The sequence below is a fragment of the Chitinimonas sp. BJYL2 genome, from assembly GCF_027257935.1.
Classification (GTDB): Bacteria; Pseudomonadota; Gammaproteobacteria; order Burkholderiales; family Chitinimonadaceae; genus Chitinimonas.
The window spans coordinates 455,184-916,556 of record NZ_JANZKW010000001.1; the positions used below are offsets into that span (position 1 = coordinate 455,184).

The 461,373-nt window shown below is 61.8% G+C and carries 423 protein-coding genes, 6 tRNA genes, 1 pseudogene and 1 riboswitch (2 of these 431 running past the window's edge); of the genes and pseudogenes, 182 read left to right on the top strand and 248 right to left on the bottom strand.

What is annotated here, in order from left to right:
* The 3 genes from O9X62_RS02130 to O9X62_RS02140 all read left to right on the top strand — a co-directional run.
* Window positions 1-82 carry the end of an ABC transporter substrate-binding protein gene (locus O9X62_RS02130; RefSeq protein ID WP_269531128.1) on the top strand. The gene continues 737 nt to the left of window position 1, outside the view, so only the last 82 of its 819 coding nucleotides appear in the window; the start codon falls outside the window, past its left edge; its stop codon occupies window positions 80-82.
* A 160-nt stretch (window positions 83-242) separates the two neighbouring features.
* Window positions 243-1,082, top strand: coding sequence for an RNA polymerase sigma factor RpoH (gene rpoH, locus O9X62_RS02135; protein WP_269531129.1), 840 nt, complete (start codon window positions 243-245; stop codon window positions 1,080-1,082).
* 215 nt (window positions 1,083-1,297) lie between these two features.
* On the top strand, window positions 1,298-2,707 hold the full coding sequence (locus O9X62_RS02140; RefSeq protein ID WP_308446410.1) for a UDP-glucose/GDP-mannose dehydrogenase family protein: 1,410 nt from the start codon (window positions 1,298-1,300) through the stop codon (window positions 2,705-2,707).
* A gap of 59 nt (window positions 2,708-2,766) precedes the next feature.
* Here O9X62_RS02140 and O9X62_RS02145 read toward each other — a convergent pair whose 3' ends face one another.
* The 22 genes and pseudogenes from O9X62_RS02145 to O9X62_RS02250 all read right to left on the bottom strand — a co-directional run bounded on the left by O9X62_RS02145 (window position 2,767) and on the right by O9X62_RS02250 (window position 27,704).
* On the bottom strand, window positions 2,767-3,414 hold the full coding sequence (locus O9X62_RS02145; protein ID WP_269531130.1) for a class I SAM-dependent methyltransferase: 648 nt from the start codon (window positions 3,412-3,414) through the stop codon (window positions 2,767-2,769).
* Between the two features lie 2 nt (window positions 3,415-3,416).
* On the bottom strand, window positions 3,417-4,364 hold the full coding sequence (locus tag O9X62_RS02150; protein WP_269531131.1) for a UDP-glucuronic acid decarboxylase family protein: 948 nt from the start codon (window positions 4,362-4,364) through the stop codon (window positions 3,417-3,419).
* Window positions 4,361-6,136, bottom strand: a complete 1,776-nt coding sequence (locus O9X62_RS02155) for a tetratricopeptide repeat protein (protein ID WP_269531132.1) — start codon at window positions 6,134-6,136, stop codon at window positions 4,361-4,363. The genes O9X62_RS02150 and O9X62_RS02155 overlap by 4 nt, the downstream gene beginning before the upstream one ends.
* A gap of 221 nt (window positions 6,137-6,357) precedes the next feature.
* Window positions 6,358-8,346 carry a tetratricopeptide repeat protein gene (locus O9X62_RS02160; RefSeq protein ID WP_269531133.1) on the bottom strand — a complete coding sequence of 663 codons (1,989 nt, stop codon included), beginning with the start codon at window positions 8,344-8,346 and terminating at the stop codon, window positions 6,358-6,360.
* 4 nt (window positions 8,347-8,350) lie between these two features.
* Entirely contained in the window at window positions 8,351-9,277 is a 927-nt protein-coding gene (locus O9X62_RS02165; RefSeq protein ID WP_269531134.1) for an ABC transporter ATP-binding protein, read from the bottom strand.
* 5 nt (window positions 9,278-9,282) lie between these two features.
* The gene (locus O9X62_RS02170) at window positions 9,283-10,077 is read right to left on the bottom strand and encodes a hypothetical protein (RefSeq protein ID WP_269531135.1); all 795 of its coding nucleotides are present in this window, start codon (window positions 10,075-10,077) and stop codon (window positions 9,283-9,285) included.
* Window positions 10,078-10,097: 20 nt separating this feature from the next.
* Window positions 10,098-10,904: a hypothetical protein gene (locus tag O9X62_RS02175; protein ID WP_269531136.1), complete on the bottom strand. Its 807-nt coding sequence runs from the start codon at window positions 10,902-10,904 to the stop codon at window positions 10,098-10,100.
* A 75-nt stretch (window positions 10,905-10,979) separates the two neighbouring features.
* Window positions 10,980-11,330: a hypothetical protein gene (locus tag O9X62_RS02180; RefSeq protein ID WP_269531137.1), complete on the bottom strand. Its 351-nt coding sequence runs from the start codon at window positions 11,328-11,330 to the stop codon at window positions 10,980-10,982.
* A 29-nt stretch (window positions 11,331-11,359) separates the two neighbouring features.
* Window positions 11,360-11,542, bottom strand: coding sequence for a prepilin-type N-terminal cleavage/methylation domain-containing protein (locus O9X62_RS16015; RefSeq protein ID WP_374708380.1), 183 nt, complete (start codon window positions 11,540-11,542; stop codon window positions 11,360-11,362).
* A gap of 178 nt (window positions 11,543-11,720) precedes the next feature.
* Entirely contained in the window at window positions 11,721-12,074 is a 354-nt protein-coding gene (locus O9X62_RS02190; protein ID WP_269531138.1) for a hypothetical protein, read from the bottom strand.
* Between the two features lie 94 nt (window positions 12,075-12,168).
* Window positions 12,169-12,285: pseudogene (locus O9X62_RS02195) on the bottom strand (prepilin-type N-terminal cleavage/methylation domain-containing protein); the annotation flags it as partial.
* 78 nt (window positions 12,286-12,363) lie between these two features.
* Entirely contained in the window at window positions 12,364-12,555 is a 192-nt protein-coding gene (locus O9X62_RS15985; RefSeq protein WP_308446411.1) for a prepilin-type N-terminal cleavage/methylation domain-containing protein, read from the bottom strand.
* Window positions 12,556-12,637: 82 nt separating this feature from the next.
* On the bottom strand, window positions 12,638-14,224 hold the full coding sequence (locus O9X62_RS02205) for an HD family phosphohydrolase (protein WP_269531139.1): 1,587 nt from the start codon (window positions 14,222-14,224) through the stop codon (window positions 12,638-12,640).
* Between the two features lie 30 nt (window positions 14,225-14,254).
* Window positions 14,255-16,624, bottom strand: coding sequence for an ATPase, T2SS/T4P/T4SS family (locus O9X62_RS02210; RefSeq protein WP_269531140.1), 2,370 nt, complete (start codon window positions 16,622-16,624; stop codon window positions 14,255-14,257).
* 11 nt (window positions 16,625-16,635) lie between these two features.
* Entirely contained in the window at window positions 16,636-17,358 is a 723-nt protein-coding gene (locus tag O9X62_RS02215) for a 3',5'-cyclic-nucleotide phosphodiesterase (protein ID WP_269531141.1), read from the bottom strand.
* A 61-nt stretch (window positions 17,359-17,419) separates the two neighbouring features.
* Window positions 17,420-19,648, bottom strand: coding sequence for a CHASE2 domain-containing protein (locus O9X62_RS02220; RefSeq protein WP_269531142.1), 2,229 nt, complete (start codon window positions 19,646-19,648; stop codon window positions 17,420-17,422).
* Window positions 19,649-19,667: 19 nt separating this feature from the next.
* Window positions 19,668-20,387 (bottom strand): FHA domain-containing protein, encoded by a 720-nt coding sequence (locus O9X62_RS02225; RefSeq protein WP_269531143.1) that lies wholly within the window; start codon window positions 20,385-20,387, stop codon window positions 19,668-19,670.
* An 89-nt stretch (window positions 20,388-20,476) separates the two neighbouring features.
* Window positions 20,477-21,313 (bottom strand): Stp1/IreP family PP2C-type Ser/Thr phosphatase, encoded by an 837-nt coding sequence (locus O9X62_RS02230; protein ID WP_269531144.1) that lies wholly within the window; start codon window positions 21,311-21,313, stop codon window positions 20,477-20,479.
* Window positions 21,313-23,895 carry a CHASE2 domain-containing serine/threonine-protein kinase gene (locus O9X62_RS02235; protein WP_269531145.1) on the bottom strand — a complete coding sequence of 861 codons (2,583 nt, stop codon included), beginning with the start codon at window positions 23,893-23,895 and terminating at the stop codon, window positions 21,313-21,315. Before O9X62_RS02235 ends, O9X62_RS02230 begins: the two co-directional genes overlap by 1 nt.
* Window positions 23,896-24,010: 115 nt before the next feature.
* The gene (locus tag O9X62_RS02240) at window positions 24,011-24,868 is read right to left on the bottom strand and encodes a J domain-containing protein (protein WP_269531146.1); all 858 of its coding nucleotides are present in this window, start codon (window positions 24,866-24,868) and stop codon (window positions 24,011-24,013) included.
* A complete protein-coding gene (locus tag O9X62_RS02245; RefSeq protein ID WP_269531147.1) occupies window positions 24,865-25,992 on the bottom strand; it encodes a J domain-containing protein in 1,128 nt (375 codons plus the stop codon). The genes O9X62_RS02240 and O9X62_RS02245 overlap by 4 nt, the downstream gene beginning before the upstream one ends.
* Window positions 25,993-25,994: 2 nt before the next feature.
* Complete coding sequence (locus O9X62_RS02250) at window positions 25,995-27,704, bottom strand: Hsp70 family protein (protein ID WP_269531148.1); 1,710 nt, start codon at window positions 27,702-27,704, stop codon at window positions 25,995-25,997.
* 184 nt (window positions 27,705-27,888) lie between these two features.
* Between O9X62_RS02250 and O9X62_RS02255 the strand changes: the two genes are divergently transcribed.
* The 3 genes from O9X62_RS02255 to O9X62_RS02265 are packed head-to-tail and all read left to right on the top strand — an operon-like array spanning window position 27,889 to window position 29,622.
* Window positions 27,889-28,410: a cytochrome b gene (locus O9X62_RS02255; protein ID WP_269531149.1), complete on the top strand. Its 522-nt coding sequence runs from the start codon at window positions 27,889-27,891 to the stop codon at window positions 28,408-28,410.
* 35 nt (window positions 28,411-28,445) lie between these two features.
* On the top strand, window positions 28,446-28,997 hold the full coding sequence (locus O9X62_RS02260; protein WP_269531150.1) for a YceI family protein: 552 nt from the start codon (window positions 28,446-28,448) through the stop codon (window positions 28,995-28,997).
* Between the two features lie 55 nt (window positions 28,998-29,052).
* The gene (locus tag O9X62_RS02265) at window positions 29,053-29,622 is read left to right on the top strand and encodes a YceI family protein (protein WP_269531151.1); all 570 of its coding nucleotides are present in this window, start codon (window positions 29,053-29,055) and stop codon (window positions 29,620-29,622) included.
* A 62-nt stretch (window positions 29,623-29,684) separates the two neighbouring features.
* On the opposite strand, the gene O9X62_RS02270 is transcribed toward O9X62_RS02265, so the two are convergent.
* Together O9X62_RS02270 and O9X62_RS02275 are read right to left on the bottom strand one after the other, a co-directional pair.
* Window positions 29,685-31,151: a sodium:solute symporter gene (locus O9X62_RS02270; protein WP_269531152.1), complete on the bottom strand. Its 1,467-nt coding sequence runs from the start codon at window positions 31,149-31,151 to the stop codon at window positions 29,685-29,687.
* 169 nt (window positions 31,152-31,320) lie between these two features.
* Window positions 31,321-31,683 (bottom strand): hypothetical protein, encoded by a 363-nt coding sequence (locus tag O9X62_RS02275; protein ID WP_269531153.1) that lies wholly within the window; start codon window positions 31,681-31,683, stop codon window positions 31,321-31,323.
* Window positions 31,684-31,915: 232 nt separating this feature from the next.
* On the opposite strand from O9X62_RS02275, the gene O9X62_RS02280 reads away from it, so the two are divergent.
* Complete coding sequence (locus O9X62_RS02280; RefSeq protein ID WP_269531154.1) at window positions 31,916-33,130, top strand: M48 family metalloprotease; 1,215 nt, start codon at window positions 31,916-31,918, stop codon at window positions 33,128-33,130.
* Between the two features lie 64 nt (window positions 33,131-33,194).
* Here the strand turns inward: O9X62_RS02280 and O9X62_RS02285 are convergent, their stop codons facing one another.
* The 7 genes from O9X62_RS02285 to O9X62_RS02315 form a co-directional block, all read right to left on the bottom strand.
* Window positions 33,195-34,235, bottom strand: a complete 1,041-nt coding sequence (locus O9X62_RS02285) for a sulfate/molybdate ABC transporter ATP-binding protein (protein ID WP_269531155.1) — start codon at window positions 34,233-34,235, stop codon at window positions 33,195-33,197.
* A 48-nt stretch (window positions 34,236-34,283) separates the two neighbouring features.
* Window positions 34,284-35,159: a sulfate ABC transporter permease subunit CysW gene (gene cysW / locus O9X62_RS02290; protein WP_269531156.1), complete on the bottom strand. Its 876-nt coding sequence runs from the start codon at window positions 35,157-35,159 to the stop codon at window positions 34,284-34,286.
* Window positions 35,160-35,166: 7 nt separating this feature from the next.
* Window positions 35,167-36,000 (bottom strand): sulfate ABC transporter permease subunit CysT, encoded by an 834-nt coding sequence (cysT, locus tag O9X62_RS02295; protein WP_269531157.1) that lies wholly within the window; start codon window positions 35,998-36,000, stop codon window positions 35,167-35,169.
* Window positions 36,001-36,076: 76 nt separating this feature from the next.
* Window positions 36,077-37,078: a sulfate ABC transporter substrate-binding protein gene (locus tag O9X62_RS02300; RefSeq protein WP_269531158.1), complete on the bottom strand. Its 1,002-nt coding sequence runs from the start codon at window positions 37,076-37,078 to the stop codon at window positions 36,077-36,079.
* Between the two features lie 90 nt (window positions 37,079-37,168).
* On the bottom strand, window positions 37,169-37,711 hold the full coding sequence (locus tag O9X62_RS02305; RefSeq protein ID WP_269531159.1) for a hypothetical protein: 543 nt from the start codon (window positions 37,709-37,711) through the stop codon (window positions 37,169-37,171).
* 73 nt (window positions 37,712-37,784) lie between these two features.
* A complete protein-coding gene (locus O9X62_RS02310; protein WP_269531160.1) occupies window positions 37,785-38,828 on the bottom strand; it encodes a porin in 1,044 nt (347 codons plus the stop codon).
* A 133-nt stretch (window positions 38,829-38,961) separates the two neighbouring features.
* On the bottom strand, window positions 38,962-39,963 hold the full coding sequence (locus tag O9X62_RS02315; protein ID WP_269531161.1) for a sulfate ABC transporter substrate-binding protein: 1,002 nt from the start codon (window positions 39,961-39,963) through the stop codon (window positions 38,962-38,964).
* A gap of 271 nt (window positions 39,964-40,234) precedes the next feature.
* Between O9X62_RS02315 and O9X62_RS02320 the strand changes: the two genes are divergently transcribed.
* Complete coding sequence (locus O9X62_RS02320) at window positions 40,235-41,374, top strand: efflux RND transporter periplasmic adaptor subunit (RefSeq protein ID WP_269531162.1); 1,140 nt, start codon at window positions 40,235-40,237, stop codon at window positions 41,372-41,374.
* Between the two features lie 88 nt (window positions 41,375-41,462).
* Window positions 41,463-44,543, top strand: coding sequence for an efflux RND transporter permease subunit (locus O9X62_RS02325; RefSeq protein ID WP_269531163.1), 3,081 nt, complete (start codon window positions 41,463-41,465; stop codon window positions 44,541-44,543).
* A 147-nt stretch (window positions 44,544-44,690) separates the two neighbouring features.
* On the opposite strand, the gene O9X62_RS02330 is transcribed toward O9X62_RS02325, so the two are convergent.
* The 4 genes from O9X62_RS02330 to O9X62_RS02345 all read right to left on the bottom strand — a co-directional run bounded on the left by O9X62_RS02330 (window position 44,691) and on the right by O9X62_RS02345 (window position 49,252).
* A complete protein-coding gene (locus O9X62_RS02330) occupies window positions 44,691-46,517 on the bottom strand; it encodes a S8 family peptidase (protein WP_269531164.1) in 1,827 nt (608 codons plus the stop codon).
* 555 nt (window positions 46,518-47,072) lie between these two features.
* Window positions 47,073-47,420: a 2Fe-2S iron-sulfur cluster-binding protein gene (locus O9X62_RS02335; protein WP_269531165.1), complete on the bottom strand. Its 348-nt coding sequence runs from the start codon at window positions 47,418-47,420 to the stop codon at window positions 47,073-47,075.
* A gap of 3 nt (window positions 47,421-47,423) precedes the next feature.
* On the bottom strand, window positions 47,424-48,044 hold the full coding sequence (locus O9X62_RS02340; RefSeq protein ID WP_269531166.1) for a metalloregulator ArsR/SmtB family transcription factor: 621 nt from the start codon (window positions 48,042-48,044) through the stop codon (window positions 47,424-47,426).
* Window positions 48,041-49,252: an MFS transporter gene (locus O9X62_RS02345; RefSeq protein WP_269531167.1), complete on the bottom strand. Its 1,212-nt coding sequence runs from the start codon at window positions 49,250-49,252 to the stop codon at window positions 48,041-48,043. Before O9X62_RS02345 ends, O9X62_RS02340 begins: the two co-directional genes overlap by 4 nt.
* 154 nt (window positions 49,253-49,406) lie before the next feature.
* Between O9X62_RS02345 and O9X62_RS02350 the strand changes: the two genes are divergently transcribed.
* From O9X62_RS02350 to O9X62_RS02360, 3 genes are read left to right on the top strand one after another with little or no spacing between them, the layout of a single operon-like run.
* Window positions 49,407-51,359, top strand: coding sequence for a lytic transglycosylase domain-containing protein (locus O9X62_RS02350; protein ID WP_269531168.1), 1,953 nt, complete (start codon window positions 49,407-49,409; stop codon window positions 51,357-51,359).
* A 50-nt stretch (window positions 51,360-51,409) separates the two neighbouring features.
* Window positions 51,410-52,372: a complex I NDUFA9 subunit family protein gene (locus O9X62_RS02355; protein WP_269531169.1), complete on the top strand. Its 963-nt coding sequence runs from the start codon at window positions 51,410-51,412 to the stop codon at window positions 52,370-52,372.
* Window positions 52,372-54,261, top strand: coding sequence for a diguanylate cyclase domain-containing protein (locus O9X62_RS02360; protein WP_269531835.1), 1,890 nt, complete (start codon window positions 52,372-52,374; stop codon window positions 54,259-54,261). Before O9X62_RS02355 ends, O9X62_RS02360 begins: the two co-directional genes overlap by 1 nt.
* Here O9X62_RS02360 and O9X62_RS02365 read toward each other — a convergent pair.
* The 3 genes from O9X62_RS02365 to O9X62_RS02375 all read right to left on the bottom strand — a co-directional run bounded on the left by O9X62_RS02365 (window position 54,258) and on the right by O9X62_RS02375 (window position 57,659).
* The gene (locus tag O9X62_RS02365; protein ID WP_269531170.1) at window positions 54,258-56,060 is read right to left on the bottom strand and encodes a monovalent cation:proton antiporter-2 (CPA2) family protein; all 1,803 of its coding nucleotides are present in this window, start codon (window positions 56,058-56,060) and stop codon (window positions 54,258-54,260) included. The two genes, O9X62_RS02360 and O9X62_RS02365, sit on opposite strands and share 4 nt — an antisense overlap.
* A gap of 118 nt (window positions 56,061-56,178) precedes the next feature.
* Window positions 56,179-56,457, bottom strand: coding sequence for an HU family DNA-binding protein (locus O9X62_RS02370; RefSeq protein WP_269531171.1), 279 nt, complete (start codon window positions 56,455-56,457; stop codon window positions 56,179-56,181).
* 260 nt (window positions 56,458-56,717) lie between these two features.
* Window positions 56,718-57,659 carry a GGDEF domain-containing protein gene (locus O9X62_RS02375; protein ID WP_269531172.1) on the bottom strand — a complete coding sequence of 314 codons (942 nt, stop codon included), beginning with the start codon at window positions 57,657-57,659 and terminating at the stop codon, window positions 56,718-56,720.
* Window positions 57,660-57,754: 95 nt separating this feature from the next.
* Between O9X62_RS02375 and mpl the strand changes: the two genes are divergently transcribed.
* Complete coding sequence (mpl, locus tag O9X62_RS02380) at window positions 57,755-59,185, top strand: UDP-N-acetylmuramate:L-alanyl-gamma-D-glutamyl-meso-diaminopimelate ligase (RefSeq protein ID WP_269531173.1); 1,431 nt, start codon at window positions 57,755-57,757, stop codon at window positions 59,183-59,185.
* Here the strand turns inward: mpl and hutG are convergent.
* The 7 genes from hutG to O9X62_RS02415 form a co-directional block, all read right to left on the bottom strand.
* The gene (gene hutG / locus O9X62_RS02385; protein ID WP_269531174.1) at window positions 59,174-60,112 is read right to left on the bottom strand and encodes a formimidoylglutamase; all 939 of its coding nucleotides are present in this window, start codon (window positions 60,110-60,112) and stop codon (window positions 59,174-59,176) included. The two genes, mpl and hutG, sit on opposite strands and share 12 nt — an antisense overlap.
* Window positions 60,113-60,154: 42 nt before the next feature.
* Window positions 60,155-61,375: an imidazolonepropionase gene (gene hutI / locus O9X62_RS02390; protein ID WP_269531175.1), complete on the bottom strand. Its 1,221-nt coding sequence runs from the start codon at window positions 61,373-61,375 to the stop codon at window positions 60,155-60,157.
* 4 nt (window positions 61,376-61,379) lie between these two features.
* Window positions 61,380-63,050: a urocanate hydratase gene (gene hutU, locus O9X62_RS02395; RefSeq protein ID WP_269531176.1), complete on the bottom strand. Its 1,671-nt coding sequence runs from the start codon at window positions 63,048-63,050 to the stop codon at window positions 61,380-61,382.
* 18 nt (window positions 63,051-63,068) lie between these two features.
* Window positions 63,069-63,764, bottom strand: coding sequence for a histidine utilization repressor (gene hutC, locus O9X62_RS02400; RefSeq protein ID WP_269531177.1), 696 nt, complete (start codon window positions 63,762-63,764; stop codon window positions 63,069-63,071).
* 7 nt (window positions 63,765-63,771) lie between these two features.
* Entirely contained in the window at window positions 63,772-65,301 is a 1,530-nt protein-coding gene (hutH, locus tag O9X62_RS02405; protein WP_269531178.1) for a histidine ammonia-lyase, read from the bottom strand.
* Window positions 65,302-65,451: 150 nt separating this feature from the next.
* Complete coding sequence (locus O9X62_RS02410) at window positions 65,452-66,081, bottom strand: cation transporter (protein ID WP_269531179.1); 630 nt, start codon at window positions 66,079-66,081, stop codon at window positions 65,452-65,454.
* A gap of 65 nt (window positions 66,082-66,146) precedes the next feature.
* Entirely contained in the window at window positions 66,147-68,267 is a 2,121-nt protein-coding gene (locus O9X62_RS02415) for an AsmA-like C-terminal region-containing protein (RefSeq protein ID WP_269531180.1), read from the bottom strand.
* A 146-nt stretch (window positions 68,268-68,413) separates the two neighbouring features.
* On the opposite strand from O9X62_RS02415, the gene O9X62_RS02420 reads away from it, so the two are divergent.
* Window positions 68,414-68,848 (top strand): thioesterase family protein, encoded by a 435-nt coding sequence (locus tag O9X62_RS02420; protein ID WP_269531181.1) that lies wholly within the window; start codon window positions 68,414-68,416, stop codon window positions 68,846-68,848.
* Between the two features lie 128 nt (window positions 68,849-68,976).
* On the opposite strand, the gene O9X62_RS02425 is transcribed toward O9X62_RS02420, so the two are convergent.
* The 5 genes from O9X62_RS02425 to cphA (O9X62_RS02445) form a co-directional block, all read right to left on the bottom strand.
* Window positions 68,977-70,590 (bottom strand): methyl-accepting chemotaxis protein, encoded by a 1,614-nt coding sequence (locus tag O9X62_RS02425; RefSeq protein WP_269531182.1) that lies wholly within the window; start codon window positions 70,588-70,590, stop codon window positions 68,977-68,979.
* A 160-nt stretch (window positions 70,591-70,750) separates the two neighbouring features.
* Window positions 70,751-71,845: a tRNA 2-thiouridine(34) synthase MnmA gene (gene mnmA / locus O9X62_RS02430; protein WP_269531183.1), complete on the bottom strand. Its 1,095-nt coding sequence runs from the start codon at window positions 71,843-71,845 to the stop codon at window positions 70,751-70,753.
* Window positions 71,838-72,299, bottom strand: coding sequence for an NUDIX hydrolase (locus O9X62_RS02435; RefSeq protein WP_269531184.1), 462 nt, complete (start codon window positions 72,297-72,299; stop codon window positions 71,838-71,840). Before O9X62_RS02435 ends, mnmA begins: the two co-directional genes overlap by 8 nt.
* A gap of 96 nt (window positions 72,300-72,395) precedes the next feature.
* A complete protein-coding gene (cphA, locus tag O9X62_RS02440; RefSeq protein WP_269531185.1) occupies window positions 72,396-74,963 on the bottom strand; it encodes a cyanophycin synthetase in 2,568 nt (855 codons plus the stop codon).
* 49 nt (window positions 74,964-75,012) lie between these two features.
* The gene (cphA, locus tag O9X62_RS02445) at window positions 75,013-77,163 is read right to left on the bottom strand and encodes a cyanophycin synthetase (RefSeq protein ID WP_269531186.1); all 2,151 of its coding nucleotides are present in this window, start codon (window positions 77,161-77,163) and stop codon (window positions 75,013-75,015) included.
* Window positions 77,164-77,380: 217 nt separating this feature from the next.
* Between cphA (O9X62_RS02445) and O9X62_RS02450 the strand changes: the two genes are divergently transcribed.
* The 11 genes from O9X62_RS02450 (at window position 77,381) to O9X62_RS02500 (ending at window position 92,647) form a co-directional block, all read left to right on the top strand.
* Window positions 77,381-79,648 (top strand): ABC transporter transmembrane domain-containing protein, encoded by a 2,268-nt coding sequence (locus O9X62_RS02450; RefSeq protein WP_308446412.1) that lies wholly within the window; start codon window positions 77,381-77,383, stop codon window positions 79,646-79,648.
* The gene (locus O9X62_RS02455) at window positions 79,648-80,115 is read left to right on the top strand and encodes a DUF1854 domain-containing protein (RefSeq protein WP_269531187.1); all 468 of its coding nucleotides are present in this window, start codon (window positions 79,648-79,650) and stop codon (window positions 80,113-80,115) included. The genes O9X62_RS02450 and O9X62_RS02455 overlap by 1 nt, the downstream gene beginning before the upstream one ends.
* 342 nt (window positions 80,116-80,457) lie before the next feature.
* Window positions 80,458-81,327, top strand: coding sequence for a BadF/BadG/BcrA/BcrD ATPase family protein (locus tag O9X62_RS02460; protein ID WP_269531188.1), 870 nt, complete (start codon window positions 80,458-80,460; stop codon window positions 81,325-81,327).
* Entirely contained in the window at window positions 81,320-82,066 is a 747-nt protein-coding gene (locus O9X62_RS02465; RefSeq protein WP_269531189.1) for a GntR family transcriptional regulator, read from the top strand. Before O9X62_RS02460 ends, O9X62_RS02465 begins: the two co-directional genes overlap by 8 nt.
* A 47-nt stretch (window positions 82,067-82,113) precedes the next feature.
* Window positions 82,114-83,220: an N-acetylglucosamine-6-phosphate deacetylase gene (nagA, locus tag O9X62_RS02470; RefSeq protein ID WP_269531190.1), complete on the top strand. Its 1,107-nt coding sequence runs from the start codon at window positions 82,114-82,116 to the stop codon at window positions 83,218-83,220.
* 148 nt (window positions 83,221-83,368) lie between these two features.
* On the top strand, window positions 83,369-84,391 hold the full coding sequence (locus tag O9X62_RS02475; protein ID WP_269531191.1) for an SIS domain-containing protein: 1,023 nt from the start codon (window positions 83,369-83,371) through the stop codon (window positions 84,389-84,391).
* A 38-nt stretch (window positions 84,392-84,429) separates the two neighbouring features.
* Window positions 84,430-85,701, top strand: coding sequence for an extracellular solute-binding protein (locus O9X62_RS02480; protein ID WP_269531192.1), 1,272 nt, complete (start codon window positions 84,430-84,432; stop codon window positions 85,699-85,701).
* On the top strand, window positions 85,701-86,561 hold the full coding sequence (locus O9X62_RS02485; protein ID WP_269531193.1) for a carbohydrate ABC transporter permease: 861 nt from the start codon (window positions 85,701-85,703) through the stop codon (window positions 86,559-86,561). The genes O9X62_RS02480 and O9X62_RS02485 overlap by 1 nt, the downstream gene beginning before the upstream one ends.
* Complete coding sequence (locus tag O9X62_RS02490; RefSeq protein ID WP_269531194.1) at window positions 86,561-87,388, top strand: carbohydrate ABC transporter permease; 828 nt, start codon at window positions 86,561-86,563, stop codon at window positions 87,386-87,388. Before O9X62_RS02485 ends, O9X62_RS02490 begins: the two co-directional genes overlap by 1 nt.
* Window positions 87,385-88,875, top strand: a complete 1,491-nt coding sequence (nagZ, locus tag O9X62_RS02495; protein WP_269531195.1) for a beta-N-acetylhexosaminidase — start codon at window positions 87,385-87,387, stop codon at window positions 88,873-88,875. The genes O9X62_RS02490 and nagZ overlap by 4 nt, the downstream gene beginning before the upstream one ends.
* A gap of 1,120 nt (window positions 88,876-89,995) precedes the next feature.
* Complete coding sequence (locus O9X62_RS02500; protein ID WP_269531196.1) at window positions 89,996-92,647, top strand: TonB-dependent receptor; 2,652 nt, start codon at window positions 89,996-89,998, stop codon at window positions 92,645-92,647.
* A gap of 85 nt (window positions 92,648-92,732) precedes the next feature.
* Here the strand turns inward: O9X62_RS02500 and O9X62_RS02505 are convergent, their stop codons facing one another.
* From O9X62_RS02505 to O9X62_RS02525, 5 genes are all read right to left on the bottom strand, one after another.
* Entirely contained in the window at window positions 92,733-93,440 is a 708-nt protein-coding gene (locus tag O9X62_RS02505) for a DUF6445 family protein (RefSeq protein WP_269531197.1), read from the bottom strand.
* Between the two features lie 166 nt (window positions 93,441-93,606).
* Window positions 93,607-94,434, bottom strand: coding sequence for a M48 family metalloprotease (locus O9X62_RS02510; protein ID WP_269531198.1), 828 nt, complete (start codon window positions 94,432-94,434; stop codon window positions 93,607-93,609).
* 10 nt (window positions 94,435-94,444) lie between these two features.
* Window positions 94,445-94,948 carry a hypothetical protein gene (locus tag O9X62_RS02515; protein WP_269531199.1) on the bottom strand — a complete coding sequence of 168 codons (504 nt, stop codon included), beginning with the start codon at window positions 94,946-94,948 and terminating at the stop codon, window positions 94,445-94,447.
* The gene (locus O9X62_RS02520) at window positions 94,945-96,816 is read right to left on the bottom strand and encodes a CHASE2 domain-containing protein (protein WP_269531200.1); all 1,872 of its coding nucleotides are present in this window, start codon (window positions 96,814-96,816) and stop codon (window positions 94,945-94,947) included. The genes O9X62_RS02515 and O9X62_RS02520 overlap by 4 nt, the downstream gene beginning before the upstream one ends.
* Window positions 96,817-96,934: 118 nt before the next feature.
* Window positions 96,935-97,660: a YebC/PmpR family DNA-binding transcriptional regulator gene (locus O9X62_RS02525; protein ID WP_269531201.1), complete on the bottom strand. Its 726-nt coding sequence runs from the start codon at window positions 97,658-97,660 to the stop codon at window positions 96,935-96,937.
* Window positions 97,661-97,789: 129 nt separating this feature from the next.
* Here O9X62_RS02525 and O9X62_RS02530 point away from each other — a divergent pair, with 129 nt between their 5' ends.
* A complete protein-coding gene (locus tag O9X62_RS02530) occupies window positions 97,790-98,077 on the top strand; it encodes a PsiF family protein (RefSeq protein WP_269531202.1) in 288 nt (95 codons plus the stop codon).
* A gap of 80 nt (window positions 98,078-98,157) precedes the next feature.
* Here O9X62_RS02530 and O9X62_RS02535 read toward each other — a convergent pair whose 3' ends face one another.
* The 6 genes from O9X62_RS02535 to ffh all read right to left on the bottom strand — a co-directional run bounded on the left by O9X62_RS02535 (window position 98,158) and on the right by ffh (window position 102,682).
* Window positions 98,158-99,132, bottom strand: a complete 975-nt coding sequence (locus O9X62_RS02535) for a site-specific tyrosine recombinase XerD (RefSeq protein WP_269531203.1) — start codon at window positions 99,130-99,132, stop codon at window positions 98,158-98,160.
* Between the two features lie 75 nt (window positions 99,133-99,207).
* A complete protein-coding gene (gene rplS, locus O9X62_RS02540) occupies window positions 99,208-99,582 on the bottom strand; it encodes a 50S ribosomal protein L19 (protein WP_269531204.1) in 375 nt (124 codons plus the stop codon).
* Window positions 99,583-99,633: 51 nt separating this feature from the next.
* Window positions 99,634-100,407 (bottom strand): tRNA (guanosine(37)-N1)-methyltransferase TrmD, encoded by a 774-nt coding sequence (trmD, locus tag O9X62_RS02545; RefSeq protein ID WP_269531205.1) that lies wholly within the window; start codon window positions 100,405-100,407, stop codon window positions 99,634-99,636.
* 1 nt (window position 100,408) lies between these two features.
* Window positions 100,409-100,957, bottom strand: coding sequence for a ribosome maturation factor RimM (gene rimM, locus O9X62_RS02550; protein ID WP_269531206.1), 549 nt, complete (start codon window positions 100,955-100,957; stop codon window positions 100,409-100,411).
* Between the two features lie 20 nt (window positions 100,958-100,977).
* On the bottom strand, window positions 100,978-101,220 hold the full coding sequence (gene rpsP / locus O9X62_RS02555; protein WP_269531207.1) for a 30S ribosomal protein S16: 243 nt from the start codon (window positions 101,218-101,220) through the stop codon (window positions 100,978-100,980).
* A 112-nt stretch (window positions 101,221-101,332) separates the two neighbouring features.
* Window positions 101,333-102,682 (bottom strand): signal recognition particle protein, encoded by a 1,350-nt coding sequence (ffh, locus tag O9X62_RS02560; protein WP_269531208.1) that lies wholly within the window; start codon window positions 102,680-102,682, stop codon window positions 101,333-101,335.
* A gap of 180 nt (window positions 102,683-102,862) precedes the next feature.
* Here ffh and O9X62_RS02565 point away from each other — a divergent pair, with 180 nt between their 5' ends.
* From O9X62_RS02565 to O9X62_RS02605, 9 genes are all read left to right on the top strand, one after another.
* Entirely contained in the window at window positions 102,863-103,588 is a 726-nt protein-coding gene (locus O9X62_RS02565; protein WP_269531209.1) for an inner membrane protein YpjD, read from the top strand.
* 142 nt (window positions 103,589-103,730) lie between these two features.
* Window positions 103,731-105,443 carry a type IV-A pilus assembly ATPase PilB gene (gene pilB / locus O9X62_RS02570; protein WP_269531210.1) on the top strand — a complete coding sequence of 571 codons (1,713 nt, stop codon included), beginning with the start codon at window positions 103,731-103,733 and terminating at the stop codon, window positions 105,441-105,443.
* A 20-nt stretch (window positions 105,444-105,463) separates the two neighbouring features.
* The gene (locus O9X62_RS02575; RefSeq protein ID WP_269531211.1) at window positions 105,464-106,690 is read left to right on the top strand and encodes a type II secretion system F family protein; all 1,227 of its coding nucleotides are present in this window, start codon (window positions 105,464-105,466) and stop codon (window positions 106,688-106,690) included.
* Window positions 106,691-106,692: 2 nt separating this feature from the next.
* Complete coding sequence (locus tag O9X62_RS02580; protein ID WP_269531212.1) at window positions 106,693-107,553, top strand: A24 family peptidase; 861 nt, start codon at window positions 106,693-106,695, stop codon at window positions 107,551-107,553.
* An 11-nt stretch (window positions 107,554-107,564) separates the two neighbouring features.
* The gene (coaE, locus tag O9X62_RS02585) at window positions 107,565-108,185 is read left to right on the top strand and encodes a dephospho-CoA kinase (protein ID WP_269531213.1); all 621 of its coding nucleotides are present in this window, start codon (window positions 107,565-107,567) and stop codon (window positions 108,183-108,185) included.
* 71 nt (window positions 108,186-108,256) lie between these two features.
* Window positions 108,257-109,015, top strand: a complete 759-nt coding sequence (zapD, locus tag O9X62_RS02590) for a cell division protein ZapD (protein WP_269531214.1) — start codon at window positions 108,257-108,259, stop codon at window positions 109,013-109,015.
* A 6-nt stretch (window positions 109,016-109,021) separates the two neighbouring features.
* Window positions 109,022-109,201, top strand: coding sequence for a DNA gyrase inhibitor YacG (locus O9X62_RS02595; protein WP_269531215.1), 180 nt, complete (start codon window positions 109,022-109,024; stop codon window positions 109,199-109,201).
* A 93-nt stretch (window positions 109,202-109,294) separates the two neighbouring features.
* Window positions 109,295-110,050 carry a GNAT family N-acetyltransferase gene (locus tag O9X62_RS02600; RefSeq protein WP_269531216.1) on the top strand — a complete coding sequence of 252 codons (756 nt, stop codon included), beginning with the start codon at window positions 109,295-109,297 and terminating at the stop codon, window positions 110,048-110,050.
* Between the two features lie 64 nt (window positions 110,051-110,114).
* Window positions 110,115-110,921 (top strand): 1-acyl-sn-glycerol-3-phosphate acyltransferase, encoded by an 807-nt coding sequence (locus O9X62_RS02605; protein ID WP_269531217.1) that lies wholly within the window; start codon window positions 110,115-110,117, stop codon window positions 110,919-110,921.
* On the opposite strand, the gene O9X62_RS02610 is transcribed toward O9X62_RS02605, so the two are convergent.
* Window positions 110,879-111,703 carry a symmetrical bis(5'-nucleosyl)-tetraphosphatase gene (locus O9X62_RS02610; RefSeq protein ID WP_269531218.1) on the bottom strand — a complete coding sequence of 275 codons (825 nt, stop codon included), beginning with the start codon at window positions 111,701-111,703 and terminating at the stop codon, window positions 110,879-110,881. The two genes, O9X62_RS02605 and O9X62_RS02610, sit on opposite strands and share 43 nt — an antisense overlap.
* An 87-nt stretch (window positions 111,704-111,790) precedes the next feature.
* On the opposite strand from O9X62_RS02610, the gene O9X62_RS02615 reads away from it, so the two are divergent.
* Window positions 111,791-112,726, top strand: coding sequence for an HDOD domain-containing protein (locus tag O9X62_RS02615; RefSeq protein WP_269531219.1), 936 nt, complete (start codon window positions 111,791-111,793; stop codon window positions 112,724-112,726).
* A gap of 24 nt (window positions 112,727-112,750) precedes the next feature.
* Here O9X62_RS02615 and rplQ read toward each other — a convergent pair whose 3' ends face one another.
* From rplQ to O9X62_RS02845, 46 genes are all read right to left on the bottom strand, one after another.
* Window positions 112,751-113,137 (bottom strand): 50S ribosomal protein L17, encoded by a 387-nt coding sequence (gene rplQ / locus O9X62_RS02620; RefSeq protein ID WP_269531220.1) that lies wholly within the window; start codon window positions 113,135-113,137, stop codon window positions 112,751-112,753.
* A 30-nt stretch (window positions 113,138-113,167) separates the two neighbouring features.
* Window positions 113,168-114,151, bottom strand: a complete 984-nt coding sequence (locus tag O9X62_RS02625) for a DNA-directed RNA polymerase subunit alpha (RefSeq protein ID WP_269531221.1) — start codon at window positions 114,149-114,151, stop codon at window positions 113,168-113,170.
* 70 nt (window positions 114,152-114,221) lie between these two features.
* Window positions 114,222-114,842 (bottom strand): 30S ribosomal protein S4, encoded by a 621-nt coding sequence (gene rpsD, locus O9X62_RS02630; RefSeq protein WP_269531222.1) that lies wholly within the window; start codon window positions 114,840-114,842, stop codon window positions 114,222-114,224.
* A gap of 15 nt (window positions 114,843-114,857) precedes the next feature.
* On the bottom strand, window positions 114,858-115,250 hold the full coding sequence (rpsK, locus tag O9X62_RS02635) for a 30S ribosomal protein S11 (protein ID WP_269531223.1): 393 nt from the start codon (window positions 115,248-115,250) through the stop codon (window positions 114,858-114,860).
* A 17-nt stretch (window positions 115,251-115,267) separates the two neighbouring features.
* On the bottom strand, window positions 115,268-115,630 hold the full coding sequence (rpsM, locus tag O9X62_RS02640) for a 30S ribosomal protein S13 (protein ID WP_269531224.1): 363 nt from the start codon (window positions 115,628-115,630) through the stop codon (window positions 115,268-115,270).
* 71 nt (window positions 115,631-115,701) lie between these two features.
* Entirely contained in the window at window positions 115,702-115,815 is a 114-nt protein-coding gene (rpmJ, locus tag O9X62_RS02645; RefSeq protein ID WP_018748524.1) for a 50S ribosomal protein L36, read from the bottom strand.
* Between the two features lie 29 nt (window positions 115,816-115,844).
* On the bottom strand, window positions 115,845-116,063 hold the full coding sequence (gene infA / locus O9X62_RS02650) for a translation initiation factor IF-1 (RefSeq protein WP_005674242.1): 219 nt from the start codon (window positions 116,061-116,063) through the stop codon (window positions 115,845-115,847).
* 34 nt (window positions 116,064-116,097) lie between these two features.
* The gene (gene secY, locus O9X62_RS02655) at window positions 116,098-117,411 is read right to left on the bottom strand and encodes a preprotein translocase subunit SecY (RefSeq protein WP_269531225.1); all 1,314 of its coding nucleotides are present in this window, start codon (window positions 117,409-117,411) and stop codon (window positions 116,098-116,100) included.
* A gap of 22 nt (window positions 117,412-117,433) precedes the next feature.
* Window positions 117,434-117,868, bottom strand: a complete 435-nt coding sequence (gene rplO / locus O9X62_RS02660; RefSeq protein WP_269531226.1) for a 50S ribosomal protein L15 — start codon at window positions 117,866-117,868, stop codon at window positions 117,434-117,436.
* Window positions 117,869-118,051, bottom strand: a complete 183-nt coding sequence (rpmD, locus tag O9X62_RS02665) for a 50S ribosomal protein L30 (RefSeq protein WP_269531227.1) — start codon at window positions 118,049-118,051, stop codon at window positions 117,869-117,871.
* Window positions 118,044-118,565 carry a 30S ribosomal protein S5 gene (gene rpsE / locus O9X62_RS02670; RefSeq protein WP_269531228.1) on the bottom strand — a complete coding sequence of 174 codons (522 nt, stop codon included), beginning with the start codon at window positions 118,563-118,565 and terminating at the stop codon, window positions 118,044-118,046. The genes rpmD and rpsE overlap by 8 nt, the downstream gene beginning before the upstream one ends.
* A gap of 9 nt (window positions 118,566-118,574) precedes the next feature.
* Entirely contained in the window at window positions 118,575-118,928 is a 354-nt protein-coding gene (rplR, locus tag O9X62_RS02675; RefSeq protein ID WP_269531229.1) for a 50S ribosomal protein L18, read from the bottom strand.
* A gap of 12 nt (window positions 118,929-118,940) precedes the next feature.
* Entirely contained in the window at window positions 118,941-119,474 is a 534-nt protein-coding gene (gene rplF / locus O9X62_RS02680) for a 50S ribosomal protein L6 (RefSeq protein ID WP_269531230.1), read from the bottom strand.
* A 9-nt stretch (window positions 119,475-119,483) separates the two neighbouring features.
* On the bottom strand, window positions 119,484-119,879 hold the full coding sequence (gene rpsH / locus O9X62_RS02685) for a 30S ribosomal protein S8 (RefSeq protein WP_269531232.1): 396 nt from the start codon (window positions 119,877-119,879) through the stop codon (window positions 119,484-119,486).
* Window positions 119,880-119,890: 11 nt separating this feature from the next.
* Entirely contained in the window at window positions 119,891-120,196 is a 306-nt protein-coding gene (gene rpsN / locus O9X62_RS02690) for a 30S ribosomal protein S14 (protein WP_269531233.1), read from the bottom strand.
* 8 nt (window positions 120,197-120,204) lie between these two features.
* Entirely contained in the window at window positions 120,205-120,744 is a 540-nt protein-coding gene (gene rplE, locus O9X62_RS02695) for a 50S ribosomal protein L5 (protein WP_269531234.1), read from the bottom strand.
* A gap of 10 nt (window positions 120,745-120,754) precedes the next feature.
* Entirely contained in the window at window positions 120,755-121,072 is a 318-nt protein-coding gene (gene rplX / locus O9X62_RS02700; protein WP_269531235.1) for a 50S ribosomal protein L24, read from the bottom strand.
* 10 nt (window positions 121,073-121,082) lie between these two features.
* Window positions 121,083-121,451, bottom strand: coding sequence for a 50S ribosomal protein L14 (gene rplN / locus O9X62_RS02705; protein WP_269531236.1), 369 nt, complete (start codon window positions 121,449-121,451; stop codon window positions 121,083-121,085).
* A gap of 210 nt (window positions 121,452-121,661) precedes the next feature.
* The gene (rpsQ, locus tag O9X62_RS02710; protein ID WP_269531237.1) at window positions 121,662-121,925 is read right to left on the bottom strand and encodes a 30S ribosomal protein S17; all 264 of its coding nucleotides are present in this window, start codon (window positions 121,923-121,925) and stop codon (window positions 121,662-121,664) included.
* Window positions 121,926-122,114: a 50S ribosomal protein L29 gene (gene rpmC / locus O9X62_RS02715; RefSeq protein ID WP_269531238.1), complete on the bottom strand. Its 189-nt coding sequence runs from the start codon at window positions 122,112-122,114 to the stop codon at window positions 121,926-121,928.
* A 1-nt stretch (window position 122,115) separates the two neighbouring features.
* Window positions 122,116-122,532, bottom strand: coding sequence for a 50S ribosomal protein L16 (rplP, locus tag O9X62_RS02720; protein WP_269531239.1), 417 nt, complete (start codon window positions 122,530-122,532; stop codon window positions 122,116-122,118).
* On the bottom strand, window positions 122,516-123,220 hold the full coding sequence (gene rpsC / locus O9X62_RS02725) for a 30S ribosomal protein S3 (RefSeq protein WP_308446413.1): 705 nt from the start codon (window positions 123,218-123,220) through the stop codon (window positions 122,516-122,518). Before rpsC ends, rplP begins: the two co-directional genes overlap by 17 nt.
* Window positions 123,221-123,227: 7 nt before the next feature.
* Window positions 123,228-123,557, bottom strand: coding sequence for a 50S ribosomal protein L22 (gene rplV / locus O9X62_RS02730; protein WP_269531240.1), 330 nt, complete (start codon window positions 123,555-123,557; stop codon window positions 123,228-123,230).
* A gap of 9 nt (window positions 123,558-123,566) precedes the next feature.
* Window positions 123,567-123,842 (bottom strand): 30S ribosomal protein S19, encoded by a 276-nt coding sequence (rpsS, locus tag O9X62_RS02735; protein ID WP_269531241.1) that lies wholly within the window; start codon window positions 123,840-123,842, stop codon window positions 123,567-123,569.
* 6 nt (window positions 123,843-123,848) lie between these two features.
* Window positions 123,849-124,679 carry a 50S ribosomal protein L2 gene (gene rplB / locus O9X62_RS02740; RefSeq protein ID WP_269531242.1) on the bottom strand — a complete coding sequence of 277 codons (831 nt, stop codon included), beginning with the start codon at window positions 124,677-124,679 and terminating at the stop codon, window positions 123,849-123,851.
* Between the two features lie 12 nt (window positions 124,680-124,691).
* Complete coding sequence (rplW, locus tag O9X62_RS02745) at window positions 124,692-124,988, bottom strand: 50S ribosomal protein L23 (RefSeq protein WP_269531837.1); 297 nt, start codon at window positions 124,986-124,988, stop codon at window positions 124,692-124,694.
* Window positions 124,989-124,993: 5 nt separating this feature from the next.
* Complete coding sequence (gene rplD / locus O9X62_RS02750; RefSeq protein ID WP_269531243.1) at window positions 124,994-125,617, bottom strand: 50S ribosomal protein L4; 624 nt, start codon at window positions 125,615-125,617, stop codon at window positions 124,994-124,996.
* Entirely contained in the window at window positions 125,617-126,261 is a 645-nt protein-coding gene (gene rplC / locus O9X62_RS02755) for a 50S ribosomal protein L3 (RefSeq protein ID WP_269531244.1), read from the bottom strand. The genes rplD and rplC overlap by 1 nt, the downstream gene beginning before the upstream one ends.
* Before the next feature lie 165 nt (window positions 126,262-126,426).
* Window positions 126,427-126,738 (bottom strand): 30S ribosomal protein S10, encoded by a 312-nt coding sequence (rpsJ, locus tag O9X62_RS02760; protein ID WP_072428332.1) that lies wholly within the window; start codon window positions 126,736-126,738, stop codon window positions 126,427-126,429.
* A gap of 92 nt (window positions 126,739-126,830) precedes the next feature.
* Entirely contained in the window at window positions 126,831-128,021 is a 1,191-nt protein-coding gene (gene tuf / locus O9X62_RS02765; protein ID WP_269531245.1) for an elongation factor Tu, read from the bottom strand.
* 79 nt (window positions 128,022-128,100) lie between these two features.
* Window positions 128,101-130,200 carry an elongation factor G gene (gene fusA, locus O9X62_RS02770; protein WP_269531246.1) on the bottom strand — a complete coding sequence of 700 codons (2,100 nt, stop codon included), beginning with the start codon at window positions 130,198-130,200 and terminating at the stop codon, window positions 128,101-128,103.
* Window positions 130,201-130,228: 28 nt separating this feature from the next.
* Window positions 130,229-130,699, bottom strand: a complete 471-nt coding sequence (gene rpsG / locus O9X62_RS02775) for a 30S ribosomal protein S7 (RefSeq protein WP_269531247.1) — start codon at window positions 130,697-130,699, stop codon at window positions 130,229-130,231.
* Window positions 130,700-130,859: 160 nt separating this feature from the next.
* Complete coding sequence (gene rpsL / locus O9X62_RS02780) at window positions 130,860-131,234, bottom strand: 30S ribosomal protein S12 (RefSeq protein WP_072428335.1); 375 nt, start codon at window positions 131,232-131,234, stop codon at window positions 130,860-130,862.
* 203 nt (window positions 131,235-131,437) lie between these two features.
* Window positions 131,438-135,637: a DNA-directed RNA polymerase subunit beta' gene (gene rpoC / locus O9X62_RS02785; protein ID WP_269531248.1), complete on the bottom strand. Its 4,200-nt coding sequence runs from the start codon at window positions 135,635-135,637 to the stop codon at window positions 131,438-131,440.
* Between the two features lie 92 nt (window positions 135,638-135,729).
* The gene (rpoB, locus tag O9X62_RS02790; protein ID WP_269531249.1) at window positions 135,730-139,914 is read right to left on the bottom strand and encodes a DNA-directed RNA polymerase subunit beta; all 4,185 of its coding nucleotides are present in this window, start codon (window positions 139,912-139,914) and stop codon (window positions 135,730-135,732) included.
* Window positions 139,915-140,063: 149 nt separating this feature from the next.
* Complete coding sequence (rplL, locus tag O9X62_RS02795; protein ID WP_269531250.1) at window positions 140,064-140,432, bottom strand: 50S ribosomal protein L7/L12; 369 nt, start codon at window positions 140,430-140,432, stop codon at window positions 140,064-140,066.
* A gap of 54 nt (window positions 140,433-140,486) precedes the next feature.
* A complete protein-coding gene (rplJ, locus tag O9X62_RS02800; RefSeq protein WP_269531251.1) occupies window positions 140,487-141,023 on the bottom strand; it encodes a 50S ribosomal protein L10 in 537 nt (178 codons plus the stop codon).
* A 296-nt stretch (window positions 141,024-141,319) separates the two neighbouring features.
* Window positions 141,320-142,018, bottom strand: a complete 699-nt coding sequence (gene rplA, locus O9X62_RS02805) for a 50S ribosomal protein L1 (RefSeq protein WP_269531252.1) — start codon at window positions 142,016-142,018, stop codon at window positions 141,320-141,322.
* On the bottom strand, window positions 142,019-142,450 hold the full coding sequence (gene rplK / locus O9X62_RS02810) for a 50S ribosomal protein L11 (protein ID WP_269531253.1): 432 nt from the start codon (window positions 142,448-142,450) through the stop codon (window positions 142,019-142,021).
* An 83-nt stretch (window positions 142,451-142,533) separates the two neighbouring features.
* The gene (nusG, locus tag O9X62_RS02815; RefSeq protein WP_269531254.1) at window positions 142,534-143,067 is read right to left on the bottom strand and encodes a transcription termination/antitermination protein NusG; all 534 of its coding nucleotides are present in this window, start codon (window positions 143,065-143,067) and stop codon (window positions 142,534-142,536) included.
* Window positions 143,068-143,090: 23 nt separating this feature from the next.
* Window positions 143,091-143,525 (bottom strand): preprotein translocase subunit SecE, encoded by a 435-nt coding sequence (gene secE, locus O9X62_RS02820; protein WP_269531255.1) that lies wholly within the window; start codon window positions 143,523-143,525, stop codon window positions 143,091-143,093.
* A gap of 8 nt (window positions 143,526-143,533) precedes the next feature.
* A tRNA-Trp gene (locus O9X62_RS02825) sits at window positions 143,534-143,609 on the bottom strand.
* A 58-nt stretch (window positions 143,610-143,667) separates the two neighbouring features.
* Window positions 143,668-144,858: an elongation factor Tu gene (gene tuf, locus O9X62_RS02830; protein ID WP_269531245.1), complete on the bottom strand. Its 1,191-nt coding sequence runs from the start codon at window positions 144,856-144,858 to the stop codon at window positions 143,668-143,670.
* A gap of 39 nt (window positions 144,859-144,897) precedes the next feature.
* Window positions 144,898-144,972: transfer RNA gene (locus O9X62_RS02835), tRNA-Thr, on the bottom strand.
* Window positions 144,973-144,987: 15 nt separating this feature from the next.
* Window positions 144,988-145,061, bottom strand: a tRNA-Gly gene (locus O9X62_RS02840).
* Window positions 145,062-145,129: 68 nt separating this feature from the next.
* A tRNA-Tyr gene (locus tag O9X62_RS02845) sits at window positions 145,130-145,214 on the bottom strand.
* 223 nt (window positions 145,215-145,437) lie between these two features.
* Between O9X62_RS02845 and O9X62_RS02850 the strand changes: the two genes are divergently transcribed.
* The gene (locus O9X62_RS02850) at window positions 145,438-146,514 is read left to right on the top strand and encodes a hypothetical protein (RefSeq protein WP_269531256.1); all 1,077 of its coding nucleotides are present in this window, start codon (window positions 145,438-145,440) and stop codon (window positions 146,512-146,514) included.
* A gap of 10 nt (window positions 146,515-146,524) precedes the next feature.
* Window positions 146,525-147,307 (top strand): hypothetical protein, encoded by a 783-nt coding sequence (locus O9X62_RS02855; protein ID WP_269531257.1) that lies wholly within the window; start codon window positions 146,525-146,527, stop codon window positions 147,305-147,307.
* A 25-nt stretch (window positions 147,308-147,332) separates the two neighbouring features.
* On the opposite strand, the gene O9X62_RS02860 is transcribed toward O9X62_RS02855, so the two are convergent.
* Complete coding sequence (locus O9X62_RS02860; RefSeq protein ID WP_269531258.1) at window positions 147,333-149,033, bottom strand: HAMP domain-containing sensor histidine kinase; 1,701 nt, start codon at window positions 149,031-149,033, stop codon at window positions 147,333-147,335.
* Window positions 149,034-149,161: 128 nt separating this feature from the next.
* Here O9X62_RS02860 and O9X62_RS02865 point away from each other — a divergent pair, with 128 nt between their 5' ends.
* A complete protein-coding gene (locus O9X62_RS02865; protein WP_269531259.1) occupies window positions 149,162-149,833 on the top strand; it encodes a prepilin-type N-terminal cleavage/methylation domain-containing protein in 672 nt (223 codons plus the stop codon).
* A gap of 67 nt (window positions 149,834-149,900) precedes the next feature.
* Here O9X62_RS02865 and O9X62_RS02870 read toward each other — a convergent pair whose 3' ends face one another.
* Window positions 149,901-151,868: a monovalent cation:proton antiporter-2 (CPA2) family protein gene (locus tag O9X62_RS02870; protein WP_269531260.1), complete on the bottom strand. Its 1,968-nt coding sequence runs from the start codon at window positions 151,866-151,868 to the stop codon at window positions 149,901-149,903.
* A 94-nt stretch (window positions 151,869-151,962) separates the two neighbouring features.
* Here O9X62_RS02870 and O9X62_RS02875 point away from each other — a divergent pair, with 94 nt between their 5' ends.
* The 12 genes from O9X62_RS02875 (at window position 151,963) to O9X62_RS02930 (ending at window position 161,185) form a co-directional block, all read left to right on the top strand.
* Window positions 151,963-152,949, top strand: a complete 987-nt coding sequence (locus O9X62_RS02875; protein WP_269531261.1) for an SIS domain-containing protein — start codon at window positions 151,963-151,965, stop codon at window positions 152,947-152,949.
* A 31-nt stretch (window positions 152,950-152,980) separates the two neighbouring features.
* Window positions 152,981-153,496, top strand: coding sequence for a 3-deoxy-manno-octulosonate-8-phosphatase KdsC (gene kdsC / locus O9X62_RS02880; RefSeq protein WP_269531262.1), 516 nt, complete (start codon window positions 152,981-152,983; stop codon window positions 153,494-153,496).
* 2 nt (window positions 153,497-153,498) lie between these two features.
* The gene (gene lptC / locus O9X62_RS02885; RefSeq protein ID WP_269531263.1) at window positions 153,499-154,074 is read left to right on the top strand and encodes an LPS export ABC transporter periplasmic protein LptC; all 576 of its coding nucleotides are present in this window, start codon (window positions 153,499-153,501) and stop codon (window positions 154,072-154,074) included.
* Window positions 154,055-154,588 carry a lipopolysaccharide transport periplasmic protein LptA gene (gene lptA, locus O9X62_RS02890; RefSeq protein WP_269531264.1) on the top strand — a complete coding sequence of 178 codons (534 nt, stop codon included), beginning with the start codon at window positions 154,055-154,057 and terminating at the stop codon, window positions 154,586-154,588. The genes lptC and lptA overlap by 20 nt, the downstream gene beginning before the upstream one ends.
* Window positions 154,585-155,307, top strand: coding sequence for an LPS export ABC transporter ATP-binding protein (lptB, locus tag O9X62_RS02895; protein ID WP_269531265.1), 723 nt, complete (start codon window positions 154,585-154,587; stop codon window positions 155,305-155,307). The genes lptA and lptB overlap by 4 nt, the downstream gene beginning before the upstream one ends.
* A gap of 8 nt (window positions 155,308-155,315) precedes the next feature.
* Window positions 155,316-156,779, top strand: a complete 1,464-nt coding sequence (locus tag O9X62_RS02900; RefSeq protein ID WP_269531266.1) for an RNA polymerase factor sigma-54 — start codon at window positions 155,316-155,318, stop codon at window positions 156,777-156,779.
* Between the two features lie 44 nt (window positions 156,780-156,823).
* A complete protein-coding gene (hpf, locus tag O9X62_RS02905; protein ID WP_269531267.1) occupies window positions 156,824-157,165 on the top strand; it encodes a ribosome hibernation-promoting factor, HPF/YfiA family in 342 nt (113 codons plus the stop codon).
* A 226-nt stretch (window positions 157,166-157,391) separates the two neighbouring features.
* Window positions 157,392-157,847: a PTS IIA-like nitrogen regulatory protein PtsN gene (ptsN, locus tag O9X62_RS02910; RefSeq protein ID WP_269531268.1), complete on the top strand. Its 456-nt coding sequence runs from the start codon at window positions 157,392-157,394 to the stop codon at window positions 157,845-157,847.
* Window positions 157,848-157,924: 77 nt separating this feature from the next.
* Entirely contained in the window at window positions 157,925-158,866 is a 942-nt protein-coding gene (gene hprK / locus O9X62_RS02915) for an HPr(Ser) kinase/phosphatase (protein WP_269531269.1), read from the top strand.
* Between the two features lie 17 nt (window positions 158,867-158,883).
* A complete protein-coding gene (gene rapZ / locus O9X62_RS02920; RefSeq protein WP_269531838.1) occupies window positions 158,884-159,744 on the top strand; it encodes an RNase adapter RapZ in 861 nt (286 codons plus the stop codon).
* A 2-nt stretch (window positions 159,745-159,746) separates the two neighbouring features.
* Window positions 159,747-160,382 (top strand): flavin prenyltransferase UbiX, encoded by a 636-nt coding sequence (locus tag O9X62_RS02925; RefSeq protein WP_308446430.1) that lies wholly within the window; start codon window positions 159,747-159,749, stop codon window positions 160,380-160,382.
* Between the two features lie 20 nt (window positions 160,383-160,402).
* The gene (locus O9X62_RS02930; RefSeq protein WP_269531271.1) at window positions 160,403-161,185 is read left to right on the top strand and encodes a TIGR00266 family protein; all 783 of its coding nucleotides are present in this window, start codon (window positions 160,403-160,405) and stop codon (window positions 161,183-161,185) included.
* Window positions 161,186-161,319: 134 nt separating this feature from the next.
* Here O9X62_RS02930 and O9X62_RS02935 read toward each other — a convergent pair whose 3' ends face one another.
* From O9X62_RS02935 to O9X62_RS02950, 4 genes are all read right to left on the bottom strand, one after another.
* Entirely contained in the window at window positions 161,320-162,663 is a 1,344-nt protein-coding gene (locus O9X62_RS02935) for a TolC family outer membrane protein (protein WP_269531272.1), read from the bottom strand.
* A 131-nt stretch (window positions 162,664-162,794) separates the two neighbouring features.
* Window positions 162,795-165,848, bottom strand: a complete 3,054-nt coding sequence (locus O9X62_RS02940; protein WP_269531273.1) for an efflux RND transporter permease subunit — start codon at window positions 165,846-165,848, stop codon at window positions 162,795-162,797.
* An 11-nt stretch (window positions 165,849-165,859) separates the two neighbouring features.
* Window positions 165,860-166,903: an efflux RND transporter periplasmic adaptor subunit gene (locus O9X62_RS02945; protein WP_269531274.1), complete on the bottom strand. Its 1,044-nt coding sequence runs from the start codon at window positions 166,901-166,903 to the stop codon at window positions 165,860-165,862.
* A 3-nt stretch (window positions 166,904-166,906) separates the two neighbouring features.
* A complete protein-coding gene (locus tag O9X62_RS02950; RefSeq protein WP_269531275.1) occupies window positions 166,907-167,620 on the bottom strand; it encodes a TetR/AcrR family transcriptional regulator in 714 nt (237 codons plus the stop codon).
* 163 nt (window positions 167,621-167,783) lie between these two features.
* On the opposite strand from O9X62_RS02950, the gene argB reads away from it, so the two are divergent.
* The 4 genes from argB to O9X62_RS02970 all read left to right on the top strand — a co-directional run bounded on the left by argB (window position 167,784) and on the right by O9X62_RS02970 (window position 170,594).
* Window positions 167,784-168,683, top strand: coding sequence for an acetylglutamate kinase (gene argB, locus O9X62_RS02955; RefSeq protein ID WP_269531276.1), 900 nt, complete (start codon window positions 167,784-167,786; stop codon window positions 168,681-168,683).
* Window positions 168,684-168,795: 112 nt separating this feature from the next.
* The gene (locus tag O9X62_RS02960) at window positions 168,796-169,227 is read left to right on the top strand and encodes a CBS domain-containing protein (RefSeq protein ID WP_269531277.1); all 432 of its coding nucleotides are present in this window, start codon (window positions 168,796-168,798) and stop codon (window positions 169,225-169,227) included.
* A 59-nt stretch (window positions 169,228-169,286) separates the two neighbouring features.
* A complete protein-coding gene (locus O9X62_RS02965; protein ID WP_269531278.1) occupies window positions 169,287-169,931 on the top strand; it encodes a pyrimidine 5'-nucleotidase in 645 nt (214 codons plus the stop codon).
* Window positions 169,932-169,997: 66 nt separating this feature from the next.
* Entirely contained in the window at window positions 169,998-170,594 is a 597-nt protein-coding gene (locus O9X62_RS02970; protein ID WP_269531279.1) for a 6-carboxytetrahydropterin synthase, read from the top strand.
* A 4-nt stretch (window positions 170,595-170,598) separates the two neighbouring features.
* On the opposite strand, the gene O9X62_RS02975 is transcribed toward O9X62_RS02970, so the two are convergent.
* From O9X62_RS02975 to mutM, 4 genes are all read right to left on the bottom strand, one after another.
* A complete protein-coding gene (locus tag O9X62_RS02975) occupies window positions 170,599-171,723 on the bottom strand; it encodes a VanZ family protein (RefSeq protein ID WP_269531280.1) in 1,125 nt (374 codons plus the stop codon).
* A gap of 206 nt (window positions 171,724-171,929) precedes the next feature.
* Window positions 171,930-172,253, bottom strand: a complete 324-nt coding sequence (locus tag O9X62_RS02980; protein WP_269531281.1) for an H-NS histone family protein — start codon at window positions 172,251-172,253, stop codon at window positions 171,930-171,932.
* Between the two features lie 133 nt (window positions 172,254-172,386).
* Entirely contained in the window at window positions 172,387-174,345 is a 1,959-nt protein-coding gene (locus O9X62_RS02985) for a dynamin family protein (RefSeq protein WP_269531282.1), read from the bottom strand.
* A 137-nt stretch (window positions 174,346-174,482) separates the two neighbouring features.
* Complete coding sequence (gene mutM, locus O9X62_RS02990) at window positions 174,483-175,298, bottom strand: bifunctional DNA-formamidopyrimidine glycosylase/DNA-(apurinic or apyrimidinic site) lyase (RefSeq protein ID WP_269531283.1); 816 nt, start codon at window positions 175,296-175,298, stop codon at window positions 174,483-174,485.
* A gap of 165 nt (window positions 175,299-175,463) precedes the next feature.
* Here mutM and O9X62_RS02995 point away from each other — a divergent pair, with 165 nt between their 5' ends.
* The 11 genes from O9X62_RS02995 to O9X62_RS03045 all read left to right on the top strand — a co-directional run bounded on the left by O9X62_RS02995 (window position 175,464) and on the right by O9X62_RS03045 (window position 185,260).
* Entirely contained in the window at window positions 175,464-177,143 is a 1,680-nt protein-coding gene (locus O9X62_RS02995) for a tetratricopeptide repeat protein (RefSeq protein ID WP_269531284.1), read from the top strand.
* On the top strand, window positions 177,140-177,703 hold the full coding sequence (gene lolB / locus O9X62_RS03000) for a lipoprotein insertase outer membrane protein LolB (RefSeq protein WP_269531285.1): 564 nt from the start codon (window positions 177,140-177,142) through the stop codon (window positions 177,701-177,703). Before O9X62_RS02995 ends, lolB begins: the two co-directional genes overlap by 4 nt.
* Window positions 177,700-178,539 (top strand): 4-(cytidine 5'-diphospho)-2-C-methyl-D-erythritol kinase, encoded by an 840-nt coding sequence (gene ispE / locus O9X62_RS03005; protein WP_269531286.1) that lies wholly within the window; start codon window positions 177,700-177,702, stop codon window positions 178,537-178,539. Before lolB ends, ispE begins: the two co-directional genes overlap by 4 nt.
* A 29-nt stretch (window positions 178,540-178,568) precedes the next feature.
* Window positions 178,569-178,643: transfer RNA gene (locus O9X62_RS03010), tRNA-Gln, on the top strand.
* A 98-nt stretch (window positions 178,644-178,741) separates the two neighbouring features.
* On the top strand, window positions 178,742-179,692 hold the full coding sequence (locus tag O9X62_RS03015; RefSeq protein WP_269531839.1) for a ribose-phosphate pyrophosphokinase: 951 nt from the start codon (window positions 178,742-178,744) through the stop codon (window positions 179,690-179,692).
* 84 nt (window positions 179,693-179,776) lie between these two features.
* Window positions 179,777-180,376, top strand: a complete 600-nt coding sequence (locus tag O9X62_RS03020; RefSeq protein ID WP_308446415.1) for a 50S ribosomal protein L25/general stress protein Ctc — start codon at window positions 179,777-179,779, stop codon at window positions 180,374-180,376.
* Window positions 180,377-180,460: 84 nt separating this feature from the next.
* Window positions 180,461-181,084, top strand: coding sequence for an aminoacyl-tRNA hydrolase (gene pth / locus O9X62_RS03025; RefSeq protein WP_269531287.1), 624 nt, complete (start codon window positions 180,461-180,463; stop codon window positions 181,082-181,084).
* A gap of 67 nt (window positions 181,085-181,151) precedes the next feature.
* On the top strand, window positions 181,152-182,243 hold the full coding sequence (gene ychF / locus O9X62_RS03030; RefSeq protein WP_269531288.1) for a redox-regulated ATPase YchF: 1,092 nt from the start codon (window positions 181,152-181,154) through the stop codon (window positions 182,241-182,243).
* A gap of 51 nt (window positions 182,244-182,294) precedes the next feature.
* Window positions 182,295-182,570: an oxidative damage protection protein gene (locus tag O9X62_RS03035; RefSeq protein WP_269531289.1), complete on the top strand. Its 276-nt coding sequence runs from the start codon at window positions 182,295-182,297 to the stop codon at window positions 182,568-182,570.
* A gap of 126 nt (window positions 182,571-182,696) precedes the next feature.
* Entirely contained in the window at window positions 182,697-184,796 is a 2,100-nt protein-coding gene (gene ppk1 / locus O9X62_RS03040) for a polyphosphate kinase 1 (protein WP_269531290.1), read from the top strand.
* Window positions 184,796-185,260, top strand: a complete 465-nt coding sequence (locus tag O9X62_RS03045) for a histidine phosphatase family protein (protein ID WP_269531291.1) — start codon at window positions 184,796-184,798, stop codon at window positions 185,258-185,260. Before ppk1 ends, O9X62_RS03045 begins: the two co-directional genes overlap by 1 nt.
* Window positions 185,261-185,340: 80 nt before the next feature.
* Here O9X62_RS03045 and O9X62_RS03050 read toward each other — a convergent pair whose 3' ends face one another.
* The 13 genes from O9X62_RS03050 to O9X62_RS03110 all read right to left on the bottom strand — a co-directional run bounded on the left by O9X62_RS03050 (window position 185,341) and on the right by O9X62_RS03110 (window position 198,971).
* A complete protein-coding gene (locus O9X62_RS03050; protein ID WP_269531292.1) occupies window positions 185,341-185,796 on the bottom strand; it encodes a DUF4124 domain-containing protein in 456 nt (151 codons plus the stop codon).
* 2 nt (window positions 185,797-185,798) lie between these two features.
* Window positions 185,799-187,013 (bottom strand): heme biosynthesis HemY N-terminal domain-containing protein, encoded by a 1,215-nt coding sequence (locus O9X62_RS03055; protein WP_269531293.1) that lies wholly within the window; start codon window positions 187,011-187,013, stop codon window positions 185,799-185,801.
* On the bottom strand, window positions 187,010-188,857 hold the full coding sequence (gene hemDX / locus O9X62_RS03060; RefSeq protein ID WP_269531294.1) for a fused uroporphyrinogen-III synthase HemD/membrane protein HemX: 1,848 nt from the start codon (window positions 188,855-188,857) through the stop codon (window positions 187,010-187,012). Before hemDX ends, O9X62_RS03055 begins: the two co-directional genes overlap by 4 nt.
* 239 nt (window positions 188,858-189,096) lie before the next feature.
* On the bottom strand, window positions 189,097-190,026 hold the full coding sequence (hemC, locus tag O9X62_RS03065) for a hydroxymethylbilane synthase (protein WP_269531295.1): 930 nt from the start codon (window positions 190,024-190,026) through the stop codon (window positions 189,097-189,099).
* Between the two features lie 85 nt (window positions 190,027-190,111).
* Window positions 190,112-191,437 (bottom strand): deoxyguanosinetriphosphate triphosphohydrolase, encoded by a 1,326-nt coding sequence (locus O9X62_RS03070; RefSeq protein WP_269531296.1) that lies wholly within the window; start codon window positions 191,435-191,437, stop codon window positions 190,112-190,114.
* A 79-nt stretch (window positions 191,438-191,516) separates the two neighbouring features.
* The gene (locus O9X62_RS03075; protein WP_269531297.1) at window positions 191,517-193,148 is read right to left on the bottom strand and encodes an isovaleryl-CoA dehydrogenase; all 1,632 of its coding nucleotides are present in this window, start codon (window positions 193,146-193,148) and stop codon (window positions 191,517-191,519) included.
* Window positions 193,149-193,303: 155 nt separating this feature from the next.
* Entirely contained in the window at window positions 193,304-193,996 is a 693-nt protein-coding gene (gene mtgA, locus O9X62_RS03080) for a monofunctional biosynthetic peptidoglycan transglycosylase (RefSeq protein ID WP_269531298.1), read from the bottom strand.
* A gap of 89 nt (window positions 193,997-194,085) precedes the next feature.
* Window positions 194,086-194,268 (bottom strand): zf-HC2 domain-containing protein, encoded by a 183-nt coding sequence (locus O9X62_RS03085; RefSeq protein WP_308446416.1) that lies wholly within the window; start codon window positions 194,266-194,268, stop codon window positions 194,086-194,088.
* Window positions 194,265-194,840 (bottom strand): sigma-70 family RNA polymerase sigma factor, encoded by a 576-nt coding sequence (locus O9X62_RS03090; protein WP_269531299.1) that lies wholly within the window; start codon window positions 194,838-194,840, stop codon window positions 194,265-194,267. Before O9X62_RS03090 ends, O9X62_RS03085 begins: the two co-directional genes overlap by 4 nt.
* On the bottom strand, window positions 194,837-196,723 hold the full coding sequence (locus tag O9X62_RS03095) for a diguanylate cyclase (protein WP_269531300.1): 1,887 nt from the start codon (window positions 196,721-196,723) through the stop codon (window positions 194,837-194,839). The genes O9X62_RS03090 and O9X62_RS03095 overlap by 4 nt, the downstream gene beginning before the upstream one ends.
* A 127-nt stretch (window positions 196,724-196,850) precedes the next feature.
* Complete coding sequence (locus tag O9X62_RS03100; RefSeq protein ID WP_269531301.1) at window positions 196,851-197,804, bottom strand: homoserine kinase; 954 nt, start codon at window positions 197,802-197,804, stop codon at window positions 196,851-196,853.
* 85 nt (window positions 197,805-197,889) lie between these two features.
* Window positions 197,890-198,213, bottom strand: coding sequence for a DUF2782 domain-containing protein (locus O9X62_RS03105; RefSeq protein WP_269531302.1), 324 nt, complete (start codon window positions 198,211-198,213; stop codon window positions 197,890-197,892).
* 23 nt (window positions 198,214-198,236) lie between these two features.
* On the bottom strand, window positions 198,237-198,971 hold the full coding sequence (locus O9X62_RS03110; RefSeq protein WP_269531303.1) for a TIGR00730 family Rossman fold protein: 735 nt from the start codon (window positions 198,969-198,971) through the stop codon (window positions 198,237-198,239).
* A gap of 96 nt (window positions 198,972-199,067) precedes the next feature.
* Here O9X62_RS03110 and polA point away from each other — a divergent pair, with 96 nt between their 5' ends.
* From polA to O9X62_RS03180, 14 genes are all read left to right on the top strand, one after another.
* Window positions 199,068-201,830, top strand: coding sequence for a DNA polymerase I (gene polA, locus O9X62_RS03115; RefSeq protein ID WP_269531304.1), 2,763 nt, complete (start codon window positions 199,068-199,070; stop codon window positions 201,828-201,830).
* A gap of 114 nt (window positions 201,831-201,944) precedes the next feature.
* Window positions 201,945-203,981, top strand: a complete 2,037-nt coding sequence (locus O9X62_RS03120) for a methyl-accepting chemotaxis protein (protein ID WP_269531305.1) — start codon at window positions 201,945-201,947, stop codon at window positions 203,979-203,981.
* Between the two features lie 51 nt (window positions 203,982-204,032).
* The gene (locus O9X62_RS03125; protein WP_269531842.1) at window positions 204,033-205,457 is read left to right on the top strand and encodes a bifunctional diguanylate cyclase/phosphodiesterase; all 1,425 of its coding nucleotides are present in this window, start codon (window positions 204,033-204,035) and stop codon (window positions 205,455-205,457) included.
* Window positions 205,454-206,326, top strand: a complete 873-nt coding sequence (locus tag O9X62_RS03130; protein WP_269531306.1) for an HDOD domain-containing protein — start codon at window positions 205,454-205,456, stop codon at window positions 206,324-206,326. Before O9X62_RS03125 ends, O9X62_RS03130 begins: the two co-directional genes overlap by 4 nt.
* 50 nt (window positions 206,327-206,376) lie before the next feature.
* Window positions 206,377-208,125 carry a lipid A export permease/ATP-binding protein MsbA gene (msbA, locus tag O9X62_RS03135; RefSeq protein ID WP_269531307.1) on the top strand — a complete coding sequence of 583 codons (1,749 nt, stop codon included), beginning with the start codon at window positions 206,377-206,379 and terminating at the stop codon, window positions 208,123-208,125.
* Window positions 208,118-209,122: a lipopolysaccharide heptosyltransferase I gene (gene waaC, locus O9X62_RS03140; protein ID WP_269531308.1), complete on the top strand. Its 1,005-nt coding sequence runs from the start codon at window positions 208,118-208,120 to the stop codon at window positions 209,120-209,122. The genes msbA and waaC overlap by 8 nt, the downstream gene beginning before the upstream one ends.
* Before the next feature lie 6 nt (window positions 209,123-209,128).
* Window positions 209,129-210,349 (top strand): O-antigen ligase, encoded by a 1,221-nt coding sequence (locus tag O9X62_RS03145; RefSeq protein ID WP_269531309.1) that lies wholly within the window; start codon window positions 209,129-209,131, stop codon window positions 210,347-210,349.
* Window positions 210,339-211,094 carry a glycosyltransferase family 25 protein gene (locus O9X62_RS03150; RefSeq protein WP_269531310.1) on the top strand — a complete coding sequence of 252 codons (756 nt, stop codon included), beginning with the start codon at window positions 210,339-210,341 and terminating at the stop codon, window positions 211,092-211,094. The genes O9X62_RS03145 and O9X62_RS03150 overlap by 11 nt, the downstream gene beginning before the upstream one ends.
* Window positions 211,095-211,096: 2 nt before the next feature.
* Window positions 211,097-212,239, top strand: coding sequence for a homoserine O-acetyltransferase (locus O9X62_RS03155; RefSeq protein ID WP_269531311.1), 1,143 nt, complete (start codon window positions 211,097-211,099; stop codon window positions 212,237-212,239).
* A complete protein-coding gene (gene metW, locus O9X62_RS03160) occupies window positions 212,236-212,847 on the top strand; it encodes a methionine biosynthesis protein MetW (RefSeq protein WP_269531312.1) in 612 nt (203 codons plus the stop codon). The genes O9X62_RS03155 and metW overlap by 4 nt, the downstream gene beginning before the upstream one ends.
* A gap of 53 nt (window positions 212,848-212,900) precedes the next feature.
* On the top strand, window positions 212,901-213,512 hold the full coding sequence (locus tag O9X62_RS03165) for a 2OG-Fe(II) oxygenase (RefSeq protein ID WP_269531313.1): 612 nt from the start codon (window positions 212,901-212,903) through the stop codon (window positions 213,510-213,512).
* Window positions 213,513-213,657: 145 nt separating this feature from the next.
* Window positions 213,658-214,917, top strand: coding sequence for a hypothetical protein (locus O9X62_RS03170; protein WP_269531314.1), 1,260 nt, complete (start codon window positions 213,658-213,660; stop codon window positions 214,915-214,917).
* On the top strand, window positions 214,911-215,288 hold the full coding sequence (locus O9X62_RS03175) for a GtrA family protein (RefSeq protein WP_269531315.1): 378 nt from the start codon (window positions 214,911-214,913) through the stop codon (window positions 215,286-215,288). Before O9X62_RS03170 ends, O9X62_RS03175 begins: the two co-directional genes overlap by 7 nt.
* Before the next feature lie 13 nt (window positions 215,289-215,301).
* Entirely contained in the window at window positions 215,302-216,333 is a 1,032-nt protein-coding gene (locus tag O9X62_RS03180; protein ID WP_269531316.1) for a glycosyltransferase family 2 protein, read from the top strand.
* Here the strand turns inward: O9X62_RS03180 and O9X62_RS03185 are convergent.
* Genes O9X62_RS03185 through O9X62_RS03215 form a run of 7 tightly spaced genes read right to left on the bottom strand, consistent with a single transcriptional unit; the run spans window position 216,330 to window position 225,968 of the window.
* On the bottom strand, window positions 216,330-217,628 hold the full coding sequence (locus O9X62_RS03185; protein WP_269531843.1) for a phytanoyl-CoA dioxygenase family protein: 1,299 nt from the start codon (window positions 217,626-217,628) through the stop codon (window positions 216,330-216,332). The genes O9X62_RS03180 and O9X62_RS03185 overlap by 4 nt on opposite strands.
* 40 nt (window positions 217,629-217,668) lie before the next feature.
* The gene (locus tag O9X62_RS03190) at window positions 217,669-218,955 is read right to left on the bottom strand and encodes a glycoside hydrolase family 99-like domain-containing protein (protein WP_269531844.1); all 1,287 of its coding nucleotides are present in this window, start codon (window positions 218,953-218,955) and stop codon (window positions 217,669-217,671) included.
* On the bottom strand, window positions 218,955-221,093 hold the full coding sequence (locus tag O9X62_RS03195) for a glycosyltransferase (protein WP_269531317.1): 2,139 nt from the start codon (window positions 221,091-221,093) through the stop codon (window positions 218,955-218,957). Before O9X62_RS03195 ends, O9X62_RS03190 begins: the two co-directional genes overlap by 1 nt.
* Before the next feature lies 1 nt (window position 221,094).
* Window positions 221,095-222,264: a hypothetical protein gene (locus tag O9X62_RS03200; protein ID WP_269531318.1), complete on the bottom strand. Its 1,170-nt coding sequence runs from the start codon at window positions 222,262-222,264 to the stop codon at window positions 221,095-221,097.
* Window positions 222,265-222,300: 36 nt separating this feature from the next.
* Entirely contained in the window at window positions 222,301-223,884 is a 1,584-nt protein-coding gene (locus tag O9X62_RS03205; RefSeq protein ID WP_269531319.1) for a bifunctional 2-polyprenyl-6-hydroxyphenol methylase/3-demethylubiquinol 3-O-methyltransferase UbiG, read from the bottom strand.
* Window positions 223,877-225,175 (bottom strand): ABC transporter ATP-binding protein, encoded by a 1,299-nt coding sequence (locus O9X62_RS03210; protein WP_269531320.1) that lies wholly within the window; start codon window positions 225,173-225,175, stop codon window positions 223,877-223,879. Before O9X62_RS03210 ends, O9X62_RS03205 begins: the two co-directional genes overlap by 8 nt.
* Window positions 225,165-225,968, bottom strand: coding sequence for an ABC transporter permease (locus O9X62_RS03215; protein ID WP_269531321.1), 804 nt, complete (start codon window positions 225,966-225,968; stop codon window positions 225,165-225,167). Before O9X62_RS03215 ends, O9X62_RS03210 begins: the two co-directional genes overlap by 11 nt.
* 607 nt (window positions 225,969-226,575) lie before the next feature.
* Here O9X62_RS03215 and O9X62_RS03220 point away from each other — a divergent pair.
* From O9X62_RS03220 to O9X62_RS03275, 12 genes are all read left to right on the top strand, one after another.
* A complete protein-coding gene (locus O9X62_RS03220; protein ID WP_269531322.1) occupies window positions 226,576-227,301 on the top strand; it encodes a hypothetical protein in 726 nt (241 codons plus the stop codon).
* A 29-nt stretch (window positions 227,302-227,330) separates the two neighbouring features.
* Window positions 227,331-228,107 (top strand): hypothetical protein, encoded by a 777-nt coding sequence (locus O9X62_RS03225; RefSeq protein ID WP_269531323.1) that lies wholly within the window; start codon window positions 227,331-227,333, stop codon window positions 228,105-228,107.
* On the top strand, window positions 228,101-228,553 hold the full coding sequence (locus O9X62_RS03230; RefSeq protein ID WP_269531324.1) for a hypothetical protein: 453 nt from the start codon (window positions 228,101-228,103) through the stop codon (window positions 228,551-228,553). The genes O9X62_RS03225 and O9X62_RS03230 overlap by 7 nt, the downstream gene beginning before the upstream one ends.
* A 26-nt stretch (window positions 228,554-228,579) precedes the next feature.
* The gene (locus O9X62_RS03235; RefSeq protein WP_269531325.1) at window positions 228,580-230,991 is read left to right on the top strand and encodes a secretin N-terminal domain-containing protein; all 2,412 of its coding nucleotides are present in this window, start codon (window positions 228,580-228,582) and stop codon (window positions 230,989-230,991) included.
* A 621-nt stretch (window positions 230,992-231,612) separates the two neighbouring features.
* Window positions 231,613-233,430 (top strand): hypothetical protein, encoded by a 1,818-nt coding sequence (locus O9X62_RS03240; protein ID WP_269531326.1) that lies wholly within the window; start codon window positions 231,613-231,615, stop codon window positions 233,428-233,430.
* A gap of 147 nt (window positions 233,431-233,577) precedes the next feature.
* Window positions 233,578-235,287, top strand: coding sequence for a GspE/PulE family protein (locus O9X62_RS03245; protein WP_269531327.1), 1,710 nt, complete (start codon window positions 233,578-233,580; stop codon window positions 235,285-235,287).
* A 51-nt stretch (window positions 235,288-235,338) separates the two neighbouring features.
* Window positions 235,339-236,535 (top strand): type II secretion system F family protein, encoded by a 1,197-nt coding sequence (locus O9X62_RS03250; RefSeq protein ID WP_269531328.1) that lies wholly within the window; start codon window positions 235,339-235,341, stop codon window positions 236,533-236,535.
* Window positions 236,535-237,014 carry a type II secretion system major pseudopilin GspG gene (gene gspG / locus O9X62_RS03255; RefSeq protein ID WP_269531329.1) on the top strand — a complete coding sequence of 160 codons (480 nt, stop codon included), beginning with the start codon at window positions 236,535-236,537 and terminating at the stop codon, window positions 237,012-237,014. The genes O9X62_RS03250 and gspG overlap by 1 nt, the downstream gene beginning before the upstream one ends.
* A gap of 3 nt (window positions 237,015-237,017) precedes the next feature.
* On the top strand, window positions 237,018-237,431 hold the full coding sequence (locus O9X62_RS16020; protein WP_269531330.1) for a prepilin-type N-terminal cleavage/methylation domain-containing protein: 414 nt from the start codon (window positions 237,018-237,020) through the stop codon (window positions 237,429-237,431).
* A complete protein-coding gene (locus O9X62_RS03265; RefSeq protein WP_269531331.1) occupies window positions 237,428-237,892 on the top strand; it encodes a hypothetical protein in 465 nt (154 codons plus the stop codon). The genes O9X62_RS16020 and O9X62_RS03265 overlap by 4 nt, the downstream gene beginning before the upstream one ends.
* Complete coding sequence (locus O9X62_RS03270) at window positions 237,889-238,539, top strand: type II secretion system protein J (protein WP_269531332.1); 651 nt, start codon at window positions 237,889-237,891, stop codon at window positions 238,537-238,539. Before O9X62_RS03265 ends, O9X62_RS03270 begins: the two co-directional genes overlap by 4 nt.
* Complete coding sequence (locus O9X62_RS03275; protein ID WP_269531333.1) at window positions 238,466-239,587, top strand: type II secretion system protein GspK; 1,122 nt, start codon at window positions 238,466-238,468, stop codon at window positions 239,585-239,587. The genes O9X62_RS03270 and O9X62_RS03275 overlap by 74 nt, the downstream gene beginning before the upstream one ends.
* 36 nt (window positions 239,588-239,623) lie before the next feature.
* Here the strand turns inward: O9X62_RS03275 and O9X62_RS03280 are convergent, their stop codons facing one another.
* From O9X62_RS03280 to infA (O9X62_RS03295), 4 genes are all read right to left on the bottom strand, one after another.
* A complete protein-coding gene (locus O9X62_RS03280; protein WP_269531334.1) occupies window positions 239,624-240,151 on the bottom strand; it encodes a TIGR00645 family protein in 528 nt (175 codons plus the stop codon).
* A gap of 78 nt (window positions 240,152-240,229) precedes the next feature.
* Window positions 240,230-240,553: a hypothetical protein gene (locus O9X62_RS03285; protein WP_269531335.1), complete on the bottom strand. Its 324-nt coding sequence runs from the start codon at window positions 240,551-240,553 to the stop codon at window positions 240,230-240,232.
* A gap of 55 nt (window positions 240,554-240,608) precedes the next feature.
* The gene (locus O9X62_RS03290; protein ID WP_269531336.1) at window positions 240,609-242,174 is read right to left on the bottom strand and encodes a tetratricopeptide repeat protein; all 1,566 of its coding nucleotides are present in this window, start codon (window positions 242,172-242,174) and stop codon (window positions 240,609-240,611) included.
* A 400-nt stretch (window positions 242,175-242,574) separates the two neighbouring features.
* Window positions 242,575-242,832, bottom strand: coding sequence for a translation initiation factor IF-1 (infA, locus tag O9X62_RS03295; RefSeq protein WP_269531337.1), 258 nt, complete (start codon window positions 242,830-242,832; stop codon window positions 242,575-242,577).
* Window positions 242,833-243,248: 416 nt separating this feature from the next.
* On the opposite strand from infA (O9X62_RS03295), the gene O9X62_RS03300 reads away from it, so the two are divergent.
* Together O9X62_RS03300 and O9X62_RS03305 are read left to right on the top strand one after the other, a co-directional pair.
* A complete protein-coding gene (locus tag O9X62_RS03300) occupies window positions 243,249-243,563 on the top strand; it encodes a hypothetical protein (protein ID WP_269531338.1) in 315 nt (104 codons plus the stop codon).
* A 165-nt stretch (window positions 243,564-243,728) separates the two neighbouring features.
* Window positions 243,729-243,854: a hypothetical protein gene (locus O9X62_RS03305; protein WP_269531339.1), complete on the top strand. Its 126-nt coding sequence runs from the start codon at window positions 243,729-243,731 to the stop codon at window positions 243,852-243,854.
* A gap of 80 nt (window positions 243,855-243,934) precedes the next feature.
* On the opposite strand, the gene O9X62_RS03310 is transcribed toward O9X62_RS03305, so the two are convergent.
* The 6 genes from O9X62_RS03310 to O9X62_RS03335 all read right to left on the bottom strand — a co-directional run bounded on the left by O9X62_RS03310 (window position 243,935) and on the right by O9X62_RS03335 (window position 251,565).
* Complete coding sequence (locus O9X62_RS03310) at window positions 243,935-245,542, bottom strand: ATP-binding protein (RefSeq protein ID WP_269531340.1); 1,608 nt, start codon at window positions 245,540-245,542, stop codon at window positions 243,935-243,937.
* Window positions 245,543-245,700: 158 nt separating this feature from the next.
* Entirely contained in the window at window positions 245,701-247,536 is a 1,836-nt protein-coding gene (locus O9X62_RS03315) for an ABC transporter ATP-binding protein (protein ID WP_269531341.1), read from the bottom strand.
* A 171-nt stretch (window positions 247,537-247,707) separates the two neighbouring features.
* Entirely contained in the window at window positions 247,708-247,965 is a 258-nt protein-coding gene (locus tag O9X62_RS03320) for a hypothetical protein (RefSeq protein WP_269531342.1), read from the bottom strand.
* A gap of 312 nt (window positions 247,966-248,277) precedes the next feature.
* Complete coding sequence (locus O9X62_RS03325; protein WP_269531343.1) at window positions 248,278-249,579, bottom strand: DUF4397 domain-containing protein; 1,302 nt, start codon at window positions 249,577-249,579, stop codon at window positions 248,278-248,280.
* Between the two features lie 215 nt (window positions 249,580-249,794).
* Window positions 249,795-250,547 (bottom strand): alpha/beta fold hydrolase, encoded by a 753-nt coding sequence (locus O9X62_RS03330; protein WP_269531344.1) that lies wholly within the window; start codon window positions 250,545-250,547, stop codon window positions 249,795-249,797.
* A complete protein-coding gene (locus O9X62_RS03335; protein WP_269531345.1) occupies window positions 250,540-251,565 on the bottom strand; it encodes a M14 family zinc carboxypeptidase in 1,026 nt (341 codons plus the stop codon). The genes O9X62_RS03330 and O9X62_RS03335 overlap by 8 nt, the downstream gene beginning before the upstream one ends.
* Window positions 251,566-251,772: 207 nt before the next feature.
* On the opposite strand from O9X62_RS03335, the gene O9X62_RS03340 reads away from it, so the two are divergent.
* Both O9X62_RS03340 and O9X62_RS03345 read left to right on the top strand, forming a co-directional pair.
* On the top strand, window positions 251,773-252,120 hold the full coding sequence (locus O9X62_RS03340; RefSeq protein ID WP_269531346.1) for a RidA family protein: 348 nt from the start codon (window positions 251,773-251,775) through the stop codon (window positions 252,118-252,120).
* An 8-nt stretch (window positions 252,121-252,128) separates the two neighbouring features.
* Window positions 252,129-252,932, top strand: a complete 804-nt coding sequence (locus tag O9X62_RS03345) for an ABC transporter substrate-binding protein (protein ID WP_269531347.1) — start codon at window positions 252,129-252,131, stop codon at window positions 252,930-252,932.
* On the opposite strand, the gene O9X62_RS03350 is transcribed toward O9X62_RS03345, so the two are convergent.
* Window positions 252,922-253,551 carry a nucleotidyltransferase domain-containing protein gene (locus tag O9X62_RS03350; protein ID WP_269531348.1) on the bottom strand — a complete coding sequence of 210 codons (630 nt, stop codon included), beginning with the start codon at window positions 253,549-253,551 and terminating at the stop codon, window positions 252,922-252,924. The two genes, O9X62_RS03345 and O9X62_RS03350, sit on opposite strands and share 11 nt — an antisense overlap.
* 134 nt (window positions 253,552-253,685) lie before the next feature.
* Here O9X62_RS03350 and O9X62_RS03355 point away from each other — a divergent pair, with 134 nt between their 5' ends.
* Both O9X62_RS03355 and O9X62_RS03360 read left to right on the top strand, forming a co-directional pair.
* A complete protein-coding gene (locus O9X62_RS03355; protein WP_269531349.1) occupies window positions 253,686-254,588 on the top strand; it encodes a DUF1853 family protein in 903 nt (300 codons plus the stop codon).
* Between the two features lie 57 nt (window positions 254,589-254,645).
* Window positions 254,646-255,206 carry a flavin reductase family protein gene (locus O9X62_RS03360; protein WP_269531350.1) on the top strand — a complete coding sequence of 187 codons (561 nt, stop codon included), beginning with the start codon at window positions 254,646-254,648 and terminating at the stop codon, window positions 255,204-255,206.
* Between the two features lie 29 nt (window positions 255,207-255,235).
* On the opposite strand, the gene O9X62_RS03365 is transcribed toward O9X62_RS03360, so the two are convergent.
* The 3 genes from O9X62_RS03365 to O9X62_RS03375 form a co-directional block, all read right to left on the bottom strand.
* Complete coding sequence (locus tag O9X62_RS03365) at window positions 255,236-256,252, bottom strand: class I SAM-dependent rRNA methyltransferase (RefSeq protein WP_269531351.1); 1,017 nt, start codon at window positions 256,250-256,252, stop codon at window positions 255,236-255,238.
* 70 nt (window positions 256,253-256,322) lie between these two features.
* Window positions 256,323-257,549, bottom strand: coding sequence for an MFS transporter (locus O9X62_RS03370; protein WP_269531352.1), 1,227 nt, complete (start codon window positions 257,547-257,549; stop codon window positions 256,323-256,325).
* Between the two features lie 16 nt (window positions 257,550-257,565).
* Window positions 257,566-257,766, bottom strand: coding sequence for a SlyX family protein (locus O9X62_RS03375; protein ID WP_269531353.1), 201 nt, complete (start codon window positions 257,764-257,766; stop codon window positions 257,566-257,568).
* A gap of 90 nt (window positions 257,767-257,856) precedes the next feature.
* Here O9X62_RS03375 and O9X62_RS03380 point away from each other — a divergent pair, with 90 nt between their 5' ends.
* A complete protein-coding gene (locus O9X62_RS03380) occupies window positions 257,857-258,681 on the top strand; it encodes an SAM-dependent methyltransferase (RefSeq protein WP_269531354.1) in 825 nt (274 codons plus the stop codon).
* A gap of 370 nt (window positions 258,682-259,051) precedes the next feature.
* Window positions 259,052-259,525 (top strand): Lrp/AsnC family transcriptional regulator, encoded by a 474-nt coding sequence (locus O9X62_RS03385; RefSeq protein WP_269531355.1) that lies wholly within the window; start codon window positions 259,052-259,054, stop codon window positions 259,523-259,525.
* Window positions 259,526-259,549: 24 nt separating this feature from the next.
* Here O9X62_RS03385 and O9X62_RS03390 read toward each other — a convergent pair whose 3' ends face one another.
* From O9X62_RS03390 to O9X62_RS03400, 3 genes are all read right to left on the bottom strand, one after another.
* Entirely contained in the window at window positions 259,550-260,098 is a 549-nt protein-coding gene (locus O9X62_RS03390) for a YaeQ family protein (RefSeq protein WP_269531356.1), read from the bottom strand.
* A gap of 97 nt (window positions 260,099-260,195) precedes the next feature.
* The gene (locus O9X62_RS03395; RefSeq protein WP_308446418.1) at window positions 260,196-262,421 is read right to left on the bottom strand and encodes a YgiQ family radical SAM protein; all 2,226 of its coding nucleotides are present in this window, start codon (window positions 262,419-262,421) and stop codon (window positions 260,196-260,198) included.
* 116 nt (window positions 262,422-262,537) lie between these two features.
* Window positions 262,538-262,906, bottom strand: a complete 369-nt coding sequence (locus tag O9X62_RS03400) for a VOC family protein (protein ID WP_269531357.1) — start codon at window positions 262,904-262,906, stop codon at window positions 262,538-262,540.
* Between the two features lie 96 nt (window positions 262,907-263,002).
* Between O9X62_RS03400 and O9X62_RS03405 the strand changes: the two genes are divergently transcribed.
* The 5 genes from O9X62_RS03405 to arsC all read left to right on the top strand — a co-directional run bounded on the left by O9X62_RS03405 (window position 263,003) and on the right by arsC (window position 267,413).
* Window positions 263,003-265,120, top strand: coding sequence for a S9 family peptidase (locus O9X62_RS03405; protein WP_269531358.1), 2,118 nt, complete (start codon window positions 263,003-263,005; stop codon window positions 265,118-265,120).
* A 208-nt stretch (window positions 265,121-265,328) separates the two neighbouring features.
* On the top strand, window positions 265,329-265,709 hold the full coding sequence (locus tag O9X62_RS03410) for a glycosyltransferase (RefSeq protein ID WP_269531359.1): 381 nt from the start codon (window positions 265,329-265,331) through the stop codon (window positions 265,707-265,709).
* Window positions 265,685-266,620 (top strand): hypothetical protein, encoded by a 936-nt coding sequence (locus tag O9X62_RS03415; RefSeq protein ID WP_269531360.1) that lies wholly within the window; start codon window positions 265,685-265,687, stop codon window positions 266,618-266,620. The genes O9X62_RS03410 and O9X62_RS03415 overlap by 25 nt, the downstream gene beginning before the upstream one ends.
* Window positions 266,617-266,988 carry a hypothetical protein gene (locus tag O9X62_RS03420; protein WP_269531361.1) on the top strand — a complete coding sequence of 124 codons (372 nt, stop codon included), beginning with the start codon at window positions 266,617-266,619 and terminating at the stop codon, window positions 266,986-266,988. Before O9X62_RS03415 ends, O9X62_RS03420 begins: the two co-directional genes overlap by 4 nt.
* Window positions 266,989-267,059: 71 nt before the next feature.
* Window positions 267,060-267,413, top strand: coding sequence for an arsenate reductase (glutaredoxin) (arsC, locus tag O9X62_RS03425; RefSeq protein ID WP_269531362.1), 354 nt, complete (start codon window positions 267,060-267,062; stop codon window positions 267,411-267,413).
* Window positions 267,414-267,423: 10 nt separating this feature from the next.
* Here arsC and O9X62_RS03430 read toward each other — a convergent pair whose 3' ends face one another.
* A complete protein-coding gene (locus O9X62_RS03430) occupies window positions 267,424-268,509 on the bottom strand; it encodes a low specificity L-threonine aldolase (RefSeq protein WP_269531363.1) in 1,086 nt (361 codons plus the stop codon).
* A 115-nt stretch (window positions 268,510-268,624) separates the two neighbouring features.
* On the opposite strand from O9X62_RS03430, the gene O9X62_RS03435 reads away from it, so the two are divergent.
* Both O9X62_RS03435 and glnT read left to right on the top strand, forming a co-directional pair.
* Entirely contained in the window at window positions 268,625-269,839 is a 1,215-nt protein-coding gene (locus O9X62_RS03435) for a winged helix-turn-helix domain-containing protein (RefSeq protein WP_269531364.1), read from the top strand.
* Between the two features lie 152 nt (window positions 269,840-269,991).
* Window positions 269,992-271,347, top strand: a complete 1,356-nt coding sequence (gene glnT / locus O9X62_RS03440) for a type III glutamate--ammonia ligase (RefSeq protein ID WP_269531365.1) — start codon at window positions 269,992-269,994, stop codon at window positions 271,345-271,347.
* On the opposite strand, the gene O9X62_RS03445 is transcribed toward glnT, so the two are convergent.
* Together O9X62_RS03445 and O9X62_RS03450 are read right to left on the bottom strand one after the other, a co-directional pair.
* On the bottom strand, window positions 271,329-271,814 hold the full coding sequence (locus tag O9X62_RS03445) for a MarR family winged helix-turn-helix transcriptional regulator (RefSeq protein ID WP_269531366.1): 486 nt from the start codon (window positions 271,812-271,814) through the stop codon (window positions 271,329-271,331). The two genes, glnT and O9X62_RS03445, sit on opposite strands and share 19 nt — an antisense overlap.
* A 61-nt stretch (window positions 271,815-271,875) precedes the next feature.
* Entirely contained in the window at window positions 271,876-272,301 is a 426-nt protein-coding gene (locus O9X62_RS03450; RefSeq protein WP_269531367.1) for an organic hydroperoxide resistance protein, read from the bottom strand.
* Window positions 272,302-272,532: 231 nt separating this feature from the next.
* On the opposite strand from O9X62_RS03450, the gene O9X62_RS03455 reads away from it, so the two are divergent.
* From O9X62_RS03455 to O9X62_RS03470, 4 genes are all read left to right on the top strand, one after another.
* Window positions 272,533-272,979, top strand: a complete 447-nt coding sequence (locus O9X62_RS03455) for a hypothetical protein (RefSeq protein ID WP_269531368.1) — start codon at window positions 272,533-272,535, stop codon at window positions 272,977-272,979.
* A gap of 73 nt (window positions 272,980-273,052) precedes the next feature.
* Complete coding sequence (locus O9X62_RS03460) at window positions 273,053-273,787, top strand: pseudouridine synthase (protein WP_269531369.1); 735 nt, start codon at window positions 273,053-273,055, stop codon at window positions 273,785-273,787.
* A 52-nt stretch (window positions 273,788-273,839) separates the two neighbouring features.
* Complete coding sequence (locus O9X62_RS03465; protein ID WP_269531370.1) at window positions 273,840-274,223, top strand: DUF6394 family protein; 384 nt, start codon at window positions 273,840-273,842, stop codon at window positions 274,221-274,223.
* 205 nt (window positions 274,224-274,428) lie between these two features.
* On the top strand, window positions 274,429-276,162 hold the full coding sequence (locus O9X62_RS03470; protein ID WP_269531371.1) for a TrkA family potassium uptake protein: 1,734 nt from the start codon (window positions 274,429-274,431) through the stop codon (window positions 276,160-276,162).
* Here O9X62_RS03470 and O9X62_RS03475 read toward each other — a convergent pair.
* From O9X62_RS03475 to O9X62_RS03500, 6 genes are all read right to left on the bottom strand, one after another.
* Window positions 276,138-276,362 carry an RNA-binding S4 domain-containing protein gene (locus O9X62_RS03475; RefSeq protein WP_269531372.1) on the bottom strand — a complete coding sequence of 75 codons (225 nt, stop codon included), beginning with the start codon at window positions 276,360-276,362 and terminating at the stop codon, window positions 276,138-276,140. The genes O9X62_RS03470 and O9X62_RS03475 overlap by 25 nt on opposite strands.
* On the bottom strand, window positions 276,359-277,285 hold the full coding sequence (locus O9X62_RS03480) for a patatin-like phospholipase family protein (protein WP_269531373.1): 927 nt from the start codon (window positions 277,283-277,285) through the stop codon (window positions 276,359-276,361). The genes O9X62_RS03475 and O9X62_RS03480 overlap by 4 nt, the downstream gene beginning before the upstream one ends.
* Window positions 277,286-277,392: 107 nt before the next feature.
* Window positions 277,393-280,515: an error-prone DNA polymerase gene (locus tag O9X62_RS03485; protein WP_269531374.1), complete on the bottom strand. Its 3,123-nt coding sequence runs from the start codon at window positions 280,513-280,515 to the stop codon at window positions 277,393-277,395.
* A 45-nt stretch (window positions 280,516-280,560) separates the two neighbouring features.
* Window positions 280,561-282,108: a DNA polymerase Y family protein gene (locus O9X62_RS03490; protein ID WP_269531375.1), complete on the bottom strand. Its 1,548-nt coding sequence runs from the start codon at window positions 282,106-282,108 to the stop codon at window positions 280,561-280,563.
* Window positions 282,032-282,763, bottom strand: coding sequence for a translesion DNA synthesis-associated protein ImuA (gene imuA / locus O9X62_RS03495; RefSeq protein WP_269531376.1), 732 nt, complete (start codon window positions 282,761-282,763; stop codon window positions 282,032-282,034). The genes O9X62_RS03490 and imuA overlap by 77 nt, the downstream gene beginning before the upstream one ends.
* A 214-nt stretch (window positions 282,764-282,977) precedes the next feature.
* Window positions 282,978-284,759, bottom strand: coding sequence for a GspE/PulE family protein (locus O9X62_RS03500; RefSeq protein ID WP_269531377.1), 1,782 nt, complete (start codon window positions 284,757-284,759; stop codon window positions 282,978-282,980).
* A 154-nt stretch (window positions 284,760-284,913) separates the two neighbouring features.
* On the opposite strand from O9X62_RS03500, the gene O9X62_RS03505 reads away from it, so the two are divergent.
* Entirely contained in the window at window positions 284,914-285,681 is a 768-nt protein-coding gene (locus tag O9X62_RS03505) for a TlyA family RNA methyltransferase (protein ID WP_269531379.1), read from the top strand.
* A 42-nt stretch (window positions 285,682-285,723) separates the two neighbouring features.
* Here the strand turns inward: O9X62_RS03505 and O9X62_RS03510 are convergent, their stop codons facing one another.
* On the bottom strand, window positions 285,724-286,041 hold the full coding sequence (locus tag O9X62_RS03510) for a YMGG-like glycine zipper-containing protein (protein WP_269531380.1): 318 nt from the start codon (window positions 286,039-286,041) through the stop codon (window positions 285,724-285,726).
* 91 nt (window positions 286,042-286,132) lie between these two features.
* Window positions 286,133-286,441 (bottom strand): SelT/SelW/SelH family protein, encoded by a 309-nt coding sequence (locus tag O9X62_RS03515; RefSeq protein WP_269531381.1) that lies wholly within the window; start codon window positions 286,439-286,441, stop codon window positions 286,133-286,135.
* A 119-nt stretch (window positions 286,442-286,560) separates the two neighbouring features.
* Here O9X62_RS03515 and O9X62_RS03520 point away from each other — a divergent pair, with 119 nt between their 5' ends.
* On the top strand, window positions 286,561-288,573 hold the full coding sequence (locus O9X62_RS03520; RefSeq protein WP_269531382.1) for a site-specific recombinase: 2,013 nt from the start codon (window positions 286,561-286,563) through the stop codon (window positions 288,571-288,573).
* 15 nt (window positions 288,574-288,588) lie between these two features.
* Here O9X62_RS03520 and O9X62_RS03525 read toward each other — a convergent pair whose 3' ends face one another.
* The 6 genes from O9X62_RS03525 to O9X62_RS03550 all read right to left on the bottom strand — a co-directional run bounded on the left by O9X62_RS03525 (window position 288,589) and on the right by O9X62_RS03550 (window position 297,350).
* A complete protein-coding gene (locus O9X62_RS03525) occupies window positions 288,589-289,347 on the bottom strand; it encodes a 1-acyl-sn-glycerol-3-phosphate acyltransferase (protein ID WP_269531383.1) in 759 nt (252 codons plus the stop codon).
* Window positions 289,348-289,459: 112 nt separating this feature from the next.
* Window positions 289,460-292,060: an EAL domain-containing protein gene (locus tag O9X62_RS03530; protein WP_269531384.1), complete on the bottom strand. Its 2,601-nt coding sequence runs from the start codon at window positions 292,058-292,060 to the stop codon at window positions 289,460-289,462.
* A 102-nt stretch (window positions 292,061-292,162) separates the two neighbouring features.
* Window positions 292,163-294,484: a type I DNA topoisomerase gene (gene topA, locus O9X62_RS03535; protein WP_269531385.1), complete on the bottom strand. Its 2,322-nt coding sequence runs from the start codon at window positions 294,482-294,484 to the stop codon at window positions 292,163-292,165.
* Between the two features lie 160 nt (window positions 294,485-294,644).
* Window positions 294,645-295,106, bottom strand: coding sequence for a DUF494 family protein (locus O9X62_RS03540; RefSeq protein ID WP_269531386.1), 462 nt, complete (start codon window positions 295,104-295,106; stop codon window positions 294,645-294,647).
* A 28-nt stretch (window positions 295,107-295,134) separates the two neighbouring features.
* A complete protein-coding gene (gene dprA / locus O9X62_RS03545; protein WP_269531387.1) occupies window positions 295,135-296,226 on the bottom strand; it encodes a DNA-processing protein DprA in 1,092 nt (363 codons plus the stop codon).
* A 50-nt stretch (window positions 296,227-296,276) separates the two neighbouring features.
* A complete protein-coding gene (locus O9X62_RS03550; protein ID WP_269531388.1) occupies window positions 296,277-297,350 on the bottom strand; it encodes a LysM peptidoglycan-binding domain-containing protein in 1,074 nt (357 codons plus the stop codon).
* Between the two features lie 167 nt (window positions 297,351-297,517).
* Here O9X62_RS03550 and def point away from each other — a divergent pair, with 167 nt between their 5' ends.
* The 6 genes from def to O9X62_RS15990 are packed head-to-tail and all read left to right on the top strand — an operon-like array spanning window position 297,518 to window position 304,284.
* Window positions 297,518-298,021 (top strand): peptide deformylase, encoded by a 504-nt coding sequence (gene def, locus O9X62_RS03555; protein WP_269531389.1) that lies wholly within the window; start codon window positions 297,518-297,520, stop codon window positions 298,019-298,021.
* Between the two features lie 50 nt (window positions 298,022-298,071).
* A complete protein-coding gene (fmt, locus tag O9X62_RS03560; RefSeq protein WP_269531390.1) occupies window positions 298,072-298,998 on the top strand; it encodes a methionyl-tRNA formyltransferase in 927 nt (308 codons plus the stop codon).
* Complete coding sequence (gene rsmB / locus O9X62_RS03565; RefSeq protein WP_308446419.1) at window positions 298,950-300,263, top strand: 16S rRNA (cytosine(967)-C(5))-methyltransferase RsmB; 1,314 nt, start codon at window positions 298,950-298,952, stop codon at window positions 300,261-300,263. The genes fmt and rsmB overlap by 49 nt, the downstream gene beginning before the upstream one ends.
* A 10-nt stretch (window positions 300,264-300,273) precedes the next feature.
* Window positions 300,274-300,816 (top strand): DUF4390 domain-containing protein, encoded by a 543-nt coding sequence (locus tag O9X62_RS03570; RefSeq protein WP_269531392.1) that lies wholly within the window; start codon window positions 300,274-300,276, stop codon window positions 300,814-300,816.
* Between the two features lie 5 nt (window positions 300,817-300,821).
* Window positions 300,822-303,017: an ATP-binding protein gene (locus O9X62_RS03575; protein ID WP_269531846.1), complete on the top strand. Its 2,196-nt coding sequence runs from the start codon at window positions 300,822-300,824 to the stop codon at window positions 303,015-303,017.
* Entirely contained in the window at window positions 303,010-304,284 is a 1,275-nt protein-coding gene (locus O9X62_RS15990; protein ID WP_308446420.1) for a sigma-54 dependent transcriptional regulator, read from the top strand. The genes O9X62_RS03575 and O9X62_RS15990 overlap by 8 nt, the downstream gene beginning before the upstream one ends.
* Before the next feature lie 75 nt (window positions 304,285-304,359).
* On the opposite strand, the gene speD is transcribed toward O9X62_RS15990, so the two are convergent.
* The 7 genes from speD to O9X62_RS03620 all read right to left on the bottom strand — a co-directional run bounded on the left by speD (window position 304,360) and on the right by O9X62_RS03620 (window position 310,578).
* Entirely contained in the window at window positions 304,360-304,734 is a 375-nt protein-coding gene (gene speD, locus O9X62_RS03590) for an adenosylmethionine decarboxylase (RefSeq protein WP_269531393.1), read from the bottom strand.
* Complete coding sequence (locus O9X62_RS03595; protein WP_269531394.1) at window positions 304,731-306,332, bottom strand: NAD(P)-binding protein; 1,602 nt, start codon at window positions 306,330-306,332, stop codon at window positions 304,731-304,733. The genes speD and O9X62_RS03595 overlap by 4 nt, the downstream gene beginning before the upstream one ends.
* A complete protein-coding gene (locus O9X62_RS03600; RefSeq protein WP_269531395.1) occupies window positions 306,329-307,828 on the bottom strand; it encodes a polyamine aminopropyltransferase in 1,500 nt (499 codons plus the stop codon). The genes O9X62_RS03595 and O9X62_RS03600 overlap by 4 nt, the downstream gene beginning before the upstream one ends.
* A gap of 62 nt (window positions 307,829-307,890) precedes the next feature.
* Window positions 307,891-308,250 carry a hypothetical protein gene (locus O9X62_RS03605; RefSeq protein WP_269531396.1) on the bottom strand — a complete coding sequence of 120 codons (360 nt, stop codon included), beginning with the start codon at window positions 308,248-308,250 and terminating at the stop codon, window positions 307,891-307,893.
* 7 nt (window positions 308,251-308,257) lie between these two features.
* Complete coding sequence (locus O9X62_RS03610) at window positions 308,258-308,470, bottom strand: DUF350 domain-containing protein (RefSeq protein WP_269531397.1); 213 nt, start codon at window positions 308,468-308,470, stop codon at window positions 308,258-308,260.
* A gap of 57 nt (window positions 308,471-308,527) precedes the next feature.
* On the bottom strand, window positions 308,528-308,674 hold the full coding sequence (locus tag O9X62_RS03615; protein ID WP_269531398.1) for a hypothetical protein: 147 nt from the start codon (window positions 308,672-308,674) through the stop codon (window positions 308,528-308,530).
* Window positions 308,674-310,578 carry a DUF4178 domain-containing protein gene (locus tag O9X62_RS03620; RefSeq protein ID WP_269531399.1) on the bottom strand — a complete coding sequence of 635 codons (1,905 nt, stop codon included), beginning with the start codon at window positions 310,576-310,578 and terminating at the stop codon, window positions 308,674-308,676. The genes O9X62_RS03615 and O9X62_RS03620 overlap by 1 nt, the downstream gene beginning before the upstream one ends.
* Window positions 310,579-310,989: 411 nt before the next feature.
* Here O9X62_RS03620 and O9X62_RS03625 point away from each other — a divergent pair, with 411 nt between their 5' ends.
* Entirely contained in the window at window positions 310,990-311,232 is a 243-nt protein-coding gene (locus tag O9X62_RS03625; protein ID WP_269531400.1) for a hypothetical protein, read from the top strand.
* A 20-nt stretch (window positions 311,233-311,252) separates the two neighbouring features.
* Here the strand turns inward: O9X62_RS03625 and O9X62_RS03630 are convergent, their stop codons facing one another.
* Window positions 311,253-311,552, bottom strand: coding sequence for a hypothetical protein (locus O9X62_RS03630; RefSeq protein WP_269531401.1), 300 nt, complete (start codon window positions 311,550-311,552; stop codon window positions 311,253-311,255).
* Window positions 311,553-311,816: 264 nt separating this feature from the next.
* On the opposite strand from O9X62_RS03630, the gene O9X62_RS03635 reads away from it, so the two are divergent.
* Window positions 311,817-313,058, top strand: a complete 1,242-nt coding sequence (locus tag O9X62_RS03635; RefSeq protein WP_269531402.1) for a TIGR03862 family flavoprotein — start codon at window positions 311,817-311,819, stop codon at window positions 313,056-313,058.
* Between the two features lie 11 nt (window positions 313,059-313,069).
* Here the strand turns inward: O9X62_RS03635 and O9X62_RS03640 are convergent, their stop codons facing one another.
* Genes O9X62_RS03640 through O9X62_RS03660 form a run of 5 tightly spaced genes read right to left on the bottom strand, consistent with a single transcriptional unit; the run spans window position 313,070 to window position 317,096 of the window.
* Window positions 313,070-313,390, bottom strand: a complete 321-nt coding sequence (locus O9X62_RS03640; protein WP_269531403.1) for a copper-binding protein — start codon at window positions 313,388-313,390, stop codon at window positions 313,070-313,072.
* Window positions 313,391-313,417: 27 nt separating this feature from the next.
* The gene (locus O9X62_RS03645; RefSeq protein ID WP_269531404.1) at window positions 313,418-313,915 is read right to left on the bottom strand and encodes a cupredoxin family protein; all 498 of its coding nucleotides are present in this window, start codon (window positions 313,913-313,915) and stop codon (window positions 313,418-313,420) included.
* 53 nt (window positions 313,916-313,968) lie between these two features.
* Entirely contained in the window at window positions 313,969-315,339 is a 1,371-nt protein-coding gene (locus tag O9X62_RS03650; RefSeq protein ID WP_269531405.1) for a multicopper oxidase family protein, read from the bottom strand.
* Window positions 315,340-315,357: 18 nt separating this feature from the next.
* Window positions 315,358-316,773 carry a TolC family protein gene (locus tag O9X62_RS03655; RefSeq protein ID WP_269531406.1) on the bottom strand — a complete coding sequence of 472 codons (1,416 nt, stop codon included), beginning with the start codon at window positions 316,771-316,773 and terminating at the stop codon, window positions 315,358-315,360.
* On the bottom strand, window positions 316,770-317,096 hold the full coding sequence (locus O9X62_RS03660; RefSeq protein WP_269531407.1) for a hypothetical protein: 327 nt from the start codon (window positions 317,094-317,096) through the stop codon (window positions 316,770-316,772). The genes O9X62_RS03655 and O9X62_RS03660 overlap by 4 nt, the downstream gene beginning before the upstream one ends.
* A 139-nt stretch (window positions 317,097-317,235) precedes the next feature.
* Here O9X62_RS03660 and O9X62_RS03665 point away from each other — a divergent pair, with 139 nt between their 5' ends.
* Window positions 317,236-317,907: a heavy metal response regulator transcription factor gene (locus O9X62_RS03665; protein ID WP_269531847.1), complete on the top strand. Its 672-nt coding sequence runs from the start codon at window positions 317,236-317,238 to the stop codon at window positions 317,905-317,907.
* Window positions 317,907-319,292, top strand: a complete 1,386-nt coding sequence (locus O9X62_RS03670; protein ID WP_269531848.1) for a heavy metal sensor histidine kinase — start codon at window positions 317,907-317,909, stop codon at window positions 319,290-319,292. The genes O9X62_RS03665 and O9X62_RS03670 overlap by 1 nt, the downstream gene beginning before the upstream one ends.
* Before the next feature lie 22 nt (window positions 319,293-319,314).
* On the opposite strand, the gene O9X62_RS03675 is transcribed toward O9X62_RS03670, so the two are convergent.
* Entirely contained in the window at window positions 319,315-319,749 is a 435-nt protein-coding gene (locus O9X62_RS03675; protein WP_269531408.1) for a nuclear transport factor 2 family protein, read from the bottom strand.
* Between the two features lie 175 nt (window positions 319,750-319,924).
* On the opposite strand from O9X62_RS03675, the gene O9X62_RS03680 reads away from it, so the two are divergent.
* Window positions 319,925-320,401, top strand: a complete 477-nt coding sequence (locus O9X62_RS03680; RefSeq protein WP_269531409.1) for a peptidylprolyl isomerase — start codon at window positions 319,925-319,927, stop codon at window positions 320,399-320,401.
* Between the two features lie 58 nt (window positions 320,402-320,459).
* Here O9X62_RS03680 and O9X62_RS03685 read toward each other — a convergent pair.
* Window positions 320,460-320,532, bottom strand: a tRNA-Ala gene (locus O9X62_RS03685).
* Between the two features lie 100 nt (window positions 320,533-320,632).
* Here O9X62_RS03685 and O9X62_RS03690 point away from each other — a divergent pair.
* The 6 genes from O9X62_RS03690 (at window position 320,633) to O9X62_RS03715 (ending at window position 325,790) form a co-directional block, all read left to right on the top strand.
* Window positions 320,633-321,889, top strand: a complete 1,257-nt coding sequence (locus tag O9X62_RS03690; protein ID WP_269531410.1) for a glutamate-5-semialdehyde dehydrogenase — start codon at window positions 320,633-320,635, stop codon at window positions 321,887-321,889.
* Window positions 321,890-322,006: 117 nt separating this feature from the next.
* Window positions 322,007-323,617, top strand: coding sequence for a PAS domain-containing methyl-accepting chemotaxis protein (locus tag O9X62_RS03695; RefSeq protein WP_269531411.1), 1,611 nt, complete (start codon window positions 322,007-322,009; stop codon window positions 323,615-323,617).
* A 32-nt stretch (window positions 323,618-323,649) separates the two neighbouring features.
* Window positions 323,650-324,306 (top strand): nicotinate-nucleotide adenylyltransferase, encoded by a 657-nt coding sequence (nadD, locus tag O9X62_RS03700; protein ID WP_269531412.1) that lies wholly within the window; start codon window positions 323,650-323,652, stop codon window positions 324,304-324,306.
* The gene (gene rsfS / locus O9X62_RS03705; RefSeq protein ID WP_269531413.1) at window positions 324,303-324,704 is read left to right on the top strand and encodes a ribosome silencing factor; all 402 of its coding nucleotides are present in this window, start codon (window positions 324,303-324,305) and stop codon (window positions 324,702-324,704) included. Before nadD ends, rsfS begins: the two co-directional genes overlap by 4 nt.
* 18 nt (window positions 324,705-324,722) lie before the next feature.
* Entirely contained in the window at window positions 324,723-325,190 is a 468-nt protein-coding gene (gene rlmH, locus O9X62_RS03710) for a 23S rRNA (pseudouridine(1915)-N(3))-methyltransferase RlmH (RefSeq protein ID WP_269531414.1), read from the top strand.
* A gap of 6 nt (window positions 325,191-325,196) precedes the next feature.
* Window positions 325,197-325,790 carry a nucleoside triphosphate pyrophosphatase gene (locus O9X62_RS03715; protein WP_269531415.1) on the top strand — a complete coding sequence of 198 codons (594 nt, stop codon included), beginning with the start codon at window positions 325,197-325,199 and terminating at the stop codon, window positions 325,788-325,790.
* Between the two features lie 138 nt (window positions 325,791-325,928).
* Here the strand turns inward: O9X62_RS03715 and O9X62_RS03720 are convergent, their stop codons facing one another.
* Window positions 325,929-328,640 (bottom strand): TonB-dependent receptor, encoded by a 2,712-nt coding sequence (locus tag O9X62_RS03720; RefSeq protein ID WP_269531416.1) that lies wholly within the window; start codon window positions 328,638-328,640, stop codon window positions 325,929-325,931.
* A gap of 362 nt (window positions 328,641-329,002) precedes the next feature.
* Here O9X62_RS03720 and O9X62_RS03725 point away from each other — a divergent pair, with 362 nt between their 5' ends.
* Window positions 329,003-330,241 (top strand): cyanophycinase, encoded by a 1,239-nt coding sequence (locus O9X62_RS03725; RefSeq protein ID WP_269531417.1) that lies wholly within the window; start codon window positions 329,003-329,005, stop codon window positions 330,239-330,241.
* A gap of 253 nt (window positions 330,242-330,494) precedes the next feature.
* On the opposite strand, the gene gabD is transcribed toward O9X62_RS03725, so the two are convergent.
* From gabD to O9X62_RS03750, 5 genes are all read right to left on the bottom strand, one after another.
* Complete coding sequence (gene gabD / locus O9X62_RS03730) at window positions 330,495-331,949, bottom strand: NADP-dependent succinate-semialdehyde dehydrogenase (RefSeq protein ID WP_269531418.1); 1,455 nt, start codon at window positions 331,947-331,949, stop codon at window positions 330,495-330,497.
* Window positions 331,950-332,009: 60 nt separating this feature from the next.
* The gene (gene gabT / locus O9X62_RS03735) at window positions 332,010-333,272 is read right to left on the bottom strand and encodes a 4-aminobutyrate--2-oxoglutarate transaminase (RefSeq protein ID WP_269531419.1); all 1,263 of its coding nucleotides are present in this window, start codon (window positions 333,270-333,272) and stop codon (window positions 332,010-332,012) included.
* Window positions 333,273-333,392: 120 nt separating this feature from the next.
* Complete coding sequence (locus O9X62_RS03740; RefSeq protein ID WP_269531420.1) at window positions 333,393-334,544, bottom strand: ABC transporter substrate-binding protein; 1,152 nt, start codon at window positions 334,542-334,544, stop codon at window positions 333,393-333,395.
* A 113-nt stretch (window positions 334,545-334,657) separates the two neighbouring features.
* On the bottom strand, window positions 334,658-335,737 hold the full coding sequence (locus O9X62_RS03745) for a CoA transferase (protein WP_308446421.1): 1,080 nt from the start codon (window positions 335,735-335,737) through the stop codon (window positions 334,658-334,660).
* A gap of 102 nt (window positions 335,738-335,839) precedes the next feature.
* Entirely contained in the window at window positions 335,840-336,391 is a 552-nt protein-coding gene (locus O9X62_RS03750) for a thioredoxin family protein (protein ID WP_269531421.1), read from the bottom strand.
* A gap of 107 nt (window positions 336,392-336,498) precedes the next feature.
* On the opposite strand from O9X62_RS03750, the gene O9X62_RS03755 reads away from it, so the two are divergent.
* Window positions 336,499-337,221: a 16S rRNA (uracil(1498)-N(3))-methyltransferase gene (locus O9X62_RS03755; RefSeq protein WP_269531422.1), complete on the top strand. Its 723-nt coding sequence runs from the start codon at window positions 336,499-336,501 to the stop codon at window positions 337,219-337,221.
* Window positions 337,222-337,289: 68 nt separating this feature from the next.
* Here O9X62_RS03755 and ccsB read toward each other — a convergent pair whose 3' ends face one another.
* The 3 genes from ccsB to O9X62_RS03770 all read right to left on the bottom strand — a co-directional run bounded on the left by ccsB (window position 337,290) and on the right by O9X62_RS03770 (window position 341,195).
* The gene (gene ccsB, locus O9X62_RS03760) at window positions 337,290-338,450 is read right to left on the bottom strand and encodes a c-type cytochrome biogenesis protein CcsB (protein ID WP_269531423.1); all 1,161 of its coding nucleotides are present in this window, start codon (window positions 338,448-338,450) and stop codon (window positions 337,290-337,292) included.
* On the bottom strand, window positions 338,447-340,489 hold the full coding sequence (locus O9X62_RS03765; protein WP_269531424.1) for a cytochrome c biogenesis protein ResB: 2,043 nt from the start codon (window positions 340,487-340,489) through the stop codon (window positions 338,447-338,449). The genes ccsB and O9X62_RS03765 overlap by 4 nt, the downstream gene beginning before the upstream one ends.
* Window positions 340,490-340,574: 85 nt before the next feature.
* Window positions 340,575-341,195, bottom strand: a complete 621-nt coding sequence (locus O9X62_RS03770) for a cytochrome c (RefSeq protein WP_269531425.1) — start codon at window positions 341,193-341,195, stop codon at window positions 340,575-340,577.
* 198 nt (window positions 341,196-341,393) lie between these two features.
* Between O9X62_RS03770 and yihA the strand changes: the two genes are divergently transcribed.
* The 6 genes from yihA (at window position 341,394) to O9X62_RS03800 (ending at window position 352,259) form a co-directional block, all read left to right on the top strand.
* Window positions 341,394-342,020, top strand: a complete 627-nt coding sequence (gene yihA, locus O9X62_RS03775) for a ribosome biogenesis GTP-binding protein YihA/YsxC (protein ID WP_269531426.1) — start codon at window positions 341,394-341,396, stop codon at window positions 342,018-342,020.
* A gap of 284 nt (window positions 342,021-342,304) precedes the next feature.
* The gene (locus O9X62_RS03780; RefSeq protein WP_269531427.1) at window positions 342,305-342,688 is read left to right on the top strand and encodes a PleD family two-component system response regulator; all 384 of its coding nucleotides are present in this window, start codon (window positions 342,305-342,307) and stop codon (window positions 342,686-342,688) included.
* Window positions 342,689-342,716: 28 nt separating this feature from the next.
* Window positions 342,717-343,076, top strand: a complete 360-nt coding sequence (locus O9X62_RS03785; protein ID WP_374708386.1) for a PleD family two-component system response regulator — start codon at window positions 342,717-342,719, stop codon at window positions 343,074-343,076.
* A gap of 13 nt (window positions 343,077-343,089) precedes the next feature.
* Complete coding sequence (locus tag O9X62_RS03790; RefSeq protein ID WP_269531429.1) at window positions 343,090-343,605, top strand: chemotaxis protein CheW; 516 nt, start codon at window positions 343,090-343,092, stop codon at window positions 343,603-343,605.
* 76 nt (window positions 343,606-343,681) lie between these two features.
* Window positions 343,682-345,916: a methyl-accepting chemotaxis protein gene (locus O9X62_RS03795; RefSeq protein ID WP_269531430.1), complete on the top strand. Its 2,235-nt coding sequence runs from the start codon at window positions 343,682-343,684 to the stop codon at window positions 345,914-345,916.
* A 76-nt stretch (window positions 345,917-345,992) separates the two neighbouring features.
* Window positions 345,993-352,259 carry an Hpt domain-containing protein gene (locus O9X62_RS03800; protein WP_269531431.1) on the top strand — a complete coding sequence of 2,089 codons (6,267 nt, stop codon included), beginning with the start codon at window positions 345,993-345,995 and terminating at the stop codon, window positions 352,257-352,259.
* A 70-nt stretch (window positions 352,260-352,329) separates the two neighbouring features.
* Here O9X62_RS03800 and glpD read toward each other — a convergent pair whose 3' ends face one another.
* Entirely contained in the window at window positions 352,330-353,826 is a 1,497-nt protein-coding gene (gene glpD / locus O9X62_RS03805; RefSeq protein WP_269531432.1) for a glycerol-3-phosphate dehydrogenase, read from the bottom strand.
* 75 nt (window positions 353,827-353,901) lie between these two features.
* Between glpD and glpK the strand changes: the two genes are divergently transcribed.
* On the top strand, window positions 353,902-355,383 hold the full coding sequence (glpK, locus tag O9X62_RS03810; RefSeq protein WP_269531433.1) for a glycerol kinase GlpK: 1,482 nt from the start codon (window positions 353,902-353,904) through the stop codon (window positions 355,381-355,383).
* On the opposite strand, the gene O9X62_RS03815 is transcribed toward glpK, so the two are convergent.
* Both O9X62_RS03815 and O9X62_RS03820 read right to left on the bottom strand, forming a co-directional pair.
* On the bottom strand, window positions 355,384-355,665 hold the full coding sequence (locus O9X62_RS03815; protein WP_269531434.1) for a hypothetical protein: 282 nt from the start codon (window positions 355,663-355,665) through the stop codon (window positions 355,384-355,386).
* A gap of 49 nt (window positions 355,666-355,714) precedes the next feature.
* The gene (locus O9X62_RS03820) at window positions 355,715-356,092 is read right to left on the bottom strand and encodes a VOC family protein (protein ID WP_269531435.1); all 378 of its coding nucleotides are present in this window, start codon (window positions 356,090-356,092) and stop codon (window positions 355,715-355,717) included.
* A gap of 60 nt (window positions 356,093-356,152) precedes the next feature.
* Window positions 356,153-356,357, top strand: a riboswitch (cobalamin riboswitch).
* 156 nt (window positions 356,358-356,513) lie between these two features.
* On the opposite strand from O9X62_RS03820, the gene O9X62_RS03825 reads away from it, so the two are divergent.
* On the top strand, window positions 356,514-358,472 hold the full coding sequence (locus tag O9X62_RS03825; protein ID WP_269531436.1) for a TonB-dependent receptor: 1,959 nt from the start codon (window positions 356,514-356,516) through the stop codon (window positions 358,470-358,472).
* Window positions 358,473-358,533: 61 nt separating this feature from the next.
* Here O9X62_RS03825 and O9X62_RS03830 read toward each other — a convergent pair whose 3' ends face one another.
* A complete protein-coding gene (locus tag O9X62_RS03830) occupies window positions 358,534-359,253 on the bottom strand; it encodes an ABC transporter substrate-binding protein (protein ID WP_269531437.1) in 720 nt (239 codons plus the stop codon).
* Between the two features lie 54 nt (window positions 359,254-359,307).
* Between O9X62_RS03830 and O9X62_RS03835 the strand changes: the two genes are divergently transcribed.
* Window positions 359,308-360,321 (top strand): porin, encoded by a 1,014-nt coding sequence (locus O9X62_RS03835; RefSeq protein ID WP_269531438.1) that lies wholly within the window; start codon window positions 359,308-359,310, stop codon window positions 360,319-360,321.
* A 24-nt stretch (window positions 360,322-360,345) separates the two neighbouring features.
* Here O9X62_RS03835 and O9X62_RS03840 read toward each other — a convergent pair whose 3' ends face one another.
* From O9X62_RS03840 to glyQ, 9 genes are all read right to left on the bottom strand, one after another.
* Window positions 360,346-361,128, bottom strand: coding sequence for an inositol monophosphatase family protein (locus O9X62_RS03840; protein WP_308446431.1), 783 nt, complete (start codon window positions 361,126-361,128; stop codon window positions 360,346-360,348).
* Between the two features lie 136 nt (window positions 361,129-361,264).
* Window positions 361,265-361,807, bottom strand: a complete 543-nt coding sequence (locus tag O9X62_RS03845) for a response regulator transcription factor (RefSeq protein ID WP_269531440.1) — start codon at window positions 361,805-361,807, stop codon at window positions 361,265-361,267.
* A complete protein-coding gene (locus O9X62_RS03850) occupies window positions 361,804-363,018 on the bottom strand; it encodes an ATP-binding protein (protein ID WP_269531441.1) in 1,215 nt (404 codons plus the stop codon). Before O9X62_RS03850 ends, O9X62_RS03845 begins: the two co-directional genes overlap by 4 nt.
* Window positions 363,019-363,070: 52 nt before the next feature.
* The gene (locus O9X62_RS03855; RefSeq protein WP_269531442.1) at window positions 363,071-363,772 is read right to left on the bottom strand and encodes a M48 family metallopeptidase; all 702 of its coding nucleotides are present in this window, start codon (window positions 363,770-363,772) and stop codon (window positions 363,071-363,073) included.
* A complete protein-coding gene (locus tag O9X62_RS03860; protein ID WP_269531443.1) occupies window positions 363,753-364,520 on the bottom strand; it encodes a 1-acyl-sn-glycerol-3-phosphate acyltransferase in 768 nt (255 codons plus the stop codon). The genes O9X62_RS03855 and O9X62_RS03860 overlap by 20 nt, the downstream gene beginning before the upstream one ends.
* A 19-nt stretch (window positions 364,521-364,539) precedes the next feature.
* Entirely contained in the window at window positions 364,540-365,094 is a 555-nt protein-coding gene (gene gmhB, locus O9X62_RS03865) for a D-glycero-beta-D-manno-heptose 1,7-bisphosphate 7-phosphatase (RefSeq protein ID WP_269531444.1), read from the bottom strand.
* Window positions 365,095-365,103: 9 nt separating this feature from the next.
* On the bottom strand, window positions 365,104-367,194 hold the full coding sequence (glyS, locus tag O9X62_RS03870) for a glycine--tRNA ligase subunit beta (protein WP_269531445.1): 2,091 nt from the start codon (window positions 367,192-367,194) through the stop codon (window positions 365,104-365,106).
* A gap of 46 nt (window positions 367,195-367,240) precedes the next feature.
* Window positions 367,241-367,735: a lipoprotein gene (locus O9X62_RS03875; protein WP_269531446.1), complete on the bottom strand. Its 495-nt coding sequence runs from the start codon at window positions 367,733-367,735 to the stop codon at window positions 367,241-367,243.
* A 3-nt stretch (window positions 367,736-367,738) separates the two neighbouring features.
* Window positions 367,739-368,629 carry a glycine--tRNA ligase subunit alpha gene (gene glyQ / locus O9X62_RS03880; protein WP_269531447.1) on the bottom strand — a complete coding sequence of 297 codons (891 nt, stop codon included), beginning with the start codon at window positions 368,627-368,629 and terminating at the stop codon, window positions 367,739-367,741.
* A gap of 125 nt (window positions 368,630-368,754) precedes the next feature.
* Here glyQ and recC point away from each other — a divergent pair, with 125 nt between their 5' ends.
* The 3 genes from recC to recD are packed head-to-tail and all read left to right on the top strand — an operon-like array spanning window position 368,755 to window position 377,319.
* A complete protein-coding gene (recC, locus tag O9X62_RS03885) occupies window positions 368,755-371,964 on the top strand; it encodes an exodeoxyribonuclease V subunit gamma (protein ID WP_269531448.1) in 3,210 nt (1,069 codons plus the stop codon).
* Window positions 371,961-375,563 (top strand): exodeoxyribonuclease V subunit beta, encoded by a 3,603-nt coding sequence (recB, locus tag O9X62_RS03890; protein WP_269531449.1) that lies wholly within the window; start codon window positions 371,961-371,963, stop codon window positions 375,561-375,563. Before recC ends, recB begins: the two co-directional genes overlap by 4 nt.
* A complete protein-coding gene (gene recD / locus O9X62_RS03895) occupies window positions 375,553-377,319 on the top strand; it encodes an exodeoxyribonuclease V subunit alpha (RefSeq protein WP_269531450.1) in 1,767 nt (588 codons plus the stop codon). Before recB ends, recD begins: the two co-directional genes overlap by 11 nt.
* 12 nt (window positions 377,320-377,331) lie before the next feature.
* Here recD and O9X62_RS03900 read toward each other — a convergent pair whose 3' ends face one another.
* The 9 genes from O9X62_RS03900 to O9X62_RS03940 form a co-directional block, all read right to left on the bottom strand.
* A complete protein-coding gene (locus tag O9X62_RS03900) occupies window positions 377,332-377,847 on the bottom strand; it encodes a GNAT family N-acetyltransferase (RefSeq protein ID WP_269531451.1) in 516 nt (171 codons plus the stop codon).
* The gene (locus tag O9X62_RS03905) at window positions 377,844-378,803 is read right to left on the bottom strand and encodes a hypothetical protein (RefSeq protein ID WP_269531452.1); all 960 of its coding nucleotides are present in this window, start codon (window positions 378,801-378,803) and stop codon (window positions 377,844-377,846) included. Before O9X62_RS03905 ends, O9X62_RS03900 begins: the two co-directional genes overlap by 4 nt.
* Window positions 378,800-379,387 carry a hypothetical protein gene (locus tag O9X62_RS03910; RefSeq protein WP_269531453.1) on the bottom strand — a complete coding sequence of 196 codons (588 nt, stop codon included), beginning with the start codon at window positions 379,385-379,387 and terminating at the stop codon, window positions 378,800-378,802. The genes O9X62_RS03905 and O9X62_RS03910 overlap by 4 nt, the downstream gene beginning before the upstream one ends.
* A gap of 19 nt (window positions 379,388-379,406) precedes the next feature.
* Window positions 379,407-380,690 (bottom strand): glutamate-1-semialdehyde 2,1-aminomutase, encoded by a 1,284-nt coding sequence (hemL, locus tag O9X62_RS03915; RefSeq protein WP_269531454.1) that lies wholly within the window; start codon window positions 380,688-380,690, stop codon window positions 379,407-379,409.
* A 100-nt stretch (window positions 380,691-380,790) separates the two neighbouring features.
* The gene (locus O9X62_RS03920) at window positions 380,791-381,261 is read right to left on the bottom strand and encodes a CYTH domain-containing protein (RefSeq protein WP_269531455.1); all 471 of its coding nucleotides are present in this window, start codon (window positions 381,259-381,261) and stop codon (window positions 380,791-380,793) included.
* Entirely contained in the window at window positions 381,261-381,686 is a 426-nt protein-coding gene (locus tag O9X62_RS03925; protein WP_374708387.1) for a CopD family protein, read from the bottom strand. The genes O9X62_RS03920 and O9X62_RS03925 overlap by 1 nt, the downstream gene beginning before the upstream one ends.
* Window positions 381,687-381,707: 21 nt before the next feature.
* Window positions 381,708-382,538 (bottom strand): M48 family metallopeptidase, encoded by an 831-nt coding sequence (locus O9X62_RS03930; RefSeq protein ID WP_269531457.1) that lies wholly within the window; start codon window positions 382,536-382,538, stop codon window positions 381,708-381,710.
* 36 nt (window positions 382,539-382,574) lie between these two features.
* Window positions 382,575-383,390: a DnaJ domain-containing protein gene (locus O9X62_RS03935; RefSeq protein WP_269531458.1), complete on the bottom strand. Its 816-nt coding sequence runs from the start codon at window positions 383,388-383,390 to the stop codon at window positions 382,575-382,577.
* Between the two features lie 12 nt (window positions 383,391-383,402).
* On the bottom strand, window positions 383,403-383,567 hold the full coding sequence (locus O9X62_RS03940; protein WP_269531459.1) for a rubredoxin: 165 nt from the start codon (window positions 383,565-383,567) through the stop codon (window positions 383,403-383,405).
* Window positions 383,568-383,707: 140 nt separating this feature from the next.
* On the opposite strand from O9X62_RS03940, the gene O9X62_RS03945 reads away from it, so the two are divergent.
* Together O9X62_RS03945 and thiE are read left to right on the top strand one after the other, a co-directional pair.
* Window positions 383,708-384,547 (top strand): hydroxymethylpyrimidine/phosphomethylpyrimidine kinase, encoded by an 840-nt coding sequence (locus tag O9X62_RS03945; RefSeq protein ID WP_269531460.1) that lies wholly within the window; start codon window positions 383,708-383,710, stop codon window positions 384,545-384,547.
* Window positions 384,547-385,161 carry a thiamine phosphate synthase gene (gene thiE, locus O9X62_RS03950; protein WP_269531461.1) on the top strand — a complete coding sequence of 205 codons (615 nt, stop codon included), beginning with the start codon at window positions 384,547-384,549 and terminating at the stop codon, window positions 385,159-385,161. Before O9X62_RS03945 ends, thiE begins: the two co-directional genes overlap by 1 nt.
* Before the next feature lie 13 nt (window positions 385,162-385,174).
* Here thiE and O9X62_RS03955 read toward each other — a convergent pair whose 3' ends face one another.
* The 14 genes from O9X62_RS03955 to ruvC form a co-directional block, all read right to left on the bottom strand.
* Window positions 385,175-385,777, bottom strand: a complete 603-nt coding sequence (locus O9X62_RS03955; RefSeq protein WP_269531462.1) for an arylesterase — start codon at window positions 385,775-385,777, stop codon at window positions 385,175-385,177.
* Window positions 385,778-385,806: 29 nt separating this feature from the next.
* Window positions 385,807-386,571 (bottom strand): YbgF trimerization domain-containing protein, encoded by a 765-nt coding sequence (locus tag O9X62_RS03960; RefSeq protein WP_269531463.1) that lies wholly within the window; start codon window positions 386,569-386,571, stop codon window positions 385,807-385,809.
* Window positions 386,572-386,675: 104 nt separating this feature from the next.
* Entirely contained in the window at window positions 386,676-387,191 is a 516-nt protein-coding gene (gene pal / locus O9X62_RS03965) for a peptidoglycan-associated lipoprotein Pal (protein WP_269531464.1), read from the bottom strand.
* A gap of 42 nt (window positions 387,192-387,233) precedes the next feature.
* Entirely contained in the window at window positions 387,234-388,538 is a 1,305-nt protein-coding gene (gene tolB, locus O9X62_RS03970) for a Tol-Pal system beta propeller repeat protein TolB (RefSeq protein ID WP_269531465.1), read from the bottom strand.
* Window positions 388,525-388,980 carry an energy transducer TonB gene (locus tag O9X62_RS03975; RefSeq protein WP_269531466.1) on the bottom strand — a complete coding sequence of 152 codons (456 nt, stop codon included), beginning with the start codon at window positions 388,978-388,980 and terminating at the stop codon, window positions 388,525-388,527. Before O9X62_RS03975 ends, tolB begins: the two co-directional genes overlap by 14 nt.
* Window positions 388,973-389,776: an energy transducer TonB gene (locus O9X62_RS03980; protein WP_269531467.1), complete on the bottom strand. Its 804-nt coding sequence runs from the start codon at window positions 389,774-389,776 to the stop codon at window positions 388,973-388,975. The genes O9X62_RS03975 and O9X62_RS03980 overlap by 8 nt, the downstream gene beginning before the upstream one ends.
* A complete protein-coding gene (tolR, locus tag O9X62_RS03985; RefSeq protein WP_269531468.1) occupies window positions 389,773-390,180 on the bottom strand; it encodes a protein TolR in 408 nt (135 codons plus the stop codon). Before tolR ends, O9X62_RS03980 begins: the two co-directional genes overlap by 4 nt.
* 40 nt (window positions 390,181-390,220) lie before the next feature.
* On the bottom strand, window positions 390,221-391,102 hold the full coding sequence (locus tag O9X62_RS03990; protein ID WP_269531469.1) for a TraB/GumN family protein: 882 nt from the start codon (window positions 391,100-391,102) through the stop codon (window positions 390,221-390,223).
* On the bottom strand, window positions 391,099-391,758 hold the full coding sequence (tolQ, locus tag O9X62_RS03995; protein ID WP_269531470.1) for a protein TolQ: 660 nt from the start codon (window positions 391,756-391,758) through the stop codon (window positions 391,099-391,101). Before tolQ ends, O9X62_RS03990 begins: the two co-directional genes overlap by 4 nt.
* Before the next feature lie 45 nt (window positions 391,759-391,803).
* A complete protein-coding gene (locus tag O9X62_RS04000; RefSeq protein ID WP_269531471.1) occupies window positions 391,804-392,160 on the bottom strand; it encodes a DUF3147 family protein in 357 nt (118 codons plus the stop codon).
* A 42-nt stretch (window positions 392,161-392,202) separates the two neighbouring features.
* Entirely contained in the window at window positions 392,203-393,258 is a 1,056-nt protein-coding gene (gene ruvB, locus O9X62_RS04005; protein ID WP_269531472.1) for a Holliday junction branch migration DNA helicase RuvB, read from the bottom strand.
* A complete protein-coding gene (locus tag O9X62_RS04010) occupies window positions 393,255-394,316 on the bottom strand; it encodes an NYN domain-containing protein (RefSeq protein ID WP_269531473.1) in 1,062 nt (353 codons plus the stop codon). Before O9X62_RS04010 ends, ruvB begins: the two co-directional genes overlap by 4 nt.
* 15 nt (window positions 394,317-394,331) lie before the next feature.
* A complete protein-coding gene (gene ruvA / locus O9X62_RS04015) occupies window positions 394,332-394,928 on the bottom strand; it encodes a Holliday junction branch migration protein RuvA (protein WP_269531474.1) in 597 nt (198 codons plus the stop codon).
* Window positions 394,929-395,066: 138 nt separating this feature from the next.
* The gene (gene ruvC, locus O9X62_RS04020; RefSeq protein WP_269531849.1) at window positions 395,067-395,585 is read right to left on the bottom strand and encodes a crossover junction endodeoxyribonuclease RuvC; all 519 of its coding nucleotides are present in this window, start codon (window positions 395,583-395,585) and stop codon (window positions 395,067-395,069) included.
* Between the two features lie 79 nt (window positions 395,586-395,664).
* Here ruvC and O9X62_RS04025 point away from each other — a divergent pair, with 79 nt between their 5' ends.
* A complete protein-coding gene (locus O9X62_RS04025) occupies window positions 395,665-397,083 on the top strand; it encodes a PAS domain-containing protein (RefSeq protein WP_269531475.1) in 1,419 nt (472 codons plus the stop codon).
* Window positions 397,084-397,217: 134 nt separating this feature from the next.
* Here O9X62_RS04025 and O9X62_RS04030 read toward each other — a convergent pair whose 3' ends face one another.
* Entirely contained in the window at window positions 397,218-398,123 is a 906-nt protein-coding gene (locus tag O9X62_RS04030; protein ID WP_269531476.1) for an energy transducer TonB, read from the bottom strand.
* A gap of 131 nt (window positions 398,124-398,254) precedes the next feature.
* Between O9X62_RS04030 and O9X62_RS04035 the strand changes: the two genes are divergently transcribed.
* A complete protein-coding gene (locus tag O9X62_RS04035) occupies window positions 398,255-398,560 on the top strand; it encodes a c-type cytochrome (RefSeq protein ID WP_269531477.1) in 306 nt (101 codons plus the stop codon).
* A 162-nt stretch (window positions 398,561-398,722) separates the two neighbouring features.
* Entirely contained in the window at window positions 398,723-399,136 is a 414-nt protein-coding gene (dksA, locus tag O9X62_RS04040) for an RNA polymerase-binding protein DksA (RefSeq protein WP_269531478.1), read from the top strand.
* Between the two features lie 64 nt (window positions 399,137-399,200).
* Here the strand turns inward: dksA and O9X62_RS04045 are convergent, their stop codons facing one another.
* Window positions 399,201-399,455, bottom strand: coding sequence for a hypothetical protein (locus tag O9X62_RS04045; RefSeq protein WP_269531479.1), 255 nt, complete (start codon window positions 399,453-399,455; stop codon window positions 399,201-399,203).
* A 103-nt stretch (window positions 399,456-399,558) separates the two neighbouring features.
* Between O9X62_RS04045 and aroG the strand changes: the two genes are divergently transcribed.
* The 11 genes from aroG (at window position 399,559) to O9X62_RS04100 (ending at window position 411,952) form a co-directional block, all read left to right on the top strand.
* Window positions 399,559-400,617 carry a 3-deoxy-7-phosphoheptulonate synthase AroG gene (gene aroG, locus O9X62_RS04050; RefSeq protein ID WP_269531480.1) on the top strand — a complete coding sequence of 353 codons (1,059 nt, stop codon included), beginning with the start codon at window positions 399,559-399,561 and terminating at the stop codon, window positions 400,615-400,617.
* The gene (locus tag O9X62_RS04055; protein WP_269531481.1) at window positions 400,617-401,117 is read left to right on the top strand and encodes a biotin/lipoyl-containing protein; all 501 of its coding nucleotides are present in this window, start codon (window positions 400,617-400,619) and stop codon (window positions 401,115-401,117) included. Before aroG ends, O9X62_RS04055 begins: the two co-directional genes overlap by 1 nt.
* 131 nt (window positions 401,118-401,248) lie before the next feature.
* Entirely contained in the window at window positions 401,249-402,139 is an 891-nt protein-coding gene (locus tag O9X62_RS04060; protein ID WP_269531482.1) for an N-acetylmuramic acid 6-phosphate etherase, read from the top strand.
* Window positions 402,140-402,324: 185 nt separating this feature from the next.
* Window positions 402,325-403,941, top strand: a complete 1,617-nt coding sequence (locus O9X62_RS04065; RefSeq protein ID WP_269531483.1) for a glycoside hydrolase family 10 protein — start codon at window positions 402,325-402,327, stop codon at window positions 403,939-403,941.
* 82 nt (window positions 403,942-404,023) lie between these two features.
* Window positions 404,024-405,271, top strand: a complete 1,248-nt coding sequence (locus O9X62_RS04070) for a D-amino acid dehydrogenase (RefSeq protein ID WP_269531484.1) — start codon at window positions 404,024-404,026, stop codon at window positions 405,269-405,271.
* On the top strand, window positions 405,256-406,482 hold the full coding sequence (locus O9X62_RS04075; protein WP_269531485.1) for a serine hydrolase: 1,227 nt from the start codon (window positions 405,256-405,258) through the stop codon (window positions 406,480-406,482). The genes O9X62_RS04070 and O9X62_RS04075 overlap by 16 nt, the downstream gene beginning before the upstream one ends.
* Before the next feature lie 46 nt (window positions 406,483-406,528).
* The gene (locus O9X62_RS04080) at window positions 406,529-408,115 is read left to right on the top strand and encodes an ABC transporter substrate-binding protein (RefSeq protein ID WP_269531486.1); all 1,587 of its coding nucleotides are present in this window, start codon (window positions 406,529-406,531) and stop codon (window positions 408,113-408,115) included.
* Between the two features lie 94 nt (window positions 408,116-408,209).
* Window positions 408,210-409,118, top strand: a complete 909-nt coding sequence (locus O9X62_RS04085; protein WP_269531487.1) for a LysR family transcriptional regulator — start codon at window positions 408,210-408,212, stop codon at window positions 409,116-409,118.
* 3 nt (window positions 409,119-409,121) lie between these two features.
* Window positions 409,122-409,721 carry a M15 family metallopeptidase gene (locus O9X62_RS04090; protein WP_269531488.1) on the top strand — a complete coding sequence of 200 codons (600 nt, stop codon included), beginning with the start codon at window positions 409,122-409,124 and terminating at the stop codon, window positions 409,719-409,721.
* A gap of 50 nt (window positions 409,722-409,771) precedes the next feature.
* Window positions 409,772-410,821 carry an LD-carboxypeptidase gene (locus tag O9X62_RS04095; protein WP_269531489.1) on the top strand — a complete coding sequence of 350 codons (1,050 nt, stop codon included), beginning with the start codon at window positions 409,772-409,774 and terminating at the stop codon, window positions 410,819-410,821.
* Window positions 410,822-410,989: 168 nt separating this feature from the next.
* Complete coding sequence (locus O9X62_RS04100; RefSeq protein ID WP_269531490.1) at window positions 410,990-411,952, top strand: succinylglutamate desuccinylase/aspartoacylase family protein; 963 nt, start codon at window positions 410,990-410,992, stop codon at window positions 411,950-411,952.
* 61 nt (window positions 411,953-412,013) lie between these two features.
* Here O9X62_RS04100 and O9X62_RS04105 read toward each other — a convergent pair whose 3' ends face one another.
* The 9 genes from O9X62_RS04105 to O9X62_RS04145 are packed head-to-tail and all read right to left on the bottom strand — an operon-like array spanning window position 412,014 to window position 423,286.
* Window positions 412,014-412,745, bottom strand: a complete 732-nt coding sequence (locus tag O9X62_RS04105; RefSeq protein ID WP_269531491.1) for a GDSL-type esterase/lipase family protein — start codon at window positions 412,743-412,745, stop codon at window positions 412,014-412,016.
* A 1-nt stretch (window position 412,746) separates the two neighbouring features.
* Window positions 412,747-413,820, bottom strand: a complete 1,074-nt coding sequence (locus tag O9X62_RS04110) for an ABC transporter ATP-binding protein (protein ID WP_269531492.1) — start codon at window positions 413,818-413,820, stop codon at window positions 412,747-412,749.
* Window positions 413,821-413,827: 7 nt separating this feature from the next.
* Entirely contained in the window at window positions 413,828-415,399 is a 1,572-nt protein-coding gene (locus O9X62_RS04115) for an FAD-dependent oxidoreductase (protein WP_269531493.1), read from the bottom strand.
* Window positions 415,396-416,880 carry a DUF4127 family protein gene (locus O9X62_RS04120; RefSeq protein WP_269531494.1) on the bottom strand — a complete coding sequence of 495 codons (1,485 nt, stop codon included), beginning with the start codon at window positions 416,878-416,880 and terminating at the stop codon, window positions 415,396-415,398. Before O9X62_RS04120 ends, O9X62_RS04115 begins: the two co-directional genes overlap by 4 nt.
* Window positions 416,877-419,411: a hypothetical protein gene (locus O9X62_RS04125; RefSeq protein WP_269531495.1), complete on the bottom strand. Its 2,535-nt coding sequence runs from the start codon at window positions 419,409-419,411 to the stop codon at window positions 416,877-416,879. The genes O9X62_RS04120 and O9X62_RS04125 overlap by 4 nt, the downstream gene beginning before the upstream one ends.
* Window positions 419,408-420,268, bottom strand: a complete 861-nt coding sequence (locus tag O9X62_RS04130; protein ID WP_269531496.1) for a carbohydrate ABC transporter permease — start codon at window positions 420,266-420,268, stop codon at window positions 419,408-419,410. The genes O9X62_RS04125 and O9X62_RS04130 overlap by 4 nt, the downstream gene beginning before the upstream one ends.
* 5 nt (window positions 420,269-420,273) lie before the next feature.
* Window positions 420,274-421,137, bottom strand: a complete 864-nt coding sequence (locus O9X62_RS04135; protein WP_269531497.1) for a carbohydrate ABC transporter permease — start codon at window positions 421,135-421,137, stop codon at window positions 420,274-420,276.
* The gene (locus O9X62_RS04140; protein ID WP_269531498.1) at window positions 421,128-422,030 is read right to left on the bottom strand and encodes an ROK family protein; all 903 of its coding nucleotides are present in this window, start codon (window positions 422,028-422,030) and stop codon (window positions 421,128-421,130) included. Before O9X62_RS04140 ends, O9X62_RS04135 begins: the two co-directional genes overlap by 10 nt.
* A complete protein-coding gene (locus O9X62_RS04145) occupies window positions 422,030-423,286 on the bottom strand; it encodes a sugar ABC transporter substrate-binding protein (protein WP_269531499.1) in 1,257 nt (418 codons plus the stop codon). Before O9X62_RS04145 ends, O9X62_RS04140 begins: the two co-directional genes overlap by 1 nt.
* Before the next feature lie 190 nt (window positions 423,287-423,476).
* Between O9X62_RS04145 and O9X62_RS04150 the strand changes: the two genes are divergently transcribed.
* The 9 genes from O9X62_RS04150 to O9X62_RS04190 all read left to right on the top strand — a co-directional run bounded on the left by O9X62_RS04150 (window position 423,477) and on the right by O9X62_RS04190 (window position 437,344).
* Window positions 423,477-424,229 carry a GntR family transcriptional regulator gene (locus O9X62_RS04150; protein WP_269531500.1) on the top strand — a complete coding sequence of 251 codons (753 nt, stop codon included), beginning with the start codon at window positions 423,477-423,479 and terminating at the stop codon, window positions 424,227-424,229.
* The gene (locus O9X62_RS04155) at window positions 424,229-424,927 is read left to right on the top strand and encodes an N-acetylmannosamine-6-phosphate 2-epimerase (RefSeq protein WP_269531501.1); all 699 of its coding nucleotides are present in this window, start codon (window positions 424,229-424,231) and stop codon (window positions 424,925-424,927) included. Before O9X62_RS04150 ends, O9X62_RS04155 begins: the two co-directional genes overlap by 1 nt.
* Window positions 424,928-425,075: 148 nt before the next feature.
* Window positions 425,076-427,838, top strand: a complete 2,763-nt coding sequence (locus O9X62_RS04160; protein ID WP_269531502.1) for a TonB-dependent receptor — start codon at window positions 425,076-425,078, stop codon at window positions 427,836-427,838.
* A 423-nt stretch (window positions 427,839-428,261) separates the two neighbouring features.
* Entirely contained in the window at window positions 428,262-431,123 is a 2,862-nt protein-coding gene (locus O9X62_RS04165; protein ID WP_269531503.1) for a TonB-dependent receptor, read from the top strand.
* Window positions 431,124-431,266: 143 nt separating this feature from the next.
* Window positions 431,267-432,832 carry a glycoside hydrolase family 10 protein gene (locus O9X62_RS04170; RefSeq protein WP_269531504.1) on the top strand — a complete coding sequence of 522 codons (1,566 nt, stop codon included), beginning with the start codon at window positions 431,267-431,269 and terminating at the stop codon, window positions 432,830-432,832.
* Between the two features lie 18 nt (window positions 432,833-432,850).
* Complete coding sequence (locus tag O9X62_RS04175; protein WP_269531505.1) at window positions 432,851-434,209, top strand: DUF5009 domain-containing protein; 1,359 nt, start codon at window positions 432,851-432,853, stop codon at window positions 434,207-434,209.
* Between the two features lie 52 nt (window positions 434,210-434,261).
* A complete protein-coding gene (locus O9X62_RS04180) occupies window positions 434,262-435,470 on the top strand; it encodes an AGE family epimerase/isomerase (protein WP_269531506.1) in 1,209 nt (402 codons plus the stop codon).
* Between the two features lie 3 nt (window positions 435,471-435,473).
* Window positions 435,474-436,415 (top strand): carbohydrate kinase, encoded by a 942-nt coding sequence (locus tag O9X62_RS04185; protein WP_269531507.1) that lies wholly within the window; start codon window positions 435,474-435,476, stop codon window positions 436,413-436,415.
* Window positions 436,412-437,344 carry a phosphodiester glycosidase family protein gene (locus O9X62_RS04190; RefSeq protein WP_269531508.1) on the top strand — a complete coding sequence of 311 codons (933 nt, stop codon included), beginning with the start codon at window positions 436,412-436,414 and terminating at the stop codon, window positions 437,342-437,344. The genes O9X62_RS04185 and O9X62_RS04190 overlap by 4 nt, the downstream gene beginning before the upstream one ends.
* A 33-nt stretch (window positions 437,345-437,377) precedes the next feature.
* Here O9X62_RS04190 and O9X62_RS04195 read toward each other — a convergent pair whose 3' ends face one another.
* Window positions 437,378-438,133: a glutamine amidotransferase gene (locus tag O9X62_RS04195; protein WP_269531509.1), complete on the bottom strand. Its 756-nt coding sequence runs from the start codon at window positions 438,131-438,133 to the stop codon at window positions 437,378-437,380.
* A 131-nt stretch (window positions 438,134-438,264) separates the two neighbouring features.
* The gene (locus O9X62_RS04200) at window positions 438,265-440,754 is read right to left on the bottom strand and encodes a TonB-dependent receptor (protein ID WP_269531510.1); all 2,490 of its coding nucleotides are present in this window, start codon (window positions 440,752-440,754) and stop codon (window positions 438,265-438,267) included.
* A gap of 360 nt (window positions 440,755-441,114) precedes the next feature.
* On the opposite strand from O9X62_RS04200, the gene O9X62_RS04205 reads away from it, so the two are divergent.
* From O9X62_RS04205 to O9X62_RS04260, 12 genes are all read left to right on the top strand, one after another.
* Complete coding sequence (locus O9X62_RS04205; protein WP_269531511.1) at window positions 441,115-442,023, top strand: LysR family transcriptional regulator; 909 nt, start codon at window positions 441,115-441,117, stop codon at window positions 442,021-442,023.
* Window positions 442,023-443,324 (top strand): hypothetical protein, encoded by a 1,302-nt coding sequence (locus O9X62_RS04210; protein ID WP_269531512.1) that lies wholly within the window; start codon window positions 442,023-442,025, stop codon window positions 443,322-443,324. Before O9X62_RS04205 ends, O9X62_RS04210 begins: the two co-directional genes overlap by 1 nt.
* Before the next feature lie 125 nt (window positions 443,325-443,449).
* The gene (locus tag O9X62_RS04215; protein ID WP_269531513.1) at window positions 443,450-445,105 is read left to right on the top strand and encodes an N-acetylmuramoyl-L-alanine amidase; all 1,656 of its coding nucleotides are present in this window, start codon (window positions 443,450-443,452) and stop codon (window positions 445,103-445,105) included.
* Window positions 445,102-445,713, top strand: coding sequence for a rhombosortase (gene rrtA, locus O9X62_RS04220; protein ID WP_269531514.1), 612 nt, complete (start codon window positions 445,102-445,104; stop codon window positions 445,711-445,713). Before O9X62_RS04215 ends, rrtA begins: the two co-directional genes overlap by 4 nt.
* An 11-nt stretch (window positions 445,714-445,724) precedes the next feature.
* Window positions 445,725-446,645, top strand: a complete 921-nt coding sequence (locus tag O9X62_RS04225) for an ornithine cyclodeaminase family protein (protein WP_269531515.1) — start codon at window positions 445,725-445,727, stop codon at window positions 446,643-446,645.
* Between the two features lie 11 nt (window positions 446,646-446,656).
* Window positions 446,657-449,449 carry an FAD-binding and (Fe-S)-binding domain-containing protein gene (locus O9X62_RS04230; protein WP_269531516.1) on the top strand — a complete coding sequence of 931 codons (2,793 nt, stop codon included), beginning with the start codon at window positions 446,657-446,659 and terminating at the stop codon, window positions 449,447-449,449.
* On the top strand, window positions 449,446-450,735 hold the full coding sequence (locus O9X62_RS04235; protein WP_269531517.1) for an MFS transporter: 1,290 nt from the start codon (window positions 449,446-449,448) through the stop codon (window positions 450,733-450,735). The genes O9X62_RS04230 and O9X62_RS04235 overlap by 4 nt, the downstream gene beginning before the upstream one ends.
* A 167-nt stretch (window positions 450,736-450,902) precedes the next feature.
* Window positions 450,903-451,736, top strand: a complete 834-nt coding sequence (dapF, locus tag O9X62_RS04240; protein WP_269531518.1) for a diaminopimelate epimerase — start codon at window positions 450,903-450,905, stop codon at window positions 451,734-451,736.
* Window positions 451,733-452,479: a DUF484 family protein gene (locus O9X62_RS04245; RefSeq protein WP_269531519.1), complete on the top strand. Its 747-nt coding sequence runs from the start codon at window positions 451,733-451,735 to the stop codon at window positions 452,477-452,479. The genes dapF and O9X62_RS04245 overlap by 4 nt, the downstream gene beginning before the upstream one ends.
* Before the next feature lie 22 nt (window positions 452,480-452,501).
* A complete protein-coding gene (locus O9X62_RS04250) occupies window positions 452,502-453,392 on the top strand; it encodes a tyrosine recombinase XerC (protein WP_269531520.1) in 891 nt (296 codons plus the stop codon).
* Window positions 453,389-455,779 (top strand): ATP-binding protein, encoded by a 2,391-nt coding sequence (locus tag O9X62_RS04255; RefSeq protein ID WP_269531521.1) that lies wholly within the window; start codon window positions 453,389-453,391, stop codon window positions 455,777-455,779. Before O9X62_RS04250 ends, O9X62_RS04255 begins: the two co-directional genes overlap by 4 nt.
* Window positions 455,776-456,393, top strand: a complete 618-nt coding sequence (locus tag O9X62_RS04260) for a response regulator transcription factor (protein ID WP_269531522.1) — start codon at window positions 455,776-455,778, stop codon at window positions 456,391-456,393. The genes O9X62_RS04255 and O9X62_RS04260 overlap by 4 nt, the downstream gene beginning before the upstream one ends.
* Window positions 456,394-456,490: 97 nt before the next feature.
* On the opposite strand, the gene secA is transcribed toward O9X62_RS04260, so the two are convergent.
* Both secA and O9X62_RS04270 read right to left on the bottom strand, forming a co-directional pair.
* Window positions 456,491-459,214 (bottom strand): preprotein translocase subunit SecA, encoded by a 2,724-nt coding sequence (secA, locus tag O9X62_RS04265; RefSeq protein WP_269531523.1) that lies wholly within the window; start codon window positions 459,212-459,214, stop codon window positions 456,491-456,493.
* A 152-nt stretch (window positions 459,215-459,366) separates the two neighbouring features.
* Complete coding sequence (locus O9X62_RS04270) at window positions 459,367-460,278, bottom strand: M23 family metallopeptidase (protein WP_269531524.1); 912 nt, start codon at window positions 460,276-460,278, stop codon at window positions 459,367-459,369.
* A gap of 39 nt (window positions 460,279-460,317) precedes the next feature.
* Between O9X62_RS04270 and O9X62_RS04275 the strand changes: the two genes are divergently transcribed.
* Complete coding sequence (locus O9X62_RS04275; protein WP_269531525.1) at window positions 460,318-460,755, top strand: DciA family protein; 438 nt, start codon at window positions 460,318-460,320, stop codon at window positions 460,753-460,755.
* A 28-nt stretch (window positions 460,756-460,783) separates the two neighbouring features.
* Here O9X62_RS04275 and waaA read toward each other — a convergent pair whose 3' ends face one another.
* Window positions 460,784-461,373: the 3' portion of a lipid IV(A) 3-deoxy-D-manno-octulosonic acid transferase gene (gene waaA, locus O9X62_RS04280; protein ID WP_269531526.1), read on the bottom strand. 664 nt of this gene lie beyond the right edge of the window; the window shows 590 of its 1,254 coding nt (coding positions 665-1,254); its start codon lies beyond the right edge, outside the window; the stop codon is at window positions 460,784-460,786.

Below are 461,373 nucleotides of genomic sequence, written 5' to 3' on the forward strand. Positions count from 1 at the left end.
CATTGCCGATGGCACCTATCTGTCGATCATGCAGCGGCACCTCCCCTGCAAAGTGTCCGTTCGTCAGCTCGGCTGCGACTGAGCACGCTACAAGAGAAGCCCTGCTGGCAGCATCAGCCGGCCGCTTGGTCACGAATGCAAATATCCACCTGCCCCGCTGAACTTTCGGCCCCATTGGCACTCTCATGCCGGGAGTGCTAACATCAGTCAGCCGTGAAATCCACACGGCGCAGGAGCTGCCAATGACCACCATGACCCTTCCCGTACTTGCCGGCGACACCCTCGACCGCTACGTCCAGCAGGTGAATGCCATTCCCTTGCTCACGCAGGAGGAAGAAGTCAGCCTAGCCGAACGCTACCACGCCGAGAATGATCTTGAGGCGGCCGGTAAGCTCGTCATGTCGCACCTTCGTGTGGTCGTCTCGATCGCCCGCGGTTACGCCGGTTACGGCCTGCCACAAGCTGATCTGATCCAGGAAGGCAATATCGGCCTGATGAAAGCCGTGAAGCGCTTCGAACCCAGCCGTGGCGTGCGTCTGTTCTCGTTCGCGATCCACTGGATCAAGGCCGAGATCCACGAATACATCCTGCGCAACTGGCGTCTGGTACGCATTGCCACCACCAAATCCCAACGCAAGCTGTTCTTCAACCTGCGCAGCATGCGCACGGGCCTGTCGTCGCTGACGCACAAGGAAGCCCAGAAAATCGCGGACGACCTCGGCGTCAAACCCGAAGAAGTCTTCGAAATGGAAACCCGGATGACCGGTCACGACGTGGCCTTGGTTGCCGACGACGGCGACGAAGACAGCTACGCCCCGATCGACTGGCTGGCCGACACCGACAACGAGCCCGTTGCCGTGCTCGAACGCCGCGCTACCGACCACCTGCACGGCGAAGGCCTGCGCGCCGCACTCGAGTCACTGGACCCGCGTAGCCGCCGTATCGTCGAAGCTCGCTGGCTGGCCGACGATAGCGGTGCTACGCTGCATGAACTGGCGGACGAATTCGGGGTATCGGCCGAGCGGATACGGCAGATTGAAGTGAAGGCTTTGCAGAAGATGAAAACAGCGCTCGTCGCTTGATCTTCAACAACCAAGGCCCATCGGACGTACAAGAATGGCCGAGCAAACTGCTCGGCCATTTTCATTGGATTGCCATCATGGTCGATTACCTTGCTTGGGCGGCTAATCTAGGCCGAGACAGGTACCGTACCGCCGATGCATGCAAGTCGCAGCAAGCCAACGATCATCCTCGCTATACTGCGCAAACGGCGTGACAACCACCCAGTTGACGCCCATTGCTTCGCATCCTTACCCCTTGGCGAACAGGTCCCGTTCGTCTTCAGACCATCAGGGCACGCCCCCACTTCGAGTTGAATATGAAAGTCACGGTTATTGGTACTGGCTACGTTGGATTGGTAACAGGTGCCTGTATTGCAGACATGGGTAACGAGGTTGTCTGCTTCGACATCAACGAGGGCAAGATCCAACGGCTCAATGAGGGTGAGATTCCTATCTATGAACCTGGCCTGCAAGCAATGGTGGCCCGCAACGTCGCAGCTGGCCGGCTGAGCTTCACAACCGATGTGGCGGCCTCCGTCGCGCATGGACAACTTCAATTCATTGCCGTAGGTACACCACCGGGCAAGAACGGTGGCGCCGATTTAGATCAGGTGCTTACCGCCGCCGCCAATATTGGCCGGCACATGACTGATTACAAAGTCATCATCGACAAAAGTACCGTGCCAGTCGGAACGGCAGATCGCGTCAGGCAGACCGTTGAGGCGCAACTTAACGAGCGCGGCATGGCGATGCCTTTCAGTGTCGTGTCCAACCCGGAGTTCCTGAAGGAAGGGGCCGCGATTGATGACTTCATGAAACCCGACCGCATCATCATCGGGGCCGAAGACGATATGGCGATCAGCCTGATGCGCGAACTGTATGCGCCTTTCCAGCGCAGCCATGATCGCATCATCATGATGGATATACGCAGCGCAGAACTCACCAAGTACGCCGCCAACGCCATGCTGGCTACGCGAATCAGCTTCATGAACGAACTGGCCAATCTGGCTGAATCACTGGATGCAGATATCGAACTGGTGCGCAAAGGTATCGGTTCCGACCCCCGGATCGGCTTTCAGTTTCTGTACCCCGGCGTGGGATATGGCGGATCCTGCTTTCCCAAAGATGTGCAGGCGCTGGTGCAGACGGCACGTGACAACGGTCATGAACTGCGTGTACTGCAAGCCGTCGAGCAGGCCAACGATGCGCAGAAACATGTGCTGACCAAGAAACTGGTACGGCAGCTTGGCGACAAGCTGAGCGGCAAGTCGCTGGCACTTTGGGGACTGTCGTTCAAGCCTGATACCGATGATATGCGGGATGCCCCGAGCTTGGTCGTCATTGCAGATCTGCTCGCCCTTGGCGCAACCATTCGCGCCTACGACCCCATCGCCGCCCACGAGGCCCAGCGCTTGCTCGGTCAGAATCCCCGCATTACTTATTGCGAAACTGCGATGGATGCGGTGGAGGGTGCCGATGCGCTGATCATCGTGACGGAATGGAAAGAGTTCCGGGTGATCGACTTTGAGGCCGTAAGGTCAAGACTGAAGCAGCCTTATATCTTCGATGGTCGCAATCTCTATGAGCCTGCAGCTACCCAACGGGCAGGATTGCATTATTTCCCTATCGGCAGAAAGTCCGGCTAGCACACTGGCAACACAGACCCGCACTGGCCAATAGGCCGGCGGGTCTGTTGCTTGATTGGCTAGCCCAGCACCAGCGCCGGGGTATCAATCTTCCTCACGACCCATTGGTTGGGCGGTGCCATGACGTGCATATAGTAGGAAGGCAATTCGCTGACCAACCTTGTCGGTCCTGGCCAGGATGGCACATCGTCAAATACGATGAACCCGCCATCTTTCACATAAGCCGACCACAACTCAAAATCCTTACGCACCGCGTGATAGGCATGGTCTGCATCAACGAACAGCACATCAACCTGACGATCCAGTGGCCAGTGCTTGGCGGCCTCATGCGTTGTCATGCGCATCGGGGTCACATATTGACCTAGCCCTCGTGTCGCTAGATTGGCTTTGAACTCGTTGAAAAGCTGATCGGGCTCATAGTCTCGCAACAGCTCGGCGTGCAAGTCTTCGTTCTGGCTGCCTTGCCACGTATCTACTGCCCACACATGGCCATTGCCACGATCCTGAACAGCGGAGGCGAGCCAACAGGTTGAGCGCCCCTTCCAGGAGCCCAGTTCAACTACGACAGGATTGTCGCCAACATGGTTGAGCACAATGTCGTACAACACCGCACCCGCACCGATCAGCAGCCAACCCTGAATGTCGCTGACGCTTTCCTCTATGGCTTTGAGCCTGTTCTCAAGGCGCTGCTCGTCACTTACCACCATGGTTATACATCCTTTGCAAACAGCTGCTTGAAGTAGCTGATGGTCTGCGCCAGCCCCTGCTCCACATCGACCCGTGGTGCCCAATTGAGCTGAGTACTGGCAAGAGAAATCGCTGGTCGTCTTTGCTTGGGATCGTCTTGGGGCAAAGGCATGTGTTTCAGCTGAGACCGGCTGCCCGTCAAACGAATGACTTCCTGGGCCAGTTGCACCATCGTCAATTCGATCGGGTTGCCCAGATTGATCGGGCCGGTAATGCCGGCGGGCGAGTTCATCATTGCCACCAGACCCTCTATCAGATCTGAGACAAAACAGAATGAACGGGTCTGCATGCCGTCGCCATAGAGCGTGATGTCTTCGCCACGCAAAGCCTGAACGATGAAATTGCTGACTACGCGTCCGTCGTCCGGGTGCATCCTTGGCCCGTATGTATTGAATATCCGGACCACCTTGATATCCACGCCGTGCTGGCGGTGATAATCAAAAAACAGCGTTTCCGCACAGCGCTTGCCTTCATCGTAGCAACTGCGGATACCAATCGGATTGACCTTCCCCCAGTATGACTCGGTCTGTGGGTGCTCTTCAGGATCACCATACACTTCGGAGGTCGAAGCCTGAAGAATGGTTGCGCCAACGCGTTTGGCCAGACCCAGCATGTTGATCGCGCCGTGTACGCTGGTTTTCAGCGTTTGGACGGGGTCGTGCTGATAGTGAACCGGGCTTGCCGGGCAGGCCAAGTTATAGATCTGATCCACTTCCACATAGAGCGGAAATGTCACGTCGTGACGCATGACCTCGAAGTGGGAGTTCCCCATTAAATGGGCGACATTGCGCTTCGTGCCGGTAAAGAAGTTGTCGACACACAAGACCTCATGGCCATCCGCCAGAAGGCGCTCACACAAATGAGAGCCGAGGAACCCGGCCCCGCCTGTTACCAAAATGCGCTTGCTCATGATTCGTCGCCCTTATTCTGCTTGCTGACCTGATGACGCCACAGTTGCGTATACACCGCTTCCAAGTCACGCGTGAACTGGCGGGTATCAAACAACGGGGTCTGCAGCAGTTGCGCCTGCAAGCGCACCCTCAACGCACTCAGCTCATCCGGGTGCTGTGCCAGACGCAAGATACAGTGTTCGTACTCTTCGGGTGTGTGGGTAATCAGCTCGGACAGGCCCACATTGACCAAGAGCGATGCGGCCACGCGACTGGCGAAGGTCTCTCCCATCATCGTGACCAGTGGCACGCCGGCCCACAGAGCATCGCTCCCCGTGGTGTGGGATCCGTAAGGGAAAGTATCCAACGCGAGATCGGCCAGACCGATCCGGCCCATGTGCTCTGCCAACGTCCGTTTGGGGGCGAAGACGATGCGTGATGCATCGACCCCCCGCTGGTGTGCCTCTTCCAGCAGGTTGTCCTTGGCGGCCTCAGGCGGCTCAAGCAGCCAGAGCTGGCTGCCGTCAATCTTCTTCAGCAACGCACACCAAATATCAAACGTCGCCGGACCAAGCTTGAACGGCTGATTGAACGAGCACATGACAAAAGCATCGGACGCGAGACCCTCTGCCTCGCGCGAACTCGTCAGACCATTGGCGCGCTTGTTGTCATTAGGTTGATAACAATGGGGCAGATTGACGACCTTTTCTGAGTACTGACCCGCGTGCTCAGGCGGCGTCACCACGGCATCACCGAACAAGTAGTCCGCAAAAGCCGTACCCGTGGTACCGGGATAGCCAAGCCAAGTAACCTGGATGGGCGCACAGCGCTTGTAGCTCAGCCCATCTATCCGGCTATAAGCCGTATGTCCGTTCAACTCGACCAGGATATGCAAGCGATGCGTACGGATCAGCGCTTGCAGCTCATCGTCGGCCAGCGCCCTCACATCATGAAAGTGTTCGAACGCCGCCTCGATACGCTGACGATCCGCCCCATCTCGCTTGGGCCCAGTGGCATAACCGAATACTTCAAACTTGCTCCGATCGTGACACTCCAGCGCACCAACCAGCAGATGGCTGACCGGATGTGTACCGAAATCCGACGAAAGATAGCCAATTCTCAAGCGCTCGCCTTCTCCTCCCGGAGGCAGCAACATCTCACTCTCCAACGGGGCCTCCCGGGCTGCCTGGGAGCGCTGCAAGGTGGCTTGGTACAGATCGTGGCGCGAGAACTCTCGGAGACCACACAGAGCAAACACCATACCGCCATGCTTGCCCTCATCCACAATCAATCGATGAGCATGTGCAATACGTGCATCCAGGTCCTCCCAGTCATACATTTCCATCGCGGCGTGGACCAGCATGGAGGCCGCATAAGCATCGTCAGGCGCCAAGCGTACCAACTCTGAATAGCAATAGACGGCCTCGGGATGGAGCTTCAGGGCACGATGGGCGTCCGCAAAGCCCGCCATCGCGCGTTTGTCATCCGGGCTGACCGCCAGCACGGCAGCGAACTCCAGTCTCGCCTCGGTGGGGCAGTCATCGTAGAGATAGACCTGACCCAACCCAGTCCGTGCACGGATCGAATCCGGCTCCAGCAACAGCGCATCCATGAAGGCCTGCTTGGCTTCCTTGGCCTTACCCGAACGCAACCACGCAATACCCAGGTTGATATAAACCTCGGGAAGCCGGCACCCCGCCGCCAACAGTTGCTGGAGCGTCTCTGCCCCGGCGTGGATCTGACCGCACTCAACCTGTGCTGCCCCTAACTGGCGAAGGAGATCCTGGTCCATTCCGGTGAACTGCAAAGTGCGCTGTATCAGGGGTAGTGCTTCTTCAAAGCGCTCCAACCCCATCAGTGCGGCGCACAGGGCGCGTCTGGCCAGAAGGCTGTCCGGGTGTCGACGCAAATGGGCCCGTGCCAACGGCTCCAACTGGGCGAACTGTCGGCTGTTGCACAAGTCAACCAGCTTCCTTGCCGGGTCACTCGCGGACTTGGACTTGGTGTTTTTATTCATGACAGTAGATGGTCCGGAGCGAGGCCGCGATGATGGCGATCCATCATGCGCCTATAAAGTTGTTCGAGATCTCTGGCAAAACCTGCTGTATCAAACAGCGGCGTCTTGTCACGGTTACGGCGCAACTTCTGTCTGATCCGCTTTAGGCGCACAGGGTCGGAGGCCAGATGGATCGCCAGGGCCTCGTAGTCCGCTTGGCTAGTCACGGCCAGTTCGGGCACGCCGATGGCCCGCAAAAGGCTTGCTGCCACACGGCTGGCAAACGTCGTCCCCATCAGGCTGACCAAGGGAACACCCATCCAGAGTGCATCGCTACCGGTGGTGTGCGATCCATAGGGAAACGTGTCCAGTGCAATATCGGCAAGGGCCAGTCTGGCCAGATGTTCATCTGCCGGTACGCGGCGAGCGAAAATCAGGCGCTCCGATCCGATACCGCGACGGGAAAATTCCTCCTGCAGATTTGCCTGAGGAATGTCTCCAGCGTTGAGCAGCCATATCACAGAACCAGGTACTGCCTTCATGATCCGGCACCACGCATCCAGCATGGTGGGCAAAATCTTGTAGTAGTTATTGAATGAGCAGAAAACGATGCCTGATGCTGGCAAGCCAGCACGTTGCCGGCTTCTGAGGCGTTGGCTCGGGCGGCCATCATCGTTGGGCTGATAGCAATGCGGCATCAGCGCCAGTTTCTCGGAGTAGTCATCGGCCATTGCCAGTGGGGTCGTTACCGGATCGCCAATCAGGTAGTCAATCACACCATCAAAGCCGGTCGTCCCGGGATAGCCCAGCCATGTGACCTGGATGGGTGCGGCGCGCAAGGACATTGCCCGTAAGCGATTGTTGCGCGTCCAGCCATTCAGATCCACCAGGATGTCGATTTCGTCCCGACGCAGGCGGTCAACCAGTTCGACGTCACCTAAACGACTCACCTCGATAAAACTGTCACAGGCAGATTTGATCTGGGTATGAACATGGTGCCCGCGGCGCGCTCGGTCCGCTGAGTACCCAAAGATTCTGAAATGCTGTTTGTCATGCGCCGCCAGTACGCCCGCCACCAGTCGGCCCACCGGATGGTTACCAAAGTCGGACGAGATATAACCGATGCGTAGCTTGCGATGCTTGTAGTTGAAGCGGGGATCATCTGGTGCGCGTCTATCGACGTTGACAGGCAGGCTGTCGACTTCGCGACGCGCTTGGCATCTGGCAACCTTGAGATGCAGATCAGGCCCGATATCTAGCGACAGCAACTGGAATGGCTGCGCAATGCTCTTGGTTTCCAGCGCCTCGCGGAGTAGCGCCATGTCCTGCTCCAGGCTTTCCCAGTCCACATTCCAGTGGCTGAGATGAACCATCGCTGCAACAGGATCCCCGTATTGCGGGAAACGGCTGACCAGCTCTGCATATACGGCACAGGCCTCCGCGTACATGCCCTTGTCTTTGTAGGTGCGCGCAAATCCCATCAGCGTGAAGGGATCATCCTGCCGCATCATCAGGGCCCGGCCATGGCAGATGATGGCGTCATCCAGATCGCCGTTATCGAGCAAGACCCTCGCGAGGCCACGCCAAGCGGCATAGCACCCTTCATCCCAATTCACGGCGTCGTTGTACGCCGCGAGCGCCTGTTTGAAGTCGCGCTGCTTGTAATAGGTCCACCCCAGATTGGCCAAGGCGTCAGCATCATCCGGCTTGAGGGCTAGTGCGGCCTCAAACATCCGGACGGCATCCGGATAACGCCCCAGGGAAGACAAGGCCACGCCCTTGTTCGACCACAACTCGTGATCGCGCGGCTCAAGCCGGAGGGCTCGTTCCAGTGTTGTAAGCGCCTCCTCATGGCGTCCTTGGGCAATGAGGGCAACACCCAGTGATTTCAGCCCGTAGATGTCTTTTGCATGCTTGGGCTGATAGGCGCGGGCCAGGGCCTCGGCGTCTGCGTAATCCTGACCCATCAAAAGACGGGGGATGTCCGGGTCGGTATTGTCAATCATGGGATCATGCACTCGGCGAGCGGTTGGACTCTGCATCAAACTCGGCAACAAAACGGATGAATGCGCGCTCCAGTGACAAGGCAGGGCGCACCTCGATCACTTCATCGCCAGCCGCACGCAGGGCGTCCAGCACCTGCCAGGTATCTCTGCGGGAAATTTCCATGCTCCACCGCCCTGCGGTCTCAGGCTCCGCGCCCGGCAAAGGCTTGCTGCCCGCATAACGGATCAGCACATGATCATCTTGATTCAACAGCTCGGCTGGTGACTTGATCGTCCGTAGCTTGCCGCGATGAATCAGGCCCACTCGGTGTGCCAAGCGCTCGACATCATGCAGCACGTGCGACGAGAAGAAGATCGTGCCACCCTCCTGGCGGTAGTTCAGAAGAATCTCCACCACCTCACGGCGACCGAGAGGATCCAGGCCCGATAGCGGCTCGTCGAGTATGAGCAACCTAGGCTGACAAGCCAACGCATGAGCCAATGCCGTTCTCTGGACCATGCCCTTGGAGAAACCACGGATGACCTTGTTGGCTACCTGATCCAGCCCGAATCTTTCTAGCCAGAGATGGCAATGGTCACGCAGAGCGTTGCCCCGCAAAGGGAGCACATGAGCTGCCACACCCATCTTGAGTATTTCCATGGGTGTCAGGTAGTCGTACAGCCACGGGCTCTCGGGCACATAGCCCACACCGCGGCGGCTACCATGCTCACCAACGCTTGTACCGAAAAGTGCGGCCTCCCCTGCGTCTTGCCGCAACGCGCCGGTCAGCACCTTGATGGTTGTACTTTTGCCGGCACCATTCTGGCCAATGAACCCAAAGGCCTCCCCGGGTTGAACGGAGAAACTGACGTCATCCAGCGCCACAAAACGCTTGCCGTAGCCCTTGCTGAATGACTTACTTAAACCGTGAATCGAAATCGCATCCGTCATCGAGATCATCTTTCCTGAACAACTGGCTTGCCTGACTTATCCAGCACGAAACGGCCACCTAGGGGATCTTGAGGAATGGTGGCGACGTAGCCCGCAGAGACCAGCGCCTCCAGCTCGGGCGGAGGGTGCCCCCTCTCCGTCTGCCAGCGGGTTGTAGCGGAGCGCAGCATGGCCAGCCGATTGATTCGTTGCGCCCGCTTCCTCAGGAAAGCGGCGTAGTCACGATTTCTTGTACTTTTGGCCATCTCAAGCAAGGTCTGCTCCGCCGCGCTCAAGTCGCCGCGCTCCGCCCAGAAAATGGCCATGCTATCTAGTGACTTCCGCTTGTCGTCCGTGTTCATCCTGCGAGCAGCGAGCCGAACGGTCGTGGAGGCAGCCTCAGGGTCTTTATTGAAGTAAAGCTGGTGGAAACCGTAGAAAAAGGGGGGGTACATGTCATAGGGCCGCCCCTGCATGGCAAGGCTGAGGATTTCCTGCGTCAGCGTCAGCTGCCCGGCCCAGGGCAGGATTGCGGTCGCGATGTAGTAGTTGTCTTCATGCCCCGGGTTGAAGCGGGCAGCATCCCTTTGCAACAAGCCAAGGACTTGATAGGTCTCCGGCTTGAGTCGATGCGTCCCCACCATCAACGCCCTGAGTGTATTGACATTGGCGGCGACATAACGATCCCCACCCGCTAGCGCCAGTTGCGCCGCAGGCGGCAGATAGACTGCCGCCTCGGTATCGACCCGCTGACGCTCGGCAGTCCGATTCAGACTGACCGACCAGAGATGGCCTGCTACCGCCGCGGCCAAGATGATCATCGGCGCAAATCGGTACCACACTATGCGAACTCCCGCTTCTGCAATGCATAGTGCGCGAGTACCAGCAAAGCCACCAAGTAAGCACCGACGCTGAACGACGCCGTCAGGACGCTAGTCCAATCGGGGACCACACCATAAAGAGGCCACGCGCGGATATCCATACGGTCCAGATCGGGGATCAGCCAGCGCACCAGATTGACCGGGCCATCCCATGCCTGCTTGAAGCGCTCATCCCCTCCCGCCCCCTTGGCCATGAAATCCAGCACGGGGCCGAGAGCACGGGCGGCCACGGCAAACGCTAAGCCCACCAGGAATGGCAACATGGTTGTGGTGGCCGCAGTGGCTACGGCGAGTGCCAGCGCGGTCACCAGTGCCAGATCCAGCGCCATTAACATTAGGGTGGTCAGATAAGGCAGGCCCAGTTGGAGTTCATGCGGATAGGCATAGCCCCATGAGGAGTACCGTGTGAGGACATTGAGCATGATCCCCAGCACAGTCAATGCAAGCACCAGCATGACCATAATGCCGAGGTAACGGCCGATCAGATACTCTGTGCGCGAACTTGGATAGGCAAAAACAAAAAAGACCGTCCTGCGCTCGATTTCCTTACTGACCAGGTCCTGCACCCAGATCAGGGACAGCAGCGTTAACGACATGCGGATACCCGACAGGCCAACATCGAGCGCCACAGCCTGAGGCTGCCTGGCAGAGAACGCGGCGGCCAATACCGCGACGCCGAGCGTTAGCAGGCTCAATAACAGGAATGCTTGAGAAAGCCGACCGCGCAACGCGGACCGGCCGGTTGCCAGCGCATGTTGGAAAATCATGGCATCAACTTCGAGAGAATCAAGACAAAAGGAGCGGCCTAAGCCGCCCCCTTCAGAGATAACAGGGATACCCGTTTAGCAACCGGTGGTCAGGTTCGAAGCCACTTCCGAGGTTGTGCACCCATCGGTACCGCAAGAGGTCGTCGCAGCAGAAACCGCACCACCCGCAGTCGTGCCACCAAACTTGTTCTTGCCCTTGATCGAGCCAGCACATACGCCTGCCGTAACGGCATCTTGGGAGTAGTCCATCAGCACATTGGACGAGCACTTGAGGCTGAAGTCATTCTTGACGAAGCTAGCGGTGCTACCCGTCACCGTGATGGAAGTTGCGGCACCTTCGCAAGCGGCGGTCGCGCCGGCCTCAAGACTGGCAGCCATAGCGGCAGTCGCAATCAGCGCCGAAAGGGAGATTTGGGACTTCTTCATGATGAGCTCCTTAACTTGGCCGAAAGGAATCAGTTATTCGAGTTGGCAGCAGCACCAGTCAGGAAGTTGCGCGCATCGGATTGCGCAGCCTTGTCCTCACCCTTCTTGGTGTACTCGCTGAACTGCGGAATGGCGATTGCGGCCAGAATACCGATGATGGCAACAACAATCATCAGCTCGATGAGGGTAAAACCCTGCTGTAGTCGTTTCATCTTGTAGCTCCTTGGGGTTGCGCAAAGTGGCAGCATACTGGAGATAGTGCCGCTTCTACTTTAGCAAAGAATGTGCCCCGCCAAGCAGTCGGCAGACGACTTCGTGAAAACTGCGATACCGAACACCAATAAAAAAGGAGCAGCTCTCGCCGCTCCTTTTGACCGCATGGGCTGCTGATTAGCAACCGGTGGTCAGGTTGGATGCAACCTCAGTGGTCGTGCAACCATCCGTACCGCAAGTCGTCGTGGCAGCGGAAACTGCGCCACCAGCGGTGGTGCCGCCAAACTTGTTCTTACCCTTGATCGAACCAGCACAAACGCCAGCGGTAACGGCATCTTGGCTGTAATCCATCAGAACGTTGGCCGAACACTTGAGGCTGAAATCATTCTTAACAAAACTAGCAGTACTGCCAGACACGGTCACCGAAGTGGCAGTGCCAGCACACGCAGTAACTGCGGTCGCCTCGACGCTAACAATACCAATTGCGGCAGTGGCGATCAGGGACGCCAAGGAAATTTGCGATTTCTTCATGATGAACTCCGTAATTAGCTAGAAGGGATTAGTTGTTCGAGTTGGCAGCAGCGCCAGTCAGGAAGTTGCGCGCATCGGATTGCGCAGCCTTGTCCTCACCCTTCTTGGTGTATTCGCTGAATTGCGGAATGGCAATCGCGGCCAGAATGCCGATGATGGCAACAACAATCATCAGTTCGATGAGGGTAAAGCCCTTCTGCAGTCGTTTCATCTTGTAACTCCTTGAATATGATCTTGACCAAGCATGCCACCGTGGCACGCGGACGACTATAGCAAAAAACATACCTTGCTAGTCTGTACCAGGCCCGTTTGCACCAGCCAAATTAAGAAAGTTCCGCGCATCAGACTGCGCAGCCTTGTCTTCCCCTCGCTGCATGTACTCACTGAAGCTAGGCATCGCTATTGCGGCCAGCACACCGATAATACCCAGAACGATCATCAGCTCTATGAGCGTAAAGCCTTGCTGTCTGCTGGTATTCATGACTTCAGGCCTAGGGGTGGACATGGGCGATACAGTACGCAACTAGCATGCCAAGACCAACGCCTCTGGCGCATCAAGCAGCCTAGATAGTCGCCAAGCGCAGAATCGCCCCTTCATCCACCACGTCAATCTGCCCCGACTCCAGAAACTGATGGGCGTATTGCAGGTAGACCTGTTCCTTCACGAACACCTCAAAAAGCTCATGATCCACATGTTTGTCCTTGCACATACGCGCGAGAATGGTCAGCGACTCGGAGAGGGTCTTGCCTGGCTTGTAGGGGCGGTCGCGCGCCGTCAGGGCCTCGAAGATGTCGGCGATGCCCATCATGCGGGCCTGCAGGCTCATCTGTTCGCGGGTAAGGCCGCGCGGGTAGCCTTTGCCATCCATGCGCTCATGGTGCCCGCCCGCGTACTCAGGGACAGACTTCAGGTGCTTGGGCCAAGGCAGTGCTTCCAGCAGCTGGATAGTCACATCAATGTGATGGTTGATGATCTCGCGCTCAGTACCAGTGAGCGTGCCGCGGGCAATGCTGAGATTTTCAATCTCGTCCTCACTCAAGAACGGCACAGACTGACCATTTTCGTCACTTAGCCGATAGGCGCCAATGTCGCGCACACGCTGCTGATCTTCCGGCTTCATGAATTCGCCACCCAGATTGGCGCGGCGCAGGAAAGCGCGGTCATCCTCCAGTTGGACCAACCTGGCCTGGTAAGCGGCCTCATCCGTGACACCACGCAAGAAGGCAATTTCGGCATCTCGCTTGAGGACTTCAAAGCGGGTATCTATCAGCTTGATGCGGTCAAAGATGGTTTCCAGCTTCGTGGATTTGTCCACCACGTGGACCGGCGTGGTGATCTTGCCGCAGTCGTGCAGCAAACCGGCGATCTTGAGCTCGTAACGATCCTTCTCGGTCAGGTGGAATGCCTTGAGCGGTCCCCAGTCGACGCGGTTGACCGCCTCGGCCAGCAGCATGGTGAGCGCGGGAACCCGTTCGCAGTGGCCGCCGGTATAGGGACTCTTGTCATCGATCGCCGTGTTGATCAGGTTGATCAGTGCTTCGAACAGGTTTTCCAGCTCATTGATCAACTGCCGGTTGGTGAGCGCAATGGCGGCTTGGGATGAGAGTGACTCAACCAGCCGCTGATCCTGATCGCCAAATGGTTCGATCTGCCCCTGTGCATCGAGTTTATTGATCAGCTGGAGTACGCCGATGATCTCGCGCTCGTGATTGCGCAAAGGAACCGTCAGAAACGATTTGGAGAGATAGCCATTGGCGGCATCAAAACGCTTGGTGCCGGAGAAATCAAAACCGACAGCCTGATAGGCATCGGGAATATTGAAGGTTTCCCCAACAAGCGCGGCGCAAGCGACCACCGTGTGGGTGTTGGGTGTGCCGTCGTCGAGCATCATGGGAATGGGCGGCATGGGGGGCTTTTTCCCGGTGCTCCCACCCATGGCGATGCCCAAAGTATCCGTGCGCACGATCTCGAAATGCAGCTGCTCGTCGCGCACCAGGTACAAGGTGCCGGCATCGGCATTGACGAGATTCTTGGCCGCCATCAGGATCAGCTCGACAAGCCGATTGATATCGCGCTCACTCGATAGCGCAATGCCGATTGCGTTGAGCATCTCCAGCCGATGCATCAGCTGATGGGCCTGCTCGCTCATGGCCTCGTTGCTCCTGCCTGCAGAAAAGGATTACTTGATACAGACCGCCCGCACCTGGTGCAGGTCGGTCACGCCTTGCAACACCTTCTCAATACCATCTTGCTTGAGCGTGCGCATCCCCTCATCCAGTGCAGCGGCAAGCAACTCAGCCACCCGCGCGTGCTCCTGAATGCGCTTCTTGATCACATCCGTACCCACCAGCAGTTCATGCAAGCCAACCCGTCCCTTGTACCCCGTGCCGCCACAGGTATCGCAACCTACCGGCTTGTACAAGGTGAACTTGCCCTCTTTATCGGCAAAGTCCCGCTTCCACTCCTCAAACAAGGCTTTGGCTGCGGCTGCAGGGTCCTTTTTCCAGCTCTCCGTATTCTTTAGCTCTTCGGCATACTCTTCGAGAATCAGCTTGAGCTCAGCGGCATCGGGGTGATACGCCTTCTTGCAGCTGCTGCACAGGCGCTTGGCCAGACGCTGCGCCAGGATGCCCAGCAACGCATCGGAGAAGTTGAATGGATCCATACCCATATCCAGCAGGCGGATGATGGACTCTGGCGCGGAGTTGGTATGCAGTGTCGCGAGCACCAGGTGGCCCGTCAGCGAGGCCTCGATACCGGTACTGGTGGTTTCCTTGTCGCGCATTTCACCGACCATGATGATGTCGGGGTCGGCACGCAGGAAGGCTTTCATGGCGACCGCAAAGGTCAGGCCGGCCTTAGGGTTCATCTGGACCTGGCGCAAACCCTTCTGAGTGATTTCCACCGGGTCTTCCGCAGTCCAGATTTTGGTCTCGGAGGTATTGAGGAACTTGAGCACCGAGTGCAGCGTGGTGGTTTTACCGGAACCGGTCGGGCCACAGACGAAGAACAAGCCATAAGGCTTGGAGATCACCTTGCGCAGGGTCTCGTTATTGCGCTTGGAGAAACCCATCTTGTCCAGGGGCAACGGTTCGCCCGAGGCAAGAATCCGCATCACCACGTCTTCCATACCACCGGCTGTCGGCACCGTGGCCACCCGCAGCTCGATATCGAGCGGGCCGTATTTCTTGAACTTGATCTTGCCGTCCTGCGGCTTGCGGCGCTCGGAGATATCCAGATCGCACATGATCTTGATCCGCGTGACCAAGGGCTCGCGGTAGGCCGAGGGAACTTCAATATAGGGCTGCAACGAGCCATCCCGACGGAAGCGGATTTCAGTCTTGGCCTTGCCGGGGAAGGGCTCGATATGGATGTCTGAGACACCCATATTGTAAGCATCGACAATCACCTTGTTTACCAGCTTGACCAGCTCGTTGTCCTGCGCGGCCGAGATGGCCTCGCTGCTGATGGACTCGATCTCATCACCATCATCGCCCATGGTCGAGAGCAGGTCGCCAATGGAGCTGCCATCACTGCCGCTGCCGGCAGCGCCAAAGAACAGATCCAGCTGCTGGTTGAACTCATGCTGGCTGCAAACACGATAGATGAGCTTCTTGCCCGGATAGACCTGGCCACCCACACCGCTGCCGCGTACTTTCTCGGGATCGGTGGCCACAATCAGAATGCCATCCTTGCCCTCTTCCAATGGCAACCATTGGGCCATTTCGGCGTAATCACGCTTGATGGACTTGAGCAGGTCCATGGGCTTGAGTCGCTCTGCCTTGAAGGGCTCGTAATCCACACCAAAAAAGCGCGCCAGCGATGCCCCAAGCTGTGCCGGGGTAATCCTCAATTCCTTGCGCAGTACTTCTTCTGCATCGTAGCCATGCTCTCTCGCCCCACGGATGGCTTGCTCCAGTTCGGTGGCGGTGAGCACACCGTCCAGCACCAGATAGTCAAACTTGGTCCGGGCAATGAAGGGGCCGCCGTGCTGGCGTTGCTTCATGGCAATGGCCAGCGTTTTGCAAAGATCGCCCGCACCTTTTTCAACCAGCGCGGGAAACGGGCGTCCTGCCCGGTTGTTGATGAGTTGCAGCACGCCGATCAGGGTATCGGTGGCTTCTTCGACGATGGGGACAACCAGCATCTGCTGGGTACGGTAGCCCGTGCGCTTGTCGACCTCCTGCAGGAAAGTCAGCTTGGGGTGAATGGCCTTGAGTTCGGCCAGATCGTAGACATCCTTGATATTGACCAGCGTCTTCGTGTGCGCCACATACCCCGCGATGCTTTGCTCGCTGATGGGTAGCTTGAGTTCCTTGAACGAATTGAGCCCGGTTTTGACCTTAGAAACAATGGCGTTGCGCTCATCGTTCAGCGCATAAATGGTCAAACGGTCGGCATTGAACAGCTCGCAGATGGTGCCGCTCACTTCGAGCATGATCTCGTCGAGATTGCCGGTGGCGTGGATCTTGTTGGTAACAGCCTGCAGATCGCGAGCCAGTTGCAGTTCAAGAGAGAGTTCAGGGGTGCCGGCGACGGGTTTGTTCATGATGTGTGGGTTCAGAAATCCAGCACTTGGCCGTTTTTGAGCATTTTGGGGTGGAACGCGGCAGCATCGGTGCCGATTTCCTGCATGGTTAACTCCACCTCGCCAGGCTTGAGGTGAGTGATATAGATCTCGGGATCATTCTTCAGCTTGGCCAGTTCGCCCGCTAGCATCGCGGGGCACAAATGACATGAGGCTTCAGCCAGTATGCGCTCCCGGTTACAGAATGCCGTCTCGATGATGAGCGTCTTGAGGTTGTAGATCGCATTGACGACGGGCCAGAACTCATCGTTCACCGTGGTATCCCCGGAGAACACCAGACTATGCGGTCCGGAATCCAGCTGATAGGCCACGGCAGGTACTGTGTGCACGGCCGGCAGTGCCGTGATGGTCAGATCGGGTGAGACTTGGCATTGCTCACCCAGCTCGAAAGGCTCGAACACCATCCAGGGGGATTTCCGGTTGGGGATTTCACGGAAATCGGGCCAGATATGCCAGTTGAACACGTGCTTGGACAACACATCGAGCGTGGCCTGCGAGGCATGGACGCGTAAGGGTTGCGCTCGCATGGCGCCCACCGTGTCCACTAGCAGGGGGAGCATGGCAATGTGATCCAGATGGGCATGGGTCAGGAACAGGTGATCAATCTGCGCCAGCTCGGCCACAGATAGATCCCCCACCCCCGTACCTGCATCAATGAGGACATGGCGGCCCACAAGGAAAGAAGTGGTGCGCATGGCACCGCCTATTCCGCCGCTACACCCCAAAACCTTGAGCCGCATGCCCTCGCCCGCCTGGCTATTTGGTATCGAACTCGTACACGCCATCCCAGTCTGCCGGCAAGCTGGCTTTACGCAGAGTGGCAATACGATCCAGGTAAACCTGATACAGCTTCACGCCAGCGTGCTGGTTGCGCAGATTGATCAATTGCAGCTCTGCCATGTCCCAGTCCTGAGCGCGATAGTGCTTGAGTGCAGTATGGAACAGTTCAATCTCTGAACGAATGGCTTTATCTACCTTGCCAATTTCGCCGATCGGCTCATAGACGGTGACGCCCTCATCCTTGCCTTTGACGCGTACGCGGTCCAGCTCCCGGAACAGGATGGCCTCCTTGGCCGCAGCGCGAGTTTGCTCACCAACGATCATGCCCACGCCGTAGTACTTGGTAATCCCTTCCAGCCGAGAGGCGAGGTTCACCGCATCTCCCATGACCGTATAGGCCTTGCGGATCTGCGAGCCCATGTCGCCCACTGTCATCCGGCCCGTGTTCACGCCGACGCCGATATGGATCTCCGGCCAGCCCTTTTCCTTGAGTGCGGGTCCGAGCGCCTGCATGGCACGCTGCATTTCCAGGCCCGCCAGCACCGCGTTCTTGGCGTGATCGGGATCATGAATCGGTGCGCCCCAGAAGGCCATCACGCAGTCGCCCATGTACTTGTCGATGGTGCCCAGATACTGGGTGCGGATCACATCCGACAAAGTCGTCAGGAACTCATTCATGAAGCGCGTCAGCTCCTTGGGCTCCATGCTCTCGGAAATGGTGGTGAAGCTGCGCACATCCGAGAACAGCACCGTCAGCTCCCGACTCTGGCCTTCCATGGAGTACTTCTCGGGCTCCTCGCTCATCTTTGCCACCAGTTCCGGCGGCACGTACTGGCCAAACAGGCTGGCCATCTGCTTCTTGTTTCGGGCCTCAAAGAAATAGCCGTAGGCCATGGAGATCGCATACAGCAGCGCGATGGCCACCAGGGTCGCGGCCAGCGGCAGGGCCAGGCCCGAGTATTTCCACAAGGCAAAATTTCCGACTATGACCAGCATGCCGATACCCGCTGTGATGAGGGTGCCCGGCAACGGGTTGAGCCGCATCAGAACCACGATCAAGGTCAGCCCCACCACGAGCAAGAGCAGGATTTCCGCGCCCTGCAGATAGTCGGGCCGCGCAGGCAGGGCATTGTCCATCATGGAGGCGATCAGGTTGGCGTGGATTTCCACACCGGGATAAACCGAATCCACCGGTGCCACGCGCAGGTCCAGCAGGCCCGGCGCTGTAGTGCCGATCAGCACCATGCGGCCCGCAATATCGTCTGCCTTTGCTCGACCACTCAGCACATCTGCCGCAGAAATGTAGTTGAAGCTCTGCTTGCCGCCACGAAATGGCGTGAGTGTCGTGATGTTTTCATCAACAGGGATCGTCAGCGGGCCGACCTTGAGCCATTCAAGTGGCTTGTAAGCACGCAACCAGGAATTCTCGGCATACACCGGCTCGATGGCGGGAAAGTTCAGATAGGCCCGGACCATCGCCAGCGACAGCGATTCGTAATATTTGCCCTCGTGCTCGACCAACATACCCACACGTCGGGTAACCCCATCCGGATCGGGTAGTGGATTGAAGTGCCCGGCCGAGGTGGCCGACCCCATCAGCACGGGTAAGTTGGCGCCGTAGCCCTTGGCGGTGAGCGGGTAGACATTGCGTCCCTTGAACATGCCCGCAGGCAGCACGGGTTTGGGCAACTGGCCAGCCTTGCGGGCATCGGCTTCAAAGCTGAAGTAATATCCAAGGACAACCGGTTTGTTCTTGAGGCTATCGGCAAACAGGCCGTCGTAATCCAGTCCGCCCGACATGGCTGCCAAGGTAGACTGAAATGCCTCGTTCGACTTCAGCTCCCCCTCGGCCAGACGCTGCAAGACCGGTAAACCCGAGCTGTCATCCTTCTCGGCAAACACGATGTCAAAACCGACGGCCGCGGCCTTGTAATCGTCCGTGAGCTTGTGGACCAGATCGGCGACCGTTTTACGTGGCCAAGGCCAGCGCCCCACCTCGGCCAGACTCTTTTCATCCAGATCAACAATCACCACACGGGGGTCCACCCCGCCAGGCATGGTGAGTACCAAGCGGGCATCGTAGGCCCACAGGTCGATCTGTTCCAGCCAACGGGGACGCCAGCTATGGTTGGCATAACCCAACAGAAAGGTCAGCACGAGCAGACTCAGCAGCAGCTGCAACCAGTATTTGCGCAGTGTTTTCATGCAGCGTCTGCCCGTGACCTTATTTTGACGAGAACTCCATCTTCACCCCAGCCAGCTCGATGATGTCGCCGCTGTTCAGCGCCTCGGCCTGCAAACCGATCTGCGTGCCATTCAGTGTTGGCCGGTTGGGGCCTTCGACATGGGTAATGAAGTAGCCGGTAGGCCGGCGGGTAATGATGGCAACCTGCACGCCCGGCTTGCCCAGCGAGGTGATGTTCTTGACCAGGTCCAGCGTCTTGCCAGCGTTACCGCCAGTCAGCACCTTGATCTGGGCAACTGCCGGATCGGTTGTCGCTGTCGGAGCCGGGGTCGGCGCGGGAGCGGGTGCCGGGGCTGGCGCCGCCATCACCGGAATCTGCTGGGTATCGCTGGGCGACATCGGCTTCACGGTGCCGGGGCGAATCACCATGGTCTTCTCGAAATCAGCCGGATCCATCGCGGGCCGGGGCGCCGCCTCGCTAATGAACTTGAGCTTGTAGCGGCCGATCTCGACCAGATCGCCATCCTGCAAGAGCTGGCGCTGGATGGGCTGACCATTGACCATGGTGCCATTGGTGCTCTGCATGTCCTCCGCAAATACGTCCGCACCAACGCGGCAGATACGGGCATGCTCACCGGATACCGCTAGATTATCGATCTGCAGATCGTTATGCGGCTTGCGCCCTACTGTCGTGATGTCTTTTTCCAGCTTGAACTCGCGCAACACGGCGCTATCGAGGCTGAGTATCAGTTTGGCCATGAGGTTTCCCTTTTCGGTCTTTCTTTTATCGCACTTGCTTGTCACATCACCAAGCTGTTACGCACAGGCGTTCGACTCGCTGCAGGCACTCAGCCTTTCAGCCAGCCGAACAGCCTGGACCACAGACTGGTATGTGCCGGAAAACTGCGATTGATGCGGATCAGGACCACCGAAACATTGTCGCGGCCACCGTTGTCGTTGGCCTGCTGCACCAGATGCTCGGCAGCCAGCGGCAGATTGCTGCCCAGCGTACCGAGTACCGACGCAATGTCTTCGTCGTCCACCATATCGTTGAGACCATCCGAGCAGAGCAGATAAATATCGCCCACATTCACGTCATGGTCGGTCAACTCGGGATCGAGCTGCGGATCGATGCCAACTGCACGCGTCACCAGATTCTTGTTCTGGGAACGCTTGGCCTCTTCCGGGGTAATCAGCCCGCTATCGAGCTGCTCCTGAAGCAAGGAATGGTCCCGCGTCAGGGTTTTGAGTTCGCCATCCCGGAAGCGATAGAGGCGTGAGTCGCCTACATGGGCCACCGTAAGGCGATTATCGTAGAACACCACCGCCACCAGCGTGGTCCCCATGCCTGCACATTGGGGCTGGCTTTGGGCGGTCTGGAAGATCGCCAGATTGGTTTTTTCGATCTCCAGCCGCAACATCCTGTGGGCTGCCGGTTTGCCGCTCAGAGCCTCGGGTACATGAGGCGCAACAACATCTATCGAGGCCATCAGCCCTTGGCCCAGCAGCGTGGTGGCGATACCGCTGGCAACCTCACCCGCGTTATAGCCCCCCATGCCGTCAGCCAGAATCGCCAGGCCGTAGTCAGCGTCAAAAGAGATGGCATCCTCGTTGTGACCCCGAACCATACCGGGGTCGCTGATGCCGTGGATTTCCAGTGCGTGGGCGAGTGTCTTGGTAGCCATTACAGGGTCGCCTTGCATTGACGCAGCGCCTCAGCAAACTCGGCACCGGTCTGGAAGCGGGCTTCCATGTTCTTCTGCAGGGCCTTGTCGATCACGGCCACCAGGCAGGGAGGCAGCTTGGGATTGATCTCGGCAGGGTTACGATAGGCTTCGTTGGCGATGCGATACATCAACTCGGCCATCGATTCACCCTGGAAGGGCAGCATGCCCACGCTCATCTGATAGAGCATCACCCCCAGCGAGAACAGGTCGGAACGGCCATCAATCTTCTTGCCCGAGAGTTGCTCGGGCGACATATAGCTTGGGGTGCCCAGCACCATGCCCGTCTTGGTCTTGCTGGAATCGGTGATGCGGGCAATGCCGAAGTCCGTCACTTTCACCACTTTGGCGTCATGTTCGTACATGATGTTGGCAGGCTTGATGTCGCGGTGCGCCACATGTTGCTTGTGCGCGTAATCAAGCGCATCTGCCACTTCGGCAATGATCTGCATCACTTCGGGCAAGGGTAGTAGCTGACCCGGCTTGGTATGAGGCGCCAGATCCTTGCCTTTGAGGAACTCCATGGCGATATAAGCCAGATCATGTTCCTCACCCGCATCGTAGATGGTGACGATATTCGGGTGATTAAGCCGGCCGGCCGTCTCGGCCTCGCGGAAGAAGCGGGTACGTGCTTCCTCCAGTTCATCCGCTTCGAATTCCTGAGACAGGGCCATGGTCTTGATCGCCACTACGCGGCCGATCTTCGGATCCTTGCCCAGGTACACCACGCCCATTGCGCCCTTGCCGAGTTCCTTTTCCACCTGATACCGGCCCAGCATAGGCTTCTCGACCGCGCCGCCTTCCAGCACCAGTGTACTGGCGTTGGTACGACCACCCGCCCCCCCGAGTATCACCGTCTCGGCCATCTGTTTGGCACGGTTGAGCTTCTGGTCAATGTCCTTGAACTTGGGGTTGTATGCCGCGATGTGCTGATAAACCGATTCCGCCTTATTGAACTGGCGCTTGCGCTCAAAATCCAGCGCAAGGTTGTAGAGCAGGTCAGCCATGCCATCGTCCATCGGCGCCTTGCGGAACTTATCGAAGGCCATATCGAGCTGGCCTTGACCTTGGAACGCCAGGCCCAGCATGCGATTGGATTCCGCTGCCGACATCTCCGAGGCCTCCATGCCTCGTTCGGTAATCAGGAAGCGTTTGGTCGTCAGCACCAGATGCCCCACCACCAGCAAGGCGGCAGGCGTCATCAATTCCAGCCACAGCAGCTTCGTGGTCATCAAGCCAAAGTGCGCCGCCAGCAGCACTACAAACAGAACCGCTGTAATGACCGCCGCCTGGCCCGCCTTGAGGCGCGGCAACAGGGCGATCAGGTAGGCCGCCACCAGCGCGCACAGCGCCAGCTTGAGCCAGAGCGACCAACCCGGTGCGGTGAAGTAATCCTGCTGGAGAATGCTCGACACGTTGTGCGCCAGCATCACCACCGGCGACACCCCCGCCGCCAGCGGGGTCACCATGGTCGTACCCAGACCTGAGGCCGTCGGGCCGATCAGGACGATCTTGTCCTTGTACTTGTCGAAGGGGATTTTGCCGCTGGCGACGTCGTAGAAGGAATCAACCGGAATGGCGGGTTTGCCGTTCACATCACGGTAGTAGTAAGTATGGAAGGTTGAATACGGTTGCGTGCGTACATTCAACCCGCCTACCTGTACCGATTCACCCAGCTTGACCACCACTTTGTTGGCCGGGATGTTGAGGCTCTTGGCCGCAGCCAGCAGGGACAGAGAGGGGTAAAACTGGTCGTAGTAGCGGATAACCAAGGGCTCTTCACGCACCACGCCGTCAGCCGGATCGGGCAGCACGGTCAGGTGGCCGACGCCAGCCGCCTTCTCGCCAATCTTGGCGATCGGGGAAATCATGCGCAAGGAAGGTACAGGCAAGCCAGCAGCCGGGTCGCCTGAACTCTCCAGTTCGCTTTTCTGGATGAAGGCTGGCGTATCGGCATCCGGGTTGCCTTGCGGCTCACCGGGCTCCAGCAACATGGGCAACAGCACATTACCGGACCGGGCCAAGGTGTTGCCCAACTGGGTGTCGAAATCCAGACGCGCCACTGCGGCGTCCAGCAAGGCACCAAACTTGTCTGCGGGGGCATCAACAGGCGGGGCCACCAGCGCCGGATCCGGCGGCGCGCCATCGGCCATGGCCATGATCGGGTCTGGTGCCTGATTGGCATGTTGCTGCCGATACGCCTTCGCCAGCTCGCGCAGCGCAGCAGTGCCCTTGTCTTCCTGCGGCTCCGTGAAAAATACCGTACTGACGACAAGCTTGGGTTTGGCCGCAGCGAGCTTGTCGAGAAACTCGGCATGGACATCCCGCGACCAAGGCCAGCGACCAATATTGTCGAGGCTCTGCTGGTCAATCGCCACGATGGCGATGCGATCATTGGGGGTGCGGCTGGTCATGCGCACCCCACCGTCATACGCCGCCCGCTCAAGACTTGCGAGCAGATTGGTGCCGATGCCAGCCAGCGCAAACAGAACCACGACGGCAGTACCTACAAACCAGTCAGCCTTCCAAAAAGCAGCCTTCAATTGCGCCTCCCTGGCGAGCATGCGTGCGAATCCATCACAGATTAGATGGCATTACCGCGCAACGCCAGTCAGGCAAGGCTTTCGACGGGTTTTGCACCTTCTCGCCAACACGCGCTCACAGATTGGCCAGCACCCGCAGCGATAGGGATTTGCTATGGAAGGCATGCCAAGCCTCTGGGTGATACTCCTCCAGGTGACGATGGTCGCGCCACCAGGCAAACACGTGTGCGGCGCGGGCAGTCAGGCCAGCCGGCAAGGTCTCGAACTCCGACAAGCCCACCATCAGCTCGGCTTCGAACAGATGACGCACATCCACATTGAACAGCAGCTCGTCATCCGCCAGCCGTGTCAGGGTGGCAATCGCCTCGGGCTCCTGCCCGGCGTCCACCAGATTCAGCAGGTGATCCACCTGCTCCAGGGCATCTGCCTCCAGCAAGCGTAGCTTGAGCCACTCCACCGTTTTGGGATCGCGCTCACTCAACCAGTGCGCCGGCTCAATCCAGCCAAACATCTGCACGGCAGTACGCAGGAAGTCGTCATGGTTGGCCGCGATATCGCAACACACCCACAGCATGCCGTCCTCGAACATCTGCCACAGCAAGGGATCTCGCTCTCGCGCCGTATCCAGCTGCAGTTCCGTCATCATGCTCTGCAGCTTGGTCATCGCCTCCTCGACCGTACCGCGCTCGTTAAGCTCGGCCAGTGTTTCGATATGAGGCCGTAGCAGCAACTCTATCTCCGCCTCACGCAGATCACGCTCCCCCTCGGGCCGTGCCGCCGCGACCGGCTGACGCGCGAGCTCGCTGGCCTGCCACATGGCTTCCTCAAAGGCGGTGCGTAAAGCCTGGAATGCCTCCGGGTCCTCTTCCGGCCGTGTCGTTTTGAGCAGGCGTGCATAAGCTCGCCTGATCTCCCGATCATCTGCAGTAGGAATCAACCCCAAAGTCGACCAGCAGTCTGTTGTTGTCATCATTTACTCCTGACCCAAGTCATGAGAAGCCACACGGCAGCCCAGAGCATTACCCACCAGTAGCCCATGATCGATTCAATCAACATCGGCCATTCGGATTGCGGCGGCTTAGCTTGGCGCCACCAATCAACCTGCTCTGAATCAAGGCGGGGAGCTAATGAAGGCCAGTTATGCTCAACATCATTCAGCCAAGCACGGGTGCGCGCAAATCTGCCTTTTGACTGCGCCCTCCACCAACGCCGCCACGTGGGGTGCCGCCTGAGCAACCAGACCCGGTCCTGATATCCATGCTCTCGCGGGGACGTCCAGTGCATCCACTGCCGCTCGCTTTTCAATCGCTCACATACTTGTGCCGGCCAACCTTGAACACCCGACTTCACGACGCCATCACGACTACACCAATCTGCCTGGATCGCTATCCGCTCTGCCAGAACCACAGGTAGCACATCACAGCAAGCCAACCATTCGGCTAGCGCCATTTCCAGCACATCGCGCGCATCCAGTGCCTGCCATTCAGGTGCATCCCACGCACACGTGGCATGCCGAACTGCGTCGTCTTCGCTGCCGAGCTGCTGAATGCTGGCAATCAACGCCCTAGCTTGCACTCCATAGAGCCGACGTCGCATTTGCGCCCACTCGTGGCGATTCCCCGACAACGCCTCCGGCATCGGCTCCCACCACGCAAAGCGCTCGGCGAACTCAAGAAGGGTGGGCTCAGGAAAATCGGCATCGCCCAATGCACGGCGCATGGCCAGCAATGACGCTGCATGCTCAGGTGCCAGGTCTGTTGAAACATCACGCCACAACAAGGTATGCGTGGGCTCAACGTGGTGCCGAGCGACATGCTGATCGATCTGCGTGGCTTCTGCCTCAACACCTGCAACACATGTCGAAGCGCCGGCGCTCAGCTCAGCCATTAAATCATCGGCCACCTCGACACATACCTCTAGCTGGCCAAGACTCGCGAGGTAAAGCGCCCAATCGTAGGCCTCCCTTAGTCTTGCGAAACCCTCCGCGTCATCTTCGGGGCGGGTTTGCTTCAGCAAGCGTGCATAAGCGCGACGGATAACACCAGTCTCCGAGGTCGCTGCAATCCCCAGGATCTGCCAACACGGAGCATCAGTCATGCTTACAGCCAGCTCTCGCCTTCCAGTTCATCCAGCGCACGCTGAAACTCCTCACGCGCCTTGGCCACGGCCTCAGCGTCCTGGGTTTCCAGCACAGCCTGAAAATGCGCCGTCGCCTGGGCCACCCACTGGCGCTGTTCTCCCAGCAGTTGTTGGAACATGCGGTCCGCGCGTGCCAGCAGCTGCGCGTTGGGCAGGAGCTCGCGGGGGTGGATCTTTAGCTGCGCCAAGGCTCGCAGCTTTTCCTCGATCTGATCGGGCGTCAGCACACCGGGGTTTTCTTCGATGACCAGGCGGTGCTTCTCGCCGGTTTCGGCCACCGTCATTTCGGCCTCGAGCAGGCCATTCACATCGTAAGTAAAGCGTACCGCCACACTCACCTGCCCGGCCGGACGCGGCGGCACGGCAATGGTGATCTCGCCCAGGAAGATATTGTCCTTTACCTGCCGGCTCTCGCCCTGGAACACACTCACATGCAGGGCGATCTGGTTGTCGGCAATCGTGTTCACCGTCTGCTCGCGCGAGATCGGCACCACCGAGTTACGCTCGATGATGGGCAGGAAGAAACCTGGCTGGAAGCGCCCCGGCGCGATCTGCTCGCTGACTTCAATGCCCAGCGAATACGGGCACACATCGGTCATGACGATCTCATTGAGCGCCACATCCCGCGATTTGAGTCCGGCCATGACCGCGGCGCCGCGTGCGACCACCTCGTCGGGATTGATATTCATCGCCGGCATGCGGCCAAACAGCTTGGCCACCAGCTTGCGCACCATGGGCATGCGTGTGGCACCGCCGGCCAGAACGATCTGGTCCAGATCAATCGCACGCAGGCGCGAATCTCGCAGGGCTTTTTCAATCGGCTCACGCACCCGTTTGAGCAGGGGCTCGCAGCGTTTGTGAAATTCGGCCTCGTCCACCTGCCAGCTCAGCGTCTGGCCTTGCCATTGCGCGGTCAGCGCCACCGACTCGGCACCGCTCAGACTGCGTTTGGCTTGCTCGGCCTGTTTGCGCAGCGATTGGTAAAGTTCGGGACTGGCATGCTTGTCATTGAGGCCGGCCGGTTTGCCGACCGTTTCGATGAAGGCATCGATGAGTATCTCGGTGAAATCCTCGCCCCCGAGGAAGTTGTCGCCCGAGGAGGCGCGAACTTCCATCACGCCTTCGAATAATTCGAGGATGGAGAGATCGAAGGTGCCACCGCCAAGGTCAAACACCAGAAAGCGGCTCTCCGGCGCGCTCTGGTGCAGACCATATGCCAGCGCAGCGGCCGTGGGTTCATTGACCAGTCGCTCCACCTTCAGGCCCGCCAACTGCCCCGCAATCTTGGTGGCTTTGCGTTGTGCATCGCTGAAGTAAGCCGGCACGGTGATCACGGCTTCCTCCACAGGCTCGCCCAGATAGCGCTCGGCGTCCTCCTTCAGCGATTTTAGCACCAGCGCCGATAGCTCCTCGGGCCGGAACTTGCGGCCGCCAAGCCGGGTTTCGCGGTCCGAACCCATATAGCGCTTGAACAGTGCGGTGGTTTGTTCCGGATGGGTGATCAAGCGCTCGCGCGCGGTCAGGCCAACGAGCACCTCGCCCTGATCATCCAGCCCGACGACCGATGGCGTCAGCGCATGCCCCAATGCATTGGGGATGATTTCTGCCTGCGCATTGCGCCAGACGGCGACCAGACTGTTGGTCGTACCCAGGTCGATTCCGATGATCATGAAGGGGTCGCAGCAAAAGAAGGAATAGCCCACTATTTTACGTCAGGGCGCTGCCTTTTCGATGCAATCTCGGCTTGTTCATTTTTTTTGAATCAACCGGTTAAAAAGCTCCGCTATCTGCACGCGCCCATGCTGTGAATAATGCGCTCCAGACACTGAACGGCCTTGAACAAGCGAGGAACCGATGAAGCCCAAGTACACCCTGATTGCCCGCGCCCTGCATTGGCTGGTCGCCCTAGGCATCATCGCCGCCTTTGCGCTGGCGATGTCTTTCGACGACATGCCGCTGAGCATGGCCAAACTCAAGCTGATCAATTACCACAAGTGGATCGGCATCACCGTGCTGGCGCTGGTCGCGCTGCGCCTGATCTGGCGGCTCACGCACCGGCCACCGGCGCTGCCCGATCATATGGCGACTTGGGAAAAGCTCGTTGCCCACGTCACCCACGGTGCCTTGTATGTGCTGATGTTCGGTGTGCCACTGGGCGGTTGGCTGTATTCATCCGCCAAGGGCTACCCGGTGGTGTGGTTTGGTCTGGTACAGCTGCCCGACCTGGTCGCCAAGAACGAGGCGCTGGCAGACAGTATCAAGGAGGCGCACCGGATTGGCGGCTGGTTGATCATCCTGCTCGCCGCCGCCCATGCTGCCGCCGCCCTCAAGCACCATTTCATCAATCGTGACGATGTACTGAAACGGATGATCTGATCGCCGGTCGAAGCGATCCCGCCTCTGGAGCCACCATGAATACCGTAATGAAACGCATTGCCCTGACAAGCCTGCTGCTGACTGCCGGCCTGAGCCACGCCGCCCCGGTGGATACCGCCAAAAGCTCGGTCCGGTTCAACTTCTCACAGATGAATGTGCCGGTGGAAGGCCAGTTCAAGAAGTTCGCCTCCGACATCACCTTCGATGCCGCCAAGCCCGAATCCGGCAAGGTCAGTATCAGCGTGGACCTGATGGGCGCGGATGCAGGCAGCAGTGACGCCAACCAGGCCCTGCACATGAAGGAATGGTTCGATACCGCGCGCTTCCCCAAAGCCACCTTCACCAGTACCCAGATCAAGGCATTGGGGGGCGGCAGGTTCCAGGCAACAGGCCAGTTCGGCCTCAAGGGGCGGACCGCAGCACTCAGCGTACCGTTCACAGTACGCAGCGATGCGGCGGGTCAATGGTTTGAAGGTGTCTTCCCGCTTTCCCGGCTGGCCTGGAAAGTGGGTGAAGGTGAGTGGGCCGATGTCGGCGCGGTGGCCGACCTGGTCCAGGTGAAGTTCAAGTTGTTTGTTCCCAAGTAAGACGCGAGGCGTGCGCGACACGCCTTGCCCATCAGACCCAACAAAGGAGTTACCCATGCAATCCAAACTGCTTGCCACCCTGATCGCCACCGGCCTCTCGGCAGGTGCCTTCGCCGCACCCGAGAAGTTCGTGCTCGATGCGACCCACACCTACCCCAGCTTTGAAGTCAGCCATCTGGGCTTCTCGATCACCCGTGGCTTCTTCAAGGAAACCGAGGGCACGCTGGAACTCGATCGCGCCGCCAAAACCGGTAAGCTCGAAGCCACGATCAAGACCACCTCGATCGAAACCGGTCTCGACAAGCGCGATGAGCACCTGCGCGCTAAGGATTTCTTCAATGTTGCCGAATTCCCGACTGCCGTCATCAAGGTCGACAAGTTCACCTATAACGGCGAACAGCCGGTCAAGGCTGAGGGCACGCTGACCCTGCTGGGCGTGACCAAGCCGGTCGCGCTCGATATCAAGCCGTTCAAGTGCGATATGCGCATGGGCAAGGATTATGTTTGCGGTGCCGATGTAACCACCACGATCAAGCGCACCGATTGGGGCATGAAGACCTACGTGCCGTTCATCAGCGACGAAGTGCGTATCGCGGTGCAGGTTGAGGCCGTCAAGCAGAAGTAAGCGGGATATCCGCATTCTTCTCCCCGGGCCGGCCATGCTGCCGGCCCTTTTTTTGCCTGTACTCAGGCCTTGGCGAGGGCACCCGCCTCGGCCGGTCGGGAAACGCTCCACAGGCCCGCAAACGTCAGCGCGCCGTTGAGCAACAACAACTCCAGTCCCAGCTGATAGCTGCCAAACAGATGGTGCTGGTTGGCATTCAGCACATAGCAAAGCAGCGGTGCCGCCAGCGCAATCCAGATCACCGCGCCATCACGCACGCTGCGGCGGGTGAGGATGCCGAAGGCAAATAGGCCGAGCAACGGCCCATAGGTGTAGGCCGCGAGCTTGAGGATCAGACCGATCATGCTGGGGTTGTTGATGGCCTTGAAGCCCAGCACCAGCAAGAGGAACACCGCACCGAATGTCAGATGCACGCGCTGACGGATACGTTTTTTGTGCTCGCTGCTCCAGTCATCGCGCTTCTGCATGCCCAAGAGATCGATACAGAAGCTGGCCGTGAGCGCCGTAATGGCGCCATCCGCACTGGGGAACAGTGCCGAAATCAGCGCAATCACAAAGATCACCTGGACCAGCTCGGGCAGATGGCCCAGCACCACGGCCGGGAACAGGGCATCGCCGGTTTCCGTCATGCCGTTCTGGCGTGCAAACAGGTGCAGCAGCCCGCCCAGGAACAGAAACAGCAGCACCACGCCCGCAAACACCACGGCAAGGACCAGCATGTTCTTCTGGGAGTCACGCAAGGTCCTGACCGAGATGTTCTTTTGCATCATTTCCTGATCCAGACCCGTCATGGCGATCGTGATGAAGATACCGGCGACGATCTGCTTGACGATGAACAAGCGGCTGTCCGGGTCCCAGACGAACAGCCGCGACAACCCCTCGCTGCGCATCGCGTCAAGACTGCTCGACACATCCAGATTGAGCCGATCCATCAGGAACCAGGCACAGATGATCAATCCCAGAAGCATACAGCTCGTTTGCAGCGTGTCCGTCCAGACGATGGTCTTGACCCCGCCCTCGTAGGTGTAGAGCAGGATCATCACCAGCATCAGGCTGGCCGTCGCGGCAAACGGCACACCCAAGCGATCAAGAATGGTGGCCTGCAGGATATTGACCACCAGATACAACCTGGCCGTCGCCCCCAGCGTGCGCGAGAGGATGAAGAACGACGCCCCGGTCCGATAGGCGCCCGGACCCAGCCGCTGGCCCAGATAGTCGTAGATCGAGGTGAGATTCAAGCGGTAGTAAAGCGGGAGCAGCACACCGGCCACCACCAGATAACCGATCAGATGACCGAGGATGATCTGGAAATACGCAAAGCCATCCATCCCGACCGCGCCGGGCACGCTGATAAAGGTAACCCCGCTGAGCGAGGTGCCGATCATCCCGAAGGCCACCAGCATCCAGTGACTTTTACGCCCGCCGATGAAGAAGTCCTCGTTACCCGCCTTGCGCGAGGTCAGCCAGGCGGCAAACAGCAGGATCAGGAAGTACGCCACTACAAAGGCAGCCAGCAGTGCGGGGCTCATGGGCAGTCACCGGTACGTGAAGGTTGGGCCACCTGGGCCACGGAGCGCTCATGCCCATCAGCAGCATTGGCGCCGGTAAACTGCCCACCCTGATGCAGGCAGTGAGGAAACAATCCCACGCCCCGGCATGGGGTAGTCGGTCGGCTGAAGGATTAGCCTTCAATGCGATTTATTTGGATAAGAACCAAGCCGACGCTTCTGACTGGTAGAGTCGATAAATGATAAATACTTCAGCGGGAATCAATAATATTGAAACCACAAGATCAATCTTGTTCACTTCTGCAAGACTCGCAGCAAAAAGTAAATAAGAACCAGCGATAAGCACCAGATAGATATGGCGAGCGGGATTGCTTCGCCTGGAAAGCTTGTATGGAAGAATGGATAAGAGTGCATAAACGATGATGGAAAAGACGAAATAATTCCCCGAAGATAATCCTGACAGTTTTGCGGCCAATGCAGATAGGGCTGATATGGCAAGCGTAATCCAAATTGCAAGTATGGCCTGCCTAACACCTTGGGGTAATGAATACACTGAAACCTCCACTTTATTATGGTGCGCGACCACATTCCAGAATGTGGTCGCATTATTTAAAATATTGCCTTAAGACTTTAATCAAATGTGGGTGACTACACATAGACCGGAAAGTGATAGACCATAAGTTGCACTCATGGTCTCTGCATGCGGCGTTCAACGGTTTGCGGCATAGTGAGGGCCGCCCTCCAGCCAGGAGGCGGCAAATCAAAAAATCCACCCAGGAGGTTCGATGCAGACACAGCTGGTTTACCCCAAGGAAAAGTCGCTTTTCGCGATTCTGGCCACGCTGGCCGTCTTTTTCTGGTTACTCATCATCGTCGGCACGCTAGGCATTGCCCTGATCTACGTGCTGATGTTCTTCATCCTCTATCTGTTCGCACAATCGGGCTTCATCTCATACATCAAGGGCACAGCCGTACGCATCACGCCCGAGCAATTTCCCGATCTGCACGCACGGGTCGTCGCGTGTGCCGAAAAGGTCGGCCTGCGCAAGGTGCCCGATGCCTATCTGCTGCGCAGCGACGGCATTTTCAATGCCTTTGCCACCAAGTTCCTCGGCCGCAACTACATCGCCCTTTATGCCGAACTCGTCGATGCGCTCGACGACCGCCAAGAGGCGCTCAACTTCTATATCGGCCATGAGCTGGGTCACCTGCATCGCCAGCACCTCAAGTACGGTCCCTTCCTTGCGCCGGTCGCTTGGCTCCCCCTGATTGGTGCGGCGTATTCGCGCGCCCGTGAATACACCTGTGACCGCTACGGCCTGCTTTGCAGCGCCAGTGCGGACGATGCGGTCCACGCCGTGGGCGTGCTGGCTGCCGGTGGTCGCCATGCGCACAAGCTTAATACCGGTGCCTACGCAGGCCAGCGCAATGCAACCGGTGGGTTCTGGATGTCGTTCCATGAGCTCGTCGGCGATTACCCCTGGCTGGTCAAGCGCCTGCACGCAGTGAACGAGCTGGGGCAACAACGTGAACCCAAGATGCCCGGTCGTCATGGGCTGGCCTGGCTGTTCGCTTTCTTCGTGCCGCGTACCGGCATGCCCAGCGGCGGCGGATTCATCGTGATGATTGCCATTGTCGGTATTCTCGCGGCGATTGCGATTCCGCAGTTCCAGCAATACGAAACCCGTGCCAAGGCGGCTGCCTTCATGGGGGACGGCCGCAGTGTCATGGCCCATCTGGCGGCCAATGGCACCACGGTAGACGAAGCGAATGTCATGCTCGATGCACTCAAGGCCAACCCCACTAGCCTCGGCCTGAGCGGTGCCGATGTGAACTTCGGTGCCGGCGGGACGGTGGAGCTCAAGGCGCGCGAGCAGGCACTCCAAGGTGCCAGCCTGCGTTTCAGCCCGGATGTGGCCGATGACGACTCGGTAAGCTGGCGCTGCGAAGTCACCGCCGAAGGCAAGCTGGAAACCCATCGGCTCGCCTGGTGCCAATAGGCCGGCCAGCCGCAACAAAAAGCCCCGCAAGTGAGCGGGGCTTTTTGTTGGCGAAGCGGCGGAATCAGATCGCGTAATCCTCGGCAAACACCCGCGCCGAGCGCGGTCGGATATACACGTTCTCGCCACTGGCAAAGCGCTGGTTTGCATAGGCCTCGCGGCTCAGCTCGGCCTCGACCGGGTCGCCGTTCTCCAGGCTCAGTTCCAGTCGCACGATGGAGCCGATGGCGCGCACATGATCGACCTTGGCTGACAGGGTTTGCGGCGCACGCTCGCGGAGGATTTCGATATCGTGCGGGCGCACATAGGCCACTGCGCCATCGGCCGCGACCGGGTGCTCGCCAACCTGTGCAAAACCGCCATGCACGCGGCTGTGGAACAGGTTCACATCGCCAAGGAACTGGTACACAAACGGTGTGGCTGGCGTGTCGTACACCTGCTCGGGCGTGCCGATCTGCTCGATATTGCCCTTGTTCATCACCACCACGCGGTCGGCGACTTCGAGCGCCTCTTCCTGATCGTGCGTCACGAACACCGAGGTCACATGCACTTCCTCGTGCAGGCGCTTGAGCCAGCGACGCAACTCCTTGCGCACCTTGGTATCGAGCGCGCCGAAGGGTTCATCCAGCAGCAATACCTTGGGTTCCACTGCCAGCGCACGCGCCAGGGCGATACGTTGGCGCTGGCCACCCGACAGCTGCGCCGGATAGCGATCGGCCAGCCAGTCGAGCTGCACCAGATCGAGCAGCTGATGGACGCGGCGCTTGATCTCGCTGTCTGATGGGCGCGTCTGCTTGCCGCGTACACGCAGGCCGAAGGCCACGTTCTCGAACACGGTCATGTGCCGGAACAGCGCGTAATGCTGGAATACGAAGCCGACCTGGCGCTCGCCCACCTGGGTGTCGGTGGCGTCTTCACCGTGGAACAGGATCTGCCCGCGGTCGGGCGTTTCCAGACCAGCGATGATGCGCAGCAAGGTGGTCTTGCCACAGCCAGACGGCCCCAGCAGGGCCAGCAGCTCGCCTGTTTCGACCTTGAGATCGACATTGTTCAGCGCGGTGAACGCGCCGAACTGCTTGTGGATGCCTTGGACTTCAATGCTCATGATGACCTCGTGAGGGGGAGGTGCGGGGCGTCATGCCCCACACGGCAATCATTCGTCGTAAACCGCCGCGCGCTCGGCGGCCATCAACCGTTCGGTGTTCCATTCGACCCAGGTCTTGGCGGCCAGGGTCACTAGCGCCAGCAGCGCCAGGATCGAGGCACAGGCAAAGGCACCGACAAAGTTGTATTCGTTGTAAAGAATCTCGACATGCAGCGGAATCGTGTTGGTCATGCCTCGGATATGACCCGACACCACGCTGACGGCGCCAAACTCGCCCATCGCCCGGGCGTTACACAGGATCACGCCATACAGCAGACCCCACTTGATGTTGGGCAGCGTGATCTTCCAGAAGGTCTGCCAGCCACTTGCGCCCAGCACCAGCGCGGCCTGCTCTTCCTCGGTACCCTGCGCTTCCATCAGCGGGATCAGCTCACGCGCCACGAAGGGGAAGGTGACGAACACGGTCGCCAGCACGATGCCGGGCACGGCGAAGATGATCTTGATGTCGTTTTCCATCAGCCACGGGCCCAACCAGCCCTGAGCACCGAAGATCAGCACATAGATCAGGCCAGCCACCACAGGAGACACCGAAAACGGCAGATCAATCAGCGTGATGAGCAGGCTCTTGCCCTTGAAATCGAACTTGGCAATCGCCCACGACGCCGCTACGCCGAACACCAGATTGAACGGCACAGCAATCGCAGCCGTGATCAGGGTCAGCTGGATAGCGGCGCGCGCGTCGGGTTCGATCAGGGCTTCGACATAAAGCTGCCAACCCTTGCGCAGGGCCTCGACGAACACCGAAACCAGCGGGATCACCAGAAACAGGGTAAGAAAGGCGAGCGCGAGGCCGATCAGGGTCCAGCGCACCCAGCGGGCTTCATCGGTGGCGGCAGAGCGCGTTTTGTTTGTCAGTGCGTGCATGCCGGCCTCACTTGCGCATGCCATGGCGGCGCGCATGCCACCACTGGATCAGGTTGATGACAAGGATCATGACAAACGAGATCAGCAGCATCACCGTGGCAATCGCCGCCGCACCGGTGTAGTCGTACTGTTCCAGCTTGCCGATGATCAGCAAGGGGGCGATTTCGGATTCGAACGGAATATTGCCGGCGATGAAGATCACCGAGCCGTATTCGCCAATGGCGCGCGCAAACGCGAGCGTGAAGCCGGTCAGCAGGGCAGGCAGCGCTGCCGGCAGGATCACCTTGGTGAAGGTTTGCCAGCGACTCGCCCCCAGACAGGCCGCCGCCTCTTCGAGTTCGGCCTCCAGATCCTGCAGCACCGGCTGCACGGTACGCACCACAAAAGGCAGACCAATAAAGGTCAACGCCACCACAATACCCAGTGGCTTGAACGCGACCTGGATACCCAGCGGAGCGAGCAGGCTGCCGAACCAGCCATTGGGCGCGTAGAGGTTGGTGAGCGCGATACCGGCCACGGCGGTGGGCAAGGCAAAAGGCAGGTCCACCAGCGCATCGACGATACGCTTACCCACGAACTGATAGCGCACCAGTACCCAGGCGACCAGCAGACCGAAGATCAGGTTCAGCGAGGCCGCAATAAAGCTCGCACCAAAAGTCAGCTTGTAGGTGGCCACCACCCGGTCGGCGGTCACGATGGCCCAGAAATCGGCAAAGCTCAGGCTCGATGTCTTGATCACCAGCGCGGACAGCGGGATCAGCACGATCAGGCTCAGGTAGATGATGGTGTAGCCGAACCCCAGGCCGAAGCCGGGCAGCACACTGGGTTGCTTGAATCGCATGAGGGATATCTATCGCTAGAACAGGCAGGAACCCGGGTGCGCGACCAGCTTGATGCGCACACCCGGTGGCCGGGGCTTACTTGCGGGTGTACACCTGATCAAAGCTGCCGCCGTCGTCGAAGTGGGTTTTCTGGGCCTTGCGCCAGCCACCGAACACCTCGTCCACGGTGAACAGCTTCACCGCCGGGAACTGGTTAGCGTACTTCTTGAATACCGCCGGATCTTGCGGACGCAGATAGTTCTGCGCGGCGATCTCCTGCGCAGCCGGCGTCCACAGGAACTTCAGGTATTCCTCGGCGGCCTTGCGCGTGCCCTTCTTGTCCACGACCTTGTCCACGATGGTCACCGGCGGCTCAGCACGGATGCTGAGCGTGGGATACACCACCTCGAACTGGCCACGGCCGAATTCACGGGCAATCATTTCGGCTTCGTTCTCGAAGGTCAGCAACACATCGCCGATCTGGCGCTGCATGAAGGTGGTGGTGGCGGCGCGGCCACCGGCATCAAGCACCGGCACGTTCTTGAGCAGGGCACTCACGAACTCGCGGGCCTTCTGTTCATTGCCGCCGGGCTGGCGCAGTGCATAGCCCCAGGCAGCCAGATAGCTGTAGCGACCGTTGCCGGTCACCTTGGGGTTGGGCATCACTACCTGCACACCCGGCTTGACCAGATCAGACCAATCCTTGATCTGCTTGGGGTTGCCCTTGCGCACGATCAGCACTTGCAGGCTGGTGAACGGCAGGCTGTTGTTGGGCAGGCGGGTGGCCCAGTTTTCGGGGATCAGCTTGGCCTTGTCGTGCAGGGCATCGATATCAGGCGGCATGTTCATGGTGATCACATCGGCGGCCAGGCCGTCGATGACCGAGCGGGCCTGCTTGCCCGAGCCGCCGTGCGACTGCTGGATCACCACATCTTCACCGGTCTTGGCCTTGTAGCTTTTGACGAAAGCCGGGTTCAGATCCTTGTAGAAGTCGCGCATGACGTCATACGAGACATTGAGCAGTTCGGGGCCGGCCAGCGCGGCGGCAGACAGGCTGGTGGCCAGTGCGGCAGCAATCAGGCGATGCAGGGTCTTCATGATGGGAACACTCCTCAAGCTTTGGTGACGGGAATTTAGCAGTGCGCTTTTATAACCATAAAGAATTTTTGATTCCGCGCTGATAACCGATCAGCCATCCATTGGGGCCGGCGCCAGCGTTTCACCACGCACCCCGAAACCCTCGCCCAGATAGCTATCAAGCACGCCTTGCGGCAAACCCTCCGGCACCAGCAACACCACCCGGTCCGGCGCAATATCAAAATGCGCCAGCATGCGCGCAAAGGTGCGGCCATGCGCAGCCTGCACGTAGTCGAAAAGACGCGAATGCACCGGCAGCAGCAGCGGTTCAGTCTGCGCCGCAACAACACAGTGATTCAGGGTATGGATCAGCCGGCACAGGCGATCGAGCTTGAGCAGACCATCCGCCCCGGAGGCAAGCCGGAACAACTGCTCAGGCGGCACCTCGATACCATCCCCCCGACGGGCGTGCAGCCTGGCCAGCGGCAAGCTGGCACTCCCGACGCCATGGCGCTCATAGCGACTGCGCAGCTCGCACTTGAAATAGCGCCCATGGACCCCGGTGGCATCCAGCCCTAGCGGAAAGCCCGCTACCCAGCTGGCGGGCAGGGTGGCCAAGCGCGTAGCGAGTGCATGGCGCTGCTCGGGGTTCATGATGGGCTTCCTCAAAGAAAAGGGCCCGGACTAGCCGGGCCCGACGGCGGGAGGGCCGATACCGATCTATTGATCAGAAGTTATGGCGAATGGCCACACCCAATACGCGCGGATCATTGCCGGCCAAGGGCGTGAACTTGTTGCTGCCGTAATCGAAGCGGGCGCGGGCATTGGCTTCGTTCTGGATGGCCGCGTAGTAGGCGTAGACGGTGCTGCGCTTGCTCAGTGCGTAATCGATCTGCGCCGAGTAGAAGTCCACCCCATCACGCGCATTGCCAGCCGACTCATCGGCCTGTGCCACCGCCGCACGTAGTGTGGTCTTGCCGAGCGCATAGGCGGCTTGCAGGGTCCACGTGTCCACGGACTTTTCAGCGGCACCGCTGGCGCCGTTATCGAGCTTGCTCCACGCAGCACCCAGCGTCAGTTGATCGAGCTTGATGCTGCCGATCAGCTTGATGGCAGTAAGGTCGGCACCGCGTGCAGTGGGCTCGTTCTTGCGGTCGTAAGCGGCGCCCACGTTCCAGGTCTTGGTGGCGTACTCTGCCGAACCCGAAAGCGTGTCGCGGCGGGAGCCGGCTGTCGCACCGGTGTAGGTGCCCTTGTTCTCGTCGGGCGAGTAACCGAGCTTGAACTGGAAGCCATCCCAGTTAGGGCTGTGGTACTGGACCGTATTGGTCTGGCGGGTATGCACATTCAGGCCCGAGGCCTTGCCATGCGTCACGTGCTCCAGCGGATCAGCCTGATTCCACAGCAGGTCCACGCCCTTGGCCAGCAGCTTGAACGGGGTATCGGTGTTGCCGGCGATCACGCTGCCGAAGTCGCCACGCAGGCCGACAAAGCTGTTACGGCTGGCAAAGTTGCCGCTGTTGGCGCTGTCGTCAAAACCGACCGTACTTTCCACCTGCCAGATCGCCTTGAGTCCATCGCCCAGGTTTTCCTCGCCCTTGAAACCGATGCGCGAAGCCAGGCTTTGCACGACGAAACGGCTGGTCTTGCCATCGTCGTTCGATTCGACGCCGACATCGGCGCGACCATACAGGGTGACGTTATTGTCATTGGCCAGCACAGGGGCGGCCAGGGCAGCCAGTACGGCAGCAGTGAGAATGCGGTTGGACATGGGGTTCCCTTTCTTGTGTGTTATGGGTGCAAGGACGCAGGCGGCCCTGCCGGGTCAAGCCTGACCGGCTGCGTCGGTATTCGTAAGGCGGATAACAGACAGATCAGCCGCCTGCACGTGGCAGGCGTGCTGCTTACTTGCCGGTGTAGATCTGGTCGAAGATGCCACCGTCACCGAAGTGGGTCTTCTGGGCCTGACGCCAGCTGCCGAAGTGCTCTTCCAGCTTGAACAGCTTCACCTTGGGGAACTGCGCAGCGTACTTCTGGGCAATGGCCGGATCAGTCGGACGGTAGTAGTTCTGGGCGGCCAGCTCCTGGCCCACCGGGCTGTACAGGTAGTTCAGGTAGGCCTCGGCCACCTTACGGGTGCCTTTCTTGTCGACCACCTTGTCCACCACAGCAACCGGCGGCTCGGCGAGGATGGAAATCGACGGGGCAACGATATCGAACTTGTCCGGACCCAGTTCCTTCACGGCCAGCACGGCTTCATTTTCCCAGGAGATGAACACATCGCCCTGACCGCGCTGGGTAAAGGTGATCAGCGAACCACGGGCGCCGGTATCAAGGATGGGGACGTTCTTGTACAGACGCTGCACAAAGTCACGCGCCTTGGCTTCGTTACCGCCAGGCTGCTTGAGCGCGTAGCCCCAGGCGGCCAGGTAGTTCCAGCGGGCGCCGCCGCTGGTCTTGGGATTGGGGGTGATCACCTTCACATCGGCGCGGACCAGATCGTTCCAGTCCTTGATCGCCTTGGGGTTACCCTTGCGCACCAGGAACACGATGGTGGAGCTGTAAGGCGCGCTATTGTGCTTGAGGCGCTTTTGCCAATCGGGTGACAGCAGCTTGGCCTGATCGGCGATTTCATCAATGTCATAAGCCAGCGCCAGGGTCACCACATCAGCCTGCAGGCCATCGATCACCGAGCGCGCCTGCTTGCCGGAGCCACCGTGTGATTGCTTGACGACGACATCGTCACCCGTTTTCTTCTTCCAGTCAGCCGCGAAGGCTTTGTTGAAATCCTGGTACAGCTCGCGAGTCGGGTCATAAGATACGTTCAGCAGTTCCACCTCGGCCGCGATTGCGGACAGGGGCAGCAGGGCGGTCGCCAGCAGAATGGCCAAGGTAGTGCGCTTCATGTTCGTGTGCTCCGTATGGTGGGTTGACGGCTGCACTCTAGCGCTCAGCGAACAAATGAAAAAAGAATAACAAACTAATTTTTTATATCTTTTAGATTTATAGAACCCACTCATGCCCGCCCGCAAAGGCGCTTGCATACGCTGCTTATAATCTTGTACGGGCATCAGTCGGTCACAGAGCGGGTGCTAAACTTCGTCGCAAACGAAACTTGTCCGCATTCTCAAGGTCAGTTTCCCGCTTCCCTTGCCTCCTCCAACCGAGAAATCACCCATGTCCCGCCCCATTCTTCCCTGGCTGCTCGGCACTGGCGTTGTTGCCGTTGTTGCCTGGGCTGCGTTCAAACCCGCTGCCGCCGGCGGCCCGGAAGGTTCGGGTGACAAAGCCCAACTGGTCACCACCCTGATCGCCCAGGCGCGCGATGTGCCGCTGCGCGTTGAAGCCCAGGGCACGGTGACTGCGCTTAACTCGGTGGAGCTCAGGCCGCAGGTGTCGTCCACGATCCGCACCATCCATGTCCGAGAGGGTCAGGATGTGCGTGCGGGCCAGGTCTTGTTCACGCTCGATACGCGCAACGATGCCGCCAAGGTCGCGCAATCCGATGCCGATCTGGCGCAGGTACGGGCCCAACTCAAGGATGCCGAGCGTGCACTGGCAAGGGCGCAAGAGCTGCGGCGGCAGAACTTCGTGTCACAAAGCGCGGTGGATAGCGCCCAGTCGAGTGCCGACGCACTCAAGGCCAGCCTGGCCGCGCGGGAAGCCGCACTGGGCTCGGCCAAAGTCGCCCTCAGTTACCAGACCATTACCGCCCCATTTGCCGGCCGTATCGGTGCCATCGATGTGCATCCGGGCGCGTTGGTGCAGCCGGGCATGGCCGCACCGCTGACCACCATCACCCAGCTGGATCCGGTCTCGGTTGCCTTCACCCTGCCGGAGCGCGAACTCTCGCGTTTGCTGGCGAGCCAGGCACAGGGCGAGGCCCCGGCGCAGGTGCTGCCGGATCAAGGCAAGCCCATACCGGGCAAGCTGCGCTTTGTGGACAACAAGGTCGATACCGCCACTGGCACGATTCTGGTCAAGGCTGAATTCCCCAACACCCAACGTCTGCTGTGGCCCGGCGCCTTTGCCCGCGTGGCGATCGAGTTGGGCACCGAGAAGCAGGCTGTGGTCCTGCCCTCGGGCGCGCTGCAAACGGGCCCGCAGGGCGGCTTTGTCTATGTGGTCGCTGATGACAACACAGTGAAACCACAACCGATCAAACTGAGCCGCATGATCACCGAAGAGGGCAAGCAGTTCGGCATCGTGTCGGGCGTGAAGGCCGGCAACAAGGTGGTGGTTGAGGGCGGCGGGAATCTGCGTCCCGGCGCCACCGTGAAAGAAGCCGCCAAAGACGCTGGCAAGAGCGACAAGTAAGCCCCATGCCGGGCGCGGCCACGGGCTTTCGCGCCCGCCGCGCCACACCGAGCACGACTGACGACGCGCACCGACCGAGTCCCCTTACATGCATATTTCCGAACTCTGTATCCGCCGCCCGGTGATGACCACGCTGTTGTCGATCTCGGTCGTCATTGCGGGGATGTTTGCCTACCAGAAGCTGCCGATTGCAGCCCTGCCCTCGTTCGATACCCCCACGATCAACGTCTCGGCCAACCTGCCGGGGGCCTCGCCTGAAACCATGGCAGCCTCGGTGGCCACGCCGCTGGAGAAGCAGTTCTCCACCATTGCCGGCCTCAAGCTGATCACCTCGAACTCACGCCAGGGCAGCACCAATATCACGCTGGAGTTCGATGACGATCGCGATATCGACAAAGCGGCCGTTGATGTCCAGGCCGCACTGCTGCAGGCACAGCGTTCGCTGCCGGACGACATGCCCGACCTGCCGTCCTACCGCAAGGTCAACCCGGCTGATGCGCCGGTCATCCTGATCAGCCTGACCTCTCCCTCGCTGCCGCTGTCGGAACTCAATGATTACGCCGAGAACCTGATCTCGCCCAACCTCGCCACCATTGCCGGCGTGGCCCAGGTGAATGTGTTCGGCCAGCGCAAGTACGCAGTGCGCATCAGTGTCGATCCCGACAAGCTTGCCGCACGCAATCTGACGCTGTCAGAAGTGTCCGCCGCCCTACGTGCTGCCAATGCCAACACCCCGGTGGGCGTGCTCGACGGCCAGCGCCAGCAGCTGATCATCGAGGCCAACAAGCAGCTGACCAACGCCGCTGCCTTCCGCAAAGTCATCATCGCCACCCAGCAAGGCCGGCCAGTGCGGCTGGAAGATGTGAGCCGTGTGGAAGACAGCATCCAGAGCGTGACCTCGGCCGCCTATGTGAACGGTGAACTGGGTCTGGTGATGGGCGTACAGCGCCAGCCCGGCGCCAATACCGTGGCCGTGGTCGACCGTATCCGCGACGTGATGCCGGGCCTGATCGAGCAGATGCCCGATTCGGTATCGGTGGCGTTCCGCAACGACCGTTCGGTCTCGATCCGCGAAGCCATCCATGATGTGAACTTCACCCTGGCACTCACCGTGGTACTGGTCGTGCTGGTGATCTTCCTGTTCCTGCGCCGCGCCACGGCCACGCTGATTCCCACCGTCACCCTGCCGATCTCGCTGATTTCGACCTTTGCGCTGATGCTCTGGCTGGGCAGTTCGCTCAACAACATCTCCCTGCTGGGCATTACCCTGGCCGTGGGGCTGGTGGTGGATGACGCCATCGTGGTGCTCGAAAACATCGTGCGCCACATCGAGGAAGGCATGCAGCCTTTCGAGGCGGCCATCAAGGGTTCACGCGAGGTGGGGTTCACCATCGTGTCGATCTCGCTCTCGCTGGTGGCCGTATTCATTCCGATCTTTTACATGCCCGGCGTGATCGGCAAACTGTTCCATGAATTCGCTCTGGTGGTCAGCCTCGCCATCCTCGTTTCGGCCATTGCCTCGCTGACCCTGATCCCGCTGCTGTGCGCCCGCTTCCTCAAGCATGAAGACGAATCCAAACCGGCCGGCAAGCTGAGCCAGTCGTTCGAGCGCGGTTTCGACGGTTTGCTCGGGGCTTACCAGCGCACGCTGGATACCGCCCTGCGCCACCAGCGCTGGGTACTGCTGGTAGCCTTGACCACCTTTGTGCTGACCGCCTGGTTCTACTACGTGATTCCCAAGGGTTTCTTCCCTGAAGAAGACATCAACCAGATCACCGCCCGCTCCGAAGCCTCGCTCGATATGGCGTTCCCGGCCATGCACGCGCTGCAGAAACAGGCCGAGAACGCCGTGCGCAGCAGCCCGCATGTGGAACAAGTGGTGTCGGTGGTGGGCGGCGGGCTGAATGCCAGCAACACCGCACGCATGTTCATCTCGCTCAAGCCCAAGAGCCAACGCCCGCCCATGGCGGCCGTGATCGCCGATCTGCGCAAGCGCACCGCGGGCATCAGCGGCCTGAGGATGTTCTTCAACGCCGACCAGAACCTGCAGATCGGCAGCGTGCAGACCAATAGCCGCTTCCAGTATGTGCTCCAGGGCGTGAACTCGGACGAGTTGTACGAGTGGTCCGACAAGCTGCTCAAGCAACTGCGCGAGGAAAAAATCCTCGTCGATGTCAGCAGCAATGCCCAGCGCCGCGGCCTGCAGGCGAGCCTGCGCATTGATCGTGAACAGGCCGCGCGACTCGGCGTGAACATCAACACCGTGCGCGATACGCTCTATGCGGCCTTCGGCGACCGTCAGGTGGGCACCATCTATACCGCCACGGCCGATTACGCGGTGATGATGCGCTTTGACGATGCCTTCCGCGCCGACGAAACCGCCTTCGAGAAGGTAAAGGTGCGCTCCAGCAATGGCCAGCTCGTCCCTCTGACCGCCTTCGCCACGGTGGAACGCACGGTCGGCCCGACCTCGGTCGCGCACCGCGGCCAGCTGCAGGCGGTAACCTTGTCGTTCAATCTGGCGCCCGGCGTCACGCTCGGTGATGCCCTCAAGCGCGTCGATGCCATCAAGCAGGATCTCGGCATGCCGCAAAGCGTGCTGACCACGCTGGGTGGCGATGCGGCCACCTTCCAGTCCAACCAGACCAGCCAGCTGGCGCTGATCTTGATTGCGGTGGCGGTCATCTACGTGCTGCTGGGCGTGCTGTACGAAAGCTATGTGCACCCGATCACGATTCTGGCCGGCCTGCCCTCGGCCGCCGTGGGTGCATTGGTCACGCTGCGCCTGTTCGATATGGAGCTGACGTTGATCGCGGTGATCGGCATCCTGCTGCTGGTGGGTATCGTCAAAAAGAACGCCATCATGATGATCGACTTCGCCATCGAGGCCCGTCACAAAGGCGAGACCGACCCGGTCAAGGCGATCCGCGACGCCTGCCTGATGCGTTTCCGCCCGATCATGATGACCACGCTGGCCGCCATGATGGGCGCCGTACCCATCGCCGCCGGCCTCGGTGCCGGCGCCGAGCTGCGCCAGCCGCTGGGTCTGGCCGTGGTGGGCGGGCTGATCTTCTCGCAGCTGATCACGCTCTACATCACGCCGGTGCTGTATCTGTTCTTTGATCGCTTGCAAACCCGGTTTAGCGGAGGCGCACCCGCTCACACCTGATCCCCTTTTGCGTAGGGTGCGCATGCAGTTTCTGGCCGCTGGTACACACCTACCAGCGGCCTTTTGCGTTTCTGCGGCGCAAAAAAAGCCGCGGCGAACCGCGGCTGAACCCATTGCTGGGGGAGATCGTGACTGCGTGGCCAGGAATTACCAGGCCAGTTGCAGTGTGTATTTGCCGTTGGTGCTGCCGGTACCGCCGCTGTAGTACAACACGCGGGCATAGACGGTGGTCGAGGTCGTGCCACTGTTCCTGACCGAGGCTGTATCCACCTTGCCAGCACCCAGCTCACTCTTGGCCAGCTGCGAACCGCTGCTGTTGTAGATGTAGAGGTCGTAGTCGGCCGTGGTGCTACCGGGGGTCATGGTCGCGGTCAGGGTCTTGCCGGCTGGCAGGGTGACCTTGAAATAGTCGCCGTCCGAGCTGCTGCCCATGGTGCCGTTCACTGTCACCGGGTTGGCGATGGTGTTGGCAGTGCCCAGGGTGTTGTTGGACTCGGTTTCACTGGTGGTCGTACCGCCGCCACCGCCGCCGCTACCACCCACCGCAGCTTGCACGGCGGCATAGGCATTCAGCATGCCGGCACCGCAACCCGAACAGGTCGCGATAAAGGGCTTGGCCGACGACTTCAGCAGGCTTTCCACCTGATCCGGGGTCAGCGTGGGCTTGGCAGCCAGCATCAGCGCGGCCACACCGGCCACATGCGGGGTCGCCATCGACGTACCCTGGAAGTACACATAGTTGTCGGCACCCGGGGTGGTGGTGCCGGCATTCAGTGTGGACAGGATGCCGTTGGTGTTGCCGCTGCTCTGGTCACCACCCGGGGCAGCAATATCCACCAGGGTGCCGTAGTTGGAGTAGTAGGCACGGGCACCGGTCTTGCCGTAGGCAGCCACAGCCACCACACCCGAGCAGTTGGCCGGGCTGGAGTTGCTGACGTTCTGGTTCTCGTTACCCGCGGCCACGATCACCACGGCGCCGTTGGCACGTGCCGCATTGATGGCGTTCTGACTGGTGGTATCGCAGCTACCGCCACCACCGAGCGAGAGATTCAGCACGCGAGCCTTGTTAGGGTTGGTCGGCAAACCACTGACGGCGCCACCCGAGGCCCAGATCATGGCATCGGCAATATCGGAGGTATAGCCGCCGCACTTGCCCAGCACGCGCATCGGCAGCACCTTGGCGTTATACGCAATGCCTGCCACGCCCACGCCGTTGTTGGTGACCGCCGCAATGGTGCCGGCCACGTGGGTGCCGTGCCAGCTGGAATTGCTGGCCGGATCGCCCTGCTGGCACTCGTTGGCCGCGGTGTAGTCGCCCGGATCACGGGCGTCGCTGTCACGCGCATTGCCATCGTTGGCGATGGCGGTGTCGTTGATCATGTCGTAGCCGCCCACGATATTGGCAGCCAGATCGGCGTGTGGGCGGTAGCCGGTGTCAATCACGGCCACGACCACGCCCGAACCGGTAGACAGATCCCAGGCCTGGGTCAGGTTCAGGCCCACGGAGCTGACCTGCATGTCCCACTGGTCTGCCCAGCGCGGATCATTCGGTGCCGGTGCCATGGCGCGCATGATGCGGTCGGGTTCGACATATTCGATGTTGTCGTCCGATGCCTTGATCTGTGCGGCCATCGCTTCCACATCCTTGAGCTTGAAGCGCTTGCCCAGCTTCCACACCTGGGTGCCCAAGCCACCTTCACGGTGGAAGCTGACATTGCCGCCAAAGCGCGACATCACAGCTTGCATGCCGGCCTGGCGCTGCGCCCGTACCGTGGCCATTACGTTAGCGGCACTGGCGCTCTTGGCCTGTGCCGCGGAGACGCCGCTATCGCGGTATTTCACGATCAGCCGGTCAGTATCAAGGATGGGGCCCGAGCCCATCGTGGCGGCAGCGGCCGTTCCCGCCATCGCTGCCAGCATGACGGCCACACTGCTGCGTTGGCAGTGTTTGACCCACCTGAGGTTTCTTTTCATTGTGCTGCTCCATCTTGTATTGCTCATCGCACGGTGGCTCCGCCCGCGCTGGAAATAAGAACCACCGTCTGCCCTGCGCGGATACGCAGGGGCAGTCGAGGAGCCTGGGGGGTTCGGGGGCGTCGCTCAGCGACGCGGCGCGGGCTGGAGCCAGCGCCAGAGCGGTGTGGAGGTGGGCGAGACGGTGCGCCATTGCTGTGATGGCGACTTGGGCGCAGGTGCGCGGACAAACCAGAACATGCCAACCCTCCGTGCGCCGCAGGTCGTGCGGCGGATGAATCCGGTCAGCCGGCGACCGGCGCACCCTGATGGAGTGGGCCGAATAACCGGCGGCGTGAATTGCAAGGTGCTTGCTTGGGGAATCTGGTACCCATGTGCAAATTTATAGCCATGAGTTATGCCTGTATTACTTCAGGTTTTGTGTCGGGCAATCTAGACGCTTGAAACGGGTGTCTCAAGTTTTTTCCAAGTTGCTGTTCTTAAAGCGCAACAGTCGACTTTCGCGTGCCTGCGCCAGCCATCGGATTGACCCTGCTGCCACAAGGCGCCAGACGCTTACCAGCGCACCCGCAGCTCGCCCGGCGGGATAAGCACGTGGCAAGCCAGGCGCGGGGTGTCCGGCGCATCGGTCAGGCTGGTGGCGCGCTGCTGAACCACATCGAGCTTGCCGATCCGGGCCAGCACATTGCGCTCTTTCCCGCTCGGCACGAACTCGACGGGTTGAGCGGCGTGACGCAGGTACACCAGACAGGCACCGCAGGTACCCTGACCACAACGCCAGTAAAGCGGCAAGCCACGGTCGCGCACCAGTTCACGCACGGTATCGATCAGCAGGCCGCCAGCCGGCGCTTGGGCCTCGACCGCGTCTTGCATGGTGCCACCTTGCAGGATCAGCCGGGTCATCGCTCAGGTAACCGGTTTGATCAGATAGACACAACGACGCGCGCCACCCAGCAGATGCTCGGTGCGCACCACCGTACCGGCATCACCAATCACGCGCTGGAACAGCGCCAGTTCGCTGCGGCAGAATCCTTGGCATTGCTGTGCCGCAGCGCAGATGGGGCAGTGGTTTTCAGCCAGCAGCCAACCCTCGGGATGGGATTCGACCTCGGCCATATAGCCCTCGCGCGTGCGTTGCTGCGCCAATGCTTCAATCTTGCCGGCAAGGCTGGCCGCCCCTGCAGTGGCGGCCAGGTAATCGCGCTCGGCTTCCTGCTCGCGCGCCGCAATCAGGCGGGACAAGCCGGCCTCGCCAAACAATTGCTGTACCTGCGCCAGCAGCGCGACCGTGAGATCCCCGTGGCGATCGGGAAAGCGCGCGTGGCCTGCATCGCTGAGCAGCCAGTAACGCGCCGGCCGACCCACCCCTTCGTTGCGATCCTCGCTGAGCAACAACCCGCGCTCCTGCGCGCCTTCAAGATGTCGGCGCACCGCCATCGAACTCAGCGCCAGCAGCTCGCTCAATTGCTGGGCGGTTTGCGGTCCACGGGTCTTGAGCAGATACAGCACGCGCTCGGCGGTATTCATGCGGCGGACTCCGTTTTCAGCGCGCTATCGCCATGCCAGCGCCAGATCCGGCTGGCTGCCCACAGGCCCGCAGCACTGCCGCAGAGCAGGATCAGGCGGGTATCCAGCAGGGTCAGCACCGCGCCCAGCAAGGCCACGGCGATATTGGCCAGACAGAATATCGTGGCCAGCAAACCCATCACCGCACCCTGGCCGTGATGACCGAAGCGATCGGCCACATAGGCCGGCATGATGGCGTTGTAGAGCGCAATCGGCAGGCCCGCCACCACAATGGCGACCACGCCGGCCTCTCTGAGTCCCAGGCCCAGGCTAGCAATCAGCACCGCGGCCATCACCACCAGCAAGGTCGCGCGGCGCAGCGGCTCGCCCGGTGGCAGCCGCGTCACCAGACCCGAGGAGCTGGCCATCAGCAGGCACATCACCCCGGTCGTCAGCGCGATACCGCGCGCATCCATCCCGGCGAACTCCACCAGCCACAACGGGTAGAACTCGTAAAAGGCGGTGATGCACAGGGTAACGCCCAGCTGCAACGCGAACAGTACGCGGATATCGGCATGGGCAAGCAGATTCAACGCATGCTTGTCACGGGCAACCTGCCACCAGGCCAACGCAGCCTGGGTGGGCGGCTCGGCAGGCAGTGCCACCCACACCATGGCCGCCGTGACCAGTAGGGCAACCACCGCAATCCAGAACGGCACGGTCACACCAAACCCCACTGTCAGGCCGGCCAGCATGGGACCGACCAGCCAGCCCATGTAAAGCGCGCTGTTGAACCAGGCAAAGGCCTTCACGCGCAGCGGGCCGTCGATGCGATCGGCCAGCATAGCTCGGGCTACCGGTGCATTGCCTTCCACAATGCCGGTCGCAAAGCGGGCAATGATGAACAGGGGATAGGACTGCCAGACCAGTGCCAGCGCCGTTACCGCATGGCCCGCCGCACAAGCCAGCGCAGTCATCAGCAACACAGGCCGCCGCCCGTAGCGATCCGAGATCGGCCCCAGTACGGCCGAGCCCAGCAACATGCCCAGCGGGTTGACGGCCAGTGCAATGCTGAACAGCAGCTTGGGCGGCAGGCCAAGATAGTGGTTGAAGTCGTTAGGTGCATCGGCCGCAAACAACGGTGGCAGGATCGGATATGGCAGGGCCGCACCGATGGTGGACAGCAATCCCAGCAAGCAAGCGGCAATCAACAGCAGAGGGGTTTTCATGGCCGATCCCGGCAACAGCGTGGCCATCAGGATACGCCGCACAGTTGTATTTGTAATCAATTTTGTTTACAAATAATCCCGCGCGGCTTGCCGAGCACAGACCACGAGCCAAGCCCGGCCTGTGCTAGATTCGGGATGCGTTCCCTCACCTGCCATGCCCATGCGTCATTGTCTGCCCTACCTGTTGCTGTTACTGAGCACCCTGACGGCGCAAGCCGCCCTGGTTGACGACATGAACGCCGCCCGCGAAGCCGCACGTACCGGCAAGCTGGAACAGATCGTCGCCATCACGGAGCGGACCGATGGCACTGCATTGGAAATGTATCCGCGCTACTGGCTGCTCAATGCACAGATTGAACTGCTGCCCGAGCCCGACGTGATGGATTTTCTCGATCGCTACCGCGGCAGCCCCTTGGCTGACCGCCTGCGTGGCGACTGGCTCAAGCGCCTCGGCAAGCGTGGCGACTGGGCGCTGTTCGAGCGCGAATGGCCCAAGCTGCTGCAATGGGATACGGGTACGGAGCTGCACTGTTATCGCCTGCAACTAGCGCTCAAGCGCAATGATCGCGGCATGGTCACGCGCGAAGGCAAGCCGCTGTGGTTCAGCCCCAAGGGCCGCGCCGACGCCTGCGCGCCCGTGTTTGATGCCCTGTTCACCCAAGGGCAGCTCGATAACGACGATGTATGGGCACGTATCCGCCTGGCTTTGCAGGCCAACAATCCGGACTTTGCCCTGCAACTGGCCCCGCGCCTGAGCAACCCGGCCGGTTTGGATGCCAAGCTGCTGCGCCTCTTGGCCAGCAAGCCCGCCAAAGCCTATCCCAAGCTCAATGCCAGCAGCCGCGGTGGTCGTGAAATCGTCCTGTTTGCGATTGATCGCGCCGCCCGCGCCAAATCCGACGAGGGCCTCGCGCTGCTGAACAAATGGTCGGCTCGCCTGCCCGATGCCGATCGCCAGCAGGCCTGGCGCCGTCTGGCGTTCCACGCAAGCCGCCGCCACGATGCGCGCGCGCTCGATTGGTGGCACAGAGGCGGCAACCCCGCCCAGTTCGATCAGGACAGCCGCGAGTGGTATGTCCGCGCCGCCCTGCGCGCCGGCGACTGGAAAGCCGTAGCCAACGGCATTGATGCCATGGAGACCCGCCCGCTCGATGCCGCCTGGCGCTACTGGCGCGCACGCGCCGCCGTGCAGGCCGGCCAGACGGGCGACGCCAACAAGCGCTTTGCCGAGCTGGCGGGCGAGCATCACTTCTATGGCCTGCTGGCGCGCGAGGCACTGGGCTCGATTGCCGACACCACCATCGGACGCTACAAGCCCTCGTCAGAGGAGCTGCAGGCCATCCGCCAGATGGCGGGTGTGGAACGTGCGCTGGCCCTGCATGCCATGGATTGGCGCAGCGAAGGGGTGCGCGAGTGGAACTGGGCCATGCGTGGTCTCAGCGACCGCCAGCTGCTGGCCGCCGCCGAAGTCGCCCGCCAGTATCACTGGTATGACCGCGCGATCTACTCGGCCGAGCGCACGCGCGACATCCACGATTTCGGCCTGCGCTTCCTGGCGCCCTACCGCGACATCACCCAGGCTTACTCACGCCAGTTGGGCCTGGATGAGGCCTGGGTATTCGGCCTGATCCGCCAGGAAAGCCGCTTTGTGAATGTGGCGCGTTCCAGCGTGGGTGCACAGGGTCTGATGCAGGTGATGCCCGCCACGGCACGCTGGGTGGCGCGCAAGATGGGGGTGGGTTACTCACCCGAAGCCGCCAACGAAATCGGCACCAATGTGCAGCTGGGCACCTGGTATCTCAAGCATGTGCTGGACGGCCTTGGTAACCAGCCGGTGCTGGCCACCGCCGCCTACAACGCTGGGCCTGGCAGGGCGCGTAACTGGCGCGGCGAACAAGCACTCGAAGGTGCCATCTACGCCGAGACCATTCCCTTTGCCGAAACGCGCGATTACGTCAAAAAGGTGATGAGCAATGCCGTGTATTACGCCCAAGCTTTCGGCAGGGGCGAAACTTCGCTGACCCGACGCATGGGCATCGTACCGGGTAGCGGCGGTCAGCGCGTTAGCGAGGTGGACGACCCCTCACCGGCCGTGCAACCGGAGTAGGACACGCTGGCAGCAGCGGGGATTTGGGCTAAAACGAAACAATATCATCCATGCCCAACCCCATGCGCCCCAACCAGCCCCCTTCCCTGCTCATCATTGGCGGCACCGGTTTTGTCGGTTTGTCGCTGACCAGCCGGCTCGTCGCAGCCGGCTATCGTGTGACCCTGCCGTGCCGGGATCGCGAGCGCGTCCGCCAGGATCTGATCGCCTTGCCCGGCGTGAACCTGATCCAGGCCGATGTCCACGACCCTGCCACACTGGCCAGGCTGATGCCCGGCCACAGTGCAGTGATCAATCTCGTGGGGATTCTGCACGGCTCGGCCGAGGCTTTCCGCCACGCCCACACCACGCTGACCGAGAAACTGATTTCGGCGATGCACAGCGCCGGCATTCGCCGCTATGTGCACATGAGCGCTTTGGGCGCAGACCCCGCCGGACCATCGCACTACCTGCGCAGCAAGGGCGAGGCTGAACAACGCGTGCGCGCCAGCGGGCTGGACTGGACGATCTTCCGCCCCTCGCTGATCTTTGGCCCCGGCCGCTGCTTTGTGACCATGTTTGCGGATGTGCTGCGGCTGGCACCTATCGTGCCCTTGGCGGGCTACCATGCGCGGATGCAGCCCGTCTGGGTGGAGGATGTCAGCCGTGCCTTCGAAACCGCACTAACCCATCCCGGTTTGATCGGCCGATCCCTGAATCTGGTCGGCCCCCGGATGTACCTGCTGGGCGAATTGCTGCAGGAAATCGCCCGTACCGCCGGACTCTGCCGACTGGTTTTCCCACTGCCCGATGGCTTAGCCCGTGTACAGGCCACGTTGATGGCCGTTCTGCCTCACCCGCCGCTGACCCACGACAACCTCGACTCGCTCAGCGTGCCCAACGATGATCCCGCCGGCTTTCCGCCCGAGCTGGGCTGGCAGCCCACCGCCTTCGAGGCTGTCTTGCCTGCCCTGCTCAATCAATCGGGGCCACAGGCACGGTTTCTGGCGCTGCGCCGCCGAGCCCGGTCTTGATGCGATCCCATCGCTGGTTCTGGCCGCTGCTGGCGGCGCTGATCGGCCTGCTGGCGCTGGCCGCGGAACCCAAGCTGGCCGAGTACGATGAGCAACGGGTCATCGCGGAAGCCTGGTACGACCCCGGTGGCCGCCAAACCATCCATGACGTGATTCGTGAGGCCAATTTCGCCCCACGCACCGCCGTCCGCATTCCCTTGCTGCGTCCGCCCGACTCAACGCTGTGGCTGCGCTTCAAGCTGGCCAGACCACCAACAGCACGCGATGACTGGTGGCTGGTTCTCAGCGACTCGGGCTTGCGTGAGGCCACGCTTTACCAGTCGCTCGGTGGTGAAGGTTTCCGGCGCAGCCAGACGGGTACCGACATGCCCTTCCGTGAGCGCGCCCTGCCGTTTCGTCAGGGCGTGCTGGCGATTGAACTCGGTACCGAGCCGAGTACCTTCTACCTGCGCCTCAAAAGCCGGGATGACTTCGCCACCGACCTGCAGCTGCGTCAACCGCGCCGCATGGCCTTGGTCGAGCATGGGCGCGGCCTGATCTTTGGGCTGATCTACGGCAGCATCGTGGTCCTCGCGCTGTATAACCTGTTCATGCTGCGCAGCCTGCGCGAGACCCTGTACCTGCCCTATGTGGTCGCCAGTGTGTCAGCCTTGCTGACCATCGTCGCACTCAATGGCCATGGCCATCAGTACCTGTGGCCCGACTCTGCCTGGCTGGCCCGTCACGATACGGTGCTCTTTGCCGCGCTTTGGGCGCTGGCCTTCATCCACTACACCCGCCACCTGCTGGAGCTGCCACAGCACCTGCCCTGGCTGGATCGTCTGGGCTTGGGCCTTTCCGTACTGACCCTGCTGGCCATGTTGCTGCATTTTGCAGAGGCCCTGATGGCGGGCTTCTGGCTCAGCATACTGTGCTATGGCCTGATTGCCCTGTACATGCTGCTGGTATCGGTGTGGCGCTGGCATCAGGGCTCACGTCCCGCGGGTTACTTCTTGGCTGGCAATCTGGTGCTCTGCGGCAGCGTCACCCTGATCATCCTGATGGTGTTCGGCATCATTCCCGCCAACCTGCACGGGCTGAACCTGATGCAGATCGGCATTGCGCTGCAGTCCCTGCTGTTGTCACTGGCACTCGCCGACCGCGTCCGCGATCTGCATGCGGCTCACGACGCCGCACGCAAATCGGCGCTGGCGGCCCAGCAGGCGCAGATCGACCAGTTGCGCGAACATGAGGAAGAACTGGAAAACCGCGTCGCTGCCCGTACCGAGGCGCTCGCCGAGGCCAATGCGCGTCTGCGTGATGAGATCGACGCGCGCAGTGTGATTGAGAACCAGCTCAAGGAAAGCGAAGCCCGGTTACGCCAGCAGGCCCTGCACGATGCCCTCACCGGCCTCCCCAATCGTCTGCTGCTATCCGATCGCCTCCATCAGGTGCTGTCCCGCCAACCCCGTCAGACGCGGCCATTTGCGCTGATGCTGCTGGACCTTGACAGGTTCAAGCCGGTCAACGACCAATACGGGCACGAAGTTGGCGATCATCTGCTGATCGAAGTCGCCACGCGCCTGCGTCAAACCGTACGCGTCTCGGACACGGCGGGTCGCATCGGTGGCGATGAGTTCGTGCTGCTTGCAGAAGAACTGGCCAACCGTGACGCCGCCGGCCAGCTGGCGGCCAAGCTGGTCGAGGCCATCAGTGCTCCCTATGAAATCGACGGCACGCCCATCCACATCGGCGTCAGCATCGGCATCGCCTTTTATCCCGGTGATGGTGAAGATGGCGAGATGTTGCTGCGCCATGCCGATGCGGCGATGTATACAGTCAAACGCAGCGGCCGCAATGCTTATGCCTTCTGGCACGACACCGCCATCGGCCAGCCGGACCAGCCTTAAACCGACTGCCCGACCGGCGTCGATGTTTCGGGATGAGCGTCATGCGCCGGATCATCCGACTCGAACAGCCCTTCCAGCTCGCGTGCCGCTTCGCGCGATGTCTGTACCAGCTGGGCTTCATCGTGATTCACTGCATACTGGCGTGCCAGCAGCGCTTCATCATGCTGCCGGAATGCCGCCAGCGCTGCCGTGACCTGATTGGCATCATGGCCCAGCCCGGCCAGCACATCGCCGGCCATCTCAAGGCTGGCTGCAAAGGTTTCGCGGTGGATCACCGTCACGCCCAGATCGCGCAGCCGGTAATAGTGGAAGCGATTGCGCGCTCTGGCATACACGCGCAAATGCGGGAAGTGCTGCCGCACCATGGCGGCGGTCTTGAGCGAGGCTTCGATCTCGTCGATGGCCAGCACGAACACCTCAGCCTTGGCTGCCCCGGCTGCGCGCAGCAGATCCAGCCGCGAGGCGTCACCAAAGTGGATGCGGTTACCAAAGCGCCGCACAAAATCCACCTGCTCGAAACTGGACTCCAACACCGTGGCCGGAATACGTCGCATGCGCAGTACCCGCGCCACAATCTGTCCAAAGCGCCCGAAGCCCGCGATGATGACCTTGTGGTCCTCCGCTTCAATCGCATCGTAGTCGGGCTTGGTGCTGGTCTCGAAGCGCGGTGCAATCCAGCGCTCGTGCGCGCCTACCAGCAGCGGGGTCAGCGCCATCGACAGTGTCACCACCATGGCAAGCAACTCAGCCACGGCGCCGGGCAGCAACTGCTGGCCTACCGCCAGCGTCAGCAGCACAAAGGCAAACTCGCCTCCTTGCGAGAGATACACGCCAAAACGGCGGGCTGCGCGCCCCTGCATGCCGGCTACGCGGCCTATGCCCCAGAGGATGAGCGCCTTCACCGCCATGAGGCCCAGACTCAGGCCGATCAGCGTCAGCGGCTCGCTGCGCAGCAGGCCCAGATTGGCCGCCATGCCCACCGCCACAAAGAACAGGCCCAGCAACACGCCCTTGAAAGGCTCGATATTGGCTTCGAGTTCATGGCGGTACTCCGAATCAGCCAGCAGCACACCGGCCAGGAATGCCCCCAGCGACAGACTGAGACCAGCGCTTTCCATCAGCGTGGCCATCGCCAGCACCACCAGCAGAGTGGCCATCACGAACAGTTCATGGCTGTTGGTACGCGCAACACGGCTCAGCAGCGCCCGCAGGATGAATCGCCCGCCCAGCACCACGGCAGCGATCGCCCCCACCGATACCCAGGCCGAGGGCCGGCTGGCCTGCCCCGCATTGGGCGACAGCAAGGGCAGGATGGCCAGCAACGGAATCACCGCCAGATCCTGGAACAGCAGCACCGCAAAACCATCGCGGCCATGCCGGCTGGTCAACTCGTTCTTCTCGGCCAGCATCTGCAAGACAAAGGCTGTAGACGAGAGCGACAGCGCCAGGCCCGCCACACCTGCCGCTAACGGCGACAGCCCCAGCAGCCAGGCAATCCCCCCCAGCACCATCGCGCTCAGCAGCACCTGCGCCCCGCCGAGACCGAATACCGCGCGGCGCAGCACCCACAGACGCGAGGGTTGTAGTTCCAGCCCGATGATGAACAGCAGCAACACCACGCCGAATTCGGTGGTGTGGAGGATGACCTCAGGCTCCTCGATCAGCCCCAGGCCCCAGGGGCCGATCGCCACACCCGCGGCCAGATAGCCCAGTACGGACGCAAGACCAAAGCGCTTGAGCAGCGGCACGGCCACGACTGCGGCAGCCAGCAGGACTACGGCTTGGGTGAGGGGCGACATGACGGTTCCTGTGGGGGAGACACGGTGATGATGGCATGCCCGCGCAAGCATCGGAAGCCGGGCAAACGGGCATAAAAAAACCCCGCCGTAGCGGGGTTCTTTTACAGCGTGAAGCGGATTAACCGTTCACGGCGTCCTTCAGGGCCTTCAGGGCCGAGAAAGCGGGCGACTTGCGCGCAGCGATCTGGATCGCTTCGCCAGTCTTGGGGTTGCGGCCGGTCTTGGCAGCCTTGGCCTTGACCGAGAACTTGCCGACGCCAGGCAGAACGGCTTCGTCGCCCTTGGCGAGGGTTTCACGCAGTGCGTCGCCCAGCGCGTCAACGAAGGCTTCGGTCACGGTCTTGGGTTGCTGGGTACGCTCGGCGAGCGCATCAATCAGTTCTTTTTTTGTCCGCATGGGAATCTCTCGGATAAGAAAGTTTCGGGCAGCCCGCAAGGGCAGTTTCAAGGCATCGCTACACGCGTAGAGCCCTGTAGCAGCCACGCCTCGCAATGATCAGCGCGAACCCTAACCCAGAGCAATGCAGCAACACAACCCTGTTCATTCGCATGGCATACGCGCAAACCGTACATCCGTGCAGAAAAGCCGTCAGAAGCTGTTGATAACAAAGAAAAATGCCGCCCGACGGCGGCATTTTTCCCGAACAAGGTTTTTTGTTATTCCGCAAATATCACCTGGTCGCGGCCCGCGTGTTTGGCTTGATACATCGCCTCATCGGCGCGCAACAGCATGGCGTGACCGTTCTCGTCGTCCTTGAGCGCAGCAAGGCCGGTGGAGAAGCGGATGTCGATCTGGTGGGTCTGGTAATGGAAGGGCGTGCGGATATTCGCCTGGCGCAGACGGTCCACCACATAGCGCGCGCCATTGCCATCGGTTTCAGGCAGCAGGATCAGGAACTCCTCGCCGCCGTAGCGCACCAGGATATCGCTCTCGCGCAGTACGGCTTTGACGATGCTGGAAAAGTGCAGCAGCACCTTGTCACCGATCAGATGGCCGTGCTTGTCGTTGACCTGCTTGAATTCGTCCAGATCAAGTATAGCCACGGTAAGCGCATGCATATTGCGGCGCGCACGTTTGACCTCGCGTGCCAGCGTGTGCTCAAGCCCCTGACGATTCAGCGCCCCGGTCAGCGGGTCCTGTTCCAGCGTCTTGCGGTTGATGGCCAGATCGGTCTGGATCTTCTCCATGGTCTGCTTCATGTCGAGTAGATCACGCTGGGAGGAACTCACCGTATTGCGGACCGTATCGGTGGTATCTATCAGCTCGGCCAGCAAGGCCTCGATCTGCTGCGGCGTGGGCGACTGACGCAGGGAATCCAGCGAGCGATCCATCACTTCCCCACCGCGCTCCAGATCCTGAAGCAGGGTAGCGGACGTATCATTCATGTCTTCGAGTACATCGGAAACACGGAACAGCACCTGGTAGGCGCTCTTGAGTTCGGCATCGCTCTTGTCGGTTGGCGACTTGATGGCGGCGATGGCGTTGTAGAATTTGGTGTAGTTTTCCGGCGTCGGCGGCAATCCGAGCTCGGCGAGGCGCTTGAGCGCAATGCGGGCGATGTCGGATGGCGTCAGTGATTGCGGCTGCGGCGGCGTCATCGTGCGTCCGTTCGTTTATGTCAGTTGCATACTATACCAAGGCCCGCATACCAGTCTGGATGCGGGTTCGCACCATTCTAACCTTTTCCAAATCCATGCATATCCACATCCTTGGCATTTGCGGCACCTTTATGGGCGGCATTGCCCAACTGGCCCGCGCAGCCGGCCATACCGTGACAGGCTGCGACGCCAACGTCTACCCGCCAATGAGCACCCAGCTGGAGGCGAGCGGTATTGATCTCATTCAAGGCTATGGCACCGAACAGATCAAACTGAATCCGGATTTGTTCGTGATCGGCAATGTCGTCAGCCGCGGCAATCCGCTCATGGAAGCCATCCTGAACGCGGGCCTGCCCTATGTGTCCGGCCCGCAATGGCTGGCCGAGCACGTGCTACGTGACCCACAGCATCCGAAGTGGGTGCTGGCCGTTGCTGGCACCCATGGGAAGACCACCACCACGGCCATGCTGGCCTGGATACTCGACTACGCGGGATTGGCACCGGGCTTTCTGGTTGGTGGCGTACCGGCCAACTTCGGCATTTCCGCACGCATGCCGGGCGAGCCGCGCCAGGAAGCCGGTGGCCGCTCACCGTTCTTCGTGATTGAAGCTGACGAGTACGACACGGCTTTTTTCGACAAGCGGTCGAAGTTTGTCCATTACCAGCCCCGCACAGCCATTCTCAACAATCTGGAATACGACCACGCCGACATCTTTGCGGATGTGGCGGCCATAGAAACCCAGTTCCACCATCTGGTCCGCACCCTGCCAGGGCAAGGCCTGATCGTGGCCAATGGTCGCGAGGCCGCACTGGATCGTGCGCTGGCCCGCGGATGCTGGACGCCGGTTGAGCGTTTTGGCGTGGACACCGGCTGGCAGATCGGCACGGTTTACGACGATGGTTTCGAGGTGTTGCTCGACGGCACGCCGCAAGGGCGACTGCACTGGGATCTGCTGGGCGAGCACAACCAGCTCAATGCCCTGGCTGCGCTGGCAGCGGCGCGCCATGTGGGCGTCAGCCCCGAGATCGCTATAGCGGCCATGCGTGAATTCCGCAGCGTCAAGCGGCGCATGGAGGTGGTGGGGATGGCGCAGGGCATTACCGTCTATGACGATTTCGCCCATCACCCCACGGCCATCGAGACCACCGTAGCGGGCTTGCGCCGCAAGGTGGGCGATGCCCGCATCCTGGCTGTGCTGGAACCCCGCTCCAACACCATGAAGCTGGGCACGATGAAATCGCTGTTGCCGGGCAGCCTCAAGGCTGCCGACCTGGTGTTCTGTTACGCCGGCAAACTGGGCTGGAACCCCGCGGAAGCACTAGCCCCGCTGGGTGAGCAGGCCGTGGTAAGTGACCAGTTCGATACCTTGCTGGCACGTATCGTGGCGACGGCACGGCCCGGCGACCATATCCTGGTGATGAGCAATGGGGGATTCGAAGGCATCCACCAGAAGCTGCTGGCCGCACTGGCCGTCTCCGGGCAGGATGCCCCTGCTCGGGACGGACAGGCTTGTTTAGCGGGCTAAGCGCCAGACCAGCCTCGCCGCCAGCTTGGCGGTGAGGTTGTCGTGATCGAAGGCCGGGTTGAACTCGGCCAGATCCGCCAGCTTGAGCTTGCCCGTGGCCTTGATCGCATCGATCAGCGACTCGATCACGCGCAGTTCCACGCCGCGCACCGCAGGCGCAGACACCCCTGGCGCCACGCTGGCGGGCAGCACATCCAGACAGATGGTGAGGTAGAGCCAGTCCACCTCATCGGCAAAGAAGGTCAGCGTATCGAGCAGTTCCTCGATGCGCTCGGGCACGCATTCCTCGTCCAGCCGCCATTGCACGCCCAGCTCGTGGGCGCGGTGGAACAGCGCCTCGGTATTGGCCGGCTCGGCGATGCCGAATACCAGGTAGCGGAACTCGGCATCCTGCTCTTCGCAGGCCTCGGCGATCTGCCGGAACGGCGTGCCCGAACTGGCTTGTGCGCTGGCACGCAGATCGAAGTGGGCGTCGAGATTGACGATGCCGATACGCGGCTTGCGCCCCAGCAGCTCGGCATGGCGCGCCAGCCCCAAAAAACTGCCGTAGGCCATTTCATGCCCGCCGCCCAGCACCAGCGGAAAATGCCCGCGACCCAGCAGATCAGCGAGCTGACGTCCCAGCTCGGTCTGCGCTGCCTCCAGCGCATTGTCTTCACAACGCACGTCGCCTGCGTCGTAAACATGGCCCTCGTGGTGCCAGGCCAGATTGGCCAGCGCCTTGCGGATCATCACCGGACCTTCCGCTGCGCCAGGCCGGCCGTGGTTACGGCGTACGCCGGCATCACAAGCAAAGCCCAGCAGGGCCACGCCCGCCGAGGCATCCGCCTGCAGCGGCTTGATGCGTTCATGCCAGCGACGCGCCAGTGCGCCCTCTTCGGTATCGGTGCGGCCTTGCCAGTGATGCATGTCGGCTGGGGTATACATGAGATTCTCGCTTTCGGATGCGTGTTGCTATGCCTGTGGGCACTAGCGCGATGCCGGACCCACCATGCGTCCGTTGGACCAGCGCTGCCACAATGGTTCGCCGCCGAGCCAGTAACACAGCTCGGCCGGACGTTCGATACGCCATAGCGCCAGATCGGCGCGTTTGCCCACGGTGAGCGTACCTACCTCATCCTGCATGCCCAACGCCTTGGCAGCATGACGCGTCATGCCGGCCAGTGCTTCTGCCGGCGTCAGGCGGAACAGCGTGCACGCCATGTTCAGTGCCAGCAGCGGGCTGCTGCACGGTGCCGTGCCGGGGTTGCAATCGGTGGAGACGGCCATGGCCACACCGGCAGCGCGCAGCGCCTCGATAGGGGGCAGCTTGGTCTCGCGCAGGCAATAGAAGGCTATCGGCAGCAGCACGGCCACTGTGCCATGCGCAGCCATCGCGGCAATACCCTGTTCGTCCAGCCATTCGAGATGATCAGCCGACAAGCCGCCAAGCCGCGCCGTCAGCTCGGCACCACCGGAATCCGACAGCTGCTCGGCATGCAGCTTGACCGGCAAGCCACGCTGCTGTGCCGCCCGGAACAGGCGCTCGACCTGATCGCGACTGAAGCCTAGGGTCTCGCAGAAGGCGTCGACCGCGTCGATCAACCCCTCGTCGGCCAGCGGCGCGAGCCAGGCCATGCAAGCATCGATATAGTCGTCGGCGCGGCCTGCGTACTCGGCCGGCAGCGCATGTGCCGCCAGATAGGTCGTGCGCACCGCGACGTTACGCGCCTCGCCCAGTTGCCGGGCCACGCGCAGCATCTTGCGCTCGGTCGCGTAGTCGAGGCCGTAGCCGGATTTGATTTCTACCGTCGTCACGCCTTCACGCAGCAGGGCATCGAGCCGGCGCAGGCTGGCCATGAACAGCTCGGCTTCGCTGGCCGCGCGTGTCGCCGCCACAGTGGAGCGGATGCCACCGCCGGCGCGGGCAATCTCTTCGTAGCTCGCACCATTGAGTCGCATCTCGAACTCGTTGGCCCGGTCACCGCCGTAGACCAGATGGGTATGGCAGTCGATCAGGCCCGGCGTGAGCCAGCCGCCGTCGCCATCCACTTCCTCCACCTCGCCCAGCCCGGCCGGCAGATCGGCTTCGTGGCCTAGCCAGGCTATGCGGCCATCGCGGATCAGCAGCGCGCCATCGCGGATGGCACCGTAATCGGAACCCGCTTCGAGTGTGGCCAGATGCAGATGGCGCAGCAGCGTATCGGCCACGGGCTCAGCCCAGCATCGGCAGGTTCAGCCCCTGCTCGCGGGCGCAATCCTTGGCGATGTCGTAACCGGCGTCGGCATGACGCATCACGCCGGTGCCGGGGTCGTTCCACAGCACGCGCTCCAGACGGCGGTCGGCTGCCTCGGTACCGTCACACACAATCACCACGCCGCTGTGCTGCGAGTAGCCCATGCCCACGCCGCCGCCATGGTGCAGCGACACCCAGGTCGCGCCGCCGGCGGTATTCAGCAGGGCGTTCAGTAGTGGCCAGTCGGAAACCGCATCGGAGCCGTCCTGCATGCTTTCGGTCTCGCGGTTCGGCGAGGCCACCGAGCCGGAATCGAGGTGATCGCGGCCGATCACGATGGGCGCCTTGAGTTCGCCAGTGCGCACCATCTCGTTGAACGCCAGCGCCAGACGGTGGCGCTGGCCCAGACCCACCCAGCAAATCCGCGCCGGCAGGCCCTGGAAAGCGATGCGCTCGCGCGCCATGTCGAGCCAGTTGTGCAGGTGCGCGTCGTCGGGGATCAGTTCCTTGACCTTGGCATCAGTCTTGTAGATGTCCTCGGGGTCGCCCGACAGCGCCACCCAGCGGAAGGGGCCGATGCCCTTGCAGAACAGGGGGCGGATATAGGCGGGTACAAAGCCGGGGAAGTCGAAGGCATTCTTCACGCCCTGATCGAGCGCGACCTGGCGGATGTTGTTGCCGTAATCGAGCGTGGCGGCGCCGCGTGCTTGCAGATCGAGCATCGCCTGCACATGCACGGCCATCGAACGCTTGGCCGCGTCGGCCACGGCTTGCGGATTGGCCTGCTGCTGTTCGCGCCACTGCGCCACGTTCCAGTCTTGCGGCAGGTAGCCATGCACCGGGTCGTGCGCGCTGGTCTGATCCGTCACCACATCCGGCGTGATGTTGCGTTTGACCAGCTCGGGGAACACATCCGCCGCATTGCCCAGCAAACCGATCGACACCGGCTTGCCGGCCGCCTTGGCCTCGGCCAGCATGGCCAGCGCTTCATCAAGCGTGCGGGCCTTCTTGTCGAGGTAACGGGTGCGCAGACGGAAGTCGATGCGGGTTTCGTCGCATTCGACGGCAATCATGCTGAAGCCAGCCATGGTCGCGGCCAGCGGCTGTGCGCCGCCCATGCCCCCGAGACCGCCAGTCAGAATCCAGCGGCCCTTGGGTTCACCGTTGAAATGCTGGTTGGCGACGGCGAAGAAGGTTTCGTACGTACCCTGCACGATGCCCTGGGTGCCGATATAGATCCACGAGCCGGCCGTCATCTGGCCGTACATCATCAGGCCCTTTTTATCGAGCTCGTTGAAGTGATCCCAGTTGGCCCAGGCCGGCACCAGGTTCGAGTTGGCCAGCAGTACGCGCGGGGCATCAGCATGTGTGCGGAACACACCCACCGGCTTGCCCGACTGGATCAACAGGGTTTCGTCATCATTCAGCGTCTTCAGCGAAGCCAGAATCTGGTCAAAACACGCCCAGTTTCGCGCGGCACGGCCGATGCCGCCGTACACGACCAGTGCCTGCGGGTGCTCGGCGACTTCGGGGTCGAGGTTGTTCTGGATCATGCGGTAAGCGGCTTCGGTGAGCCAGCTCTTGCAAGTCAGCTGGCTGCCACGCGGCGCGCGGATCACGCGGCTGGGGTCGAGGCGGGAATCGTTCATGGGGATCTCCAATGAAGGTCAGAACCAGCCGCTGAACTGGTAGCGTCCAGCGGGGTGATAAAGCTTGGCCACGCTGGCCACTTGCCCGTTCGAATAGGTACGGCGGTGCAGCACCAGACAGGGTTCGTCCTTATCCATGCTTAGCTTGGCGCGGATGCCGCGGTCGGGCCGGCGCGCTTCGATGCGGTATTCCACACGCGACAAGGGTGCGGCGCGCATCAGGTATTCGTTCGGCGTGGTGCTCGCGTAGTCCTGTTTGAGGTAATCGGGCGCCAAAACCGGGTTGACCCAGCGCTCTTCGAGCTGGATCGGCAGCTCGTTTTCGAAGTGCAGGATCAGCGAGTGGAAGATCGTCGAGCCGACATCCACACCCAGCTCCTGCGCCAGTGCGGCATCGGCCTTCACGCTGCCCACCTTCAACGGCGTCGCGCGGTGCGCATGGCCACGGGCGCGGATTTCCTCGGCAATGGAGCGGATCGCCACCAGCGTGCTCTGGTACTTGGTGGCGGCCACAAAGGTGCCCGCGCCTTGGCTGCGCGTGAGTACGCCTTCGGCTGCCAGTTCGCGCACGGCGCGGTTCACGGTCATCCGTGCCACGCCGAAGCGGCGTACCAGCTCGGGTTCGCTGGGCACCTGGTCACCGGCGCGCCAGATACCGGCATGGATTTCGCCGAGGATGTAGTCCTTGATCTGCTGGTAGGCCGGTGTGCTCATGGTGGTGTCAGCGTTGGGATTCAAACGTCAGCGGGGCGATCTGCGCAAACGCGCCTTCACGCACCAGGGCCGCAATCGCACTGATATCGGGCGCGAAATAGCGGTCGATGTCGTAATGCGGCACGTGGCGGCGGATCAGGTCCATGGCCGGCTGCAGCTGCGGCGAGGTCGCATGCGGTGCGCGCAGGTCCACGCCCTGGGCGGCGGCCAGCAGTTCAATCGCAAGGATGTGTGCGACGTTGTCGACAATCTCGCCGAGCTTGCGTGCGGCAAAGGTCGCCATCGACACATGGTCTTCCTGATTGGCGCTGGTGGGCAGGCTATCCACACTGGCCGGATGGGCTAGGGTCTTGTTCTCGCTGGCGAGGGCTGCGGCGGTGACGTGCGCGATCATGAAGCCCGAGTTCACGCCGCCATCCTTGACCAGGAACGGTGGCAGGCCCGACAGCGTGGCGTCGATCAGCAGTGCGATGCGGCGCTCGGCCAGTGCGCCGATTTCGGAGGTGACGATGCCCAGCATATCGGCCGCAAACGCCACCGGCTCCGCGTGGAAATTGCCGCCAGACAGCACTTCTTCGGTCTCGGCAAAAATCAGTGGGTTATCGGATACCGCATCGGCTTCGCGCAGCAGCACGGTGGCCGCATGGCGGATCTGGTCCAGACATGCGCCCATCACCTGTGGCTGGCAGCGCAGGCTGTAAGGGTCCTGCACCTTTTCGCAGCCCTTGTGGCTGGCATTGATGGCCGAATCCTTGAGCAGGGCGCGGTAAGCAGCGGCAACGTCGATCTGGCCTGGATGGCCGCGGAGCTGGTGAATACGGTCGTCGAACGGCGTGACCGAGCCGGCAGCAGCATCGACGCTCAGTGCGCCCGAAACCAATGCAGTCTGGAAGACGGTTTCGATCTCGAACATATGCGCCAGCGCCAAAGCGGTGGATGCCTGTGTGCCGTTGAGCAGCGCCAGACCTTCCTTGGCGGCCAGACCCATCGGCGCCAGACCCACGCGCGCCAAGCCCTCGGTGGCCGGGCGCCATGCGCCATCGAGCCAGACTTCGCCGATGCCCAGCAGCACCGCGCTCATATGCGCCAGCGGTGCCAGATCACCCGAGGCACCCACCGAACCCTTGACCGGAATGCGCGGCAGAATGTCGGCGTTCAATAGCTTGAACAGCGCCTGCAGCACTTCGAGGCGGATGCCCGAGAAACCGCGACCCATGCTCGACAGCTTGAGCGTCATCAGGATGCGCACCACCGGCAGCGACATCGGCTCACCCACGCCCACGGCGTGCGACAGCACCAGATTCTTCTGCAGCAGTTCGAGCTGATCGTGCGGGATATGCGTGGAGGCGAGGCGGCCAAAGCCAGTGTTGATGCCATAGGCCGGCGCACCGCGTGCGGCAATGGCCGCAACGGCACGGCTGCTGGCTTCGATGGCCGGGATGGCCGCGGGATCAAGCACCACTTCAACCCCACCGCGCGAGATGGTGCGCAGCTGGGCAAGCGTCAGATGACCGGGGGTAAGGGTCAGGCGGGACATGGGCGTTCCTGTGGCGTGGTCTATCAACAGGCCCAAGATTACGCGCATCGATTTGTATAGACAAGTTGTGCTGCAACATCGCCTAACCTGCCTTGGCACAGGGAGCGATCAGGGACAGGCAATACAGCGCAGCAAGATGAGCGCAGCAGGTCAGCCCGGCAGCGTGCCCTTACTCGCCGCCAGCTCCGCTCTGGCTGCTGTAATCACGCGCACAGCCGAACGGATCAGCAGACTGACCAGCGCGGCTGCGATCAGGATGTCGGGCCAGCCGGACCCTGTTGCCCAGACCGCGCCGGCGGCCAGCAGGACGGCAAGATTCGACGCAATATCATTGCGCGAACACTCCCAGACCGAACTCATGTTGACGTCTTCATGCCGATGGCGCCAAAGCAGATAAAGGCATGCCGAATTGGCAGCGAGCCCCACAAGGCTGAACAGGCCCATTTCATCAAACGCCGGCAGGGTCGGCGTGACGAGTTTGAAGCCGATCTGGACCACCACCGCCATGGCCGCCAGCAGGATCAGCACGCCTTTGAACAGCGCCACCCTGGCCTTGGTGGCCGGACCTCTGGAGACCGCATACAGGCTCAGGCCATAGGTCAGTGCATCACCCAGGTTATCCAGGCTATCCGAGAGCAGGGCGGATGACGCCGAATGCAGCGCGGCCAGCAAGATCACCACAAACATCGTTGCGTTGATCGCCAGTACCGCCTGTAAGGTACCCCGCTGCCTTTCACGCAGGCGATCCAGCGAGCAATCGTTATTGCAGCAACCACTCATGTCGCACCTCGTTCATGTAGCTTGGGATGGGCATTGCCCCAGTTACCCCGGGTACCCCAGTTGCACTAGCGTGCAGCGGGCTTGCCCAGCAGTTTCTCGCGCAGGGCGCGGGTATCCACCCGGTACGCCGGGTCTGCCAGCGGACCGCTGATGTCGATGGGGACGGTCACGCCCTTGAGTGCATCAAACTCGGGAACCCCGCTGCCACCTCGCACAGTCGCATTGAGCAGATAGTTGATCTCGCCACGACCAATATCCACGCCACCCGCACCATCCAGGCTGAGATAAGGGGAGCGGATCTTGAGGTCACGGCTTTCCGCTACGCCATCCTTGACCACAAAGCGGGCGCTCAGATCGGAAAAGCGGGTGCCACGGCCATTCTGCACCTGCACCATATCCCCCGTGAGCGCAGCCAGATTGCGCCGCAAGCCGCGCAGGATGTCGCCCACATCCAGCCCCTCGATCGCACCATGGCTGACCATCAGGTCGATCCGCCCGCTCAAGCCTTGGCGCGCTGCCGCGAGGCTGGTCGCATCGGTCGTGAGATCAAGGTTGAGATTGCCACGGCCGTACAGGCGATCAATCCCGAACACGTCGGACATCAGCGCCGCCACTTCCATACCCTGCAGCGTTTGTGCCAAGTGCAGGCGCGGGCTCTTGCCCCCGTTGAGCAGCAGCCGGCCCTTGAGCTGACCGCCGTAGATATCCGCCGACAAGGGCTCCAGCAGCACCTGCTTGCGGGCGGCTTCGATATGGGTTTGCAGATTGAATACCCGGAAGGCCCCCACCTGCAGCTCGCCCAGTTTGAGATCACCACGGGCATTGAGGCCGTTGAGCCAGTCTACGGGCCAGGCTTGCGCGGGGTCGATGCGGGGCGTCTCGGTGGCCGCAGGCAGATACGGGCTCAGGTCCAGCTTGGCCAGATCCAGGCCGAAGGCATAACGCGTATCCACAAAGTCTTCGAGCGAGAACTGTGCCTTGATGGGTGCGCCGTCGAGCTTGCCCTGCCCTTCCCAGTCAAAACGTTCGCGCGCCAGATCCACGGCGGCGCGGCCCTCCATGACCAACCGGATGGCACCGCCGGGCAAGGCACGATGCCGATAGGCACCGCTCAGCGCCAGTCCTTCCAGCGCCAGTTTCTCCCACTCGCTGATACGCAGGGGGCTATCGATATCCAGTTCAGCGTTATGGAGATCATCCAGCAGCTTGATCTTGAGGTGCGCGCGGTCGGCATACAGACTGCCCTCAGCATCGGCTGCCAGCTTGGCCAGATCCAGCTTGCCCGCAATTTCCGAACGCGCGCTCTTGATACCGAATTCGGCGACCACCTGCCCGGTGGATAGACCACCCTCGCCACCGCGCAGGGCCGGGGTCTTGATCAGCGCCTGCCAGCGCTGATCCGCGCGTTGCGCCGTGGCATGCGCTGCGGCGTTGATCAGCTTGCCTCGCCAGGGCAAGGCAGCCAGACTCAGGTCGCCAGTCAGATCAAACCGGCCATCATGCCACTCGGGTGTTTCTGCACTGATGGCCAGCCGGAACCCCTGCAAGCTGGCAGTCAGCCGCTCCCGATCCACCGCGAGCCGGCTATCGAGCCGCAGATCACCCGACCACTCCGGGGCACTGACACGGCCCACCGCACTGAGCGCACCATGTTCGCCTTCCGGCTCCAGCGCATGTAGCTCCAGTTCGCGCAGGCGGATCACCTCACCAGATGCATCACGCCAGTTGAGCGAGGCATTGACCAGATCAACGCGCTCACCCAGCCAGTGCAGGCGCTGCTGGCGGGGTCGCCGGGTCAGCAGATCATCACAGCTGAGGGTGCCATCGGGCATGACCTGCACATTGAGCGCCAAACCTTCGATGCGTGCATCCACCAGCCCCAGCTTGCCACCGAAAAGTCCTGCCCAACCCAGTGAGAACCGGGCGCTCTCCCAGCGTGCAAACAGGGCGCGGCCATCCGGCTCGCTCACGGTCAGGGCATCAAGGGTGATACCCGGTCTTGGCAGCAAGGCAATGCGCAGGCCATCGACCGTGACCTTGCGGCCCAGAGAGGCGCTGGCATCGGCGGCCAGCTGGTTGCCGAGCGTGCGGAAGTTGATCAGCGGCAAAGCGGCGATCAGCAGCAGGGCGATACCCAGCCAGAGCAGCGGACGGCGCAGACGCCGGGGCAGTTGTTGAATCGGCATGCGCGGATTATTCCAGCCGGGGGCAAACAGGGAAACCTCGGCAGCATAACTTGTTCGGGCACGGCCAGTGGCAGCGGGATATATCACGAATGCCCGCCGGGCCTTGCTACCATCGCTCACCCTTGTTCTCTACTGCGAGCCCGATCATGCCAAGCCCCTTCGCCCCCCATCTCACCGAAATCAAGGTACGCGGTTACCACCTCGACCTTTACGGCCACGTCAACAACGCGCGGTATCTGGAATTCCTGGAAGAGGCGCGCTGGGGCCTGACCGAGACACATGGTTCGATTCAGGCTTTCAGCGAAGCAGGGCTGGCCTTCGTGATTGTGAACATCAACATCAACTACCGCCGCGCAGCCCTGATGGGGGAGGTGCTGGTCATCGAAACCGCCCTGAAAAAGCTCGGCAGCCGCAGCGGTGTGATTCATCAGCGCGTGATGCTCAAGGGCAGTGACACCGTGATTGCGGATGCCGACGTGACGTTTGTGCTGTTCGACACCGCCAAAGGCACCGCGATCAGCATGGATGAAGCGGCCCGCGAACTGTTCGCCACCGTGCCGGTCTGGTCCGCCGAGGCCTGATAGCGGCAAGCCAGCCATTGCGGGCCGCAATGCCGCCACACGGCGCCACCCGCATCTGCAACAATCAAAAACGCCCGGATTTCACCGGGCGTTTTTGATTGTGCGATCAACACTGCCTCAAGGCAGTATCAGATACGGTAACGGGCCACCGCACCTTGCATGTCAGACGCAAGCTGTTGCAGCAGGGTTGCCGAATCTGCCGTATCACTGGCGGCGGCACTGGCCTCTTCCGACATCTGGGCAATTCGCTCCACCTGCTGGGATATGCTCAGGCTGGCAGTGCTCTGTTCACGGATAGCGTTGCTGATATCATCCACCATGTCGACGACACGGCCCGAGCCTTTGCGGATCTGCTCGATGCTGCCCCCGGCCTGGCTGGCTTTCTGAACACCCACATCCACCTTATCGACCACCTCGCGCATGCTGGCCACTGCCGCATCGGCGCCATGCTGGATGGTGGTGATGAGCTTGGCGATCTCTTGCGTGGAGACTGAGGTGCGCTCGGCCAGCTTGCGCACTTCATCGGCCACCACGGCAAAACCCCGGCCCTGCTCACCGGCCCGCGCCGCCTCGATCGCGGCATTGAGCGCGAGCAGATTGGTCTGATCGGCCACTTCCTTGATCACACTGACGACGGCACCGATATTGGCGCTCTCGCGGGCAAGCTGGTCGATCTGCTGCGATGCCTCGTGAACGCGTGACGCAATGCCGTTGATCTCGGCAACCGTGGCATGGATCACCGCTTCGCCTTCGCTGGCCACCTGACCCGACTCACGCGAGACGGTATTGGCCTCGACAGCGCGATCCGCCACATGGTTGATACTGACGGTCACCTCTTCCACCGTTGCCGCCATATTGGACGATGATTCGCTGGCAGCAAGCGAATTGGCCGACATGCGCTGCGCTGCAATGGCCATTTCATCCGCCTGGCGGGAAACGCCCTGCACACCTTGCGCGAGATTGCGGAAGCTCTCCTGCAGGGTATCCAGCAGACGATTGAAGGCCAGGACGGTGAGTCCCACCTCGTCCCGGCTGGTGATCGGTACGCGCTGGGTAAAGTCGAGGTCGCGGCCGATACGTTCCACCGTGTGCTCCATGGTGGCCAGCGGGCCGGCAATGGCCCGATGGATCAGGAAACCGAACACGGAAATGGCAGCCAGCGCGAGAACGATTACCACACCCAGAATGGTGGTGGCGCGACTGGAAGCCTCATGGGTACGGGCACTGGATTCCTCGGTCGCCTTCAGGTTGTACGCGGCCACCTTCTCGATGGCAGCCTGCAAGGCCTGCTCGGCGGGAATCACCTTGCCATACAGGGCGGCCACTGCTTCGTCGTTACTGCCTTTGCTGGATGCCGCCAGCGCCTCATCGTAGCCGGCGGTATACACCTGGAATGCTTTTCTAAGACTCTCGTAGTTGGCCTTGTCCGTCGCATCGCTGGTGAGGTTGGCATAGCCATCTACCGCGCGCTTGGCATTGGCGACCGCTTCGCTGACCTTGCCTGCAAACGCCTGCTTGAGATCAACATCCTGCTCCATGATGTGGCTCAGCAGCAGCGCCCGCATTTCGCGGTAGGTCACCGCCATGTCACCCGTCGCCTGCAGGCTGGGGAGATCGTCATCGGTCAGTGCAGAGACTTGTGCATTCAGTGAGCGCAGTCCGCTGATCGCGGTGACACCCACGATCAAGAGTGCGGCGAGCGCCATGGCTATCATCAGGATCAGCCGTTTGCCTATCGTCATGGTGCAGTCCTTTTCATCTCAGTCGCCCCGCCCAGGCGCCTGACTGGTTCGAGTATCTACACTATAGCGACTGAAATGCGCAGTGCGAGGCGAAGCATGCAAGGCAGCTTGATATGGCACAAAGTCCGCCACAGCAGGCCTCCCGCCGGCCAGACCAGGCCTACTGGATGATGCCGCCCCCGAGGCAGACCCGCCCGTCGTAGAGCACCACCGATTGCCCCGGCGTAACGGCCCACTGCGGCTCGTCAAAGCGCACACGCAACACCCCCTGTTCGATGGCGAGCACCTCGCAGGCGGCATCCTGCTGACGATAGCGGGTCTTGGCCGTATAACGCCCGGGCAGTGGTGGTGTATCGGCCACCCAGCTGAGCTGGCCAGCCACAAGCTCGGGTTTGAGCAACAAAGGGTGATCGCGGCCTTGCACCACGATCAGTTCGTTCTTGCCCAGATCCTTGTCGGCCACGTACCAAGGCTCGCCCGGCCCGCCGATATTGAGCCCCTGGCGCTGGCCCAGCGTGTAGTACATCAGGCCCATGTGCTCGGCCACGATCTTGCCTTCGGGCGTGCGCATCACGCCGGGCTCCTTGGGCAGATAGCGGTTAAGAAAATCGCGGAATGGGCGCTCGCCGATAAAGCAGATGCCGGTTGAATCCTTCTTGGCATGATTGGGCAGACCGATTTCAGCGGCAATGCGGCGTACTTCGGGCTTGGCGATCTCCCCCAGCGGAAACAGCGCTCTGGAAACCTGATACTGGCTCAGGCGGTAGAGGAAGTAGCTCTGGTCCTTGGCGGCATCGGCGCCCCGCAGCAGGCGCGTCAATCCCTGGGCATCGATATCGGTAGCCGCATAATGGCCCGTGGCAATTTTCTCGGCGCCCTGCGCAATCGCGTAGTCCAGAAAGGCCTTGAACTTGATCTCGGCGTTGCACAGCACATCGGGATTGGGCGTACGGCCGGACTGGTACTCCGCCAGAAAGTAGGCAAAGACGCGGTCCTTGTATTCCTTGGCAAAGTTGACCAGCTCAATGTCGATACCCACCAGATCGGCGACGGCAATGGCATCGCGCGAGTCTTCCTTGATCGAGCAGAACTCGTCGTCGTTATCGTCTTCCCAGTTCTGCATGAAAACGCCGAGCACATCGTAACCCTGCTGTTTGAGCAGGTGCGCCGAGACCGACGAATCCACGCCTCCCGAAAGGCCCACCACGATACGGTTTGCCTTTGCGCCTGCCAAAGGGCTTGCTGCGTCAGTCATGGTGCGAAATCAGTTCCAGTGGGTAGCGCCGGCCGGCGCGGTAATCATCGATGCACTGCAGCACCAGCGGACTGCGATGCCGCTCCCGGCAGGCCAGCAGTTCGTCATAGCCAAGCCAAACCGGCCGCAGGATATCGGGGTCCAGCTCGGTGGCGACAGGCGCCCGCTCATCCAGCTCGGCGGCATAGGCCACTCGCAGGTAAGTGAGCCCCGGTTTGCCCGGCGGCGACCATTGGTAAATCCCCACAAGTGCCGTCGGGATCACCGTATAGCCGGTTTCCTCGCGTGCTTCGCGCACGCTGGCGGCCAGCAGCGATTCGCCGTGGTCCAGATGACCAGCAGGCTGGTTGAAGCGCAGGCCGTCGGCCGTGTGCTCTTCCACCAGCAGATAGCGGCCATCGCGTTCAACAATGACCGCTACCGTGGTATTGGGTTTCCAGATCGATTCGCTCATGGTCCCGATCAGATGGGGAAAAGCCTGCAATTTTAAAGACTTGCAAACAAAAAAGCCCGCACCGTTGCGTGCGGGCTTTTTGTCAGCATCCGTTCGCTAGCCGGCACATCGCTGAGCAATGTGGGCCAGGGCTTCCTCCACCTGATCCACAAGGATCAGGCACAGATCGCCCGGCTGCAGTCGCGACAAGGCTTTATCGATGGCAATGAACTCGCCGTTGATTTCCTCGCTATGGGTGGTGCGGCTTGCGCCCACCAGACCCTCGCGCAACAGGGCCAGCACCTCGCCATCGGCGCGGCCACGCTGGCAGGCATCCTGATACAGGATCACCTCGTCAAACGCCGCACCAAGAATCTTGGTCTGGTCACGGATATCCTCATCGCGACGGTCGCCCGCACCACTGATGACCACCGAACGGCGCTTGGCCGGCATGGCTTCCACCGCCTGCACCAGTGCAATCATCGCATCGGGGTTGTGGCCGTAATCGGCAATCACGGTGGCGCCCTTGTAATCGAATACATTGAAGCGGCCGGGCGCGTTGTCGCCATCGGTCGTGAAGGTCTTCAAGCCCAGCTCGATGGCCGGCCAGCTGATGCCGGCACCCCAAGCCGCGGCCGTGGAGGCCATCACATTCTCGATCTGGAAGCCGATGGTGCCACCGCGCGTGATCGGCACTTCGGTGAGTGAGAAGGTCCACTGCACCTCGCCTTCGGCCGCCACCAGCTTGCCATCCTCGATATAAACAACGCGACGCCCCTGTGCCCGCTGGGCTGCCATCACCGGCAGGTGCGGATCGGCGGCGAAGAAAATGATCTGCCCCGGCGAGTTGGCCGCCATGGCCGCCACCACGGGATCGGCGGCATTGAGCACGGCATAACCGTTCGGCGCCACATTCTGGACGATGACGCGCTTGAGCACGGCCAAGTCTTCGAGCGTGGTGATGTAGTTGAGGCCCAGATGATCGCCACGGCCTACGTTGGTGACCACGGCAACCTGGCAGCGATCAAACGCCAGGCCCTCGCGCAGCAAGCCGCCACGCGCAGTCTCGAAAACGGCGGCGTCCACATCGGGGTGCATCAGCACATTGCGGGCCGAGCGCGGGCCGCTGCAATCGCCGCTGTCGATCTGACGGCCGTTCACATACACGCCATCGGTATTGGTCATGCCCACGCGCAGGCCACTCGCAGCGATCAGGTGGGCAGTCAGCCGCACGGTCGTGGTCTTGCCATTGGTCCCCGTGATCGCCAATACCGGAATACGGCCGTCATCGCCTGCCGGGTAAAGCATATCCACCACGGCCTCACCGACATTGCGACCCTTGCCGTACGAGGGACTCAGGTGCATGCGCAGACCCGGTGCGGCGTTGACTTCCACCACGCCGCCGCCCTGATCTTCGAGCGGGGTCAGCACGCTGTCGCACACGATATCGACACCGCAGATATGCAGGCCGATGGTTTGCGCTGCTTCGATGGCACGGGCAGCCATTTCCGGGTGCACATCGTCGGTCACATCGGTAGCTGAGCCGCCGGTAGACAGATTGGCGTTATTGCGCAGCACCACGCGCTGGCCCTTGGCCGGCACGGAGTCGGGCGTCAGACCCTGCATTTCCAGGCGGGCTACAGCAATTTCATCAAGGCGTATCTTGGTCAACGAAGTCGCATGGCCCTCGCCACGGCGCGGATCGCGGTTCACATCCTCGACCAGTTCGCGCACCGAGCGCTTGCCGTCGCCAATCACGTTGGGCGGATCGCGGCGCGCGGCGGCAACCAGCTTGTCGCCTACCACCAGCAGGCGGAAATCGTGGCCCGGCAGGTAGCGCTCGACGAGGATATCGTCGCGGAACTCGCTGGCGACCTTGAAAGCCAGATCCAGCTGCTCGCGCGTGGTGATGTTCACCGTCACCCCCTTGCCCTGATTGCCATCCTGCGGCTTGACCACCACGGGCAGGCCGATTTCCAGCGCGGCGGCCCAGGCGTCGTCGGCATCCTTGGCAGGCCGGCCAGTGGGCACGGGTACCCCGGCGGCGTGCAGCAGCTTCTTGGTCAGCTCCTTGTCCTGCGCGATCGATTCGGCAATCGCGCTGGTCGAATCCACCTCGGCGGCCTGGATGCGCCGCTGCTTGCTGCCCCAGCCAAACTGCACCAAGCTCCCGGTCGTGAGCCGGCGGAACGGGATGCCGCGTGCGGCAGCGGCATAAACGATGGAACCGGTACTCGGCCCGAGGCGCTCGTCCTCGTCCAGATCGCGCAGCTGCTTGAGCGCAGCATCCAGATCGAATGGGGTATCGGCCAGCGCGGCATTGACCAGCTGTTCGGCCAGTTCAAACGCCAAACGACCCACCGCCTCTTCGCTGTATTCGACTACGACCTGATACACGCCCGGCTCCACGGTCTGCGTGGTGCGGCTGAATGTCACCGGGCAGCCGGCTTGTTCCTGCAGGCCCAGCGCCGCAAATTCCAGCGCATGCGCGACCGAGATGACGTCATCGTGGTGCATGGCCGACAAGGGCATCAGCGCAGGAAACCGCGCACGCAGGCGCTGCTCGAAATCGGGCAACTGGGTCACGGCACGCTCGGCACCATCGCAGCGCACGATGCCTTCGATGCCGGTATGGCGACTCCAGAGATTGGGACCGCGCAGGGCGCGGATTCGTGACACTTCCATCAGGCTATCTCTCGCTGGGCCATCGGGTTCTATAGGGACAATGCAAGTATCAGGCGCGGCTCATGCCCAAGCCGGCCTCAAGTCCGGCCGCAATCAGCGCCGGGCTCACACCAAAGTAGGTCGCCACCGCCACCGCTGCGAGCGTACCGGCCGCGTCGCCGGTATCCGACTCGCCGGGCAGGGGGGCAATGATCTGCTCTTGCGCGCCATCGGCCAGCACGATCTGGCCCTCGCGGGCAAACAGGACGCGGCCACCATCAGCGCGATGCGCTGCCAGCGCCGGCAACTGGCCATCCAGTGCATACAGCACCACGGCGCCATCACACAGGTCTGCCATCTCCACCAGCATGGGCTCGGCCGCATGAAGCACAGCCAGCCCCGATTCATCCACTACATCGACCTGGGTACGCAGGACCTTGTAGAGATGATCGGGCTCGACCACATGCCAGTCCGCCAGTCCCGCCAGGCCATCGGCATCGGTCACCACGCCCACCTGGCAGCGATCGTAGGGCAGGCCATCGCCCAGGATGCCTGCCGGATGGTGCTCGAAGACAGCCGTATCGATCTTGCGGTTGATCAGAATGCGCTGACCGGCATCCCAGCGACTGGCATCACCGGCATCGATACGGCGGCGGTCCAGAAACAGGCCATCACGGCAGGCTAGGCCCACATGGCGCCCCGCCATCAGCAACAGGCTGCTGATCAAGCGGGCAACGCGGGTGGTGCCGGTACTGCCGGTCACGCCAACCAGGGGAATACGCCCGCTCGCGTCAGCCGGGAACAGATGATCGATGATGGCAGCACCTACCGGGCGCGGCTCGCCATTGGCAGGCCGAAGGTGCATCAGCAGGCCCGGGCCGGCATTGACCTCCACGATGGCCGCGCCTTGCGCGTGCAGGGGCTTGCTGATGTCCTCAGCCACCACGTCCACACCGGCGATATCCAGCCCCACCGTCCGCGCTGCCAGACCCACCATGGCGGCGACTTCGGGATGAACCTCTGGCGTACATTCAAATGCCACATTGCCATTGCGCTGGATCAGCACGCGTTGCCCTGCTGCCGGCACGGAGTCCGGTGTGTAGCCCTGGCGCGCCAGTTCGTTGCGGATGGCGGTATCGTCATCGAGATTCAGGCGAGCCAGCGGATGCAGCTCGGTCGTCCCGCGGCGCGGATCACTGTTGATCTGCGCATCCACCAGCGCGCGCAGCGTGGCGACACCGTCCGCCACCACCCATGCCGTCTCACCGCGCGCGGCAGCAGCAACCTTGCCACCAACGACCAGCAGCCGGTGTTCGACACCGGGGATGCATCGCTCGACCATCACCTCGCTACCGTGCCGTGCGGCAAACTCAAAGGCCTTTTCCACGTCTTCACGGGTTTTCAGGTCCATCGACACCCCGCGGCCATGGTTGCCGTCGGTCGGCTTGACCACCACGGGTAAACCGATGTCCTCGGCGGCGGCCCAGGCGGCCTCGGGCGAATCCACCACCTCGCCCTCCGGCACCGGCACACCCACCGATTTGAGCAGGCTCTTGGTCAGATCCTTGTCGCTGGAAATGCCCTCGGCAATGGCGCTGGTACGGTCGGTTTCGGCCGTCCAGATGCGACGCTGCGCCTTGCCATGGCCCAGTTGCACCAGATTGCCTTCATTGAGGCGGATATGCGGGATGCGGCGCTCGGTGGCGGCTGCCACGATGCAGGCCGTGCTAGGGCCCAAGTGGTGATCGTCCACCAGATCGCGCAGCTGCTGCACGGTGTGGTCGATATCGAACGGCTGATCGTTGATCGCGGCCATCACGATATCCCGAGCCGCGACAATCGCGGCACGGCCGACCTGCTCGTTGCGGGCACGCACGGCCACTTTGTAGACGCCGCGTACCGGTGTACTGCGCGTTTGCCCGAAACCGGTCTGCAAGCCCGCCAGGTTGTTCAGCTCGATGGCCACATGCTCCATGATGTGGCCCATCCACGTGCCTTCCTGAAGACGTTCCAGAAAACCACCGCGTTCGCCCACGCCGCAGTGGTGTTCGATGAGCCCCGGCAACATGCCGGTGAGGCGCTCGAAAAAGCCGGGCAACGTGTTGGAGGGGAAGTCTTCGAGTTCACCCAGATCGACCCAGGCTTCAATGACGGGACGATATGTCCAGATATTCGGCCCGCGCAGATAGGTGGTACGAAGGAATTCGATTGCTTTCTTCATCTTGATCCCGGAGCGAGGGCGATAAGCTGTTTCCAGCGGTGTTCTGTTTCTATACGGGGCGATGCCGCAAGCCGCGCGTTATACTTGGTATAGACGTAGGCGAGAAGCCCCTCCACGCGGAAATTACCCGAGTCGCCGGACGGCCGCACCTGCCATCTTAATTTGTATCGCGGTTGCGTCTTGTCGGCGCACCGTTTTGCCAGCCCATACGAGCCCCGTGACCAGCGCCAACTCCCCCTCTGCCAACCGCCCTGCCGTTCCCGACAGCTGGCTTGCCGATCTGGCACCCTGCCTGACTCCGGCAGAAAACGTGCTGACCGGCTTCGAGGTTGACCTCGACAGCGAATTGCAATTCCGCAGCGGTCGGCTGGTACTCACTGATCGCCAGCTGCTAGCCCGCATGTCGGGTGACTCACACTGGCAGCAATGGCCACTGGATACCTCGCTGGATCTGCACCACCACGATCACGCAGGTGTCGGCACCCTGGCACTGCGCAACGCGACCGAGCAGATTGCGGTGTGGCGATTCACCCTGGCGCAGAACCCCCAGGCCATCCGCCTGCTGGAGCGCTTCGAGGCGCTGTCGATCACCCTGCGTACAGGCCAGGCGCCGGCCAAACATGAGGAGCCACGTTGCCCGACCTGCAAGGCCCCCCTTGAAAACGAAGGCGACGACTGCCCCGCCTGCGACCGCGAACTGAGCACCCCCCCCTCGACCTGGACACTGTTCCGGCTCTGGCGCTTTGCCCGCCCCTATCGCTGGCAGCTGTTTACGGGCTTGGCGCTGATGCTGGGTTCCACCGCCGCAACCCTGGTCTCACCCTATCTCACCATGCCCCTCATGGACGAGATCCTGATCCCGTTCCAGAGCGGCAAACCGGTGGATGTGAATCAGGTCGGGATTTACCTTGCCGGCATGTTTGCCGCCAGCGTGGTCTCCTGGGCCCTGGGCTGGGCCAAGACCTATATCCTCGCACTGGTCTCCGAGCGGATCTCCGCCGATCTGCGCACCACCACCTACGAGCACCTGCTGTCACTCTCGCTGGAGTATTTCGGTGGCAAACGCACAGGCGACCTGATCGCCCGCATCGGCTCCGAATCCGACCGCATCAGCGTGTTCCTGAGCCTGCATGCGCTCGACTTCATCACCGATGTGCTGATGCTGGCGATGACCGCCGCCATCCTGTTCAGCATCAACCCCTGGCTGGCGCTGGCCACCCTGGTGCCGCTACCCATGATTGCCTGGCTGATCCATCTGGTGCGTGATCGCCTGCGTACCGGCTTCGAGAAGATTGATCGTGTCTGGGGCGAGGTCACCAGCGTGCTCGCCGACACCATCCCTGGCATCCGCGTGGTCAAGGCCTTTGCCCAGGAAGCGCGCGAGGCCACCCGCTTCAAGATCGCCAACAAACACAACCTGCTGATCAACGACAAGCTCAACAAGGTCTGGTCGCTGTTTTCCCCCACCGTCTCCCTGCTCACCGACTTCGGCCTGCTGGTGGTGTGGGCCGGTGGTATCTGGATGATCACCCGCGGCGAAGTCACCGTCGGCACGCTGACGGCCTTTCTGGCCTATATCGGGCGCTTCTATGGCCGGCTCGATTCCATGAGCCGTATCGTGTCGGTTACGCAAAAAGCCGCCGCCGGCGCCAAGCGCATCTTCGATATCCTGGATCACGTCTCCAACGTGCCCGAACCCGAGAAACCGGTGCCGGTAGGCAGGGTCAGCGGCGGCATCGTGCTCAAGGATGTGGGCTTCCGTTACGGCAATCGCCAGGTGATCCGCAATCTCAATCTGCGTATCGAACCAGGCGAGATGATCGGCCTGGTCGGTCACAGCGGCTCGGGCAAGAGCACGCTGGTGAACCTGATCTGCCGCTTTTACGACGTGGGCGAAGGCGCCATCCTGCTCGACGGGGTCGACATCCGCCAGATGGGCGTGGCCGATTTCCGCCGCAATATCGGCCTCGTGCTGCAGGAACCCTTCCTGTTCTTCGGCACCATTGCCGAGAACATCGCCTATGGCAAACCCGACGCCACGCGCGAGGAAATCATGGCCGCGGCGCGTGCCGCCCATGCGCATGAATTCATCCTGCGCCTCCCGCAGGGCTACGACTCGCTGGTCGGTGAACGCGGCCAAGGGCTCTCCGGTGGCGAGCGCCAGCGCGTATCGATTGCGCGCGCCCTGCTGATCGACCCACGCATTCTCATACTGGATGAGGCTACCGCCTCGGTGGATACCGAAACCGAAAAGGAAATCCAGAAGGCGCTCGACAATCTGGTCAAGGGTCGCACCACGATTGCCATCGCACACCGCTTGTCGACCTTGCGCCAAGCCGACCGGCTGGTGGTGATGGACAAAGGCCAGATCGTCGAAGTGGGTGACCACGACACCCTGCTCGCGCGCGAAGGCGCCTACTGGCGCCTTTACGAAGCACAAGCGCGCAATGTCGATACCGATCTCGACGACAAGGATGATGAATAATGAGCCAGCCCGATTTTCAGCTCGCTCGCGACGGTTTTGGCCGCCTGCGGCTGACGCTCGCAAGCGGCGAGCAGCATGACGACGTGATTCCCGTACGCGCCTTCCCGATCTCGGCCCCCGAGGAGGGACTCTCCTTGGTGGATCGGGATGGTCATGAGCTGGTCTGGATTGCCAAACCGGCAATGCTGCCTGTCGAGGCACGCAAGCTGATCACCGAGGCCCTCGCACAGCGCGAGTTCATGCCAGAAATCCGGCAACTGATCAGTGTCTCCACCTTCGCCACCCCCAGTACCTGGACCGTGGAAACCAATCGCGGTACTACCCGCTTCATCCTGCGGGGCGAGGAGGATATCCGCCGCGCCGGCGATGTGCTGCTGGTTGCCGACAGCCACGGCATCCAGTTCCTGATCCGCGATCCGGATTCGCTGGATAAACATTCACGCCGCCTGCTCGACCGCTTCCTCTAAGCCCCTGCCAACAGCTCGCCAGACCGCCCGCCCTGGGTGGTCTGCGACGCCCCTCGCTGCCCCGTTCCGGCTCAATCCATAACTTTCTCGTATACCCGAGCCCTTATCGTCATGGCGTGATGCAGTACCACTGACTAACATCGCCACAGGATTAGGCGTCATCGAGTGGTATTAGCCCCTGCTAATGTGGCATGGTCGCTAAGCTGTCAGATAACGGACACAATTTCAGCAGCTTGCTGCAATCCGTTGACAGCAGCCTGCTACTGGTATTGAATTGATCTTGTATTCAATTGGTATCTAACCAGTTTGACCGGCCAGCGCCGGCGTGGAGCAACAGCAAGCATGACTTTCGATTACCTGATCGGCGTAGATGGCGGCGGCACTGGCACACGGGTTGTAGTTGCCGACCGTGCCGGCCAGCTGCTTGCCCGCGCCAGCGGCGGGCCGTCCGGCCTCGGGCTGGGCATTGCGCCCGCCTGGCAAGCCATCTCGGCTGCCGTGGATCAGGCATTCGCCAACCTGGGTAGCGCCTTTGCTGCCGACCGCTGCGCCATCGGCCTCGGTCTGGCAGGGGTGCATAACCCGATTTGGGCCAAAGCCTTTCTGGATGCTGCTCCCGCCTACGCCGCCATCGCCCTGGATACCGACGGATTCACCACACTGCTGGGCGCCCACAACGGGCAACCCGGCGCCATTGTGGCCGTCGGCACAGGCACCATCGGAGAGGCTTGGTACGGCGGTCGCGACAAGCGCACCGTGTCTGGCTGGGGTTTTCCGAGCGGCGATGAAGGCAGCGGTGCCTGGATTGGTCTTAAAGCGGCGCAGCTTGCGCAGAAGGCACTGGATGGTCGCGTGCAACGCGGCGCACTCGCCAGTGCCGTTATCGAGCGATTCGGTGGCAATATTGATGCCGCTTATGGATGGCTCGGCCAAGCAAACCAGACCACTTACGCACAACTGACGCCGCTGGTGATCCAGCATGGCGGCAGTGATGCCGATGCGGACGCCATCCTGACGCAAGCTGGCCAGGAGATTGCCAGTGTCGCCCACGCGCTCGACCCACACGGTGCCTTGCCATTGGCCCTGTGCGGCGGACTCGCGGAAGCACTGCAAGCTTGGCTGCCCGAGGCCCTGCGCCTCCGTGCCCGTCAGCCACAGGGAGATTCGGCGACCGGCGCGCTCCACCTGATACGAGGACGTGTTCATGGATAAAGCCCGCGAAGCCGCATTGCTCGCGCTCAAACCCGATGCCGAGAGCAGCACACCGCTCTATCTGCAGGTTGCCAACAAGCTCTCCAACGCCATCGCCGGCGGGCTCTGGCAGGCCGATGAAGCGCTGCCCAGCGAGCGCGTACTCTGCGAGATGCTCGATATCTCGCGGGTCACCGCCCGCAAGTCGATGGACATCTTGTTCGAGCAGGGCCTGATTGTGCGCCGCCAGGGTTCGGGCACCTATATTGCCCCTCGCCTGGTACAGCCACTGTCTCGCCTGACCAGTTTTTCCGAAGAAATCCGCAGCCGTGGCTTTGCCCCGTCATCGCGCTGGCTGAGCCGCGAAACCGGCATCGCCAGCCAGGAAGAGGTGCTGCGCCTGGGTCTCTCGCCCGCTGCCACCGTGGCACGCCTCAAGCGTCTGCGCATGGCCGACGACACCGTGATGGCCGTGGAAACCTCCACCCTGCCCAGTCTGTACATCCCCGAGCCCACCAGTATCGGTGACTCCCTGTATGCGTTTCTGGATGGCCGTGGCACGCCCGTTACCCGCGCCCTGCAGCACATCAAGGCCGTGAATGCCAGCGACGAGATCGCCCAGCTGGCCGGCATTGCTGCCGGTACCGCGATGCTGATGATCACCCGGATCGGCTACCTCGATAGCGGCCTGCCGATTGAACTGAGTTACTCCTACTGCCGTAACGATTACTACGACTTCGTAGCCGAGTTACGGCGCTAAGCCTGACGACGCAGCCAGTCGACGAAAGACGAAAGATTCACCCTTCAATGCATACCCTCTCCGGCAACATACTCACCGTCGACGGCTGGCAATTCGGCACGCTGGGCTTTACCGACCGGATCGTCACCTTGCAAGCCGACGCACGCGACCCGGCAGGCAATGCCGATGACATCGTGCTGCCCGGCTTCATTGATCTGCACGTGCATGGCGGTGGCGGACGGGATGTGATGGAAGGGGGCGATGCGCTGCAGACCATCACGCAGACCCACGCACGCCACGGCACGACCAGCATCCTGGCCACCACGATGACCGCGCCACGGGTTGAAATCGAGCATGCCTTGCGCGGTGTTGCCCTGAACATGGCCGAGCGCGCACCCAACGGTTCGCGCGTCCTCGGGGTGCATCTGGAAGGCCCGTATATCAACCCTGGCAAGCTCGGCGCCCAGCCCAACTTTGCCCGTGATGCCGCCTTGGCCGAGATTGGCCAATACGATGCCCTGGCTGCCCTCAAGGTGCTCACACTTGCCCCGGAAGTCGATGGCCATACCCAGCTGATCCCCGAACTGGTGGCGCGCGGCATCCGCGTGCAACTGGGTCACACCCTGGGCAGCTATGAAAACGGCGTGGAAGCGCTCAAGAACGGCGCATCGAGCTTTACCCACCTATTCAACGCCATGACCGGCCTGCATCACCGCGAACCCGGCATGGTCGGTGCCGCACTAGCCCATGCCGAATACGCCGAGCTGATCCCCGATCTGCTGCATGTGCACCCCGGCGCCATCAAGGCTGCCCTGCGGGCCATTCCCAAACTCTATTGCGTGACCGACTCGACCGCTGCTGCCGGCATGCCCGATGGCGAGTACAAGCTGGGTCGCCACACCGTCACCAAGTGCATGGGCGGCGTGCGCCTGCCTGATGGCACGCTGGCGGGCTCGACGCTGACGCTGGACGAGGCACTGCGCAATCTGGTCCGCCTGGGCCTCGATATCGACGACGCCTCACGCCGGCTCTCCACGTTCCAGGCCGACATGCTGGGCCTCGATGATCGTGGCCGCATCAAGCTGGGCGCTTTTGCCGATCTGGTGGTGTTTGACCGCAACCTCAAGCTCAAAGCCGTCTTTGTCGAAGGTACGGCCATCCACCTCCCCGGCTGAGGCGGCTTGCCCTGCACGCCAGGGGCGCCGCATCCGAACCCGCAAGACTGCATCTGGGGGTGCCTGCAGTCTGTCAGAACCCAGCACCCCGTTCCCGAATCCGGCTGGCCACCGTGCTGCCCGGTGAATCATCGTCGAGAGAAGCGTCATGACAACCTGCATGTGGAAAGAAATGCGCGAGGGCCCCGAAGCGGTCGCGCGCCAAGCCGATAAACAGGACGCCCGCTATGCCGAGCTGGGCTTGCAACTGCGCCAGTCCGATCCGCACGCCCTGGTCACCGTGGCGCGCGGCAGCTCCGACCATGCCTCGGCCTATCTTTCCTACCTGACCATGTTGCGTCTGGGCCGCCTGTCCGTCTCCCTGCCCATGTCGCTGGTCACCATGTACGACGCCCCACTCGATGTCGTCGGCACCGTGGCGGTCGCTGTCTCGCAGTCGGGCCGCAGCCCCGACGTGGTCGAGCCGATCAAGCGTTTCCGCGCTGGCCGCGCCAAAACGGTGGCGCTGGTCAACGATCCGGCCTCGCCACTGGGTGAAGCCGCCGAATGGACACTGCCTCTCGAAGCCGGCCCCGAATACGCCGTGGCCGCCACCAAGAGCTATATCGCCAGCCTCGCCGCCGGCGCACGTTTCGTGGCCCACTGGTCGCAGGACAAAGCCTTGCTTGAAGGCCTGAAGGCACTGCCGGAATCGCTCGCCCGTGCGCAGGATGTGGACTGGTCGCACGGCGTCGAAGTGCTCAAGGATGCCAGCCGCATCATGGTCCTTGGCCGCGGTCTGACCCTGCCAGTGGCCATGGAAGCCGCCCTCAAGTGCAAGGAAACCTCGTCGATCCAGGCCGAGGCCTTCTCGGGTGCTGAAGTGAAGCACGGCCCCATGGTGCTGATTGACGAAGGTTACCCGCTGCTGATCTTCGCCCCGCGCGGCCCGGCTCAGGCTGGCCTCGTGAAGCTGGCCGAAGAAATGCGCGGTCGTGGCGCCAAGGTCCTGCTGGCCGCCCCGGAAGATGTGCCCAGCCGCGACCTGCTGCTGCCGCAAGGTCCGACACCCGATCTTGATGCGATTGCCGCCATCTCGGCCTTCTATCCCATGGTCGAAGCCCTGTCGCGTGCCCGTGGTTTCGACCCCGACCAGCCGCCCCACCTCAACAAGGTTACCTTGACCCGCTGATCGGATGGCGGCAAGACCGCCAGTCCATTGCTCCTGCCATGAATCTGCGCCGCCTAGCCCGTCTTGCTGTCCTTGCCCTGCCGCTGCTTTGTGCCGCGGCAGTGGCATTGCCGGTGGCAGCCAAGCCTAGGCTGGAGTTCTGGACCCAAAGTCTGTCGCCCAAGTTTGCGCCCTACTTCCGCGAGCTGGTAGCAAGCTACAACGCCGCGAACCCCCAGGTCGAGGTGGTGTGGGTCGACTACCCCTGGGATGTGATCCGCGCCAAGTTCACCGTGGCACTGGCCTCGGGCAATCCGCCTGCGCTGGCCAATGTGGATGTGCCCACCGCCTACGAATTCCGCCAGATCGGCCTGATCCAGCCGGTAGACCGCTGGATACGCCGTGACGACTTCGTCGCCGCCGCCATTGCCGATGTGACCTTCGGCAATCAGGTCTACGCCTGGCCGTTTTACAACGGTGCCAATGTCGTCGCCTACAACACCGAACTGTTCCGCCGCGCCGGGCTCGATCCCAAGCGCCCGCCGGCTTCGTTTGCCGAACAGCTCCGCTACGCGAAAATCCTGTATGCCAGGACCGGCGCCGCCGGCTTCCCGCCCGCGCTCGGCCCCGGCAAGATCGAAGGGCTGATGATCGCCGAAGGGCTGGAGGTCATACGCGGTGGCAAGGCCGTGTTCAATTCGCCAGCCCATGTCGAATTCGTGCGCCTGCTGGCCGATGCCTACAAAGCCGGTGGCCTGCTGCGCGACAACCTGTTCGGGCAGGATAATTTCCAGCTCGCCACCGCCGCCTACAACAGCGGCCGCCTCGCCATGCTGGTCACCTCCCCGGCTGCGCTCAACCGTATCCGCGACGACGCACCGTCGGTCTACAAGATCACCGAAGTCACCGCCGAGCCACTGGGCCGCTCAGGCATCGCCAAGGGCGGCTGGCTGTTCACCTTTGTCGTGCCCAAGAACGTCAAGCCGGCGTTGCTGCCCGAAGTCGGCAAGTTCGCCAACTTCCTGACCAACGCCGCAAACCAGCTCGCTTTTGCCCAGCAGGCCGGCACGCTGCCCACTTCGCGCGCCGCAGCGGCTCATGCCCATTTCCACCTTGCACCCAAAGATGCCGACCCAGCGCGGCGCGGCCTGATTGCCGCCGCCAACAATATCGAAGTGACACGTACCGTTTTCCTGGCCGATGTACGCAATGCCGCACTGCTGTCGGCCAAGCTCTCGGCCGTGGTCGAGCAAGCCGTCACCGGCCGCCGCGATGCCAAGGAGGCACTCGATGATGCGGTCGCCTTCTGGAACGAGAAGCTGGGGCAGTAATGCGCAAGAACACCGTCACCGCCTATCTGTTCCTCGCACCGGCCATCGTGCTCCTGCTGCTGTTCGCGTTCTGGCCCGTGGCCTTTGGCTCGGTCATCGCCTTCACGCGCTACAACGTGATCGAAGCACCGCAGTTTGTCGGTCTGGCCAACTTCACCGAGCTGTTCGGTGACGCGCTGTTCCGCTCGGCGCTCGCCAACTCGGCGCTGTACCTGCTGGTCGTGCCGGTGATCCAGATTCTGGCGCTGACGCTGGCCGTGCTGGTCAACAACCAGCTGCCCGGCATTCGCTTCTTCCGCGCCGCGTACTATGTGCCCGTGGTCACCAGCGTGTCGGTCATCGGCGTGATCTGGAACTTCATGTACCACGATGCCGGCGCCATCAATGCCGCACTGCGCTGGCTGCATCTGATCAACGAACCCATCGGCTTTCTCAGCGATGACCGCATAGCCCTGTTTGCGGTGATGTTCGTCACCATCTGGCGGGGTCTGGGTTGGTACATGGTGCTGTACCTGGCCGGCCTGCAGGCGATTCCGCAAGACATCTACGAAGCCGCGACGCTGGATGGCGCCACCGCTTGGCAGAAGTTCTGGAAGATCACCGTGCCGATGATGCTGCCCACCATCCTGCTGTGCGCCATCCTCTCGACGCTGGCTGCGGCCAAGGCGTTTGAGGAAGTGCAGATCATGACCCAGGGCGGCCCGTTCCAGTCCACCTACACCACGCTGTTCTATGCCTACGAGTTCGGCATCAAGACACTGAACTTCGGCCGCGCACTGGCCGCAAGCTTTGTCACGTCCGTGTTCTGCATGGCCCTGGCCTGGCTCAACTACCGCTACCTGCAGCCCAAGGACGCCTGATGGCCTCGCGCACCCGGCGGCTGGTCCGCGTTCTTCCGCACTATCTGGCGCTGTCGGCGCTGGCGCTGATTGCGATCTACCCGTTCTGGTGGACACTGGTCACGGCGCTGTCGCAAAGCGGTGATGTCTACACCTTCCCACCGCGCGTTCTGCCTACCGAACCGGGTTTGCAACACTTTGTCGAAGTGTTCAACACCATCGATCTGTGGGCCTTCTATCGCAACTCCATCGCCATCACCGCACTCACCGTGTTCGGCACGCTGGCGATCTGCAGCCTGGCGGCCTACCCGCTGGCGATGATGCGTTTTCCGGGTCGCAAGCTGGTGTTCGGCGCCATCATTGCCACGCTGATCCTGCCGTCGGAGCTCAACTTCCTCGTCAACTTCCTGACCATTGCGCGCCTGCAGCTGGCCGACACGCTGACCGGTGTTGTCCTGCCCAATCTGGTCGGCGCCGTCGGCATCTTCCTGATGAAGCAGGCCTTCGAGACCGTCCCGCGTGAACTAGTCGATGCCGCCCGGCTCGATGGTGCCGGCGACTGGGAAATCTTCTGGAAGGTGCTGCTGCCGCTGTCCAAACCCGCACTCGGCGCCTTGGCCATCCTCACCCTCGTCAGCGCCTGGAACCAGTACATCTGGCCCTCGGTGGTGCTGACCAGCCCCGATCACTTCCCGCTCAGCGTCGGCATTTCCTATCTGGCGGGCGCATTCGGCTCCAAGACTGGCGTGGTGGCGGCGGGTGCCGTGCTCACCGTGCTGCCCATCCTGATTGTTTTCCTCTTTACCCAGCGCTATTTCATGCGCGGCTTCGAAGGTGCCGTCAAATGACACTCTCCCTCTCGCAATTGGCCGGCCGGGCCCTGATGGTTGATGTACCCGGCGACGAACTCACGCAAGACGACAAGGATTTCCTGCGCGATAACCATATCCGCTCGATCTGCCTGTTCCGCCGCAACGTCAGCAGCGCCGACAAGACCCGCAAGCTGGTTGCCGACCTCAAAGCCGTGATCGGCGACAACGCGCTGATCGGCATCGACCAGGAAGGCGGCGCTGTGATGCGCACGCTGTTCCTGCCACAAGCACCGTCGGCCATGGCCCTGGGTGCCGTGGGAGACGAGCAGCTTGCCCACGATGTCGGGGCCGCCATCGCCCGTGGCTTGGCCTCGCTGGGCATCAACTGGAACTACGCCCCGGTGCTGGACCTCAACAACAACCCGCTGAACCCGGTCATCAGCGAGCGCAGCTTCGGCGCCGATCCGGTTGCCGCTGGCAAACTCGCAGCGGCCTGGACGGCCGGCCACCTGAGCGAAGGCGTGGCCACCTGCGTCAAGCACTTCCCCGGTCATGGCGACACCCATACCGACTCGCACTTGTCGCTGCCGGTCGTCGACAAGTCGCGCGCCGCCATCGAGCAATACGAACTCGCCCCGTTCAAGCAACTGATGCATGTGACGCCTGGCCTGATGAGCGCCCACATCATCTTCCCAGCCTTCGATGCCGAGCTGCCGGCCACGCTGTCGCCCGCCATCCTCACCGACCTGCTGCGCAAGGAGTGGGGCTACCAGGGCGTGACGATTACCGATGGCATGAACATGAAGGCCATCTGGGAGCGCTGGGGTCAGCCTCAGGGTAGTGTGCTGGCTCTCAAGGCCGGGGCGGATCTGTCACTGGTATTGCAGTACCGCGAGGAGATGATTGCCTCGCGTATCGCCTTGGAAGCCGCCGTGAATGACGGCGTGCTGGATACGGCCCGGCTGCAGGAAGCAGACGGCCGTGTCACTGCGATGGCAAAGCGCTACCCGCCAAGCCGCCGGGAGTACACCACCGAGCAGGAAGCGGCCGACCGTCAACTCTTTGCCACCGCATGGCAACGCGCCCTCACCCTGCTGGGTGAAGCGCGCCGCCCGGCCTTGGGCAGCAAGGTACGCCTGATCCTGCAATCGGACGCCCCCTCGGATGGCGTATCCGAGGCCGGACTCTCGGCGGCGGCCTTGATCGCCAAGCTCAAACCGCTCTATGCACTGGAGGTACTGACCTACGACAAGCGCAGCGATGTGGACTGGGCAGGCCAGGCGGCAGATCGCACCTTCAATATCGTGGCAGCGACCACACGTGAGCGTTATGGCGACGGAGAGCGCGCCACCTGGCGGCCCGACCTGCATCTGGCACTGTGGAACCCCTACGCGGCCAGCGATCTTCCCTGCCCGGCCTTGATCACCTACGGCTTTGCAGAGCCCGCACTCGACGCTGTTGTCTCCTGGCTCAAGGGCGAGGGCGAGGCATCCGGCAAGTTGCCGGCCCCTCTGGAAGCCTGAAACCCGCCAGCGCGCCGCACTGGCATCCGTTTATTCGGGATGGATGCCGGTGTTGGCTCAATGCGAACCATACCACCCAGGCTGTACTACTCTCGTCCGCGCGCGCTCGTACCACCCAGCTTCGAACTCGCCACATCACGGCAACAAAGCATTTAATAACAAATACTTAATTATAGGCTCACCATCCATCCCGTTGGCCTCAGACCATTTCCCCACCTGATTCCGGTACTTTCAGGCCACTGTCCCTGCGACTTTCCGTTGACAGCCATCTCATTGTGGCATTGAATAGGTATCAAATTGGATTTACCCGGGTTGGCAATGATTAGCGCGGCCTGCATATGATGTGCCGCAGCCACCCGCGCTGAATCCTCATCCCCCGATGGGGCAGCGCTCACCGACTTGGGCAGCAAGCAGGATCAATCCCGTGTTCATGTGCGCCAGACGCCATGATCACTGACTCACCGTCTCACTCCTCTCTGGCGCGGCAGGTTCGCGCAGCGAATCAAGCTGCTCGACCCCGCGCCTCTTTTTTGTCCACGCCCTAACCGACGTCCGCGCGGTACCCGGCAGGCAAGCGCCGGGTCCATGACTCGCGCAATCTGGGGGGCACAGGCGCCACCCCAGGGATCAGTACAGCTACACAACAAGCCCAAGTGGTCAGCCCCGCCCTGTCGCCAGGCTGCCCCTACTGGACTGGCATTCACCTGTCATACCACCACAATGCCGCAAGCGATGTATCAGGCAGCGATAAGACAGCTCTGTATCCAGTGCTGCCGAATTGGGTTTGCTGCCGCGCGGCGCAATTTTCGCACATCCATAAATCCATACAAATGTCTGATTTATATAGATAAATATAGACACCCTGCACGCCTACTCGCATCCTCCCGCCTTCGCTTGGTGACACACAAAAGCAACACTCAACAAAATCCCGCGCGTTAATGTTGACTGCAGGATCACAGTGGTATCGAATAGGTATCGTATTAGATTGGTATTACAAGGTTCTGCCTTACCGGTCTCAACACAATTGCCGATTCCCTTGGTGCCCTCGCATCAGGCGGTGTCGAAGCAGCCCAGTTTACAAGTGGCAAGTTGTATCTACGCAAATCAACAGGAGAGCGGCATGTTTGACAAGAAAGTCGTAAACAAGCAGTACCAGCCTGCACCGGTCGCACTGGCAGTGGCCGTGGCTTTGATGGGTATGTCTGCACCGGCACTGGCAGCGGCTGACACCGAAGCAGGTGAAGTGGTCAAGATCACCGGCATTCGTGGCGCACTGCAAAGCGCAGCCGTCATCAAGAAGAACGCCAGTGCCGTCGTGGATGCCGTGTCGGCAGAAGACATTGGCAAACTGCCTGATCTGGATGTGGGTGAGTCGCTTGGCCGCATCCCCGGTGTATCCGTTGGTCGCGCCTTCGGCCAAGGCTCGGCAGTGTCGATCCGCGGTTCGGATCCACAAATGACCTATACCACGCTGAACGGCCAAACCGTCGCCTCGACGGGCTGGTACGACCAGATGAACATTGACCGCTCGTTCAACTACTCCCTGCTGCCTTCCGAACTGATCGGCGGCATGGAAGTCTACAAGTCGCCGCAGGCCGACCTGACCGAAGGCGGTATCGGTGGCACGGTGATCGTGAAGACCCGCAAGCCGCTGGCCGGCGACAAGACCACGGTCTTCGGCAGCGTGCGCTACGGCGATGGCAGCATCAGTGACAGCGACAAGGAAGTCTCCGGTCTCTACAACTACAAGAACGATGCCAAGACCTTCGGCGTGCTGGTTGCCGGCTCGATCTCGGACGGCGATTACATCCGCCGCGGTATCGAAGCAGACAGCCGCTGGGCATCGGATGTGGCACCGACCGCCTTCGTGCAGGAACGCAAGCGCACTGCCTTCAATGCCGCCCTGCAAGTCAAGCCCGCCGCCGGTTGGGATCTGGGCCTCCAGTACCTGGGCCTGAAGCTCGAAGCTGACAACTCGAACAGCAGCGACTACATCTTCCATGATGCCAACTGCACTCAGCGCAACACGGCTGTGAAATCGGCTTTCAACCCGAATGGCGTTTGCCTGAAGAGCACCACGACGGCCACTACGCCGTTGGAAAACCAGTTTATCCAGAACTGGGCGCGCGCCGCCGAAATGACCTCGGACAGCCTGACCTTTGATGGTCACTACAAGGGCGATGGCGTGAAGGTCGACTTCGTGGTCGGCAACACCAAGGCAGAGGGTGGCACCAAGCTGACCCAGAACTATGCCTATGGCTTCTGGGGCAGCCCCACGAACAAGCTCGGCCGCTGGCAAGGCACCATCGACGCCACGGGCAAGCAGATCGTCCTGAGCCCGACCTCCAACCAGACTGTGACCGTCAGCAACCTGCCGCAGAACAGTGCGCCGGAAACCTGGGCCACCTCGCGCGCACCAAACAAGGACGAGGAAAAGTACGGTCAGGTGGATGTCACGCTGGATCTGGACTGGGGTGCCATCAACTCGTTCAAGGCCGGCCTGCGCAAGGCAGATCACACCTTCGAGAAGCGCTCATACCGTCCGGTCTGGAAGTCGACGATCGATCCGGTCGCTACGTCCCGCCTGTATAGCGGCCAGGTTGGCGTGGCCAGCTGGTCGATTCCGCGTCCGAACATCGGCGCCATGACGGCCAACACGCTCAAGAACATCACGGGCTGGATGGAAGATCGCTCGGCCTACGGCGAACTGAACGAGGACAATACCGCGCTGTACGGTATGTTCAGCTTCGAAGCCGAGAATGTGCGCGGTAACTTCGGTCTGCGTTACATCGCCACCGACGCGACCAGCACCAGCTATCTGTACGATGGCACCCCGGCCGGCGCCAACGACTTTGCCGGTAGCCAGGGCTTCAGCGCCACCAAAAAGGCGTCCACCAAGGCCAGCTACAACGATGTGCTGCCCAGCGTGAACCTCGCTTTCGACCTGAAGCGTGATCTGGTCCTGCGCGCCTCGGCATCGCAAGCCATTACCCGCCCCAACTTCGCCAATATGTTCGGCGTGACCGTGTCCGGTTACAACGATGACCGCGTCGGTAACGAAACCTGGACCACCGGCAACATCGCGCTGCAGCCGATGAAGTCGAGCCAGGCGGACATTGGTCTGGAGTACTACTACGGCAAGGGTAACCTCGTGTCGGCAACGTACTTCACCAAGGACGTGAGCAACTTCATCGTCTCGCAGACGCAAGCCAACCAGAAGGTCGGCCTGGTGGATCCGGGTTCTGGCGTGGACAACTGGACCGTACAGAGCTTCGCCAACGCCGGCGGTGGTCGTATCCGCGGTCTGGAACTTCAGGTCAACCACGGCTTCGACAATGGCTTTGGCGTGTCGGCCAACTACACCTTCACCGAAGGTACGGCACCGGCCACCAGCTATGCAGACAAGCTGGCCGTGTTCACGCAAGCCTCGAAGCACAATGCCAACCTGGTCGGCTACTACGAGAATCAGACCTACTCCGCTCGCCTCGCTTACAACTGGCGTTCGAAGTACATGATTCGCGAAGGCGCCTTCTGGTACGGTGATCGCATGCATGATGACTACGGCACGCTGGATGCCAGCTTCGGTTGGAATGTGACCAACAACCTGAAACTGTCGTTGGAAATCACCAACCTACTGGAAGAAGATGATGTCCAGTACGGTGCCGCAGCCGCATCCAACACGGCAATCAAGGATCCGCTGCGTGCCGGCTTCCCGGCCTGGTCCTTTGAGGGCGAGCGCACCATCAAGCTCGGTCTCAGCGCCAAGTTCTGATCTGGCGGCAACATGAAAGAAGCCCGGCCTAGGCCGGGCTTCTTTTTTTGGCACTGCGCCGCCACGCGCAGCAATACGCCAAGGCTCAGAAATCGTAGAAAGTATTGACGGTGAGCCGGCCTTCGCGCGGATGGGTCGCTATGCTGATCGCGGGATTGACGATGGCGCTGTGCAGCAGGCTGCCGCGGTAGATCACCAGGCGATTGTAGCGCGCAGGGATTTTGCCGATCCGGGTGAACTGCTCATCAGAATCGTCGAAGTACTGACGCGGCGGTCGGCGGGCGTTAATCTCCTCGTAGTACACGTCGAGATAGTGCTCCCGCGTGGATTCCGTGATCTGCTGCAGGCCGGTGGCGTTATGGCGATAGAAAGCCGTTCCGCCATGACGCTCGTCACACAGATAGAGCAGCACCGCCATATGGTTTGGCGTACTGGCATCGAAGTGGGGCGTACGCTGCAGGGGCCCGAGCTCCTCGGGCTGCAAGCTCGTCAGCGAAAAGGCACACACACTTTTACGTATCGGCAGTTCGGCCGGCACCCCAAAGTGGTGCTTAATCAAACCATCCAGAAACAATGTGATGTTGTAGGAATAATCCGCCGGCGCGATCGCCCTCACACCGGGATAGCCCTTGCGCTCTTCGTACCGGGGGTAGGGTGTGAACAGGCTGCTGGCCGCCACGCTCACCATGGCATCCGGGTCGTCGAGGAAGTTGTCGATGATCAGCGCGTGATGATCACCAATAGGCATGGTCTGGATGAGAGGCGACTGACGAACCGAGAATGCAGTACTCATGATGCTTCAATCAGGGAGATGGGCGCTGGCAAGCGGATGCACCACGCCGAGCCAGCACGGGCGCACAGGAGTCCCGATTGTAGCCGGCCTGCGCCCCGGCAACCACGACCAGACCCGCAACCGGCCAGGCAAATCCGGCCGGTTGCATCGTCTCACGCGGGGTCGCTCACTTCTTGAGCTTTGCAAACCTCGGCAAATCATCCACCGCCTTGTCCAGGCCATCGAGCCGCTCACCCATGGCACTGCCCAAGCGGTCAATCCGGTCATTGGCGCTAGGGTGGGTCTTGAACATCAGTGCCAGCGCACCGTCGGCCGGGCTCTCTGCCAGGGTCTGCAGCACGCCGACCAGGCCATAAGGGTTGTAGCCGCCGCGCGCGGCAATCACCACACCCATGCGATCCGCCTCGAACTCGTCTTCCTTATCAAGACCACGCAGATACAGCTCCTTGCCCCCATTGACGACCTTGGCCAGATTCTCGGCACGACGCTTGCCAGTGTTCTCCGCATACTGGTTGGCAATGTCGCCCAGCACGGCAGTCCCTAGGGACTTCTGGATCGCACTGAGGTGATGCTTGCGCAGCACATGGGCGATTTCATGTGCCAACACACCCGCCAGCTCGGATTCGCTGCGCAAACGCTGCAGCAGGCCCCGCGTGATAAGGATGTGGCCACCCGGCGTGGCAAAAGCGTTCACATTGGGATGATCAATCACGCCGAACTTCCAGGGTAGGCCGGGTCGCTCGCTCTGCTGTGCCAGCCACATGCCCACACGGTTGACGTACTGCTGCAACTCGGCGTCGTTGACCAAAGGCGATGCCCCAAGCAGGGTGGCCGCCAGATCGCCTCCCATCTGGACTTCTTCGGGCTCGCTGATTTCACGAACGGCATCGCCCGCCTTCTTGAGGGTCTCGACGCCCTTGATGAGCTTACCCAGATCGAACGCACTGGCAGGCAGCGCGGCGGCGACCATGACGGTCAGTAGCAGTTTGCGCATGCTGTTCTCCTTATTCCTTGCTGCTGTTGGGCTTGCCAAGGTATTCCAGCTTCTGCGACTGCAACTTGCCCGCACGCGCAAAGCGGCTGGCCTCGTCGGCAGAGACGGCATACCCATTCAGCTTGGCCAGCTGGTCCGGATTGGGCTGCGCATTGCGCAAATCCTCTTCCGACAGGCCCTTGACCCCCGTGGTGACCGTGGTGCCGGAGCTGCCGGTCTTGAACAACGAGACCGCCGAGAGCAAGCCCCCCGATCCACTACCCGACTTGGCGCCACCGGCCCCGACGCGCACATTGAGCATCTTGACCCAACCCGTCTTGCCCGCCACTTTCACTTGCATCCAGGCCCCCTGCCGCGACACCACTTCCAATGCTGTGCTGGCCTCCAGATCGGTGACCTTGGCAGCATCAATAAAGGGCTTCTGCTTGAGTTCGGCGGAACGGATCAACGTGCCGTTTTCCGCGGCATGCACACTCAGCGCCAAGAACGCGAGCAGACATAGATGGTGCTTCATGGTGTTTCTCCCTTGCTGGCCTTGGCAAGCGGCTCGAACAGCCGCACTTCCTGTTCACGTCCCTTGACGTGATGGGCGCCACAATCGCGATAGTCAAACTGATCACCCGCCGCAAGCCGGGTGGACTCTGCCACCAACACTCTCGCAACACCCTTGGTCTGGCCTTCGATGCGGCTGGCCAGGTTCACCGTATCGCCTATGGCAGTGTAGTCCAGCCGATCTTTGGAGCCGATAAAGCCGACGACCGCAGGTCCCGAGTTCAGGCCGATGCCGATCTCGAAGTCCTGGCCCAGATCACTCAGCTCCAACTTGAAGCGATCCAGTGCGGCCGACATTTCGATGGCAGCAGCCACCGCATGGCGGGCATGTTCCGGATCATTGGCCGGCGCACCCCAGAAAGCCATGATGGCATCGCCAATGAACTTATCGAGCGTGCCGCCGTGACGGAAGATGATCTCCACCTGTGTCGAAAAGTAACGGTTCAACAAATCGACTATGAATTCCGGACTGCGCGTTTCCGACAAGCTGGTAAAGCCCCGGATATCCGAGAACAGTACCGTGATCTCGCGGCTCTCGGCATTGATGCGGGTATCGATCTCGCCGCTGGCGACCAAGGCGCCCACCACACGCGGGTCCAGAAAACGCTGGAACATGCCCACGGTTTGTTCGCGCTGGCGACGCTCGCGCAAATAGGCCAGCAAAGCACATAGCCAGTAGTAGAGCCAGATCCACACCAGCGGTGCAAACACCGGCAGCCACCATCCCGCACCCAGCTGCGCCCAGAACACCAGCAGTGTCGCCGCATTCACCCCCAGCAAGCCGTAACCGATACGGGTGGGACTGATGCCGCGAGAGAATAACCAGGCCAGCAGGCACAGTGCCACGGCCACCAGTGGCAGCGCGGCGGGGCGAGGCACCTCACGCAGCCAGTCGCCTCCGCGCAGGTTGTCGATGGCCGTCGCCAGGATATCCACGGCCGGATAGTTACCCGCCAACGGCGTCGGGCGCAGATCGGTGAGCCCCGGTGCGCCCGTCCCGATCAGCACGACTTTGCCTCGCAACTCGTTCGCAGGGCGCACGGGCTTTTCACGCTGGGCATCGGCGTAAAGGTCGGCGTAGGCAATATGTTTGGGGGGTTGGCGCCAGTTCAGACGTATGGACGTCTGCTCCGGCACCGTCCAACCCAGATCACGCGCCAACCGGGTGGGGAGTGCGTCCAGCTGCCAGCCCTCACGCAGCATGGTGACGTGATAGCGCCGCCCGATATGGTCCTCGTCTTCCAGAAAGTTGATGAGGCCTGCCTTCACGGTTCCCCACTGCGTCTCGGGCAAAGCCTGGAAAACCGCTACCGGCACCATCAATGGCAGCCGCGCGTCCGGCTTGGCCGCCGCGGTCGGGCGCAGCCCCAGAGAAGGCGGAAACGCCTGCACTGCGGCACCCTCCCCCCGCGTGTTAAGGGTTTGCGACAGATAGACATTAGTGTGCGCCGCAAGCGTCTCGGCAAAGAGCTTGTCGTGCTCGGGACGATAGACATCCGGCTCATTGAACAGAATGTCAAAAGCTACCGCCGCCGGTTGCTGCTGGTTCAGGTAATCCAGCAGCTCCGCATGCACAGAACGAGGCCAGGGCCAGCTACCGGCCACCGGCGCCATCTCCTCCAGCGTGCGCTGATCAATATCGACCACCACCACCTCGCTGGAAGCGGGCCGGCTGGCGGCATGCCAGCGCATGAGTACGTCGCTGCCGCGCTGGTCAATGAACAGGCTGGCGTTGAACACCAAGTAATCCAGCACCACCGCAAACAGGAAGATGGCCAGCCAATGCCACCAACCCACCTTTGCCAGGCGGCGCAATGTCGGGGTAAGCATCCGGGTCCTGATCATGAAAGACGAGCTAGAGTTTTAGCAGCCCAGGCCGCGCTTCCCAAGCCGGCAATGACAAAGGGCCGCATGGTTGCGGCCCTTTGTGTGATGGCATGAAGCAGGTTCAGTCTTCCAGTACGGCCGAGGTATACACCTCCTGCACGTCATCCAGACTTTCCAGTGCATCGATGAGCTTCTGCATGCGTACGGCGTCATCGCCAGTCAGAGCCGTTTCCGTTTGCGGCTTCATGGTGACTTCGCCCATCTCGGTCGAGAATCCGGCGGCAGCCAGTCGCTCCTTGATGGCCATGAACTCATAGGGCGGCGTCAGCACCTCGATGGCGCCATCCTCATGGGTCACCACATCGTCAGCACCGGCTTCGAGCGCAGCTTCCATCAGTGCATCTTCATTGGTGCCAGGCGCAAACAGCAGGTAGCCGCAGTGGGTGAACTGGAAAGCCACGCAGCCATCCGTGCCCATGTTGCCGCCATATTTGCTGAACGCATGACGCACATCGGCCACAGTGCGGGTCTTGTTATCGGTGAGGCAATCCACCATCACCGCCGCGCCGCCGATACCGTAGCCTTCGTAACGGCACTCCATGTAGTCCACGCCCTCAAGCTGGCCGGTGCCGCGCTTGATCGCGTTCTCGATATTGTCCTTGGGCATGGACTCGGCCTTGGCCTTGTCGATGGCCAGACGCAGACGCGGATTGATATCCGGATCGCCGCCACCCATCTTGGCGGCAACCGTGACTTCCTTGATCAGGCGCGTGAAGATCTTGCCGCGCTTGGCGTCCTGACGCCCTTTGCGATGCTGGATATTGGCCCATTTGGAATGACCCGCCATGATGCAATCCTCGCGTGTAACTGGTTTTCTGGTAAGCGCGGGATTTTATCACAAGGCTCGCGCGCACCATTTGCGGCGGGCGCCTCCGTTTCCTACACTGCGTAGCTGCTGCCAACCGGAGAACCCGCGATGAAACTGATCCTGTCCCTGATGTTTGCCTTGGGCTGCGGCCTTGCTCATGCCGCCGCTGACGATACCGCCGCCGCAACGGCCAACAAGCAACAAACCAAGATGGGTGAGTGCAACAAGCAAGCCGAGGGCAAGAAGGGCGACGAACGCAAGGCCTTCATGAGCGAGTGCCTCAAGGCCAAGCCCATGACCCAGCAAGACAAGATGAAGATGTGTAACAAGGACGCCGAAGGCAAAAAGGGCGATGAGCGCAAAGCCTTCATGAGCGAGTGCCTGAAAAAGAAGTAAACCCGCCGAAGAAATAAGCGCGCGCCATCACACCGGCCACGCCATCTTGAAACAGCCTGCCCAGCAGGCTGTTTCGCTTTTCAGCTTCGGGTTTTGCGGCCGCGCGGATGATGCTCGGCATGCAGGGTAACCAGACGCGCCTTGGCTACATGGGTGTAGATCTGGGTAGTCGTGATATCGGCATGCCCCAGCAGCAACTGCACCACGCGCAGATCGGCACCGTGGTTGACCAGATGCGTCGCAAACGCATGACGCAGCACATGTGGACTCAACCGCGCTTCAGCAACGCCAGCATCCAGTGCATAACGTTTGACGATGAACCAGAAACCCTGGCGGGTCAGCGGCTCACCGCGGTGGTTCAGAAACGCCATGGGATGCGCTCTGCCCTGCATCAGCACCGGGCGGGACTCCGCCAGATAGCGCTGGAACAGCTCCACCGCCGGCATACCCATCGGCACCAGCCGCGTCTTGTCACCCTTGCCATGCTCGATGCGCACTGAGCCCTCGCGCAGACTGATCGCCGCCAGAGGCAGACTCACCAGCTCCGAGACCCGCAAACCACTCGCATACATCAGCTCCAGCATGGCACGGTCGCGCAGGCCCAGCGCCGTATCCGTATCCGGTGCCATCAGCAGCGCCTCGACCTCGGCTTCGGAGAGCGTCCTGGGCAAGGGGCGGACCAGCCTGGGGCCGGCGATATCGGCCGTCGGGTCTAGCGCAATGGCTTCGAGTTCGAGCCAGTACCCGTAGTAGCGGCGTAGTGCAGACAGCATGCGCGCCCTGGATGCCGGGCTTTTGCCTGCCGGCAGTTTGCTGCGCTCAGCCTTGGGTGCACGCTGGGCTGCTTCGTAATCAGCAGTCAGACAGGACTGGTAATCGCGCAGCTGCTCGCTCGATACCGCCAGCGTATGCATACCCTGTTGCCGCAACCAGTCGGCCCACTGCAACAAGTCGCGACGGTAGTTGCTGGCCGTATGCGCGGACCAGCCTTCCGACAGCCAGCAGGCGTCAATGAAGGTATCGATACGCTGGGCGTCGTCGTGAGGAAACTTCATGGCGAGCGATTATGGGCGAAAAAAAACGCGGCTGTCTTTCGACAACCGCGTTCTTGGCCGACAAGGTGTCGTGGCTTACGCCGCGGCAACCTTGCGCATCGGCAGCTTTTCCTTGATGCGAGCCGACTTGCCCGAGCGATCGCGCAGGTAGTACAGCTTGGCACGACGCACATCACCACGGCGCTTCACTTCGATAGCAGCTACCAGCGGCGAGTAGGTCTGGAAGGTACGCTCAACGCCTTCGCCCGACGAAATCTTGCGGACGATGAAGGAGCTGTTCAGACCGCGGTTACGCTTGGCGATGACCACGCCTTCGTAAGCCTGCAGACGTTCACGGTTACCTTCCTTCACCTTGACCTGGACGATCACGGTGTCGCCAGGGGCGAATTCAGGAATGGTTTTGCCCAGGCGGGCGATTTCTTCTTGTTCCAGCTTTGCGATGAGGTTCATCGTCAATACTCCGGTTGCTTGAAACTTGTTCCTTCTCTCGTCAGACCGGGATCATTGATCCGGATCCGGCGATTCCGCATCCTGTTCGGCGCGGAACTCGCGTAGAAGCCGAGTTTCCTCTTTTGTCAGCTGGCGGTTCTCAAGCAGTTCCGGGCGACGCAACCAGGTGCGTCCCAGAGATTGCTTCAGGCGCCAGCGCCTGATCGCCGCATGATTTCCCGAAAGCAGAACTTCCGGAACAGTCATGCCGCAATACGCTTCAGGACGGGTGTAATGCGGGCAATCCAGCAACCCGTCCACAAAACTGTCTTCATGCGCCGAGGCCGCATCGTTGAGCACCCCGGGCAACTGCCTTACCACCGCGTCGATCAGCACCATCGCGGGCAATTCGCCCCCCGTCAGCACATAGTCGCCAATCGAGATTTCCTCATCGACCTGACGACTGATCACGCGTTCATCAATACCTTCATACCGCCCGGCCAGCAGGATCAGGCCGGGCTCGGCCGCCAGCTGCATCACCTTGGCGTGCGTCAGCGGACTGCCTTGCGGCGACAGATACACCACCCGGGAGCGGCTTGCGCCAGCCTTGGCTTGCGCAGCCTTGGCATCCGCAATAGCTGCCTCCAGTGGCGCCGGCATCATGACCATGCCAGGCCCGCCCCCGTAAGGACGGTCATCCACACGCCGATAGTTATCGGTCACATAGTCCCGCGGATTCCAGCAACGCAGGCTGTAGATGCCGGCATCCTGTCCCCTCTGGGTCATGCCCTGTTCGCTGATTGCAGCAAACATGGCAGGAAAAATCGTGATGACGTCAAACTGCACGTCAGTAGTCCAGACCCCAGTCCACCCGGATGGAGCGGGCTGTCAGATCAACATCCAGCACCACCGCCTTGACGAACGGCACCAAGCGCTCGGCATCGGCAGACTTGATCACCAAGACGTCGTTGGCGCCGGTGCTGAGCAGGTTATCCACCGTACCCAGCGACTCGCCCTGGACATTGAATACCGCCAGACCGATCAGGTCGGCCCAGTAGTACTCTCCGTCCTCGGCCTGCGGCATAGCCGAGCGTGGAATCGCAATCGTCATACCCTTGAGGGCAAACGCGCGGTCACGGTCATCCACACCCTCCAGCTGTGCGGACAGGTGCTTGGGGTGCACAGCAGCATCTTTGACAGCATATTGCTGCCAGACGCCGTTACGGCCCAGCCACCAGGTGTCGTAATCGAGCAGGCTGTCTGCATGCTCGGTGTCCGCCACCACTTTGACCCAGCCGCGGATACCAAAAGCACCCGCAACAAAACCCATCGGGACCAGATCAGCAGGCGTACCTGCCGATGCGGCTGCGATGGGCTGATTGCTCGCCGGCTTCATGACGGCGCGGTCCGGCCAGCTTAAGCCGGCAGACGCTTGACGAGCTTCTTGACGCTGTCAGCCAGCTGAGCGCCCGTACCCACCCAGTAGTTCAGACGGTCGGCGGCAATGCGCAGGCCTTCCTGACCATCCTTGGCAGTCGGGTTGTAGAAACCGATACGCTCGATGAAACGACCGTCACGGCGGCAACGCTTGTCAGCCACCACAACGTTGAAGAACGGACGATCCTTGGCGCCACCACGGGCAAGGCGAATTACAACCATTGTATTTTTCCCAATGAATTAGGCGAAGAAAGCCGGGCATTCTACGGCCGCACCGCCATCGGAGCAAGAAAATCTTTGAAAGCTCAAGTAATTAGCGCACATCGCACCGGATTTACAGCCCCGGTAGCGAGCCACGCATACCCTTCATCATCTTGAACAGATTCTTGCCAGAGAACTGCTTCATCATTTTCTGCATGTCTTCGAACTGCTTGAGCAGGCGATTGACTTCCTGCACCGACACGCCGGCACCCGCCGCAATGCGACGCTTGCGGTTGGCTTTGATGAGCTCCGGCTTACGGCGCTCCAGCGGCGTCATCGAATTGATGATGCCTTCGACGCGGCGGATGGCCTTGTCGGCTTCCGGCCCCTGCATGGCCTGACTCATCTGGCCCATGCCCGGCAGCTTGTCCATCAGGCTGGCCATGCCACCCATCTTGCGCATCTGCAGGATCTGCGACTTGAAGTCCTCAAGATCGAACGACTTGCCGGACTTCATCTTCTTCGCGAGCTTTTCGGCCTCTTCGACATCAACCGTTTTCTGCACCTGCTCGATCAGGCTGAGTACGTCGCCCATGCCGAGGATTCGGGATGCCAGGCGGTCCGGATGGAAAGGCTCGATGCCATCGACCTTTTCGCCCACGCCGATGAACTTGATCGGCTTGCCGGTAACTGCACGCACCGACAAGGCCGCGCCACCGCGGGCATCGCCATCCAGCTTGGTAAGGATCACACCGGTCAGCGGCAGCGTCTCACCGAAGGCCTTCGCCGTGTTGACCGCATCCTGACCCTGCATGGCATCCACCACAAACAGGGTTTCCACCGGATTGATCGCAGCGTGCACCTGCTTGATCTCGGCCATCATCGCCTCATCAATTGCCAGGCGACCTGCCGTATCCACAATCAGCACATCAAAGAAATGGCGCTTGGCGTGATCCAGCGCGGCCAGCGCAATCTGCACCGGCGCCTGCGAGGGATCGGACGGGAAGCACTCGACGTCAACCTGCGACGCCAGCATCTTGAGCTGCTCAATGGCTGCCGGGCGATACACGTCAGCCGATACCACCAACACTTTCTTGCGCAGCGTCTCCTTGAGCCGCTTGGCCAGCTTGCCGGTCGTTGTCGTCTTGCCGGCACCCTGCAAGCCGGCCATCAAGACCACGGCTGGCGGTACAGCCGCCAGATTGAGGGCGTCGTTTTCCTCGCCCATCAACTTCTTGAGCTCTTCATGCACCACGCCGATCACGGCCTGGCCCGGGGTAAGGCTGCCGATCACATCCTGACCGAGCGCGCGCTCCTTGACCTGGGCAATGAAGGTTTTCACCACAGGCAGGGCGACATCCGCCTCTAGCAGCGCCATGCGGACCTCGCGCATGGCATCGCTGATATTGTCCTCATTGAGTCGCGCATGACCCCGCAGGGTCTTGACGACGGATGTCAGCCGGCTTTGCAAGTTGTCGAACATGGGAGTTATTCTCAATCGGCGCCATCAGACGCTCTGTTACACTCGAATCGACATAGTTTAACCGAGTTGCCAGCCCCGATCCCGATGACACTCTGGTCCTCCCCCCTTTATGCCCTCCTTGTCTGGCTAGCCTATGCCGGCATCGCCGCGTGGTTGTTATGGCGTCGACCACAAACCGACATGGCAAACGCCCAAACCACGCAACGCCTTGGCCACTGGCCGCTGGCACTGGTGGCACTGTGTCACGCTCCAGCCGCCTTCATGCCGCTGGCAAGCCAGGCGCCGCACTTTGGCGCCGCAGAGGCGCTGAGCCTGCTCACCTGGATCGCCGTGATCATCTATTGGGTCGCGGCCTGGCTGATACGCGTCGATGGCCTGCAAACCATTCTGGTGCCCGTCGCCGCAACGGTACTGGGACTCAGCCTGCTGATTCCGCCTGGACATGCCACCCCTTGGCTCGCCAAGCCCTTGATGCAGCTGCACTTTGGCATCGCCATGCTGGCGTATGGCTTTCTGGCCGTCGCGGCGGGTCTGGCCATCCTGATGCGGCTGGCCGACGCCAAGCTGCACCGGCCATCCCAGACCCTGCTTGGTCAACTTCCCCCTCTGCTTGCGCTGGAACGTGTCATGTTCTCCACCTTGGGCCTGGGGTTTGCCTTGCTGACTGCCACCCTGGCAACCGGTGTCGTTTTTTCGGAACTGCTGTTCGGTGCCCCAGCCCGCCTCAATCACAAGGTGCTTTTCTCGCTGACCGCCTGGATGATCTTTGGCGGCTTGCTCTGGGGCAGGCTGGTCCGGGGCTGGCGCGGGCGGCTGGCCGTCAACTGGACATTGGCGGGCTTTGCCGCCTTGCTGTTGGCATATGTAGGCAGTCGTTTTGTGCTCGACATTGTGTTGCAACGCTAGGCAAAAGCGTCCCGGCGGCATCGCCAAGTCAAGTGCAGCAAGGCTTTGCGCCTTTACAGGGAAACTTGACAAAGGCATTATTTGTGCCAGCCTCCACTAATATGGCGCCACTATTGCGCGCCGAAGCAAGGACGCACGCACCATGTCGCAAGCCCCCCTTCCGCTCTCCGGTATTGCTCGCGCACTTGTGCAACAGGGCAGGCTGCCGGCCGCCGACGCGGAGGCCATCCAGGCACAGGCGCAATCCAGCAATACAGGCTTTGTCCAGGCCGCTATCGCCAGCAAAAAACTGACCGCCCTGCAGATTGCCGAATTTTCCTCGCTGACTTTCGGCTATCCGCTGATCGACCTCGCCCAGCTGGACTCTGCCTACCTGCCCACAGGCGCACTGGATGCCAAGCTGATGCAGATGCGGCGGATCGCACCGCTGTTCAAGCGCGGCACCAAGCTGTTCGTCGCCATCTCCGACCCTACCGACACGCAGGCACTGGAAGACGCCAAGTTCCAGACCGGCGCCGTCATCGAACCCATTGTGGTCGAAGACCCCAAGCTGGGGCAGCTGATTGACAAGCTTGTCGAAGCCAGCGGCGCAAAGTTGCGCGACATGGTTGCAGACCAGGAAGATCTGGATCTTGGTGGCGGCGATGCCGCAGACGACACGCCCGAGACCAGTACCGCGGAGGTCGACGATGCCCCTGTCGTCAAGTACATCCAGAAAGTCCTGCTGGACGCCATCAATGGTGGCGCCTCGGATATTCATTTCGAGCCTTACGAGAAGTTCTACCGAATCCGGTATCGCATTGACGGTGTTCTGCGCGAAGTTGCCCAGCCCCCCTTGGCCATCAAGGAAAAGATCGCCTCGCGTATCAAGGTAATCTCCAAGCTCGACATCTCAGAAAAGCGCATCCCTCAAGACGGCCGCATGAAGCTGGTGCTGTCTAAAACACGTGCCATCGACTTCCGGGTTTCCACGCTGCCAACGCTGTTCGGCGAAAAAATCTGTATGCGGATTCTGGATCCCAGCTCCGCCACCTTGGGCATTGATGCCCTGGGCTATGAGCCGGACCAGCGCGCGGCCTTGCTGGAAGCAGTCCATCGGCCCTATGGCATGGTACTGGTCACAGGCCCGACCGGCTCCGGCAAAACGGTGTCGCTGTATACCTGCCTGAATATCCTGAACGAGCCCGGCATCAATATCGCAACTGCCGAAGATCCTGCTGAAATCAATCTCCCCGGCATCAATCAGGTCAACGTCAACGACAAAGCCGGCCTGACTTTTGCGGCGGCACTCAAATCCTTCCTTCGGCAAGATCCCGACATCATCATGGTGGGTGAAATCCGCGATCTGGAAACCGCCGACATCGCCATCAAGGCGGCGCAAACCGGCCACATGGTGTTCTCGACGCTGCACACCAATGACGCACCTGCCACGCTCTCGCGTATGCTCAATATGGGCATTGCGCCCTTCAATATCGCCTCTTCCGTCATCCTGATCACGGGGCAGCGCTTGGCGCGCCGTCTGTGTTCCGCCTGCAAGAAGCCAGTCGACATCCCACCGGAGGCTTTGTTGCGGGCCGGGTTTACCGAGGCAGATCTGGATGGTAGCTGGCAACCTTACGGCCCGGTGGGGTGCGATGTCTGCAAAGGCACGGGCTACAAAGGCCGCGTGGGCATTTATCAAGTGATGCCGATATCCGAGGAAATGCAGCGAATCATCATGGCTCAGGGCAACTCGATCGATATCGCCGACCAGGCCAAACGCGAGGGCATCCGCGATCTGCGTCAGTCAGGCCTGCTCAAGGTCAAACAAGGCATGACCTCGCTTACCGAGGTTGAAGCCGTTACCAACGAATAGCGCTCAGGGGAGCTAGCCATATGGCTGTGGACAAGAAAAAGGCTCAGGTCAAAGAGCACGCCTTCTCCTGGGAGGGCAAGGATAAAACCGGCAAAGTCATCAAGGGTGAGATGCGTGCCGGCGGTGACGCAGTTGTCCGTGCGAACCTGCGGCGGCAAGGCATCAATGTCATCAAGATCAAGAAACAGTCCCGCTCGATGGGCAAGAAGATCACCGAGAAGGACATCACCTTTTTCACGCGCCAGATGGCCGTGATGATGAAGTCAGGCGTCCCGCTGCTCCAGGCTTTCGACATCGTCGCCAAAGGGCACAGCAACCCCAGCGTGACCAAGCTGCTGCTCGACATCAAGAATGATGTAGAAACCGGCGCCAGCCTGACACAGGCTTTTCGCAAGCATCCGCTCTATTTCGACCAGCTGTTTTGCAATCTGGTCCAAGCGGGTGAACAAGCCGGTATTCTGGATAGTCTGCTCGATCGCTTGGCCACGTACAAAGAAAAGATCCTGGCCATCAAGGGCAAGATCAAGTCGGCCCTTTTTTACCCGGCGGCCATTGTGGTGGCGGCATTTGTCGTCATCAGCATCATCATGATTTTCGTGATCCCCGCGTTCAAGGACCTTTTTTCCGGCTTTGGTGCGGACTTGCCGGGCCCCACCCAGCTAGTCATCGATATTTCAGAAATTTTCCTGGGCTACTGGTGGGCCATTTTCGGTGGTATCGGTGGCGGCATCTATGCGCTGCTGCAGCTGAAAAAGCGCTCGAAGAAGTTCCAGAACTGGATAGACCGGACCGCGTTGAAACTGCCGATATTCGGTGAGGTGCTGCGAAAAGCCACCATCGCACGCTGGACCCGTACCATGTCCACCATGTTCGCAGCGGGCGTCCCCTTGGTCGAAGCCTTGGACTCTGTGGGCGGCGCCTCAGGCAACATCATTTACTCCGACGCAACGAAAAAGATCCAGACCGAGGTCAGCACCGGTACCAGCCTGACCGTCGCCATGCAAAACAGCGAAGTCTTTCCGCCAATGGTGCTGCAGATGGTTGCCATCGGCGAGGAGTCGGGCGCGCTGGATGCGATGCTGGGGAAGATCGCCGACTTCTTCGAACAGGAAGTCGATGAGGCTGTCGATGCATTGACCAGCCTGATGGAGCCCATGATCATGATGGTGCTGGGTCCGATTATCGGCGGCATCATCATTGCCATGTATCTGCCCATCTTCAAGATGGGTGCCGCCGTTGGCGGCTAAGCATGCTGATTGACCTGCTGATTCAGTCGCCAGCGGCTTTTACCGCATTTTCGCTCATCCTGGGCCTGATGGTCGGTAGCTTTCTGAATGTCGTCATTCACCGGCTGCCCGTGATGATGGAGTCGGCATTCCGGGACGAGTGCACCCAGTTCCTGGCCACGACCGAAACCGAAGCGCCGCAACGCCCTAGCTACAATCTTGTTGTACCTCGTTCCGCCTGTCCTGCCTGCAACACCCAGATCGCCGGCTACGACAACATCCCGGTGATTTCCTGGTTGTGGCTCAAAGGACGCTGTCGTCACTGCAGCGCCGCCATTTCACCACGATACCCGCTGGTCGAACTGGCTACTGGTCTGTTAACGGCCGCGCTGGCCTGGCACTTTGGCTGGGGGATGCAGGTCGCGGGGGCGATGCTCTTTGCCTGGGCACTGATTGCATTGTTCGGCATCGACGCGGATACCTATCTGCTGCCGGACAGCATTACCCTGCCCCTGCTGTGGTTGGGCCTGCTCTTCAATACCGCAGGCACATTCGTTCCCCTACATGATGCCGTGATTGGCGCCGCTGCCGGCTATCTCTCGCTCTGGCTGGTTTACTGGGCATTCAAGCTCACCACGGGCAAGGAGGGCATGGGCTACGGGGACTTCAAGCTGCTTGCCGCGATCGGGGCCTGGCTGGGCTGGCAGAACTTGCCCATCGTCATCCTGCTGTCGTCCGTGGTCGGTGCCGTCATCGGCATCGTATTGACCTTGCTGGCTCGTCGGGGCTGGAGCAAACCACTACCTTTTGGTCCCTATCTCGCCACCGCGGGTTTGGCCGCGATGATCTGGGGCCCAGTGCTGAGCCAGACGATCTGGTCTTAGCCAACGTGTCCATGCAGATCATCGGCCTTACTGGCGGCATCGGCTCTGGGAAGTCAACCGTCGCCAATCTGTTTCGCGACCTGGGCGTCCCGCTTGTCGATACCGACTTGATCGCCCATCAGCTGGGGCAAGCGGGCGCAGATGGCGCCGCGGCCGTGTTGCGCCTGTTCGGCCCAGACTATCTCACCGCTGATGGCGCAATAGACCGCCCCAGGCTGCGCGAACGCGTGTTTGGCGACACCGTCGCACGCAAAGCGCTAGAGGCCGCCTTGCACCCTCTGATCCGGCACCAAGTAGCGGCACAGCTTGCTGCCTTGCCATCCGACACGCCCTACTGCCTGCTGGTCGTCCCCTTGCTGGTCGAGACTGGGGCATATGCCGACATCATTGATCAGACTTGGGTGGTGGATTGCGATGAAAGCCAGCAGATCGACCGGGTCATGGCTCGCAGCCAGCTAAGTCGCGAGCAAGCCATGGCGATCATGGCCACTCAAGCCAAACGAGAGACGCGCCTGGCGCATGCCGATATCGTCATCCCTAACACAGGCAGCGAAGGCGATCTGCGTTCAGCAGTTAAGGTATTACATGCAAATACCTTGCAAGCTTCTGAATCCTCGCGAAAAAACCCATGATGGATTTGTCAAAACCTTGCGAATCCCGCACAATCGTTCGCTAATGCTGTAGCGGCAACTTGCCTATCAACGTGACCTCCTACGAATTCCCTGTTACCGAGCGCATCCGCACACTGCTGCGGCTGGAAGATCTTTACGATCGCGCCATTTTCTTTGCGGACAGGGAACATCCGCTGGAACATCACGCCTCGCTGCTTTGCCTGTTCGAAATCATGGAAGTTGCCAGCCGCGCCGATCTGAAATCGGACTTGCTGCAAGAGCTGGATCGTCAGCGCCAGACGCTGGAAGCATTGCGCGACAATCCGCAAATTTCGGAGTCAGCGCTGGAAGCAGTCCTGGCCGATATTGAGCAGACGCATGCCCGGCTTCTGGAGCCTACGGGTAAATTTGCCCAGCACCTGCGCGAGAACGAATGGCTGATGGCCATCAAGCAACGCTCGACGATTCCCGGCGGCGTCTGCGAGTTTGATCTTCCCTCCTATCACTTCTGGCAGCAGAAACCCGCTACGGAGCGGCATCAGGCATTGGCCGCTTGGCTTGAGCCCATGCTGCCGATCAAGGACGGCATCGACATTGTGTTACGCATTCTGCGCAACAGTGCCAAAGTCGTACCGCTCACGGCCAAACAAGGCGCATTTCAACAGATGTCCGGCGGCAAACTGGTTCAGCTGCTGAAGATCACGGTGCCATCTGATCTGCCCTATGTGCCGGAATTATCGGCCAACAAGTATGCGATCAATGTCCGCTTTGTTTCTCCCGTCGCCAACTCGGATCGTCCCCGCCAATGCGAGCACGATGTCGACTTCGTCCTCGCCTTCTGTAATCTGTAATCTGCTATGCCGCTAGAAGTCGACTGTCCACAATGTGGCACGCGCACCCCTTGGAATAGCGCCAATCCGTCCCGCCCTTTCTGCTCGGAACGCTGCAAGCTGATTGACCTTGGCTTGTGGGCCAACGAGCAGTACCGCGTTCCCGGCGAGCCACTGGATACAACGCCGATACCGCCAGAGGCGTGATCGCGTCACCAATCCTTCATCACCTCGTCATCCAGCCGTCACTGCCAGCACTTAATTTCGCTTCGTTGCCAACACAACAGAAAGCGGGACAACATGCTGCAGCAAGCCACCAGATCCGCACCTCAACTCACCCGACAACTCACGGTGAGACTGGCGCAAACCGCCGATGAAGTCAGGGAAGCGCAGGCACTTCGTTTCAAGGTGTTCGCCGAAGAGATGGGCGCTCGTCTCTCCAGCCGCACAAGCGGCCTGGATGTCGACCTGTTCGACGCGCACTGTGATCACCTGATCGCCAGGGATGAGGATACCGGCGAAGTTGTCGGTACATATCGCATCCTCCCGCCAGCCCGCGCGCGTGCCCTGGGTGGCTACTATTCGGATACGGAATTCGACCTCACCCGTCTTCAACACATCCGGGATCGCATGGTTGAGGTGGGGCGATCCTGCGTACACCCTGACTACCGCAACGGCACCACTATCGCATTGCTTTGGGCCGGTTTGGCTGACTACATGCATCGCGGCAATCATGACTATCTTGTCGGTTGTGCGAGCATCAGCATGGCCGACGGCGGCCATGTCGCTGCCAGCCTTTACCGGCAGCTCAAACGCACCTCACTCGCGCCCGTAGAGTGGCGTGTCACCCCTCGTTGCGCCTTACCCCTCGATGCACTGGACGGTGATCGGCCTGCGGTGCTGCCTCCCCTGATCAAGGGGTATCTGCGTGCAGGTGCCTTTGTGTGTGGCGAGCCCGCATGGGATCCCGATTTCAATACAGCCGACCTGCTGATTCTCTTGCCAATGCAACAACTCAATCAGCGGTATATGCGTCACTTCATCGGCACCCGATAACCAGCCGGTGCCCTCACGCTGACTGACAGCCACGGTAGCAGACGCTACACTCGTGGCTGTCATCATGATTACATCCACTCCTCGCCTATTGCGCCTCTGGCGACTAGCCCGACTGCTTTTCCACTTTGCCCGAGGCATCGCGGAAGTCGGCCTGATCTTCAAGCATCGCCCCCAGGAGGCGCAGGAAGCCACCGTACGGCGCTGGTCCCGAAAGCTCTGCGATATCCTGAGCATCCATATCGAGGTGGTCGGCACCCCGCCTGTGGCCCACGTCGGGCGGACCATGGTGGTGGCCAACCATGTGTCCTGGCTGGACATTTTCGTCCTTAACGCTGTCGTTGCCTCGCGCTTCGTGGCCAAGTCCGAAGTCCGCGCATGGCCGTTGCTAGGCTGGCTATGCCATCACAGCGGCACCTTGTTTGTGCAGCGTGAACGGCGTCACGATACGCGGCGCGTTAACCAGGAGATCAGTGATGCGCTAGTGGGCCTTGATCTGGTCAGCGTCTTTCCCGAAGGAGGAACAACTGACGGTCTTGATGTGGCTAGGTTCAATGCATCCCTGCTACAGCCAGCGATTGATGTTGAGGCCAAACTAGCACCTGCTGCACTTTGCTATCTGACTGCCGATGGCCACAGGACCATTGCGGCTGCGTATGTCGGAGAGATGAGTCTTCTGGACTCAATCCGGCAGATTCTGGCAGAACCCCATATCACGGCACGCGTTCACTACCTGCCCATACTGCCGAGCAAAGGGCTCCAGCGCCGCGAACTAGCCGCAGCAGCTCATCATGAGATCAGGCAGATCGTCCACAAGCCCTTGCAGGACCATCACTCCCAGGATGTAACACGCGCCTGTCGGGACGCTACCTGATAGACACGGTCATCTTCCAGCCTGACCGCGGTCAGACTGCCGCCCCAGACGCACCCGGTATCCAGCGCCACAATGTCGTCGCGTATCAGCAATCCCAGCGCAGACCAGTGGCCACACACCACCCTGATCGACCTGCTCAACCTTGCGGGGTGATCAAACCATGGCAACAGATGTGTTGGCGCGCCGGAAGTCTCCCCCTTGTACTTGAAGTCAATCTCGCCCTCCTGATCGATCAGACGCATACGCGTACAAGCATTGACTACGAGACGGTGGCGGCTGATCCCCTCCAGATCATCTGACCAGGCTGCAGGCTGGTTACCATACATGGCAGACAAAAAGGCATCGCCCGCCGGACCACTCAATAACGTCCTCACCTCATTCGACAAGGACAAGGCCTGCTCAGCCGTCCAAGCCGGCATCAGGCCAGCGTGAACAAACAGGTGCCCATCAAGGGACATGACCAAAGGCTGGGCGCGTAACCAATCGGTGAGCACTTCCGCATCCTCGGCGACGAGTAGCGGCTCCAGCGTGTCCCCCCGCTTCTGCTTGGCAAAACCGCGATGTACCGCCAGAAAATGCAGGTCATGATTACCCAGCACGATGTGGACGTGGTCACGCCTAGCGTAGGCCCAGCGAAGAACCGGCAAGGACAGGGGGCCGCGATTAACCAGATCCCCGACAAGGATCACCCTATCGACGTCCGGATTCACCTCGATATCATCATACAAGGCCACCAACTCCTCGAAGCAGCCTTGCACATCACCAATTGCGTACGTTGCCATCAATACCTCACCGCGGGTCCATCTAGGCCACGCAGATAGCATGGCGTCTTTCCAGGCCAGAAACTAGACTGGCACAAGGAGGTATGCATGTCAGAACCCTTTCCAAACAGCATTGAGGCCTGGATAAAGCATTTCGAATCCAACACCATCCCCATCCTCACCAAAACGCGATCTGCGCTACAGGCACTGATTGCGAAAGGCGATGATGCCACGGTGCTGGACCTCGCACAGATTGTGCGGCATGACGCGCTGCTGGCCCTGCAAGTGCTGCGATACCTGCAAAGTCATCGCTCGCGACAGCAGCATACCGATGTCACCACTGTCGAAAGGATCATCCTGATGGTGGGTGTAAACCCCCTGCTGGATGCCTATGCGCAATGCACCACGGTAGAGGAACTGCTCGGCGAGCACGGCGGCGCACTGCACGTGGTTCGCTCCATCATGTTCCGTGCGCATCACGCAGCCTGCTGTGCCGAGGTGTGGGCAGGCTACCGCCATGATATTGACGGCACCGAGGTTGTTACAGCCACCCTGCTCCGCGACATTGCCGAGATATTGATCGCCTGCTTCGCACCCAAGCTCGCACTACGCATTCGCGCGATGCAACAAATGGACAGACGACTGCGCAGCGCCATGGCTCAAAAAGCAGTCCTGGGCTTCCCTTACATAGACCTGCAAATGGCGATGGTGGAGCAATGGAAGCTGCCACCAACACTTCGCATGCTGATGGATGAGCACCACGCAGAACATCCCAGGGTGAAAACGGTATCAACGGCGGTCGCCTATGCTCGCCATACATCGACAAGCTGGACAGACGCCGCCATACCGGATGATATCCAGGCAGTCGCCGACATGACCCGCCTTGGCTACGATAAAGCCATACATGTGACCCTGGAGGCCAGCCGGAAAGCGTATACATCGTGGGCTTGGTACAGCGATACCGAACCCGCTCCGCCGCCTGCGGACAAAGCCATGCAGGAGGAACTATCCGATGACAACACACAAACAAAAAGCCAGCCCTGAGGCTGGCTTTTTGTTATGGCTTGCTTAGGCCTCGACGGCTTCAGCTACTTCAGGGCGGTCAACTAGCTCGACCAGCGCCATAGGCGCGTTATCACCTTGACGGAAACCATACTTCAAAATACGAAGATAGCCGCCATTACGATTCTTATAGCGCGGACCCAGCACGTCGAACAGCTTGATCGTCAACTCACGATCACGCGTACGATCGAATGCCAGACGCAGATTCGCCACAGAGCGCTCTTGCTTACCCAAGGTAATCAGGGGCTCTGCAACACGGCGCAGCTCTTTGGCCTTGGGCAACGTTGTCTTGATGACTTCGTGCTTCAGCAGGGCGTTAGCCAGATTACGCAGCATAGCCAGACGATGGCTCGTCGTACGGTTCAGCTTGCGATTACTTTGACGGTGACGCATGTTGGTTATTCCTTCTCTTTACAGCCTGGATCAGGGCTTTTCCAAGCCGACTGGAGGCCAATTTTCCAGCTTCATGCCGAGGGTCAGACCCTTGGATGCCAGCACTTCCTTGATCTCGTTCAAGGACTTGCGGCCCAGATTCGGCGTCTTCAGCAGTTCGGTTTCGGTACGCTGGATCAGGTCACCGATGTAGTAGATGTTCTCGGCCTTGAGGCAGTTCGCAGAACGGACTGTCAGCTCCAGATCATCAACCGGACGCAGGAGAATCGGGTCGACTTGAGGAGCGCGCGGCGCCTCAGGTTCAACTTCGGTGCTCTTGAGGTCGGCAAAGACCGACAGCTGCTCAACCAGAACACGTGCCGCATAGCGCACGGCCTCTTCCGGATCGATCGAGCCGTTGGTCTCGATATCCATGACCAGCTTGTCCAGATCGGTGCGCTGCTCTACGCGAGCGCTCTCAACGGCATAGCTGACACGGCGGATCGGACTAAACGAAGCATCAAGCAGAATCGAACCGATATTTCGGCCCTCTTCCTTGTCAAGACGGACGACGGCAGGTTGGTAGCCGCGACCCTTCTCGACTTTGATTTCCATCGTCAGCTTACCACCCGAAGACAGGTTGGCAATGACGTGATCCGGATTCACGATCTCGACGTCATGAGGAACTTCGATATCGGATGCCTTGACCAAACCCTCGCCGTCCTTTTTCAGGCTCAACAAGGCCTCGGAACGACCATGCAGCTTCAATACCACGCCCTTGAGATTCAGCAGGATGTCCACGACATCTTCCTGAACGCCATCCAGTGCGGAGTATTCGTGCAGAACACCTTCAATCTTGACTTCAGTCGGAGCATAGCCCGGCATCGACGACAGCAGGATACGACGCAATGCATTGCCGAGCGTATGGCCGTAACCACGCTCAAACGGCTCCATCACGACACGCGCCTGGGTAGACGACGACGCCTGCACATCAATGATGCGGGGTTTCAGCAAGTCATTCGCATTGCTTTGCATAAACAATCAATCCCTTTATCGAAACGAGCGACGAACCGGCCTGGCCGGTTCGTCCATTAATCAAGCCCAATTACTTCGAGTAGAACTCGACGACGAGCTGCTCGTTGATGTCGCTGGACAGGTCGCTGCGTTCAGGAGCGCTCTTGTAGACACCCTCCATCTTCTTGCCATCGACGCTTACCCAGCCGGGGAAACCGATCTGCTCAGCAAGCGACAGGGCTTCCTGAATGCGAACCTGCTTCTTGGACTTGTCGCGAATCGCCACCACATCACCGGCCTTGACCTGGAAAGATGCGATGTTGACCACTTCACCGTTCACGGTGATCGACTTGTGGCTAACCAGCTGACGAGCTTCGGAACGGGTGGAGCCGAAGCCCATGCGATACACCACGTTGTCGAGGCGGGCTTCAAGGATCTTCAACAGGTTTTCACCGGTCGAACCCTTGCGACGCGACGCTTCTTCAAAGTAGCGGCGGAACTGGCGTTCGAGAACGCCATAAATACGACGGATCTTTTGCTTCTCACGAAGCTGAACACCGAAGCCCGACAAGCGCGGCTGCTTTGCGCCGTGCTGACCAGGTTTGGTATCCAATTTGCACTTGCTGTCCAGCGAGCGACGAGCGCTCTTCAGGAACAGGTCAGTGCCTTCACGACGCGAAAGCTTACATTTCGGTCCGATATAACGTGCCATCTCGGGTCTCCGGAATTAAATACGACGCTTCTTCGGCGGACGACAGCCGTTGTGCGGTACGGGGGTAACGTCGGAAATGCTGGTGATCTTGAAACCCAGCGCATTCAACGCACGCACAGCGGAGTCGCGGCCTGGACCGGGACCCTTGATACGCACTTCGAGGTTCTTTACACCATATTCCTGGGCAACTTTACCAGCCTGCTCCGCAGCTACCTGAGCTGCAAAGGGTGTACTTTTCCGAGAGCCCTTAAAACCAGCACCGCCCGAGGTAGCCCAGGAGAGAGCATTCCCTTGGCGATCAGTGATGGTCACGATGGTGTTGTTGAAAGAAGCGTGAACGTGCACGATCCCTTCAGAAACAACCTTCTTGACTTTCTTCCGTACACGCACTGTGTTTGCTTTAGCCATTGCGATTCCTTAAGTGCTTACTTCTTGCCGGCGATAGCCTTACGCGGTCCCTTGCGGGTGCGGGCGTTCGTCCGGGTGCGCTGGCCACGTACGGGCAAGCCGCGACGATGGCGCAGACCACGGTAACAACCGAGGTCCATAAGGCGCTTGATACTCATAGTGACTTCACGGCGGAGGTCACCCTCAACCGTGAACTTGGCGACTTCTTCGCGCAGCTTGTCGAGTTCAGCTTCCGTCAGATCCTTCACCTTGCGGTTGCCAGGAATGGCGGTTGCTGCACAGATAGCTTGAGCGCGAGTCTGTCCGATGCCGTAAATGGCCTGAAGGCCAATCACGGTATGCTGATGATTGGGAATATTAACCCCAGCAATACGGGCCATGATTCTCGTTACCCCAAATGTAAAAAGTCGTCGATTCTAGCACCAAGTCGACTCGACAGCAAACTGTCGAATCAGCCTTGACGTTGCTTGTGCCGCGGATCGGTGCAAATAACACGCACAACCCGATTACGGCGGATGATCTTGCAATTGCGGCAGATCTTCTTGACCGAAGCTTGAACTCGCATCGCTCTATCCTTTCTTTCAATAACCCACGCTACTTCGCGCGGAACACAATACGAGCACGGGACAGATCATAGGGCGTAAGTTCCACCGTAACCTTGTCACCCGGGAGGATGCGGATATAGTGCATCCGCATCTTTCCCGAGATATGACCCAGAACAACATGTCCGTTCTCCAGCTTTACGCGAAACGTGGCATTGGGAAGATTCTCCAACACCTCGCCCTGCATCTGAATGACGTCTTCCTTCGACATGACCCGTGCTAGCAATTCTCATCGGCAATGCCGATTAACCCGCCTTGAAGTTTGCCTTTTTCAGCAAACTTTCGTACTGATGTGACAGCAAGTAGGACTGGACCTGCGCCATGAAGTCCATTGTCACCACAACCACAATCAACAACGACGTGCCGCCGAAGTAGAAGGGAAGACTCCACTGCAACAGCAAGAACTCAGGAATCAAGCAAACCGTCGAGATGTAGACCGCGCCGATCAAAGTCAGTCGCAAAATCACCTTTTCGATGTACTTGGCGGTTTGATCTCCCGGGCGAATGCCTGGAATGAACGCCCCACTCTTCTTCAAGTTCTCTGCCGTCTCCTTGGGGTTGAACACCAAGGCCGTGTAGAAGTAACAAAAGAAAACAATTGCTGCCGCATACAACAAAACATAGAGCGGTTGGCCAGGGTGCAACATATCGCCAACACGCTTGAGCCAAGACACCGACTCTGAACTGCCTGTCCACGACAGTACCGTCGCCGGGAACAAGATGATGCTGGATGCAAAGATCGGAGGGATCACGCCGGCCATATTGAGTTTCAGTGGCAGGTGTGTACTCTGACCCTGAACAACGCGATTGCCCATTTGGCGCTTGGCGTAGTTGACCAGCACCTTGCGCTGACCTCGCTCGACAAACACCACACCAGCAACCAAGAGGATCACCGCACCACCCAAAGCCAAGACCAACAGGATCGGCAATGCCCCTTGATTGGTAAGCTCGAGTGTCTGCGCAACCGCGGCCGGAAGTCCGGATGCGATACCCGCAAAAATCAGGATAGAGATACCGTTGCCCAGACCACGCTCGGTGATCTGCTCACCAAGCCACATCAGGAACATGGTGCCCGTAACCAGTGCAACCACCGTCGTGAAGTAAAACTCACCCTGCCCGGTCATGACCAAGTTGGGTGTGCGATACAGCATGACAGCGATACCAAAGCTCTGGAATGTCGCCAGAATTACAGTCGCATATCGCGTGTACTGCGTGATCTTCCTGCGCCCCGCCTCGCCCTCTTTCTTCAACTCTTTCAGACTAGGAATGACTTCGCCAGCCAACTGAAGAATGATGGACGCGGATATGTACGGCATGATCCCGATAGCGAGCACCGAAAAACGCGACAGTGCACCACCAGAAAACATGTTGAACATATTCAGAAGGCCGGCCGACCCCTTCGATGTATCGAAGAGAGCGGCCAGCTCAACTGGATTGATGCCAGGCACAGGGATATGGGCGCCGATCCGATAAACGATCAAGGCCCCGATAAGGAACCAGATCCGCTGTTTCAGATCTGCAAACTTGCTGGCGGTACTCGCCGTTGCAGGATTGGCCACGTTATCGCCTTATTTCAACGCATCACTCGGCAATGCTGCCGCCAACGGCTTCCAGGGCGGCGCGCGCGCCGGCAGTTGCCGACACACCACGCAGCTTGACAGCCTTCTCAACCTTACCGGCAAGAATCAGCTTGGCAGCCTTGGCGCTTTGCGGCACCAGACCGACTTGCTTCAACGTCAGCAAGTCTGCTTCATCAACGGGCAGGCTGTTCAGGTCACCCACGCGAACTTCCACGGTGTGACCCTTGGTCAGCGACTTGAAGCCGCGCTTGGGCAGGCGACGTTGCAAGGGCATCTGACCACCCTCGAAACCGACCTTGTGGAAACCACCCGAGCGAGACTTCTGACCCTTGTGGCCGCGGCCGCAGGTCTTGCCAAGGCCGGAACCGATGCCACGGCCTACGCGCTTGCTGGCGTGCTTCGCACCCTCAGCAGGTTTGATCGTGTTGAGTTCCATTTAAGCCTCGCACTTCAACAAATAACTGATCTTGTTGATCATGCCGCGATTGGAAGGGGTGTCGATCACTTCAACCGTCTGATTCAGACGACGAAGACCGAGACCACGCGCACACGCTTTGTGTGCTTCCAGACGACCGATCAGGCTCTTGACCAGCGTTACCTTGATGGTTGCATTAGCCATTTGCCTCTACCCCCAGAATGTCCTCAACGGACTTGCCACGCTTGGCAGCAACTTCCGCCGGGCTGCGCAGGCGGGACAAACCGTCCAGCGTTGCACGCACCAGGTTGTAAGGATTGGTGGAGCCGTGGCACTTGGCCGAGATGTTGGTAACACCCATCACCTCGAACACAGCACGCATCGGACCACCGGCCTTGATACCCGCACCTTCGGGCGCCGGCTGGATCAGCACGCTGGTCGCACCATGCTTGCCGACAACAGCATGCTGGACGGTACCGTTGCGCAGATTGATTTTCACCAGCTTGCGGCGAGCTTCTTCCATTGCCTTTTGCACAGCAACAGGCACTTCCTTGGACTTGCCCTTGCCCATGCCAACGCGGCCATCACCATCACCAACAACGGTCAATGCGGCGAAACCCATGATCCGGCCACCCTTCACCACCTTGGTGACGCGGTTGACACTGATCATCTTTTCCCGCAAGCCGTCGCCGCGATCTTCGATTTCAGACTTAGCCATGATTACTCCTTAGAATTCGAGGCCAGCTTCACGGGCGGCTTCGGCAAGTGCCTTGACGCGACCGTGGTAATGAAAGCCGGAGCGATCGAAAGCAACACTGGTAATGCCCGCCGTTTTCGCCTTCTCGGCGATCAGCTTGCCAACCAGGGCAGCAGCAGCGATGTTGCCGCCATTGGCGACATCCTTGCGGACACCGACTTCCAGCGTCGAGGCGCTGGCAAGCACCTTGTCGCCAGACGCATCGATGATCTGAGCGTAGATGTGGCTGTTGGTGCGGTGTACAGCAAGGCGCACCTTGTTCAAGCCAGCGATACGGGCACGGGTTTTGCGGGCCCTGCGCAAGCGCGATTCGTTCTTGTCCATGATCAGCCTCGATTACTTCTTCTTGGTTTCTTTCAGGACCACCACTTCGTCGCTATAGCGAACACCCTTACCCTTGTAGGGCTCAGGAGCGCGATAAGCGCGAATCTCGGCGGCAACCTGACCGACCTGTTGCTTGTCAGCACCCTTGAGCACGATCTCGGTCTGCGTCGGCGTTTCCACCTTCACGCCAGCCGGCATCTTGTGTGCAACGGGGTGCGAAAAACCAAGGGTCAGATTGAGCGTATCGCCCTGAGCCTGAGCGCGGTAACCCACGCCTACCAGATTCAGCTTGCGCTCAAAGCCCTTGGAAACACCGGTGACCATGTTGTTCAGCAATGCACGCATCGTGCCGGACATGGCGCGAGCATGCTTGCTGTCATCCAGCGCCTTGAAAGTCAGGGCATTGTTCTCGACAGCAATTTCGACAGCAACATCGACAGGGCGCGAGGCAGTGCCCAGCGGGCCCTTGACGACGATATCGCCACCAGCAATCTTGACTTCAACACCGGCGGGCAGTGCGATGGGGTTCTTAGCTACGCGTGACATGGAGCCTCCTTACGCCACGAAGCAAAGCAGTTCGCCACCGATACCCTGAGCACGAGCCTTGCGGTCCGTCATGACGCCCTGAGAGGTGGAGACGATTGCGATGCCCAAGCCATTCATAACCTTGGGAATATCATCAACGCCCTTGTAGATACGCAGACCGGGCTTGGACACGCGATCCAGGCGCTCGATCACCGGACGACCGGCGTAGTACTTCAGCTCGATGTCGAGCTGGGGCTTCTTTTCATCGCCAGTAACGGCGAAGTTTTCGATATAGCCTTCATCCTTGAGCACGGCAGCAATCGCTACCTTGATCTTGGAGGAGGGCATGCCGACCGCAGGCTTGTCCGCGCGCTGAGCGTTACGGATGCGGGTCAGCATATCGGCGATGGGATCATGCATACTCATTCGTGATCTCCTTACCAGCTGGCCTTGACAACACCCGGGATCTCACCGCGCATCGCGATTTCGCGAAGCTTGTTGCGAGCGAGACCAAACTTGCGGAACACACCACGTGGACGGCCAGTGACCGAACAGCGGTTGCGCAGACGCGTGGGGTTGGCGTTGCGAGGCAGGGCCTGCAGTTTGAGGCGAGCGGCAAAGCGCTCTTCATCACTGAGGTCCTGGTTATTGATGATTGCCAGCAGCTGCTCGCGCTTAGCGGCGAACTTCGCCACCAGCTTTTCGCGCTTTCCCTGACGATTGATCAAAGCGAGTTTAGCCATGGCAAACCTCAGTTCTTGAACGGAAACTTGAACGCAGCAAGAAGCGCACGGGCCTCTGCGTCCGTCTTCGCGGTCGTGGTGATCGTGATGTTCATGCCACGGATCGCGTCGATCTTGTCGTATTCGATTTCCGGAAAGATGATCTGCTCACGGACACCCATGTTGTAGTTGCCACGGCCGTCGAACGACTTGCCGGACACGCCACGGAAGTCACGAACACGCGGCAACGCGATGGTGACCAGGCGGTCCAGAAATTCGTACATGCGCTCACGACGCAGCGTGACCTTGCAACCCACGGGGTAGTTGTCGCGAATCTTGAAGCCGGCAATCGACTTCTTCGACAGCGTGACAACAGGCTTTTGACCCGTGATCTTGGTCAGATCGCCAACAGCGTGATCCATGACTTTCTTGTCAGCAACCGCTTCGCCAACGCCCATGTTCACCGTGATCTTCTCGATACGCGGCACTTCCATGATCGACTTGTAGCCGAACTGCTTGGTCAGCTGCGGAACGACGGTTTCTTTGTAGAACTCTTGCAAACGAGCCATCTTCTACCCCTTAGCCCCCGACCACTTCGCCGTTCGACTTGAAGACGCGCACTTTCTTGCCGTCATCAAGCAGCTTGAACCCGACGCGGTCAGCCTTTTGAGTTGCCTTATTGAAGATGGCGATATTGGAAACATGCATAGGCATGGTCTTATCAACAACACCACCAGCGACACCGCGAACCGGATTCGGCTTCTGGTGCTTCTTGACGATGTTCACGCCCTCGACAACCACCTTGTCGCCAACCAGCACGCGCAGCACAGTGCCACGCTTGCCTTTGTCTTTACCGGTAATGACGACGACTTCGTCGCCCTTGCGAATCTTGTTCATGCGCTTCCCCTTACAGCACTTCAGGCGCAAGCGAGACGATCTTCATGAATCGCTCGGTACGCAGCTCACGCGTCACCGGCCCGAAAATACGGGTACCGATCGGCTCGAGCTTGGTGTTAAGAAGCACTGCGGCATTGCCATCAAACTTGATCAATTGACCATCAGGACGACGGACACCCTTGGCAGTGCGAACAACGACGGCGTTATAAACGTCGCCCTTCTTCACGCGGCCGCGCGGCGCTGCATCCTTGATGCTGACCTTGATGATGTCACCCACCGAGGCATAACGGCGCTTGGAGCCACCCAACACCTTGATGCACATCACGGAGCGCGCACCAGTGTTGTCAGCAACATCCAGCATGGATTGCATTTGAATCATGAATAAACTCCAACTTAACCCGTCAAAACTGCCGGCAAGCCCGGCAGCGCCGCAGCGAGCCACGGCACAACGGCCAGTTTTGGACCCCGAAGGGGAGAAAACCCGAGCAGCGAGAAATGCCACCCGAGAAATAAGCAGGGCATTCTACACAAAGTAGAATGCCCTTGCAAGCGAACAGCTTTCTATACTAGCGCAAAACGCGCCAATACATCAAGCGCCGCGCGCCTTCTCAACCAGAGCCGTCACAATCCAAGCCTTGGTCTTGGAAATGGGGCGGGTTTCCTGGATGGTCACAACATCACCCTCACCATAGGCGTTGGCTTCATCGTGCGCGTGGTACTTCTTGGAAAGACGGATCACCTTGCCATACAGCGGGTGCTTGACCTTGCGCTCGACGAGCACAACGACAGTCTTGTCCATCTTGTTGCTTACTACGCGGCCGGTCAACGACCGCTTCAGTTTGGTCTCGGTCATTTACGCCACCTTTTGAGCCAGAATGGTGCGCACGCGAGCAATATCACGGCGCACGCGCTTCAGTTCGCTGGTCTTGGCAAGCTGCTGGGTAGCCAGCTGCATGCGCAGACCGAACTGGGCCTTCAGGAGCGAGGTGAGCTCAGCCTTGAGCTCATCGACCGACTTGTTACGCAATTCAGTCGCTTTCATCTCACTGCCCCACATGTCGGGTTACGAAAGTCGTCGCAATCGGCAGCTTGGCGGCAGCCAGACGGAAGGCTTCGCGGGCGAGGGTCTCGTCCACACCATCCATCTCGTACAGCACCTTGCCAGGCTGAATTTCGGCGACGTAGTAGTCCGGGCTACCCTTACCGTTACCCATACGGACTTCGGCAGGCTTGGACGAGATCGGCTTGTCCGGGAAGACACGAATCCAGACGCGACCACCCCGCTTGATATGACGGGTCATGGCGCGACGCGCGGCTTCGATCTGACGGGCGGTCAGGCGACCGCGGCCGATAGCCTTGAGGCCCCACTCACCGAAGCTAACCTTGTTACCGCGGGTAGCGACGCCGGTGTTACGGCCCTTCTGCTGTTTGCGGTACTTGAGTCTAGTTGGCTGCAGCATTTCGAGGCCCCTTTCGCGGCTTGCGTTCGGCTTGTTCCGGCTGAGCGGCCACTTCCTGGCCAGCCTTCACTTCACCCTTGTAAACCCACACCTTGATACCGATCACGCCGTACGTGGTCATGGCTTCGGAGGTTGCGTAGTCGATATCGGCACGCAGGGTGTGCAAGGGCACACGGCCTTCGCGATACCACTCAGTACGAGCGATTTCGATACCATTCAGACGGCCCGACGACATGATCTTGATGCCCTGCGCACCCAGACGCATGGCGTTCTGCATCGCGCGCTTCATGGCACGACGGAACATCACGCGCTTTTCCAGCTGGGCAGCAATGGAATCGGCGATCACTTGCGAATCGATTTCCGGCTTGCGGATCTCTTCGATGTTGATGTGCACAGGCACACCCATCAGCTTGACGAGATCGCGCTTGAGGACTTCGATGTCTTCACCCTTCTTACCGATCACGACACCCGGACGGGCGCTGTGAATGGTGATGCGGGCGTTCTTGGCGGGGCGCTCAATGACGATGCGGCCTACCGAGGCGTGCGACAACTTTTTCTTCAGGAACTCACGGACCTTGATGTCTTCTGCAAGCATGGCCGGGAAATTACGGCTGCTGGCATACCACTTCGAAGCCCAGTTCTTGGTGACGGCCAAACGAAAGCCGATCGGATGAATTTTCTGTCCCATATCGTCCTCACTCGCCCACGGTCAGGGTGATGTGGCAAGTTTGCTTCTCGATGCGATTACCGCGGCCTTTGGCACGAGCGGTAAAGCGCTTCAGCGAAGTGCCCTTGTCCACGTAAATGGTCGTCACCTTGAGGGCGTCGATATCGGCGCCGTCGTTGTGCTCGGCATTGGCAATCGCCGAGAGCAACAGCTTCTTGATGATGACCGCGCCCTTTTTGGGGCTGAACGTCAGAATATTGATGGCGTGCTCAACGGGCTTGCCGCGCACCAGGTCTGCGACCAGGCGTGCTTTTTGAGCCGAGAGACGTGCGCCATTCAAAGTAGCGGAAGTTTGCATGGCAGCACCTTACTTCTTGGCTTTTTTGTCGGCGGCGTGACCCTTGAACGTCCGGGTCAGCGAGAACTCGCCCAACTTGTGGCCCACCATGTTCTCGTTCACATACACGGGAACATGCTGCTTACCGTTGTGCACCGCGATAGTCAGACCGACGAAGTCGGGCAACACGGTGGAACGACGGGACCAGGTCTTGATGGGGCGCTTGTCATTGGTGGCGCGAACTGCTTCGATCTTCTTGAGCAGATGGGCGTCAACAAACGGGCCTTTTTTAACGGAACGAGCCATGTTTAATTACCCCTTATTCGAATAGCGGCGGCGCACGATCATGTTGTCGGTGCGCTTGTTGCTACGAGTGCGGTAACCCTTAGCCGGGGTACCCCACGGGCTAACCGGCACGCGGCCCTCACCCGTCTTGCCTTCACCACCACCGTGCGGGTGATCGATCGGATTCATCACGGTACCGCGAACGGTCGGACGAATACCGCGCCAGCGATTTGCACCGGCCTTACCGATCTTGCGCAGGTTGTGCTCTTCGTTGCCGACTTCACCGATGGTGGCGCGGCAATCAACGTGCACCTTGCGGATTTCGCCCGAACGCAGACGCAGCTGAGCGTAAGCACCCTCGCGAGCCAGCAGCTGAACCGAGGCGCCGGCCGAGCGTGCAATCTGCGCGCCCTTGCCCGGCTGCATCTCGATGCAGTGGATGGTGCTACCGACCGGGATATTACGCAGCGGCAGGGTGTTGCCAACCTTGATCGGCGCTTCGGCACCGCTCACCACCTGCGCACCGACCTTCAGGCCGCGCGGAGCGATGATGTAGCGACGCTCACCATCTGCGTAGCAGAGCAACGCGATGTGGGCGGTACGGTTCGGGTCATATTCCAGACGCTCGACCTTGGCGACGATGCCGTCCTTGTTGCGACGGAAGTCGATAAGACGATAGTGCTGCTTGTGGCCGCCACCCTGATGGCGAACAGTGACAACACCGCGGTTGTTGCGGCCGGCATTCTTGCTCTGGCTTTCAACCAGCGCAGCATGCGGCTTACCCTTATGCAGCTCAGGATTCACAACCTTGACAACTGCGCGGCGACCCGGGGAAGTTGGTTTTACTTTTACCAGCATGGTCCGTTCTCCTTATTGCGCAGCCTGAAGGTCGATCTGCTGACCGGGTTTCAGGGCAACGTAGGCCTTTTTCCAGCCCTTGCGCCAGCCAACCGAACGACCGAAGCGCTTCTGCTTGGCCTTCACGTTGGTTACCTGGACAGATTCAACCTGAACCTTGAACAGCAGCTCGACGGCAGCCTTGATTTCGGGCTTGGTCGCGTCGCTAGCCACGCGGAACACAACTTGCTCGTTCTTGTCGGCAACCAGGGTGCTCTTTTCAGAAATCACCGGGGCCAACAGAACCTGGAGCAGACGATCTTCATTCAGACGTGTCATGCCAGGATCTCCTCGATTTGCTTGAGCGCCTCGCGAGTCACAACAATCTTCTTGAAGCGGACCAAGCTGACCGGGTCGGCTTGCGACGGCTCAAGCACCAGCACACTCGGCAGATTGCGCGAAGCGAGGTACAGGTTTTCGTCCAGATTGTCGGTAACGATCAGGGTGCGCTCGTTCAGACCCATGGCGGCCAGCTTGGCGGCAAATGCCTTGGTCTTCGGGGTATCGGCAGTAAAGCCATCCACCACGACCAGACGCTCCTCGCGCACCAGCTGCGACAGGATCGCGGCCACACCGGCGCGATACATCTTGCGGTTCACCTTTTGGGTGAAGTTCTCATCAGGCGAGTTCGGGAAAATCCGACCACCACCACGCCAGATGGGCGACGACGACATACCGGCACGAGCGCGGCCCGTACCCTTTTGACGCCAAGGCTTCTTGGTGGTGTGCTTGACTTCGCTACGATCCTTCTGGGCACGATTGCCGCTACGGGCATTGGCCAGATAGGCAGTAACGACCTGATGCACCAGATCTTCGTTGTACTCACGGCCGAACAAGGCGTCGGACGCGGTCACACTGGCTGCGGCCTGGCCGCTAGCATTGATGACTTTCAGTTCCATCACGCACCTGCCTTCACGCTGGGACGCACAACCACGTCATTGCCCTTGGAGCCAGGAACGGCACCCTTGACGAGCAACAGACCACGTTCTGCATCGACACGAACCACTTCCAGGTTCTGCACGGTACGCTTGACGTTACCGAGCTGACCGGCCATGCGCTTACCGGGGAAAACACGACCCGGATCCTGCGCCATACCGATGGAACCCGGCGCGTTATGCGACACGGAGTTACCGTGCGAAGCGCGCTGCGAGCTGAAGTTGTGACGCTTGATGGCACCCGAGAAGCCCTTACCCTGCGAAGTACCGGTCACATCGACCAGCTGACCCACAGTGAAGATTTCCACGGTGATCTGGCTACCCTGTTTGAACTGGGCCAGATCTTCAGCCGACAGCGTGAACTCGTGCATACCACGACCAGCCTCGACACCTGCCTTCGCAAAGTGACCAGCCTCAGCCTTGTTTACACGACTTGCACGGCGATCGCCGAATGCAACCTGGACGGCCGTATAGCCATCCGACTCTTGCGTTTTGATTTGAGTGACGCGATTTGCCGACATTTCCAGCACGGTCACCGGGATGGAAGCACCATCCTCGACGAACACGCGGGTCATACCGACCTTGCGCCCGACAAGTCCTAAGCTCATCGTTCTTTCCTTGAAAAGGGCCGGCTACGATTGGCCGGCAAATACACAGAAGCCGCATTACGCGGCCTGCATCGAACGAAACTAACCGATTCCACAAATGAAAACGGGCTCGCTTATACAGCGAGCCCGCGATACTACCGCAACCTCTTGACTTAATGCAAGAAATTATTGCAGCTTGATCTCAACATCAACGCCAGCCGGGAGATCCAGCTTCATCAATGCATCAACCGTCTTGTCAGTGGGGTCCACAATATCCATCAGGCGCAGATGGGTGCGGATTTCCAGCTGGTCACGCGAGGTCTTGTTGACGTGCGGCGAACGCAGCACGTCGAAACGCTCGATCTTGGTGGGCAGCGGAACCGGGCCCTTGACCACAGCGCCGGTGCGCTTGGCGGTATCGACGATCTCCTGGGCGGAGCGGTCGATCAGCGCGTAGTCATAAGCCTTGAGGCGGATACGAATCTTTTGATTTGCCATGATGATTCCTAAAGAGCACTGCGGCTATATGCCGCTGATTTAAATAAAGAGCAAAGGACCCGGCGAAAGCCACCGGGTCCCGGGCACATCAATTACTCGATGATCTTGGCCACAACGCCGGCGCCAACGGTACGGCCACCTTCGCGGATCGCGAAGCGCAGACCTTGTTCCATGGCGATCGGGGCGATCAGCGCAACAACCACTTCCACGTTGTCACCCGGCATCACCATTTCGGTACCAGCAGGCAGTTCAACTGCGCCAGTCACGTCGGTGGTGCGGAAGTAGAACTGCGGACGGTAGCCATTGAAGAACGGGGTGTGACGACCACCTTCATCCTTGGACAGCACGTACACCGAACCCGAGAACTTGGTGTGTGGGGTGATCGAGCCCGGCTTGGCCAGAACCTGACCGCGCTGAACGTCTTCTCGCTTCGTACCACGCAGCAGCGCGCCGATGTTGTCGCCTGCCTGACCTTGGTCCAGCAGCTTGCGGAACATTTCCACACCGGTACAGGTGGTCTTGACGGTCGGGGTGATACCCACGATTTCGATTTCTTCGCCGACCTTGACGATGCCGCGCTCAACGCGACCCGTCACCACGGTACCACGACCCGAGATCGAGAACACATCTTCAACCGGCATCAGGAAGGCGCCATCCACGGCACGCTCAGGCGTCGGGATGTAGCTGTCCAGCGCTGCAGCCAGACGGAAGATGGCGGGCTCGCCGATTTCCGATTGGTCGCCTTCCAGGGCCTTCAGGGCCGAGCCCTTGATGATCGGCAGATCATCGCCAGGGAAGTCGTACTTGCTCAGGAGTTCACGGACTTCCATTTCAACCAGCTCGAGCAGCTCGGCGTCGTCGACCATGTCGGCCTTGTTCATGAACACGATGATGTAAGGCACGCCAACCTGGCGGGCCAGCAGAATGTGCTCGCGGGTCTGCGGCATCGGGCCGTCAGCCGACGACACCACCAGAATGGCGCCGTCCATCTGGGCGGCACCGGTAATCATGTTCTTCACGTAGTCAGCGTGACCCGGGCAGTCAACGTGAGCGTAGTGACGGTTTTCCGTCTCGTACTCAACGTGGGCCGTGTTGATCGTGATACCGCGGGCCTTTTCTTCCGGCGCGCTGTCGATCTGATCGTAGCCCTTGGCTTCACCACCGAACTTCTTCGACAGAATCGTCGTGATCGCAGCCGTCAGCGTCGTCTTGCCGTGGTCAACGTGACCAATCGTGCCAACGTTTACGTGCGGCTTGGTCCGCTCGAACTTTTCCTTTGCCATTGCTTCAATCCTCTAGCATTTAACTGGGTGATGGAGACGACCGGACGGGGTCCGGTCGCCACGCACAATCAATGAATTATTACTTCTTGCTGCTCATGATGGCTTCAGCGACGTTACGCGGAGCTTCCGAGTAGTGCTTGAATTCCATCGAGTAGGTGGCACGGCCTTGCGACATCGAACGCAGCGTGGTCGAGTAACCGAACATTTCCGACAAAGGCACTTCTGCCTTGATCATCTTGCCACCGGCAGGATTGTCATCCATGCCCTGCAGCATGCCGCGACGGGAAGAGATATCGCCCATGATGTCGCCCATGTACTCTTCCGGCGTTTCGATTTCCACAGCCATCATCGGCTCAAGAATCACCGGACCGGCACGACGCATGGCTTCCTTGAACGCCAGCGAGCCAGCCAGTTCAAAGGCGATCTGCGACGAGTCAACATCGTGGTAGGAACCGAACGTCAGACGCACCCTGACGTCAACCACCGGGAAGCCAGCCAGCACGCCAGCTTTCAGCGTGTTCTGGATACCCTTGTCCACCGAAGGGATGAATTCGCGAGGAATCGTACCGCCCTTGATTTCGTCGATGAACTCGTAACCCTTGCCTTCACCCGACGGCTCCAGCGTGATCACGCAGTGACCGTACTGACCCTTACCGCCGGACTGCTTGGCATGCTTGCCTTCGATGTCCGCAGCAATCTTGGTGACGGTTTCGCGGTAGGCCACTTGCGGGGCGCCCACGTTCGCTTCCACGCCGAATTCGCGCTTCATGCGGTCAACCAGAATTTCCAGGTGCAGTTCACCCATACCCGACATGATGGTCTGGCCGGTTTCTTCGTCGGTACGTACGCGGAACGACGGGTCTTCCTTGGCCAGGCGGTTCAGGGCAACGCCCATCTTCTCCTGGTCAGCCTTGGTCTTCGGTTCGACGGCAACGTGAATCACCGGCTCAGGGAATACCATGCGCTCCAAGGTGATGACGTGATCCGGATCGCACAGGGTCTCACCAGTAGTCACATCCTTCAGGCCGATACCGGCAGCAATGTCGCCAGCGCGCACTTCGTCGATTTCCTGACGGTCGTTGGCGTGCATCTGCACAATACGACCCATGCGCTCTTTCTTGCCCTTCACAGCGTTCATCACGGTGTCGCCAGAGTTCACGACGCCAGAGTAAACACGGAAGAAGGTCAGCTGACCCACGTACGGATCGCTCATCAGCTTGAAGGCCAGCGCGGAGAACGGCGCAGAGTCCGAAGCCTCGCGGGTGGCCGGCTGTTCGCGATCATCGATACCAGCAACCGGGGGCACATCCACTGGCGACGGCAGCAGCTGAACGACAGCATCCAGCATCAGCTGTACACCCTTGTTCTTGAACGCTGTACCGCACAGCATCGGCTGGATTTCGCAAGCCAGCGTACGAGCACGCAGCGCGCCGATCAGCTCCTCTTCCGTCATTTCACCGGTTTCGAGGTACTTGTTCATCAGCTCTTCAGACGACTCAGCCGCAGCCTCGACCATCTTCTCGCGCCATTCGTTTGCCGTAGCAACCAGATCAGCCGGAATGTCGACATAGTCGAACTTCATGCCTTGCGAAGCCTCATCCCACAGGATGGCCTTCATCTTGATCAGGTCGACCACGCCGGTGAAGCCGTCTTCAGCACCGATCGGGATCGCGATAGGTACCGGGTTGGCCTTCAGGCGCACGCGCATCTGCTCGACCACACGGAAGAAGTTGGCACCCTGACGGTCCATCTTGTTCACGAAGGCCAGACGCGGCACCTTGTACTTGTTGGCCTGACGCCATACGGTTTCCGACTGAGGCTGAACACCGCCCACAGCGCAGTAAACCATACAGGCACCATCCAGCACGCGCATAGAACGCTCCACCTCGATGGTGAAGTCGACGTGGCCCGGGGTGTCAATGATGTTGATGCGATGCTGCTCGAACTGGTTAGCCATGCCTTTCCAGAACGTGGTGGTGGCAGCGGAGGTAATCGTGATACCACGCTCCTGCTCCTGCTCCATCCAGTCCATGGTGGCGGCGCCATCGTGCACTTCACCGATCTTGTGATTCACACCGGTGTAGAAAAGAATGCGCTCGGTCGTCGTGGTTTTACCCGCGTCGATGTGCGCGCTAATACCGATGTTCCGGTAGCGTTCAATGGGTGTAATGCGTGCCACAGCGAATACCTTTACTTAAATCGACGAATTAGAAGCGGTAGTGAGCAAAAGCCTTGTTGGCTTCGGCCATACGGTGCACTTCGTCACGCTTCTTCATTGCGCCGCCACGGCCTTCAACGGCGTCGAGCAGTTCACCTGCGAGACGTTGACCCATGGACTTTTCACCGCGCTTGCGGGCGGCATCGCGCAGCCAACGCATGGCCAGAGCGATACGACGGTTCTGACGAACCTCGACCGGCACCTGGTAGTTGGCACCGCCAACACGGCGGCTCTTGACTTCAACGACCGGCTTCACGTTGTTGAGGGCTTGGGAGAACACCTCAATGGGGGCCTTGCCGGTCTTCTTTTCAACAATTTCCAGCGCGCCATAAATGATGCGTTCGGCAACCGACTTCTTGCCGTCGATCATCACGACGTTCATGAACTTGGACAGCTCTTCGCTACCGAACTTTGGATCCGGCAATACTTCGCGTTTGGGGACTTCTCTACGACGTGGCATGTTTCAACCTCAGTAGTTTTCAGTTGAGCGCATCTCTGGATGCACTCGCGACCGACCAATGGATCAGTCACTTACTCGACGGCGCACCGGTGTGCGTCTCGCCGTTGCCGCGAATATCCTGAACGGGCAGGACGGGGCTCGCGGACATAACCCAGGCCGATTAAGCCTTCGGACGCTTGGCGCCGTACTTGGAACGAGCCTGCTTACGATCCTTGACACCAGCGGTATCGAGCGAACCGCGCACGGTGTGGTAACGCACACCTGGCAAATCCTTGACACGACCGCCGCGAATCAGCACGACCGAGTGTTCCTGCAGGTTGTGGCCTTCACCGCCGATGTACGAAATGACTTCGAAACCGTTGGTCAGACGCACCTTGGCAACCTTACGAAGGGCCGAGTTCGGCTTCTTCGGGGTAGTGGTGTAAACGCGCGTGCAGACGCCGCGTTTTTGCGGGCAGGCTTCAAGCGCAGGTACTTTGCTCTTGGCCGTTTCCGCCACACGTCCCTTACGGACGAGCTGGTTGATGGTTGGCATTTATCTCTTTCCCAAAAGTAAAAATAGCGTCCTCACGCAAGACGCATGAAGGGCCGCCCCCACAAAAGAGCGCGGATTATAGGTAAATCAAGCGCTTAGTGTCAACAAACCCTCCCGCCGCCCATCGCCAACAAGGCGCCAGGCAGACAGAAGGGTTGAAGAGTGCGGCATGACCGGGACGGTACGCGCCCCGGTCATGTTGCTTATGCCTCTTCCTGCGGTGACGCCGCCTCTGCCGCTTCAGCCAGAATGGCCTCAGGCAGGGTAGGCGCGTCTCCGCCGGCTTTCAGGCGACGACGGTTGGTGTGGTAGGCGAGGCCAGTACCGCCAGGTATCAGGCGGCCCACGATGACGTTTTCCTTCAAACCACGCAGATCGTCGCGCTTGCCCATGATCGCGGCTTCGGTCAGCACGCGCGTCGTTTCCTGGAACGAAGCGGCAGAGATGAACGAATCCGTCGACAGCGATGCCTTGGTAATACCCAGAAGGATATTGTCGTACTGAGCGAGACGCTTGTTCTCTGCAGCCAGACGATCGTTGGCCTCCAGCACTTCGGCGCGCTCTACCTGCTCACCCATGATGAAGTCGGAATCACCCGCATCGGCGATGACTACACGACGCAGCATCTGGCGAACGATCACCTCGATGTGCTTGTCGTTAATCTTCACGCCTTGCAGTCGGTACACTTCCTGCACTTCCTGCACCACATAGGCCGCGAGCGCCTCGATGCCCTGCAGACGCAGGATATCGTGCGGATCAACCGGGCCGTCGACGATGGTCTCGCCACGGTTGACCACCTGACCGTCGTGGACCAGCACATGCTTGTCCTTCGGAATCAAGTATTCATGCGGCGTGCCGTCCAGATCAGTAATGATCAGTCGTTGCTTGCCCTTCGTGTCCTTACCGAACGAGACGGTGCCAGTGACTTCGGCCAGCATGCCGGCGTCCTTGGGCGAACGGGCTTCAAACAACTCGGCCACACGCGGCAGACCACCGGTAATGTCACGGGTCTTGACCGACTCTTGCGGGATACGGGCCAGCACTTCACCCACACCAATCTGCGAGCCGTCCTTCACGGTAATGATGGCGCCAACCGGGAAGGTGATGTTGACCGCGGCGTCCGAGCCGGCCAGCTTGACTTCGCCACCCTTTTCGTCGAGCAGCTTGATCTGCGGGCGTACGCTCTTGACGACACCGGCCTTGCGCTTGGGGTCGATCACGACCAGCGTCGACAAACCGGTTACTTCATCGATCTGCTTGGCAACGGTAGCGCCCTCTTCGACGTTCTCGAAGCGAACCAGACCGGCGTACTCGGTAATGATCGGACGGGTGTGCGGGTCCCAGGTAGCCAGCACGGTACCGGCCTTGATGGCTTGACCATCGGCCACCATCAGGGTCGCACCGTATGGCACCTTGTGACGCTCACGCTCACGACCGTTATCGTCGAACACCACCACCTCACCCGAACGGGTAATGACGATCTGCTCGCCCTTGGTGTTGGTCACGTAACGCATCGTACCGGCGTAACCGATCTTGCCGTTGGACTTCGATTCGACCTGGCTGGCCGAAGCCGCACGCGATGCAGCACCACCGATGTGGAAGGTACGCATGGTCAGCTGGGTGCCCGGCTCACCGATCGACTGAGCTGCGATCACACCGACAGCCTCGCCGACGTTGACACGCTGGCCACGGCCCAGATCGCGGCCATAACACTGGGCGCACAAGCCATAACGGGTTTCGCAAGTCAGCGGAGTGCGGACCTTGACCTCATCGATGCTCAACGCCTCGATGTGATCAACAATGTCTTCCGTCAGCAGCGTACCGGCTTCGTACACGGTTTCCTGGCTAGCCGGATCGATCACGTCAGCCGCAGCCACACGACCCAGGATCAGGTCACGCAGCGCTTCGATCACGTCACCACCCTGCACCACGGCCTTCATGTTCACACCGTTCTTGGTGCCGCAATCATTGCCGGTCACGACCAGATCCTGCGTCACATCGACCAGACGACGTGTCAGGTAACCCGAGTTGGCGGTCTTCAGCGCGGTGTCGGCCAGACCCTTACGGGCGCCGTGCGTCGAGATGAAGTACTGCAGAACCGTCAGACCTTCGCGGAAGTTGGTGGTGATCGGCGTCTCGATAATCGAGCCGTCCGGCTTGGCCATCAGGCCCCGCATACCGGCCAGCTGACGAATCTGGGCCACCGAGCCCCGGGCACCGGAGTCGGCCATCATGTAGATTGAGTTGAACGATTCCTGGTCAACCGTCTTGCCTTCGCGGTCAACAGTCTTTTCCTTACCCAAATGCGCCATCATGGTCTTGGCAACCTGGTCGCCACAACGACCCCAGATATCCACCACCTTGTTGTAGCGCTCGCCTTGGGTCACCAGACCCGAGGTGTACTGGGCTTCGATTTCCTTCACTTCACGCTCGGCTTCAGCCAGCAGCTTGACCTTCTCGGCCGGCACGAGCATGTCGTCCACGGCAATCGAGATACCCGCACGGGTCGAATAGGTAAAGCCGGTGTACATCAGCTTGTCCGCCAGGATCACCGTTTCGCGCAGGCCGCAACGGCGGAACGAGACGTTGATCAGCTTGGAGATTTCCTTCTTCTTGAGCGCCTTGTTGACGTTCTCGAAGGGCAGGCCCTTGGGCAGGATTTCCGACAGGATGGCGCGGCCGACGGTGGTCTCGCGACGCACCATCTTGTATTGCCATTCGCCGCTCTCGTCCTGATACCAATCCTTCAGACGCACGCTGACCTTGGCGTTCAGCTCGGCTTCGCGCGTTTCATAGGCGCGGATCAGCTCTTCCAGATCCGCAAAGCGCAGGCCTTCGCCCTTGCCATTGATGCGCTCGCGGGTCATGAAGTACAGACCCAGCACGATATCCTGCGACGGCACGATGATCGGTTCGCCGTGAGCTGGCGACAGCACGTTGTTGGAGGCCAGCATCAGCGTGCGGGCTTCCATCTGCGCTTCGAGCGACAGCGGCACGTGAACGGCCATCTGGTCACCGTCGAAGTCGGCGTTAAACGCGGTACAGACAAGCGGGTGCAGCTGGATGGCCTTGCCTTCGATCAGCACGGGCTCGAAGGCCTGGATGCCCAGACGGTGCAGCGTCGGTGCGCGGTTAAGCAGCACCGGATGTTCACGGATGACTTCTTCGAGGATGTCCCAGACTTCCGGCACTTCCTGCTCGACCAGCTTCTTGGCGGCCTTGATCGTGGTAGCCAGACCCAGCACTTCAAGCTTGTGGAAGATGAAGGGCTTGAACAGCTCCAGCGCCATCTTCTTGGGCAGGCCGCACTGATGCAGCTTGAGCGTCGGACCCACCACGATGACCGAACGGCCCGAGTAGTCAACGCGCTTACCCAGCAAGTTCTGACGGAAACGACCGCCCTTACCCTTGATCATGTCAGCCAGCGACTTCAGCGGACGCTTGTTGGCGCCGGTCATGGCCTTACCGCGACGACCGTTGTCGAGCAGCGAGTCCACGGCTTCCTGCAGCATGCGCTTTTCGTTGCGCACGATGATTTCAGGAGCCTTGAGCTCCAGCAGACGCTTCAGACGGTTGTTACGGTTGATGACGCGACGATACAGATCGTTCAAATCAGACGTAGCGAAGCGGCCGCCATCCAGCGGCACCAGCGGCCGCAGCTCCGGCGGCAGCACCGGCAGCACGTTCATGATCATCCACTCGGGCTTGATGCCAGACTTGTGGAAGGCTTCCAGCACCTTGAGGCGCTTGGCGATCTTCTTGATCTTGGCTTCGGAACCGGTCGACTGCAGCTCATGGCGCAGCGTGTCCATTTCCGAGTGGATATCCAGCGTGCGCAGCAGTTCGCGCACGGCTTCGGCACCCATCATGGCGACAAACTCATCGCCATGCTCTTCGACCTTGGTCAGGTAATCATCTTCGGACAGCAGCTGACCGCGCTGGAGCGGGGTCATGCCCGGCTCGATGACGATATAACCTTCGAAGTACAGCACGCGCTCGATATCACGCAGCGTGATGTCGAGCACCATGCCCAGACGCGAAGGTAGCGACTTCAGGAACCAGATGTGGGCAACCGGCGAGGCCAGCTCGATGTGGCCCATGCGCTCGCGACGCACCTTGCTCAGCGTGACTTCAACGCCGCACTTTTCGCAGATGACACCGCGGTGCTTTAGACGCTTGTACTTGCCGCACAGGCATTCGTAGTCCTTCACCGGCCCGAAGATGCGGGCACAGAACAGGCCGTCACGCTCGGGCTTGAAGGTACGGTAGTTGATGGTTTCGGGCTTCTTGACTTCACCGTACGACCAGGAACGGATCTTGTCGGGCGACGCCAGACCGATGCGGATGGCATCGAATTCTTCTTCCTGCGTCACCTGCTTGAACAAGTCGAGCAAAGCTTTCATGTTTCTATCCTCGTTTCACGAGTGAGGCCCTGCCTTGTCTGGCGCTGTGCGGGACGCGGCCTCACTGCCTCGTCCCGCGCGCCATTCAGGCTTTAGTGGCGTTCCAGATCGATATCGATACCCAGCGAGCGGATTTCCTTCACCAGCACATTGAAGGATTCCGGCATGCCGGCGTCGATCTTGTGATCGCCCTTGACGATGTTTTCGTAGACCTTTGTACGGCCATTCACATCATCGGACTTCACCGTCAGCATTTCCTGCAGCGTGTACGACGCGCCGTACGCTTCCAATGCCCACACTTCCATTTCACCGAAGCGCTGACCACCGAACTGTGCCTTACCACCCAGCGGCTGCTGGGTAACCAGGGAGTACGGACCGGTCGAACGGGCGTGCATCTTGTCGTCCACCAAGTGGTGCAGCTTGAGCACGTGCATGTAACCGACCGTGACACGGCGCTCGAACGCCTCACCCGTGCGGCCGTCATACAGACGCAGCTGGGTACGGGTGTCGTTGAACCCCAGACGCTGGGTATGCTCGGACTCGGCTGGATAAGCCAATGCCAGCATGGCCATCAGATCCTCTTCCTTGGCACCATCGAACACCGGGGTGGCAAACGGAACGCCATCACGCAGGTTGTCGGCGAGTTCGAGAATCTCCGCATCACTGAACTGCTTCAGCTCTTCCGGCTTGCCACGCGTGTTGTAGACCTGCTCCAGGAACTTACGCATCTCGGCAGCACGCTTGGCTTCCTTGACACTTTCGTCGTTGAGCATGCGGTCAATCCGTTTGCCCAGACCCTTGGCAGCCCAACCGAGGTGGACTTCCAGAATCTGACCCACGTTCATCCGTGACGGTACGCCCAGCGGGTTTAACACGATGTCGACCGGGGTGCCATCGGCCATGAACGGCAAATCTTCCACAGGCAGAATCTTGGAGACCACGCCCTTGTTACCGTGACGACCAGCCATCTTGTCACCCGGCTGCAAACGACGCTTCACGGCCACATAGACCTTGACCATCTTCTGCACACCCGGTGGCAGCTCATCGCCCTGGGTCAGCTTGCGCTTCTTGTCTTCGTAACGCAGGTCGAACTCAGCGCGCTTCTGAACGAGGTTGTCCTTCATCAGTTCGAGCTGCTTGGCGACTTCTTCGTCGCTCAGGCGGATATCGAACCAGTCATGACGGTTCAGGTCGGCCAGGTATTCCTTGCTCAGCTCGGTGCCCTTGGCGATCTTCTTGGGGCCGCCATTAACCTTCTTGCCGATCAGCAGGCGCTCCAGACGCTCGAAGGCATCGTTCTCAAGGATTCGCAGCTGATCGTTCAGGTCCAGGCGATGGCGCTTGAGTTCATCGTCGATGATGGACTGGGCGCGCTTGTCGCGGTCGATGCCTTCGCGAGTGAAGACCTGCACGTCGATGACAGTACCGCTCATGCCCGAGGGCACGCGCAGCGAGGTGTCCTTCACATCGGACGCCTTCTCACCAAAGATCGCGCGCAGCAGCTTCTCTTCCGGGGTCAGCTGAGTTTCGCCCTTGGGCGTTACCTTACCAACCAGCACGTCACCGGCTTCGACTTCAGCACCGATATAGACGATACCGCTCTCATCCAGACGGCCCAGCATGCGCTCGCTGAGGTTGGAGATATCGCGGGTGATTTCTTCCGGTCCCAGCTTGGTATCGCGGGCGACAACCGACAGTTCCTCGATGTGGATCGAGGTGTAACGATCATCGGCCACCACCTTCTCGCTGATCAGGATCGAGTCTTCGTAGTTGAAGCCGTTCCAGGGCATGAAAGCCACCAGCAGGTTCTGGCCCAGTGCCAGCTCGCCCAGGTCCGTCGATGCGCCGTCAGCGATCACATCATGTGCAGCGATCACGTCGCCGACCTTCACGATCGGGCGCTGGTTGATGTTGGTATTCTGGTTCGAACGCGTGTACTTGGTCAGGTTGTAGATGTCTACACCGACTTCGCCAGCGCTGGTTTCATCGTCATTGACGCGAATCACGACGCGGTTGGCATCGACATAGTCAACACGACCGCCGCGCAGCGCCTTCACGGCCGTACCCGAGTCAACCGCACAGGTGCGTTCGATACCGGTACCGACCAGCGGCTTTTGCGCACGGACGCAAGGCACAGCCTGACGTTGCATGTTGGCACCCATCAGGGCGCGGTTCGCGTCATCGTGTTCGAGGAACGGGATCAGCGAAGCGGCCACTGACACGATCTGGCTAGGCGCCACATCCATGTACTGCACGCGTTCAGGTCGAGCGATGATGGTTTCGCCGTGTTCACGGCAAGTAACCAGCTCATCAATCAGCTCACCCTTGTCGCTCAGCATGGCGTTCGCCTGGGCGATCACGTACTTGCCTTCTTCGATAGCCGACAGGTATTCGATCTCGTCGGTCACCTTGTTGTCGATCACCTTGCGGTACGGGGTTTCGAGGAAACCGTACTCATTGGTGCGCGCATAGATGGCCAGCGAGTTGATCAGACCGATGTTCGGGCCTTCCGGCGTTTCGATCGGACAGACGCGACCATAGTGGGTCGGGTGCACGTCGCGGACTTCAAAGCCGGCACGCTCGCGAGTCAGACCACCCGGGCCAAGGGCCGATACACGACGCTTGTGGGTGATTTCCGACAGCGGGTTGGTCTGGTCCATGAACTGCGACAGCTGCGAGGAGCCAAAGAACTCCTTGATCGCGGCCGATACCGGCTTGGCATTGATCAGGTCATGCGGCATCAGGTTATCGCTCTCGGCCTGACCGAGGCGTTCCTTGACGGCACGCTCAACACGCACCAGACCGGCGCGGAACTGGTTCTCGGCCAGTTCGCCCACCGAACGGACACGACGGTTGCCGAGGTGATCGATATCGTCCACTTCGCCACGACCGTTGCGCAGCTCAAGCAGAATACCGATCACCGCAACGATGTCGTCGGTTTCCAGCACGCCGGCACCATAGCGATCGCGCTTGCCGACACGCTCATAGAAGCGCTTCTGCCAGCCCGGCGCCTTCTCGTCCAGACGGTCCGGGTACGCACGGCGATTGAACTTCATGCGGCCCACGGCCGACAGATCGTAACGGTCTTCGGAGAAGAACAGCCCGTTGAATAGCGCTTCGACGGCATCTTCGGTCGGCGGCTCGCCGGGACGCATCATGCGATAGATCGCGATGCGCGCGGCTTGCTGGTCGGCCGTTTCGTCCAGGCGCAGGGTATTGGAAATGTAAGCGCCCTGATCCAGATCGTTGGTGTAGAGCAACTTCACCGACACGACACCGGCGGCCTCGAACTTGACGACAAGGTCTTCCGTGATTTCGTCGTTAGCGCGGGCAACCAGCTCACCGGTGTCCGGGCTGACCACATTCGCGGCCAGCACGCGACCAACCAGCGAGTCCGCCGGCACTTCGAGCTCGGTGATGCCGGCAGTCTGCAGATCGCGAATGTGCTTGGCCGTGATGCGCTTGTCCTTCTGGACCAGCACCTTGCCATCCGATGCCACAATGTCGAACTTGGCGACTTCACCCTTGAGGCGTTCCGGTACCACTTCGAGGAAAACGCCGTCCTTGGAAAGACGGACATTGTCGAAGTCAAAGCACTCAGCCAGGATGCGCTCGTTGTTATACCCGAGCGCGCGCAGCAGAATCGTGACCGGCATCTTACGGCGGCGGTCGATGCGGAAATACAGCAGATCCTTGGGATCAAACTCAAAGTCGAGCCAAGAGCCGCGGTAAGGAATGATACGGGCCGAGAACAGCAGCTTGCCCGACGAGTGGGTCTTGCCCTTGTCGTGCTCAAAGAACACGCCTGGCGAGCGATGCAGCTGCGACACAATGACACGCTCAGTGCCATTGATGACGAAGGAACCATTGCTGGTCATGAGCGGAATCTCGCCCATGTAGACTTCCTGCTCCTTCACTTCCTTGACGACTGGCTTGGACGACTCACGGTCAAAGATCGTCAGGCGAACGCGGGCGCGCAGCGGGGCGGCAAAGGTGATGCCGCGCTGCTGGCATTCGACCACGTCAAATGGTGGCTCGCCAAGCTGGTAGCTGACGAAGTCGAGCTTCGCATAGCCGTTGTGGCTGACGATCGGGAAGATCGAGCTGAACGCTGCCTGCAGGCCGATGGTGCGACGCTGTTCGAGCGAAACGCCCAACTGAAGAAACTCGGTGTAGGAGTCAATTTGGGTGGCGAGCAGATATGGAACGTCCAACACGTTCGCCCGCTTCGCAAAACTTTTACGAATGCGTTTCTTCTCAGTGAACGAGTAACTCATAGAGTCTCCGGTCGAGTGGGGGCGCTAAACCAAACCACAAATTCCGCAGGGCAGAGTTTCCAGTTTGGCAACGCTAAACAGCAAAGGCCTATAAACGCAGATAGGCTGGCGACCGAAGTCACCAGCCTCTCACATCTCCCGAGGGAGACTTACTTCATCTCGGCGGTTGCGCCAGCTTCGATCAGCTTCTTGACCATCGCTTCAGCATCAGCCTTCGGTGCACCTTCCTTGACGGTCTTGGGAGCGCCGTCGACCAGGTCTTTGGCTTCCTTCAGGCCGAGGCCAGTCAGTTCGCGAACGACCTTGATCACGCCAACCTTGTTGGCGCCAGCGCCGGTCAGGATCACGTCGAATTCGGTCTTCTCTTCAACCACGGCAGCAGCAGCGGCAGGGCCGGCAACAGCAACAGCAGCAGCGGAAACGCCGAACTTCTCTTCGAATGCCTTCACCAGGTCATTCAGTTCCAGCACGGTCAGGCCGGCAACGGCGTCGAGGATGTCTTCTTTGGTCAGAGCCATGTTTAATTACTCCTGAATACAGATAAGTCGTGAGATCTAAAACGTGTAGCGCGATCAGGCGGCTTCGGCGGGCGCTTCGGCAGAAACGTCGGCCGGTGCTGCACCACCTTGCTTCTTCTCGGCCAGCGCAGCCAGGCCGCGGGCAAAGCCGGCAACCGGTGCCTTCATCACGTAAAGCAGCTTGGACAGCAGCTCTTCGCGGCTCGGGATCGAAGCGAGTTGGACAACTTCAGCGGCGTTCAGCGTCTTGCCATCGAAAGAGCCTGCCTTGACCACGATCTTGTCGTTGGTCTTGGCAAAGTCAGCCAGCACTTTGGCAGCAGCCACCGGGTCGGCGGAAATGCCATACACCAGTGGACCAGCCATGTGATTGGCCAGATCGGCGAATGCAGTGTCGGCAACAGCGCGGCGAGCCAGTGTGTTCTTCAACACACGCAGGTAAACGCCCTTGGCACGTGCTTCAGCACGCAGCTTGGTCATGGCGCCGACCTGGATGCCGCGATATTCGGCCACCACGATAGCTTGAGCCTTGGCAACTTCTGCCGAGATCTCCGCTACTACAGCCTTTTTATCGTCGAGATTGAGACTCAAGGTCTACCCTCCTGGAAAATCCATTCCCACAACGGGAACGGAGCCTAAGAAAATGGCGACCAATCATCAGGAGAACACGGTAACGATGTCACCGGGGAAAACCTGTTCTTGGGTACACCATCTGCGTAGGGCGGGCTGACGCGGATAATTGCTTACCCCGTATCAGCGACCGATTAAGCAACTTGCCACAATGGCTTGCCACCCCTACGGTCTTTGATAACCCGGGCTTTCCTCGCGGATTGCCCGGCCCAAAGTTCATGCCGGCAGACGCCGAAACGTCCGCCGTTGAAAATGCTTTATGCGCCGACTACCGTCGTAGCATCGACCCGAACACCTGCACCCATGGTGCTGGAGACTGCGATCTTCTTGAAGTACACACCCTTGCTCGAAGCCGGCTTGGCTTTCTGCAGGGCATCCACCAGCGCAGCCAGGTTGGCCTGCAGGTCGGCTACTTCGAACGAAGCGCGGCCGATGGTGCTGTGGATGATGCCGTTCTTGTCGGTACGGTACTGAACCTGACCGGCCTTGGCGTTCTTCACTGCTTCGGCAGCATTCGGGGTGACCGTGCCCACCTTCGGGTTCGGCATCAGGCCACGCGGGCCGAGGATGGTACCGAGCTGACCAACGATACGCATGGCGTCCGGCGTGGCGATGACCACGTCGAAATCCATCATGCCACCCTTGATCTGTTCAGCCAGATCTTCGAAACCAACAATGTCAGCACCGGCAGCCTTGGCAGCCTCGGCGTTCGCGCCTTGTGCAAATACAGCAACGCGCACGCTCTTGCCGGTACCCTTGGGCAGCACGACCGAGCCACGAACGACCTGGTCGGACTTACGTGCATCAACACCCAGGTTGATGGCGACGTCAACCGACTCCGGGAATTTAGCTGTAGCGCATTCCTTGACCAAGGTCAGGGCGTCAGTCACGGGGTACAGCTTGTTGCGGTCTACCTTTGCCTTGATGGCGGCAACGCGCTTGGAAACCTTAGCCATTTACACACCCTCCACATTCAGACCCATGGAACGAGCCGAACCGGCGATCGTGCGCACAGCGGCGTCCAGATCAGCAGCGGTGAGGTCAGGAGCCTTAGTCTTTGCGATTTCTTCAAGCTGGGCGCGCGTGATCTTGCCAACCTTGTCGGTATGCGGCTTGCTGCTACCCTTGGTGATGCCGGCGGCCTTCTTGATCAGGATGGTTGCCGGAGGCGTCTTCATCACGAAAGTGAAGGACTTGTCGGCAAACGCGGTGATCACGACCGGGATGGGCAGACCAGGCTCGACACCTTGGGTCTGGGCGTTGAACGCCTTGCAGAATTCCATGATGTTGAGGCCGCGCTGACCGAGGGCCGGGCCGATGGGTGGCGAAGGGTTCGCCTTGCCTGCAGGAACCTGCAGCTTGATATAGCCGATAATCTTCTTGGCCATGATTTACTCCTGAATGGGTCTAGCGCAGGAAAACCTGCTCCCCTTGATAACACCTGCCGCAAGGCAGGCACCTTGCAGATCGATCAGACTTTTTCGACCTGCGCAAAATCCACTTCAACCGGCGTAGCGCGACCAAAGATCAATACGGACACCTTGAGCTTGCTCTTGTCGTAATTGACCTCTTCGACGGTGGCATTGAAATCCGCAAACGGACCTTCGGTCACACGGAGGATCTGACCCACCTCGAACAACACCTTGGGCTTGGGCTTTTCGACGCCCTCCTGCATTTGCGCCATGATCGCCTCGACTTCCTTGGGCGTAATCGCTGCGGGACGCATGCCGGAGCCACCGATAAAACCAGTGACCTTGGACGTGTTCTTGACCAGATGCCAGGTCTCGTCCGTCATTTCCATCTCAACCAGCACATAGCCGGGGAAGAACTTGCGTTCGGTCAAAGCCTTGGTGCCGTTGCGGATCTCCATGACCTCTTCAACAGGCACCAGAATCTGCCCAAACATATGCTGCATACCAGCCCGCTCGATTCGTTCCTTGAGTGCCTTCATGACACTCTTCTCGAAACCCGAGTAGGCGTGAACTACATACCAGCGCATTGCCATCGAATACTCTCCGGGCAACCAGATCAGACGCGCTTCAACAGCACGTCATAGAACAGCCAGCTCAGACCGGAGTCAACCAGCCACATGAACAGAGAGAGCGCAAAGGTAAACAGGAAAACAAACCCGGTTACCTGCCACGTTTCTTTCTTGGTCGGCCATACAACCTTCTCCGCCTCCTTGACCGAATCACGTGCGTAATCCACGAAATCGCGACCAGGCGCAGAGAACCACAGCACAACCACAGCCAACAAAACACCAAGAACAACCGCCGCAACACGCAGCGCCTGCTGATCTGCAGGCAGCAGGTAGAAACCCGTCACCCCACCAGCCACCAGCACCAAGGCCGCAAGCAGCTTGAATTTATCAACATTTCCCATGCGTCGGCTTTTGCCCAAAAAATAAAGACAGCCGCTTTCCAAGGCGGAAAACGGCCACTTGATTAATTTAACGACTACCACTTATTCAGTGGCAGGCGAGGAGGGTCTCGAACCCCCAACCCCCGGTTTTGGAGACCGGTGCTCTGCCAATTGAGCTACTCGCCTGCGAAACAAACGGCGCAACTGAGTAGTTGCGCCGATCGCTTTAACACTTTACTACCAATTACTCGATGATCTTGGCCACAACGCCGGCGCCAACGGTACGGCCACCTTCGCGGATCGCGAAGCGCAGACCTTGTTCCATGGCGATCGGGGCGATCAGCGCAACAACCACTTCCACGTTGTCACCCGGCATCACCATTTCGGTACCAGCAGGCAGTTCAACTGCGCCAGTCACGTCGGTGGTGCGGAAGTAGAACTGCGGACGGTAGCCATTGAAGAACGGGGTGTGACGACCACCTTCATCCTTGGACAGCACGTACACCGAACCCGAGAACTTGGTGTGTGGGGTGATCGAGCCCGGCTTGGCCAGAACCTGACCGCGCTGAACGTCTTCTCGCTTCGTACCACGCAGCAGCGCGCCGATGTTGTCGCCTGCCTGACCTTGGTCCAGCAGCTTGCGGAACATTTCCACACCGGTACAGGTGGTCTTGACGGTCGGGGTGATACCCACGATTTCGATTTCTTCGCCGACCTTGACGATGCCGCGCTCAACGCGACCCGTCACCACGGTACCACGACCCGAGATCGAGAACACATCTTCAACCGGCATCAGGAAGGCGCCATCCACGGCACGCTCAGGCGTCGGGATGTAGCTGTCCAGCGCTGCAGCCAGACGGAAGATGGCGGGCTCGCCGATTTCCGATTGGTCGCCTTCCAGGGCCTTCAGGGCCGAGCCCTTGATGATCGGCAGATCATCGCCAGGGAAGTCGTACTTGCTCAGGAGTTCACGGACTTCCATTTCAACCAGCTCGAGCAGCTCGGCGTCGTCGACCATGTCGGCCTTGTTCATGAACACGATGATGTAAGGCACGCCAACCTGGCGGGCCAGCAGAATGTGCTCGCGGGTCTGCGGCATCGGGCCGTCAGCCGACGACACCACCAGAATGGCGCCGTCCATCTGGGCGGCACCGGTAATCATGTTCTTCACGTAGTCAGCGTGACCCGGGCAGTCAACGTGAGCGTAGTGACGGTTTTCCGTCTCGTACTCAACGTGGGCCGTGTTGATCGTGATACCGCGGGCCTTTTCTTCCGGCGCGCTGTCGATCTGATCGTAGCCCTTGGCTTCACCACCGAACTTCTTCGACAGAATCGTCGTGATCGCAGCCGTCAGCGTCGTCTTGCCGTGGTCAACGTGACCAATCGTGCCAACGTTTACGTGCGGCTTGGTCCGCTCGAATTTCTCTTTTGCCATTTTGGTGTCCTTGATTGCGAATAGAAACGTATCAAGCGATGGTGCCCATGGGCAGATTCGAACTGCCGACCTCTCCCTTACCAAGGGAGTGCTCTACCCCTGAGCTACATGGGCATTCCACAAAACAGATGGAGCGGGTGAAGGGAATCGAACCCTCGTCGTAAGCTTGGAAGGCTTCTGCTCTACCATTGAGCTACACCCGCACACGAGGGACTTCGAACCGCTCGCCACACTGCGCTTAAGCGCAACGCAACCTGCTACATGATCATTTTGGTGGAGGGGGAAGGATTCGAACCTTCGAAGGCAGAGCCGTCAGATTTACAGTCTGATCCCTTTGACCGCTCGGGAACCCCTCCTGAATGAGCCGCGCATTATGGGCAGGGCCGCAGCCCCTGTCAACCGCCACATCCCGTTTTTTTGCGATGCGGGCAGCAATTGTTGCTGAAACAATTCGTCGCCATGAAAGCTTCGAATCAGCCAATCGGCACCGGCTCGCAAACTGGCAGCGGAATTCTTCTTTTCTTTCTGATAGTTGGCGTGGGCATGCTCACTCTGGCCGTTGGCAGCCTCGGAAGGTTGGTGCCACGAGATCAAAGCACAGAAGTCACTGCCGCCACGCTTAACGCCGGCGCCCGCGCACTCATGGCGTGGGCGCTGACTCGTCGTGACGACCGTCACGCACCACCGGGCATGTTGCCTTATCCGGATCGTCATGCAGACGGCAATTACGACAGCCTAGCGGACTGCCCGCCCAATCTCGGCACCGCGATCACCAATCATGCACTTCGGTTGGGACGCCTGCCTGTTGCTGGCGAGCCCATCGGCACACCCTGCGAGGGCGAGGACTTCGGTACCGGCCGACGTGCCATGCTTGAGTTCGACGCACGCGACGGCAATGGCGATGCGCTTTGGTACGCGGTGTCGCAGAACCTGCTGGACGACACCCGCAGCCGGCAATATCAGGGCGCCATTCATGGTCATCGCGCACTCACGCCTGCAGCGCTGCGCTCGCCCGCCGCTAGCCAGCAATGGCTGACTATCTGCGACGCCGCCGGCAATCTGCTGAGCACCGATGCCGCATTTGTACTGATCTCCCCCGGCGTACCGCTGGCTCACCAGAACCGTACTACCACAGCCCCGGGTCCGGGCGCCTTTCTGGATACGCTGAGCTTGCCGGCGGGCACGTCACCCTGCCGCGGTAGCATCAACCATGCTGCAAGTCCCCGGATATTTGTGGCGGCACCACGACAGGATCGCTTCAACGACACTTTGATTTACATCTCCAGCCAGCAATTCATCGATCAGCTAGTCGTGCGCGCGATCGGCTCATTTCGCAGCGAGATTGATCGCGCAGCGGCCATCCACCCCGCAACCGGCTACCCCCATCCGGCTGCGATACACGGCGGCAACTGCGACCCCACGATAGATGCCGGCTTCCTGCCTTTGCGTGACCAGGGTTCATGCGCAGGACTCGCAGGCTGGCCTCGCTGGGATGCACATGATGATCCGACCAGCTGGTACGCCAGCCTCCATTACCGCCGCGTGAGCCACACAGAAGCCCATCTCAGCGTGGTGGGCTGCAACGATGTTTTTGTGCTCAGGCGGCACGCGCATGCCCGTATCTCCACACTCTCCCGCACCACCAAGCGGTGCTAAGGAATCGCGCATGCAACACACACCCACTACCCGCCACCCCATTGTCGGCTTTACCCTGGCCGAGGTCGCCGTCGTTATGGCAATCATTGCGCTGCTGCTGGGCGGCCTGCTGAGCGCCCTGCCCAATCACATGCGCCAAAAGCAGATACAGGAAACCGAGGCCAGCCTGCAGACACTGCGCGAGGCACTGATGGGCCACGCGCTCAGCCATGGCCATTTGCCCTGCCCTGATATCAATCTCGACGGCGAGGAAGACTTGGCCTTGCTGAGCCAGTGCCATCGCAGCCCGGCAGATGTCCGTTGCGCCAGCACCGATGGTAACGCCACGCCAGGCCAGCCCAGCGATCTGGCGAACCAACAAGTCTGCGCCGCACAGACCGGTCAGGCACCTCATGTCACACTGGCCGCAGAAGGTCACGACGCATGGCGCAACCGCATCAGCTACCGGGTTGAGCCTGCATTCTCGAACCATAGCGTGCCCATGCTGCTATCCAGCACAGGCAGCTTGCAGCTTTGCGACAACACCGGCTGCAATCGCGCCCAGGCGCGCGGCGTACCGGCCCTGTTGATCTCCCATGGCGCGAACGGCTTGGGCGCCACATCCGCCAGCGGCACGCGCAACCCACCGCCGACAGGGGAGGACGAGCTGGCCAATACCGATGGCGACCTCGTCTTTGTTCACCACGAGCCACGCGGCACGGGCGGCACGGGTGGCGAGTTCGATGACCAGGTCGCCTGGGTGCCCGCCACCCTGTTGCTCAATCGTCTGGTTGCAGCGGGCAGACTGCCCTAACGTCGCGCCCGTGTCGAAAACCCCATCAACCCTCACATCGGCAACACACCCGGAAGCGCACGCGGCCTTCGCGATTCTCCACCAGCTCGATCCCGCCGCCGCGGGCACGGGCGAGTTGCGCTATCTGATACAGACCGACGCCCAAACCGGTATTTGAGCGAACGGGGCGTGTAAACAGCGTCTTCGCCACATCAGCCGGCACAGGCGTACCGTTATCAACCGCCTCAAGACAAGCCACCCCGCCATCCATGGCAAGCAAGCTGATCTGCAATTTCACGCCAGCCGCGCCACCCTTGACCTGTGCATTCTGGACAACGTTATCCAGGGCCGCGCTCAGCAACAGCGCATCCACCCTGTCCGGCAGGACTCCAGGCGTCAGGAACTCGACAGAGGCGTCGGCATATCGACAACGCACCTCTTCCCACCATGACAACGCGCTGCGTGAATCGGCCGGATCATCCTGCAGCGGCGCGGATAATTTACCCAAGGTCGCCTCCAGCCGGCGGGCGATCTCCGGCAATTGCCTGGCATACAGGGCATTGAGACGCGCAGGCTCATGACTCGTCTCGCCAGCTGCAACCAGTACCTTGAGCGACTGCAGCAGGTTCTTGATATCGTGCGTCAAGCGCGCACCGGTTTCATAAATTGCTTCCATATAAACCCGGTCCGCCAACTGCCGCTCACGCACCTTCGCCTGATAGAACTGGTGCAGCAAGGTTGCAATCAGCTGGAATTGAACGTGCAAGGCGGGCGCCACAGGCTGATCGAGGTATAAAGTCAGCAAGAACGCTTCAACGCGCATATCCGCCCGGTATTTCGTGGGGTCATCACGACCAAACGCCCCCTCCTCTCGCCCCAGCCGCCAGCGCCCCCCGCTCACGCCCGGCAAGGCCAGCAGATCTTCGACGGCGCCACGAACAAACTCTTCCGCGCCCGACTCGCTCGCGGCGCGGGCCGTCAGCCTCCCCGACCAGTGCTCGAAAGGCGTTCCCAGTTGCAGCATGCTGGCAGAAAACAGCGTGCCGATACCGGCGAACCCTGCTCTTGGATTCCACAGCCAGGCCAGCAGCCCCAAGCCCCCGCCCGTCAGGACAAGTACAAGGATCAGGGACTCGATATAGGAAAGACGCAATGTTGCAGACAGGAACACCGCCCCCAGCGGTACCGCGAGCGCGAGCAGGAATACCAGCACGGCATAAAAGAAATCCACGGGAGCTTGCTGGCGAACCGCTACCGGCTCGACCGGCATCGCCGCCAGCACGCAGAGCCCCAGTGGCAATACCCAAGTCATCACCAAGGGCAGCGGCAAGGCCTGCCCCGCCAGCTTGGGCACGATGGCCAGCCACAGCATGGTCAACAACAGCGATAGCGCCAGCAAATGAAAACGACGCAGGTGCCGGTGTACGCCCAACAAGCGGCTACCGAAGAGGCTGGCAAGCAATGCCAGCCAAAGCATCATCAGTCCATATCCGAACAGCGCAAACATCAGTGCGCCCACCAGAGCAAGCGCGACCAGAGCAGGACGAGGCAATCGGGTCTGGGGCTCCACTACCGGCTGCCAGATGAGCAGCAAGCCCAGTTGCCCCAACAGCAATGCGCGTCCCGCCCAATCATCCACACCCGAGACCACCGTCAACCAGACGCCTGCGAGCAGGAGCGCAGGAGCAACGCGTGATCGCAGCAAAGGCGACTGCAAACTGGTGAGCAGGTGGTGCAAGATGGTCATGGGTAAGCAGACATGTTCGCAAGACTTAAGCATTCAAGGGCAAGGCGCCACTTTCTGGCACAGGCTTTGCTAATATTTCAAGTGTGGCGCATCACGGCGCACCCTGAAAACACAAGGAGCATTCCCCAATGAAACAACTCGGGCAGAAACAACAGGGCTTCACCCTGATCGAAATCGCGATTGTTCTGGTCATTATCGGCTTGCTGCTGGGCGGTGTGCTGAAGGGTCAGGAACTGATCGAAAATGGTCGTGTGAAAAATGCAGCCAACGACATGAACGGTATCTCGGTCGCAGTCAACGCCTATCGCGACCGCTATCGCGCCCTGCCTGGCGACGACAACAATGGCGCTGCAACCATGGCCTCGCGGGGCAATAACTGGACCGGCATCCCTGATGCTGGCGACAGCGATGGCGTGCTGGATATCACCCTTGCCCAAACCTTTACAGGCGGTGGCGAATCAGACGACTTCTTCCAGCATCTCCGCGCTGCAGGTTTGATCACCGGCAACCCTGCCGATGTAGGCGGCGCAGCGATTCCCACCAATGCCTTCGGCGGCCCGCTCGGCGTAACCAACAACCCGCACGGCATGTCTGGCCCTGCAGTTTGTCTGGGTGGCGTACCAGGCAAGGCCGCAGTTGCTTTGGACAATCAATTGGATGATGGTCGCCCAGGCCGCGGCAGTCTTCGCGCCAATGGCGCAGCCGGACAAGCCGCCAATACCGCGCCTGCGGCGGTGGCCGGTGCCGTAGCTGCCGCCTACAACGAAAACAACACTTACACCATCTGCAGAACCATCTAAAAACGGCATCTGCAATACCACCGTCGGGCCCGCATCTGGGCCCGATTTTTTGCTTGTGCCCCTTAGATCAGGGGCCAGCAAAAAGAATGCGTTCTGCCTTATCGAGTCTGGACTGCGGAACCAGCAAGACGACCACATCACCAGGCGCCATCACCTCATCCAGCGCGGGCGACTCTATTCTGGCCGTCCCTCGGCGAATACTTTGTACCCGTATCGCCTCGTCCAGGGCAAACAGCTCACCCAAGGTCTTTCCGACAGCGTATGAGCCGTCCAGCAATGTGACGGAATGCAATCGAGGTTGTAAAACCTCGTCCAGACCGTCATCGCTAGCTCCCCGGAAGAATCCTTTGAAAAGACTGTAGCGCGCCTCCCGCGCATCCCGGATATGCCGCAACACGCGATTCAGCGGCACGCCCAACAGCATCATCGCGTGCGAGGCCAGCATCAGGCTGCCTTCCATCAGCTCGGCCACCACGGCATCTGCCCCTGCCTGACGCAGCCGGTCGATATCGCTGTCATCCCAGGTACGCACCACAACCGGCAAGTCCGGTCTCTCCTGACGAACGATGGCCAGGATCTTCAACGCAGACGGAGTGTGGTCATAGGTCACGATCAGGGCGCGGGCGCGCGGCAAGCCCGCAGAGATCAGCACTTCGCGACGGGTAGCGTCACCAAAGGACACGCACTCCCCCGCCGCCGCGGCCTCTTTGACCCGCTCTGGGTCCAGATCCAGTGCATAGAAAGGGATTTCCTCCTGCTGAAGCATGCGCGCCATCGCCTGACCGCTGCGGCCATAGCCGCACAGGATCACATGGTCCGAGGTGGCCATGGTCTTGGCTGCGAGCTGGGTCAGGCGCATGGCCTGCAGCATCCAGTCCGAGGCCACAAAGCGGCGGACGATGGCTTCAGACTGCTGGATAAGGAAGGGGGCAATCAGCATCGATAACAGAATTGCCGCCAGCGCGACCTGCTCTGCCGCAAGGGGCAACATACCGGACGCAGCCCCCAGCGCCAGCAGGACAAAACCGAACTCGCCGCCCTGTCCCAGCGCCAGACCTGTGCGTACGGCAGTGCCGGGGCTACGCCCGAACCAACGTGTCAGACCGGCAATCAGCGCCGCCTTGCCGATGGTCAACAACACGACAACGACCACAATGACACCCAGATGCGCCCAGACCTCGCGCAGATTGAGGCGCATGCCGATGGTGACAAAGAACAAACCGAGCAGCAGATCACGGAAGGGCCGGATATCCTCTTCCACCTGGTGCCGGTATTCGGTTTCGGCGATCAGCATGCCGGCCAGAAAGGCACCCAGCGCCAGGCTCAGACCAGCCTGCGCCGTCGCATAAGCAATGCCCAGGGTCACCAGCAACACATTCAATACAAACAGCTCGGTAGAGCGCCCCTTGGCAACCAGATGAAAAAGGGGTCGCAGCACTCTGGGGCCGAAGTAAAGCAGGACGATCAGCGCAAGTGCGATCTTGAGTACCGCAATGCCCAGCACCAGCCAGGGATCACTATCGGCACGGCCCAGTGCGGGGATCAGGATCAACAAGGGCACCACCGCGAGATCCTGGAACAGCAGGATGCCGATCACATGCTGGCCATGGGTGGTATTGACCTCGACCCGCTCGGCCATGAGCTTGCTGACGATGGCCGTCGACGACATGGCCAGCGCGCCGGCCAGCGCCAACCCGGCCGTCCAAGGCAGCCCCAGCAACCAGGCAGCCAACATCACCACCAGCATGGTGCCGCCTACCTGCGCCGACCCCAACCCGAACACGACCGTACGCATTGCCATCAGCTTGGGCAGGCTGAACTCCAGACCCAGACTGAACATCAGGAACACCACACCGTACTCGGCCAGTTCGTCCGCCTCGCGTGACGACGCCACCATCCCCAGCGCATGCGGACCGATGACAATCCCGACCACCAGATAACCCAGCATGGCCGGCAGGTGGGCACGGCGACACAGGATCACGGCCGCAACAGCAGCCGCAAGCAGTAACAGGACGGTTTCGAGAGCGTGGTGCATGAGCAGGCTTTGAGGGGGATAGGGGGATTATACGAACAAAGCGGCCCGCGCCCGGCAGGACGACAGCACAAGGCTTACCTTATACTGGCAGCCTATGGATTCATCTCAACCTATCAATCCGGAACAATTGCTGGCACTTGCGCGTGATGTACTCACGATCGAGGCCGATGCAATCCAGGCAGTGGCCGCAAGGCTGGACGAGACCTTTGTGGCTGCGCACGCCATGCTGCTGGCTTGCAAAGGTAGAGTCGTGGTCACCGGCATCGGCAAGTCCGGCCATATCGGCAACAAACTTGCCGCCACCTTGGCATCTACCGGCACGCCCGCGTTCTTCATGCATCCGGCCGAAGCAGCGCACGGCGATCTCGGCATGATTACCGCCGACGATATCGTCGTAGCCATTTCCTACTCTGGCGCGGCGGAAGAACTGGTCACTTTGTTGCCCGCCATCAAGCGCCGCGGAGCGCGGATTGTCGGTATAAGCGGCAATCCTGATTCCGCACTGGGTCAGGCATCTGACGTGCATCTCAATGCGCGCGTCGCCAAAGAAGCCTGCCCGCTGAACCTTGCTCCTACCGCCAGCACCACCGCCACTCTGGCTCTCGGCGATGCGCTGGCCGTCTGCCTGCTTGAGGCACGCGGTTTCAGCCGGGACGATTTCGCGCTCTCGCACCCTGGCGGCAGCCTGGGTCGCAAGCTGCTCGTCCACGTGCGCGATGTCATGCATGCCGACGAAGCACTGCCGGTCGTCTCCGCCGGTGCCAGCGTAAGGGACGCCCTGTTCGAGATCACCAGCAAGGGCCTGGGTCTGACGGCCGTCACCAGCCCCGATGGCGACTTGCTTGGGGTCTTTACCGATGGCGACCTGCGCCGTGCCATGGACCGCGATATCGATCTCAAGACCGCGACCATGCACGATGTGATGACGCGTAACCCCAAGACCATCGAGGCCGGCAAACTCGCGGTGGAAGCCGTGCAGCTGATGGAATCATCCAAGGTCTATGTGCTGCTGGTACTGGAGCACGGCCGCCTGGCCGGTGCCATCCGCATGCATGATCTACTCAAGGCCGGCGTAGTCTGAGCCGCCCCAACGCCTTACCCAGGAATACGACGTGCAAGAACGAGCCCAATCCGTCCGACTGATGATCTTTGATGTGGATGGCGTCATGACCGACGGCAGCCTCTACTACACCGATGCCGGCGAAGAACTCAAAGCGTTCAACTCGCTCGACGGCCACGGCCTCAAGATGCTGCAACAGTCCGGCGTGCAGCTGGCCATCATCACCGGGCGCAACTCGCGACTGGTCGAGCATCGTGCCCGCAATCTGGGCATCAACCACCTGATCCAAGGTGCGCACGACAAGCGCGCCTCGTTCGAGAAGCTGCTGGCTGATCTCGGCTTCCGGCCCGAGGACTGCGGCTATATGGGTGACGATGTGATCGATCTGCCGGTCATGCGCCGCGTCCACTTTGCCGTAGCCGTGCCGGACTCCCCCGTCATCGTCCGTCAGCATGCGCATTACGTTACCGGTGCACGCGGTGGCCACGGCGCCGTGCGGGAAGTCTGCGACATGATCATGCAGGCTCAGGGGACACTCGACGCCCAGCTTGCGCCCTATCTGCAATAACCATGCTGCCAGACCGCGCCGCCAGAGCCCTGCCGCTGATCCTCCTTGCCCTGCTGGCCGGGCTGGCGCTGTTGCTCGACCGCGCCACCTACCTGCCCGATATTGCCAACGGGCTGCGGGACAAGGCACCCGATCTGCGGATCAAGGACTTCCGCGCAACCGCTTATGGCATGGATGGCAAGCCGCTTTATGTGCTGACTGCCGAGCAGATGCAGCATTACCCCCACGACGATCACTCGGAGCTGAGTCAGGCTCACCTGATCCGCACGCTGCCTGGCGAGCCGGATCTTCAGGTACATGCCGATAAGGCCCGGATGGCGAGCGGGGCGCAGCAAGTTCATTTTGAGCAGAACGTCCGCATGCTGCGTGATGCCGCACCGGACCTGCCCGCCATGCAGCTAAGCACCAGCCGGCTCACGCTGGATACCCAGCGGGGTAGTGCGCAATCGGACGCACCTACACAGTTGCTCCACGGTGGCGACCGCCTCAACACCACCGGCTTTGACTACGACCACCGCCAGGCACGCCTTGCCCTGCGCGCAAAAGTGAAGATCCGCTATGCCCCTCCTCAGCGCTAAACGCCTGCTCAGCACGCTGTTGCTTGTTCTGCCCGCAATGGCTGCGGCTGAGCTGGCCGACGGCTACAAACCCATCGAAGTCGACGCCGGCCGCGCCACCCAGGACCAGAAATCCGGCCAGGCTGTGCTCGAAGGCGGCGTGAAGATCACCCAAGGCACGCTGACCTTGGAAGCGGATCGCGCCGTAATGCAGGAGACCGCCGGGGGAGACCATACGGTTCAGGCCACCGGCAAGCCCGTCAAGTTCAAGCAACGACTCGAAAGCAAGCTCGCCTGGCTGGACGCGCATGCCGACAAGCTGGACTACGACAGCAAGACCGGCGAGGTCAAGCTGATGGGGAATGCCTGGCTCAAGCGGGGTGAGGACGAGATCAGCGGCAACCGCATTACCTACAACTCGGTCACGGAGAAGTACGCCGCCGAGGGTAGCCCGCCCGATGCCAGCAGTGATGGTCGCGTACGCATGGTGATCCAGTCCAAGAAGAAACCCGCAGAAGGCCAGCCCAAGCCATGAGCCGCCTGTCTGCCCAGCATCTGCAAAAACGCTACAAGGCACGCACCGTGGTTCGCGATGTATCCCTGCATATTGATGCGGGGGAAGTCGTGGGCCTGTTGGGCCCTAATGGCGCCGGCAAAACCACCAGCTTTTACATGATTGTGGGCATGGTCGCCCTCAACGGCGGCAAGATATTCCTCGACGATGCCGAGATCACCCACCTGGCCATGCATGAACGCGCGGGCCTGGGTCTGGGTTATCTGCCACAGGAAGCCTCGATTTTCCGGCGCATGACAGTGGCCGAGAACATCCGCGCCATCCTGGAACTGCACGAAACCGGCAACGACGCCATCGAGCGCCGTCTCGAAGAGCTGATGCGTGAACTCAATATTGCCCATCTGCGCGACAGCTCGGCGCTGTCGCTCTCCGGTGGCGAGCGTCGTCGCTGCGAGATCGCGCGTGCGCTGGCCGCCAACCCGCGCTTCATCTTGCTGGACGAGCCCTTTGCCGGTGTGGACCCGATTGCAGTGATGGATATCCAGAAGATCATCCGCTTCCTCAAGGAGCGCGGCATCGGCGTCCTGATCACCGATCATAATGTGCGCGAAACGCTGGGTATCTGTGATCGTGCCTACATCATCAACGAGGGCAGCGTGCTGGCCTCGGGTACGGCCGAGGAGATTGTCTATAACGACAATGTCCGCCGCGTGTACCTGGGCGAACACTTCCGGATGTAGCCCCAGGCATGAAACAGTCCCTCCAGCTCAAACTCTCCCAGTCGCTCACGCTGACGCCGCAGCTGCAGCAGTCGATCAAGCTGCTGCAACTCTCGACCCTGGATCTGAACCAGGAGATCGAGCGCTTCCTGCAAGACAACCCCATGCTGGAGCGCGAGGACGATGACGAGCCGGAAGTGCATCCGGTCAAAGCCGATGGCTCGCCGGCCGACATGCAGGAGCGTCCGGTTGATACCGAAGCCCCTGCACCCAGTGAAATCGCCGAGCCCGATTACGATGCCGAAGATGCGCTGGGTGACAGCTACTGGAACGAAGCCGGCAGCGGTCGCCAGAACAATGATGGTGACGATGAGTACGATGCCCAGGCCAATGTAGCCCAGGTCGCCACCTTGCGTGAGCACCTGCTGGAACAACTGGGCCTGCTGCCACTGAATCCGCGGGATAAGGCACTGGCCACCTTGGTCATCGATGTGCTCGATGAAAACGGCTATCTCGGTTCCTCGCTGGAAGAAATCTTCGAAATGATCCCGCTGGCGATCCGCGAGGGGCTGGAGATCGAGCCCGAGGAACTGCAGATCGGCCTGCAGCTCGTTCGTCAGCTGGAACCTTGTGGCGTGGGTGCGGTCGATCTTAAGGATTGCCTGATGATCCAGCTGGATCAACAGTATTCGGCCGACCCGCTATACAAGCTGGCCCGTACGCTCGTCGCCGGACACCTCGATTTATTGGCGAACAAGGACTACAGTAAACTTAAGAAAACGCTGAAATGCGACGACACGTTGCTGAGGCAAGCGCAGGTACTGATCCAGCGCCTGAATCCTCGCCCCGGCGCCGCTTTCGGTGAGACCGACACACGTTATGTGGTGGCGGATGTAGTGGTAAAGAAGCTTCGTTCAGGCTGGACTGTCCAGCTCAACGAAGCAGCGATGCCCAAGCTCAAGGTGAACCAGTTGTACGCCAACATCCTGCGACAACACCGTGAAAATGGTACTGGCCTCTCCGGGCAGTTGCAGGAGGCCAAGTGGCTGATCAAGAACGTGCAACAGCGTTTCGACACTATCCTGCGCGTCGGCCAGGCCATCGTCGAAAAGCAGCAGCGCTTCTTCGAGCACGGCGAAGTCGCCATGCGGCCGCTGGTATTGCGCGATATCGCCGAAGAGCTGGATCTGCACGAATCCACCATCTCTCGCGTCACCACGCAGAAGTACATGCTGACACCGCGGGGTATCTATGAATTCAAGTACTTCTTCGGCAGCCATGTGGATACCGACTCCGGCGGTGAATGCTCCGCCATCGCGATCAAGGCGCTGATCAAGCAGTTGTTGCAGAACGAGGACCCGAAAAAACCCTTGAGTGACAGCACGATTGCCGAGGTACTCGGCAAACAGGGCATCAATGTCGCCCGCCGCACAGTCGCCAAATACCGTGAAGCCATGCAGATCCCTCCCGTGAACCAACGAAAGTCCCTGTAGCCGCCATGCATTGCCGGCGGCATCCTTAACGCAAGGAGAGTCGTATGAATCTGACCATCAGTGGGCATCACCTTGAGGTTACCCCAGCCATCCGCGAGTATGTGCAGAGCAAGCTGGACCGCGTAACCCGGCACTTCGACCACGTGATCGACATGGGCGTGACGCTCAGCGTCGACAAGCTGCAACAGAAGATCGAAGTGAACGTCCACTTGCGCGGCAAGGATATCCATGTAGAAGCGACCGACGAAGACATGTATGCCGCCATCGACTTCGTGGCCGACAAACTCGATCGACAGGTGCTCAAGCACAAGGAAAAACGTTACGGCGATCGCCACAGCGATGCCATCAAGTATCAGCCCCCCCAGGACAACCAGGCTTCCGCATAAAGCCCTAGCTGGATAATGCGATACGAGAGGGACGGGAACGGTAAAGGGACGCCGTTCCCGTTTTCCATTTCACGCCCCGAAAAATCACCGTCCTTGCGCACCCTCAGGCCAGCAGGACGTGGCTGATGCGGATTACGATGCACCACTCGGCCGCCAACACGGCACACCGGCTTGTTCTGGCAACTGGCGAGCGTACAATGGCGGCCTACTTCACGAACCCAAACTTATGGCGCTGATTGCCTCTGTCCTGCCGCTGGCCAATGTGTTTCTGGATCTCGACCTGACCAGCAAGAAACGCCTGTTCGAACAGGCGGGGCTGTTATTCGAGAATAGCCACGGCATCGCTCGCAGCACGATCTTCGACGCCCTGTTCGCACGGGAAAAGCTGGGTTCGACCGGGCTAGGACAAGGGGTGGCCATCCCCCACGGGCGCATCAAGGGCCTGAAGGAAGCGCTCGGCGTCTTCGTGCGTCTCAAGCAGCCCATCCCCTTTGAAGCACCGGACGGCAAACCGGTTCAGCTCGCTTTTGTCTTGCTGGTACCGGAACAGGCCACCGACCTGCATCTGCAGATTCTTTCCGAGCTGGCGCAATTGTTCAGCGATCGCAAGCTACGCGAATCCCTGCTGGCCGCCGAAACCGCCGAAGCAACCTACAGCCTGCTGACCCAGTGGCATTCCTGATGGCAACACCCGCCTGCTTGCGTTAGGCTGGATGGCTCAGGAACCCGTTGCAGATACCGACTGCCAACTCATACGCCATGCCCCAGATCACCGTCCGCCAGCTGTTTATCGATAACGCCGAGAAACTGCGCCTGACCTGGCTTGCCGGCCAGAGCGGTGCCAACAACCTGCTGTCGATCGAAGCGGACAAACAGAAGCCGGCGCACGCCCTGGTGGGGCACCTCAACTTCGTCCACCCCAATGGCATTCAGGTGCTGGGTCTGGCCGAAATCGCCTACCTGCAAAGCGTTGAACCCGCTGCGCTGAAAAAGTCACTGGATCATCTTTTCAGTACCGACATGGCGGCGATGATCGTCGCCAACGGCCAGACTGCGCCCGATGTGCTGCGTGAAGCCTGCGAGCGCGCCCATGTGCCGCTGCTGACCTCGCCCGAGCAAAGTCCGTATCTGATGGACGTACTGCGCTTCTATCTGGCCAAGGCGCTGGCGGTATCCACCAATCTGCACGGCGTATTCCTCGATGTGCTCGAGGTCGGTGTACTGATTACCGGCGAGAGCGCCATGGGCAAGAGCGAACTGGCGCTGGAGCTGATTTCTCGTGGCCATGGCCTCGTGGCCGACGATGTGGTCGAGCTGTACCGGATCGCGCCCGACACGCTGGAAGGCCGCTGCCCGCCGCTGCTGCGGGACTTTCTCGAAGTACGAGGTCTGGGCGTGCTCAATATCCGCACGATCTTCGGCGAAACCGCGGTACGGCCCAAGAAGAACCTCAAGCTCATCATCCATCTGACCAAACAGGCTGAATCGGTCACGCCACTGGACCGCTTGCAGATGCAGGCCGCCAGCCAGGGCGTGCTCGATGTGCCGATCCGCAAGGTGGTGCTACCGGTAGCCGCAGGTCGCAACCTGGCAGTGCTGGTCGAAGCTGCGGTGCGCAATTACATCCTGCAGCTACGCGGCATCGATTCCACACGTGAATTCATCGAGCGGCATCAACGCTTCATGGAGTCCGGGGAGTAATCGTGAACCATACGTCCATGCAGATCGTGCTGATTTCCGGGCTGTCCGGTTCGGGCAAGAGCGTCGCTTTGAAGCTGCTCGAAGATCTGGGTTATTACTGTATCGACAATCTGCCCGCGACCTTGCTGCCGCAAACCGTGCGCCTGCTGCAGAACGAGGGTCACCAGCATGTCGGTATCAGCGTGGACATCCGGGGTGCGCAAAGCCTGCCCGCCCTGCCCGATTGTGTGGCCGATCTGCGCGAGCGCCAGCTCGATGTACGGGTACTGTTTCTGGAAGCCAAGACCGAAGCGCTACTCAAGCGCTTTTCCGAAACACGCCGCCGCCATCCGCTGTCTACCCGCTTCCCCGACCTCACCGTCAGCGAGTGCATCATCACCGAGCGCGAGACACTGGCGGAGATTGCCGGCCTGGCGCATCGGCTCGACAGCAGCGACCTATCGGCCAATGCGCTGCGTGCCTGGGTACGTCAGTGGCTGGCCTTGGATCAGTCGCAGCTCACCCTGATCTTCCAGTCCTTCGGCTTCAAGCACGGCGTGCCGCTCGATGCCGATTTCGTCTTCGATGTGCGCTGCCTGCCGAATCCCTATTACGACCCCGCCCTGCGACCGTTGACTGGCAGGGATCAAGCTGTCGTCGATTATCTGGAAGCCGAGGCGCTGTGTCTGGGTATGTACGACGATGTGCGCGTGTATCTGGAGCGCTGGCTGCCGCAGTTCGACCGGGACAACCGCAGCTATGTCACCGTGGCCCTGGGCTGCACTGGCGGCCAGCATCGCTCCGTCTGGCTCGCCGAGAAACTGGCAGCACACTTCAACACGCATCGCCAGGTCTTGATCCGCCATCGCGAATGGCAAGACTGGCAGGAAGACAAATGAGCATGCCACCGCGCACCGTCACGCTGGCCTTTACCGGCGCCTCGGGCCTGCCCTATGGTCTGCGCCTGCTGGAGCAATTGCTCACGGCCGGTGTACAGGTCTATCTGCTGTATTCGCAGGCCGCCCAGGTGGTGGCCCGGCAGGAACTCGGGGAAACCTGGCCCAGCCGTGCCAAGGAACTGGAGGCTCAATTGCTGAGCCGCTTTGGCAGCGTGCCCAGCCAGCTGCGCGTCTTTGGCCGCGAGGAATGGTTTGCGCCCGTCGCCTCGGGCTCCAACCCGGCCGATGCCATGGTGATTTGCCCCTGCACCATGGGCACGCTCGCCGCAGTGGCAGCCGGCATGAGCGACAACCTGATCGAGCGCGCAGCCGACGTGATGATCAAGGAAAACCGCCCGCTGATCCTGGTGCCGCGCGAAACACCGTATTCAGCCATCCACCTCGAAAACATGCTCAAACTCGCGCGGCTGGGTGTGTGCATCCTGCCGCCGAATCCGGGCTTCTATCATCACCCCGCAACGGTGCAGGATCTCGTCGATTTTGTTGTGGCACGCGTGCTCGACCAGCTGCGTGTACCGCATACGCTGATGCAACGCTGGGGAGATGACACTCAACTGGCGGACACCACCCAACCCTGATACCACGAGGAGCAAGTCGAATGGGCATGGATGTAATCGATTACGTGATTCACGGCGACGACATGCAGTTTGTCGAAGTGGAGCTGGATCCCGGTGAAGCCGCGGTCGGCGAGGCGGGCACCATGTTCTATATGGAGGACGGCATCCGCATGGATACCATCTTCGGTGATGGCTCGGCCCAGCAAAGCGGGTTGATGGGCAAGCTGCTCGGCGCGGGCAAGCGGCTTCTGACCGGCGAATCGCTGTTTACCACGGTGTACGTGAACGAAGGCAGCGGCAAGCGCAAAGTCGCCTTCGGGGCGGCCTACCCAGGCAAGATCATTCCGGTAGCGCTGGATCAGATTGGTGGCACCCTGCTGTGCCAGAAAGATTCCTTCCTGTGCGCGGCCAAGGGCGTATCACTGGGCATCGCCCTTCAGCGCAAGCTCGGCGTCGGCTTCTTCGGCGGCGAGGGCTTCATCCTGCAAAAGCTTGAAGGCGACGGGCTGGCCTTTGTCCATGCGGGTGGTGCCACTATCGAGAAAACACTGAAGCCCGGTGAAACCCTGCGCGTGGACACCGGTTGTGTGGTGGCCTTCCAGCCCTCGGTGGAGTTCGACATCCAGTTTGTCGGCAATGTGAAAAGCGCCCTGTTTGGCGGCGAAGGTCTGTTCTATGCCACGCTGCGCGGGCCCGGCAAAGTCTGGCTGCAGTCGCTGCCACTGGCGCGACTGGCTAACCGCATCGTGGGGGCTTCCAAGCAAGGGGGCAGCAATGGCGGCGAGCAGGGTTCACCACTCGGCCGCCTGTTTGAATCGGAATAATGGGCGCACCACCGGCCGGCCCTGCCTGATAGCCTGCCTGTCGCCCACGCGCACGGGACCACGCGGTGCGTTCGATCCAAGCAAACAAAAAGCCACGCAATGCGTGGCTTTTTGTTTGAACTGCCAGCGCAAGCTTAACGGGCCAGGCGCGCATTCACCGCATCAAGCTCTTTCTCGGTCAGTTCGCCGGTCGCAGCCGACAACTTCAGCTCGTTAAGCAGATAGTCGTAGCGGGCACGTGCCAGATCGCGCTTGGTCGAGAAATATTGCTGTTGGGCATTGAGCAGATCCAGCGTGGTGCGCACGCCCACCTCACGACCCAGCTTGGTCGAATCGAGCGAGCTTTGCGAGGAAACCAGCGCCTGCTCCAGCGCCTTGATCTGCGCAGCACCGGCCTGCACGCCCAGATAGGCTTGCTTGGTGGTCTGGGCGGTGCTGCGGCGGGCGGCTTCCAGATTTGATTGCGCCTGATCGCGTAGGGCCAGGGTCTCGCGCAGCTTGGAGCTGGTATTGCCGCCGGTAAAGATCGGGATGTTCAGCTGCACGCCCAGCGTGGACGTCAGGTTGCTATTGCTGCCACGTGCAGCAGCCAAGCCACCCTTGTTCCAGGACTCACCGTACTGGGCTACCAGATCCAGCGTGGGCTGACGGTGCAGGCGGTACTTCTCGATCTCGGCCTCGGCAATGGCCAGCGCGCCGCGCTGCCCCTCAATCGCCAGACTCTTGCTTTCGGCGCGCGCCACCCAATCGTTGATATCGGCCGGGGTGGGCGGCGTGGCAGGCATTTTGGCGGCCAGCGGCACCAGCCCTTCGGCCGGCACACCGGTCAGCTGCAAGAACGCGTTCTGCTTGACCATGTAATCGTTCTGGGCGGCGATTTCACTGGCGACGATGCCGTCGTATTTGGCTTGTGCCTCGTGCGTATCGGTAATCGTGGCAACGCCGACCTCAAAGCTCTTCTTGGCCTGGGCCAATTGTTGCGACACGGCATCCTTCTGCGCGCGGACGAACTCCAGGTTGTCCTGCGCGTACAGCACATCGAAATAGGCTTGCGCCACGCGCAGGATCAGATCCTGGCGGGCCGCGGCAAAGTTTACCTCGGCAAGGCGGGCCTGTTCGCGTAGCTGGCTGGCGCCCACGCTAACGCCAGCGCGGTAGATCGGCTGGCTGGCCGTGACGGTATAGCCATAGGTGTCGCCCGAGTTCTTCACGTCCCGTGTTGCGTTGTTAGGCAACAAGGCTTCGGTATCGGTACGGACGTTGTTGTAGGAGCTGGCTACGCTGACCTGTGGCATCCACAAGGCGCGTGCCTGGTTGGTTTTTTCCTGGCCGGCACGATAGGCCGACTCCGATGCCGCAAAGGTGGCATCGTATTTCTTGGCTTCCTGATAAACCTGCAGCAGATCGGCTGCCATGGCGTTCGAGCCGGCGGCAAACAGGATCGCCGCAGTCAGGGCGCGCAGTGCGTAGCGTTGCATCGATCTATCCTCGTGTTGGATGCGCAATCTAAACATACTGATGGGTATTTTACTACCATTTTTACGTTATGCCAGCCCCCGCCAGACGCCAAGCCGGTCCTGCCACCATAGCAAGACCGGATTATCGTCCATCAGGCGTCCAGTGGCCGTTTTACCTTGTACCAAGCTGCATACAGCGCGGGCAGGAACAACAGGGTCAGCACCGTGGCGACAAGCAAGCCCCCCATGATGGACCAGGCCATCGGCCCCCAGAAAGTGGAGCGGGTCAGCGGGATCATCGCCAGAATGGCCGCGGCAGCCGTGAGCATGATGGGGCGGAAACGGCGCACCGCTGACTCGACAATCGCATGCCAGGGATGTTCCCCTTCCTTCACATGCTGGTCGATCTGATCCACCAGAATTACCGAATTGCGCATGATCATCCCGGCCAGCGCAATCACCCCGAGCTGGGCCACAAAGCCGAACGGCACCTGGAACAGCAGCAGGATGGCGCTGACGCCGATCATGCCCAGCGGCGCGGTCAGCAGCACCAGCACCATCTTCGAGATGTTCTGCAGCTGGATCATCAGCAGCGTCATCACCGTCAGCAACATCAGCGGCATGACCGCCATGATCGAGCCCTGCCCCTTGCCGCTGGCCTCTTGCGAGCCACCGATCTCGATCGCGTAACCCATGGGGAGGTCGTCCGCAATCTTCTTGATCTCGGGCCACAGCGCCATCGTCACATCGGGCGCCTGCGCGCCTTCCACATCGGCGCGCACCGAGATCGTCGGCATGCGGTTACGCCGCCAGATGATGCTCTCTTCGCTCTCCAGCTTGAGGTGGGCAATCTGGCTGACCGGCACATACTTGCCCTGCCCCAGATAGACCTTGGCGTCCTTGAGGTTGTTCAGGTCGGTGCGCTCCGGGCTGGTCAGGCGGGCGACCACGTCGATGGTGCGGTCATGCTCGCGGTACTGCGTGACCGTCACGCCCGATAGCGAGGTCTGTAGCGCCACCGACAGATGCTGCGAGGTCATGCCCAGCATGCGTGCCTTGTCCTGATCCACTTCCAGCCGCACCACCTTGACCCGCTCGCTCCAGTCGGTATTCACCTGGCGCAGATGGGGGTTGGCGCGCATCCGTGCAGCAACCTGATCGGCAATCGCCCGCAGCTTCTGGTCGTCCGGACCGGAAACACGGAACTGCACGGGGTAGCTGACCGGCGGGCCGTTCTCCAGCCGTGTGACCCGGCCGCGCACCAGCGGGAAGTCCTTCTCGAACAAACCCTGGATGCGCTTCATCACATCGTCGCGCACATGCTCGTTCTGGGTCATGACCATCAGCTGGCCGAAATTCAGGTTGGGCAGTTGCTGATCGAGCGGCAGGTAGAAGCGCGGGCTACCAGTGCCGACATAGGACGTGATGCTGGCGATATCCTTGTCGCCCAGCAGCTTGGCTTCAAGCGCTTTGACCTGGGCCTCGGTCTGTTCGTAGGTGGAGGCTTGCGGCAGCCACAGGTCCACCATCAGCTCGGGGCGGTTCGAGGCCGGGAAGAACTGCTTTGGTACAAACTTGAACAAGCCCACCGCCACCACAAAAGCCAGCAGCGTCGCCACGATCACCGTCTTGCGGTGGTTCAGGCACCAGTTCACCAGCGCACGGAAGCGCACATAGAACGGCTTCTGGTACACCGCCGACTCATCGCCGTGATGGTGCTTGGTCTCCGGCAGCAGCTTGTAGCCCAGATAGGGCGTGAACACTACGGCCACGATCCAAGACAGGATCAGCGAGATGCCGACCACCTGGAAGATCGACACCGTGTACTCACCGGCATTGGACTTGGCCAGACCCACAGGCATGAAGCCGGCCGCAGTGATCAGGGTGCCCGTGAGCATCGGGAACGCGGTGCTGGTATAGGCATAGGTGGCGGCACGCAGGCGATCCCAGCCTTGCTCAAGCTTGAGCGCCATCATCTCGACTGCGATGATGGCGTCGTCCACCAGCAAACCCAGCGCGATGATCAGCGCACCCAGCGAGATGCGCTGGAGATCCAGACCGAACGCGTACATGACGAGGAAGGTCATCGCCAGCACCAGCGGGATCGACAGTGCCACCACGAGGCCGGTGCGGAAACCCAGCGACACAAAGGACACGGCCAGCACAATCACCACCGCCTCGGCCAGACTGCGCACGAACTCGTTGATGGAGTTCTTCACCACCTTGGGCTGATCGGAAATCGCATGCACTTCAATACCCACGGGCAGCTCGCCGCGGATTTTGTCCAGCGTGGTATTGAGCTTGTCGCCCAGTGCAATCACGTCGCCGCCCTTGCGCATGGAGATCGCAAGGCCGATGGCCTCCTGCCCGTTGAAACGTAGCTTGGCGGTGGTGGGATCGGTGTAGCCACGGTACACATTGGCTACATCGCCCAAACGGAAGTTGCGGCCATTGGCGCGGATGCCGATGGCGCGGATCGATTCCACCGAGTCGAACTCGCCCGTCACTCGCAGCGCCACACGCTCGGTACCGGTTTCGACCACCCCGGCCGGCACCACCGCATTGGTGGCTTGCAGGGTCTGGAATACCAGTTGCGGGTCGATCCCCAGCGAGGCGAGCTTGGCGTTACTGGTTTCGACGAAAATCTTTTCGTCCTGCACGCCCACATATTCGACCTTGCTCACATCGGGCACATGCAACAGCTCGGCGCGGGCGGCATCCACATAGGTCTTGAGTTCGGCGTAGCTGAAGCCATCGCGCGTGAACGCATAGAGATTGCCGAAGGTATCGCCGAACTCGTCATTGAAGAACGGGCCCTGCACGCCGGAAGGCAAGGTATGGCGGATATCGCCGATCTTCTTGCGGACCTGATACCAGATATTGGGCACGACAGCCGGCGGCACACCTTCTTTAAGGTTCAGCAGCAGCTGGCTTTCACCGGCTTTGGAGTACGAGCGGGCGTACTCAAGCTCGGGCATTTCCTGGAGTTTCTTTTCGAGCTTGTCGGTAACCTGCAGCTCCACATCCTTGGCAGATGCGCCGGGCCAGTAGGTCTGGATCACCATGGCCTTGAAGGTGAACTCGGGGTCTTCTTTCTGACCCAGCCGGGTATAAGAAAACACCCCGGCGATCATGAACACCACCATCAGATAGATGACGAGCTGCTGGTGCTTGAGCGCCCATTCGGAGAGATTGATACCGCGCATGTCTGCTCCCCTTACTGACGCTTGAGCTGGCTCTCGGCCAGACGCACACGTTGCTGGTCGTGCAGCAGATTGGCGCCCGCCGTCACCACCGTATCACCGGCCTTCAAGCCTGCGGCAACCAGCACCACATCATTACGGGCACCCGCCAATTTCACTTCACGGGGGCTAACGCGTTCGGTCTTGGCATCCACCACCCAGACGCGCGTCTTGCCATCCTTGTCGATGATCGCCGTCAGCGGCAGGCTGAACCCTGGTTCGCCCTGCTGGCCCGGAAGCGATACATAGGCGGTCATGCCCAGGCGGATCGCCTCGTCGGGCTGTTTGATGCTGATACGGGCGGCATAGGTGCGGGTGACCGGGTCGGTGTCAGGGGCCAGTTCACGCAGGCTGGCCGCATAGGTCTTGTCTGGCGAGGCCCACAAGGTCACCTTCAGCGATGGCGCCTTGCGCAGTTCCTCCACGCGCGACTCCGGTACGCTGACAACCACCTCCCGCTCGCCGCTCTCTGCCACACGCACGGCCGGTGTGCCTGCCGCCAGCACCTGGCCGACCTCGGCGTTGATCGCTGTGACCACGCCAGCACGCTCGGCGCGCAGCGTGGTGTAGCCGCTCTGGTTGCTGGCCAGATCGAACTGGCTCTTGGCGGCATCAAAGCCCACCTTGGCCGCATCTACATTGGCCTGGCTGACAAAGCCACGCTCGCGCAATTGCTTGGCGCGTTCGTAATCGAGCCGTGCCTTCTCAAGCTGGCTTCTGGCCGTTGCCTGCTGCAGCACCACATCCCGTGCATCGATGCGCAGCAAGGCTTGGCCTGCCTTGACCTGCTGGCCGACTTCGACAAAGCGCTCGACGATCTGACCCGGAATCCGGAAAGCCAGCGCGCTCTCGCGCCGCGCACGGATTTCGCCCGAGTAGGTCGCGCCCAGTGCGAGTGATTCAGGTTTCACGACCACGGTGCGCACTGGACGAATGTTCTCGTGCGTGGCGACTTGCTTGCCGCAGGCCGCCAAGGCCAGCGTGACAGCGACGCCGATCAGCAGGCGATGGGGTTTCATGGCTTACTCCGTCGGGGAATTCAGGGATGGCGAGGTCGGCACGGGGCGCGGGGCCAGTCCGTGCGTCAATGTCTCGATCACTTCTTCAAGATAGCGATCGAGATCGAGGTTTTCGGTCATGCAGGTATCGGTGTGTTTCCACACCATGGCCATGACCACGGGTGCGGTGATGACCTTGACAGCCACACCGAGGTCCAGTGGCCGGAACTCACCGCGGGCAATGCCATAGGCGAGTGCACGTTTGATCAGCGCCTCACCGGGGGCAATGACCACATCACGGTGGAACTGTGCCAGCTCCGGAAAATTGCTGGCCTCGGCAATCATCAGCTTGGGAATACCGGAAAGCCGCGTCGCACCGTGAAGCTGCCACCAGGTACGGATCACATTGGCAAGCAGATCGGCGGCCGGGCCTTCGGGGTGGGCCAGCATTTCTTCGCCCTCTTGCAAGGCTGGCGCGAACGATTCACGGATCAGCGTCTTGAGGATGTCTTCCTTGTTAGCGAAGTAGCGGTAAAGCGTGCCGGCCGTGACGCCCGCAGCACGGGCAATGTCTTCCACCTTGGTCGCGGCATACCCACGTGCCACGAACAGATCGAGCGCCGCCTCCAGGATCTCGCTGGGGCGCGCATCCTTGCGGCGCGTCCAGCGGGTGACGGCCTCGACGACGCAACAACCGGCAGCGGAATCGGCCTGCGCAGGGGATGAACGGGAGTGCATGGTGTGTCGTTTCACTTAAACAAGTAAATGAATGTTCATTTATTTTTCGCACTGTAAGCCTGCCGGGCGACGAATGCAAGCGGTGTAGCCGCCCGCTGCATCACGACAACATGTGCACGCGGTAGAATCCGCCCCGATGCCACCTTCTCTTCAGGACTCCGCCATGCCTACCGTCAACCCGATCTCGGCCCACGACGCAGCTTCGACCGCTGCAGTGCTGGCCGAAGCCATGCCCTATATCCGTCGCTTCTTCGACAAGACCATCGTCATCAAGTACGGCGGCAATGCGATGACTGAGCCTGAACTGAAGGAAGGCTTTGCGCGCGATGTGGTGCTGCTCAAGCTGGTGGGCATGAACCCGGTAGTGGTGCACGGCGGCGGGCCGCAAATCAACGATCTGCTCAACCGCGTGGGCAAGCAGGGCGAGTTCATCCAGGGCATGCGCGTGACCGACAGCGAGACGATGGAGATCGTCGAGATGGTGCTCGGCGGCCTTGTGAACAAGGAAATCGTCAGCCTGATCAACCAGCACGGCGGCCGAGCCGTGGGCCTGACCGGCAAGGATGGTCATTTCATCCGCGCCAAGAAGATGTTCCTCAAGGACGACAAGAACGAGGAACCGATCGATATCGGCCAGGTGGGCGAGATTGAATCGATCGACCCCGAACTGGTGGCCCTGCTCGACACGCGCGACTTCATCCCGGTGATTGCCCCGATCGGCGTCGGCGCCAACGGCGAGGCGTTCAATATCAATGCCGACTTGGTCGCGGGCAAGCTGGCCGAGAAGCTCGGCGCGGAAAAGCTGATCCTGATGACCAACACCCCCGGCGTACTCGACAAACAAGGCAGTCTGCTGACTGGCCTCACGCCCAAGCTCGTCGATCAGCTCGTGGCCGAGGGCACGATTTCGGGCGGCATGATCCCCAAGATCAGCTCGGCGCTGGAAGCCGCTGTCAACGGCGTGAACTCGGTCCACATCATTGATGGCCGCGTCAAACACGCGCTGCTACTGGAAGTGCTGACCGACCATGGCGTGGGTACGATGATCCGCCGCGACGACTAAAACCCGTCGCGCTGATGGCTGGATGCAACGCATCAGCATGCCCGCTTGGAGGTGGCGGTCCGGACGTTTATATTGAAACGAGATCGCCACCAATCCAGGGAGACAACGCAGCATGAAAACCGCCGGTCAACTCCTGCAAGAAAAGCAGCGTCAGGGCATCTTTGCCGTGGCCCCTTCCGCCACGGTGTACCAAGCGCTGCAACTGATGGCCGAAAAGGATATCGGCGCGGTGCTGGTCATGGATGGCAACAAGCTGGAGGGCATCTTTTCGGAGCGCGACTATGCGCGCAAGGTCGTGCTGCAGGGCAAGACCTCCGCCGGCACCCCCATCACCGACATCATGACCAAGCGGGTGATGTTCGCCAAACCGTCCTACACGGTGGATCACTGCATGGCCATCATGTCCGAGAAACGCTTCCGGCACCTGCCGGTCATGGATGGCAACACGGTGCTGGGCGTGTTGTCGATCACCGACCTGGTGCGCGAACAGATTGCCGAGCAGCAGTTCCTGATCGAGCAGCTCGAACACTACATACACGGTTGAACCTCCGCGATTCAACCTGGTCACAGCCGGCCCCTTGAAGGCCGGCTTTTTCATCTGCCATGCACCCGACCTGGATTTTCGACCTCGACAACACCCTGCACGATGCCGACCCCTTCGTCTTCCCGGAAATCAACCGGCAGATGACGGCCTACATCATGCATAACCTGGGCGTGGACAAGCCCGAGGCGGACTATCTGCGCCAGCATTTTCTGGAAACCCGCGGCAGCACGCTGGCGGGACTGGTGCGTCGCGGCGTGGACCCGACGCACTTTCTCGCCGAAACCCACCGCTTCCCCTCGCTGGAGCACCAGCTTACCCCCATGCAATCGCTCAAGCGCAGCCTGAACCAGCTGCATGGCCGCAAGCTGCTGTTCACCAATGGCCCCGCCGCCTATGCCGAGCGGGTGTTGCGCGGTCTGGGCATCCGCCACCACTTCACCGCACTGCTCGCCATCGAGCACACACGCATCCGGCCCAAACCACACCCTTTCGGCTACCGCACCCTGCTTGCGCGCCACCGGCTGCGGCCGCATCACTGCATCATGGTGGACGATACGCACGCCAATCTGCGCACAGCCAAGCGGCTGGGCATGCGCACGGTCTGGATCGGCCCGCATGCGGTGCGAGACCCGTTTGCTGATCTGACCATCGACGTACTCGCCGATCTGCCGCGCGCCGCGCGCCGCATGGGTTGGTTAAGCTGAGGGTTCAGGCTGGTATTTCACACCCAGACTGGCACAATTCGCCCATTCACCCGCAGGCCCAACATCATGCTCATCCGCAAGCTGTTCAAGTTCGAGAGCGCGCACATCGTGCGCAATTGCAGTAGCGAGCGCTGCCGCTTGTCGATCCACGGCCACAGCTACAAGGTGGAAGTACTGCTCGAAGCCCATGCGCTCGATCATGGCCAGATGGTCTACGACTTCGGCCTGATGAAGGGCACGATCCGGGATGTAATCGACGCCTTCGATCACGCCATCTGTTTCTGGGACCGTGACGAGGCTGATTACATCCGCTGGGCCAAGGAATATTCGGCTCGCTGGATTGCCATGCCGGTCTCGCCCTCGGCCGAACAGTTTTCACGGCTGTTCTTTGTACTGATTGACGCGATCCTCAAGCAGACCGACATGAACAACGGCGAGGATGTCGTCACCCTGCACTCGGTCATCGCCCACGAAACCGAAACCGGTTACGCACAGTGCTTCCGGGAAGATGCCTACAACCCGCGCATGGGCGCCATTGCGCTGGATCAGGTGATTTTTTCGGACCAGTGCAAGGCTGAGTGGAAAGACCCGCACATGATGGACAGGCTGCTCCGCGGCGAGCGTTTCGTGAATCCGCACATCACCCTGCAAGTACAACCCTGATGAATCACAGCCGGATCACCACCGGCTGACGTGTACGCACCCACTCGCCGTAGAAGCGCCAGGCCAGATAGCCCATGGCGAGCCAGGGCCACGCCTCAGACAGGGTCTGGCTCAAGCCACTGAAATCACGCAGATGCCCATAGCGCCACCGGAACAGGTTGGCGACACCAGAAGGGTGGCTGACCAGTGGCCAGACTGCCTCCACCCACTGCGCCAACGCAATGCATGCCAAGGCAGCCAACGACTGCCAATGCCGCCGCAAGCGAAGCAGCAGGACCATCAGGATGGCTGCGCCAACAGCCCCGGCCAACACATTCAGATTGAACCAGGCAAGAAATTCGGTCGGCTTGAGCAAGGCCCCGGCAAACAGCATCTTCACCACCACGGCAGTCAGCACCAGCAACCAGATGGCCATTGCAGCATGGCGTCGTTGCGCCACCAGACCCGCCACCAGCAGGCCCACACCGCTGACGCTGAGCATCACCCCCGCCGCCTCCAGCACACGCAGGAACAGAGCTGCGTTGGCCACCGGCGAGGTCCAGGGCTGAGGAATGCCCAGCGGCTGCACCACCACACCAAACAATGGCACGGTGGGATTCATCTGGGCGATCAGCCAGACCACCAGCAGGGTCAGGCCCAGATCCGTGCCAGCACCCTCACGCAGCCAGCGCTGTCGCCATACATACCAGAGCCGCACCAGCATCAGGCGGGTAGACAAACCCGCCAGCAACGCCCCTGCCAATGCGCCCGCCGCATTGAACATCACGTCCAGATTGGATGGCACGCGTCCCGGGAGAAACTGCTGCACGAACTCGACCAGCACCGACAGCGCCCCACCGAACAACAAGGCCAGCAGGGGCGCGTACCACCGGCAACGCCACGCCATCGCCCACGCATATCCCAGCGGGACATAGGCCAGGAGATTCAGAAGGTTGTCCGCCAGGGTAAAGTAATAGGGGAGCGGATAGGTGTAGAAGGCAAACACGCCCTCGCCTGTGTATCGCCAGCCGCTGAACGGATACCAGCTCGTCACGAGGATGACCGCATGCCAGGCCAGCAGGAAATGCCGCCCCAGCAAGGACGGTGCGGCACCGCGCGCAAGATAGGAAATGGGCAACTGCCAGCGCATCAGGCGTCAGGACAACTCAGCAAGGTTTGATCAGGGGGGATCGCCGGGCGAGACGGGCGCCGGACATGATCGGTTCGTGAAAAAGCTTAGCATGCCCGGCATGCCCAGGCTGATACACATCGCCATCAAGCCGGGTACGCTGCACCAGTAATGCAAAACGGGAGCCTGAGCTCCCGTTTTGCATTACTGGTGTGCTGAAGCGAAGCTCAGACGCGCAGGGTATCGATGTTGCCACCCTTGGCCAGGTGATCTGCAACCCACTGCGGCTTGCGGCCACGGCCACTCCAGGTCTGTTCCGGGTTGGCCGGATTACGGAACTGGGCGGCCACAGGGCCACGCTTGCCACCGCGCTTGCTGGCTGCTTCGGCACCCAGCAATTCGTTGAGGCTGAAGCCACGCTCAGCAGCCAGTTTCTGCAGATCGGCAATCGCCTTCTGCTTGTCTTCGACCTTGCGGCGACCAATCTCGCGATCAAGGTCTTTTTGCAGCTGATACAGCTGGGGAAGCGACAGGCTGGAAATATCCACCATTTTAATGACTCCCGGATTTCAATTCGTGATTAGTCGGCAATGCGCGAATTAATTATGCAGTGACTAAAATACATAATCAACCGGCAATTGCAAAAGCAGTTTTAAATCAATGTCATGCGAATGTCATTACCAATCAGGCTGCATGCCGTTCCACCGGCTGCATCTCCCGGCTTAGCGCCGCATAGGTATTACGCAAACGGGTATCCAGCTCGGCCAATTGCTGCTGGATGCCTGTATTGATTTCCGTCAGCTCTTCAATGCGGTCTTCGAGGGTATCGGTTGCCTTGTGGATACGCTTCACGCTCTCCAGCCGGCGACGCAATTGCATCTGGTGTTCGCGCACCTGCGTCTCCATGGGCGCCATCACGGCCTTGAGCCAGTTCTCCACATCCCGGTTGGCCACTTCGTACACATAGACCACGCGATTGGCGATGGTTTCAAAGAATTTCTTGGTCAGCTTGTTCTGCGAAGTCGTCAGGATGGTGCCGAGTGTATTGAAGTGCTCGTGGAAACTTTTTTCGAGTCTCGCCACTTCCTTGTGGTACTTGAGCGTGGAAAAAGGCGGCGGGGTTACGGCACCCAGGCCATGTTCCTCACTGAATTTCTTGTACATGCCGGACATCATGGCCTGTATTTCCGCGACCTGTTCGGCCGAGCGGGTAATGTTGCCGTTAATTTCCTTGAAAAACTTTTGCATGGCCGAGGTCAGGCCCGATGAAAAGGAGGAGTTATCCATTTCAACGCGGGTTTTGGTAATGCGGTTTTTCAGGCTGTCCATGCCCAGATAGCCGAACAGCACATTGGTTTGCTGTGAAAACACGCTGCGCAAAGCCTGGAAACGCTGCATGCCGCGCTCGAAATGCACCTTTTCTTCCTGGATCTTGTCGAGCATGTGTTCAATCACATCTCGATTCTTGCCGCGCAGTGCCGTCAACTCGTCCAGCTGCTCTTTCACACCTTCCCGCCGCGCATTGAGAATGCCGCGCGTGGCAAGGACCAGGTCTTCGATTTCGGTCTGGGTGTTGTCGCGGACAATTTCCTGCTTGAACGGGATCAGGTCCTCCGACAGCGCATGTTCGAGCTGGCGGATGCGCGTCTTTTCCACCAGCGCGTGGTCGTCGTTGATCTTGGCAACCAGCCCTTTCTGGGCCGACACGGGGAAGACCTGACTGGTCTTCACACCCAGCAGCTCGGCGCTGGTCTTGACCTGCTTGTCGATCTCGGCGTTGATTTCCGATTCCGACTTGAGGCTATCCCACAGGCCATCGATCTTGTTGAGCACCACGATACGGCCACGCTGACCGCCCTGGCCCTTGCTGATGTGATTGCGCCAGACATCGATATCGGTCTTGGTCACGCCCGTATCGGCGGCGAGGATGAACAGGATGGCATGCGCGTTGGGCAACAGGTTCAGCGTCAGCTCAGGCTCGGTACCGATGGCATTGAGGCCGGGCGTATCGAGAATCACCAGACCTTGCTTGAGCAGCGGATGCGGGAAGTTGATCACCGCATGGCGCCAGCAGGGGATCTCGATCTTGCCGTCCCGGGCGGCCAGATGATGATCAGCATCGCTCTCATCAAACAGGCCCAGGCGCTTGGCCTCATCGATACTGACCCATTTCTTTTGCCCTACTTGCTGGAAGGCGGCAAGCATGGCTTCGCCTGAATCGATATCCAGGGGAATGCTGGTCCATTCCTCCGGGTAGCGACGGTACTCAGAGGTCGTGGTATCCGTACCACGGGTTTCAATCGGTAGCAGCTGGATGCAATTGGGCCGGGCCGGGTCATATTGCAGCTCGGTCGGGCACATGGTTGTACGGCCGGCCGAGGAAGGCAGGATCCGCTGTTTGTATTCGGCAAAGAAAATCGCGTTGATGAGTTCGGATTTACCCCGCGAGAATTCAGCTACAAACGCAATGTTGAGCTTGTCTTCCCGCAATTTGTCGAGCAAATGCTGGATGCGCATATTGGTTTGCGCATCATTGAGATCTTGCTCCGACAACCAGCGTTGCAATTCGCCGATCCGCTGGATCAGATGGCCACGCCACTCGCTGTAGGCCTCGAAATTCGCAACCAGATTATCGTTTGACATTGGATTTACCCGTGACTCAAGAATGTGGCGCCGGATCAGGCGCCGTGATATGCAATTAAATAGCGTGAATGGCTTTGCCGCAAGCTCGGCCATCGCCGTTTACCCGCCACTCGTAAACACCCGTCCAGCGGATTAATTCAGCGTTGACATTGCGGACACCAGAAAGTGGCACGCTGTCCCAGCTTTTTTTCAGCTATCGGGCTTTGGCATCGCAGGCAGGATTCCGCGCCACGGCCATATACAAAATACCGCTGCTGGAAATAACCCGGCTTGCCCTCGCTATCGACAAAATCCCGCAGGGTACTGCCGCCGGCTGCAATCGCCTCGGTCAATACATCGCGCACCGTCGCCACCAGCAAGTCGCTCTCCTTGCGCGTGAGTCGATTGGCCGCGCGGGCCGGCCGTATTCCGGCACGAAACAAGGCTTCGTTGGCGTAGATATTCCCGACACCGACCACAATTTGGCCATCCATCAATACCAGCTTGATTGCCCGACGCGATGCATGAGCGCTACGCCATAAATAATCGCCATGAAATGCCGGATCAAACGGCTCCGGCCCCAGGTGGCGCATCAAAGGATGCTCGAGCGCATTACCCGGCGCCCAAAGTACGGCGCCAAATCGGCGTGGATCGTGAAAGCGCAAACACCGACCACCAGATAGCAGCAGGTCCACGTGGTCATGCTTGGCCAGCGGGAAGGCCGGATCGACAACACGCAGGCTGCCAGACATGCCCAGATGGATCAGTAGGCTGCCATCGGGCAAATCAATCAGCAGATATTTGCCGCGGCGCCGCACACCCAATATCGGCTTACCGCGGATCGCCTCGCCGAGATCCGCGGGAACCGGCCAACGCAAACGGGAGTCTCGAACAATCACACCGCCGATGTGCTGCCCTGCCAGCGCTGGTGCAATACCGCGGCGCGTGGTTTCGACTTCGGGCAATTCGGGCATGAAGCCACCCAGACGGGTTAAGATGGGATAGCGGTCGAATATAGCATGCAGGCCAAGGACAATCGGATGTTGACGTCAAGCTCACGCCCTCTGGGCATTGTTGCAATCATTGCGGCCTGCTGGCTGACTGGCTGCGCCACCCCCGTTAGCGCGCCCGCGACTGCCATGGCGGCAACCCCGCCAGCACCACCGGCCGAAACCGAGGAAGCAGGCCCGGCCGTTGCACCCGCACCGATTGAGCCCGACTACCCCAAGCAGGCTCTGACCCCCGAGTTGCTGTTCGGCATGCTGGTTGGCGATATGGCGGCGAGCCACGGCAATCGCCCCCTGGCAGCCGACGCCTGGCTCGACGTAGCCCGTCAAACCCGCGACCCCCGCGCAGCGCGGCGGGCCATGGAACTCGCCTTCGCCGCAGGCAAAGTGGATCAATCCATGCAAGCGGCGCAAATCTGGAAATCCATCGAGCCCGAAAGCCCGATCGCGCAGCAAATGCTGATCAACTTGCTGATCCGCACCAACCGCCTGAACGAGGCTGAAGCCGAACTCGCTGCCTGGATGGCCAAGCGCCCCGCTGACGTACCCGCCATCTTCCTGCAGCTGGCGGCGCAATGGCCCAGCCAGAGCAAACCCGAGGCTACCCGGGCGTTGACCGATAGGCTGGCCGCGCAATACCCCGAACTCGGCGAGGCCGCGTTTGCCTCCGCTGTCGCCGCCGTCCGCGCTGGCGACAAACCCGCCGGACTGATCGCTGCCGACGAAGCCCTGCGGCGCAAGCCGGACTGGGAGCACGGCATGCTCTACCGGGCCGCACTGGGTGAAGAAGTCAACCCAGGCAGCGCCATCCCCTATCTGAGCGCGCAACTCAAGCGCCAACCGACATCGCGCGCCTTGCGGTCCGCGCTGGCAACCCGGCATGCCGATGCTCGCCAGTTCGATGCCGCACGCAAGCTGTATGCGGGTTTGATCAAGGACTTTCCGGATCAGATCGAGTTTCTGGTCGGCGATGCACACTGCGCCATCCAGCTGCAGGATTACCCGGGAGCAGAGATCGTCCTGCGTCGCGCCATCGCCTTGGGCACACCCCAGCTCGGCACCCTGCGCTACTACCTGGGTCTGGTCGCCGAGCAGCAGAACAAACTCGCCGAGGCACGCACCGAGTTCGAACAGATCACCGAAGGGGAATACGCCGCACAAGCCGCCACCCATCTAGCCCGCATCGAAGCGCAAGCCGGACGCCAGGAGGCCGCCATGGCCGCCGTCGCGCGCCTGCCGGAGCGTACGGCCGACGAGCAGATCGCCAAGATCCAGCTGGAGTCCCAGGTGCTGCGGGAACTCAAGCAGCTGGACGCCGCTCGCGCCGCACTGGATCGCGGCCTGGGCAAGCACAAGGATCACCCTGAGCTGATCTATGAACGCTCCCTGATTCATGACCTTCAAGGCGACATCGCCGCGTCGGAACGCGACCTGCGCCAGTATCTGGCGCTCAAGCCCGACAACCCCATCGGTCTGAATGCACTCGGTTACACCCTGGCCAACCGTACAAACCGGTTTGATGAGGCCGAAGCCCTGCTGCGGCAGGCACTGGCCAAGGAGCCCGACAACCCGGTCATCATCGACAGCATGGGCTGGCTCGAGTACCGTCGCGGCAATCTGGCGGAAGCCATACGCTTGCTCGACAAGGCATTCAAGAAACTGCCTGATCCGGAGATTGCCGCGCATCTGGGCGAAGCGCTGTGGCAATCCGGTCGCCAGCGGGATGCGCTCAAGATCTGGGAACAAGGCCGCAAGAGCGATCCTGCAGATGAGGTGCTGCTGGAGACCATACAAAGGCTGACCGGCAAATGAGCCGTATCGGTCTGGCCGGTCTGCTGGCCGGCGCCCTGCTTCTGGCAGGCTGCGCCAGCCCGCCTCCACCCCCTGCCGCCATCACCCAGCTGCCCGATCGCTACGCGGTCAGCGGCAAGGTTGGGGTCAACGCCGCAGGCAAGGGCTACAGCGCGCGTTTTCGCTGGGAGCACACCCCCGATCAAGACACCGTCGAGATCAGCAATCCGCTGGGCCAGATCCAGGCACGGCTGACCTTGTCGGGATCGGAGATCCGCTTCTATGACGGCAACGGACAGTTGCGTACCGAGGGCGATATCGAGACGGTCAGTGAACGCGAGCTGGGCTGGCGTCTCCCCGCCAGCCATCTGCGCTACTGGCTGCTGGGCATGGCCACCCCGGAGATCGGCGCCACCTGGCACCAGGATGCGGAAGCGCGCGTGCTGACACAGGCCGGCTGGCAAGTGCGTTACCCGGCCTGGGTGGCCGGTACCACACCCCAGCGGATACACCTTGGCCAAACCGACCTCGATGTACGCATCGCCCTTTACGACTGGAACCTGAACGCCACCGGACCATGACTGCCTTCCAGCCTTTCGCCGCCCCCGCAAAACTCAACCTGTTCCTTCACGTTACCGGTCGTCGCGTCGATGGTTATCACCTGCTGCAAACCGTCTTTCAACTCATCGATCATGGCGATACCGTCCATATCGCCCTGACAGACGACGGCACCATCCACCACGACAGCCCGATTCCCGGCGTGCCCCCGGCACAGGATCTGATGGTCCGCGCCGCGCAGCGCTTGCAGGCAGCCACCGGTTGCCGGCAGGGTTGCCGCCTGCGTATCGACAAGCGCCTGCCCATGGGCGGCGGTCTGGGCGGCGGCAGCTCGGATGCGGCCACGGTGCTGATTGCGCTGAACCATTTATGGCAAACCGGCCTCAGCCGGCACGCCCTGGAAACGCTCGGATTACAACTGGGCGCCGACGTCCCGGCATTCATCTTTGGCCGCAATGCCTACGCCGAGGGCGTGGGCGAGGCTCTTCAGGCCATCACCCTGCCGCCGGCCTGGTATGTGGTGCTCACCCCGCCGGTCGCCGTGCCGACCGCAGAGATATTTTCAGACCCCGGCTTGACACGTAATACCAAGCCCATAATAATGTCGACCTTTCCGAGCGACGGGGTCAGAAATGATCTGGAAACAGTCGCCAAACGGAAATACCCGATCATTGCCAATTACATTGAATGGCTGAATCAATTCAGCCCCGCAATGATGACCGGATCGGGGGCTTGTGTGTTTGCTGCATTCAGCACCCAAGCCGACGCCGAGCGCGTCATGACTGCCTTGCCCGCCACCATGCAAGGATTTGTCGCGCAAGGCTTGATGCAGCATCCTTTGTTTGATTTGCTGGATTGATTGGCTGTCATAATCAATCGGGCAGATTTAGGGGAGTCGCCAAGTGGTAAGGCATCGGATTTTGATTCCGACATTCGTAGGTTCGATCCCTACCTCCCCTGCCAAATTCTCCGGGGCGTAAATGCGCACCGTCAGTAGCAAGCCGAACCAGAAAGCGTGTAATAACGATTACACGCTTTCTTTTTTTGTCGAGGACAATGCCATGGCCTACGAAAAGTTGATGATCTTTACCGGCAACGCGCACCCGCAGCTCGCGGATGACGTTGCCAAGCATCTGGACATCACCGTAGGCCGCGCGTCGGTTGGTCGCTTCAGCGACGGCGAGTGCACGGTCGAACTGCTCGAGAACGTGCGTGGCCGCGATGTGTTCGTGCTGCAATCGACCTGTGCCCCCACCAATGACAACCTGATGGAAGTCCTGCTGATGGTCGATTCGCTCAAGCGCGCATCGGCCGGCCGGATCACCGCCGCCATGCCCTACTTCGGCTATGCGCGCCAAGACCGTCGTCCGCGTTCGGCCCGCGTGCCGATCTCGGCCAAGGTTGTGGCCAACATGCTGCAAGCCGCCGGCGTGGACCGCCTGCTGACGGTGGACCTGCACGCCGACCAGATCCAGGGCTTCTTCGACATCCCCGTGGACAATATCTACGCTACGCCCGTACTGCTCGATGACGTGCGTACCAAGAACTACGAAGACCTGATGGTGGTCTCGCCAGACGTGGGCGGCGTGCTGCGTGCCCGCGCCATGGCCAAGCAGCTCAACTGCGAGCTGGCCATCATCGACAAACGTCGCCCCAAGGCCAATGTGGCTGAGGTGATGCACATCATTGGTGAAGTCGAAGGCCGCACCTGCCTGATCATGGATGACATGGTCGACACCGCCAATACCCTGTGCAAGGCTGCCGAAGCCCTCAAGAAGCATGGTGCCAAGCGCGTGCTGGCCTATGCCACGCACCCGGTACTGTCGGGCCCGGCCATCGAACGCATCACCCAGTCGGAACTGGATGAGCTGGTCGTTACCGATACCATCCCACTCAGCGATGCCGCCCGCAAGTCCGAGCGCATCCGCGTGGTCAGCCTGGCACCGCTGTTGGCCGAGACCTTGCGTCGCATCAATAACGAAGAGTCGGTCTCCACCCTTTTCGTCGATTAAGCATTTCGCAGCCGGCAACCGTCGGCTGCATAACCGGGCGTCATCTGGTCGCGGATGATGCCTTTTGTATCAGGAGCAAGACCCATGACTATCGAAGTTATCGCTACCAAGCGCGTCGAACAGGGTACGGGTGCGAGCCGCCGCCTGCGTCGCGCTGGCAAGGTCCCCGGCATCATCTACGGTGGCAATGCCGAACCTGTGGCCATCGAACTGGACCACAACAACCTGTACCACGCCATGCAGCACGAAGCCTTCCACGCTTCGATCCTGTCGCTGAACGTCGACGGCAAGACCGAAACCGTGCTGCTGCGTGACGCCCAGTACCACCCCTGGAAGCAGATCGTGAACCACGTGGACTTCCAGCGCGTTGACGCCAGCCAGAAGATCCATATCAAGGTTCCGCTGCACTTCATCAACGCCGACGTGGCCCCTGGCGTGAAGCTGGGCGGCGGCATCGTGTCGCACGTGATGACCGACGCCGATGTCGAGTGCCTGCCGGGCAAGCTGCCAGAGTTCATCGAAGTTGACCTGAAGACGCTCGAAGCCGGTCACTCGATCCACCTGGCCGACATCACGCTGCCGGAAGGCGTTGCCTTTGTTGCCCTGAAGCATGGCGACAATGCAACCGTCGCGACCATCCTGTCGGTTCGCGGTGCTGCTACGGAAGAAGCTGCTGCCGAGTAATCAGCACGCAGTCTGATGACGGCTCGTCGCCCCTTGGGCCGGCGAGCCGTTTTCGTTTTTGGACTTCGCGATTCAGGATTTCTCATGAGCAGTGCCTCCACACCGCCCATCCGTCTGGTTGTCGGTCTTGGCAACCCCGGTGCCGAGTACGCCGAAACCCGCCATAACGCCGGCTTCTGGTGGGTGGATGCGCTCGCCCGCGAGCTGGGCACCACGCTGCAGGTCGAAAGCAAGTTTCTCGGGCTGGCCGGCCGCGTACGCGGCGGCGAGGCCGAGCTCTGGCTGCTGGAACCCAGTACCTATATGAATCGCTCCGGCCAGTCGGTTGCGGCGCTTGCGCGCTTTTACAAGATTGCGCCCGAAGCCATCCTCGTGGTGCACGATGAACTGGATCTGCTGCCCGGCGAAGCCAAGCTCAAACAGGGCGGCGGACATGCGGGCCACAATGGCCTCAAGGACATCCAGGCGCTGCTGGGCACACCCGACTTCTGGCGCTTACGGCTCGGTGTCGGCCACCCGCGCACACTGAACCTGAATCAGCCGGTAGCCGATTTCGTATTGCACCGGCCGCGCCAGAACGAGCAGCCGCTGATCGACGAGGCCATTGGCCGCACGCTGGCGGCCTGGCCGATGCTGGCCAAGGGCGACTTTGCCAAGGCGACAATGAAGATCAACGCCAAGCCCAAACCCGCCAAAGCCGACAGCTGATCGCCTACCGTTTAGAATCACGTTTTTGCTGACATCAGCATCACGCATCAAGTAAAGGAAGCACCCCATGAGCCTCAAGTGCGGCATCGTCGGACTACCCAATGTCGGCAAATCGACCCTCTTCAACGCCCTGACCAAGGCGGGCATCGAAGCGGCCAACTACCCCTTCTGCACCATCGAGCCGAACGTCGGCGTGGTGGAAGTGCCGGACCCGCGTTTGCAACAGCTGGCCGCCATCATCAACCCTCAGAAGATCGTGCCGGCCATTGTCGAGTTCGTCGATATTGCCGGCCTGGTGGCGGGCGCCTCCAAGGGTGAAGGTCTGGGCAACCAGTTCCTTGCCAATATCCGTGAGACCGACGCCATCGTGAATGTGGTGCGCTGCTTCAACGACGACAACATCGTCCACGTGGCCGGCAAAGTCGACCCGATCGACGACATCATCGTCATTGGCACCGAACTGGCTCTGGCTGACCTCGCCACCGTGGAAAAAGCCATCCAGCGCGATGGCAAGAAGGCCAAGAGCGGCGACAAGGAAGCGATTGCCCTGGTCAAGGTGCTCGAAAAGCTGGTGCCGCATCTGAACGAGGGCAACCCCGCCCGCTCAGCCGGCCTGAGCGATGACGAAAAGCTGCTGATCAAGTCCCTGTGCCTGCTGACCATCAAGCCGGCCATGTATGTGGCCAATGTGGCCGAGGGCGGCTTCGAGAACAACCCCCTGCTCGACAAGGTCAAGGCCCACGCAGCCGGCGAGGGTGCACCGGTAGTAGCCGTTTGCGCCGCCATCGAATCCGAGATTGCCGAGCTGGACGATGCCGACAAGGCCGAGTTCCTGGCTGAGCTGGGCCAGGCCGAGCCGGGCCTGAATCGCCTGATCCGCGCTGCCTTCCAGTTGCTGGGGCTGCAGACCTACTTCACCGCCGGCGTGAAAGAAGTCCGTGCCTGGACCATCCATATCGGCGACACCGCCCCGCAGGCAGCCGGCGTGATCCACACCGATTTCGAGCGCGGCTTCATTCGCGCGCAGACGATTTCCTTTGATGACTTCATTGCCTACAAGGGCGAACAGGGCGCCAAGGAAGCCGGCAAGATGCGGGCCGAAGGCAAGGAATACGTGGTCAAGGATGGCGACGTCCTGAACTTCCTGTTTAACGTCTGATCTTTCATCGGACTGTCACGAACAAGCACTACCTTAGCGAGGACAAGCAAGATGGCCAGAATGGTGAATTGCGTCAAACTCGGCCGCGAGGCCGAAGGGCTGGATTTCGCGCCGCTGCCGGGCGAATTGGGCAAGAAGATTTTCGACACGGTTTCCAAAGAGGCCTGGCAGGCCTGGGTGAAGCACCAGACCATGCTGATCAACGAAAATCGGCTCAACCTGGCCGACAGCAAGGCACGCGCCTATCTGTCGCAGCAGATGCAGAACTACTTCTTTGGCAGTGGCGCTGTCGATGCCGCGCAGGGCTACGTTCCGCCTTCGGCGTAACGCAGTCTCCCTTCCGATGGCCGCCCAGTGCGGCCATTGTGTTTTTGGCGTCGACCCCGGCAATGGTCACCCTCGTTGCTCGCTATACTGACCTTGCGTACCACCCAGCCCGGAACCTGCATCCCCATGAGCCATGCCCACCCGTACTCCAACCCGAACTCGCACGCTGCCGACCTGTTCCTGAACCGGGAACTGGGTCTGCTGGAATTCAACCGGCGGGTACTGGCACAGGCCGAAGACCCGAACAATCCACTGCTCGAACGGCTGAAGTTCCTGTGCATCGTGTCCAGCAATATGGACGAGTTCTTCGAAGTGCGGGTAGCCTGGGTCAAGGAAAACATCCGCATGCACACGACGCGGCCGGCCCCCGATGGCCTGTCGCCGGAAGCGGCCTTCCACCAGATCGCCGCGGATGCGCATGCACTGGTCGAACGCCAGTACCGCATCTTCCGCGAGGTGTTGCTACCGGCGCTGGAGAAGGAAGGCATTGCCTTCCTGCGCCGTACCCTGTGGAACGACGCACAACGCGCTTGGGTGAAAGAATACTTCGACCGCGAACTAGCGCCGGTACTCACACCGATTGGCCTGGACCCCGCACATCCATTCCCGCGCCTGCTGAACAAGAGCCTCAACTTCGCGATCGAACTGGAAGGCACCGATGCCTTCGGCCGCAGCTCCAATATCGCCATCGTCCAGGCGCCGCGCATCTTCCCGCGCTTCATCAAGCTGCCGCCCGAGGTGTCCGGCGTGGAGCACGGCTTCGTGTTCCTCTCCTCCATCGTTCACGCGCATGTGGACCAGCTGTTTCCCGGCATGACACTGCACGGCTGCTACCAGTTCCGGGTGACGCGCGACTCCGATCTCAACGTCGATGAAGAGGACGTCAAGGACCTGCGCGCCGCCTTGCAGGGCGAACTGAGCCAGCGCCAGTTCGGTGATGCCGTGCGTCTTGAGGTGGCCGATACCTGCCCCGAACATATCCGCGAATTCCTGCTGGAGCAGTTCGGTCTCAGCCACGAGGACCTGTACCGCGCCGATGGGCCGGTCAACCTCGTTCGCCTGATGCAGGTGCCCGACCAGGTGGATCGACCCGATCTCAAGTTCCCGCCCTTCATGCCGGGTGTCCCCAAGGAATTGCGCAAGCAACCGGATCTGTTCGCCGCCATTCGCCACGGCGACATCCTGATGCACCACCCCTATCAAAGCTTCACGCCGGTGATCGACCTGCTTCAGCAGGCCGCGCGCGATCCGGCTGTAGTGGCCATCAAGATGACCGTGTACCGCACCTCCAAGGACTCGGCGCTGATGGAAGCGCTGATCGAGGCCGCCGAGGCCGGCAAGGAAGTCACCGCCGTGGTCGAGCTGATGGCACGCTTTGACGAAGAAGCGAACATTAACTGGGCCGCCAAACTCGAACGTGTGGGCGCCCATGTGGTGTACGGCGTTTACGGTTACAAGACCCACGCCAAGATGCTGCTGATCGTCCGCCGCGAAGATGGCCGGCTCAAGCGCTACGCTCATCTGGGCACCGGCAACTACCACGCGCGCACCGCCAAGCTCTACACCGACTTTGGCCTGATGACGGCCAATGAAGAGAAGTGCGCCGACGTCAACGACGTGTTCCTGCAGCTGACCGGCCTGGGCAATCCCGGCAAGCTCAAGCACCTGTGGCAGTCGCCGTTCACCATGCACTCGTCGATGATTGCCGCGATCAATCGCGAGGCCGATATCGCCCGCGCCGGTCGCCGCGCTGTCATCATCGCCAAGATGAACTCCTTGCTGGAGCCAGCGCTGATCGAGACCCTCTATGCAGCCAGCCAGGCCGGCGTGACCATCCACCTGATCGTGCGTGGCGTGTGCACCCTGCGCCCCGGGGTGAAGGGGCTCAGCGAGAACATCAAGGTGCGTTCGATTGTCGGCCGCTTGCTCGAACACACCAGGGTGTTCTACTTCTTCCATGACGGCGCCGAAGACCTGTACCTGGGCAGCGCCGACTGGATGGGCCGCAACTTCTTCCGTCGCATCGAAGTCGCGTTCCCGATCTTCGATGCCAAGAGCAAGCGCCGCATCATTCGTGAGGGACTGCGTCCCTATCTGGTCGATAACACGCAAGCCTGGGAAATGCAGCCCGATGGCCGCTACCGCAAGAAAACCCCGCGCGGTGGCAAGGCCCGTGGCGCACAGGCCATGCTGCTCGACGAGCTGGCCGCCAAGGCGCGCGACTGATGGGCCTGAAAGCCAACCTGATCCTCTGGCGCCATGCCGAGGCCGAAGACGGTGAGGATGATCTGGCGCGTCCATTGACCACGCGCGGCCACAAGCAGGCCCGCAAAATGGCCGCATGGCTGCATGAGCAGCTCCCGGATAAGGTGCGCATCGTCAGCAGCGCCGCCCTACGGGCTCGCGAGACCGCCGCGGCATACAGTGACCATGCGCTGATCGACCCAAGACTGAACCCGGACTGCACCGTTGCCAGCTATCTGTCCGTTGCCGGCTGGCCGCTGGATGCTGGCACCACCCTGCTGGTTGGTCATCAACCCGCCATCGGCCGGCTGGCGGCCTATCTGCTGTCGGGTATCGAAGCCGACTGGAGTGCACGCAAAGGCGCCATCTGGTGGCTGCAATACCGCATCCGCAACGACACCCCGCAAACCGTGCTCAAGGCCATGCTGACGCCGGAGCAGCTATAGGGCAGGATGCCTCGGCACCTGCCTTACACCCCGCTTCATTCACCACCTGCCACCCGCGCCACACCCGAACCGGTTCGGCTTTACTCCCGGGTGCACGCCTGCCGGGCGCGACGGAACAACTCTCGCGTGTGATCCGACTCGCAGGTCGGTGACACCCAGCATTGCAGCTTGCGCTTGGCATCCTGATACTCCTGGCGTGCCTGCAGGCACAGATTGCGGGCCATCGCGTAGCCATTGCCGCTGCCGGTACGGCGCGTGGCATTCACCTTTACAGCATCGTCATCAACGCGACCGATAATCCGCTCGGCATCACGCTTGCCGCGCTCCGCCGCTTCCAGGTCTTCCCACAGGCCAGTACCGCTACCGCCTATCACGCTCTCCACCGTACGCACCCGGTCTGCTTTCAGGTCCGTTGGGCAAGGCAGGTCAGAGAAATACGCCTTGCCCTTGGCATCGGTGCACTTGTACACCTGGCCGGCCTGCGCGAGGGGAACAAGCAAGGCAAACAGCATGATCACGGTAGCAAGCGCGCGCACAGTCAGCTCCGCTTCTCCAGCAGATCGAGTGCCAGACCCAGGCTGGCACGGTAATGGGGGTCTGCCGCTTTCTTGTCACCCAGCTGCTCCAGCAACTGGCCGAGTTCAGCGTGGGCCACGGGCGTGGCGGCCACTGCAATGCTGGCTTCCAGATAGTTGCGTGCCTTGCCCCACAGTTCGGCATCGGCACACAAACGGCCCAGCGCAAGTAACAGCTGATGATCGCTAGGATGGTGCCGCAACCAGTCTTCGGCGCGCGCCAGCCGCTTGACCGCGTCGCCCTTCACGCCGAGCCGGCTCAGCTCGCCATACACCTCCAGCGGCGCCACATCCCAGTTCGCTTCGAGCGCATCGACCAGCAAGCCCTCTGCCTGCTCACCCAGTCCCACGCGGATGAACTGTCGGGCCGCAGCCGCGGCCAGCTTGGGCAGTCGCTGTTCTTCCTTGCGCAGGCCGTTCCACCACTTGCCCAGCTCCCGGGCATCCATGGGGCTCAGTTGCAGCTGCGCAAGCCGGGCATGGTTACGGATACGTGTGGCATGCGCCTGATCGAGTGCATCGTTGCGCTCCAGCATGTCGGTCAGCTCGATCACCCGGGCTGGATGATTCTCCTGCTGGCGGATCTTCAGCTCCAGCTTGAGCGCCGCGGTGAGCTTGGGCGACTGGCTGTACACCCGCTGCAGAGCCACCAGCGACTCACGGTTGCGATACTGCTCATACAGCATTTCCGCCTCGAGCATATCCAGCGCCAGCGATCGCCCTCCCGTAGCTTCACGGGCTTCCTCCACCAGCTTGTCGCGGGTGTCGAAATCACGACCGTAATGCGCTGCGCGAGCTGCGATAAAGGTATCGATCAGCCGCATATCGGCCTCGGTCTCGGCATCCCGCGCCCGGCAGCCTTCACGCACCGACTTGTGATACCGCCCCTCGATCAGCGCCAGAATGGCCTCACGCCGGGCACGCAAGGCCGTGCGCCGACGTTTGTCGGCGTGATAGCGACGTACATTGCGCGGCATATTGAGCAGCCAGTCGCTGAGCCTCACGAACCAGTAGCCGCCCAGCACCAGCGCCGCAAACAACAGCACGAAGGCATTCAGCGACAACTCTACGCGCCAGGGCGGGAAGAACAGCAGGGCATAGCCGCTGTTGTAGCGGGCAAACAAGGCCAGGCCGACAGCCAGACCCGCCAGGGCCAGTAACCAGAACAGGACTCTCACTTCGGCTCCTCCCGGCTGACCTTGCGACGGGCATCACGCACCGCATTAAGGCTGTCGTTGAGCGAAGGCAGGACCTGTGCCGGCTGGGCAGCGCGCAAGGACTTGAGGCTGGCAAGTGCGGCCAGGACAGGGCGTGAGCGGGTATTGAAGTGCTTGCGCAGCTCGTTTTCCGCCGCCGCCAGATCACGCTGGAAGGTCTGATCGTCTCGCTGCAGCAGGGCAAGACGGGCATTGAGCAAGCGCAGCTTGAGGTTCTCGCGCAGGTAGAGCGCCTGCTGGGGCGGCAGCAAGACAGGATCAGGCTGGTCCAGCCGGCGTATCTCCACCAGGGCGCCCAGCGAGCGGCCCAGCTCCTCCCAGAAACCGGCCTGCTTGCGTTCTGCACGCGCCGCGATGTCTTCGGGGGCATTGGCATCAATGACGAGGGGCAGTTTATCCACACCGACGGCCAGGCTATCGAGACGCGCTGACAGACCCACATAGTCCACCCAAGGGAAGCGCTTGAGCACATCGATGTCGCGCGCCAGGGCGCGGCGCAGCGGGGCGAGGCGCGGCTTTTCCTGGCCGGCGAGGCGCTCGTCCAGACGGTACAGGGCGGCCAGCGAGGCACCCACATTGCCGGTGAGCTGAAGTTGCTGGCTGGCCAGCGACAAGGTCAGCTCCGCATCGGCCAGCAAGGCCTCTTCCTGATCCCCGGCAATGGTGCCATAGAGGGTTTGTAAATCATCCAGCCGCGCACGCGCTTCTTCGAGCTGATGATCGATGGATGCCAGCCGCGCATCGAGCTGGCTCATGCGGCCACCATCACGGGCATCGCTGGCACTAAGGGATTGCTGGCGATTCTCGATCTGGGCCAGGCGGCGCTCCAGCGTCTGCTCCAGCGCGTGCTTCTGGTAATACAGCATGGCGGCGACCAGCCCGGTAGCGGCAAGCAAACCCAACAAGGCCCAGCGGCCACGCACCATGGAACGTGCAGGCGGCGTGGCAGAAGGGGCACGAGCCACGGCAGGCGCCGCACTGGCGGGTGACGGAACGCCAGTAGTCGCGGATGGCGCAGGCGGTGCGACTACGGGTTCAGGATCGGGCAGGGCGGGTGAGCCGGCAAACGCGGCGTTCAAGCCGGCCAGGATGCCGACATCCCCGACCTCGGTCAGGGTCACGGCATCGGCGCCCAGACGCTGGACTGCCTCGGCTACCGCCGGGTGGCTGACAAAGAAACGCAAGCCGCGCAGCTGCTCGGCGAGTGCGGCATCGGCAAGGGAAAACAGGTTTTCCGCAGCTTCGCTGCTGGTAATGATCACCCCGTCACAGCCCGGCTCGATCAGGGCCGACAACTGGTCGGTGGTGATGGCCGGAGGCTGACGGCGATAGGCCTCCACCACATCCAGCTGTGCACCCCGGCTGACCAGCGTATCGGCCAGCAGCTCGCGCCCGCCATTGCCACGGAACAGGACGACACGCTTGCCTTCCAGCTTCTGCAGCGCGGGATGGGCGAGCAGGCCTTCGCTGTCAAAACGCTCGCCGGGGCTGATGACCTCCAGCATGCCCAGCTCCACCGCCCGCTCGCGCGATGCCGGCCCCACTACGGCCACGGCCAGCTCGGGTGGCCAGGCGCTGACACGGCGACCCACTTCATCCAGTGCCGAGGGGCTGACAAACACAGCCAGGTCATAGTCCCCCAGACGTGTCAGCACGGCATCCAGCTCGGCTGGGCTGGCCGGGTCGTTGATCACGATCATGGGCGCGAGCAGGGGCTCGGCGCCGGCTTCCCTCAACAGTCGTGCGAGCTGCGCAGACTGGTTGGCAGGACGGGTGACAAGAAATCGGCGATGAGCAAGCGTCATGTTTGAGCAAACCCTGAGGGCGGTTGAGCAGTGTTTCCCGGACCACGCTTAACCTGCTGCGGCCCAGGAGCCGTCGTCTTGCAAGGCGACGGGGGCCGAACCGGATAAAACCGAAGACCGGGTCGAATATTGGGGCAATGCGTCGTTACAACTCAATCATCCATCCCGACCAACCGTGTCTCGTTTGCCTGATCAGCGCCCGGCACACGGTATGGCCGTCAAATCCGAACGGTGCTGCACTACGCTTTGGGCACAAGCAGCGCGCGGGCGCCTTCGGTAAGCATCAGGTCAGCCGCCTGACGCCCCAGGCTGGCTGCCGCAGCCCGGCTACCATTGACTTCGGCACGTAGAATCTCGCTGCCATCCGGCCGCGCAACAAACCCGCGCATGCGCAGGAAGTGGCCATCGACAATTTCGGCAAAGCCGCCCAGCGGCGTCTCGCAGGACCCATCAAGACGCAAGCTCATGGCACGCTCGGCGGTAACGCAATCGGCCGTTTCCGGGTGGTTCAGCGGGGCCAGCAAGGCGGCCAGATCGGCGCGGTCAGCACGGATTTCGATACCCAGCGCACCCTGACCCGGCGCGGGCAGGCTCTCTTCGCTGCTCAGGAAGGCGCGGATGCGATCCGCCAGTTCCAGGCGCTTGAGACCGGCGGCGGCCAGGATGATCGCGTCGAACTCGCCTTCGTCGAGCTTGCGCAGACGCGTCTGCACATTGCCACGCACGGGCTTGATGACCAGTTCGGGATAAGCCGCGCGGATCTGCGCTTCGCGGCGCAGGCTCGAGGTGCCGACCACCGCACCGGCGGGCAGATCGGTCAGACCGTTGTAACGGTTGGAGACGAAGGCATCGCGCGGGTCTTCGCGTTCCGTGATCGCGGCGATGGCAAAGCCCTCGGGCAGGCGCATCGGCACATCCTTCATCGAATGCACGGCCAGATCGGCGCGGCCTTCATGCAGCGCGGTTTCCAGCTCCTTCACAAAAAGACCTTTGCCACCGATCTTGTTCAGGGTCACATCGAGGATGCGGTCGCCCTGCGTGGTCATGCCCAGCAGTTCAACCTGCATGCCGGGATACAGGGATTCAAGGCAGGCGGCGATATGGCGGGCCTGCCAGAGCGCGAGCGCGGATTCGCGGGTGGCAATGATCAGGCGTTGCGGATGGGACACGGCGGAAGTCTCGTTGCGATTGGCTTTGCGGCGATTCTAGCATGGTGGCCGAGGCGGCTTGGCCACCAAGGCCGAGGCGGGATCATTACCGCCCCATACCGCCAACCTGCTGGGCCAGATAAGTGGCGTAGTTGTCCGTCATGCCGCCAATGAAATCGAGCACCCGCATATAGCTCTCGTACAGCGGCCACTCTTTGCTGGGGGCGTTGTATTCCATCAGGTCCAGAATGCGCTTGTTGCGGAAGCTCAATTTCTCAGGCTCGGTACGCAGCTGGTAAGCCGCGGTGCAGAAGGCGTCGAGCAGGATGTCGAGGCAGGTGAAGCTGCCCACCTCGATCTCGACCTTGCGGCGATTGTTGAAGATGCGGTCCCGCGCAAGCTGCTTGGCATCATGGATACCGTGGCGCACGAACTCGGGGCAGGCGGCAATCATGTCGCCCTGATACTCACCGGCCAGCAACTCATCATGATGGCGCAAGAATGCGGCAGTCACTTCGCGCACGCAGCGGTCAATGGCTTTGGAGCGCAGCAGCGACATCTTGCGGCGCACGCTGGGCGCGCCGGCAATTTCGAGCTTGAGCAGATCGTCATCGAGGCCGGCCAGCCTCATCAGACGAGGCCTGATCTCCTCGAAATCCAGCATGCCGATCTCGACGCCGTCTTCCAGGTCCAGAATCGCGTAGCAGATATCGTCGGCCGCCTCCATCAGATAGCTGAGTGGATGCCGGCACCAGATGCCCGCCCCTTTGCTGACCAGCCCCAGCTCCGCCGCCACCTCATCGAGCAGCTTGCGCTCGGTCTGGTAGCAACTGAATTTTTCCTTGCTGCCCGCGTAATCGCTGGTCCAAGGGTATTTGAGCGTGGCGCCCAGCGTGGCGTAGGTGAGGCGCATGCCACCATCGAAGCGATGGTTTTCGAGCTGGGTCACCACACGGAAACCCTGCGCATTGCCCTCGAAGGTCTGCACATCCTTGCGCTCGTGCGCCGTGAGGTTCTGCAGCAGATAGGCGTTCTCGCTCTGGCGGAACCAGTCGCGGATCGCGTACTCACCTGCGTGGCCGAACGGCGGGTTGCCGATGTCGTGCGCCAGACAGGCTGCCTGCACGATGGCGCCGATATCGTAGGGAATGATGTGCGCCGGCAATTTGTCGCCCAGCGCCTGGCCCACCATGATCCCCAGCGAACGCCCCACGCAGCCGACCTCGATGCTGTGCGTGAGTCGCGTGTGCACATGGTCATTCTCGGTCATCGGGTGCACCTGAGTCTTGCGGCCCAGACGGCGAAAGGGCGAGGAGAATGCGATGCGATCGTGATCCTTGTGGAAATCGGAACGCCCGATGGCAGGCCCGGTTTCCGGCGGGCGGCGCGGTGCGCCCAAACGATCGGCCGACAGCAGTTGGAGCCAGTTCATGTGCGACATGGGAAGCCTAGTCATCAGATCAGGCTGCCATTGTAGGCGGATGCCCGTCCGCTTAGGAGTCCACGCGGGGCTAGCGCAGCACCAGCGCTCTGGCGACGATGGTGTCGAAGTCCACATTCCCGGCCAGGGTGCCAAAACTCCCACCCCAGTCACCCCCAAGACGCGACGCGACAAAGGCCTCAGCCACCGGTGTCGGGGCATGGCGGATCAGCAAAGCCGCCTGCACGACCAGCACCATCTGGCGGGTCAGGTTGCGCGCATAGGCCTCAAGATCGCCACCCACGCCAAGCAGGGACAACAGCCGATCAGCATAACGGTCGAATTCGGGATAGCGGTTGCGGGCGGGCGCCAGCTCGGCCAGCAGGACTTCCCCGGCGCGCGGGTGCTTGGCCAGCGCGCGCAGCACGTCGAGGCACATGACGTTGCCGGAGCCCTCCCAGATCGAGTTGACCGGCATTTCTCGGTAGATACGGGCATGCAAGCCATCTTCCACATAGCCGTTGCCGCCCATCACCTCCATAGCTTCGGCTGCCAGTTCGGGGCCACGCTTGCAGATCCAGAACTTGGCCGCTGGGGTCATGACCCGACGGAACAGCTGCTCGGCCTCGTCGGCATCGTCCTCAAAAGCGCGGGCCAGGCGCAGGCCCAGCACCATCGCCGCTTCAGCCTCCAGCGCCAGATCGGTCAGCACATTACGCATGATGGGCTGATCGACCAGTGCCTTGCCGAACACCTGCCGATGGCGGGCATGGTGCACAGCGCGGGATACGGCCTGGCGCATCATCCCGGCCGTGCCGAGCACGCAATCGAGCCGAGTGTAGTTGCCCATCTCCAGAATGGTGGGAATGCCGCGCCCTTCCTCGCCAAGCAACACACCGTACGCGCCGTGGAACTCCACTTCGCTGGAGGCATTGGAGCGGTTGCCCAGCTTGTCCTTGAGCCGCTGGATATGGATAGGATTGCGGGTGCCGTCTGGTCGCCAGCGCGGCATGAAAAAGCAGCTCAGGCCCTGCGGCGCCTGCGCCAGCACCAGATGGGCGTCAATCTGCGGTGCAGAGAAAAACCATTTGTGGCCGGTGATCGCGTAGGCACCGTTGCCATCGGGCTCGGCACGGGTGGTATTGGCCCGCACATCCGAGCCTCCCTGCTTCTCGGTCATGCCCATGCCCACCAAGCCACCCCGCTTGTTGGCCGAGGGCTGGTCACGGTGATCGTATTCGCGGCTGTATAGCAGGGGCAGCCAGTCGTGTGCCAGGCTGGCATGTCGGGCAATGGCCGGGATCGCCCCGTAGGTCATCGTGGTCGGACACAGGGCACCGGCCTCGACCTGCGCCTGCAGCATGAAGCCTGCTGCGCGCGCCACATGGGCGCCGGCTTTGGGATTGGCCCAGGGGCTGGAGTGCAGGCCACGGCTGACAATGCCGCGCATCAGGTTATGCCAGGCTGGATTGAACTCCACTTGATCAGTCCGGTAGCCACGCGCATCGAAGTTACGCAGCACGGGCGTGTAGATATTCGCCTGCCGCCCTTGCTCGAAACTTTCCTCGCTGCCCAGCGCCGCGCCCGCGGTCTTGAGGGCATCGACCGCCCAGCCCGCCCCCTCCCGCACAACCGCTTCACGCAGCGCCGGATCCGACAGGAACAGGTTGTAGGACACCAGCGGGGGCGACTGATTGAATACGTCGTGAGTCGTGCTCTGCATGCCTTGGCGCTCCACCCGTTTATATTTTGTCGGGCGAGACTAAGCTGCACGAAATCGCCGATCAAGTCGGCGCGTCAAAACTCGCACAATTGTGCAACATACCGCCGCAATACCAGTAAGGCCGCGGCCGAAGCGGGACTCACCAGCCTCGGGCTTCAGGGTATGTCGGCGTAGGTCATGCGCCGCTCGATGATGGCGGCTTTACGCAGCAGGCGCTTGGCACTGCGGTTACGGTCGTAATAGCGGGGGTTGGGCACCATGGCAGCGAGCTTGGCGGCTTGGGAAGGCCCCAGGTTGGCGGCGCTGGTCTTGTAGTAGTGGCGGGCAGCCGCCTCGGCACCAAACACCCCGTTACCCCACTCGATCACATTGAGATAGATCTCGAAGATGCGGCGTTTATCCAGGGTGGCTTCGAGCATCACGGTGATGATGGCTTCCTCGGCCTTGCGAAAATAGCTGCGCTTGCCCGAGAGGAACAGGTTCTTGGCCAATTGCTGGCTGATGGTGGAACCGCCGGCAGAGATGCGGCCTTTTTTCTGGTTTTTTTCCCAGGCGGTCTGGATGCCTTCCCAGTCAAAGCCCTCATGCTCCAGGAACTTGGCATCCTCGCTGGCCACCAGTGCGCGCTTGAGATGGGGTGAAATACGGTTGTACGGCACCCATTTGTGCTTGAGCTCGGCGTCCGGGTTCTTGTCCTGCAACACCTCGCGCTGGGTGTCCATGAACGCAGTGTCGGCAGGGTTATGGTCGCGCCACCACCAGATGTGGGCAAAGATCCATAGCTGGTAGAGGAGGACGAGGACAATCAGCGCCAGAACAAGGCGCCCGAACAGACTGAGTATGCGCATGAGGGCGGATTCTAGCGCGGATGACCGGCGGTGGCGCCAGCCGCCTGCGCACCTGCGCACCTGCGCCCGAAAGACGCAGACAGGCAGATTCACCGATGCCGACCGGCAACGTCCTGGCGTGCGGCTTGACGCAGGAAGACAAGCTGGCGGCGAAAATGGCGGCAATTGGCACAGAGCAGCAGGTGCAGACGCAGCTGCAGACGCTCCCTCATTCCTAGCGGGCGGTCCATGCCTTCCGATACGCGGTGTGTCGCTTGCTGGCAGTTCATCATGTGGCGTCCCCGAACCAGTGCTTTTCCAGGCACAAGCGCAAACTCATGCGTGCGCGGTACAGCATCACTGAGCAGTTGGTCGCGCTGATCTCCAGGTTCTGACAGATTTCCTCGATGTCGTAGCCCAGGCTTTCACGCATGGTGAACACCAGTGCGGTTCGTTTAGGCAGCCGCTCAGTGCAGGCGGTATAGACCCGCCAGAAATCCTGCTCTTCCAGGGCAGCATCGGGTGCAGCCCAGCGCCCCGGCGCTTCGCTGCCCCAATGGCCTCGCGTATCGAACAGACTGTCGAAATCACCGCCCTCCCCCTCGTCGTCTACGCGCTCGTCAAGCACCAGCGGGTCCCGGCCAAGGCGCCGCTGGGCGTCGATCAGCTTGTGCTTGAGGATGCCGGTAAGCCAGGTCTTGACGCTCGACTGCGCAGCAAATCCGCTACGTGCCTGCAAGGCCGCCAGCAAAGTGTCCTGTACGGCTTCTTCGGCCGTCGCTTCGTCACGCAGACGGAACACCGCATAGCGGAGCAGGTAGTCGCGGTAGGCGGCCAGCTCGGTTTCGCCCGGCAGGTGGCTCATTCGCTGCCCTCCGCCACCCTTGTCTCGGCCACCACCCGGTTTCGGCCCTCATCCTTGGCACGATACAAGGCCGCATCGGCGGCAATCAACAGCAAGGGCAGGTCCTGATCGTGAGACTGCATCTCGGCCACACCGATGCTCACCGTGTACGGGACCATGCGGCTGTCATCCAGCGTCAGCGGGGCATTTTCGACCGCCTCACGTATCCGCTCGGCCGCCTCAAGGGCCTGCGGCAAGGGGGTCTCCGGCAGCAGGATGGCAAACTCCTCACCGCCGAGTCGCGCTGGCAAATCGCCCTGACGGCGCGAGGTCTCCAGCAGCCGAGCCAGCCTGACCAGCACCTGATCGCCAACAGGATGACCATAGCTGTCATTGATCTGCTTGAAATGATCGATATCGAGCATCAGCAGGGACATAGGGCGGGCATGCCGTTGCGCCAGCTCGTAGGCCTCCCCGCCGCGCTCGAAAAAGCGCCGCCGGTTGGCCAGACCTGTCAGCGGGTCTGTGCCTGCCTCTTCCTCCAGCCTGAGCTCACGCGCGTGGCGGGCGGTGACATCGGTGAGGCTGAGCAGGACTTCATCGTCACGCTCACCATTGCCGCTAAGCAGGGTGGCGGACAAGGCGCCCCAGCAGTTGCTGCCATCCGGCCGGCGCAGGGCGAACTCCAGTTCGCGCAGGGTGCCGGCCTCACGCACGGCACGCCTTAGTCGGGGCCAGTCCTCCGGGTCCATGAACAGCTCGCTCACAGGCAGATCGTTCAGGGTGGCGAGCGGCACGCCCAGCAAGGCGGCCAGATCGGGATTGGCGTAGCGCAAACGGCCACTGTCGAGCTCGGCCAGACCCAGGGCCGAGGGTGAGGCCTCCAGGATGCTGCGCAGCCATTGCTCGCGGGCAGCCAGCCGGGCCTGGGAATCCGCCAGCACGCGGGCCTGCTTGCCCGCACGCCAAAGCTGCGCCAGCAGGGTGGCCCCCAACAGGCTGATGAAGAGCAGTGCCGCAATCGCAATACCGATGCTGGCATGCCAACCCGCCAGATAGTCGGCTTCGGCCAGCCCGGCGCCAACCTGGAACGGATAAGCGCTGATCGCACGCTCGGCGAGCAAGCGGGCTTCGCCATCCACGCTGGAGCGGACGAAATAGGTCCCGGCCAGCAGGCCGGTGGGCACCCAGCCCTCGCGGCTGAAGTTGCTGCCGATCAGGGACTGGCTGGGCAGCGGCTGCCGGGCGACGACACGCAGCGCGTTATCGTAGATAGCCAGCGCACCACGCTCGCCTACATTGAGGTCCTCGAAAGCCTTACCCCAGGCATCGACCTGCACGCCCGCCATCACGATGGCGCGTAGCCGGCCGTGCTGATCGCGCACGGGTCTGGCAAAAGCCACGCCTTTCTGGCCGGTGGTTCGCAGCAAATAGGGGGGCGATACCACCAGCGCATCCTCCCCCCGGCGCAACAGGCCTTGCAGGTGAGGCTGGTCGGAGAAATCCTGCCCAGGGGCGGCTGCACTGGAATACGCGATGCGCCCACGCCCATCCAGAATGCTCAGAGAGACGATGCTTGGCTGGCGTGCCAGACGGTCACGCAGGGCCATGATGGCCTCAAAACCCAGCGGTTCCGCCCAATCCAGGGGGGGATCCATGGGCAGGCGCTCGGATTCACGGGCTACATCGGCAAGCAGCAGGTCCACTTCCCGCAAGGTGGCCAGTACCCGTGTCTCCAGCAGGCGTGCCGTGTTGTGAGCCTGGGTGGCCGCCTGCATACGGGTGCTCTTGTAACCCGCATGCAGCCACCACGCGAGCGCAGCGGCAAAAACCAGCACGAGCACCAGCACGCCCAGCATGGCGACGCGCGTGCTACGCGGCAGAAAGGAGAGCGAGAGTCGCAAGATGGATGACAGCCGGAAGCAACGGGCGCAGTGCTGAACAGAATATCAACAAACTAGATCATGCCCCGCTAATTTGCGCGATCTACTGTACTGCACTGGCCGTGGCGGTCGTCAGGATTCCGGTCGGTCAGCCTGCGAACCAGCGGGCGGTTTGCTGACCCGCTTGGCGGTGCGCGAGCAGCACCTGCTTGAATACGGTCGGGTCCTTGCGGAAGGTCAGCTCACCCTCGGCCGGCTTGTGCCAGTCCCACAGGCGAGATACCCAGAAACGCAAAGCGGCCGCGCGCAGCATCAGTGGCCAGGCCTCGATCTCGTCCGGGTTGAGCGGGCGAACCGCCCGGTAGGCGAAACACAATGCCGCCGCGCGCACGGCATCGATCTGGCCGTCTTCCTGACGGCACCAGTCATTGACCGTAATGGCCAGGTCGTAGATCAGGATATCGTTGCAGGCGTAGTAGAAATCGATGAAGCCCCCGATACGGTCGCCATGCATGAGGACATTGTCGCGGAACAGATCGGCATGGATCACGCCGCTGGGCAAATGGGCAAAGCGGTGGCGTGCCTGTTCAGTGACTTCGTCGCGCAACAGGGCCTGCTCATCAGCGGGCAGATAAGCGTGCAGGTCGCGGGCGGCGGCCGTCCACCACTGCGGCCCGCGCGGGTTGGCCATGCGACCGGTATAGGTATCTCCCGCCCGGTGCATCTGCGCCAGCATCGCACCCAGTGCATCGCATTGCGCCACGTTGGGCGCCTCCACCGGCTCACCTTCCAGCCAGGCCACCATTACGGTGGGCTTGCCATTGAGCGTATCGATGTACTCATCACGCAGATTGGCAATCGGCGCTGCGCAGGCAATGCCGTGATGCGCCAGATGCGCCATCAGGTTCACGTAGTAAGGCAGTTCGTGGGCGTGCAGGGTTTCGAACAGGGTCAGCACATAGCGCCCCTGCGTGGTCTTCACCGCATAGTTGGTATTGGTGATGCCGGCGGCAATGCCCTTGATCTCGACCAGATCGCCGATCGAGTAGTGCTTGAGCCATTGCGCCAGTTCGGCGTGCGTAACAGTGGTGAAGACAGACATGTGGGCGTCAGTGGTAAGTGATGAGATTGCGTAAGGTGCATCAAGCGCAGCGCAATGCACCCTGCGCGCCAGCCCCGAGGGTGCGTCAGAACTTGAGGATCACCCAGCGCGGCGGCCGCACCGGTGCCTGGCCATCTCGCCGCACCATCTGGCCGGTGCCATCGTCATCACTGAGGAAATACTCGGGTCCGCTCTTGGGCTTGACCTTGATGAGGTAGAGCTTGCCGTTGGCACGGTACTCGGTCACGGTGGCATCGTCGCGCTCGACAATGGTGATCTCGGGCTCCACACCGGGGTCATCACTGACTACCGGCGGCAAGGGCGGGGGTGGCGGGACTGCAGGGGGTTTGTCGGCAGCCAGCACCGGCAGGGCCACAGCGAGGGTCAGGGCAATCAGGGCGGTACGCATGGGGCTCTCCCGGTTTCCGGTGTTCACAGGCTCAACTGCATCTCGCGCTCGGCCGGACTCAGGCCGAAACCGCGGGTCTCATAGAAGGCGAAGATAGCATCGACCACGGCACGGGGCTCGTCGATGACCTGCATCAAATCCATGTCATCGGGATTGATCATCTTCTCGTTGATCAGCGTGGCGCGGAACCAGTCGAGCAGTCCGCCCCAGAACTGGCTGCCGACCAGGATGATCGGAATCCTGCGGCTCTTGCCCGTCTGGATCAGGGTGAGCGCCTCGCTCAGCTCATCCAGGGTGCCGAAGCCGCCCGGCATCACCACAAAGGCCGTGGCGTTTTTCACGAACATCATCTTGCGGGCAAAAAAGTGGCGGAAGCTCTGGCTCACATCCTGATAGGCATTGCCGCCCTGCTCGTGCGGCAACAGGATATTCAGGCCTACAGACGGCGACTTGCCGTGGAAGGCGCCGCGGTTGGCGGCCTCCATGATGCCGGGGCCACCGCCTGAAATCACGCTGAAGCCGGCGTCCGACAAAAGGCGAGCGATTTCTTCGGTCTTCTTGTAATAGGGATGATCGCGCGGGGTGCGGGCCGAGCCGAAAATCGATACGGCAGGCTGAATGGCCTGCAAGCGCTCGGTGGCCTCGACGAATTCGGACATAATCTCGAAAACGCGCCATGCCTCGCGTGCACGGTAAGCCTGAGTGGCGGCATTGGCCGCCGGATCGGTGTTATCGGGTAATTTGGGGTGGGCTTTCATCAGCGGTTTCTCTCAACTTGTTCTATCCGTGGGAGCGCCATCGCCGGCAATCGTTCCGGTCCTGCGCTTCCCGTCTTGCCCGGGTGCTTACCATTCATGTCCGCCAAAACCCTGCTGCTGATCGACGGTTCGTCTTATCTGTATAGAGCGTTTCACGCACTGCCGGACCTGCGTAGCCCGGCTGGCGCACCGACCGGCGCCTTGCGCGGCATGGTGGCCATGCTCAAGAAGCTCGTGAAGGAACTCCCGGCCGATTATATCGGTTGCGTCTTCGACGCCAAGGGCAAGACGTTCCGCGACGACTGGTATCCCGAGTACAAAGCCCAGCGCGCCCCCATGCCCGACGACCTGCGCGCGCAGATCGAACCCATCCATCTGGCCGTGAAGGCACTGGGTCTGCCCATCCTGATGGTCGATGGCGTGGAAGCCGATGACGTGATCGGCACCTTGGCTGCCCAAGCCGGGGCAGCCGGCATGCAGGTGGTGATTTCCACCGGCGACAAGGACATGGCCCAACTGGTCAACCCGCAGGTACGCCTGGTCAATACGATGACTGACGAAACGCTGGACGAAGCCGGCGTGCTGGCCAAGTTCGGCGTGCCGCCCGAGCGTATCGTGGATTATCTGACCTTGATCGGCGACACCGTCGACAACGTACCCGGCGTGCCCAAATGCGGCCCCAAGACCGCGGTGAAATGGCTGAATGAATACGGCAGCCTCGACGCCATTGTGGCCCGCGCCGACGAGATCGGCGGCGTAGTCGGCCAGAACCTACGCGATACGCTGGGCTGGCTGCCCATGGGCCGCAAGCTCGTCACCATCAAATGCGATGTAGATCTGGCCGCCGACATGCCGGCCGGCTTTGACAGCCTGCGCCCGCGCGATGCCGACCAGAGCGCGCTGCTGAATCTGTACGAGACCTATGGCTTCAAGAGCTGGCTGAGCGAGATGAAGGGCGAGGCCGCCGTCGGCGACAAATACGCTGCCGAGGGCAACACCGCCGCACTGCGCAGCTTTGCACCTGCTGAAGTGGGTGAAGTGCGCGAACTGGATCGCAGCAACTACACCACGATACTGACTGAGGCGCAGCTCGATGATTGGCTGGCCAAGCTGGATGCAGCCGAACTGGTGGCCGTGGATACCGAAACCGACAGCCTCGAACCCATGCTGGCGCGCATCGTCGGCATCAGCTTTGCGGTCGCCGAAGGTAAAGCCGCCTACCTGCCGCTGACCCACCACTACGCCGACGCCCCCGCGCAACTGCCGCTGGAAGCCACGTTGGCCAAGCTCAAGCCCTGGCTCGAAAACGCCACGCGCCGCAAGGTCGGCCAGAACCTCAAATACGATCAGCATGTATTCGCCAACCACGGCATCGCCCTGCGTGGCATCGCCGAGGACACGCTGCTGCAGTCCTATGTGCTCGACAGCACCGAGCGCCACAATATGGATGACCTCGCCGCCAAGCATCTAGGCATCAAGACCATGCTGTACGAGGAAATCTGCGGCAAGGGCGCCAAGCAGATCGGCTTTGCCGAAGTGGCCATCGATGTCGCCGCCGCTTACTCGGCCGAAGATGCCGATGTAACGCTGCGCCTGCACCAGACCTTTGCCCCGCAACTGAAGGCCGAGCCCAAGCTCGATGACGTCTACCGCAACATCGAACTCCCCTCGCGCGAGGTGCTGTTCAAGATGGAGCGCCACGGCGTGCTGCTTGATAGCAACTTGCTACACAAGCAGAGCCACGAGCTGGGCCAGGCGATGATGCGGATCGAGCAAGAAGCCTACGAGCTGGCCGGCCAGCCCTTCAATCTGGGTTCGCCCAAGCAGATCGGCGAAATCCTCTTCGACAAGCTGCAATTGCCGGTCAAGAAGAAAACCCCCAAGGGCGCACCGAGCACCGACGAAGACGTGCTGACCGAACTCGCGCAGGATTTCCCGCTGCCCGCCAAGCTGCTCGAACACCGCAGCATGGCCAAGCTCAAGTCCACCTATACCGACAAGCTGCCGCTGATGGTGAACCCGCGCACCGGCCGCGTGCACACCAACTACGCGCAGGCCGTGGCGGTAACGGGCCGGCTCGCCAGCAATGACCCCAATCTGCAGAACATCCCCGTACGCACGGCGGAAGGCCGACGCATCCGCGAGGCTTTCATCGCGCCAGCCGGCCATGTGATTGTCAGCGCCGACTATTCGCAGATCGAGCTGCGCATCATGGCGCACCTCAGTGGCGATGCCGGCATGCTCAAGGCCTTCGAGGCCGGCATCGACATTCACCGCGCCACCGCTGCCGAGGTATTCGGCACCACGCCCGATGCGGTGACCAGCGAGCAGCGTCGTTACTCCAAGGCCATCAACTTCGGCCTGATCTACGGCATGAGCGCCTTCGGGCTGGCGGCCCAGCTGGGTATCGAGCGCAGCGCGGCGCAGCAGTTTGTCGATCGCTACTTCGCCCGCTACCCCGGCGTGGCCGAATACATGCAGCGCACGCGCGAGCAGGCGCGCTCGCAAGGCTTTGTAGAGACGTGGTTCGGCCGCAAGCTCTGGCTGCCCGAAATCAAATCCAGCAACCAGGGCCGCCGCGCCGGGGCCGAGCGCGCCGCCATCAATGCACCCATGCAAGGCACCGCGGCCGATCTGGTGAAGCTGGCCATGGTGGCCGTGCAGGACTGGATCGAGGCCGAGAAGCTGGCCAGCCGGCTGATCATGCAGGTGCACGATGAACTGGTACTTGAGGTGCCCGAGGCCGAAGTCGATCTGGTCAAACAGCGGCTGCCCGAGCTGATGGCCGGCGTCGCCGCGCTGCGCGTGCCGTTAACGGCCGAAGTGGGCATCGGCCCGAACTGGGAAGCCGCCCACTAGCGACACGACCGCCCCGCACGGGTGCACCTTGAATGGCAGGCCACAGCCGATCTCCTATAGTGATCCTGAGGCCGTCTGCCCGTTCAAATCAAACTCGTGCCCCAGGGGGTTGTCATGTTTCAGTCTTTCCGTAACGCGCGGATTTCCGTGCAGGTGCTGATCGTCTGCGGTCTGGTCTGCACCATCGTGTTCTCGGCCATTACCGCCTATGTCGCCACCCAGACCCGTGCGGTGGCGGTGGCCGAGGCCAAGCAGAACCTGCGCAATACCCTGAACGTGCTCAACGGCCTGCTGGATGTGGCCTACCACGCTGCCAAACGTCGCGGCGAGCGTGAAATCGCCATCTTCCACGATTACATCGGCGGGGACCTCAAGCCCACGGGCGAGACCACTCTGGCCGGCGAGATCAGCGTGCCCGTGCTGGCTACGGCCAACGGCACCATGACCGGCAATCTGGATATTCTCGACGCGTTCAAGAAAGCCAGCGACGGCCTTGAGGGCGCCGTGGTGCAGCGCGTGGATGGCAAGTTCGTGCGCACCGCCACCATGCTCAAGAAAGAGGGCAAGTCCATGGTGGGCTCGGTGATCAAGGATGATGATCCAGTCGCGGCCGCCATCCTCGCCGGCAAGCCTTACCTCGATATCATCCTGCGCAACGGCAAATACAGTGTGAGCCGCGCCGAACCGTTCAAGGACGCAAACGGCCAGTTGCTCGGCTACTACTCGGTGCGCGTACCCCTGGGTGGCGATATCGAGGCGATCAACCAGATCCTCGCCAAGGTCACCATTGGCGCCACCGGGGCGGTTTTCGCCATAGCCCCTACGGGCGACGACAACCTGGGTCAGCTCATGGTGGCCCGCGAGCACGTGGGCAAGAGTGTGCGCGAAGCCGGCGATGCCTCCCTGCTGGACGTGACGCGCGAGTTGCTGGCCAACAAGCAGGGGGATTTCCACTATCAGGTGGAGCGCGACGGCAAGACCGCCGAGAAATTCATGGTCTACGACTACAACCCGAACTGGAAGTGGCACATCGCCGCCGGTAGCTACACCGACGAATTCATTACCGGTGCGCTGGACCTGCAGCGCAAACTCATCGTGCTCAGCATCCTCTCGGCGCTGGCCACCGTTGCCCTGCTCTACGTCACCATCCTGCGCCAGCTCAAACCGCTGAAGGATGTACAGAATGGTCTGGCGGCCATTGGGCAGGGACGTTTTTCCACCCGCCTGCGCGAGGGTGGCCCCCGCTCCCATAACGAAATGGATGGGCTGGCCCATGAAATCAACGGCATGGCCGGCCGGCTCGGCGAGCTGGTGCAGGGCGTGACCGACGCCTCCACCCGGGTCAAGGAATCGGCCGGGACCTTGCGTACCCAGACCAGCGAAATCGCCGATGCCAGCCTGCAGCAAAGCCGCGCGGCCTCGGAGATGGCAGCAGCCGTCGAAGAGCTCTCGCAAAGCATTGCCGAAGTGGCCAGCCACACCCAGTCGGCCCGCGAACTGACCCGCACCGTGGAGCAGGGTGCCCACGATGGCTTGCAGCGGATTGACCACAGCGTGACCGAAATCCAGCGCATTTCTTCCGCCGTGGACGAGAGCGCCCAGGCTATCGTGGCGCTGGGCGAGCGATCCAAGGAAATCACCGGCATTGTCGGCACCATCCGCGACATTGCCGAGCAGACCAATCTGCTGGCCCTCAATGCCGCCATCGAAGCCGCCCGCGCGGGTGAACATGGCCGCGGCTTTGCGGTGGTGGCGGACGAAGTGCGCAAGCTGGCCGAACGCACCAGTTCGTCCACGCAGGAGATCACCCAGATGGTCTCGAATATCCAGTCCGAAACCCTCACCGCGGCCGAGCGCATGCAGGTGGTCAACGGCATGACGCTGGCCGGCGTGGATAGCGTACGTGCCGCGGGCTCCTCGCTGCGGGAGATTGCCGGCCGCGCCAGCGAGGTAAGCCGCATCGTCACCGATATTGCCGACGCCGCCGGCGAACAGAGCACCGCCAGTCAGGTGGTGGCGCAAAGCGTCGAGCGCATTGCCAATATGGCGCAGCAAAATGCCGATGCCTGCAGCCACGAAGACGAAACCGCCAATCAACTTGCCCAAGTGGCCACCGGCCTGCAAAGCCGGCTCAGCAGTCTAAACGCCTGATTCACTCCCCCTGCCGGTCATCGGTGCGCGCGCTTCGTGAATGCTCACAAGGTGCGCGCCGATGGCCGGTCTGTTCCCGCCTTGTTTTTACGCCCGATTGCGTCGAATCTGAGTAAAAAGCGCCGCACAACAAAGCGCAAAACCTCGGGCAATCATAAGTTGGACACGGCTGGTATCGACCCTCTGACCGGTTTTCTGGACCGGCAAGGCTGTCTGCGCGATGCAGAGCGGCTGGTTGCGCGTTCCCGGCGCGAGGAACGGCCTTTGTCTGCTGTCTGGGTCAACCTCGATCGCTTTCGCCAGATCAATGGTTCCTTGGGATTGGGCGGTGGAGACGCCGTGATCGCCAAGATGGCCGAACGGCTGCACGGCCGATTTGCCCACCGGGTCCACTTGGCACGCATGGGCAGTGACGAATTCGTGATGCTGGCGCCCGATCTGAGTCTCGACGAAGCCCAGCTGATGGGCAATGAAGCGCAGCAACTGATCGGCATGCCGATGGAAGTCGGCTCGATCTATCTGCACCCCTCGTGCTCGGGCGGTGTGGCGCATCTGGAGTACGCCGAAGAAGCCGAGCACCTGCTGCAACGCGCCGAGCATGCCATGCACGAGGCCAAGCGGCAGGGCGGTGCGCGCATCGTGATGTCGGGTGAGGAAGCCACACCGGGCAGGTTGGGTATCAAGCTCGCGCGTGAAGAGCTGGACGTGGAGCACAAGCTGCACGCTGCGCTGGAGGTGGGCGGCCTGTATCTGCATTACCAGCCCATCGTGCGTTTTGATGGCAAGGTAGAAGCCGTGGAAGCCCTGATGCGCTGCGAACTGGATGGTGAGATGGTGCCGCCGGTCAAGTTCATCCCCGTGGCCGAAAAAACCGGCCTGGTAATCCGCCTTGGCGAGTGGAGCCTGATGCAAGGCGCCATGCAGGCAAGGCGGCTCGCGGATCTGGGCACGCCGACCAAGGTGGCCATCAATGTCTCGCGCGCCCAGCTCACCGCACCCAAGTTTTCCCAGGCACTTTACGCAGCCCTGCTATGCAGCGATGTGGACCCGGCGCTGATCGAACTGGAAATCACCGAATCCCTGTTCATGGATGTCTCCGAACGGGTACAGGCCAATCTGCGCGCTGCAACGGCCATGGGCGTGAGCCTGTCGATCGACGATTTCGGCACCGGTTATTCGTGTCTGGCCACGCTCAAGGATATTCCGGCCGGCAAGCTCAAGCTCGACCGTGCCTTTGTGGTGCCGCTGCCGGATGACGCGCGCGTCTATGCCGTGGTCAAGGCCATCAGCCAGCTCGGGCGCGAGCTGGGCATGACCGTGGTGGCAGAAGGCGTCGAGAGCATGACGCAGTCCGATGCGCTGCAGGCGGCGGGGGTGGATGCCATCCAGGGCTATATGCACGCCCGCCCCATGAGTGGCGATGCCGTGGCGGCGTGGCTGGCCCGCCAGCATGAACTGACAGTGAGGCCAATGTGACCGATAACGAGACAGGGCTGGAAGCCCTGTATGCCCGGACCGTACTGGACATCGGTATCCCCCCGCGCCCCATCGTGCTGGATGTGCTGGCACGCGAGCTGCGCAGTGGCGAGCCGAACTTCAATCGTATCGCCAATACGGTGGCCGAGGATGTGAGCCTATCGGCCGGGCTGATCAAGACAGCCAACTCACCTTTCTTCGGCTTCCGGGTGCGCGCACGCAGCGTGGCTCACGCACTGACGATGCTGGGCATCGATACTGCCAGCAAGGCGATTGCTGCCGTGGCGCTGCGCAATGCCTTCCCGCCCAGCCCGACCATGGAACGCTTCTGGGATGCCTCTGCGCGGATTGCCGAGTATTCGGGCTGTCTGGTGGATTTGCTGGGCGTACGCGAAGGGGTGCATATGGATGATGCGTATACCTTCGGCCTGTTCCGCGATTGCGGCATGCCGGTGCTGATGCGCAAGTTTCCTGCCTACAAGCACACGCTGGAGCGCGCCAATGCCGATGCGGAGCGCCGCTTTACCAACGCCGAAGAGGATGATTTTCCGACCAACCACGCCATCGTCGGCTGCCTGCTGGCGCAAAGCTGGTCGCTCCCCGAGGAAATCTGCCAGGCCATCCGCCATCATCATGACTTCCTGCTGCTGCAGACCGGTGCAGCCTCCCTGCCACCAGCCAGCCCGCGCCTGATTGCGGTGGCGCAGATCGCCGAATACATCCACCAGCAGCACAGCGGCATGTATCACACGCAGGAATGGCGCAAGCTGGGACCGAGCTGTCTGAACTTGCTGTCCCTCAGCGAAGAGCGCTTGCCCGCACTGGTTGAACAGGTGCTGCTCGCGAGCCAGGCGCGCGACGACACCTAGCGCATCGCCGCATCAACGACCTGCCCCCGGATGCCGGTTACAATACGGGCATGTCTTTAGCGCCCCAACCCACCAGTCGCGAACTCTATCTGCGCATACTCCGCCATACCCTGCATTACAAATGGGTATTGGCCGCCTCGTTTCTGGGCCTGATTGTCATGGCAGCCACTGAAGCCGGCCTCAACATGCTGCTCAAGCCGCTGATCGATAACAATCTGGTTCCCAATGGCGGTCGCGAGCAGGCGATCTGGGTGATCCCTGCCATACTCGTCGGTTTGGCCGTGGCGCGTTTTCTGGCCAGTGTGGTCAACGCCTATGCGGTGTCCTGGCTCGCCAACCGCATGCAGTTCGATCTGCGTCAGCAAATGTTTGCGCGCCTCTTGACCCTGCCCAATGGCGATTTCGAGAAAGAGTCCGGCGGCGTGCTGATGAGCCGGATCAGTTACGACGTCACCGGCATTACCCGCGCCAGCACCCATGTGCTGACTGTGTCCATCCGCGACACCTTGCTGGTGATTGCGCTCCTGAGCTGGATGCTGTGGCTGGACTGGCAGCTGACCCTGATCTGTTTTGCCGTATTGCCCGTGGTGGCCTTCAGCATCCAGAAGGTCGGCAAGCGCCTGCGGCGCCTGAGCCTGGGCGGGCAGGACGCCATGGCCGAGCTGGGGGGCGTGCTGGATGAAGCCATCGGCGGGCAGCGCGTGGTCAAGATTTACGGCGGCCAACCTTATGAACAGGCCCGCTTTGCCCGCGTAGCCAACCGCCTGCGCAGTGCGTACATCAAGATTGACCTGACCACGGCCCTGAACTCCGGCTTTGTCGTGCTCATGGTGGCCACCACCCTGGCGGGCATCATCTACTTTGCCAGCCTGCGGGCGAGTGCCGGCCTGCTCACCGCCGGTGCTTTCATCTCGTTCATGACCGCCATGCTGCAGATCCAGACCCCGGTCAAGAACCTCACCAAGATGAACGAAGAACTGCAGCGCGGCCTGGCAGCTGCCCAGACCGTGTATGGCCTGATCGACCGTGCCGGCGAGGTGGACGAGGGCAAGCTCACCATGGATCGGCCTGCGGGCAGGCTGACCTTGGCCGGTGTGGCAGTACGTTATGGTGATAGCCCGACGCTGGCGCTGCGCGATATCGACCTCGATATTGCGCCGGGCGAGGTCGTTGCCCTGGTTGGCGGCTCCGGCAGCGGCAAGACCACCCTGGCCATGCTGCTGCCCCGCTTCATGGACCCCAGCGCAGGCAGCATTCAGCTAGACGGACACGATATCCGGGACTACACCCTGGCCAGCTTGCGCCGGCAAATCGCGCTGGTGAGCCAGGATGTGGTCCTGTTCAACGATACGGTGACCGCCAATATCGCCTATGGCGACCCGGCTCCGGATCTCGCGCGCGTCCACGCCGCGGCGCAGGCTGCGCAAGCGCATGATTTCATTACAGCCATGGCATCCGGTTACGAGACCCCGATCGGCGAAAACGGCGCCCGCCTCTCGGGCGGACAGCGACAACGGCTCGCCATTGCCCGCGCCCTCTACAAAGATGCCCCGGTGCTGATTCTGGATGAGGCCACCTCGGCCCTAGATACCGAATCGGAGCGGCTCGTCCAGTCTGCCCTGGAAACGCTGATGAAAGGCCGCACCACGCTCATCATCGCCCACCGTCTGAGCACGATCGAAAAGGCCAACCGGATACTGGTGATGCGGCAAGGCGAGATTGTTGAATCCGGCACGCATGCTGCCCTGCTTGCCCAGCAGGGTGCCTATACCCGACTTTGGCAAACCCAGCATGGCTGACACGCGGCGCGACGATGCGCCACGTCGCATCCTGATCATCAAGTTATCCGCCATGGGCGATCAGCTGTTTACCGCTGCCGCGGTCACTGACCTGAAGCGGCGCTGGCCCGATGCCGAGATTGACTGGCTGGTGGACGAGCGCTTTGCCGACATTCCGCGCATGCATCAGCACGTTGCCCGCGTACTGGCTATCCCGCTCAAACGCTGGAGCCGATCGCTGGGCAGCCTGCAAAGCTGGCGCGCCCTGTTTGCCTGTATCGGCGCGCTGCGCGCACACCCTTACGACTTGGTGATCGATGGCCAGGGCCTGTGGAAAAGCGCGCTTTGCTGTGCGCTGGCACGGGCAAGCCGGCGAGTCGGGTTCAGCGCCGATGCCTGTGGCGAAGCGCCCGCAGCGCGCTTCTACGATGCCCACTTCCACCCCGCAGCGACCTGCCATGCCGTCGCGCGGCAACGGGCCTTGGTGGCTTTCGCTGCCGATACCGACGCAGCGCGAGCCGTCGACTACGGCCTGCAAGCCAGGCGCTCCCCCCGGCCCTCACAACGCGTGGTGTTCCTGCACGGCGTCTCGCGTGATCACAAGCTGTGGGATGAAGATCACTGGATCGCGCTGGGCCGACGCTTCCTTGAGGCCGGCTGGCAGATCGACATCGCTTGGGGTAGCGATGCGGAGCGGCAACGTGCCGAGCGCATGGGCGCAGGCATGGGCGCAGGTGCGCAACTGCTGCCCCGATTGCCCCTGCAGGATTGGCCCGACTATCTCGCCGGCTGCGGCATGGTGGTGGGGCTCGATACCGGGCTGACGCATCTGGCCGCCGCCTGCCGCACCCCGACTCTCGCGCTCTTCACCGCCACCGATCCGGCCTTTTTCCAGCCAGCCCCCGGCTATGGGGTGGCGCTCGGCGGCATCGACGTCTCGCCCACGGTGGAACAGGTGTGGCAAGCCGGAATGCCTTGGCGCACAGCGGCCTGCGCCCCGGATCAGAATGGGAACTGACCTACCGTGCCACCTGCTCTCCTTTACACCCTGATCGGCCTCGCTGGCGCCAGCATCCCTACCAGCACCGCCTTGCTTAACCTGATGAGTGCCGTATTGCTGGTGCTCGGGCTTGCGGAGGCTGAGAGCCGGCGCCGGCTTGCCGATGTAATGCGCATGCCCGTTGTCTGGGTGGGGCTGACCCTGGCGACCCTGGTCGTCATCGGGTGTTTCTGGGGGCCGGCGAGTACCCCGGAAGTCCTGCGCGAACTCGGCAAATTCCGCTGGTTGCTGCCCTTGCCGGTGTGGGTCGCCTTGCTACACACGCCGGAACGCCAGAAAGCCTTGGCCTGGGGCCTGGGTGCCGGTGTCGCCATTGCCGTGGGGGCCTCCTATCTGGGTGCCGCCTTGGGCTGGCCGACCCGCCACCAGATTCACGATCAGCTGGCCGTGGCCAATCCGGAAGCCTACCGGCAAAGCTGGGTCTACCTGCAGGCCCACATCTATCACAACTATTTTGTCGGCATGGTGCTGTACCTGATCGCAGCTGGTTTCCTGCTGAAGCGCTGGTCACCCCGGATGCGGCCCTGGCTCATGCTGGCTGCCGCGATCCTGCTCGTCAATGCTTTCTGGATGGTGCAGGGCCGCAGCGGCCAGATCCTGATCTTGGTGCTGGCCATGGTGCTGATCGTGCAACGCTTTGCCTGGCGGGGCCTGCTGATCGGCGCCCTCTGTCTGGCCGTGCTCGTGCCGGCGCTTTATGTTGCCGCGCCGGGGTTTCGCTACGGTGTCGTCCGTGCCGCCAACGATCTGGATCAGTTTGCCCAAGGCAACGCCAACACCTCGATCGGTGCCCGCCTGGATTTCCACCGCAACAGCGTGAAACTGATGGCCGAGCATCCCTGGCTGGGCGTGGGCACTGGTAGTTACCGTCACGCGTATCAGGCACTCACCGGCTACCGGGACTCCCTGCTCGCAAGCCACAATCCGCATAATGACTACCTGAGGCTCGGCGTGGAGCATGGCATTGCGGGACCGCTGCTGCTCATACTCTGGCTTGTCGCTGCCTGGCGGCAACTCGGCAAGGCAGAAACCTACCCTCGCTGGCTGGGTCAGGCCTTACTGGCGAGCATGGCGATTGCCTCACTGGGGAATTCGTTCTTTACCGACAATGTCACCAGCATAGGGGCCACCATGCTGTTGTCTGCACTGTTGTATCCCACCCTCCGGAAACCTCATGACGGCTGATGCCTTGCCACGGATCCATATCCTCTCGCTCGCGGATTGCACCGAGCGGCGCGTGCACATGGCCGAGCAGTTTGCACATCATGCGCCCGGCATAGCGTACGAATTCTTCGACGCGCAACGCATCTCGCGCCGCGAGGACTATCCCGCCGATTACGATGTGCGCGCCCGTCAGCGCCTGTTCGGTGACGACCTGCGCCCCGGCGAGGTAGGTTGCTTCATGAGCCACCGGGCACTATGGCAAGCCTGCGCAGCATCCCCGGACGCGGCATGGTGCATTCTGGAAGACGATATCGTGCTCACCCCCGACTTCGTCCCGGCCCTGCGTGCACTCATGGCACACCGTCAAGATTGGGACATCGTCCGACTGATGACCTTGTTGCCGCGACGTGGCGGATGGTGCCAGCAAGCACTGGATGCGAGCTACGCGCTGCACGCCCATGATCGCCCGCCATCCGGCCTGCAAGGCTATCTGATCCAGCCGCACAGCGCGGCAGCCCTGGCCAAGCTTGCCGCGTCCATCGTCTGGCCCATCGATGAAACCGTTGATCTTTACTGGCAACACAAGCAGCGGCTGTATACCCTGATGCCCGCCGCGATAGACTTGGCCCCGGCGTTCAATTCCACTATCGGCCAGCGCAGCAGCAGCCGGCGCCCTCGCTGGCGCAAGTGGCAGCGCGAGTTGATCAATGGCTGGCAGGGCCTCTCCAGAAAACTCTTTAACCTCCGCCATTACGGGCGATGCTGATCATGGTGAACGATCCCCACTCCGTCGGTCTGGTGCAGGCGCAATGCGCCCACTTTGATGAGCCCTTCCAGCTCCAGAGCGGTGCCGTCATCCCGCAGTATCAATTAATGTATGAGACCTACGGCACCCTGAATGCCGAGCGCTCCAATGCCATACTGATCTGCCACGCGCTCTCGGGTAACCACCACGTCGCAGGCCGGTATACGCCGGAAGACAAGTACCCCGGCTGGTGGGACACCATGGTCGGGCCGGGCAAGCCGATTGATACCCGTCGCTTCTTTGTCGTTGGCGTCAACAACCTTGGCGGCTGCCATGGCTCCACCGGCCCTTCCAGCATTGACCCGGCCACCGGCAAACCCTGGGGCTCGCGCTTCCCCGTTGTGGTCGTCAACGACTGGGTGCAGACACAGGCCAGACTGGCCGACCGGCTGGGCATCGATCGCTGGGCTGCCATCATCGGCGGTAGCCTCGGCGGCATGCAGGCGCTCCGCTGGACCGTGAGTTTCCCCCAGCGGGTACGTCACTGCCTGACCATCGCCTCGGCACCTCGCCTCACCGCCCAGAACATCGCCTTCAATGATGTGGCCCGCAACGCCATTCTCACCGACCCGGATTTCCACGGCGGTGATTACTACGAGCATGGCGTTGTCCCGCGCCGTGGCCTGCGCCTTGCGCGGATGCTGGGCCATATCACTTATCTCAGTGATGCCGGCATGGGCGGCAAATTCGGACGCCAGCTCAAGGGCGATGAATACGGCTTCGGCTTTGAGACCGACTTCGAGATCGAAAGCTATCTGCGCTATCAGGGCGACCGCTTTGCCGACGTGTTCGATGCCAATACCTACCTGCTGATGACCAAGGCCCTCGACTACTTCGACCCAGCACGCCACTTTGGCGGCAGTCTCCCCGCAGCGCTCGCTGCCACCCAGGCCAAGTTCCTGGTGGTCAGTTTCGACAGTGACTGGCGCTTCTCACCCGAGCGCTCCAAAGAAACCGTCAAAGGCCTGCTCGATGCCAAGAAGCATGTGAGTTATGCCGAGATTGAATCCGTACACGGCCACGACGCCTTCCTGATGACCGACGAACCCTATATGCGCCTGATGCGTGCTTATCTGAACCGTGTGGCAGAGGAGGTAGGCGCATGAGCACCACGACTTACATACAGACCGACACCCTGCGCCCCGACCTCGCCCGCATCGCTCACTGGATCGCCCAGGAAACCCGCGTACTGGATCTGGGCTGCGGCGACGGCGAGTTGCTGGCTTGGCTGCGCGATCACAAACAGGTCAGCGGCTATGGCGTGGAAATCGATGTCGAAGGCGTCATCGGCTGCATCAGCCGCGGCGTCGATGTCATCCAACGCGATCTGGAGTCCGGTCTGGCCGGCTTCGAGGCCGACAGCTTCGACTATGTGGTCCTGTCGCTCACCATCCAGTCGATGAAACGGGTGGAGTTGATCCTCGACGAGATGCTCCGCGTCGGTCGCACCGGCATCATCACCTTCCCTAATTTCGGCTATTGGGAAAACCGCTGGCAGCTGCTGTTCGGCCGCATGCCGGTATCGGAAACCATTCCTTACCAGTGGTACAACACCCCCAATATCCACCTGTGCACCCTGCACGACTTTGACGACCTGATCACAGCCCGCGGTGGCCGCGTGACCGGCCAGATGGTGCTGCACCAAGGCGAGCGGGTCGAGTTCCTGCCGAATCTGCGGGGTAGTCTGGCCTTGGTCCGTTTTGAGCGCGCCTGATGGTGATGATGTACGCAGCACCACACCGCGCAGGCAACACCCCCGTTTCCACCATGACCGCTTTTGAATCCCGCTTGCCCGACCTGATCAACAGCCTTGCCAATGAAGGCTGGGCGATTTGCGACGACTTCCTGTGCGCCGATGAAGTGCGCGCCCTCCGCCAAGAGGGTGAGCGCCGTCTGGTAGCCGGCGAATTCCATCGCGCTGGCGTGGGTCGCGGCAGCGCTCAGCAAATCCGCGACGATATTCGCGGCGACGCAGTGCGCTGGCTAGACCCCCATGCGCCGAGCGATGCCGAGCGCTGTTATTGGTCGCGGATCGAGTCACTGAAATGCGAACTTAATCGCCAACTCTTTCTGGGTATCCGCGAAGGTGAATTTCACTATGCGAGTTACCCGGTCGGCAGCTTCTATCAGCGCCATATCGACCGTTTCCGGGATGATGATGCGCGGACTGTCTCGGTCGTTTGCTATCTGAACGACGCTTGGGAAACCACCCACGGGGGGCAGATCCGCCTATGGCTGGGAGCCTCACCCAACGACGAGTATCTGGACATAAGTCCGATCGGCGGGCGTCTGGTTCTGTTCATGTCTGACAGGTTCTGGCACGCCGTCCAGCCTGCCAACCGGGTTCGCTGGTCACTCACAGGCTGGATGCGCCGATAGGCGTGGCGCTCCAGCCCTTTACCTTGTTCGTGCCATGACAATCACTCAACGCATTAAATGGTCAGATACCCCTGTCTGGCTGGTACTGCTGGTCATCACACAGTTCGTCCTCAGCGTCGGTCTCGGCTTGCCGGGACAACTGAGCGTGGACTCCATCATCCAGCTGTATGAAGGACGCACACTTCACTTCATTTCCTTCAACCCCCCCCTGATGTCGGTGCTGCTGGGCATACTGGACAAACTTGGCGGCGCACCCGAAGGGTTTGTTGTGTTGTCCGCCCTGCTGTTAAGCAGTGCAACCTGGCTGGCACTTGCGCCAGGACGATCCAGCCCGGCCTGGCGTCTGGTACTGGCAGGCTTGCTGGTGCTTAACCCGATCATGCTGCTGTACACCGGCATCGTCTGGAAAGATGTGCTGCTGGCCCATGTCGTTGTCCTTGCTTTCCTGATCCCCGCCCGTCTTCAGGCCCTGCACGGGCTGTCGCGCTGGTCAGGGCTGGCGGCCTTGCTGGTGCTGATGACCATCATGGTCGGCGTGCGGCAACAAGGCATCCTGTTTGCTGTTGCACTGAGCCTGCTGACTGCATGGCAGCTTTATCCTCGCCGTCTGATCGGGCTGCTGGTCGCTGCCTTGATGATTGCGGTACCGCCCGCGCTGAACAGCGCCATCGGCAGCTTTGCCCATGCGCGGGGACTCAATGCGCTCCCCCCAGGGGGCGAGGTGGGTCTCAAGATACTCATGCGCTATGACCTCGTCGGCATGCTGTCCCAGGGCGCTCCGGCATCCAGCGCCATCAGTCAGCCAGTGCTGGAGGAGCTGCAGGCCAACGTCCCAAAATACAGCAGCCGCCGGGTCGATACGCTTGATGGTCCCGAGAAACGCTATTGGGATGTTTCACTGGTGGATACCTCCCGCATCTGGCTAGACCAAGTCCGCATGGATCCTGCCGCCTACCTGTCGCACCGGGCGGAGGTATGGCTAAGCACGTTGGGCTGGTACGGCGTCTCGCAGTGCCTACCCTATCATCGAGGCATTGCTGGTCCGATCAATCATCCTTTAGCGAACGAGGAGCTGACCGGAAAGCTGGGATTGGCACCTCACGAGGGCCGTTACGCGCAAAGAATACACAGAGCGGTAACGCGCCTGGCCGACACTCCGCTTTACCGACATTGGTACTACCTGCTCGTAGCGTGCGGTCTTGTGATTCTGTACTGGCGCCGCCGGGACTGGGCGGCAACAACGCTGCTCAGCTGTACGATTGCTTTTGTCGGCAGCTATGCCTTGATTGGCATCGCCTGCGACTTTCGCTACAACTACACGCTATTGGTTACAGTCAGCCTGCTTGCAGCGAGAGCCCTTGCCATCAGGGCTCCCTCATCAACCAGCCGCGAAGTCAAATGGTGAAGTTGGCTGAACTATTCCGTTTTGGCGTGGTGGGTGGCGGTGTGTTTGCACTGGATACCGGCCTGTTTCTCATCGTGTACCATCTCACATCTCACGCCGCCCTGTCCAATCTGGTCAGCATGCTGGCAGGCTTTCTGATGGGCCTGTTTGCGCACCACCGGATCACCTTCAAGCAGCAACAACCACTCCGACTGGCGACCGCCTTACGCTACGGGGGTGGCTTCGCATTCAACCTGCTGCTGGGGACCGTCTTGCTATCGGTCAGTCTGGCCGCAGGCATGATGCCACTTTGGGCCAAACTACTGGCCACTGCCGCCGTTGTCATCAGCAACTATCTGATATCCCGATACTTTGTATTCCGCGCTCACTGACCCGACTACCGACATGTCCTCCACCCACCCTTTGCCGCGAATCTGCGCCGTTGTACCTGCCTACAAAGTCCACAACTTTGTTGTCAACGTCGTGAACGGCTTGTTTGATTACGTCGATCACGTATTCGTTGTGGATGACGCCTGTCCTCACGCATCAGGTCACACCGTTGAACAGGCATTTTCGGGCCATCCTCAAGTCACGGTGCTACGGTTGCCAGACAACCTGGGGGTCGGCGGCGCCGTCATGGCCGGTTACAAAGCGGCAGCAGAGCAAGGCTTCGAGATCCTGATCAAGGTGGACGGAGATGGTCAGATGGACCCGTCTTTCATCCCCTCACTGATCGCACCCATTGTGGCCGGCGAAGCCGACTACACCAAAGGCAACCGCTTTTTCGAGCCAGATGGGCTACGCAGCATGCCGCTGGTTCGCCTAGTAGGTAATGCAGGCCTATCCTTCCTGACCAAGCTGTCGACCGGCTACTGGCAGATCATGGACCCGACCAACGGATTCACTGCCATACACGCAGACGTGCTGCCTTGGATCAAACTGGAGCGCGTGGCCCAGCGCTATTTCTTTGAAACGGACCTGCTGTTCAGGTTAGGGATTGTAAACGCCGTCGTGATGGATATTCCCATGCCGGCACGCTATGGCGACGAGGTCAGCAACCTGAGGGTCGGCCAAGCCCTGACCGACTTCAGCCGTAAACATGCTGCCCGCATCGCCAAGCGGATTACGTACCAATACTTTCTGCGCGGCTTCAGTCTTGGATCGCTGTGTCTTGCGCTGGCTATGCCACTTATCCTGTTCGCCACACTGTTTGGCGGTTACGAGTGGTATCGCAGTATCACAACCGGCATTCCCGCAACCGCCGGCTCCATCATGCTCGCGGCGCTACCTGCCATGGTGGGCATTCAGTTGCTACTCAGCTTCTTTAGCCTTGATATGGCACGGCATGCAAGCAAACCACTCTGGATATTGCTCTACCAACGAAACAATCACACCCGGCGAACTCACGCCCCCGAGAAACAGGGGAGCCAAAATTAATCTCTGCGCAGTTCGCTCCTATGAACCGCGTGGCCAACGAGCCCGGATGAGTCATAGAACACAACAGCACCATCCGCAAAGGTATGTATTACCATAGAGCGACGTGGTAACTCAGGATTTCGCCGCACGCTACCCTCATGCATTAGGTTCTCGTGCCAAATTAGAACAGTTCCTTTTTTGGGCAAGTAGGGCTCCGCCTTCAAGCCATTTCGACTGACGAGCTCACGCCAATAACCAACGACTTTTTCACCAAACTCTCGCCAATCCCCGTTTACCTTGGCACATGCAACATCATGCATGTAAACGCGCGGCAGTCTATGACTGCGCGGGTACACCGCCAACTCGCCAGAGTTCGGCACAACATCTTGCAATGCAATCCAGACTCCACACATGTAGCCAGCTGGAAAGGGGGTCAAATGCACCGTATCTTGGTGAGCATCCTGCTGACTGCCAAAGACATAAGTTAATGTCTGGCAGGGGCGCGCGGTCGCCCGATAGAGCCTGTCAAGGATATCGAGATATCTTCTATCCAGAAAAAGCTTACGCGCATTTTCATAATGCGTGTGCAAATGCTCGATGCGTTGACTGGAACCATACTCGTACCCTTGATAATGCGATGCAAGAGCATCATCAATTTCCGAATTAACGGCATCAATTAACTCGTGATCAATTAAACCCTCAAGAACAATATAGCCCTCAGTTACAAAATGTCTGAAATGGGCGGCGATATCGGCGGGAAGAGCGCCTGACGCCTCCCAGGCGGCAATCTGCTCCATTGCATCAGGACGGTCATACCAAGGCTTGAGAGTATCATCAGCATAATCGTAACTCTCTGCATCGCAAAACGTATCAACAACCAGCCCTACCTCGTTACGACGGAAATTGGCCGATACCGATTCCGCCAACTCCCCAACGTTGGATACATCAAATTCAACTTCGCCACGCCATAACTCGGCCTTTGTCTCGGCATCAAGCAAAGTAGCCATAAGACTATGGGGGCCGTTATCAAGAACATGCGTATGGAGAGCAAACCAAGCTGTGCCCCCCCCGGCATCATCCAATGGAACCTTTCGCAATCCAATCGTTGCCCGATCTCTAATCAAGCAAATCTCCACCTCCCGACTGGCAAATTGACTGGCGCGAACATGGAATTGCAATTGGGCCAACCCCACTAGAGGCTGTGGAGAATTAACAAACTCCCACTGAACAAATTCGATCACGCCCAACATTTCCATACTTTTTTGCACATGAGCCTGCACCGCCTTAGAGGTGCGGCCAAACCATTTCCTTAACATCACTTCCACCCCACATCAAGCAATCACTTGAATTGCCAGCTTAATCAATAAAACCAAGAAAACGAGCAAAAGGGCGAATCGCCTTTTTGAGCCTTGGCCAGCGATTAAAAAAACCTCTTGCACTTAAATAGAAACGCTGGCGCCTGCTAGGCGGCACGCGCCTTGAGCTTTTAGTATCCAGCTCAATGTACTCCCAAGCATCTCCAACACCTACGTCTTGGCTTGCGGGACTTAATCCGGCTATCAGTCCATCTAACAACTTATCTGGTGCAGGACCATGGTGACGCGCTGCCTGCGTAGCCTGTAGCCAGGCATGGCCGTAACGCAGGTCGGGCTCCAGATGGCAGCCCTCGGCCCATTCGTTCCATGCATTGATGAATACCAATGGTGCGGGCGTATGGGGGTCGCGCTGGCTGCGCGCAATAGCATCGGCGAGCCAAGCTCGGTAAACCATTGGGTGACTGCCCTGATAGCAGTGGCCAAACTGCCGACGCCTTGCTGTATTGTCCCAACTGGGCATGACACAGGGAAAGCGCGGGTAATTGACCGGTGCGCGAGCCAGATCAAAACGGACCGCATCCAGATAATCGAAGACACGTCCTTTGAATCCCGGCACCGCGTGCGTCTCCTCCGTGGCGTACTCGGCGGCCACCACGCCATGGGGCGGGAATGCGACGGCCGCGTCAAATCCCCAGCCGGTAGGGTCACCAATACCGAAGCTCTGCACGGCGCACAGATAGGGATCGGCCAGCCCCTCTCGCGCGGCCTGTTCGCGCCAACGGCGAACGGTGGCCATCGGGTCAGGCAGTATATCGGCGCGGTAGACCAGGAACACGGGACGGCCATCAATCCTGATATAACGCGGATCGGCGAAATGTCGGCTTACATCCGCAAACATCGCCAGATCGTCCTCGGGACTATGCGACTGTGCGATCAGGACATCTCGCTCCTCGCCGTTCCAGCGCCGGGTCCAGTTTTCGTTCGCCCAGCACAGGCAGAAGGGCAGATCAGGTTCGCCATCGGCCAGCATGGCCTCCAGCGGCTGCTCCAGCAGCCGCTTACCGCCAAACCAGTAGTAGTGGTAACAGAAGCCGTCAATGCCGTATGCGCGGGCCAGAGCTGCCTGAGCTGCACGGCTCTCTCGCAGGCGCAGATCGTAGAAGCCGAGGTCCGCCGGCACGTGGGGCTGATAGTGCGCCTGAAACTGTGGGCGCCCCTGGACAACATTGGTCCACTCGGTAAAGCCCTTGCCCCACCATGCATCGTTCTCAGGAATCGGATGGAACTGGGGTAAATAAAAGGCCAGCAGTTTAGGCTCTCTGGGCATCACGACAATCTTCCTGCGATACCCCAGAGTTTGTATATCGCCCGCATGCCCAGCTCCAGCAGGTATTGCAGGCCTCGACGCTGCCACGGACGAAGTTTTGCAGACTGGCTGAGCTTCACACGCAGATAACCATGGGCATCGTAAAGTGCCTGCCGGAAGGGCTTCGGGAAGCCCGCCATCTGGCCCACCAAGGTGCCAGGCTCGCATGGCTCAAGGCCGCGACGACGCGGAGAATAACCTGCCGCCATCGCCCGCAACGGCAGCAGCGCATGATAATCAGCGACCATGTCCTGTGTCGTACGGTGCCCATCTGCCACCAACACATCCCGCGTTCGCTTCAGGGAGTTGCGATCCGCATCAAGACTTTTGAGTCGTCGCACGATGAGGCCGGCATCTGGGGGGCACAGGTAGCCATTCACACCATCTTGGATACGACTAAGGTAGGCGCCATGGTTCGTGGCTAACGGGGGAATACCTGCACACATCAGCTCACTCAAGGTGTAACTGAAGGTCTCCGGCACAATACTCAATAGTAAACCGATGTCCGGTGCATATTCCCGCAGGAGCGTCGGTAGACTCAACGCATCGTAATGCGGTACCACGGACAAGCCCTTGAAGTGGCGATAACGCTCACCAGCATCCCCGCAACCCAGCAAGACGACATCCGCAAAACCCGTAATCTCCGGCAAGGCGGCGTCCAGCAAAGCTTGCCCTTTGGCAACCGAAAGTCTGCCGAGCACAACCACGGTAAGCCTGCCGGTACTAACAGTTGGCTGCCATGACCCAGGCTCGAGCCAACTGACACCATGCTCAATGACGACCGGCTCCGCCTTGGTCAATCGGGGAGCTAAGGCAGCATAGTTGCGTACAACGGATTCCGTGGGAGCAACCAGCCTTACCACGTTATTCAGCACTGCCTCAGCGTACTGCTCGCGCAAAGCAAGCCACTCTTCATCAAGCACAGTGGGGAAAAGATGGTAGAGCGGATTTTCCTGGCGACAGGTACGCAATGCTACGGGATCACATTTGCTGCAGGTATGTCCCGCACGATGAATGTAAAGCGCCGGGCAGAATGGATAATACTCATGCCATACATGGACGGTAGGCAGTCCGGTCCGAAACGCATCGAGCGCGTGCCCGATCAATGAAGAAACGATCACTGCGTCGACTTGGAACTCACTGATTACGTCCTCCAACATCCGACGATACTCGGGATGATGATCAGCAGTACCGCGAATCGCACAGTCAAACTGCCATACCCTTACTGGCTCGCTGGCCTCGGGGCCTAGATATAAGGCAACGCGCTGACCATACAGGCCCACATTACCAATAGACTTCAGGACCAGATTGACCCGCCCGGTATCTGCTTTGCAGTAATCCTGCACCCAGCGCTCCAGCCCCCCGCCCCAACTGTGCATGACATGCAGCTGCACTGGGCGACGGTCGAGCAGGTAAGGTGGAAAACAGTGTGTCCGGTATTGGCGGTAATGCAAAGGATTAATCGCCCCACACGCCGCCACCCAAGATGACAAAGCCTCAGGCAAGGCTATCCGAGGAAAATCGTCTGGCGCGCCAACCAAAACCACATCGGTGAGGCCGTGACTCGCATTTTGCTCTGTAAGCCACAAGGAAAATGGTTCGGTTTGTTCAGCATCGGCCCACCGCTGCAAACTGTCAGGATCTACCCACTTCGCAAACAGAAGCACGCATGCGTTTGAACAAATCGGAGTGGCCCATACCTCGCCCAAACTACCGTCCAGCACGATACGATCAGCGTCATCCAACGACACCTCTAAGACTGAAGCAGCAACAGGTGCGTGATATGGCAACTCGCGACACAGTGGCGACAGCGTCGCATAACCCCGTGCCAACTTGGCGGCCCCGACAAGTCGCGCATCCCATCCATAGGGCAAGCGAACGCCAGCCGCGAGCAGGATAACGTCGCCATTGGGCCACAAGTCTGCAGGGGCCATTTGTACACGGCCCGGCACCAGCGCATCCGCCAACGCAAGCGCGAGGGAACCCTGCGCATGAATCCAGACGGGCAAGCCATGCACCGAGTTCTCGAGGCAATCCCTGAGCGTGATCAGAACAGATTCAATATCCGCTCGCCGAGCAAAAAGGTGAATCTCCGGCATATCAACTCAAACGCAAAGCTCGCGCTACAGCAGCTATCTTTTGCGCCAAGCGCCACGACCTGGACTGCAGAATGCGATTAAGGGCCTCTCTGGTCTCATGCAGCTCACGGCCAGCCAGCTCAGGCGGCCTGGCGGCATTGCCCGGTGCCTGTTCAGCACGGTACCAATGGTAGTAGCTGTGATTGACCGAATCACATACATAAGGATCAGGGAATGCATCCCTCAGATCACCACGTAAACGGTACAACAGGCGCTCGTCCTGACCGATGCGCTCCCCATTGGCGTAAACGGTATAAATACTGGGCAGCTTGCCCAGTTCATGCTGCCCGTGGCGCGTACATTCCGCGATATACCAATCTCTGATCGCCCACAGCGCTTCGCTGCTGGCTGCATACTTCTTGAGCATCAGTTCCTGTGCACCACTGTCAAAACCAGAGTAGTGGTAAAGCCGCAGAGGCTGACCATTGACCATCAAACCACTGCGCAGGCTACCTGTCACAGTACGTTGAGTGAGGTTCCAAGTGGCAACGTTGTAGCTTGCGTCCCGGATTACCGCGAGGTCCTCAAAAAAGCATGGTGCCAGATCCACCCAACGCTGATCCGTAAAAATGCCGCCTGGAATGTCGTCGTAACAATGATCCAGTAGCCGCTGGGCCCACCAGTCAGCAAACCGGCGCCCCTCCGAAGAATTACGAACCGCCAGAAAACCCAGATTAAACACACCGTGCTTGAGGCTACATATCTCGTTGTCGATCACGGCATCCGGTGTGGTTTCTGGCTCGCAGAGATGCGGTGTCAGTAGCACACTGGATGTATCAAGCCGCTCAACCAACGGTGTCAGCGGCGCAAACACCACCATATCAGGGTCAAGATAGAAAACCTTGTCGGCGCCGCGCGTCTCCAGCAGCCACTTGAATGCGGGCCCTTTCACTGCGGTGCAAAGCTCGACCACGGAATGCATGAACGCCCAGCGCCGAAAATCAGCAATGCCCAACTGATCCGCAGTGACGAGACTATCAAAGGGCTCCCGCTCAATATCGAAGCCCGCAGGCGGTACATCCGAGAGCAGCAGCATGAAGTGCCCGTCCGGATGGTGCCGCTTGACGGATTCGGCCAGAACACGCGCTTTAGGTAAGTAATTACTGGTAATGCTGGTAAAGAAAACAACCATGCCTATATTCCGTTCAATTTCTTTCAGGGTGCTTTTTCAGAGTCCGATGCGGGTCAGTCGCAAAATACGCCCAAGGCGCCAGAGCTTGCTGTTCTTAACTGCTTCTAACATTGACTCTGCGTAACCAAGCCTATCAGACAGAATGTCCCTCGACCTGTTCAAGTCAGAAAGCTGTGCCTCAAACCGTGAAATCCGGTCGTCACGGCTAGCCAGCTCCTGTCGCAACTCACGAACGTGCGCACCCAATTCTTGGAGTGCCGCCTCAGTACTTGTTGTGCGCTGACGCTCTCGTTCAAGCAGACTTAATGTTTCGGTGAGTCGAGAAACCAGCAGAGTACGCTCACTGGCCAAGCTTCGATATGCACCCTCCCTCTCTACGAGGCGCAAAGCGGTTGCTTCCAACTCGCGGCCAATAACAACAGCCTCTGGAACAAGCGGCCAACCGACCTCCATCTCAAATGTCACATGATCATCAGCTTGATCCGCCGTCAAACCTGCCGGCAGGGTAAGCATGAAGTGTGGATCATCGCCAGTCAGAACAAGCTGAACGCCATCCCCAAGCGAACCAGCGGGACACGCCGTAATCTGTCCAGAGACGTTGAAGTCACTGACCTCAGGCCGCCAAGCCCACAGAGTGCGCCCTGCTGAATCCATCAACCGCGCAAAAAAGAGACGAAGGAAACCCGGTCGATCCGCAGGATCAATCCGCAAGTGCGTGCAGTTTGGCCGCCAACCCTTGAGATGAAAACGAAGCCGCTGGTTCTGGACGCCCATCCTGCCGAGCGCAAATACGCTATCTTTCTCGGCATGCACCGTGCCGGCAGTTGCCCAATACACTTGGGCACAAAACATCGGCTCCACACCGCAGGTAGCTGGTTCAGACATAGCCACCTCCCCATCAAGGGGGTAGCCAACTCTTAATACGAACTGATAAACCGATGAGTCAGCCTGTGCCGCCAAGAAACGCGCCATAGCCGGTGGAAAATAATCCAGCCGGTGCGCTTTAAACTCCGAATCCGCCAGCGGACGGAATACAGACGACCACTCCCGGATTTGCAACTTGCACGATGACACACAGTCCGCCAGCGACTCCCTCGTGAAAAACCGAAGGTGCGTCCTATCAAGCAACCCCTCCTGCCGATAGGTGAATTTCCCGTTAATTAATTCACCAACCACGCCAATATAAGCCACATTAGGCACTGAGATAATTATCTCACCGTGCTCATCCAATAATGTCGCCAAGCTTCGAAGCACCGCAGCAGGATCCACAAGGTGCTCAAGGACATCAGCGCACACAATGTAGCGATAGCGTCTACCGCTTATGTTATTTATCCAGCCCGATTGGCTCAGATCAGAAACCCAAACATCCCGATAATAGGGCTGAGCAATCTCTGCCTCCGTCGGGTTGTGTGTAATTCCATCAACTGAGTATTCTTTCCTCTCCGACAGAAATCTAGCCAATGCACCCGTGCCCGTCCCGACGTCCAGCACAGCCCCCGGCACGGAGAGCATACTGACAATCCGATCGAGAGAGTCACCGCTTCCAACCAATACATCCCTCTCGTACACATGCTGGGAAGCTACGCCCTCCGCAATAATTTGGGCATTATTCTTATTCATGAAGGACTCTCCCGCGGAGTTTGCCCACTTTCAAATCAGCCGGGATAGCCATCAACCCATGGAGAACCACCGTTTGCGATGTGAAAACCAATGCATCGTAAACCCAATGATGAACACGGTGGTCAGACTGACTACCCTCGGCAACTGCGGCAGTTATCACATACTCGCCAGCATTGAGCGTCGGCATGGTGAAATGAAACTCGCAAAAGAACCTCTCCCCTTCCACAACGTCAACGAGCTCATCACTCTGCAACGAAGAAGAATTCTCCCCGAATAGTATTTGCCCTATGCGGTTTTTGACTTGAAACCCAAGAATAGGGGAACCGATTGCGGTATTTGCGACGGCCTCGATTCTTAAGCACACTCTCGCCCCTCCATCTACGGCCATGGTCGAGCGGCCCGAGGAGTCAAGCAATACGACAGAGACCAGACGCGCGCCGCCATCTCCAAAAGAGTCCCCTGCCACCCATTCCGGCAGCGAATCTGGCAAGCGGATTGAATCCTCATGCTCAGCCTCATCTCCCTCTGAGGACGGCGAGTTAGCAGTGTCCGCAGTGTCATACTGACTGGCCAAATAGCTCTCCATGACCGATTTGGCATCGCCCTGAAGGCGAATGGAGCCACCGTCAAGCCAAATGGCGCGGTCACATAGCGCTATGACAGATGCAGCATCATGACTAACAAACAGAAGCGTGCCGCCCCTCGCCTTAAAATCCCGGAGGAAGCGCATACACTTCTGCGTAAAGAACGCGTCACCAACAGCCAGCGCCTCATCCACGACAAGAACATCTGCATCAACATGTGCAACAACAGCAAACGCCAAGCGAACGAACATGCCGCTGGAGTAGGTTTTGACGGGGCGCCAAACAAAATCTCCGATGTCCGCAAAGGCCAAGATCGCACTCATGCGACGATCAATCTCCGCATGGGTCAGGCCAAGTAATGCCGCATTCAGGCGTACATTCTCAATGCCGGTAAACTCTGGATTAAATCCCGCCCCAAGCTCCAAAAGCGCCGCGATACGGCCAGAGACCTCAACACTCCCTCTGCTTGGATCCAGCGTTCCACAAATACACTGCAACAGCGTTGATTTTCCTGAGCCGTTACGGCCAACAACGCCAACCGTCTCCCCTGGAAATACAGAGAAACTAACATCAGCCAAGGCAGAGAATTGATCTACCGATCTGGCCTCACGGCCTAGCAGCAGATCGATTAGCCTTTGATGAGGCCGCGCATGACTGCCATATTGCTTGCTTAACGAGCAAACCTGAATGACTGGCTCAAAGGACATCTGCAAATCCACGTTTGACCCGACCAAAAAACCACAATCCCAATGCGGCGATAAATATTGCCGCAATTGAGTACTGAATTAGTCCAATCCAGTCAGGCCATTGATCATTCAAAATCACAAGGCGGACTGTCTCAATAGGGTAGGTTACGGGATTGAATCGCATCAGCACCTGAAACGAAGAAGGCAGCGCAGAAACAGGATAGAAAACCGGAGAAAGAAACTGCAACGCTACCGTAACCATGGTTAAAATTTGTCCAAGGTCTTTCAAATAGGTGCCCAATGCAGCCAAAATTAATCCCAAACCAAACAGTAGAATGAGATACGGCAATAAAATTACAGGCAGTGTCAGCGCGGCAGGGCCAAGGCCAACCTGCACCGCAACAGCAATCAGCAACAAGGCTAAGGCCACCAACGCCTGAAATCCTGCCGAGCCCACCACAACCAATGGCAGTAGAACTACGGGGAAAATGACGCGCTTAACATAGTTAGCATTCTGCATGATGATTATCGGCGCCCGCCCGACGACCTCCGAAAACATGGAGAACACGATCATCCCTGCGAACAGCATCAAAGCGAAGTGCACCTGCCCTCCAACCAGACCAGGCCATCGCGCCGAGAAAACAACGCTGAAAACAAATGTATACACAAGCAGCATCAGCAAGGGCGTGAGAAATGACCACATCACCCCTAGAAATGACCCGCGATAGCGCGAAGCAACATCCCGAATAATGAGCTGCAACGCAAGTGAATGCCGTAAACGCGCCGTACCAAACATGATGTCGTTAACCGTCAACTAAATTTCAAATTACACGCGGGCCACGGCGGCACGCAGGGCAAAGCATCGTTTCAACGCACAGCGCCTACAAGCTGGCAGCAAACAATCGTGTATCATGACAGGTTTGACGCCGAAGCACACTCACGGCCGATGCTACTAATGAACGAAATCTAGGCGCGAACGTCTCATCGGATCTGATGGCCGCTGCAAGCTGCTGATGGCGCCTCACTTCCTCAACACCGTCGAACCAAGGGCTCTCGTCATCTTGGAAACACCTGCACCGACACACCCCCAAGGGAGCACCGTCGCGAAACGACTGCGAGATGCGTTACGCCGCATATCTGGCTGGCTAGGGTTGGCGCCAGCCGATCAAATGCTGCCGCGGAAGCTTTGCCACCTTACGACCGTCAATCTGAAAGGGGTCCCCCGCAAGCACGCCCAAGCAGCCATCAGGCTACGACTGCAGCAGCTGGGGGTTTTCGAGGAAATTGGGTTTGCTTGGAGGGCCGTGGGCGATGTCGCACTGGTTTGGTACTGGGATGACACGCATGCACGTAGTCTATTCCCCCTCGGGCAAGTAGCAACGTGGCCAGAGCCTCTGTGGCGTTTGCCACCCGAGCAGGGCGTGGTACAGCACAAGTGCAGTGAAGGCTACGAGTTGGAGGGCCTCTCCTCATCAGGCCAATACAAGTCCCGCTGGTTCGAAGTAGAACCCTCACCGGATGACTTGCTGGGCTTTGTGCGTGACTTGGGAGAGTCACACCCCGTGCAAAGGCGCCCTCGCCACCCCGAAGCAACCGCAGCAAGAATGCCGCAGGGGGGATGGCAAATTAGCACGGCGCTCGTCCGCCCCATTTCACCCTACGCTCTTGGCGCCGGAGGCTTCGTTATTATCTGTGGTTGCCTCGCAGTCATCGAGTCGGCACAGCTGGTTCGCCTTCATAACGAGCACAAGAAACTTACGCTCGAGGCCGTAGCACTGGAGGCGCAGAACGCTCAAGTCAGAGCCATTGAGGCGGAAATGGCCAGTCTTACGCCCACGCTCGACACAATGCAGCAGTATATCGGCGCGCCGCGCCAAACCAACTGGCTGGCCGCAGTCGTTCGCCACGACATTGCAGGGAGTCTGCCCGATGTCTACATCGCCGAATGGGATTACAACGGAAGCCGGCTAACGGTTACGTTAAAACCCGGCCCCCGCGCACGCAATACAGACATCATTTCACGCATAGAACGCAGTCGATTATTCAGCGACGTGAGTCTGATCCCTGACCCTCCCCCGGGGACGCTGCGCCTAATGCTCAAGTTATCGACCGATACTTCCGCTAACTTGCCGCAAGCCCAATCATGATCAGCACTTCGCACAGTATCGAATCATCAATGAGCACGATGCAAAAAGCCACCGAGCGCTTGCAGCCTTGGGTTGAGGAGATTCGGGACAATCCCCGCCTACAGCTTGGCTTGGCAAGCATCGTTTTTATTGCGCTCGTATTCAGCCTACTTAAATTGGACGCTGAAAGGGTCAAGCTACAGGCCTCTGTCGAGAAGCTATACGGTGAAAATCGTCGCCTTCAGAAGCAGGCCGGGAGCGAAGCCTACCAAGGAGTGCTTGCAGGCAAGCTTGAAAAAGCAAAGCTCGCACTTAGTAACAGCCAGTGGCAAGCCGCATCCCAGCTCTCAGCCCAAGCCATGTTTCATGACTGGCTGTCAGCGCGAATCGTGGACGCCGGCGTGAAGGAGTATCGCATTGCACAACCGACCGCTCGCTTCGTCGGTGACGAGCAATCTGGCTTGGGGATCGAGCAGCAAGACTGTACGCCTGAGACCTGTACGCTGCTCGAGTTACAAAGCTCGGTGAAAGTGGCATTCGACCCAGTCAACGCGACCAAAGTGCTTGCAAATATCGAGCGATCAGATTGGCCTTTGAAAATTGAGAGCCTGACTATTCGCCCCGGCGATCGCAAGCTCGAATTTACTGTTAAGGCGCTGGCTCGCCTATCGAGCGATCTGCCCAATGACGAGCCTGCAGCACTTACAACACCACCTGCAGAGCAGCAACCAGCCCCGGCACCCAGTCAGGCAAAGTCCTCTGTCGCCGCCGGTGCAGAGGATACGCAGAGCACCCAGCCAAAGAAGGTAGTGGAAATCAAATGGTAGGCCTTACTCGCATTGCCGCCTTGACGGTGGTCCTGTGGTTTGTTTGCGCCGCACTAGGTTGGGCGTGGTACTCCTCGCCATTCGATAAAACCCTGGTAGTCACGCGCAGTCCGCACTTCATGCCAGAGGTGCCGCAGCCTCCCGACCTTACCCAAGACGTTGCACTGCTTCAACGCAGCCTCCTGTGGCCAACCGATCAGCCCTCCGCTCAAGCCGCGGGAAAACCGGCCGAGCCGCAGGTCATCAACGAAGTATGGTCACGCGTGGCCATCGTTAAGGAGCCTCAAGGCAACTTTGTCTTGCTTGGATCGCCCAGTGGCACGGTCAAGCCATTCAAGGCCGGCGACGTACTACCAGATGGCAGCAGGCTGATCAAAGTAAGCACATCGGAGATTGTCGTTCGGCCAGCATCTGGCAAGAGTCAATCCGTGCACCTGCTTAATTAAGCATCAATCAAGAAACGCAGCAGATCGTGAAAAATCAGACTCCAAGACATCACCAGCTCACCGCACAACGACCCATGGCTGGCAAAGCGGCGCTTTCCATGCTCGCCATTGGGCTCCTCAGCGCCTGCGCCGGGAACGCGTGGACTGAAAAGTCTCGATTCATAGATGACATCCCGGGTAAAAGCACGCCGGAAGCAGCGACAGCCACAGCATCCAAGCAGGATGCGGAGCGGGAGCGTTTTTTTGAAACACCGCCCCCTCCGACCAGAGCCAACACAAAACCAGTTGTCGTATCAAAACCCGTAACCATTCCTGACGAACCAGGCAAAGAGGCGACCGTTGTTTTTAACAGCATGCCACTCCCTCAGTTTATCGACTCGGTTTTCGGAGTAGTGCTAAAGCAGACCATATCAATTGATCCAGCGATTCAACAGCGTCGGGATCTTGTTAGCATGCGCGCGGATAAACCGCAAAGCCCAAGCCAGCTCTACGCCTCCGCAAAGGCCGTGCTGCAGTCCTATGGCGTCGTAGTCAAGGAGTTTTCCGGTCTGACCCGATTCGTACCCGACTCGGCGGACACCAGCTCGCTCCCCGAGATCCGTCGCGGCAGGGCACTCCCCGAGGTCCCTGAGGCACTTCGGCCTCAATTCTATGTCGTGGAGCTGGATAACACCGTTGTCAGCAGCGTGACTTCATTCGTGCGCAATACGTTTGGCGACAAGGTAACCGTCAGGGATGATGCTCAGCGCAATGCGATCATCCTGTCCGGCACGCCCTCGAATGTATCAGCGGCCATGCAAGCCGTGCAGGCTCTCGACCAGCCTCTGATGCGAGGCCAAACCAGCGCACGCATCGTGCCCACCTATTGGTCGGCGGAAGAACTGTCCCGGAGACTGAACGACATTCTCCTGGCCGAGGGCTACTTCGCAAGCACGTCCGCCAATACTCAAGCGCCTATCGTCCTGCTTCCAGTTGGCCCCATCAACTCGATTATTGTCTTCTCCACCAGCCCTACCACGCTTGAGCATGTTTTGCGCTGGGCAGAGGAACTGGATCGCCCCTCAGAGGCTCGCAACAGTAACTACTTTATTTACCCTGTCCGAAACGCCGATGCCTCGGAAATCGCCGCGACACTCTCGCAGATCATGGGCATAAGCAGCCCTGCAGCGCCAGCACCCGCAAGCGCAAGCGCCGCCGGCACCGCAAGCCCAACCCCCAGCAGAGCCTCATCGCGCGTGGTGGTCGACAAGGCCGGTAACAACCTTATCATCCAAGCCTCGGCCGCCGAGTACCAGCAGTGGTTCGCGCTGCTCCGCGAGTTGGATCGCCCGGCAAAGAGCGCACTGGTGAGTGTTACGGTTGCAGAAGTCCAACTCGACGAGAGCACCAATTTCGGTTTCGAGTGGATTGTCAATCAGCTCAAACTCTCCAATTACACGGGAGCACTGAGCACACTAGGCAGGCTGGGCGTCAACGATATAGGTGGCGTAGCCCTTACGCTCAATCGCGGGGCCTCCCCCGCGATGGTCCTGAATGCGCTCGCCCGCACCACAAAGACCCGCGTGCTCTCGAACCCCTCGCTGATGACTCGCAGCGGAGAAGAGGCCAGCATCTCGATTGGGGATGAAGTACCGACCGTCACCTCGAATCAGACCACCAGTACCACCTCGCCCACCTCCCCCAACGTTCTGCAGACGATCCAGTATCGCAGCACCGGGGTCATCCTCAAGGTGCGCCCTGTCGTACGCAATGGCGGCCGGATTGACCTTGATGTCAACCAGGAAGTCAGCAACGTCAAGGAAAACGCCGCAGGCTCAACCCTCACGCCCTCTATTTCCAAGCGTAGCGTCACTACCAAGCTGACCGCCATCGACGGAAATACCATTGTTCTGGGCGGATTGATGACGGACAACCGTAACAACACCGACTCTGGCGTTCCGTATGCTAAAGATGTGCCACTGCTCGGTAATCTGTTTAAAAAGCGCGCGGACAGCCAGCAAAGGACTGAACTTGTCATACTGATCACCGCCTATGCAATCGAGGATGATTTCGACGCACAATCCATTGCGGACGCAGTGAAGAGACGCTTCCCTTGGTCAACCCCCCTGATGAGTCGCCGAGACGTGGAACAGCCTTCCGCTAACGAAGGTCCTCAGGCTTCCGCAGCAGAAACCTCATCGCGCCCCGAAAAGCCCTATCAATTCAAATCAACAACAAGCGCAGAAGCCCCGGCAGCGCCCCATGTCGAAATGCAAACCGCAACCGATATGGCACCACAGCACCAGCCATCCGTCACCGCCCCCCCGCCACGTGCGGCATTGCCAGAACCGCCGCAGAAGCCGCTAACCGTGGACAAGCCGGTCACAGATGCAAAAGGCGTAGTGACCGATGCCGAACTGAAGAAAGAGCTAATGGAAGCGCTGGGCCTCAAACCTTGACATTCCAACCAACGAGCGGGCGCAAGCCCGCTCTGTCATTTGTTTGTCGTATGGCCACGCCCACGGATCGGCAAGATTACCCACAAGCCATTTCGTTGTGATGTAGCAACAGGCCAAGGGGACGGACTGCGCTTACCACCACACACCCCGGCCACCATCACCCGCAACAAGTCGCTGAACTTCGCCATATCTATATGTTTTTTAAAGAAAAAGACACACAGAACGGCCCGCACATCCCAAGTAAAAATAAAACACCTCCGTGAATTGTGCAGCCAACAGCACAAAACCCCACAGGAAGCGGCTCACCAAGCACTTGGCATATTTCTGATGAATGCATTAAGCTGTGCGCAGCAATTTGTCGTACCGAGCACAGGGTCAATGCTTGCGGCGTCTGTTCTGCAAGGACAGTAACCCTTCTGTCGCAGCCGCAGCCGCTGCACAAGACAGCTAGTTGGCATGGCCAGAAAGTTGGATTGAAGTGGCATTGCTCGACGATCAAGTTGCGTGGGTCAATACTCACGGTTAATATTGCGCGGCCACAATACAGGCCGCGTGCAATATCTAACGTGGGTATTGGCATGCATACCAAGGCATTGCTTGTTTTTTGAGGACCTCAAACAAATGAAACAAAAACTGATCTCTCGTCTGGTCGTAGGCGCTCTGGCTAGCGTTGCCGCTACCGCAGCCTTCGCCGGTCAAATCCAGTCGTCGTCGGTTTCGATTGCTCGCGAAGTAATCGTCGACAACGATCAGGAAATCACCTCCCCGCGCGTTTCCTACCGCTTCGCCGGTGACGTTGACGCACGTTCGCAAAACCAGGTTTTCCAGGTTCAGTTCATTCTGGAAAACGGCGCTCGCTGGGAAACCGCAGGTAACGCCGCCAACATCCAGATCACCGATGGTGTTGGTGGTCAACTGGCCACTCAAGGTGCTTCGGGCGCAGGTGACTACGAAGTTACCGCACTGGACATCGGCGGCGACAACGATGAAATCCTGTACGCAACCATCACCGTTTGGAACGCAGCCTTCGGTGCTACCACTCTGCCCACTGGCAACCTGATCAAGCAGCCGCTGATCTCGATGTCGGCCGGCGGCACCCGTCCTACGGTTGCTGATCTGTACGACGTGGTTGGCGAAGTTGTCGCTTGTGACACCGCCGTCAAACAACTGCCTGTCAGCTTCAAGCACTTTGTTGCCCTGTCGGCTCCTGCCTCGCTGGCATCCGCCGCCACCGCAACGGAAGATGAACACACCCGCGGCAACTCGACCAACCGCACGACGCTGATCACCTTCCCGACCAACGTTCTGGTCAAGGTGACCAAGTCGACCGGCGATGCGAAGCTGGATGTGGCTGGTGGCAATGATACGTTTGCTGGTGCTACCGGTACTTCGTACATCAGCGCAACCTTGGCTAACCTGGGTAACGTGTCGCTGGTCCAGAACGCTTCGGGCTACGACTCGAACCTGGCCGATCCATACATCCTCGCCGATGCTGGCGGCGATGCCGACGGTGTGGCCGGTCTGTACGGTGTTGCAACCGCCGACTTCGGTGCCGTTGACGCAACGCCAGACGGCGGTACCTTGGAAATCGAGAAGGTTACGGTCAAGATTTCCGCCAACCAAGGCTTCGTGACTGGCGGTACTGTGTTCCTGTCGACCGCCGCAAACTGCGGCGCAGCGATTGCTGGCGCAACGACTGGTGCTCTGTCGGCTTCGGCTGCAGCCGCACCGATCACGCTGACCATCTCGACTGCCAATGTTAACGGCGCATTCGGTGCGACTGGCGTGGGCCCTGTGCACGTTTGTTACCAAGTTCCTGGCACCGCCGTAATCCCGGCTAGCTCGTTCTATGTGGACGAAGCTCGCCTGGTCAAGGCTGCTGATGGTGGCGCGTTCGAGAACGAACAAGACAACTTCTGCTCGGGCCCGCTGTACGCCCTGTCCGGTTCGGTCAAGATCGACGTGCGTAACTACGCTTCGGCAAACCGCACCGACGGCTGGATGAGCATCATCCGCCTGATCAACCCAAGCGAAACCCGCACCGCTACCGTCTACGGCCAGTACATCTCGGCTGATGGCAAGTACGGCAAGTGGGGCAAGCTGGTTGATCTGAAGCCGCGCGCTGTTGTCAACTACACCGCTGCTCAAGTTGACGCCAAGCTGACCTCGGCTCCTGCTCACCCGACCGCCGCCAACAACATGGGCTCGGCCGATACGCTGGAAAACGCCTCGTACAATGCACCGCGTCTGCGCATCACCAGCGAAACTGGCGATACGCTCCGCGTGCAGAACTACCTGTTCAACCCGGCTTCGCAGAACTTCATCGAAGCCTCGAGCAGCCAAGGTGTTGACTTCGCTGGTACCGCTGACCGCGCGCCAGCAAGCGAAGGCCAGTACCAAGATCAAGACGCTCACAAGGGCATCAACGGCGGCAACTAAGCCAGTTGAACCTTCGAAGCAACTTGTTCGAAAAGAAACCGGGAGGCTTGCCTCCCGGTTTTTTTATTGGGCGGAGAACCTGCCCCGCTGTGTTCTACCATCAAGGCGCGGTAAAATTCGTGGTCGAACTTGAAGCAGGATCCAACCGTGTCTGAGCCATACCCCCATCGCCTTGGTGAACGCTTGATTGCACGCGGTGTGCTTGATACTGCGGCGCTTGAGCGCGCCCTTGCACTGCAAGCCGCCAGCCCCGGTGATCGCCTTGGTGCGATTCTGATACGGCTAGGGCTCATCTCTGAGTTCACGTTGCTATCCATACTCAGCGAACAGCTGTCACTGCCTGTCTTCCAGCTCTCCGACCAGCCGGATGCGGCCGCCCAGATCAAAGCCATCCATGAACAGCGGCGCATATCGCGGGCGCTGGCAGAGCGCCATGCCTTCTTGCTGCTGAACGGGGATTCCGGGCAGATGCTTATCATCAGCCGTGATCCGCTCGACTCTGGCTTGCTGGAGTTGATCGATACGCACCTGATGCTAAAAGGCCGGCATGCGTGGGCGCTGATTGCACAACGAGACTTTGAGCGCCTGTTGGGGGAGGTATACCGAACAGGCCAAGCCACGAGTCAGAACGACAGCGACCTACGCCGCCTGGCCGAGGATGCGCCTGTTGTAGAGCTGGTAAACGCCATGCTCGCACGGGCCACAGACAAAGCCGCCTCGGATATTCATATCGAACCCTTGGAGTTCGGCTTTAGTGCTCGATACCGAGTAGACGGCCAGCTACAAGCGGTGGAGCACTATCCCAGAGAGCGTTTTGATGCCGTTGTGAGTCGCATCAAGCTGGTATCCGGTCTTGACATCGCCGAGCGCAGAATGCCCCAAGACGGCCGCTTCTCCAGCCGCGCCGCCGGTGTTGAAACCGACATTCGCGTATCAGTGATTCCCTCCATTTTTGGTGAATCTCTGGTACTCCGCCTCTTGCCCGTATCTCAAGAAAAGCGATTCTCACTGGAGCAGACAGGTTTTGAACCAGATCACCTGGCCATGTTCAAAGAATGGATGAGCCTGCCGGATGGCATCATATTAGTTACAGGGCCCACAGGCTCGGGCAAGAGCACAACACTCTATGCTGCCTTGTCTGCGTGCGACCGAGAGCGGGAACGCATCCTGACGGTTGAAGACCCCGTGGAATACAAGATCGACGGGGTTACTCAGTTCCAGGTCAATACAGACATCGGCTTTACATTCCCATCCGCACTACGCTCCATATTGCGACACGATCCGGACACCATCATGATTGGCGAGATTCGCGATGTGGAGACTGCGCGAATTGCAGTGCAAGCGTCCCTGACGGGCCACCGTGTGCTATCAACACTTCATACCAACGATAGCGCCACCGCCTTCTTGCGCTTGGTCGATCTCGGCGTGGAGCAATTTCTTGTCGGGGCCACCGTAAGAGGCGTTATCGCACAACGCCTGGTTAGGCGTCTGTGTAGTCATTGCGCAAAACCCTATGATCCGACTTCTTTGGTTCCGCCCAACGTGATCAACACACTCGAGCGGCTAGGCGTACCAGCGGGTGAATGGCGATTCAGACAGCCAGTGGGCTGCACCGCTTGTGGCGATACTGGCTACAAAGGTCGACATGCCATCTATGAATTGCTGCCAGCAAGTGACCGGGTTCGTTCACTGCTGGGGCAGCCGCAACCTTCACATCATGAGCTCCTTGCAGCACTAGACAAGAGCTTTCGCACCCTTTACGAGGATGGTTTGTTGAAAGCCGCACGTGGCATTACCAGCTTGGAAGAGGTGTTGATTGTCGCCGGGACAGCTATTTCACAGCGCACCGTCCAATAGTGCGGTACCGCAATATGTTTGCAACACCTACGTACAGATTGCTGATAGATCATGGCTGACTTCCTGTTCCGGGGCGCTAACCCGGATGGACGAACCGAGTCAGGCTCGATACAGGCGGAGTCGTTCGCAGAAGCCATGCGGCAACTGGAAGAGCGGCGACTGACCGTATACGAACTCAGGCCCAATATTGCCTCCGGCGTACTCCGTAGCAAGCGCATAAAGCACGACGACCTTGTGATGCTGGTAAGAGAGCTGGCAACGCTTGCAACAGCAGGCATCAGTTTGGCCGATGCACTGGGTACGCTATCGGATGCAAACAGCGGTACGCCTTTGGGACGGCCTTTGGCGCAGATGGTGAAGAATATTCAAGGCGGCGAAGGGTTTTCGGCTGCGCTGCAGAAGACTGGTTTGGCCTTGCCCGAGTATGTACATGCAATGGTGCGCGCAGGCGAGGCTACCGGCAGCATTGGCAAAGCCTTGAGCCGCGCGGCTGACCAAATGGATTTTGATGCCAAACTGCGCGCTCAAACCAAAGAAGCTTTGGTTTATCCGACCATACTGGTTGGTACGGGTACCGTTGCGGTACTTTTCATTTTCTCCTTTGTCGTACCGCGCTTTGCCGGGTTACTCAAAGGTCGCTTCGACGAACTACCCTGGATTTCAACTGTTGTGCTGAAACTGGGCATGTTCTTTAACACGCATTTCTGGGCGGTTGTGGCGATGCTCGTGCTGTTGATAACTGCATTGCTTGCCGTTTTCCGGCGCCCAACCACCCGTTTACGCATGCTCGAGTTGGCCTCTCAGTTACCCATGATAGGCGCCTGGATACAGAGCGGTGAAACCGCCAGATGGACCGGCTCTTTAGCCATGCTACTCGACAGCAAGGTCGCCATTCTCAACGCACTGTCGCTGACGGCAGGGTCTGTTCGCTTGGCTGAAACAGCCAGCAAACTGGAAAAAGTGTATTCCGAGGTCAATCGCGGCAAGCCCCTGTCGCAAGCTATCGACCATGAGAAGCTACTCGAACCCACATCACTATCCATGGTTCGCGTGGGTGAACAGTCAGGTGAGCTGAGTACCATGCTGCAGCACGTTGCGCATTATTGGAGCGAGAAAAATCACTCGATGCAGCGCAGGATGGTCGCCCTGATTGAACCTGCGAGCATTCTGCTACTTGGTTTTGTTATCGGATTTGTCATGGTGGGCGTCGTGCTGGCTATGGCATCACTCTCAGAGGTAAAAATCTAATGCAACACAACACAACTCGCTACCGCTTCCGAAAGGCCAGCCTGCGTGGTTTCACCTTGCTAGAAATGCTGGTGGTACTGGTTATCATTGGCATGCTAGTGGGTCTAGTTGGCCCTCAGCTGTACTCCAATGTGGATCGCTCAAAGGTTCAAACGGCTGTAACACAAGCCAAGCTTCTCAAAGGCGCTATTGAAACCATGCGCCTGGATATCAATACCTACCCCAGCGTTGCCCAAGGTGGTCTGAGACTTTTGGTCGAGCGCCCATCAGATGAGAAACTGGCCAGAAAGTGGCGCGGCCCCTATCTCGAAGACGCGCTGCCCGATGACCCGTGGGGCAATCCTTACGTGTATCTGATTCCCGGGAAAAACGGCAAACCCTTTTCAATTCTTTCTTACGGCGCAGATGGTAAAGAGGGCGGCGAGGGGTACGACGCAGATGTCGGTACGATAGAGACGAAAACTGATGAGCCGGCCTAGTTCATGTCAAGACCAGGTGATTATGGGTTTACTCTGCTTGAAATCCTGATCGTACTCGTACTTATCGGAATGATGATGGGCTTGGTGGGTCCTGGCGTGGTTGGTCAGATTGACCGCTCCCAAGAACGGGATGCGATTGATCGCTTTCAGTCGGAGTTGTCTCAGCTCCCGAGATGGGCTCGCATTACTGGAAAACCTCTGGCTCTGGAAAATCTGTCCGTACCTGTCATTGAGGATGGCGAGCTCCTGCTTGACTTACCTCCCGGCTGGCGTGCGCAGTTCTCGCCGAAACTCATCGTCTCACCACGCCAGCTTTGCAATGGCAGTAACGTTTCACTCTTTAGTTCAGGAGGGACTCTGGTGAGGACATTCTCCGTCCAGTCACCCGATTGCAGCTTACAGAGAACTGATACATGACCGCGTCAAATGCCGCCAAAGATGGTGTCCGGCATGAGCGGGGATTTGGCGTACTTGAAGTGCTTGTTTCTTTAGTGCTGGTTACTTCGGTGGGCATCGCTATTGTTGTCTGGGTGAACAATAGTCTGCTTTCCATTGCGCGCCTTGAAAGCGAGTACGCCCGAATACAGGCTGTCCGGCTCACGCAAGACTGGGTTCGATCTCTTGCGCACACAGATCAGAACAAGGGAGAAACCACCATCGGGGGCTTGACGCTGCGCTGGGAAAGAAAGGAAATCTCGCGCAATGCACAAGCAGGCTACCCGTCCGGACTAGGACAGTTTGACGTTATTCTGTACGAGTATACCTATGGGGCCTTTCGCAGCGCCTCCGATACGCAACCATGGTTTGAAGAACAGGTACTGCAAGTGCAGTCTGTGAAAACCAGGGATTTCCGCCCCCCCTTTGAAACAGCGCCATGAAAAGCTGTGCTGGCATTCAGACGCCGATTAAACATCATTCGGGCTTCACGCTTCTAGAAGTACTCGTGGCCTTGGCCATTACTAGTTTGATCATGGCGCTACTTATGGGGGCCAGCTACTACGTAATGCAGGTGAGAGTGCGTTTGGTTAACGAAGTCCATCAGGGCGAGACAGAAGTTCGCAATCAGCTTTGGTTTCGCGAGGTGGTTGCAAGTATCCAACCGGCGCCGCGCGAGTCGTCGGACACATTCGAGGGCTCTCCGACCGAGTGGCGCGGTTTCGTCCTCTTGCCTTTGGATGGCGACCCCCACCGTGCTGCGCCACAGGTTGTTACCATGTCCATTGAGGCTTTAAAGTCCGGCGAGAATGCGCTGATATATCGTGCGGGAGATAGCGCGATAACAATCGCAAGCTGGCCGTTCTCCAATGTCCGCTTCGCATATCAGACGAGTTCGGGGCAGCTCTTGGAGTATTGGAAATCCTCTGAACAGGGTGTAGAGCGCACACCTCGTGGAATCCAAATCAAAGTGGCAAATAATGCTAACGCACAAAAGTCAGAGGATTTCTCTTGGTATGCCCGTATCGATGCAGATCCATGGATGCGGCCGCCCAGAGCACCCGATTTCCTTCTGGGTGCAGGAGGCTAAGGCTGTGACGAGCCTCAACGGGGATCCGCCTGTCTCGAGCACACAGCAGGGCTATATCCTTATTATGACAATTGCAGCGCTTGCATTGCTGGCGCTGGGTGGCGCTTATATTGGGCATCAAGTCTCGACGGCACTGCGACTGGCGATTGCAGAACAAACACAGGCAGAAGAAGAAAAACTAGCGCGCGACACCATGGCGCGCATGATCTATCTAGTGGCGACAACAAAACGCTCTGCCATAGGCTTGGGCAGTGATGATGTTGCGCTTCGAATGGATGGTCGATGGTACTCGGCGCCCCATGGCATGGCGGTCTCCGTCAAAGATGGCCGAGGGTTGGTTAACTTGGCCACGGCGCCGAGAGCCGTCTTGGAGCGTCTATTATTAAGCTATGGTGTACCTGCAGAAAGAACTGGCTTCCTGATCGATGCCCTTGATGACTATAGTGACTCAGACTCGCTGAAACGATTAAATGGGGCAGAGGCCGAAGAGTACGCTAGGCAGAAAATGCCCCCACCCAGAAACCAGCCGTTATTAGTGCCCGCAGAGCTGAAACGCGTCCTCGGCTGGGCATCTGAAGATAAACTCTGGCAGGAAGATTCTATTCTGGAGCAAACCGTCATTTCCGAGCACACAGGCGTCAATCCCGCGACCGCTGATTGGCGAACCCTGATGACCTCTTTGGGTCTGTCTGAAATGGATGCCAGAGCATTTATCACCGCTCGAGCAGACTTGAATGCGGCCGGCATCTCCCAGCTTTCCAGGCCTTTCTTCGGTGCGTTCTCGGGCAACGATCTGCTAAAGCTTCATCAACCAGTTCTATATCCATCAGCTACGGTGGTAATCACAACAACGAAGCCCGGCAGCCGGCGAGCGTGGCGGCTAACAATGACACTCACGCCCTCCGAGCACTCTAGCCCTTGGAGAGTTACTAACTTCCACACTGTAACCCCAATCAGCCCGATAACTACCGAGATACTAACAACACCACCCGATCTAACCGCCTACAGGGCTTACGTGGATTACAACAACATAACATTGCCATTCTGAAGGGGTAGTCGTAGGCCAACGGCAACTACTTCAATATTAGTGCTTGGACACCATCAACTTGTCCGTATAGGCCATGATCACCGCCGATAGCAGGAAAGTGCAGTGGATCACTACCTGCCACATCACGGAATTGGAATCCGTGTTGGTAGTGGAAATGGAGGGATCACTGAGGCTGATGAAAGTCTTGAGCAGGTGGATCGAGGAGATGCTGATCAATGCAAGCGCGAGCTTGGTTTTGAGCACGCCTGCATCCACATGGGACAGCCATTCAGGGCGATCTTCGTGTTTGTCGAGGATGTCGATCTTGGAAACAAAGGTCTCGTAACCGCCAATCACCACCATGATCAGCAGGTTGGCAATCATCACCACGTCAATCAGGCCCAGAACGATAAGCATGATCTGGGTTTCGCCCATGGCGTTGGCGTCGGCAACCAGATGCACGAGTTCGCGCAGGAACTTGTACACGTAGACGCCCTGAGCCACGATCAGGCCCAGATAGAGCGGGGCTTGGAGCCAGCGACTCCAGAAGATGAAACTTTCCATACGGGCGACGGCAGACTTCATTGCGAACCTCTAACTCGAACCAAAGCCGCAAGTATCCATAAGGCCGGCGCTTGTGCAAGTCCCCTCGGCACGGCGGGATCAGCCCCCGCCTAAGCTAGCCATGACAGCCCCTTTGTCCTGAGTCTGGGCAAGTACGGCGCGGATACGGTTGAATGCCGAGGCCGCTTGGTCAGGATACTTGCCGAAGGAAATCAGGTTGCTGTGCTTCCAGCCCGCCGCCGCCAGCACCTCGTTCCGGAACTTGGCCGCATCCCCATCCCCAGCTATCTGTATCAGAGCACGCTCTATCAAGACATGCGGCGGTGGCTCACGAGAAATAGAAGTGAAGTGCTCCGCGCGACTTTCCTGGAATTCCATTTCGCCTCCCCGTTTTACACACTGTTCATGGTCATTGAAGCTCATGACCGGAGGATTTACTACCACCAGTTCGCCCTGACAATCACGTGACAACAGCGGTCTAGCAGTTCTTGGGCTGGCTATAACTTGATAGCATATCGGCCAGACATGCTTGAACATGGTTGCAAACACCCGCCCAGTCGCCAGGCGAGCTTTGACGAAACAATCGCATCGTTGGGTACCACGGTGTATCCGTTCGGCCGAGTTGCCAACGCCAATCCGGGTTGAAGGGCAACATTATCCAAACCGGCTTTCCCATTGCAGCCGCCAAATGAGCGACGGACGTATCCACACTGATCACCAGATCCATCTCCTCCACAAGCGAGGAGGTGTCAGCAAAGTCCTTTAAATAAACCGACCAGTCACTAATGCCGGACGAGTCCATCAGGGGCCGGTCTTGCGCAGAAATCATGGTCTGTATCGCGTGGAAATCACAATCCGCATCCATAAGCGGCATCAACCATGACAAAGGCATCGAGCGCCTATGGTCGTTGACGTGTTTTGAGCTGCCTGACCATACAAGACCAATGCGTGGGCGGGTTTGCACACCCAGCTTCGTTCGCCATACATCTGCGGAACTCTTGTCCGAGAATATATACGGCTGAGAGTGCGATACTTTGTTTGCCCAGCCTCGGCAAGCATGCGGGAGACTCATCAACGGGCACTGTGCGTCTGCTTGGATAGGCGTATCAGATAAGGCCGCAACCGCCTTCAGTCCGGGAAGATTACTTAGCAGCCGAACCAACGTGTCCTGAGTCTGCAAAATGACGCTGATACCATGTTCAGCCAGTGAACTGACATAGCGGCAAAACTGTACCGTATCGCCGAAACCTTGTTCAGCATGCACCAGTAGGGTCTGACCACGAATATCGTAATCCCCTAACCATAGGGGTAGATTTCTGTGCCGAGCTTTATGCCCCCCTGACGAGATTGACCAGCGCCACTCGTACTCCGCCCAACCTTCTGCCAGCCTCCCCATCTGAAGCAGACACAAGGCCCTATTCCAGTGAGCATCGGGGTCAAGCGGTGATAATGCAAGAGAGGCATTCAGGGACATAAGTGCCTCATCAGGTCGAAGCAAGTCCCGCAGCACCTCGGCCCGAGCAGTGAGTGCGTGGATATTCCCTGGTTGATAGCCCAACGCAATGTCGATCTCGGCCAGCGCGTCGGTCGAACGATCCAGACGCTGGTAGAGAAGGCCCAGGTTGCAATGGACCTCACTGACACTTGTATCCAGTTTGATTGCGGATAGATAGCTTGCCAAGGCTTCGTTTAGCAGACCCAGCGCGCTTTGTGCGTTACCCAGATTATTTAACGAGGCGGGGGTATGTGCACCAAGTTCGCCAACTTTCTCCAAAACAACGCAAGCGCACTCAAAGCCGCCAGCCTGTATATGCGCCGCGCCCAGACTTGCCCATATCTCGGGCTCTGAACTCGCCAGCTCAGCAGCGAGGGCTAGGCAATCTATTGCTTGCCGAAAATCCCCAGTCTGTAACAGTGCAATACCCAAGCAATGTAGGACACTCACATCATAGGGAGAATCGTCATGCAGGGAAGAATAAATCGCGATAGCCCTGGCTAGCTCACCCTGCTGATGCAAGGTTACCGCAAGATCAAAGCGATTCATGTCTGCGCCTCACCGATAAGCTGTGGTAATGCATTAGGGCATGACAAGCCGGCGTGAGAGCGGCTGTTAGCAAGCACCATGACTGATGGCTGACTGCGGCGACGTCGTCATGATGTCGCCGCAAACAACTTCGCCACACAGTACGCCATGCGCACAGGTTCGGTACGTTTTTTTTGGCAAAACTTAAGCGCAACTAACCTGCTGAGTGCCGGCTAGTACCGCCCGATTGGCATAACGCACTCGTTGTGCGCCTTCGGCGGTATCGAACAGGATTTCTACCTGTCTGCCCACGGCCTCAATGGCCAGGACATGAAATCGCAGGGTTTGGCCCTGCTGTTGTTGGGTGAAGTGGTCGCCCACTTTCAAATCTCTGATGAACAATGCAATTCCAGTAACTGTTTCAATAGCGGCGCCGTTGCTGGCCGCCACCCATATTGGGTGTGGCATGGCGAAACGTGATGCGACCCTTGGTCAGATCGTAGGGGGACATTTCAACCTTCACACGGTCGCCCTCCAGTACCTTGATCCGGTGCATCTTCATCTTGCCCGAGCCGTAAGCAAGAATGCTTACGCCGTTTTCCAGGGTGACCCGGAAACGCGATTCAGGCAGGACTTCGCTGACTACACCTTCGAACTCGATCGCTTCTTCTTTTGCCATAGGTTCAGCTCCGCAGGCGCGGCCAGGCCACGCCGGGTTAATAAATGCCAGAACCAGTCGACGTATTCGCAGTAGGCGAGACCGGACGGGGTCTTGGCGGATGCCTCAGACAGGTTGGCGGCCACAGAGTGTGCCGGGCGGCCATGACAAGCTTGGGTACCAGGGGGAGGGTTTCGCCGCAGCGAAAGGGCAACCGGAGGGACGTAAAACTTGGGCGCTGTAGGAGGATCTGTTGCGGTTGGGGCCGCAACGTGCCGGCACTTTACCACAAATCAGCTAAGTACCTGATTTTTATTACCACCCTTGGCGTCTGTTGTCACGCTCCGCGCACAACACTCACCCCTGCGCTCGCGTGTGTGCCAGCCGATGGACGGCGCGTGCCAGAATGGCGTACCGCACTCAGGCCCGATGGAATCATGCCCGGAACCAGCCAGTCCACACCAACCCGCAAGGTGCTCTTTATTATAGCGCTGCTGTTTACATTGTCCGCATTGGCGTTCAGCGTCCTTCTCGGCGCCCAAGTGTGGGATCTGCTGTTTGCCGACCAGTTCTGCAGCGTCCGCTCGCGGCGCGACCGGGTACTGGTTTGCCGGACCTGGGCTACCCACACCTTCGATATGGTGCTGGCCTTGCTTGGCTTCGGCTTCATGTTCCTGTTCTCTGTGGCCGGGGCGCTGCTGGGTTCGCTGGGCGTGCTGCTTTTGCGGCGCAAGGCCAAGGTCGCCGCCTGACTTGCCTTTGCGTGCGCAGTCACACGACGATAAATCGCCTTGGCGGCGCTAATCAGCCTAAGATCAGGGTACGTGTCGCCCGGCAGCATTGGGCCGACACCGCGGGGTGCAACCCGTAACGCCTTACCGCTGCATGGGGTAGCCCATGCGGCAAGGAGAAGTACCATGGCCAAAGGTCAGCTGCGTGGCAATAAGGAAGTGAAGAAACCCAAGAAGGAAAAGACCACCACCCCGGTCGTCAGCACCTTCAACTCACAGGTCAAAGCCGCAGAAAGCGGCAAACCCAAGTAAGCATGCCGCCGCTGCCTGGCCCGGCCAGCGTGCTGGCAGGTCGTGCCGGGCGGCGTTGTATTGCCGGGGCAGATGCACGGCTAAGCGGTCACCGCCGGTAGCGTGAAGTAGAAGCAGGCGCCGGCGTTAGGGGCGGATTCCGCCCACACCCGACCACCATGCTGATGCACGACGCGCTGGACGATGGCGAGGCCTATCCCGTTGCCGGGAAACTCCTTGTTGCCATGGAATCGCTGGAACGGTGCGAACAGCTTGCGGGCATGTTGCAGATCAAAGCCAGCGCCGTTGTCTCGTACATAGTAAACCGGGCTGCCGGTCTCATCCGGTTCGGTACCCACCTCGATGCATGCTGCGTCCTGACGGGCCGAGTATTTCCATGCGTTGCTGATCAGGCTTTCGATCAGTGCAGACAGCAGACCGCGGTCTGCCTCTACCGGCAGGCTGGGCGCAATACGGATCTCTACGTTGCGGTCCGGCTCCCGATTTTGCAGACGGGCGCAGGCTTGGCGTGCCAGATCGGCCAGATCGAGCAGTTCACGCTCTACTCCCTGATTGGATAGTTTGAACAGCCTGAGCAGATCATCAATCTGCTCATCCATGCGCGCAGCTTCGGCACAGATCCGGACCAGATAGTGGCGACCGTCATCAGGCAGGGCTGCCATATGGTCTTCGAGCAGGATATTGCCAAAGCCATTGATGGCCCGCAGTGGCGCGCGCAGATCATGCGAGACCGAATACGACACGGCCTCCAGTTCCTGATGCATGTTTTCCAGCCGTAGCGTCTGCGCCCTCACCCGGCTGTCGAGTTCGCCATAGCAATGCAGATTCTCGAGCGCGAGTGCCGTGGCGTCGGCCAGGCTTTGCAGCAAGGCGGTTTCATCGGCAGACGGGGTGTACGGGTAGGCCCAATAGACGCCGATGGCGGCAATAGGGTCCTGCTGGCGAACAGGCGTCATCACCATGCTGTAGACAAAGGTGGGCAGATACACGTCCAGCGGAATGCGCGCGTCGGCACGGATATCCGGTATCACGACCTGCCGCCGGTGGTCCATGGCCCAGCCGCTGATACAGGCCTCCTTGGGAAAGCGACGTCCCTTCCAGAGCTGCGAGATCGCGTCTTCATCGGCATAAAAACACTGCTCACCCTCGGCGATCACGAAGCTGGCACCATCTGCAAGCACGAGTTCGCGCGCGACTTTGCGTACCAAGGTGGTGACATCATCGAGTTTGCGTGCCATGGAAAGCTGCTTGACCACCTCGACCAGCCGACTCTGGCAGCGCATGAGCCAGTGCCAATGCGTGCCATCGACATTGGCCGGCACGCGATCCAGCCATTGGCGTACCGCATGTTTGAGCCGCCAGAGATCGCGTTTGTCGATGTAGTCTGTCGCACCGGCCGCGAGTGCGGTTTGTACGGAGACGACATCCGCCTGGCCGCTGAAGAACAGGAATGGGACCTCGGGCAGGACCAGCCGGGTTGCCGCCAGCAAAGCCAAGCCATCACCATCCGGCACATTGCGGTCGGAGATCACCAAGTCGAATCGCTGCTTGCTGAGGGCCTGCTGCCCTGCTGCGATGGTGTCGACATGGTGGAGGTCGATATCCAGCCCCAGCCGCGCCAGGGCATTGATGACCAGCTGGCTGTCGAGCGGGTTGTCCTCCAAGTACAGCACGGTGGGCATTGCCATGTCTGGTTCCTCCAGAGTCAGCCCATCAGTTCGCCGCATGCTGCTCTTGCGTGGCAAGCTAAGCGCCTGTTGGTGCCTGTGCCGAATCGCACGGCAAGGCGACCTTATTTGAGTACACCATAGCAGAGCTAGCCACTGCTCGTCTGCGCCGTCGGGCGTCAAGCATCGACCTCTTCGCCCAGAAATCCGCCGCTCTGATGGGCCCAGAGTCGTGCGTAAAGACCGCCCTTTGCCAGCAAGGTGGCGTGGTCGCCTTCTTCGACAATTCGACCAGCATCCATCACGATCAATCTGTCCATGGCGGCAATGGTCGACAAACGGTGGGCAATCGCGACCACGGTCTTGCCTTCCATCAGCCGATACAGGCTACGCTGGATCGCGGCTTCGACTTCCGAGTCGAGGGCGCTGGTAGCCTCATCCAGCAGGAGGATGGGGGCATCCTTGAGCATCACGCGGGCAATGGCAATGCGCTGGCGCTGGCCACCACTGAGCTTCACGCCCCGCTCACCGACATGGGCGTCAAAACCCGTGCGCCCCTTGGGGTCGGCAAGACTGGCAATGAAGTCCAGCGCTTCGGCACGCTCGGCCGCAGCAATCATTTGCGCTTCCGTGGCATCCGGGCGGCCGTAAAGCAGGTTGTCGCGCACCGAGCGATGCAGCAAGGACGTGTCTTGCGTCACCATGCCCACCTGACGGCGCAAGCTGTCTTGTGTGACATGCGCGATATCCTGACCGTCGATGAGAATACGGCCCTGCTGCACGTCGTAAAAGCGCAGCAACAGATTGACCAGGGTGCTTTTGCCCGCCCCCGAGCGGCCGATCAAGCCAATCTTTTCGCCGGGCCGGATGTGCAGATTGAGATCTTCCACCACGGTCTTGCCGTTGCCGTAGGCAAAGTGCATGTGCTCGAAACGGATATCCCCCTCGCTCACCGCCAAAGGCCGGGCATCGGGGGCATCGGTGACGGCGACCGGGCGTGAGAGGGTATTGATGCCGTCCTGTACGGTGCCGATGTTCTCGAACAGGCTGGCCATCTCCCACATGATCCAGTGGGAAATACCGTTCAGGCGCAGGGCCATGGCCGTGGCGGCCGCAACGGCACCAACGCCCACCTCGCCGCGCGTCCACAGCCATAGCGTGACACCGGCCGTGCTGGCGATCAGGCTCATGCTGAGAATATGGTTGACGATCTCGAAGCCGCTGACGAGGCGCATCTGCCGGTAAGCCGTCTGCAGGAAATCGGCCATCGCGCTCTTGGCAAAGTCGGCCTCGCGCTCGCTGTGGCTGAACAGTTTTACCGTCGTGATATTCGTGTAGGCATCGGTAATGCGGCCCGTCATCAAACTGCGGGCGTCGGCCTGTGCCGCCGCCGCCTTGCCCAGACGCGGCACAAAAAAGGTCAGCGCCACCATGTACGCCAGCAGCCAGCCCAGGAAAGGCAGCAGCAGGATCAGGTCAAAACTCCCGACTACCGCGATCATGGTCACGAAGTAGATGACGATGAACACCATGATGTCGGTGAGGATCAGCACCGTGTCGCGCACCGCCAGTGCCGTTTGCATGACCTTGGCCGAGACGCGGCCGGCGAACTCGTCCTGATAGAAGCTCATGCTTTGACCAAGCAGATGGCGGTGATAGCGCCAGCGCAGCCGCATGGGGAAATTGCTCTGCAGGCCCTGGTACTTGCACAGGGCCTGCAGCGCGATCAGCAAGGGGCTGGCCAGCAAGATGCCAGCCAGCAGCAACAAATGCTGTTTTTGCGTGGACCACAACTCGGCGGGCGGAATCCGGGCCAGCCAGTCCACCACATTGCCGAGCATGGAAAACAGCATGGCTTCGAATACGCCGATCAAGGCCGTGAGCGCCGCCATGATGAAGATCAGTGGGCGCATGCCCTCGGTGCCCGCCCAGATGAAGGCGAAGAAACCCTGGGGCGGCACATCGGCCGCGACATCGGGATAGGGGGAGATACGTTGCTCGAACCAGCGGAACACGGCTTCCTCGCACTTTTCTTGGTTTTGCTGTGGTGGCGAGTTTACAAGGCTCAAGCGCTGGCTACGAGCCTCACCCCGTGCCGGAAACGAGACCGCCCCGATCAGGCACTTGCGTGATCGGGGCGGGTGTTCGGCATGGCCGGGTCAGACCACAGCCGGGCACTCGGGAGATTATTTGGTTGGCGCGGCTGCTTTGGCGGGCTCGCTGGCTGGGCCGGCAACCGGCACGGAGGGCGTCGCAGCGGTTTCCGCTGGCTTGGGTGCCTCGACAGGCTTGGCGGCCGGGTCTGCCTTGGCCGTTTCGGCAGGCTTGGTCACCACCGGAGTCGTGGCTGGCTGGCCGGGTTCGGCAACCGGTGTGCCGGCGTGTACGGTGCCCAGGGTGGCAGCGAAGGTGGCGGCAATCAGGGTGGCAGTCAGCTTGGTCATGGCACAGATCCTCTCGGGTTGTTGGGGTTACCGGATCGGCAGCCTGCGCCGCCGTCCTTGGCACCCAAGTTAGTCCCGCCCGGCTGAACGGTGGCTGACACAAACCCTGTGCACAATTACCGCAGGCAAGCCGTCATCGCGCGCCGCTGTGAGGCGTTGGTACAGGCCGGAGCAAAACAGCCCGGCCGCGGTAGAACCACGGCCGGGCTGTACTCGGGGGAAGGGCCGTGTGATCACGGCATCCGCGCCATCGGCACTGGACCCGCCCTAAACCGGGCGGGGGCGTGCCTGTTGGATAAGGTGGTAACGATCTCAGTTGTCGTTGAGCACCTTGAGTTGCAGCGTGCTGCCAGCCAGCGAACCCACTGCGTAAACGCTGTAGATCTTGCCGGATTCGAGCGTCAGGTTGGCCGACAGCGCGGTCGTGCTGGTGCCGGCAACGTTGACCTTGATCGCGTAGGTGGCGGCGGCCACTTCAAGGTAATCGGTCTTGGCCTTGAAAGGCACATTGCTCACCAGCGCAGCGTCATTGGCCAGGATGTCGACATTGGGTGCGTCAGGCGAGAGGTGGGCAATACGCAGTTTGGCTTTGCCCGCAGCAGGCTTGGCCGTGGTGTCGTCAAAGACCAGGGGCTCGATATTGGCAAGGAAGTTGGCCGCGACCACGCTGTACTTCTTGCCGGCTTCCAGCGGCACATCGGCATTGATGACCGTGGTGCTGGTGCCCGCCGCATTCACCTTGAAGTTATACGTACCCGCCAGTGGGTCCAGATAAGCCGACGCCACCGGGAAGGGTACGTTGCTCAGCGCTACCGCGTTGTTGACGAGGATATCCACCGAGGGCGCATTGGGCGAAGCATGGACAGCCCGCACCAGCGCACGCTGGTCCTTGACCTCGAATACCGGGTTCGCGATATCGCGCGTCAGCACCAGCAGGGAGACCGGTGAATTGCCCGTGCTGGCATCAATGGCGGCGGCGACCAGGTTGGCACCTGCGGCCAGAGAGAGTTTGCCCGAGTCATAAACCACGGTCGTGCTGCCGGCGGGGGTAACCCGCACCCGGTAATCGCCCGCATCCACTTCCAGTGCGGCCGAAATCCCCTTGAAGGGCACATTGCTCAGGGTTGGTGTACCCAGTGCTGCAGCGGGTGCAGTCACATGGACATCCACGGCGGGAGCCGAAGGCGCGGCATGTACGACGCGAAGCTTGATCTTGCCCGAAGCCGGGGCAGCCGCCTCTTCCTCAACCACCAAGGGTTCCAATGCAGCCAGCTTGTTGGCGGCGAATACCGTGTAGTACTTGCCACCGGCCAGCGTGGGCGAAGCGCTCAACACCGTAGTGGTCGTCCCTGCCGCATTCACCCGTACCGTGTGGGCGCCTGCCGTGGTCTGCAGAAACCCGGTTGCCGCCTTGAAGGACGCATTGGTGACCACATTCGTGCCATCCAGTGCCACATCAACGGCTGGCGCATCCGGCGAAGCATGTACAACCCGCACATACGAAGCTGCCGGTGGGGCAGGCGGCGTGGGTTGCGGGCTGCTGTCGTCGTCATTACAGGCTGTCAGCAGCGCCATGGGCGCCAGCACAGCCAGCGAGAGCAAAAAGCGTTTCATTTCGACCTCCTGTTCATGGCCAGCCATGCCGGCCACACCCTTCGTTGAAAGAACGAACCCGAGCGCAAATGCGCAGTTCGTAATGTACACACGGTGTACATTAAATTTCAAACAGGGTGTACAAAACAGGGAAATGACACAAAATGTCCGTCAGAACAGGGTAGCGGAAGCATCTGCACTCACCCTGAAAGCACGAGCACTACGGAAATTTATCTTTACGAATCATGGATATGCCTATCCAGGCATGCAATCACCCAAGCCGGATCATCCAGCACCAGATCATGTCCGGCATCAGGGTGTACAAAACTCCGCGCGGATAGCCGCTGCGCCAAACGGGTTGTACATGCAGGGTTAACCAGACGGTCCTGACGACTGCTTAGCAGGGTCAGCGGCTGCCCAGGCCACGCGCCCACCGGCCTGAAGCGGGCTGCTGCCGTTAGCTGGCGCAAGAAGTTACCCAGGCTGACCGGCTGATCGCGCTGGCAAGCCCGCCACTGCGGCCATGCCAGCGCGCGTCGTTGTGGCTGGTTGCTGGTCAGATGGAGCAGTCCATACTCACGCCAGATTGTGGGCATGCATACCAACCCCAGCACCAGCGGATAGCATTGCCAGCGTAGCCGGTGCCAGAACGGCGACACGCCGGCAAAACTGGTGTTGATCAGGACGAGGGAGCGCACCTCAGCCGGATAATGTTGTGCCCAGTACAGCGCCACCATACCGCCCATGGAAAGCGCCAGCACATCCACCGGGCCTTGCGCCAGCACTGCGGCCAAACCCGCACGCAATGCTTCACATTGCGCCGCAATGCTCAGGCCGGCTGGCTCGCGCCAGCGCGTGCCATTGCCTGGCAGATCGGGCGTCAGCACTGGCCGGCCGCTGGCTGCCGCGAGTTGCGCAGGGAAGTGGCCCCAGTGGCGCGCTTCGCGCCCCAGCCCCCGCAACAACACCCAGGGTGTCGGCTCAGACATCGCGGTACCAAAGGTGCATGGCATCCATCCGGTGGCGCTGGCTACGCAGGTTGCCCTGCAGCCAGCGCGGCCCGCTGCCCGCCAGGCGGGTCAGGAACTCCATGAAAGCCAGGTGCGTGCGCATCACCCGCTGGTGGCGATGCGGGGCAATCGGGTTGAATGGGCCCAGACGGGAGAACAGCTGGCGGGGATTCTTGCGCACCCAGTTCCATGAGCCCATCTCCAGCGTGAGCGGCACGAACAGACGATCGCCCAGCTCGCGCGAGCGCAGGTAGAGGTGATCCCACAGATCGCCATGGGTCAGGTAATGGCGGCTTTGCGGCTCGAACACATAGTGATTGTTGGGATAGGCCTGGTCGAACAGGGTTTTGAGGGTGTAGACCTCGCCAAGTATGTCGATGGGGCGACGGCTCCCGGCCAAGGGAAACCAGATCCGGTCGCGCAGGCCGAATCCCGAATGGCAGTCGAGGGCCAAGGCAAGCGGCCGCGTCAGCAGCTCCCGCTCGACCACCGCGCACAAAGCCGCGCTCTCCGGCTCCATGGCCGCTTGCGCCTCGCCGCGATACCAGGGCAACCAAGGGCCGGCACGATGCCCGCCCACCAGCCAAGCGACGCCCTCTGCCGCATCGCACGGGGCGTTGCGCATCAGGTCCACGCCGGCGGGATTGGCACGGCGGTGCAGCAACATGCCGCCGGGATTCACGAGTGGCATGAACACCAGTCGCACCTGCGAGAGCTGATGTTCCAGCAGCGGGTCCCAGCGCAGGCGCATCAGCAGGTTGTGTAAAAAGGCGAGGATGACCTGGGTGCCGATGCGCTCCAGCCCATGAACCCCGCCGAAAAAGGCCGCTACCGGCGCGTCGGCTGCCTCGCTACCCAGGGTGAGTACATGCACGGGCAGGGTGTAGCGCCCGACCGCCACTTCCGCCTCGGTGCGCGCGCGCAGATGGCCCGCACCCAGGCGGATGAGGCGTTCCAGTTCGGCCAGCTCGGGCAGTTCGTGACGGGATGGGCGCATGGTGTATCGCAGACGGGTCTGTCGCAGCATAGCCAGCGACGCCACCAGAAAGGATGACGCTTTCGTGACACACGCCACCGCGCCCGATGCCGGACCAGTACCCGTGCCGGCTTATGCCCATTTTGCATAGGACCTGTACGACAGGATGCATTTCCATACTGGCAGTACGGCCTTTACACTCGAGGGCTATCCCCATCGGAGCCCATCATGGATATCCAACGTATCAATCCGGAACAGCGCTGGTCGGATGCGACCGTTTTCCGGGGCATCGTGCACTTTGTCGAGGTGCCGGCCCGCGTTGACGGCGACATGGCCGATCAGACCCGGCAAATCCTGGCGCAAGCAGAACACACTCTGGCCTTGGCGGGCAGCAACAAGGCTCGCCTGCTCATGGCAACGATCTATGTCACGGACCTGACACTGGTGCCCGCTTTCAATGAAATCTGGGATGCCTGGCTGGCACCCGGCACTGCCCCTGCCCGCGCCTGCATCAAGGTCGAACTCAACAAGCCCGGCATGCTGGTCGAGATTGCCTTCGTGGCCGCCGCAGCCTGATCTTCACCATGCCCGACCGCCCACCTGGCCTGCGCCTGCTGATGATCGGCGCCGTACTGATCGCCGCCGCCCTGCTGCCTGCGCAGGCACTGGCACGCGAAGGCCCGGCCACCTTGACGCTGTGCCAGGAGGATGCCGACAACTACCCCTGGACCCTGACAACCGGGCCGGGCTATTCGAACCACCTGCTGGACAGGGTGGGACAACAGCTGGGTGTGCGTATCCGCTATGTGCGCAAGCCCTGGCGTCGCTGCCTGCTGGAGGCACAGCAGGGCGCCGTGGATGGGGTAATGGATATTGCGTGGCTGCCCGAGCGCGAGACACTGGGTGCTTATCCCATGCACAAGGGCAAACCTGATCCGCGCTACCGCCTCCACGATGACAGCTACTCACTGTTCACGCATATCGACAGCTCGCTCGACTGGGATGGCAAGCAGTTCAGCCAGCCAGCCCCGCGGATGGCGGCGCAAGTCGACTACTCGGTCGTGTCGCCCTTGCGTGCTCTGGGTGCACAGGTCACAGAAAGCGCCAAGGGCTCGGTCGACATCCTGAGGCTGGTCGTACTGGGCAATACCGATGGCGCGGCCCTGCTGACGCGGGAGGGGGATTATCAGCTCTCACGCCACCCGGATCTGGCCCGCCAGATCAAACGCGCACCGCAACCCATCTTCAACCCGCCGATGTACCTGATGGTGTCGCACCGGATTGCCGATCAGCATCCGGCTTGGACACGCAAACTCTGGGAGACCATCGCCAGCGTGCGTGAGTCGGCGGCCTTCCAGCGGCAGGCCGCACCGCTGCTCAAGCCGTAAACGCCTTCGCCATCATCCGCTCGAAGTCACTGGCCACGGTGGTGGCAGGTGCCAGCATCAACGCTTCGAGCTGACTCAGACGCGCTCGTTCCAGCGCGTCGGTGCCGCCACGGGCGTTCTGACGCTCGTCATGCTCAGGCCGGATGCTCACGCGTACAACACTGCCGTCCACATAAAACGCCAGTGTGGGATGGCCTGCGGGTGAGGTTTCGGTGCGGTAATCCAGGCCCAGATTGAGGCAGCGGATTTCCACGGCCTTATCGTTATCGCTGTAGATCACCAGATTGATATCCGAATGCGGCCCGGCATTGCCCTTGAGCACCGAACCGACCAGATACGGCTTGAACTCGGCGAACAGGCGCATCGCCTCGCAGGCACGCTGCCTGAGCGTCTGGACAATATCGCCATGCCCGGGCTGATAGAGGCTGCGGTAGTCACGCAATGCCTGCTCGACTTCTTCATTGCTGGGGAGATTTTTGCCCTCGGGCATGCCAAGCCGGCGGATCGCCTTGCGTTTGGCGCTGGCAAAGTCGTCGATGTGCTCTTCGGCCATCAAACGCGCCGCGAGCTGGATGATCTGTTCCTTGGCGCCACGGGGCGAGCGATCTCGATGCGACATGGTGTCCTCGGGTCGTAAGCGTGCGTTGGCACAGGGCCTGAACGCAGTTAGCCTAGCGCAATCTGTATGACACGTGCCAGCACGGCGACGTGATCACCTGCAAATACGCACCGGGATACACACTCAGGCTTTCCATGCACGCCACCACCGCCGCCGATCTGCACTGGCTACTCACCTCACCCTCATTGATTCGCCCCGGCACCTTGCCCGCCGGCATGCTCGATGGCGACAGTAAGCTGGGTGCGCACTGGTGGTCGCAGCTCAACCCCGCCCTGCTTCCCGAACCCGTCGTGGGCGAGCCCTTCCGGCTGGGTCGTCAGGCCGAGGCGCTGATGCTGGCGGCACTTGGGCAACTGGCTGGCCACACCCTGCTGGCTAACCAGCTGGCCGTGCGCGAATGGGGCCGCAGCCTGGGCGAATACGACTACCTGCTGTTGCCGCCCGAACAGGACCGGCTGCTGCACATTGAACTGGCCGTGAAAGTGTTCATTGCCCTGCCCGAGGTCGGTGAGGTTTGCTTGGTCGGCCCCGGCCTGCGTGATGCACTCGCGCTCAAGTTCGACCGCCTGATCCACCATCAGCTCGCGCTCTCGCGCCTGCCCGCCGGCCAGTTGGCCCTGCCGATGAAGTTACCTGTCCAGCCCATGGCTTGGCTGCGTGGCTGGATGTTCTACCGCGAAGCGCCCGACTTGCTGCCCAACGTGCTGGCCGAACAGCACCCGCGCGGCTGGTGGCGACACTGGGGCGAACCATTCCCGCAAACCCGGCCAGACAGCCTGTGGCGCACCTTGCCGCGCACCGACTGGCTCGCCCCGCGGCGCGCCGACAGCCGCGCGCAGCCCCTGCCAGTGTGGCGTAATCATGTGAGCGAAATCATGCGCGAACAGGCGCGCCCCCTGATGGTGGCCGAATACGCGCCCTATGCCGAAGGTGGCCACGAACTGGCGCGCGGCATGATCCTCACGCCGGGCTGGCCCGACCCGGTAAGGCTGGCCCAGCTGCGTGCCGAGATCAACCGCATTCCTGTACAAGCGTAGCCACGCAGGGCGGCCAGCGGCATCATGCCGGCTTTACCCTCTAGCCGTAGACACCTCATGCGACTCGCCGTTGATCTCGCCAAAGCCTACCGATTGCTTAACCACGGCCCCACCGTGCTCGTCACCAGCGCACACAGTGAGCGTCGCAATGTGATGGCCGCGGCCTGGAGCATGCCGCTGGATTTTTCGCCGCCCAAGATCACTGTGGTGATCGACAAGAACACACTGACCCGTGAGCTGGTGGACGCCTCTGGCGAGTTTGCCCTCAACATCCCCTCGCGCTCGCTGGCCGCCGCCACGGTGGCGGTGGGATCACGCTCCGGCAAAGACGAGACCGACAAGTTTGCGAGCGCCGGCCTGAAAACCTTTGCGGCCAGCCAGATTGGCGCCCCACTCATCGAAGGCTGTGTAGGCTGGCTGGAGTGCCGGGTGATTCCCGAACCCCATGTGCAGCAGACCTACGACCTGTTCATTGCCGAAGTCGTGGCGGCCTGGGCTGATCCGCAAGATTTCAGCGAGGGCCACTGGCATTTCGCGGCCGGCCGCGAGCGCTCGATCCACTATGTGGCAGGCGGGACGTTTTTCGAGACAGGCGATGAATTCAAGGTCGGCGGCTAGCACCACCGACCTTCACGACGACGCGGCGACTAAACGCGCAGCAAAGCCATCTTCAGTGGATGCTTGCCATCACGGCTGGGGAAGTCGGCCTCGGGCGTGATCCACTCGACCTCGCGCACCGTGCGGCCGGCTTTCACCGCGCTGCGTTGCAGCTGCTCGAGCCAGGCATCGGCGTCCACCTGCGCCACATTGTTGCAGCAGATGATGGTGCCGCCCTCGGCGGTCGCCAACAGCGCCGGCTTGAAGACGGACGGGTAGTCGTTCACCAGATCGACCACGCCGAACAGGCTCTTGGCGTAACGCGGCGGATCAAGGAATACCAGATCGAACTGGCGGGCCTCAAGCTTGGGGAACGGTGGCATGCGCTTGCCGCGCACCACGGCCGGCTGGCCGATGCCCGACAGCTGGCGTACTGCGGGGAACACATCGCTCTGCACAAAACGCGGCCGTACCGGCAAATCGTTGAGGCGGGCGTTGTCCTTGCCCACGCGCAGGCTGGATTCGGCAAAGTCCACATTCATCACGAAGCTGGCGCCGGCCTTGGCTGCGGCAATGCCCACGCCGCAGGTGTAAGCGAACAGATTGAGTACCGATTTGCCGGCCGCTTCCTGCATCACCCGGCGACGAGCTGCACGCAGATCCAGGAACAACCACGGGTCCTGGCCGCTGTGGCGCGCCTGGATGTGGTACTTCACCCCCATTTCTTCCGCCTCGCGCGGCGCCATGGCTTTTTCCAGCTGTGCTTCATCGAGCGGATTGCGGATACGCGAGTTGGCGTCGCTGCGGTCGTTGTAGATGGTCGTCAGCCCCGGCAGCACGCCGGCGTAGAAGCCTTCGATCGCCGCCAGTCGCTCAGGCGTCAGCGCCGTATGGAAGGTCTGCACCAGCAACAGATCGCCGTAGCGATCAATGGTCAGCCCGGCTTCACCCTCCACGCTGCCGTGGAACAGCCGGTAAGCCGTGGTGTGCTCGGCGTGCAGGGCGTCTACCAGGCTGGCACGCGCGTCGAATGCGGCTTGCAGCAAGGGAATCAGGGTGGCGGGCATGGGGTTTCCAGAATAAGCAGGCGGCTTGATGCCGCCGAAGTAGGCGCATTCTACGCGCTTCGCTCTGCGCTTATCGGCCCGCGTCGGTCACCGCCTGCATGCGGCTGATGGCGTGATACTGCACCCACAACGCCAGCGCGCCGAAACCGGCACACATCGCCCACACCGCATGGCCGCCAAAGCGCGCATAGACCAGATTGCCCAGCAGGGGCGCCAGCATGGTGCGGCCACCCCAGATGGCGTTGTATAGCGCCAGATAGTGCCCGGCACGACCCGTATCGGCGCGCTGCATCATCATCGCGGTTTGTGGCGGCATCAGCAGCATCTCGCCCAGGGTGTAGATCGCCGTGGAAAGCAGCGCCACCAGCGCACCACCGGGCGCGGGCAAACCGGCCGCCAGCGGCAGGATGGCAAAGCCGCCGGTCAGCACCGCCGCACCCAGCATCATCGTGCGCCGTGGCGGCCAGTGTTCGGTATGCAGCGTGACGGGTATCTGCAGGAACGCGACCATGAAGCCATTGAGCGCAAACGTCGCGCCGATCCATGCGGGCGACAACGCGGCGTACTCGCGCAGATAGTTGCTCATCGTGCTTTCGGATTGCGCGTACACAATCGACAGCAGCAGACAGGCCAGCAGGAACCACAGGAAGGGCGGGTCGGCATACGGCCAGCGCGCGTTGTCTGCGGTGCCAGAAGCGTGCACTTGTGGCGGCTCCAGCGTATCGGCGCGGCGCAAGGCCCAGTGCAGAAAGGTGGCTGCTGCCAGCGCCGTGGCTGCATCGGCTGCGAACACATAGCGGTAGTCGTACTCGGCAAACCAGCCGCCGATCAGGCCGCCAAACGCAAAGCCCAGGTTCACGGCCACGCGCTGCAAGGATTGGGCGCGGCTACGTATCGCCTGCGGGCAGCTTTGCATCAGCACGCGCTGCATGCTGGGCCGATAGCCGCCATCAAACACGCCGCCGAGCAGCAGCCACACGGCCAGCCACAAGGGCGAGCTGACCCAGCACAGCATCAATAAACACGCAGCGCTGGCCACCAGCATGCCCAGCATCAGCCGGCGTGCGGGCAGGTGATCGGTGAGTACCGATACGCCGAACGACCCGGCCAGCAAGCCCGCGCCATACAGGGCTAGCAGCATGCCCACGGCCGCCAGATCAAAACCCAGCGTCTCGCGCAGATACAGCGCCATGAACAGCTTGGCCGTGCCGCCCATGCGGTTGATGAAACTGGTCACGGCCAGGCCGTACACCAGCACCGGCACGCCGGCAAAGCGCTGTTTGAGGGAGTCGGGCACCGACACCTGGGGCCGCTCAATAATGCGGCGGGATTTCGTGCTGCGGGCCGCCCAAGCGCAGGCCGTCCTGATTGCGCTGCGCCTCCTGCACATTGCGCAGTTCGCGCGCCAGCAGCTCCAGTTGTTGCTGTTGCAGGGCCACGATGCGGTTGAGCTCGTCGAGCAGATCGTCCTGCAGCGCCAGGCGGATTTCGAGTTCGGTGATGCGGTCTTCCATGATGGCTACTCTTTCCAAGACTGACGGAGCTTACCGAATAACAACGGGCCGCGTAGCATACGCGCCTTGCCAGCCGACCTCAGACGCACCATGACCGAGAAGTACGACATCCGCCCCGATCAGTCCACCGAGCTGCTCAAGGCCCTGCACATCCTCACGCGCGACGGCAAGCTCAATCAGGACAGCCGACGCAAGCTCAAGCAGGTGTACCACCTGTTCAACTTCATCGAGCCGCTGCTGGCCGAGGCACTGGGCAAGCATGCCGACATCCGCGTGGTGGACCATGGCGCGGGCAAGTCCTACCTCGGTTTTATCCTGTATGACCTGTTCTTCAAGCAGCAGGCGCCGGCCGGCCATATCTACGGCATCGAAACCCGCGAAGCGCTGGTGCAGACCTCGCGCGATCTGGCCCAGCGTGCGGGCTTTGGCGGCATGTCCTTCCTGAACTTGTCGGTGGCCGATTCGATCACCTCGAGCGAACTCCCCGAGCGCATCGACGTAGTCACCGCCCTGCACGCCTGCAATACGGCCACGGACGACGCGATCCGCTTTGCGCTGGAAAAGGAGTCCGAAGCCATCGTGCTGGTGCCGTGCTGCCAGGCCGAAGTCGCAGCCACGCTGCGCAAGCACAAGGGCGATATGCTCAAGCACCCGGTGGCCGAGCTATGGCGCCACCCGATCCACACGCGCGAGTTCGGCAGCCAGCTGACCAATGTGCTGCGCTGCCTGCAGCTGGAAGCACACGGCTACAACGTCACCGTGACCGAGCTGGTGGGCTGGGAGCATTCGATGAAGAACGAACTCATCGTCGCGCGCAAACACGGCAAGCCCAAACGCGCCGCCGCCGAGCGCCTGCAAACGCTGCTGAACGAGTTCGGCCTGAGCGAGCTGAGCGAACGCTTCTACACTACGTAGGGTGCCAATAAGGCCAAAGGCCGCATTGCACCGCCTGGCTCACATCGCCGCCCGGTGCATTGCGCTGCGCTTAATGCACCCTACAGTTGGCGCCCGGCATCACTTCTTGAACATCCGCATCACTGCGGCGGCACGCAACCCACCCGTTCGGCAAGCTGGTCCGCGGCATACCCGGTAAGGCATTGCACCCGGCCTTGGCGTAGTCGCCTTGGCTGGTCGAGCTGCCTGGTTGGCAGTCGGGGCGTGCAGTGCATGCAGACCGGGATAGCTTAGGGCCAAGCCGCGCGAAGAATCGTACGATCCATCGCGCACATCTGACACAATGTGGAATATTCTTCTTCAATAGAAACAAATTGAAGATGATCAACCCATGAGCACAGCAGAAAGCCGAATCGACGCCGTAGACCGGCAAATCCTCCGTGCACTTCAGCGCAACGCCCGTATCAGCAATGCCGAACTGGCCGAGCAGGTGAACCTGTCGACCACCGCCTGCTGGAATCGCACGCGGCGGCTGGAGCAGGAGGGCTTTATCCGGGGTTATGTGGCGCTGATCAATGCGCAGAAACTGGGGCTATCGGACACCGTGCTGATCGAAGTCACCCTGGAGCGCCACGAGGACGACACCCTGAGCCGCTTCGGCGAGCAGCTCGCCGCCCTGCCCGAGGTGCTGGAGGCGTATCTGGTATCGGGCGAATACGATTACCTGATCAAGGTGGCGGTGGATGGCACCGCCGGCTACGAGCGCTTTCTGCGTGAAAAGCTCTACAAGATCCAGGGCATACGCCACAGCCGCTCGCGCTTTGCGCTGCGCTGCATGAAGCAGGCGGCGTCGGTAGAGGTGTGAGCCGCCTTGCCCGTCAGGCGATACTCACTCGCCGGCGACCTTGAGTTTCTCGCCTTCCACCAGCACCGTGTCGGTGCCGTTGCTGAGCCAGAGCTGGCCATCCTGAATTGTGGCCTGCAACTGCATACCGCGCTCGTTCATGGCCGCCAGCTGCGCCAGCGTCTCGGGCGAGATGCCGACCACATTGAGGTTGTCGAGCCGCGTCAGCTTGCTCTCGATGCCCTTCCACCAGATATCTGCTGCACGACCGCCGTAGCTGTACAGCCAGACCTGATCGGCACGGCCGCAAGCCTGGCGCAGACGGCGCTCGTCGGGCTCGCCCAGGTCGATCCAGACTTCGATCTCGTCCGAATAGCTCTTCTGCCACAAGGCCGGCTCATCATCGCCGCAAATATCCTTGGTAAAGCTCAGGCGCTCGCTGGCATGCAGGATGAAGGCCGTCAGGCGCAGCATCATCCGTTCGATGTTTTCCGACGGATGCTGGGCCAGCGTGAGGCTGTGGTTGGCGTAATAGCCGCGGTCCATATCGCTGATGGAAACGTCGGCCTTGTGGATGGTGGCTTTGAGTGCCATGAGATGCCTTGCAAAAACACGGTAGCTCGGGCCGCGAGGCCCAAGACGTACATCAACAGAATGGGATAGCCGGGCTGGGTAGCCCGGCCTGAGGAACTTACCTGCCGCGCGGCTTGTGCGGCGTCTTGCCCTTGCCACCGCCCAGGTTGGGCTGACGCGGCTTGCGCGGTGCATTGACCATGATGCGGCCCACCGAACCCGGTCCGCCGCCGCCACGCGCATTAGCGGGCAAAGGCTTGCCTTCACGCTCGCCGGGGCGCTCGAACGGGATCAGGTGCTCGGGGCCGTTGCCGATCAGCTCGCTGCGGCCCATCTTGTGCAGCGCCTCGCGCAGGAAGCGCCAGTTCTTCGGGTCGTGGTAGCGCAGGAAGGCCTTGTGCAGACGGCGCTGCTGCAGGTCCTTTACCACCGGCACCTTCTCGGAGCTGCGGCTCAGCTTCTTGAGCGGATTGCGGCCACTGTGCCACATGGCCGTGGCCAGCGCCATCGGTGTGGGCGTGAAGGTTTGCACCTGGTCGGGCCGGAAGCGGTTCTTCTTGAGCCACAGCGCCAGGTTCAGCATGTCTTCATCGGTGGTGCCCGGATGGGCGGCGATGAAGTAAGGAATCAGGTACTGCTCCTTGCCGGCCTGCTTGCTGAACTTCTCGAACAACTTCTTGAAGTCTTCGTACGCGCCCACGCCGGGCTTCATCATCTTGCTGAGCACATTGTCTTCGGTGTGCTCGGGGGCGATCTTGAGGTAGCCGCTCACATGGTGGGTGACCAGCTCCTTCACGTATTCGGGCGATTTCACCGCCAGGTCGTAGCGCAGGCCCGAGCCGATGGTGATGCGCTTCACGCCCGGAATCGCGCGTGCCTTGCGGTAGAGCTGGATCAGCGGGCCGTGATCGGTATTGAGGTTTTCGCACACGTCCGGGTACACGCAGCTGAGCTTGCGGCAGGCCGATTCGATCTTCGGGTCCTTGCAGGCCAGCCGGTACATGTTGGCCGTAGGGCCGCCCAGATCGGTGATGTGGCCGGTAAAGCCCTCGGTCTGGTCGCGGATATGCTCGATTTCCTTGAGGATGCTGTCCTCCGAGCGGCTCTGCATGATGCGGCCCTCGTGCTCGGTGATCGAGCAGAAGGTACAGCCGCCAAAGCAGCCGCGCATGATGTTCACCGAGAACTTGATCATCTCCCAGGCCGGGATATGGGCATCGCCATAGCTCGGGTGCGGATTGCGCGCGTATTTGAGATCGAAGACGTAATCCATCTCCGGCGTGGTCAGCGGGATCGGCGGCGGGTTGATCCATACGTCGCGCTCGCCATGCAGCTGCACCAGCGCGCGGGCGTTATGCGGGTTCGATTCCAGATGCAGCACGCGGCTCGCGTGCGCATACAGCACCGGGTCGTAAGCCACGGCCTCATAGGCGGGGATACGCACCACGGTGCGCTGGCGTGCATCGAGCTTGGCACGCACGCGTTCGGCCTTGCTGATCAGGCGGATCGGTTGCGCGCCTTCAGGCAAGCTGCCTTCAGCCGGTTTGGGTGCAGCAGGCTCCATCGCATAGGGGTCAATATGGGTATCGACACGGCCGGGCATGTCCACGGTGGTCGAATCCTCTTCCGACCAACCGTCACCGGGACGCCAGCCGTGCGGCACCACAAAGGCCGTGCCGCGGACATTGTGCATGTCGCGCAGTTTTTCCCCGGCATTGGCACGCTGGGCAATCTCGACCAGTGCGCGCTCTGCATTGCCGAACAGCAGGATATCGGCCTTGCTGTACATGAGGATGGACTGGCGCACGTTCTCGGCCCAGTAATCGTATTGGGCGATACGGCGCAGCGAGGCTTCGATGCCGCCGATCATGATCTGCACGCCGGGGAAAGCCTCGCGGCAGCGCTGGGCGTAGACCACGGTGGCGCGGTCGGGGCGCTTGTCGGGCGCGCCATGCGGGGTGTAGGCATCGTCGGAACGCGCCTTGCGATCAGCCGTGTAGCGGTTGACCATCGAATCCATATTGCCCGAGGTCACGCCAAAGAACAGGCGCGGCTCGCCCAGTGCCTTGAACGGCTCGGCCGAGTGCCAATCGGGTTGGGCAATGATGCCCACGCGCAGGCCCTGGGCCTCCAGCAACCGGCCGATCAGCGCCATGCCGAAGCTCGGGTGATCGATATAGCAATCGCCGGTCACCAGAATGATGTCGCACTGATCCCAACCCAGCGCCGCCATTTCCTTGCGGCTCATCGGCAGGAAAGGCGCAGGCGGACGGGGCAGCACGCCCTCGGGCAGCACGCTCAGCGCGGGGATGCCATCGGGGCCGGTTTTGACGTAATCAGACATGGATTGCAGCAGCTCGACAAACAGTTAGCCGGCGATTATCGCAGATATCGCTGACACGGTCTTGCAAAATCCCTGTTATTTCATGGTCTTATGTCACCACGCCAGCGCGCCGGGACTCAGCCCATGCAGAAGAAGTTGAGCTTGTTGCCATCAAGGTCGCGAAAGTAGGCTGCATAGAATCCTGGCCAGCGCTCACCGGGCGCGCCTTCATCGCTCGCCCCCAGCGCCATGGCCTTGGCGTAAAGGCGGTCCACCTTGTCCTGGCTGTCCATTGCCAGCGCCACCATCACGCCATTGCCCACGGTAGCCGGCTGCCCGTCAAAAGGCAGCACAATCGAGAGCGCAGCCTGCTCCTGCGAGGTGCCCCATGCCACCCCGCGCTCGAACTCGAATACGCGCTGCGCACCGATCTCGCCCAGCAAGGTTTCGTAAAAAGCGATGGCCCGCGGCATATCGCGGGTGCCTAGGGTGATATAGCCAATCATGATTGCCTCCTTGCTCAGTCTCGGGTGGCCGTCATGCGGCCGTCTGTGCTAGACAGGAGTCTTCGCGCCCTCCGCGCATTATCGACCGCCATTGTCATGAAACCCACCCACTTTCTGTCACTGGTGCTTGCCCTGATGCTGCCTTGCAGCGTGATGGCAGCGCCCATGCCCCCCAAGGCCGAACCGCGTCCCTTCGAGGTGGCTTCACCGCACGGCAAGCGCACTGATCCTTACTATTGGCTGCGCGATGACCAGCGCAGCGACAAGGACATGCTCGCCTACCTGAAGGCCGAGAACGCCTATCACGACGCCATGAGCGCGCCGTACAAGCCGCTGGCAGACAAGCTGTTCAAGGAGATGGTGGCACGCATCAAGCAGGATGAGAGCACCGTGCCGTATCCGCAGGGCGACTACCGCTACTACACGCGTTTTGTGCCGGGCAAGGAATACCCGGTGTATGCGCGCAAGCCACTCAAGGGCGAGAAGGAACAGGTACTCATCGATGGCAACCGCGAGGCCCGCGGCAAGCCCTTCTATGAGGTGGGTGCACTCGATGTGGCGCCCGATCAGCAACAACTGGCCTGGTTTGAAGATGCCAGCGGACGCCGCCAGTACACGCTGCGCATCCGCAATCTGGCTACCGGCAAGCTCTACCCGGAAACCATCACCGGACTATCGCCTGCACTCGCCTGGTCGGCCGATAGCCGGACGATTTTCTACATCGAGAATGATCCGGTCACGCTGCTGGGCAAGCGCATCAAGCGCCACACGCTGGGTACCGATCCGAAAACCGATACGGTGATCTACACCGAAGATGACGACAGCTTCTTCATGGGCTTGGGCAATAGCGGCGACGACCGCTACGTGCTGATTCAGCTGGAGAGCACCACCACCAGTGAGATCCGCGTGATCGATGCGGCCAAGCCGAACGACGCACCGACCCTGCTCGCACCGCGCGAGCGCGGCATCAAGTATCAGGCCGATCATATCGGCAGCCGCTGGATCATCCGCACCGACTGGCAGGCACCCAACTACCAGCTGATGCAGGTAGCCGATGGCGCCATCGGCAGCCGAGCCAACTGGCAAGCGCTGGTGGCGCATGATCGCAACGTGTTCATCCAGCAGTTCGCCCTGTTCCGCGACCACCTGGTCATCAACGAGCGTTCGGGTGGTTTGCTGCGTATCCGCGTAATGCCTTGGGCGGCACCGGACAAAGCCTTCCATCTGGATGCCGACGAACCGGCCTACACGGCGGAAATCGACATCAATGCCGAGCAGGACACCCACACCCTGCGCTATCAGTACACCTCGCTGACCACGCCCAAATCCATCATCGATGTGGACATGAACACGGGCAAACGCACGGTGCGCAAGGTGCAGGCCGTACTCGGCAACTTCAAGGCTGAGAACTATGTGACCGAGCGCATCTGGGTGACGGCGCGTGACGGCGTGAAAGTGCCGGTATCGCTGGTCTACCGCAAAGGCTTCAAGCGCGATGGCAGCGCACCGCTCTATCAGTACGCCTATGGCGCCTACGGCATGTCGTCCGACCCGGAATTCCGCAGCAGCCAGCTAGCGCTCCTTGATCGCGGCTTTGTCTACGCCATCGCCCATATCCGCGGCGGCCAGGAAATGGGGCGTGATTGGTACGAGCAAGGCAAGCTCAAGCACAAGCAGAACACCTTCAACGACTTTGTCGATGTCACGGATGCGCTGGTCAACCTGGGCTATGGCGCTCGCGACAAGGTGTTCGGCATGGGCGGCAGCGCCGGCGGCCTCTTGATGGGGGCCGTGGCCAATCAGGCCGGGATGAAATACCGCGCCCTGATCGCCCATGTGCCCTTTGTAGACGTCGTCACCACCATGCTCGACGAAAGCATCCCGCTGACCACCAACGAGTTCGACGAATGGGGCAACCCCAAGCTGCAACCTTGGTACGACATCATGCTGGCCTATTCGCCCTACGATCAGGTCAAGGCCCAGCCTTACCCGGCCATGCTGGTGACCACGGGGCTGCACGACTCGCAGGTGCAGTATTACGAACCCGCCAAGTGGGTGGCCAAGCTGCGCACCCTGAAGACCGATACGAACCCGCTACTGTTCAAGATCAATATGCAAGCCGGCCACGGCGGCAAATCGGGTCGCTTTGCACGTGTTCGCGAGGTGGCGGATGAGTATGCGTTTGTGCTGAATCAGGCCGGTATCACGCGCTGAGCGCACCCAGGTGTGGGAGCGGCTTCAGCCGCGAATGCAGTGCATCACACAATGCAGCATTCGCGGCTGAAGCCGCTCCCACAGCACCCCTACCCCATCTGGGTGATGCGGGAATGGGATAGGCCGCGATATATTCCTTGCCCATGATTACCTGCGCCGCCGCCCTGACATTCGCCAACTAAGAAGGCCAACCCAAGCAGGGAAGCTGTTGTACGCGTCCATTCGCTGCACCCGCATTTTTCTGGGCAAACTGCCCTATCTCGATTATCTGCGGGTGCTGCAGACCAGCAGCGCCCATGTCTACCTGACTTATCCGTTTGTAATGAGCTGGTCACTGCCCGAAGCCATGGCCGCCGGCTGCCCGCTGATTGCTTCCGACACCTCCCCGGTGCGCGAGGTTATCCGCCATGGCGAACACGGGTGGCGGGTGGACTTTTTTGATACCGACACGCTGGTCAAACAGCGCCATACCGTACTGGATACCCCCGACGCCCAGCTGCCCCTGCGCCGCCAGGCCCGCGAACACGTCCAGACCCATTATTCCCAGACCCAAGGCCGACAAGCATGGCTCACCTTATTGAACGACTGATTCCTGCCGCCGTATCTGCACCCACCCTGGTTGCTACGCCACGGCGCGCCGCATGGGGCCACTGGCTGGGTGCCAGTGCCAGCGCCGTACTGTTGGCCTGCAGCCCCGCCACCTCCGCCGGCAGCCAATCGGCCACCCTGACGCCCGCGCAACTGCAGGCGCGTTATGAAGCGGGGCAGCAGTTGTTTGAGGAGAAATGCCGGACCGAGGCGGGGATACGGATTTACCGCAAGGTGGAGAAGGTGGAAGGAATCTTGCTGCAGAAGATCCGCACCGACCGCGGTGACCGGAGCTGGACGGATCCGATGTGGGTGGGGGCGGCGAATACCCATGATTCTACTGACGACGGGTATATCAATAGCTTCTTGGGCTACGAGCACTCCAGCGATCGAGTCAAGCCGGTCAGCCCGGAGAGCCGGGGCTACATTACCCCCGACTACCAACCCGGTAACCCGTCCAATGTGCGTGGTTATCGCTATGTGGAGGTGGAGGATGGGGGGCAGCGGTGGCGGTATAGCGGTTCGATGCGGGCTGTAGGCAAGAAGGATATTCATGCACCGAATGTGGTGTATGCGCTCAAGCAAAATCCCAATATGGATCTGAACGTGTATCGCTGGGTGTTGGATAAAACCCCCGCTGCTGGTCCGGCACCCCGCTACGCCGTCACTTTTGAAGACCACGTGATTCCCGAGCACCGCAAGCTGTGGGTGGCGAGTACCACGATCAAGGTGCTGGACTTGCAGGCCAAGGAAACTATGGCCGAGTTCACCCGGTTTGTTTGGAGTCAGGGCGGGGTATCGCCTTGGCTAAGAGTGAGGTCATGCCCACGAATTCCGGGAAGTGATTCAGACAACCCCACACGCAAGTTTGTTGATCAGGTGCTGATCCCCAAGCAGGAGGAAACCAAATGACAACCAAAAATATTGCCTATGCCGATCTACTTAAATACATCCAATTACAATTGGCGGCGGAGGCGTTATTTGGACGTGACGCAGTAGAGTCTCCCGGTCGAGAGCCAGGGGACCTTTTTAATGGGGCCATTGCCACAAGCGTGCTGGAGAAAGGCAACCGCCACGCCAGCAAATTTACGAAAACCCAAGCCGAGCAATTCGCCAGCCAATGGACGGTCGTTGAACACATCTCGAATACCACGACGGGGTTTTCCGGGACGCTGTTCAAAAACAAGACGGCCAATGAACCGGCTGCCATCCCGCTCCAGCATGTTGCGGCTGCCACGCTCGACTACCCGCTCGCCTTTGTGCGCGTGACTGCCCAGTAAAAGGCGGGGTCGTTTGCCTCAGCAAACGGGGACGGTTACATTTTGCAAGGCTTCCCGACGGTTCGATACCCATGTCCCCAACGATCTACCACAACCCCCGCTGCAGCAAATCACGCGAGACGCTGGCCCTGCTGGAACAGCACGGCCAGCAGGCCACCGTCGTGCTCTACCTTGACACCCCGCCCGATGCCGCCACGCTGAACACGCTGCTGGCTCAGCTGGGCTTCGCCGACCCACGCCAGCTGATGCGCACCAAAGAAGACCAATACCTCGATCTGGGGCTGGCCGATCCGGCCTTGAGCCGCGATGCGCTGATCGGGGCCATGGTGGCGCATCCGCGTCTGATCGAGCGGCCCATTGTGGTCGTCAATGGCAAGGCGGCGCTGGGGCGGCCGCCGGAGGCGGTGCTGGCTTTGCTGGACTAGCTTTACCTGATTAAGCGCGGCAGTAGTCCAGAAAGCACGCCATCGCATCCCGCACCTGTGCATCGCTGGCCGCCAGCAACTGGTCGCCCACATACCATTCCACATAGGCATGCTCGAGCTTGTCGGCAGCCTGCGCGCCACCAAACAGCCAGATGCCGTCCTCTTGCGCCAAGCGGTTGCGGGCGGCCACCACCGTGGCTTCGCTGAACGGCAGATGCAGATGGAACATGTTTACTTGCGGCACCGGCGGGTTCACCGCCACACCGTCCATCGCCCCCAGCACCAACGCCAGTTCGCGTGCGCGCTGCACACAGGCCGGTAACTGCGCGAGGCGTGCGTCGAACTGCATGGCGGCCGACACCACATAGGGCAGGCGCTGCCAGACATTGCCACCCATACGCGCCATCCACACGCGTGCGCGGGCGATGAAATCCTCGCTACCGAGCAGCATGGCCCCGCCCTGACCGCCTATGCCCTTGTAGAACGACACGTAGGCCGAATCGAAACCGGCGCAGACGGCGGCCAGTGGTTTGCCGTAACCGGCGGCGGCTTCCCATAGGCGTGCGCCATCCAGATGCAGGTGAATGTTGCGGACGCGGCAGGCGGTCTTGATCTCGTCCAGCGCGGCCCAGTCGGGCAGTTGCCCGCCGATCTCGCGCATGGGCAACTCGTACAAGGCGGCACCGAGACGATCTGGCACCGCGGCCAGATGGCTGGCGGTCCAGCAGCGGTGCTTGTCGCCCAGCGTCAGCAGCTTGAAGTGATTGAGCAACTGGTAGTTGCTGCGTTCGTGCAAGGCGATATGGGCGGTGGGATGCATGGCGACAAGCGAGCTACCACGGTCCTCGCAGGCCAGACGCAGCGCCACGGTCTGTGCCATGGTGCCGCTGATCACGAACAACGCGGCCGGGTAGCCAAGCAGATCCGCCACCTTGCGCTCGAAGTCCTGCACCACCTTGCCCTCGCCGTAGTAATCGCCACGGGCGGCGTTGGCCTCGCACCACGCCCCCATGGCCGCAAACTGCTCGGCCGGCGACGGGGCGCGGTGGCCGGGGAAAACGGTGTGGCATTGCTGGCGCAGTTCAAGCGGGTTCATCGGCGGGCTCTCAATAAGGCGGGGGCGGACAGCCGGCACTGTAGCACCTGCCGCCATTGCATCCGCTCGCCCACATTGCCATCATGGAGCACCTTCGTTCACCTGCTGGCGCGCCATGACCCTACACCTTTCGCTGCAGCAAGCCCGCCATCTGCATCTGGCTGCCCAGGGGCTGCTGACGCCGGCGCGGCGCAAGGCCAAACCGGCCGATGTGCTGGCCGCGATACGGCGCATGGCGCTATTGCAGATCGATACGATCAGCGTGGTGGCGCGCAGCCCTTACCTGGTGCTGTGGAGCCGGCTGGGCGATTACGAGCCAGCCTGGCTGGAACAGGCACTGGCGCGCGGCGAGCTGTATGAATACTGGGCGCACGAGGCGTGTTTTGTGCCGATCGAGGATTACGGCCTGCTGCGCTACCGCATGCGCGATCCGGCGGCGATGGGCTGGAAGTTTTCGGTGCGCTGGATGCAGCAGCACCGCCCGGAAATCGACACGCTGCTCGCACGCATCCGTGACCACGGCGCCGTGCGCTCGGCCGACTTTGAACGCCAGGGCGGCAAGGGCAATGGCTGGTGGGACTGGAAGCCCGAAAAGCGTCACCTCGAAGTCTTGTTCAGCGCTGGCGAACTGATGGTGACCGAGCGCCGCAACTTCCAGCGCGTTTATGACTTGGCCGAGCGTGTGCTGGCCAAGCATTACCGAGACGGCTGGGATGACATGCGCGACCAGCCCGACTGGCCCACCGCCGAACGCGCGATGGTGCGCAACAGCTGCCGTGCGCTGGGCTTGGTGAAAGCCGGCTGGGTTGGCGACTACTACCGGCTCAAGCGCGGCAAGTACGATGCGGCCCTGCACGCGATGGCCGATGCGGGCGAGTTGGTGCCCGTGCAGGTTGAAGGCTTCAAGCACGATCTGTTCGTGCACCAGAGCCTGGCCGACGAACTGTCGCTGGCACAGCAAGGCAAGCTCAACGCCACCGCCACCACCTTGCTCTCGCCGTTCGACCCGGTGGTGTGGGATCGCAAACGCGCCAGCGAGCTGTTCGGCTTTGACTACCGGATCGAGTGCTACACGCCCGCACCCAAGCGCCAGTACGGCTACTTCGTGCTGCCCATCCTGTCGCGCGGCAAGCTGGTGGGGCGGCTCGATGCCAAGGCGCATCGTAAGGAAGGCGTCTTCGAGGTCAAGGCGCTGTATCTGGAACCGGGTGTGCGCTTGAGCCAGCGCCTGATGGCGGATGTGTCCGCTGCCCTCCAGCGCTGTGCAGACTGGCACGGCACGCCGCACGTCCAGGCAAACAGGCTGCCCGACGGGTTCAGCCTGATCTGAACCCGGCATCTGTACCGGGGTAGCCGGCAATACATCGCGCCGAATGCCTGCGGGCTCTGTATCTGGCGATCGCCCATCACATCGAGAATACTGCCAGCCTCCGCCAGACTGGCCACGATGCAAACCAGTACAGCACAGTACACGAGGAAGCCATGAGTACCGATCAGCGCACGACCCTGCCCCAGGCCCAGCAATGGCTGCAAGACCACGACATCCACTACGTGATGGCGCAGTTTGTCGATATCCACGGCGCGGCCAAGACCAAGATCGTGCCGGCACGGCATCTGGACCTGATCACCCACACCGGTGCGGGCTTTTCGGGTTACGCGATCTGGGGCACGGGCATTGCCCGCAACGGTGGCGACTTCTACGCGCGCGCTGATCTGAGCACCCTGCTGCCCGTGCCCTGGCTGCCTGGCTATGCGCGTGTGGTGGGCGATGGCCATGTGCACGGCAAGCCGCATCCGCTGTGCCCGCGCGTGCTGCTCAAGACCCAGATTGCCCGCTTGGCCGAGCACGGCTGGACGCTCAATACCGGCGTGGAGCCCGAGTTCATCCTGCTCAAGCGCGATGGCAAGGGTGACTACAAGCCGGCCGATGAATTCGACGTGCTCGACAAAGCCAGTTACGACTACAAGGCCCTGAGCCGCGAGCAGAACCTCTCGTTCCTGGAGCATGTGACCGAGGCGATGGAGATTGCTGGGGCCGATGTCTACCAGATCGACCACGAAGACGCGCCGGGCCAGTACGAAATCAACTATGTGTACAGCGACGCGCTGACCAGTGCCGACCGCTACATCTGGTTCAAGATGGCGGCTAGCCACGCTGCCGAGCAACTGGGCATGCTGTGCAGCTTCATGCCCAAGCCGTTTGCCGACCGCGCGGGTTCGGGCCTGCACTTCCATGCCTCGATTGCCGATGCCGAGGGCCGTAATCTGTTCGAGGACAAAGCCGACCCCAATGGCTACGAGCTGAGCCAGCTTGGCTATCACTTCCTCGCCGGCCTGCTGCACCACGCGCCCGCGCTGACGGCGCTGTGTGCGCCCACCGTGAACAGCTACAAGCGTCTGGTGGTGGGCAACTCGCTCTCAGGTGCGACCTGGGCACCGGCCTACATCGCCTACGGTAATAATCGCACCGTGCTGGGCCGCTGCCCCGGCGGGCGGATTGAATGGCGCCTGGCTGATGCCGGTGCCAACCCCTACTTGGTCACAGCCGCGCTGATCGCCGCGGGCCTGGATGGCATTGCGCGCAAGCTCGATCCGGGTACCCGCGTGGATGACGATCTGTACGAATACACGCCCGCCATGCTGGCCGAGGCCGGTATCTCTTACGTGCCGCAGCATCTGGGCGAAGCCGTGGATGCGCTTGAAGCCAACAAGGTACTGACTCAGGCGCTAGGCAAGGAATTCGTGGACGAGTTCGTTCGTCTCAAGCGCATGGAGTGGGTGGAGTATCAGCGCCATGTCTCCGATTGGGAGCGTAAGCGCTACGCAGACTTCTTCTGATCCCCGGCTGTAGTGCAGGCGCTGGCATCAGCACAGCCATCGCTCTGCGCCAGCAACTTGTCCAGCAAGCCACGCAGCGCCACGATTTCGTCTACCGGCATCCCCAGCGCCTGGGCCAAGCCTTGCGGCACGCCCAGCGCGCTGGCCTGCAGTGCCCGACCCGTATCGGTCAGCATCAAACGCACTTCGCGCTGGTTTTCCGCGCGGCGTTCGCGGCGGATATGACCGGCCTGCTCCAGGCGCTTGAGCAGCGGCGTCAACGTGCCCGAGTCCAGCCGCAGGCGCTCGCCTACCTCCTTCACCAGCAGGCCGTCCTCCTCCCATAGCACCAGCATGACCAGATACTGCGGGTAGGTCAGGCCCAGCGGTGCCAGCAGGGGTTGATAGCACTGCGTCACCGTACGCGAGGCGGCGTACAGGCGGAAACACAGTTGGGCATCAAGGCGTAGCCAGTCTTCGGGTTTCATGATGTTCTCAATGGCAAAACGCGGCTTTCCGGCCGCGTTTTGCATTCTACCGTTGCGCCGTTCAGGCGAGGCTGACCTTCACATCCACATTGCCGCGTGTGGCATGCGAATAGGGGCAAACGTCGCGGTGTGCCACTTCCACCAACTGTGCAGCCACGGCGGGGTCGATACCCGGCAGCGACACGGCCAGTTCAGCGGTCAGGCCGAAGCCGCCTGCTGCTCGCGGACCCACGCCCACCTTGGCCGTCACCGACGATTGCTCGATCTTCACGCCCTGCTGGCGGGCCACAAAGCGCACGGCGCTTTCAAAACACGCGGCATAGCCCGCGGCAAACAGCTGCTCGGGGTTGGTAGCTGCACCGCCAGGGCCGCCCATTTCGCGCGGCAGGGCCAGCTTGGCTTGCAGTACGCCGTCGGACGATGCGATCTGGCCTTCGCGGCCGCCGGTGGCTGTGGCTTGAGCGGTGTAGAGCACTTGGACGGACATGATGATTTCCTTTGCGTGGGATGCCTGGGCATCGGGTTATCGGGTCGGTCATCGACCTGGCAGGACGAAACTTATCCAACAAATACTTTGTGTACAATTTGTTTGTTTCTATCGGCCTGATAGTCCGCCGGTTCATGACCTCTTTCGCCCCGAAAGGGTTCAGCATGGATTCAGCCATCAGCCCGCACGATGCGCCCATCTGCAGCATGGGCTGCATAGCCGGAGGGCGAGATGATGAAAACCGTAAAGTATTTGCTGGCCAGTCTGATGCTGGGTCTGGGTATCACCGTCGTACACGCCGACAACAGCCGCGTGGTTGTAGGCGGCACGCTCGGCGGCGCCGCAGGCGCGGCACTGGGGTATCACCTCGACGGGCGTGACGGGGCCATTGTAGGTGCCGCACTGGGCGGTGCTTTGGGTGCGGCGGCTGCGTATCAGCGCCCGGTGCATTACGCCAGTCACGAGTACGTGGTCGAGCGGCCCCGTTACCGTCACCCGCCGCAACGTGTGATCTATGTGCCGGCACCGCCACCACGCGTGGTCTACGTGGATCGCTATGTGTATCGCGATGACCGCCATCGCGGCCATCGTCACCACAAGCACTGGAAGCATGATCGCTACGACCGCCATGACCGGCATGATCGCCACGACCGTGACGACTACCGCCGCTGGGACTGATCGCCCCGCCACACGCTAGAATCGCGCCAGCCCCGCCCGCATCGGGCGGGGCTGTGTTTTTCCGGACTCGTGCGTGAACAAACCCCTTCCACTCGAACGTCTGTTGCAATCGCAGGGCTTTGGCAGCCGCAAGGCGGCGCGCGCGCTCGTCCAGCAGGCGCGGGTCGCCGTCAATGGCGTCACCGCTTGCGATCCCGATGCCCGCATCTCACCAGAGGGCTGCGTACTGACGGTGGATGGTGCCGACTGGCCCTGGCGCGCGCAGCTTTATCTGGCGCTGCATAAACCCGCCGGCGTGGAGTGCTCGCGCTCACCGCAGCACCATGTCTCGGTACTGAGCCTGCTGCCTGCGCATTTCATCGAACGCGGCGTACAGCCAGTGGGAAGACTCGATGCCGACACCACCGGCCTGCTGCTGCTCACCGACAACGGCGCGCTCAACCATACACTGGCCTCGCCCAGGCGCCATGTGCCCAAGACCTATGTGGTGACCACCAAACACGCCGTGGACGACGCACTCATCACCGCGCTGGCCTCGGGCGTGCTGCTGCACGACGAGACCGAGCCGCTGGCGGCCAGCGATGTGCGCCCGCTGGGTAGCCACACGCTGGAAATGACGATCAGCCAAGGCAAGTACCATCAGGTCAAGCGCATGGTGGCGGCTGCCGGCAACCGCGTCGAGGCACTGCACCGTATCGCCATGGGTGCTGCCAGGTTAGGCGAAGGCGTGCTGGCCGATCTGCCGGAAGGCAGTTGGCGCGAAATCCCGGAGGCGCAGCTGCGGACATGGGGCTGGCTGGGACACTGAGACGGCGATTGCAGCCTATGATCAGGGAAGACCCCACTGAGCCCACGCTGCCATGAATCTTGAAAAAGTCATCTTCGCTTTCTTCATCCTCCTCGCCTTCACGCTGAACTTCGGCTTCTTCATCGGCGATATCGATGTGCCGCACCAGCACGATGTTTACGAGCTATTCGCCGCTGTTGTGGTCAACCTGATCGCTACCGTGCTCAAGTTCGGTGATCGGACCCAGCTTGGCGCGCTGCATCTGGCCACCAGTCTGGTCGCGGATCTGCAGCTGCTCGCCGCTGCCTTTGTATGGGGCTACTGCCTCTATGTCACCGGCGTGGGCATGACACCTGGCGTGACGTCCAGCATCGTCTCGCTGTCAGGCGGCGCGCTGATGGCGAATCTGGTATCGGTCGTCTTGCTGATTGGCGAAACGCTGCAGATGCGCCGCTGAACACGATCACCCAACAAACAGCCTGCGCGCTCAGCTGTGCGCGCGGGGAAACCGGACGCTAATCGTCATCAGCATCTCAACCGAACTTTGCTGATTGATTCCACACCCCAACCCTCGAACGGTACACGCACAGGTTCTAGGCTCATTACACTCGCCAAGAACGCTGGCGGCGCCGCGAGGGAGCCAGTTGGAGCGTAGTTCATACATGCCCAACATCTTCTTCCTCGTCCTGCGGCGCATGCGAGCGCCGCTGATAACGCTGATCCTGATCTATGCCATCTCGGTGATCGGGCTAGTGCTGATACCGGGCATCGACAGCAACGGCCAGCCGTACCGCATGGACTTCTTCCATGCGTTCTACTTTGTCAGCTATACCGCCACCACCATCGGCTTTGGCGAGGTGCCGTTCCCGTTCACCTATGGTCAGCGCCTGTGGGTGGTGGTTTGCATCTATCTGTCGGTGATCGGCTGGGCGTATGGCTTGGGCACCTTGTTCTCGATCCTGCAGGACAAGCGCTTCCAGCAAGCCGTGCAGCTCGCGCGATTCAGCGCCAAAGTCAGGCACATGAGCGAGCCCTTCTATCTGCTCTGCGGTTACGGCCAGACCGGGCAGTTGCTGGCTGCCGTGCTGGCGCGGCGCGGGGTACGCTTTGTCGTCATTGACCAGCGCGAAGAAAAGCTTACCGAACTGGCCTTTGCCGATTACGCCTTCGATGTGCCCGGCTACGCCGGCCATGTCGGCAATCCCGAGCTGCTCAAAACTGCCGGCCTGCTGCACCCGCAGTGTCGGGGTGTGCTGGCACTGACCGGCGATGAGCAGGCCAACCTTTCCGTAGCCATCAGCGCCTATCTGTTGCGGCCGGCACTGGTCTCGATCTGCCGGGCCAAGACCCATGCCGGCGCCGAAAACATGGCGAGCTTTGGTGCCAACCATGTGGTCAATATGTTCGATGCGGTGGGCGAGCGTTTCCGCATGGCCCTGCATGCACCGCAGACCAGCCGGCTATGGACCGTGTTCTGCGCGTTTCAGGGCGAAGCGTTGCCGCCGCTGATCAAACCGCCACGCGGGCACTGGGTGGTGGTGGGTTTTGGCCGCTTTGGCCACGCCGTGCATGCGGCGCTGGCGACGGAGGGGTCCAGCGTAACGGTGATTGATCTGGCCCCGCCCGAAGACCTGCCCGATACCGCCTGCGTGGTGGGCCAGGGTGTGGATGCGGCCACTTTGCGGCAAGCCGGTCTGGACCATGCTGTGGGGCTGGTGGCGTGTACCGACAACGATGCCAACAATCTCTCGGCGATTGCCACGGCACGCCAGCTAAGACCCGACCTGTTTGTGGTTGCACGGCAGAACCTGACCATGAACCGCGCGCTGTTCGCCGCCATCCGGCCGGAACTCAATGTGGTGCGCAGCGAAGTGGTGGCACAGGAGTGTTTGCGGGCCATGACCACGCCCACGCTGCTGCGTTTTCTGGAACTGATCCAGCAGCGCAGCGAGGTATGGGCCAGTGCGCTGCTGCGCGAGATCGACGATCTGGGCCAGGGCCAGGTGCCCGACAACTGGGTACTGGAAATCGATGCTAGCCGTCAGGGCGCCTTGCACGCCACGCTGATCGAGCCGGTTCCTGCACTGGAATTACGCCATCTGCTGCTGGACCCGGACAATCCGCGCCGGCAGCTGGCCTGCATGCCCGTGCTGCTGATCCAGCGGGATACCGAAATCCTGCTGCCGCCACCTGAAACGCCGTTGCATCTGGGGGCGCGCATCCTGTTCCTGGGTCAGCCCTCGGCACGCCGGGCGCAGCAGGCCACCATCAATCAGGCCCGCACCATCGACTATGTGCGCACCGGCATCGAACAGCCGAACAGCTGGCTATTCCAATGGCTGGCACGGCGCAGGCAACAAGCCGCGGCCGATCAGGCCTCGGACGGCAATACGTGAATCTCGTGATCCCAGATACGCACCACGCTGCCCGCATACAGCTTGCGGGTCTTGCGTAGCTCCTGCTCGCCATCCACCGTCACCAGCCCGTCGCCGACCAGCACTTTGGCTTGCCCCCCCGAATCGGCAATCGCGCAGAATTTGAGCAGATTGTGCAGTTCGATGAACTCACCGCGCAGCGGTACGTCGTGTCGGGTCATGGTGTGGCTCCTTCGCTGCGTTGTTTATCCTGCCAGCGTGCAATCGCGGCACGGATGGCGGGCATGGCGGCCTGCGTGGCCTTCTCGCCTTCGAGTATGGCGGCGTGCTTCTGGTCGAAATCGGCCGGGCCGATCTTGCCCACGCGTGGGCGGATCACCACCTCGGCACGTGCCAGCTCCAGCTCGCCCAGCTTCTGACCCATGATGGTGATGGCCTGGTTGACGATGGTCACAATGCCCGCATTGGGCTTGGCCGCCGTGGCCTTGGACGAAATATCCACCGCAATCACCAGTTCCGCACCCAGCTCACGCGCCGCATCCACCGGCACGGGGCTGACCACGCCGCCGTCCACATAGCGCTTGCCGCTGATCAGCACGGGCTGGAACACACCGGGAATGCTGCACGAAGCGCGCACAGCCTGGCCGGTGTTGCCGCGGCGAAACACGAGGCGGTTACCGGTATCGAGCTCAGTGGCCACAGCCGCAAACGGCTTGACCAGCTTGTCGATAGGCCGCTGCTTGACCAGCTCGTTGATGTAATCCTGCAGTTTCTCGCCCTTGACCAAGCCGCCGCTACCCAGACTCACATCACGGATACCCGCTTCATCGAGTGCGAACGATTGCTCCTGCAGGGTGAAGCCATTCATGCCGCTGGCGTACAAGGCGCCCACCACGCTGCCCGCGCTGGTGCCGGCCACAAACTCGGGCGCGAGACCTTGGGCTTCGAGCGCCTTGAGCACACCGATATGCGCAAAACCCTTGGCTGCACCGCCGCCCAGCGCAATGCCGATGCGCGGCAGACGGATCGGCTTGGGCGCGGGTTGCGCTACCGGCACGGACGGCGCGACGGGTTCGGCTGGCGGCGGGCTGGCGCAGGCTGCCAGCAAGAGCGGCAGGGCCAGCAATAGGCGACGGCGTTGCATGGGTTCTTTCGTGTAGCGATTTCAACTGGGGCGCTATGGTAAGCGTGTCGCGGCCACAATGCTGCATCGGCGTGACGGTCGGCAAGTCTGTCCGGCTTCGCGGCGGTTCAGTGGAAGTCGCGGCTCTGCACGCTCAGGCTGCCCAGCCAGTCCGACCTATCGACTAGCCGACGTGCGATCAGGTGCAACACGCCATCCTGCTGCTGCACCATGCCGAACACCGCCATCAGCCTGGCACCCAGCAAGATGGTGCGTTGGCGCTCGACGATGCGGTTCCACATCACCACATTCACATTCCCGGTTTCGTCTTCCAGCGTCACGAACACCACACCACTGGCCGTACCCGGCCGCTGCCGGCCCACTACCATGCCGCAGACCCACACGCCTTTGCGATCCGGGGACTGGGCCAGTTCGGCGGCGCTCAGGTAACGCTCATGGCGCAAGCGCTCACGCAGCAAGGCCAACGGATGACCGCGCAGGCTCAGACCCAGACGCTGGTAGTCGTGACGTATTTCTTCGCCGATCCGCGCTTGCGGCAGGGCCGGTAGTGGCGTCGCCACGTCCTGCACATCGGCCAGATCGCGCACGGTGCTCAAGCCACCGACCTGCCAGCGCGCCTGCCGGCGCGTGCCGCCAAAGCAGGCCAAGGCATCGGCGTCGGCCAGCAAACCCAGGGCGCGGCTATCGAGCGCCGCGCGGCGTTGCAGGTCCTGCGGGCCAGCATAGCTGCCTGCGCCACGCACCTCGGCAATCCGCTCGCCCACCGCCTGTGCCAAGCCACGCACCATGCGCAAACCCAGACGCACGGCGGGCTGCGCCCGACTGTGTCCCGCCACCGGGCGCGACTCGCCTTCGAGGCGGCAATCCCAGTGGCTGTGCTGCACATCGACCGGCAGGAACACGATGCCATGCCGCGCCGCATCCTGGATCAGCTGGTTGGGCGCGTAAAAGCCCATGGGCTGGCTGTTCAGGAGCGCGCAAGTAAACGCGGCCGGCTCATGGCACTTGAGCCAGGACGAGGCATAGGCCAGCAGCGCAAAGCTGGCCGAGTGCGACTCGGGAAAGCCGTATTCGGAAAAGCCCTCGATCTGCTTCCAGATGCGCTCGGCAAACTCGGGGGCGTAGCCGCGCTTGGCCATGCCGTCGAACAATTCATCGTGGAAGGTGCCCATCTTGCCACTGCGCTGCCAGGCCCCCATCGCGCGGCGCAACTGATCGGCCTTGCCCGGCGTAAAGCCGGCGGCGTACACGGCCAGCTGCATTACCTGCTCCTGGAATATCGGCACGCCGTACGTGCGTTGGAGCACGGCCTTGACCTTGTCGGCATCGATACCGCCTTCGGGGTAGTCGATAGCTTCCTGACCATTACGCCGCCGTAGATACGGATGCACCATATCGCCCTGGATCGGACCGGGCCGCACGATGGCGACTTCGACGACCAGATCGTAAAAGCCGCGCGGTTTGAGCCGTGGCAGCATCGCCATCTGCGCACGCGACTCAATCTGGAAAACCCCCACGGTGTCGGCGCGGCAGATCATGTCGTAAGTGGCCGCGTCGTCACGCGGGATATCGGCGAGCGTCATCGGCTGGCCGCGCAGCTGCGTCACCATGTCCAGCGTGCGTTTGAGCGCGGTGAGCATGCCGAGTGCCAGTACATCGACCTTGAGCAGGCGCATGGCTTCGAGGTCGTCCTTGTCCCACTGGATCACCGTGCGGTCTTTCATACCGGCGTTTTCGATGGGTACCAGCCGGTGCAGCGGCCCGCGCGAGAACACAAAGCCGCCCACATGTTGCGACAAGTGGCGCGGAAAACCGCGCAGCGTGCCCGTCAGCAGGATCAACCACTGCACGGTGCGCGACGCAGGGTCAAAGCCCGCCTCCTGGAGCCGCTGCGGCAGATCGGCCGGTTTGTCCCACCAGGCCAGCGTGTTGCCGAGCCGGTCGAGCTGCTCCTCGTCAAAACCCAGCGCGCGGGCCACATCACGCAAAGCACTGCGCGAGCGATAACTGATGACCGTGGCTGCCAGCGCGGCACGATCACGGCCGTATTTGGCATACAGATACTGGATCACGATTTCGCGGCGCTGGTGCTCGAAATCCACATCGATATCGGGCGGCTCATTGCGCTCCACCGAGATGAAGCGCTCGAACAGCATGCTGGCTTCACCCTCGGGTCTTACCTCCGTAATCCCCAGCGCGTAGCAAACCACCGAGTTGGCTGCCGAACCGCGGCCCTGGCACAGGATGTCCTGGCTGCGCGCAAAGCGGACCACGTCTTCGACGGTCAGAAAGAAGGCCGCATAGTGCAGCTCGGCGATGACGCTCAGTTCATGCTCCAGCTGCGTACGTACAGCGGTGGAGACACCCAGCGGAAAGCGTCGCTGCAGACCGGCTTCCGCGAGCGCGCGCAGATGGCTGTCCGGCGTGGTGCCGTCGGGCACCAGCTCCTCGGGGTATTCGTAGCGCAGGCTGTCGAGATCAAAGTGGCAGCGATCCGCAATGCGTAGGGTCTCGGCCAGCATCTCGGACGGATAGAGCTGGCCCAGCGTGAGCCGGCTGCGCAGATGGCGTTCGCCATTGGGGAACAGCGCGTAGCCGCACTCGGCAACCGGCTTGCCGCTGCGCACGGCCACCAGCATGTCCTGCAAGGCGCGGCGAGAACGCACGTGCATGTGCACGTCACCCGTTGCCACACAGGGCAAACCTGCTTGCGCCGCCAGTGCTTGCAGGCGGGCGAGCTTTTGTCTGTCGTCGCCTTCCTGCAGCAAGCTCACCGCCAGCCAGGCCCGGTCACCGAACTGCTGGCCAAGCCAGTGTGCATCGGCCATATCCTGCGAGCCAGGCTGCGAGGGCGGCACCCATAGCGCCAGCAAGTTGGCAGACAGCGCCGCCACATCGGCACGCGCCAAAGCGTAGCTGCCTTTGTGGGCGCGACGGCGACCCAGCGTGATCAGCTCGCACAGATCGCCATAGGCTTCGCGGTCCGGTGCCAGCAACACCAGATGCAAACCGTCATCGAGGTGAAATTCGCTGCCGACGATCAGCGCCAGGCCGGCCTCCTTGGCCGCGACATGGGCACGGACTATGCCGGCCAATGAACACTCATCGGTAATGGCCAGCGCTCGGTAGCCCAATGCCTGTGCACGCGCCACCAGCTCGCTGGCGTGCGATGCGCCGCGCTGGAAGCTGAAGTTGGAGAGGCAGTGGAGTTCGGCGTAATCGGGCAGCATGGCCGCAAAGAAACATTCGGGTCGAAAGACATGAGCAGCAAGTGCTCATGCAAACAGGCCATGCAGGAACCAGCCGCCATCGCTGCGCTGCCGGTATAGCCAATAGCGCCGGCCCGACGGTCCTTCGGCCTGAAAGTAATCGCGGCTCGCGCTATCGCCGTCCCACCAGCCGGATTCAATCCGCTCGGCGCGGGTCAGCAGGGTCAGCGGCTCGCCATGCCAAGGACGCTCGTCGCGCGTGTTCAAGGCCAGTGGTGCAGGCAAGAGCCAGGCGGGGCGCGGTGCCAACGGCGTGCGCTCAGGCAAGGTGGACGCGTTACGCCAGGCGTATTCGGGGCGGTGATCGGCGGCGCAAGCCAGCGAGCGCACCGCGCCCTCGCCCAGCCGGGCAGTCAGCCGCGCCAGCAGCAAGTCCAGATCGGCTTCATCACGGCCATTGCCGAGCAGGCTGATCGGGCTGCTGTCGAGCCGGTGCAGGGTATCGGCACGCAGGCCGAGGCTGCGCACGGGTGCGGCCAACTGCTCGCGCTGCAGGCGCTCACGCACGATGGCGAGCATGGCATCGGCCGAGCGCGTGGGTTTGCCGAAGCCGATGCGGATCTGCGTCTGCTGGCTGCGTTCGTGCACCAGCTGCAACACCACCTGCTGCACACCCAAACCACGCCCCAGCAGGAACGCCGCCAGCTCCTGCAGCAGACGGCGAGCGACAAAGCCCAGCGCCTCGACCTGCTCGGCCGGCCAGCCCAGTTCGATACTGCGCGCGAAGTGATCGGGCGCAGTAAAGGCAGTTTGCGGATCAGGTATCGCACCCAACGCACGGTCGAGCTGGGTCAGCCAGTCCGGGCCCAGCCGCAATGCCAGTCCATCGCGTGGTAAATCCAGTAGCTCGCTGAGGCGGCGTAAACCCAGCTCGTCCAGATTGGCGCGTATCTCGGCGGGCCAGGGCAGCTGGGCAAGGGGCAAGGCCAGTAGACGGCGTCGCCAGTTGCCCGGCGCATTGAGTTTGCCCGCGCGGGCAAACCGCGCCAGCCAGGCGGCAGCCAACGGCGTGGGTGCCAGGGCGGCGCGGGTTTGCAGCGTCAATCCGGGCATTCCCTTGGCGATCTGCGCGCAGAGGCAGGACAAGCCCCCAAAGTAACGCAGGCAGCCTTCGATCTCGATCAGCACGCCTTGTGGCGGATGCAGGCTGACCGCTGGCGAGAACTGCATGGCCCAGCAGGCTAGCGTTTCCAGCAGCGCGGCTTCTTGTTCGGGCTGGCGGGCCAGCAGGCGCAAATCTGGCGCCAATGCCTGTGCTGCAGAACGGCGTAAACCCGCATGCACACCCAGACGTTGGGCCGCTGCATTCGCCAGCACCACCTTTTCCTGCCTGCCCAGTCGTTCGCTCACGGCCAGCGGCTGGGCTAGGCCGTGCTGATCATCTACCTGCGGGGCTCCTGCCAAGGCTGCACGCACGGCAAGTGGCGATTCTTGGACCCGTGCATCCGCCTCGATACCGCGCACCGATGCGCCAGCCTCAGCCGACGTAGGCGTAAGGCCGGCTTGCAGCGCTTCGAGCGGCAGATGCGGAAAGTGGAGCGCGAGCCACAGCATGATGGGCAGTCACGGGAACAGGCTGGCGGGTAGGGGCGGTATGCGGCAGGAAAACCGGGCGGTCATGTGGCGCACCGCGACGCTTGAGCACGCGCACGGCCACACCGCCGGCTACCGATTCCACGCCCAGACGCAGGGTGAATGGCGATGCAGCCTGCTCGGCAGCCCCCTGGCGCATGACGAAACCATGGCCACCACCCTGCTCGGCCGCGAGTTGCAGGCGGCGCGCGCAGCGATCACTCAGCGACTGGCGGAACCAGGCTACCACGGCACCGCAGCCGGTTTCGCGCAGCGCTTGTTCGGTCGCCCATTGGGCATCGGCGTCGCTTTCTGCGGCCACCCAGGTCAGGCGGCGCAGATCCACGCCGGCAGCCTGCCAGGCCGGGGCGTAGGGGATATGGGGCGGAGCAATCAGTACAACCTGTTGGCCGGCCTGGGTAAGACGCGCCAGCACAGGCAACAGCAGCTTGAGTTCACCACAGCCGGCGCGGTTGACCAGCACTTCGGTCACCGCGGCTTTGGGCCAGCCGCCACCGGGCAGTACCGGTGCCAGTGCAGCGTGGTCGCAATCGGTAACTTCCGGCAGCGCGGCGGTGTAGCCATCACCACGCCAGATACCGGGATGCAGGAGCAGATCGTTCAGAGCAGTTGTCATGGCAGCACCAAAGAGAACATTTGTTCACCTATGCTAGTGAACGAAAGTTCTCTTTGCAAGCGACTTTTTCAGGAGCCTCCATCCGTCCCAAGTAAAGGTTCGCGCTTGCGGCATGCGGGCCATACATCTGGCCTTGGTGCAATGCGGCTGGCGCCTTATTGCACCCTACGGTTTGGTGGGCACGTTTACGGCAAGACGACTGGGCGGATGTGGCTCAGAACTGGTCGGAAGGGACAACCTTGACCACTTCTTCGAGCGTGGTCTGGCCTGCGGCGATCTTCTGCGCACCCGCCAGCTTGAGCGGCTTGAGGCCATCCTTGATCGCCTGTTCGCGCAGCACACCCGGCTCGCCGCCGCCGGCAATCAGGCGGCGCAGCTCGTTGCTGACGCTGAGCATTTCATAAAGACCCACACGGCCCATATAGCCGGTGTTGCGGCACTCCAGGCAACCCACGGGGCGGTAAGCACCTTTGGGTGCGGGCGCCTTCCACGGTGCCACCAAGGCATTCCACTGCACATCGTCAACCGGCGCGCTCTGGCGGCAATGCGGGCACAGCGTGCGCACCAGCCGCTGCGCCATCACGCCCACCAGCGTGGCGCTGACAAGGAAGGGCGGCACGCCCAGTTCGAGCAGACGGGTGATCGCGCTGGGCGCATCGTTGGTGTGCAGGGTCGAGAGCACCAGATGACCGGTCAGCGCAGCCTGCACGGCCATGTCGGCGGTTTCGCGGTCGCGGATTTCGCCGACCATGATGATGTCGGGGTCCTGGCGCAACAGCGTACGCACGCACTCGGCAAAGTTCAGGTCGATATTGGTCTGCACCTGCATCTGGTTGAACGAAGGCTCGATCATTTCGATCGGGTCTTCGACGGTGCAGACATTGACCTCTTCGGTCGCCAGTTGCTTGAGCGTGGTGTAGAGCGTGGTGGTCTTGCCCGAACCCGTGGGGCCGGTGACCAGTACGATGCCGTGCGGCTGGCGCACAAAACCCTGCCAGCGCTTCTCGTCATCGGGACCGAAGCCCAGCGCGGTGAAATCCTTGACCAGGATGGCCGGGTCAAAAATCCGCATTACCAGCTTCTCGCCAAAAGCCGTGGGCATGGTGGAAAGCCGCAGTTCGATCTCGCGGCCATCGGGCGACTTGGTCTTGACGCGGCCATCCTGCGGGCGGCGCTTCTCGGCCAGATCCATGCGACCCAGCACCTTGATGCGCGACAGCAGCGCCACCATCACCGAGGGCGGCACCTGATACACCGAATAGAGCACGCCATCGATGCGGAAGCGCACATGGCCGGCCTCGCGGCGCGGTTCGAGGTGGATATCGGACGCGCGCTGCGAGAAGGCGTACTGGAACAGCCAGTCCACCAAGGCGACGATATGGTGATCGTTGGCATCGACATTACCGGTGCGGCCCAGCTGCACCAGTTGCTCGAAGTTGGCGGTGGGGCTTTGCGTGCCGCTCTGCGCCACCGCCTGTTTGACGAAGCGCGAGAGGTTATAGAACTCGGGCAGATAGCGGGCAATGGCTTCCGGATCGGCCAGTACACGCTTGATCTCGCGCTTGAGGATGCGGCCCAGCTCGTCTTCCCAATCGCGCACGAACGGCTCGGCCGTGGCCAGCGTGACCGAGGTGGCATCCACCGCCACAGGCAGGATGGCTGAACGGCTGGCATAGCCGTGGCTGACCACGCCGGAGACCGCCGCCACATCGATCTTGAGCGGATCGATATGAAACCAATCGAGCTGGATGCGTGCGCCCAGCCAGCGGCCCAGCCATTCCACATCCAGCAGTTCGTCCGTTTTGGCGCTGCGCCAGTTCTGCAGCGCTATCGACAGGAACGGGTGCGTCTTGCCGTGCGCCGAGGTACGCGCCGGAATCAGGAAGGCCTCGGCCTCGGCGGCAGCAACATGGCCTTCATCAACCAGCGCTTCGACCAGCGCTTTGACTGAGAGGCGATAATCGCCATGACCGCGGACAGGCAGGAATTTCTTCATGGGCAGGAAGCGTGCCCTCAAGGGCAGCAAAAGCAGGTTAGTCCTGTATTTAAGCCGGTTTGACGCAATTTGTCGCGGCACGCTCGACCTTGCACGGATCTGCGATCCGGCAATGAGCCGTCTTGGATCACGGCATACAGGGTAAAATCCCGCCATGCCTGATCTGATCCGCGCCGATATCCTGCTTGCCGAGCTGGGCCTGGCCCCCTCGCGCACCCTTGCTCAACAGTACATTGCTGCCGGACGCGTGTCCGTCATCGAGGCAGGCCGCCGCATGCCGGTCAGCAAAGCCAGCCAGAAGCTGCTGGCCGATGCCGAGATTGAGGTCGAGCCCGATGATGCCGATGCCTATGTCTCGCGCGGCGGTCTCAAACTGGCGGGCGCCCTGGCCCACACCGGGCTCCAGGTGCGCGGCTGGCGCTGCCTCGACGCCGGCATTTCCACGGGCGGGTTCACCGATTGCCTGTTACAGGCTGGCGCAGCCCATGTGGTCGGCGTGGACGTGGGCCACGGCCAGCTCCACCCGCAGCTGATGGACGACGAACGCGTCACCCTGTTCGAGGGCGTCAATGCACGCTCGCTGGATGCCGCCGAGTTGCTGGAAGCCAATGATGGCGAGGGCTATGACCTGATCGTGGCCGATCTCTCGTTCATCTCGCTGACCTTGGTATTGCCGGCACTGGTGCCGCTGGCCAAGCCCGGCGCGCGCCTGCTGTGCCTGATCAAGCCGCAGTTCGAAGTGGGCCGCGATAATGTGGGCAAGGGCGGGCTGGTGCGCGATACGGCACTGTATGCCGAGGTCAAGACCCGCCTTTGCGAGTGTGCCGGCTCACTGGGGCTGCGTGTGGATGACTGGTTCGATAGCCCGATAACCGGTGGCGACGGTAATCACGAATTCTTCATGCTGGCGACGCAGCCATGAAAAAAGCGGCCTTTCGGGCCGCTTTTTTCATGCCACAGACAATCAGTCGTGGTGGTGATGCTTGTGCTTGCGATGACCCTTTTTCTTGCCGCGGCCGGGATGATCGTCGTGCTCAACGACAATCACGCGCTTTTCCACGACGTGGGTTTGCGGCTTGTCAGACTTGGCACCGATGGCCGCACCCGTGGCGCCACCAATGGCAGCGCCGATGATGGCGCCGTTCTTGCCGTCAATCTTCTGGCCGATTGCAGCACCAGCAGCACCACCGACCGCGCCGCCGACAATGGCGCCACTGTCGCTGGCCAGCGCGGGATAGGACAGGGCCAGCAAGGCCACCAGGCTCAGGGTTTTGTTCAGCATGTTCAGCACTCCGGATAAGTTTCAGCTAATACGTGCGCCATTGTAACGCCACACAGGCTGAACCACATGTGAACTCCTGACAGTCGGCGACTCATTTTTCGTCCGCAGCAGCGCTCTTGCGTGCGTGCTTGTCGCTATGGCCGAGATCGCGATCGGGTGCAATCCGGTCGCGCACGCGCTGCTTGAGTGCGGCGGCGTCCGGGAACCCCTCGTCGGTTTTGCGTTCCCATACGATCACACCATCAACCCGAATCTCGAAGACGCCACCCGTGCCGGGTTGCAGCGCCACTTCGCCGATCTCCTGCTCGAACGTCGATAACAGTTCCTGTGCCAGCCAGGCGGCGCGCAATAGCCAGCGGCATTGGGTGCAGTAGTGGATTTCGATCCGGGGCAATGGCATGAAACGGCACTCAAATGGTTACACTGCAACACCTGCACAGACAGGCGACGGGAAGCCTATCTTGCCACAGGCTACGCAGCCGCCCGAGCTGCTCACGACAAACCGAGGAGAGCCCGCCGATGAATCTGAACGACCGCCTCGACCATGCACTCCAGCAACTGGGCCACGACCCCAGCCCGGACAGTTTTGCCCAGCTGATCGCCGCCCTGCGGCCACGTCGCGCTGACGATACCAATAACGCCATCAACGCCCTGCGCTCGCTGGCCTTTTTGCTGACCCGCCATGAAGGCTACCGCCATACGCTGCGTCAGGCGCTGCTGACTTTGGTCGGCACGCGCCGTCAGGTTCATCTGTATACGGATACCGGCATCCTCTCCAACGAAGGCCTGTGGAGCGCCTTCAGCCGCCGCCTGGGCGCCAAGCTGCTGCCCCCTGCCTACGAAGACAGCTATCTGCGCGATGCCTTCGGGCGCATTTTTCATCGTCACGACGATTTCATCTGGGTGCAGGCCGTGCCCGACTCTGTCTGGCTCGAAGTCTGGCAAGCCATGGCCTGGCAGGAAACGGGCTCTGACGGCGATGCGCGCAGCATCCGCCTTGAGCTTGTCGAGGCCGCACAGGTGCTGTCGTACCGGATCTCGGCAATCGGCCTGGAGCCCGAACTGGTGCGCAACCATCCGGCCATCGAGCGCTTCGAATCCCCCTTCCTGACCCAGAACGTCGCGCTACGCGATTACCTCGAACGCTACAAATCACGCGAGTTTGACCCTGCGCTGGCGCATGAGGACGATGCGCCGGTGCGGGTACTGCTAAGCCAGTGCGAGGAAATCATCGCCCGTTTGCGCAAAACGGCAGCGCGCGAAGGTGTCAGTGTCAGTCTCACCTATCTGATGGTGCGTCTGACCCAGCATCTGGCGCGCCTGCACCTCCTGCTTGATCTGCTGGCCCCCGAGCATGCCGCGGAGCGACCACTGCGGTTGATCGGCCTGTTCAAGCAGCTTGTCGAAGCGGACAACCGCAAGACCAGCCTGCGCGATCTGTTTGCCACCAATACCGATCTGCTAGCCCTGCAGATCACCGAACATGCGGGGCGCACTGGCGAGCACTACATTGCCGGCACCCGCAGCGAGTGGCTGGCGATGGCCAAGTCGGCCATGGGGGCCGGTTTCATCGTCGGCTTCATGGCCATGATCAAGATCCTGCTGGCCAAGCTCAAGCTTGCGCCGCTGATCGAGGCGTTTGCCTACAGCATGAACTACTCGCTGGGCTTCATGCTCGTGCATGTGCTGCATTTCACCATTGCGACCAAACAACCAGCGATGACCGCTGCACGCATCGCGGCCGATATCGAGCAGCACACCAAGACCAGCGGCGACCGGCTGGATGCGATTGCCGAGCTGATCGAGGCGGTGGCGCGTACCCAGTTCGTGGCCATACTCGGCAATGTGCTGATAGCCATGCCGACCGCCTTGCTGATTGCACTGGGGGTGCAATACGGGCTGGGGCAGGTGTGGGTGAGCCCCGAAAAAGCTCACCATCTGTTGCATGATCTCGACCCCATCCGCAGTCTGGCACTCCCGCATGCCGCCATTGCCGGTGTCTGCCTGTTCCTGTCGGGGCTGATTTCCGGCTATTACGACAACAAGGCGGTCTACAACCAGATACCGGCCCGGCTGATGCAGCGACGCTGGCCCCGCAAACTGTTTGGCGAGGTCCGCTGGGGACGTTTCTGTGCTTATGTGGAAAACAATCTCGGCGCGCTGGCGGGTAACTTCTTCTTCGGTATCATGCTGGGCTCCATGGGTACCATCGGCTTCCTGCTTGGCCTGCCGCTGGACATCCGCCACATCACCTTCTCGTCGGCCAATCTGGCCTATGCCGCCGTGGCGCTGGATTTCCAGCTCAGCTGGCAAACCTGGCTGACTTCACTGGTCGGCATTGCCCTGATCGGGTTCACCAATCTGGCCGTGAGCTTTGGTCTGGCGCTGTTTGTGGCGCTCCGATCGCGTCGTACGCGCTTTGTCGATGGCGCGGCCCTGATGGGGCGAGTTCTACGTCGCTTCGTACGCAAGCCCCAGCATTTTTTTGTGGCGCCACGGGAGGCCGCACCCACGACCTCCGCCGGTCACTGAGCGGGTTTGACCGGGTCAGGGGCGAGCGCAGAAAGCGGGATCATCGCGGCGCAACTCCGCCTCGATCATCGCCTTGATGCGCTCACGCAGCGCGGGTAGATCAGCTTCGCCCAAGCCTGCCGTCGGTACCGGCGGCAGCCAGCGGAAGGTCAACTTTCCCGGGCGGAACAACAAGGAATTCAGCATCTGCACGCCGCGCATATTGATCTGCACGAAGGGCTGAATAGGCACTTGGGCCTGAACCGCCACACGGAACGGGCCATCACGGAAATCCTGCAGCGGTGTATCGCCGCGATTGCGGGTGCCCTCTGGGAAGATGAACACCGGCCATTGCTCGGCCAGGGCTTGATTGAGGATGGTCACACTGCGCTGGCGGCTCTCGGACGAATCGCGCTCGACCAGCACGGCAAAGCGGCGGAACAGGAAACCCAGCACCGGGATGCGCGCAAATTCCTGCTTGGCCAGCACCTTGACCGGCCGGGCGCAGGCAATCGCACAGACCGGCATGTCGAGCATATTGCAGTGGTTACCGACAATGACTGGTGCCGGCTCCCAGGCGGCCTGCCCTTCCACTCGCACCCGGATCAGCGTGAGCCAGGACCATAGCCGCATGATGCCGCGATTGACGGCATACATCAGCGTCAGCGACTGCCGCTCGCTGAGCACGGGGGCCAGCAGATAGAACGGCATGACGGCCATGACGCAGCTGATGAACATCAGACCGACGTACAGGCTGTAAAGCGCCTGAACGGCGCGCAGCGGATAGTGGAGCATGGGAATGGCTTTGAATGAGGTGCTCAGGAACGCGGGCGAGGCTGCCTCGCGGCGCTGATACCCGGTGTTTGGGGCGCCGCGGCGCCGGAAAACGGGCACCGGCAGCGCGGGTTCATATTTTACCGTCCAGACCCAGCTGCATATGCAGCTCGCAGACGCCAGCGGGCACCGGCTCGCTGAAGTGGAAGCCTTGCATGCGCTCCACGCCCAAGCCCTGCAGGAAGCGGGCGGCTTCGAGTGTCTCCACCCCTTCCACGACGACATCCAGCCCCAGTGCATGCGACATCTGCACAATGGCCTGCATGACCCGGCGGCCCGATTCGTTGTTGAGGCGGGCGGTGAAGCTCAGATCGACCTTGAGGATGTCGATCGGCATATCGTGCAGCTGCGAGAGCGAGGAGTAGCCGGTGCCGAAATCATCAATGGCAATCCGGAATCCGGATTCATGCAGCATCAGCAAATGGCGCGACTGACGCGCCTGATCGGTCAGCGCCAGGCTTTCGGTCACTTCCACAATCACGTCGGCGGGCTTGAGATCGTACTCGGCCACCGTGTCGATGAGATTGCGCACAAAACGCGGCGAGAACAGCAGGTTGCGCGACACATTGAGCGCCAGCGGCTGCTTGAGCCCGCGCTGGCGCCAGCCGCGCAGCTTGGTCAGCGCCTGCACGGTGATCTGCTCGGACAATTCGCTGATCAGGCCAAGCTTTTCGGCCAGCGGGATGAACACCTGCGGCGCAATCCAGCCGATCTGGTCATCATGCCAGCGCGCCAGGGCCTCGATGGAGGTAACTTCGCCCGTGCGTGCGTTGACGATGGGCTGGAAGAACACCTGTAACTGGTTATTGAGCACCGCCTGGTTGAGCCGCGTCTGGATCGCCATCTGCTCACGGCCCAGGCCCTTGAGATGCACGATGTCGCCATAGAACTGCACATTGTTCCGGCCCATGGCCTTGGCGTGATACAGCGTGGTGTCGGCCGCACGCAGCAGGGATTCGGCACTTTCGGCATTGTCGGGATAAATGGCAATACCGATGGAGATGGTGGGCCGCGTTTCGATGCCTTCGAGCACCACACCCTGGCGGGCAATCTCGCGCAGGCGTTCGGCCACCTGGCTCAGCGTGGCCAGATCGGCCAGATCCGGCAGGATGACGATGAACTCGTCCCCGCCCCAACGGGCCAGCACATCTTCCTCGCGCAGTACGGCACGGATTTGCCGCGACATGGTGGCGAGCACCTGGTCGCCCGCATGGTGACCGAAGGCGTCGTTGATCTGCTTGAAGTGATCCAGGTCAATGAAGCCCAGCGCCACCCGCGTGCCGTTGCGCTTAGCGCGCGCCAGCGCCTGGTGCATCAGGTCATCGAGCAGTACCCGGTTGGGCAGGCCGGTCAGGCCGTCGTAGAGCGCCAGCTGGCGGATATGGGTTTCGGTCAGGTGCGCGTCGGTCACGTCGCGCAGGATGCCGCGCAAGCCCTGGGCTTCACCATTGGCACCCCAGTTGGGCAGGAGACGGGCCTCCAGCCAGATCGGCTCGGCACCGTTACGGCGTAAACGGAAGCGTACGCTGCCAGACTCGCCACTGGCGAGCACCTCGGCGCGAACGCGGTCCAGCTGGCGATGGTCTTCGGCTTCCACAAACAGATTCAGCGGCTGACCGATCTCGCGCTGGCTGGCGCCGTGATCCAGCCGCAAGGTGGCCCAGGCGGCCGAGAGCTGGGTGAGTATGCCGGTCTCGGTGAACTCAACCACGGCCTCTTCAAGCAAATCCAGCGTTTCGACCATGGCGCGATGCCGGGCCTCGTCGCGCATCAGTTCGGTGACATCACGTACCAGCGCTACGGCATGGCGGTGACTACCGTCTTCACTGGGCACCGCTTGCAGACGGCCTATGCAGTAGATCACCCCATCCAGGCGCGGCAAGGTGAATTCGAATTGCTCGCGCGCTTCCGATGCCAGCGCACGCGGCAGGGCCTGTCCCAGCGCCCAAGCCATGTCTTGCGGGAAGGCAAGGTCGATGGGCAGGCCGATCAGGTTCTTTTCAGGCAGGGCGGGATGGTGCGACCAGACGTTGACGACCACGCCCTCGGCGCTGAGCTCAAAGACCATGTCTTCGGTCGCCCCCACCAGCGTGGCCAGCCGGGTGGCGTTCACCGCACTGCGCTGTTCCGCATCTGCGCGCACCAGCGCAAGTGACAGATAGTTGGTCAGGGTGGCGAGCAGACGGGGCTCGCCCGCAATGCGTGGTCGGGGCACCCCCAGGAACACCAGGGCCACAAAACCGATCAGTTCACCCGCATCGAACAGCGGCACGCACAGAAGATGCTGCACCCCTAGCGGGCCCAGCATGACCTGCGTGGCGGGCAGCAGCTCGCTGACACGGCGCTCCAGCATCAGGCCGGCCTGCAGGGTCTCGTGCAGATCACGATACAGACGGTAATCCAGTCTGGCCATGCCGGCATTGACCATGCCGGGTATCGCCAATGTTCCGATCCAGGTGCCCACCTGCTCGGCCCGCAAGCCCCCTACGGGATGCCGGTACAAGGCCACACCATCGGCACCGGTCGCCCTGCCGATGGCGGCCAGTGCACGACCGAGTGCATCGCTATCGGACTCGCCGATAAGCTGCCCGGCGGCCTCAAGGGCCTCCAGATAGTCGCGGGTGATGGCGCCCACGGTGGGCGATGCGTCATCACGTTGGCGTACGGGCATCATGCGAAGTCTCTCCTGCCCCCGGTAGGGGAGAGCGGCGATCTTACTCCGGAACGCCGCGCTTCATGCTGACGGGCCATGCTGCACTGCACGCGATGCGCTGGCTCAGGCCTCGGCGTCTGCTGCGTCGGCTTGTGCCGCAACCTGTTCGGGCGTCAGCACCTGTTCCGCGTAACCGCATTCCTTCTGCGGGCACACCTTCTCCAAACCCTTGCGTTTGGTGGTCTTGAGGGTCAGTACCGGCCACTGGCACTTCGGGCAGGTCTCGTTGATCGGCGGGTTCCAGGTGGCGTAAGTGCACTTGGGATAAGTGTTGCAACTGTAAAACAGCTTGCCGTAACGCGACTTGCGCTCACTCAAGGTACCCAGCTTGCAGCTCGGACAGGTAACACCGGTGTCCTTGGGCTTTTCGAGCGGCTCGATGTGCTTGCACTTGGGGTAATTGGCACAGCCGATGAACTTGCCATAACGGCCGGCCTTGACCACCAGCTGCCCCTCATCGAGCGGACACAGGCGACCTTCGATGACTTGCGGCATCTCGGCATCGGCTTCGGCTTTCTGTTCGGCCGTCTCGTTCATGTCGCGGGTGTAGTCACACTCGGGGTAGCCGGTACAACCGATAAAGCGGCCGCGTTTGCCCAGGCGCACGGTGAGCTGCTTCTGACACTTGGGGCAGGCTTCGTCGAGCGCTTCGTGGGTGACTTCGGAGCGCTTGAGGGCCTTTTTCTCCTCGACCTGCTGCGAAAAGCCCGTCCAGAACTCCTCCATCACCGGCACCCAGTCGCGCTCGCCGTTGGAGATTTCGTCGAGCTTGTCTTCGAGCTTGGAGGTGAACTGGTAGTCCACATACTGGCTGAAGTGCTCGGTCAGGAACTTGTTGACGACTTCACCCGTATCAGTGGGCGTGAAGCGCTTCTTGTCGAGATTGACGTACTCGCGATCCTTGAGCGTCTTGATGATGGACGCGTAGGTCGAGGGGCGACCGATGCCGAACTCTTCGAGCGCCTTCACTAGGCTGGCTTCCGAGAAACGCGGCGGCGGCTGGGTGAAGTGCTGTTCACCATAGAGCTTGTCGGTCGGCAGGGCTTCGCCGACTTCGAGCGCGGGCAACTTGGCGTTGTCCTCATCTTCAGCGTCGTCCACGTCTTCTTCGTACACGGCCAGAAAGCCGGCGAACACCAGCACCTGGCCGGTGGCGCGGAACACGCCCTCACCCATGGCGATGTCGACGCTGGTCGTATCAAAGCGTGCCGGTGCCATCTGGCAGGCCAGCGTGCGCTTCCAGATCATCTCGTAGAGCTTGAACTGTTCGCCGCTGAGGTAGGCTTTGACCGACTCAGGCGTGCGGAAGATCGAGGTCGGACGAATCGCTTCGTGCGCTTCCTGGGCGTTCTTGGACTTGTTCTTGAACATGACCGGGTTAGCCGGCAGCGACTCGGCATCGAAATGCTGGCCGATGTAATCGCGGATCTCGCCCAAGGCCTCATTGGCCAGCGCCACCGAGTCGGTACGCATATAGGTGATCAGACCGACCGTACCATCACCCAGCGCGATACCTTCGTACAGCTGCTGCGCGGTGCGCATCGTCTTGTCGGTGGTCATGCCTAGCTTGCGCACGGCTTCCTGCTGCATGGTCGAGGTCGTGAACGGCGCGGCCGGGTTACGGCTCTTACGCTTCTTTTCAATATTCGCGACCGAGGCCGGTTTGCCCTGCAGGGCCGCGAGGATCTCGGCGTGGCTGGACTCATTGGGCACATCGAACTGATCAAGCTTCTTGCCGCGCCATTCGTTCAGACGCGACGAGAAGGCCGTCTTGCCCTTGTGGCTATCGAGATGCAGGGTCCAGAACTCCTGCGCGGTAAACGCGCGGATTTCGTTCTCGCGCTCGCAGATCAGGCGCAGTGCCGGGCTCTGTACACGACCGGCACTCAGGCCCGAGCGCACCTTGCGCCACAGCAGCGGCGAGAGGTTGAAACCCACCAGGTAATCGAGTGCCGAGCGCGCTTGCTGGGCGTTGACCAGATGGCTGTCCACATCGCGCGGATTGGCCACCGCTGCCTTGACGGCGCCCTCGGTGATCTCGTGGAACACCACGCGCTTGACCAGCTTGTTGTCGAGTGCCTTCTTGCCGTGGAGGATTTCCAGCAAGTGCCAGCTGATCGCCTCGCCTTCGCGGTCCGGGTCAGTTGCCAGATAGACATTCTGCGCAAGCTTGGCGGCGCTGATGATGGCATCGACATGCTTGGCGTTCTTGGGGATCACCTGGTACTTCATGGCAAAGCCGTGATCGACGTCGACCGAACCGTCCTTGCGCACGAGTCCGCGCACATGGCCGTAGGAAGCGAGGATTTCAAAATCCTTGCCCAGATATTTCTTGAGGGTCTTGGCCTTGGAAGGCGATTCGACGATCAGCAGGTTGTCGGCCATGCGGACTCCGCGTGCAGCAGCAGGATGAATAAGTCAGGGTCAACGAACCCTTTGACCCGATTGCTCGGGTTGGGCCGCGATGTTAGGGCTAATTTAGGCAGGACAACAGGATTTTTCCATGCGCCGCGCCGGACGGGAGCAGGCGCATGCCGTGCACGATTCAGTGCATCGTCCCGTCAAGACCGCTGAACAGCAGCTCTTCGATCAACAGATTGGCCAGATCATCGCCCTGGCGCCAGAGCACCATCAGCGCCACCCGCTTGACCGCCTCGGCATCCACATTGACGGCGGTGCTCTGCATCAGGCGATCGATGATCAGCTCGCGTTGACCAGTGCGCAGCGCACCGGAACTCGACAAGTAATGGAACAGTGACTGGCCTTCCGGGGTCAGGCGAGCTTCCTCGCGCGGATGCAGCACGCGCGGCAAGGCGGCGCCGCGCTCGTCAAGCAAGGCATAGGCCTTGGTGTCGAGCTCGTCGAACTCATTGAGCCAGTCGAGCGCCTCGTCGATTTCATCCTCGTCAAAGCCAGCCGCAGTCAGCTGCTTCGCCAGGGTTGAGCGATCAGGGCAGTTCTCCAGCGAGAAATACTGCTCGAATAGAAAGGCCAGGACGTCGAACACGGAAAACCTCGGGATAGTGCCACTTTCATCAGGCGAGCCGCTGATAGCGGCCACCCGGCAGCCGGGCAAGCTGCCCAGCCAGTTCAAGCGTCAACAGCATCGCGTACACCCGGTCGGGCGTCAAGCCGGCCCGACTCGTCAGGGTATCGATATCAATCGGGTCGTACCCCAGCACGGCAAGCAGGGCGGTGGTCTCCGCATCCAGAGGCTGCGCGGGCTCGGGCGACGAACGGCGGGGCGGGCCGATGGCGGCATCGCCCAACTCTTCAAGTATGTCGACCGCGGATTCGACCAGCTTGGCACCCTGCTTGATCAACTGGTGACAACCTTTTGCGAGAGGCGAATGGATGGAACCAGGAATTGCAAATACTTCGCGCCCCTGCTCGGCCGCCTCGCGCGCCGTAATCAAGGAGCCGCTTTGCAGTGCCGCCTCCACCACCAGCACCCCGCGCGACAGGCCCGAAATAAGGCGGTTGCGACGAGGGAAGTTGCCGGTACGGCCAGGCGTGCCCAGCGGATACTCGGACAGGATGGCGCCACTGGCAGCAATCTCATGCGCGAGTGCGTGGTTACGGGACGGATAGACGATATCCAGGCCGGTGCCGACAACGGCGATCGTTGAACCAGACCCGGCCAGCCCCCCGCGATGCGCCGCCGCATCAATGCCCAGCGCCAGCCCGGACACAATGCACCAGCCGCGCTGCGACAGATCGCGCCCGAAGGCCTCGGCATTCTGGATGCCTTGTGGCGTGGCATGGCGGCTGCCGACAATGGCGAGCCCGGCCACGTTCAGGTCGGCCAGCGCGCCTTTGGCATAGAGCACGGGCGGCGGATCAGCTATTTGCAGCAGTCTCTGCGGGTAATCCGGATCAGCCAGCGTAATCAGGCGGTTCTCGTCGTGTGCCAGCCAGGCCAGCGTACGTGCCAGCAGATCGGGATCGGGTCCTTGACGCAAGGCCTCGCAGAGGCGGGGCGTCAGATGCTGCGCCAGCGCCGCGCCCCCGGCGTTGATGACATGCGCCGGCGTGCCGAATGCTGCCAGCAGGCGCAAGGTCGTGACAGTGCCGATGCCGGGCACCAGCGTCAGGCGCAGCCAGTCTTCACTGTCGGAATCACGCACGGTGGAAACGACACCGGGGCTGAATGCCCCGGTGCTATCAGAAGGAAGAATCAGGGTTTGCGGACGATATCGCGAACCGTGACCGGTTCAGGGTTATTGAGCAGCAGCCCGTAAGATACCTTGGGGAAGACACGGTAGATGAAGATCTGGCCATTACGCTCCGGCAGCGTCAGGCGGCCTTCATCGGAGCGCTTTTCTTTCTTGATCTGGCGTGGTGCCTTGAAGGCAAGCAGGACATGGCCCCGCTCCAGTCCGTCGCGCTCGCCTTTGTTGATCACAACCGTGGTGTAGGAGCCGGCGTCCTGCACACCACCGTAGATCGAAATGATCTGGCCCTGCACATCGCGCTCGGGCACGCGCGGGATGTAATTGATGAATTCGCGGCGCGGACGCGGGATCAGGCGGTCGCCCACCGTGATTTCCTGCGCGGCCGAAGTGATGCTGATGGTGCTGACATCCGCTACCTGGCGCGTTACGGCCTCACCGGCATACATCACTTCATAACCCAGCAGTTCCTTGGTGACAGGGTCTCGCAGCTCTTTGCCGCCGTGATATACCTGCCATTGATCGCCCGGCTGGCCGCTCACACCGACAGCGTAGCCACGGTCACCCACGGTAAGGCTGACGTGATCGGATTGACCCAGTGCGATCCTGGGCGCAGCAGCGAATTCCTTCTCATCCACAATCAGCGGCTTGGACAGGAAAGGCTCGATGGCCCGGGCAGGGATGGCCGGTGCGGCCTGAGATTCAAACTGGGTAATGCGTACGCGGGGGTCGAGCTTGGCGTTGGCGCGCAGCGCGTCGTTCTTGTCATTGCCCAGCAGGCGCAGTCGCGGTGAGCCGCTGCTGGTATCGAGCACGATCACATCACCCGGATAGATCCAGTGCGGGTCCTTGATCTCGTCCTTGTTCATGTTCCAGATCTGCGGCCACTTCCACGGATCCTTGAGGAACTTGCCGGAAATGTCCCAAAGGGTGTCGCCCTTGACGACGATATAGCGTTCCGGTGCATTGTCCTGCAGGCGCAATTCATCTGCCCGAACCGGGTTGGTGAGGCTCAGCGCTATAATGGCGGCAGGCAGCAGGCTGGCAATCAGGCGGGCGCGGAGTGCGGACGGGCGCATGGTTGGCTTCCTATGTTTGCTTCATGTTGTTTTTTACTTTCAGACCCGCTTGTCATGTTAGCGGGTTTGAAATGAATACCACGGATCTTTTGGCGCCATTTCATGCCAAAAGCATTTAAACCAGTTACTCAGATTCTGCATCTAAATATATAGGCTAGCAAGAAAATATGGCCATTCTGAATATCCTCCATTACCCGGATGCTCGCCTGCATACGGTGGCAAAACCGGTTGAAAAAGTGGATGAGCGCATCCGCCAATTACTCGACGATATGGCGGAGACCATGTACGCCGCGCCAGGCATCGGCCTGGCTGCGACGCAGGTCGATGTGCATCAGCGCATCATCGTGATTGATGTCAGCGAAGATAAATCCGGCCTGATTGCCCTGATTAATCCCCGCATCATCGAAGCCGATGGCAAAACCCGGTTTGAAGAGGGTTGTTTGTCGGTGCCGGGAATATATGAGGAAGTGGAACGAGCCGAGCGCGTGGTAGTGGAGGCGCTGGATCGCAATGGCGAATCATTCCGTCTGAATGCCGATGGCCTGCTGGCGATCTGTATCCAGCACGAAATCGACCATCTCGACGGCAAGGTATTTGTGGAAAAACTGTCACAACTCAAACTGAGCCGCATCCTCAACAAGCTCAAGAAAAACCAGCGCAAAACGCTGTAAGTCGCGTTTCGCTCGCCGCCCTTCGCCCCTCCACAAGAACACGCTGACCCATGAAACTGATTTTTGCCGGCACGCCGGAATTTGCGGCTACCGCACTCAAGGCGCTGATTGCCGCCGGCCATGAAATCGTGATGGTGCTGAGCCAGCCGGATCGGCCGGCCGGCCGCGGCATGAAGCTGCTGGCCTCGCCGGTCAAGCAAGTGGCACTGGAACATGGCTTGCCCGTGTATCAGCCCGAGAAGTTGCGCACCGACGAACAGCAGGCGCCGCTGCGCGCGCTGGATGCCGATGTGATGGTGGTAGCGGCCTACGGCATCATCCTGCCGCAAGCGGTGCTCGATTTGCCGCGCCAGGGCTGCCTGAATATTCACGGCTCCCTGCTGCCCCGCTGGCGCGGTGCCGCACCGATCCAGCGCGCCATCGAGACCGGCGATAGCGAGACCGGCATTACCATCATGCAGATGGATGCCGGCCTCGATACCGGCGCGATGCTGTCGCTGCACCCGGTGGCGATCAGCGCCACCGACACCAGCCGCAGCCTGCACGACAAACTCGCCGAGGCCGGTGCGCAGGCCATCGTGGCTGCGCTGGCTGACTTGCCGCGCCTGCAAGCCGGTGCCACACCCCAACCGGCCGAGGGCGTGACCTATGCCGAAAAGATCCGCAAGGATGAAGCGGCACTCGACTGGCAGCAGCCCGCCGACGTGCTGGCACGCCGCATCCGTGCTTTCGATCCGTTTCCCGGTTGCACCACCCGCCATGGCGAAGACACGATCAAATGCTGGTCAGCGCAGGCCGAGGCCGGTAGTGGCCAACCCGGCCAGATACTCGATATCAGCCCGGCCGGCGTACTCGTCGCCACAGGTTCGGGCGCGCTGCGCATCACCGAATTGCAGCGTGCGGGCGGCAAACGCCTGCCCGCCCGCGAATGGCTGGCCGGCAGCAAGCTGGCAGCAGGAGAGCTGCTGTGCTCCTGATCCAGCGCCTTGCCGCCGAAGCACTTGCTGCCGTGCGCGATGGCCGCAACCTCACCGAGGTATTGCAAGCCCAGCGACAGCGCCATGCCGATATGGATCCGCGCGATCGTGCCGCCATCATCGATATCACCCATACCGCCTTGCGCCATCGTGGCGAACTCGACTTCGCGCTGCGCAAACTGGTCAGCAAACCCAGTAACGATGCGCGCATCCAGGATCTGCTGATGGTCGGCCTGTGCCAGCTCGCCTACACTCGCGCCGCGCCCTATGCAGTGGTGGATCACGCCGTGAAACTGGCCATCCAGTTCAACCCCGGCGCCAAGGGCTTCGTGAATGCGGTGCTGCGCAACTTCCAGCGCCAGCAGGCCAGCTTGCTGGCAGAAGCGCGCCGCGACGAAAGCGCACGCTGGAACCACCCGGCGTGGTGGCAGGCCGCGATGCGCAATGCCTATCCGGCCAACTGGCAAAACGTACTGGACGCCAACAATACCCATCCGCCGATGAGCCTGCGCGTCAATACCCGCAAACTGACGCGTGATGCTTATCTGGCGCAGCTCGACGCTGCCGGCATCCGCGGCGCGGCTGAAGACAGCGTCGGTATCCGCCTGGAACAGGCCGTACCGGTTGATCGCCTGCCCGGCTTCTTTGAGGGCCTGTGCTCGGTACAGGACCTTGGCGCCCAATGGGCTGCGCCGCTGCTTGATGTGCGCGACGGCATGCGCGTACTGGATGCCTGCTGCGCCCCCGGTGGCAAGACCGGCCACCTGCTGGAGATGGCCGATATCGACCTGACCGCACTGGATGTGGACGCCAGCCGCCTGACCCGCGTGCAGGACAATCTGGACCGCCTGGGCTTGCGCGCCAATCTGCGCGCCGCCGATGCGGCCCATCCCGCCAGCTGGTGGGATGGGCCGGCGTTTGATCGCATCCTCGCCGATGTGCCGTGCTCGGCCACCGGCGTGGCACGGCGCCATCCCGACATCAAGTGGCTGCGCCGTCCCGAGGATTTCGCGCAATTTGCCACGCAACAGGCCACCATGCTGGATGCCTTGTGGGGTTGCCTGAAACCGGGTGGTACACTGCTTTACGCTACTTGCTCGGTGTTTCCGCAAGAAAACCAGCAACAGGTCGCCGGCTTCCTGCAGCGCCAGTCCGACGCCCGACTTCAACCCCTGCCCGATGCCTTGCCCCCAAGCGGCCAACTGCTGCCCAACGACCGCCACGATGGTTTTTATTACGCGCTGCTTGCCAAGACTCTGCCTTAGCCTCGTGCTGATGGTAGGGCTTTGCCTGCCCGCGCTGGCTGGGGGCATCCAGCTCGAAGAAGTGGCCGGCATTGAGAACGAGGGTCGGCTCAGTATCGATGCCCGCTTCATCGTCGAACTCGATACGGTTCACGAGTCGGCCCTTGTCGCCGGCGTGCCCCTGACCTTCGTCGTCGAATTCACTCTGACCCGCCCTCGCTGGTACTGGGCCTGGCGTCGCATGGCAGACTGGTTCGATCCCACCGCGCGCACCGAATACCGTCTTTCCTACCATCCGCTGACCCGCAACTACCGTGTCAGCGTGGGCAGCCTGTATCGCAGCTACGAAACCCTGGGCGAAGCCATACGCAGCCTGGGTGTCGTCCGTGACTGGCAGGTGGCCGAGCGCGGCTCCGTGACGCGCAAGCTCGATAGCCGCTTTGCCGGGGAAATCAGCATGCGTCTTGATACCAGCCAGTTACCACGACCTTTGCAATTGAGCATGCTGGGCGAACCCGACTGGAAGCTGCAATCCACCCTTACCCCGGTTGAGTTCTTTGGAGAGAGCAAGTGAGCGCGATGCGCAACATGCTGATCCTGATCGGCTCGCTGGCTGCGATCCTGCTGTTCCTGCTGGCTACCGCCAGCGGTAACTCCACCGTGTTCGGCGCCTACTACGACTGGCTGCTGGGCCTGAACCTGCTGATGGCCGCGGGTTTGGTCGCCCTGGTCATCACTCGGCTGCTCAAGCTGCGCCAGCAGGTCAAGGCGCGCCAGTTCGGCTCGCGGCTGGCCTGGCGTCTGACGCTGATGTTCGCACTGGTGGCCGTGCTGCCCGGCGCACTCGTCTACACGCTGTCGGTACAGTTCCTCACCAAATCGATCGAGACCTGGTTCGATGTGCGGGTCGATAACGCCCTGGATAGCGGCCTGAATCTTGGCGCTCAGGCACTCGACAGCTCGCTGGATGACCTGATGCAGAAAGCACGGGTCATGGCAGGCGAGCTGGCGGGCGAATTCAATGCCGAGGCGCGCAGCCATCTGGGCCGCCTGCGCGAAACCGCCAATGTGCAGGAGGCCAGCCTGTTTGATGGTCGCGGCATGGTGATCGCCCACGATGGCAACGAAATGGCCAACCCGGTACCCCTCGTACCCGAGCGCAAGGTGCTCAAGCAGGTTACGGCGCAGATTCCCTACCGCGTACTGGAAGTCATGCCCAGCTATGGCTTGAGCCTGCGCGTTGTCGTGCCAGTGAATCAGGATTATCAGGATTACACCCGCTTTGATGGCGGTACCCGTGCCCTGCAGCTGATCCAGCCGGTGCCCAAACAGCTGGCGGACGACTTCGAAAAGGTCGAGGACATGCGCAGCCAGTACAAGGCACTGTCCCTGCAACGTGGTGGCCTCAAGATCATTTACGGGCTGACGCTGACGCTCGCGCTGCTGATGGCCCTGCTGGCCGCCGTGGTGCTGGGGCTTTACCTCTCCGAAAAGCTCGCCGCCCCCCTCACTGTGCTGGCTGCCGGCACCCGCGCCGTGGCGCAAGGCGATTACTCGCAGGTGCAGCCCGTCGTGAGCCAGGACGAGCTCGGCACACTCACCCACAGCTTCAACCGGATGACCCGGCAGCTTTCGGATGCGCGCCAGCAGCTAGAAGTGCGTCAACAGGAAACCGCCGCCGCCAAGGCCTATCTCGAAACCGTGCTCGGCAGCCTCACTGCCGGCGTGCTGACCTTTGATGCCAACTGGCGCCTGCGTGCAGCCAATCTCAGCGCGACGCAGATCCTGCACGCCGACATCAAGCGGCTCGACGTGCTCAAGCTGGATGAATGGCTGGAAGACTTCCCGCATCTGGCCGGCTTTGCCGGCGGCGTGCGCGACGCCTTCGTGAGCACGCCGGATGACTGGCAGCGCCAACTCGAAATCGCCTTCGATGGCGGCACCCGCCAACTGCTGGTCCACGGCGCGCGGCTGCGCCTGTCGGATGAAGAGAACAGCACCGGCGCCGTGGTGGTGTTTGACGACGTGACCGATCTGCTGCGCGTCCAGCGCGATGCCGCCTGGGGTGAGGTCGCCAAGCGGCTGGCGCATGAAATCCGCAATCCGCTCACCCCCATCCAGCTCGCTGCAGAACGTCTCGAACACAAACTCGCCGACAAGCTGGACGATACGGACCGTGAAGTGCTGGCGCGCTCCACCAGCACCATCGTGGCCCAAGTGGGCGCGCTTAAGCGCATGGTCGACGAATTCCGTGAATATGCCCGCCAGCCCTCGGCGCAGTTCGAACTCGTGGATGTGGGCCGCCTGCTAGACGAGGTACTGGTGCTCTATGAAAACGCCCCGATAGAGCGTGAACACAAGGGCGAAGGCAGCCTCGAAGTAATGGCAGATCGCACCCGTTTACGTCAGGTTGCGCACAACCTGCTCAAGAATGCACAAGAGGCAATCGGCGAGGACATGTTCGGACGCATACGCCTGCGTACCGAAATCCGCGAGAAAGCGGTACGATTGTCGGTAGAAGACAACGGTCCGGGCTTTGATGAGGCGATTTTGCAACGGGTTTTCGAGCCTTATGCAACGACCAAGCAGAAAGGCACGGGTCTGGGTCTCGCCGTGGTGAAGAAAATCATCGACGAACACCACGGCCAGATTGTTGCGTACAACCTCGATCCACATGGGGCGTGCGTGCGGATCGATCTACCGTTAGCCAACCTGGCTGCGGCCAAGGCGTCGCCAGCTGGCGAAACCGAGCAAGGGGAGAAGTCGAGTGGGTAGTAACGATATCCTGATCGTGGATGATGAAATCGGCATCCGCGAATTGCTGTCGGAAATCCTTCAAGACGAAGGTTACCGTGTGGTGGTCGCCGAAAATGCGGCCCAAGCGCGTCTATTGCGCAATCAGGGCCGACCGGCGCTGGTGCTGCTGGACATCTGGATGCCTGATACCGACGGGGTCACGCTGCTCAAGGAATGGGGCAGCAATGGTCAGCTGACCATGCCGGTGGTGATGATGTCGGGACATGCGACGATAGACACGGCGGTAGAAGCCACCCGCATCGGTGCCTTCGACTTCCTCGAAAAGCCCATCGGCCTGCAAAAGCTGCTGGCCACCGTCAAGCGGGCACTCAAGCACGGTGAAGTCCAACCCAAGGTGGCCGAGAATTCGCTCGCGGCACTGGGTAAAAGCCCGCTGATCCTGATCCTCAAGAAGCAGCTCGATCAGGCCCAGAGCCTGTCGTTCCCGCTGCTGCTGACCGGCGAACCCGGCAGCGGCTTCGTGGCCTGTGCGCGCTACCTGACCCGGCCCACCGCCGCGTTCATCGCACCGGACAGCCAGGATGCGATTGTCGAGTCCGGCCCCGATCTGGTCACCAAGGCCGCCAATGGCACCTTGTTCCTGCGCGATATCGGCCACTATGAGCGCAAGGCACAGAATGCCCTGGTGGGCTTGTTGCCCAAGCTCGACAAACACAATGTCCGCCTGATCTGCGCCACCAGCCGTAGCCTGCCGGAACTGATCGACCGTTTCGACCCGGCACTGTTCACCTATCTGTCGCAGCTGGTGGTGCCGCTGCCGGCGCTGCGCGAGCACCGCGACGATATCCCCGAACTGGCCGAACACATCCTCGCCAGCGTGGTGGAATCGAACAAGATCGGCCCGCGTCGCTTCACCTCGTCGGCCCTCAATGCGCTGCGACAGCACGATTGGCCCGGCAACCACGAGCAGTTGCACAATATCGCCAAGAGCCTCGCACTGACTTCCACCGAGACCGAGATCGATGCTGCACCGGTCAGCCGCGTGCTGGCCCAGTTCTCGCCACCGCGCGCGCAGATGGTGGCCATGAGCGGTCCGCAGTTCAATTTCGACCAGCCGTTGCGCGAAGCCCGCGATGAATTCGAGCGCGCCTATTTCGACCACCATATCGGCCTCGAGGGCGGCAATATGAGCCGCGTAGCCGATAAAGTGGGGCTGGAACGCACGCACCTGTACCGCAAGCTCAAGCAACTGGGTGTGCAGGTGATCAAACGGCCTCGCAGCTAGTCTCTGCCGCAACAGCCAGCAGCAAAAAGCCCGCCCTCAACCGGCGGGCTTTTTGCTGTGCTTGTCATCCACTGCTTAGCCGGGGTTGCCGCGATAGAGCCGGCTGATCTGCTGCCGGGCGGGGCACAATGCACGCACCAAGGCGGCCAGCAACTGTTCGGCCCGTGCCGAATTGTCGGCGCCGAAATTGCACACATACACATCCAGGGTCACCCCGGCACGTTCAGGCCAAGTGTGGATGGCCAGATGCGATTCGGCCAGCAGCACGACACCGGTCATGCCGCCAGGGCCGGCGGGGCTGGCAGGGAACGGGTGCCAGCATTCGGCCACGGCCGTCAGCCCGACTGCGGCGACCTGCCCACGGCAGAGTGCGGCCAGCGCGGGCTGGTCGGTGAGCAGCGCGGTGGCCGCACAGTCGTACAGATCGGCAGTCAGGTGCAGCCCGTTCATGCAGTCTTCCAGTCTTTGCCCAGCAGCCAGCGTGCGGCCCGCACGCCCCAGTAGTGGGCTTCCTCGGCCAGCGAAAAGCCGCTGAGGTCGCTATGCGCCAGCATCACGCGGCCGGCGGGTTCGCGCAAGCGGTCCAGATGGCCGCCCAGCAAACCCGGTAGCGGCCGCGCCATCGCATGACCCCAGCGCCAGATGTCGACTTGCTTGACCAGTCTGGGCAGATCGGGGTGCGCGCGCGACAGTTCGGCCAGTACGCCTTGCACCCAGTGTTCACGCGGTGCGTCCCGCAAGGCACGGCGGGCAGCTGCCGGCGCCAGCTCGCTGAGTGGTCGGTAGTAGGTCAGCACCGCTTCTCGCTGATGCAGCGCCAGCGACTGCTGATTGGCCAGCACATAGCCCAGACCCTGCGCGTCGTATAGCACATTGTCCCAGCTCAGCGGCGCACCACCGCGGTGTTCGGGCTGGTCGGCCAGCGTGATGTTGGCCACCAGCCAGGGGGCATAGCTGAGCTGGCGAGCACCCGCTTGCCAAGCGGCGGGGATGCCGGCCCAGACATGCGGCAGGAAGCCCAGCGGGGCGGCCCAGACCAGGCGCTCAGCTCGGTAACGCACGCTGCGTTGCTCGGCAGCCAGCCAGACATCGGCGGTCACGCCACGGACATCGGATTCGATGCGCCAGACCATCGCGCCGGTCTGTACAGCCGGGCACGCGCGGGCGGCCATGCGGCGAGTCAGCCAGGCATTGCCTTCGGGCCAGGTCAGCACGGTGTCGGATTCGGCATTGGCTGCCTGGCCGCGACGGCCCGCAAAGTAGTGGATGCCGGCCCAGGCGGAGGTGTCGCGGTAGTCGGTGCCGTAGTCGTCACGGCAGCCGTAGTTGACCCACCAGTGCAGGCTATCGGCATCGAACCCTTGCTGGCGCAGCCAGTCGTGCATGCTCAGGCGATCGAGTTGCGCTGCCTCGCTAGCCGCGCCGCGCGCACTGGGTACGGCGAACACGGGGCGGCCATCTCGCCCCAAGCCTGCCTTCAACTCGGCCATGCGGGCGATGAATGCCTGTTGCTGCTGTCTATCCTTGGCGCTGATGCCGAACTGCGGCAGCAGGCCATCTTGCCATTGGCCGTTCAGATACAGCCGCTCCTGCGGCGCAAAGCAAAGTGCGCGCTCGTCGTATTCGGGCGCCAGCGCCGTCGGGTCGCCGCGCAGCACGCCGAACTCGGCCAGCATGGTACGCAGCTCGGTTGCTTCGGGTCCGGGCAGGGGCAGGTAGTGGGCACCCCAGGGATAGGCCGATACGGCATTGCGGCCGGCACGGGCGTTGCCGCCGGTCTCGGCTTCGAGTTCGAGCAGGGCAAAGTCCTGCATGCCGGCACGCGCCAGCCACCAGCCGCAGGCCAGCCCGGCCATACCGCCGCCAACGATGAGCGCATCGACCTTGCGGGTTTCGCTCGCAGCCGGGAAGCCGCCGCCGTCACGCAGGCGGTGGCCCAGATGCTGCGACGGCCCCAGCAGCTCGCCCGGTGGCAACACGGGCGGGCTCTTGCGCGTGCAGCCCAGCAGACCCAGCGCACTGGCGGCCAGGAAATCCCGTCGCTTCATCGCACGACCTGCTTCCACTCCTGCTCGAACAGCCGCACCAGCAACTGGTTATCGAGCCGGTTCACCTCCGCAGGCAGCTCGGCCATATCGGGCGGGAACTGGAACAAGGGCGGCACGCTCGCTGGCGTGAGGAAACGCAGACCATCCGGCAGTCTTGCCGGCGGGATATAGGACTCACGACCGGCAAGGATGTAACCCCACTCGCCAAAGCTGGGTACGAGTGCGTGGTAAGGCTGGGTCTGCAAACCCACGGCCTGCACGGTTTTCACCACCGTCCAGTAAGACTGGCGCGCATACATGGGCGAGGTGGACTGGATCACGAGCCGGCCACGTGCGCTGAGTGCACGCTCCAGCAGGCGGTAGAAGGTGTTGGTGTAGAGCTTGCCGACGGCGTAATTGGTGGGGTCAGGGAAGTCGACGACGATGAAGTCGTACGCATCCTGCTGCTGCTCCAGCCACTGGAAAGCATCGCCACGGATGATCCTGACTTTGGGATGACTAAGCGCATTGCCATTGAGTTCGCGCAGTACCGGATGGTTACGGAACAGCTCGGGCATGGCCGGGTCCAGTTCCACCAGCGTCACCGATTCGACTTGTGGGTAGCGCAGCACCTCGCGCACCGCGAAGCCGTCGCCGCCGCCCAGCACCAGCACCCGTTTGGCCCAGGGCACACTGGCCAGGCCCGGATGCACCAGTGCTTCGTGGTAGCGGTACTCGTCCCGCGAACTGAGCTGCAGATTGCCGTTGAGGAACAGGCGCACATCATTGCGCCAGCGCGTCACTACAATGCGCTGATACGGGGTGGATTCGGCAAAGATGATGCGGTCTTCATAAAGCGCATCCTCGGCAAAGCCCGAAATGCGCTCTGCGCCGGCAAAGCCGGCCAGCACCAGCGCCAAGGCCACCAAGCCCTGCGCCCACAAGGCCGTGCGGCCGCGCAGTTCATGCCGGAACAGGTGAGTGGTGTAGAGGGCAATCGCGATATTGAGCACCCCGAACAGCAAGGCGGTGCGCACCATGCCCAACTGTGGCGCCAGCCAGAGCGGGAATAGCAGCGACACGGCCAGCGCGCCCAGGTAATCGACACTGAGCACCTTGGAGACCAGATCCTTGAATTCAAGACGGCGCTCCAGAAGGCGCATGACCAGCGGAATCTCCAGGCCCACCAGCGTGCCGATCACGAAGACCAGCAGATACAGCAGGAACAGGAAGGGCCCGCTGAGCCAGGTGAACGCATAGAACAGCATGGCGGCCGAAAAGCCGCCCAGCACCCCCACCGCCAGTTCGATCCGGATAAAGCTGCCGATCAAATCGCGCTGCACAAAGCGCGATAGCCACGAGCCCACACCCATGGCAAACAGGTAAACCCCGATGACGGTGGAAAACTGGGTGACCGAATCGCCGACCAGATAGCTCGACAGCGCCGCCGCCACCAGCTCGTAAGCCAGACCACAGGCGGCAACAACAAACACGGAAAACAGCAAGGCGTGGGGCATGGGGAAACCGGGAAAGGACAGGCTCGGTGGCGGCAAGTACCGCGCAGGGCGGGTGAGACGGCTTAGCTATCGCGCTGCCGCTTGCTGTCGATGAACTCATCCATCCGCGAAAGCAGACGCCACCACTCGGTGTTGTCTTCGCGATAGACGCGGATTGCGCCGGCACGGACCAGGATCTTGCGCAGCTCGTTGTCCTCGAAGCCGCCCAGATGCTGGCGCAGCGTGTCGAAGGAGCGATCGGTGTAGCCCTTGTGGCTAAGGAAGTGGCGAGCGGTCTCCTCGGCCATGAACTCGGTCTTGTGCTGCTCGCGCAGGGTCTGCAACTGATGTTGCAGTTGCTGGCGATTGAGCATGTAGCTGATCAGGCCGCCCACGGCGGAGCCGACCACGGTGCCCGCCAGGGCATAGAGTGCGTCGTTCATGCCGCGCTCAATGAATGGCCGAAGCCACAATGATGGCCACACCCAGGCACATGGCAGCGACCACGGTGGCCAGCGCCTGGTTGCGCTCTTCGATCAGGTTCTTCCACAAGTCGTACGGGGTGATCTTGTCGATGATGATGAAGCTGAGCCAGAACACCGCCACACCCAGCAGCGAGTAAACCAGCGAGGCGAGAATGTAATCGAGTTTCAGGAGGTCCATGCTTGTCTCCAGTGCAAAGTCAGGATGCCAGTCGGCAGGGTGAGCGTGAACCCGCCCTCATTTGTGGTACAGCCGGCCTACGCCACCTGTACCGGCTTTTTCGCGCACCTCGTTGGCCGAACCGAAGGCCGGTTTGCCCAGATACTGCGCATAGCCGAACAGCGCCGTAGCCAAGGCCCCCAGAATCAGGAAAGTGCGGAACATCAGTCGTCATCTCCATCGTCGTCGCTGCCGCTGGGCGCGTAGTCGCTATCGGCCCAGCGTTGCTGTTCGAAGCTGGCTGCGCGCAGCCACACCCAGCACGGGAACAGCAGCAGAAAGCCCAGCAACAGCCAGTAATTGCGCCAGATCGGCACATCGCGCACCAACGTGATCCGGTCGCTGAGTCCGGCCTTGTGGGCTTCGGTTTCGGCGTCGATTTCCAGCAGATAGGTGCCGGCCGGCACATCGGCCAGCAAGGCTTCGTCACTGGCGCTACCCTCGCTCCACGCGCCATCCGAATCATGGCCACGGTAGAAGCTGACTTCACGCCCCAGGCGGAAGCTTTCGCCGGTATCGCGATTGATCAGGTTCAGTTCCGTATACAGCCAGCGATTATCCACATCGGTTTCCTGACGGATCGCCAGATTGTGCCCGCCTTCGAGCACGAAGGGCTCGCTCGTCATGCTGTGCTGCGGCTGCCCCATGGGCATGTCCAGCCGCCCCTGCCAGACGGTCTTGTTGGCCGCCGCGCCCACGGACACGAACTGCACGACACCGGCAATGGCGGCAATGGCCAGATAAGCCAGCCAGTAAGGCGCGCTGGATTCGCGTGGCGAGGGCTGATTGGGTGCCACGCCTGTCGGTTCGGGCAGCGGCTTGGGTAGCTGGAATGCCTGCGCGACGACCGCATGCGGCACATACTCGGCCAGCGACCAACTCAGCTCGGTCTCGCTGCGCTCGGCCGAGAGCAGGTAGGGCGGCGACACATAATCGTCACAGCTCGCCTTGTCACCCACCTTGACCTGCCAGTTGAACTCACCGATCACTTGGGTGACTTCAGCCTGGCTACGCTGGTAATGCTTGTAGTCGCGGTCCAGAAAGCGGGCAACCGGCTGGGTGGCGGGCTTGATCGAGGGCAGGCGGGTAAGCGGTTTGGCAAAATTCCAGTGACCGTTGTATTCGGTCAGCCAGGCGTAACCGGCATCGGCCGCGTGCAGCAGGTATTCATCCCAGCTGTAGCGTATGCCCTCCACCGTGGTGGCGCGGCGCATGAAACCGATCACCGTATACGCGCGGCCCTGCAACTTGCCTTGGCTGCCTACGGGCAGCTTGGGTATGGCCAGCTTCTCGACGACACGGCTGAGTATCTTGAGATTGGCGTCGTCGGGGTCGACCACGGCGCCGCAGTGAGCACAGCCGACGGCACGGATATCGGGACCACGTACCGACAGGGGGGCACCGCAACTGCTGCACTTGAACGCCCGTGCCTCGGCGCGGGCGACCTTGGGTGTGTCGGTCGGTGCAGCAGGGTCCAGCAGTGTATCCAGCGTCACCGCTTCGCCGATGTAGACCTTGGGCGGGTCTTCGCTGTAATCAAGGCTGGCAAAGCCGGCATCGGAGCGCAAATCCACCGCTGGCGCAGCGTAACCCGGTGCGGCACGGAACGGCAGCTCGCCTTCGATGGCGACGCATTCGGCGGCTTCGATATTGGTCACCGTATACGGCTTGCCACCCAACTTGGCGGTCTGGCCGACGCTGAATTCGGTGATCGGCGGCAGCTGTGTCTTGAGCGTCTGCTCAAAAGTCACATAGCACAGCCCGGAGCCCTCGGACACCCAGCCCAGCCGGCCATCATCAAGCCGGGCATACCATTCATTCCAGTAGCCCTGCGCATACTTGAGCTGCAAGCGGCCGATCAGCTCGAAACCCACACTGCCATAGCGGCCACGGAATCGTAACCTGAAGGGGCTACGATCCTCCGCGAGGGTGGCCATGGTGCCAAGGTTTTCCAGATCGGCATCGTGGCGCACCAGCGTGCTGCGACAAAAGCCGCACACGGCCATGACCGAGGCGGCTGAATGGAATTCGACCTGGGCCCCGCAGGAGGGGCAGGCTGCAGCGTGCATGCAGGAGGCAATCAGGAGGTTGTGCAGGTCGCCGTACCGGGGGTTCGGCGTGTTGCGATGAGACTAGAGCATAGCCAGCCCCGCAGGCAAGACCACAGGATGCACACAATCGCGGCTATACCGCCACGCCGGGCGAACAATACTGACGTGGCGCTTGAATTCGCGCCGCGAGGGCCGCACATTATCACCACAACCATGAGAAGCCCCCGCTCAGGACGCCAGCCCATCGCGTCGCTGTCACAGGGGGCTCTGCTGACCAGAGGAAGTGGCATTGCCCACCCGGGTAGTCACCGTGGCCGGAACGTCCTGTTTCGCCGGGCGGTGAGCGAGGCCATCAAATGTCGGCAGTCTGGGCCACCCGCCCGCATCAACGCACTCGCGTTTCCCCCTGCATGACCCGCCTGGATATCCATGTCAGAAGACGAACACCGCCGCGCCGCTGAAGCCCTGTTCCTGCCCAAGGAAGACTGGCAGCGCTCCAACGTGACGCGTGAAACCGACACCGAAAAGAAGATCGCTCGCCTAAAAGCCTTGCGCGAGCTGCGTGATGCGGCTGAGGATCTGGCCAGCAGTCGCGGCATGGAGCTCGACGAGCTGCTGGACCTGTTTGCCACGCCGCCTGCGGACCAGCAGGACCCTGCTGCACCGCGCTGAGGGTCCGGCCGCACTGGCTGTCACCCCGCCATCAGCACCGGTCGGCGTAGAAAGGTCGGGCGCTGCGCGGGTTTGTCATGCCATTGCGGGGCGAGCAAGTTGCGCACCGCCTTGTCCAGGCACTGCTGGGCGTAGTCCGAGGCGATATCCCCGCCGGCCAGCAAGCCGGGCACATTCAAGAGACTATCGATGAGTTCGGTCGCGAGCCTGTCGCGCACCGTACCAGGCGCCTCGATGACATGCTGGCGCAGCTGGGTCAGGGCCTCTTCCAGTATGCGGGCCGCATCGTGGGCATCGTAATGGCGGGTGCAGGTGGACATCGGTCACTCCTTTGATTGGCAAACGATGTGTGTCCTTGCACGGGTCGTGCCACCCCGGCGATTTGCGCCAGCACGTTGATTCAATCAGATCAATCCACCCGCGCCGGCAAACCCGGCCCCGGTGCGCGCGCAATCACGGTGCGGCCATGCCGGCGCATGCACCGTCATGGCCCAGACCTTCACCACCTTTGCCGGCCCGCGCCGCCACAAAAGCGGCACAGGCCCTAAAATGGCGGCCTGCTCCACTCCCAGCCCGCACCCACCATGTCCGATCCCGTTGCAGTGCAAGTTGCCGTCATTGGCGGAGGTCCGGCTGGCCTGATGGCTGCCGAGGTCTTGAGTCAGGCAGGCATGCAGGTGGATGTCTATGACGCCATGCCCTCGCTGGGCAGGAAGTTCCTGCTCGCGGGCATAGGTGGGCTCAACATCACCCACAGCGAGCCCTATCCCGCTTTCTGCAGTCGTTTCGGTGATCGGCAAGCACAGCTGCAGGCGCTGCTGGACCGGTTTCCGCCCGATGCCCTGCGTGCCTGGGTACACGGTCTGGGCATCGATACCTTTGTCGGCAGCTCGGGGCGCGTCTTTCCTACCCAGATGAAGGCGGCGCCACTGCTGCGCGCCTGGCTGCACCGGCTGCGCAGCGCCGGGGTGCGCCTGCATGTACGGCACCGTTGGCTGGGCTGGGATGCGGACGGGACATTACGGCTCAGCAGTCCCGACGGCGACATCCGCATCCGCCCACAGGCTACGGTCCTGGCGCTGGGTGGTGCCAGCTGGCCCAAGCTGGGTTCCGATGGTGCCTGGCTGCCTTGGCTGCAAGCGCGCGGGGTGACCATTGCACCGTTGCAAAGCGCCAATTGCGGCTTCGAGCGGGCGTGGAGTGCGCATCTCCGGGAGAAATTCGCTGGTGCACCGCTCAAGTCGGTGGTGCTCGCGTTCACCGATCATCAAGGCCGTACCGAACGGCGTCATGGCGAGATGGTTATCAGCGCCGAGGGCGTCGAAGGCAGCCTGATCTATGCGTTCTCGCAGCGCCTGCGTGAGCAGATCAACGCCCATGGCAGCGCTACCTTCACGCTGGATCTGGTGCCGGGCAAGGATGCCGACCGCGTATTGGCGGAGGTAAGCCATCCGCGCGGATCACGCTCCTTGTCGAGCCATCTGCAAAGTCGTCTGGGGATTGGGGGCGTGAAGGTGGCGCTGCTGCATGAGTTGCTCAGCAAGGCCACGCTGGCAGATCCGGCCGCGCTGGCCTGTGCGATCAAGGCACTGCCGATCACCGTGCACGCGCCGCGCCCGCTCGCCGAGGCCATCAGTACGGCGGGTGGGGTGGGGTTCGAGAATCTGGATGCGCAGCTGATGCTGACCCGCCTGCCGGGTACCTTTGTGGCAGGCGAGATGCTCGACTGGGAAGCCCCCACCGGCGGATACCTGCTCAATGCCTGTCTGGCGACGGGCCTGTGCGCCGGCCGGGGTGCGCGCGACTGGCTCGCACAGCACCCCTAGGCGTACCGGGCTTACTGGGCGACCTGGATCGACATCACGGTATAGCCCTCGGGCAGCTTCTCGGCATGGAAGCGGACTTTGTCGCCCACCTTCACCTGGGTCAGCAGGGCGGGGTCCTTGACCTTGAAGACCATGGTCATGGGCGGCATACCCAGATTGGGCAGGTCGCTGTGTTTGAGGGTGATCTTTTGCTGCGCCAGATCGATCTTGCGAACCTCGCCTTCCGCCAGCGCCTGCGCTGTGGTGGCACTGGCCGTGGCCGCATCATCGGCGGCGGCAAAGGCAGGGCTGCTTACGATCAGCAGGGCACTCATCAGAACGGGTTTGAACATGGGAAGCTCCTTGAAAGCACAGGTTGATCAGGGTTGGGCGGCGACCACCCGGATGCGGCCCACCATGCCGGCTTCGAAGTGACCGGGTAGCAGGCAGCCAAACAGGAACTCGCCGGGCTGGTTGAACTGCCAGATGATTTCTTGCTGCTTGGCGGGCGGGACATGCGCCATATAGGGCTCGTCATGTTCCATATCCGGGAATTTTTTCATGACTTCGGCGTGCTCCCTGAGCTTGGGTTCGGAGCCCAGCACCAGCTCATGCATGAGCTTGCCTTTGTTGGTGAGGACAAGCCGCAGGGTCTCGCCTTGTTTCACGGTCAGCTTGTCGGGGCTGTAGCGCATCGCATCGGTCATGCTGATGTGGACGGTGCGGCTGACCCTGGCGGGGTCACCCTCGCGACCGAACTCGTGCTGCTCGCCAGAAATGGCCTTCTTCATTGTCTGGCCATGCGCCTTGTCGCCGTGCGCCCAAGCGGGTGCGTGCAAGAGTGTCGTGGCGAGCAGGATCGCGGGCAGGGTTTTCATGGTTGCTCCAAGGGAATCGGGTTATGGGGCCAAGCACAACGCCCGGTGTGTGCTCAATGGCCGCTATGGCCATTGGGTTTGATGACGGTCACGGTTTTTTCATCCGCCGCCGGTGCCGGAGCACGGGTGGGTTCGGCCAGTTCGCCGGTCCACTCGTAAGCCACGGTGCCTTTGGGGTACTGGTACGGGCCCGGGTCCTTGTAGTCGCCGGTTTTTTGGTTGTCGCGCACCTTGAAGGTGGTGAACATGCCGCCCATCTCGATCGGCCCGAACTGGCCCATGCCGGTCATCATGGGCAGGGTATTGTCGGGCAGCGGCATTTCCATCTCGCCCATATCGGCCATGCCGCGCTCGCCCATCACCATATAGTCAGGCACCAGTTTCTGGATCTTCTCCACAATGCCACGATGGTCCACGCCGATCATGTTGGGCACATCGTGCCCCATGGCGTTCATGGTGTGGTGCGACTTGTGGCAATGGAATGCCCAGTCACCGGGCCGGTTGGCCACGAACTCGATGGCCCGCATCTGCCCCACCGCCACATCGGTGGTCACCTCCGGCCAACGGGCCGACTTGGGTACCCAGCCCCCATCCGTACAGGTCACTTCAAAGTCCACACCATGCAGGTGGATGGGGTGATTGGTCATCGTCAGATTGCCAATCCGGATACGTACCCGCTCATTGGTGCGCGCCACCAGCGTATCGATGCCGGGAAAGGCGCGGCTGTTCCAGGTCCAGAGATTGAAGTCGGTCATGGTATTGACCCGGGGCGTGTAGCTGCCGGGGTCGATATCGTAGGCGTTGATCAGGAAAACATAGTCGCGATCCACCCGCATGAACGCCGGATTCTTGGGATGTACAACCAGAAAGCCCATCATGCCCATCGCCATCTGCGTCATTTCGTCCGCATGCGGGTGGTACATGAAAGTGCCGGACTTGGTCATTTCGAATTCATAGACAAAGGTCTTGCCCGGTTTGATCTGTGGTTGGTTCAGGCCGCCTACGCCATCCATGCCGTTGGGTAGCAAGATGCCATGCCAGTGCACGGTGGTGTGTTCCGGCAGTTTGTTGGTGACAAAAATGCGGACCTTGTCCCCTTCCACGCATTCGATGGTCGGACCAGGGCTCTGGCCGTTGTAGCCCCAGAGGTTGGCCTTCATGCCCGGTGCGATTTCGCGCACTACCGGCTCGGCCACCAGATGGAATTCCTTCCAGCCGTTCTTCATGCGCCAAGGCAGGGTCCAGCCATTGAGCGTGACCACAGGGTTGTAGGGGCGACCGCTCGTGGGTTGCAGCGGGGGCTGCATGGTAGGGCTGGTTTGAATGGCAGCCTCTGGCAGGCTGGCTGCGCCAACCCGCGATACGGTGGCGGCGCCCAGCAAGCCAGCGGCGGCACCGTGCAGGAAATCGCGTCGATTCGTCATGGGGCTTTCTCTCTTGGCTCAGTGTCCGGCAGCGGCCGGGGTGGGCGATGCAGCCAGTTCCATGCTGCCGGCGGCCGGCGGACTGCCTGCCGTGATGGCCATCTCCAGGTCGGCATCGGCCTCCCAGAATGCTTTGAGCGCCGCCAGATAGGCATTCACGCTGCCCACCTGCTCACGGGCATCGGCCAGCAACTCGAAAACGCCGATCAGCATGCCGTTGTAGCGCAGTACATTTTCCTCGGCGATTGCCTTGCGCAGCGGCACCACCTGATCGCGGTAGTGCCGGGCCAGATCGTAATGCGTGCGATAGCCGTGATAGCTGCTACGCAGCTCTGACTCGGCCCGGATACCGATATCGGCGGCCTTGTTCACCGCACCCAGATAGATCGCCTCGGCCCGTGCGACCTTGGCGTCACCCCAGTCGAACAGCGGAATCTGCAGCTCCAGCTCATAACCCCGGGCACGATGCCCCTCGTTGCTGTCGCTGCGCAGATAAGACACCTCCAGCGCGTTGACCAGCCGTGTGGCGCGGCTCAGTCCCAGCGATCGCGCGAGGGCATCGAGTTCAAACCGGGCCATCTGCAGATCATGCCGTAGCGATACGGCTGCCTGGACCGAACCTGCAAAGGGCTTGGGTGCCACCGGCAAATCGGGCAGGCGCTCGGGCAAGACCAGCGCGGCAGCTTCCTGACCCGACAGACCCAGCAGCCGTGTCAGCGCCTCACGCGCCACCACGCTGGCCTGACGGGCGCGCGCCAGTTGCGCACTGGCATCGGCGTAATACGCCTGCTCGCGGGTGTAAGCCAAGCGACTGAAATTGCCGGCCTCCAGCATGCGCTTGGCCAGCATGGCGCTGGCCTCCGCCGCCTCGTTGACATCGGCCAGATACTGCTCGGACTGCCTGGTGGCCACGGCATTGACCCAAGCCTTGCGGGTATCGAGCGCAAGCCGGGTGATGTCGCTGGCTGCCTGCAGCTTGGCGCGATCCAGCTGCTGGCTCGCCATGCCCTGCCGCCAGGGAATGAACAGCACACCGAGCAAATCGATCTTGAAGGCGCGCTCATACTCGACTTCATCACCACTGCGGACGCGTGCAAAAGAGAAGGTCGGGTTTTCAATCCGGCCAGCCTGTGCCAGCTCGGCCTGCGCCACGCCCAGCCCGGCCAGGCTGATCTGGACACTGCGATTATTGAGCATGGCCAGTTTCACCGCCGCTGCCGCGTCCACCGGCTTGGCGAGCAGCTCGCGCACGGCCGCCTGCCGCGCCGCCTGGCCCTCGGCATCGCTGACCAGCCGTAGTGGCATCCCGGTTTGCGCCTGGGTCAGCTGGCTGACCGCATCGATCGATCCCGCGGGATTGCTGGATGCGCAAGCAGCCAGCACCATCAGCAGCGCCCCCGCCAGCCCCAGCCGCTTGAAATGTAGAGGCATCATGGCTTGTCTCCTGCCGGCTGCGCAGGCGCGGACATCATCTTGCCGTGATGGTGGTGATGATGTGCCGTGCCCTCCTGCGCCTTGGGGGCACTGGCCTTGGGCGGGAGGTGCCCGGCATGGCCGCCCAGCTTGCCGACCTGTTCATTGTGGGCACGCCAGCGCTGCGCGGGCATCTCTGCCATCCAGGGTTGGTAAGTCTCAAACACCGAGCGATAGCTCACGGCATCCGCCGCACTGGCCGGTGCCGTATCGGAAGTAGCCGCCGCCAGCGCGGGCGGGGTGAGGGTCAGCGCGATCAGGGTCAGCATTGCGGTACGCGACATGCACCTGGCTCCATGGTTGATTTGGTCAACTCTATGCAGGCAGCGCCAACAGAAAGCTGACAGCAGGATGACAAAATTGTCAGGAAAGTGATTTTCCCGTCTATCCGTCTTAGCATGCCCGGCTATCAAGGAGGGAATGATGCGCATACTGCTGGCTGAGGATGAGGTCCACGCCGGTGAATATCTGGTCAAGGGGCTCAGCGAGAACGGACTGGTGGTGGATTGGCTGCGCAATGGCCTCGATGTGGTCCACCAAGTCGGTGTGGTGGCCTACGATCTGGTGATTCTGGATGTCGGACTGCCCGGCCTTGATGGCTGGTCGGTGATCCAGCGCATCCGCGCATCCCACACCATGCCGGTGCTGTTCCTGACCGCACGGGACCGGGTGGAAGACCGCGTTCGCGGCCTGGAGCTGGGGGCCGATGATTATCTGGTCAAGCCCTTTGCCTTCTCGGAGTTGCTCGCACGTATCCATGTGCTGCTGCGGCGTGGCAAACCACAGGAGCGCGACACCCTGTCACTGGGCGATCTGCAGGTGCATTTGCTGCGGCGGCGGGTTGAGCGCGCCGGCCGGCGCATCGACCTGACCGCCAAGGAATACGCCCTGCTGTTGCTATTCCTGCGCCGGCAGGGGGAAGTGCTCTCACGCACGGTGATTGCCGAGCAGGTCTGGGACATGAATTTCGATAGCGACACCAATGTGGTCGAGGTCGCCATCCGTCGTCTGCGCACCAAGATCGACGAACCCTTCGATACACCCCTGATCCATACGGTCCGCGGTTTCGGCTATGTGCTGGAGCAGCGGCCGTGATGCGCTGGCGGTGTGATACCGGCAGCCTTGCCTTCCGGCTGGTCGCGCTGTTCTCGCTGGGCTCCGCGCTCATCATGCTGGGCGTGGGCTACACCCTTTACCACGCACTGGTGATGGAGGTGGAGGCGCGGGATCTGGCCGAAATCAACGGCAAGACCGAGGTGGTCCAGCACATCCTGAATGGCATCCCGCGGGCCGACCAGCTGGCCAGCCATGCCGACCAGTTTGCCGAGATCGGCGTGGGCCATCCGCACCTGAGTATCGGTATCCGCACAGGCAACATCTGGCTGCTTCGCCCCGCCGCCGAGGTGGCCAATGCCACGGGCCGGATCGGCGACCTGCCCGCCGACCAGATCAAGGTACTGAATCTCGACGGGCAGCGCTGGTGGCTGCGGCGCGTTCATCACCAATGGCAAAGCCCCGCTCCGGCGGACATCGATGTGCTGGTTGCAGTGGATGTGTCGGTGTCCCAGCAGCTGCTAAGACAGCACCGCAATGTGGCGATGCTGGTCGGCCTGCTTGGTACCCTGCTGAGCGCTGCGCTCGCCTATGGCGTGGCACGCCGCAGCTTGCTGCCGCTGGGGCTGCTGGCCACGCAGGCCGGCCAACTCACCGCGGCCCGGCTTGGGGCACCGCTGGATATCGCTCAGGCCCCCACCGAGGTGCGTGGCCTGGTCGCCAGCCTCAACGGCATGCTGACCCGGCTGCACGACAGTTTCCGCAGTCTCGAACAATTTTCCGCCGACATCGCCCACGAGCTGCGCACCCCGCTCAATAACCTGATGGTGCAGACGCAGGTCACGCTGAGCCGCCCTCGGGAGGCGGAGGGCTATGTCGATGCCCTGCACTCCAATCTCGAAGAACTGGAGCGGCTGCAACGCATGGTCACCGACATGCTGTTCCTTGCCCGCGCCGATCGTGGCCTGCTCAGCGTGGCACCGCACCCGGTCAATCTGCGGCAGGAAATCGACAGCGTGGTGGAATACTTCGAGTTGGCGGCGTCCGAGCGCCAGCAGCAGATCACGGTGACCGGCGAACTGACGGTGCTGGGCGACCGATTGATGCTGCGCCGCGTCCTGACCAACCTGCTCTCCAACGCCGTGCGCTACGCGCCTGCCGGCACGGGCATCGCCGTGGCACTGGCGACTCCCCCGGGCGAGCCGCCCTCATTCACGATCAGCAACCGGGTCGAACAGCTGCAGCACAGCGAGCTGACCCATCTGTTCGCCCGCTTCGCCCGCGGTGCGGAGGCCTGTCGGCGTGACACCGACGGCGTGGGGCTGGGCTTGGCTATCGTCGATTCGATCATGCGCCTGCATCAAGGCAGCGTAGCTGTGCAGCTAGCCGGGGAAGACATCCGCTTCACCCTGCATTTCGCGGCATGATCACCGCAGCTGCGGCAGGGCCTCAGCCGGGTTTGCGCGACGACCAGTGCAGATGAATGATCTGCCACTCGGCACCTGCCTGCTTCAACACCACGGTTTCAGTGCCGAACAGTTTCACCGGCTTGCCCTTGTAGGTGCCCTCGGTGAGGGTTTCCGACCAGATGATGGCCGTATCACCCGCGCGCATCTCGTTGCGCTTGAGCACGCTGGTTTTGACCGACTTGGCAAACTGCGCGTCCGCCGCAAAATGATGGGACAGATACTCGTCTCGCGAGCGCTCCACATAACCGGATTCATAGATCTGTACATCCGCCGCCAGCACCCGGCTCACGGTGGTGCGATCGGCCTTGCTGATGCCATCCAGGAAAGTGCTCAGCGCCTGCGCCGGGGTTGTCTCGGCCAGCGCTGGCGTGGGCAACAGCGCCATCAGCGCCAAGGTAAGCTTGAGTCGGTTCATGCAATCTCCCGCAGGGTTAGGTGGCAAAGTCAGTGTGAATCTGCATTCTGGCACATCCCCCCATGCCGGTGATTCTGACCAGGCATACACCTTGTCGCTGGCGATCCTGCGATAGCGCGTTCAAAATGCGCGCCTATTCCACTCATTGCCGCTGCCGGAAAGCGAGCCGCTCCCCATGAAAATCGCCCAAGACACCGCCGTCACCATCAGCATGAGGGTCACCGACAACCAAGGTAACCTCTACGATGACGGCAAGCATCCCACCGCCTACCTCCACGGCGGCTATGACAACCTGTTTGAAAAGCTCGAAGCTGCGCTCGACGGTCAGGAGGCGGGCTTTCAGACAACCCTGACGCTCACCGCCGACGAGGCCTTCGGTGAACGCGACGAAGCCTTGGTGACCACCATGCCCAAGGCCGATTTTCCGCCCGGCATCAAGGTCGGCGGCCAGATCCAGCGCATGGGTCCGGATGGCCAGCCGCGGTATTTCTTTGTCACCAAGATCAAGGGGCAACAGGTCTTGCTGGATGGCAACCACCCCCTGTGCGGCAAGCCCCTGCGCTTCACCATCAAGGTGCTCTCGGTGCGTGCCGCCACCGCAGAGGAAATCGCCCACCAGCATGTACACGGCGAGCACGGTCACCAGCACTGAGCGGCGACGCCGACACCATGAAAAAGGGATTGCCGCGGCAATCCCTTGATGAGCGCTGTGGACCGAAGGAGGATCGAACTCCCGACCTCCGCATTGCGAACGCGGCGCTCTCCCAGCTGAGCTATCGGCCCGATGACGCGAAGCGATATTAATATCGCCGTTTGGCACCGGCAAGAGGGGGCCGAATCTGGCAGAATCAAGGCAACTTTTATCTGCCGGAAGCCGTAGAACATGGATGTCGCCGCCTACACACTCGGTCTTGGACGAGCCGCACGCGCGGCATCGCGTGCGATGGCCAAAGCCGATACCAATGCCAAGAATGCCGCGCTGAACGCGATTGCCGACGCGATTGATCGCGACGCGGCATTGCTGCTGGCTGCCAACGCTGCCGATGTGGCCACGGCGCAGGCCAATGGCCTCGACGCCGCACTGATCGACCGCCTGACGCTGACCGCCAAGGGCGTCACCGCCATGGCCGCTGGTCTGCGCCAGATTGCCACCCTGCCCGATCCCGTGGGCGAAATGAGTGACTTTGCCTACCGCCCCAGCGGGATCCAGGTGGGCAAGATGCGCGTGCCGCTGGGTGTCATCGGCATCATCTACGAAGCCCGCCCCAATGTGACGGCCGATGCCGCCGGCCTGTGCCTCAAATCCGGCAATGCCGCGATCCTGCGTGGCGGCTCCGAAGCCGCCCGCTGCAATCAGGCGATTGCGGCCTGCGTGCGTGAAGGCCTGCGTACGGCCGGCCTGCCCGAAACCGCTGTGCAGGTGGTGGAAACCACCGACCGCGCCGCCGTGGGCACGCTGATCACCATGACCGAATACGTGGACGTGATCGTCCCGCGCGGTGGCAAAGGCCTGATCGAACGCATCAGCCGCGAGGCGCGCGTGCCGGTCATCAAGCATCTCGACGGCATTTGCCATGTGTACATCGACGACGAAGCCGATCCCGACAAGGCCATCCGCGTCGCCGATAACGCCAAGACCCAGCGTTACGCACCCTGCAACACGATGGAAACGCTGCTGGTCAACGACAATGTGGCCGAGCTGATCCTGCCGCCGCTGGCAGAGATTTACCGCAGCAAGGGTGTGGAGCTGCGCGGCTGCCCGCGCACGCGCGATATCGTGCCCGATGCGATTGCGGCCACCGAGGAAGACTGGCGCACCGAGTACCTGGCGCCCATCCTGTCGATCAAGGTGGTCGAAGACCTCGACGCCGCCATCGACCATATCAACGACTACGGCAGCCACCATACCGACGCGATCGTCACCGAAAACTACACCAAGGCGCGACGCTTCCTGCGCGAGGTGGATTCGGCCAGCGTGATGGTGAACGCCTCGACGCGCTTTGCCGACGGCTTCGAATACGGCCTCGGTGCCGAGATCGGCATTTCCACCGACAAGATCCATGCGCGCGGCCCGGTGGGGCTGGACGGATTGACCAGCCAGAAGTGGGTGGTGCTGGGTGATGGCCATATCCGCACCTGATCGATCCACAATATATTTTCACCGGATCAAGGCTGCTAGCGGACGCGGGGCGAGCACCGTACTATAAACAGGACTGTCTGCCATCCGGCCTCAGTTCAAGGTGCTCTGCATACTGCCATGAAGATCAATCAGCCCGTTACCCAGACCGAACGCTTCGTCAAACCCGGCGAGCCCATTGTTACCCGTACCGATCTCAAGGGCATCATCACCTACGCGAACCCCGCGTTTGTGGAGATCAGCGGCTTCAGCCACGAAGAGCTGATCGGCAAGTCGCACAATGTGGTGCGCCACCCCGATATGCCCCCCGAAGCATTTGCCGACCTGTGGGCCACGGTAAAAACGGATCACCCATGGCGCGGGCTGGTAAAGAATCGCTGCAAGAATGGCGACTTTTACTGGGTGGAAGCCTATGTCACGCCGGTGCGCGAGGGTGGCCGCACTACGGGTTACATGTCGGTCCGCAATGTGCCGGATCGCGGTGAGGTTGCCAAGGCCGAGGCGCTTTACCGGGCCGTTCGTGAGAAGCGTGCTGCCTTCCCTTACACCCCGGCCGATGGGGTCATGCAGAAGCTGTCGTTCGCGCAGCGGGCCTGGATGGCCTTTGTAGTCCTGGCTGCGTTCAATCTGCTTACCGCACTGGCCGCCAGCATGGGCGGCAGTGGTGCAGTCGTCTGGGGGCTCGCCCTGCTGGGTGCGGCCGCCGCGCTGGTGGGCGGTGGCTGGTGGGTCAGCCGCGCCGATGCCGGCCTGAGCAAGATTGCACGTGGTATCCAGCACATCGAAGAAGGCAATTTCCGCTTCAATCTCAACGCCAGCGTCACCGACGAATTTGCCCCGCAGATCCGCTCGGTGCAATCGCTGGGCGTCAACCTGCGCGCGGTGATCGCCGACGTGCTGACCTCGTCGGAGAAGATCACCGCCCAATCGCATCACCTGGATCACTCAGCCGAGGCCCTGGCACAGCAAACCGGCAAACAGAGCGAGCAGGCCATGCAGGTGAGCGCAGCGACCGAGCAGATGAGTGTTTCGGTCACCGAGATCAGCCGCGCCACCCAGGAAACCGCCCACAGCGCCAATCAGGCCAAGAGTATCGTGCGGGAGGGGCAGGCCAATATGCAGACCAGCCTGGCTTCCACGGAACGCATTGTCGAGGTTGTCGGTGAAGCGCGAGCCACTCTGGACGACCTGAATCAGGCCGTCGCCCGTATCGGCAGCATGACGGGCATGATCAAGGAGATTGCCGACCAGACCAACCTGCTGGCCCTTAATGCCGCCATTGAGGCCGCCCGTGCTGGCGAATCCGGACGCGGCTTTGCCGTGGTGGCCGACGAGGTCCGCAAGCTGGCTGAACGCACCGCGCAATCCACCGCCGATATCAGTACCAATGTCACGAATATCCAGCTGGTCACCCAGGCCACCCTGTCGACCATGCAGGATGCGGTCGATGAAGTGCACCGCGGCACCGAATCCATCCATGCCAGCAACCAGAATCTGGGGCAGATCGCCGAGGCCTCCGATGCCACCGTGCGGATGACCGGCCAGATTGCCGATACCCTGCGCCAGCAATCCGCCGCCGCGGAAGAAGTGGCCAATGCCATCGAGCGCATGGCCAGCACCATTGACTCTAATAACCGCGAAGCGCAGGACGTGGCCCAGTCTGCCGAGCAACTGGCCGGCACGGCAAGGGCGCTCAAGGCGCTGGTGGCGCATTACCAGAAGTCGCTGTGATTGCACCCATCATTGGCCCTTAGGCAAACGACTTGGCCATCATCGGTATCTTTGGCGGCAGTTTCGACCCCATCCACTTCGGCCACCTGCGTATTGCCGAGGAGTTTGCGGATGCTTTCGGCCTCAGCTGCCTGCACCTGATCCCCACCAGCCAGCCGCCACATCGGCAGCAAGCCAGCACCAGTGATGCGGACCGGCTGGCCATGGTGGCGCTGGCGGTGGCCGACAACCCGCGCTTGCGGGTGGATGACCGGGAACTACGCCGTGGCCGCACCTGTTACACCATCGATACGCTCACCGAGATGCGTGCCGAACTTGCAGCAGACAGCCGCTTGGTCTGGCTCATCGGTGCTGACAGTTTCCTCAATCTGGACCGTTGGCACCGCTGGGAATCCCTGTTCGATCTGGCCGGCCTGGCGGTTGCCTGCCGGCCCGGTTTTGATCTGGATCGCTGGCAGGAACAGGCTTCCCCTGCCCTGACGCGCCAAGTCCTCCCAAGAATTCAATCACTTAGCGTGACCAAGCCGGGTGAAGCGGGTACAATCACGCTTTTGCCAACGACGCCGCTCGCCATTTCCAGTACGGCTATCCGTGCACGCCTCGCTGCCGGGCAATCTGCCCGCTACTTGGCGCCCGCTGCCGTACTCGATTACGCCGAGCGGCGTTCGCTTTACCGGACGCCCCCATGACTCAGCCACATACCATTGCGCAGATGCGCGATATCGCCGTTGCCGCCCTTGAAGACGTCAAGGGTGAAGACATCCTCGTGCTCGACACCACCAAGCTCACCTCGATGTTCGAGTGCATGATCGTGGCCTCGGGCAACTCCAACCGTCAGGTCAAGGCACTGGCCAACAACGCGCGCGAAAAGCTCAAGGAAGCCGGCGTGCCGATCCTGGGCATGGAAGGCGATCAGAGCGGCGAGTGGGTACTGGTCGATGCCGGCCCGCTGATCATCCACGTGATGCTGCCGCCGGTGCGCGACTACTACAATATCGAGCAACTGTGGGGCGGCCAGAAGCCCGTGTTCACACCGACCCGTCCGTGGGAAGCCGCCATTCAGGCTCACGACGACCCCAAGGTTTAATTACCGGGGTACGCCGCGATGAAGCTCTACATCATCGCCGTCGGCCACAAGATGCCCGGCTGGGTGGAAGACGCGTTCCGCGAATACACCAAACGCATGCCGCGTGAAGCGCAGATCGAGCTGATCGAACTCAAGCCCGGTCAGCGCAGCGGTTCCAGTGTCGACAAAGCCATGGAAACCGAGCGTGACCGTATCCTCGCGGCGCTGCCGCAGGGTTGCCGCAAGATCATCCTCGATGAACGCGGCGCCGCCTGGACCACCATGAAACTCGCCGAGAAACTCGCCGGCTGGCAGCGTGACGGCGGCGATGTGGCCTTCGTCATCGGCGGTGCCGATGGCTTGCACCCCGATGTCAAACAGCAAGCCAACGAGCTGCTCCAACTCTCGGCCCTGACCCTGCCCCATGGCATGGTCCGTGTGCTGCTGGCCGAACAGCTTTACCGCGCCGTTGCGGTAAACCAGGGCCACCCCTATCACCGCGAGTAAGTCTTCATGAGCAAACCTGTGCTGTACCTGGCCTCGGCCAGCCCGCGTCGTCGCGAACTGCTGGCCCAGATCGGCGTTCCCATCGAACGCATCGTTTGCGAAATCGACGAGACCCCGCTGATCAATGAAGCACCGCGGGCTTATGTGGAACGGCTTGCGCGCGGCAAGGCCGCCGCCGGCATGGCCGTGGTGCAGCGCGACGCCCGACCCGCGGGACTGTTGCTGGCCGCCGATACAACCGTCGCACTAGGCAACACCCTGCTAGGCAAGCCCGCCGACACCGCCGATGCATGCGCGATGCTGCGCAGCCTGTCGGGCCAGACCCACCATGTACTCACCGCGGTCGCCGTCACGGATGGTCACCGTATCGGCGTTCGTACGTCGATGACGGAAGTGCGCTTCCGTACCCTGGATGAAGCCACCATCGCCGCCTATGTAGCCACTGGCGAACCCATGGACAAGGCCGGCAGCTATGGCGCTCAAGGCCGAGGCGCCCTGCTGATCGATACGCTGTCCGGCAGCTTCAGCGGCGTGGTCGGCCTGCCACTGGCCGAGACGGGTGACCTGCTCCGCGAATTCGCGTACCCCTTATGGGCCTGAACTGATACATCGGTCCGCTCATCACCCCCAGCCAGCGCCGCCGCGCACTGAAGTGAACGCGCAACCGGACCACAACCCCAGCAATAAACAAAGGCCCCGCATCTGCGGGGCCTTTGTTTGTCTCAACCAGACTTCGGCTTACTTGAACGAGTAGTTCACGCTCGCGTAGTAAGTACGGCCACGCGGGTCGGTGTAAGTCGGGTCGTAAGTCGACAGGAAGTAGTACGACTGGTTGCTGAACGGTGGCTCGATGTTGGCCAGGTTCAGAATACCGCCGCGTACGCTGAGCTTCTTGGTGAACTTGTAGCTGCCCGTCAGATCCCACAGCGAGTAAGCCTTGACCTTGCGCGGCTCGGTGCCCGGCAGGTAGCTGTCATCGGTGTGTGCCGAGAAGTACGAGTTGCCCAGGGTGGCGCTGAACGGACCACGATCCCAGTCGAACGACAAACGATGACGCCAGCGCTGGATGGTCTGATCCTGCAGGAAGCGGCCAGCGTTCTCGAGGAAGGGCTCGGCCTCACCGAACTGGCGCTTGTACTCGATCACATAGGTGCCGCTCATTTGCACGCCGAAACGACCGGCATCCGTGCTGGGCGAGCGCCACTTGGCTTCCAGATCCAGGCCCGAGGTCTTCAGGCCGCCCTGGTTTTCCTTACGCAGGATCAGGGTCGGATAGTCGTCGATCGGGTCGCGCTTGATGTAATTGGCGTAGCGGTCTGCGTTTTCCAGAATGATCTTGCCGGAAAGATCGCTGATCACATCGGTCTTCTCGATGCGCCAGTAATCCAGGCTCACGCTGCCATTGCGGGTCGGTTCCAGCACGATACCGGCCGAGAACTGCTTGCTCTTCTCGGGCTTGAGGTTCGGGTTGGAGAGCTTCTCGGTCGGGTACTGATCGAACGAGTCGTACACCGCGTCGTACAGGAAAGCCGGGCTGGTGCCGTAGGAGGCGGGGCGATACAGCTCGCTGAACGTCGGAGCGCGGAAGCCGGTGCCGGCCGAGGCGCGGACGAGCACCTTCTGGTTAGGCTGCCAGCGCAGGCCCAGCTTCGGATTCACCGAGTTGCCCACCTTCTCGTAGTGGTCGGCACGCAGGGCGGCCTGGATTTCCAGTGCCTTGCTGAACGGTGCGTTGATTTCGGTGTAGGCCGAAGCAATGTTGCGGCCGTAGCTGGTGGCAACCAGCTTGGGGCTGGTACCGCTGCCGTCGCGATCGCCACCGATGTTGTTGCTGACCAGCAGTTCGGAGGGAGTGAACTTCTGGGTTTCGCGGCGCAGTTCAGCACCAATCGCGATGCCGATGTCGCCACCTTCGAGCTGACCCAGCGAACCCGTCACCTTGCCGTCGATACCGGAGGTGGTGCCTTCGCTCTTGCGGGCGACATCATCCACGCGCAGGGAAGCAATCAGGGCCTGACTGCCGGCTGGCGAGGGGCCGAAGGGGTTGATCTGGCCGGCGCGCACGGCGGCGAGCAGTTCGTTGAACTTGAAGTAGCCGTTCACATAGCGGTCGGAGACCTTGTTGAGCGCGTGGCTGGCGCCCAGGGTGTAGTCCCACAGCGGGGAAATCTGACCGGAGGTGCCGATCACCAGGCGGTTGGCATCGCTGGTCACTTCATTGCTGCGGTTACCCAGTTCCGAAGCACGGAAGCGGACTTCGAAGGTGCTGGGGTGGGTTACCGGGCGCGGCAGGAAGCTGTTGATAGCGCTCCAGTTCACACCGCTCAGCGTGGTGGGGTTGGGCGAGAGCACGTACAGCGTCTCGGCACGCGCCATCATCAGTTCGGCAAACACTTGCTGGCCGTTGGCCAGTTGCGCCACACCACGGGTCAAGAACGAGGCCTTCTTGGCTTCCGGGTAGATCTCGGTGTCGGCCATGTAGTCGTAGCCGCAAGCCTGGCGACCGATCTGGGTCGGTGCATACACCGAAGCAGGGGGGTTACAGCCCGGTGCGAACAGGTTGATCGTACGCTCGGTGTAAGGCTGGCCATTGAAGGTGTAACCGGCGGCGTTGATGGCAGCCAGCTGGGCGCTGCGGGTGCTGCCCGAACTGGACAGACGGATATTGCCAGGATAGGGACGGCTGGAGAGGTAGTAAGGCACCGTCTCGGTCAGCGGGCGATCCTGGATGAACTGGCGCTGGGTGCTGCGCAGCGAGTCGAGTTGCTGCAGATCCAGCGAGGCAAACACGTTGTAACCATCGCTGTCCACATCGCCCATGCCACCGCTCATGGTCACGGTACGCTTGCCGGCACCACCTTCGTCGGTCTTGGCCACATAGGCACCGACGTCCACACCCTGGTAATCCTTGCGGGTGATGAAGTTGATCACGCCACCGATGGCATCGGTACCGTAGATGGCCGAGGCGCCGTCCTTCAGCACTTCGACGCGCTGAATGGCACCGGCCGGGATAGTGTTCAGGTCAACGCCAGCGCTGTCGCCCGGCGAAGCAAAGTTGGCCAGACGACGGCCGTTCAGCAGCACCAGCGTGCTGGAGACGCCCACGCCACGCAGGTTGGCACCGTTGAAGCCGCGCTGGCCACCGGTGTTGTCCGAGATGCTGGCGCCGTCGCCCAGGTTGGCCGAGCTGGCGCTGATGTTCTTGAGCAGTTCGGCGGCGGTGGTCACGCCGGTCTTGTCGATATCTTCACGCTTGATGGTCTGCACCGGCAGCGCCGTCTCATTGGCAAGACGCTTGATGCTGGAACCGGTAATCTCGATCTTCTCGACCTTGGCCGGCGCCTCGTCGGCTGCGTATACCGAACCGGCGGCCATCAGGCTGGCTGCAATCGCGACGGCCTGCGCGCAAGGCCGAACCTGCCACACGTCTTTACGAATTCTGGTGTTCATTATTGCCCCTATCCATGTCACAAAGTTGACCTGCGTATGCTTGAAACTGTCAGCATGGAGCCGAGTGTAACGATGCTTGCCCGCGTAAAAAGTCCCCGATCTACACAGTTGCGCAATCTGACAAGTCAGTGTCGCAATAGCAGAAAATATTCGTCGCAGCACCCCGGTCACGGGGCTTTTCCGGTTGCAGACAGGCAACACCACCGGTTTGCCAGATCCGCACCAAGTACAGCAAGCTACGGATTCCACGGCACTTTTCGCGAAAGCGACATGGAGTTAAGCCCGTGGCAAATGCCTATTACACAGATGCGACGCTCATGCCATGATCGGCTGACCGAGTGTTCATGATTAAGGTAAGCGCGATGAAGTTAGTTTCCATTTCCTCCCTGCTGCTGGCGGCTTCGCTGCTGACAGCGCCCGCCATGGCCAATGAGCAACGTGGCGAAGATGGTCAGGGCATTGCGGTGCCCATCGGTGGCGCGCTGCGCTACGACAATGAAGAGGTATGGGGCCGCCTGGTCGAGCTGGCGGGAGGCAAGGGCGCACGGTTTGCCGTGATCGCCGCGGCCGCCGCCAATCCCGACAAGTCCGCCGACCTGATCATCCGCGCCCTGAATCGCCATGGCGCAGAGGCCAGCTATATCCGCATCGGCCCCAAGCTCAAGGATGTGGACAACAAAGCGGCCGTACGCGACCCGGCCCTGATCAACCAGATCAAGAGCAGCGACGGGGTTTATTTCTCCGGCGGCGATCAATCGCGCATCACCTCGGTGCTGCTCGAGGCCGATGGCAAGCCCACCCCCTTGCTCAAGGCAATCTACGAGATGCAGCAGTCCGGTGGCGTGGTAGCGGGCAGCAGTGCAGGCGCAGCCATCATGAGCGAGACGATGTTCCGCGACGCGGAAGACGTGCTCACCACCATGCGTGAGGGTGTGCGCGATGGCAAGGAACTGGATCGCGGCCTGGGTTTTGTGAAGGGTGGCGTATTCATCGACCAGCACTTCCTCAAGCGCGGTCGCTTTGGCCGCATGCTGCGCGCGATGCACGCCAAGGGCTTGAAGATGGGCGTCGGCGTGGATGAAAACACCGCGACCATCTTCCGTGGCGATGAAGTCGAGGTGGTGGGTTACAAGGGTGCCTTGCTGATCGACCTGAGCGAAGCGGTCTCGGATACCAAGCGCAAGCCCTTCAATCTGCGCAACGCCAAGCTGACCTATCTGGATCATGGCGATCGCTACAACCTGAAAACACGCACGCTGATTCCCTCGGCCGAGAAACTGAACGGCACGCGCATCGATCCGAATGCCAAGGAATTCTCGCCCTACTTCACCAAGCCCGCGTTCTTCCCGGATGTCCTGGGTGACACCACGGTGGTCAACCTGATGTCGCGCCTGATCGACGGCAAGCAACGCGAGATCATCGGCCTCGCGTTCAGCCTGGATCGCAGCGACGGTTTCGAGTTCCGCTTCTACAAGGGCAAGGACAGTCTGGGCTACTTTACCGGTGCGTTCGGTGGCGAGGACTACACGGTCAGCAATGTGTATCTCGACGTCACACCGGTGCGCTTTGCCCAGCCCGTGTACGAGCGTCGCAGCGATTGATCGCTGCCTGCATCAGCAAAAAGGGCCGGTGTGCGCACCGGCCCTTTTTCATGGTTATTTGCCGTAGCCGCCATAAACGAAACGGTAAGAAATAGCGGACAAAAAAATCCCGCCAGCCCAGAGGGCAAAGGCGGGAAGAGGAGGAGGAACTGGTTCACATCCACGTTACTGATGCGATTACGTTCATACTATGCCCAAAACCGGAATACCGCAATAAGGTCCACCTGTACAGCGTGGACCGTATTTGCTGCGCTTACATGCCGGCCAAGGCGACGTATTTGATCTCGAGATAATCCTCAATGCCATGGCGCGAACCTTCGCGGCCCAGGCCCGAATGCTTGACGCCGCCGAACGGGGCGACCTCGTTCGAAATCAGGCCGGAATTGACACCCACCATGCCGTATTCGAGCGCTTCGGAAACACGGAAGGCGCGCGCCAAGTCCTTGGTGTAGAAGTAGGAGGCCAGGCCAAACTCGGTGTCGTTGGCCATCTGGATCACTTCGGCCTCGGTCTCGAACTTGAACACGGGTGCCAGCGGGCCGAAGGTTTCTTCGCGCGCCACCTTCATGGCCGAGGTCACGCCGGTAATGATGGTCGGCTCGAAGAAGCTGTGGCCCAGCGCATGGCGCTTGCCGCCCAGCACCAGCTTGCCGCCCTTTTCCAGCGCATCGGCGATGTGCTCTTCGACCTTCTCCACGGCCTTCTCGTCAATCATCGGGCCTGTGGTGATGCCGGGCTCCAGACCATTGCCGATAGTGAGCTTGGCCACGGCTTCGGCCAGCTTGGCAGCGAACTGGTCGTACACGCCGGCCTGCACGTAGAGACGGTTGGCACACACGCAGGTCTGGCCGGCATTGCGGTACTTGGACGCAATTGCGCCTTGTACGGCGGCATCCAGATCAGCGTCGTCGAACACGATGAACGGTGCGTTACCACCCAGTTCCAGCGAAATCTTCTTCAGCGTGGGGGCGCAGTTGGCGTACAGCTCGCGGCCGATTTCGGTCGAGCCGGTGAAGCTCAGCTTGCGCACAGTGTCGTTGGCGGTCATTTCGCCTGCGATCTCGCGTGCCGAACCGGTCACGACGCTGAACAGGCCTGCTGGCAGGCCAGCGCGCTCGGCCAGCACGGCGAGGGCCAAGGCAGAGAACGGTGTCTGGCTGGCGGGCTTGAGCACCTGAGCACAGCCTGCGGCGAGCGCCGGGCCGGCCTTGCGCGTGATCATGGCATTGGGGAAATTCCACGGCGTGATCGCCGCGGTAACGCCGATGGGCTGCTTGAGCACCATCAGGCGGCGATCATTGGCCACGGTGGGGATCATCTCGCCGTATACGCGCTTGGCTTCTTCGGCAAACCATTCGATGAAGGACGCGCCATAGGCGATTTCACCCTTGGCCTCGGCCAGCGGCTTGCCTTGTTCGGCAGTCAGGATGACGGCCAGATCGTCCTGGTTTTCCATCATCAGGTTGAACCACTTGCGCAGCACGGCTGCACGTTCCTTGGCGGTCTTGTTTTGCCAAGCCGGCATGGCACGGGCCGCGGCTTCGATCGCGCGGCGTGTCTCAGTGGCGCCCATCTTGGGCACAGTGCCGAGGATTTCGCCGGTAGCCGGATTATTCACGGCAATGGTGGCGCCGTTATCGGCGTTCAGCCATTGGCCATCAATGTAAGCCTGTTGCTTGAACAGGCTGGGGTCTTTGAGATTCAGCATGGTGTTGCTCCAAGGGAAAACGGGCGGTTGATCCGCCCGTTGTCAGCAAGTACCGCCTGCTCAGGCCTTCATGGCGGCTTCGAGGATGGTCAGTGCTTCGGCGAACTGGTCGTCCGGAATCGTCAGCGGGGCCAGGAAACGGATCACGTTGCTGTAGACGCCGCAGGTCAACAGGATCAGGCCGCGCTTCATCGCCTCGGTCTGCACCTTCTTGGCGAAGTCGGCATCGGGTTCGCTGGAGCCAGCTTTGTTGAATTCCACGGCGACCATAAAGCCCAGACCGCGCACATCGGCGATCTGTGGCACGGCACCCTTGAGGCTGTTGAGTTTGTCCATCAGCGCCTTGCCGAGCTTTTCGGCGCGGGCATTGAGCTGCTCGGCTTCGATCACGTCGATCACGGCCAGCGCTGCTGCCACAGCCAGCGGGCTACCGGCATAGGTACCACCGAGACCGCCGGGGGCCGGCGCATCCATCAGCTCGGCGCGACCGGTCACGGCCGATAGCGGGAAGCCGCCGGCCAGGCTCTTGGCCATGGTCATCAGGTCGGCCTTGACCTCATGATGGTCCATCGCAAAGGTTTTGCCGGTACGACCAAAGCCGGTCTGGATTTCATCGGCAATCAGCAAGATGCCGTGTTCGTCACACAGCTTGCGCAGACCGACCATCAACTCCTTGGGCGCCACATAGAAGCCCCCCTCACCCTGCACGGGTTCGAGGATGAAGGCTGCGACACGCTTGGGATCGATGTCCGACTTGAACAGGTGCTGCACATACTTGAGTGTATCCGCCACCGAGACGCCCAGTGCGGGGAACGGGGCGTGGAAGACATCGGCAGGCATCGGGCCAAAGTTGAGCTTGTAGGGGTTGACCTTGCCGGTCAGCGCCATGCCCATCATGGTGCGGCCATGGAAAGCGCCCGAGAAGGCGATGATGCCGCTGCGGCCGGTGGCGGCGCGGGCGATCTTGACGGCGTTCTCGACGGCTTCGGCACCGGTGGTGAAGAAGGCGGTCTTCTTGGGGCCGGCAATCGGCACGATCTGGTTCAGCTTTTCGGCCAGCTGCACATAGCCTTCATAGGGCACAACCTGGTAGCAGGTGTGGCTGAAGGCATCGAGCTGGGCCTTCACGGCTTCGACCACCTTGGGGTGGCGGTGGCCGGTATTGAGCACGGCAATACCCGAGGCAAAGTCGATGAACTGGCGGCCTTCGGCATCAGTCAGGGTGGCGTTGTCAGCCTGGACAGCGAAGAAATCGCCCAGCACACCAACGCCGCGCGGCGTGGCGGCAAGGCGACGGGCATGAAGATCGGCATTCTTGGACATGGTCTCAACCTCGGGCAGCTAGCAGGGAATAGAGCCGGAATTTAATCACAAGTGGTGAATAAATTCACCACTAGCGGTGAATTTACGCATCGTTGCGCTGCAGCACACCCGCCGATCGGCTCAGCGCCCGGCCATGATTGCGGGGTAATCCTGGGCCCAGCGGCTGTAAGGAACGCAGCGCGTCTGGGTAGCGCATCGCGTTTGTGGTGTCTTCCAGAATCGGATCTGGTTCATGCGGGCAAAACCGTTGGTAGCGCAGAATCGTGTGCCGGCCGGCGCCGGGGTATCGCAAGCCGAAGGGACGGCCGGATTGGACCCGAACCACTCGGCCAAGGCCGATTGCAGCACGGGATTGAGCGAGTACTCCATCCACTTGTAGGCACACACGGGATGCCGGGCCGTGGCATGCAGCATGGTGGTGTCGGCCCAGCCCGTAGCACCCTCGCGCGGAATGACGCCCGCCACCGGCACACCCTGTGCCTTGAGGGCATTGATCTGGAAACCCCAAGCGCTGGCGGCAACGACGCTACCGCGTCTGAAATCGTTGATCTGCTGATTCACATCATGCCAATAGCGCTGCACCAGCGGCTTCTGGGCACGCAGTAGCGCCAGGGTAGCTGCATATTGCGCCTCGTTGAGCTCATACGGATCGCGTATGCCCAGCGCTGGCTGCTGGTGCATGAGGTAGAGCGCGGCATCGGCGATCGCGATCGGGGCATCATAGGCCTGTATCCGTCCCTTGCTTGCCTTGCCGTCGGGGAATGTCTGTGCCTCGAAAACCACCCGCCAGCTATCAGGCGGGCTGGAAAACACCCGCGTGTTATAGGCCAGGAAGTTGGCGCCCCACTGATAGGGCACGCCGTAATGCCGGCCATCCACCACATGCCAGGGGGCCTTCTGCAAACGCGGGTCTACCGTGGCGTAGGCGGGAATCAGCTTGAGATTCAAGGGCTGGACCTTGCGGGCTAGAATCAGCCGCAAGCTGGCATCGCCCGAGGCAGTGACCAGATCATGCTCTCCCTTGTTCATCAGGGCGATCATGGCGTCGGAGGTCGCTGCCGTGGTGATGCTGACCTTGCAGCCGGTATCCCGCTCGAAGGCACTGAGCCAGTCATAGCGTTTATCGCTGTCGCCCCGCTCCAGATAACCGGGCCAGGCGATCACCTTGAGTCGCCCCTCGCCGGGCCCAAGCGCCTGTAGCGGCACGGCCAGGGTTGAAGTCGCCGTCACGCAGGTCGCAAAGACAAACAGGCACGAATGGCGTTGGGGCATGGCGTCCTCTATCCCGCCGCGGACCATCCACGCGGCATCAAGGCGTTATAGCAAAACCGACCCGAAACGGGGTGGCGAGGATACGGCCGGCATGTCAGCGCGCGGGTCGGCTCTCAGCCGCACAACTTGGGCACAATCCCCGGCATCTGCAGCGTGGTGCCATCGTCGAGCGTGAGCGGGATCAGCATCTCGCGAGCCTTGAAATGGGGGTCCGTAAACATGTCGGCGACCGAGTACACCTTGGAGGCCGGCACTTCGGCACGGGCCAGTACTGCCATGACTTCGGCCCCGCTGTGCCGGGCGACCCACTGGTCGATCACCGCATAGAGTTCATCGCGGCGCGCATCGCGGCCGGCGTTGTCGGCCAGATCGGGCGCAGCGGCCAGATCTTCGCGGCCAATGGCGCGCATCAGGCGCTGGAAGATCGCATCGCCGTTCGCGCCGATAGTGATGTGCTCGCCATCACGGCTGGTATGGGTATTGGACGGGGTGATGCCGGGCATGATGTTGCCGGTGCGCTCACGGATGAAACCATCGTAGGCGTATTCGGGCACCAGGCTTTCCATCATGGCAAACACGGCCTCATAGAGCGCCACATCCACCACCTGCCCCTTGCCGCCATTGACCTCGACCTGCCGCAAGGCCATCAACGCCCCCATCACGGCATATTGGGCGGCAATGGAATCGCCGATCGAGATGCCCGTCCGTACCGGCGGGCGATCGGCAAAGCCGGTCACATAGCGCAGACCGCCCATGGATTCACCCACCGCACCAAAGCCCGGCTGGTCGCGATAAGGGCCGGTCTGGCCAAAGCCCGAGATCCGCACCATGACCAGCTTGGGATTGCGCGCCGACAAGGTATCCCAGCCCAGACCCAGCTTTTCCAGCACACCGGGGCGGAAGTTCTCGACGACAATCGCCGCGCCATCGCACAGGGCCAGCGCTTCCGCCTTGCCTTCGGCGGATTTGAGGTCGAGTCGCACGCAGCGCTTGCCCCGGCTTTGCACATGCCACCATAGCGAGGTGCCCTGATGCAGCCGGCGCCAGCGTCGCAGCGGATCGCCCTCCGGCGACTCGATCTTGATGACCTCGGCGCCAAAGTCGGCCATGAGCCGAGTGGCAAACGGTGCGGCGATCAAGGTGCCGAACTCGACAACCTTCACGCCAGCGAGCGGCTTGCGGGGGTCTTGCATGCGGAGCTTCCACGGAGACGAAGGCCTGCAGCATAGCGAGCCTTCTTGCTGCTTAGAACGGCGGCGACGTTTTTCTTGCCAAGCAGGTCAAGGAGAGCGGCCTCAGTCGCGCCATTTGATCGAACAACCCACGCTCGGGTATTGCACCGCAGGACCGGTGCCCAGCATGGCAATCGCCTTCATGGCCTCAAAGAGTTCGCGCGGCGCGCCGGGCTGGAACTGCCGGCCGGAAGCATCGAAGCGGCCGTGATAGCGCAGTTTCAGATCCATGTCGTAACCAAAGAAGTCGGGGGTGCAGACCGCGCCATACGCGCGCGCCACGTGCTGGGTATCATCAAACAGATAGGGGAAGCCAAAGTTGTAGGCTTTGGCATAGGCTTTCATCGGCTCAAAGTCGTCTTCCGGAAAGGCCTCCGGATCATTGGCGCTGATCGCCACGCTGCCGATGCCATAGCTCTCCAACTCCTTGCAGGTCTCCACCAGCGCCTCGCGGATCACCTTGACGTAGGGACAATGGTTGCAGATGAACATCACCAGCAAGCCATTGGCGCCTCGCACATCGGCAAGGTGGTAACGCCGCTCATCCACCCCCAGCAAGTCGAAATCGACAGCGGGCGTACCCAGCTCGATCAAGGCAGAAGTCAGACTGGCCACGGTATAGCACTCCCGGCAGAGCACGCCCGACGGGCGCGGTAATGTCGTGATTATAGGATGGTGTCGGCTGGCATAATGCTGCACTCCGATTGCCGATTCCTTTGCCCATGCCCCGCTTTTATCTGGATGCTCCACTTCATGTGGCCAGCTCGCTGGATCTGCCCGAGACCGTGGCCCGCCATGTGCAGGTCCTGCGCCTGCAGCCCGGCGATGCCATCACCCTGTTCAATGGCCTGGGCGGCGAGTATCAGGCCACGGTCACGGCCATGGGTAAACGCCATGTCTCGGTGCAGGTGGATAGCCAGACCAGCGACGAACGCGAATCACCCCTGCAACTGACTCTGGTGCAGGCGCTCTCGGCCGCCGAACGCATGGACTACACCGTACAGAAGGCCACCGAGCTGGGCGTGAACACGATTCAGGTCGTGCAGTCCGCCTATTGCGGCCACAAGCTGGCCGCCGACCGGGTGGAGAAACGCTTGCAGCACTGGCGTGGCGTTGCCGAATCGGCGGCGGAGCAATGCGGACGCACTCGCGTGCCTACCCTGCTTGCACCAATGAAGTTTGATGACTGGTTAAGCCGCATGCCGGCCGCCGAGCTGCGTTTGCTGCTCTCGCCCACCGGTGCAAAGCGGCTCGATGAACTACCCGCCAAGACCAGCTCGGTGCAGGTGTTGATCGGCCCCGAGGGCGGGTTCTCGGATCAGGAAGAGGCGGCCGCCATCGCCGCCGGCTTTACCCCCTTGATCCTGGGGCCGCGCCTTTTCCGTACCGAAACAGTCACGCCGGTGATTGCCGCTTTGCTGCAGGCGCGCTACGGCGACTTCTGAACCGGCACCAAACAACAAAAAGGGCAGACCCGCGGGTCTGCCCTTTTGCATTCGGGATGCCGGCAGGCTTAGAGCGAACCGTAGGAGTGCAGCCCCGAGAGGAACATGTTCACGCCCAGGAAGGCAAAGGTGGTGACAAAAAGGCCGATCACCGCCCACCAGGCCAGCACATCGCCGCGCCAGCCCTTGACCAGACGCACATGCAACCAGGCCGCGTAGTTGAGCCAAACGATCAGCGCCCAGGTCTCCTTCGGGTCCCAGCTCCAGTATCCACCCCAGGCATCGGCCGCCCACATGGCCCCCAGAATCGTGGCAATGGTAAAGAACAGGAAACCCACGGCAATCGCGCGGTACATCACCTCGCCCAAGGTGTCATGGCTAGGCAGGTAGTCTGCCAGCCAACCGCGCGAGACGAGCAATTGCGCAATACCCAGCATGGCAGCCAGCGCAAAGGCGCCATAACCGACAAAGTTGGCCGGCACATGGATCTTCATCCACCACGATTGCAGCGCCGGGATCAGCGGCTGGATCTCGTGCGCCCCGCGATCCAGCGTGTACCAGAGGATGAAACCGACGGCGGCGGTGATGATCAGCAGCACGAAGGCGCCCATGCGGCGGGTGGCAAAGCGGCCTTCGTAATACAGGTACATCAAGGCGGTGATCAGGCAGAACAGGATGAACACTTCATACAGGTTCGATACCGGGATGTGGCCCACATCGGGGCCGATCAGGTAGCTCTCGTACCAGCGCACAAAGAACCACACGCAAGCCGCACCGCAGGCCGCCCAGGTCAGCCCCGACGCGATCAGTTCCGCGGTATTGGAGCGCCGCAGCAAGCCCACCCAGTACATGGCGGTGGCCAGGAAGAACAGCACGCACATCCACATGGCGGCCGATTGGCTGGCGAGTGCGTACTTGAGCCAGAACGCGGTCTGTGCACGACCCAGATCGTCTCCATACAAGCTGACAGCACCGAGCGACAGCACAATGCTCACGGGCACCAGCACGCGCAAGGCCTTCCAGAACCAGCCGAGCGCGATGGTGCCGATGGCCGTACCGACCAGAATGGCCTGCTCGTAGCCGTCCATGAAGCTGCCAAAGCGCTGGAAAGCCGCGACAGACAGCGCGATCACGAACAGCGCAAAGCCGTAATCAGCCCAGCCCAGCTTGCGCCAGAAGGGCAACTGGGCGTTGAGAGCGGCATTGGCCGCAAGGGTGGTGGTGTTCATGTAGTGGACTCCTGTGCTGCGCCGGCCATGCTGACCAATGCGGCACGATGGGATGCGAATTCGCGCTCGGTCAGCGCGTCACGGCGGTTGCTGCTGAGCGCCAGCAACAAAGTGGGCTGGTCACCGCGATCCAGCGCCCAGACCCAGATACGGTTCTCGCGGATGTAGAACATGCAGAAAATGCCCAGCACCAGCAAGAGACTGCCCAGATAAACCAGCGGCTGGCCGGGACTGCGGGCCACCTGGAAGCCGCTGGACTTCACTTCTTCAAACCCTACCGGCTGCAGCCAGAACGGACTGCCGTAGTCAAAGCTGGCCGACATGGCAACGAGCACATCCATCAAGAAGCGATAACGCTTTTCGTCCACCGCTACGGGTGCCCGCCCTGCGCGCTCGTTGGCGACGGCATCGGCATCGATCACCGCACCCTGCAGCAGCTTGATATAGGTTTGCGCCACGGCCTTGCGCTTGTCTTGCGGGACCTTGTCGTCCAGAAACTGCTCCAGCGCCACAAAACCGCCTTCGGAGAAACGCTGCAACACCCAGCGCACGCTTTGCTCGAAGGGCGCGCGGAATTCAGCGCTGACGGCGCCTTCGCTAGCAGCCTTATCGGCCGTGCGGCGGGCAATCTCGGCCCAGGCGGACGGATCGCGCAGCACGGCCTTGAGGCGCATGAAACCATCGGGCTTGAACTCGGCATCCAGCGGGACGCGCACAAAGGCAAATGGTGCCGCCTGCTCGCTGCGCATGCCCGTCATCATGTAATAGCGGCCATCTTCCTCAAACGGGGCAAGGTAGTTCAGATACTCGCGCGCCTGACCTTGACCATCACGTACCTTGAACTGTACCGAGGGGCCCAGATTCTTCACCCGTTTGGGCGCGCGCACCTCGCGGGCATCCTGGATCATCTTGGCCATGCCGCCAGCCGCCTCGGCGGTATCGGGCAGGCTCTCGATATTGAACGGGCGCAGCTCACCGAATTCCAGCGTGAGTGGCGTTCCAGCCCAGTCGAACGGCAGTGTGTTCTGAGATACCGCCGCAAGCGGGACCGAGGTCGCCGAGGTGCTGGTCCAGTCCCACATGGCAAATTGCAGCTTGGAGCCGCCATCGCCAAAGCTCGATTGATAGATGGCGACGCCATCGACAATGAGCGGGTGATTGACCTTGACCGTGGCGGTCGTGATCTTGCCGCTATCCTTTTCGATCACTTCGATATCACTGGCAAACAGCTTGGGCTGGCCACTGCTGTAGTGCTCGATATGGAACTTCTTCAGACGGATCAGGAAGGGCAGTTCCTGCACATAGTAGCCACGCCCCGCGTTCAGGAAGGCCACGTCAGCCACGCCGCCCTCCGGCACGTCAATATTGGCGCGGAAGGAGCCATTGCTGGCCGGCAAGCGGCTGATGCCGGGAATCTGGCTTTGCGGCACATTGCGCAGTTCGGGCTGCTTGTTGCCCATCAAGGCCTGCAGCTTGAGCGGCAGATTGCCATCCAGCAGACCGCCAATACAGATCACCACAATCGCGGCATGCGCGAGCAGATAGCCCAGTCGCTGCAAGGCGCCTTTCTTGGCGACCAGCAAGGTGCCCTCGGGGCGTTCGACCTGCTTGAATTTATAGCCCTGCGCAGCAAACCAGGCCTGCGCCTGGCTCAACGCCGTCGCGGCATCCACCCGCAGGGGGTGTTCGTCGTGGTGATGCATGCTGCGCAGGGACTTGAGCCCAGCCTGCTCACGCCAGGACTTGATGTCGCGGACAATGCCCGGCAACTGGCGATAAATGCACAGCGAGGTCGAGATCACCAGAAACAGCAGGATGATCAGGAACCAGCTCGCGTGGTAAACATCGAACAAGCCCAAGCGCTCGAAGGGCTGGAACCAGAAATCGCCGAACTCGAACACGTAGTCGGGATAGGGGCGGTTCTGCTGCAGTACCGTGCCGATCACCGAGGCAATGGCCAGTATGGTCAGCAGGCTGATCGCGAAGCGCATGGAGCTGAACAGCTCGAACAGCGCCCGGGCAAAGGAGAGACGACGCACAGAGGGTTCCGGATCAAGTAGAAAAGGGGCGGCAAGGCCACCCCTTTGTCACTGGCTGCCAGGGAAAATTCCCGGCTCAGGCCAATCAGCGCAAGCCGGCGATGTACTCGGACACCGCCTTCAAGTCGGCATCCGTCATCTTGGCCGCAATCGGGCCCATGACTGCGTTCTTGCGGTCGGTGCCGGCCTTGTAAGCCTGCAGCGAAGCGACAACGTACGAAGCGTGCTGGCTACCCAGACGCGGATACTGGATCGGCATGCCCGAACCATTGGGGCCGTGGCAGGCCATGCAGGCCGGCAAACCGGTCTCGCGGTTACCGCCCTGATAAATCTTCTTGCCGGCAGCGATCAGTGCCTTGTCGGTTGCACCGCGCGGCTTGATCTTCTGGGTGCCGAAGTAGGCCGATACGTTCTTCATGTCTTCGTCCGACATGGTGGCAACCTGACCCATCATGATGGCGTTCTTGCGCTCACCCTTCTTGAATGCCACCAGCTGCGCATACAGGTATTCCGGATGCTGACCGGCCAGCGTGGGGTTGGCACCCGCAGCGCTGTTGCCATCCAGGCCGTGGCAAGCGGCACACACCTTCTCGACGACGGCCTTGCCCTTGGCGGGATCGGCCTTCGCAGCGGGCGCCGGGGCGTTCGTCGCCATGGCGAAGGTGGCGATCGAGCCAAGCAGTACTGCCAGCACGCTACGTTTCATAGAGACAACTCCTTGGTGACGGACGAAACGGGCAAGTCGGCGCCCGCCGTGGGTTCTTGGTTTTTCGAGCCTGCGGGATCACTGCGCGACCTGGATCGGGAAGCGCCGGGCAGCGAGCCTGACGATACAAACCTGATATTCTATCCGAAGCTTAGTGCGTCGCCAAAGCCGACGCTACAACCCTATTGGACGTTCCCCATGTCGCTGTTTCGCCAACTCCGCTTCCACACCACCGTCAACGAGATGCGGATGCTCCCGTACGAGGGCGTTGAAGTCGCCTTTGCCGGCCGCTCCAACGCCGGAAAATCCAGTGCCATCAATACCTTGGCGGATCACAACCGGCTGGCATTCGTCTCCAAGACACCGGGCCGTACCCAGCATATCAATTACTTTTCCTTCGGCGAGGGACGCTTCCTCGTTGATTTGCCCGGCTACGGTTACGCCCAGGTGCCCGAGGCCATCCGCAACCATTGGGAGCAGCTGCTCGGCAACTATCTGGCCACGCGCGACAACCTGATCGGCCTCGTGCTGCTCATGGATGCGCGCCATCCACTCAAGCCGCTGGACGTGCGCATGCTCGACTGGTTCATCCCCACCGGCCGCCCCGTGCACGTCTTGCTGACCAAGGCCGACAAGCTGACCCGCCAGGAGCAGGCCAAGACGCTGGCGGCGGTGAAGGCCAAGCTCGATACCTGGCCGCAATGCACGGCCCAGCTCTTCTCCAGCCTCAAGAAAACCGGCATCGAAGAGGCCGAAGCGGTTGTCGGTGGCTGGTTCGCCCAGGCACATGACGCCGTCAGCCAGACCGACGATGCCGATCAGTGAACTTTATCCCGAATCCCCGCTCTGACTCGGCAGGTGTAACGCGCACCTCCCGCTTCCCTCCCTGAGCGGGCCCCGGTCACCCACGGCCGGGCATTTCGACCCCGGCCTCCATCCCCTTGGCCGGGGTTTTTTATTTGTTCGGGCCAATGCCGGGCTTTTTTATTACATTTCTAACAGCCGCTTGCTCATGTCATAGTGGACGCAAGGGCAATTGTGCTATTTTAGCCAATGCTGCAATACGTGCCCGCGCACCGCTGCGGCGTAATTAAAACAGGAGACAGGCGATGCAGAATCTCGCCGGCATCAAGGTCATGGTCATTGACGACAGCAACACCATCCGCCGCAGTGCCGAAATCTTCCTCGGCCAGGCCGGGTGCGAAGTCATCCTCGCGGAGGACGGTTTCGATGCACTTGCCAAAATCAGCGACCATCTCCCGAATGTCATTTTCGTGGACGTGATGATGCCCCGTCTGGACGGGTATCAAACCTGTTCCCTGATCAAGAAGAACCCGAAGTTCAAGTCCACGCCCGTCATCATGTTGTCGTCCAAGGACGGCCTGTTTGACCGGGCCCGTGGCCGGATGGTCGGCTCCGATGAGTACCTGACCAAACCCTTTACCAAGGACAGCCTGCTGCAGGCTGTCGGCATGCACGCAAACGCCGCCTGAGGCGACCCATAGGATCCCGCATATGACCATCAAGAAAATCCTGATCGTCGACGACTCCCCGACCGAACGTCACTTTCTGGGCGAATTGCTCACCAAGAACGGCTTTCAGGTCATGACCCTCGAAAGCGGCGAAGAAGCCGTGGCGCGCGTCAAGGACCTGATGCCTGACCTGATCCTGATGGACGTGGTCATGCCCGGCCTCAATGGCTTTCAGGCAACCCGCACCATCACCAAGGATGACGTCACTGCGCACATCCCGGTGATCATGTGCACCTCCAAGGGTCAGGAGACCGATATCGTCTGGGGCAAGCGCCAAGGCGCACGTGGCTACGTGATCAAGCCCGTGAACCCGGAAGAGCTGCTCAAGCAGATCGCGGCACTGAGCTAGAGCCCGGCACCCCATGGCCCGCCGCATCAGCCTCCGCGAATACCAGGAGAGCGTGGTCGCACGACTGCGCGCCCTGCCTGCCACTCACACGGTTACGACCAAGCTCGGCGTCCAGGTGGGCGATCAGGCCTGGCTGCTGGATCTCACCGACGTCAGCGAAGTGCTGCCGGTGCCCAATATCGCTCACGTGCCGCTGACGCGGCGCTGGTTCAAGGGTGTGGCCAATATCCGCGGCAACCTGTACAGCGTGGTCGATCTGCCGGGCTTTCTCGGCGACGAACCGGTACAGGCGGCCGTGGCCAGCCGGCTACTGATCATCCACCCGCGTCACATTGCCAACTCGGCGCTGATGGTCAACCGGATGTTGGGCCTGCGCAATGTACAAGGCATGGAAACCGTGGCCGAAGCCGATCCCGCCGTACCATGGTGCGGTCCGACCCGGCGGGATGCCGACGGCCGCGAATGGCGGGAAATGCGTATTACCGAGCTGGTGCAACAAGCACCGTTCTTGCAAGTAGGTACGATTTAAGCATCGTGTGGCGCAAAGCCGGGGTGACGGCGCAAAGCTGCACCCACACACAAAGTTGACAGGGAGAGACGCAAAGATGGCGCTGATGGACAACATGAAATCGCTCAACAAGGGCAAACCATCCGGCCCAGCTCCCAAGGCGGGCAGCGGCTTGGGCAGCAAGCTGGCGGGTCTGTTCGGCAAGGGCAAGAAGCCCGCGGCGGCAGAAAAGACCGACAAGGCTTATGACCCGCTGCGTACGGTATCCATCCTTGATCGCATCCGCCCGCAGGCGGAGAGCGGCATGGTCAGCCCCCTGCCCCTGATCGGCCACTTGCCGATCCGTCGTCAGATCGAACTGTGTATCTGGACCATGGGTATCGCGGGCCTCCTGCTGGTCGCCACGGTCATCCTGATGGTGCGTAGCTCCGGTCACGATGTGATCTACCGCGCCACCTCAACCGAAATGCAGATGTTGTCGCAGCGGATTGCTCGTGCGGCCGCCCAGGCGGTGCAGGGTAATGCCGAAGCCTTCCCCTTGCTCAAAGGCGCTTATGACGACTTTGACCGTAACCTCAAGGCACTGGTAGACGGTGGCGAAGCGCCGGCTGCCAGCGGCGAGCCGGCCGAGATTCTGGCCACGATCCAGCAGAACTGGAATGCCAACTTCCGGCCCAACCCCAAGCAACCCACCATCGAAAGCATTCTCAAGCAGCAAGCCACGCTGGTGGCGCTGACCAAGAACGTGAACACGATTAACCGTAACGATGCGCGCCTGCTGGAACTGTCGCAGCAGCTCGTCTCCTTGCTCACCGAATCGCGCGCCGGCTCGCGTGAGGTGGAACTCGCCAACCAGCAGGTGATGCTGTCGCAGCGTATGGCCAAGAACGCCAACGCCATGCTGGCCGGTGAAGTGATCAACCCCGAAGTGGTGTTCCTGCTGGGCAAAGACACCAGCACCTTCCGCGACACCATGCAGGGCATGATCGACGGCAACGCCGAATTGCGCATCGCCGCGACCAGCAACCCCGAAGTGAAGGAAAAGCTGATTGAAATCCGCGACATGTTCAAGGATTTCGAAACCGTGGTGAGCACCTTCTCCAGCAACATGCAGAACCTCGACGCCACCCGCAAGGCCAACCAGACCACCTTCCGCGAAAGCGAAAAGCTGCTGCAGGATGCCAAGAAGCTGACCGAAGCCTTCGAGCGCCAGGCAGGCAGTGCCATCTCGCTGGTTCTGGCGATCATCTTTGCGGTTGTGGCCATCGCCGGCCTTTACGGTCTGATCCGCGTTTACAACTCGGAAGCCCAGCGTCGCCGGCTTGAAATCGAAGCGGAAAACAAGCGGAACCAGGAAGCCATTCTGCGACTGCTGAACGAAATGTCCGACCTCGCCGACGGTGACTTGACCGTACGTGCGTCGGTGACCGAAGACCTGACCGGCGCTATCGCCGACTCGATGAACTACACCATCGACGAGCTGCGCAGCCTGATTATCGGTATTAACCGCGCGACCGATCAGGTGACGGCCGCCTCCCAGCAAGCCCAGGCAATTTCGAGCGAACTGCTGCAAGCCGCACAGCGCCAGTCCGAAGAAATCGTGGAGACCAACGAGGCCGTGCAATCGATTGCCCGCTCGATTACCGATGTGTCCGGTAACGCCACCGAATCCGCCCGTGTGGCCCGCCAGTCGCTGGAAGCCGCGACCAAGGGTGCCGACGCGGTACAGAACCAGATCAAGGGCATGAACGAAATCCGCGAGCAGATCCAGGAGACCGCCAAGCGAATCAAGCGTCTGGGTGAAAGCTCGCAGGAGATCGGTGAAATCGTGGAACTGATTTCCGACATTACCGAACAGACCAACGTGCTGGCCCTGAACGCCGCCATTCAGGCCGCATCGGCCGGTGAAGCCGGTCGCGGCTTCACGGTGGTTGCCGAAGAAGTGCAGCGCCTCGCTGAACGCTCCGGTGAAGCCACCAAGCAGATCGGCGCGATTGTGAAAACCATTCAGGCCGATACCCACGACGCCGTAGCCGCTATGGAACTGTCCACCCAGGGTGTGGTGGAAGGGGCCAAGCTGTCCGATGCCGCCGGTCAGGCGCTGAACGAGATCGGTCAGGTGTCGAACGAACTGGCCGACCTGATTGATACGATTGCCAAGGCCACCACGTCGCAGCAGGAACTGGCTGACAAAGTGTCCGCCTCCATGCAGGACATTCTCCACATTACCGAACAGACCACGGCAGGTACCAAGCAGACCGCCGTGCAGATTGGTCAGCTCACGGGTCTGGCCGCAGAACTGAAGGGCTCGGTTGCAGGCTTCAAACTCTGACCGATAACAGGGCGCCAGCGGTCCAAGCCGCGGCGCCTGCTCTGCCCATCAGCCACCAAGCGGGACCAAAATAACGATGAGCGCGCACACCGAATTCGATCTGGGATCGCTGATCTGGGTCAAGGGCGAGATCGACCTTGCCCTGGAAAAAGCCCGCCAGAATCTGAACCGCTACGCAGCAGCCACTGATGCTGCCGAACTGAAATTTGCCCAGACCCACCTGCATCAGGTGCGCGGCGCCGTTGAAATGGTCGGCCTGTCGGGCGCCAGCCGCTTCGCCGAGGAGCTCGAAGTTGCCATCGGCAGCATCGAACGTGGGGAGGCCCAGGAAGGCCTGCGCGCGGCAGTTGTCGACGCCATGCAGAACCTGGCGCAATACCTTGAAGGCCTGGTCAACGGTGCGCCCGATCTGCCGCTCAAGTTGCTGCCGATCTATCAGCAGGTACGCCTGCTGCGCGGCGAAACCGTTTCCAGCGGGGCAGACCTGTTCTTCCCCTCGCTATCGTCCGATCTGCCTGCCACCCTCACCAGCCACAAGCTCGACGCTGACGCCCTGCCCGGCTATCTCAAGAATGCCCGCAGCCGCTTCGAGGCCGGCTTTCTGCGCTGGATCAAGGGCGATCGCCACGACGGTGCCGTCTGGATGGTGCAAGCGCTGTTCGGCGTGGCCAAAACCCAATCCAGCGGTCTGCAACGCGGCTTCTGGTGGGCTGCGGCGGCACTTGCCGAAGGCAGTGTGGATAACCGTGCCAAGCTGGATATCGATCTCAAGCAACTGTTCCTGCGCCTGAACCAGCAACTGCGTCGTCTCAGCGAGAATGGCGGCAAGGTTGCCGAGCGCCTGTTCCGCGATGTGCTTTATGCCATCGCCCATATGGATACCAAGAGCCGCCAGTGTGCCGCCGTGCGCGAAGCATTCGGCCTTGCCGAGCTGCTGCCTGCGGGTGCGCTGGAAGACGACGCCCAGCAGCTCGCTGCCATGCAGGTCGCTCGCGAGCTCAAGGAAGTGGTGCTGCACGCCAAGGATAACTGGGCTCGCATCGGCGGCGGCAGTGCCGATCGCCTGCCCGCATTCCGCCAGCAGCTCACCGATGTATTGCAGCGTGGTGCAAGCCTGAATATCGACGGCTTCGTGGCGCTCGCCGATACCTTGCTGGCCGTCCTCGCGGATGCCAAGACTGCGCCCGATGAATCGATGGCGCTTGAAGTGGCCACGACGCTCCTGCTGCTGGAAAACGCGCTCGTCGTGTTCCCCGAGTACTCCAGCGACTTCCCCGCGCAATCGGCTGCCATGCAAACCCGCCTGCGCGAAGGCGAAGCCGCAGCGCCGGACGTTACCCTCGACGACGTCTCGCGCCGCGCTCAGGAACGCCTGCTGATGGCGCAGGTTGCCCAGGAAATCCAGGCCAACCTGACGCAGATCGAACAGACCCTCGACGATTTCTTCCGCGATGCCAGCACCCGCGGTGAACTGGCCAGCACGGACGCCACGATCCGGCAGATCCGGGGTGCGCTGACCATTCTTGATGAGCGCGATGCGCAGACCATTCTGGATGCCTGCGCCGAGATCGTGAAACGCAATCAGGCAGACGACTACACCGCACCTGCTGATGAGCTGGAATTCCTCGCCGAGGCGTTCTCCAGCCTGGGGTTCTACATCGACGCGCTCAAGCGCGAAGAGGCCGATCGCCACAAGCTGATCGCCAGTGTGCTGCAGCGTGTCCGTGGCGATGCCCCAGCCGAGCCGGTTATGGCAGAACCCACCGAGGCCGAGCAGATTGCCGTCGAGTTTGCGACAGGCCCCGAGGCCGAACGCGACACACCGGTCGCCAGCGCGGAGCCTGCGCCCGCACCGGCACCCGCGCCTGCCGCCCCCACCCCGGTCAGCGAAGCGGCTGTGGATGCCGAGCTGCTCGAGGTGTATCTGGAGGAGGCGGTCGAGGTTCTCGACAACGTCAACAGCCACCTGGGCACCCTGCAGGAACAGCCGGGTGACAAGGATGCGCTCACTGTCATTCGTCGCGGCTTCCATACCCTCAAGGGTAGTGGTCGCATGGTGGGCCTGAACCAGCTCGGCGAAGTCGCCTGGGCGGTCGAGCAGGTCATGAACAAATGGCTGCAGGAAGAGCGCCGCGCCACCCCGAGCCTGTTGCAACTGGTCGGCATGTCGACCGAGCGTTTTGGTGTCTGGGTCGACGAACTCAAGCAGCAAGGCACGGCCCTGGTTGAAGCCAGCGCCATCTTTGCACTGGCCGAGCAGCTCAAGAGCGGGCAAGAACCCGAGGCAAGCGATGCCGGGATCCCGCCACAGGATGACGCTCCTGCGCCGGCAGAAACCGACGCAGATAGCGCCGCCGAGCCCGTGGCTGAACTCAGTTCCGGCCACGATGCCATCGAGGAGATCGACGCCGCTGCCCCGCCTGCAACAGACGATGACCTTGTGGATTTCGCCTTGCCCTCGCTGGAGGCAGCGCAGTCCACAGTCAATGAACCGCAGGCCGAGGAAGCGCACGCCCTGTCGTTTGACCTCGATACCGGTGCGGACGTAGATGTCGCTGCCACCGAACTGGTGCTCGACTTCCCTGTCGACACCGCAGCGCCCGACCAGGCCAGCGATTCCGGCATGGCTGCCGACACCCCGTCCAGCGCCGATGCTGACGCCGCAGAACTGGACCTGGTGCTGGACTTCGATGCGTCCGGCAGCCCATCCGACAGCACGCCGGCTGAACCGGACACCGCAAGCGGCACCGCGGATGCATCACCGGTGGTGGAGCTGGATCTTGCGCTCTCGGAGCAACTCGCTGCGTCCTTGCAGACATCGCAGGAAGACGACAACGAATCTGCCGAGATCCAGATCGGCGAGTTGACCATCTCGCGTGCCCTCTTCGGTATTTTCCTCGACGAGGCCTACCGCCACTACACCACGCTGAGTGAAGCCTTTATCGACTTCAGTACCCGTGGCGAAGTCGAACCGGCCTTCGTGCATGCCGCCCACACGCTATGCGGCATTGCCAACACGACTGGGTTCGCGAATCTGGGCGAACTGGCGCACGCCATCGAACAAGCCTTGCTGGCCCACCAGCAAGCCGGCATCGCGCTGGAGCAGGAAGACTACGGCACACTGGCCCTGGCCATTGATGAAGTCGGCGCCATGCTGGGCAAGATCAGCAACTATGCCTCGCCTGGTGCGGCATCGCCCTCGGTTGCGCCGCTGCTGGCCTTGGCCAATCGCCTCAAGGACAGCGCCCATCCGCTCACCATCGCCAGCGAAGCCATTACCCTGACCTCGGCAGACGAAGAGCTGTCGCTGGAGCTCGACGCCTTCTCGCCGCAGGTGGCAGAGACACCTGCTGCGGCGACAGATGAGCTGATCCTCGACCTGGATGCAATCGAGCCCGATAGCGCGGCAACGGCACCAGGTATCGAAGACCCGGCCCCTGCCGATGACGAGGTACTGGAACTCACCGTGCCTGCAGAAGACGGCGAAGCTCAGGATGAGGTGTTGCTCGACTTCCCGCTCGATGAGCCCGAAGCCGAAGCCGAAGCCGAAGCCGAAGCCGAAGCCGAAGCCGAAGCCGACATCATGGTGGCACCGGTTTCCGACACCCAGCCCGTTTTTGAGTCGATTACGCTCGACGAGGATGAGGTCATCTCGCTAGAGGGTCTCACCATCGATGAGACCGTGGCAGACGTAGTTGCGCCCCCCGACACCACCATCGAGCTGACTGCCGACGAGTCACTGAATATCGACAACATCCCCGTCCTGCTGGACGAAGATACCGTGTCGGTCGTCGAACTCGAACCATTGGCCGCCCCCTTGGCAGACCTGCCGCTGGCCGATGTGGACGAATCGCTCATCGTGCACGAGTCGCCCGTTGACCACGGCGACGATGCAGAAATTCTGGATGCCATTTCGGCGGCCGCCGCCAAGGTGGAACCGGTCGCCGAAGTCGGCCTGCCCACACCGGCAGAGGCCGATGGCGTCGGTGCCGTCATGCATCTGAGCAGCACCGATCGCCTGGGTAGCATCACGGTATCGGATGAGCTGGACGAGCAGTTGCTGCCGATCTTCATCGAAGAAATGCAGGAACTGCTGCCCGAAGTTTCCGCCGGCCTGCGCGCCCTGCGCGACAGCAGCGAACAATCCGAAACGCTCGATTCCCTCAAGCGCGTGTTGCATACGCTCAAGGGCAGCGCCCGGATGGCCGGGGCCATGCGCCTGGGTGAAGCCACCCACAATATGGAAACCCGCCTGCTCAACGCAGGCGAGCATCTGCCCCCGGGTATCATCGATGAGCTGGACCTCGATTACGACGCCATCGTTGAGCTGCAGGATCGTCTGATCAATGGCGAACCTGTCAGTGCCGACGCCGAGGCAGAAGACAGCGTCATTGATGCGCAAGACGCCAGCGACGACACGCCTGCAGCCAGCACGGCGGTCGCGGCAATCTCGCCCATGCAACCCGCCCGTGCTGCGGCACCGGCTATCGCCCTGTCTGATCCCGATGCCGGTCGCGCCAGCATCCGGGTGCGCGCCGATCTCGTCGACCGCCTGGTCAACCAGGCCGGTGAGGTGGCGATCTCGCGCAGCCGTATCGAATCCGAAATGCTGCTGCTCAAGCGCTCCTTGCTGGAACTGACCGACAACGTGGTGCGCTTGCGCGGCCAGTTGCGTGAAGTGGAAATCCAGGCGGAATCGCAAATGCAGTCGCGCCTGTCGATGGTCGGCGATGCACCGGACTTCGACCCGCTGGAATTCGACCGCTTTACCCGCTTGCAGGAACTCACGCGCTTCATGGCCGAGAGCGTGAACGACGTGGCCACCTTCCAGCACAACCTGCTGAAGAACCTCGACGAATCCAGCGCCGCCCTGACCCAGCAAGCGCGGATGACGCGTGACCTGCAACAGGAGCTGATGCGTATCCGTATGGTGCCGTTCTCCTCGGTGTCCGAACGTCTTTACCGCGTGGTACGCCAGACGGGCAAGGAAACCAGCAAGAAGGTCAACCTGGAAATCCGCGGCGGACGGGCTGAGATTGACCGTTCGGTGCTGGAAAAGATGGTGTCGCCGTTCGAGCACATGCTGCGTAACGCGATCGACCACGGCCTCGAAAAGCCCGAAGACCGGCTTGCTCTGGGCAAGAACGAATTCGGTGAAGTCGTCGTTGAGGCCCGTCAGGAAGGTAACGAGCTGGTCCTGACCCTGCGCGACGATGGTGCCGGTCTGAACATCGATCGCATTCGCCAGAAGGGCCTGGAAAAGGGCCTGATCGAGGCGAATACCGACTACACGGATGCGCAGATCATGGCGCTGATCTTTGAGGCCGGCTTCTCCACCGCCAGCGCCGTGACCCAGCTCTCGGGCCGTGGTATCGGCATGGATGTGGTGAAGAGCGAAATCGAAGAACTGGGCGGCCGCGTGGAGGTCACCTCCACGCTCGGCAAGGGCACGACCTTCGTGATCCACCTGCCGCTGACGCTGGCGGTGACACAGGCGGTGCTCGTCAAGGTGGCCGGCAAGCTGTATGCGATTCCGTCGGTCATGGTCGAGCAGGTTCAGGAACTCAAGATCGACCCGTTGAACCAGCTGTATCAGCAGCACCAGGCCGAGTGGCAGGGCAATGTGTATCCCTTCCACTATCTGCCGCGGCTGATGGGCGATTACGACACCCAGCCCGAGCAGAAGCGCTACAACACCATCATGCTGTTGCGCTCGGGTGTGAACCGGATCGCGATCCACGTCGATGAACTGGTGAAGAACCAGGAAGTCGTGGTGAAGAACATCGGCCCGCAGCTGGTACGTGTGGCCGGTATCGCCGGTGCCACCGTGCTGGGTAACGGCGAGATCGTGCTGATCATCAACCCGATCGCCCTGCTGCAGCGCCGCGCCGAAGCCCCGGTAGCCGATTTTGATGCCGCCATGGCAGCCAGCGCACCGGCACCTGAAGAGATCATGCAGGTCATGCCGCTGGTCATGGTGGTCGATGATTCGCTCACCGTGCGCAAGATCACCAGCCGTTTGCTGGCGCGCGAAGGCTATCAGGTCGAGACCGCCAAGGATGGTGTGGATGCGCTGCAGAAGCTGCAGGACATCCGCCCGGCCGTGATGCTGCTGGACGTGGAAATGCCCCGTATGGATGGCTTCGAACTCACGCGCAACCTGCGAGCGAATGCCGATACACGCGACATCCCTATCATCATGATCACCTCGCGGACTGCCGACAAACACAAGAACTACGCGTTCGAACTGGGCGTCAATGTGTTCCTGGGCAAGCCCTATCAAGAAGACGAGCTGATGGGTCACATCCAGCGGCTGATCGCCAACGAGGCGGTGGACGCCTGATTACGGATCGTCCCACCAAAGACAAAGGCCCCGCTTCAACGGGGCCTTTGCCTTTGGTGGGTGTACCGGTTCAATGCTTGCCGTACTGCTCCGCAAACCACAGCGCAAATGCCTCCCGCTCCGTTTCGCTCATGTGCAAGCCCTGCTTGGTCCGTCGCCACAGGATGTCATCGGGTGCGCGTGCCCATTCCTCCTGCTGCAGATAGCGCACCTCGCTCTCGTACAGGGTGGCGCCAAAATGGCGGCCCAGATCAGCCACAGTGAGTGCTACGCCCAGCACCTTGCCGATACGGTCACCGAACTGGTGTGCCAGCCGCGTCACCAGCTCCTCGGGCAGATCGGGATAACGGCCGCGCTGCTCGGCCAGAAAGGCCGGGAAATTTGCATACGGGATGGCGCCGCCAGCCAAAGGCGGGGGGGGGTCATGCAGCTGGAATCGCTCGAAGTACGGTTGCAACTGGGCCATCGCATGACGCGCCAGCTGCCGATAGGTGGTCAGCTTGCCACCAAATACCGAAAGCACCGGCGCGCCTTCACGGTCCAGGCGCAACACATAGTCACGGGTAATGGCAGACGGATTGCCACGGCGGTCGTCATACAGGGGCCGCACGCCCGAATAGCGCCACACCACATCCGCAGGCGTGGGCGGCTGCTCAAAATACTCGGCTACCAGGTTGCACAGGTAGGTCACCTCCTCATCCGTACAGGCCACCTCGCCGGGTGCGCCGGTATGGACGATATCGGTGGTGCCGATCAAGCTGAAACGCCCCTCGTAGGGCAGCACGAACACGATGCGTCCATCCTGGTGCTGGAGGATGAACGCCTGCGGTCCATCGTGCAGTGCCGGCACCACGATGTGGCTGCCCTTGACCAGCTTGACGGAATCGCGCGCACCCAAACCCAGCCCTTCGCGCAGCACACGCTCGGCCCAGGGGCCGGCCGCGTTGACGATGGCACGCGCATAAAGGGTTTCCTGCTGGTGCGTGCTCGATTCAATCTGTACCCGCCATTCACGCCCCTCCCTGCGTGCCGAGCGCAGCCGCGTGCGTGTACGGATGGTGCCGCCCAGTTCACGGCACTGCATGGCATTGGCTACAACCAGACGCGCATCGTCGGCCCAGCAGTCGGCATAGACGAAACCCTTGCGAAAGGCCGGCTTGAGTGGCCGCCCCCAGGCATGCTTGCCCAAGCGGATCGAGTACGAGGAGGGCAAACGATCACGCCCGCCCAGATGGTCATACAGAAACAGCCCCATGCGGATCAGCCAGGCCGGCCTCAGACCCGCGTGATGCGGCAACACGAAGCTCAGCGGCCAAACCAGATGTGGCGCCATGCGCAGCAAGACTTCGCGCTCTGCCAAGGCTTCCCGCACCAGACGGAATTCCTTGTGCTCCAGATAACGCAGGCCGCCGTGGATCAACTTGCTCGATGCCGAGGAGGTGGCACCCGCCAGATCGCCCTGTTCCAGCAACAGCACCCGCAAGCCGCCCTGAGCGGCATGATTGGCGATGCCGGCACCATTGATGCCACCGCCAATAATAATAAGGTCGTAGTGATTGGTTTCCATGCGCTTTCAACATAGCCCATCGGCTATGCTGCTCACCAAGGAAGTCATTCAATCGCGTACAAAAGGAAACACGTCATGACCACCTTGCTGGCCATCGACCAGGGCACCACCAGCACACGCGCCATGCTGTTCAATCGCGAGGGCAAGGTCCTCGCCCGCGCGCAGACCGAGCTGCCGCAGTCCTACCCGGCCGATGGCTGGGTCGAGCACGATGCGCAACGCATCTGGGCCGATACCCAGTCCGTGGTAAGCGATGCCCTGCAACAGGCCGGTCTGGCAGCCGCCGACATCACCGCCGTGGGCGTGACCAACCAGCGCGAAACCACGGTGGTATGGGATCGCGCCACCGGCGTACCCATCCACCCCGCCATCGTCTGGCAAGACAGGCGCACGGCCGAGTGGTGCCGCAAGCAACACAGCGCCGAGCGTGAATCCTGGCTGCAAACGCGCACCGGCCTACTGCTGGATCCGTATTTTTCGGCGACCAAGATTACCTGGCTGCTCGATCACGTCCCCGGCGCACGCGCCCGTGCCGAAGCCGGCGAGCTAGCCTTCGGCACCATCGACTGCTGGTTGATCTGGCAACTCACGGGCGGCAAGGTCCACGCCACCGACGCCAGCAACGCCTCACGCACACTGCTGTTCAATCTGCACACGCAGGATTGGGACCCGGAACTGCTAGCCTTCTTTGGCGTACCGGCGAGCCTGCTGCCCCAGGTACTCGACAGCGCCGCCGACTTCGGCAACACCGATCCCGCACTATTCGGCGCCGCCATGCCGATCCGTGGCGTGGCCGGCGATCAGCAGGCGGCCAGCTTCGGGCAGGCCTGCTTTGCGCCAGGCATGGTCAAATCGACCTACGGCACCGGCTGTTTCATGATGATGAATACGGGCAAAGAGGTGGTCCATTCGCGCAACCGCCTGATCAGCACCGTCGCCTGGCGGCTCGGCGGGGAGACCACCTACGCGCTCGAGGGCAGCATCTTCATTGCCGGCGCGGCGGTGCAATGGCTGCGCGACGCGCTCAAGCTGATCGGCAGCGCCAGCGAGACCGAAGCCTGGGCACGGCGCGTGGACAGTAACCACGGCGTTTATCTGGTGCCGGCCTTCACCGGCCTGGGCGCGCCGTACTGGGATCCACAGGCGCGCGGCGCGATCATGGGGCTGACGCGCGATGCCGGTATTGCCGAAATCGTCCGAGCCGCGCTCGAATCCGTGTGTTACCAGAGCCGCGACCTGCTCGACGCCATGCGTGCCGATGGTGCCGCCTTACCGGCAGCGATCCGTGTGGATGGCGGCATGGCAGCCAATGACTGGCTGATGCAGTTTCTGGCCGACTTGCTGGCCACACCGGTAGACCGTCCGGAGGTCACCGAGACCACCGCGCTGGGTGCCGCCTATCTGGCCGGGCTGGGTGCCGGCGTGTACCGGCATCTGGATGAGATTGGGGCGCTGTGGGCACGCCAGCAGACGTTTACGCCCGCCATGCCGGCGAGCCAGCGCGGTGCGCTTTATCGTGGCTGGCAAGAGGCCGTGCAGCGCGTCAGGACAAACTGATCATTCAGCCGGCTCGACCATGCCCTCAGGCAGGCCGTAGGCCATCAGGATGTAATCGTGCTGATCCGGCGTGAACGGCTGCGCCACATAAGGTTGCAGTGCAGACAGCTTGTCGTGTGTCAGGAAGTAACCCAGGCGCATCTCGGGGTCGGCCTGCTGCTGCTCGGCCGCGAACAGGCGGAACAGGAAAGCCGTGGAAATCGTCTCGGCTACGGGCCAGCGGCCGACCAGCGCACCATCCATGCCCTTTTCCCATACTTCCACGGCGCGTTTGATCTGCATGCTGGCAACCCCGGCTACGACGACTGTCTGAACAGTCGCGATTATCGCATCAGTGCGGCGAATGCAGGGCGATCCGGTTGCCTTCGGAATCGGTAAACACGCCCATATAGCCGATTTCCTCCGTGATCAGCCGCTTGGCGATCTGCACCTTGCCGCCCGCCGGCTCAACGCGATCGAGCACCACGCTCAGGTCATCACCACCGTTCAGATAGATCAGCACACCATCCTGCGAAGGCTTGTAGAAGCCGGGTACGTGGATGATCGTACCGCCAACGCCGGCATCGGTATGCGGCAGCACACCCATGCGCAGGCCTTCCATGGGCCACTCGGGCATCTCGTAGGCAAAGATGGCGCTATAGAAGCGCTTGGCGCGGTCGAAGTCCTCGACCGGGATTTCGAACCAGTTGATTGCGTTCTGGCCAGCCATGACATTGCTCCTGCGTAAGTGGATTTCCAGATTAGTTCGGCCTACCCGGCATCGCCACGTATAATCCGCCCCGCGACAGGTGTCCGACCATGATCGGTCGGGTGAAACGGGAAGCCGGTAGGTTTGCATGCAAGCGAATCCGGCGCTGCCCCCGCAACGGTATGTTGTGCTGATGCGTTTTGATGGCCACTGCAGGTTTGACCTGACGGGAAGGCGAAACGCGGAGCAACAAGCCCGGAGACCGGCCTGCCGTCTGCATTCGCCATGAATGCGGTTTTGGTGCGGAGGTCGCGGTGGGCGACACACCCTGCAATGCCCCGGTTCGCCGTACTGCGCCCGCAGTCATCCGGCACCGCATGCCGTTGCGCCTCCGCTTGGACTGATGCCTGCGGTGGGCAGGCGCAACGGAGCACCTTTTCCCATGACTTCCCGATTGACCTCGCTGGCCGCTGCGCTGGCGTTTGCCGGCATGGCCGCGCCCCTGCTGGCCGACAACGCCGGCATCCAGATCACTGCCACCCGCCTGCCGGCCAAGGCAGCCGACCAGGCCGTCAACCTCACGGTCATCAGCCGTGACGACATCGACCGCTCGGCCGCGACCACGATTCCCGATCTGCTCGCCAACGTGGCCGGTGTCACCGTGCGCAAGCTCGACTCCACCGACAATGGCAGCATCGATCTGCGCGGTTTCGGCATTACTGGCCCGAGCAACACGCTGATCCTGCTCGACGGCGTACGCCTCAACGACAACGATCTCTCCGCCCCCAAGCTGGCCTCGATTCCGCTGGAACGCATCGAGCGCATCGAAATCATCCGTGGCGGTAGCGTGGCCTGGGGTAGCGGCAGCACGGGCGGCGTGATCAACCTGATCACGCGCCGCGACAACAGCACCGCCCTGGGCGTACGCCTGGGCAGCAACGATCACCGCGAATTCAGCGCCAGCGGCCATATCAATGTGGGCCAGCACCTGAGCCTGCGCCTCGATGGCCGCGCGCTCGACACCGATGGCTTCCGCGCCAACAGCGGCCATCGTGGCCGCAACGGCTCGGCCGAGCTGGCTTATCGCGATGGCGATACGCGCTTCAGCGCAGGGTATGCCAACGAGCAGGATGACTTCCGCTTCCCCGGCGCGCGCTCCGTCAACCCGGCCACCGGCGTCAATCAGTTCCTCAACGATACCTGGGGCAGCAGCACACTGGCCGACCACGGCGAAACCGATAACGAGCGCTTTACCGTGCACGGCGAAGGTCGCATCGCGGCGTGGCGCTGGGCAGTGGACGCCAGCCGCCGCGAAAAGACAGTGGATAGCCATTTCGAAGACGCCTTCGGTGGCACCACCCAAGCCCATGGCGAAGTGCGCGACCAGCGGGTGTCGCCCCGTGCCTCGTATGACTTCGGTGCCGGATTGTTGAGTTTCGGTATCGACCTGGGCCGCATCCGCGCGAGCAACATGCTCGATTACCGCAGCCCCGGCTTCAATTACGCCAGCGCTAACCAGAGCAAACAGACCGTCCGCGCGCTGTGGGCTGATCTGGGCTACGCCCTGAGCACGACAACGCGCATCAACGTCGGCGCGCGCAGCGAACACATGAAGCAGACGGTGACGGCCAGCGGCGCACCGGCGGTGGAGCGCAGCGAATCGCCATCGGCACTGCAACTGGGCGTACGCCAGCAACTAGGTAGCGATCTGTCGCTGTTTGCCCGCCTCGGCCAGAGCTATCGCCTGCCCAACGCCGACGAACTCGTCGATAACGCCCAATTGGCACCGCAACGCGGCCGCGATATCGAGGCCGGTCTGGATGCCAAACTCGGTGGCGGCACCTTGCGACTCAGCGCCTTCAACCTGCGCCTTACCAACGAAATTGCGTATCAACCGTTTGCCGGCCCCTTCGGCTTCGGCCAGAACATCAACCTGCAGCCCACGCGCCGCGAGGGCCTGAGTGCGGACTGGTCGCAAGCCTTCGGCGATCTCGACTACGGCATCAACGCCACCCTCCAGCAAGCCGAATTCCGTTCGGGCGCCTACGGTGCGGGCGACCTCAACGGCAAGCGCGTGCCGCTGGTACCCAAAACCCTGCTGAACCTGCGTGCCGGATATACCTTTACGAGCGCAACGCGTCTGGATGCTTCGGTGCACGCCGTTGGCGATGCGCGTCTGGATAACGACCAGACCAACACCGGCCCCAAACTGCCCGGTTACGCCACGGTGGATATCAAGCTCAGCCATCGCTGGCAGGATTGGCAGTTCGCGCTGGCTGGTCGCAATCTGGGTGACAAGCGTTACGCAAGCTACGGCATCCGCTCGACTTTCGGCCCCAACTACAACCTGTACCCGGAACCGGGCCGTCGCTGGTTTGCCAGCGCCGATTACCGTTTCTGAGCAGGCCATCGACCAACAAAAAGCCCGGCATTGTGCCGGGCTTTTTGTTGGTCTGGCCTCGTTAGTCCCCTACCTGCACATAGCGCGACCAGATCGCATCCAGCGTCCCGTTCTTGCGGATACGCTCGGCAGCCCGCTCCAGCCGCACACGGACAGCGACATCAAGGCCGTTTGCCGTATAGATCCAGACCTGACGGCGGTGTAACAGCAAGATGTCGCCAAAGTCGTCACGGGCGAGGCGCGTCTGTTTGAGATAGTGCTTGAAGGCTTCGCGGGTGGTGCAAAGCACATCGACCCGATTGGCCAGCAACATCCTCAGGCCACTATCAAAACCGGGCAGGTCATAGAAGCTGGGGGGGCCGGGAAGGACTTCGATCAGATCGGCGCAACCGCCGCGCAAGCGGCCCACGATACGCCCGGCTACCTGCTTCGGCTCGGTCAGCGTCAGGCCGCGCTTGCTCACCAGGATTGAGTCTGCGAGCACCAGCGGCCCGATGCGGTGGGCATCCCGTTTGAGCTGTTCGGTTTCAAAGCTGAAGGTCAGATCCGCCTTGTTGGCCGCCACGGTAGCGGCAACACGCGGGAATGGCATCAAGGCCAGACTGGGCGTCATGCCGGCCTCACGGGCCAGCAGGTTGGCGATCTCGACATAAACGCCCTGCGCGGCCGTACCCGGCACCTGTTTGGCATAAGGCTCCACATCGAACAGCGCGACGCGCAAGGGTTCGGCGTAAGCCGTGACGCACAGGCAGATCAGGAGCAGGGTGATTTGCTTCAGCATGGAACGAGTATAGAACCTAGACTGGACATATCAGCACTAACTGAATTCCCGATCATGCGTACCCGACTGCTGGCCCCGCTTGTCAGTTTGCTCTGCCTACCCGCGCTGGCCGAAGGCGTGCAGATTTATGGCGCGGTGAATATGGGGCTGGTATGGCTGGATAACGGCAGTACGCAGCAGATCAAGGTCGAGAACCTGTACGCCCTGTCGCGCTTGGGGTTCAAGGGCGAGCATGATCTGGGCGAGGGTTACCGCACCTTCTGGAAGGTGGAAACGCAGGTCAAACCCGATGATGGCAACGGCGCGGCTTTCAATCCTTCGGGCTGGGGTAATCGCGAGGCCTGGGTTGGTGTAAGCGGTCAATTCGGCCGTCTGGGTCTGGGCCGCGGCTACCATCCCTATCAGGACATGGCCAATCTGTTCGACTGGCATGAGGGTGTAGCGCTGTTCGGCGGGTTTGCCATCAATCTGCATGACCGCCTGCTGCCGGCCCGGCTCGACAACGGCATCCGTTACGACTGCCCCACTGCCTCGATGTGGCGCTGCGCCATACATCTGAGCCTAGGTGAAAATCGAGGGGCCGATGTGGCCGCTTCGGACGCCTGGTCGACTTATCTGCAGTGGCAGCAAGGCGGCTGGCGCAGTGCACTGGCGCTGGCCCGACTCGACAATCTGCGCAGCCCCCAGGGATTACCGCAGGCCGGTCGGCAAAGCCGGGCCGCGCTGGTCTCGCTTGCTTATACCCGGGCGCCGTGGGAGATCGGCGTGCAACAACAGTACGGGCGAACCCGCGGTGGCGGCTTGATGTCGCAAGGGCGACTTACCCGGCAAGCTTACCTGCTGCATCGGGATGGCCTGCACCAGTGGAAGGCCTCCGTGATGCAGGGTGATGATCGCCGCCTGGACGGCCTACGCCAGCCGGATACGGGGTTTGTCCGCTATGCACTGGGGCGCAAACACGCCTTCAGCGCACGCACCGCGCTAATACTGGAACTGGGTGGTGAGCAGGCAGAAGGTGCTACCGCCGACCAGCGCTACCTGACCGCCGGCCTCTTGCATTACTTCTGAGCCGTGCGGCTTTGGTCTTGAGGACTAGAGATTGGCGCGCACCCAGCGTGTCCATTGTTCGAACAGGCCGGGATTGAGTGCCGCCACGGCCGAGCGCTGCCACATATCGTCCGACCAGAAGTCCTCGTGGTAAAGGCTGGTCATGCGTCCACCGGCCTCTTCCAGAATCAGGCAGCCGGCAGCGTAGTCCCACAGCTTCTGGCCGCCGTGCACATACAGATCGAAGCGCCCGGCCGCCAGATAACACCAGTCCAGCGTCGATGCGCCAAAGTTGCGCTGGCTGCCAAACGGCGGCAGCGTCGCCAAACGCAGCGGTAGCTTGCCGCCCAGCCATTTGACCTCCACCCCGGCAATGGCCTCGGGCATGGTGGGCACATGCTGCTTGAGCGGCAAACGCTGGCCGTTAAGGTGGGCGCCTTGTCCACGTGCAGCCGTAAAGCACTCGTCCGATACCGGGTTGTAAACCAGCGCCAGACGCGGCCGGCCGGCTTCCATCAGCGCGATCGAGATCGCAAAGTAGGGCAGGCCGTGGAAGAAATTGGTGGTGCCATCAATCGGGTCGATCACCCAGATACGCGCGTTATTGGCCCACAGCGCCTCCTGCTCGTCGGGCTCCATCTCTTCGCCCAGCACCGGGCAATCGACGATGCGCGGCAAGCCTTCCACCAGTGCGCGCTGGGTTTCCACGTCGGCTTCGGTGAACAGCGTACCGTCGTGCTTGCGGCTGCCCTGTCCCAGACGCAGGAAGCGCGGCATGACCTCGGTGCGCGCCACATGGCGGGCGAGGGCGGCGAGCTGTTCGAGCAGGGCGGCGTCGTTCATGGCAGACAGGCGCGGTGGGATTGGGGCCGCCCATTGTAGCGGGCGATGACGCGGTGCAGCACTCCGAATTCGGGCGATGGGCGCCGCTGCAACAGCGCGTGTCGCCCTACTGCCAAGCCGTTCAATCGCGTGCAGGCGGATTGGGGCTGGGCCGCTTGGCAAGCTTGCGCTGCAAGGTGCGCCTGTGCATGTTCAACGCGCGGGCGGTGGCGCTGATATTGCCCTCGTGCTCGGCCAGTACCTTCTGGATATGCTCCCACTCAAGCCGGTCCACGCTCAGCGGTTGCGCCTGCAGATCGGCATCCGCATCCCCTGCGCTGCGTGCAAAGGCCGCAATGATCTCGTCCACGCCAGCCGGCTTGGCCAGATAGTGCACGGCACCCAGCTTGATCGCCTCTATCGCAGTGGTGATGCTCGCATAGCCCGTGAGCATGACGATACGGCAATCCGGTGCCGCCTGGGCCAAGGTACGGATCAGGCGCAGGCCGGAAGCCTCGCCCAGCTTCAGGTCCACCAGCGCGTAGGCCGGGGCTTGTACGCGGATATGCGCATCGGCCTCCTCCAGTGTAGCGGCCGTACGTACCTGCCAGCCGCGGCGGCTGAAAGCACGGCTCAATACGCTGCGCAGCGCGTCGTCGTCATCAATGAGCAGGATATCGCTCATCGCGTGGGCAGCTCGATCTGCACACGGGTGCCGCCGCCATCACGACGCAGCCAGCTCAACTGGCCACCGGCACGCTCAATGGCCGAAACCGACAAAGCCACACCCACACCCAGCCCCTCCGCAGAAGGCTCGGCGGGCTCGCCCACGCTGCCATCAAAGCCGGGACCGGCGTCCTCCAGAATGAGGCGCAAGCGGCTGGCAGACCAATCCAGAGTCAGGCACTGCCACTCGGGGCTGGCATCGGCGGCATTGTCGAACAGATTCAGCAGTGCCTGCCGCAAGCCGAACGACAGGATCACGCGTGGCGGGGTATCCGTGCCAAGTACACGGTATTCCATGCGCGCATCGGGGCGTACCACGCGCCAATCATCCAGCACGGCCAGTATTGCAGCATCCGCATGCCGGGGTTCGGGGTGTTCGTTGTCGTCGCGCAGGCGTTGCAGCTCGGTACGGCAGGCCGCGAGTTGCTGGGCCAGCACGGTGAGATCCGCTTGCAAATCGGCATCGTCCGCGCGGCTGGCGCGCAGCTCATCGACCAGCACCGTCATGGTGGCCAGCGGCGTGCCCAGCCGATGCGCCGCACCCGCGGCCTGAATGGCCAGACCCATCACCTGCTGCTGACGCATGCCGGCCTCACGCGCGGCCATCAGGGCGCGCTCGTTATCGCGCAATTGGCGACCGATACGCGCAACCAGGCTGGCGACGATGATGGCGGCCGCCACAAAGGCGATCCACATGCCCAGCGTATGAAAGAAGAATGCCTGGCCGATCACCGCATCGGGAATCGGCAGGGGCTGATACCAGATCAGCAGCGTGGAATAGGTGAGCACCGTGAGCAGGGTCAGCAGCCACACAAAGCGGGCCGACAGGCTGGCAGCGGCGATGGTCAGCGGTAGCAGAAACCAGGCAGTGAACGGGTTGGTGGCACCGCCCAGAAAGAACAGCCACATGCCGTGGCCCACGATATCGACCGCCAGTTGGCGTGCAATCTCGCCCTCGGAGACCGCCGCGCCTTTGCGAGCCAGCCGCAGACGCACAAAGGTGAAGCCGTTGTAAGCCAGCAATAGCAAGCAGATGAAGGCCAGCGATACCAGCGGCAAGGCCCAGTCAAGCACCCAGCCAGCCAGCGCCATGGCCAGCGCATAGGCGGTGATGGTGAGGCCGCGCAGGAGGACGAGGCGATGCAGGGTGGTAGTCAGGGCGGTGGGCATGCCGCGATTGTAGCGGCGGCTTGCCGGCTTGCGGTGCGACGGCTTGTCGCAGTCACCAGGCGAAGTAACGCGGCCCTTCGCGCTTGAGCCAGTCGCGCTTGGCTTTCCAGTCGGGGCAGGCAGTCGCCACCAGTGCCCAGAAGCGGTCGGAATGGTTGAGTTCAACCAGATGGCACAGCTCGTGGATGACCACGTAATCAATCACCGGAATCGGTGCCTGCATCAGCCGCCAGTTAAGCCGCACCACGCCTTGCGAGGTGCAGCTGCCCCAGCGCGTACCGGCACCCGAGAGCTTGAACGCGCTGACCTGCAGATTCAGCCGTGCGGCCCAAAATGCCAGCCGCTCGCCGAGAAAATCGCGGGCTTCGCGGCGCATCAGTTTTTCGAGCGCCTGCGGGAGTTGCGCGGGATCGCTGGTCGCGACATGCAGCGCATCGGCATCAATGCTCGCGCGGCGAGCACCGAGCTGTACCGTGCGCGGCTCGCCCAGCCAGTCGACCTGCGTACCTTCGCTCAGGCCTTGGGCGACAGGGCGTTGCGCCATCTCGTCGAGTTTGCCCAGTATCCAGCCGGCTTTCTGATGCAGGATGCTGTCGAGTTCGGCCAAGGGGAAGCGTTGCGGCAGGGTGACGGCCAAGCCGTCGGCATCGATACGCAGGCCCACGCTACGCCGACTGGAGCGGCTGAGGCGTACGGACAGCTCCCGCCCGCCCAAGCGGCAATAACGAATGGACTCAGGCAGCGACCGGGCCATGGACATCGGCAGGTTGGCGATCGGCCGGCCAGCACGGACCCACGCCGCTGATCCGGGCCATTTCGGTTTCGATCCAGGCCTCGACCTCGCGCGTCACCTGATCAGGCGACTTGCCCACGGTGCTGATGGCCGGGCCCACCGACAGGGTGATTTCCCCGGCATGTTTCAGAAAGCTATTGCGTGGCCAGAACTCGCCCGAGTTGACCGCCACCGGCACCACCGGCACCCCGGCGCCACAGGCGACGCGGGCACCCCCCGACTTGTACTTGCCACGCTTGCCCGCGGCAACGCGCGTACCCTCGGGAAAGATCACGATCCAGGCACCCGCAGCGAGACGCTCGCGGCCCTGCTCGATCAGCTGGCGGGTGGCTTCCATGCGGTTGCTGCGGTTCAGGGCGATGGGCTTGAGGCTCCAGAGCCCCCAGCCGAAGAACGGAATCCACAGCAGTTCGCGCTTCACCACCCAGGCCGTCAGTGGCAGCAGCTGCTGCAGGGCCATGGTTTCCCAGGCGGACTGGTGCTTGCTCATCACCACGGCGGCCTGCTTAGGCAGGTTTTCGCGGCCGATCACGCGGCTGCGCACGCCGCAGGTAAGCCGTAGCCAGCTCACGGCAAACCAGCACCAGTAGCTGATGACGGCATAGCGGATCGTATACGGCAGGGGAATGGCGATGATGCAGGCAAAGGCACAGAGCACCGTGTTCAGTGCCCAACCCGTCATATACAGCAGTGAACGCAATGCAAGCATGGGGTTTCCATCCGCCGGCTCAGAGCCGATCAGCCTCGTCCTTGCTGATCAGATACAACGCGGCATCCATCAGGTCGTAACAGACATGGGTCAATTCCGGCAAACCGCCGGCCGCGAGTGTTTTCTCACCTTTGCCGGTGCGCACCAGAATCGGCTGGGCGCCCACGACAGCAGCCGCTTCCAGATCACGCAGGCTGTCACCAATCACCGGGGTGTTGTCGAGGCGCACATCGAATCGCTGGGCAATATCGCGGTACATGCCGGGTTTGGGTTTGCGGCAATCGCATTGCATATCGGCCGTGTGCGGGCAGAAAAAGATGCCGTCTACCCGGCCACCCACGCTGGCAAGCAGGCGATGCAGTTTGTCGTGCATGGCGTTTAGCTCGCTCATGCCGAAGAAGCCACGGCCGATGCCGCTCTGGTTCGAAGCGATCACGACGCGCCAGCCCGCGTGATTGAGCAGGGCAATGGCCTCAAGACTACCCTCGATGGGCAACCACTCGGCCGCCGACTTCACGAAGTCGTCGCGGTCATGGTTGATGACGCCGTCGCGGTCGAGGATGACGAGTTTCATGGCAAGTGCTTAGTCGGCCAGCAAGGAGATATCCGCAACGCGGTTCATCAACGCGCCCAGCGCTGCCAGCAGCGCCAGCCGGTTATTGCGCACGGCCAAGTCATCGGCCATCACCATCACGCTATCGAAGAAGGCATCGACCGGGGTCTTGAGGCTGGCCAGCTGCTTGAGCGCGCCGGTGTAGTCGTGCGCCGCAAACGCGGCTTCGAACGGACCGGCCACGCTTTGCAGTGCGCCGTGCAGATCGCGCTCGGCGGCCTCAATGAGCTTGCCGGCATCAATCGCGGGCAACGCCGTGCCCTCAGGCACGTTCTTCTTGAGGATGTTGCGGATGCGCTTGTTGGCGGCAGCCAGCGCCGTTGCTTCAGGCAGTTGCTTGAACTCGGCCACGGCCGCAAGGCGTGCGCCCAGTTCGTTGAAGGTGCTTGGTGCATCGGCCAGCACGGCTTCGATATCGGCAGCGGGGTAATCAGCGGCCAACAGGTTGCGCAGGCGGTCGAGCATGAAACCGAACACGCCTTCCACCGTGCCTTCGGCCACCACGCCCGCCGGGAAGGATTCGGCCGTGCGGGCCAGCAGCACGCGCAGGTCCAGCGGCAGCTTGGCTTCCACCAGCATGCGTAGTACGCCCAAGGCGGCACGGCGCAGCGCGTAGGGGTCTTTGTCGCCAGTCGGAATCAGGCCGATACCCCAGATGCCGACCAGGGTTTCGAGTTTATCCGCCAGGGAGACGGCTTGCGCGACGGCACCTTGCGGCAGCGTATCGCCCGCAAAGCGCGGGTGGTAGTGACCTTCAATCGCAGCGGCCACGGCTTCGTGCTCGCCATCGAGACGGGCGTAGTAAGTGCCCATGATGCCTTGCAGCTCGGGGAATTCGCCAACCATATCGCTGACGAGATCCGCCTTGGCCAGATGGGCCGCGCGCGCCGCCAGCGAGGTGTCTTCGCCCAGCAGTTCGGCGACCTGTGCCGCAATCGACTCAAGCCGGGTGATGCGCTCAAGCTGGCTGCCGATCTTGTTGTGGTAGACCACGTTCGCCATGCGGCCCAGACGGCTGTCGAGCCGGTGCTTCTGGTCCTGCTCGTAGAAGAACTTGGCGTCGCCAAGACGAGCGCGAAGCACGCGGGCATTGCCGTGGACGATGAAACGCGGATCGGCCGTTTCCAGGTTGGAGACGATCAGGTAGCGGTTCATCAGCTTGCCCGCAGCATCCAGCAGCGGAAAATATTTCTGGTTCTGCTGCATGGTCAGGATCAGGCACTCCTGCGGCACCTTGAGGAATTCGGCTTCGAATTCCCCCTCCAGCACCACTGGCCATTCGACCAAACCTGTCACTTCGTCGATCAGTGCATCACCACCAGCGTAAGTCGCGCCGTGGCGGGCGGCCATGGCATCGAGCTTGGCTTTGATGGCCGCGCGGCGTGCATCGAAGCTGGCAATCACCTTGCCTTGCGTGGCCAGTGTATCGGCATAGGCATCGGCACTGGCGACCTCCACCGTACCTTGCGAGAGGAAGCGGTGGCCGCCGCTAACGCGACCGGCTTGCAGATTGAGCACCGAAGCCGGCACCACTTGGGCGCCATGCAGCACGATCAGGCCATGCACAGGGCGCACGAACTGGACTTCATTGGCGCCCCAGCGCATCAGCTTGGGGGCGGGCAGCTTGCGGACAGTCTCGGCGAGTATCGCGTCGATCACACCGGCCAAGGCATCACCCTGCACACGCTGGCGCAGGTAGAGCGCATCGGCCTTGCCGTCGGGCTTGCGTTCGAGCGAGGGAATCACCGAGGCGTCCAGCCCCTTCTTTTCCAGGCTCTTGAGCAGCGGCATGGCCGGCTTGCCCTCGGCATCGAAGGCCACCGCCACGCTGATGATCTTTTCCTCGACTTCGCGCTCGGGCGCTTGCGCCAGCACGCGCTGCACGGCCACACCCAGACGGCGCGGCGAGGCAAACACCTCGAAGGCCGGCTCGGCATCAGCCAGCAGGTGGCGCGCCTTGAGCTCGCCAACAATGGTGTCGGCAAAGGCGCGGGCCAGCTTGGGCAGCGCCTTGGGTGGCAGTTCTTCGGTAAACAGTTCGATCAGCAGGGTTTGGGTCATGACGCTTACACGGTGCTAGGCGCGGCGGGTTGCCGCGCCGGGGTTATCACTTCTTGCCGGCTTCTTTTTCACGGTTGATCTTGCAGACCTGCGTAAAGAAATCCTGCATATAGGTTTGCTGGGTAACGGGGTCAAATACCCACTGGAACCCCGGCACATCCTTGCGGCTGACTTCGTCGTCGTCCTTGTCGTGCAGCTCGATGGCAATGCTGGCCATTTCACTCTTGGCGCAATCGAGCGCAAAGCGGCTGTATTCGCGACGGAAAGTATCGCCGTCCTTGGATTCCTGATCCTTGTCGAAGCTGCGGCGCACCCAGACGTAGACGTACTCGTCGGAGCCGAAGGAATCATCGTGGCCGATCGATTCCCACGAAACCTCGATCTTCATGCCCGGCTGTTCGCCATACAGGCGCCAGTCGGCTGTCTTCTCGTCGGGTACCGGCTCGGGCGGTGCCGCATCGTCGGTGTTCATGTAACTGCCGCCCATCTTGCCGCAGGCGGCTAGCATCAGCATCGTGATCAACAGGGCGGCACGCTTCATGGATCAGTCCTTTTTCAGCATCGGGAAACCGAGCGCCTCGCGTGCGGTGTAATAGGCTTGCGCCACGCCGCGCGACAGGTTGCGGATACGACCAATGTAGGCTGCGCGCTCGGTCACCGAAATCGCGCCGCGCGCATCGAGCAGGTTGAAGGTGTGGCCAGCCTTGAGAATCATCTCGTAACCAGGCAACGCCAACCCGGCTTCCAGCAGGCGCTTGGCCTCGGATTCGTAGTCACCGAACTGCTTGAAAAGCAGCTCCACGTTCGATTCCTCAAACGCGTATTTGGATTGCTCGAATTCGTTCTGGAAGAACACCTGGCCGTAAGTGACCGGCGTGCCGTCGGGCAGGTGCGTCCACACCAGCTCGTAGACGTTTTCGATGTCTTGCAGATACATGGCCAGGCGTTCGAGACCATAGGTGATCTCGCCCAGCACCGGCTTGCAATCGAGGCCGCCCACTTGCTGGAAGTAGGTGAACTGCGTCACTTCCATGCCATTGAGCCAGACTTCCCAACCCAGACCCCAGGCACCCAGCGTGGGGTTTTCCCAGTCGTCTTCCACGAAACGGATGTCGTTGATCGTCGGGTCCAGGCCCAGCGCCTTCAGCGAGCCGAGATACAGGTCCTGGATATTGGGTGGACTGGGCTTGAGCACCACCTGGAACTGGTGATGCTGGAACAGGCGGTTGGGATTCTCGCCATAGCGGCCATCCTTGGGACGGCGGCTGGGCTGCACATAAGCGGCATTCCACGGCTCGGGGCCAATGGCGCGCAAGAACGTGGCCGTATGGCTGGTACCGGCACCGACTTCGGTGTCGTACGGTTGCAGAAGCACGCAACCGTGCTGGTTCCAGTAGTTCTGCAACGTGAGGATGATTTGCTGGAAAGTCAGCATCGCAGCGGGGCTTTTCGTTGATTCGACCATAAGAAGCCCGATTCTACTTGAAGTCGCTGTTTCTACCAGCCGCCAAACACGCGGATCGCCTTGTATGATCGCGGCAATTGTCCGCAAACATCCCCATGCTCCACCTCTACCAATCCAACCGCCTCGAAACCCTGGCCGAACTGCTGGCCGCCGTGCTGGCCCAGCCGCAGGAAGACCCGCTGGCCGGCGAGACGGTGATCGTGCAGGCCAAGGGTCTGGGGCGCTGGCTGACGCTGGATCTGGCGCGGCGCTTTGGGGTGTGCGCGAATGTGGCGTTTCCCTTGCCTGCCTCGTTTCTGTGGCGGCTGATCGAAACCGTGCTTGGCCCGCAACAGCGCCAGGGCGGCTTCAGCCCCGATGCCTTGGCCTGGCGGCTGGATGTCGTGCTGCGCGATGCCCCGCCCGAGGCGCTGGCTGCGTATCTGGCCGGAGGTGATCCGCGCAAGCGCTGGCGACTCGCCACTCGGCTTGCGGATGTGTTCGACCAGTACCTCGTCTACCGCCCCGAATGGCTGGATCGCTGGGAGCACGGCGTGCGGGTGGGCCTGGGTCCCGACGAAGACTGGCAGGCCGCGCTATGGCAGCAACTGGCCAGCGAACGTGATTCGCCGCACCGGGCCGATCTGCTCAAACGGCTGCTGACTGCCTTGCGCAGCGATGCGCCACTGGCCCTGCCCGAGCGCATCACCGTGTTTGGCGTCTCCAGCCTGCCACCGGCGGTAATCGAAGTATTGGCCGCGCTGGCCGAGCGCATCGACGTGTGCCTGTTCATCCTCAACCCCTGTCGCGAAAGCTGGGGCGATTTGAGTCGCGCTGCCGTGCGCGAAGATGCCGCACCGGGCACCGGCGAGCGTTTGCTGGCCGCCTGGGGGCAGCAGGGCCGGGCCTTCTTTGACGCGCTGATCGAACGGTTGCCCGAAGCGCATCTGCTGTTCGACGACAGCGCTGCCCCACAACAACCGCATCTGCTCGGCTGGCTGCAACACGACATCCTCAGTCTGCAACGCCCCGATACACCACGCCTGCTGGCGCTTGAGGACCGCAGCATCGAAGTCCACGTCTGCCATGGCCGCCAGCGCCAGGCCGAAGCGCTCAAGGATGCGCTGCTGGCGCGCTTTGCGGCGGATGCGACGCTGACGCCTGCCGATGTGGTGGTGCTCTGCCCCGATATCGAAGCCTGGGCACCGCATATCGATGCGGTGTTTGGGCTGCGTGATGGTGAACCGCATGTGCCTTATGCACTGGCTGATCGTGGCGCATTGGGCGCATCGCCCTTGCTGCTGGCGCTGATCGAACTGCTGCGCTGGCCCGAGCAGGACTGGGGCGCGGAAACCGTGGCCAACTTGCTGGCGGTGCCGGCCCTTGCGCGGCGCTTCGGCTTTACGCCCGATGATTTGCCGCTGCTGCGCGACTGGATTGCCGAGGCCGGCATCCGCCGTGGGTTCGATCAGGATGCCTTTGCCTGGCAGGCGGGCTTGGAGCGCTTGCTGGCGGGCGTCGTGCTGCCGCCCCAGACAGACAGCCTGCCTCTGTTTGCCCAGCGTGTCCCCGTGAGCGGACTCGATCTGCGCTTCGCCAACCGCGTTGCCGGCCTGCATCGCTTGATCACCACCCTGGCCCGCTGGGCCAGCGTACTGGACAGCGCGCGCCCGCTGGCGGCCTGGGTAGCTTTGCTGCACGATTGGCTGCCGCAACTGTTCGATACCGACGAGGACGACGAAACCGCGCTTGAACCGCTCTACGCCGCGCTGACTGCCCTCGCGCAGCTTGCCCAGGCTGCGCGGCTCGACGGCCCGGCCGAACGCGCTGCAGTGGTCGACTGGCTCGAAGGCCGGCTCGCCGCACCGTCGGGTGCGGGCGGCTTTCTGACCGGCGGCGTGACCTTTGCGCAGCTGGTGCCGATGCGCTCGCTGCCCTTCCGCATCGTGGCCGTGCTGGGTCTGGACGAAGGCGCTTTCCCGCGCGACATGCCGCCCGACGGCTTCGACCTGATCGCGCGCCACCCGCTGCGTGGCGACCGCACACGCCGGCTCGACGACCGCTGGTTGTTCCTGGAAACCGTGCTGGCCGCGCGCGATGCGCTCCTGCTGCTGCACACCGGCCGCGATGCGCGCACCGACGAACCGATTCCGCCCTCGACCGTGATTGCCGATCTGCTCGATGCCGTGCGCAGCGGCTGGGAAACGGCCGATGGCAGCGATGCCGGCAAGGCGCTGCTGGTGCAGCACCCGCTGCAACCGTTCTCGCCGCAACGCTTCGCACCGGGCCGGCCGCCCAGCTTTGCCGCGCGCTGGGCCGCACTGGCCGAACAGATCGGCCGTGGCACGGGCGAGACCGTACCGCTGCTGAGTGCACCGCTGAACCTGCCACTGCCAAACGACTGCACGCTCGATGAGCTGCTCGCCTACAGCCGCGACCCGGGCGGCTGGCTGCTGCGCGCCTGCGGTATCCGCTTCGAACGCGTGGAAGCGCTGCTCGACGAGCGCGAACCGTTCGTGCTTGAACGCGATGCGAGCGACGCGCTGCTAGGCCTGGCCGGCGACCGCGCCGATGATGCCGCCACGCTGCAAGCACTGGGCCACGGTGCCGCCCTGCTGCCCGAAGGCGGACTCGGCAACACCTGGGCCGCGCGGCAGGCCACGGCTTTTGCCCCCGCCGTTGCCGCCTGGCGTGAGGTGGCCGACGCACAAGACAGCCTTACCTTCAGCCTGACCCTGCCACTCAGCGCCGCCCAGACCGGCCGGACGGCCACCGACATGGTGCTCTCGGGCAGGCTGCATGGCCTGCATGCCGAGGGACAAGTGATCCGCCACACCGGCCAGATCAACGACACCAGCCGCATCGCCGCCTGGCTGCGACACCTGTGCCTGTGCGCCAGCGCGCCGGCTGGCGTGGCGCTGCAAACCCGGCTGATCGGCCTCGATGGCGAGCGCCGCTACGGCGCGGTCGATGCGCCCCTCACCCACCTCGCCCACTGGCTGGCGCTGTGGGCGCAGGCCCATCACCAAGCCGCGCCCTGGTGGCCGCGCACCAGTCTGGCCTGGGCCGAAGTGGCCGCGAAACCACGCAAAGCCACCAAAGACAAACCCGAAGAGCATCCCGAGGCCTTGCTCGCGCGCGCCGACGACGCCGCATACAAACGCTGGATCGACCAGACCATTCGTGCTGGCGAAACCCGCAAGGGCGAAGGCGGCTACAGCAGCAACTACGCGCTATGGCGCGGCGTGCTGCCGCTCGATACCCCGTTCCGCGATTGGGCAAGCACACTGTTGCTGCCGCTGCTGGCGCACGAGGAGGCACCGTGAGCTTCGACCTCCTCACCGCAAGGCTAAACGGCCTGCAACTGATCGAAGCCAGTGCCGGCACCGGCAAGACCTGGACGATTGCCGCGCTGTACCTGCGCCTGGTGCTCGAAGCGCGGCTCACGCCCGAGCAGATACTCGTGGTCACCTTCACCCGCGCCGCCACCAGCGAGCTGCGCGGCCGAATCCGTGCACGGCTGGCCGAACTGGCCGACGCACTCGATGGCCGCCCGGCCGATGCGCTATGTGCAGCGTTGATTGCCGATCTGTCTGCCGAGGCACGCGCCGATGCCCGCCAGCGCCTGCGCGCCGCCGTATCGGGCTTTGACGCAGCCGCCATCTATACCATCCACGGATTCTGCCAGCGCGCGCTCGGCGAGCATGCGCTGCTGGCCGGTCTGGAACTGGGCAGCGAGCTGATCACCGACGATGCCGATCTGCTGCAATCCGCCTTCGACCAAGCCTACAAACAGCTACTCGCCAGCGCCGATGCCGGCCTGCTCGACTGGCTGGTGCGCCGTGGCGAAACGCCCGATAGCTGGTGCAAGGCACTGTCGCCCTATCTGGGTCAGCCCTGGCTGCAGATCGTCGCACCCGAGGCCGGTGCCGTCAGCGCCGCCCAAACGGGTTTCGACGCCGCCTTCGCCGCGGCGCAATCGCAATGGCAAACCGATGCGCTCGATGACTTGCGCGCGCGCATCGCCGCCAAGCACTTCAACGGCCAGAAGGTGCGCAGCGACTGGGTGGAAACCAGCCTGGGCCGCTGGCAGCGCTGGCTGGCCGGGCCCAGCACCATCGAGCCGCCCGACAAGTACGACGAGAAATCCCTGCGCCGCGTCGGCATGGCACAGCTGAACGAAGCGCTCAAGACCCCAGCCGATCTACCGCCGCTGTGGCAAGCGCTCGACACCCTGCTCGATGCCCGTACGCAGCTGCTCGCCCTGCGCCAGGCGCAGATCGCCGCCCTGCAAGCGCAGGTGCTGCGCGAAGTCGGCACCACGCTGGCCGCCGGCAAGCAACGCCGTGGCGTGATGAGCTTCAACGACCTGCTGCTGAGCCTGGCTGCTGCGCTCAACGGCGAACACGGCCCAGCGCTGGCTAGCAAGCTCGGCGAGCGTTACCGCGCCGCACTGATCGACGAGTTCCAGGACACCGATCCGCTGCAGTTCACCGTGTTCGAGCGCATCTTCGTCGATCAGGCCGCGCCGACCTTTCTGGTGGGCGACCCCAAGCAGGCGATCTATTCGTTCCGCGGCGCCGATCTGTACGCCTATCTCGACGCACGCGAACGCGCCGATGCGCGCCACACGCTGGGCACCAACCACCGCTCCACGCCGGAGCTGGTGGCGGGCGTGCGCCAGCTGTTCAGGATGGCCGATGCGCCGTTCCTGCTCGATGCGCTCGACTACCCCGAAGTCGGTGCGCACGACGACAAGCCGCGACTCTGCATTGATGCGCGGCCTTTGGCCGGCCTGAGCTGGCAGTGGCTGCACGAGGGTGGCGCCGCAGGCGCCGGGCACCCCGTGGCGTCCTCCTTGCGGGGGCTGCATGATGGTGAGGGCACCGACACCCTCAGCAAAGAAGCCGGCCTGCACGCCGCCTGCGCCCATACGGCACGCACGATCGCCACCCTGCTGACCCTGGGCCGGGCTGGCCGCGCCACGCTGGGCGAGCGCCATGTGGCCGCCGGCGATATCGCCGTACTCGGCACCAGCCACCGCCAGCTCAACACGCTGCAACAGGCACTGGGCGCACTCGGCGTACCCAGTGTGCGCATCGGCCAGGACAGCATCTTTGCCACCGAAGAAGCCGGCGCACTGCTGCAAGTGCTGCTGGCCATGGCCAACCCGGTGGACCGCAGCGTGCGCGCCGCGCTGGCCACGCATCTGTGCGGCTTTGATGCCGCCACCCTGCTGACGCTGGCCGACGACGACAGCGCCTGGGAACCGCAGCTCGCACTGTTCCGCCGCTGGCAGCAGCAATGGCAGCAACGCGGCCCGTTGGCGGCGCTGGAGAGCTGGCTGCTCGATACCGGCGTGGCCGAACGGCTGGCCGGCTGGCGCGATGGCGAACGGCGACTGGCCAATCTGCTGCAACTGTTCGAACTGGTCGAACAAGCCGCGCGCGAACATCTGGGCGCCAGCGCGCTGATCGCCTGGCTGCGCCGCGCGCTGGCCGGTGGCCACAAGGATGCCGATGCCGAGCTGCTACGGCTGGAAAGCGACGCCGCGCGGGTGCGCCTGGTCACTATCCATGCGTCCAAGGGCCTGCAATACCCGATCGTCTTCTGTCCCTTTGTCTGGGACGGGCAGGATGGCGACGCGCTGCTCGACGCGGCGGATTTGGTCAACGACACCACCCTCGCCGTCGCGCACGAAAACCACACGGCCGTGCTCGATTTCGGTTCACCGCAACGGCCCATGCGGCTGGCGCAGGCACGCCGCGAGCGCGTGTCCGAAAAGCTGCGCCTGCTGTATGTAGCGCTCACGCGCGCCGAATCGCAGCTGTGTCTGGGCTGGGGCGGTATCAGCCAGGCAGAGCGCTCGGCGCTGGGCTGGTTGCTGGGCGGCGGTGAGCAGGCCCAACGCGAACCGGCCGACTGGCATGCGCATGTCGATGCGCTGCTGAACCAGCACCCCGAACAAATGGGCTGGCTGGACCTGCCCACACCTGACGTTGCCGCCGACGCACAGCCCGCCGCGCCCGTCATCACACTGGCGAAACTAAACCGGACCTTGCGCTGGCACTGGCAGATGAACAGCTTTTCCAGCCTGACTGCCAATGCCCACGACGAACAGCCCGATCACGACCGCCGCAGCGTGGTGCCGCTGGCCGATATCGTCAGCCTGCCGTATCAGGACATCGCCAGCTTCCCCGCCGGCGCGCGCGCCGGGGTGATGCTGCACGCGCTGTTCGAAACCTGGGACTTTGCCCGCGACGACCACGCCGCGCTGGTGCAACACAGCGAACAGACGCTGGCCGCGCATGGCTTTGATACCGGCTGGGCGGCTTGCGTGGCGCGCATGGTGCAGACCACGCTGGCCGTGCCGATCACACCTGCGGGCGACCGCTTGTTTGGCGTGACGCCGGCGCAAAAACGCGTGGAGCTGGAATTCACCTTCGGTCTGCGCCCGTTTGCCTGGTCGCGGCTCGCGGCCTTGCTGGCCGACCCGGCCCATGGCCTGCCGCGCGAGTTTGCCGATGCGGCTGCACGACTCGACAGCCATGTTGGCAGCGGTTACCTCAAGGGCTTCATCGATCTGGCCTGCGAGCTCGATGGCCGCTACTGGATCATCGATTACAAATCCAACAAGCTCGGCTACAGCACGGCCAACTACACGATGGACGCCATCACCACCGAGATGGCCAACGCCCATTACTACCTGCAAGCGCTGATCTACTGCGTGGCACTGCACCGCTACCTCAAGTGGCGACGACCCGGCTATGTGTACGAGCAGCATTTTGGCGGTGCCAGTTACCTGTTCCTGCGTGGCTTGGAGGCCGCCATGCCCGGCCAGGGTGTGTGGGCCTATGCACCGCCACTCGCGCTGATCGAGGCGCTGGAAACCCTGCTCGATGGAGGCGGCGCCCATGCAGGCTGAACTGCTGTCACCGCTGGCCGCCAGCCTGGGCGACTGGCTGGCGCGCGCCTTCCCCAACGCCGCGCCCTCGGCACTGGCCGCCGCCACGCTCTGCGCCAGCCGCGCGGGCGAAGGCCATGTCTGCATCCGGCTGGATGCCGAAACCGGCAAGCAGTGGGCTAGTGTGCTGCTGCCAGCGCTCGACGAGTGGCTTGCCGCACTCGACGCCAGCGGCTTTGTCGGCAAGGCCGGCGACTTCACCCCGCTGATTCGTGAAGGCACGCGCCTGTATCTGGGCCGCTTGTGGGCCGATGAAGTCACGCTGGCCGAGCAGCTGCGCATTCGCGCCCAGCCCATCGGCGACGCCAAGTGGCCGCAGCAGGTACGCACCTCGCTCGACCCGCTGTTTGCCGGCACAACTAGCGACGACGGTCAGCGCAAAGCCGCTGCCACCGCGCTGCTCAACCGCATCGCCCTGATTTCCGGCGGTCCCGGCACGGGCAAGACGACGACGGTCGCCAAGGTACTGGCCGCAATGGTCGCGCTGGAACCCGACAGCCGCATCCGCCTGGCCGCCCCCACCGGTAAAGCCGCCGCACGCATGCTTGAGGCACTCAACGGTGCCAAAGCGAAGCTGGGCCTCGATCTGGTCACCCTGGCCGCCCTGCCCGATACCGCCATCACCCTGCACCGGCTGCTGGGCTTCCGCCCCGACAGCGCGATACCGCGCCACCACGCCGACAACCCGCTGGCGCTCGATGCGCTGGTCGTGGACGAAGCCTCGATGATCGACCTGGCCCTGCTGCGCGCCTTGCTCGACGCCCTGCCCGCGCATGCTCGCTTGATTCTGCTAGGCGACAAGGATCAGCTCGATGCGGTGGAAGCCGGTAGCGCGTTTGCCGAGTTGGTGGGTTTGGCGGGCTTGAGTGCCGAGGGTGCGACGCGACTCGGGATCGCCACCGGTGCAACCGTCACGCCATCGGCCACAGCCACAGCAAGCAAGGCCAACTTTGGCGACGCCGTCGCCATGCTCACCGTCAGCCACCGCTTCCACGCCGACAGCGGCATCGGCGCACTCGCCCGCCACGCCAACCAAGGCGATGTACCCAGCGCGCTCGCCTTGCTGCAAGCCGACAGCCACGCTGATCTGCACTGGCACGCCGGGCGCGTCGCCGAATGGCAGGGCAAGCTGCTCGCCACGCTAGCCAGCCAGCTGGCACCGTATCGCGCCGCCATCGAAGCGCAGGATATCGCGGCCGCCTGGGCAGGATTCGACCAGCTGCGCCTGCTGTGCGCGCTGCGCGAAGGCCCCGCCGGCGTGAACACCCTCAACACCCTGATCGAAACCCGATTGTGGCGCGCCGACCCGCGCCGCCAGCCCTGGTATGCGGGACGCCCCGTCATCATCCGCAGCAACGACGCTGCCACGGGCCTGGCCAACGGCGATATCGGCCTGACCCTGAGCACAGAAGATGGCCTGCGCGTCCATTTCCCGCAGCAAGGCGGCTGGCGCGCACTGGCCCCGGCACGCCTGCCGGCCCACGACACCGCGTTTGCGCTGACCGTGCACCAATCGCAAGGCTCGGAATTCCGCGAAGCCTGGCTGCTGCTGCCCGACGACGATGCCGCCGTACTCAGCCGCGCGCTGGTCTACACGGCCATCACGCGGGCACGCGAGCGATTTGTGTTGTGGGGATCGGGCACCACCTTGGCCGCCGCGATTGCCCGCGAGAACCGGCGTGAGAGCGGGCTCGCCGAACGTTTGCAGGTCTCCTGACAGGCGGGCGGTCTATACCCGCCGTGTCAGCCGCACCATGGCGGTGCCGGTTGTCGCATGCGGATGGGTTTCGGTGACCGCATAGCCAAAACGCGCATACAGTGCGATCAGCCCGTGATTCGTCGCCGATGTCCAGGTCGCCAGTTCGGGTACGTGCTGGCTCAGCAACCAGTCCTCGCCAGCCCCTAGCAAAGCGCTGGCAATACCGCCGCGGCGGTGCTCTGGCGCCACATAGCTGGTCGAGAACAAACCATGGTGCCCCGCCTCCCCGGCTTGTTCAACGCGCACAATCGTATGGCCCGCGATCTGCCCATCGGGTAACTCGGCCAGCAGCACCTGCGCCGCTTGGGCCCGGCCATCCAGATGGAAACGCACACGATCCTGCAACCAGTCGAGGCTGTACATCGCCGTACCGGCCGCTTCACCTTCCACCTCGATCAACGTGGCGCGCATGCGCGCAGCGACGAGGGTGATTTCGATGTCGCTGGCCGGGTTGATCGGACGGATGCGGATGGCGGCGGGGCTCATTGACCGGCGCCTTCGGCAACGCGTCGCTCGAACACCCACACCATCGCCCCCAAGCCCGGTGGCAGCACCAGCCGGGCGAGGTCCTCACGCGCCTGCATGTCGAACAGGGTCTGGCTGCGGTAGTCGGCCCAGTTGCCGGTCATGAACTGCGAGCGGCTGCCGATCACGATATAGGTCTGCACGCTGCGGGTGCGGAATACCTGGCGCTCGAAGCGGTTGTTGGCCGGGGGCCAGCAGCAGATCGCGACTTCGGGTTGCTGTTGGCGCAGCGCGTCGACGGCATCGAGGCGCGCCACGTCGTCCGATGGATGCGTTTGTGCCGACCAGCTGCCATCGTCGCTGGCGCGGACATCCACGCCGGCTGCGCGCAGAAAGCGGCTCAATGTGCCATCGCCAGCTGCCAGCTCGCTGCATGTGCGCGTGCCGATGATCTGCGCCAGCGCGGCAATCAGTTCGCGGCTGAAAAAGCAGTAGATGCCGCGCTTTTCCACCAGCGGCATCAAAAGGCGCTTTTGCGTGATCAGCGGCCAGACCAGATGAAAGACGCGCAGGCCTACCGGTTTGCGCTTGAGGCCGCCCGCAAACAGCAGACGCTGGAGCACAAAGCCGTTGTAGAAATTGAAGCGGGCCTTGCCAGAATGGACGCCCGTGGCAGAGGCAAAGGCGTACTGGCGTATCGCCAGATCAGTCATGCGCTGGCGTACCTGCTGCTGTACCAGGGCCGCAAAGGCGCGGCCGTCGCGCTCGCCGCTGAGGAAGTTGGGGGCGGCCTGTAAACGGGCCGCAGCCCGCTCAGCCACAGCCTTGAGTTCAGCAGGGTCGCGGCGTTCGAACACGCCGGCGAGTTCCTGCTGCACCTGCGCCCAATCGTCGGGACAGGCTTCACACAGCGCGACCAGGCCCGGCTTGCTTGCAAGCCAAGCCAACAGGTCCGAGGCGGTGTGGTGGTGACTCATGGCTTGTCGGTACAGCCCTCCGTCACAGGCTCGCTGATGCGGAAGTAGTGAGAGAAATCACCGTTGCGCTCCTCCAGGGTGAAGGCATCTTCACTGGAAGAGGGGCGCATCTTGTTGATGTCGAGCGGCCACACCACGGTGGATGCCGGCATCCAGACAAACTTGTTCTCGAACACGCTCCAATTGCCGCTGAAAGTGTCGCCGCCGATTTCCTTGCCGATCGGCCAGGCTTTGAACTTGCCACCGGGTGCCAGGCGGATCAGGAAGCTGTGGTGCTTGCGCACCATGATCCAGTCGCCCTGATAACGGCAAGGCGCGATCGGCATGGCCGCCAGAATACGCAACACTTCATCGGCCTCGGCGCTGCCCGCCCAGCCGGTTTCCTTGGCGACACACGAAGCCATCTGTTGCGCCACCTGCATGCCGTTGTCGCCCATCTCCATGGCTTGCAGACTGGCACGGATGCGGCACATGTTCTCCTGCCGGCCCGACTGAACAAAAATGTTGAGCGCGACAACCATGACAAAACCGAGCACGACCGTGCCCGCAATGATGAACGGCTTGGGTACGGCAATAATGGACATGCCCGGTCTCCCGACGGGGTTAGCGATCTAGCCGGGCAAAAACCCGTGCTGCGGCAGCAATGGTGTCGGCGATATCGGCATCGCTGTGCGCGGCCGAGACAAAACCAGCCTCGTACAGCGCGGGCGCTATGTAGACGCCCTCGTCGAGCAGGCCGTGGAAAAACGCATTGAAGCGCGGCTTGTCGGTGCTCATGACTTCGCCGTAAGTCTTGGGTGGCTGCGGCGTGAAATACACACCGAACATACCGCCCACCGCATCGGCCGAGAAGGTCTGGCCGGCCGCGCGACCGGCGGCTTGCAGGCCATCGGCGAGTGCTTTGGTCTTGGCGGTAAGGCTGTCAAAGAAGCCCGGCACGCTGATCAGTTCCAGCGTCTTCAAACCTGCTGCCACGGCCACCGGGTTACCGCTGAGCGTGCCGGCCTGGTACACCGGGCCCAGCGGGGCGATCTTGGCCATCACATCGGCACGGCCGCCGAACGCGGCCAGCGGCATGCCGCCGCCAACCACCTTGCCCAGCGTTGTCAGGTCCGGCGTCACATCATGCAGGCCTTGTGCGCAGCCGAGCCCGACGCGGAAACCGGTCATCACTTCGTCGTAGATCAGCAGTGCGCCGTGCTTTTGCGTCAGCGCGCGCATGGCGGCGACAAACTCGGCACTGGGGCGGACCAGATTCATATTGCCGCAGAAGGGTTCCACGATGATCGCGGCGATGTCGTCGCCCTTCTCTGCAAACACCTGTTCGAGCTGGGCGACATCGTTGTAGGTCAGCACGATCGTATGCTCGGCCACACTGGCTGGCACGCCGGCGCTGGACGGGTTACCGAAGGTCAGCAGGCCCGAGCCGGCCTTGACCAGCAGGCTGTCGGAGTGGCCGTGGTAGCAGCCTTCAAACTTGATCAGCTTGTCGCGGCCGGTAAAGCCGCGCGCCAGGCGAATCGCGCTCATCGTCGCCTCGGTGCCGCTGGAGACCAAGCGCACTTTTTCCATCGAGGGCAGCATTTCGCACAGCAAATCGGCCAGATCGATCTCGCGCTCGGTCGGCGCACCAAAGCTCATCCCCTCGGCCGCCGCCTTCTGCACCGCCTCGACCACGGCCGGGTGGGTGTGACCCAAGATCAGCGGGCCCCAGGAGCCCACGTAGTCGATATAGCGCTTGTCGTCGGCATCCCACACATAGGCGCCGCTGCCCTTCTTGAAAAAGCGCGGCGTGCCACCCACGGCACCAAAGGCGCGCACCGGCGAGTTCACGCCACCGGGAATATGGCGCTGGGCGCGTTCAAACAGCTGATCGTTCTTGCTCATGGTGTTTCCTTGCTTGCTCGTTTTGCTGCCGCGGTGGGTATGGGCGGCGGTGCGTTCGTGGGCCGCCACGCGGCGGATCAACAGATCGTCGGCCACGTGTTCAGGCCTTACTCCACGTGGGCCAGGGGTGCTGGCTCAGGTGCGAATTGGTATAGCGCGGGTCTTCGGTCACTTCCTCACCCAGCCAGTCGGGGCGCACATAGGTCTCGTCCTCGCTGCCGAGCTCCACCTCGGCCAGTACCAGCCCGGCGTTATCGCCGAAGAATTCATCGACTTCCCAGATGTGGCCGTTCAAGGGTATGCGGTGCCGTTTCTTCTCGACCACCATCGGGCACATGGCGGCGAGGATAGTCTCGGCATCCGCGAGCGGCACCGGGTACTCGAACTCGTGGCGCGACACATTGCTGATGTTCGATTTGAGCGTGAGCCAGGCTTGCTCCCCCTTGATGCGCACGCGCACGGTGCGTTCACGCTCGACCGAGAGGTAGCCCTGCTTGAGCCATTCGCCCTCGGCCAACCCGCGCCAAGCGTCGGTCTTGAGCAGGAAGCGGCGTTCGATTTCCTGCGCCATCAGAACGGCTTCACGACGACGAGGATGACGATGGCTATCATCAGCACGGTCGGGATCTCGTTGAACCAGCGGAACCACACATGGCTACGCGTATTGCGGCCGGCGGCAAAATCGCGCACCAGTTTGGCGCAATAGATATGGAAGGCGCCCAGACCGAGGACCAGCGTGAGCTTGGCATGCATCCAGCCGCCGCCAACGAACTCCCAGCCCAGCAGGAAACCGTACCAGACACCGAAGATCACGGCGAGCTTGGCCAGAATGGTGGTAAAGCGTAGTAACTTGGATTCCATCAGCGCCAGTTGCTGTTTGGTGGCCACGTCATCGACCATGGCATGGTTCACGAACAGGCGTGGCAGGTACAAAAGACCCGCCATCCAGCTGATGACGAAAATGATGTGCAGGGCTTTGACCCAGAGCATAAAAATTCCTAGCAAAAAGAGAGGTGACTAGCCCTTGTTGCGGGCGACTTCATAGAGCGGGACAACGCGGGGCATCAGCGCTTGCATCTCGCGGATACGCGTGTCGTTGGAGGGATGAGTAGACAGAAACTGGGGGGGCTGGCCACCGCCCACGGCGGCCATTTTTTGCCACAGGGTGATGGCGGCACGGGGGTCATAGCCGGCACGGGCAGCCAGCTCAAGGCCAATGGCATCGGCTTCGGATTCATGCTTGCGGCTGTGCGGCAGGCTGTAGGCCACCGTGGCCACCTGGTCAGCCAGACTCAGGTATTGATCGTATTCGCCACCGGTCACCGCCGAGAACAGTTGCAGGCCGATCTGCTTGGCGTAAACCTCGCTCATGCGCTCGCGGCCATGCTCGCGCAGGGCGTGGGCCATTTCGTGGCCCATGATGGCGGCGATTTCATCGTCGCTGAGTTTGAGCCGTTCGACAATGCCGGTAAAGAACATGATCTTGCCGCCGGGCGCACAGTAGGCGTTGAGTTCATCATTGCGCTCGACGTTGACTTCCCAAGGCCAGCCCAGCGCGTCCTTGCGGAACGCCACGACTTGCGGGATCAGCTTTTGCGACACAGCCCGGACGCGCTTGGTAATGGCCGCATCCGTATTCAGGCGTCCTTGCTTGCGCGCCTGATCCAGCGAGCCGGCATAAGACTGCGCCGCCATCTGGTTCACCTGTTCGTTGGAGAGCAGGGCAAACATGCGTTGCTTGCGCTCCACGCCGATAGCGCCACCTTCGGTGGTGGAAACCTGGGTACAGGCCGTCAGCCATGTCGCCATGGCGGCCAAAAGCAAACGACGGGTGAAGGAAGCGGTCATGGTGGATATTGAGTCCTGTATCTGCAACGCTCGGTATTACTTTTCCATCTGGCGGATACGATCGAGCTCGTAGCTGGTCTTGGCGATATTGCGGGCCTCATCGAAACGGCGCTCATTGATGAGCTTGTTCAGCATGTACTGACGCTCACGCTCGACGCGCTCCTGCGCATGACGGGCCTCGCGCTCGCTGCGCTCTTCTTGCTGGTTGGCCTCCCGCTCGGCCCTAGACGCTCGCATCTCCGCCTCATACTGCGCCCGGCGACTGGCAGACTCGGCCTCGTAGCCTTTCTGGCGCGTCCAGGCGGCATAGTCTCTGTCACGGGCTTCTTGGGCCCTGCGCGCTTCATAGTCAGGATCCTGACTGGCCGGCGCGTACCGCTGGGTCTGTTCGGCTTCCCGCGCGATCAGGTGCTCGGCTTCGGCACGCAAGGTATCTGCTTGACGCTGGGCAATACGGAAGGTGTCACGATACTCGCGATCTGCGGCGTATTTGGCCCATAGCTTCCAGCCGGCAAAGGCAAACCCGGCCAACAGCAAGGTGCCACCCAGCATGAGCCAGACCGGTGTACCGCCCTGACGGGCCGTTCTCACGGACTCAGCCTTGGAAAGCTCGATGGTAGCGGCCTGGCCTGCTTGCAGACTGGCGTCGTAAACCGAACGACGCACCGGGCTCATCAGGGTTTCATAAGCCTGCTGCAATTGCTGCAGACGCGCGGCGCGTTGTTGCGGGTCGATGATTTCGCCCACCACCTTCTGCAGCTCGTCATAGGCACGCTGGATCTCAGCCTCGTTCGCAGTGGGCGGGATGCCCAGCACGGCGTAGTAGGTCTTGCCCTGCGGACGGGTCGTCATGGCCCGGGCTCCTTAGATGGCAACCATCTCGAAATCGTCCTTGCGGGCGCCGCAATCCGGACAGGTCCAGTTCATCGGCACATCCTCCCAGCGGGTACCGGGCGCAATACCATCATCGGGGCGGCCTTCCGCCTCGTCGTAGATAAAACCGCAAATCAGGCACATGTATTTTTTCATGACTTAAACCGGGTCCGGGAATCGAATCGGCTAGAATTCTAACCGAAGCGACCTTCGCCATCGCGATTGCCGCACCATCTGTCTGCATCTGATCAAATCCGGGCGTTTTCTGCCCCACTTTCCCGAGAATCGTCCCCCTCATGACCGCCACTCCCCCCATTGTTCTGGTGTTCGCCGGCAACGACCCCTCCGGCGGCGCCGGTCTGTCTGCCGACCTGCTGACACTGGCCTCGCTGGGCTGCCACCCGCTGCCGGTCATTACCGCCATCACCGTACAGGACACGGCCGGCATGGAAGAGTTTGTCGCCACCGAGGCGGATCTGGTGTCGGATCAGGCGCGCTTCGTACTGGAAGACATGCAGATCGCCGCCATCAAGGTCGGGGTGATCGGCAGCATCGAGAACCTGACCGTGATTGCCGAGATCGCGGCAGACTATCCGCACATCCCGCTGATACTGGACCCGGTGTTTGCCACCGGCGAGGGTGATGAATTTGCCGGCGACGACCTGGTCAGCGCCATGCGCGAGTTGCTGTTGCCGCATACCACCCTGCTCACACCCAACAGCCTGGAAGCCCGCCGGCTGGCATCGGATGACCAGGACGAGCAGGATGGCCTCAGCGTGGATGAGGCCGCACTGCGCATCCGCCAGTTCGGCCCCGAATACGTGCTGGTGACCGGCACGCACGAGCAGACGCCCAATGTCAGCAATGTGCTGTTCGGTCAGTCGGGCCGCGTCCGTGTGGATTCGTGGGATCGCCTGCCGGGCAGCTACCACGGCTCGGGCTGCACACTGGCCTCCGCGGCTGCGGCCTTTATCGCCAATGGTCTGGAAATCAGCCAGGCGGTGCGCAAGGCGCAGGAATACACCTGGGATACCCTCAAGCAGGGCTTCCGCCCCGGCATGGGCCAGTGGATACCCAACCGGCTTTACTGGGCGCAGCAGGACGCGCCCGATGCCGGTATCGACAGCGAAGACTGATGACGCTGCCCGAGGGCCTGTACGCGATCACGCCGGACTGGGCAGACAGCCCGCGCTTGGTCGCCGCCGTCAGCGCTGCGCTGCAAGGTGGCGCACGCATTGTCCAGTATCGCAACAAGCTCGCGGACGCCGCGCTGCGCCATGAGCAGGCCAGCGCGCTGCTGGCGCTGTGCCACGCAGCGCAGGTGCCGCTGATCATCAACGATCACCTCGATCTGGCACTGGCCATCAATGCCGACGGCCTGCATCTGGGGGGGGATGACGGCGATCTGGCCGCCGCCCGCGCAGCGCTCGGGCCACACAAGCTGCTGGGGGCCTCGTGCTACAACCGTATCGAACTTGCGCAGGCGGCGCTCGCCGCCGGGGCTGACCATGTGGGTTTTGGCGCGGCGTTTGTCTCGGGCACCAAGCCACAGGCCGTGCGTGCCGAGGCCGATCTGTATCGCCGGGCCTGTGCCACGCTGGACGCGCCCGTGGTGGCGATCGGTGGTATCACCGTCGCCAATGGCGCCCGCTTGATTGATTGCGGGGTAAAACGGCTTGCCGTGATCGGCGGCCTGTTCGATGCAGAAGACGTGGCCACACAGGCCGCGCGGTTTACCGCCCTGTTCTGATACCGCAGCCGGCTCAGATTGCGCCGGTCTCGCGCAAGGCGGCGGCAATTGCCTCGGCCATCTGCCGGTAACCTGCCTCATTGGGATGGATGGGATCGCTCTTCAGATTGCGGTCGGCCAGCACTTCCGCCAGCACCTCGTCTTCCAGCGCCACGCCATACTCCTGGGCCAGCTCGGCATAAAAGTCCGGCACGCTCAGGCCCAGCCCCGGCTTGGGCGTGGCGACCAGCAATACTGGCACGCCGCGCGCTTTGGCCAGATCGAGCATGGCGCGCAGATGGGCAACCGTCTCGGCCTCAGGCTGTTTGCGCAGGAAGTCGTTGCCACCCAGGCACAGTATCAGCAGCTTGGGCGCATGTGCATCCAGCGCCTCGGCCAGCCTCGCGCGGCCATCTGCCGTGGTATTGCCCGGAATGCCTTCATTGACCACCTCGCGGCTGATCAAGGCTTGCAGCACGGCAGGATAGCTTTGTGCCGGCTGCACGCCGGTGCCGTAGGTCAGGCTATCGCCAAAGGCCAGCACGGTGGCGCCACCAGCCAGGCGCGGGTACTCGACCTTGGCGCCACAGGCCAGCACCAGCAGGGTCAGGACAAGGGCAATCGCGTGGCGAAGCATGGCTCGTCCGTCCCTGTTCAATCAGCCGATCACAGCTTCTTCAACTGCTTCTGCGCTTCGCTGGCCGCATCGGTGCCGGGGTAAGCCGCAACCAGTTCCTTGAGCGTCTTGATCGCCCCTTTCTTGTCGCCCTTTTCCAGCTGCACGCTGGCAATGGCGCGCAAGGCATCGGGTGACTTGGGGTGCTCGGCGTAGCCATCCACCAGCTTGCGCCAGCTCTGCTGCGCGGCGGTGCCATTGCCGGCCTGGGCCTGCGCCATGCCCAGCCAGAACAGGGCGCTCGGTGCCGCGGCCGTGGCCGGATACTTGCCAGCGACCTGGCCCAGCGCTTCCACGGCCGGCTTGAGCTTGCCGTCGCGGTACAGGTTGTAGGCGGCCTCGTACGCGGCAGCCGCATCGGCCTCGACCTGGGCTTTCTGGGCCTCGGCGTTCGGCGTGCCGGTCTGGCCGCGGCCTTCCTCCATGGCGCGCAGGCGACCATCGAGATCGACATACAGATCTTGCTGACGCTTCTGCAGGCCCTGCAGATTGAAACCGATCACTTCCAGCTCACCGCGTAGCTGGGCGATCTGCTGCGATAGCTCGCTGATCTGTCCCACCACTTCGAGCAGCTTCTGCGCATTGCGGGTATCGAGTTCGCTGACGCGCTGTTCGATCGCGCTGAGACGGGCTTCGGATTGGGCGCGCAGCTCGCTGATCTGCTTGCGGGCTTCATCGTCGTCAAACAGGCCCGCTTGGGCAGGCAGGATCAGGGCGGCCACCAGGGCCAGACGGAGCAGGCGGTTCGACTTCATGCTGTTTGGCTTCAGGCTGTATGGCTTCATTGCGGCATTCCCAAAAGACTACGCCCCGTGACGGGCACGGGGCGTAGCGTAATGCAAAGCAGCGCGGGACGCGATTACTCGCCGTCGTAAATCACATCGGCACGACGGTTTTCAGCCCAGCTGGCTTCATCGGCACCGGTAGCACGCGGCTTTTCTTCGCCGTTGCTGGTGGCTTCGACTTGCGATTCCTTGGCGCCAACCACGGCGACGGCCTTGCGGACGGCTTCAGCACGCTTCTGACCCAGGGCCAGGTTGTATTCGCGGCTGCCGCGATCATCGGCATTGCCTTCAACGCGAACCGAGCGGTTCGGGTTGGCGGCCAGGAAGCGGCCATGGGCCTCTACCAGCGCTTGCTGGTCAGCACGGATGTCGTACTTGTCGTAGTCGAAGTAGATGCCGCGCTTGGACAGTACGTTGTTCGGGTCCTTGAGCGGGTCCAGCTTGGCAGGTTCGGCAGGCTTCACCGGGGCAACCACAGGTGCCTGTGCAGTTTCAACCGGCTTGGACTCAACCGGGGCTTCCTTGGGGGTGCTGGCACAAGCGGCGAGCAGACCCAGCAGGGCCAGGCTGGCAAGGCTTTTCTTCATCATGTTTCGACTCCTGAACAGTTAGATGTAAACAAAATCACGGTATTACGGCAGCCGGCTGACGGCAAGCGGGGTCGCGTACGGCCCCCAGGCTGGCTCGCGGGTATCACCGCTGGCGGAGAGTCGCTGGCTGAACTGGCCGTCCGCAGAAACGGTAGCCAGTACGCCGCGACCACCAGCCTGGCTGGCGTAGAGAATCAGCTTGCCGTTGGGGGCATAGCTGGGCGATTCATCCGCGCCGCCGTTAGTCAGCGTCAGGGTCTGGCGGGTAGCCAGATCCATGGTAGCAACCACAAATCGACCATTTTCACGCCGGATGAACGTCATCGAACGGCCATCGGGCGAAAAAGTCGGCGACACATTATAGCTGCCTTCGAAGGTCAAGCGTTGGGCTTCTCCACCCGAGGCCGGCATCAGATAGATTTGCGGGCTGCCACCACGATCCGATGTAAACGCGATCTGGCTGCCATCGGGCGAGTAACTGGCCTCGGTATCAATCGAGAAACTGCGGCTCAGACGGCGCGGTGCACCACCTCCGGTATCCACGGCGTAGATCTGCGAAATGCCGTCCAGTGTCAGCGTGACGGCCAGGGTGCGGCCATCCGGCGAGAATGCCGGCGCGCTGTTGCTGCCCTTGAACGCCGCAACCGCGCGGCGTGTACCGGCATACAGATCCTGCGTGTAGACGATGGGTTTCTTGCGCTCGAAACTCACATAGGCGAGCTTGCGGCCATCCTGCGACCAAGCGGGGGACAGGATGGGTTCGTTCGAATCAACCACGGTTTGCGCATTGTGACCATCGGCATCGGCAATCTGCAGCTGGTAGCGCTTGCCCTGCTTGAGCACATAGGCAATGCGCGTCGAAAATACGCCGCGCTCACCAGTCAGCGCTTCGTAGATCTGGTCAGCCAGCTGATGCGCGGCACGGCGGGTGTCCGCAGCCTGGGCGCGCAATTCAAAGCCGGCGAGCTGCTTCTGGCTCAGGGTATCGAACAGGCGCAGGCGCACCTGGACCGAGCCATCGGCATTGGGAGTGACCGAACCGGTCGCGAGCGCATCGGCCCCGCGGGTTTTCCAGTTGCCTAGCTCGGGCTTGGCCGGCGTTTCGGCCACCGGCACGCTGCCGGCTTCCACCAGACGGAATCGCCCGGTACTGGCCAGATCGGCGCGGATCACATCACTGATGGATTGCTTGAGCACCACCTCGCCAGTCAAGCCGGCAATCGCTACCGGCAACTGACGCGCACCGGTACCGGTGACTTCGATGGTGATATCCGCTTGGGCACTGAACGCGACACTGGCCAGCAGCAGGCTGACAAGGCGCAGGAATGAGCGTTTAGATAAGGTCATGGAGCCGGTATTTGATCTTGTGGGTCTGGAAAGGGGCGGGGTCGAGACCGGCAGGCATATCCGGATAGCGCCCGGCTTTTTCGATGGCACGGCGCACCGCCGTATCGAAAGCCTTCACGCCACTGGATTTGACGGTCTTGACCGAACGTACCCGCAGATCCGGCCCGAGTACAACCTGTACCAGCGTTTCCGGATTCCCACGGGGCAGGGTCTTGGGCTTGTACAGCATGTGCCCGCGTATCAAACGACGTACCTTGTCCACATACTCACCCAGCAATTGTTCGCGGCTGGGCGGCGGCGGAGGTGGCGGTTCGACCACCACCGGGGGCGCAGGTTCCACCGGCGGGGCAAGAGGTGCGGGCGGCGGCAAGGGCTTGGCGCAAGCGCCCAGCACCAGGATCAGGATCAGGGAGGCGGCCAGCGCCGCACGCAGTCTATTCATCACGTAAGCGGTACTTGAGGGTGTGCTTGCGCAGCTTGCCGAAGTCCGCGCCCGCCGTCAGTGCAGGATACTGGCCTGCACGCAGGATGGCGCGCTTCACGGCGTCGTCAAACGCCACCACACCGCTGGATTTCTTGAGTTCTGCGCCCATCACGGTCATGTCGGGCAGCAGGGTGACTTCGAACTCGGCCTCCGGGTTACCGCGGCCATCGTCCGGGTAGCTCATGTTGCGGCGGATCAGGTTGCGTACCTTGCCGTAGTAAGCATCCATCGCCCCGGCACGCGCCGAGGCCTCAGCCGCCTGCTGGCGCGCCGCCAGGGCAGCCAGTGACACGCTCGCATCCACCGGCGGGCGCTCGAACTTGTTGGCCAGCTCAGCCAGCACCTTGTTGGGTTTGGCCTCGGGCTTTTTGGGCTCCGGCTTGGGTTCCGGCTTTTTCGGTTCGGGTTTCTTCGGTTCGGGTTTGGGCTCAGGCTTTTTGACGGGCTTGGGCTTTTCGATCTCGATATCGGGTTTGACCGGCGCCGGTTCAGGCGCTGGCTCGGGCTCGACTTCGGGCTCGGGCGGCTGAGGTGCCGGCGGCGTCTCGACCTGCGGTTCAGCCGCAGGCGGAGGCGGCGGCGCTTCCGACCACAGCTCGACTGACATCGGCGTCACCGGCTCGGTGCGCCATTGCACGCCCACGTACAGCATCAGCCCGATCAGCGCATGCACGGCCACCGCAAGACCAAACGATAGCCCCGGGTGCTCACCGCGCTGGACGGCCGTGCTGATCCTTTGTGCTGCTGCGCTCATGACTTGGGCATGACCTCAAGACCCACGCGCTCGACGCCACCTTTCTTGAGCGCATCCATCACCTTGACGATGGCCTCGTAGCGGACTTCCTTGTCACCGCTGATCAGCACCGGGCGATTCTGCGCCGCCATGCGCGACTTGATGGTGGCAATCAGGGATTCGGTGTCGTTGATCTTCGTCTTGATGCCGGCATCGTCCAGCTGCATCAGCTCGTCGCGATCCACCATCACCCGCAACGGCTTTTCATTGAGCGCGCGATCCGCCTTGGCCACCGAGGGCAGATTGACGACACCCGGTTGCAGCATGGGAGCGGCAACCATGAAGATCACCAGCAGTACCAGCATCACATCGATATAGGGCACGACATTGATATCGGCCTTGGCGCGGCGTTGTCGGCGGGCCATGTTGTTTTCCTTGTGCGTGGCAGGCAGCGCGCCCGCTCACTCAGTATTGTTTGATGCGGAAACCGCGCGCTTTGAGCAGTTCCAGCAGGCTATCTGGCCCCACCAGATGGGCGGCGCCCACGACCACCAGTGCCGGCTTGGGACCAGCCAGACTGACCACGCGCTCGGCCATGCCGCGGTTGCGCTGCGCCAGCAGCTTGTCGTTGAGGCGACGGCTTACCGCATCGTTGGGAATGTTCTCTTCGATCAGACGGCGCATGGCGGCCACATTGCCGTTCTGCCAGGCCACGACCATCGCCTCGAACATGGGCTTGAACTGCTGCTTGGCAATCGGCTCCAGTGCCCCCAGCAACACGGCCAGACTCTCTTCCGTACTCAACCCGTCGAGCAGGTCGAACTGGGATTTGAGGGATTCCAGCTCCACCACCTTCTTGCCGTCGGTACGCGCACGCTGCAGCAGGTGCATGTCGATACCGTTCTGTGGCTGATAACCAAGGCGCTGCATTTCCATGATCGACAGCATCAAACCCAGCAGCCAGGGCTTCATGCGGTCGGCCGCCACGCGCGGCAGGTTGATGCGCGCGAGTACGCGATCCAGCTGGCGGTTCTGTGCCGGGCTCAGCATCGCGCCCACGCTCTGGTCGGCCGGCAGCATGGCCATGGCCATCAGCGGCGCGATTGCGGTGAAGTCGGTCACATCGGCCTCGACAGCCACGGCGTCCGATTCCTTGTAGGCCGCCTCAATCGCCGGGGCCAGCGGGTACAGATCGGCGCGGCCCACATGGATGGAACCCATGAGCCATACCCGCTCGCCGTCGCGCTCGGCTTCCCACAGAAACGACTTGGCCTGCGCGGCGCTTGCCACGCCCGCCAGCAGTACCCAGAAGAACAGCAGGCGCAGCGCGCCCAGGATGCGCATCATTTGCCGACTTGCCGTTGCAGAATGTTGCTGAACTCTTCGATGAAGCTGTCGAAGCGGTTGGCCAGACGGTCCACATCGTGCGAAAAGCGGTTGTAGGCCACCACGGCCGGAATGGCGGCGAACAAGCCGATGGCCGTGGCCACCAGCGCCTCGGCAATGCCGGGTGCCACATGCGACAAGGTGGCCTGACCCACATTGGAGAGGCCGCGGAAGGAATTCATGATGCCCCACACCGTGCCCAGCAGACCTACATAGGGCGAGATGGAACCCACGGTGGCAAGGAAGTTGGTGTGCGCATCAAGGCGGTCCACCTCACGCTGGCAGGCGGCTTTCATGGCGCGGCGCGTGCCTTCCATCAGCACACCGATATCGATGCCGGCCTGACGGCGCAGCTTGAGGAATTCGGTAAAGCCAGCCTCGAAGATTTTCTCCATGCCCACGCCGTGGCCATCGCGGCTCAGCTGCTGATAGAGGGCATTGAGATCGGCCCCGCTCCAGAACGAGGACTCGAAGCTATCGGTCTTGGCCTTGGCATGACGCAGGCCGAACCACTTCACGAAGATATGCCACCACGACAGCAGCGACATCAGGAACAGGATGCCCATGACAATCTGCACCACCACACTGGCTTCGGCGATGAGGCTGAAGATGGACATGTCATTAGTCGTCAATGTTGCTTCCAACGGGGTATTCCTTGCGGGTCAGATTCCAAGATCGATGCCGACGCGACGAGCCAGACGGGCAGCGATCAGATAACAGATCACCATGACCGCCAGACTGCCGATGAAACTGGCCCAGAAAGACCAGCCACGGCGCAGCAGCAAAGGCAGTACAACAAAAAACGGCAGGCTGGGCAGCACAAACCAGAGCGTGGACCAGGACATCTCGGCCACGGCCTGCACATTGCGCTGCTCCACATACACCCACGCCAGGGCCAGCAGCGACACCAGCGGCAGCGATTTGATCAACCCGCCCCAGCCGGGGCTCCACTTGGCCACCTCGGTCACGGCCACCAGCATCAGCGCCGCCAGCACGAGTTTGATCAGGTAGTAGCTCATGCCCGCCCAGCCAAGTCGGGCATTATCGCAAAAGCCGGCATATCAGTCGCCAAACAGATCATTGCCACGGCTGGCCGGCTTGAGGCCGAAGTGTTCATACGCCAGCAAGGTCGCCATGCGCCCGCGCGGCGTACGCTGCAACAGACCCTGCTGGATCAGATACGGTTCCAGCACATCCTCGATGGTATCGGACGCCTCGCCGATCGCCGCGGCTACATTGTCGAGGCCCACCGGGCCGCCGCCGAACTTCTCGATCACGGCGGAGAGCAGCTTGCGGTCCATCACATCAAGCCCAGCATGGTCCACATCCAGCATGGTCAGCGCGGCATCGGCGGCATCGCGGGTGATGCGGCCATCGTATTTGACCTCGGCAAAGTCGCGCACGCGGCGCAGCAGGCGGTTGGCGATCCGCGGCGTACCGCGCGAGCGGCGAGCAATCTCGAAGGCGCCGTCGGCGTCGATCTCCACATTGAGCAGGCCCGCCGAGCGCGTGACGATGCGTGTCAGCTCATCGGGCGTGTAGAACTCCAGCCGCGCCACAATGCCGAAACGGTCGCGCAGCGGGTTGGTCAGCATGCCCGCGCGGGTGGTCGCGCCCACCAGCGTGAACGGCGGCAGATCGAGCTTGACCGAGCGCGCCGCCGGGCCTTCGCCGATCATGATGTCGAGCTGGAAGTCCTCCAGTGCCGGATAAAGGATTTCCTCCACCACCGGGCTCAGGCGGTGGATTTCGTCGATGAACAGCACATCGTGCGGTTCCAGATTGGTGAGCATGGCGGCCAGATCGCCAGCGCGCTCCAGCACCGGGCCCGAGGTCTGGCGCAGGTTCACGCCCAGTTCGCGGGCGATGATGTTGGCCAGGGTGGTCTTGCCCAGACCCGGCGGACCGAACAGCAGCACATGGTCGAGCGCCTCGCCGCGCTTCTTGGTGGCCTCGATGAAAATCTGCAACTGGCCACGGGCTTTTTCCTGACCCACATACTCATCGAGCTGTTTGGGCCGCAGCGCGCGCTCCAGCGCCTCTTCCTGGCTGGACTGGCGGCTAGGGGTGACAATGCGTTCGGGCGCGGCGGTAGCAAGTTTGTCGGTCTGGATCACGCTGATTCCTTGATGCGGATCGAGTTGTTACCCACCATCTCGACCCAGGCCGGCCATTTTCCGCCATAAACGGCTTCGGGCGAAAAGCTGCTGCTGTCATAGCGGGCGAGCGCAGCATCCAGATCAGCGCGCACCGCCTTGAGCGAAGCCCATTTGACCTTCTTGTGACGCGTAATGGCTGCGCGCAGCTGCTGCTCGTAATCAGCCTGGGTCAGTGGTGCGGAACGAGCGGGCTCGGTGGGTGCAGACGGTGTCGGCGCCACACCGCCATTGCCAGCCTTGGGCCGCACCATCAAGCCGTTGCGGTGGCTTTGCAGCTCGAACAGACCCGATTTGCGCAGCATGTCGGAGAGTTTGCCGAAACCATAGTTGCGCGAGTCGAATGCCGGTTGCTGCTTGTTGATCAGGCTGCCCACCTCGCCCATGCTGGCCCAGCCGTCTTCATCCAGACTGCGTGCCACCACGGCTTTGAGCAGGATTTTGACCGGCTTGTCGAAGGGCAGCAGCACACGCTGCTGGGCGGCAGGGGCCGGTGGTGCATCACGCTTGGTCTCGGCAGCGGGCTTGTTTTTGCCGCGCTTGCCCTTGGGTGTGGTGCTCGTCGCTTCCACCACGGGACGCGGTTCTTCCTCGTCGGTCAGCACTTCCACGTAAACAAAGCGGGTGCAGGCTGCCACAAAGGCCTTGGGCGTCTTCTGCTCGCCAAAACCCCAGACATGGCCACCATTCTCGCGCAGGCGGGTGGCCAGCCGGCTGAAATCGGAATCGCTGGAAACCAGGCAGAACGCGCTGTAGCGATTGGCATGCAGCAGATCCATCGCGTCGATGACCATGGCGATATCGGATGCGTTCTTGCCCTTGGTGTTCGGGTATTGCTGAATCGGCTGGATCGCAAACTCGGCACACAGCTCGCGCCATTCCTGATGGTTGGCACGGCTGAAGTCGCCATACACGCGCTTGAGCGCCAGTGTGCCCAGCGTGGCGGCCTCGGCCAGCACTGCGCGTATCCAGCGCGGCGATACATTATCGGCATCGATCAGTACGGCGACATTGCTCATGGTGTACTCCCGGGATCAACCCTTGGCCAGCGATTTGAGTGCGAGGCGGATGCCGTCGTTCACGCCCACTTCTTCGGGCAGCAGCTTGATCGCCATCTCGGCTTCTTTGCTGTTGTAACCCAGTGCCAGCAAGGCATTGGCCACATCGTCACGGGCGCTGGCGGGCCGGATGAACAAGGCATCGGCCGGCTTGGCACCCGGCGCGCTGGTACCGGCAAGCTTGCCGCGCAATTCCAGCACGAGGCGCTCGGCCGTCTTCTTGCCGATGCCGGGCACCTTGGCCAGCCGGGCGGCATCCTCGCGCTCGATGGTGCTGGCCAGCTCATCGGCCGTCATCCCCGAGAGCACAGCCAGGGCAATCTTGGGGCCGATGCCGGTAATCTTGATCAGTTGCCGGAAGGTCTCGCGCTCGCTGCGCGTGGCAAAACCGTAGAGCAGCTGGGCATCTTCGCGCACCACCATGTGCACGTACACCGAGGTCGCATCACCCGCATGCGGCAGCACATATAGCGTGGACATCGGCACATCGAGTTCATAGCCCACGCCACCCACATCGAGCAGGATTTGCGGGGGGTGCTTTTCCAGCAGGGTGCCGGTGAGTTTGCCGATCATGGGGTGTCCGTCAGCGTTGAGGAATATCGGATGATGTTTGCGTAGGGTGCAATAAGCGCAGCGCATTGCACCGAACCTGGCGCACCCAGACGAGTGAAATGATGCAATGCGCGCAGCCTTTGCACCCTACTCTACCGCTCACAGGCTGACCCATCTGCCGCGGCGGGACTTGAAACCCACATTCGCCAAACCGCCCGTCGCATGGTTGGCATGGGTCAGCGCACAGGCCAGCGCATCGGCCGCATCAGCCTGTGGCGCGCCGGCCAGATTGAGCAGGCGCTGCACCATATGGCTGACCTGTTCCTTGGCCGCATGGCCGTTGCCAACCACGGCCTGTTTGACCTGTAGCGCCGTGTACTCAGCCACCGGCAAGCCCGCCAGCACCAGCGCCGATAGCGCCGCGCCACGCGCCTGTCCCAATAGCAGGGTCGATTGCGGATTGACGTTGACGAACACCTGCTCCACCGCCGATTGCTGCGGCTGGTAGCGCTCGCAAACCTCGGCAATGCCGTCGAGCAAGACCTTGAGGCGCTCGGGCAGCGTGCCTTCGCCGGAGCGGATGCAGCCACTGGCCACATAGACGCGCTGCTGGCCCACAGCCTCGATCACGCCGAAGCCGGTGGTCCGCAAACCGGGGTCGATGCCGAGAATACGAATGGGAGTTCCTTCAAGTCGCGGTGTATCCTGCCGATTATACGTGTCCGGGCTCCAAGCACGGCGACTGAGACAAACGCCCATGGTTCGCAAATACTTTCCCAGCAACCCCAATCTGAGCCAGGAGGCCATGGCCGAGGCATTCCGGCAGGGCGGTGCCGTGCTCAGCAGCTTGCGCAGCGTGGTGTTCTCGCTGAACCTGGCTCGCGACGAACTGCTGTTCCTGTCGCAGTCGGCGTCCGAACTCTATGGTGAGCCGGTACCAGTGCTCAGCGCCCATCCCAACTTCTGGCTTGAGGCGATCCACCCCGAAGACAAACCCGCCGTGTGGCTGGGCATGGACAAAGTCGCCCAAGCTCCCGGCAGCGAAGCCGCGTTCGTCTACCGGCTCGTCGCTGCCGATGGCGACATCACCTGGGTGCAACACCACTGCCGCATTGCACACAGCGAATCCGGCCAGCCCCTGCGTTTCGACTGCCTGGTATCGCCCACCACGGCGGGCAGCGCGGCACCGCGTCGTAACGAGATCGGCAATGCCGTGTTCTCCTCGGCCGGCGATGCGCTGCTGGTGCGCGATGCCGCCACGCTCGACATCCTGGATGGCAATGCCGCCATGCTGGCCATGCTCGCCTGCTCGCGCGCCGAACTGCTGCGCCAGAAACTGGTGGATTTTTCGGCTGTGACCGAGGGCTTTGATGCCAGGCTTGAAGCCAGCCATATCAGCGCCGCCCGTCGCGGCCAGCCGCAACGTTACGACTGGCTACTGGTGCCACGCGAAGGCGAACCCCGCTGGGTCGAGGCAATGACTACCCCGCTCAGGCACGCCGACCGCGACTGCGTGCTCACCATCCTGCGCGATACCGACCAGCGCCAACGCGAGCATGAGCGCCAGATACTGGCGACCGAACTGGTCGAGCGCAGCCGCGATGCCATGGCCTGGGCCGACCCGGCCGGGCAGCTCCAGCGCATCAACCCGGCGGGTCACGAATGGCTGCGCATCGGCGAAGAGGCGGTACACGATCTTTTTCTGACCGATCTGCTACCCGCCTGGGCGCAACCTCACTTTCTGCAGACCTGCCTGCCCCTGGCCACCAAGGACGGCGTATGGCGCGGCGAGATGGCCTTGGTCAGCCGCGACGGGCGCAACCTGCCTGTGATGCTGACCCTGATCGCCCACAAGCGCGGTGGTGCACTCAAGGGCTACAGCGTGATCGCGCAGGATATCGGCCCCTGGCGGCTCAGCGAGCAGCGTTTCAAGCGCGACAAGGAAGCACTTGAAGCGGACATGCTGATGAAGGAAAAGCTGCTGGAGAATGTGAGCGGCGGGCTCACCGCACCGCTGGACCAGCTGCGCCAGATCGTGCAGATCCTGGAGCGCAACCCGGCCGATGTGGAGCGTGCATTGCCCCATCTCAAGCGCGCGGTCGAGCAGGCGCGCCGGCTGGTGGGGGCCACCAGCGAATTCCTCAAGGCCGGGGCCCAGCGCGATCTGCCGCCTTAAGACTCGGGCGGGCCATCGGGCCAGAAGCCGCCTTGCATCGCACCATGGTGGTTACCTGATTCCCGCGCGCGCCGGTGCAACGCACCCCGCCGTTTATACATTGCGGGTCATACGCCCCGGCCGCCTTGTTCGCCCTATTGCGACGTTGCCGCCGACGACTGCAAATCGCCACGCGCAAACGTCCAGGCGCGGGTGATCGAGAGGATATCGGCTGGCTTGCCCTGCGCATCGAGTATGCCGCGCGGCAAGGCCGGGAACGGAGCCGCCATCTTGAGGATGCGCTTGGCCGCAGCATCGAGTTCGGGATTGCCGGATGAGTGGTCGATGCTGATCGCGCCGATGGCACCGTCGGCGTGGATTTCCACCGTGATCAACAACTTGCCCGACAGACGCTCACCCCGGCCGCTGGTCGGGTAATTGAGTGTGCCGATACGCTCAACCTTGATGCGCCAGTCATCCACATAGCGTGCTTCAACCACCCCGCGTGCCCGCGCGCCGACAAAGGCCTTGCGCGGCCGGCTCTGGTAGGCCGACAGCTCACGGGCAATCTCGCCCTCCATGCGCGCGATCTCGCTGGCCTGCTTGCGCAGCGCGTCGGTTTCGAGCGGATTGTCATTGGGCGAGGGCTTGGGTTTCTGCGCTTCGGCGATCAGCTTCGCCCCCTCTCTGGAGGCCTCCAGCAGCTTGCGCAAGCGGGTTTCCTGCTCGGTGACGCGCTTGCTGGCCTGCATCAGCTCGTGACTGGGCGATACCACGTCTTGTGCGGGCAAGGGCGTCTTGATGCGCTCGTTGAGGCGATCCGTGTTGCCGCCACCATCGAGGTTGGCCTGCGCAAGCACGTCGGGCTTGACCGGTACGGTCTTGGCACGCGCGTTGACCAGCACCACTTCCATCGGCAGGCGATTGAACAGCGTGCGCGGATCGGGCGGCTCAAAACGGACGAGGGCAATCACAACGACGTGCGTCAGCACCGACAAGCTGACGGCGACGATGAAGGGGCGATTGCTGGAAGGGCGTATTTCGAGGGTCGGAGTAGACATCGGAGCGGGGTGAAACCGGTCGCGGGGCAGTGTAGCACGCCGTCTTGGACGGCTCGCCCGCTCGTTTGCATCGCCCGCAGGGCAGGTCTAAGATCGTTCCCAACAACCAACACTTCCCCCGGAGACCCACCATGAAGCTGCTTCCGCTTGCCCTGTTTGCCGGCCTTGCCCTGAGTGCCCATGCTGCGCCTGATGGCCTGGCCTTGGCCACCAAGAACAATTGCATGGCCTGTCACCAGGTAGCCACCAAGGTCGTGGGCCCCTCTTACAAGGATGTGGCCAAGAAATATGCAGCCCAGAAAAACGCCGAGGCCATGTTGATCGGCAAGATCAAGAAGGGCGGCTCGGGTACCTGGGGGCCGGTACCGATGCCACCACAGACCGCCAGCGAAGCAGATTTGAAGGTAATCGTGAAGTGGATTCTGTCGCAGAAGTAAGCAGCAAGGCGGCTTGCCGGCCAGCCTGTGTGGCATGGCCGGCCACTGTCGCATTATGACGGTTGCAAGAGCAGGGTCAGCCCGTTAAGCTCGCGCCCCAATTTGGGAGGCATGTCCGGCCAGACCGGCTGCCAGACCCTCAACCAGCGTGGAGGAGCCAGCATGGCCAAGAAGCTCACCGAGGAAGACATCCTCAAATGGCAGGGCGACGACTACATGAACGAGGATCACCTCGCGTTCTTCCGCCAACGCCTGCTCGACATGAAGGCTGAACTGCTCGCCAACGCAACAGCCACCAGCCAGCATCTGCAAGAACAGGAAGCGACGCCCGATCCTGCCGACCGCGCCACGCTGGAAGAAGAGTACGCGCTGGAACTGCGTACCCGCGACCGCGAGCGCAAGCTGCTGGCCAAGATCGATTCCATGGTCAAGCGCATCGACGAAGGCGACTACGGTTACTGCGACGACACCGGCGAACCCATCGGTCTCGCCCGCCTGCTGGCCCGCCCGACGGCCACGCTGAGCGTGGAAGCGCAGGAGCGCCGTGAGCGGATGAAAAAGCAGTACGCCGACTGAGCGTCTGACGGTATTCGCAGCACCCACACAGCCGCCGGCCATGACCGGCGGTTTTGTTTTTTTGCTATCGCAATGGTGGCAAGCGCCAGCGGCGCAATCCCCACCAGAGCATGCCCGCCAGCACCAGCAAGCCAGCCTGCAGGCCGATTCGCGCCCAGGCGGAGCCATAGGCATCGCCACCATAGGCCAGCTGCCGCCACAGCGTGCTCAGCAGGCTGTAGGCCGCTATCGCCGCCAGCAGCAAGGCGGCCAGCGAGGTCAGCCAGGCCAGCACGCGCTGCAATGCCTGCAGAATCCGCGACCTTGTCCCTGTTTTCATATTCAGCCTGCCTATCAAACCCATCAAGCAAAGTTATTTGCACCGCAACACGGCTTACCCTTACCCTAGATTTCCCCGTACTAGCCAACCGAATATCCAGACCATGCTGTTCCAGACCGACGACGTCCGCATCAAGGAAATCAAGGAGTTGCTTCCCCCTATCGCCGCGCTGGAAAAGTTTCCGGTCAGCGAGGTTGCAACCACCACCACATACGAAACCCGCCAGGCGATCCACCGCATCCTGGCTGGCGAAGACGACCGCCTGCTCGTGGTCGTCGGCCCGTGTTCGATCCACGACCCCGAAGCCGCGCTCGATTATGGCCGCCGCCTGCTGGCGCTGCGCGAAGAACTGAGCCGCGACCTGATCATCGTGATGCGCGTGTATTTTGAAAAGCCGCGCACCACCGTAGGCTGGAAGGGCCTGATCAACGACCCGCATCTGGATGGCAGCTTCGATATCAACAACGGCCTGCGCATTGCCCGCAAGCTGCTGCTGGACCTGAACGACATGGGGATGCCCGCCGCCACCGAATTCCTCGACATGATCACACCGCAATACTATGCGGATCTGATCAGCTGGGGCGCGATCGGCGCACGTACCACCGAATCGCAGGTGCACCGCGAGCTGGCCTCGGGCCTCTCCAGCCCGGTCGGCTTCAAGAACGGCACCGATGGCAACCTCAAGATCGCCGTCGATGCGATCCGCGCCGCCAGCGTGCCGCACCACTTCCTCTCGGTGACCAAGTTCGGCCACTCGGCTATTGTCGCCACCGGCGGCAACCCCGATTGCCACGTGATCCTGCGGGGCGGCAAGACACCCAATTACAGCGCCGAATTCGTGGATGCCGCGGTCAAGGAACTCGCCGCCGCCGGCCTGCCGGAAAAGGTGATGGTGGATTTCAGCCACGCCAACAGCAGCAAGGATTACCGCCGTCAGTCGATCGTGGGTCAGGACGTGGCCGGGCAGATTGCCGCCGGCAACCAGGCGATTTTCGGCGTGATGGTCGAAAGCCATCTCGTTGAGGGTCGCCAGGACCTCGTCGAGGGCAAGCCGCTGCAATACGGCTGCAGTATCACCGATGCCTGCCTGGGCTGGGATGACAGCGTGACCCTGCTGCGTGGACTCGCAGCTGCCGTGGCAGAGCGCCGCAAGGCACGCTGATGCCCGACACCACCACGCACCTGGTTTGTGCACCCGATGACCTGGCCACGGTGGCCACGGTTATCGAATGGCTCGCGCATCCAGGTGCGACGGTGCTGACGGACACCCCGCTGGTGCGGCTGTCGCTCGCCAGCGGTGATCTGCTGGTGCCGGCACCCATGGCGGGTGTCGTTACCGAGCACTGCGTCGTGGTCGGCGAAGTCATCGTCGCCAACGACCTGATCGCCATGATCGAAGCCGAAGAGCCCCATTTCGGCAACCTGATGGTGGCCGCTGACGATGCAGCCGCCAATCTGTCCGTACCCGCCTGCAAGCTCGTCCACCCCGAGACGCCACCAAGCAGCGTCAGCCCCGAGGCACTGGCCCTGTGTGCCGCGCTGGGCCTGGCACCCGCCGAGGTCCCGCGCCAGGGGGCCGCGCTGGAGCGCCCGGATGTGGAACGGCATGCACGTGCCGAGCTCCGCCTGCTGGCCAGCTTGCGGCAACTTATCGGCCGCTGAACCAGTACGGATGCATCGATCTGGTACGCCCGACCATTCCCTGATGTTATGGCGCGGCACTGGGCCGGCATTGGCGCGGCTGCGCCAGTGGTCCTAGAGTGGGCTTAACCCCAGCTCACAAAGCCCTCTCGATGTTGCGCACCGAAACCCCCAGCACCGTACACGCCGATCTCGACCAGTACGACGATGCGGCCCTGCTGTCCGCGTTCATCCATGACCAGCATCAGGCCGTCGATGCCGTCCAGGCGGCCAGCGGCGCACTGGCGCAAGCACTGACACTCGCCCTGCCGCGCATGTTGCGCGGCGGCCGGCTGATCTATGTGGGTGCGGGCACCTCGGGACGACTGGGCGTGCTCGACGGCGTGGAGCTGCTGCCAACCTTCTCCTGGCCCAATGAACGCGCGCTGGCCGTGCTGGCAGGTGGTCGCGACGCCATGTTCGTTGCCGTTGAAGGCGCCGAAGACAATCGCGAACAAGGTGCCGCCGATCTGCTGGCCCATCAGCCCACGGCAGACGATGTGGTGCTCCTGCTGGCGGCATCCGGCGCCACGCCCTATGTGCTGGGTGCGCTGCATGCTGCCCGCAACTGCGGTGCGCTGACGGTTGGCTTTGCCAACAATCCCGACGCACCGGTCGCCCGCGAGGCCGAAGTCGGCGTCACGCTAGATACCGGCCCCGAAGTGATTTCCGGCAGCACCCGGCTCAAGGCCGGCACCTCGCAGAAGATCGCCCTGAACACCTTTTCGAGCGCCCTGATGGTCCGGCTCAACAAGGTCTACGGCAACCTGATGGTCGATCTCAAGGCCACCAATGCCAAGCTGCGTCGGCGCGCCATCGCCCTGACCACGCTGGCCAGCGGGGCTAGCGAGCAGGAAGCCGAAACCATGCTCAAGGCCTGTGATCACCACGTCAAACTGGCGATTGTGGCGCTGCGTCTGAATCTCTCCCCCGATGCGGCACGCGTCCGTCTGGACGCCACGCAGGGCAGCGTCCGGCTGGCATTGGCGTCGTCCGGCCGGTAACGCTCGGGAACGCGAGCGCCTGCGCCTTGCCCAAACCGTCTCCATCCCCCGCTGCCGCTCTCCAAGTACGGCGGGATTCTCGACAGGGTGCCCTCGGGTACCCTGTTTTTTCTTGGTCAGCTACGCAGCCCGAGCGGGAGCTGCGCTACAGTCTGGCCTTGTCTGCTGCCTGACCTCGCTCAAACATGCCTACCGTCCGTATTGCCGCCACCGCCAGTCGTCTACCCATGGCCCTGTTTGCGGGCCTGCTCCTGCTGGCCGGATGCGCCACGCCGCCAGTACCAACCGCCATGCCTGGCGCGCCCGCCGCGGCGCCCAACCGGGTGGACACGCCGACGCCACCGCCCGCGCCACGCGAATTCCGCGCCGCATGGGTATCGACCGTGGCCAATATCGACTGGCCCAGCAAGCCGGGATTGAGCAGCGAGCAACAACAGGCCGAGGCACTGGCCATACTGGACAGCGCCGTCGCGACCAATCTCAACGCACTGGTCCTGCAGGTGCGCCCCACCGCCGATGCGATCTACCCCTCGCCGTTCGAACCCTGGTCCGAATACCTGAGCGGCGAACAGGGCAAGGCACCGCAACCACTGTATGACCCGCTGGCATTCTGGGTAGAAGAGGCGCACAAGCGCGGCATCGAGCTGCATGCCTGGTTCAACCCTTACCGCGCACGGCACGCCAATGCCAAGAGCCCGGCCGCCGCGACCCATATCAGCAAGACCCACCCGCAACTTGTCAAAAGTTATGGCGATTATCTGTGGATGGACCCGGGCGAGGCCGCCGCTGAACAACGTGCGCTCGACGTGATTACCGATGTCGTGCGCCGCTACGACCTCGACGGTGTGCATATCGATGACTATTTCTATCCCTACCCGGTCAACGCCGCCAATGGCAGTGAAGTCCCCTTTCCCGACGAGCCCAGCTGGCAGCGTTATGTGGCCGGCGGCGGCAAGCTGGCCCGCGATGACTGGCGCCGCGATAACGTCAATCGCCTGATCGAGCACCTGTACCGTGCTGTGCATGCGGTCAAACCTTGGGTCAAGGTAGGTGTGAGCCCCTTTGGTCTGGGCAAGCCCGATCGCCGTGCACCCGGTCTGGTCGGCTTCAGCCAGTACGACAAACTCTATGCCGATGCCGAGCTGTGGCTGCGCGAAGGCTGGCTGGATTATCTGGCACCGCAGCTGTATTGGGCGATTGACCCGCCGCAGCAGGCCTTCCCCGTCCTGCTGGCAGGCTGGGACAAGGAAAACGTCAAACGCCGTCACCTCTGGCCCGGCCTGTACACCAGCGCCCTCACCGGCTCCAACCGCAGCTGGCCGGCCGAGGAAATTCTCCGCCAGATCGAACTGAGCCGCGCCCAGCCAGGTGCCAGCGGCCAGATCCACTTCAGCATGATCGCGCTGCTACAGGATCGCAAAGGCATACGCAGCCAGCTGCAACAGGGCTTGTACGCCGAGGCAGCGCTGGTCCCGGCCAGCCCCTGGCTGGATGCCACTGCACCGCTGGCCCCGTGGCTGACACCTGTCTGCGAAGCCGGACAGGCCCGTGCCAGCGCGCTGCAGGTACGCGCCGCACCGGGCAAGCCGGCCGTTCGCTTTGCGATATGGCGCATGCAAGATCACGTATGGCGCTTTGACTCGGTGCCGGCAAACCAGACCACCGTCAGCGCCCTTGGCGCGAGCCGGGTCTCGGTTACCGCAGTAGATCGGGTGGGCAATGAAAGCGCACCCACCCAGCTTGAGCTGGATTGTCCCGCACCGGCACCCCTGCCACGGGCAGACCATTCCAAAGGGTTATGACCTGAGCGCAAGCCAGCATTGGTGAGGCACTCCGGGCGTAGCTTAGGCTTGGATGGTCAACAACAAAGCAGGCAGAGTTTTCATGCGCGAGGTTTGCGTTATCGGCGGAGGTGTCGTGGGCGTGAGCAGCGCCTGGTATCTCGCTGAGGCCGGGTTCAAGGTCAGTCTGCTGGAGCGCGCCGCTACCGTGGGTACGGGCGCAAGCTACCTCAACGGTGGCCAGCTGAGTTACCGCTATGTGGCGCCGCTGGCCGATGCGGGCGTGCCCGCCAAGGCACTGGGCTGGCTGATGGACCGTGACGGGCCCTTGCGTTTCAGGCCCTCGTTCGACATGGACCAGTGGATCTGGCTGATGCGCTTCCTGCAGCGCTGCCATGGCCAGGCCAATCGCGAGACCACCGCCAAGCTCGCCCGTCTGGGTGAACTCAGCAAGGCCAGCATCGGCGCCCTGATCAACGAACATCAGCTGCCCGATTTCGACTGGAAAGAAGCCGGCAAGCTGGTGGTCTACCGCACCGAATCCATCTTCCGCAAAGCTGTACGCAGCACCGGCACCCATCCCGAGCAACAGGTCTTCAATGCCGCCGAATGTCTGCAGGCGGAACCCGTGCTCGCCTCTCTGGCGGATCGCCTGCAAGGTGGCATCTACACCCGCGACGAGGCCGTGGCCGATTGCCAAGGCTTCTGCCTGGCGCTGATGAGCAAGCTGCGCCAGCACCCCAATTTTGCCGGCATGATCAATGACGAAGCGACCGGTTTCCGCCACAACCCGCATGGCCGACTGGTGCTGCAAACCCGCTCGGGCCATCACGAGGCCGAGTCCTATGTGCTGGCCGCGGGCATCCAGAGCCGCCATCTGGCCCGCAGCCTGGGCCTGCGCCTGCCCATTTACCCACTCAAGGGCTATAGCCTGACCGCGCCGATCAACGGCGTGCACACGCCGCCCGCTGCCAGCATTACCGACTTTGAGCGCAAGATCCTCTACGCACGGATCGGTGATCGTCTGCGCATCGCCGCCATGGTCGATCTGGTCGGTGAAGATGAACGTATCGACCCGGCACGGATCGATACCCTGATGCGACAGGCGCGTGCCGACATGCCGCTCGCTGGGGATTATGGCCGCGCCATTCCCTGGGCAGGCCTGCGCCCCGCAACACCGGATGGCGCCCCCATCGTGGGCAAGACGCCGGTACCGGGTCTCTGGTTCAATCTGGGCCACGGCCCGCTGGGCTTCACCTTTGCCACCGGCACCGCACGCATACTGGCAGCCGAAATGCTTGGCAAACCCAGCCCATTGGCAGACGACAGCTTCACATGGAAAAACCACTGAACCACATCGCCCTCGCCCAAGCCTTGCGGGATATCGTCCGCAAGGTCGATCTGGGCGGGGTGCGCGATAGCCTGCTGGATGGCGCCCCGGTGCGCCACCACCCCAGCCTCGATCTGGCCGTGATCGCTTTTCCGGAGCAGGGCGCACCTGTCTGGGCCAATGTGCTGTTCTCCCGCGAATACCCGGACGGGCTGATCGGCGAGATCCCTGCCGATGGCGCCTCGCTCGCGAATGTGCATTTCCTCGCCGACCAGACCGATGCCGCGCGCAACTGCATCGTCTGGGCGCCGGATAGCCATTGGGACCAACTGAACTGGACCACGCTGGCAGGCACCGGGCCACATCGCCACGTGGCCCCCTATCCGGCCAGCCTGCTCAAGGTCATGGTCGCTGTGGGCGTCTGCCGCTTGCTCGATACCGGCCGTTACGACTGGTCGCAGCCCTGGGTATATGGCGAGCAAACCCAGACCATCGCTGCCTGGTGCGACGCCATGATCGTCACCAGCAACAATGACGCCACCTCGGCCATGGTCGCCTTGCTGCATCATGCCGGCCTGATCACCCGCGACGCCAGCGGCGAAGTACACAACGGTCTCAATACCCTGTTCAGCCAGCTGGGACTGCCCACCCTGCAACTCAACAACACCAAGGCCGACGGTGGCTGGCGCAATGGCGACGGTGCCGGTGTAGGCCATCTGCACATGACCGCCTGGGACAGTGCACGCCTGCTCTGGTTATTGCTGGATACCCTGCCGGCCGCCCCCTGGCTGCCTGCCAGCACCACCGCACCGCTGTCACCCGCTAGCCGCGCGCGCTTCTGGGGCTGGATGCAGGATCAGGCACTGCACGAAATCCTCTCGTCTACGGCCTTGGCCGGCGTGGCCGGCTGGCAGCGCGGCATACCGGCGCAGCTGCCGACGCGCTGGATCCAGTCCGATGGCAGCGTGCGGGCCGACGACTATGACTTCCCTGCTGATGTACGCCCCGAAAACGCCCGTGCGACCGTCCGATTTGCCCACAAGACCGGCACCACCGAGAATTACGTATCGGATGCCGGCTGGGTAGAAGGCAAGGGGGGTCGCCGTTACCTGATTGCCCTGCTGACGAATCTGGGTACCCGCTATGCACCCGATGCCGTCTGCGCCACCGATTGGCGCATTCCGCAAATCGGTGCTGCCGTCGATACCTGGCTGAAGCAGCATCTGGAATAACCCGGGCGCCGTCACACGGTCCCGCCTCACCGACTGGAGTTGTTTGATGTTGAAGCCCTGCACCCGCCTGCTCCTTCCCGCCCTGCTCGGCAGCCTGCTGATGGCGCCGGCACTGGCAGCCAAACCGCTGGTGTACTGCGCCGATGCAGCCCCGGAAGGCTTCGACCCCGGCATGTGGGATGCTGCCGGCACCAACAACACCACCGCCCAGATGTTCCAGGGCCTGGTCGGATTCAAGCGCGGCGGCACGGCGCTGGAGCCCCAGCTGGCCACCCATTGGGAAGTCTCGCCCGATGCCAAGGTGTTCACCTTCAAGCTCCGGCGCGGGGTGAAATTCCACACCACGCCGTACTTCAAGCCCACGCGCACGTTCAATGCCGATGATGTGCTGTTCACCTTCCAGCGCTTCCTCGATCCCAAGCACCCGATGAACCTCGCCATGCCGGGCGTGCTGTTCATCTATCCGCAGAACCTCAACTTCAACGACCAGATCGACAAGGTCGAGAAGCTGGACGACTACACGGTCCGCTTCACGCTGCGCAAAGCCAATGTGACCTTTGCCACCTATCTGGCCATGGCGTTCGCCGGCATCCATTCGGCCGAGTACGGCAACCAGTTGCTGCGCAACAAGCAGGCCAACAACATCAACAATTACCCGGTCGGCACGGGCCCGTACCGCTTTGTGTCCTACCAGAAGGATGCCGCGGTACGCATGGAAGCGAACCCCGATTACTGGGGCAAGCCACAACAGACCAAAAAACTCATCTTCCTGATCGCCAAGGACGCCAATGTGCGCCTGCAGAAGCTGGTCAATGGCGAGTGCCATATCGCCGCCTCGGCCCGCGATGTCGACCTGGCCACGCTGACGGCCCGGCCCGATATCAAACTGGGCAAGATCCAGGCACTCAACCTCTCCTATCTGGCATTCAACCTCAAGCATCCGGCCCTGTCCAAACGCGAGGTGCGCGAGGCACTCGACATCAGCGTCGATCGCAACGCCGTCTTCAAGACCCTGTTCCCGCGCGGTGATGCCATGCAGGCCGTGAGCGCCTTCCCGCCTGCGATTGTCGGTTACAACAAGAGTCTGAAGAACGAGTTCAACCCCGCCAAAGCCAAGCAGCTGCTAAGCAAGGCCGGCTTCCCCAATGGTTTCGAGCTGGACTTGTTTGCCCTGCCGGTGGTGCGCCCCACCAACCCCAACGGCTTGCTGCTGGCACAGATGCTGCAGGCCGACTGGGGCAAGATCGGCGTCAAGGTCAATATCAAGAGTTATGAGTTTGCCGAATACCTGCGACGCGCCAAGAACGGCGAGCATGGGGTGTATATGAGTGGCTGGTCGGGCGATAACGGCGACGCGGACGACTTCCTGGCACCCAATCTCACCTGTGCCGCCAGCCAGGGCGGCACCCGGTTCTGCAATGCCGAGTTCGACAAGCTGGTCGAAGAAGGCCGGGCAACGACCGACCCCGCCAAACGGATCAAGATTTACGAAAAGGCGCAGGAAATTTTCAAACGTGAGCGCCCCTGGATTACCTTGGCCCACTCAACCGTGTATATCCCCATGAAGAAGGATGTGCAGGGCTTCGTCATGGCCCCGAACGGCAGCGTGGATTTCGAGAATGTCTATCGGTAAGGGTGCGACATGGAAGGGCCGGGCATAACCCCCGATCCGCTGCCACAGCCCTTTTCCATTCGCCTTACACCCAACGCCTCACAGGGTCTTTGCCATGCGCTTACGCCACATAGAAGTCTTCCACGCGGTGATGCAGGCCGGCACCATCAGCGGTGCCGCACAGCTGCTGTATATCTCGCAGCCCGCCGTCTCCAAGGTACTGCAGCACTGCGAACTGCAACTGGGCTTCCCCCTGTTCGAGCGCGTCAAAGGGCGGCTATATCCCACGCCCGAGGCACAGAAGCTGTTCCTCGAAGTCGACAAGCTCAACCGTGATCTGCAGTCGGTACGCCGGCTGGCCTCCAGCCTCAAGTTGCGTCAGGCCGAGCATGTACGGCTGGTTTCCACCCCCACGCTCGCCATGTCCATCCTGCCTGCGGCCATTACCAGCTGGCGGCGCAAATTCCCTGATGTGCATTGCAAGCTGGGCACCCAGCACACCCGCGAGATTGTCAGCGAGCTGCTGCTGGGCGAGGCCGATATGGCCTTGTCGCTGCAAGACCCGCAACACCCTGGCATCGTCGCTGAATCGCTGGCCAGTGCCCCCATGACCGTGATCGCACCGGCTGGCACCTGGCCACCCGTCCAGGTGGGTACACCGCTGGCGATCACCGATTTGCCGCGCGACCTGATCGCCCTGCCCGCCGATGATCCGCTCGGCAACCGGGTCGCCGATGCCTGTGCCGCCCACGAGCTGGCCCTGCATGCCCATACCGTGGTGCAAACCTATCAACTGGCGCGCTCGCTGGTGGAGAACGGTGCGGGCGCTGCGGTGATCGATCCGTTCACCGCTGCCACTGCCGACCCGGCCCGCGCCCAGTGCCGGCCGCTGACGCCCACCATTCCGGTCGAGCTGTACCTGTTGACGGCCAATGCCGCGCCCTTGTCGCAATCGGCGCGCTATCTGGTGCGCTGCATCCGCGATGCCGCCAGCAGCTGCCTGCAGGCCATCAAGGCGGGTTGATCGATGCGTTGTGAAGACCTGCCGGGCCATCCGGATTTTGTGGCGCTACCCGCGCTGGACGGCATCGTCACCGAGCTACGCTATGCCAGCGCCGACAACTTTGTCGGCCGCGATCTGTATGGTCGCGTCGACTGCGCCTGGCTACACCGTGAAGCGGCCGATGGCCTGATGCAAGCCGCACGCTGGCTTGCCGATGCCGCGCCGGGCCATCGCCTGCTAGTGCTGGATGCACTGCGCCCGCACCGGGTCCAGATCGAGCTTTGGGACTTTCTGGCCGGCACCCCCATGCAGATGTACGTAGCTGACCCGGCGCGCGGCTCGATCCACTCCTTCGGCAAGGCAGTCGATGTGACCGTGCTGGACCCCGAAGGCCGCGAACTGGACATGGGCACGGCCTTTGATGACCTCAGCGAACTCTCGCATCCCGCCCTCGAAGAAGGCCATCTGATCCTCGGCAAAATCACCGAGGCGCAGATTGCCAATCGCCAACTGCTGCGCAGTGCGATGACGGTGGGGGGATTCCGCGGGATCAACAGCGAGTGGTGGCACTTTGATCACGGCGACCGCGATGAAGTCCGGCGCCGCTATTTGCGGATCGAATGAGCTGACACCTCAGCCGGCAGCGTCTACACCAGCAAAGAACAGAGCCCGATATGGACCATAGCCCCCGCCGCCGCTTCCTCCAGCAGATCGCCCTCGCCGCCGGTGCCGCTGCACTGCCCGCCGCCAGCCATGCCGCCCAACACACCAGCGGCCTACTGCTGCCGCCGCGACTCAAGGCCGGCGACACCCTCGGCCTGATCAGCCCGTCCAATGCCACCTACCGGCGCGAACCGCTGACGGTCGCCATCGAATCGCTGCAGGCGCTGGGTTTCAAGGTCAAGGAAGCGCCCCATCTGCGCAGCCGCTATGGCCAGTTCGGCGGCACCGATACCGAACGCGTCGGCGATATCAACGCCATGTTTGCCGACCCCGAGGTCCACGGCATCCTTGCCATGACCGGCGGCTCGGGTGCGACGCGCCTGCTCGACCGTATCGACTACGCCGCCATCCGCCGTCACCCCAAGGTGCTGATGGGCTTCAGCGACATCACTGCCCTGCTCAATGCCATCCACCAGCAAACCGGCCTGATCACCTTCCATGGCCCGGTCGCCGGTTCGGAATGGAACACCATCAGCGTCGATTCGGTACGCCGCGTGCTGATGAACGCCGAGGCCGCCACCTTCCGCAATCCCGCTGAACTCAGCGGGGGTCTGGTGCAAACCCAGTACCGCGTGCAGACCCTGCGCGGCGGCAAGGCGCGCGGCAAGCTAGTCGGCGGCAACCTCACCGTGCTGACCACGCTGATGGGCACGCCGATGCAGCCCGATTTCAAGGGGGCCGTGCTGTTTCTCGAAGACATCAACGAAGAGATTTACCGCATCGACCGCATGCTCGCGCACCTGCGTCTGGCCGGGGCATTCAAATCGCTGGCCGGCGTGGCACTGGGCCAGTTCACCGACTGCGGCCCCGGCGAGGGCGGTTACGGCACACTGACGCTGGATGAAGTGTTCGATGAATACTTCAAGGACCTCGGTATCCCCGTCTACAGCGGCGCCATGATCGGCCACATCAAACCCAAGTTCGCCCTGCCCGTAGGCCTGCCAGTCGAGATCGACGCCGATGCCGGCACGCTGGCGATGTTGAGCCCGGCAGTACGCTGAGCGCAGGGTGCAAAAGGCCCAGGGCCGCATTGCACCGAACCGTCTTTGCTACCCGGCGCGCCACGGTGCAATGCGCTGGGCTGATTGCACCCTACGTCGGGATCGATATGGGTCGGTGCGGGGTTTATACTGCGCGCCTCTCCACCCCTGCCTGCCGCGATCACTGCCATGCATTTCAAGTCCATCACTTACGCCAGCCCCCAACCCGGCCCGCGCCTGATCGTGCTGGGCGCCGTTCACGGCAACGAGCTGGCGGGAACCAAGGGCATCCTGCGCGTCATCGAGGAACTGGAGTCCGGCCAGGTAGCGCTGGCCCAGGGTCGCGTTACCTTCGTGCCCATCACCAACCCGTTGGCCTACGAAAAGCAGCAGCGCGCCGGGGACCGCAACCTCAACCGTAACCTCAGCCCGACCAAGGACATCAACGAGTTCGAGGATCAGATCGCCAACTGGCTCTGCCCCTTGCTGGCCGAGCATGAAGTGCTGCTGGACCTGCATTCCTTCCAGGCTCAGGGCAAGGCCTTTGCCATGATCGGCCCGCTGGACAATACGGGTCCGCTCGAACCCTTTAGCCATGCGGCCAAGGAAGAAGCACTGGCACTGCGACTAGGTGTGGACCGCATCGTGGATGGCTGGCTGGCAACCTACGCAGGCGGTGTGGAGCGACGTCTGGCGCGACTCGGCAACAACGCCAGCCGCAAGGATCTGCTGCTGGCCGACGCCAAGTATGGCGTCGGCACCACCGAGTACATGCGCTCGCAGGGTGGCTGGTCGATTACCCTGGAATGCGGCCAGCACAACGATCCGCACGCCCCCGAAGTAGCCTACCGCGCCATCCGCAACACCCTGGCCCATCTGGGTCTGGTGGCTGAGGCCGACCCGGCCCCGGCCCGCGAGGTGGAAGCACTGCACCTGTTTACGGTGATCGACAAACTCGACGCCGCCGACACCTTCGCCAAACCCTGGACCAGCTTCGATGCGGTCAGCGCCGGTGAAGTGATCGGCACACGCGCCAATGGCGAGGTGGTCAAGGCCGAGTGCGATGGACGCATCGTGTTCCCGAATGCCAAGGCTGGCGCGGGCGAGGAGTGGTTCTATCTGGCGCAGCACAACGCACGTTTCGATGCCTGAACCCTGCGTTCGCTCATGAAAAACGGCCCGTCAACGGGCCGTTTTCTTTTCTGCCTGCGGTTCAGCGTGCGAGCAGGGGCAACAACACACGGGCCCAGCGCGCATACCCTTCGGCAGAAAAGTGAATGCTGTCGGGCAGGTAGGCTGCACCGGTATGGCCACCGGGCTCCAGCATCTGCGGCGCAATATCCAGCCAGACTATCCGCTGGCCATCGGCAAGGGGGCGCAGGGCGGCATTCACGGCGTGATTGTGCTGGCGCAAAGGGTCTTCGGGCGTGGCGCCGCGCGGGGGAATGGCCATCAGCACGATCCGTGCGTCGGGCAGTCTTTGCTGTATCTGCTGCAATAGCGCGGCGATCGCCTGATGCATCAGCGTCGGGGGATCGCGGCGCAAGCCGGCATTGTTGGTGCCGATCAGCAACACCACCCACTCGGGCCGCAGCCCGTCCAGCGTGCCTTGCTGGATGCGCCACAGCAGGTGCTCGGTGCGATCTCCCGCAAAGCCCAGATTCAAGGTGCCCAATGGGGCCATGTGCTGCTGCCAGCTGGCCGGGTGGTCGCGTTCCCACTCGTGGGTCAGCGAGTCACCCAGCATCACGACGCGCACGGGCGGCCGGGTACGCACCTCGGCGAGTTTGGCTTCATGGCGAGACTGCCACCAGCTTGCGGTCCAGTCTGCCGTTTGGGCGACCGGATTCAGGGCGTCGGGCAGGGGTGCGGCATGGGTAGGCATCATCAGTACCATCAGCAGGGAACACAGGCATTGCAGCAGCCGGCATCGGACGCGGCTCATATCAGGCCGCATGGTCCGAGAGCGTCTGGCCCGCGTCGTCAAACACATAGACACAGCCAGGCCGCGCGGATAAGCGCACGGTATCGCCGGCGGTGACGACATCGCTATCCGCCAGCGCAAAGCAGAGGGCGCTATTACCAAGACGGGCATAGGCATAGTTGAGTGCGCCCAGCCGCTCTACCATCTCCACGGTCACGACCAGAGGGCCCTCCGGATCGCGTTGCAAATGCTCGGGACGGATGCCGAGCTGCCCCTGACCACTGCCCTGCACGGTGGCCAGCGGCGTAAAGCCTAGGGTCGTACCATCGCCAAGCTGTACCTGTGCTGGCGCGGCTTGCCAGCTCGCGGGCAGGAAGTTCATGGCGGGCGAGCCGATAAAGCCGGCGACAAAAGCGTTGGCAGGCTGGCGATACAGGTCCATGGGCGCACCCACCTGCTCGATCCGGCCATCACGCAGGACCACGATGCGGTCAGCCAGCGTCATGGCCTCGACCTGATCATGGGTCACATAGATCATGGTGGTGCCCAGTTCCCGATGCAGGGCGGCGATTTCGACCCGCATGCGCAGGCGCAATTCGGCATCCAGATTCGATAGCGGCTCGTCGAACAGGAACAGGCCGGGGTTCTGCACCAGTGCACGGCCGATCGCCACGCGCTGGCATTGCCCGCCCGAGAGTTCGCCGGGTTTGCGATCCAGATAGGCCTCCAGGCGCAGGATGCGGACTGCGCGATCCAGCTTGCTGGCGATCTCGGCCTTGGGTTCGCCACGCATGCGCATGCCGAAAGTCAGGTTGTCACGCACGGTCATGTGCGGGTACAGCGCGTAGGACTGGAACACCATGGCGACCTGGCGGGCCGAGGGCGGTGCGTGGGTCAGGTCCTGACCATCCATGGTCAGCGTGCCGGCGCTGATGTCCTCCAGACCCGCAATCATGCGCAGCAATGTGGACTTGCCACAGCCCGAGGGACCGACAAACACGATGAACTCGCCATCATGAACATGCAGGTCTACGCCATGGATGGTGGTGGTGCTGCCGAAGGTCTTGACGACGCCTTGAAGGGAGAGAGAGGCCATGGTGGTTTCAGTGTGTCGAGGCAGTGCGGGTGGCGACCTGCGCCGCATCCCAGGCCAGCGGAATGCCGGCAGCGGTAAGGCAGGACTGGAATTCGGCTCGGCGTGCGTCGCTTGCGTGGATCAAGGCCGGCTGGAGTCCGCTGTCGAGCGCGTGGACCGCCAGCAGGCCGGCGACCTCGCCGATGAGCCACTCCGCCGGGTGTACGCGGGTTGCGGCATTGACCAGATGGCTGACGCTGATGTTCTTGCAGGCTGGAATGAGGTTGTCGCACTGGGCCGGGATGAAACTGCCCAGCGGCAGCGTGAAGGGCCGTGCCCGTGCATTGGTACCGTGGCCGGATACGCAGGTGGGATGGATATCGATGTTGTACCAGACAGTGCCGACACTGTCGGGGCGGTTCACCGGGGTCAGCAAGCCGCCGTCGTAGGCGATGTCGGTCTGGTTCAGGCAATCCAGACCCACAATACGCCGTGATTCGCGTACGTAGACCTGCTGTGCCAGACCATCGGACGTGCCCAGCACATCGCCGGCCAGCTGCAGCTCGGGATAGCCGGTACCGCCGTCAGGGCGCGGCGCCGCCGTCTGCAACCAGTAGGCAAAGCTCAGCGAGAGCTGACGGGCGTGGGCTACCACCTCCGCCTCGGGCAGGCCGCCATCCAGCAAAGGCTGCAAGGCATAATCATTCTGCGCCCAGTTGATCAGCGAGACCTCGGCGCGTGGCGTGCGCCAGTTCCGCGCACTCACCACGCGACGATAGCGCCACAGGTCCAGTGTCTGTCCCTCACCGAACCAGGGCAGGGCAATCGAGCTGCCGCGACCACTGCCCGGAATGCGGTTGCTGAAGAGCGGATACCCATAGTGCGGCAAGAGGTAGCGGCACCAGAAGTCATAGGCCTCCGGCTTGGCCATCAGCGGGCCTGCCGACGCCTCGCGGCGCAGCGCCAGTACCTGTGTGACCGGCTGCTGATCAGCCGTCTGGGCCAGCGCGGGGGCATCAGCCTCACCGAAATCGGACTGGGCTTCCTTACCCAGACGGTAAGGCAGGCCCGCCAGCGCAATCACCTCGCCGGTATCGGTGGCATCAATCACGTAACGCGCGCGGATCGAGACCACGCCGCTGGCAGCCCGCACCACCACGCCCTCGACACGGCGCTCCTGGCGCCAGGCGCTGACCACCGCAGCGGTACGGATGATGCGTAGCAGACCGCGGTCCACAAAGGGTTGCAGCAAGGCTTGCAAATAGCTCGCGGCAACCCGTGGTTCGATGCAGAGGCGGCTGACCCAGCCATCGCCGGGATTGGTCCCCTCGGTCATCTCGGTGCGATCCACGAAATCCGGCTGGTCCAGATAGTGTTGCCGCATGGCGGCGCGGAAAGCGCGGTAACTCGCGCTAGCACCCGCGGTTTCGATCAGGCTGTGTTCATCCGGCGGCACACCCTGGGCAGTAAGCTGGCCACCCAGCCAGTCGTGCTCATGGGTCAGCACCACATAACGGCCGGCGCGGCAGGCTTGCCAGGCGGCCATCACGCCGCCAAGGCTACCGCCAATCACGGCAATATCGGTCTGCAACTCGATCATGCCGTCGCCTCCAGTCGCAGTCCGATTTCAAAACTGCGATCCCAGGGCAGATACACATCACACACCCGGTAGCCAAGCTGGTGGTGCTGTGCAAAGGCCTCGGCAAAGGGCATGAACAGATCGGCAATCCGCACCCGCCGCGCCTCGGCATCCAGTTGGGATTCATCAACCCCGATACGAAAGGTCTGGCGCAGCACCGCCTGATACAACAGGTCTTCCAACAGGCGCAGCGCCAGGTTATGGCGATTGGCACTGCTGTCTGGCGAGCGGCACAGGGCACACTGCGCCAGCAAGCCCCCCAGCGTATTGCCGGCGGTATTCCAGCCGCTGTAGCCCGCCAGACAATTCAGCGGTAGCGCTTCGGCCAGTGCGTTGATCATCAGCGGGTCACCGCCATTGGCATAGGCCAGATCCGCGACAGCAATCCGCTTGCCTTCCTCATGCCAGCGCAGCAGTTGCGCGTACCAGTGCACAGCCACCCCCGGCGCATGCGCCAAGGGTTTGCGCATGGCCCAGTCTCCCTGGGCCGTACCCTGGGTGTGCACGGCGAGTATCAGGTCGGCTTGCGCAACGTCCGTCACGATCTCGCCGCCCACCGCCGCAATCTGGCCACTCACGGATTCGAGAACCGGCCGATCCTCATACAGCGCATGCAGATGAACGATATGGGCGGGATCGCTGGGATGCAGATACACACGCAGTGCCGGCGTTCCACTCAAGCGTCCGTGCAGATGGGCGCACAGGGTATGGATGACTTCATCAGCGCCGGGATAGATGGCTACCCGGTCCGCCAAGCCACGCTCGCTGACGGCCGCCTGCAACTGGCGCCGCTCGGCAATGTTGAAACCGTACTCGGCCGTATCGTCCTGCGGCAGGATCAGCCGGTCGATCACGCCGTGCTCGACCATCTCCAGCGCCAATTTGGTGAGGGCGTAGTTGCGGGTACGGGTGAGCAGGTAGTCCTGGCGGATGGCGGCAGGAATGGCGGCCTCGGCCGCTTCGGCGACGCGCTCGTCGTCGGGCTGACCCAGCTGTTCAAAGCGATCCCGATGAAATGACCAGCGCCAGATGGTTTCGCCATGCTCGCGCCAATACAGCTTCTCTTCCTCGTTCACATTGTTGTTGGAGAGCCGCATGGTCGCGGCAAAAGCGTAGATGGGCTTGGCCGGGTAACGCTGGCGGATTTCGAACAGCACGGCCAGCCACTGCACCAGGTCCTCGAAGCTGTCTTCGATGAAGCGCGAGGGTACCAAGCCGCCGTAGCACAGCATGTCGAGCGAGATCACGAAGCCCTCGGCCTGCTCGGCCTCGTCGATCAGCCAGTCGCTGAGGAGGCGCCGATCTGCCGGCGTACGCAGATGACCCAGCGCCGCCACCGGAGGCGTGCGTAGCTGCCAGCCGGCTGCGTCGACCAGCCATTGCACCTGCTCCCGGACGACCGGACGACCATCGACCGGCAAAGCAACAATACGGGGATTCATGATTTCACTCGCCAGGTTTGCAGCTGGCGCGGTGCCAGCTGGCGTATCTGCTCAGGCATGGCCTGACCCAGACCGTTCACACGGGTCCAGCCTGCAGGCAACTGGAAATCCTGCACCGTATCGGTCGGATTCCAGATCCGCAGCTCGCGGACATCGCCCACGCGGCGCAGTGCGCTGATCTGTACCGTGGGGTTGGCGATATCCAGCGGCGCACCCCATTGGGTGCCATGGCCGCGCAGGGTGAGCACCGGTCGGCGGAAAGCCTGCGCCCGGGTCAGCACGGCATGGGCGGCTTCGCCGGGCAAGAGGCGGCCCAGGCGGAAGTCGGCATGGTCCTCGCCGAGGCACTGGGCGCCCGGCGTGGCCATATCGGGGCCGGCACCCACGCCACGGGTCACCAGATCCCGGCGTGACAACCAGCCCACACTGCGCACCAGCGTAAGGCCCAGCCAGGCCCGACCGGCGTGTTCCAGCAGCTCGAACTCCTGCAAACCGCGGTGCAGCACATAGCGGTCCGCCGCCAATACTGCGCTGTTGCTGGGATTTACGGCCACCGGCATTTCCTGCTTGCTCGGGCTGGCCGGGTAGCAAGCACGGCGCAGCGGGCGCCAGGTCCAGTCAAATGCGCTGTCGGCCCAGCTGCCGGGTGTCTCGGCGGGCAAGGGCAGCAATAGCCGCGTGCGCTGATCCTTGGCGCGATTGGTCCAGACCAGCTGGACATCGACCTCGGCACTGTCGCCGATCAGGCGCAGGCGCAGGGTGCCGGTATTGCTGACTTGCTCGGCGCTGGCGCCTTGACGATCCGCATCGAGCCCGGCCGGAACCGTCATGCTGAACGCCAGCACCAGTTCCTGCACCAGCCCGGCATGGTGCTGCGATTCCAGGGTAAAGCGTTCATGCAACACGGCATGTTGCTGTGGCGGGGGGGCGTAGTTGTAGCTGTCGCCCGCATCCAGCTCGCTCAGCAGGCACAGCGCAAGCGGTGCATCGCCGAGGCGCAGGTCCTGCCAGTGCAGGCGGCCGTCGGCATCGAGTGCGATACGGACGTGGCCATTGGCGATCACGCCCGGCGTCATCGGCGGGCTGGCCGCGCCCTCTGCCGGTTCGACGGTACAGGCGGATGTGGCCAGTCCGTCCAGTGCCAGCGGCACAGCCAGCGTGTAGCGATGGCCTTCGACCACATCGGGAAAATCGTCCAGTGGCGAGCGGAACACCCGCGCCGGCATGCAATCGAGCAGCGCGGTCGGCATGGCCTCACCACAGGGGCTGCGCAGGGTGAGCCCTGCATGGGCGGTACCGGCCAGAAACACGCTGATCAGCACGGTTTCACGCCGCGCCTGGGGCAGGGGGTTGAAGAAGGTCAGGCGGCTGTCATCGGCAAACACCCCGCCCGGATGCGCTTCATGCTGGCGCAGGGCAATCAGCCCGCCCGCACTCAGGGCCTGATCGCGCAAGGCATCGAGGCGTTCATCGAGCTGGGCGTAGCGGGTCAGCATCTCGTCGTGCACGCTGTCCACGCTACAGCCGCAGATCGAATCATGGGCTTGCTGCTGGATCAGCAATCGCCAGCTGTGCTCCAGATAACGTGCCGGCCAGGCCGCCACGGTCAAGGCGGCCCACAGCGGCTCGATCTCGCCCAGTAGCCGGTCTTCCGCCTGCTGGTTGAGGCGCTTGAGGTAACGGCGGGTCGACAACACATCCGGCAGCACAAAGGCATAGGGCGCGATATTGGCGCGCAACTCGCCCCGTACGGTTCCGCGCCGCCCCTCGCTCGCTGCCAGCGTACGGGCAACCTGCTCGGGCAAGCTGGTTTCGATCAAGGGGCAATCCGGGTGCTGTGCGTTCCAGCGGGCGATTCTTTCCGCTATGCCTTCCACCGGCAGCAGATGATCGCCGCCTTGGGTCAGCAGCAGGTGCGGGGTAAGGGCACGCGGGCGGATCTGATCGAGATAGCGCTGCAGCGCGCCCTCCCAGTCCGCCACATTGAGCGGATGCTGATAGTAGCCCTGGGTGAGATACAAGGTCGGCACGACGCTGCCATCGGGTGCGGCCCAGTCGAGTTCCGAATGCGGATGATCGAGCCCGCGCCATAACACGGCACTGTCCAGCCCCATATGACGCAGGAGCTGCGGCATCTGCGACGGGTGCCCAAAGGTATCCGGCAGATAACCCACAAAGGCGCTGCTGCCTGCCGCGCGCGCATCCTGCAAGCCCAGCTCCAGATTGCGCAGCAGCGCTTCACCGTGGGCCAGAAAGCCATCCGCCATCACATACCAGGGGCCAAGCTGCAACTTGCCGGCTGCCGCCAGGGCACGGACCCGCTGCGCCAGCGCAGGCTCGGCCTCGCGCAGCAGGTCTTCCAGCGCGGCGGTCTGGCCGTCGAACAAGAAATACTGCAGCTCGCCACGCTCCAGCTGGCCGGCCACGGTTTCCATCACCGCCAGCAAGCGGGCCATGAAGCGCTGATGCGAGAAATACCACTCGCGATCCCAATGGGTCTGGACCACGACCCCCACCTGATACGTGCTCATCCTTTGACGGCTCCCTTGAGTGCGCCTTCAATGAAAAAGCGCTGGCTGAAACCGAAGACGATCAGGATCGGGATCAGCGAAAACACCGCACCGGCGGCAACCAGTCGCCAGTCCATGGAAAACGCGCTGGCCAGCCGGTTGACACCCAGCGGCAAGGTATAGAGCTGCGGGTCATCAATCAGGATCAGCGGCCAAAGGAAGTCCCCCCAGACCGCAATGAAGCTGAACACCGCAAGCGTCGCGAGCGAGGGCTTGGACAGGGGCAGCAGCACATGCCACCAGATGCGCAGCCGCGAGACGCCCTCCATGATGGCCGCTTCTTCCAGCGCGGCCGGAATGGTGCTGAAGGCCTGACGCATGAAGAAAATGCCGAAAGCCGTGCAGGCATGCGGCACCACCAGACCCAGATAGGAATTCTGCAGTCCCAGGGCAATCGCCAGCTCGTAGACCGGGATCATCAGCAACTGGAATGGAATCATCATCGAGGCCAGCAGGACCCCGAACACCCAGCGGCGGCCGCGAAAGCGCATCCTTGCCAGCGGGTAGGCCGCCAGCGAAGCAAAGATCAGGTTCGAGCTGACTGCCAGCACCGCCACGATCAGGCTGTTAGCCAGATAACGCAGCATGGGCTGACCCTCGAATACCCGCGCATAGTTGCTGAGCGTGGGTTCGGCCGGCAGCAGGCTAGGCGGATAGGCAAACAGGTTCTCGCTGCCAGACTTGAGCGAGGTGCTCAGCAGCCACAGGAAAGGGCCGATGGTCAGCAGGGTGACCAGCAGCAGACCGGCATAGCGCAAGGCCGCATCGAGCAGATCACGGCGGCGCTTCTGGGCAGGGGTCCAGCGGGGCAGGGTCATCGGTATCAGCCTTCCTGCTTCAACAGGCGCAGGTTCACCAGCGAGAGGATCAGGGTCACCGCGAACAGCACCACGCCGATCGCGGCGGCATAGCCCATCTCGAACTCCACAAAGGCGGACTCATAGAGGTAGAACACCAGCGTCTTGCTGCTGTCCAGCGGGCCGCCGCGCGTCATCACATACACTTCCTCGAAGACCTTCATGGCGGCGATCGAGGACATGACCGTGACCACGGCCACCGAGGGCTTGAGCATGGGCAGGGTGATATGCAGGGTTTGCTGCCAGCGGCTCACCCCTTCCACCTCGGCCGCCTCGTAAAGATGGCGCGGAATTGCCTGCAGGCCGGCGAGGTAAATCACCATGTAGTAACCCATGCCGGCCCAGATGGTCACCGCCATCACGCTGAACAAGGCATTGGCCGGATCGGTGAGGAAGGCCACGGGGTTATCGGTGAGGCCAGTGGCGAGCAGAAAGTGATTGAGGATGCCACGCTCCTCGTAGACCCACTTCCACACCAGACCGCTGATCACCAGCGAGGTGACGACCGGCAGGTAGATCAGAGCACGGAACAGGCGAATGCCGGGCAGGGCCTTGTTGACCAGCAGGGCGAGAAAGATCGGCAGGATCACCAGCATCGGCACCGCCACCAGCAGATAGAGCAAGGTATTGCGCAAGGCGCCCCAGAAAAACGGGTCGGCCCACAGGCGCACATAGTTGTCCCAGCCGACAAAGTGCGATGACGTGATCAGGTTGAAATCGGTAAAGCTGAGCCAGATGGCTTTGCCGGCCGGATACAGCACGAACAGGCCCAAAATGGCACAGGCCGGTATCAGGAACAGATAGGGCAGCAGCGGATGACTCAGGCGCATGACGGGGACTCCAGATGTGCCCACAGCCGGCAGGCCGCACCGATCACGCCCGCATCGTTGCCCAGCTTGGCAGGCACGACGTTCACCGGGATGCCATCGGCCTTGAGACGCAGGCTCAGCCCGGGCCACCAGACCCAGTCCACCCGGATCAAGCCGCCGCCCAGCACGATGCGGGCGGGGTTGTAGGTCCAGTGCAGATTGGTGATCTGGGCGGCGAGCAGATCCAGCCATTCTTCCAGTGCCTGCATGGCCGCGCCCTCGCCAGCCTGCACGGCGGCAATCACGGCCTCACCCGATTCACCCTGCCCGCCATGCAAATGGTGCAGACGCTGCAGGCCGGTGCCGGAGAGCAGGGATTCGAGTGTCATCCAGCCACCGTGGCGCGACCAGATCTGCTGGCGCCCGAAGTGGCCGGCCAGATGGCTGCTGCCGGTGACGATATCGCCCCCGATCGCCAAGGCACCACCCAGCCCGGTGCCCAGCGTCAGCATGGCGACCTGCTCGCAACCCGCCGCCGCGCCACGCCACAACTCGCCCCGCAAGGCCGCATGGACATCGTTTTCCACCGTCACCGGCAAGCCAAAGCGATGGTGGAGCGTGTCGCCGATACGCGTACCGGCCCAGCCGGGAATCGCATTGGTCGCATCCAGCACCACGCCCGTGTGGCGGTCGATCACGCCGGCCGAAGAAATCCCGATCCCCGCCAGCTCAGGCGCACCGGCACGGGCATGCAGGTCCGTCAGCGCGGCCACCAGGTTATCCAGTACCCGGGCGCCGCCGGCACTGGCCTGGGTGGGCGTCGTATCGCCCAGCAGTTCGCGGCCCGTGTCGTCGATCAGCGCCGTGCGTATCTTGGTGCCACCCAGATCGGCGGCCAGACAGACCCGATTCATCACTTGCACCCCAAGGCTTGCGCCCAGCTACGGTCGATTTCAGAAAACGCGGCGTCGCGGGATTTGCTGCCCAGCATGTAGGCCTGCAGATTGCGCAGATAGCTGGTTTGCAACTTGCTGTAGTGGCGCATGGGCGGCACCAGCACCGTACCGGCAAAAACCTGCGCCACCGAGGCCCGCTTGGCCGCATCCAGCAGGGCATCGCCGCTGGACTTGGTAAAGGCCGGGGACTGGTAGCTGGCCACCGTGGACGGCAGGATGGGCACGCGCGCCACCAGCGCATTCTGGTTCTCGGCATTGGTGACGAACTGGGCAAAACGGAAAGCCAGTGCAGGCTCCCGTGAGGCGCTGGGCACCACCAGATTCATCGCCGCGATATTTGGCCGGCTCAGGCCCGAGCCGATCTGCGGACCAACGCCGATCTTGGGGTACAAGCCCGGATTGGCATTGCGGATATGGTCCAGAAACTGGATACCCGTGGAAATCATCGCCACCTGACCACTCATGAACAGCGCGACGGCCTCGCGGTGTCCTTCGGTCAGCACGCTCTTGGGCACCAGGCCATCGCGGTACAGGGTCCGGTAGTAATCGAATACAGCGCCACCCCGTGCATTCAGGAAGCCGGCACGGCACCCGTCCGGCGTGGTCAGCGGGCTGCTGGCGGCCATGACTTCCAGCGGTGTGCTGCCATCGAGCGCGGGAAAGTAAGCGTAGCCACCTGTTGAGCTGCGTATGCGCCGGGCGGCCGCCAGCAGTTCATCCTGGGTGCGCGGTGGCGCTACCCCGGCCTGAGCGAGCACTTCGCGGTTGTAGAGCGTGATATTGGTGGTGAGATACCAGGGCACGCCGAACTGCCGCCCACCCAGCTGGTTGGCCTGCCAACCTGAAGGCAGGTAGGCCGCAATCTCGTCGGCGCGCAGATACCGCTTGGGGTCGGCCAAGACACCGAACTCTGCCAGCTTGGCGGCGAACTGCGGATTGAGGTTGACCACATCCGGGGCGCGCCGCGCGGCAATGGCCGTGAGCGTCTTGCGCTCCATCTCCGACCAGGGCACATCGACCCACTTGACCTTCACTCCTGGGTGCGCCGCCTCAAAGCGGGCAATCAGCCCGTGCACATAATCGTCGTGTGTCGGCGAGAGCTGCATCGTCCAGAAACTGATCTGGCGCGCCGCCATGGCCTGCACCCCCGGCAAGGCCATCGCCAGTGCCAGGGCGCAACGCAGGATAGTCAGCCGTGCCGGGATCATCTTCATGCCTTCTGTGAACATCGCTGAACGCGTCTTCCAAGCACCCCGCCGCAGTGCAGGCAACAGGCCATTGGGGGTGATATGGTGCAAGACGATACCGGCAATCGATCAAAAAAACAAACCACTTGGTCTATTTTTTTGTTTTCGGTGCTAGAATGCTTTCATCGACCCATGGTCCCCAACCGCGGAGACACCCGTGTCCATCCGAGCACAACGACGCAGTGAATTGCGGCAGGCCTTGTTGGCGCTGCTACAACGGCAAACTGCCGGCAGCCGCCTGCCCTCCGAGCGCGAACTCAGCGAGCGATTCGGCGTGGCGCGCGAGACCCTGCGACGCATGCTCGACGAGCTGGAAGAAGAGGGTGTGGTGCAGCGCAAGCACGGCGCCGGCACCTTCCTGGCCGGGCAGACGCAAGCCAAACCCTTCCAGCTGATTTCGTTCTCGGAAGACATGCGCGAGCGCGGCTTGTCACCATCGAGCAAGCTGCTCGGCACCCAGTTGATTGCCGCCGGCGCCAAGCTGGCGCAGACACTCAAGCTCAGCCCCGGCGCCCAGCTGCATGAAATCCGCCGCCTACGCCTGGCCAACGACCAGCCCATGGCGCTGGAAACTGTGTATCTGGTGCGTGACCGTCTGCCGGGCTTCGACCCCGGCGTGATTGCCAGCGGTTCGCTCTACAGCCATCTGGAAAAAGACTGCGGCGTGATGCTGGTGTCTGCGCGCCAGCAGATGCAGGCCACCGTGCTCAGCGAAGACGAGGCCCGCCTGCTGGATGTGGCGCCATTCAGCCCGTCCTTGCTGATCGAGCGCGTGGTCACCACCGGGAACGGCGATATCGTCGAATACGGCAAGAGCCTGTATCGCGCTGATCGTTACTGTTTTGAAATCGAAGTACTGCGCCCCGGCCTGCACGCCGAACCCCGCGCGGATGAAGAGGATGTGGCCTGATGCGGGATTGGCAGCTGAACGAACTGGATCATCATCTCCGTGGCCGACTGGTCGTGTCTTGCCAGCCCGTTGATGACGGCCCGATGGATGCAGACGAAGTGGTGGTGCGGCTGGCGCAGGCCGCCGTGGCGGGCGGTGCCGGCGCCTTGCGGATCGAGGGCGCCAATCGGGTACGGCTGGTCCGTCAGGCGGTGGAGGTGCCCGTCATCGGCATCATCAAGCGCGATCTGGCCGAATCCCCCGTGCGCATCACCCCACTGATCGAGGACGTGCAAGCCCTGCTGCAGGCCGGCGCAGACATTATTGCCGTGGACGCCACCCAGCGCGTCCGCCCCGTGCCGGTGGCCGAACTGCTCGGCACCATCCGGACGGGCCGCGGTCTGGCCATGGCTGACTGTTCCAACCAAGACGACGCGCTGGCCGCTGTGGCACTGGGCTTTGATGTGATCGGCACTACCCTGTCGGGTTATACCGGCGGCGCCGTACCCGACCAGCCCGATATCGCCCTGATCCGCACCTTGGCCTCCCACGCGCCCCGCATCATGGCGGAAGGGCGCTTTAACACCCCTGAACAAGCGCGCGATGCCATTGCTGCTGGCGCCTGGGCCGTCACCGTAGGCACGGCCATTACCCGCACCGAACACGTCACCGGCTGGTTCAGCCGCGCCTTGGGCGACCCCACTCGCACCACGCCTTAACCAGGGCTCATGACTGCCACCGCGACTGGTATGGGTGGCCTGTTAAATCATATATACCAATGGTCTAGCATGCGATTAGCGTTTTTCACGCCGACCGCCGACGCCTGTCGGCCTCATCACCACGTTAGATGGATGGAGCCAGACCACGATGTTCAGACCCAATCGCCTCTCAATCGCCGTTTCCCTTGCGCTGCTCGGCGGCAGCATCGCCGCCCAGGCTGCGGCTGACGACACCACGGCGGCCGAGACCGTCCAGATCACGGGTATCCGCGCCTCGCTGCAGCAGTCGATCACGGCCAAGAAAAATGCCGCCAGCAACGTGGAAATCGTCACGGCGGAAGACGTGGGCAAAATGCCTGACAAGAATATTGCCGACGCGCTGTCCCGTCTTTCCGGCGTGAACGTGCAATACGGCGGCGCGCTCGCCATGGACGAGGCTGAGCGCATCGCGATTCGCGGCACCAGCCCCAACCTGAACCTGACCACCGTGAACGGCCACGCCCTAAGCTCGGGCGACTGGCACGTGGGCGACCAGGCGGGTAGCGGCCGTAGCGTCGGCTTTGGCCTGATGCCCTCGCAGCTGATTGCGCGCGCCGTAGTCAACAAGACCGGGATGGCGGAACTGGTTGAAGGCGGCATTGCCGGTAACGTCGATCTGGTCTTCCGCAAGCCGCTGGATTTCAAGAAGCCCCTGACCGGCGACCTCTCGGTGGGTCTGGTTTATGCCGAACTGGCCAACAAGACTGACCCGCAGGTGCACGGGCTGGTTAACTGGAAGAACGACAGCAACACCTTCGGCGTGCTGCTGCAGGCCTTCAAGGAAGACCGCCACCTGCGTCGCGACGGGCAGGAAACCTTCAGTTTCACCACCGTCAGCAAGGCCGTGGCTGATCGCTCGGGCAACCCGGCGCTCGAAGGCAAGCGCCTGCCGGGCAGCCTGAATTCGGCGCTGTTCGAAGGGGTGCGGGAACGCAGTGGCGGCTATCTTGGCCTGCAGTTCAAGCCCAGCAGCAGCCTCGATATCAACGCCAGCATTTTCAGCGCCACGCTGGATGCCGAGAACTACAACAGCTCGGCCTACGCGCTGCCTGGCAATATCATCAATAACGGCGGCAAGATCACCAATTACACCGTCGAAGGCGACGTGATCACCAAGGCGACGCTGGTTCGCGACACCACACGCAACCCGGTCACCCAGCCCGTCCAGACCCTGCAGTTCGACCATAACAACCGTGCCGGCGCCCAATCGAAGAGCGCATTTTACGATCTGGACGTTAAGTACAAGGCCACCGACAGCCTGACCCTCTCGGCCAAAGCTGGTTATACCGAGGGCTCCGGTGTCACGCAGAATCAGCCCAGCCTGTTCTGGGGTCTGTACAACACCAATATGTCGTACCAGATCAACACGACGCGCCCCACCGACTACAGCCTCTTCTACGACAACGGCACCCAGGCCAATCTGTCGACGCCAGCCGAGCTCAAGCTCATGAACATCATGGCGGCCGCTGTCGAGTCTACGGACGAGGAGTCCTACCTGCACCTGGACGGCGCCTACGAACTGAATCTGGGCTGGCTTACCAAGGCAAAGTTCGGCGTGCGCTCAGCCGAACACACCCGTGAATACAAGGTCTGGGGTGGTCGCTTCAATGCACTCGACCCGGTCGCGCCGACATGCCCACCGGGCGGGCTGGCTTGTTTCATCACTAGCACGCCGACGCCGGCCACCGGCTACCCCGGCAACTATGCCGATGGCCTGAATGCCGCCTTCCCGCGTGATCTGTTCCGTTACCACCCCGACCAGATCAAGGACTTTTCCTACACCAACGCAAACTGGGACCGTAATCTGAACCGCATCCTGACCTCGGGTTACAAAGTCGAAGAAAAGAACCAGGCAGCCTACGCGCAGGTGGATTACGAGTTCGGCGATATCACCGGTAATCTGGGTCTGCGTTATGTGAAAACCGATCTGGCCTCCCTGTCGTATCAAGCGTTGCCCGCCGCAACCTGCGGTGCACTCAAGCCTTGTAACGTGCCGGGCGCCATTGTCGGTTCGCGCTACGCCACCTACCTGCCGCAACTGGTCGAGTCTTCCCATACCGCCTACCTGCCCAGCCTCAATACGCGTTGGGACATGGGCAAGGGTGTGATTTCCCGCCTGGGCCTGACCCGCACCCTGGGTCGCGCCAACTACAGCGAGCTGGCCGGCGCCGTCTCTCTGAACGACGTGCTGCTCACCGGCTCCAGCGGCAACCCTAATCTCAAGCCGATCACCTCGAACAATGTCGATCTCTCACTGGCCTGGTACACCGGCCCGCGTCAGTACGTACAGGGCGCGGTGTTCATGCAGAAGATGAAGGATTACGTGAAGCCCGGCACCTCGGATGTCGAGTATTACAACCTGACCTTCAATCGCTACGACACCTACAAGGTCAGCTCGCGCATCGGCGTCAGAGCCAAGATCCGGGGGCTGGAAATCGGTGGCGAAACACCCATCGGCAACGGTTTTGGCCTGATCGCCAACGCCACCTACGCCAAGGGTGAAGATGCCCAAGGGGCGCGCATGCTGGGCGTCTCCGACTGGACCTACAACCTGCGTGGCTACTACGAGGACGGCAAGTTCAACGCCAGCCTGGCCTACAACTACCGCACGGATTACGCCATCGGCCTGCTGGGCGATGGCTCGAACGTCCAACCCGGCATCAGCAAGGTCAACGGTGCGCACTTCTACAAGGGTGCCGCCAGCCTCTCCGCCTCGGTCGGTTACAAGATCAACGACACCTTCAGCGTGCAGCTGGATGCCAACAATCTGACCGATGAAGTCCGCCACACCTACTTCATCGACCAGAATGCGCCAGGTTACTGGCACCAGAACGGCCGCCAGTACTTCCTCTCGTTCAAGGCCAAGTATTGATTCTCTGGTTCATTGCCATGATCAGGCCCGCAGATGCGGGCCTTTTTTACGGGCGCTCCCGGCCACCAACGCCACCAAGCAGGGCACCCTGTCGCACACGGACAACACAAAACATCAACAAGACCAGAGGACTAAATTATTCCTCGCCTCTGCTCATGCCACATGCCCGATCGCATCAGGGTGCGGCGCGCCAGGCATCCCGATGCGATGCGGGAATTGGTCGATTATTGGCCGAATTCTGCATGCCGCTTGCTGACGGATGACTGCCAACGGCTGGGTTTCGGCACGATTCTCCGTAAAAAACTAGCCAAACAAGATAGACCGGAAGAAAATATGTATACCACTGGTCTACATCGATACGCCCGGTATCGAGTCCGGCCATCGCCAAGGCTGTGTTCAGCCCTATAACGGAGAGTCAGCATCATGTTCACCCGCAAGCCGCTTGTTTCAGCTATTGCCCTCGCCCTAGTCAGCGGCGCGGCGCCGCTGTATGCCGCCACCGACGCCACCGCCAACGAAACAGTCGTGATTACCGGTATCCGTGCCTCGCAGCAGCAGTCCATCGCCGCCAAGAAGAACGCCATGACCAACGTGGAAGTGGTTACGGCTGAAGACGTGGGCAAGATGCCCGACAAGAACATTGCCGACTCCCTGTCTCGCCTGGCCGGTGTGAACATCGCCTACGGCGCTGCCTTTGCGTTTGACGAAGCCGAGCGCGTGCAGATTCGCGGTACGCCCACCAAGCTCAACCTCGTCACCATCAATGGTCACTCGCTGAGTTCGGGCGACTGGTATCTGGGCGACCAGAGCACTGGCACGCGCTCCGTCGGCTTTGGTCTGCTGCCTTCGCAGCTGATCGGCCAATCCATCGTGTACAAAAACGGTCAGGCCGATATCACCGAAGGCGGCATTGCCGGCACCATCAATGTGGTCACGCGCAAGCCGCTGGATTTCAAGGCGCCCCTGACAGCCGAAGCGGCACTGGGCGGCGTGTATTCGACCAAGGCCGACAAGGTGGATGGCCAGCTCAGTGTCTTGGCCAACTGGAAGAACGCCAGCAACACCTTTGGCGTGCTGGTACAGGGCTTTAAGGAAGACCGTCACCTGCGTCGTGATGGCCTGGAAAACTTCGGTTCGGTCACCCTACTGAATCAGGATGCAGCCAATCCGACCAAGTGTTTCACCAGCGGCGGCCAGCAGTACTGCGGCAATGCTGATCTCAAGGGCAAGCGCGTCCCGCAAGGCCTGTTCACCTCGCTGTTCCAGGGTGAGCGCACACGTACGGGCGGCTTCATCAGTGCCCAGTTCCGTCCCAACGCCCAATGGGATCTGGCGCTGTCGGGTTTCCACTCGGAGCTGGAGGCCAGTAACACGATCAATAACTCGATCATGTGGATGAACCAGCTGAACCTCGGTGGTCTGCTGACCAACACCAAGGTCAACGGCGATGTGGTGACCTCGGCCACATTGATCCCAAATCCGGTGCGCGTGGTGGACCTGAGCGTGCCCGCCAACCTGGCCGCGCAAGGCAGCAATAACTGGGCGGCAGACTCGCGTCACCAGAACCGCCTTGGTGCGGGCTCGACCGCCGCCTTCTATGACTTTGACGTGAAGTTCCGCCAGAGCGACAAGTTGAGCTGGACCGCCAAGATCGGCCATACCGAAGGCACGGGCGAAACCCAGGCCAGCCCGGGCGTGATCTTCCGCGCCTATAACAAGCCGATCAGCTACGACGTCAGCGGCACCGATGGCTTCAGCTGGACCGTGCAGAATCTGGACCAGACCAAGCTCAACACAGCCGACTGGAAGCTGCAGACCGACATCCAGGGCGTGTTCCGCACCTTGGACAAGGAAACCTATGCCTATCTGGACGGCAAGTACGATCTGGATCGCGGGATCTTTACCAAGCTGAGCTTTGGTGGTCGCGCCAGCAAGCACTTCAACGAGCGCGTGCAAACCAACGGTGCCTGGAACTTCAAGACGACCGGCACGGGCGGTGCCTCGCTGGCCGAGCTGCAAACCCAGTTCCCGTCCAGCAGCCTGCCATTCGCCGGAGCCGGCAGCTTCCCTGCTGATTTCCTTGATGGCGTAGGTGGCAACTTCCCGCGTGATGCGGCGCTGCTGGACATGGAAGCCGTGCGCCAGTTCGGTCTCGCCAACATCAACTACGACCCGGTGCTCAACCGCGTCTGGACCGGAGGCGCCGAAGTTCGTGAAAAGAACACCGCCCTATACCTGATGAGCGATTTCGAACACGGTGATCTGAGCGGCAATATGGGTGTGCGCTGGGTGAATACGGATCTGGACGTCACCCAGTTCACCGCACTGGCCGCCAACCGGGTTTGTCCCGCACTGGCCGTGAGCTGCCCGACGATCAACCCCAATGTCGCCCCGGTCAAGAACCCGATCAGCAGCTCGCGCATGGGTGGCTACATGCCCGTATACAGCAGCACCGATCACAACGCCCTGCTGCCCAGCCTGAACCTGCGCTGGGCGCCCGATGGCAAGCTGGTCGTGCGCGGCTCCCTGTCGCGCACCATGGCGCGGCCCGAGTACAGCGAACTGGGTCGCGGCACCTCGTTCAACCTGACCGCCACGCCCAAGTTCGCCACCACCGGCAACCCCTACCTCCAGCCCATCATGGCCAATAATGCCGATGCCTCGGTCGCTTACTACTTTGGTACGCGCGCCTATGTGCAGGCCGGTATTTTCGGCCAGAAGCTGCAGAACTATGTCAAGGCGGGTACCGCTTACGGCAAGCTGATCAACCCGGATACCCAGCTTGAGGAAGACTTTGAGCTGCGTTCGTTCCGCGGTGTACGTGCCAAGGTACGTGGTGTGGAACTGTCGGGTGAAACGCCGATCGGCAAGGGCTTCGGCATCATCGCCAACGCCACTTACGTGGATGGCGAGGACCAGGACAAGGCCCCGCTGCTCAATGCCTCCAAGCTGACCTACAACCTGCGCGGCTATTTCGAGAACGACACCATCAGCGCCAGCCTGGCCTGGAACCACCGCAGCGAATACGCCACCGGCTTCTTCGGCAACGGTACCGTGACTGGCCCCAGCACCACCGCAGCGCGCAACGGCATGCTGCTGGCCGAAGCGCAGGGCAGCTTGTCGCTGTCGGCGAGCTACAAGTTCACCGACAACTTCCGCGTGACGCTCGATGCCAACAACCTCACCGATCCACAGCGCAAGTACTACATCCTCGACGAAGCCATGCCCTGGGGTTACTTCAAGAACGGTCGCCAGTACTACCTGACCGCTCGCCTGAAGTACTAATCGTCTCAAGTACTAACCGTCTCCTGTTGTACCACTCGGGAAGTCCCTCGCCGCGCCACCGGCGGGGGCATACTCCCCGGTCCCGCCGGCTTGGCCGGCGGGCCGCTTTTTTTTGGATTGCTGCACCTGTCAGGATGAATGTCATGCCCGCTCACCCACTCTGCCAAGGTCTCCCGCGCCGTCTATTGCTTGCGGCATCGGCGATCGCGCTAGCCCTGAGCAGTGCCTGTGCCCAGTTGCCGACCAGCCCGGCGGCCAAACCGCAAGCCATGACAGAAGTCCGCGGTACCTGGGTCACCACCACAGCCAATCAGGCCATCACCACCCCGGCCGATACGGCGCGCACCATGCGTCGCCTTCGCGAGATCGGCATCAACACGGTGTATGTGGAGAACTGGAAGAATGGCTATACCCAATTCCCGTCCAAGGTGCTGGAGCGCACCATCGGCGTAGACCGACGCCCTGCCTTGGCTCAGCAGGACCCGAGCGACAAGCCGTCCAGCAGCGCCGGCCGTGATCTGGTCGAGGAAACCCTGATCGAATTGCACCGCAACGGCCTGATCAGCATTGGCTGGTTCGAATACGGCTTCATGGCCGCGCATCAGGGCACCATGAATCATCTGCGCAAGCAAAAGCCCGACTGGTTGAGCCGCGATATCAAAGGCAACGAGGTCGCCCCCAACGGCTTTGTGTGGATGAACCCGCTGCACCCCGAGGCACGCCGCTTCCTGCTCGATCTGGTGCTCGAAGCCGTGGACCGTTACGACCTCGACGGCGTGCAGCTCGACGACCGCATCGTCTGGCCCTATATCACCATGGGCTACGACGATTACACGCGCGCCGCCTACGCCCGCGAACACAATGGCCAGCAGCCGCCCGCCGACCACAAGGACCCCGAATGGATGCGCTGGCGTGCGGCCAAGGTGAACGAATACGGCAAATGGTTCGTGCAGGAAGTCCGCGCCAAGAAGCCCGGTCTGGTGATCTCGCTCAGCCCCGGCGTGTACCCGTGGAGCTGGGATAACTACCTGCTCGACTGGCCCGCCTGGAGCGCCTGGCAGCAGGCCGACAGGCTGACCGATGCGCCGTTCAAGGTTGCCGGTGCGCAAGACCAGAACCCGCGCTGGGATGAATACATCCCGCAGGCTTATCGCTTCAGCTATGCCGCTTTCGAGACCACCTGGAAAGAACAGATTGCCGGGCTCAAGGCCGCTGGCAACTACCAGCCCAAGTCCTTGCTGGCCGGCATCCGCATTGTGGGTGACGGGGCCGATTCGAGCTGGCAGCAGCTCAAGGATTCCATCGAGCTGACTCGCCGCGAGGGCAATGGCGGCCATGTGCTGTGGTTCAGCCGTGGCGTGCTCGATCTGTATCCCAAGGAGCTGACCGAGTACTACCGCGCATCCGGCCCGGCGATCTCGCCCTGGTTTCCAGCGGGTTGGCGGCAGCCTTCGATTGCGTTGGAGCGCCAGCCCGGGAACGATACGAACGCGGCTGCCTGGCAGAACACCGGCGCCATCGCCGCCGGCGACTACCGGCTGATCGGCTTTGATGGCCAGCGCTGGCACTATCTGGACGAGCAGCGTCTGGCGACGCCTGTGGCGGGCAGCGACAAGGTGCGGTTCATTGCACCGGCACGCTTCGAGCGCGTCGAACTGCTGCTGGATCGGCGCGCCGCGATGCGTGCGATGCCGGCACGCCAACGCTAAGTCCCAGGGTCAGCACCGATGACCGCCGCCCCCCGTAACGACGCACTCGATCTGCTGCGCGGTCTCGCCATCGTCGGCATGGTGCTGTCTGGCTTGTTGCCGCACGATGGCAGCCTGCCGGGCTGGATGTATCACGCGCAGGTCGGGCCGCCCGATTTCAAGTTCCATCCCGATGTGCCCGGCATCAGCTGGGTGGACCTGGTGTTCCCGTTCTTCCTGTTCTGTCTGGGTGCGGCGCTGCCGCTGGCGTTCGAAACCCGATGGGACCAGCACAGCCACGCCGATCGCTTGCTCGGCCTGCTCAAGCGCGGTGGCCTACTGGCGCTGCTGGCCTTGGCCATCCATCGCTATGGTCCCCTGCATCTGAGTGCGGCACCCAGCAAACTGCAATGGGCCAGCGGTATCGCCGCCTTTGCCGGTATCGGCCTGCTGCTGGCCGGCTGGCCCGGTACAAAACGGGGTCGCTGGTGGGCTGGGCTGCTCGGCGCGTGCTTGCTCGGTGCGCTGGCCTGGTGGCATCAGGGCAGCAAGGCCTTCGATCCGGCGCGCAACGACATCATCCTCATGGTGCTCGCCAATATGGCCGTGTTCGGCGGGCTGGTCTGGCTGCTGACGCGCGGCAATATCCCGCTGCGGCTTGGCGTGATCGCGATGTTCGCGGCACTGCGGCTCACGCAGGGAGTGGAAGGCAGCTGGAACCACAAGCTGTGGCGGCTGGGTGATGGCCTGCAATGGCTGTACCGGCCCGATTTCCTCAAGTACCTGTGCATCGTCATCCCCGGCAGCATCGTTGGCGACCTGCTGCTGACAGCTGCACGCTCACCGTCCAGCGCGCCTCGTCGAACCTGGCTGGGCTGGCTGGCGCTGGCGCTGATCCTGGTCAATCTCTATGGCTTGTATACCCGCCAGATCGGCCTGAACCTGCTGCTCACGCTCGCATTGGGCATGGCCCTGTGGTGGCAGGCACGCCGGGGTTCGCTCCTGCATCGCCAGCTGGCCGGCTGGGCGCTGTACTGGATTGCACTGGGCCTGTGTTTTGAAGCGCTTGATGGCGGCATCAAGAAAGACCCCTCGTCCTGGAGCTACTGGTTCCTGAGCAGCGGGCTGGCCATCTGCGCCTGGCTGGCACTCGATGCCGCGCAGGCCAGGCTGGCGCCCACAGCCCTTTGGCGCGCGCTGCGCGATTGCGGCCAGAACCCTTTGCTGGCCTATGTGCTGGCGGGCTTTGTGCTGCTGCCTTTGCTGGCGCTGAGCGGCCTGGGTGGCGTGCTGGCCACCTACCCCGCACTAGGTCTGCTCAAGCCGCTGCTGCTGACCGCACTGGTCATCCTGCTGACCGCACTGGCCACCCGGCGTGGCTGGTTATGGAAAACCTGACACGCCGCCCCTGCCTGCGCGCAGGGCGCCCTTGTTTTGATAGGAGCACCCGATGAACCTGCCCGATTTCCTCTCGGTTTCCACGCTGGAAAACCATATCCGCCACACGCTGGCCTTTTACGACCCGCGCTGCCTCGATCCTGCCGGTGGATTCTTCCATTTCTATATGGACGACGGCGAGATCTACGACCGCACGCAGCGCCATCTGGTCAGCAGCACACGCTTCGTCTTCAACTACGCGCGTGCCGCCGTGCACTTTGGCCGCCCCGATTACCGCGACTGGGCGCGTCATGGTCTGGACTTCCTGCAATCGGCCCACTACCAACCGGCCACGGGCGGCTATGCCTGGCTGCTTGATGCGGGCAAGGTCGTCGATGCCACCAATCACTGCTACGGCGCCGCCTTTGTATTGCTGGCCCATGCCGAGGCCCTCAAGGCCGGCATCGGTGATGCGCGTACCGGGCTGGAATCCGCCTACCAGCTGCTGGAACAGCGCTTCTGGCTGCCCGAGCACGGCCTGTTTGCCGATGAATACAACGCCGACTTCAGCGTGCTGGCACCGTATCGCGGCCAGAACGCCAATATGCACGCCTGCGAGGCGCATATCGCTGCGTATCAAGCCACGGGCGAAGACCGTTACCTTGAGCGCGCGCTGACCATTGCCGAGGGCATCACCGGCCGGCTGGCCGACCCCAAATCAGGCATGGTGTGGGAACACTACGACCCCAACTGGCAGATCGACTGGCAGTACAACCTCGACGACCCCAAGCACCTGTTCCGCCCCTGGGGCTTCCAGCCCGGCCACCAGACCGAATGGGCCAAGCTGCTGGTCACCCTGCACCGCCTGCGCCCGAACCCTGCCTTGGTCGACCGTGCGGCAAGGCTGTTCAACACCGCGGTGGAGCTGGCCTGGGACCACGAACATGGCGGCCTCGTCTACGGCATCGCGCCCGATGGTACGGTGTGCGATGACGACAAGTACTTCTGGGTCCAGGCCGAAAGCTTCGCCGCCGCCGCGCTGCTGGCCGAAGCCGCCGGCGAAACCCCTGCCGTACCCGGCCACTACTTCCGCTGGTATGAACGTATCTGGGCCTATAGCTGGGAACACATGGTCGACCATCAGTACGGTGCCTGGTATCGCATCCTCAACCGCCGCAACGAGAAATACAGCCGCGAGAAGAGCCCGGCCGGCAAGACCGATTACCACACGATGGGTGCGTGTTATGAGGTGATTGATGTGTTGAAGCGGATGGGAGGCTGAGCGATGAAACCCCTCCTCGCCTTCGGCGAAGCCCTGATCGATCTGCTGCAAGACCCCGCCGAACCGAGCCGCTACTACCGTAACGCCGGTGGGGCGCCCGCCAACGTCGCCGTGGGTTTCGCCAAACTCGGCGGGCCGGCCGCCTTCATCGGCATGCTGGCGCGCGACAGCTTTGGTCAGTTCCTGCAGGCCGAACTTGCCGGTTTTGGGGTCGATACGCGCTGGCTAAGCTATACCGACGCCGCGAACACCGCGCTGGCCGTGGTGTCGCTCGCGGACGGCGAGCGGAGCTTCCACTTCTATCGCCCGCCTTCGGCCGACTTGCTGTTCAGCCCCGCTGATTTCGACGCGGCCGCGTTTGCGGATGCCCCGCTCTACCACTTCTGCTCGAACACGCTGACCCATGCCGATATCCGCGCCAGCACCCAAGCCGGCCTCGCGCTCGCTACCAAGCATGGCTGCCTGATCAGTTTCGATGTGAACCTGCGTCCCTCGCTGTGGCCTGCCGGCACGCCCGATCTGGCCGGTATCCGTACGCTGTTGCCACAGGTACAGGTGCTCAAATGCAGTCTCGAAGAATGGCAGGCGCTGGCAGAGGGAGACGAGGCCGCGCTCATAGCGCACTGCCTGGGCGGCCAGACCCGGTTGATCCTGATTACCGATGGCTCGCAGCCGCTGCGCTGGATCACCCGCGACGGTGCCGGCACGCTGGCGGTGGAAGCTGTGCCGGTACTCGACAGCACGGCAGCGGGCGATGCCTTTGTGGCAGGCCTGCTTTACCAGCTGGCACGGGATGACATCACCGCGGCCGCCCTGGATGCCTGGCTAGGCGACGCCTCCCGCTTGCAGAGCGCCCTGCGTTTTGCCAGCCGCTGTGGCGGACTCGCGTGCACGCGCTATGGCGCGTTTGCGGCGCTGCCAACCATGGCCGAGCTATCAGCGTGATCCGTCTCGCGCTGCCCCTGCTGGTCTTGCTGGCGGCCATCCGCTGCCATGCCGAGCTGCGCTGGGAGCCCTTGCAGACTGAACACCCCCTCCCGCCCGGCGTGAGCGTGCACATGGGTACCGGCTTGAATGCAGCGGGACAGCCGCTACGCGTGGCCTGCGCGCTGCTGGATAGACGCGTAGCCGGGGCGCCGAGCTGGCAGGTCGCCAGTCTGGAACAAGGGGTGCTGCCACCGCCCGAGCTGGCCGCTAGCGTGGGCGATACGCCGAGCGTGCTCGTCAACGGCGGCTATTTCGGTGGCAAGCCGCTGCGTTCGCAAAGCCTGATCGTGCAGGATGGCCAGCTGCGCGCGCCGGGCCTGACCCAACTCATCCGCGGCGGCCACACGCTGTACCCGCGTCGGGGTGCATTCGGCGAACGCCTCGATGGCTCCTTCAGCGCCGACTGGGTATTTGCTGCGGGCGCGCCCCCGCAGCTGTATTACACGACCACGCTGAGCAACCCCGCCCAAGCGCCGGATGCCGCATCACCGCACTGGACCATGCGCACCGCCATCGGTGGCGGCCCCTTGCTCATCAAGGACGGCCACGTACGCAATCATGCCGACGCCGAGGTATTCGACGCCGCCAGCGGCGTCATCCCGGATGCCCCGGCACCGCGCACGGCAATAGGCAGCACGCGCGACGGGCAACTGATCCTGATGGTGGTCGAAGGCCGCAGCGAAGCAAGTGGCGGGGTAGATACGCGGGAGCTCGCCGCGCTGATGCAAAGCCAGGGTGCGGTGCAGGCCGTGAATCTCGATGGCGGTGGCTCCAGCGCCATGTGGGTGCAAGGCCGCCTGATCACCCGGCCCAGTGATGCCAAGGGTGTGCGGGCGGTCAGCTCAGTGGTGCTGTTCGGCACTAGGTCCGCCGCAACGCCACCTTGAGGCGCAAACGCCCCGCGATATCGCCAAGGCCGATCAGGCCGGCTCCCCGCGTAGCCAGCCACCCAGCTGGGTCAGGAAGCGCGCATACAGATCGCCCACTTCGACCGGGTTTGCATCGGGTGCCTGTGCACGCACGCGGCCAGTCCCCCAATCCACCCAGGGGCCGACCCAGTGGGGTGCCACATCCGTCGCCAGCGCGGCCACCCGGCCCTGGCCGTACTGGCCGCAGACCAGCAGTGGCGCGCGGTCTTCTTCATTCAGTACCAGCCGACCCGACGCCCAACGTGCCTGCAGGCATACCGCGTCGAGCAATACCTGGGCGTCTGCCTTGGCCTGCACGCGGTTGAAGCCGCCGATCAGCGAAGGGCGATTGCTCCAGGGCAGCCCACGGGTCACCGGATGCTCATCATCGTGCGCAGCAATCACCACCGGCTGATCGCAATTGATCCGATCGTCCGCAGGGCTGATCACCACCGGCAGCGCCGCCGCCAGCGGACTACCGTGCCAGCCGCCACTGCTGCCCTGGAACGATGCCCAACCACCGATCATGATCAAGCCCGCACCCCGCGCCACTTCGTCCAGCAAGCGTGCTTGCAGCTCGGGCGCCAAGCGCTGAGCGGGGTAGTCGCTGATCACATAGGCACGGTAGGGGGTATCAAACAGCGTCGCAGAAGCCGTTTCCTGGCTGCCGACATGGTGCACGGACCAGCCTACCAGATCCAGCACGCCGGCGAGATACGCGGCGGCCCCCTTGAGACTGTTGTCGCCCAGATAGAGAAAATCACTCATTGCACATACCCACGCTACGTCGTCGCGTTCCCGCATTCCGCCGGAACGGACTGAAAAGGCAAAACAGGGCACCAGGCCCTGTTTTGTAGACAAGCGGTCCCCGCACACCCCGGGTGTGCGGGGCTTGGTGCTTAGTTGTACCAGTAGGAGAAATTCATTCCGATGGTACGCGGACGCGACTGGATCAGACGCACACCCATGACGCCACCTTCCTGCGCCGAGACCTCAACCCGCTTGTTGGCGAGGTTCTGCACCCACAGACCCAGCGACCAGTCATCACGGCTCATGCCCACATTGGCATTGAACAGGGTATAGGCCGGACGATAGCGCAAGGTGCTGTTGTCATCCACGCTGTCGGAACGATCCGTACCGATCTTGCCGGTATGGCGTGCGCTCAGGCTGGCGTGCAGGTTGGTGCCGTCATCCAGCGTGGTGCTGAAGCGGGTACCGAAGTTATGTTTCCACTTGGGTGCGCCACCGAGCACACCGCCCTTTTCCCAGGTACGGCAACCCGTGGTGTTATCCCCCACGTACATGCACTTGGTGGCGGTTTCATCCCACTTACCCTCGGTCGTGGCGGTACTGTAGCTGAACGACCAGTTGTCGTTGAGCTTGTAGCGTGCCGAGAACTCCCACCCCTGGGTGTAGGCCTTGGGGCCATTGGTCGTGCCATTGATCGGGAAGATTTCGCCGGTGTACTGATCGCCAATGCTCTGCGAGAAGTAGGTCTGCACATCGTTCCAGTCGATGCGGTAGACGTTGGTCTCCAGATACAGCTGGCGATCGAACAGATAGCCCTTCAGGCCCAGCTCCATATTATCGGTGGAGTCAGGCTGGTAGCTCAGCACATCCGGACGCACTTCCTTGGTCCAGCCTGCCGTCTGCGACTTGTAGGGGGTCTTGAAGCCGTTCACCCCGCCGCGGCGGAAGCCTTGCGAATAGGTGAAGTAGGCCAGCATGTCACCGGTAAGCTGGTAAGACGTGTTGAACTTGAAGTAGGACTTGCCGTTCTCGGCGGTCTTGGCGTTGTTGTAGCCGTTGGTGAAGCCGGTGTAGTCATTGATCAGCGACTTGGCCTGGTCTTCATAGTTGAAGACACGGGCACCGCCGGTGACTTGCCAGGCGTCGGTCAGGCGGTAGGTCGCCTCGCCGAACACAGCATGCTCGGTGTACGTGCTGGCCAGATCTTCACGATAGCCTTCGTCGGTAAGACGGCCCTTTGCGCCGGTATCCACGTAGAAGAAGTCACCCGTGGTGTCCAGACCCGGCAGCATTTCCGAGAACTTCAGGCTCTTGTCCTGCTTGGTGTAGTAGTAGCCGGCAATCCAGCTCAGCGGGCCGCTGTCCTTGGAGACCAGACGGGTCTCGTGGCTGATGCCCTCGTAGGTATTGTCGAAGGTCATGTAAGCCGAACGGCCGCTGCCTTCGCCATGCCCCATCCAGCCATAGTAGGCAAAACCCTGGTTCGCGTAATCGGCTTGGCCGGCGCGGGTATCGCGGAACTTGGAAGTGCTGGAATGCAGGCGGGCGAAGCTCAGATCCAGATCCACATCGATCGAGTCGAGCTTGAAGTCGCGGTCCGCATATTCCTCGTAGCGGCCCAGCACCGTGCTGTCGTTCACCGCGAATGGCGTCGAGTAGCGATCCTTGTAAGGGCAAGGGTTCAGGCCGGCGCAGGCACGATCCAGCGGCAGCAGGCTGGCGCCGGTGAGGCCATGGGCGAGCTGGCTTTGCTCGGCGTGGGCAACCAGCACCTCGAAGCCGGGCGAGACGCGCCACAGGGCCGACAGGCGGCCGCCTGACACTTCCTGGAAGTCATCGTCGGCGTACAAGTTCTGGTTGGCATTCGGCGATGGGGTCCAGGCACTGGTCTTCGAGGCCGGCGATGCTGCATCCTTGCGCCAGGGCGGATTGGACATCCGGTCGGTGTAGCCTTGCTCGTTCAGGTTGGCCAGCGAGGCGCGAAGGGCGAAGTTCTCGCCGATAGCCTTGTTGATGACGATATCGTTATCCCAGGTAATGCCACCGGCACCCTTGGTGTGCGAGGCGCCCATGTGCGCGGAGAAGGAGTTCTTGCCCAGCTGAGGCTTGTTGGTGATGTAGCGCACCGTACCACCCAGGCTACCGGCACCATAGAGCGTGCCTTGCGGGCCAAGCAGGGTTTCGACACGCGCCACGTCCTTGATCCGGTAGCCCATGTTCGGCAACGGGGTGTCGTCAAGGTAATAAGCCAGCGTGCTGCGGGTGAAGGACTCGAGGTTGTTGGCATTCACCGGCGAGACGTTCAGGCCGCGCACGGTAACCGAGTCAGCCAGACGGGCGCTGTTATCCGGCGCGCTGATGCCGATGCTTTGCTGGATCAGCTTCTTGGCATCGGTGATCTGCTCTTCGCGCAGCACCTGTTCACCGATGGCGGTGACGTTGTAAGGCACCTTGCTGGCCACTTGGGCACGCTTGGAGGCCGTGATCACGACCTTCTCTGCATCGGTGTCACGCTTCTTGCCGGTCTGCGCCGCGGCCTCGGTGGGTTCAGCGGCGGTGTCCGCTGCAAATGCCGGCATGGCCAGCATCATCAATGCGGTACCGACAGCACCGGCGACGGGTTTGAGGTTGAACTGCATGTGTCTGCTCCTGTTAAAGGTCGTTTACGTATGGCAGTGAAGAAACCTGGGTGGCCGACCGGAAAGCGCTGTGTCGCGACACCATGGGCTGCAATCTCGGATCAAATCGCCGCCATCACGACTGAGATTTCCTTTTTAGTCCATGCCAATTAGTTATGGATTTGCGACATCCCCGCAGGTTTGCATGGCTGTGACAGCCCGCTACACTGCGTCCGATACGCTGCAGAATATATCCAAAGGCCCGTGATATCAGGCCGCAGCCCGGAGGAGCCGCGTGTCTACCCCGATGTTTTTATCGCTACCGGGGTGGGACATGAATGTGAGTTAAACCCGGTTTTCCACTCAGGAAACGTTGCAACGATGAGTCGCTTGAATCCGCTGGACCTGTTACTGGAAATCGATGCCGCAGGCAGTCTGTCGATCACGGCCGCCCGTCTGGGTAAAACCGTCTCGGCCATTTCCAAGATGCTCACGGCACTGGAGCAGCAGCTCGGCTGCGCTCTGGTGGATCGCCAGGCCAGGCCCCTGCGGCTGACGGATGCCGGCCTCGTCTATCTGGATGCCGCCCGTCGCATCCGTGACGCGCTGGGCGAGACCGAAGACCGGCTTGCCACCGAGCGGGGCCACCCCTCTGGCCGCCTGCGCATCACCACGTCCGTGTTGTTCGGCACGGCGGCGCTGGCTCACTATGTGCACACCTTTCATCAGCGCTTCCCCGACGTGAAAGTCGAAGTATCGCTCTCTGACGACTACGTGGATCTGGCACGAACCGACTTCGATCTGGCCATCCGCCATGAGCAACGCGGTGGCGGCCAATGGATTGCCCGCCCCCTGTGCGACAACAGCGCCTGGCTTTGCGCCAGCCCGGATTACCTTGCCCGCGCGGGCATGCCGGAACACCCGGACAACCTCGACCAGCACGCCATGCTGGTCTACCACTATCCCAGTCTGGACACCCGCTGGGTGCTGACGCATGCAGGCGAGCAGCGCTTGATCGAACCGCGGGCCGCACTGGAGAGCGATAGCAACGATTTCCTGATTACCCTGGCGCTGGCTGGCGACGGCGTGCTGGCTTGCCCCGGCTGGAGCGTGGCGCACCATGTCCGCAATGGCCGTTTACGGCGCTGCCTGAGCCAGTGGCACTTCTCCAGCGAGAGCTATGGTGATGACCAGCTCTGGGCGGTGTATCCCTCCAGTTCTCGCGGCACGGCCAAGGTGCAGCAATTCATCGATGGCTTGCGCGATCACCTCGCCCAGGTACTGCGCTGATGACCCGCCTGCTCACGCTGCTGTGCGCCGCGAGTCTGCTGGCGACAGGCCAGGCAGAACCGCTACCCGAGCAGCGCTGGTCGCCCGCTGCGCTGCAATCCCTGCAAGCGAGCGCAATCCGCGATCCCTTCACCGCGCATAGCGTCGAGCGCGCCCGCCGTGCCGAGGAAGTGGCGCGCGTGCGTGCCACGCTGGCATTGCCCGCCGGACCCGAGCGCGATGCCGCACTGCCGGGAGCCCTCTACGCCATCGGACTGTTCCATCTCGATCCCGCCCCGGCCTTGCCGGCCTTGCTGGCATCCCTCAAGCGCCTGCCCAGCCAGCCTGTCGACGCTCAGCGGGCACTGCTGAGCGCGGCCTACCGCTTTTATCCGCAAGCGAGCCGGCCGGCACTCAAACGCCTGCTACCCCGGCTGACCACCCCGCGGGAATTTGCGATAGCCGCCTACGCCATCCTGGCAGCCCGGCCTCAAGAGCACGACTGGCTGATGGCTCAGCTACGCCAGGCGTTTCCTGATTGGCAAAACGAGCCGCGCCTGTTTGCCTTGGCAACACGCTTGACGACCCGCCCAGCGCCTCGGCCGCCGCTGGCAGACTTGCTTGCGGCACCACTGACACCGGGCTATCCGGTGGTATTCAGCCTGCAGCGCCAGGACCGCCGCCATCCGGGACTGGTGATGGTGCGCGGGGCAGATGGCCGCTTTGTCAGGGAGGCCGATGGCAACCTCTTCCACCGCCCGCAACTGGCCTTGGCCAGCAGCAATCTGCCCGGCACGATCACCCTCGGCAACTCTCCACAGGGCATCTACACGATCGTGGGCAGCGGTACCGCCGACAACCCTTGGATCGGACCGACGCCGTATCTGGAGTCGAAAGTCCCCATCGAGGCCTCGCTGGCCGAGTTCGCACACCGTCCAGTCGAAGGCGAGTGGCGCCTGGATCATTATCTGGCGTGGCTGCCACCAAGCTGGCGGGACTATTTACCGATCCGGGAAGCCTGGTTGGCGGGGCGGGCGGGCCGGAGTGAAATGCTGATGCATGGCACCACCATCTCGCCGGACTACTATGCCGGCACGAGTTGGTATCCTGGTACGCCGTCGGCGGGTTGTCTGGTGGCATCCGAATACTGGGGACCGGATGGCACCCTCATGCACAGCGATCAGCTGGCGCTGCTGAAGGCGTTCACCCGCCAGGGGCAGGATCGGGGATATCTGGTCGTGGTGGAGCTGGATACCCAAGCCGCCCCGGTCAGCCTTGCCGAAGTGCTTCCTGTCATCAGTGCTGTAGAGGCACGCCGCTAGCAGCCTGCAAACGCCAAGCCCGATGACACCCCTCACCCCAAGCTATGGGCGCCCGCGCAGCTTTCATTGGTAGCGCGCGCCCCGGTCTCGCTAGGCTGCACCATCCGTCCGACCGGGGTTTTTGCATGGCCCGCCAACAACAGTTTCCTTGCCTAGTGCTGCCTTGCCTAGTGCTGCTCACCCTGGGCCTGCTGCCCGCCGGGGCCGAACCGCTATCCGGTCCTGCTGCCCCGCCTATCGAGCTGGGCGTCGGCCGACCTGCCGCGGTCAGTGCCATCACCACCAGCGACGCCGCCGCACTGGCGGCAGCATTTCGGCGCGCCTATGTGCGCTATCCGCGCTTGCCCGCTGGCAGCCTCGAAGCGCTGGCGTTCACCGCAAGTCGCTGGCAGCACCGCCTCCCGGGACCCGCCACCGAACGCCACCATGGCATGCCAGCCGGCATCGGCGTCTTCGGTCTGCACGATGGCAGCAGTGCGGTCTACGCAGACACGCTGAGCCAGGTCGCCACAGTGGCGGGCACCCGCCCTGCAGCCATGCTGGCCGATCTGCCGACCTATGTGGAGGCCGTTGCGGCCTGGCTGGATAGGCAACTGACGGGTGACACACCCCGGGTCGAAACCCTGACCCCGGCATTCGCAACGCTGAGCGGGATTGTGGCCGGCACACCAGCCAACGACTACGCACGCCAGAGTCATGCCTATTCCGCCCTGCTGGTACTCGCACGCGGCGTAGACAGCGAAACCATCCGTATTGCTGCCCGGCCGATCGACTGGTCGCGTGCATTCAACCCCGCCACGCTGCAGCTGCTGCGCGCACCACAGGTCCAGCTGAGGCTGGACACGCCGACGCAGCCTCCTGCGCTGGCAGCCATGGAAACGCCTGTCGATTACCCTGAAGCACTGTGGTCGCCCACCAACAACTTCAGCAGCCGCGCAGGCAGCCGCATCAGCCATATCGTGGTCCACACCACCCAAGGGGCCTATAGCGGGAGCATTGCCTGGCTGGCCAATCCGGTCTCGCAGGTCTCGGCCCATTATGTGATCCGCAGTGCGGACGGCCAGATCACCCAGATGGTGCGGGAGGCAGACAAAGCCTGGCACGCGGCCAGTGCCAACGCCTACACCATCGGCATCGAGCATGAAGGCTTTGTGGATAATCCCAGCTGGTATACCGCAGCGATGTATCAGGCCTCGGCCAGACTGGGCCGGTCGATCTGCGTGCGCCATGCCATCGACTGCCAGCGTGCCTATGTGGGCATGGGCTGGCACAAGGTAGTCACCCTGCCCGGCAACCTGACCATCAAGGGCCATCAGCACTATCCCGACCAGACGCATACGGACCCCGGCACGCACTGGGACTGGCCGCGCTATTACAGCCTGCTCACCGATGGTGCGGCCCTGCCGCTCAATCAGGCACCGCTGGCGCGGCTGTCGGTCAGTTGCAGCGAACGCAGTTGCACAGCCGATGCCAAGCAAAGTAGCGATGAGGATGGTTGGCTCAGCCAGTACGCCTGGCAATGGGGCGATGGCAGCGACACAAGGAGCGAAGCGGCGACACAGTCCCATCACTTTGCTGCCGACGGCAGCTACAAGATCGTCCTGACCATTACGGACGATCGCGGCCAGACCGCCAGTGCCGAACAACTGGTCACGTTGAAGGGCGCCCCGCCCGCACCACCACCCGCCGGCAAGGGCGGCGGCGGGGCAGTATCGCCGCTGATGCTGTTGCTGCTGGCCGGTACCTGCGTGGCGTTGCGCCGCGTTCGCAAGCCGCAATGAAACCCGCAGCCCCCGCTACCACAAGCGCCATCGCATGCCTGGTGCTGATCGGGCTACTACCGCTTTTGCCCGCCAGCACGCAGGCCCTGCTGCGCTTTGAACGCGCCGCCTTGCTGCAGGGTGAATACTGGCGCCTGCTCAGCGGCCCCTTGCTGCATGCCGACCTGCTGCACGCCTGCGCCAATGGGGTCGGGCTGGTCCTGCTGCTGGTATTGGCACGACGCAGCAATCTGCCCGTCACGCCGTGGCTGCTGCCCGGGCTGTGCGTGGGGAGCAGTGTCTTGCTCCTGCTCGACAGCACGGTCAGCTGGATGGTCGGCCTGTCGGGTCCATTGCATGGCCTGGCAGCCTGGCTGCTGATCGCACTGTACCGTCACGGCCAGCGCGCGACGGCACTGATGCTGCTTACCTTGTTGCTCGGCAAGGTCTGGCTCGAACTCAGCCAGACCCTGCCCGCCCCGACATGGCTGAGCGTGCCCCTCTTGCCCGAAGCCCATGTGGCCGGCCTGCTGGCCGGGCTGCTAATGGGTGCGGCCGGCACGGCCCTCAACCACCTGTTCCGCCTCTTTCGTCCGCCTGCGCAATGTGCTGCGCGGCCCCAACCCTGAAAGTGCTCTCCATGCGTCTGATTACTGATGCCGATGTTGCCCGTGTCCTGAACCTGCCCGATGCGATTGCTGCGCTGCATGCTGCCTTTACCCAGTTTGGCGAGGGGGCCGGCGCCGTGCTGGCGCGCAACCGCGCAACGGCCAGCCATGCCGGTGCCAGTGTCACGATCAGCGCCATGGGCGCGGCACTGCCCGCCAGCGATGTGGTGGGCACCAAGGTGTACCCCACGGTCAACGGCCAGTTCGAGTTCGTGATCAATCTGTTCTCCGCCGCAACCGGCGCTCCCTTGGCCACCCTGGCCGCCAACGAGCTGACCCGTCAGCGCACCGCCGCCACCACCGCCGTCGCAGCGCGCGCACTGGTCCGGCCGGCAGCGCAAGTACTGGCGATCTTCGGTGCCGGTACCCAGGCGCGCGCCCATGCGGAAGCCCTGCTGCTGGTCCATCCATTCAGCCGGGTGCTGGTTTGTGCGCGCAGTGGTGGCGAGGCCTTCGCCGCCGAGCTGCAGGCCCGCACTGGCGTGCCCGTCAACGCAGTATCCGCCGCCACAGCAGCGTCAACCGCGGACGTGATCGTGACCTGTACGCGCGCCAGCGAGCCGCTGTTCGAGGGCGGGCTGGTGAAACCGGGTACGCTGGTCTGCGCCGTGGGCTCCAGCAAGCCGGTTGCACGGGAGCTGGACGACACCTTGCTCAGCCAGGCGGGACGTATCGTCGTTGAGTGGCTACCCGCTGCACAGAGCGAGGCAGGCGAGTTCGTCCGGGCTGGCGCCGGGGTGATCGACCCGGCCAAGGTGGTGGAACTCGGCACGCTGCTGGCGCAGCCAGCGGTAGCCGACGATCAGGCCATCGTGGTCTACAAGAGCGTCGGCATCGGTCTTGAAGACATTGCCCTCGCCAAGCTGGTTTACGACCGGCTGCAGGCGGCTTAGCCTAGACGGCCATGGACCACACCGACGCCATCACCGCCTTTGCTGCCGATCTGGCTGGCCATGTGCCCGCAGCGCGCTGCTATACCGACGCCATGGCAAGGCTGGCTTATGGCACCGATGCCAGCTTCTACCGCCTGATCCCCGCCATGGTCGTCAAGGTGGAGTCGGAAGCCGAGGTGGCCGCGGTGCTCGCGGCAGCCCGTGCCCACCGGGTGGGCATCACCTTCCGCGCTGCCGGAACCAGTCTGTCTGGCCAGGCCGTCACCGATAGCGTACTGGTGCTGCTGGGCGATGGCTGGCATGCCGGCGAGATCCTGGATGGCGGTGAACGGATCCGCCTGCTGCCCGGTGTGATCGGCCAGCAGGCCAACGATTGGCTGCGACCCTTTGCCCGCAAGATCGGCCCGGACCCGGCCTCGATCAACACCTGCAAGATCGGTGGCATTGCGGCCAACAATGCCTCGGGCATGTGCTGCGGCACGCGGGACAACAGCTACCATACGCTGGCGGCCATCCGCGTCATGCTGGCCGATGGCGCGATACTGGATACGGCCGATGCCAGCTCGGTCGCCGCGTTCCGTCACAGCCATGCCGACTTGCTGGCCCGGCTGGCGGCGCTGGCGGCCCAGGTGCGGGCCAATACCGCGCTTTGTGAGCGCATCCGCCACAAATACCGGCTCAAGAACACTACCGGTTACGGCATCAATGCCCTGGTCGATTTCGATGACCCGGTGGATATCCTCAGCCACCTGATGATCGGCTCCGAAGGCACGCTGGGCTTTATCGCCGCCATCACCTATCGCACCGTGCCCGATCATCCGCACAAAGCGTCGGCACTGGTTTTCTGGGATGCCCTCGATGCCTGCTGCGATGCCGTAAGCGCCCTGGCCCATGCGCCCGTCAGTGCGGTAGAGCTGATGGATGGCCTGAGCCTGCAAGCCGTCGCCAAGCAATTGCCGACCGTCCTTGGCGATCGCCACTTTGCCGCCGGCCTGCTGATCGAAACCCGCGCACCGGATGCCGCCACGCTGGAACAGCAAGTGGCTGCCATCGAGGCCTGCCTGGCGCCGTTCGCCGCCGCACGCCATACCGGCTTTTCCACCGATACCGCCACCATCGACACCTACTGGTCAGTCCGCAAGGGTCTGTTTCCGGCCGTGGGCGCGGTACGCGAGACCGGCAGCACGGTGGTCATCGAGGATGTCACCTTCCCGGTTGCGCGGCTTGCCGCCGGGGTTGCCGGCCTGCGTGCCCTGTTTGCCCAACTGGGTTACGACGAAGCATTGCTGTTCGGCCATGCGCTGGAAGGCAATCTGCACATGGTGTTCACCCCACGGTTTGATGACCCCGCCGAGGTAGCCCGCTACGACGCGCTGATGCAGGGGCTGGTACAGCTGGTCGCGGTGGAGTTCGGCGGCTCACTCAAAGGCGAGCATGGCACCGGCCGCAATATGGCCCCGTTTGTTCGCACCGAGTGGGGCGATGAGGCCTATGCGGTCATGCAGGCGATCAAGGCGCTGTTCGATCCGGCCGGGATTCTGAACCCCGGCGTCTTGCTTAATGCCGACCCACACTTGCATCTGCAGAACCTCAAGCCCATGCCGGCAGCCGATCCCATTGTCGATAAGTGCATCGAGTGCGGCTTTTGCGAGCCCGCCTGCCCGGCACATGGCTACACGCTTAGCCCGCGCCAGCGCATCGTGGTGTGGCGCGAGATCCAGGCCATGGGCGCACGACAGGACCAGACAACGCGGAAGCGCTGGCTGCGCCAGTATCGCCATCATGGTATCGATAGCTGCGCAGCCACCGGCATGTGCGCCACGCGCTGCCCCGTAGGCATCAACACGGGTACGCTGATGAAGCAGCTCGCCAAGGCCCACGATGGCAAGCTGGCCAACTGGGGGCAGCGTCACTATCGCTTGGCAAGCTCGGCGGCGCGCCAGGGGCTCTATTTGTGGCATGGATTGCGGCGACTGCTCGGTGAGCCTGTACTCACGGCCATCAATCGCGAGGCCAGGCGCGTCTTCCCGCTCATACCCTTGGTGCCCAGCGCACTCAAGGCCGGCACTACACCCGCGCTCGCCCCTCATGACGAAGGTCGCCCCGTCGTACTGTTCCCCAGCTGTGTCAATCGCGTCCTGGCCGGCGCAGACGGCCAGCGCAGCGAGCTGGTCGCGACCTTGTCGCTACTGGCCAAAGCCGGCTTCGCACCTGTCTATCCGCCGGACACCGAGAGCCTGTGCTGCGGCCAACCATTTGCCTCCAAAAACGCCCACAGTGCTGCCGACGCCGCACTGGCTGCCACCAATGCTGCCTTGCTCACCGCCAGCGCGCAGGGACGCCACCCCGTCTATCTCGACAACGGTCCCTGCAGCCTTCGGTTACTGACGGCGCAGCGCGCCGGCCAGCTCGATGCGCGCCTGCAGCTACACGCGGGCCCGGCCTTTCTGCGTGATCATGTGCTGCCGCGACTCCATATCCAACGGGTGGCGCGGCTGGCGCTACATGTGCCCTGCAGCGCCAGCCTCAGCGATGGTGGCCACGCCTTGCGCATGCTGGCTGCTGCCACGGCGGAGGAGGTTGTCGAGAGCGGCATTGCCTGCTGCGGCTTTGCCGGCGACAAGGGACTGACGCAGCCCGCCCTCAACGCCCACGCCCTGCGCGACTTGCGCCAGCGCCAACAGGGCTGCGATGCTGCGGCATCGAGCAGTCGAACCTGCCAGATCGGTCTGCAGACGCACACCGGTCTGCCCTACCAGAGCATCGAAGCCTTACTTGATGCCCAATCCATGAAGACGCCATGAACCCATCCACGCCCACGCCGCCCGCTACCTCCCGCTCACCCTGGTTCTGGGTGCCCTCGCTGTATTTCTATCAAGGGCTGCCTTATTTCGTGGTCACGGCGCTGGCGCTGTTCATGTGGAAGGACCTTGGCGTTCCCAATGACCAGATCACCCTCTATATGGGTTGGCTGGGCATGGCCTGGGTACTCAAGCCTTTCTGGGCCCCACTGATCGACTTGTTCCATACCAAGCGGCGCTGGATCGTGGCCATGCAGGCGTTGATCGGCATTGCTTACGCAATGATCGCCTTCACCATCGAGACCAGCTTCGCGGTGCAGTTCTCCTTGGCCATGCTGCTGCTGGTGGCGTTCAGCTCCGCCACCCACGATATCGCCGCAGACGGCTTTTACATGCTGCCGCTCAAGGAACACGAGCAGGCCGCCTTCGTGGGCGTGCGCTCCACCTTCTTCCGCCTCGCCAAGCTGTTCGTGACCGGCGGCGTGCTTTGGCTGGTGGGCCATCTCATCAACACCGGCGTGGCCGCGAGCCATGTATGGGCCATCACCTTGGGCAGCATGGCTGCGCTTTCGATCGGCATCGCGCTCTACCACCAGTTCGCCTTGCCGCGTACACCGGCAGACCATGCCGTGCGCCATGCCGACAACCCGGTTGCCGCCTTTCTAGCCACCTTCGTCGACTTTCTCAAGAAGCCCGGCATCCTCGTCATCGTCGGTTTTCTGCTGTTCTACCGCTTCGGCGAAGCCAATCTGCAACTGGTGGCGCAGCTCTTCCTGGTGGACACGCGCGAGGCTGGCGGGCTCGGACTCAGCAAGGAGAACGTGGGGCTCATCTACGGTGTGGTGGGCGCCATTGCCCTGACACTGGGCGGCTTGCTGGGTGGCTGGGTGATCTCGCGCCACGGCCTGAAAAAGATGCTCTGGCCCATGATCATCATCGGCAATGTGCCGCATGCAGCCTTTGTCTGGCTGGCCTGGGCCCAGCCCACCAACCTGCCACTGATTGCCACCGCCATCGGCATCGAGCAGTTCGCCTACGGCTTCAGCTTCACGGCTTACCTGATCTACATGATCATGATCGCGCGCGGCGAGAACAAGACCGCCCACTACGCCATCTGCACCGGCTTCATGGCACTGAGCATGACCATTCCGGGCTTCTACGCCGGCAAGCTGCAACTGGCCATCGGCTATACCCACTACTTCATCTGGGTGTGCATCGCGGTCGTCCCCACGGTGCTGGTCGCGCTGCTCGCGCGCATCGATGGTGATTTCGGCAAGAAGCAGGAGTGAATTGCCTTGGCGTGTAAGCAGCATTCGGCAGGATGCTGCTATCTGCTCGACTAGGGACGACAAGTTACCGGACACTTGGCGCGGGCCAGACACAATCCGTGATTGGCGGTTGACGCGCTGGCAGCCAGCCGGTAAATGCTCTCTGTAATCCCCGTCACGAGTCGCGCATGAAACTCCGCTTTACCAAGATGCAGGGCCTGGGTAACGACTTTGTCGTGCTCGATGGCGTCAGCCAGTCGCTGAGTCTCAGCGTCGAGCAGTTGCGCAAGCTCGGTGATCGCCACTTCGGCATCGGTTGCGACCAGATCCTGCTCGTTGAAAACCCGCATCACCCCGATGCCGATTTCCGCTACCGCATCTTCAACGGTGCCGATGGCGGCGAAGTCGAGCAATGCGGCAATGGCTCACGCTGCTTTGTGCGTTTCGTGCATGACAAGGGTCTGAGCCACAAGCGCGAGATCCGCGTGGAAACCGCGCGCGGGCTGATCTCGCCCAAGCTGGAAGACAATGGCCTCGTCACCGTGGACATGGGCGCACCGCGCTTTGCACCCGCCGAGATTCCGTTCATTGCCGATGCCGATACCGTGATCCACGCCATCATCGTCAACGGTCGCCCTCTGGATATCAGCGTGGTCTCGATGGGTAACCCGCATGCCGTGCAGGTCGTCGACGATGTCGATACCGCACCGGTCAGCACCGATGGCCCGGCCATCGAGGCGCATCCGCTGTTCCCGCAGAAGGTCAATGCCGGTTTCATGCAGATCATCAACCGCGGCGAAATCCGTGTGCGCGTGTTCGAGCGCAGTGCGGGCGAAACCCTGGCCTGCGGCACCGGTGCCTGCGCCGCCGTGGTCACCGGCATCCGCCGTGGCCTGCTCGATAGCCGCGTGCTCGTGCATACGCGCGGCGGCGATCTGGACATCAGCTGGGGCGGCCCTGGCCAGCCCGTATTGATGACCGGCCCGGCCGTCACCGTGTTTGAGGGCGAAATCGAGCTATGAGCGCCCAAGCCGAATTCGCCTGCCAACCCCGTTTTGAAGCCGAGCAGTTCCGCCTGCCCGGCCATCCCCCCGTCTCCAAGGAAATCACCGCTATGCAAAGCGCCGATATCGCCGCCTGGCTGCAAGCCAATCCGCAATTCTTCGAAGACTATGCCGACCTGATCGCGGAGATTTTCATCCCCCATCCGCATGGCGGCCGGGCCATCCCGATTGCCGAGCGGCAGATTCTCACGCTGCGCGAAAAGAACCGCCTGATCGAAGCCAAGCTGGGCGAGCTGCTGCAGTTCGGTGAAGAAAACGACCAGATCGGCGACAAGGTCCACCGCCTGACCACGGGCCTCTTGGCCGCGCGCGATCTGGCCGGCGTGCTGGGTACGCTGGGTTACCACCTGCAAGAGAGCTTCCGCGTGCCCCATGTGGCCGTGCGCCTGTGGGGCGGCGAAGCCGACGAAACGCTGAGCGAATTTGCGCCGGTCAGCGATGAGGTCAAAACCCTGGTCAACAATCTCGGTACGCCGTACTGCGGCCCCTATGTGACCGACGAAGTCATGGCCTGGCTGGGCGAGGCCGCGCCACGCCTCAAATCGTTTGCGCAGGTGGCCCTCAAGGGCGAGAACGGCGTGTTCGGCGTGCTCGTGCTAGCCAGCGAAGACCCACAACGCTTCTATCCCGAGATGGGCACGCTGTATCTCGCGCGCATCGGCGAGCTGGCTGCTGCTGCGATTTCTCGCTGTCTGGATTGAACCCCGGAAGGGCGGCATAGCCATGACCCCGCTGGAACGGCTCGAACGCTTCCTGACCGGCGAACACGGCAAGTCGCGCGCCACCCGCGCGGCCTATCTGGCCGACGCGCGCCTGCTGCTGGAGCTGGCGGGCGATCGCGCACTCGACACCCTGCACCCGCGCGATATCCGCGGCTACGTGCGCACACTCAAGCTGCGCGGGCAGGATGCGCGCAGCATTGCGCGGCGACTATCGGCCTGGCGCACCTGGTTCCGCCTGCTGGTACGCGAGGCGGGCTACACCCACAACCCGGTGGAAGGCCTACGCGCACCGCGTGCGGCCCGCAAGCTGCCGCGCCCGGTCGGCGTGGACGAAACCCAGGGTTTTCTGGATGCGCTGGGCCGCGAGGATGATCCACTCAGCATCCGAGATAGCGCGATCTTTGAACTCGCGTATTCATCCGGCCTGCGGGTGTCCGAACTGGTGGGCGCGAATCTCGACGACTTCCGTGACGGCGGGCAGACGCTACTTGTGTTGGGCAAAGGCGGCAAAACGCGCCAAGTGCCGGTCGGCGAAACCGCGCTGGCGGCCATTGCGCGCTGGCAGCCTATCCGCACCACGCTGGCACAGGCCGGCGAAGCCGCCTTGTTCGTGGGCAAAACCGGCAAGCGGCTGACCCCGCGCGCCGTACAGGCGCGGCTGCATGACTGGTCGGACAAGCTGGGTCTCGCGGATCGGCTCCACCCGCACCGCCTGCGCCACGCCTGCGCTACCCACTTCCTGCAAGGCAGCCAGGACTTGCGTGCCACGCAAGAGCTGCTGGGCCACGCCAGTATCGCCACGACACAGGTCTACACGCGGCTCGATTTCAGCCATCTGGCACAGGTCTACGACGCCGCGCATCCACGCGCGAAATCCGATCCCGACCCATGAGCCACACCCATCAGGGAAAGCCCCAAGCGGCGTTGGCGGCCATCGGGCGTAAGGTGGAGGACATGGCTTACGGCACCCCTCCGCCTCGCCTGGCCCGCTGGCTCTGGGCCATGCCCAACCTCGCCCTGATCTGCTTTCTGGCAGTGGGCGTAGCTTTCTTGCTGTTCGTGCGCCATCACGAACACCAGCGCCAGTACGACACGCTGGTCGATGATTTGCTGTGGCAGGAACAGACGCTGGCCGCACAGCTCGATGCCCGCCAGACCCTGCTGCAAACCCTGGCCAACGACCAGACGCGTGGCGAGCTCGACGAAGCCGGCTTCTACCGCCGTGCGGCCATCTTTCTGGCAGCCGATACCGAGCTGCTCTCCTTGGCCTATGTGAACGAATATGGCGAGGCCGTTTGGAGCTATCCCGCTGAAGCAGCCGAGCCGCTGCAACTTCAGGCTGCGGTCATCGAACCGATCCAGCGTGCCGCACGCATCGGCATTCCGGCCAGTACGCCAACCTTCGACTACCCCGGGGCAGGCGCCGCGTTTGCGCTGGCGCACCCGGCCGTGCGCGGTAACCAGACGCTGGGGGCCTTTGTGGCCGTGATCTCGGTCAAAGGCCTGCTGCGTCAGCATGTACCCTGGTGGATCGCCAAGCGCTACCAGATCAGCGTGGTCGATCTCGAAGGCCGCACCCTCGCGGCGCGGCCTGAGCAAGCCGCGCCCGAGGCCGATGCCCCGGTGCAGGCCATGTTGTTCGACCCACCCGGCTATGGTCTGCGCCTGCAAGGCCAGTTGCTGCAGACCGGCTGGCCATGGTGGCAGCAGGTGCTCTACGGGTTGCTGGGCGCACTCTCGGTGGTGATGCTGTGGTCGCTGTGGGTACTCAAGCGCCATATGCGTGAACGCCTGAACGCGGAACGCGCGCTGGTCCGCGAGGCCAATCTTCGGCAGGCAATGGAAGACTCCCTCACCGCCGGGGTGCTGGCACTGGACCGCAGTGGCTGCACCTTGCACGTGAATCGGGCGTTCTGTCAGATGGTCGGACTGGAGGCCGCGGCCTTACTGGGTAGCCAGCCGCCGTTTGCCTATTGGCCACCGGAATCCCACGATCAGTGTGCACAGGCTTTTACGGCGGTTCTCCGCGGGGAGTGCCCAGCACAGGGGATGGCGCTGCGGGTGATGCGCCCCGATGGCAGCCGGCTGGATCTGCGCCTGTTCGCCAGCGCGCTGATCGACGCCGATGGCCAACACACCGGCTGGGTGGCCTCGTTTGCCGATGTCAGCGAGTTGCAGCGTGAGCGCGAGGCCCTGCAGGGCTCGCACGAACGCTTTGTGGCGGTATTGGATGGGCTGGATGCCTCGGTGGCGGTTACCGATTGCGATAGCGGCGAGCTGCTGATGAGCAACCGTGCCTTCCGCGAAGCCTTTGACCAGATCGACCAGACCGGGGCGCTGTGTGTGCTCCCGCTAAGGGGAGAAGCGGCTGAGGGCGAATGGTTCGATGCGATCACCGGGCGCTGGTATCAGCATCACCGCCGGGCAGTTCCTTGGGTCGACAGACCGGCAGTGTGGCTGGATATTGCGACCGATGTTACCGAGCGCAAGCTCGCAGCTGATCGTGAACGTCAGCAGACCGACAAGCTGCAGCAAACCGCACGGCTGATCGCGCTGGGCGAAATCGCATCGAGTCTGGCGCACGAACTGAACCAGCCACTCGCTGCCATCTCCAGCTATTGCACCGCCTGCCGTAACCTAACGGCCAGCGGTCAGCTGAGTCCGGCAGAGCTCGACGATGCGCTAGGCAAGATTGTTGAACAGTCGCGGCGTGCCAGCGCCATCGTGCGCGGCATCCGCGAATTCGTGCGCAAACGTGAACCGCAGCGCAGCCCATGCCGTGTGGGCGATCTGGTCGATACCGTGTTGCTGCTTTTGTCCGCACCGCTGAACCGCCATTTTGTGCGCGTGGTGCGCGAGCGCGACGCCGATGAGGCCATCCTCTCGGCCGACCCGGTGCTGCTTGAACAGGTACTCTTCAATCTGGGCAAAAATGCGATTGAGGCCATGGCACAGGCAGGTACCGACCCCGCCGAACTCAGCCTTCAGAGCCGCATTCGCGACGGCTGGGTTGATCTGATCGTGGCAGATCGCGGCCCCGGCATTGCGCCGGATGAGGTGGAAAAGCTGTTCCTCGCCTTCTACACCACCAAGGAAGAAGGCATGGGCATGGGCCTGAACATCTGTCGCACCATCGTCGAAAACCATGATGGCCGGCTTACCGTCCTGCCTCGCCCCGGCGGTGGTAGTCGTTTTGTCGTCAGTCTGCCGCTGTCTCCACAGGCCTCGGGAGAAGCCGGGTCAGACACTCCTGAAATCTCCTTGGTGCATCGCGCATGAGTTCAACTGGTTCCTCTGAATCCCGTATCGCCCTGGTCGACGACGATGCCGCCGTGCGCGACGCCTTGCGTTGGCTGTTTGCCTCGCGCGGCCATGCCGTCACCCCCTTCGACTCGGCCCAGGCCCTGCTGAGTGACCGCGACCCCAGCCGCTTTGCCTGCCTGATCCTTGATCTGCGCATGCCCGGCATGGGTGGCATGGCCTTGCTGCAGACCTTACAGGCCCAGGGCTACACCCCGCCGACCGTGTTCCTCACCGGCCATGGCGATGTCCCGCAGGCTGTCGCTGCGCTCAAGCTCGGTGCGGTCGACTTTCTGGAAAAGCCGTTTGATGACAACGCCTTGGTCAGCCTGGTCGAACACTGCCTGCAACTGGATGTCGCGCAGCGCGCCACCTACCAGCAACGCGGCCTGGTGCGGCAGCGACTGAGCGAACTAACCCCGCGCGAGCATGAAGTGATGGTCCTGTTTCTGGACGGCAAGCTCAACAAACAGATTGCGGACGAGTTGGCGATCAGCATGAAGACGGTAGAGGTGCACCGCGCACGGGTGCTCGACAAGATGGGCGTGAAATCTGCCGTGGAGCTGGCCAATCTGCTCAAAACCTACGGCTGAAAAGCGGACGGGCAGCACAGGCCGCTGCAGCGGCACAGCCCATGAAAAAGGCCACGCATTGATGCGTGGCCTTTTCTTTTGCCCGGCGTGCCTGAGATCAGCTCAGTTTGCCGTGGCAGTGCTTGTATTTCTGACCCGAACCACAAGGGCAAGGATCATTGCGGCCGATCTTGTCATAGTTGCGCAACTGGGCCTGCGCCGGATCGGCAGCATTGGCATTGGCCTGGGCCAGCGCCTCATCGTAATCGGCGTGATGGAACTGCATATCCGCCGGCTCTTCGTGCTGCTCCAGCGCGGCCACATCTTCGGGTGAGCGGATCTGCACGGTCATGACCAGCTGGACCACGTCGCGACGGATACGCATCAGCAGACCTTCAAACAGCTCGAAGGCTTCGCGCTTGTATTCCTGCTTGGGGTTCTTCTGACCGTAGCTGCGCAGATGGATGCCCTGACGCAGATGATCCAGTGCGGCCAGATGCTCACGCCATTGCTGATCCACGATCTGCAGCATCAACGCACGCTCGAACTGGTGCATCACGCTCACACCCACGGCCTCGGTTTTGCTCTCGTAGGCTTCACGGGCTGCCGTGACGATACGTTCGCGCAGCGTCTCGATTTCCAGCGTGGTTTCGTTCTTGAGCCACTCGCTGATCGGCAGTTGCAACTGGAACTCGGTAAGTACCTTTTCGAGCCCGGCCGGATCCCACTGCTCTTCCATGCTGCCCGGCGGGATGTACTGGTCAACCAGGTCGCCAATCACGCCATCGCGCAGATTGCCGATGGTGGCCGATACATCCGTCGAATCCAGCAGCTCGTTACGCTGGGCGTAGATGGCCTTGCGCTGCTCGTTGGACACATCATCGTATTCCAGCAGCTGTTTGCGGATATCGAAGTTGCGGCCTTCAACCTTGCGCTGGGCGTTTTCGATGGCACGGCTCAGCAGGCCCGATTCAATCGCCTCGCCCTCGGGCAGCTTGAGGCGCTGCATCAGCGCGCCGATACGTTCAGCGGCAAAGATGCGCAGCAACGGGTCTTCCATGCTCAGGTAAAAGCGGCTCGAGCCGGCATCACCCTGACGGCCCGAACGGCCACGCAGCTGGTTATCGATACGGCGGCTTTCGTGGCGCTCGGTGCCGATGATATGCAGGCCGCCCGAAGCCAGCACGGCGTCGTGACGCAGCTGCCAGTCGGCGCGCAGGGCGGCGATCTTGCTATGCTTGTCGGCATCAGACAGGCTCTCGTCAGCTTCGATCGCCTTGATATCGGGTTCGATATTGCCGCCCAGCACGATGTCGGTACCGCGACCCGCCATATTGGTGGCAATGGTGACCTGGGCAGGGCGGCCGGCCTGCACCACGATATCGGCTTCACGCGCATGTTGCTTGGCGTTCAGCACATTGAAGTCGCCCGTCTTGAAGCCGGCTTCGATCAGCTTGTTCGCGATCAGCTCGGAATTCTCGATCGAGGTCGTCCCCACCAGCACGGGCTGGCCGCGCTCCTGGCAGGCACGGATGTCGGCGATGATGGCCGCGAACTTCTCGTTGGCGGTGCGGAACACCTGATCGTTCATGTCCTTGCGGATCATCGGCCGATTGGTCGGGATGATCACGGTTTCCAGACCATAGATCTGCTGGAATTCGTAGGCTTCGGTATCAGCCGTACCCGTCATGCCGGCGAGCTTGCCGTACATGCGGAAGTAGTTCTGGAAGGTGATCGAGGCGAGGGTCTGGTTTTCCTTGTTGACCGTGACGCCTTCCTTGGCCTCCACGGCCTGATGCAGGCCTTCGCTCCAGCGGCGACCGGACATCAGACGGCCGGTGTGTTCGTCCACGATCACCACCTCACCGTTCTGCACCACGTAGTGCTGATCGCGGTGGAACAGGTTGTGGGCACGCAGCGAGGCATTCAGATGGTGCATCAGACCAATATTGGTGGTGGCATACAGGCTGTCGCCCTCGGCCAGCAAGCCGGCTGCCGCCAGCAGTTCTTCGGCGCGCTCATGACCGGACTCGGACAGCACGATCTGATGAGCCTTCTCGTCGACCCAGAAATCGCCCTCGCCATCTTCTTTTTCCTGCCGCGTCAGCTTGGGCGCAATTTCGTTGATGCGGGCGTAGATCTCGATATTGTCGTCGGCTTGGCCCGAGATGATCAGCGGCGTCCGCGCTTCATCGATCAGGATGGAGTCCACCTCATCGACAATGGCAAAAGCCAGGCTACGCTGTACCCGATCATTGGGCGCGTAGACCATGTTGTCGCGCAGGTAATCGAAACCGAACTCGTTGTTGGTGCCGTAGGTGATGTCAGCGCCGTAAGCCTGTTGTTTGGCATCGTGCCCCATCTGGCTCAGGTTGACCCCCACCGTGAGGCCCAGGAAGTTGTACAGCTTGCCCATGGTGGTGGCGTCACGCTGGGCCAGGTAGTCGTTCACCGTCACCACGTGCACGCCCTTGCCGGTCAGGGCATTGAGATAGGCGGGCAGGGTGGCGACCAGGGTCTTGCCCTCGCCGGTGCGCATTTCGGCAATCTTGCCGTCATTGAGCACCATGCCGCCAACGAGCTGCACGTCGAAGTGACGCATGCCCATGACGCGGCGCGATGCTTCACGGCAAACGGCAAATGCCTCTGGCAACAGAGCCGCGAGGGTTTCGCCCTTGGCGATGCGTTCCTTGAGTTCCGGTGTCTTGGCTTGGAGTTCGGCATCGGACAGCGACTGCATCCGGATTTCCAGCGCATTGATCTCACGCACCTGAACCGCATACTGCTTGAGGAGACGGTCGTTGCGGCTGCCAAAGACTTTCTTGAGGAGAGAAGCGATCATCGTGTTTCCAGACGGGCCCGTCAGGGCCACCAATCTATGCGCAAAAACACGGCGGACCGGGGAAACCGATCCGCCGTGCAGTCTGTTCCGGGCAATGCATGCCAGCCTGTCCACCCCAGATGGGGATGGCGCCGGATGATTGCAAGTGCTGCCTAATTTGACGCGACTTTGTCCACAGCGGATCGACCCGCCAGATTGAGAAAGTACAGGGGATTCTGCGGAATGCCCTTGTAACGGATCTCGAAATGCAGATGCGGTCCGGTGGAGCGGCCCGAATTGCCCAGCAAGGCAACGCGCTGCCCGGTCTTCACCTGCTCGCCCTGCCGCACCAGCAGTTTCGATGCGTGGGCATAGCGGCTGGTGATGCCATTGCCGTGGTCAATTTCGAGCATATTACCATACTCGTTATGCCACTCCGCGGCGATCACCCGCCCGCCTGCGGCTGCGGCAACCGGGCTGCCGACATCACCGACAAAGTCGATACCTTCATGGAAAGTCTGCCGGCCATTGAAGGGATCGATGCGCCAGCCGTAAGCAGAAGAACGCAAACCCGCGGCAAGCGGCAGGTTGGCCGGCGCCTGGAAGGTATTGAGCTTGCGCTGGGTAAGCACGGTATCGAACAGGCCGTACTGATCGATGACTTCCTCGATCTGCTTGTCGGTCTGGCCAACCAGCACCTGCAGGTCCTTGAGGCTTAGCGTATGCTGCGGCATCGTCGACATCGCGCCGCCCTGCGGTGCTGCCACGGTGCTCTGGAATGGCTTGGCATCAATGCCGGTACGGTCGGCAACCCGCTTGGTCAGACCATCCAGCCGGGTCAGCTGCGCCTGCATCTGCCCCAGGCGCACAGCCAGCAGATCAATCTGCCGCTGTTGTGATACCGACGTGCCCGGCAAGGTGGGAATCGAAATCCCGAAGGAACGGGTGAGGTTGTAGGTCGCCCAGCTGGCCGCTGTTAACAAGCCCAAGACAGCAAGGCCGACAACAATACCCACAAGCCATACATGGCGCGGGCCGAGGGTAACGGCATGCGACATCCGGTTGGAGACTAGAATGATATTCATAGTTACCGATATAGCCTTGTTGCCTCACCGCGCCAAATCATGAGTACACGCGCCTTCCAGCAATTTCTCCACAGCCCCGAACTGCAGCGACTGGGGCGCCAGATCGCCAGCCAGCGCAAACTCGCTGCGGACTGGCAATCCGTCCTGCCCATCGGGCTGGTCAAGTTGACCGAAGTGGTGAATGTGGAAGGCGACTGCCTGATCGTCGCCACTCGCAGTGCGGCGGTGGCAGCCAAAATCCGGCAAATGGAAGCGCGGCTGGTGCAGCAACTGATTGGTAAGGGACTGAAAATTAATGCAATTCGTTGCAAAATTCAAGTCGAGCGCCTGCCTCATGAACAGAAGCAGATACGCCGGGGACATGAAATCAGTGCCCCGGCACTGGCCACGCTGCGCGATGCAGCCGAGCAATTGCCGCCTTCGCCCTTGAAAGATGCGCTGGCTGCGCTGGTTGCCAAACGGAGTCGGCGCGGCTAGGCCACGGCGCAGGGCTCCCCGGATCAGATTAAGGCAGCAGAGTCATTACGCGCGCCAAGGCACCCCGGTTTGCGGCCATCAAGCAATGCCCCGCCTCACCCATGGCCTGTCGCTGCGCGGGATCCGCCAGCAGCGTCGCCAGTTCTGCCATCAGGGTGTCGGCGTTGTCACACTGACGCAAGGCGCCCAGTTCACGCGCTGTTTTGGCCGCCTCGGCAAAGTTGAAACACGACGGCCCCATCAGCACGGGCAAACCCTGCGCGCAGGGTTCGATCAGGCTCTGGCCGCCCACATCCACCAGACTGCCACCCACAAAGGCAACATCGGCTGCCGCATAGTAGGCTGTCATCTCACCCATGCTGTCGCCCAGCATCACCAGAATCTCCGCCGGCAAGGGTGCATCCGCAGGCCAGGCACTGCGCCGCATGAACGGCAGGCCCGCCGCATCCAGCATGCCCGCCAGCTCATCAAAGCGCTGCGGATGCCGTGGCACCAGCAACAGCAAGGTATCCGGCGGCAACGCTGCTTTGCTGAGCGCCGCCAGCAACATCGCCTCTTCGCCCTCCCGCGTGCTGGCCGCCACCCAGACCGGACGCGAGCCGAACAAGGTACGCCAAT

Excerpts from the sequence above, each read along its gene's own strand:
- rpsN (WP_269531233.1), bottom strand. The coding sequence starts at position 120,196 with ATGGCTAAACTCGCTTTGATCAATCGTCAGGGAAAGCGCGAAAAGCTG.
- O9X62_RS03515 (WP_269531381.1), bottom strand. The coding sequence starts at position 286,441 with ATGCCATTGCCCCGGATCGAAATCCACTACTGCACCCAATGCCGCTGG.
- O9X62_RS02375 (WP_269531172.1), bottom strand. The coding sequence starts at position 57,659 with ATGACGCCGCCGCAGCCGCAATCACTGACGCCATCCGACATCGCCCGC.
- O9X62_RS02335 (WP_269531165.1), bottom strand. The coding sequence starts at position 47,420 with ATGACCCGGCTGATCCTGCAAGGTGGCACCATGCAAGACGCGGTCGAG.
- yihA (WP_269531426.1), top strand. The coding sequence starts at position 341,394 with ATGTCGCTGTTTCGCCAACTCCGCTTCCACACCACCGTCAACGAGATG.
- O9X62_RS04095 (WP_269531489.1), top strand. The coding sequence starts at position 409,772 with ATGGACCATAGCCCCCGCCGCCGCTTCCTCCAGCAGATCGCCCTCGCC.
- recC (WP_269531448.1), top strand. The coding sequence starts at position 368,755 with ATGCTCCACCTCTACCAATCCAACCGCCTCGAAACCCTGGCCGAACTG.
- O9X62_RS02320 (WP_269531162.1), top strand. The coding sequence starts at position 40,235 with ATGTCCCGCCCCATTCTTCCCTGGCTGCTCGGCACTGGCGTTGTTGCC.
- O9X62_RS03525 (WP_269531383.1), bottom strand. The coding sequence starts at position 289,347 with ATGCTCCACTATCCGCTGCGCGCCGTTCAGGCGCTTTACAGCCTGTAC.
- O9X62_RS02530 (WP_269531202.1), top strand. The coding sequence starts at position 97,790 with ATGAAACTGATCCTGTCCCTGATGTTTGCCTTGGGCTGCGGCCTTGCT.
- O9X62_RS02965 (WP_269531278.1), top strand. The coding sequence starts at position 169,287 with ATGCACCCGACCTGGATTTTCGACCTCGACAACACCCTGCACGATGCC.
- O9X62_RS02280 (WP_269531154.1), top strand. The coding sequence starts at position 31,916 with ATGCAGACACAGCTGGTTTACCCCAAGGAAAAGTCGCTTTTCGCGATT.
- rpsQ (WP_269531237.1), bottom strand. The coding sequence starts at position 121,925 with ATGACCGAGACCAAACTGAAGCGGTCGTTGACCGGCCGCGTAGTAAGC.
- O9X62_RS03595 (WP_269531394.1), bottom strand. The coding sequence starts at position 306,332 with ATGAAGCGACGGGATTTCCTGGCCGCCAGTGCGCTGGGTCTGCTGGGC.
- rpsM (WP_269531224.1), bottom strand. The coding sequence starts at position 115,630 with ATGGCCCGTATTGCTGGGGTTAATATTCCCAATCATCAGCATACCGTG.
- O9X62_RS02875 (WP_269531261.1), top strand. The coding sequence starts at position 151,963 with ATGGATTCATCTCAACCTATCAATCCGGAACAATTGCTGGCACTTGCG.
- O9X62_RS02960 (WP_269531277.1), top strand. The coding sequence starts at position 168,796 with ATGAAAACCGCCGGTCAACTCCTGCAAGAAAAGCAGCGTCAGGGCATC.
- tolR (WP_269531468.1), bottom strand. The coding sequence starts at position 390,180 with ATGGCCCGCCGACAACGCCGCGCCAAGGCCGATATCAATGTCGTGCCC.
- O9X62_RS03350 (WP_269531348.1), bottom strand. The coding sequence starts at position 253,551 with ATGTCGCATCGAGATCGCTCGCCCCGTGGCGCCAAGGAACAGATCATC.
- rplF (WP_269531230.1), bottom strand. The coding sequence starts at position 119,474 with ATGTCACGCGTAGCTAAGAACCCCATCGCACTGCCCGCCGGTGTTGAA.
- rapZ (WP_269531838.1), top strand. The coding sequence starts at position 158,884 with ATGCAGATCGTGCTGATTTCCGGGCTGTCCGGTTCGGGCAAGAGCGTC.
- O9X62_RS03385 (WP_269531355.1), top strand. The coding sequence starts at position 259,052 with ATGAGCACAGCAGAAAGCCGAATCGACGCCGTAGACCGGCAAATCCTC.
- rplK (WP_269531253.1), bottom strand. The coding sequence starts at position 142,450 with ATGGCCAAGAAGATTATCGGCTATATCAAGCTGCAGGTTCCTGCAGGC.
- nagZ (WP_269531195.1), top strand. The coding sequence starts at position 87,385 with ATGACACTCTCCCTCTCGCAATTGGCCGGCCGGGCCCTGATGGTTGAT.
- O9X62_RS03195 (WP_269531317.1), bottom strand. The coding sequence starts at position 221,093 with ATGCCGGAGATTCACCTTTTTGCTCGGCGAGCGGATATTGAATCTGTT.
- O9X62_RS03340 (WP_269531346.1), top strand. The coding sequence starts at position 251,773 with ATGGATATCCAACGTATCAATCCGGAACAGCGCTGGTCGGATGCGACC.
- aroG (WP_269531480.1), top strand. The coding sequence starts at position 399,559 with ATGCTGTTCCAGACCGACGACGTCCGCATCAAGGAAATCAAGGAGTTG.
- rpsK (WP_269531223.1), bottom strand. The coding sequence starts at position 115,250 with ATGGCTAAAGCAAACACAGTGCGTGTACGGAAGAAAGTCAAGAAGGTT.
- nusG (WP_269531254.1), bottom strand. The coding sequence starts at position 143,067 with ATGGCAATGCGCTGGTATGTAGTTCACGCCTACTCGGGTTTCGAGAAG.
- rpoH (WP_269531129.1), top strand. The coding sequence starts at position 243 with ATGACCACCATGACCCTTCCCGTACTTGCCGGCGACACCCTCGACCGC.
- O9X62_RS04170 (WP_269531504.1), top strand. The coding sequence starts at position 431,267 with ATGCCCGCTCACCCACTCTGCCAAGGTCTCCCGCGCCGTCTATTGCTT.
- O9X62_RS04260 (WP_269531522.1), top strand. The coding sequence starts at position 455,776 with ATGAGTTCAACTGGTTCCTCTGAATCCCGTATCGCCCTGGTCGACGAC.
- O9X62_RS15985 (WP_308446411.1), bottom strand. The coding sequence starts at position 12,555 with ATGAATACCAGCAGACAGCAAGGCTTTACGCTCATAGAGCTGATGATC.
- rpsJ (WP_072428332.1), bottom strand. The coding sequence starts at position 126,738 with ATGGCAAATCAAAAGATTCGTATCCGCCTCAAGGCTTATGACTACGCG.
- O9X62_RS04155 (WP_269531501.1), top strand. The coding sequence starts at position 424,229 with ATGCGGGATTGGCAGCTGAACGAACTGGATCATCATCTCCGTGGCCGA.
- O9X62_RS02930 (WP_269531271.1), top strand. The coding sequence starts at position 160,403 with ATGGGCATGGATGTAATCGATTACGTGATTCACGGCGACGACATGCAG.
- O9X62_RS03920 (WP_269531455.1), bottom strand. The coding sequence starts at position 381,261 with ATGGCGCAGGAAATCGAACGCCGCTTCCTGCTCAAGACCGACGCTTGG.
- O9X62_RS03345 (WP_269531347.1), top strand. The coding sequence starts at position 252,129 with ATGCCCGACCGCCCACCTGGCCTGCGCCTGCTGATGATCGGCGCCGTA.
- O9X62_RS03180 (WP_269531316.1), top strand. The coding sequence starts at position 215,302 with ATGTCCTCCACCCACCCTTTGCCGCGAATCTGCGCCGTTGTACCTGCC.
- O9X62_RS02315 (WP_269531161.1), bottom strand. The coding sequence starts at position 39,963 with ATGAAGCGCACTACCTTGGCCATTCTGCTGGCGACCGCCCTGCTGCCC.
- pilB (WP_269531210.1), top strand. The coding sequence starts at position 103,731 with ATGTCGCAAGCCCCCCTTCCGCTCTCCGGTATTGCTCGCGCACTTGTG.
- O9X62_RS04075 (WP_269531485.1), top strand. The coding sequence starts at position 405,256 with ATGGAAAAACCACTGAACCACATCGCCCTCGCCCAAGCCTTGCGGGAT.
- argB (WP_269531276.1), top strand. The coding sequence starts at position 167,784 with ATGCCTACCGTCAACCCGATCTCGGCCCACGACGCAGCTTCGACCGCT.
- gspG (WP_269531329.1), top strand. The coding sequence starts at position 236,535 with ATGCAACACAACACAACTCGCTACCGCTTCCGAAAGGCCAGCCTGCGT.
- O9X62_RS02900 (WP_269531266.1), top strand. The coding sequence starts at position 155,316 with ATGAAACAGTCCCTCCAGCTCAAACTCTCCCAGTCGCTCACGCTGACG.
- O9X62_RS02485 (WP_269531193.1), top strand. The coding sequence starts at position 85,701 with ATGCGCAAGAACACCGTCACCGCCTATCTGTTCCTCGCACCGGCCATC.
- O9X62_RS03155 (WP_269531311.1), top strand. The coding sequence starts at position 211,097 with ATGGTGAACGATCCCCACTCCGTCGGTCTGGTGCAGGCGCAATGCGCC.
- fmt (WP_269531390.1), top strand. The coding sequence starts at position 298,072 with ATGAAACTGATTTTTGCCGGCACGCCGGAATTTGCGGCTACCGCACTC.
- O9X62_RS03400 (WP_269531357.1), bottom strand. The coding sequence starts at position 262,906 with ATGATTGGCTATATCACCCTAGGCACCCGCGATATGCCGCGGGCCATC.
- hemL (WP_269531454.1), bottom strand. The coding sequence starts at position 380,690 with ATGAGCAAGAACGATCAGCTGTTTGAACGCGCCCAGCGCCATATTCCC.
- O9X62_RS03045 (WP_269531291.1), top strand. The coding sequence starts at position 184,796 with ATGGGCCTGAAAGCCAACCTGATCCTCTGGCGCCATGCCGAGGCCGAA.
- O9X62_RS02520 (WP_269531200.1), bottom strand. The coding sequence starts at position 96,816 with ATGCTTACCCCGACATTGCGCCGCCTGGCAAAGGTGGGTTGGTGGCAT.
- O9X62_RS03935 (WP_269531458.1), bottom strand. The coding sequence starts at position 383,390 with ATGACGACCCGTCCGCAGGGCAAGACCTACTACGCCGTGCTGGGCATC.
- O9X62_RS02175 (WP_269531136.1), bottom strand. The coding sequence starts at position 10,904 with ATGATTTTCCAACATGCGCTGGCAACCGGCCGGTCCGCGTTGCGCGGT.
- rlmH (WP_269531414.1), top strand. The coding sequence starts at position 324,723 with ATGAAGCTCTACATCATCGCCGTCGGCCACAAGATGCCCGGCTGGGTG.
- O9X62_RS03615 (WP_269531398.1), bottom strand. The coding sequence starts at position 308,674 with ATGTTCCGCACTTTCCTGATTCTGGGGGCCTTGGCTACGGCGCTGTTC.
- O9X62_RS04160 (WP_269531502.1), top strand. The coding sequence starts at position 425,076 with ATGTTCAGACCCAATCGCCTCTCAATCGCCGTTTCCCTTGCGCTGCTC.
- gmhB (WP_269531444.1), bottom strand. The coding sequence starts at position 365,094 with ATGAAACTCGTCATCCTCGACCGCGACGGCGTCATCAACCATGACCGC.
- O9X62_RS03455 (WP_269531368.1), top strand. The coding sequence starts at position 272,533 with ATGATGAAAACCGTAAAGTATTTGCTGGCCAGTCTGATGCTGGGTCTG.
- O9X62_RS03035 (WP_269531289.1), top strand. The coding sequence starts at position 182,295 with ATGGCCAGAATGGTGAATTGCGTCAAACTCGGCCGCGAGGCCGAAGGG.
- glnT (WP_269531365.1), top strand. The coding sequence starts at position 269,992 with ATGAGTACCGATCAGCGCACGACCCTGCCCCAGGCCCAGCAATGGCTG.
- O9X62_RS03470 (WP_269531371.1), top strand. The coding sequence starts at position 274,429 with ATGCCCAACATCTTCTTCCTCGTCCTGCGGCGCATGCGAGCGCCGCTG.
- rplS (WP_269531204.1), bottom strand. The coding sequence starts at position 99,582 with ATGAACCTCATCGCAAAGCTGGAACAAGAAGAAATCGCCCGCCTGGGC.
- cphA (WP_269531186.1), bottom strand. The coding sequence starts at position 77,163 with ATGAAGAAAGCAATCGAATTCCTTCGTACCACCTATCTGCGCGGGCCG.
- O9X62_RS04060 (WP_269531482.1), top strand. The coding sequence starts at position 401,249 with ATGTTGCGCACCGAAACCCCCAGCACCGTACACGCCGATCTCGACCAG.
- O9X62_RS02870 (WP_269531260.1), bottom strand. The coding sequence starts at position 151,868 with ATGCACCACGCTCTCGAAACCGTCCTGTTACTGCTTGCGGCTGCTGTT.
- O9X62_RS02165 (WP_269531134.1), bottom strand. The coding sequence starts at position 9,277 with ATGACGGATGCGATTTCGATTCACGGTTTAAGTAAGTCATTCAGCAAG.
- glyQ (WP_269531447.1), bottom strand. The coding sequence starts at position 368,629 with ATGCTGACTTTCCAGCAAATCATCCTCACGTTGCAGAACTACTGGAAC.
- O9X62_RS04065 (WP_269531483.1), top strand. The coding sequence starts at position 402,325 with ATGCCTACCGTCCGTATTGCCGCCACCGCCAGTCGTCTACCCATGGCC.
- O9X62_RS03450 (WP_269531367.1), bottom strand. The coding sequence starts at position 272,301 with ATGTCCGTCCAAGTGCTCTACACCGCTCAAGCCACAGCCACCGGCGGC.
- O9X62_RS03150 (WP_269531310.1), top strand. The coding sequence starts at position 210,339 with ATGACGGCTGATGCCTTGCCACGGATCCATATCCTCTCGCTCGCGGAT.
- O9X62_RS03335 (WP_269531345.1), bottom strand. The coding sequence starts at position 251,565 with ATGCGCCCATCCCGTCACGAACTGCCCGAGCTGGCCGAACTGGAACGC.
- topA (WP_269531385.1), bottom strand. The coding sequence starts at position 294,484 with ATGGCCGACAACCTGCTGATCGTCGAATCGCCTTCCAAGGCCAAGACC.
- glyS (WP_269531445.1), bottom strand. The coding sequence starts at position 367,194 with ATGACCCAAACCCTGCTGATCGAACTGTTTACCGAAGAACTGCCACCC.
- O9X62_RS04250 (WP_269531520.1), top strand. The coding sequence starts at position 452,502 with ATGACCCCGCTGGAACGGCTCGAACGCTTCCTGACCGGCGAACACGGC.
- tolB (WP_269531465.1), bottom strand. The coding sequence starts at position 388,538 with ATGACCTTATCTAAACGCTCATTCCTGCGCCTTGTCAGCCTGCTGCTG.
- O9X62_RS02505 (WP_269531197.1), bottom strand. The coding sequence starts at position 93,440 with ATGAGTACTGCATTCTCGGTTCGTCAGTCGCCTCTCATCCAGACCATG.
- O9X62_RS02610 (WP_269531218.1), bottom strand. The coding sequence starts at position 111,703 with ATGGCAACGTACGCAATTGGTGATGTGCAAGGCTGCTTCGAGGAGTTG.
- waaC (WP_269531308.1), top strand. The coding sequence starts at position 208,118 with ATGGCTGACACGCGGCGCGACGATGCGCCACGTCGCATCCTGATCATC.
- O9X62_RS03285 (WP_269531335.1), bottom strand. The coding sequence starts at position 240,553 with ATGAGCTTCAATGACCATGAACAGTGTGTAAAACGGGGAGGCGAAATG.
- O9X62_RS03420 (WP_269531361.1), top strand. The coding sequence starts at position 266,617 with ATGACAACCAAAAATATTGCCTATGCCGATCTACTTAAATACATCCAA.
- O9X62_RS03905 (WP_269531452.1), bottom strand. The coding sequence starts at position 378,803 with ATGAGTCACCACCACACCGCCTCGGACCTGTTGGCTTGGCTTGCAAGC.
- rplQ (WP_269531220.1), bottom strand. The coding sequence starts at position 113,137 with ATGCGTCACCGTCAAAGTAATCGCAAGCTGAACCGTACGACGAGCCAT.
- tolQ (WP_269531470.1), bottom strand. The coding sequence starts at position 391,758 with ATGTCCATCTTCAGCCTCATCGCCGAAGCCAGTGTGGTGGTGCAGATT.
- O9X62_RS03980 (WP_269531467.1), bottom strand. The coding sequence starts at position 389,776 with ATGAGCGCAGCAGCACAAAGGATCAGCACGGCCGTCCAGCGCGGTGAG.
- polA (WP_269531304.1), top strand. The coding sequence starts at position 199,068 with ATGTCCGCCAAAACCCTGCTGCTGATCGACGGTTCGTCTTATCTGTAT.
- O9X62_RS03415 (WP_269531360.1), top strand. The coding sequence starts at position 265,685 with ATGGCTCACCTTATTGAACGACTGATTCCTGCCGCCGTATCTGCACCC.
- cysW (WP_269531156.1), bottom strand. The coding sequence starts at position 35,159 with ATGCACGCACTGACAAACAAAACGCGCTCTGCCGCCACCGATGAAGCC.
- O9X62_RS03275 (WP_269531333.1), top strand. The coding sequence starts at position 238,466 with ATGCCCGTATCGATGCAGATCCATGGATGCGGCCGCCCAGAGCACCCG.
- O9X62_RS04120 (WP_269531494.1), bottom strand. The coding sequence starts at position 416,880 with ATGAATCCCCGTATTGTTGCTTTGCCGGTCGATGGTCGTCCGGTCGTC.
- O9X62_RS04100 (WP_269531490.1), top strand. The coding sequence starts at position 410,990 with ATGCATTTCAAGTCCATCACTTACGCCAGCCCCCAACCCGGCCCGCGC.
- O9X62_RS02260 (WP_269531150.1), top strand. The coding sequence starts at position 28,446 with ATGAATACCGTAATGAAACGCATTGCCCTGACAAGCCTGCTGCTGACT.
- O9X62_RS03640 (WP_269531403.1), bottom strand. The coding sequence starts at position 313,390 with ATGTTCAAACCCGTTCTGATGAGTGCCCTGCTGATCGTAAGCAGCCCT.
- O9X62_RS04035 (WP_269531477.1), top strand. The coding sequence starts at position 398,255 with ATGAAGCTGCTTCCGCTTGCCCTGTTTGCCGGCCTTGCCCTGAGTGCC.
- rplE (WP_269531234.1), bottom strand. The coding sequence starts at position 120,744 with ATGGCTCGTTTGCAAGAGTTCTACAAAGAAACCGTCGTTCCGCAGCTG.
- rpoB (WP_269531249.1), bottom strand. The coding sequence starts at position 139,914 with ATGAGTTACTCGTTCACTGAGAAGAAACGCATTCGTAAAAGTTTTGCG.
- O9X62_RS02985 (WP_269531282.1), bottom strand. The coding sequence starts at position 174,345 with ATGTCAAACGATAATCTGGTTGCGAATTTCGAGGCCTACAGCGAGTGG.
- O9X62_RS03250 (WP_269531328.1), top strand. The coding sequence starts at position 235,339 with ATGGCTGACTTCCTGTTCCGGGGCGCTAACCCGGATGGACGAACCGAG.
- O9X62_RS03355 (WP_269531349.1), top strand. The coding sequence starts at position 253,686 with ATGCACGCCACCACCGCCGCCGATCTGCACTGGCTACTCACCTCACCC.
- O9X62_RS03230 (WP_269531324.1), top strand. The coding sequence starts at position 228,101 with ATGGTAGGCCTTACTCGCATTGCCGCCTTGACGGTGGTCCTGTGGTTT.
- O9X62_RS02625 (WP_269531221.1), bottom strand. The coding sequence starts at position 114,151 with ATGCAAAGCAATGCGAATGACTTGCTGAAACCCCGCATCATTGATGTG.
- O9X62_RS03960 (WP_269531463.1), bottom strand. The coding sequence starts at position 386,571 with ATGAAGTCGAACCGCCTGCTCCGTCTGGCCCTGGTGGCCGCCCTGATC.
- O9X62_RS03625 (WP_269531400.1), top strand. The coding sequence starts at position 310,990 with ATGTCAGAAGACGAACACCGCCGCGCCGCTGAAGCCCTGTTCCTGCCC.
- O9X62_RS04115 (WP_269531493.1), bottom strand. The coding sequence starts at position 415,399 with ATGATCGAGTTGCAGACCGATATTGCCGTGATTGGCGGTAGCCTTGGC.
- O9X62_RS03910 (WP_269531453.1), bottom strand. The coding sequence starts at position 379,387 with ATGTCCATTATTGCCGTACCCAAGCCGTTCATCATTGCGGGCACGGTC.
- O9X62_RS03300 (WP_269531338.1), top strand. The coding sequence starts at position 243,249 with ATGCCCGGAACCAGCCAGTCCACACCAACCCGCAAGGTGCTCTTTATT.
- O9X62_RS02325 (WP_269531163.1), top strand. The coding sequence starts at position 41,463 with ATGCATATTTCCGAACTCTGTATCCGCCGCCCGGTGATGACCACGCTG.
- O9X62_RS03975 (WP_269531466.1), bottom strand. The coding sequence starts at position 388,980 with ATGAATAGACTGCGTGCGGCGCTGGCCGCCTCCCTGATCCTGATCCTG.
- O9X62_RS02340 (WP_269531166.1), bottom strand. The coding sequence starts at position 48,044 with ATGAATACCGCCGAGCGCGTGCTGTATCTGCTCAAGACCCGTGGACCG.
- O9X62_RS03105 (WP_269531302.1), bottom strand. The coding sequence starts at position 198,213 with ATGCGTACCGCCCTGATTGCCCTGACCCTCGCTGTGGCCCTGCCGGTG.
- O9X62_RS03680 (WP_269531409.1), top strand. The coding sequence starts at position 319,925 with ATGAAAATCGCCCAAGACACCGCCGTCACCATCAGCATGAGGGTCACC.
- O9X62_RS03070 (WP_269531296.1), bottom strand. The coding sequence starts at position 191,437 with ATGAACTGGCTCCAACTGCTGTCGGCCGATCGTTTGGGCGCACCGCGC.
- O9X62_RS03510 (WP_269531380.1), bottom strand. The coding sequence starts at position 286,041 with ATGCTGAACAAAACCCTGAGCCTGGTGGCCTTGCTGGCCCTGTCCTAT.
- O9X62_RS02425 (WP_269531182.1), bottom strand. The coding sequence starts at position 70,590 with ATGACGATAGGCAAACGGCTGATCCTGATGATAGCCATGGCGCTCGCC.
- O9X62_RS03620 (WP_269531399.1), bottom strand. The coding sequence starts at position 310,578 with ATGCACGCTGCAGCCTGCCCCTCCTGCGGGGCCCAGGTCGAATTCCAT.
- O9X62_RS02510 (WP_269531198.1), bottom strand. The coding sequence starts at position 94,434 with ATGCGCAAACTGCTACTGACCGTCATGGTCGCCGCCGCGCTGCCTGCC.
- dapF (WP_269531518.1), top strand. The coding sequence starts at position 450,903 with ATGAAACTCCGCTTTACCAAGATGCAGGGCCTGGGTAACGACTTTGTC.
- O9X62_RS03605 (WP_269531396.1), bottom strand. The coding sequence starts at position 308,250 with ATGAACGACGCACTCTATGCCCTGGCGGGCACCGTGGTCGGCTCCGCC.
- infA (WP_269531337.1), bottom strand. The coding sequence starts at position 242,832 with ATGGCAAAAGAAGAAGCGATCGAGTTCGAAGGTGTAGTCAGCGAAGTC.
- O9X62_RS03645 (WP_269531404.1), bottom strand. The coding sequence starts at position 313,915 with ATGAAAACCCTGCCCGCGATCCTGCTCGCCACGACACTCTTGCACGCA.
- O9X62_RS03655 (WP_269531406.1), bottom strand. The coding sequence starts at position 316,773 with ATGATGCCTCTACATTTCAAGCGGCTGGGGCTGGCGGGGGCGCTGCTG.
- lptB (WP_269531265.1), top strand. The coding sequence starts at position 154,585 with ATGAGCCGCCTGTCTGCCCAGCATCTGCAAAAACGCTACAAGGCACGC.
- O9X62_RS04195 (WP_269531509.1), bottom strand. The coding sequence starts at position 438,133 with ATGAGTGATTTTCTCTATCTGGGCGACAACAGTCTCAAGGGGGCCGCC.
- O9X62_RS02420 (WP_269531181.1), top strand. The coding sequence starts at position 68,414 with ATGCCAAGCCCCTTCGCCCCCCATCTCACCGAAATCAAGGTACGCGGT.
- O9X62_RS03015 (WP_269531839.1), top strand. The coding sequence starts at position 178,742 with ATGGCCTACGAAAAGTTGATGATCTTTACCGGCAACGCGCACCCGCAG.
- O9X62_RS03475 (WP_269531372.1), bottom strand. The coding sequence starts at position 276,362 with ATGACCCGACACGACGTACCGCTGCGCGGTGAGTTCATCGAACTGCAC.
- O9X62_RS03695 (WP_269531411.1), top strand. The coding sequence starts at position 322,007 with ATGAAGATCAATCAGCCCGTTACCCAGACCGAACGCTTCGTCAAACCC.
- O9X62_RS02475 (WP_269531191.1), top strand. The coding sequence starts at position 83,369 with ATGACAACCTGCATGTGGAAAGAAATGCGCGAGGGCCCCGAAGCGGTC.
- O9X62_RS04200 (WP_269531510.1), bottom strand. The coding sequence starts at position 440,754 with ATGCAGTTCAACCTCAAACCCGTCGCCGGTGCTGTCGGTACCGCATTG.
- O9X62_RS02605 (WP_269531217.1), top strand. The coding sequence starts at position 110,115 with ATGATTACATCCACTCCTCGCCTATTGCGCCTCTGGCGACTAGCCCGA.
- ychF (WP_269531288.1), top strand. The coding sequence starts at position 181,152 with ATGAGCCTCAAGTGCGGCATCGTCGGACTACCCAATGTCGGCAAATCG.
- O9X62_RS03530 (WP_269531384.1), bottom strand. The coding sequence starts at position 292,060 with ATGATGCCCGTACGCCAACGTGATGACGCATCGCCCACCGTGGGCGCC.
- O9X62_RS03845 (WP_269531440.1), bottom strand. The coding sequence starts at position 361,807 with ATGAGCGATATCCTGCTCATTGATGACGACGACGCGCTGCGCAGCGTA.
- hutC (WP_269531177.1), bottom strand. The coding sequence starts at position 63,764 with ATGAGCACACCGGCCTACCAGCAGATCAAGGACTACATCCTCGGCGAA.
- gabD (WP_269531418.1), bottom strand. The coding sequence starts at position 331,949 with ATGCTGAATCTCAAAGACCCCAGCCTGTTCAAGCAACAGGCTTACATT.
- dksA (WP_269531478.1), top strand. The coding sequence starts at position 398,723 with ATGGCCAAGAAGCTCACCGAGGAAGACATCCTCAAATGGCAGGGCGAC.
- O9X62_RS04130 (WP_269531496.1), bottom strand. The coding sequence starts at position 420,268 with ATGACCCTGCCCCGCTGGACCCCTGCCCAGAAGCGCCGCCGTGATCTG.
- O9X62_RS04255 (WP_269531521.1), top strand. The coding sequence starts at position 453,389 with ATGAGCCACACCCATCAGGGAAAGCCCCAAGCGGCGTTGGCGGCCATC.
- O9X62_RS04140 (WP_269531498.1), bottom strand. The coding sequence starts at position 422,030 with ATGAATCGGGTCTGTCTGGCCGCCGATCTGGGTGGCACCAAGATACGC.
- O9X62_RS03380 (WP_269531354.1), top strand. The coding sequence starts at position 257,857 with ATGACCGAGAAGTACGACATCCGCCCCGATCAGTCCACCGAGCTGCTC.
- rpmD (WP_269531227.1), bottom strand. The coding sequence starts at position 118,051 with ATGGCTAATGCAACCATCAAGGTAACGCTGGTCAAGAGCCTGATCGGT.
- rimM (WP_269531206.1), bottom strand. The coding sequence starts at position 100,957 with ATGAAGCCGGCGAGCAATCAGCCCATCGCAGCCGCATCGGCAGGTACG.
- O9X62_RS02945 (WP_269531274.1), bottom strand. The coding sequence starts at position 166,903 with ATGAAACCCCATCGCCTGCTGATCGGCGTCGCTGTCACGCTGGCCTTG.
- O9X62_RS02855 (WP_269531257.1), top strand. The coding sequence starts at position 146,525 with ATGCAACACACACCCACTACCCGCCACCCCATTGTCGGCTTTACCCTG.
- O9X62_RS03360 (WP_269531350.1), top strand. The coding sequence starts at position 254,646 with ATGCGACTCGCCGTTGATCTCGCCAAAGCCTACCGATTGCTTAACCAC.
- O9X62_RS03650 (WP_269531405.1), bottom strand. The coding sequence starts at position 315,339 with ATGACGAATCGACGCGATTTCCTGCACGGTGCCGCCGCTGGCTTGCTG.
- rpsC (WP_308446413.1), bottom strand. The coding sequence starts at position 123,220 with ATGGGACAGAAAATTCATCCGATCGGCTTTCGTTTGGCCGTCACCAAG.
- O9X62_RS03165 (WP_269531313.1), top strand. The coding sequence starts at position 212,901 with ATGACCGCTTTTGAATCCCGCTTGCCCGACCTGATCAACAGCCTTGCC.
- O9X62_RS04135 (WP_269531497.1), bottom strand. The coding sequence starts at position 421,137 with ATGCGCCTGAGTCATCCGCTGCTGCCCTATCTGTTCCTGATACCGGCC.
- O9X62_RS03480 (WP_269531373.1), bottom strand. The coding sequence starts at position 277,285 with ATGCAACGCCGTCGCCTATTGCTGGCCCTGCCGCTCTTGCTGGCAGCC.
- O9X62_RS04245 (WP_269531519.1), top strand. The coding sequence starts at position 451,733 with ATGAGCGCCCAAGCCGAATTCGCCTGCCAACCCCGTTTTGAAGCCGAG.
- O9X62_RS03635 (WP_269531402.1), top strand. The coding sequence starts at position 311,817 with ATGTCCGATCCCGTTGCAGTGCAAGTTGCCGTCATTGGCGGAGGTCCG.
- O9X62_RS03630 (WP_269531401.1), bottom strand. The coding sequence starts at position 311,552 with ATGTCCACCTGCACCCGCCATTACGATGCCCACGATGCGGCCCGCATA.
- O9X62_RS03575 (WP_269531846.1), top strand. The coding sequence starts at position 300,822 with ATGCGCAACATGCTGATCCTGATCGGCTCGCTGGCTGCGATCCTGCTG.
- rplB (WP_269531242.1), bottom strand. The coding sequence starts at position 124,679 with ATGCTGGTAAAAGTAAAACCAACTTCCCCGGGTCGCCGCGCAGTTGTC.
- ispE (WP_269531286.1), top strand. The coding sequence starts at position 177,700 with ATGACTGCCTTCCAGCCTTTCGCCGCCCCCGCAAAACTCAACCTGTTC.
- O9X62_RS02615 (WP_269531219.1), top strand. The coding sequence starts at position 111,791 with ATGTCAGAACCCTTTCCAAACAGCATTGAGGCCTGGATAAAGCATTTC.
- cphA (WP_269531185.1), bottom strand. The coding sequence starts at position 74,963 with ATGGAAGTGTCACGAATCCGCGCCCTGCGCGGTCCCAATCTCTGGAGT.
- rplC (WP_269531244.1), bottom strand. The coding sequence starts at position 126,261 with ATGAGCTTAGGACTTGTCGGGCGCAAGGTCGGTATGACCCGCGTGTTC.
- O9X62_RS03715 (WP_269531415.1), top strand. The coding sequence starts at position 325,197 with ATGAGCAAACCTGTGCTGTACCTGGCCTCGGCCAGCCCGCGTCGTCGC.
- O9X62_RS02525 (WP_269531201.1), bottom strand. The coding sequence starts at position 97,660 with ATGGCGGGTCATTCCAAATGGGCCAATATCCAGCATCGCAAAGGGCGT.
- O9X62_RS02240 (WP_269531146.1), bottom strand. The coding sequence starts at position 24,868 with ATGATGACAACAACAGACTGCTGGTCGACTTTGGGGTTGATTCCTACT.
- O9X62_RS04070 (WP_269531484.1), top strand. The coding sequence starts at position 404,024 with ATGCGCGAGGTTTGCGTTATCGGCGGAGGTGTCGTGGGCGTGAGCAGC.
- O9X62_RS03325 (WP_269531343.1), bottom strand. The coding sequence starts at position 249,579 with ATGAAACGCTTTTTGCTCTCGCTGGCTGTGCTGGCGCCCATGGCGCTG.
- lptC (WP_269531263.1), top strand. The coding sequence starts at position 153,499 with ATGCTGCCAGACCGCGCCGCCAGAGCCCTGCCGCTGATCCTCCTTGCC.
- O9X62_RS02465 (WP_269531189.1), top strand. The coding sequence starts at position 81,320 with ATGGATAAAGCCCGCGAAGCCGCATTGCTCGCGCTCAAACCCGATGCC.
- O9X62_RS03930 (WP_269531457.1), bottom strand. The coding sequence starts at position 382,538 with ATGACCGCTTCCTTCACCCGTCGTTTGCTTTTGGCCGCCATGGCGACA.
- O9X62_RS03120 (WP_269531305.1), top strand. The coding sequence starts at position 201,945 with ATGTTTCAGTCTTTCCGTAACGCGCGGATTTCCGTGCAGGTGCTGATC.
- secA (WP_269531523.1), bottom strand. The coding sequence starts at position 459,214 with ATGATCGCTTCTCTCCTCAAGAAAGTCTTTGGCAGCCGCAACGACCGT.
- O9X62_RS02150 (WP_269531131.1), bottom strand. The coding sequence starts at position 4,364 with ATGAGCAAGCGCATTTTGGTAACAGGCGGGGCCGGGTTCCTCGGCTCT.
- lolB (WP_269531285.1), top strand. The coding sequence starts at position 177,140 with ATGAGCCGTATCGGTCTGGCCGGTCTGCTGGCCGGCGCCCTGCTTCTG.
- rplX (WP_269531235.1), bottom strand. The coding sequence starts at position 121,072 with ATGAACAAGATTCGCAAGGGCGACGAAGTCGTCGTCATTACCGGTAAA.
- O9X62_RS02600 (WP_269531216.1), top strand. The coding sequence starts at position 109,295 with ATGCTGCAGCAAGCCACCAGATCCGCACCTCAACTCACCCGACAACTC.
- rpmJ (WP_018748524.1), bottom strand. The coding sequence starts at position 115,815 with ATGCGAGTTCAAGCTTCGGTCAAGAAGATCTGCCGCAATTGCAAGATC.
- rplL (WP_269531250.1), bottom strand. The coding sequence starts at position 140,432 with ATGGCTCTGACCAAAGAAGACATCCTCGACGCCGTTGCCGGCCTGACC.
- O9X62_RS03465 (WP_269531370.1), top strand. The coding sequence starts at position 273,840 with ATGAATCTTGAAAAAGTCATCTTCGCTTTCTTCATCCTCCTCGCCTTC.
- rpsL (WP_072428335.1), bottom strand. The coding sequence starts at position 131,234 with ATGCCAACCATCAACCAGCTCGTCCGTAAGGGACGTGTGGCGGAAACG.
- O9X62_RS03175 (WP_269531315.1), top strand. The coding sequence starts at position 214,911 with ATGGTGAAGTTGGCTGAACTATTCCGTTTTGGCGTGGTGGGTGGCGGT.
- O9X62_RS02230 (WP_269531144.1), bottom strand. The coding sequence starts at position 21,313 with ATGGCTACCAAGACACTCGCCCACGCACTGGAAATCCACGGCATCAGC.
- O9X62_RS02460 (WP_269531188.1), top strand. The coding sequence starts at position 80,458 with ATGACTTTCGATTACCTGATCGGCGTAGATGGCGGCGGCACTGGCACA.
- O9X62_RS03725 (WP_269531417.1), top strand. The coding sequence starts at position 329,003 with ATGAAGTTAGTTTCCATTTCCTCCCTGCTGCTGGCGGCTTCGCTGCTG.
- mutM (WP_269531283.1), bottom strand. The coding sequence starts at position 175,298 with ATGCCCGAATTGCCCGAAGTCGAAACCACGCGCCGCGGTATTGCACCA.
- O9X62_RS03610 (WP_269531397.1), bottom strand. The coding sequence starts at position 308,470 with ATGGACCTCCTGAAACTCGATTACATTCTCGCCTCGCTGGTTTACTCG.
- O9X62_RS03225 (WP_269531323.1), top strand. The coding sequence starts at position 227,331 with ATGAGCACGATGCAAAAAGCCACCGAGCGCTTGCAGCCTTGGGTTGAG.
- O9X62_RS02515 (WP_269531199.1), bottom strand. The coding sequence starts at position 94,948 with ATGAAGCACCATCTATGTCTGCTCGCGTTCTTGGCGCTGAGTGTGCAT.
- hemDX (WP_269531294.1), bottom strand. The coding sequence starts at position 188,857 with ATGACGCTTGCTCATCGCCGATTTCTTGTCACCCGTCCTGCCAACCAG.
- O9X62_RS03305 (WP_269531339.1), top strand. The coding sequence starts at position 243,729 with ATGGCCAAAGGTCAGCTGCGTGGCAATAAGGAAGTGAAGAAACCCAAG.
- O9X62_RS04145 (WP_269531499.1), bottom strand. The coding sequence starts at position 423,286 with ATGAAGATGATCCCGGCACGGCTGACTATCCTGCGTTGCGCCCTGGCA.
- rsfS (WP_269531413.1), top strand. The coding sequence starts at position 324,303 with ATGACTCAGCCACATACCATTGCGCAGATGCGCGATATCGCCGTTGCC.
- O9X62_RS03660 (WP_269531407.1), bottom strand. The coding sequence starts at position 317,096 with ATGTCGCGTACCGCAATGCTGACCCTGATCGCGCTGACCCTCACCCCG.
- O9X62_RS02455 (WP_269531187.1), top strand. The coding sequence starts at position 79,648 with ATGAGCCAGCCCGATTTTCAGCTCGCTCGCGACGGTTTTGGCCGCCTG.
- O9X62_RS02970 (WP_269531279.1), top strand. The coding sequence starts at position 169,998 with ATGCTCATCCGCAAGCTGTTCAAGTTCGAGAGCGCGCACATCGTGCGC.
- O9X62_RS04275 (WP_269531525.1), top strand. The coding sequence starts at position 460,318 with ATGAGTACACGCGCCTTCCAGCAATTTCTCCACAGCCCCGAACTGCAG.
- O9X62_RS02975 (WP_269531280.1), bottom strand. The coding sequence starts at position 171,723 with ATGCGCTGGCAGTTGCCCATTTCCTATCTTGCGCGCGGTGCCGCACCG.
- ptsN (WP_269531268.1), top strand. The coding sequence starts at position 157,392 with ATGGCGCTGATTGCCTCTGTCCTGCCGCTGGCCAATGTGTTTCTGGAT.
- O9X62_RS03290 (WP_269531336.1), bottom strand. The coding sequence starts at position 242,174 with ATGAATCGCTTTGATCTTGCGGTAACCTTGCATCAGCAGGGTGAGCTA.
- rrtA (WP_269531514.1), top strand. The coding sequence starts at position 445,102 with ATGAAACCCGCAGCCCCCGCTACCACAAGCGCCATCGCATGCCTGGTG.
- hutG (WP_269531174.1), bottom strand. The coding sequence starts at position 60,112 with ATGTATACCCCAGCCGACATGCATCACTGGCAAGGCCGCACCGATACC.
- O9X62_RS03690 (WP_269531410.1), top strand. The coding sequence starts at position 320,633 with ATGGATGTCGCCGCCTACACACTCGGTCTTGGACGAGCCGCACGCGCG.
- O9X62_RS02270 (WP_269531152.1), bottom strand. The coding sequence starts at position 31,151 with ATGAGCCCCGCACTGCTGGCTGCCTTTGTAGTGGCGTACTTCCTGATC.
- O9X62_RS04105 (WP_269531491.1), bottom strand. The coding sequence starts at position 412,745 with ATGAGCCGCGTCCGATGCCGGCTGCTGCAATGCCTGTGTTCCCTGCTG.
- O9X62_RS02170 (WP_269531135.1), bottom strand. The coding sequence starts at position 10,077 with ATGATCATCTTGGCCGCGGCGGTAGCAGGCCATCTCTGGTCGGTCAGT.
- O9X62_RS03430 (WP_269531363.1), bottom strand. The coding sequence starts at position 268,509 with ATGAACCCGCTTGAACTGCGCCAGCAATGCCACACCGTTTTCCCCGGC.
- rpsG (WP_269531247.1), bottom strand. The coding sequence starts at position 130,699 with ATGCCACGTCGTAGAGAAGTCCCCAAACGCGAAGTATTGCCGGATCCA.
- O9X62_RS03665 (WP_269531847.1), top strand. The coding sequence starts at position 317,236 with ATGCGCATACTGCTGGCTGAGGATGAGGTCCACGCCGGTGAATATCTG.
- O9X62_RS03745 (WP_308446421.1), bottom strand. The coding sequence starts at position 335,737 with ATGCAAGACCCCCGCAAGCCGCTCGCTGGCGTGAAGGTTGTCGAGTTC.
- O9X62_RS03210 (WP_269531320.1), bottom strand. The coding sequence starts at position 225,175 with ATGTCCTTTGAGCCAGTCATTCAGGTTTGCTCGTTAAGCAAGCAATAT.
- O9X62_RS03330 (WP_269531344.1), bottom strand. The coding sequence starts at position 250,547 with ATGTCTGAGCCGACACCCTGGGTGTTGTTGCGGGGGCTGGGGCGCGAA.
- pal (WP_269531464.1), bottom strand. The coding sequence starts at position 387,191 with ATGATGAAGAAAAGCCTTGCCAGCCTGGCCCTGCTGGGTCTGCTCGCC.
- O9X62_RS03435 (WP_269531364.1), top strand. The coding sequence starts at position 268,625 with ATGACCCTACACCTTTCGCTGCAGCAAGCCCGCCATCTGCATCTGGCT.
- rpmC (WP_269531238.1), bottom strand. The coding sequence starts at position 122,114 with ATGAAAGCGACTGAATTGCGTAACAAGTCGGTCGATGAGCTCAAGGCT.
- hpf (WP_269531267.1), top strand. The coding sequence starts at position 156,824 with ATGAATCTGACCATCAGTGGGCATCACCTTGAGGTTACCCCAGCCATC.
- O9X62_RS04270 (WP_269531524.1), bottom strand. The coding sequence starts at position 460,278 with ATGAATATCATTCTAGTCTCCAACCGGATGTCGCATGCCGTTACCCTC.
- O9X62_RS03185 (WP_269531843.1), bottom strand. The coding sequence starts at position 217,628 with ATGTTAAGGAAATGGTTTGGCCGCACCTCTAAGGCGGTGCAGGCTCAT.
- O9X62_RS03200 (WP_269531318.1), bottom strand. The coding sequence starts at position 222,264 with ATGGTTGTTTTCTTTACCAGCATTACCAGTAATTACTTACCTAAAGCG.
- O9X62_RS04215 (WP_269531513.1), top strand. The coding sequence starts at position 443,450 with ATGGCCCGCCAACAACAGTTTCCTTGCCTAGTGCTGCCTTGCCTAGTG.
- O9X62_RS02205 (WP_269531139.1), bottom strand. The coding sequence starts at position 14,224 with ATGAGCGAGCAGGCCCATCAGCTGATGCATCGGCTGGAGATGCTCAAC.
- O9X62_RS04185 (WP_269531507.1), top strand. The coding sequence starts at position 435,474 with ATGAAACCCCTCCTCGCCTTCGGCGAAGCCCTGATCGATCTGCTGCAA.
- O9X62_RS04080 (WP_269531486.1), top strand. The coding sequence starts at position 406,529 with ATGTTGAAGCCCTGCACCCGCCTGCTCCTTCCCGCCCTGCTCGGCAGC.
- O9X62_RS16015 (WP_374708380.1), bottom strand. The coding sequence starts at position 11,542 with ATGAAACGACTACAGCAGGGTTTTACCCTCATCGAGCTGATGATTGTT.
- O9X62_RS04055 (WP_269531481.1), top strand. The coding sequence starts at position 400,617 with ATGCCCGACACCACCACGCACCTGGTTTGTGCACCCGATGACCTGGCC.
- O9X62_RS03390 (WP_269531356.1), bottom strand. The coding sequence starts at position 260,098 with ATGGCACTCAAAGCCACCATCCACAAGGCCGACGTTTCCATCAGCGAT.
- O9X62_RS04175 (WP_269531505.1), top strand. The coding sequence starts at position 432,851 with ATGACCGCCGCCCCCCGTAACGACGCACTCGATCTGCTGCGCGGTCTC.
- O9X62_RS02155 (WP_269531132.1), bottom strand. The coding sequence starts at position 6,136 with ATGGACCAGGATCTCCTTCGCCAGTTAGGGGCAGCACAGGTTGAGTGC.
- O9X62_RS04090 (WP_269531488.1), top strand. The coding sequence starts at position 409,122 with ATGCGTTGTGAAGACCTGCCGGGCCATCCGGATTTTGTGGCGCTACCC.
- thiE (WP_269531461.1), top strand. The coding sequence starts at position 384,547 with ATGACGCTGCCCGAGGGCCTGTACGCGATCACGCCGGACTGGGCAGAC.
- O9X62_RS02225 (WP_269531143.1), bottom strand. The coding sequence starts at position 20,387 with ATGGCCAAACTGATACTCAGCCTCGATAGCGCCGTGTTGCGCGAGTTC.
- O9X62_RS02265 (WP_269531151.1), top strand. The coding sequence starts at position 29,053 with ATGCAATCCAAACTGCTTGCCACCCTGATCGCCACCGGCCTCTCGGCA.
- O9X62_RS03875 (WP_269531446.1), bottom strand. The coding sequence starts at position 367,735 with ATGAAGCGTGCCGCCCTGTTGATCACGATGCTGATGCTAGCCGCCTGC.
- nagA (WP_269531190.1), top strand. The coding sequence starts at position 82,114 with ATGCATACCCTCTCCGGCAACATACTCACCGTCGACGGCTGGCAATTC.
- O9X62_RS02285 (WP_269531155.1), bottom strand. The coding sequence starts at position 34,235 with ATGAGCATTGAAGTCCAAGGCATCCACAAGCAGTTCGGCGCGTTCACC.
- O9X62_RS03490 (WP_269531375.1), bottom strand. The coding sequence starts at position 282,108 with ATGCTGTGGCTCGCGCTCCACTTTCCGCATCTGCCGCTCGAAGCGCTG.
- speD (WP_269531393.1), bottom strand. The coding sequence starts at position 304,734 with ATGAACGGGCTGCACCTGACTGCCGATCTGTACGACTGTGCGGCCACC.
- O9X62_RS03110 (WP_269531303.1), bottom strand. The coding sequence starts at position 198,971 with ATGAAAGCCCACCCCAAATTACCCGATAACACCGATCCGGCGGCCAAT.
- pth (WP_269531287.1), top strand. The coding sequence starts at position 180,461 with ATGAGCAGTGCCTCCACACCGCCCATCCGTCTGGTTGTCGGTCTTGGC.
- ffh (WP_269531208.1), bottom strand. The coding sequence starts at position 102,682 with ATGTTCGACAACTTGCAAAGCCGGCTGACATCCGTCGTCAAGACCCTG.
- O9X62_RS03855 (WP_269531442.1), bottom strand. The coding sequence starts at position 363,772 with ATGGCCCGGTCGCTGCCTGAGTCCATTCGTTATTGCCGCTTGGGCGGG.
- O9X62_RS04000 (WP_269531471.1), bottom strand. The coding sequence starts at position 392,160 with ATGAGCTACTACCTGATCAAACTCGTGCTGGCGGCGCTGATGCTGGTG.
- metW (WP_269531312.1), top strand. The coding sequence starts at position 212,236 with ATGAGCACCACGACTTACATACAGACCGACACCCTGCGCCCCGACCTC.
- rplR (WP_269531229.1), bottom strand. The coding sequence starts at position 118,928 with ATGGACAAGAACGAATCGCGCTTGCGCAGGGCCCGCAAAACCCGTGCC.
- msbA (WP_269531307.1), top strand. The coding sequence starts at position 206,377 with ATGTCTTTAGCGCCCCAACCCACCAGTCGCGAACTCTATCTGCGCATA.
- O9X62_RS03310 (WP_269531340.1), bottom strand. The coding sequence starts at position 245,542 with ATGGCAATGCCCACCGTGCTGTACTTGGAGGACAACCCGCTCGACAGC.
- ppk1 (WP_269531290.1), top strand. The coding sequence starts at position 182,697 with ATGAGCCATGCCCACCCGTACTCCAACCCGAACTCGCACGCTGCCGAC.
- rpsP (WP_269531207.1), bottom strand. The coding sequence starts at position 101,220 with ATGGTTGTAATTCGCCTTGCCCGTGGTGGCGCCAAGGATCGTCCGTTC.
- O9X62_RS04180 (WP_269531506.1), top strand. The coding sequence starts at position 434,262 with ATGAACCTGCCCGATTTCCTCTCGGTTTCCACGCTGGAAAACCATATC.
- O9X62_RS02300 (WP_269531158.1), bottom strand. The coding sequence starts at position 37,078 with ATGAAGACCCTGCATCGCCTGATTGCTGCCGCACTGGCCACCAGCCTG.
- O9X62_RS03815 (WP_269531434.1), bottom strand. The coding sequence starts at position 355,665 with ATGCAGATCAAACGCGCCGTGGAAGTATGGGAAAAGGGCATGGATGGT.
- cysT (WP_269531157.1), bottom strand. The coding sequence starts at position 36,000 with ATGCGATTCAAGCAACCCAGTGTGCTGCCCGGCTTCGGCCTGGGGTTC.
- O9X62_RS02345 (WP_269531167.1), bottom strand. The coding sequence starts at position 49,252 with ATGAAAACCCCTCTGCTGTTGATTGCCGCTTGCTTGCTGGGATTGCTG.
- O9X62_RS03190 (WP_269531844.1), bottom strand. The coding sequence starts at position 218,955 with ATGCCCAGAGAGCCTAAACTGCTGGCCTTTTATTTACCCCAGTTCCAT.
- O9X62_RS04110 (WP_269531492.1), bottom strand. The coding sequence starts at position 413,820 with ATGGCCTCTCTCTCCCTTCAAGGCGTCGTCAAGACCTTCGGCAGCACC.
- O9X62_RS03835 (WP_269531438.1), top strand. The coding sequence starts at position 359,308 with ATGCGTACCCGACTGCTGGCCCCGCTTGTCAGTTTGCTCTGCCTACCC.
- O9X62_RS03520 (WP_269531382.1), top strand. The coding sequence starts at position 286,561 with ATGAATCTGAACGACCGCCTCGACCATGCACTCCAGCAACTGGGCCAC.
- O9X62_RS03820 (WP_269531435.1), bottom strand. The coding sequence starts at position 356,092 with ATGGCTGGCCAGAACGCAATCAACTGGTTCGAAATCCCGGTCGAGGAC.
- O9X62_RS02310 (WP_269531160.1), bottom strand. The coding sequence starts at position 38,828 with ATGTCCAACCGCATTCTCACTGCTGCCGTACTGGCTGCCCTGGCCGCC.
- O9X62_RS03375 (WP_269531353.1), bottom strand. The coding sequence starts at position 257,766 with ATGGAAGACCGCATCACCGAACTCGAAATCCGCCTGGCGCTGCAGGAC.
- O9X62_RS03365 (WP_269531351.1), bottom strand. The coding sequence starts at position 256,252 with ATGCCCGCCACCCTGATTCCCTTGCTGCAAGCCGCATTCGACGCGCGT.
- O9X62_RS02415 (WP_269531180.1), bottom strand. The coding sequence starts at position 68,267 with ATGCCGATTCAACAACTGCCCCGGCGTCTGCGCCGTCCGCTGCTCTGG.
- def (WP_269531389.1), top strand. The coding sequence starts at position 297,518 with ATGGCCATTCTGAATATCCTCCATTACCCGGATGCTCGCCTGCATACG.
- O9X62_RS02255 (WP_269531149.1), top strand. The coding sequence starts at position 27,889 with ATGAAGCCCAAGTACACCCTGATTGCCCGCGCCCTGCATTGGCTGGTC.
- O9X62_RS02435 (WP_269531184.1), bottom strand. The coding sequence starts at position 72,299 with ATGAGCGAATCGATCTGGAAACCCAATACCACGGTAGCGGTCATTGTT.
- ruvA (WP_269531474.1), bottom strand. The coding sequence starts at position 394,928 with ATGATCGGCAAACTCACCGGCACCCTGCTGGAAAAGCACCCCCCGCAA.
- rplA (WP_269531252.1), bottom strand. The coding sequence starts at position 142,018 with ATGGCTAAGGTTTCCAAGCGCGTTGCCGCCATCAAGGCAAAGGTAGAC.
- mpl (WP_269531173.1), top strand. The coding sequence starts at position 57,755 with ATGCATATCCACATCCTTGGCATTTGCGGCACCTTTATGGGCGGCATT.
- O9X62_RS02370 (WP_269531171.1), bottom strand. The coding sequence starts at position 56,457 with ATGCGGACAAAAAAAGAACTGATTGATGCGCTCGCCGAGCGTACCCAG.
- O9X62_RS02160 (WP_269531133.1), bottom strand. The coding sequence starts at position 8,346 with ATGATTGACAATACCGACCCGGACATCCCCCGTCTTTTGATGGGTCAG.
- O9X62_RS03085 (WP_308446416.1), bottom strand. The coding sequence starts at position 194,268 with ATGATGAACTGCCAGCAAGCGACACACCGCGTATCGGAAGGCATGGAC.
- O9X62_RS02220 (WP_269531142.1), bottom strand. The coding sequence starts at position 19,648 with ATGAAAACACTGCGCAAATACTGGTTGCAGCTGCTGCTGAGTCTGCTC.
- glpD (WP_269531432.1), bottom strand. The coding sequence starts at position 353,826 with ATGGAAACCAATCACTACGACCTTATTATTATTGGCGGTGGCATCAAT.
- O9X62_RS02565 (WP_269531209.1), top strand. The coding sequence starts at position 102,863 with ATGGCAAACGCCCAAACCACGCAACGCCTTGGCCACTGGCCGCTGGCA.
- O9X62_RS03570 (WP_269531392.1), top strand. The coding sequence starts at position 300,274 with ATGGTAGGGCTTTGCCTGCCCGCGCTGGCTGGGGGCATCCAGCTCGAA.
- rplN (WP_269531236.1), bottom strand. The coding sequence starts at position 121,451 with ATGATTCAAATGCAATCCATGCTGGATGTTGCTGACAACACTGGTGCG.
- O9X62_RS02190 (WP_269531138.1), bottom strand. The coding sequence starts at position 12,074 with ATGAAGAAATCGCAAATTTCCTTGGCGTCCCTGATCGCCACTGCCGCA.
- O9X62_RS03860 (WP_269531443.1), bottom strand. The coding sequence starts at position 364,520 with ATGCTTGCATTGCGTTCACTGCTGTATATGACGGGTTGGGCACTGAAC.
- O9X62_RS02250 (WP_269531148.1), bottom strand. The coding sequence starts at position 27,704 with ATGATCATCGGAATCGACCTGGGTACGACCAACAGTCTGGTCGCCGTC.
- O9X62_RS04165 (WP_269531503.1), top strand. The coding sequence starts at position 428,262 with ATGTTCACCCGCAAGCCGCTTGTTTCAGCTATTGCCCTCGCCCTAGTC.
- O9X62_RS03720 (WP_269531416.1), bottom strand. The coding sequence starts at position 328,640 with ATGAACACCAGAATTCGTAAAGACGTGTGGCAGGTTCGGCCTTGCGCG.
- O9X62_RS03405 (WP_269531358.1), top strand. The coding sequence starts at position 263,003 with ATGAAACCCACCCACTTTCTGTCACTGGTGCTTGCCCTGATGCTGCCT.
- glpK (WP_269531433.1), top strand. The coding sequence starts at position 353,902 with ATGACCACCTTGCTGGCCATCGACCAGGGCACCACCAGCACACGCGCC.
- O9X62_RS03955 (WP_269531462.1), bottom strand. The coding sequence starts at position 385,777 with ATGCTTCGCCACGCGATTGCCCTTGTCCTGACCCTGCTGGTGCTGGCC.
- O9X62_RS02360 (WP_269531835.1), top strand. The coding sequence starts at position 52,372 with ATGCGATCCCATCGCTGGTTCTGGCCGCTGCTGGCGGCGCTGATCGGC.
- O9X62_RS02215 (WP_269531141.1), bottom strand. The coding sequence starts at position 17,358 with ATGCGCACCACTTCTTTCCTTGTGGGCCGCCATGTCCTCATTGATGCA.
- tuf (WP_269531245.1), bottom strand. The coding sequence starts at position 144,858 with ATGGCAAAAGAGAAATTCGAGCGGACCAAGCCGCACGTAAACGTTGGC.
- O9X62_RS03280 (WP_269531334.1), bottom strand. The coding sequence starts at position 240,151 with ATGAAGTCTGCCGTCGCCCGTATGGAAAGTTTCATCTTCTGGAGTCGC.
- O9X62_RS03790 (WP_269531429.1), top strand. The coding sequence starts at position 343,090 with ATGGCCCGCCGCATCAGCCTCCGCGAATACCAGGAGAGCGTGGTCGCA.
- O9X62_RS03770 (WP_269531425.1), bottom strand. The coding sequence starts at position 341,195 with ATGAAACGTAGCGTGCTGGCAGTACTGCTTGGCTCGATCGCCACCTTC.
- rpsS (WP_269531241.1), bottom strand. The coding sequence starts at position 123,842 with ATGGCTCGTTCCGTTAAAAAAGGCCCGTTTGTTGACGCCCATCTGCTC.
- O9X62_RS03675 (WP_269531408.1), bottom strand. The coding sequence starts at position 319,749 with ATGAACCGACTCAAGCTTACCTTGGCGCTGATGGCGCTGTTGCCCACG.
- O9X62_RS02245 (WP_269531147.1), bottom strand. The coding sequence starts at position 25,992 with ATGACTGATGCTCCGTGTTGGCAGATCCTGGGGATTGCAGCGACCTCG.
- O9X62_RS04125 (WP_269531495.1), bottom strand. The coding sequence starts at position 419,411 with ATGAGCACGTATCAGGTGGGGGTCGTGGTCCAGACCCATTGGGATCGC.
- rpsE (WP_269531228.1), bottom strand. The coding sequence starts at position 118,565 with ATGGCTAAGTCTGAAATCGAAGATCGCGGCGACGGCTTGCGGGAAAAG.
- O9X62_RS03505 (WP_269531379.1), top strand. The coding sequence starts at position 284,914 with ATGCCTGATCTGATCCGCGCCGATATCCTGCTTGCCGAGCTGGGCCTG.
- O9X62_RS03485 (WP_269531374.1), bottom strand. The coding sequence starts at position 280,515 with ATGCTGCCCGATTACGCCGAACTCCACTGCCTCTCCAACTTCAGCTTC.
- O9X62_RS03240 (WP_269531326.1), top strand. The coding sequence starts at position 231,613 with ATGAAACAAAAACTGATCTCTCGTCTGGTCGTAGGCGCTCTGGCTAGC.
- O9X62_RS02480 (WP_269531192.1), top strand. The coding sequence starts at position 84,430 with ATGAATCTGCGCCGCCTAGCCCGTCTTGCTGTCCTTGCCCTGCCGCTG.
- O9X62_RS02535 (WP_269531203.1), bottom strand. The coding sequence starts at position 99,132 with ATGAAGTTTCCTCACGACGACGCCCAGCGTATCGATACCTTCATTGAC.
- O9X62_RS02355 (WP_269531169.1), top strand. The coding sequence starts at position 51,410 with ATGCCCAACCCCATGCGCCCCAACCAGCCCCCTTCCCTGCTCATCATT.
- hutU (WP_269531176.1), bottom strand. The coding sequence starts at position 63,050 with ATGAACGATTCCCGCCTCGACCCCAGCCGCGTGATCCGCGCGCCGCGT.
- O9X62_RS02860 (WP_269531258.1), bottom strand. The coding sequence starts at position 149,033 with ATGACCATCTTGCACCACCTGCTCACCAGTTTGCAGTCGCCTTTGCTG.
- O9X62_RS02365 (WP_269531170.1), bottom strand. The coding sequence starts at position 56,060 with ATGTCGCCCCTCACCCAAGCCGTAGTCCTGCTGGCTGCCGCAGTCGTG.
- O9X62_RS03100 (WP_269531301.1), bottom strand. The coding sequence starts at position 197,804 with ATGTCTGTCTTCACCACTGTTACGCACGCCGAACTGGCGCAATGGCTC.
- arsC (WP_269531362.1), top strand. The coding sequence starts at position 267,060 with ATGTCCCCAACGATCTACCACAACCCCCGCTGCAGCAAATCACGCGAG.
- O9X62_RS03990 (WP_269531469.1), bottom strand. The coding sequence starts at position 391,102 with ATGATGCGCATCCTGGGCGCGCTGCGCCTGCTGTTCTTCTGGGTACTG.
- O9X62_RS03090 (WP_269531299.1), bottom strand. The coding sequence starts at position 194,840 with ATGAGCCACCTGCCGGGCGAAACCGAGCTGGCCGCCTACCGCGACTAC.
- rplP (WP_269531239.1), bottom strand. The coding sequence starts at position 122,532 with ATGCTGCAGCCAACTAGACTCAAGTACCGCAAACAGCAGAAGGGCCGT.
- O9X62_RS03800 (WP_269531431.1), top strand. The coding sequence starts at position 345,993 with ATGAGCGCGCACACCGAATTCGATCTGGGATCGCTGATCTGGGTCAAG.
- hprK (WP_269531269.1), top strand. The coding sequence starts at position 157,925 with ATGCCCCAGATCACCGTCCGCCAGCTGTTTATCGATAACGCCGAGAAA.
- O9X62_RS03075 (WP_269531297.1), bottom strand. The coding sequence starts at position 193,148 with ATGCAGAGCACGACTCACGACGTATTCAATCAGTCGCCCCCGCTGGTG.
- O9X62_RS16020 (WP_269531330.1), top strand. The coding sequence starts at position 237,018 with ATGTCAAGACCAGGTGATTATGGGTTTACTCTGCTTGAAATCCTGATC.
- O9X62_RS02595 (WP_269531215.1), top strand. The coding sequence starts at position 109,022 with ATGCCGCTAGAAGTCGACTGTCCACAATGTGGCACGCGCACCCCTTGG.
- infA (WP_005674242.1), bottom strand. The coding sequence starts at position 116,063 with ATGTCGAAGGAAGACGTCATTCAGATGCAGGGCGAGGTGTTGGAGAAT.
- O9X62_RS03830 (WP_269531437.1), bottom strand. The coding sequence starts at position 359,253 with ATGCTGAAGCAAATCACCCTGCTCCTGATCTGCCTGTGCGTCACGGCT.
- O9X62_RS02210 (WP_269531140.1), bottom strand. The coding sequence starts at position 16,624 with ATGAACAAACCCGTCGCCGGCACCCCTGAACTCTCTCTTGAACTGCAA.
- rpsH (WP_269531232.1), bottom strand. The coding sequence starts at position 119,879 with ATGAGTATGCATGATCCCATCGCCGATATGCTGACCCGCATCCGTAAC.
- O9X62_RS02865 (WP_269531259.1), top strand. The coding sequence starts at position 149,162 with ATGAAACAACTCGGGCAGAAACAACAGGGCTTCACCCTGATCGAAATC.
- O9X62_RS03395 (WP_308446418.1), bottom strand. The coding sequence starts at position 262,421 with ATGTCTGATTACGTCAAAACCGGCCCCGATGGCATCCCCGCGCTGAGC.
- O9X62_RS03270 (WP_269531332.1), top strand. The coding sequence starts at position 237,889 with ATGAAAAGCTGTGCTGGCATTCAGACGCCGATTAAACATCATTCGGGC.
- O9X62_RS03550 (WP_269531388.1), bottom strand. The coding sequence starts at position 297,350 with ATGCGCCCGTCCGCACTCCGCGCCCGCCTGATTGCCAGCCTGCTGCCT.
- lptA (WP_269531264.1), top strand. The coding sequence starts at position 154,055 with ATGCCCCTCCTCAGCGCTAAACGCCTGCTCAGCACGCTGTTGCTTGTT.
- O9X62_RS02305 (WP_269531159.1), bottom strand. The coding sequence starts at position 37,711 with ATGAACCCCGAGCAGCGCCATGCACTCGCTACGCGCTTGGCCACCCTG.
- O9X62_RS03500 (WP_269531377.1), bottom strand. The coding sequence starts at position 284,759 with ATGAAGAAATTCCTGCCTGTCCGCGGTCATGGCGATTATCGCCTCTCA.
- O9X62_RS03850 (WP_269531441.1), bottom strand. The coding sequence starts at position 363,018 with ATGCCCACCGCCCTGACTACCACCCTGCATCGCCTCGTCCTCCTGCGC.
- O9X62_RS02410 (WP_269531179.1), bottom strand. The coding sequence starts at position 66,081 with ATGAGTGGTTGCTGCAATAACGATTGCTCGCTGGATCGCCTGCGTGAA.
- imuA (WP_269531376.1), bottom strand. The coding sequence starts at position 282,763 with ATGACAACTGCTCTGAACGATCTGCTCCTGCATCCCGGTATCTGGCGT.
- mnmA (WP_269531183.1), bottom strand. The coding sequence starts at position 71,845 with ATGACTGACGCAGCAAGCCCTTTGGCAGGCGCAAAGGCAAACCGTATC.
- O9X62_RS03020 (WP_308446415.1), top strand. The coding sequence starts at position 179,777 with ATGACTATCGAAGTTATCGCTACCAAGCGCGTCGAACAGGGTACGGGT.
- O9X62_RS03600 (WP_269531395.1), bottom strand. The coding sequence starts at position 307,828 with ATGCCCCACGCCTTGCTGTTTTCCGTGTTTGTTGTTGCCGCCTGTGGT.
- O9X62_RS03940 (WP_269531459.1), bottom strand. The coding sequence starts at position 383,567 with ATGAAAAAATACATGTGCCTGATTTGCGGTTTTATCTACGACGAGGCG.
- O9X62_RS04210 (WP_269531512.1), top strand. The coding sequence starts at position 442,023 with ATGACCCGCCTGCTCACGCTGCTGTGCGCCGCGAGTCTGCTGGCGACA.
- gabT (WP_269531419.1), bottom strand. The coding sequence starts at position 333,272 with ATGTCCAAGAATGCCGATCTTCATGCCCGTCGCCTTGCCGCCACGCCG.
- O9X62_RS03205 (WP_269531319.1), bottom strand. The coding sequence starts at position 223,884 with ATGAATAAGAATAATGCCCAAATTATTGCGGAGGGCGTAGCTTCCCAG.
- O9X62_RS03320 (WP_269531342.1), bottom strand. The coding sequence starts at position 247,965 with ATGACCAAGCTGACTGCCACCCTGATTGCCGCCACCTTCGCTGCCACC.
- O9X62_RS03780 (WP_269531427.1), top strand. The coding sequence starts at position 342,305 with ATGCAGAATCTCGCCGGCATCAAGGTCATGGTCATTGACGACAGCAAC.
- O9X62_RS04025 (WP_269531475.1), top strand. The coding sequence starts at position 395,665 with ATGGTTCGCAAATACTTTCCCAGCAACCCCAATCTGAGCCAGGAGGCC.
- tuf (WP_269531245.1), bottom strand. The coding sequence starts at position 128,021 with ATGGCAAAGGAAAAGTTCGAGCGGACCAAGCCGCACGTAAACGTTGGC.
- rpsD (WP_269531222.1), bottom strand. The coding sequence starts at position 114,842 with ATGGCACGTTATATCGGACCGAAATGTAAGCTTTCGCGTCGTGAAGGC.
- rplO (WP_269531226.1), bottom strand. The coding sequence starts at position 117,868 with ATGGAACTCAACACGATCAAACCTGCTGAGGGTGCGAAGCACGCCAGC.
- O9X62_RS03795 (WP_269531430.1), top strand. The coding sequence starts at position 343,682 with ATGGCGCTGATGGACAACATGAAATCGCTCAACAAGGGCAAACCATCC.
- O9X62_RS02330 (WP_269531164.1), bottom strand. The coding sequence starts at position 46,517 with ATGAAAAGAAACCTCAGGTGGGTCAAACACTGCCAACGCAGCAGTGTG.
- O9X62_RS03945 (WP_269531460.1), top strand. The coding sequence starts at position 383,708 with ATGACCGCCACTCCCCCCATTGTTCTGGTGTTCGCCGGCAACGACCCC.
- O9X62_RS04010 (WP_269531473.1), bottom strand. The coding sequence starts at position 394,316 with ATGAGCAATGTCGCCGTACTGATCGATGCCGATAATGTATCGCCGCGC.
- O9X62_RS02925 (WP_308446430.1), top strand. The coding sequence starts at position 159,747 with ATGCCACCGCGCACCGTCACGCTGGCCTTTACCGGCGCCTCGGGCCTG.
- O9X62_RS02575 (WP_269531211.1), top strand. The coding sequence starts at position 105,464 with ATGGCTGTGGACAAGAAAAAGGCTCAGGTCAAAGAGCACGCCTTCTCC.
- rsmB (WP_308446419.1), top strand. The coding sequence starts at position 298,950 with ATGGCTGGCCGGCAGCAAGCTGGCAGCAGGAGAGCTGCTGTGCTCCTG.
- O9X62_RS02500 (WP_269531196.1), top strand. The coding sequence starts at position 89,996 with ATGTTTGACAAGAAAGTCGTAAACAAGCAGTACCAGCCTGCACCGGTC.
- mtgA (WP_269531298.1), bottom strand. The coding sequence starts at position 193,996 with ATGCGCATACTCAGTCTGTTCGGGCGCCTTGTTCTGGCGCTGATTGTC.
- O9X62_RS04205 (WP_269531511.1), top strand. The coding sequence starts at position 441,115 with ATGAGTCGCTTGAATCCGCTGGACCTGTTACTGGAAATCGATGCCGCA.
- O9X62_RS02935 (WP_269531272.1), bottom strand. The coding sequence starts at position 162,663 with ATGCAACGCTACGCACTGCGCGCCCTGACTGCGGCGATCCTGTTTGCC.
- O9X62_RS04045 (WP_269531479.1), bottom strand. The coding sequence starts at position 399,455 with ATGAAAACAGGGACAAGGTCGCGGATTCTGCAGGCATTGCAGCGCGTG.
- O9X62_RS02980 (WP_269531281.1), bottom strand. The coding sequence starts at position 172,253 with ATGGTGGATATTTCCAGCCTGTCGCTTCCCCAGCTGTATCAGCTGCAA.
- rpoC (WP_269531248.1), bottom strand. The coding sequence starts at position 135,637 with ATGAAAGCTTTGCTCGACTTGTTCAAGCAGGTGACGCAGGAAGAAGAA.
- O9X62_RS03900 (WP_269531451.1), bottom strand. The coding sequence starts at position 377,847 with ATGAGCCCCGCCGCCATCCGCATCCGTCCGATCAACCCGGCCAGCGAC.
- O9X62_RS02995 (WP_269531284.1), top strand. The coding sequence starts at position 175,464 with ATGGCGGCAACCCCGCCAGCACCACCGGCCGAAACCGAGGAAGCAGGC.
- O9X62_RS02950 (WP_269531275.1), bottom strand. The coding sequence starts at position 167,620 with ATGCACTCCCGTTCATCCCCTGCGCAGGCCGATTCCGCTGCCGGTTGT.
- O9X62_RS03755 (WP_269531422.1), top strand. The coding sequence starts at position 336,499 with ATGCCCCGCTTTTATCTGGATGCTCCACTTCATGTGGCCAGCTCGCTG.
- O9X62_RS02350 (WP_269531168.1), top strand. The coding sequence starts at position 49,407 with ATGCCCATGCGTCATTGTCTGCCCTACCTGTTGCTGTTACTGAGCACC.
- O9X62_RS02145 (WP_269531130.1), bottom strand. The coding sequence starts at position 3,414 with ATGGTGGTAAGTGACGAGCAGCGCCTTGAGAACAGGCTCAAAGCCATA.
- O9X62_RS04085 (WP_269531487.1), top strand. The coding sequence starts at position 408,210 with ATGCGCTTACGCCACATAGAAGTCTTCCACGCGGTGATGCAGGCCGGC.
- hutH (WP_269531178.1), bottom strand. The coding sequence starts at position 65,301 with ATGTCCCGCCTGACCCTTACCCCCGGTCATCTGACGCTTGCCCAGCTG.
- O9X62_RS02580 (WP_269531212.1), top strand. The coding sequence starts at position 106,693 with ATGCTGATTGACCTGCTGATTCAGTCGCCAGCGGCTTTTACCGCATTT.
- recD (WP_269531450.1), top strand. The coding sequence starts at position 375,553 with ATGCAGGCTGAACTGCTGTCACCGCTGGCCGCCAGCCTGGGCGACTGG.
- O9X62_RS03825 (WP_269531436.1), top strand. The coding sequence starts at position 356,514 with ATGACTTCCCGATTGACCTCGCTGGCCGCTGCGCTGGCGTTTGCCGGC.
- O9X62_RS04030 (WP_269531476.1), bottom strand. The coding sequence starts at position 398,123 with ATGTCTACTCCGACCCTCGAAATACGCCCTTCCAGCAATCGCCCCTTC.
- O9X62_RS03670 (WP_269531848.1), top strand. The coding sequence starts at position 317,907 with ATGCGCTGGCGGTGTGATACCGGCAGCCTTGCCTTCCGGCTGGTCGCG.
- O9X62_RS03740 (WP_269531420.1), bottom strand. The coding sequence starts at position 334,544 with ATGCCCCAACGCCATTCGTGCCTGTTTGTCTTTGCGACCTGCGTGACG.
- O9X62_RS04235 (WP_269531517.1), top strand. The coding sequence starts at position 449,446 with ATGAACCCATCCACGCCCACGCCGCCCGCTACCTCCCGCTCACCCTGG.
- O9X62_RS02490 (WP_269531194.1), top strand. The coding sequence starts at position 86,561 with ATGGCCTCGCGCACCCGGCGGCTGGTCCGCGTTCTTCCGCACTATCTG.
- O9X62_RS04225 (WP_269531515.1), top strand. The coding sequence starts at position 445,725 with ATGCGTCTGATTACTGATGCCGATGTTGCCCGTGTCCTGAACCTGCCC.
- rplD (WP_269531243.1), bottom strand. The coding sequence starts at position 125,617 with ATGGAACTGAAAGTCATCAATGCTAGCGGCCAGGCCGCAGCCAGTGTG.
- O9X62_RS02180 (WP_269531137.1), bottom strand. The coding sequence starts at position 11,330 with ATGAAGAAGTCCCAAATCTCCCTTTCGGCGCTGATTGCGACTGCCGCT.
- rplV (WP_269531240.1), bottom strand. The coding sequence starts at position 123,557 with ATGCAAACTTCCGCTACTTTGAATGGCGCACGTCTCTCGGCTCAAAAA.
- O9X62_RS02940 (WP_269531273.1), bottom strand. The coding sequence starts at position 165,848 with ATGCGCGGTATCAATCTCTCCGAATGGGCGCTCAAGCACCAGCAGCTC.
- O9X62_RS03445 (WP_269531366.1), bottom strand. The coding sequence starts at position 271,814 with ATGAAACCCGAAGACTGGCTACGCCTTGATGCCCAACTGTGTTTCCGC.
- ccsB (WP_269531423.1), bottom strand. The coding sequence starts at position 338,450 with ATGAACACCACCACCCTTGCGGCCAATGCCGCTCTCAACGCCCAGTTG.
- coaE (WP_269531213.1), top strand. The coding sequence starts at position 107,565 with ATGCAGATCATCGGCCTTACTGGCGGCATCGGCTCTGGGAAGTCAACC.
- O9X62_RS03265 (WP_269531331.1), top strand. The coding sequence starts at position 237,428 with ATGACCGCGTCAAATGCCGCCAAAGATGGTGTCCGGCATGAGCGGGGA.
- O9X62_RS04230 (WP_269531516.1), top strand. The coding sequence starts at position 446,657 with ATGGACCACACCGACGCCATCACCGCCTTTGCTGCCGATCTGGCTGGC.